The organism is Hydrogenophaga sp. IBVHS1, from assembly GCF_002127265.1.
GTDB lineage: Bacteria > Pseudomonadota > Gammaproteobacteria > Burkholderiales > Burkholderiaceae_C > Hydrogenophaga.
In genome coordinates this window covers 1,868,040-2,319,013 of sequence record NZ_NFUU01000001.1, presented here as the reverse complement: position 1 = coordinate 2,319,013, position 450,974 = coordinate 1,868,040, and the positions used below count along the sequence as shown (strand labels likewise).

The window sequence follows — 450,974 nt, the reverse complement described above, 5'->3', positions numbered from 1 at the left end:
TGCGGCTCGGTCCGTCGCGGCGCCCCCTGGCCAGCCTCGGTGCCCTGAAGTTGCAGGAGGCTCGCATTGATCTGGCCAGCCGTTCCGTTACGGTGGGGAAAGTGCTGGCGAGCCGCCTGCAGGCCAGCGTGGTGCGCGACAAGAGCGGCCGCTGGCAGGCGCAAGACTGGGCCAGGCCGGGCCCCGCCAAGCCGGACAGCGCGACGCCGGTCCCCCCTTGGCAGGTCACGCTGGCGGATGTGGAGCTCGATGGCGGCAACGTGACGCTGGACGATCGATGGCCCGCGCAGCCGGTGAACCTGGCGGTCAGCCAGATCCAGCTGCAGTTGAAGAACCTGCAACCGCTGGCGAGCAAGCCGCCCGACATGCCCGTGAAGCTGCAACTGCGGCTGGGCCCGGCGCAAGCAGCGCGGGGGGAGCCGGGGCGGCTCGGTCTGACGGGCAGCCTGCGCCTGCCTGCGGCCGACAGCGCCCTCCGGCTGAAGGCCAATGTGCTGGCCGAGCGGCTGCCGCTCCACGAGCTGGAGCCGTATTTCGGCGACCGGCTCAATCTTGAGCTGTTGCGCGCCGACGCGAGCTACCGCGGCTCGGTGGAAGCTGCGTTGCCTGCCGCCGGCATGAGCCTGGCGCTGGCTGGCCAGGCTTCGCTGGACGACTTTCGTGCCAACACGCGTTCACCGGCCGAAGACCTGCTGGCCTGGAAGTCGTTGCAGGTGCGCGGTCTCGCGCTGGCCATGGCGCCTGGGCAGCCCACGCGTCTGGCGGTGGAGGAGACCGTGCTCAGCGATTACTTCGCGCGGCTCATCATCGACGAGAGCGGCCGCATCAATCTGCAGGGGCTGATCAAACCGGCGGAGGGCGAGGCCGCGACGGCCGTCGCGACTCCGGCCGCTTCAGCTCTCGTGGCCACGGCGCCAGCAGGCCCACCAGCCGACATCCGTTTCGGCCCTGTCAGCCTGGTCAATGGTCGCGTGCTCTTTTCCGACCGCTTCATCAAGCCCAACTATTCCGCCAACCTGAGCGAACTCACCGGCGGTCTCAGCGCGTTCGCCAGCGCCAACAACGCCACCGGCGCCCCCCAGCTTGGAGACCTCACCCTGCGCGGGCGGGCCGAAGGCACCGCTGCGCTGGAGATCGACGGCAAGCTCAACCCATTGGCCCAGCCGCTGGCGCTGGACATCCGGGGCAAGGTGCGCAACCTCGAACTTCCCCCGCTGTCTCCCTACACCGTGAAATACGCGGGGCATGGCATCGAACGAGGCAAGCTCAGCGTGGATGTGGCCTACAAGATCGAGCCCAGCGGGCAACTGACGGCGAGCAACCAGATCATCCTCAACCAGCTCAGTTTCGGCGACCGCGTGGCCGGCAGCGAAGCGCCCAACCTGCCCATCAAGCTGGCCGTGGCCTTGCTGGCCGACCGCAATGGCGTGATCGACATCAACCTGCCGGTGAGCGGCTCACTCAACGACCCACAGTTTCGCCTGGCTCCGTTGATCTTCCGGCTCATCTTCAATCTCATTGGCAAGGCGATCACCGCACCGTTCTCGCTGATTGCCAGCGCTTTTGGCGGCGGCGGTCCCGAGATGAGCCAGGTCCCTTTCGGCGAAGGGCGTCCGTCGCTGGACGCCGCCGGCCGTGAACGGCTCGATGCGGTGGCCAAGGCGCTGGTCGAGCGGCCCGCTTTGCAGGTGACGGTGGTCGGCCATGCCGATCTGGAATTCGAACGCGCCGGCTTCCAGCGCTCGCGGCTCGATCAGCAGGTGCTGGCCGAGAAACGCCGCGTGCTGGCCCGTTCGGGCACACCGCCGGCCGAGGGTCTTACCGTCTCGGCTGACGAATATCCCGCGCTGCTTAAAGAGGTTTATCGGCGTGCCGACATCCCCAAGCCGCGCAACGCCATCGGCATAGCCAGGGACATTCCACAAGCGGAAATGGAGGCGCTGTTGATGGCGGCGGTCCCTGTGACACCCGATGCGCTGCGTGAGCTGGCGGTGGCGCGTGCGGTGGCGGTCAAGGACTACCTGGCGAGCCGTGAAATGCCCGAGGATCGACTGTTCCTCGGCGCGCCGCAACTCGGCCGCCAGGGTGACAACTGGCGACCCCAGGCAGAGCTCCGACTCGCGCCGCGCTGAGCCTGCAGGGGCGCAGGCGCCTGGCGCGCCAACTGCGGCGACAATACGCGTTGGTCGCGCCGCCGTGGCGCCGTCCGCGAATTGATCATTTCCTTCCCTCCATGTCGCTGTTTTCCTTGCGCAAAGCCCCGTCTTCGTCCAACGCTTCCGAATCCGCCGTGAACACGCCCACCACTTCCAAGTCCACCGGCGCCAACGCCCAACATCCGCTGGACGCCGTGACCGGCGGCGCCTTTTCTGCCCCCACTTCGGGCGAACGCGCTGCACGCATCCGCACCTGGCTGGCCACCGATCCCACGCTGGAGCAGATGAACGAGGTTTTCAAGGAGCTCTCGCACCGCGACCGTGGCGCAGCCAAGCCCCTGAAAGAAAAGCTTGACGAGCTCAAGCGCCAGAAGTCGCAGGAACAGATGTCGGTGGAGTGGGCGCAAAAGGCGCAGGCGATGATCGAACAGCCCCGCCTGAACCTGGCCGACGCACTGGCCTGGCAGCGCGACGCCGCGCGCGCTGGCGCACCGCTCTCGCGCGAACCGCTGGCCACGCTCAAGCTCGCGCTGGCCGAGCGCGTGAAGGCCATTGAAGACTTGCAGCACCGTGTGCAGATTGAGCGTGAAGCTGCCGTGCTGATCGCGCAGCGCATCGAGGTGCTCTCCACCAAGCCCTGGCGCGAGGCCCAGCAAATTGCAGAAACGCTGCGCGCCGACGTGGATCAGTGGCAGCAACAGGCCAGCTCGGTGGCGCTCGATCCGCAGTGGCCCAGCGTGGACGCGAAGTTCCCGCCCATGCTCGACGCATCGCGCCAGCAGCTTCAATTGGTGTGGGACGCCTTTGGCGCCGCACTCGCGCAGACCGTGGCCGCCGATGCCAACCCCCAGGCGCCGCTGCCGGCGGTGCCCGTGTGGGCCGACGAGCTGCGCGGTGCGCGCGGGCAGGAAACCTCGGCGACCGCCGAGAAAAATGCGCAGGACTCTCAGGCTCACCAGGAACGTCGCGCGCGCGCGGCGGCCGAGCTTGAAGCGGCGCTGGTGGTGCTTGAGCGTGAACTCGCCGAAGGCCATGGCAAGGCCACGCCCAAGGCCGCCGCCGATGTGCGCGGCTTGCTCAAGAGCCATGGCCGCCTGGTGGGTCCCGCGCTCGAAGGCCGCGCCAATGCCGCGCTGGCGCAGGCCGGTGAACTGGAAGGTTGGCAGCGCTGGCGCGCCGACCAGCTTCGCGAAGAGCTCGTGGCCAAGGCCGAGGGCTTGTTGCAGGCGCCAGAGGGTCAACGCCTGGGTGGCCGCAAGATGCAGGAGACCTTGAGAGCACTGCGCGACCAGTGGAAGACCACCGACCAGGGCGGCCAGCCCAACCACGCGCTGTGGAAGCGCTTTGACGAGGCCTGCACCGAGGCGCACAAGGTGGTGGAAGCCTGGCTGGTGCAGGTGCGCCAGCAAAGCGAGGCGCACAAGGCGCAGCGCCTGGCCATCATCGAAGAACTGCGCGCGTGGACCGCGTCGCATGCCGAGAGCAGCGACTGGAAAGCGCAGGTGCGAGAACTGCATGCCTTCTCCGAACGCTGGCGCGAAGCCGGCCACCTGAGCGAGAAGGCCTTTGCCGACATCCAGCCGGTCTGGAAAGAGGCCATGCACGCCGCGCACGCGCGCCTGGAAGCTGCGCAGAGCGAGAGCACGGCGCGGCGCAAGGCCCTGATTGAAGAGGCCACACAACTGGGCGCGGCACCCATGCTGCGCATCGATGCCGTGAAGGCGCTGCAACAGCGCTGGCAGGCCGAGGCCCACGCCGTGCCGCTGGAGCGCAAGCACGAACAGAAACTCTGGGAAGCCTTTCGCCAGCCGATTGACGAAGCCTTTGCCCGCAAGAGTACTGAGCGTGAGAAGGCTGTGACCGCACTCAGCGCGCACGATCAGCGAGTGCTGGACGCCTCGCGCGCACTGGAAACCGCCAGTGCCGGCGGCGACGCCCAGCAGATCCGAGTGGCCATGGCTGCCCTGGAGGCCGCGCTGAGCGCTCAGCCCGAGGCACCCGCCGCACCGGCAGCGCCGAAGCCATCAGTGGCCGCCGAGGCTCCGGTCGAAACAGCCAGCGAAGAGGCGACCCGAGACGCGCCGACCCCTGAAGAGTCGCCTGCTGAAGCGGCGGCGCCTGCACCTGCACCCGCGCCTGTTGCACCACCGAAAAAGCTGGTGGCCATGCGCGGTGACGACCGCCCGGGCATGAAAAAGACCGAGCCTGCAGGCCGCGATGCGCGCCGTGACGGCAAGCCAGGCGGCCGGCCCGATGGACGCGGAGGCCCGCGCGATTCCCGCGACGCGCGCGGCGCGGCTGCGCCCTGGCGCGATGAGCGCGAACCGCGAGGTCCGCGCCTGGGCGATGCAGCCTTCCGTGCACAACGCCAGGCCGTGGAGTCGGCGCAGGCGAGCCTGCGCAAGCTCGCGGCACAAGCCCACGGGGAAGTGATCACCCAGCTCATGACCGCCTGGGAGCAGCGCGATGCCGAACAGTTGCCCACGGCACAGGCGCTGGGTGCGCGCGTGAACGGCCCGAGCCGAGCGGCCTGGGCCGCGGCACTTGCCAAGCCCGCCACGCCCTTGGGCGGTGAGACGCTGCTGCGCCTGGAAATGGCTGCCGAAGTGCCCACGCCGGCCGAGCACCTGAGCGAGCGCCGCATGCTGCAATTGCAGTTGCTCACCCGCCGCCATGCCGCCGCCCCGGCCGACACCTGGGTGGAAGACGTCGCGACCGTGCTGGCTTCCCCCGTCGACGCGTCGAACGCGCGCAGGCTTCAGAACGCGCTCAAGGCGCTGCTGAAGCGCTGAGCGCGCTCCCTGCGCGGAAGAAGCCGTCGTACAAGGGCATGAGTTCCGGGAACTCCTGGGCGAAGCGCTCGCGGTTGACGAAGTAAGCCTCGCAGGTCACGGCGAAGAATTCGGCCGGGTCCTTGGCCGCGTAGTCGTCGAGCCAGGGTACTTCGCCTCCGAAACGCTCGGCCATGGACACCGCCTCGCGGAAGCGGTCAAAAGCCGCCTGCATGGTCTGGTGCCAGATGGCCTGTGCTCGGGCACGCTGGCGCGTGCCCATGAAGCCCGCCGGCAGGGGCGGCGCGCCATCGGGCGAGTCGCCCAGGCGCATGCCGAGCATGTCCATCTTGTGGGCGAACTCATGAATCACGACGTTGTGTCCATGGTGCGCGCGTTCGCCCGCATGGGCCACGTCTTCCCAGCTCAACATGAGCGGGCCACGGTCCATCGCCTCGCCTGCGATCACCTCGTCGTAGTGGTGCATCACGCCAGCGCTGTCCATGGTCTTGCGCCGGGCCACCACGGCGCCAGGTTGCACCACGATACCGACAAAGTCGCCATACCAGTCCAGCAGATCGCGCGGATCCCGCACGGCTTCGCCGGACACGCCATGCATGTGCAGCAGCGGCAGGCAGGCCTGGGCCGCGATGGTCAGGGCCATGGCATCCGAGACCACCAGCCCGTTGGCCCCGTGGAACTCCTTCTCCATCAGGAAATGCTCGCACAGCAGGCGCAAGCGCTCCTGCGCCGAAGCACCCAGTTCGCCAAGGAAAGAATGTTCGGCGAGCGTGCGGCGCCACAGCCCATCGGGCACAGGTTTCGGCCGCCTCAGCTTGCGTGGCAGCCAGCGTTGAATGAAATCGATCATGAAGCGAATGGGTTCAGGCCAACAGCGACAGGCGGTGCAGGCCTTGCGCGTCCAGGCGCAGCACCTCGGCGCGGGGTGGCGTGGCGCCAGCGTCCCAGTCGCTGAGCACCGTGCGTTGAAGCCCATCGCCGAGTTCGTGTTCGGCGGGCCGGTGCGTGTGACCGTGGATGAGGGTGTGGGCCTGCCCGAGCCGCAGCCAATCGCGAGCGGCGTCGGCGTCGACATCGGCCCACAGGCTCGGGTCGTTGCCGGTCAGTCGTTTGCGTGCTTCGCTTTGCGCGCGCAAGTCATGCGCAATGGCTTCACGCTGGGCAAGTGGTTGCGCCAGAAAATCGCTTTGCCACGACGCCTGCCGAACCTGAGCCCGAAACTGCATGTAGTCGGTGTCGTCGAGACACAATGCGTCGCCATGGCTCAGCAGCCAGCGTTGTCCCTGGAAAACGAGCACGGCGGGATCGATCAGACCCTGCATGCCGCAGGCCTCAAGGGCTCGCTGGCCGAGCAGGAAGTCGCGGTTGCCATGCAGAAAGAACACGGACGTGTGCTGGCTATGGGCGCGCAGCTCGGCGGCGCAGGTGCGCTGGAAAGCGTGCTCGTCGTTGGCGGGTGTGCCGGCATCCAGTACGTCGTCACCCACCCAAACCTCGAACAGGTCGCCCAGAATGAACAGCGCATCGGCCTGCCGTTGTGGCGGCATTTCCAGGTAGCGCCGGAACACAGCAAACGTTTCTGGCTCGCTGGCCTGCAGGTGGAGATCGGAAATGAAATCGACCGCTTGCCAGCCAGCGGGTGCGCTCAGCTCGGCGAAGCGGTCGATCGGGGTGACGGGCATGGGCGAGGGGGCGTGACACCCCCGGAGATCAGAGTGCTACCGCTTTTTCGATCACGACATCGTCCTTGGGCACGTCGTCGTGGAAGCCCTTGCGGCCGGTGGGAAGACCTTCGATCTTCTTGACGATCTCGGCGCCAGAAACCACCTTGCCGAACACCGCATAGCCCCAGCCTTGCGCGCTGGGCGCGGTGTGGTTGAGGAAGCCGTTGTTGGACACGTTGATGAAGAACTGCGCAGTGGCGGAGTGCGGATCGCTCGTGCGCGCCATGGCCACGGTGTAGGTGTCGTTCTTCAGGCCGTTGTTGGCTTCGTTGGCGATGGGTTTGTCGGTGGGCTTCTGGGTCATGCCCGGCTCGAAGCCGCCGCCCTGCACCATGAAGCCGGGGATGACGCGGTGGAACACCGTGTTGTCGTAGTGGCCTTTGGCCACATAGGCGAGGAAGTTGGCGGTGGACTGAGGCGCCTTCTCGGCGTCGAGCTCCAGCGTGACGACGCCGTGACCGGCAATGTGCAGTTCGACTTGGGGGTTGGCCATGTTATTTCTCCAGAGTGGCTTTGAGGATGGTGATGGGGGTCTTGGGCACGTTCTGGTGCATGCCCTGGTCGCCAACGGCAACCGCGCGAATCTTGTCGATCACCTCCATGCCCGAGACCACCTTGCCGAACACGGCGTAGCCGTGTCCATCGGGCAGCGGGGCATTCAGGTTGGCGTTGTCCACGGTGTTGATGAAAAACTGGGTGGTGGCCGAATTCGGGTTGTTCGTGCGCGCCATCGCGACAGCGCCGCGATCGTTCTTCAGGCCGTTGTTGGCCTCCAGAGGAATCGGTGCCTTGGTGGGCTTTTGCTGCAGGTCGGGCGTGAAGCCGCCGCCCTGGATCATGAAATTGCTGATGACGCGGTGAAACACGGTACCGTCGTAGTGCTTGTCGTTTACGTACTGCAGAAAATTCTCCACCGTCTTGGGTGCCTTGGAGGGATTGAGTTCCAGCACGAACTCACCCATGGACGTGGTGACGCGGACCTTGGGGGCTGGGGTCTGTGCCTGCGTGCTGAGGGGCAGCATCATCAGCGAAGCGCTGGTGAGCAGTGCGGCGAGGAGGGCGCTGGCGCCACGGCGCGACAGGAGGAGTTGATGCATCAGATGGTTCCTTCAAAAAAGATCGTCCAGCGATCCTGCTCACGCGTCCAGTACTGTCGCTTGGTGACGCCGCGGCTCTGGCCGGCGGGCACTTCACCGAAGGTGACAACCAGGGTGTCTTCCTGGTCGCGCCAGCGCAGCACGGAAACGTCCTTGAGCTGGATCTCGCGCGAGCCGCTGGATCGCAACTCGCTTTCGATACGGGGCCACCATTGGGCCAGATCGCGGCCCTGGTTCATGAAGCGGTTCGAATAAAACCCCTTCAGGCCGCTGGCGTCAGCCGCACTGCGCGCCTGGCGCCAGGACTCGAGCACCGCCTCGAACTGGCTCCGATCGCCCGCCAGCGTTTCCGGTTGCACCCATTGAAGTTCGGGTGCGATCACCACCGGGGTAGTGCGAATCTGCACGGTGGAGAGTAGCCGTTCCAGATCGGGGTTGGACAGCACCACGCAGCCATCAGAGGCCTGAGGCGCGCGCACAAACTGATCGCTCGGCGTGCCATGCAGCCAGATGCCGCTGCCGGTCTTGCCACGTTGCACGTCCAGCGGGTTGGGGTAATTGATGGGCAGCGCACCCACGCCGTAGAGATCGGGCAGGTTGGCGGGGTTGAGCGTGCTGGTGATGTAGTAAACGCCGAGCGGTGTGCGCTTGTCGCCCTCGGTGGTCTTTTCGATGCCGGAGAGACCCACAGAGATGTAGAAGTCACCGATCAGCTTCAGGCGGGGCGCGCCGTTTTGCTCGCTGCCGGAACGCGCCGAGGCCAGGTTTTCGAACAGGTAGAGCCTCGAACGCGAGGCGTCGATGGCGATGGCGTGCCGGCTCTGAGAGGACAGCGTGAGGAACTGCGTGGGCACGCCGCCTTCGGGCGGACGCTCGGTGAGGGCACGCAGCCGTCGGGTGGACTCTTCGCGCAGCGTGGCGAGTTGCTGCGCCGCCGCCATCGCTTGCGTGTCGGGCACATCGCCGAGCCGGCGCACCGGGCGCGCCTGCAGGCTGAGCAGGTCGCCATGCACCAGGTGCGCGAGCTGGAAATTGGGGTGATCGCGCACCAGAGCCTCAGCGCGTTGCAGCGCCTGCCGATGCTTCGTCTGGCCGATGAGCTGATAGATCTCGATCAGGCGCGATTCGGCCTGGCCCATCAGCGGTCGGGCGTTCTTCAAGTGTTCGTCGGTCAGGGGCACCGGCATCAACCCGGACCGCACCGGATCGGGGCGGCTCTTTGCCGTGTCGTCAATGCGCGCGAGCGCGGTTTCAATCAGGGAGGGTGAGACGCTTGCCGGGGCGGGCAGGTGGCTGGTGCCGAAGGAGGCGTAGAGCCCGAGTGCCAGTGCGACCAGCAGCGCCGCCAGCCACAACCCCCGTGGCGCGCGCCAGCCGGCGCCACCGCCCGCGCCCATTACCGAAGTCGGGAAACTGGCATGACCGCGTTGTGCGAACCGCCGACTGGCCATCAGGAGCCCGTGGATTCCCGAACGATCAGCCAGCGGTTGCCGCTCTTCACCAGTTCCAGCGTCTTGCGGCTGGTGATGTTCAGGGTGTCGGAGGTGTAGTCCTGGCGGAAGCGGGCGGTGGCGCGGTCGGCGTTGACCGTAACCGCCAGGTCGCTCAACTCCACCCCGATGCGCGAACGAGGCTCGATGCGCGCGCGGCGGTCGGCTTCCCAGGCAGCGCGCGACTGCCCACCCGGCGGCGCGAAGCTGGGGCCATAGGCGGCGAGGTAGTCGTTCATGCTGCGGGCCGACCAGGCCTTGGCCCAGGCCGTCACGGCAGCTTCCACATCGCGTTGGGCATCGCCAGATGCCCCGGGCGAGGGCGTGGGTGCGGCAGCCGGGGCTGGCGCGGCCGCCACCGGTGGTTTTGCGGCTGCGGCGGGTGCGGGGGTTGCAGCCGGGGCCGGGGCTGCGGCCACCGAAGTGGCGGGGCGTGCCGTGCCAGCGCCATTGGCCGCGAACAGGTTGCGGATCAGGCTGAGCTTGGGCACCACGGCGGCATTGCCGGCGTCGAGCTGCAGAGCCTTGCTGTAAGCCTGACTGGCCAGCTTGGCGTACACGTCGCCCAGGTTCTCGTGTGCGGTGGCGTAGCTCGGGTTGGTGCGTATCGCCATTTCAAGCGCGGCCCTGGCCTTGTCGAACTGACTCTGGCTGGCGTAAAGCACAGCAAGGTTGTTGTAGGGCTCGGGCAGCTCGGGATAGTCTTCGGTGAGTTTGGCGAAGGTCGCGATGGCCTCGGTGGACTTGCCGCTTTCTGTCTGGATCACGCCTTTCAGGAAGCGCATCTGCGGGTCGCGCGGCTTGGTGGCCAGGTACTGGTCGACCTTGAACATCGCTTCGTTCAACTGGCCGGAGCGCACCAGCCGATTCACCTCGGCGTAGTCGTCGGCCTGCGCCCAGGCCAGCGGCGTGGCCAGACAGATCAGGGCAAGCGCAGACCATGTGAGGCGGCGCAAGCGGGCGGACAGGGTCGAGTGAGGCGCAGCGCCATACAGGCCGGTGGAAGATTTCACGGGGTGGAGCATGGGACCTCAGAAGGCGAACCTGGGTGTCCGGCATTGGACGAGACCAGTGAAACGTTGATCGAAGGCCCGAAGCCGCACAGGGCGAACCAACGGGCTGGATATACTGGCGGATTGTATCTGAGGGGGTCCGGTTGCATGGCCACGCCAGACCACTCGCCGCCGTTCCATGACCCTGAAAATCCACAACACGCTGTCGCGACGCCTGGAGGTGTTCCAGCCCATCGAGCCCGGTCATGTGCGCATGTACGTTTGCGGCATGACCATCTACGACCTTTGCCACATCGGCCACGCCCGCATGATGATGGCATTCGATGTTGTGCAGCGCTGGCTCAAGGTCAGCGGCTACCGCGTCACCTACGTGCGCAACATCACCGACATCGACGACAAGATCATCAAGCGCGCACTTGAGCGCGGCATCACGCTGCGGGCTCTTACCGATGAGATGACGGCAGCCATGCACCAGGATATCGGCGCTCTGGGCATCGAGCCGCCCACTCTGGAGCCACGCGCCACCCAATACGTGCCGCAGATGCTCTCGCTGATCGACACGCTGCAGCGCAAAGGGCTGGCCTACCAGGCTGACAACGGGGACGTGAACTTCGCGGTGCGCAAATTCGACGGCTACGGCAAGCTCTCCGGCAAGTCGCTCGACGACCTGCGTGCCGGTGAGCGGGTGGCGGTGACCAGCGACAAGAACGACCCCCTGGACTTCGTGCTCTGGAAATCGGCCAAACCCGAGGAGCCCGCCGAGGCCCGTTGGGACAGCGCATTTGGAGCTGGCCGGCCGGGCTGGCACATCGAGTGCTCGGCCATGAGTTGCGCCACGCTGGGCGAGACCTTCGACATCCACGGCGGCGGAGCCGACCTGCAGTTCCCGCACCACGAGAACGAGATCGCCCAGAGCGAAGGTGCGACGGGTCAGCCGCTGGCGCGCTTCTGGGTGCACAACGGCTTCGTGCGCGTGGACAACGAGAAGATGTCCAAGAGCCTGGGCAATTTCTTCACCATCCGCGAGGTGCTGGAGAAATACGACGCCGAGACGGTCCGCTTTTTCATCTTGCGCGCTCACTACCGCAGCGCATTGAACTACAGCGACGTGCACCTTGACGATGCGCGTGGCGCGTTGAAGCGCTTGTACACCGCACTCTCGATGGTGGTGCCTGCGCCGGTGGCGGCAATCGACTGGAGCCAACCGCACGCGCAGCGCTTTCGGGCTGCCATGGACGAGGATTTCGGTACGCCCGAGGCCGTGGCAGTGCTGTTCGATCTGGCTGGTGAAGTCAATCGCAGCAAGGATGCCGCGGCGGCGGGTCTGCTGAAAGCACTCGGCGGCACGCTGGGTCTGCTGCAGGGTGACCCTCAGCGCTTCCTGCAGGGCGGCGTTGACACCGATGAAGCAGCGATCCTCACGCTGATCGAGCAGCGCACCTCCGCCAAGCAGTCCAAGGATTTCGCTGAAGCCGACCGCATTCGAAAGGTCTTGCTGGAACAGGGCATCGTGCTCAAGGACAACCCCGCCGGCACCACCTGGGAGCGCGCTTGATGGTCACCACCGGTGTGCCCGATCCCGTGCCCAATGCACCCGCTTACTGGGTGGACGCCTGCCGCCACCTGATGAAGCGCGACCGGGTGATGAAGAAGCTCATTCCTCAGTACGGCAGCGCTTGCCTTCAATCGCGGGGCGACGCTTTCGTCACGCTCGCCCGCAGCATCGTGGGGCAGCAGATTTCGGTGAAGGCGGCGCAGTCGGTGTGGGACCGCTTTGCCTTGCTGTCGAAAAAGACAACACCGGCGCAGGTGCTCAAGCTCAAGGTGGACGACATGCGCGCGGCCGGCCTGTCGGCCCGCAAGGTGGAATACCTGGTGGACCTGGCGCTGCACTTCGCCAATGACCAAGTGCACGTGAAGAGCTGGGCAACGATGGACGACGAGGCCATCATTGCCGAGCTCGTGGCCATTCGTGGCATTGGCCGATGGACGGCGGAAATGTTCCTCATCTTTCATCTGATGCGGCCCAACGTACTACCGCTGGACGATATCGGTCTGCAGAACGGCATCAGCCGGTGTTACTTCTCGGGCGAGCCAGTGAGCCGCAGCGAGATCCGCGAAGTGGCCAACACCTGGGCCCCTTTCTGCAGCGTGGCAACTTGGTATATTTGGCGGTCGCTCGATCCGCTGCCGGTGAGTTACTGATCGCAGTCAGCCTCGTCAGGACGTCGTTGCAACAAGACCAAAGGAGCACACCTTGGCCAAAAGGAATTTTCTGGATTTCGAGCAGCCCATTGCGGAGCTCGAAACCAAGATCGAGGAACTTCGTTATGTGCAGACCGAATCGGCGGTCGACATCTCTGAAGAAATCGAACAGCTCGCCGGCAAGAGCCTGCAGCTCACCAAAGACATCTACAGCAGCCTCACGCCGTGGCAGATCACCAAGATCGCGCGCCACGCCGACCGGCCCTACACGCTGGACTATGTGCGTGAGATCTTCACGCACTTTGTGGAGCTGCATGGAGACCGGCATTTCTCGGACGACCTGAGCATCGTGTGTGGCATGGCGCGCTTCAATGGCCAGCCCTGCATGGTCATTGGTCATCAGAAGGGGCGCGACACCAAGGAACGCGGCCTGCGCAACTTCGGCATGACCAAGCCCGAGGGTTACCGCAAGGCGCTGCGCCTCATGAAGCTCGCCGAGAAGTTCAAGCTGCCTGTCTTCACCTTTGTCGACACGCCCGGCGCGTACCCGGGCATCGATGCTGAGGAACGCGGTCAGTCCGAAGCCATTGGCCGCAACATCTTCGAGATGGCCCAACTGGAGGTGCCCATCATCTCCACCATCATTGGTGAAGGCGGTTCGGGTGGCGCGCTGGCCATCTCGGTGGCCGATCAGGTGCTGATGCTGCAGTACTCGGTGTACTCGGTGATCAGTCCGGAAGGTTGCGCCTCCATTCTCTGGAAAACCAGCGACCGCGCCAGCGACGCCGCCGACGCACTGGGCATCACCGCGCACCGCCTCAAGGCCCTGGGTCTGGTCGACAAGATCGTCAACGAACCGGTGGGTGGCGCCCACCGCGACCACAAGCAAATGGCGGCGTTCCTCAAACGTGCCCTGGGCGATGCGTGGCGCCAGGTGGCCGATCTCAAGGTCAAGGAATTGCTGGAGCGGCGCCATTCGCGCCTGAACAGTTACGGCCGCTTTATCGACACCAAGGCCGACGCCAAGGAAAAGCGCTGAGGTGAAACCCTCAGGCCACGCATCGGCCAACCCCTGCGAGCAGGTGTTGGCGGCGTGGAGCGATCGGTATCCCTTGGCGCCCGACGCCAGCGTCGCCGTGGCCTACAGCGCTGGCGCCGATTCCACGGCTCTGCTGCTGGCTGCAAACACACGCTGGCCTGGCCGCGTGCTGGCGCTGCATGTGCACCATGGGCTGCAGGCCGCTGCCGATGCGTTCGAGGCGCATGCACGCGAATTTTGTGGGCTGCACGGCGTGCCTTTGCAGGCGATTCGCGTGGACGCATCACACCTGCCCGGACAAAGCCCCGAAGACGCCGCCCGCCAGGCGCGCTACAGCGCACTGGCACAGATGTCGCAGGAAGCCGGCACGGCTTGTGTGCTGCTGGGCCAGCACGCAGACGACCAGGCCGAGACGCTCTTGCTCGCGCTCAGCCGGGGTGCGGGTCTGCCCGGCCTCGCTTCGATGCCCGAGCGCTTTGAACGCCTCGGCGTGGTGTTCGGCCGGCCATTGCTGGCGGTGGCGGGCGCTGAGTTGCGAAGCTGGCTGCGCGACAGCGGCCATGCGTTTGTGGACGACCCGAGCAACAGCGACGAGCGCTTCACCCGCAACCGCATTCGTGCCGTGCTCATGCCGGCGTGGGATGCCGGGTTTCCCGGTTTTCGCACCATGCTCGCGCGCAGCGCCCGTCACGCCGCCCAGGCTCAGCGACTGCTGGACGAGCTCGCCGCCATCGACCTTGCCAGCACGGGCAACCCACCCGCCATCAAAACCTTGCAGATGCTGTCACGCGACCGGCAGGGCAATGCCTTGCGCGCCTGGTTGCGGCTGGAGGGCGCGGCCCCCAGCGCCGCGCAACTCGACGAGCTGCTGGACCAGATCGCCGACTGCACCACGCGTGGCCACGGCATCCAGCTCAAGGTGGCCAACGGCCTGGTCGTCCGCGAGGGCGTGCACCTCCGCTACAGGCTGGCATCGCAACCCCCCACCCTATAATCTCAGGGTTTTGCCTGATGGAGCGCCGAAGAATTTGGGCTCCAGAGACGACCACTTCACTCCGATCCAACCCCGATGGCTTTGATAGTTCACAAGTACGGCGGCACCTCCATGGGGTCGACCGAGCGCATTCGCAACGTGGCCCGGCGCGTGGCCAAGTGGCACCGGGCGGGCAACCAGCTCGTGGTGGTGCCCAGCGCCATGAGCGGCGAGACCAACCGCCTGCTCGGCCTGGCCAAGGAACTCGCCCCCACGAAACCCGGCACGGCCTATGGGCGCGAGCTCGACATGCTTGCGGCCACCGGTGAGCAGGCTTCCTCCGCATTGCTCGCCATTGCGCTGCAGGCTGAAGGCATCGAGGCCGTGAGCTACGCGGGCTGGCAAGTGCCCATCAAGACCAACAGCGCATACACCAAGGCGCGCATCGAATCCATCGACGACGCCCGCATCCGCGCCGACCTGAACGCCGGCAAGGTGGTCATCGTCACCGGTTTTCAGGGCGTTGATCCGGACGGTCACATCACCACGTTGGGCCGTGGCGGCAGCGACACCTCGGCCGTGGCCGTGGCCGCCGCGCTCAAGGCCTCCGAGTGCCTGATTTACACCGATGTGGATGGCGTCTACACCACCGACCCGCGCGTGGTGCCCGAGGCGCGCCGCCTGCAGCGCGTGAGCTTCGAGGAAATGCTCGAGATGGCCAGCATGGGCAGCAAGGTGCTGCAGATCCGCTCGGTGGAATTTGCCGGCAAGTACAAGGTGCCGCTGCGCGTGCTCTCCAGCTTCACGCCCTGGGACATCGACCTGAACGAAGAAGCCGCCTCCGGCACCCTGATCACTTTTGAGGAAGACGAAGACATGGAACAAGCCATCGTTTCGGGCATTGCGTTCAACCGCGACGAAGCCAAGATTTCGGTGCTCGGCGTGCCCGACACCCCTGGCATCGCCTACCAGATTCTGGGCGCGGTGGCCGACGCCAACATCGAAGTCGACGTGATCATCCAGAACCTGAGCAAGGACGGCAAGACCGACTTCAGCTTCACGGTGCATCGCAACGACTACCAGAAGACACTGGATCTGCTCAAGGCCAAGGTGGTGCCCGCGCTGGGTGCGGCCGAAGTGGTGGGTGATGCGCGCATCTGCAAGGTCAGCATCGTCGGCATCGGCATGCGCAGCCATGTGGGTGTGGCCAGCCGCATGTTCAAGTGCCTGAGCGTGGAGGGCATCAACATCCAGATGATCTCCACTTCCGAGATCAAGACCTCGGTGGTGATCGATGAGAAGTACATGGAGCTGGCGGTGCGTTCGCTGCATCGCGAGTTCGACCTCGACCAGACCGCCGACACCATCGCAAGCTAAGGCATAATACGCAGCTTCCGGAGCGATGACCGAGTGGCCGAAGGTGCTCCCCTGCTAAGGGAGTATGGGGTGTAGAGCCTCATCGAGGGTTCGAATCCCTCTCGCTCCGCCAAGACATGCCAGCCACACGAACGCGCCCCCCGGGGCGCGTTTCTTTTTTCTGTGCGGCCATGTCCATATCCCATACCCCCACCGCTATTTCCACCACCGCGTTCGCCACGCTGCTGCTCATCGCCTTCATGATGGGCGCGAACCACGTGGCCGCGCGGCTGGCATTCGACAGCGGGGTGAGCGTGGCCACGGCGGTGGCGTTTCGCAGTTGCGTCACGGCCCTGGTGGTGGGCCTGATCTTGCTGGCCTACCGCGTGCCGTTGACCCTGCAGGCACGGCACCGCAAGGCGCTGCCCCTCATCGGTCTGCTGGTGGGCGTGCAGAGCTTGTGTTTGTATGCGTCGGTGGCGCGGTTGCCGGTGGCACTTGCCCTGCTGGCCTTCAACACTTACCCGCTGTGGACGGCGCTCTGGGCGCGTGTGGTTTACGGGCAGCGCCCGGCGCCGCGTGTGCTGCGCGCCATGCCGGTGATGCTCATCGGCCTGGCACTGGCGCTGGATGTGTTCGGAGCCGCTTCGGGCCTGGGCGCGTCTGGCCACTGGTCTCGCATTGGCGTGGGCGTGGCCTTCGCGCTGGCGGCGGCAGCCACCTTTGGCTTGGCGCTGGTGGTCACGCAACACGAAACGGCGGATCTCGACGGCCGTCTGCGCACCACGACCACCATGGCCATCGTGGCCGTGATGGCGTTGATCGCCACCAGTGTTCAGGGTGGCCTGGCACTGCCTCAGGCGCCCATGGGCTGGGTGGGCCTGCTGGGACTCACCTTCCTCTATGGCACGGCCTTCACCATCATGTTCACCGTGCTGCCCAAGCTGGGCGTGGTGGGCAACTCCGCCATCATGAACATCGAACCGATCTTCGCGCTCGTGCTGGCCTGGGCCATCCTCGGGCAGTCGATTGCGCTGGTGCAGGTGGCGGGTGGGCTGGTGGTGGTGGCTACTGTGATGTGGCTCGGCTTGCGCAAGAACTGAGACCCCCCTGCGCGCAGGCAACGGGCCAGCCGCCGGGCCGCCCCCAAGGCTGGCCCAGCCCCCTCGGGGGGGCAGCGACCCGCGCAGCGGCGGAGCGTGGGGGCACTATTCGTCCAGAGATGCGCTCCAGCGGTCATTCCAGTCGGGCGGGGTGTCGCGCAGGCCTTCGATGTGGCGGCGGTCGCGCTTGGTGGGGCGTCCCAGTGGCTGGCTGTGGGCTGGCTCGGGGGCAAGGCGTCGCATCTCGGCGGCGTCCTGGCGCTGGCGCAGCGATTCGGGTGTTTCCTCGAACAGCAGCGCGGCCACCGGTGCCGGGCCACGCACACCGCTCAGGCCACGCACGACGACGGTCCGGACTTCGTGGCCGATGCGCATCTCCAGCACATCCCCTGCTTTCACATCCCGAGACGGTTTCACGCTCGCACCATTGAGCTTCACCCTTCCCTTGTCGATCTCCTCGCTGCTCAGGCTGCGCGTCTTGTAGAAGCGGGCGGCCCAGAGCCATTTGTCGAGCCGGACCCGGATGGTGCTGTCGGAGGATGTGGTCTTCATGTATCGGTGTGGGTGGTTGACAAGGGCAGGCGCACGGTGGCGTCCAGCCCGCGCACTTGTCCGTGCTGCACGCGGTTGTCGAGGTCGATGCTGCCGCGCAGCGAGTTCACGATCTCACGGCAGATCGCCAGCCCCAGGCCAGAGCCGGAGAGGCTTGGTCCCCTGCTGTGGTCGGTGGCAAACGGCTGGAACAGCCGCTCTCGCAGGGCAATCGAGATGCCCGGGCCGTCGTCGCTCACCGTGAGCGCAGCGGTGTGCCCATCGGTGATGAGCGACACCGCCAGCCGCGAACCCACAGGCGTGTTCTTGATGGCGTTGTGCAGCAGGTTGCGGCTGAGCTCGCGCAGCGCCCATTCGTGCGCCTGCACCGGCGCAGGCCGGGCGTCGAGCGAGAAGTCGAGCGATCGCTCGGCGATCAGGGCCGAGAGATCCAGCGCCACCGCGCGCAGCACGCCGGACCAATCCACCACCGGCACGCTTTTTTCCTGACGCAGTTGTTCCACCTTGGCCAGGGCGAGCATCTGGTTCGCGAGCTCGGTGGCGCGGTCCACGGTGTGTCCAATTTCTTCGAGCGCCTGCATCGGGTCCACGTCGCCGCGCCGGGCCGACTGCACCTGTGTCTTGAGCACCGCCAGCGGCGTGCGCAACTGGTGCGAGGTGTCGCGCACAAAACGCTTCTGGTGATCAAGCAAATGCGCCAGGCGCTCCATGTGCTGGTTGGTGGCGTCCAGCAGCGGACGCAGTTCACGCGGGGCACCCTCGGTGGGCAGCGGGGAAAGATCGTTTTCGCTCCTGGCGGCGAGGGCATGGCTCACGGCGCGCACCGGCCTGGTCGCGCGCTGCACCACGAACACCACCACCAGCGCGATCACGATCACCAGCACCGCCTGGCGCCAGAGCGTGTCGATCAGGATCTGGCGCGCCAGCGTCTGTCGCAGCTCCAGGGTTTCGGCCACCTGAATGGTCGCCATGCCCAGGCCTTCAACCCCCGCCACGGGCTGCAGCAGAACGGCCATGCGCACCGGCACGCCGCGGTATTCGTCGTCGTAGAAATTCACCAGCGCGGCGTAGATGTTCTTGGCTGGAATCTGGCCGCGCCAGGCGGGCAGGTCAGCGAAGCCGGAAACCATCTCGCCGTCGAAGCCGCTTACGCGGTAGAACAACCGGCTGCGGTTGTCCGCCTCGAAAGCCTCCAGCGCCGAATACAGCATGGTGGACTGCACGCTGGCACTCTCGCCCTTGCCCGACACCTGCAACTGTTCGCCCAACGACTTCGCTGTGGCGAGCAGGGTGCGGTCGTAGGCGGTGTCGGCGGCGGCGAGCGCCTGGCGGTACAGCACCACGGTGTTGATGAGCACGAAGGCGAACACCGGCAACAGAATGCCCAGCAGCAGTGTGAGGCGCAGCGACGTGGTGGCGGGACGGGCCATCAAGGTTCCGACTTCAGCAGGTAGCCCAGTCCACGCAGGGTGACAAGCTGCGCCCCGGTGTGCGCGATCTTCTTGCGCAACCGGTAGGCCACCACCTCGATCGCTTCGGGCTGCACCTGGCTTTCGCCGGGAAACACCAGCTCGAACAGGCGCTCCTTGGCGATGGCGTGGCCGGGTTTGCCCAGCAGCGCGCGCAGCAGGGCAAGCTCACGCGGGGCCAGCTCCAGCGGCTGGTCTTCAAAGTACACGGCCCCGCTGTCCTTGTCTGCATGCATGCCGCACCACACCGGCGTGGACTGCGCGGCGTTGGCACTGCGGCGCACCAGGGCGCGCAGGCGGGCTTCGAGTTCGTCGAGGTCGAAAGGCTTGGGCAGGTAATCGTCAGCCCCGGTGTTCAGCCCCAGGATGCGGTCGCCCACGGTGCCACGCGCGGTGAGGATGATCACCGGAGTGGTTAGGCCTGCCGCTCGGGCCTGGCTCAGCACCTCCAGGCCGTCCAGCCCGGGCAAGCTCAGGTCGAGCAGCACCGCATCGGGCAGGCTGGCCTGCCACAGCGCAAGCGCCCTGGCGCCGTCGTCACAGCCCAGCACCTGCATGCCCCGGCGCTCGAAACTGCGGCGCAGGGTGGTCTGCATGGTGGGGTTGTCTTCGATCAGCAGCAGCTTCATCTGGAGACGATTATGGGGGTGGGGGCTGGGTGATTCGGCCACGCGCCTAGGGTTTGTCCGTATATGGTGGACAGCGAATTGACAGCGTGCAGGCGCAACATCCAGACTGTCCGTTTCACCCACAAGGAGACAAACCATGCGCCGCGATACCTTCCTCAAGACCCTGGCCGCTCTGGCCGCTGCGGGTGCCCTGCCGAATGCGGCTTGGGCCAACGCCAACATCAAGATGATGATCCCCGCCAATCCCGGTGGCGGCTGGGACGGCACTGGCCGTGCGCTGGGCGAAGCCCTGCGCGATGCCGGCGTGGCCTCTTCAGTCACTTACGAGAACAAAGGCGGAGCCGCTGGTGCCATTGGCCTGGCGCAGTTCTACAACGCCAGCAAGGGTGATCCCAATGCGCTGATGGTGATGGGCGCCGTGATGCTCGGTGGCCTGATCACCGGCAAGCCGCCGGTATCCATCACGCAGCTCACGCCGATTGCGCGCCTGAGCACCGAATACAACGTGTTTGTGCTGCCCGAGAACTCGCCCCTGAAGACCATGAAAGACGTGGTCGAGCAGCTCAAGAAAGACCCGGGCAGCGTGAAGTGGGGCGGCGGATCGCGCGGCGCTACCGAGCACATTGCGGCCGCGCAGATCGCGCAGGCGGTGGGCGTGCCCGCGTCCAAGATCAACTACGTGCCTTTCCGTGGCGGCGGTGAAGCCACCGCAGCCATTCTGGGCGGCAACGTCACCATTGGTGGCAGCGGCTACAGCGAATTCCAGCAGTACATCGACAGCGGCAAGATGCGCGCGATTGCGGTTACTTCCGGTCAGCGCGTGAAGGGCATCAACGTGCCCACGCTGAAAGAGCAGGGCATCGATGTGGAGATCGGCAACTGGCGCGGCGTGTACGGCGCACCCGGCATCACCCAGGCCCAGCGTGACGCGCTGACCGCCATGGTGGTGAAAGCGACGCAGAGCAAGGCCTGGGCCGCTGCGGTCGAGAAGAACAACTGGACGCCCGCGCTGCTCACCGGCAAGGCTTTCGACGAGTTCGTGGACAAGGACTTCTCCTCGCTGCGCGCCACGATGGTTCGCGCTGGCATGGTTTGAATTCGGACTCCCCCTTGCGCCGCTGACGCGGCTTCCCCCCTCTCTGGCGCGCCTTTGGCGCTGGGAGGGGGGACGGCATTTTGGGCCGGCGTAGCCGGACCCTCTATGCCTCTTGATGGTTTGCAGTTCTCGTTGCTGATTGCGCTCCGGCGCCATGGAAAACGCCATGTCTCATCTTGATACCCCACCTCAATCCGCTCACCGACCCGGCCAGCTGGCCGTGGCCGTGGGTGCGCTGGTCGTTGCTGCCGTGCTGGCCTACGGCGCGACCGATATCTCGTCGGATTCAGGTTACGCGGGTGTGGGCCCGAACTTTCTGCCCTGGGTGATCAGTGCTGCGCTGGGGCTGTGCGGCGTCATGCTGCTGTGGGAGGTGTGGCGCGGCGGCTACCGCAACATGCCGGAGCCCTCAGGTGCCGCTCGTGGCGACTGGCGCTCACTCGCCTGGGTCTCGGCCGGCGTGCTGCTCAACGCATCGCTCATCACCACCATCGGCTTCATCCTCAGCTGCTCGCTGTGCTTCGTGCTGGCGGTGCGCGGCCTGCGCGCCAGTGAAGGCAAGCCGGCCGGCAACTTGCAGCAGACGCTGAAGGACGCCGTCATCGGCATCGTCATTTCTGCGCCGGTGTTCTGGCTGTTCACGAAGGTGCTGGCGGTGAATCTGCCCGGCATCACGGCCTCTGGATGGATCTGACGCCATGATGGACACCCTCAACCAATTGCTCGGTGGCTTTGCCACGGCGGGCACCCCCATCAACCTGCTGTGGGCCTTTGCCGGCTGCGCGCTGGGCACCGCCATCGGCGTGTTGCCGGGCCTGGGACCGGCGGTCACGGTGGCCATGCTGCTGCCCATCACAGGCCAGGTGGAACCCACGGCGTCGATGATCTTTTTCGCCGGCATCTATTACGGTGCGATGTACGGTGGTTCGACCACGTCGATCCTGCTCAACACCCCGGGCGAGACCGGCACCATGGTCACCGCGCTCGAAGGCTTCAAGATGGCCAAGAGCGGGCGCGCGGGTGCGGCACTGGCGAGCGCGGCCATCGGCTCCTTCGTGGCCGGCACCATCGCCACTATTCTGGTCACGTTGTTTGCGCCCATGCTGGCGCAGTTCGCCGTGCAGCTTGGCCCGCCTGAGTATTTCTGCCTCATGCTGCTGGCCTTCACCACAGTCAGCGCGGTGCTGGGTCAGAGCACCCTGCGTGGGCTCACGGCGCTGTTCTTTGGCCTCGCACTCGGTCTCATCGGCATCGACCAGATCACCGCGCAGGTGCGCTATACGGCGGGCGTGCTGGAATTCATGGACGGCATTGAAGTGGTGCTGGTGGCCGTGGGTCTGTTTGCGGTGGCCGAGGCGCTCTACAACGCGCTCTACGAAGGCCGCAGCGAAGCCAGCATGAACAAGATGACCAAGGCGCACATGACACGCAGCGAGTGGCGCCGTTCGTGGCCCGCCTGGTTGCGTGGCACCGCCATTGGTTTTCCGTTCGGCACCATCCCGGCGGGGGGCACGGAGATTCCCACTTTCCTCAGCTACGCCACCGAGCGCAAGCTGGCTTCGCCCGAGCACAAGGCCGAGTTCGGCAGCACCGGTGCCATCGAAGGCGTGGCCGGCCCCGAGGCGGCGAACAACGCGGCTGTAACAGCCACGCTGGTGCCGCTGCTCACGCTGGGCATTCCCACGTCGGTCACCGCGGCCATCCTGCTGAGTGCGTTGCAGAACTACGGCATCAACGCAGGGCCGCAACTGTTCCAGACTTCTTCGGCGCTGGTGTGGGCCTTGATTGCTTCGCTCTACATCGGCAACGTGATGTTGCTGGTGTTGAACCTGCCGCTGGTGGGCCTGTGGGTGAAGCTGCTGAAGATTCCGCGTCCGCAGCTTTACGCGGGCATCCTGATCTTCGCCACCGTGGGTGTGTACGGCATGCGCCAGAGCGCGTTCGACCTGTTCCTCATGTACGGCCTGGGTTTGCTCGGTGTGGTGATGCGTCGCTACGACTTTCCTACCGCGCCGGTGATCGTGGGGCTGATCCTTGGGCCGATGGCAGAGGCGCAGATGCGCAACGCCGTGTCCATCGGTGAAGGCAGCTGGATGGTGTTTCTGCAGCGGCCCATGTCGGCGACTCTGCTTGCCATCGTGGTGCTGGTGCTGGTGTTGCCGCGCTTGTTGGCGCGGCGGGTTGCGGTTTAGGACCTCGCGGGCGCGATGTGTGCGCGCGACCGTTCGAGAGCCAACGAGGTCATCGACGGCCATGGGGCATGGCGCAGCGAAATGAAGGAGGAGGGGCCACAGGCCCCGGGGGACATTCGCGGAGCCGTGCCCCATGGCCGCCGATGGCCGGATCCACCACCGGGGGTACCATTCGGAAATGACCCGTGACGACCGCCTCCCACGCGACGCGCAAAGCATTCTTGAACTGGCCGCCAGGTCGATGTTCGAGCTGTTCGCCAACGCCAGCGAAGGCATGATGCTGGTGGACCGCGATGGCCGTGTGGTGTGGATCAACGACCAGTACCGCCGCTTCCTGCCCGCGCTCGGTTTCGAGCGCGAGGAAGACTTCGTGGGCCACCCGGTTTCACGCGTCGTGCAGAACACGCAGATGCACCAGGTGCTGGCCACCGGCAAGCCCATCCTCATCGACCTGCTCACCAACCGCGCCGGCACCTTTGTGGTCAGCCGCATTCCACTGCGCGACGACGCGGGCGAGGTGATCGGCGTGCTCGGAATCGTGCTGTTCGATCATCCCGAAACCACACTGCAACCCCTCATCAGCAAGTTCGCGCGGCTCGAGCAGGATTTGAGCGAAGCGCGCCGCGAACTTGCCAGCCAGCGCCGCACCAAATACACGTTTGCCAGCTTCGTGGGCAGCAGCGCCGCCGCGCTGGAGGTGAAACGCCAGGCGCGCCGCGCGGCGCAATCGGCCAGCCCGGTGTTGCTGCTGGGCGAGACCGGAACCGGCAAGGAATTGCTGGCGCACGCCATCCATGCGGCTTCACCGCGCGCCGGTCGTCCTTTTGTGAGCGTGAACATGGCGGCCGTGCCCGACACCTTGCTGGAGGCCGAATTCTTTGGTGTGGCACCCGGGGCGTACACCGGTGCGGACAAAAAGGGGCGCGACGGCAAGTTCAAACTGGCCGACGGCGGCACGCTGTTCCTTGATGAGCTGGGCGACATGCCGATGTCGGTGCAGGTCAAGTTGCTGCGCGCCTTGCAGGAAGGCGAGATCGAGCCGCTGGGGTCCAACAAGCTGGTGAGCTTTGACGTGCGCGTGGTGGCGGCCACCTCGCGCGATCTGCAGCAGATGGTGCGCGAAGGCAGCTTCCGCGAAGACCTGTACTACCGCCTCAATGTGCTGCCGATTCGCGTGCCACCGCTGCGCGAGCGGCAGGACGACATCACACTCCTCATTGAAGCGCTGTGCGAAGACATCGCCGCGCGCGGCGGCGGCGCGCAACTTGAACTCACCGCAGACGCGCAGGCCCTGCTGGGTGCGCAACCCTGGCGCGGCAACATCCGCGAGCTGCGCAACGTGCTGGAGCAACTGGCCTTGCGCAGCGACACCCACCACATCGAGGCCGCGCAGGTGGATGCCGTGTTGCGCGAGGCCGGGCTGCCTGCGCTGGCGCCGACTGCGGTGGCGCGCAGCGTGCCGCGGCCGCTGCCGGCCGGCGACCTGCGGCCGTTGCCGGAGCAGATCGCCGAGCTGGAGCAGCGCGCCATTGGGCTCGCGCTGGCGCAAACCGGCGGCAACCGCACGGCCGCCGCGCGCTTGCTTGGCATCTCCAGAGCGAGCCTTTATGACCGGCTCGCGGGACAGGGCGATCTGTCTGAATTTCAGACGATCGTCTGAAATTCAGACGATTTACATGAGTGGATTTGTCTGAATTCTGGACGGTTCATGAGGCGTCTAAAAAATCCCTTTTCAAATCAACGCTCTGTTTCCTGGCACGAACCCTGCAAAGCACGGTCACGGCGCCCCGCGCTGTGACAGTTCAAACCAGGAGACAAGACATGACTCACACCACCCGCCGTCTGGCGGTCATCGCGCTCGCCTGCTCGGCCGCGCTGGGCACCTCCCTCGCATCCGCTCAAGCGAACAAGGGCGAGATTCGCATTGCCCACATCCACAGCAAAACCGGCCCGCTCGAGGCCTATGCCAAGCAGACCCAGGCGGGCCTGATGATGGGCCTGAACTACGCCACGCAGGGCACGATGATGGTGGGTGGCAAGAAGATCGTGGTGATCGAGAAGGACGACCAGGGCAAGCCTGACGTGGGCAAGAGCCTGCTGGCCGCCGCCTACGCCGACGACAAGGTGGACCTGGCCATCGGTCCCACGGCTTCGCCCGTGGCACTGGCCATGCTGCCGGTGGCCGAGGAATACAAGAAGATCCTGCTGGTGGAGCCCGCTGTGGCCGACTCCATCACCGGTGACAAGTGGAACAAGTACATCTTCCGAACCGGCCGCAACAGCAGCCAGGACGCCGCCGCCAACGCCGTGGCACTCGACCAGCCGGGCAACGTGGTGGCCACGCTGGCCAACGACAACGCCTTTGGCCGCGACGGCGTGAAGGCCGCCAAGGACTTCATCAAGAAGGCCAAGATCGTTCACGAGGAATACCTGCCCGTGGGCACGACCGATTTCACCGCCGGTCTGCTGCGCATCGTCGACAAGCTCAAGGACCAGCCGGGCAACAAGTACATCTCGGTGGGCTGGTCGGGTGCGCCCACGCCTTTCGGCAAGATCGCTGAAATGGAGCTGGACAAGCGCTACGGCATCAAGCTCGCCACGGGCGGCAACATCCTGCCGGCGATGGTGGCCTACAAGAACTTCCCCGGCATGGAAGGCGCGCTGTACTACTACTTCGGCATCCCCAAGAACCCGGTAAACGACGCCATGGTGGCCGAGCACTACCGCCAGTACAAGACGCCGCCTGATTTCTTCACCGCCGGTGGCTTCAGCGCCGCGATGGCCGTGGTGACTGCGCTCAAGAAAACCAACGGCGACACCAACACCGAAAAGCTCATCACCACCATGGAAGGCATGAGCTTCGACACGCCCAAGGGCAAGATGACCTTCCGCAAGGAAGACCACCAGGCGATGCAGAGCATGTACCACTTCAAGATCAAGGTGGACCCGGCGTTTGCGTGGGGTGTGCCTGAGCTGGTGCGCGAGATCAAGCCTGAGGACTTGGCAATTCCGATCCGGAACAAACGGTAACCCCCTGCGCCGCTGACGCGGCTTCCCCCTTGTAAAGGGGGACAACGCCTGCGGCCCGGCAGAGCCGGTTCCGCGGCATTCTCGAATTGAAACGCGCTTCGGCGGAGTTCTCTCAATGCTTGAAACCCAAGACCTCACGGTCCGCTTCGGCGGGCACGTGGCGGTGAGTGCCGTCTCGTGCGCGTTCGCGCCGGGCACGCTCACGGCCATCGTCGGCCCCAACGGTGCGGGCAAGACGACGTACTTCAACCTGATCTCCGGGCAGATCAAGGCCAGTGCGGGCCGCGTGCTGCTGGGTGGCAAAGACATTTCTTCGCTCGGTGCACCCGCGCGTGCGCAGGCTGGCCTGGGCCGCGCGTTCCAGCTCACCAACCTGTTTCCCAACCTCACCGTGCGCGAGAACGTGCGCCTGGCGGTGCAGGCCAAGGCCGGCGCGGGTCTCAACCTGTGGCGCATCTGGAGCGACCGGCGCGATCTGCTCGAGCGGGCCGATGCGGTGCTGGAAACGGTGGCGCTGGCCGACAAGTGCGATGCGCTGGCTTCGAGCCTGCCGCATGGCGATCAGCGCAAGCTCGAGGTGGCCATCCTGATGGCGCTGGAGCCGCAGGTGTTCATGTTCGACGAACCCACTGCCGGCATGAGCGTGGACGAGGTACCGGTGATCCTGAACCTGATCCGCCAACTCAAGAACGACAAGACCAAGACCATCCTGCTGGTCGAACACAAGATGGACGTGGTGCGCGAACTCTCGGACCGCATCATCGTGTTGCACAACGGTGAACTGGTGGCCGATGGGGACCCGGCCGAAGTGATCGCCTCGCCGGTGGTGCAGCAGGCGTATCTGGGCATCAATCCCGAAGAAGAGGTGGTGGAATGAGCCAGAACCTGTTGACGCTCCAAGGGGTTCACACCCACATCGGCGCGTACCACATCCTCCATGGCGTCGACCTCACGGTTCCAGAGGGCCAGATGACCATGCTGCTGGGCCGCAACGGCGCGGGCAAGACCACCACGCTGCGCACCATCATGGGCCTGTGGCACGCAAGCCAGGGCACGCTCACGCTCGACGGCGTGGACATCACCCAGCGGCCCACGCCCGACATTGCGCAGAGCGGTGTGGCCTACGTGCCCGAGAGCATGGGCATCTTCTCGGATCTTTCGGTGCGCGAGAACATGCTGCTGGCCGCACGCGGTGCACGCACGCTGGACGACATCGACACGCAACGGCTCGAATGGATCTTTGGCCTGTTCCCCGCCATGAAGAAGTTCTGGCTGCACCCGGCTGGCAAGCTCAGCGGCGGGCAGAAGCAGATGCTTGCGGTATCGCGCGCCATCGTTGAGCCGCGCAAGCTGCTGCTGATCGACGAACCCAGCAAGGGCCTTGCACCCGCGATCATTCAGAACATGATCGCAGCCTTCCGCGAACTCAAGGCCGCGAAGACCACCATCCTGCTGGTGGAGCAGAACTTCAACTTCGCGCGCCAGCTCGGCGACACCGTGGCCGTGATGGACGATGGACGTGTGGTGCACAGCGGCTCGATGGCCGAACTGGCCGCCGATGAGAACCTGCAATCCAGGCTGCTCGGCTTGTCTTTGGGAGCGCACCAATGACACCCCACGCTCATCACTTCGTGTTTTCGCTGCCCCTCCGAGAGGGGCGGGCCTCCCTTGGGGCGGCCCAGCGGGAGGTCCTATGAAACTCAACGTCGACTTCGACTGGAAGCCGCTGGCACTCGTGCCCGTGCTCGCGCTGCTGGCCCTGCCAGCGGTGGGCAGTGGCTCCACCTGGATCACGCTCACGGTGGCGGGCCTTGCCATGGGCATGATCATCTTCATCATTGCATCGGGTCTCACGCTGGTGTTCGGCCTCATGGACGTGCTCAACTTCGGCCACGGCGTGTTCATCGCGCTCGGTGCCTTCGTGGCCACCACCGTGCTGGGCAGCATGAACAGTTTCACCACGGCCGACAGCCTGTGGCTGAACCTGGTGGCGCTGTTGCCGGCCATGCTGGTGGCCATGGCAGTGGCCGGCGCGCTGGGCTGGGTGTTCGAGCGGTTGATTATTCGCCCCGTGTACGGCATGCACCTGAAGCAGATTCTCATCACCATGGGCGGCATGATCATCGGTGAGGAACTCATCAAGGTGGTGTGGGGCCCCGAGCAGATTGCGCTGCCGCTGCCCGAAAGCCTGCGTGGCTCCTTCATCTTTGGCGACGCGGCGGTGGAGAAATACCGCCTGCTCGCGGTGCTGGTCGGCGTGGCGGTGTTTGCGGCGATGGTGTGGACACTGAACCGCACCAAGGTAGGCCTGCTGGTGCGCGCCGGTGTGCAGGACCGCGAAATGGTCGAATCGCTCGGCTACCGCATCCGCCAGCTGTTCATCGGCGTGTTCGTGGTGGGCAGCGCGCTCGCCGGCCTGGGTGGTGTGATGTGGGGCCTGTACCAGCAGAGCGTGATTCCGCAGATGGGCGCGCAGGTCAACGTGCTGATCTTCATCGTCATCATCATCGGTGGCCTGGGTTCCACCACGGGCGCGCTCATTGGTGCGCTGCTGGTGGGCCTGATGGCCAACTACACCGGCTTCCTGGCTCCGAAGGTGGCGCTGTTCTCCAACATTGCGCTGATGGTCGCCATCCTGCTGTGGCGGCCGCAAGGCGTCTATCCCGTGACCAACCGTTGAACAGGAGCGCCGCGTGATTTCCCGACTCCTCTCCAACGACCTCCCGCGCAGCCGCTGGCTCACCGCGTTGCTGATCGTGCTGTTCCTCGGCCTGGCCTTCGCGCCGTTTCTGTTCCCCGGCGTGAAGGCGCTGAACGTGGCGGCCAAGGTGTTGATCTTCGTGGCGCTGGTCGCCAGCTTCGACCTGCTGCTGGGCTACACCGGCATCGTGAGTTTTGCGCACACCATGTTTTTCGGCATCGGCGCTTATGGCGTGGCGATTGCGCTGAATTCGGTGGAGCAGGCGAGCTGGGGCGCCATGCTGGTCGGCATCGTGTGCGCGCTGCTGATCTCGCTGGTGCTCTCGCTGCTCATCGGGTTGTTCTCGTTGCGCGTGAAAGCAATCTTCTTCGCCATGATCACGCTCGCTGTGGCCTCGGCTTTCCTCACGCTCGCTTCGCAACTCTCGGACTTCACTGGCGGTGAAGACGGCCTGACTTTCCGCGTGCCCGAGTTGCTGTCGCCGGGTTTCAGCCTGCGCGAAGAGCCCCTGCAAACCCCGCTGGGCGAGGTGGACCTGAACGGCCGGCTGATCACCTACTACCTGATCTTCCTCGCTGTCACGGCGATCTTCCTCACCATCCTGCGCATCGTGAACTCGCCATTCGGCCGCGTGCTGCAGGCCATTCGCGAAAACGACTTTCGCGCCGAAGCGCTGGGCTACCGCACGGTGGTGTACCGCACGCTCTCCAACGTGCTCTCGGCCAGTTTTGCCACGCTCGCGGGTTGCCTGCTTGCGATCTGGCTGCGCTACAACGGGCCCGACACCTCGCTCTCGTTCGAGATCATGCTGGACATCCTGCTCATCGTGGTGATCGGCGGCATGGGCACGCTGTACGGCGCGCTGATCGGCAGCGTGCTGTTTCTGGTGGCGCAGAGCTATCTGCAAGACTTGCTGCGCGTGGCGGGCGAAGCCACGCAGGGCATACCGCTGCTGCCCGCGCTGCTCACGCCCGACCGCTGGCTGCTCTGGCTGGGCCTGCTTTTCGTGCTCTCGGTGTATTACTTTCCCACTGGCATCGTGGGCAAGCTCAGGGAGCGCGCCGTGCTCTCGCGCATGAAGGGTCGCAACCCATGAACACCGCCACTGCCGCCGCCGTGTCGCCGCGCTCGCGCTACCTGAAGTGCGAAGGCCGCGAGATCCACTTCATGGACTGGGAGCCCGAAGAGCCCACCGGTCCTGTGGTGGTGGCCTGGCATGGCCTGGCGCGCACCGGTCGCGACATGGACCCGCTCGCCGAGCACCTGTGTGCCCTGGGCTGGCGCGTGATCTGCCCCGACACCATCGGCCGCGGCCTGAGCCAGTGGAGCCCGAAGCCCGAAGCCGAGTACTGCCTTGATTTCTACAGCCGCATCGCCACCTCGCTGGTGGACCAGCTGGCGCTGAAGCGCTTCCACTGGGTGGGCACTTCCATGGGTGGTGCCATCGGCATGGCGTGCGCCGCCGGCCCACTGCACGGTCGCATCGAAAGGCTGGTGCTCAACGACATCGGTCCCAAGCTCGCCGATGCCGCCGTGCAGCGCATTCGCAGCTACGCGGGCAGTCCACCAGGCTTCGATACCGTGAGCGAGCTGGAGCAATATTTCCGCACTGTCTACAAGCCCTACGGCTACATCAGCGATGCGCAGTGGCGCCTGTTCACCGAAAGCTCCACCCGCCGCCTGCCCGATGGCCGTGTGACCCCGCACTACGACCCGGCCATGGTGCGCCAGTTCACGGACCACCCCGACGACTACGACCTGTGGTCCACCTACGACCGCATCGACGTGCCTGTGTTGTGCCTGCGCGGCGCGGATTCGGACCTGCTGCTCGCGGACACCGCCGAAGGCATGCGCGATCGTGGACCTCGGGCGCTGGTGGTCACCATCGCCGGCTGCGGTCATGCGCCAGCATTGAACGTACCAGAGCAACTGGATCTGGTGCAACGGTTTCTGGCGGGGCACTGAATGAACACCGTGCGCTCAACCTTCATGAAGCAACGCGCGCCATGGTGTAAACACGCTCTTGAAGAGGCGTCCCTGCGCGAGTACGCTTGCACCAGTCAGGCCGGTCGCAGATTCACGACCCATCAACCCCCTTCGACCGCTTCTGGCTCCTGCCGGCGTGTCCATGGATAAACAGTCGCCGGAGAGCAAATTGTCAGCAGAGTGCATTCTCGAAACGCAGAGCCTGAGCAAGGAATTCAAGGGATTCGTGGCTGTCAATCAGGTGGACCTGAAAGTGCAGCGCGGCCACATCCACGCGCTCATCGGCCCCAACGGCGCCGGCAAGACCACGTTCTTCAACCTGCTGACCAAGTTCCTGCCGCCCAGCAGCGGCAGCATCCGGTTCAACGGGACGGACATCACCCATGAGAAGCCGGCGCAGACCGCACGGCGCGGCATCGTGCGTTCGTTCCAGATTTCTGCGGTGTTCCCCCACATGACGGTGCTGGAGAACGTGCGCGCGGCACTGCAGCGCAACCTCGGCACCTCGTTCCATTTCTGGAAGGCGGAAAGTTCGTTGCATCACCTGCACGAGCGTGCCCGCGAGCTGCTGGCGGCGGTGGACCTGCAGGACTTCGCCGACGAGTTGACGGTGAACCTCCCTTACGGGCGCAAACGTGCGCTGGAACTGGCCACCACGCTGGCCCTGGAGCCCGAACTCATGTTGCTGGACGAGCCCACGCAGGGCATGGGCCATGAAGACGTGGACCGTGTCACGCAGCTGATCAAGAAAGTTTCGAAGGGCCGCACCATTCTGATGGTGGAACACAACATGAACGTCGTCGCATCGATTGCAGACCGCATCACGGTGCTGCAACGCGGGGCCATCATTGCCGACGGCACCTACGCGGAAGTGTCCAGCAACCCACAGGTGATCGAGGCCTACATGGGCTCGGCCGATACCGCCCTGCAGGGAGCGCACTGATCATGGCCAAGGAAATGCTCCGCATCGACGACCTGCACGCCTGGTACGGCGAGTCCCACATCCTGCATGGCGTGAACCTCACCGTGCACGAGGGCGAGGTCATCACGCTGCTCGGTCGCAATGGCGCCGGTCGCACCACCACCCTGCGCGCCATTGTGGGTCTCACAGGCAAGCGCACTGGTTCCATCCGCGTGCAGGGCACCGAATCGATCGGCATGGCACCGCACCGGGTGGCGCACCTGGGCATTGGCTACTGCCCCGAAGAGCGTGGCATCTTCGCCAGCCTGAGCGCAGAAGAAAACCTCATGCTGCCGCCCGTGCTTGGCCCGGGCGGCATGTCGCTCGACGAAATCTACGCCATGTTCCCCAACCTGAAGGAGCGTGCCAGCAGCCCGGGCACGCGGCTCTCGGGCGGTGAGCAGCAGATGCTCGCGGTGGCCCGCATTCTGCGCACGGGCGCACGTCTGCTGCTGCTGGACGAAATATCCGAAGGCCTGGCGCCTGTCATCGTGCAGAAGCTCGCCGAAATGATCCTGGCCCTGAAGCAGAAGGGCTACACGATCGTGCTGGTCGAGCAGAACTTCCGCTTTGCCGCGCCATTGGCCGATCACTTCTATGTGATGGAGCACGGCCAGATCGTCAAGCAATTCGAAAAGAAGGAATTGAGCCAGAACATGGCCATGTTGCAGGAGTACCTGGGCGTTTGAACGCGGCTATGCCGTAGAAATCTGCCCTTGTTTTTTTAACCCGAAGGAGACACCATGAAACTCAAACCCATCGTTATCGCCGCGTCCCTCGCGCTGGCCACCGCCGCATCCGCGCAGGGCACTGGCCCCGTGAAGATCGGCTTCATTACCGACATGTCGAGCCTCTATGCGGACATCGACGGCCCCGCCGGCGCCGAGATGGTCAAGTGGGCGGCAGAAGACTTCGGCGGCAAGGTGCTGGGGCGCCCGGTCGAGGTGCTGTCTGCCGATCACCAGAACAAGGCCGACGTGGCCAGTTCCAAGGCCCGCGAGTGGATCGACAAGGAAGGTCTGTCCATGCTGGTGGGCGGCACCAACTCCGGCACGGCCCTGGCCATGGCCAAGGTGGCCGAAGAGAAAAAGCGCCCGTTCATCGTCATCGGTGCCGGCTCGGCCCGCCTGACCAACGAAGCCTGCTCACCCTACACCGTGCACTACGCGTACGACACCGTGGCCCTGGCCAAGGTGGCGGGCAACGCGCTGGTCAAGGGCGGCGCCAAGAACTGGTATTTCCTGACGGCCGATTACGCTTTCGGCCACTCGCTGGAAGCCGATGCATCCACGGTGGTCAAGGCCAACGGCGGCGCCGTGGCAGGCTCTGTTCGCCATCCGCTGAACGCTTCCGACTTCTCTTCGTTCCTGCTGCAGGCACAAACCTCCAAGGCCGATGTGCTGGCGCTGGCCAACGCCGGCGGCGACTTCACCAATGCGATGAAGGCCGCCCGCGAATTCGGCATCAACAAGAGCATGAAGATCGCTGGCTTGCTGGTGTTCATCAACGACGTGCACAGCCTGGGCCTGTCCAACACCGAAGGCCTGCAACTGGCCGACAGCTGGTACTGGAACCAGGACGATGCCTCGCGCAAGTTTGCCAAGCGCTTCTTCGAGAAATACAAGCGCATGCCTTCGTCCCTGCAGGCGGCCAACTACTCGGCCACCACCAGCTACCTGAAGGCGGTGCAGGCGGCGGGCACCACCGATGCCGACAAGGTCATGGCCACCCTGAAGAGCACGAAGGTCAACGACTTCTACAGCAAAGGTCAGATCCGCGCCGACGGCCGCATGATCCACGACATGTACCTCTACCAGGTCAAGGGCAACAAGGAATCCACCACGCCGTGGGACTACTACAAGCTGGTGGCCAAGGTGCCTGGCGAGCAGGCTTTCACCACCCTGGCGGAATCCAAGTGCACGCTGGTCAAGAAGTAAACGCTTGAAGGAAGGCGCGCCCCCGCCGGGGCGCGCCCTGGGTTGCTCTCTGGCTGCTTTTTTCAGTCTGGCCTGACCGGACGAGATTCATGGAAATTTTCGGCATACCCCATCAGGCCTTCATGGGCCAGATCCTGCTCGGGCTCGTCAATGGCGCCTTCTACGCCATGCTGAGTCTCGGTCTGGCGGTGATCTTTGGCCTCCTCGGCGTGGTCAACTTCGCGCACGGAACGCTCTACATGCTGGGCGCATTTGCTGCCTGGATCATGCTCGACCAGTTCGGCGTCAACTACTGGATATCGTTGCTCGTCGCACCGCTCCTCGTGGGGGCATTGGGCGTTGTGATCGAGCGCCTGTTCCTGCGGCACCTCTACAAGCTCGACCCGCTCTATGGTCTTCTGCTCACGTTCGGCCTTACGCTGATCCTCGAAGGCGTGTTCCGCGAAATTTATGGCGCATCGGGACAGAACTACCCGGTGCCCGATCTGCTGCAAGGCGCCACCGACCTCGGCTTCATGTTCCTGCCCAACTACCGGGCCTGGGTGGTGTTCGCCTCGCTGGCGGTGTGCTTCGGCACCTGGTACCTCATCGAGCGCACGCGCCTGGGGGCTTACCTCAGGGCTGGCACTGAAAACTCCGCTCTGGTCCAGACCTTCGGCGTCAACGTGCCCATGATGGTGATGCTCACCTACGGCGCTGGCGCTGCACTGGCCGCGCTGGCTGGTGTGCTCGCTGCACCCATCATTCAAGTGAGTCCGTTGATGGGGTCCAACCTCATCATCGTGGTGTTCGCGGTGGTGGTGATCGGCGGCATGGGGTCGATCATGGGTTCGATCCTCACCGGGCTCGCGCTCGGCGTGGTTGAAGGCATGACCCGCGTTTTCTATCCCGAGGCATCGAACATCGTGGTCTTCGTCATCATGGTTCTGGTGCTCATGGTGCGCCCGGCCGGCCTGTTCGGCAAAGAGGCCTGAGGCCATCCTATGAAAAATCTGTCCAGATCCACCCGCATCACTTACGCCGTCCTGTTGGCGCTGGCTGTGGTCGCTCCCCTGGTGGGGCTCTATCCCGTGTTTCTGATGAAGCTGCTGTGCTTCGCGCTGTTCGCCTGCGCGTTCAACCTGCTGCTCGGTTTCACCGGTCTCCTGTCCTTCGGGCATGCCGCTTTCTTCGGATCGGCCGCCTACATCTCGGGCCACATCATCAAGGTCTACGCGCTCACGCCCGAGTGGGGCCTGCTGGCCGGCACGGTGGGCGCTGGGCTCATTGGCCTGGTGGTGGGCCTGGTCGCAATTCGCAGGCAGGGCATCTACTTCGCCATGATCACGCTGGCCATTGCGCAGATGGTCTACTTTGTGTGCCTGCAGGTGCCGCAGACCGGCGGCGAAGATGGCTTGCAAGGCGTGCCGCGCGGTGAACTGTTCGGCCTGATCTCACTGGCTTCGGACACCAGCATGTATTACCTGGTGCTCGCGATCTTCGTCGCCTGTTTCATGGCCATTTCGCGCATCGTGCACTCTCCATTCGGTCAGGTGCTCAAGATGATCCGCGAGAACGAACCGCGCGCCATCTCCCTCGGCTACCAGACCGACAAGTACAAGCTGCTGGCCTTCGTGCTCTCGGCCGCCCTCGCGGGCCTGGCCGGTTCGCTCAAGACCCTTGTGATGGGTTTTGCCACGCTGTCCGACGCGCACTGGAGCATGTCGGGCGAGGTCATCCTCATGACCTTGCTGGGCGGCGTGGGAACCCTGTTCGGCCCTGTGCTCGGCGCCGGCATCGTGATCGCGCTGCAGAACCTGCTGGCCGACAAGGTGGGCTCGTGGGTCACGGTGATCATCGGCGTGATTTTTGTGGTGTGCGTTCTGGCGTTCCGCAAGGGCATCGTCGGGGAGCTGCGCGCTGCGCTGGAGCGGCGACCGAGCGCTTGAATCAGCTGCGGTCCGCGTGCGCCCAAAGCAAAGTGGGAAGCGTTCGGACCAAGCATGAGCCGCATTCTTCCGATTGCGGCTCACGGGATGTTTTTCTGTACCCGGGGGTGTTAGCCCGAGCAAGCAGGATGAGCTAAAGTTCGCCCCGCTCAAGAAGAAGGTGAGTCGGGCGTGAGAACCCGGTGACGTTTCGCGGCTTAGGGGCCGCTAGCCAAGGGCAAGAAGGGTGTTCTGGAGACGAAGCTGGCTGAGACCAAGTAAGAAAAGAAGATGAACAAGTCCCTCGCTCGCATTCATCTGGGTCTGGCCACTTTCTATGGACTGATCGCGGTGCTGTTGATTGCCGTGCATCTGGCAGGCGACAAGGCGAGCCTGGGCGGTGTATTGATCCTCCTGGCCATCTTCGGGCTGCTGCCCGTGCTCCATGCACTGGCTTTGAAGGGCGTCCGTCAGGGATGGAGCTGGGGCCGCACCCTGTCTCGCGCGCTGGGCGTGCTGCTGCTTTTCGCCTTTCCCATTGGGACGATTCTGGGCGCATTCGTGTTGATGCGCACCGGCAGGACCGATTGGCAGCACGCTGCGTCCTAGCGCTGCTGCGGAAGAACTTTCCCCATCTTGCCCATTTCCAGCACTAGGAATCCGCATTCTGGAGCATCAGTGCGCTCTCGTTGCTTGCGATGGTGGGATACACCATCTTCCGGACGCTGTCCGTGTAGGGTCTTCAGGCTTCTGGGTACGCCCGCAAGATCTTCTCCATCCTCTTCCCCTTCGCCAGCTCATCCACCAGTTTGTCCAGGTACCGGATCTTCTGCATCAGCGGATCCTCCACGGCTTCCACCCTCACGCCGCAAACCGAGCCCGTGATCAACGACATGTTCGGGTTGATGGCGGGCGCTTCGGCAAAGAAGGCTTCAAAGTCCTTGCCCTGTTCGATCTGCCGCTCCAGCCCAGCCTGGTCGTAGCCGGTGAGCCAGCGGATGATCTCGTCGACTTCTGCTTTCGTGCGGCCCTTGCGCTCCGCTTTCTGGACGTACATGGGATAGACCTTGGCGAAGGCCATCTTGAAGATGCGGTGGGTGGTGGTGGTCATGGTGGGCATCCCTCCTGCTGGCTGAGTTCGCATCATGAGTGAAGTTGGCGCGTCGGCACAATGGCAACTTTCTGAACTCCGCCATATGCTGAAGATGAAACACCGCATATCTGTGTTGACGGAAGTCGACCTGAGCATCCTGCGAGACATGCTCGCGATGTTCGGCGAGGCTTTTGAAGACGTTCCCACCTACACACGCGCCCAGCCGGACGACGCCTACTTGCGCGACCTGTTGTCCGGCGTGAGCTTTGTCGCCGTGGCTGCACTGGACGGGGAGAAGGTGGTGGGCGGACTGGCGGCGTATGTGCTGCGCAAGTTCGAGCAAGCGCGTTCGGAGATTTACATCTACGACCTTGCTGTGGACGCAGCGCACCGGCGCCAGGGTATTGCCACCGCGCTGATCGAAGAATTGAAACGCGTGGCGCGGGAGCGGGGAGCCTACGTGATCTTCGTGCAGGCCGACCACGTGGACGCACCGGCGATTGCGCTGTACACCAAGCTGGGTGTGCGGGAAGACGTGCTGCATTTCGACATCGATCCCCGATGACGACGCCCGTGACTACCGCATGAGCAGCGGGCCCAATCGCCAGCCGCTGCCAGACGCCCTGCGCGCCCTGGCCCTGGTGGCCGTGCTGGTGGTGAACACCGTGGGCTATGCCATCGCGCCTGTGGGTCCGCACCTGGGCTTGCGCCTGCCGCCTGACAGCGCCTGGGCAGCGACCACTCAGGGCATCGTGGCCGGCCTGCTGCAAGGCAAGGGCTACACCATGCTCGCTTTTGTGTTCGGCATGGGGCTCTGGCTGGCGGCTCGCCAGCGTTCCCGGGCAGAGGCGCTGCAGCGCGGCGTGGTGCGCCAGCGCCGTTTGCTGTGGCTGGGCGTGCTGCACGGCGCGTTCATCTACCTGGGCGACATCCTCACCATGTATGCGCTGGTGGGCTGGCAACTGCTGCGCCGGTTGCACATGCCGTGGAAGCGGTTTCGCCGCCATTTGCGGTTGGCGCTGGTCTGGGCGGTGGTGGGCAAGTTGCTGCTGGTGGTGGTGATCTTCAGGATGGCCGATCTGCCGCTGGTGGTGGAGGGTGCGTCTCTTTCCACCGTCCAGCGTGCAGGGCAGTTTCTGTGGCTGAACTCGAGCACCTATCTGGTGGCGCAAGTGTCGGCCTTGGCTTTTTCCGCGCCGGTGCTCTATTTCTGCATGGCCTGCGGTGTGGCGGCGGCGCGCCTGAGGCTGCTCACGCATCGCCGCTGGCGGGGCGTTCTGACACGCTGGTCGCTGGTGGGCGGCCTGCCGCTGTGTGCATTGAGCTTTACCTACGGCTGGGGTTACGCCATGGCGCCTGCCACCCAAACCCTCAATCCCTGGCTGGAAACCCTGGGTGAAATGATCACCCTGCCCATGGCGGCGTGGTATGCGATCGCCCTGGCCCTGGCATCTCACGGGGGTCAAGCGCGCTGGTGCCAGTGGCTTGGCCCGCTCGGCCAGCGCACGCTTTCACTCTATGTGGGCCACAGCCTGATCTGCCTGGCGCTGTTCTCGGGCGTGGGTCTGGCGCTGGCGTTCACCACCGTGCAAAGTGTCGTGTTCTGCCTGGGGTTGTGGCTTCTGGCCTGGGCAGCGGCTGTGCTCAGCGGCCAGGGGCGCTGGCCGCTGGAGGCCTGGATGGCGAGGCGCTGATGCGCGAAGCGGATTCGTCCTACAAATCAAATGCACTCCAGACGTTAAGTTTGAAACTCCGAATATCCAAGGAGATTCATCATGGTCGAGAGGACACGCCGCGCTGCTCCGGCAATCACCCAAGTCACCCCCGTGCGCAAGCTGAAAAACGTGGACGATGCACGCCCTGGCGCCGCCGGCGAACACTGGCTGGTGCTGGGCGCGGGCATTGCTGCGTGGGTGATCACACGCAAGAGCCCGTCGTTTCTGTTGCGCACCGCCGGCTTGCTGGCGGGTTCGGCGCTCGTGGGGAGGGCGGCCACGGGTCGCGATGGCCTGAGCAAGCTGATGCGGTTCACGCCGCTGGGCCGCCGCATCAAATAACCCGACGGTTCGCGGAGGCAGCGCCCATGGGCTGGATTCAGGAAGCAGGGCGCGGCATCAAGGAGCGCGTGCTGAACACGCCGGGCCTGCGCGTTCTGGTGCTGGCCATCCGCAATTACATCCTGCATCAGAGCGCGAACCAGGCGGGCAGCCTGGCGTTCTCTTCGGTGCTGGCCATGTTCCCGCTGCTCATCCTGCTGTCAGCGTCGGCCGGCTACATCGGCAAGCCAGGGGATGCGGCGCAACTCGCGAGCCGGGTGATGGAGTACGCACCACAACTCGTGCGCGAGGTGATGCAGCCCGTCATCGACCAGGTGCTGGCTCAGCGCAACCAGGCGCTGCTGGCCATCGGTGTGGTGGTGACGCTGTGGACCGCCTCTTCCGGCATGCAGGCGATTCGCTCAGCCTTGAACCGCGCCTACGGCATCGAACGCGGCCTGGCGTTCTGGAAAGCTCGCATCAAGGTCACGTTGTTCACCGTGATCGTGGGCTCTGCGATTCTGGTGGCGTTCAGCTCGGTGGTGATCCTGCCCTACGTGTGGCAAGTGCTGGCCGACAACGTGGGCGACGGCCCCGATGTGCACTGGGTCCGCCACGCGGTGCGTTATGCGCTGGCCTACCTGGTGCTGGTGGCTTTGTACGCCCTGATGTACGGCTGGCTGCCCGACATCCGCCAGCGCATCTACACGGTGCTGCCCGGCGCGCTGGTGGGTGCGGCCATGTGGGTGGGCGCGGCCGCTGCGCTGTCTTACACCTTGCGTACCGCCGGAAAGCTGGCGCTGCTTTATGGCAGCTTCGCGGGCGTGGTGGCCACGCTGGTGTTTCTCTACATCAGCGCAACCACACTGATCTTCGGCGCGGAGATCAACGGCGTGTTGCGCAACCGGCTGGAGGAGCGGAAGAAGGAGTCGCCTGCAGAGGCGCAGCCGGACTGAGGTTCACTCGAAGACAGGCGTCGCCGGTTTGACAATCGGCTCCCCTGCAGCCACCCATGCCTCGAAGCCGCCGGCCACCGACACCACGTTGAGGTAACCCATGCTCTGCATGGCAACGGCCGCCAGCGCAGCCCGACCGCTGGTCTTGCAGTAGAGCACCACGTTGAGGTCGCGTCTTTCCAGGGTCGGCGTACTCGAGAGCTTGAATTCGAGCAGGCCACGCGGAATGTTGATGGCGCCAGCCAGATGGCCGGCGGCGTATTCGTCGGGCTCGCGCACGTCAATGACGATGTCGGCCGCGAGAACGGCCGCAGGCGCGTCCTTCACCGGCACCTCGGTGCATTGGGCCTTGGCGGCGAGAACGAGATCGTGTGCGGTTTTCATGATGGTTCAGGTTGTATCGCGCAACATCGCGCCGTCTGCGTCGATCACGCTCACGCGCACCGGGATCGCCTGCCTCACACTCTGCGTCACAGTGCAGAACTCCTCGAACTGAGCCAGCGCGCGATCCAGGTGCTGAAGTGAATCCGCTGACACACCCAGTTTGATGTTCGCGTGAACGCCCAGGATGCGCAGTCTGCCTTGCTCATTCCGACCGACATCGGCCTGCACTTCACAGCGCAGCGGCTCGGGGGCTTGCTTGAACTTGCGCAGCGCAAACAGCAGCGAATCGCTCAGGCAATTGCCCACGGATGCACACAGGAGTTGCGCGGGCGACGGGCCTTCGCCCTGGCCCAGCGGCGCGGGTTCGTCGGCGATCAGCAGCGGGATGCTGTCGCCGAAGTGGATCTCGAAGCGGTAGTCAGCTTGCTGCTGCAGCGAAACGGAGACCGCCGTCATGGCTTCTTCATCGAACAGGTGTTGAACCCGAACATGGCGTAGGGCGGGCACCAGCCGATGAGACCAGTGAGGAGTGGCACCACACCGATGTAGCCCCACAGGCCGATGGTGCTGGTGGCCGCAGCCGCAATGAGCGCCAGGCCAATGACGATGCGCAGGGTGCGGTCGATGCCGCCGACGTTCTTGGTCATGAGAGTTCTCCAGAGGTGATGGTGGTTTAGGACAAGGGATGCGCTCAATCAGAGCGCGTTCAGGGGGATCTTCAGGTAGGCCACGCCGTTGTCTTCCTTGGGCGGCAGCTCGCCGGCGCGAATGTTGACCTGCACCGAGGGCAGGATGAGCGTGGGCATCTCCAGGGTGGCGTCGCGCTTTGTGCGCATGGCCACGAACTCGTCTTCGCTCACACCGTCGTGCACGTGGATGTTTTTCGCGCGTTGTTCGGCCACGGTGGTCTCGAAGGCCACTTCGCGGTCGTCCGGCGGGTAGTCGTGGCACATGAACAGCCGCGTCTCGGCTGGCAGGCTCAGCAGCTTGCGGGTGGAGGCATACAGCGCGCGGGCGTCGCCGCCAGGGAAGTCGCAGCGCGCCGTGCCCACGTCGGGCATGAAGAGGGTGTCGCCCACGAAGACCGCATCGCCAAATCGGTAGGCCGCGCAGGCCGGTGTGTGGCCTGGCACGAACATCACCTCGCCCGAGTGTGCGCCGAGCGGAATGAGTTCGCCTTCTTTGAAGAGGTGGTCGAACTGAGAGCCGTCCTGCTTGAAGCCGGGCTCCAGGTTGAAGACACCCTTGAACACCTTCTGCACGGTGGTGATGTTGCCGCCGATGCCGATCTTTCCGCCGAGCTGGGCGCGCAAATACGGCGCTGCCGAGAGATGGTCGGCGTGGGCATGGGTTTCCAGGATCCAGCGCACCTTCAGGTCGTGGGCGCGCACGTACTCAATGACCTTGTCGGCCGATGTGTGCTGCGTGCGGCCCGACTTGGGGTCGTAGTCGAGCACCGAATCGATGATGGCGGCTTCGCTGCCCGGGCCGTTGTGAACGACGTAAGTCACGGTCCAGGTGGCGGGATCGAACTGGCCGTGCACTTGTGGAAGGGTGCTGGGTGGGTTCATGACAAGGTCTTTCATATAAGTTGTAGATAGTATATTGACAAATATATTGTCTGTCAATATACTTTGCGAAATCAATGAACTGGAGAACCGATGCGATGAAGAACGCCACCCTTGACCTCGACGACATGCAGGCGGCTGCGGCCGATGCCTGTCGGCTCATGAAGGTGCTGTCCAACCCGGACCGCCTGTTGATCCTCTGCCAGCTTTCTCAGGGCGAACACCGCGTGGGCGAGCTTGAAGAGTTGCTGGGCATCGTGCAGCCCACGCTGTCGCAACAGCTCACCGTGCTGCGCGAAGAAGCGCTGGTGAGCACGCGCCGCGAAGGCAAGAACATTTATTACCTGCTCGACAGCCCTCAGGCGCTGGCCGTGATGCAGGTGCTTTACGCGCAGTTCTGCGAACAACCGAGGAAAAAGCAATGAACATCGACTGGAACAACTTCACGCCGTGGGCCTCTCTGTCCGGCGGCATTCTGCTGGGCGTGGCGTCTGCCTTGTTCATCCTGCTCAATGGCCGGGTGCTGGGCATCAGCGGCATTCTGGGCGGCCTCTTGCCCCCGAAGGCTGGCGACGCCGGCTGGCGCGTGGCCTTTCTGCTGGGCATGCTGGCGGCGCCGCTGGCTTATGGCTTGCTGGCGCCCGAAGGCTTTGCGCAGGCGCCGCGCATCGACGCGGGGTTCGCCACCATCGTGGCGGCCGGCCTGCTGGTGGGCCTGGGTACGCGCTACGGCTCGGGCTGCACCAGTGGTCACGGTGTCTGCGGTCTCTCGCGCCTTTCGCCTCGCTCGCTGGTGGCCACGCTGGCCTTCATGGGGGCGGGTTTTGCCATGGTCTTCCTGGTTCGCCACGTTCTTTAAGGAGCTTGCACATGCACCGCATCACCGAATTTTTTGTGGGCCTGCTCTTTGGCCTTGGTCTCTTGCTCTCGGGCATGACCGACCCGGGCAAGGTGCTCGGTTTCCTGGACCTGTTCGGCAACTGGGATCCTTCGCTGGCCTTCGTCATGGGCGGAGCCATCGCCGTGGGCTTCTTCGCCTTTGCACTCGCTCGCAAACGCACCACCAGTCTTCTGGGTGGGGCCTTGCATCTGCCGAAGGCGAACCAGATCGACAAGCGCCTCGTCATCGGTGGGCTGACCTTTGGCGCAGGCTGGGGCCTCGCGGGCTTCTGCCCGGGTCCGGGCATTGTCTCCATGGCCTCGGGTGAGGTGAAGGCGGCGGTGTTCGTGGCGGCCATGCTTGCGGGCATGGTGATCTTCGAGATTGCCGAGCGCAGCGGTTTCCGCCAGCGCATCGGAGCCTGATGCTGCCTTCACTTCCCATCCTGCAGTGGGGCCGCGCCTACAACCGCGAGACGCTGCTGGGCGACGGCGTGGCGGCGGTCATCGTCACCATCATGCTTATCCCGCAGAGCCTGGCCTACGCCATGCTCGCGGGCTTGCCGCCCGAAGTGGGGTTGTATGCCAGCGTGGCGCCGTTGCTCCTCTATGCGGTGTTCGGCACCAGCCGAGTGCTGGCCGTGGGGCCGGTGGCGGTGGTCTCGCTCATGACGGCTGCTGCCATTGGCGAACATGCCGTGGCAGGGTCACCCGAATACTGGGCGGTGGCCATCACGCTGGCCTTTCTTTCGGGCGTGCTCCTTCTGGTCATGGGTCTGCTGCGCCTGGGTTTTCTGGCCAATTTCCTCAGCCATCCGGTCATCTCCGGCTTCATCTCCGCCTCCGGCATCCTGATTGCGGCCAGCCAGCTCAAGACGCTGATGGGGGTCAAGGCCGAGGGGCACAACTTTCTGGACCTGAGCGTGTCGCTGCTGTCACAGCTTGGGCAGGTGCACGCACTGACACTGACGATCGGCGCGGCCACGGTCGCCTTTCTGTTCTGGGTGCGCAGCGGGTTGAAGCCGCTGCTGCAACGCATGGGCCTGAAGCCGCGGCTGGCCGATGTGGTGGCCAAGACAGGACCGGTGGCGGCGATTGCCGTGACCTCGCTGCTCACCTGGGCGCTGGACTGGCAAGGGCAGGGCGTGAAGATCGTGGGCACCGTGCCCCAAGGCCTGCCGCCGTTCACGCTGCCGCTGTGGGACCTGAGCTTGTGGCAACAACTGATGGTGCCCGCGCTGCTGATCAGCGTGGTGGGGTTCGTGGAATCGGTTTCGGTGGGGCAGACCCTGGCGGCCAAGCGGCGCCAGCGCATCGAGCCCGACCAGGAACTGGTGGCGCTGGGTGCGAGCAACCTGGGCGCCGCGTTCACCGGGGGCTTTCCGGTCACAGGGGGTTTCGCGCGATCTGTGGTGAACTTCGATGCCGGCGCGCAGACCCCGGCGGCCGGCGTGTTCACGGCTGTGGGCATCCTGCTGGCTTCGCTGTTCCTCACCCCGGCGCTGTATTACCTGCCACAGGCCACGCTGGCCGCCACCATCGTGGTGGCGGTGTTGTCGCTGGTGGATTTCAGCATCCTGCGCAAGACCTGGAACTACGCAAAGTCGGACTTTGTTGCGGTGCTCGCCACCTTGCTGGCCACACTGGCCATCGGCGTGGAGACCGGCCTGGTCGTGGGGGTGGCGGTGTCGCTGGCGCTCTACCTGTTCCGCACCAGCCGGCCGCACATGGCCGAGGTGGGCCTGGTTGCAGGCACCGAACATTTCCGCAACGTGCAGCGCCACACCGTGGTGACCAGCCCCAAGGTGTTGAGCCTCCGGGTCGACGAGAGCCTGTACTTTGCCAACTCACGCGCGCTGGAAGACCGCATCAACAACGCCGTGGCCAAGCGCCCAGCGCTGGAGCATGTGGTGCTGCAATGCTCGGCCATCAACGACATCGATGCCAGCGCCCTCGAAAGCCTGGAAACGATCGACCAGCGACTGCGCGGTGCGGGGCTCAGACTGCATCTTTCCGAAGTGAAGGGCCCCGTGATGGACCGGCTGAAGAACACCGAATTCCTGCAGCACCTCAGCGGGCAGGTATTCCTTACGCAATTCCAGGCCATTCACGCGCTCTCGCCGGAGGTCGCCTGAGTCGCGCGAAATTCTGACGCACCCGTTTGCCTGAATGGCCACTAAAGTCGCCCCATGCAGACCAAATGGCTTGAAGACCTGATCGCCCTGTCCCACACGGGCAGCCTCACACGCGCCGCCGAACAGCGGCATGTGACCCACCCGGCCTTCGGACGGCGCATCAAGGCGCTGGAGGCCTGGGCCGGCGCGCCCCTGATCGAGCGGCGTGGGACCTCGGTGAAACTGACGACCCAGGGCGAGAAGCTGCTGGGTTACGCGCTGCAGATGGTGCCGGCCATGGCGCAGGCGCGCAGCGAGATCGCGGGAACGGATGTCGAGGGAGCCACCGCAACAGTGACGCTGTCCACCGGTCGCACGCTGGCACGAACGGTGGCGGCCGACTGGCTTTCTCGCATACGTCGGCAGCGCGCGGGTGTGCGCGTGGTCGTGCGCACCGGCTCCATGGCAGAGACATTGCAGCGTTTCGAGCGCGGCGAAGCGGACTTCATGCTGACCTACCACCACCCGCAGATCGCCATGCGGCTGAGTTCGCATCAGTACCTGCAACGCCGGGTGGCGAGTGATCGGCTGGTGCCTGTGGGCAAGGTCAACGCGTTGGGGCAAGCCGCGTTCAGCTTCGATCAGACGGAGGCCGTGCCCTACCTGGCCTATGCCGAAACACTGGCGCTGGGGCGCCTGGTGCGCGACCACCTGAGCAACCACCCGAAGGCTCCGAAGCTGATGGAAACGGTGGAATGCGATTCGGCCGACGCGCTGCTGGAGTACGCCCTCAAGGGCCTCGGCGTGGCGTGGTTGCCGTGGTCGTTGGCGGTGGGTGCATGCAGGGCGAAGCAGCTCGCGCCGGTGGGCAGCAAGGCGCTGGAGATCGGATTCGAGGTGCGCATGGTGCGCGCGAAGCGCAAGCTTTCGCCAGCGGCAGAAGCGTTCTGGCAGACCGTCGATCCAGGTTGAGCGGTACGTTTCGGCAAGGCGATGTGCCGAAACGGCACAACAGCGTTGTTTCCCGAAACCAGAATTCGGGCATCCAAGGAGAAACACCATGAAGTACCCACTCGCCCTCGCCATCGCCCCCATCCTGGCACTCAACCTTGCAACCACCACGGCCTTGGCCCAGGAAGCGGCGTACCCAAACAAGCCCATCACCGTGCTGGTGGGCTATCCACCGGGAGGCAGCACCGACCTCACGGGCCGGGCCGTGGCCGATCAACTTGCGAAGAAGCTGGGTGTGCCGGTGGTGGTGGAAAACGTGGGCGGCGCAGGGGGCGCCATTGCCGCCATGCGCGCCACGCGCGCGCCGGCCGACGGCTACACGCTGTTCGTCGGCGCGAACAACGAGATCGCGATCAACCGGCTGATCACGCCCGCCACGGTGAAGTACAGCTACCAGGACTTCACGCCGATCGGTCTGGTGGCCTCACAACCCATGGTGCTCGTCGCTTCGCCCTCCACCGGCTCCAAAGACGCCAGTCAATTCCTGGCCACGGTGCAGGGCAAGCCGGGCCGCTTCAGCTATGGCAGCAGCGGCATCGGCACGGCACTGCATCTCGCCGGCGAGATGGTGAAGGAGCAGGGAGGTTTGTTCCTGACGCACATCCCGTATCGGGGCGTGGGGCCGCTCACCACCGATCTGCTGGGTGGCACGCTGGAATACGGCGTGTTCGTGCTCTCCAGCGGCCTGCCGCTCATTCGCAGCGGCAAGGTGGTGGCGCTGGGCGTCACGGAAAAGACCCGCTCGGCTGCCGCGCCCGAGATTCCAGCCCTTGCGGAGACCCCGAAACTCAAGAACATGGACATCAGTGTGTGGTTTGCGTTGATGGCGCCGCCCAGGCTCCCAGCGCCCATCCTCAATCGGCTGCGTGCCGCGCTCAACGACATCCTGCAGACACCCGAGTTCCGCAAGACCCTGGAAGCTGCGGGCTCGACCATTGCCCCGCTGGACGTGGACATGCCGCGCTTCCTGGCCGACGAGACGGCCAAATACCAGAAGGTGGTGGACTTCGCCAAGATCAAGGAATGAAGGGCTTGCAGTTTGAACTGGCGCTGCCCGACATCAGCGCCTGGCGTGCGGGCAACACCGGGACCGAAGGCGTCTGGCATTTCGATTCCGGCCTGCCCGGCTGCCATGCGATGGTCACTGCGCTCGTGCACGGCAACGAGCTGTGCGGTGCCTGGACCTTGAAGGGCTTGCTGCAGGCCGGTGTGCGCCCTGCGCGTGGGCGCCTCACCCTGGCCTTCTGCAACCTCGCCGCGTTCGACCGTTTCGATCCCGCTGCCTTCGATGCTTCAAGGTTCGTCGATGAAGACCTGAACCGGCAGTGGAGCGCTGAGCGGCTGGCAGACGGGTGCACGCTGGAGCGGCGGCGCGCGCTGGAACTGCTGCCGTTCGTGCAACGCGCCGACTGGCTGCTGGACCTGCATTCCATGCACGAGCGAGGCGATGCCTTGTTGCTCACGGGGCTCCATGCGCGCAATCTCGAACTGGCGAAGAAGCTCGGCGCACCGAAGCATGTGGTGGTGGACGAAGGCCACAAGGACGGCACTCGCTTGCGAGATTTCGGGCGCTTTGGCCTGCCAGATGCCCATGCCAGCGACACGCGCTCGCTGCTCGTGGAGTGCGGCTTTCACGGCGAAGAGGCGAGCCGCGAGGTGGCGCAGGACGTGTCGGTTCGCTTTCTGGTGGCTTCAGAGGTCATCGATGCAGCCACTGCAGCCCACGCCTTGCCAGGATGGCGGCGAACCGATCCGGATCGGCAACGCGTGCTGCGCGTGACGGGTGGCGTGACGGCGCGCAGCAGTGCCTTTCGCTTTCTCGATTCGTATGAAGGCCTTCAAGTAATCGAAAGGGCTGGCACGCCCATTGGCGACAACGATGGTGATCTGGTCACCACGCCATACGACCACTGCGTACTGGTCATGCCCTCGGTGCGGCAGGCGCGTGCGGGGGTGACGGTGGTTCGGTTCGCGAGGGAAGAGCCTTTGTAGCGTCAGGCAGTTGCCACGGCGTGGCGCAGCAAGAGGGCAGCCAGCACCCACATGGTCACGCCGATCAGGCCGTCGAGCACCTGCCAGGCCCGGGGGCGGGCAAACCATGGTGCAAGCCAGCGCGCACCGAACCCCAGCAAGCAGAACCACAGCGCGCTGGCCGTGCTCGCGCCTGCCACGAACCAGCCGCGCAGCTCGGCGGGCTGTTGAGCGCCGATGCTGCCCACCAGCAGCACGGTGTCCAGGTAGACGTGCGGATTGAGCAGCGTGAACGCTGCTGCCTGCGCCAGCGCAGCGCCCAGGCTCAATGCGGCTCCGGCTTCACCCGCCTTCAGGGATTGCGGCTGGCGGGCACGGCTGAGTGCACGCCATCCATACACCGCCAGAAAGCAGGCGCCGGCCACGGCCAGGGCACGCGCCACACCGGGGCTGTTGCCGAGCGCCTGGGCCATGCCCAGCACGCCCGCCGCAATGAGCAGTGCATCGGCCACAGCGCAGAACACCACCACGCTGCCCACGTGTTCTCGGCGCAGGCCCTGGCGCAGCACGAAAGCGTTCTGCGCACCAATGGCCACGATGAGACCAAAGCTCAGGAACATGGCCTGAATGAAGACGGGCCCGGCCACGGAAAGAGAGAGTGACATCGGGGCCGGCCTCAGTCGATCCCGTGTTCCCGCTTCAACTCCGCCTGCAGTTTCGCCATCGCGCGCGGCGCCAGCGCCACCAGCTCCGCGGCCTCGGGGCGGCGCGTATCGGGGTGATGCTTCTGCGTCCACGCGCTCATGGCCACCACCACGGGCAGCAGCTCCAGGCCTTTCTCGGTCAGGCTGTAGATCGCTTTCTGTGCATGCGAGGGATCGCCCTCCCGTGTGACGATGCCGTTCTCCACCAGCGTGGCGAGGCGGCTCGCCAGCACGTTGCTGGCAATGGCTTCTTCGGACTGGAGGAATTCCCTGAAGTGGCGCTTGCCCGCGAACATCAGATCGCGCACCACCAGCAGTGTCCACCGGTCACCGATGATTTCGAGTGCGGTGCTGATGGGGCAGGTGGATCGCTGGTCGGTTCGCATGGTGCGGATTTTATACTGGTTGCATTTAAAGATCAGTTTGCGGCAGAATACCGATATTTAAATGCAACCAGTGAGGTGCTCAATGACTTATCGCCGCTATCAAGGCAGCTGCCATTGCCAGGCCGTGCGCTACGAGGCCACGTTCGATGTGTCCGCAGGCTCGAACCGATGCAACTGCTCCATCTGCACCAAGGCGCGGGCCTGGTTTCTGTTCGTGAAAGACGCCGACTTCAACTTGCTGGCTGGCGATGACGTGCTCAGCAACTACGAGTGGGTGCCGCCGGGTCAGGATGCGCCGGGGCTGACGTACCGTTTCTGTTCGCGCTGCGGCGTGCGGCTGTACGCCTCGGGCGAGCTCGAGCAACTGGGCGGCCGCTTCCACGCCATCCACGTGCCCACGCTGGACGACGTTGATCCAGAAGAGCTGGTGAACGCGCCCATCAACTACTTCGACCAGGCGGATCACGTGCCGGGCAGGGTGATCTTCGACAACCGCTGGTTGTGAGCCTGTCGCGGCTTCGACAGGCTCAGCCCGAACGGAGATGGGCTCAGCCTGAACGGAGATGGGCTCAGCCCGAACGAAACAGGTTCAGTCCTTCGCACCCATCGCCAGCGCGCGTTCGCGACTGGCTTGCAGCTCCATGGGGTTGTCGGCCAGCTTCGTGTCCCAACCCTGCAGGTGCCGCTCGGCCACATCGGCCAGAGCCCGAATCCATTCGGGGTGGTCGTTGACGCAGGGAATGTAGGCAAAGCGTTCGCCGCCAGCGTGCAGAAACGCCTCGCGCGCTTCCATGTTGATCTCTTCCAGCGTTTCCAGGCAGTCGCTGGTGAAGCCGGGGCAGACCACGTCCACGCTCTTCAGGCCCTTCTCCGCGAGCTCGATCAGGGTGGGCTCGGTGTAGGGCTCGAGCCATTTGGCCTTGCCGAAGCGCGACTGGAAGGTGACCTTGTAGCGGTCTTTCGCCAGACCGAGCTGTTCGGCCAGCAGCCGTGCGGTCTTGTGGCATTCGCAGTGGTAAGGGTCGCCCAGCTGCAGCGTGCGCTCGGGCACGCCGTGAAAGCTCATCACCAGTTGATCTCCCTGCCCATGCGCGGCCCAGTGGGCGCGGATGGTGCGCGCCAGTGCCTGGATGTAGCCGGCGTCGTCGTGGTAGCGGTTGACGAAGCGCAGCTCGGGCAGGTGGCGCACGTTGCGCGCCCAGTTCATGATGCCGTCGACCACGCTGGCGGTGGTGGTGCCGCTGTACTGCGGGTAGGCGGGCAGCACCAGCACGCGCGTCACGCCTTCGGCCTGAAGCTCGTCCATCACCGACGCGATAGAAGGGTTGCCATAGCGCATGGCGTAGCGCACCGTCACCTGGTGCCCTCGTTCACCCATGTAGCCGCGCAGCAGCGTGGCCTGTTTTTCGGTCCACACCTTCAGGGGCGAGCCTTCGGGCATCCAGATGCCGGCGTACTTCGCCGCCGATTTTTTCGGCCGCACCCGCAGGATGATGCCGTGCAGGATCAGCAGCCAGATGGGTCGCGGAATCTCGACCACCCGGGGGTCTCCCAGGAACTCGGCGAGGTAGCGCCGGAGCGCTGCGGGGGTGGGTTCGTCCGGGGTGCCCAGGTTGCACAGCAGCACCGCAGTGCGGGCGGTCTGGCCGTGGGAGTAGGGCGGTTCGGTCTTGAATGGCATGCGCTATTCTCTCGCAAGCATGAACACGCCCCCGAGTACCCCAGCGGCCCACACCGCCACCACGCTGGACCCTTCCCGGGTTCGCGCCATCACCCTGGATCTGGACGACACGCTCTGGCCCATCTGGCCGACCATCGAGCGCGCCGAAGCGGCGCTTGCCGCCTGGCTGCTGGAGCACGCGCCGGCCACCGCCGCTAAGTGGGGCGACCCGGTGGCGCTGCGCGAAGTGCGCAACCAGATGCACACCTTGCGGCCCGAGCTGGCGAACGACATGAGTGCGCTGCGCCGCGAATCGATCCGGCTGGTGCTGCAGCGAGAGGGCGACGACCCCGCGCTTGCCGAAGCCGCGTTCGACATCTTCTTTGCCGAGCGCCAGCGCGTGGAGTTGTTTGAAGACGCCTTGCCCGCGCTCGAATGGCTGGCCAGCCGCTACCCGGTGGTGGCCTTGTCCAACGGCAATGCGGATGTGCACCGCGTGGGCCTGGGCCAGCACTTCCGCGCCGCGTTGAGTGCGCACGTGTTTGGTGTGGGCAAGCCCGATGCGCGCATCTTCCACGCCGCCGCAGAGGCCGCCGGCGTGCCCTCCCATGCCGTGCTGCACGTGGGCGACGACGCGCACCTGGACGCCGTGGGCGCACTCGGCGCCGGCATGCAGGTGGCCTGGCTGAACCGGGGTGGCCACGCATGGGATCACGCGCCGCTGCAGCCGCACACCACCGTGCCCGACCTGATGGCGCTGTGCCGCCAGCTGGGTTGAGCACCGCGCATTCATGAGCCTCACCATTTACGGCATTCCCGCCTCGCGCGCCGTGCGCCCGCTGTGGGCCGCCACCGAGCTCGGCATCACTTTCCGACACGTGGCGCTGCCGTACCAGGGCGGCGCCACACGCACCCCCGAGTTTCTGGCGATCAACCCCAATGGCCACGTGCCTGCGGTGGTGGACGCCCGGCCCGAGGGCGATGTGGTGTTGTGGGAGAGCATGGCTTGCGCGCTCTACATCGCCCGCCACCATGGGCCAGCCGACGGCGCGAGCATCAGCCCCGCCACGCCGAAGGAAGACGCCGAAGCGCTGCGTTGGAGCTTCTGGACCATGACCGAGACCGAAGCCGATGCGCTGACGGTGCTGATGCACCGCCATGCGATGCCCGAGGAGCGCCGCAAGCCCGAGCTGGCCGACGCGGCTGAAAGGCGCCTGGCGGTGCCGTTTCGGGTGATCGAACAACACCTGTCACGTCAGCAGGCCGCCGGCATGGCGCACCTGGCGGCCCGGCGTTTCACCGTGGCCGATCTGTGCGTGGCCAGTGTGTTGAACTGGGCTCGGCCTTCCACCAGGCTGATGGATGCTCACCCGCTCACGCAGGCCTGGCTGGTGCGCTGCATGGCACGCCCGGCGTACCGGAAGGTGCGAGAGAACGGTTAGGTGAGCTGGAGGCGGGCCAGTTGGGGGAACATGTGCTTGCGCGCTTCGGCGTCGTTTTCAGCCTTGAAGGTGTGCTGGCGCTTCAAGGCGTCGATGCGGGCCACCGCCGGCCGGCTGCTGATGGTGGAGATCAACCGCTGGATGTGGGGGAAGCGTTCCCACAAGGCCTTCTCGTCGCCCCCGAGCACATGCGGCATGAGCCGCGCCCAGCCCCAGCAGGCCATGTCCACGATCGAGTACTGGTTGCCCACCAGCCAGGTCTGCCGCGAGAGGCGTTCTTCAATCAGGTTCCAGTGGCGGTTGGCCTCGAAGTCGTAGCGGTTCAGCGCGTACACGTTCTCTTCCTTCATGTGGTGGCGGAAATGCACCGCCTGCCCCGAGAAGGGCCCGATGCCCGAAGCGATGAACATCAGCCAAGAGAGCAACTCATGCCGGTGCGTGTCATCAGGCAGGAACTGGCCAGTCTTCTCCGCCAGGTACAGCAGGATCGCATTGCTGTCGAACACCGCCTTGCCTTCGTCCACGATCGCCGGCACCTTTGCATTCGGGTTGATCGCCAGGAACTCCGGCGCAAACTGCTCGCCCCGGCGTGTGTCGATTGGCACCGGGGTGTACGGCAGACCGGTTTCCTCCAGCATTAGCAGCACCTTCATGGGGTTGGGCGCAAAGGTGAAGTAACAATGGATCATGGTGGTCTCCTGGTCGGGACGGGCGCGCCGGAATGGGCGCCAGTTATTGGTCAGTCCATTCTGCCATCTGCACCATCGAGCGGGTTCACCAGCCCCAGAGCAGACGTTTCGCGATCCATCCGCCCACGCCGCCTTCGCGCTCCACGCGCACCCAGTCGGCCCGCTTCTCGCGCGTGCGCACAAGGTCTCCATAGCTCGCCTTGCCGACGATGCGGTGCTGCGTGCCGGGCCCGCTGCGGATGTTGGCGATCTTCGATTTGACGATGTGGTGCGGCGTGTTGCCGGTGAGCGAGCGCGCCACCCAGCCGGTGTCGTTCTCGAAGTCGCGCACCTTGAGCCAGCTGCCTTTGCGCTGAGTAATCTGCAGCGGATAGCCCTTCTTCAACTCCCACAAGACCGGTGTGTGGGTGCCGGGGCCTTCGCGCATGTTCAGGGTGCTGCCCTTCACGCTGACCATGTTCTGCGCCGTGGCCGCGCCGCTGGCGAGCACGAGCAGGCCGATGCCGATGGCGGCGAGAAGGGGGCGGGTGGAGATGGTGCCGATCATCCTGAGAGGTTCCTTTCCTGGGGGTGGGTTGACGGAATGGCTCAAGTGGGAACGCTTGGGTCTGCAGAGGTTCCCGCCGCAGCCTGCATGCCGCTGCGCACGGCACCTTCGAGCGTGGCGGGGTAGGGTCCGTCCACATAGTCGCCGGCCGCCCACAGGCCGGGTGCGATGCACGCCGCCGGCCGCTGAGTGCCGGGCAGGCAGGCAAACGTGGCGCGCTTTTCCACCACGGTCTGCACCGCTTGCAACGCAGGCAGGTTCAACTCGCGCGCGGCCTGCACCAGCACCTTGGCCTGCAGATCGTCGCGCTCGCCCTGGCTCGCGCTTACCACGAACGCCAGCACGCCCTGCACGGAGGCGTTGTCGGGTTCCAGCTGGCCGCGGTCGAACACGAATTGCGCGGGTCCTTCGCGCAGGGCGATCATGGGTACGGCGAGGCGCACGCCGGCGCCCCAGGTGTAGACCGTGGTGATGGCGGTGAAAGAAAGCCCCTGGGTTGTGGCGGCCCAGGCGCGCAGAGCCGCTGGGGCGTCCACCGCCTCCGCCATGGCCTGCGCCGCCGGGCTTGCGGCCGTGGCCCAGATCACACGGTCGAAGACTTCTTCGCGGTCGTCGGTACGCAGCACCCACTGCGTTCCCTGTGCGCGCAGCGCCGTCACGCGGGTGGCCATGCGAAGGCTGAAGCGCTCGCCGTGCCGCCTCGCCAACCAGTCGGCGGCAGCCTGCGGAAACAGCGCGGATAGATCGGTGCTGGGCAGCAGCAGGCTGGAAGCGCTGAAGCCGTGGCTGCCCGCGCCGAAGAGCGCGTCGCGCATCACACGCAGGAAAACTTGGCCACTCGCTTCCTGCGCAGGTACGTTCAGTGCCGAGACGCACAGCGGCTCGATCAACTCGTTCATCACGCGCTGCGGCAGGCCCTGGCACACATCGGCTACGCTTTGCGCGGGCGGGCAGGTGAAGCCCATACGTTGCCAGGTGAGGGGCATTCGCACCAGCGCCAGCCGATCGCGCCATGTCCAGCCGCGCGCGGTGGCGATGGCGGCCAGGGCGTCGAGCGGTGCCGGCCAGCGCGCGGCCCATGTTGGCGTTCGTATGCCCGAGCCGTCGGGGTAGGGCAAGGCCAGCGGCAGGGCCAGCAGTTGTTTGCGTGGATCGATGCCCACACGCCGCATCAGCGCCAGTGTTTCGCTGTAGGCGCCAATCAGGATGTGCTGTCCGTTGTCCAGCGTCACGGGTGTGCCATCGGGCAGACTCGCGGGCAGGGCGCGTGCACGGCCCCCGAGCGTGCGTGTGGCCTCGAAGACGGTCACGTTCATGCCACGCGAGGCGGCCTCCACTGCCGCCGCCATGCCGGCCCAGCCGGCGCCGACGATGGCGAGTTTCACAGCCTGCCCAGCGCCTGGACTTTCCAGGCCAGCCAGAATTTTCTGAGGGGTGTCAGGCTCACGCGCTGCGTCAGCACCAGCATGGGATCGGCCGCAATTTCGTTCAGCAGCGTGCGGTAGATGCTGGCCATCATCAGGCCGGGCTTCTGGGCGCGGCGGTCGGCCTCGGGCAGCAGGGCCAGAGCGTCGGTATAGGTCTGCTGGGCTCGGGCGCACTGGAACTGCATCAGCGCGGTGAAGCGGCGGCGGAAATCGGCGGCGTCGGTGCCGGGAGCGCTGCCGCGCTGCAGCAGTTCATGGGCCTTCACATTGAAGCTCTGCAGTTCGTTCACCGGCAGGTAGATGCGACCGCGCGTGGCGTCTTCGCCCACATCGCGCACGATGTTGGTGAGCTGGAACGCCAGGCCCAGGCGGTGTGCGTATTCGGTGGTGCGCACCTGCGTCTGGCCGAAGATGCGCGCAGCCACCTCGCCCACTACGCCGGCGACCAGATGGCAGTAGCGTTGCAGGTTGGCAAAGTCCAGGTAGCGGTTTTGCTCCAGGTCCATCTGGCAACCGTCGATCACGGCCAGGAGGTGGCGGGATTCGATCTCGTACGGTTTGCACAGCGGCATGAGCGCCTTCATGACCGGGTGCGTGGGCGTGCCCGCGAAAGCCTGCGCCACCTCGCGCCGCCACCAGGCGAGCTTGGTCTGCGCCACCGCCGGGTCGCTCACCTCGTCCACCACGTCGTCCACCTCGCGGCAGAAGGCGTAGAAAGCGGTGATGGCAGCGCGGCGCTCGGGTGGCAGGAAAAGAAAGGCGTAATAGAAGCTGCTGCCTGAGGCAGCAGCTTTTTGCTGAACGTAGTCTTGTGGGCTCATCGTGGTGCTTGTCGACCGCCCAAGTGTAAGCACCGCGCCTTCCACACCCTCCGAGGCGCCGGCGGCAATGGGTGACCGCGCCAGTCAAGCGTTACGTTTGTTAAGACGGCGTTAACAGGTGCGCAGTAGCATGGCCGCGCAATCCTGCATTTCCCCACGAGGTCTACAAATGAACGGTTCAAATCGTCGCGTCTTCATGATTCAGGTGGCTGCGGGCGGTTCCGCGCTGCTGGCCGCCACGGCCCAGGCCCAGACGGCTGCCATGGTCAACGAGAAAGACCCCACGGCGGTGGCGCTCGGCTACGCGGCCGATGCCACCAAGGTCGACACCAAGAAGTATCCGAAATACGCGGCCGGCCAGAAGTGCGGCACTTGCCAGCTCTACACCGGCAAGGCCGCCGAACCTGCAGGCGGATGCGGCATCTTCCCCGGGAAGATGGTCGGCGCCAACGCGTGGTGCAGCGCTTACGTCAAGAAGGCTTGAGTTCGCGCTTCTGGCGCTGCCAGCGGCGCCAGAGATCAAGACCGTGTGCCAGGCCAGCGCCTGCCAGGCACACGGCAATCCAGGGCTCCATGGCCGTTCCGAGCGCGGCGCGCACCGCCAGCATGAGGCACAAGCCCGAGACCATGTTGAGGGCGTAGTCGCGCGGTGCCAGCCCTCTGCCCGTGGTGGCGTGATGAAGCCACAGCGCCACTCCTTCCAGCAACGTGAAGGCGATCACCGCGTCCAGCAGCAGGTGCATCACACCCGGATCCACACCCATCACACTCTGGCCAGGCCCAGCAGGTGGCCCAGGTCCTTGAAGAAAATGCGCACATGCGCCATGGGCTTCTTGCGCGTGAGCTGCTTGTTCATGTACGACTCGAACGTGAGTTGCTGCACATCGCGGTCTTCGCAAATCTTGACGAACCGTTCCCGCCGCTTTTCGCTGCCGTACCAGAACGACTGCATGATGCCCAGCACCCAGAACACCGTGCCGTGCTGCTTCATGAAGCGCTGACGAGCCAGCTTGAGCGCCTGCACATTGCCGGTGGCCAGCATTTCATTCACGGCCTGGGCGGCCAGCTGACCGCCCACCATGGCGTAGTAAATGCCCTCGCCCGAGGCGGGCGCCACCACACCAGCGGCATCGCCGGCCAGCACCACGTCGCGGCCGTTGTCCCAGCGCGGGAGGGGTTTCATGGGGATCGGTGCGCCTTCGCGCCGCAGGGTCTGGGCGCCAGCCAGGCCGCTGGCTTCGCGCATGCGCTGCACCGAACCACGCAGCGAAAAGCCTTTGTCGGCGCTGCCGGTGCCCACGCTCAGCGTGTCGCCGTGCGGGAACACCCAACCATAGAAATCGGGCGAAAAGCGGCCCTGGTAGTACACGTCGCAGCGCGCGCCGTCGTAGTCTGCGGAGCGGTCTTCGGGTGCGGGTGCACGGACGATCTCGTGGTACGCAAACACATACTTCGTGCGCTCTGCTCCCGGCACGCCACCCTGACGCGCCACTTCCGAGCGCGCTCCGTCGGCGCCCACGATGCTTCTGGCGCGCACGCAGGCCGGCGTGCCCTCACCTCGGTCATGGCGATCCCGCACGCGGTAGTGCACCACGCTCACGCCATCGGCTCCGCGCTGCAGTTTTTCAAACTGGCCCGTGCGCCGCACGGCGCCCACCGCGCGGGCGCGCTCGCGCAGCCACTCGTCGAACGCCTCGCGGTTGACCATGCCCACAAAGCCGTTGTCGATCGGAATGTCCACGTGCTTGTTCGACGGCGCGATCATGCGCGCGCACTGGGCGCGGGCCACCAGCAGTTCGTCGGGAATGGCGAAGTCCTTGATGAGGCGCGGCGGTATTGCGCCGCCGCAGGGCTTGATGCGCCCGGCGCGGTCCAGCAGCAGCACCGATCGGCCCAGGCGGGCGAGTTCGTGGGCCGCTGTGGCACCCGACGGGCCGCCGCCGATGACGACGACATCAAAAATCTCTTCGGTGGTGTTCATGATTGTGGCCTCGGTGTGGAGCCTGCGGCGAAGGATTCCCCCGCGTGGTGGAAACCTGTGACGGATGCGGCGCGTGCCACCGGCGCCGCAAGGCGCCAGGCCAGCACAGCCGAAAGCAGGAAGGCCAGGGCTTGCAGCGCGAAGACCATGGCGTAAGCCGCACCGGGCGAAGCGATCAGCCAGCGCGCCAGGTCGCTCGCGCCGGTGCCCACCAACCCGCCCAGGCCGAAGGCCACGGCCTGCGCGGCGCCCCACAAACCCATGCGCACACCCTCGCGCGCCTGCCGGCCTTGCGCGGCCAGCCTCATCATGGAGCCGATGGCGCCGATCGAGAAAGCGCCGTTGGCCACGCCGAGCGCGAACACTGTGGCATTCAGCGGCCAGCCCATGCCCTGCAGACCGGCGAACATCAGTGCGAACAGCGCCATGGCCGAGGCGAAGCAGCCCCCGATGGTCCACCCGCGCAGTGAACCGGCGTGGCGCAGAACCGAGTGGTGCGAGAAGCGCGCGCCGATGGCACCGGCCAGCGCCACCAGCAGCATGCCGGCCAGCACACCGCCATGCTGCACGCCCGAGAGCTGCGTGGACTCGCCCGGCGTGTAGCCGAACACCGTGCCCGCGAATGGCTCCAGGATGAGGTCTTGCGCGCTGAAGGCGAGCATCGAGACGAAGACGAAGATGGTGAAACGTCGGGCCACCGGTTCATGCCACACCTGGGCCAGGGCCTCGCGGAAGCGGGGCTTTTCTGCGGTGTCGGCAGGGGATGCGCCGGAGGTGGGCGCGGCGCCTTCGAGCCCGCGCAGCGCTGTCGCGGTAAGCAACAGGGCCAGCACCGACACACTGCTGCTCACCAGCAGCAGGCGCTCGGGGGAATAGGGATCGAGCCAGTGCCCGGCAAGGCCGGCGGTGATGGCGAAGCCAGCGATCATCATCATCCACACCAGCGTGGCAGCGCCGGCGCGACGACCTTCGGGCACGCGTTTGGCCAGCAGCACCAGCAGCGAAGTGCCGGCCGCGCTCACGCCCAGCCCGACCAGTGCAAAACCCAGCATCGCGAGCACCATGCCGGCCGTGGGGTAGCTGGCCATCCACACCGTGGCCAGCGCAGCGACCACGCCCCCCAGGGCCAGCACGCCCATGCCGCCCACGATCCAGGGCGTGCGCCGTCCGCCCACGTCGGAGCCGAAGCCCATGCGGGGTCTTGCGAGCTGCACCGCGTAGTGCAGGGCCACCAGCACGCCCGGCAGCAGCGCGGGCAAGGCAAGCTCGACCACCATCACGCGGTTGAGGATGGAGGTGGTGAGAACCACGATGGCACCCATGGCCATCTGGACCAGACCCAGGCGGGCAATGCGGGCCCAGCCGAAGGGCGTCATGGGCTCACCCCGGCCAGACCCCGCAGCGCAAACGCGCTGACCATCATGCCCGCCACAAACAGCGGCACACCGAAGCCGCTGTACCAGAGCGCTCGCTCCACCGGCGCCGCGATGAAGCGGCGCATCATGAAGAACTGCAGCGCCAGCAGCACCACGAGCGCGGCGGCGTGCAGGGGTTGGTTCCACGCCAGCAGCAGCGCGATCACCACCATCTGCGGCACCGCCATGAACCAGCAGGCCACGCGCGCGGCGCGGTCCACACCGAGTTGCACCGGCAGCGAGCGCACGCCCATCTGGCGGTCACCCGTGACTGCCTTGAAGTCGTTGAGCGTCATGATGCCGTGGGTGGCGGCGCTGTAGAGCGCGGCCAGCACCAGCGACTCACCGCCCGGCATGGCGCCGCCGGCCATCACGGCCGCGCCGGTGATCCAGGCGATGCCTTCGTAGCTGATGCCGCAGGCTGCGTTGCCCCACCAGCCGTTTTCCTTCAGGCGCACAGGGGGTGCGCTGTACGCCCAGGCCAGCAGCAGGCCCAGCGCAGCGGCGCCAAACCCCCAGGGGCCAAGCACAGTGGCCACTGCAAGAGAAACCAGCGTCCAGATGATGGCGAGGTACAGGCCCCATGCCCCCGGCATGCGGCCCGACGGAATGGGGCGCTGCGGCTCGTTGATGGCGTCCACGTGGCGGTCGTACCAGTCGTTCACCGCCTGGCTGGTGGCGCACACGAGTGGCCCCGCCAGCGCAATGCCCACAATGGCCAGCAACCACCGCCCATCCATCGACACACCGGAAGCCACCACGCCGCAGGCGAAAGCCCACATGGGCGGAAACCAGGTGATGGGTTTGAACAGCTCGGTGACAGCGGACAGGGCAGGGAGCTTCATGGCAAAGCTTGTACACCTGGACCTGAATAGTGTCAATTAAAAATGACACTCACTATCGTAAACACCAATCCAACCCGGACGGTCGGTTGCCGACTGCACCGCAAACGAAAAAACCAGCTGGTTTGCAGCTGGTTTTTGATGGCTTCAGGGGCGGTTCAGTGGGTGTCTTCGCCGACGCCTTCAAGAATGCCGAACCGGCGCAGCTTGATGTAGAGGCTCTGCCGGGAAAGGCCCAGCATTTCTGCGGCCGAAGCGCGGTTGTCGCCGGTGAGTTCCAGCGCAGCTTCAATGCAAAGCTGTTCGATCAGGTCGGTGGTTTCGCGCACGATATCCTTCAGCGGCAGGCGGCCCACCAGCTCGGTCATCTGGCTGGCCGAACGCGGCAATTCCTTGGCGCTGCGGCCGTCGTTGGTGAGGCGGCGACCCATGTCGCGGATGGTGAAGCCCAGGCAGCGCTGCGGTCCGCTGTTGACGGCCACCGCGGAGATTTCCACCTCGGAGTTCGAGCCGTACTCCCCGCGCATTTGCGTGGCAAAGAGGCGCACGGTGCCATGCTGGCGAAGGTTGGTGAGCAGCACACGGAAATCCACCCCGGTGCGGCCCAGCCACTTGTCGAGCACTTCACCCCGGGCCTGGTCTTCGGTGCCGAGCTGGCCCATGTCGAGGAAGGCACGGTTGGCGCTGAGCACGCGGCCTTCCATGTCGGTCACCACCAGCCCATCGGGCGCGCTTTCCATCACCTGCAGCAAACGCTGCTTGCCGCGCGTGATGCTGGGCGCCACGCTGTCTTGCGGGCGCGTGAAGCGCAGCAGGAAATGGAGGGTGTTTTCCTGGCGGAACTGGGAAGCCGAGACCAGCATGTCCTGCGCACCGTCGATCAGACGCACCTCGCAGGGATCGGCCTTGCCGCTGGCGCGCAAGCGGTCGAGCATTTCGCGCAGCACCGCCACGCTGGCGGGATCGAGGCTGCTGGCCAGCGTCCAGCTCGGTGCACGGGCTCGCTCGCCAAAGAGCTCGTAGGCCGCCGGGTTGGCTTCCTCCAGCTTGTCGATCGAGCCTTCAAGAATGATCACCGGCTCGGACGCCATCTGGAACAACAGGCGGTAACGCGTCTCGACCTGGCGCAGGCGCCAGTAGTCGCGTTCCATGGAGAGTTGCGCTGTCACCAGCCGCTGTTGCAATGCCGCCTGGCTGCGCAGGTCGCGGCCGAAGGCCACGGCATGGGCGGTGGCCTCATCGCCCTGGGCGATGGGTAGTTGAACCACCGAATACGAAAGCGCCAGGTCGGCCTTGTCGTTCACCGGGTGGTTGATGTGGCGCCAGCGCACGCCATCGGTGGCAGCGTCGCCATTTCTCTTGAGCAGCGCTTCGATCTTGGGCTTGCTCTCAACCGTCACCGTGTCGGTCCATGCCTTGCCCAGCCAGTGCTGGCAACCCTCGCCGAGCATGTCGGCGTTGCTGAGTGCCATGTCCCGAATCACGCCGTCCTTGTCGAGGATCAGCACCACGTCGGAGGTGGCCGTGATGAGCTCCGCAGCCGATTCCGCATCCAGATGGGCAAGAAACTGCCCCGCCATATCGAATGGCCTCACGGCATACGCTTGCTGCGCCTGGGGCATGTTGAGCTTTCGGATGGTTAGACGGAAAACATGTTCGGATCTTCAGGTGGACTCGAGATCTTCAGCTTCGTTCACGGCTATCGCTGACCAGTTTCTCGGCGAGCGCCGGGGCCCTGGGGCCATCGGTCACGATGGCATCGGCCGGAATCCGCTGACCATATTCAGGGTGCAAACCGAAAATCGCTCCGCCGGCGATTATAGAGACACGGGGGTTCTTGCTTTTCTTGCGCACCAGCGTCATCACATCGCTCAAACGCTCGATCCCGGTCTCACAGCCCAGCGAGAAGCCCACCACGTCGTACCAGTCTTTCTCCACCATGGCCGGCGCGGCCTGGCTGGACAGGAAGTTGGTCACCACGTCCCAGCCCGCGCGGTGAAAGATTTCACCCACGAGCGACAGGCCGAAGGTGTGCTGCTCGCCGGGGCAGGGCATGAGCAGCAGGCGTCGGCCCTCCAGGGTCGAGGTGGAGCCATTGAACTGGGCGAAGGCCGCGCTGTTCTCGCGCAGCACCCGCTGCAAACGCCCCAGGCCCACCGTCACTTCGGTGAAGGTGCACAGGTCGCGCTCCCACATCTCGCCCAGATGCCGCGCCACCGGGGCCAGCAGGTCCATGAAGATCGATTCCACCGGCACGCCACGGTCACGCAGTGCGACCACACAGGCGCTGATGGCCGCGTCGTCCTCGTGCAGCACGAGCTCTGCGAACACCGCCACGTCTTCGGGCGAGACGCGCTGGTTGCCCGCCACCGGAAAGGCCGCGCACTCTTGCGGCACGCGGTGCGCCAGCATGAGGCGGGGGATGATTTCGTATTCGACCGCTTTGGCCAGCAACACGGCGCGCAGGCTCTCGTCGGCCGGGGGTTCACCGGTGTCGGTGCGCAGCAGATCGTCGATGGCGGGGGGAAAGCCGGCGGCCGCCTCCCCATCCGGCCACTGCCGAGAAGGGCCGGCAGCAAACTCCCCGCGCTCGTTCGGCGAGGAGGTCCTTGAATACGAGCCCATTTCGTCTCCTTGCGCTCTTGCGCTTGTGCGGATCGCGCAGGCCACGGTCTTTGCCGGACTCTTTTGCACCTTCGGACATACGTCGGTATCGATCGCTGGAGAGTTTGTACAACCGTCAACCCACGGCGTCAAAACATTTCCGGATACCCGTCCAGAAAACTTTACTACGTTGACTTGAAATGTCAATCAAACAATACGTCAATTTAAGTTGACACAATTCGCGGGACCATCTAAATTGGGTTCCAGCGAGACCTCAAGGCTCCATGGAGACAGAACCGATGCATCCCGAGACAACGCGACCACAACCTGGCCGCTCCCTCTACACCCCGCAGGAGCGCCAGCGGCGTGACTCGACGGTGTGGACCCTGGTGCAAGGGGTGCTGGCACCGGTGCAGTTTCTGGTGTTTCTGGTGAGCCTGGTGCTGGTGCTGCGTTTCCTGGCCACGGGCGAAGGCGAGTGGGCAGCCACCGTGTCGGTGGTGATCAAGACGCTCACGCTTTACACGATCATGATCACCGGCTGCATCTGGGAAAAGGTGGTGTTCGGCCGCTACCTGTTTGCGCCCGCCTTCTATTGGGAAGACGTGTTCAGCATGCTGGTGCTGGCGCTGCACACGGCTTACCTGGCGGCGCTGTTCGCTGGCTGGCTGGCGCCGCGCGGCCTGATGCTGCTGGCGCTCGCCGCCTACGCTGCCTACGTGGTGAACGCCGGGCAGTTTCTGTGGAAGCTGCGCATGGCGCGCCTGCAGGGTGCGCTGGTGCCCCGGGAGGCGTTTGAATGAGCCCGGTGATTCCCATCCGCGCCGACACGCCGGGTTGTGTGGATGCTCCCGTGCTGCGCGAACGCGGCCAGCGCGAGGTGTTCTGCGGCCTCACCGGCATCATCTGGCTGCACCGGAAAATTCAGGATGCGTTCTTTCTGGTGGTCGGTTCGCGCACCTGCGCGCACCTGATCCAGAGCGCTGCCGGCGTGATGATTTTTGCCGAGCCGCGTTTTGCCACGGCCATCATCGACGAGCGCGATCTGGCGGGTCTCGCCGACTGCAACGAGGAACTCGACCGCGTGGTCTCGCGCCTCATCGAGCGCCGGCCCGAAATCAAGCTGCTGTTTCTGGTCGGCTCCTGCCCGTCCGAAGTCATCAAGCTCGACCTGTCCCGTGCCGCGCAGCGACTTTCCGGCCGGTTTTCGCCCGAGGTGCGCGTGCTCAACTATTCGGGCAGCGGCATCGAGACCACTTTCACCCAGGGCGAAGACGCCTGCCTGGCTTCGCTGGTGCCGGTGTTGCCAGCGAGCGCTCAGGGTGCGCCCACCGAGTTGATGGTGGTGGGTGCGCTGGCCGACGTGGTCGAAGACCAGTTCGCGCGCATGTTCCAGCAGCTGGGCATCGGCCCGGTGCGCTTTTTCCCGCCGCGTCGCGCCACCCAGATGCCTGCGGTGGGGCCCAACACGCGCTTCCTGCTGGCGCAACCCTTCCTGGCCGACACCGCGCTGGCGCTGGAAGCCCGTGGCGCACAGCGCCTGCCAGCCCCGTTCCCGCTCGGTGTGGAGGGCACGACCGCCTGGCTCTCGGCCGCTGCACGCGCTTTTGGCGTGAGCCCCGCCAAGTTCGACGCCGTGACGCAGCCCGCCCGCGAGCGCGCCGCCAGTGCGCTCGCGCGCCAGCGGGTCCAGCTGGAAGGCAAGCGCATCTTTTTCTTCCCGGATTCGCAACTGGAGATTCCGCTGGCGCGGTTCCTCTCGCGCGAACTCGGCATGCAGCTCACCGAGGTGGGCACGCCCTACCTGCACCGCACGCACATGGCCGAAGAGCTGGCGCTGCTGCCTGCTGGCACCTTTCTGAGCGAGGGCCAGCACGTGGACAAGCAGCTCGACCGCTGCCGTGCCGAACGCCCGGACCTTGTGGTGTGCGGCCTGGGCCTGGCCAATCCGCTCGAAGCCGAGGGAATGACCACCAAGTGGGCGATCGAACTGGTTTTCACCCCCATCCAGGGCTACGAGCAGGCGGCCGATCTGGCCGAGCTCTTCAGCCGCCCGCTGGTGCGCCGCATGCGCCTGGCCGCCTGAGCGCAGAGACCCACGCCATGCAACTCACGCTCTGGACCTACGAAGGACCACCCCACGTGGGCGCCATGCGCATCGCCACCGCCATGAAGGATGTGCACTACGTGCTGCACGCACCGCAGGGCGATACCTACGCCGACCTGCTGTTCACCATGATCGAACGCGACGCCAAACGCCCGCCGGTGACCTACACCACCTTCCAGGCGCGTGATCTCGGCGGCGACACGGCGCAGCTTTTCAAGGACGCGGCGCGCGAGGCCTTCGAGCGCTTCAACCCCAAGGCCATGATGGTGGGCTCTTCGTGCACCGCCGAACTGATTCAGGACGACCCGGGCGGCCTGTGCAAGGCGCTCGATCTGCCGGTGCCGGTGGTGGCGCTCGAACTGCCGTCGTACCAGCGCAAGGAAAACTGGGGCGCGGCCGAAACCTTCTACCAGATGGTTCGCCAGCTGGCCGACCCGCAGGTGAAGCGGGCACCGAGAGAGTCTGGCCAGCGCGCCCGCTGCAACATCCTCGGCCCGGCCGCGCTGGGCTTTCGCCACCGCGACGACCTGCGTGAAATCAGCGGCCTGCTGCGCGACCTGGGCATCGACATCAACGTCACCGCACCGCTGGGCGCATCCCCTTCAGACCTCGCCCGTCTCGGTGATGCCGATTTCAACGTGGTGCTTTATCCCGAGATCGCATCGATTGCCGCAGGCTGGCTCACGCGCACCTTCGGGCAGCCGAGCACGCGCACGGTGCCCATCGGATCGGGCGCCACGCGCGACTTCATTGCCGAGGTCGCCGCGCTCGCGGGCGTGGACGCCACGGCGGTGCTGGCCGATGCCAACGCCCGCGCGCCCTGGTACGCGAAGTCGGTCGATTCCACCTACCTCACGTCGAAGCGCGTGTTCGTGTTCGGGGACGCGACCCATGTGGTGGCCGCTGCGCGCATTGCCGCCACCGAGATGGGTTTCACGGTGGTCGGCCTGGGCACCTACAGCCGCGAATTCGCGCGCGAAGTGCGCGACGCCGCCAAGCTCTACGGCGTGGACGCGCTCGTCAGCGACGACTACCTGGAAGTGGAGGCGCGCATCGCCGAGCTGCAGCCCGAGCTGGTGCTGGGCTCGCAGATGGAGCGCCACATTGCCAAGCGGCTGGGCATTCCCTGCGCGGTGATCTCCGCACCGGTCCATGTGCAGGACTTCCCCGCACGCTACTCGCCGCAGATGGGTTTTGAAGGCGCCAACGTGCTGTTCGACACCTGGGTTCACCCGCTCATGATGGGCCTGGAAGAGCACCTGATCGGCATGTTTCGCGGTGATGCCGAATTTCATGAAGACGCCGCGCCTTCGCACCTTGGGGGCTCGCACAAGCCCGCGCCGGCGGCAACCCCTCAACCTGCTGCCGTGTCCGCTGCGGCAGAGACCACCTGGGGCATCGAGGCGGAAAAGGAACTCCGCAAGATTCCATTCTTCGTTCGCGGCAAGGCTCGCCGTAACACCGAACTGTATGCCAGGGACAAGGGCCTGCCCGTGATCACGCTGGAGACGCTCTACGATGCCAAAGCCCATTTCAGCCGCTGAGAGCCAGGTGCTCTTGCCCGGCATGAAGGTCGTGCTGGTGACCATGGACAGCCACCTGGCCAGTGCCGCCGAGCGCGCGCACCGCAGCCTGGCCAAAGCCGTGCCGGGGCTCTCGCTCTCGGTGCATGCCGCCGCCGAATGGGGCGATGACGACGCTGCGCTGCGCCGCTGCAACGACGACATCGCCCGCGCCGACATCGTGATCGCCACCATGCTCTTCATGGAAGACCACTTCCTGCCGGTGCTGCCCGCGCTGCGCGCCCGCCGCGACAAGTGCGACGCCATGGTGTGCCTTATGTCGGCCACCGAAGTGACCAAGCTCACGCGCATGGGCAAGTTCGACATGAGCGGACCGGTGAGCGGCCCGATGGCATTCCTGAAGAAGCTGCGCGGCAAATCCACGGCCGACGTGAACACCTCGCCCGAAGACAAGAGCACGGCGGGTGCGCGCCAGATGAAGATGCTGCGCCGCCTGCCGCGCATCCTGCGCTTCATCCCCGGCACCGCGCAGGACGTGCGCGCCTATTTCCTTTGCATGCAGTACTGGCTGGCGGGTTCGGAACAGAACATGGTCAACCTGGTGCAGTTTCTGGTGGAACGTTACGCCGACGGCTCGCGCCGCGCGCTGCGCCAGCGCTGCGTGGTGGGTGCGCCGCTGGAGTATCCCGAGGTGGGTGTCTACCACCCGCGCATGAAACAGCGGCTTTCGGCCTCGGTGGCCGATCTGCCCCTGGTGGCCACCACCGGCCAGCGCGGCACCGTGGGCCTGCTGGTGATGCGCTCCTATCTGCTGGCGGGCAACACCGGTCATTACGACGGCGTGATCACGGCTTTGGAAGCGCGCGGCCTGAAGGTGATTCCGGCCTTCGCCACCGGGCTGGACAACCGCCCGGCGATCGAGGGGTACTTCCAGCGCAAGGACGGGCAGCCCACCATCGATGCGCTGGTCTCGCTCACTGGCTTCTCGCTCATTGGCGGCCCGGCTTACAACGACGCGCACGCGGCTGAAGACATTCTGGCAAAGCTCGATGTGCCTTACCTCGCGGTCACGCCGGTGGAGTTCCAGACGCTGGACCACTGGGGCGCATCCGCTCGTGGCCTGCTGCCTGTGGAATCAACCATGATGGTGGCGATCCCCGAGCTCGATGGCGCCACCGGCTCCATGGTCTACGGCGGGCGCGGCAGTTCGTCGCACGTGAGTTGCACCGGCTGCGACAAGGGCTGCAGCTTCGACGCCATCGAAGGCGCGCACGACATGCAGACCTGCAGCGAACGCGCCGATGCGCTGGCCGCGCGCGTGGGCCGTTTGATCGATCTGCGCCGCAGCGACCGCGCTCACCGCAAGGTGGCCGCGGTGATCTTCAACTTCCCGCCCAACGCCGGCAACACCGGCACCGCCGCGTTCCTGGCGGTGTTCGAGTCGCTCTACAACACGCTGGCTGCGATGAAGGCCCAGGGCTACACGGTGGACCTGCCCGAGAGCGTGGACGCGCTGCGCGAACGCCTCATTCAGGGCAATGCCGCGCAGTACGGTGCGCCGGCCAATGTGCACGCGCTCATCAATGTCGATGACCACGTGAAGCGCGAACGCCATCTGCGCCAGATCGAAGCCCAGTGGGGCCCGGCACCGGGTCAGCAACTCAGCGACGGCGCTCGCATCTTCGTGCTTGGTGAGCGCTTCGGCAACGTGTTCGTGGGTATCCAGCCAGGCCCGGGCTACGAGGGCGATCCCATGCGCCTGCTGTTCGAGCACGGCTTTGCGCCCACGCATGCGTTCTCGGCTTTCTACCGCTGGGTTCGCGAGGATTTCGGTGCCCACGCCGCGCTGCACTTCGGCACCCACGGCGCGCTGGAGTTCATGCCCGGCAAGCAGAACGGCCTGACCGCGCTGTGCTGGCCCGATCGCCTGATTGGCGACTTGCCCAACATGTACCTCTATGCCTCGAACAACCCGTCCGAGGGCACCATTGCGAAGCGCCGCGCGGCCGCCACGCTCATCAGCTACCTCACGCCGCCGGTGGCGCAGGCGGGGCTCTACCAGGGCCTCATGGAACTCAAGGACCTGATCGAACGCTTCCGTTCACTGGAGCCAGAGGCGCAGGCCGAGCGCGACGAAATCGCCACCATGATCCAGGCGCAGGCGACCACGCTGGCGCTGTGCGAAGCGCAGGATGCCTGGGGCGCGGAGGCCGACGCGCGCATTGTTCGCCTGAACGACTCGGTGCTGGAGCTCGAGTACACGCTCATCCCCTACGGCCTGCACGTGGTGGGGCAAGCGCTCTCGAACGCCGAACGGGTGGACCTGCTGCTGTCGTGCGCCGACTCCTTCCTGGGTGAACCCGGAGCGGCTGCGAAGCTGCTGCGCCCGGCGGTGGAAGCGCTGGTGAAGGGCGCCACCCCGCAGGCGGCGCTGCACCTGCTGCGCGCGCAAAGTCCCGCCAGTGGCCAGGTCACCGACGCCGCGCTGCTCGCACAACTCACCAGCCTCGCTGCCACCGATGCGCTGCTGGCGCAGGACCACGAAATTGACGGCATCCTGCGCGCGCTCGATGGCCGCTTCCTGCGCCCCGCGCCGGGTGGCGACTTGCTGCGCACACCGGCCATCCTGCCCACGGGCCGCAATGTGCACGGCTTCGACCCATTCCGCATCCCCAGCGCCTATGCCGTCAAGGACGGTGCGCGCCAGGCCGAGCGCCTGATCGCGCGCCACATGGCCGATGGCCACGAGTTCCCCGCCAGCATCGCCATGGTGCTGTGGGGCACCGACAACCTGAAAAGCGAAGGGGGCCCGATCGGCCAGGCGCTGGCGCTCATGGGTGCGCGTCCCCGCTTCGACAGCTACGGCCGCCTCGCCGGCGCCGAACTCATGGGCCTGGCCGAACTCGGCCGCCCGCGCGTGGATGTGGTGATTTCGCTCTCGGGCATCTTCCGCGACCTGTTGCCGCTGCAGATCCGCCTGCTGGCCGAAGCCGCGTTTCTCGCCGCCAGCGCCGACGAACCGCTGGAGATGAACTTCATCCGCCGCCACGCGCTGGCTTACCAGAGCGAGCACGGCGTCGACCTGGAAACCGCCTCGTTGCGCGTGTTCGGGAACGCAGAGGGCGCTTATGGCGCCAACGTGAACAGCCTGGTGGACAACAGCCGCTGGCAAGACCCCGACGAACTCGCTGAGACCTACAGCCGCCGCAAAGGCTTCGCCTATGGCCGCGCCGGTCAGCCGGTGCAGCACGCGAAGCTGCTCAACAGTGTGTTGTCGGACGTGCAACTGGCCTACCAGAACCTGGATTCGGTGGAGCTGGGTGTCACCACGGTGGACACCTACTTCGACACGCTGGGCGGTGTGAGCCGCGCGATCCAGCGCGCCAAGGGTGAGAAGGCCGAAGTGGCACCGGTGTACATCGGCGACCAGACGCGCGACGCCCACGGTGGCGGCACGGTGCGCACGCTCACCGAACAGGTGGCGCTGGAAACACGCACCCGCATGCTCAACCCCAAGTGGACCGAAGGCATGCTCAAGCACGGTTACGAGGGCGTACGCCAGATCGAGGTGCACCTGACCAACACCATGGGCTGGTCGGCCACCACCGGTCAGGTGCAGCCCTGGGTGTACGAGCAGCTCACGCAGGCTTTCATGCTTGATCCCGAGATGCGCCAGCGCCTGGCACAGCTCAATCCGACCGCATCGGCGAGGGTGGCCAGCCGGCTGCTCGAAGCGTCCGACCGCCAGTTCTGGCAACCCGCTCCCCATGTTCTGCAGGCGCTCCGACAGGCCAGCGAAGAGCTGGAAGACCGGCTCGAAGGTGTTTTTGAAGGAGTACCCGCATGATGGAAACGACCGTTCCCCTGACCGACCTGAGGCGCGCTTCCGGGAGGCCCGCACGCGAAGACGGCGAGGGTAGCCTTCAAGTGCAGCTCGACCCGTCGCTCAAGATCGGCAACGCCAAAGTATTTGCGATCTACGGCAAGGGCGGCATCGGCAAGAGCACCACCAGCTCCAATCTGTCGGCCGCGTTCTCGCACCTCGGCAAGCGCGTGCTGCAGATCGGGTGCGACCCCAAGCACGACAGCACCTTTACGCTGACCAAGAAGATGCTGCCCACCGTGATCGACGTGCTGGAGACGGTGGACTTCCACCCCGAGGAACTGCGCGTGGAGGACTTTGTGTTCCCCGGCTACAACGGCGTGATGTGCGTGGAGGCCGGCGGCCCGCCCGCTGGCACCGGCTGTGGCGGCTACGTGGTGGGCCAGACCGTGAAACTGCTCAAGGAACACCACCTGCTGGAAGACACCGACGTGGTGATCTTCGACGTGCTGGGTGACGTGGTGTGTGGCGGCTTTGCCGCACCGCTGCAGCACGCCGATCGAGCGCTCATCGTCACCGCCAACGATTTCGATTCCATCTTCGCGATGAACCGCATCGTGCAGGCCATTGGCGCCAAAGCGAAGAACTACAACGTTCGCCTGGGCGGCGTGATTGCCAACCGCAGCGCCGCCACCGACCAGATCGACAAGTACAACAACCAGATTGGCCTGAAGCTGGCCGCGCACTTTCCGGATCTGGACGTGATTCGCCGCAGCCGGCTGAAAAAGTCCACCTTGTTCGAGATGGAAAGCTCGCCCGAACTCGAAGCGGTGAAGGCCGAATACATGCGCCTGGCCGCGTCGCTCTGGCTCGGCGTGGAGCCGCTGGCGGCGGTGCCCATGAAGGACCGCGACATCTTTGATCTGCTGGGTTTCGATTGAACCGGAAGACGCGCATGAAAACGTCCAACGCCAACTACATCGAGCGCCGCTCCGAGATCGAAAATTACTTCGATCGCACGGCGGCCCAGGCCTGGGAACGCCTGACCTCGAACGCGCCGGTGGGCCGCATCCGCGCCTCCGTGCGCGCCGGGCGCGATGAGATGCGCAGCACCTTGCTTGGCTGGTTGCCGCAGGACATGCAGGGCCTGCGCCTGCTCGATGCCGGCTGCGGCACCGGCGCCCTCGCCCTGGAGGCCATGCAACGCGGCGCCGAGGTTGTGGCCATCGACCTCTCGCCCACGCTGGTGCAGCTGGGCCGCGAACGCAACGCCACGCTGCAGCCCAACGGGCGCGGCGGCAGCATCGAATACCTCTCGGGCGACATGCTGGACGACGCCCTGGGCCAGTTCGACCACGTGGTGGCGATGGACTCGGTGATTCACTACGACACGCCCGACATCGCCAACGCCATTGCGCGGCTTGCTGCCCGCACACGCGGCAGCGTGCTCTTCACCATCGCGCCCAGCAGCCCCTTGCTGAGCGTGGCCCACACGCTGGGCCGCTTTTTCCCGCGCAGCGATCGCTCGCCCGCGCTCACGCCGGTGTCGCAAGCCCGCCTGCGGGCTGCCCTGGTGCAGCGCCTCGGCGGCTGGAAGGAAGGCCGCAGCCAGCGCGTCTCCAGCGGTTTCTACACCTCGCAGGCCTGGGAGTGGACACGGTGAACCTTCAACGCCTGCTGTCGCCCTCCTGGGCGATGAACATCACACTGCGCTACGCGCCGTTTGCGGACGCGGCCTCGGCCGACCTGCCGCTCGGTCGCCTGCTGCGGCTGTCGTTGTTCCAGGCGTCGATCGGCATGACCATCGCCTTGCTGGTGGGCACGCTCAACCGCGTGATGATCGTGGAGCTCAATGTGCCGGCCTGGTGGGTTGCGCTGTCGGTGGCGCTGCCGCTGGTGTTCGCGCCGCTGCGCGCGCTCATCGGCTACCGCAGCGACACGCACCCCTCGGCCCTCGGCTTGAAACGCATGCCCTACATGTGGATCGGCACGCTGCTCATGTTCGGCGGCCTGGCCATCATGCCGTTCGCGCTGTTGTTGCTGACCGTGACCGACATCACCGTGTGGGCCGGGCGCATTGGTGCTGCGCTGGCCTTCTTGCTGGTGGGCGCGGGCATGCAGATCACGCAAACGGCTGGCATGGCGCTGGCCAGCGACCTCTCGCCCGAGACCAAGCGACCCCGCGTGGTGGCCTTGCTCTACAGCATGCTGCTGGTGGGCATGATTCTGGGCAGTGCGCTGCTGGGCCTGGCGCTGATCGACTTCACGCCCACCCGCCTGGTGCAGGTGGTGCAGGGCGCTGCGGTGGTGGTGGCCTTGCTCAACATCACCTCACTCTGGAAACAGGAGCCGCGCCAGCCCCGTCGCGGAGCGCGCGAGCCCGATGGCTTTTCGCGAAGCTGGAAGCGCCTGATGGCGATTCCGAAGATCAAGCGTTTCCTCTGGACCGTGGGCCTGGGCACCGTCGCCTTCAGCATGCAGGACATCGTGCTGGAGCCGTTCGGCGGCCAGGTGCTGGGCCTCAATGTGAGCCTCACCAGTTCGCTGACCGCCATGAGCGCCGGCGGCGCCTTGCTGGCTTTCGTGCTGTCCGCGCGTTTCATGGCGCGCGGTCTCGACACCATTCGCCTGGCGGCCATCGGTGCCTTGCTCGGTCTGCCGGCTTTTGCCTGCGTCATCTTCTCCGCCCCGCTGAATTCCGCACCCCTGTTCCAGTTCGGCGCGGCGCTCATCGGCTTCTCGGGTGGTCTGTTCTCGGTGAGCATGCTGCTCACCGCCATGGAGCTGCCGGAGAAAGAACTCACCGGCCTGGTGCTGGGTGCCTGGGGCGCGGTGCAGGCCACGGCCGGCGGCCTGTCGATGGCGCTGGGTGGCGTGTTGCGTGACGCAGTTTCCAGCCTGGCCACCAATGGCTGGCTGGGCGAATCGCTCAACTCGACCGCGACCGGCTACAGCTTTGTCTTTCACCTCGAGATCTACCTGCTTTTCGTCGTGCTGATCGCGTTGGGGCCGCTGGTGCGGCGCAACCCCTCGGGCACTGTCCGTCAACCTCGCCCCATAGGTCTGGCCGAATTGCCAGGCTGACACCACCAGGAGAACCACCATGGAAACAGGCGCCATCACGCAGTACGTCGACGTTGCACAACTCGTGCTCTACGCGTTCTGGATCTTCTTTGCCGGTCTCATCTATTACCTCTTGCGTGAGAACCACCGAGAGGGCTATCCCATGGACCCCGGGCGAGAGAATGGCCCCAAGACCGGTGGCTGGCCGCTCCCCGACACCAAGACCTACAAGCTGCACGATGGACGCGAGGTGCACATTCCCAACCCGGAGCGGCCGGATGGCGCCTACACCGCGCAACCCACCCACCGCTGGGCAGGTGCGCCGCTGGAGCCGGTGGGCGACCCGCTGCTGGCCGGCGTGGGGCCGGGTGCCTGGGCACAGCGAGCCGATGCGCCAGACATGACCTTTGAGGGCCACGTGAAGATCGTGCCCTTGCGGGTGGCGGGTGACCACGGCGTGGCGCTGCAGGACATCGACCCGCGCGGTCTGCCGGTGGTCGGCGCCGACCGCGAAGTGGCCGGCGAGGTGAAGGACCTGTGGGTGGACCGCTCGGAAATGCTGTTCCGCTACCTCGAAGTTCAGTTGGCCTCGGGCCGCTCGGTGCTGTTGCCCATGACCTTCTCGCGCATTCGCAAGCACGGTGTGTTTGTGCATGCGTTGCTGGCCGAGCAGTTCGCCAACGTGCCGGGCCTCGCCAACCCGGAACAGGTGACTTTCCTGGAAGAAGAAAAGATCACCGCCTACTACGGTGCCGGCACGCTGTACGCCACGCCTCGCCGCCAGGAGCCCATGCTGTGAACGCGCACCACGAACACGAGTTCGAGGCCGCGCCGGGCCTGCCTGAGCCGTTGCCGAAGGGTGAACGCATGATCTGGCAGGGCAGCCCCGATTTCCGCATGCTGGCCATCCACGCTTTTCATGTGCGCAAGCTGGCGCTGTACTTCACGGCCATGCTGGCCCTGCAGTGGATCTACCTCAGCGCCGACCCGGCAGCGCCGCTGGTGCGCCCGCTGCTCACCAGCGCGGGCATGGCCCTGCTGGCACTGGGCCTGCTCACCACCATCGCGTGGTTCTCGGCCCGCACCACGCTCTACACCCTGACCGACCGCCGCATCGTCATGCGCATCGGCATCGTGCTCACGCTCACCTTCAACCTGCCGCTGCGGCAGGTCTCGGGGGCGGCCATCAAACCGCAGGCTGCGGGCCATGGCGACATCGCGCTCACCCTGTCGGGCTCGGACCGCATCGCCTGGCTCAACCTCTGGCCTCATGCGCGGCCATGGCAGCTGCGCCAGCCGCAGCCCAGCCTGCGCTGCGTGCCCGATGCGCAAGCCGTGGGCGCGCGCATTCAGCAAGCCTGGAATGTGGTGCATCCCGAAGCCACTCCGGTGCGCGGCGAAGTGGTGCAGCTGCCGGTGCGCGCTCCGCGCGAGAACCGTGTACCCGCGGTGACGGCATGAACACGCACCATCCCTCACCGCTGGGCACCGCCACGCCGTGGCCAATCCGCGCACTGGGCGCCTTGCTGCTGGCCACCGTGGTGGCGGTGACCTGGCAGTACAAGGTCAATGGTGGTGTGGTGTCCGATGAAGCTGGTGCCGTGCAGTGGCAGCGCCTGCTGCAGTTTGAAGACCGCCCCAACGGCGACATCGCGGTGATCGACGCGAGCACCCGTGAAGAGGTGGCGCGCTTTCAGGGCGAGCAGGGTTTTCTGCGCGGCAGCCTGCGGGCCCTGGCACGTGAGCGCAAGCGCACCGAGTTCGGAGCCGACGTCCCCTTTGAGCTGATCGGCCATGTGGGCGGGCGCATCACCTTGCTCGACAAGGCCACCGGCCAGCGCATTCCGCTGGAATCCTTCGGGCCCACCAACTCGGCCGTGTTCGCGCAGCTGCAGTGGGCCAGGTCCGTCCAGTAATTCGCCAGATTTCAGGAGCACAACATGCACACCGCCACCGCCGACATCGACCATGTGGACCGGCTCATGGACACCGTGGAGAGCGCCGCCGATGCCAACGCCAAAGCGGTGAAGAGCACCGTGCTTTCACCGCGCTTCTACACCACCGATTTCAAGGCCATGGACGCGCTCGACGTCTCCAGCGTGCGTGCCGAGTGGGACGTGTTGATGAAGGAGTACGAAGGCGACAACAACCACGATCACTTCCAGCGCGACGCCGCGTTTGCCGACGAGGTGCGAACGCTCATGCCGCAGCTCTCGCCCGAGATGCGCCAGGAGTTCCTGGACTTCCTCATCAGCTCGCTGACCTCCGAGTTTTCCGGCTGCATCCTCTACAACGAAATCCGCAAGAACGTCAGCAACCCCGACATCAAGCAACTGATGACCTACATGGCGCGCGACGAATCGCGCCATGCGGGTTTCATCAACCAGTCGCTGAAAGATTTCAACCTCGGCATTGACCTGGGCAGCCTGAAGCGCACCAAGGCCTACACATTCTTCAAGCCCAAATACATCTTCTACGCCACCTACCTCAGCGAGAAGATCGGCTACGCGCGCTACATCACCATCTTTCGCCAGCTCGAGCGCCATCCCGACAAGCGATTCCATCCCATCTTTCGCTGGTTCGAGCGCTGGTGCAACGACGAATTCCGCCATGGCGAATCGTTTGCGCTCATCATGCGTTCGCAGCCCCATCTGCTGCGGGGTGGCAACCGCCTTTGGATCCGCTTTTTCATTCTGGCGGTGTACGCCACCATGTTCGTTCGCGATCACACGCGCCCGCTGCTGCACGAGGCCATGGGGCTGGATTCCCGGGAGTACGACTACACGGTGTTCCGCATCACCTCCGACATCTGCCGCCAGGTGTTCCCGATCGAGGTCGATATCGACCACCCGGTGTTCCGCCAGTGCATGGACCGCTTGCTCCAGATCTCGCTGGCCGCCGACCGCGCCACCAAGCAGGGCGGCGTGATGGGTCGGCTGCGCCGGGGCGTTTGCGCGGTGCAGGCCGCCTTCACGTTCGGCCGGCTCTTCCTGGTGCCGGTGATCCAGCACGAGTTGCCCAAAGACATCCGCATGGACCCGGTCTGGTAGAGCGCACCTCCCGATGAACGAACTGCTCGCACCTGCCCTGTTTGCCCTGCTGTGCTGGTGGTTCGGCACGGGTGCCATCCTGTGGCTGGTGCGGCGCCCGCCGACGAGTTTTCGCTGGAGCATGGGTGCGCTCAGCGTGCTGTTGCTCGTCAGCCTGTGGACCACCTCGATCAGCATGCACGACCACACGGTGGGCAGCGCGTACCTGGCCTTCGCCAGCGTGATCGCGATGTGGAGCTGGCATGAGATGGCCTTTCTCACCGGGTGGCTCACCGGCCCGCGCCGTGTGCCGTTGCAGCCGGGTGCGCGCGGCTGGACACGTTTCAGGCAGTCGGTGCAGGCCATCCTCTGGCACGAGCTGGCCCTGCTGGCCAACTTCGGTGTGTTGCTCTGGATGCAGCAGGGACAGGCAGGCCATGTGGCCATCTGCACGTTTGCGCTGCTGTGGTGCATGCGCTTCTCGGCCAAGATGAACCTGTTCTTTGGTGTGCCCGAAACGGGCGAACAGTACCTGCCGCGGCACCTCGCCTACCTGGCCTCCTACTTCAGGCGCGGCCCGGTCAGCGTCTTCTTTTTCCTGGCGGTGGGCCTGTCCTGCGCTGTGTGGGCGTGGATGGTGTGGCAGGTGTCCAGCGGCGTGGCCACCATCACCACCGGCTGGGTGCTGCTGGCGGCCCTGCTGGGGCTGGCCATCGTGGAGCACGTGATCATGGCGTTCCCCACGCCCATGCAGAAGCTCTGGGGCTGGGCGATGGAGAAGGCATGAACGCATTCCGGACGCCCGACGACCTGTGGCCGAGCGCCCCGCAAAAGGTGATGCGATCCGACAGGCCCCATGCGGTGGTCATCGGCAGCGGCTTCGGTGGGCTGGCTTCGGCCGTTCGACTCGCCGCCAAAGGCTGGCGCGTGACCGTGCTCGAGAAGCTCGATGCGCCCGGCGGCCGCGCCTACGTGCACCACCAGAACGGCCACGTGTTCGACGCCGGCCCGACCATCATCACCGTGCCCTTCCTGTTCGAGGAGCTCTGGTCGCTGGCGGGTCGAAAGTTCAGTGACGACATCGAGCTGCGCGCGCTCGATCCGTTCTACCGCATCCGTTTCGCCGACGGCGACCACTTCGACTACAGCGGCGACCCCGCGAAGATGCGTGCCGAGGTGCGCCGCATCAGCCCGGGCGACGCGGCCGGCTACGAGCGTTTCATGGCCGAGGCCGACCACTGCTACCGCCTGGGCTTCGAGGCGCTGGGCGCCAAGGCCTTCGACACCGTGGGCGACCTCATCAAGGCCAGCCCCGCCATTCTGAAAATGCGCGGCTGGCGCAGCCTGCACGCCATGGTGGCCAGCCACCTGAAGCACCCCAAGCTGCGCATGGCCATGAGCCTGCAGAGCCTGCTGATTGGCGGCAATCCGTTTTCGGTGACCTGCATCTACAGCCTCATCAATGCGCTGGAGCGCAAGTACGGCGTGCACTGGGCGGTGGGTGGCACCGGGCGCCTGGTGCAGGGGCTGGTTTCGCTGCTGCAAGGGCAGGGCGGTGAGCTGCGTTGCAACGCCCAGGTGCAACGCATCGAGGTAGACCGGGGTCGAGCCACCGGTGTGACGCTTGCCAGTGGCGAGCGCATCGCCGCCGACATCGTGGTCTCCAACGCCGACACCGCATGGACCTACCGCCACCTCATCGAGCCGCAGCACCGCCGGCACTGGAGCGACCGGCGAGTGGAGAATGGCCGCTATTCCATGAGCCTTTTCGTGTGGTACTTCGGCACGAACCGGCAGTACGCCGACGTGCCGCACCATATGATGCTGCTGGGTCCACGCTACAAGGAATTGCTGAAGGACATCTTTCGCCGTCACAAGCTGGCCGACGATTTCAGCCTGTACCTGCACCGCCCCACCGCGAGCGACGCATCGATGGCGCCAGCGGGCCACGACACCTTCTATGCGCTGGCGCCTGTGCCCCACCTCGACAGCGGCACCGACTGGGCCCAGCAGGCCGAAGCCTTCCGCTGCGCCATGGCCGAGGTGCTGGACCGCACCGTGTTGCCCGGGTTCCAGAACCACCTGAGCGCATCGCTGGTGACCACCCCGCAGGACTTTCACGACCGGTTGCTCTCGTTCAAGGGCGCGGCCTTCGGCCTGGAGCCGCTGCTGCTGCAGAGCGCGTGGTTCCGTCCGCACAACCGCAGCGAAGACATTGAAGGCTTGTACATGGTGGGCGCGAGCACGCACCCCGGCGCCGGCGTGCCCGGCGTGCTCATGTCCGCCAAGGCGCTCGATTCGGTGGTGCCCGATGCCGCCACTTTTGCCAGCTCGCCATCCCATGCCCGCACTCGCTGAAGCAGCACCCCTGCGGCCGGTAGACGACCTGGACGCCTGCGTGGCGCTCATGCGCACCGGTTCGCGCACCTTCTTTGCCGCCAGCCGCCTGCTGCCGCACCGCGTCCGGGCTTCATCCATCGCGCTCTACGCCTTCTGCCGCGTAGCCGACGACCTGGTGGATGACGGTGGCATGGCGCTCGACCAGGCGCTGGCCACGCTCTCGAACCGGCTCGATCACATCTACCGTGGCCAGCCGCTTGACCATGTGGAAGACCGGGCGCTGGCCGTGGTGGTGCAGCGCCACCAGTTGCCACGCGCCTTGCTCGACGCCCTGCTCGATGGCTTCGCCTGGGACGCGCAGGGCCGCCGCTACGACACGCTGGAAGACCTGCACGACTACGGCGCGCGTGTCGCCGGCAGCGTGGGCGCCATGATGTGCTGGATCATGGGCGTGAGAAGCCCGCAGGCGCTCGCGCGAGCGTGTGAGCTCGGCGTGGCCATGCAGCTCACCAACATCGCTCGCGACGTGGGCGAAGACGCACGCAACGGCCGGCTCTACCTGCCGGGCCAGTGGCTCGCACAGGCGGGCATCGATGCGGCTGTGTGGATGCAGCGGCCCACCTGCACGCCTGAACTTCAGGCCGTGGTGGCGCGCCTGCTCGACGAAGCCGATCGCCTGTACCACCAGGCGGCAGCCGGCATTGCGCTGCTGCCACGAGACTGCCGCTCGGCCATCCGTGCCGCGCGCCTCATCTACGCCGAGATCGGCCAGCAATTGCGCCGCGATGGCCTGGACCCGCTGCGTCAGCGCGCGGTGGTGCCCACCTCGCGCAAGCTGGTGCTGCTGGCCAGCGCGTCGGTGCTGTCGGGCTGGAAGCGCGCAGCCGCCAACGACACGCCGCCGCTGGCCGCCATTGCCTACCTCGTGGACCATTGCGACACCCGCCCGCTGCCACTGGATGCCCCCGCACACGAAGCGGCCGCCACCAAAGCCCTGGGCGAGCGCGTGGTGTGGATGCTGGAGCTCTTCGAGCGCCTGGAGGCCCATCGCATCGACCAGCGTGGCGAGCGGCAGCGCAAGCCTGAAGTCACTACAGTGTGACCTTGCGGCCTCGCGCTTCGCGGCGGCCGCACAGGAGAGCACCATGCAGATCAAGGAACTGGCCCGCGCCACGGGCGTGGACGTGGAAACCATCCGCTTCTACGAGAAGGAAGGCCTGCTGCCCGAGCCCGCGCGGCTGGACAACGGCTACCGCAACTATGCGCAGCCGCAGTTGGAGCGACTGTCCTTCATTCGGCATTGCCGTGCGCTGGACATGCCACTGGCCGATGTAAAGCGCCTGCTGGGTTTCGTGGACGACCCGCAGGGCCATTGCCTTAATGTGGATGCGCTGGTGGACGACCAGCTCAGCCGAGTGCGGGCGCGTCTGAAAAGCATGCGTGCGCTGGAGAAACAGCTGCTGCAGCTTCGCTCGCGTTGCAACGGCGAACATGGCGATGCCGGCCCCTGTGGAATTCTTGATGAACTGGTGTCTGCGGCTCACGGTGAAGCCTGTGCCTGCCACCCTGAGCAGTGAGCTTTGTATCCGCGTGTTGCGGGTGTTACGTGGTGGTTGCCCCCGCAGCCGGGTGCGGGGCCGTAGCATGAATCTCCAGCAGCCGCTGGCGTTGAACCCCCCTGACCATCTGGAGGAATCCTCATGCCGCACACCGCACACATCGTTGGAAAAGTGGAGTTCCGCGAGGGCGAGGGCCCCAACATGGTGATACGCCCAGGGCCGGTCAGCGTGGAGACGGGCCTGATCGACGCCACGCTGAGCTGGGAAGAAGAGGAGACCCATAACTCGGCCGCCATGCCCCTGGTGGATTTCACGCGTTACATCGACGAAGGCAAGATCACGCTCAACGCCTGAAGGCCAGCGGATCTGACCGGTAACTTTTGCCGCAACTTCGGTTGTGGCCATCCGGCCGACTTTTCACAGCACCCCGGTGGAGCGGGAGCGCTGCTTGCCCTGTACGTGGTTCCAAACGAAAGACCACGCTGAAAGGGCTCTGCCATGACCTCCACGATCACCTCCTTGCCGGGCAAGAACCAATTGCTTGCCGCCATGGCGAGCGCCGAATGGCAGCAACTGGAACCCGACCTGATGTGGGAAGAGTTGCGCGCGGGCGCGGTTTTGCACCAGGTGGGCACCGAAGTGCGGCATGTGTACTTTCCGGCTACCGCCACCGTATCGCTGGTGTCCTCACTCGAAGACGGCGCGTCTTCAGAGGTGGCGGTGGTCGGCAATGAAGGCATGGTGGGCGTGTGCGCCTTCATGGGTGACACCACCGCCCTGTGCGAAGCCATCGTGCAGCGCCCGGGCATGGCCTACCGCATGAGCACGCAGGCCGTCCTGCACCACACGCGCCGCTCACCAGCCTTCATGCAGAAGCTGCTGTCGTACACGCAGGCGCTGTTCACGCACATGGCGCAGTCATCGGCCTGCAACCGCCACCACGCGCTCGACCAGCAGCTTTGCCGCTGGCTGCTGCAACACCTGGACCGACAGGACAGCGCAGACATGCAGATCACGCAGGAACGCATTGCCAGCTTGCTGGGTGTGCGCCGTGAAGGCGTGACCAATGGCGCGCTCAAGCTCCAGAAAGCCGGCGTGATCGACTACCACCGCGGCCACATTTCCATTCTCGACCGCGAGGCGCTGGAGAGCCGCACCTGCGAGTGCTACAGCGTGGTGCGCCGGGCCTACGACAAGCTGGCTTGCGACCACGGTATCTCCCGCCACCACCCCTACCGCGATATCGGCCACGGGCAACCCGCCCTGGCCGGTGCGCGCCGTCTCCTCACTGCTTGAACTTACCCGGTAACCCCATGACACAAGCTTCACCCAAGGCCCAGAGCGCACAGATTGTTGGCAAGGTTGAATACCGCGAAGGCGACGGTGCGAACCTCGTCATCCGGCCCGGAGCTGTGAAGGTCCAGACCGGGCTGAACGACGTGACCCTGAGCTGGGAAGACGAAGGCACACGGGGCTCTACCGCGATTCCCCTGAACGATTTCAAGCGCTTCGTCGCCGAGGGCAAGATCAAGCTCGCTGCGTAGACGCCTAGATGTTGACCCGCGTTCCGAGTTCGACCACCGCGTTGCCGGGCAGGCGGAAATAGTCGACCACACCCCCCGCGTTGCGGCTCATGGCCGCAAACAGGTGTTCGCGCCATGCCGACATGCCGCTGCCCGGCGTCGGCACCACGGTTTCTCGACTCAGGAAATAGCTGGTCTCGAACACCGGCACGCGCAAGCCGTGTGATTCGGTCAGCGTGAGTGCCTTGGGCACATCAGGTGTGTTCATGAAACCGAAATACAACGTGACGCGCCAGAAGCCGTGGCCCAAGGGCTGCACCTCCACCCGTTCGTCCATCGGCACCCAGGGCACCTCGCGAAACACCACGGTAAGGATCACGTTGCGCTCGTGCAGCACTTCGTTGTGCTTGAGGTTGTGCAGCAGCGCCTGTGGCACGGTGGTGGGGTCGGCCACGGGGTACACCGCGGTGCGCGAGGCGCGCCGCATGGTGGCGGGATCGAGGCTGTCGATGAAGGGCTGCAGCTCCAGGCCATCGCTGCGGATGCTGTCCAGCACGATGCCACGTCCGCGCGACCAGGTGCTCATCACACCAAAGAGCAGCAGGCCAAGCGCCAGCGGAAACCAGCCGCCGTCAAAAAACTTGATGGCGCAGCCCGCCACCAGCAGGGCGTCGATGGCAAGGAAAAACACCGTGGCGCCAACCGCCAGAGGCCGGGGCAGGCGCCAGCCTTCGCTGACGACGAAATAGGTGAGCACTGTGGTGATCATCATCGTGAGCGTGACGGCAATACCGTAGGCGCCCGCCAGCGCCGAAGAGCTGCCGAAGCCCACCACCGCAGCCACCACACCGGCCATGAGCGCCCAGTTGACGGCGGGTATGTAGATCTGACCGGCTTCACGCGCGGAGGTGTAGCGGATCGTCATGCGCGGCAGAAAGCCGAGCTGGATGGCCTGTTTGGTCATGGAGTACGCGCCGGAGATCACGGCCTGCGAGGCGATGATGGCCGCCATCGTGGCCAGCACCAGCGCGGGCAGCACCCAGGCTTCGGGGAACAGGCGGTAGAACGGGTTTTCGATGGCGGTGGGGTCGCCCATCAGCAACGCCCCCTGGCCCATGTAGTTGATCGCCAGGCCGGGCAGCACCAGGCCGGTCCACGCGAGCTGGATCGGTTTACGGCCGAAGTGGCCCATGTCGGCGTAGAGCGCTTCTGCACCGGTGAGCGCGAGCACGATGGCGCCCACCGCGGCGAACACTTTCCAGCCGCGCTCCATGAGGAAATTCCAGGCGTGCACCGGATTGAGTGCACTCAGGATGGCCGGCTGGTCGATGATGTGCACGATGCCGATGGCACCGAGCGTGACGAACCAGAGCACGATGATCGGGCCAAACATTTTCCCCACGAGGCCGGTGCCGAAGCGCTGAACGGCAAACAGGCCGAGCACGATCGCCACGGTGATGGGGATCACGTAGGGCGCGAGCCCGGGCGCGACGAGTTGCAGCCCTTCCATGGCACCCAGCACCGAGATGGCCGGCGTGATCACGCTGTCGCCATAGAACAGCGTGGCGCCGAACACGCCGAGCAGCAGCAGCACGCGGCGCAGGGCCGGGCGTGAGCGCACCGCCTGGGCGGCCAGGGCGGTGAGCGCAAGACCTCCCCCTTCACCGCGGTTGTCGGCCCGCAGGATCAGGGTGACGTACTTGAGCGTGACCACCAGCATGAGCGCCCAGAAAATCACCGAGACCGCGCCGATCAGGTTGGTGGCATTCAGCGCCACGCCGGTGGTGGGCGCAAAGATTTCCTTGACGGTGTAGAGCGGGCTGGTGCCGATGTCGCCATACACCACACCAATGGCGCCCAGCGTGAGGGCGGCGGTGCCCTGACGGCGCAGGGCGTTTGAAGGCAGCTCGGCATTGAGCGTGGAAACGGTCGCAGGCATGAAAAGACAGACGAAGTGGAGAGGAGCCGCAGCGTAGCGATGGGAGCATCAGGAACGCATAAGGATCCGGGCCGGCTCGTCAGTCTTCGCCCTCCACGAGGCGGTAGCCCACACCGGGTTCGGTCAACAGACGTTGCGGGTCGGCCGCATCGGCCTCCAGCTTGGCGCGCAACTGCCCCATGTACAGGCGCAGGTAGTGCGTGTGCTCGGTGAACTCCGCCCCCCACACGTCGGCCAGCAGCTGCCGGTGCGTCACCACCTGGCCGGCGCTGCGCACCAGCCGCGCCAGCAGCTTGAATTCGGTGGGCGTGAGGTGCACGTCTTCACCACCGCGCTGCACACGGTGCGCGCGCAGGTCAACCAGCAGGTCGCCTTGCCGGAACTGCGTCACCGCTGCCTGCATGGCGGTGCCCCGGTGCCGCAAGGCCACGCGCATGCGCGCGAGCAATTCACCCAGTGGGAAGGGTTTCACCAGGTAGTCGTCTGCACCCGCGTCGAGCAGGCGGATCTTCGGGTCTTCGGTCTCGCGCGCAGAGATCACGATCACGGGCACGCCGCGTCCCTGGCGCAGCGCAGCCAGCAGCGTTTCGCCGTCGCCGTCCGGCAGGCCCAGGTCGAGCAGCACGATGTGGATGCCGCCTTGTGGGCCCGCGTTGGCGAGCAGGGCGCGCGCGTCGGCCAGGCTGGCCGCAGCCAGCACTTCATAGCCTTCGACCCGGAGCGATTCGCTCAGGGTGGCGCGAAGTTCGCGGTCGTCCTCCACCAGCAGCACGCGCAAGCTCATGGCGGGGCCTCCACAGCAGTGGCTTGCGTGTCCAGCGCCGGCAAGGTGCACTCGAAGCTGCTGCCACCGCCGTCGCGTTCGCGCAGCACCAGTTCGCCGCCATGCGCGCGCGCAATCAGGCGGCACAGCGCCAGGCCCACACCGGCGCCGCGCCGGGGTGGTGCATCGGTGGCGGAATCCCCGCGCTGGAAGGCGTCGAACACGCGCTCGCGCCATGCGGGCGCGATGCCGGGGCCATGGTCGCGCACCGCCATGCGCACGTGGGCTGCTTCCCGGGTCACCACGATCTCCACCGGGGTCGCATCACCCCCGTGCTTGAGCGCGTTGTCCACCAGGTTGTCGAGCAATTGAACCAGCAGCACGGCGTCGCAGCGCAGCAGCGGCAGACCCGCCTGCACGCTGGCCTTGATCTGTCGGGCCGGGTGGCGCTGGCGTGTGCGGCGCAGCACCGTGCCCACGATCTCCTCGGCCGACTCCCAGTCGAGGTGCAGGGCCAGCGCGGGCTGATCCAGCCGTGCCAGCTGCAAGGTGTTGTCGGTGATGCGACCGAGCTGACCAGCCTCGTCGATGATGGTGGCGGCCAGGCGCTGGCGCTGTTCCGGTGCGAGCCGTTCGGCCTGGTCGTGCAGCGACGAAGCGGCACCCAGAATGGTAGCCAGCGGTGTGCGGTAGTCGTGCGAGATGGCGGCCAGCAAGGTGTTGCGCAGGCGTTGCGTGCCGGCTTCCTCGCGCGCGGCGGTGGCCGCCTGTGTGGCGGCAGCGCGCTCCAGCGCCAGCCCCATCTGATCGCACAGCGCCTGGGCGTGGGCGCGCAAGGTGGCGTCTGCCGAGGGCAGGGCGTCGAGCGGCAGCAGGGCTGCGCCCAGGCCGGCGCGCCGCCCTCGCAACGGCAGGTACCAGGCGGCCTGTTCCTCATGGCGGCCGGTGCCCGGGCCCATGGCCTGGCCTTGCCGCTGGCAGGTCAACAGGCCCTCCATTTCGTCGTTGGTGCACTCGCCGATGCGTTGGACTTCCGCCCCCTGCAGCAGCAGCGTGACAGGCCGATGCACCAGCGCCGCCAGCGCCGCCTGCAGTTCCGGGGCGCGCTCGCGCGGGTCGTCGGCATCGCGCAGCACCTCGCCAAAATCCTGCAGTTGCCGTGCGCGCCTGGCGAGCAGCCGCTCGGCTTCGGCCAGGCGGCGCTGGCGCGCCATGAGCAGGGCCACCATCCAGCTCACCGAGAGCATGGTGAGCAGGAGCAGCGCATGCTGGTGGAGATCGACCGTGAAGGTGCGCAGCGGCGGCACAAAGAGGAAATTGAAGCCCAGCACCGCCACCGCGCAAGCCGCCATCGACAACACCGGTGGAAGCCACAGCGCGGCAAGCGCCGCGGCCAGCACCAGCAGCAGCGCGAGATTGGCGAGGTCCAGCACGGGCTGCAGCGACAGCATGGCCAGGGCGGCCAGTACCCACACCAGGGCGCCTGGCCAGCGGGGCGAAGGCGGTCCGTTGTCGGGCTGTGATTCAGGCGGGGGCGTCATGGCCCGCAACGTAGCACACCCGGCATCAGGAACGCATCAGGAACGCACCGGCAGCGCACGGCCGGCTCAGGCGGGCTGCGCTTGCAGGAACACCCGAGCCTTCTTGGGCGAGACCACCAGCGTGTCACCTTCTTTGAAGCCCAGTTCCTTGAATCGATCAGACGACATGCGGGCCTCGATCAATGGATCGTGTCCGCCTGGGGCCTGTGCATCCACCGGCAGCAATTCAAGGCGCGCAATCGGGCCCACCACCACCGCGCGGTCCAGCCTGGCCACGATGCCGGGCAGGCCCGCCGCGTAGCGCTGCACCTCCAGGTCGTGCGGGCGCACGTAGGCAAAAGCCTTCGCGTCGCGCGCACCGGCGTGTTCGGGCGAGTCGATCGACACGCCGTCCAGGTGGAGCAGACCTTCGTTCGCGCGGCCATGGAACAGGTTCACGTCGCCCAGGAAGCCGTACACGAACGGGCTGGCGGGGTGTTCCCACACTTCCTGCGGCGCACCGATCTGCTCCACCTGGCCCTGGTTCATCAGCACCACGCGGTCGGCCACTTCCAGTGCTTCTTCCTGGTCGTGCGTGACGAACACGCTGGTCACGTGCAGCTCGTCGTGCAGTCGGCGCAGCCAGCGGCGCAGTTCCTTGCGCACCTTGGCGTCGAGCGCGCCGAAAGGTTCGTCGAGCAGCAGCACCTTGGGTTCCACGGCGAGAGCACGCGCGAGAGCAATGCGCTGGCGCTGGCCACCGGAGAGCTGCGAGGGGTAACGGTCGGCCAGCCAGTCGAGCTGCACCAGCTTGAGCAGATCGAGCACCCTGGTCTTGATCTGCGCATCGCTGGGGCGCTCGCCGCGCGGTTTCACGCGCAGGCCGAAGGCCACGTTCTCGAACACCGTCATGTGGCGGAACAGCGCGTAGTGCTGAAACACGAAGCCCACGTTGCGCTCGCGCACATGCACGTCGGTGGTGTCCTCGCCAGCGAAGAGGATGCTGCCGGTGTCCGGCGTCTCCAGCCCCGCAATGATTCGCAGCAACGTGGTCTTGCCGCAACCCGAGGGACCCAGCAAGGCCAGCAGTTCGCCGGAGTGGATGTCGAGGTTGACGTTCTTCAGCGCCTGGAAGGTGCCGAAGTGTTTGTTGATGTCGCGGATTTCAATGCTCATGACGGTTGTCCCAAGGGGGTGAGTGGGGTGGGCCGTTCCGGCGGGAGTTCTGCCAACGCTTTCATTTCGCGTTCCATCTTCCATTCGGCCACCGACTTGATCACCAACGTGACCAGGGCCAGCAGCGCCAGCAGTGAGGCCACGGCAAACGCAGCCACCGACTGGTATTCGTTGTAAAGAATTTCCACGTGCAGCGGCATGGTGTTGGTCTGGCCGCGGATGTGACCCGAGACCACCGAGACCGCGCCGAACTCGCCCATGGCGCGTGCGTTGCACAGGATCACGCCGTAGATCAAGCCCCATTTGATGTTGGGCAGCGTGACGTACCAGAAGGTCTGCCAGCCCGTGGCGCCCAGCACGATGGCGGCCTGCTCTTCGTCGTTGCCTTGTGCCTGCATCAGCGGAATGAGCTCGCGTGCGATGAAGGGGAAGGTGACGAAGATCGTGGCGAGGATGATGCCGGGCACGGCGAACACGATTTTGATGTCGTGCTCGGCGAGCCAAGGCCCCAGCCAGCCCTGCGCGCCGAACACCAGCACGTAGATCAGGCCCGCCACCACGGGCGAGACCGAAAACGGCAGGTCGATCAGCGTGGTCAGGAACGACTTGCCCCGGAACTCGTACTTGGCCACCGCCCAGGCTGCGGCCACGCCGAACACCAGGTTCAACGGAACGGCGACCAGCGCGGTGAAGAACGTGAGGCGGATAGCGGACCAGGCGTCCGGGTCCCTGAGCGCTTCCAGGTAGGCGTCCAGCCCTTTGCGAAGTGCTTCGGTGAACACCGCGGCCAGCGGCAGCACCAGGAACAGGAACATGAAGACCAGCGCCACGCCGATCAGCGTGCGGCGCACCCAGGCCGCCTCGGTGCGTGCTGAATTCAGGGGCGTGCTCATTGCATGCCTCCGCCAGAGCGCTGGCGTTGCCAGGCCTGCAGCCCGTTGATGAGCAGCAGCAGCACGAACGAGAACAGCAGCATGACCAGTGCCACGGCGGTGGCGCCGGCGTAGTCGTACTGTTCGAGCTTGCTGATGATGATGAGCGGAGTGATCTCGGACACCATGGGCATGTTGCCGGCGATGAAGATCACCGAACCGTATTCACCCACGGCACGCGCGAACGCCATGGCAAAACCGGTGAGCAGGGCGGGTGCAATGCTGGGGAAGATCACACGCCAGAAAGTCTGCCAGCGCGTGGCGCCCAGACACGTGGCGGCTTCCTCGAGCTCTTTCTCCGAATCTTCCAGCACTGGCTGCACCGTGCGCACCACGAAGGGCAGGCCGATGAAGATGAGCGCGATCACCACGCCATTGGGGTTGAAGGCGAGCGTGATGCCCAGCGGCTCGGTGAACTGCCCGATCCAGCCGTTGCCTGCCAGCAGCGCGGTGAGCGAAATGCCGGCCACGGCGGTGGGCAGTGCAAACGGCAGATCAACCAGCGCATCGACGATCTTCTTGCCCGGAAAGCTGTAGCGCACCAGCACCCAGGCCACCAGCAGGCCAAAGACTGCGTTGACCGTGGCGGCGATGAGCGAAGCGCCGAAGGTCAGCTTGTAGGAAGCCAGCACACGCGGTGCAGTGACTGCTTCCCAGAACTGCGGCCAGGTGAGTGTGAAGGTCTTGAAGAACAGCGCCGAGAGCGGGATCAGCACGATCAGGCTCAGGTAGAACACCGTGAAGCCGAGCGTGATGTTGAAGCCCGGCAGCACGCGGCGGGTGGGTCGCCTGCTGGCCACCACGAAAGGCAGCGGGCCAGGCGCGGCACCCGCCAGCACGGCGGAAGGAACGGGAGCCATGGCTTACTTGCCGACGGTGTAGATCTTGTCGAACTGGCCGCCGTCGTTGAAGTGCACCTTTTGCGCTTCGGCCAGCGAACCGAAGTAGTCGCCCACGGTGAAGAACTTGATGGGCTTGAAAGCCGTGGCGTATTTTTTCAGCACGGCCTCGTTGCGCGGGCGGATGTTGTGCCTGGCGGCGATCTCCTGCCCTTCGGCGCTGTAGAGAAAGTCAAGGTAAGCCTTGGCCTCTGCAGCCGTTCCCTTCTTGTTCACCGTGCGCTCGACGATGGCCACCGGATTCTCGGCCACGATGGAGGCGCTGGGATGCACGGCGTCTACCTTGCCTTTGCCGAACTCGTTGTCGACCGACACCACTTCGGACTCGAAGGTCACGAGCACGTCGCCGATGTTGCGCTGCAGGAAGACGCCCGTGGCGTCGCGCCCGCCGCGCGCCAGCACCGGCACATTGGCGTAGAGCTTCTTCACGAACTCGGCGGCTTCGGCGTCGGTTCCGCCCTTGCTGCGCACGTAACCCCACGCCGCCAGATAGGCCATGCGGCCATTGCCACCGGTCTTGGGATTCACCACGATCACCTGCACGCCGGGCTTGATGAGGTCGTCCCAGTCCTTGATGCCTTTGGGGTTGCCATTGCGCACGAGGAACAGCATGGTCGAGGTGGTGGGCGCGGCGTTGTTCGCAAACTTCTGGCGCCAGTCCTTGGCAACCACCCCCTTCTCGGCGAGGAAGTCCACGTCGGTGGTGGTGTTGAAGGTCACCACGTCGGCTTCGAGGCCATCGGCCACGGCACGCGCCTGGGCGCTGGAGCCGGCGTGCGACTGGTCGACCTTGATGTCTTTGCCGGTGGACTTCTTGTAGTTCGCGGCGAAGGCGACGTTGATGTCCTTGTAGAACTCACGCGCCACGTCGTACGACACGTTGAGCAGCGTGGTCTGTGCAGAGGCCAGCGCAGAGGTGGAAAGGGCGACCGCGGCCAGGGCCACGCGCAAGGTGTTTTTCATGAGGAAGCTCCAGAGCGAAACAGGATGTGACGAATTCTGGGCACCCTTGCTGCAAATCCAAACGACTTTGTTTTTGTTTTCTTATGGGGATCAGGCATAAGCCGGGCTCAGGCAGGCTGAGGTGTTCGGGCGGTGGTCAGCTCGGCGCCCAGCGATTGCAGCAGCGCCAGGCCCAGCGGCCAGTGGCCGTGGCCCGAATCCACGTTGATGTGTCCCGCGTCGTTGAGCCGCACGAACTCGCTGCCCCAGGCGCGCGCGTAGGCGCCGGCGGTACGCACGGGGCAATAGGGGTCGTTGCCGCTGGCCACCAGCACGCTGCGGTACGGCAGCCGCTGGTAGGGCACGGGCGCGAAATCGGCCAGCACACCCCGGCGTTCCGGGTCGGCTGGCGCCACCAGCAGGGCACCCTGAATGCGGGCCGCCACCTTAGGGGGCAGGTGAGCGGTGGTGATGCAGCCCAGGCTGTGGGCCACCACCACCACGGGACCAGGTGCATGTGCAATCGTTTCGCTGAGTCGATCCACCCAGGCCCGCCGCACCGGCGCGAGCCAGTCGTCCTGCTCCACGCGCAGCACCGAGGGAAGGGTGTCTGACCACAGCGTCTGCCAGTGGCCCTGGCCGGAGTTGCGCCAGCCGGGGACGATGACGACGGTGGGGTGGGGAGTGCTCAAGGGAGCTCCTTCAAATGCAAAGATTGCATTCTCTGAAGCTGTCCCTCACGACCCAACGACTATGAAGTAGTTTGTTTATGGACTCAAAGCATATGAGGGCGCCACACCCACCGCTCAGGCCGTGTTCTTGCCGTACCGCAGGCGCTTGTACCAGGCCGTCTGACTGACCAGCGTGAACACCAGTGCCGCCAGAATGATCGCCGAGAGCGGCGTGGTGAAGAACTCGGTGAAGAAGAGGCCCACGTCTTCTCCGGTGGACAGCATGGTCTGGCGGTAACTGCGGTCCATCAGGGGGCCCAGGATCATGCCCAGCACCACCGGCCCCACCTGGAAGCCATACATCTTGAGGAAGTAGCCGAACAGCCCGAAGCCCAGCATCCAGTACACGTCCACCGGGTTGTTGTTGATGGCGTAGGCGCCCACTGCCGAAAGCACCAGGATGAGCGGCAGCAGCACGGGCTTGGGCGTTTCCACGATCTTGGCGAACAGCTTGATGCCGGTGAGGCCGAAGAACAGCAGGAAGATGTTGGCCAGGGTGAGCGAGCCGACGATGAACCAGAACAGGTGCGGCGTCTCGATCATCAGCAGCGGCCCGGGTTTGAGACCGTGGATGTAGAGCGCACCGATGATCACGGCGGTCACCGCATCGCCGGGAATGCCGAGCGTGAGCATGGGCACATAGGCACCACCGACCGCCGCGTTGTTGGCAGACTCCGGCGCCACCAGCCCTTCGTAGGCGCCTTCGCCAAACGGGCGCGACGGGTTCTTGACGGTGCGCTTGGCATGGTCGTAGGCCATGAGCGCCGCGATGTCGCCGCCAGCGCCGGGGAGAGCGCCCACCACCACACCGATGGCCGAGGTGCGGGTGGCCAGCGGCAGGTGTTTGCGAAGCAGGGCCCAGGACGGAATGATCTTGCTGACGTTCTGTTTGATGGCCTTGAGCTTGAGCTCGTGCAGTTGCGCAATGACTTCGGACACGCCGAAGAACCCGATCATGGCGGCGATGTAGGAGATGCCGGCCGACATCTGGAGACTGCCGAACGTCAACCGTTGCTCGCCAGTCATGGGGTCCAGACCGACGCAGGAAATGAGGGCGCCGAGCGCACCGGCAAAAATGCCTTTGGACAGCGATTCGCCCGACAGGCTGCCCACCAGCAGGATGCCCCAGATCGCCAGCAGCAGGTATTCGCGTGGGCCGAACTTCAGCGCCAGGCTCGATACCGCAGGCGCGGCCACGGCCAGCGCCAGGATGCCGATGAAGCCGCCATAGACCGAGACGATGGTGGTGAGGCCAATGGCCTGGCCGGCTTCGCCGCGCTTGGCCAGCGGGTAACCATCGAGGCCCGTGGCAATGGCGGCGGGCGCGCCGGGAATGTTCAGCAAGATGGCGCTGCGCGAGCCACCATAGACACCGCCGAGGTAGATGCCCGAGATCAACGCCAGCGCGTGGTTGACGTCCCACTTGAAGGTGAAGGAGATCAGGATGGACACCGCCATGGTGACGGACAGGCCCGGAATGGCACCGATGTAGATGCCGGCAAAGGTGCCCAGCGCGGTGAGCAGCAGCATCCGGATGTCCAGCCAGGACATCAGGAAATAACCGAGGGCTTCCATCATTTCAGCAACTCCGGCAGGTAGGGGCCAACCAGGCTGCCAGCGGGCAGGATGACCGAGAAGGCGGTGCGGAAGACGATGAAGATGGCCGCCAGCACCAGGGCGCTGATCAGCAGATTGAGCAGCACTCGGCGGCTGCCCAGCAGGTACATGGACAAGGCCAGGAAAACGTAGGAGGCGAGGAGAAAGCCGATGTACTCCATGCCCAGCATGTAGAGAAAGATGAGCACCGAGAACAGCACCAGCTGCAGCGGCGTGATCTTGCGCACGAACTGCTGGGCGGTGGTTTCGCCGTTCTCCAGGTTCAACTTCTTGCGCGCGGTTTTCACCACGTTCAACAGCCCGGTGATGGCCATCGCTGCGGCGCAGAACGCCGGGAAGGTGCCGGGCGCTGCCAGCGAATCAAAACTGGAGATGTGGTAGGCCGTCCAGAGCAGGAACAGGCTCACGAGAACGAGCAGGACCATGAAGGTGAGCTCGCCCGCCAGTCGAGGGTGGCTGGTGTGCATCGCGTGTCTCCTCGAATGAATGAGGCGGGTGATCCGGCCGCCGCCTGCGCCGGATCACCCGGGCGGATCAGGGCTTGGGGATGCCCAGCGTGGCGGGATCGACCTTGGCCGTGCCTGCGGTCTGGTACAGCCACGCGGTGGTGGACTGCCACTTCCGGATGAAGGCATCGGCCTCGGCGCCACTGAGGTTGAGCATGGTGGTGCCACGGCCTTCCATCAACTTGCGGTACTGCGGGTTCTCGCCGGCCTTCTTGAAGGCCGCCACCAGCTTGGCTTTCACCGGTTCCGGTGTTTCCTTGCGCACGAACACGCCGTAGAACGAGCCCCAGGGCAGGTACTTGGGCAGCGCGCGCAGCGAGGGCGCATCCGTCATGGGCGGAATGCCCTGGAAGGGCTTGTTGTCGAGCACGCCCAGCGCCTTGAGGCGGCCCGCCTTCACGTGTTCAATGACCGCGCCGGAGGCGATGAAGCCGAAGTCGATGTGGCCGCCCTGAAGCGCGGCAATGGCCGGGCCGTCGCCATCGAACGGCACCAGGATGGTTTCGAAGCTGGTGAGGCTTTTCACCATGGTGTTCACGGTGAAGGGCACGGTGCCTTGCCCGGCGAGGTACTGCTTGAGCTTCTTGGGGTTGGCCTGCACGTGGCTGAGCAGATCCTGCATCGTGTTCCACGGTGCGTCGTTACGCGCCACCAGAATGATGGAGTTGGCGATTGCCGCGATGTTGATCGGATAGAACTTGTCGTAGTCGAAATCGGCCATGCCCATCACGCGGAACAGCGCTTGCGGCTCCGCGCCCATGAGCAGCGTGTAGCCGTCGGCGGGTTGCTGCAGCACGAAGTTCGCACCGATGGCGCCAGCCGCACCGGGCTTGTTCTGCAGCACGATCTTTTTGCCCAGCGCCTCTTCGGCATAGGGCGCGTAGCCGCGCATGGCGACATCGGTACCGCCGCCAGCGCCCCACTGGATCACGGCCGTCACATCGCGTTCGGGATAGCCCTGCGCGTTGGCAGGCCCACCCAGGGTGGCAGCGGCCATGGCAGCCATGGCGGTGACGAGAAACTGGCGTTTGAAAATCTGCATGGTGTTGTCTCCTTTTGGGTTCACGAATCAAGTCTTTGCACCCGGCCTTCCGGGTTCCGGCATTCAATGTAGAAGCAGGCCGCGTGGGGGTCCACGGTTATCTGGCGCCTCCAGTTCGATCAGCATCCCGATTCGTTCGATGATCGAACGCAACGCGGGTTAGTCCTTAGTCCCCCATCCTTCATTGGTTGGGCCAGTGACCCGCAGGCGGCGGTTTTCATCGACCCAGCAGGAATTCGACGATCAGGTCTTTCACCCGATCGAACATTTCGATGCCCGTGAGGCTCCCGCAACCCCGCTCGCGGGCGGCCGCGATGAAGGGCGAAACCGCAGGTGCCGTGATGGCGCACGCGGCCATGGCGCCGGCTTGCAGGCGCGTCACGTCCACCGGGTAGGGGTCGCCTGTCCGCATGCCGGCGGGCGTGGCGTTGACCACGAGGTCGAAGCCTGCCGGGTCGGCACTGCCGTGCTCGACCGGGCAGAGCCCCAGCCCCGCGAGCATGTCCACCAGGGTCTGGCGGCGCGTGGCGTCGGTGTCGTGAACCGCGAGTCGGCTCACACCTGCGATCACCAGCGCGTGCGCAATGGCCGAGCCGGCGCCGCCGGCCCCCGCCACCAGAGCCGATTTGCCTTTGGGCTCGAAGCCCTTGTCCTGCAAGGCCGTCACGAAACCAAGCCCATCAAACATGTCGCCATGCCAGCCGCCGTTGGCACCACGGCGCATGGTGTTCACGGTCTGGAGAAACGCGGCCCGCTCCGAGGTGGTGGCACAGAGTTCGAAGCAGGCAAATTTGTGCGGCACCGTCACGATGATGCTGTCCACGTTTTGCGCCAGCGAGGCAGCAGCAACCCAGTCGGCGAGGTGGCGCGGCGACACATGGGCCGGCACCACGATCGCGTTGCGGCCCTGCGCCTGCAGCGCGCGCGTGACTTCGGCGGGCGACTTCACCTGGGCGATGGGGTCGCCCACGATGTAGTGGATGCGGGTGGCGCCGTTGAGGACATCCGCTGTGGAAGGGTGCTCAGACATGGATGGCGAAAGTAATGAAAAGTGGAATTAAATTCAATTATTGAACTTAATTCCGATTTTGGCTAGACTCTCCTGCATGAGCGGTGTACTTGAACGAACCCTGGGCATTCTGGAATTGCTGTCGCGGCACGGCGAAGGCATGGAACTGGCTGCGCTCGCCGACCAGCTTGAAATGCCTCGCAGTGCCGCACACCGGTTGCTCGCCGATCTGGTTCGTCTGGGCTATGTGCGCCAGGCCCGCGGGCGCGGCGACTACATGCTCACCACCCGACTGGTGAGCATGGGCCTGTCCTACCTGGGCCACAGCGGCATCGTCGACGTGGCGCAGCCCTTGCTGAACCACCTGGCCGAGGTGTCGGGCGAGCTGGTGCGGCTTTCGGTGGTGGACGGCGAGCGCCTGACCTGGGTGGCACGCGCCCAGGGCGCACGCCAGGGCCTGCGGTACGACCCCGACATGGGCATCGACGCGCAGCTCTCGTGTTCATCGTCTGGCTGGGCCTGGTTGTCCACCCTGAGCGACGACGAAGGCCTGGGCCTGCTGGCGCGCCAGGGATTGGGGCCCGTGCAGGCCTTTGGGCCCAACGCCCCCACCACCTTGCAGGCGGTCATGGACGCTGTGCGCGCCACGCGAGAACGCGGCTTCAGCATGACCACCGACACCTACAGCCTGGGCCTCGCGGCCATCTCAGCGCCAGTGCGGTTCGCCGGCCAGGCCGCCATGGGTGTCATCACCATCGCGGGCCCCACGGTGCGCTTCACGCCCGAGCGCATGCAGGAGCTCGGTCCCGAGCTGCTTTCGGTGGCAACTCAGCTGGCGGCCATCAGCGGCGCGTCGCCCTTCTTCAACCTCACCGCCGACACCGGCGGCAGCAGCGCTGCCGCCGGCCGCAAGCCGATCTACGCCCCCTGAACACGGGGCGCACCGCCATGACCCGCCTCTATTCCCTTGCCTACCTGGGCGCCCACCGATGCTCGCCCGCCGAAGCCATTGCCGTTGCAGCGGCCGAAGGCTATCAACACGTGGGCCTGCGGTTGTGGCCCAACGCACCGGGTGCTGCGCAGCAGTACCTGCTGGGTTACCCCGAGGCGCTGCGCGAGACCGTGGCCGCGCAGCGCGACACCGGCGTGGGCGTGCTGGATCTGGAGATCATCCGCATCGATGCAGGCTTCGATCCGCACACCTGGGATGCGCTGTACGACGCGGGCGCGGCACTTCAGGCCCGGGCCATTCTGGTGGCGGGTGACGACCGCGACGAGGCGCGCCTGATCGAGAGCTATGCCCGCCTGTGCGAGGTGATGGCGCCGTATGGGCTGACGGCCGATCTTGAATTCATGCCCTGGACCGGCGTACCTGATGCGAAGGCGGCGCTGCGCGTGGTTCGCGAGGCAGGCCAGCCGGCCAACGCCGGCATCCTGGTCGACGCGCTTCACTTCGGGCGCTCGCACACCACGCCGGACGACATCCGCGCCATTCCGCGCGCGCTGCTGCACTACGCGCAGATTTGCGATGCGGAGGCCGGCACGCACTTCAGCCACGAAGAAATGATCCACACCGCGCGCTGCGAACGCCTGCTGCCTGGCGAGGGCAGCATCGACCTGGCGGGTCTTTTCGATGCGCTGCCTGCAGATTTGCCGATCAGCGTGGAAGTGATCCACCTCGAGCGCGAGAAAACCACCGGTGTGAACGAATGGGCAGCGCGCTGCCTGGCCGCGAGCCGCCCGTTCGTGGAACGCCGGTCGTGATTCTCTGAAAGAACCCCATGGACTTTGCACTCAACGACGAGCAGAAGATGATGATCGACACGGTTCGCCGGTTCATCGCCGAAGAACTGCGCCCGCTCGAAGACACTCTGGAAGAGCAGGGCCACCTCGACCGCACGCAGGCGCAGGCCCTTCATGAGAAGTCGCGCGCGCTGGGACTGTACGCGCTGAACATGCCGGCCGGGCTGGGTGGCGCTGGCCTGTCGAACCTGGACCGCATCCTGTGCGAAGAACAGTTCGGCCACACCAGCGACTACCTGATCCGCCGCGCTTTCGGCAACGTGTACGAACCACTGCTGCATTGCAAGGGCGAGCAGGTGGCACGCTGGCTGCAGCCCGCAGTGGAAGGCACACGCACCTGCGCCATCGCCATCACCGAACCCGGTGCCGGATCGGACGCCGCTGGCATTCAGACCCATGCGAAAAAAACCGATGCGGGCTGGGTGCTCAACGGCAGCAAGCACTTCATCAGCGACGGCGAGTGGAGCGACTTTTTTCTCGTCTCGGCGCGCACCGGCGATAAAGAGATCTCCATGTTCATGGTCGACAAGGGCTTGCCGGGCTTCACCGTGGGCAAGGACCAGCCGATGATGGGCATCCGGGGCACGCCCCACCTGGAGCTGTTCTTCAGCGATGTGCCGCTGGAGCCCGCCGCTTTGCTGGGTGAAGAAGGACAGGGCTTCAAGCTCGCCATGGGTGCGCTCAACGTGGTGCGCCTCGCCCAGGTGGGCGCGCGCGCCGTGGGCAAGGCCACGCATGTGTGCGAGCTGATGCTGGACTACGCCAACGACCGCCAGCAGTTCAAGACCCGCATCGGCGATTTCCAGATGGTGCAGCAAATGCTGGCCGACAGCGTCATCGAGATCAACGCCGCGCGCTGGATGGTCTATCACGCGGCGTGGATGCTGGACCAGGGCCTGGACGCGCGTGAGCAGATCGCCATGGTGAAGGTGCACGCGGCCGAGACGCTGGGGCGCGTGGTCGATCGAGCGGTGCAGGTGTTTGGGGGCATGGGATTCTGCAAGGAACTGCCGATCGAGCGCTACTACCGCGACGCCCGCATCTACCGCATCTTCGATGGCACGAGCGAGATCCATCGCGGTGTCATTGCCAGGAGCGCGCTGAAGAAGGGCGCAGCGCTCTTCGACGTGCACCGGTGAGCCCGCCATGAGCGACAGCAAGTTCATGACCGCCGCGCAGGCCGTGGCACTCATTCGCGATGGCGACACCGTGGGCCTCATGGGCGGTGGTGGTGGCCTGATGGAAGCCACCCACGTGTTCGAGGCCGTGCAGGCGCGCTTTCTCGCCACGCAGCACCCGCGCGGCCTCACCGTGATGCACGCGCTCGGCATCGGCGACAAGAAGACCAAAGGCATGAACTGTTTCGCCCACGAAGGCCTGGTGCGGCGCGTGATCGGTGGGCACTGGGTGTGGTCGCCCGCCATGCAGCAGCTCGCGGTGGACGAAAAAATCGAGGCCTATATCCTGCCGGGCGGTGTGAGCAGCCAGCTCATGCGCGAGATCGGTGCCGGAAGACCGGGCCTGTTCACCCATGTGGGCCTGGGCACGGTGTGCGACCCGCGCCTGGGCGGTGGCCGCATGAACGCCACCGCGAAAGACGATCTGGCAGAGGTGGTGCACATGGATGGGCGCGAGTACCTGCGCTACAAGCCCTTTCCCATCCATGTGGCCATCGTTCGCGCCAGCGCAGCGGACGAAGACGGCAACATCAGCTTCGAGCACGAAGCCGCCAACCTCGATGCCCAGTCGCTCGCGCTGGCCGCACGCAACAGCGGGGGCAAGGTCATCGTGCAGGTGGCCGAACGCTTGCCCCGGGGTGCGCTGAAGGCGCGCGAGGTGCGCATTCCCAGCGCCTGGGTCGATGCCGTCGTCGTCGATCCCGACCAGCGCACCAGCTACGACATTCCGTTCGATCCGTCCTTCAGCGGTGAGCTCACCGGCGCGGCACGCGAGCGCAGCGAAGCGGCTGACCATGCGCGCGAAGTGGCGGCGGCGCAGGAAGCCTTCGGTGAGCGCCAGGCCATCGCCCGGCGTGCGGCGGTGGAGCTGTTCAACACCGGCAAGGCGCGCCCGGTGGTCAACTACGGCGTGGGTGTGCCCGATGCCGTGGCCCGGCTCATTGCCGCGCGCGGCGATCAGCACCGCCTCTACCAGACCATCGAGCACGGCACCTATGGCGGCACGCTGATGGACGGGGTGCTGTTTGGCTACGCGCGCAACGCCAGCGCCATGCTCGACGCCGCCACACAGTTCGACTTCTATGCCGGTGGCGGCCTCGACATCGCGTTTCTCGGCTTCGGCGAATTCGATGTCGAAGGCAGCGTCAATGTGAGCAAACTCGGTGGCCTCACCGTGGGCCCCGGCGGCTTCATCGACATCGCGCAGAACGCGCGCAAGGTGGTGTTTTGCGGCACGCTCGCGGCCAAGGGCGTGAAGCTGCAGACCGGCGACGGGCAGATGCGCGTGCTGCAGCAAGGCGCCGTGAAGAAGCTGGTGGAGCGTGTCGACCAGATCACCTTCAGCGGCCCGCAAAGCCTGGTGCGCGGACAGGAGGTGATCTACCTCACCGAGCGCGCCAGCTTCCGGCTCACCCCTCAGGGCATCGAGCTCTTCGAGATCGCTCCCGGCATCGATCTGCAGCGGGATGTGCTCGACCAGATGGCGTTTGCGCCCCTGCTGGCCGCCGACATGGGTGTGATGAGCGGCGAGCACTTCTGCGCCACGGAGGCTGCCCCTATACTGCCGAAATGAACGAAACGGTACATTCCCGGCGTCGAAGCACACGGGCCGCTCCGGTGGAAAAGGCGGTCACCCGCACCAACGATCCCGAGCGCACCATGGCCAACATCATGGAAGTGGCCATGGCCGAGTTCGCGGAAAAGGGTCTGGCGGGTGCACGCATCGACGAGATCGCGGCCGCCACGCGCACCAGCAAGCGCATGATTTACTACTATTTTGGTAGCAAAGAAGGTTTGTATCTGGCGGTTCTGGAAGAGTCCTATCGCCGCATGCGCGAGATAGAAAGTCAGCAGCACCTGCAGGACCTGGAACCCGAGGCGGCACTGCGCAGGCTGGTCGAGTTCACCTTCGACCACCACCACGACCATGAGAATTACATCCGCCTCGTCATGTCCGAAAACATGAACCGTGGCCAGTTTCTCGAGCAGAGCAAGAGCATTCAGCAACTCAATGTGCCGGCGATCTCCTCCATCCGGCAGCTGTACGAACGCGGCGTCGCCAAGGGCGTTTTCCGTCCCGGTCTGGACCCGATCGACATCCACGCTTCGATTTCGGCGCTCTCGTTCTTCAACGTGTCCAACCGCCACACCTTCGGCCTCATCTTCAAGCGCGACATGGCTTCGCCCGAAGCGCTGGCCGCGCGGCGCGCCAGCATCACCGAAATGATCGTTCGCTTCGTGCGCGCCTGAAGCGGGCACCCCTGAGAGCCGAGGCGACGGGCGGCGGAAAATTTCAGGGTTTCCCCTGATTATTGAAAACTAACCAGTTCGTACATTAATGTTTCCATTCCGTGAGGAGACAAGAAGTGGTGCAGAAATTCATTGATCGCTACTGCCGGGCCCTGGCCTGGTTGATGGTGGGCAGCCTGGTGCTGATGGTCGTGATGGTGTTCGGCAACGTGGTCATGCGCTACGGCTTCAATTCCGGCATCACCTTGTCCGAAGAGCTCTCGCGCTGGCTCTTCGTGTGGATGACCTTCATGGGTGCGGTGGTGGCGTTGAATGAGCGCGCCCACCTGGGCACCGACTCCCTGATCTCGCGCCTGCCCGTGCTGGGCAAGAAGCTGTGCCTGGCGGTGAGCCTGGTGCTGATGCTGTTTGTCTGCTGGCTGGTTTTTCAGGGTGCCTGGGAGCAGGTGAAGATCAACTGGGAATCGACCAGCGCCGTCATGCAGACCTCCATGGCGTATTTCTACGCCAGCGGCATGACCTTCGCCGTTCTGGCCGCGCCCGTGCTGCTGTTGAACCTCTGGCGTCTGGCGACCGGCCAGATGACTGAAAACGAGCTCATCGGCATCCGCGAGTCCGAAGAGATGCCTGTTGGCGATGCTCGCCCCTGAACCCAAGCGAGATTCACCATGACCATCGCCGTTTTCCTCGGTTCCCTGCTGGCCGCCATGGCTGTCGGCATTCCCATTTCCTTTGCGCTGCTGCTCAGTGGCGTGGCCCTGATGTGGCACCTGGATATTTTCGACGCGCAGATCCTCGCGCAGAACGTGATCGAAGGCTCCAACAGCTTCCCGCTGCTGGCCGTGCCCTTCTTCATGCTGGCGGGCGAGATCATGAACACTGGCGGCTTGTCCAGGCGCATCGTGAATTTCGCGATGGCGCTGGTGGGGCATGTGCGCGGCGGCCTGGGCTACGTCACCATCGTGGCGGCCTGCCTGCTCTCGGCGCTCTCAGGCTCGGCCGTGGCCGACGCCGCCGCGCTCACGGCGCTGCTGCTGCCGATGATGGTGAAGGCAGGCCACGACAAGGCCCGCAGCGGTGGCCTCATCGCGGCCTGCGGCGTGATCGGCCCCATCATCCCGCCCTCCATCGGCTTCGTGATCTTTGGCGTGGCGGCCAACGTGTCGATCTCCAAACTCTTCCTCGCCGGCATTTTCCCCGGCATCCTGCTGGCCGCTGGTCTGTGGGCCACCTGGTGGTGGACCACGCGCAAGGAGAAGCTGGAGCCGCCGCCGCGCAAATCCGCCGGTGAGGTGATGACCGCCATGCGCAGCGCAGGCTGGGCGCTGATGTTGCCGCTGATCATTCTGGTGGGCCTGCGCATGGGCGTGTTCACACCGACCGAGGCCGCCGTGGTGGCGGCGGTGTATGCGCTGTTTGTGGCCGGCGTGATCTACCGCGAACTGACCTGGAAGCAGCTGCACGAAGTGTTTCTGAATGCGGCCAAGACCACCGCCGTGATCATGTTCCTGGTGGCGGCCGCCATGGTCTCGGCCTGGCTGATCACAGTGGCCCAGTTGCCCGACCAGATCGTGACGCTGCTGCAGCCGCTGCTGGACAACCCCACGCTGCTGATGTTCGCGATCATGGCGCTCGTGATCGTGGTGGGCACCGCGATGGACATGACGCCCACCATCCTCATCCTCACGCCAGTGCTCATGCCGATCGTCAAGGCCGCCGGCATCGACCCGGTGTACTTCGGTGTGCTCTTCATCATCAACAACTCCATCGGCCTGGTCACACCGCCTGTGGGCACGGTGCTCAACACCGTGGCCGGCGTGGGCCGCATGCGCATGGACGACGTCACGCGTGGCGTGCTGCCGTTCATGCTGGTGCAGTTCGCGGTGATGTTCCTGATGGTGCTGTTCCCGCAGCTGGTGATGTGGCCCGCGAAGCTGCTGATTGGCTGACCTTTTTTTTTCTTTCCTCTCTTTACTTTCTTCTTTCTTCCCGCTCAATTCTCAGGAGACGACCATGAAACGCATGATGCTCAAAACCCTGGTGGCCGCCATGGCCCTCACCGCTTTTGGCGCCGCCCAGGCGCAAGACAAAACCATCAAGTTCGCCACCCAGAACCCCAAGGGCCATCCGATCGTGATGGGCCTGGAGAAATTCGCCGAGATCGTCACCGCGAAATCGGGCGGCAAGATCAAGGTCAACCTGTTTCCTGGTGGCACGCTGGGTAGCGACCAGGCCAACGTGTCGGCCATTCAGGGCGGCACGCTGGAGATGGCCTCCATGAACTCGGGCATCTTCGCCAGCCAGGTGAAGGAATTCGCCATCTACGACTTCCCGTTCATGTTCAACAACTCGGCGGAAGCAGACGCTGTGATGGACGGCCCGTTCGGCAAGAAGCTTCACGACAAGCTGCAGGAAAAAGGCCTGGTGGGCCTGGCTTACTTCGAGCTCGGTTTCCGCAACATCACCAACAGCCGGCGCCCCGTCACCAAGGTGGAAGACCTGTCTGGGCTCAAGCTGCGCGTGATCCCCAACCCGATCAACGTGGACTGGGTCAAGGCGCTCGGCGCCAACCCCACGCCACTGCCGTTTCCGGAGGTGTATGCCGCGCTGGAACAGAAGGCCATCGACGGGCAGGAAAACCCGGTGACCGTGATCAACGCCAACAAGTTTTACGAGGTGCAGAAGCACCTGGTGATGAGCAACCACCAGTACAACCCGCAGTCGGTGATCATCAGCAAGAAGTTCTGGGACACGCTCGACGCGGCCCAGAAAAAAATCATTTCTGACGCCGCCGTGGAAGCCGCGAAATACCAGCGAGAGCAGGCGCGCGGCCAGGTGGCTGCTGCGCTGGACAACATGAAGAAGAACGGCATGCAGGTGACCGAGCTGCCGGCGGCCGAGCTCTCCAAGCTGCGCGACCTGATGCGCCCGGTGACCGCCAAATACGCGGTCAACGTCGGCCAGGAAACCGTCAAGGAACTGCAGGCCGAACTGGCCAAGGTTCGCAAGTGAATCTCCGCCACCGCAGTCCATTCACCTGCTGACCATGATCAACGGCCTCACAGAAATCATCGCCCACATCGGCTACCCGACGCACACCTTCAAGTCGCCGATGATCTACAACCCCTACTTCGAGCAGGTGGGGGTGAACGCGGTGGTGGTGCCCATGGGCTGCCGGGCGCCAGACTACCCGGCATTGCTGAGATCGGTGTTCACGCTGACCAATGTGCGTGGCGCGCTTATCACCATGCCGCACAAGGTGGTCACGGTCGATCTGCTCGACGAAGTGACGCCCACCGTGAAGGTGGCGGGCGCTTGCAATGCGGTCAAACGCACCGACGACGGCCGCCTGGTGGGCGACATGTTCGATGGCGAAGGCTTCGTGCGTGGTGTGCGGCGCAAAGGCCTGGTTCTGTCGGGCGCTCGCGTGCTGGTGGTGGGGTGTGGCGGCGTCGGTTGCAGCATCGCTGCCTCGCTGGCGGGTGCGGGCATTGGCTCGATCGCTCTGCACGACGTGAACCTCACTTCTGCCGAAGCGCTGGCGGGACGCCTGCGGACCTACTATCCGGCCATTGACGTGGCGACGGGCAGCAACGATCCGGCGGGCTTCGACCTGGTGGTCAACGCCACACCCATGGGCATGAACGAGGGCGATCCTTTGCCGCTCGATGTATCGCGCCTCGAAGCCCGCACGTTCGTGGGCGAGGTGGTGATGCGCACGGAAATGACGGCGTTTCTCGCCGCTGCGAAGTCCCGTGGTTGCCGCGTGCAGGTGGGCGCAGACATGCTGTTCGAGCAGATCCCTGCCTATCTGGAATACTTCGGGCTTCCCACCACCACCGCTGATGTGCTGCGGTCGGTGGCTCGCCTGAGCTACTGAGCACGCGTTTCCAGGGCCCTTCTTGTCAGATCCGAGATTTCCGCATCCCGCGCGGGGCATTGCCATGGCGGTGTGCGCCACGCTGTGCTTTGCCTTGCTCGACACCGGATCGCAGTATGTGGGCGCCGTGGTGCCCGTGCTCATGGCGGTGTGGTTGCGCTTTCTGGTGCAGACGGCCATGACATTGCTGCTGCTGTGGCCACGCCAGCGCACCGCCCTCTTCAAGACGCGCAAGCCGGGCTGGCAGTTGCTGCGCGGCACGCTCATGGTGGGTTCGGGCACGGTGGCCTACATGAGCCTGCGCTACGTGCCGGTGGGCGAGTTCACCGCCATCCTCATGCTGGTGCCGCTGGTGATCACGCTGCTGGCGGCGCCGTTGCTTCATGAGCGCGTGCCACCGTTCACGTGGTGGCTGGTGGCGGGTGGCCTGATCGGTGCGCTGATCGTGATCCGGCCCAAGGGCAGTGATTTTCAGGGGGCGATGCTGCTGCCGCTGGGGCTGGTGGTGATCAACGCGGTTTACCAGATCGTCACCAGCCGCATGGTGCGCAGCGAAGACCCCGGCACCATGCATTTCTACACCGGGCTCACCGGCCTGGTGTTCGGCACCTTGTTGCTGCCGTGGTCCTGGGTGCCACTGGGCGACTGGAAACTCTGGGCCATTGTGTCGGTGATGGGGGTGTTCGGCTCGTTGGGGCACTACTTCATGATCCAGGCCTACCACCGCGCACCGGCCTCGCGGCTCACGCCCTACATGTACGCACAGATCGGCTTCGCCACACTGGGCGGCTGGGTGGTGTTTGGTTATGCGCCCGATGCGTGGTCGTTCGCGGGTATTGCGCTCATTGCGCTGTGCGGCGGCTTGGGCGTGCGTGTGCGCCACGGCTGAGCGCCGCGCGCTTCAGCCCTTCAGTCGCATCTGGTTGGGCAGGGGCACCGATCGGCGCAGCACGTCTTCGGCCAGCCAGAGCGCCGAGCGGCGCGCCCGCTCCGCCACCATGGGCAGCGGCATCTGCTGGTAGTCGTCGTTGAACACCTCGAAGCTGTAGTCGCCTGTGTAGCCCAGCCGATCGAGCTTGAGCACGAGGTCGACCAGCTGCTCGCTGTGCACGCCTTCGCCGGGAAACACGCGAAAGGTGCGCGCCGTGGTCATGCGTTCCTCGAAAGTGCGCGTCTCTTGCCACATGAAGTCCGCGAGCTGCACGAGGAAGATCTTCTCGGGGTCGAGGTAGTCGATCTCTTCGAGTGAGGTCTTGGCCGCAAAGATGTGGAAGGAATCCAGGCCGAGGCCCAGGTTGGGGCAGTCGGCGCGGCAGACCACGTCCCAGGCGGTGGTGAACTCGTTGACCGTGCGACCCCATGACAGGCCTTCGTAGGCAATGCGGATGCCCAGTGGAATGGCGAGCATGGCCAGCTTGCGCAGGTCGCGCGCGAGGTGGTCGATGTCCTGCGAGGCGTGGGTGGACGTGGAAGAACAGGCGAGCAGCACGCGGCAATCCAGCGCAGCGCACATTTCGAGCATGCTCTTGGCGATGTCCATCTTGTAGTGATGAAGGTGGCCGGAGAGCCCTTCGAAATCACGCAACACCTGGAACCCGGTGCCGCGCAAGCCGCTGTCCTTGACGGTCTGCACGGCCGCAGTCAAACCGCCCGGGTGACCCACGAGGTCGTTGGCCTTGAGCATGACCTGGGAGAAGCCGGCCGCCTTCATGGCGGCGAGCTTGGCTTCCAGCGGTCCGGCCAGCGTGATGGTGTCCATGCCGAAACCGCTGATGGCTTCGATGGCGTCTCGTTGAGCGTTCACGGGATCAGGCCTTTTCGCTGTGCACGAGCTCGAACACCACCGAGCCCAGGTAGGTTTTGGTGATGGCGCCGCGTTGCTCGGTGTGGGCCGCTTCCGTCTCGACGAATTCCACACCGAGCGCGCGCAGCGCCTTCACGGCGGCCAGCACGTCGGGCACGCCCAGACCGATGCGCTGCAGCCGCTCCTCGGAATCCACCACGTTGATTTCGGGCTCGATGAGCTGCAGCATGAAGCGCCGGGCCGGATCGAGCGCCGGTGTGCGAAGCAGGGTGCCCTTGGGCATGATGCCGAAGCGCTGTTCGTCCGGAATCAGCTCGGTGCCGAAGAGCTCGTTGTAAAACTGGATCCAGTCGTTGCTGCGCTCCGGACCGATGTATTGCACGACGCCAAAGAAATGCACGCCGGCCGTGGCCGGAGGGCGCTGGTCCACCGAGGGGATGGGCACGAAATCGACGTCGTAAATCGAAAACTCGGCGTAGCGGTCGACAAAGTAGATGCGGCTGTTGCCCGCACCGTGGATGGCCGGGATGTTGAGCTCCATCACCTCGGCATGCGTAGGCACCGACCAAGCGCCGCGTTCGAGCACGTAGTGGTAAGCCGAGCGCGCGTCGCGAACGCGCAAGGCCATGGCCGAGATGAACGGCACCTCACCGCCGTGACCGCCGCCACGCGCATCGGTCGGGTGCGCATTGACGACGATGTTGAGCTCGCCCTGGCGGTAGAGCAGCACCTCACGCGAACGGTGGCGTCCGACCGGCCGGAACCCCATCATCTCCAGCACCTGGCCGAGGGCCTGCGGTTTGCTGGTGACGTACTCGATGAACTCGATGCCGTCCAGGCCGAGTGGGTTCGCCGCATCGCTGAAGGACGCCTGCAGCGGTTCGCGGCCGGCGGCCGCGCTGAGGAGAAGATCGCTCATGAAGACACTCGCTTCGGTGGAGGGAAACTGAACGGACTTTAGGGGCAAGCGCGCTTTTTGGCGCAGCATCGTGGCGTCGGCTGTTCGATAATCGCACACAGGCGATCGTCCATCGCTCCTTACTAGGGTTTTTTCCAATGCTGCCCTCATGAAAAAACTGCCCGCCAACCCCGCAGCGCCATCGCTGGAAAGACGCGACTGGATTGCCGGTCTGGAGCGCGGGCTCGCCGTCATTGAGGCCTTCGACGACCAGCACCCGCGCCTGACCGCCAGCCAGGCGGGCGCTCGCTGCAGCATGACGCGCACAGCCGCGCGGCGCTACCTCGCCACGCTCGCCCACCTGGGCTATGTGAGCACCGATGGCAAGCTGTTCTGGCTCACACCGCGCATCCTTCGCCTGGGGCATGCCTACCTGGAGTCTGCGCGCCTGCCCCGCCTGGTGCAGCCGTTTCTGCAAGGCATTGCGGCGGGCACGCACGAAATCGCGTACCTGGCGGTGCTGGATGGCGATGACACGGTATACATCGCCCGCAGCGGCGTGCACCGCCAGATGAACACGGGCTACATGCTCGGCTCGCGCGTGCAGGCTCAAGTGACGGCCGCTGGCATGGCGTTTCTCGCAGGCTTGAGCGAGTCGGCCTCCGACGCCTGGCTGGCCGGTCGCACACTGCGCGCCTACACGCCCTACACCATCTCCAGCAAGGAGCGCTTGCGCAGCGAGCTGCAACGTTTCCGGCGCCAGGGCTGGGCGCTGTCGGAGCAGCAGATGGAGCTGAACTTCCGTGGCCTGGCGGTGCCGCTGTTCGATCGCAACAACGACGTGCAAGGTGCCATCAGCGTGACCATGCCGATCAACCAGGAAACTTCGGCCGATGCCGTGGCGCGCCTGCTGCCGGTGCTCAAGGAAGCGGCGCGCTCCTTGCGCGCGCTGATCTGACTACCCCTTATTCACCATCACCAGTTTGCCTTTGACCGAGCGCGATCCCATGATCGCGTAGGCCTTGTGCAGATCGCGCATGGGCAGGGTCTGATCAATCACGGGTTTCACCTCGCCTTTGGCGTACATGGCCGCGAGGGTCTGCATCATCTGCGCGTTGGCCTTGGGCTCGCGGCGGGCGAAGTCGCCCCAGAACACACCCACGATGCTGGCGCCCTTGAGCAGGGTGAGGTTCAGCGGAAGGCTGGGGATGGGGCCGCTGGCAAAGCCCACCACCAGGTAGCGCCCGCGCCACGCAATGGAGCGAAATGCCGGCTCCGCAAATTCACCACCCACCGGGTCGTAGATCACGTCAGGTCCCTTGCCGTCGGTGAGCTGTTTGATGGCCTCGCGCAGGCCCTCCTTGGGCGTGTGCACGCTGTAGTTGATGGTGGCGTCGGCGCCCTGTTGCCGGCACAGCTCGCATTTTTCATCGCTCGATGCCGCTGCGATCACGCGCGCACCAGCCGCCTTGGCGATCTGGATGGCAGACGTCCCCACGCCGCCCGCCGCACCCAGCACCAGCACGGTTTCGCCGGCCTTCAGCGCTCCCCGGTCCATCAGGGCGTGCCACGAGGTGGCGTAGATCAGGCCGAAGGCAGCGGCATCCACGGCGGGGAAACCGGGCGGCAGCGGCATGCACAGCGCCGCATTCACCACCGCATGCGTGCCAAAGCCCCCCGTGCCGGCCATGCAAGCCACGGTCTGGCCCACTTGAAGGTGTTTCACGCCTTCGCCCACGGCCCGCACCACGCCGGCGTATTCCGAGCCCGGTACGAAGGGCAGGGGAGGCTTGGTCTGGTACTTGTTCTGCACGATCAGCAGGTCGGGGAAATTCAGGCTGGCGGCCTGGATCTCCACCAGCACCTCACCCGCCTTCGGCTCGGGCGTGGGCAGCTCTTTCCAGGTCAGGGCCTCCACGCCCACAGGGTTCTCACACAGCCAGGCTTGCATGGCTTCTCCTCGGTTGGTTGGTCATGAACCGAGCCATGATAGGCAGCGTGGAGCACCACGTTGCAGCGGGTAAGCCCGTTGACTGTCCCGGGCGTGACCTGCTCGATCCACCTAAAATCGCCGCAATGAAAATCCTCATCTCCAACGACGACGGTTACCAGGCGCCGGGCATCGTGGCGCTGTATGAAGCGCTGAAAGGGCTGGCCGATGTGGAGGTGGTGGCCCCCGAGCACAACAACAGCGCCAAGTCCAACGCGCTCAGCCTGCACTCGCCGCTGTATGTGCACACCTCGCACAACGGGTTTCGCTATGTCAATGGCACACCGGCGGATTGCGTGCACATCGCCCTCACCGGGCTGCTCGGGTACCGGCCCGATCTTGTGGTCTCGGGCATCAACAATGGCGCCAACATGGGCGATGACACCATTTACTCGGGCACCGTGGGCGCTGCCATGGAGGGCTACTTGTTCGGCATTCCGGCCATTGCCTTCTCGCAGACGGAAAAGGGCTGGGCCCACCTGGAGGACGCCGGCCGCATGGCGGCCCGGCTGGTGTCGCAGTTGTTGCCTTCGCTGGAGAACGGCCCACCTGCTGATCCCTGGTTGCTCAATGTGAACATTCCCAACCGGCCGCTGGCCGAGATCCGCGGTTTCAAGGTCACGCGTCTGGGACGGCGCCACGCGGCCGAGCAGGTGATTTCGCAGACCAACCCGCGCGGCGACACCATGTACTGGATCGGCAGCGCGGGCAAGGCCAAGGACGATGCCGAAGGCACCGACTTCCACGCCTCGCTGCAGGGCTACGCCACCATCACGCCGCTGCAGGTGGACCTGACAGACCACGACCGGCTGGCCTACTGGGCGCCCACCGCCGCGGCGCTGGCGAATCCCGACCACTCCACGGAGGCCACGCCGTGAAACGCGGTGTGCCCTTGCAGCCGCCACCATCCGTCGCACGTCCTCGACCTGGTTTTCCCGCCAGGCTGGAGACTTCGGCCGCCGCGCCCCGCGCCACGCCTCCAGTGGCTGCGCGAGGCCGCGTGGTCGCACCGTTGGCCAGGCCGGCGGTGCCCAGCGGCGTGGGCATGGACTCTCAAGCCGTGCGCACGGCCCTGGTGCGCAAGATCGAGGCCCAGGGTGTGAGCCATGCCGGCGTGCTGGCGGCTCTGCGTGCGGTGGAGCGTCATCGGTTTGTCGACACCGCGCTGGTCAACCAGGCCTACGAGGACACCAGCCTGCCCATTGGCCTGGGTCAGACCATCTCCAAACCCGGCGTGGTCGCCCGCATGATCGAATTGTTGTGCCAGGGGCGGCCCGAGAAACTAGGTCGCGTGCTTGAAATCGGCACCGGCTGCGGCTACCAGGCTGCGGTGTTGAGCCATGTGGCCCGCGAGGTCTACAGCATCGAGAGGCTCAAGGGCCTGCATGAAAAGGCGCGCGAGAACCTTCGCCCGTTCCGGTTGTCCAATCTTCACCTCCTTTTTGGCGATGGCATGCTGGGCTATGCACGGGGCGCGCCCTATGCGGGCATCATTGCCGCAGCGGGCGGCAACGACATCCCGGATGCCTGGATCGACCAGCTGGCCGTGGGTGGCCGGCTGGTGGCGCCAGCGGTGACCGGCGCGGGCCGGCAGAATCTGGTGGTGGTAGAAAAGACTGCCACTGGCGTGGTGCGCACCGAACTGGAAGCGGTCATGTTTGTGCCTCTAAAATCAGGAATCGCATGAGCTGGTGCTTGTCTCCGACAACGCAGCTGTTTTTCTTACAGGGCCTGTGCCTCAACGACGCACAGTGCCCACGCCAACGGTGGGAGTCTTCATGAACGAGCGTGTTTTCCAGTTGCAGGGTCTTCCCCAGAAGTCGGGGCGCTCGGCATGGCAAGGCGCCGCTGTCATGACCGTGCTGGCCGTGTTGCTGGTGACGGCCGGTTGCTCCACGCGCCGCGTGTCGGGTCCGGCACCGGTGGAAGACCGCGGTGCGGTCCGCTCCGGCCCGGAGGCGGTGGTGGTGATGCCCGGCGCCGAGAACGCCGGCAAGCCGGGCTACTACACCGTGAAACCGGGAGACACCCTGTACCGGATCGCCCTGGACAACGGCCAGAACTGGCGCGACATCCAGAACTGGAACAGCCTGGCGAATGCCAACTCGATCGAAGTGGGTCAGGTGCTTCGCGTGCAGCCACCTGTCACGGCTGCGGTCACAGCGCCTCCCCCCGTTGCAGCGCCCACCGCGCCATCCACCAGCCCGGTGGCGAGTTCAGGCGTGACGGCCCGCCCCCTGACCGAGGCCGCACCGCCCACACCGATTCCGGCCGCCCCGCCGGCGCAGCCCCCCGCAGCAGGCGGAGACGAGATCGGCTTCATCTGGCCGGCGCAGGGAACCGTCATCACGCCGTTCGACGAGGCCAACAACAAGGGCGTTTCCATTGCGGGCAAGATCGGCGACCCCGTGATCGCGGCGGCCGATGGGCGTGTGGTTTATGCGGGTGCGGGTCTGCGGGGCTACGGCAACCTCATCATCCTCAAGCACAACAACACCTACCTCACCGCCTACGCGCACAACCAGGCGCTGCTGGTGCGGGAAGACCAGGCGGTGCGACAGGGCCAGAAGATCGCCGAGATGGGCAGCAGCGATACCGACCGCGTGAAGCTCCATTTCGAGGTGCGCCGGCTCGGCAAGCCGGTCGATCCCATGGGCCACCTGCCCAAGCGCTGAGACGGCGCGCTGCATGGTCTGGCCCGTCCTCGTTTTCGACATCGAGTCCATCCCCGACGTTGACGGACTTCGCGCCTTGCGCGGCGCGCCTGCCGAAGAGACGGACGAGCAGGTGTATGCCGCCTGGCTTGCCCAGCGCAAGGAAAAAGGGCAGAGCGATTTCATGCCCCTGCACCTGCAGCGTGTGCTGGTCATCAGCTGCGTGCTGCGCGATGCCACCGGCATCCACATCCGCTCGTTTGTCGACCGGGACGGCCAGAGCGAAGGCAAGGTCGTGCAGAACTTTTTCAGGTCCATCGACAACAAGGTCCCCCAGCTCGTGAGCTGGAACGGTGGCGGATTCGATCTGCCGGTGTTGCACTACCGGGGTCTGCGCCATGGAGTGGAGGCCAGCAAGTACTGGGACCTCGGCGAGGATGATCGCGAGTTCAAATGGAACAACTACATCAGCCGCTACCACATGCGCCACCTGGACCTGATGGACCTGCTGGCCATGTACTCGCCCAAGAACAATGCGCCACTCGACGCCATGGCCAAGCTGTGCGGCTTTCCGGGCAAGCTCGGCATGGACGGCTCGCAGGTGTACGCGCAGTACCTCGCGGGCCAGACCGAAGACATTCGCCGCTATTGTGAAACCGACGTCATGAACACCTACCTGGTGTATTGCCGTTTCCAGAAAATGCGCGGTGGTCTTACCGAAGCTGAGTACGAGCAGGAAATCGCGATGGTGAAGGAGACACTGGGCAACCTCGCGCCCAGTGAAGCGCATTGGGATGAATATCTCAAGGCCTGGGCCTGAGACAATCGGTGGATGACAGCGTCCACCCTTCACGAAAACAGCCTTCTCACCACCGCCAGCGCGGCGGCCCACGACACGCCGGAAAATCCGCTCCCTGACGGCTGGCTCGCCGTGGAATCCCTGGACATCGACGCCCAGGGCATCGCCCGCCGTCCCGATGGCAAGGTGGTTTTCATCGAGGGTGCTTTGCCCTTCGAGCACGTCAGCCTGAACGTACACCGCAAAAAGAACAACTGGGAAGCCGGCACAGTGACCGCTGTTCACCGCGAGTCCTCGCAGCGGGTGCGCCCTGGGTGTCCGCATTTCGGCCTGCACGCGGGTGCCTGTGGCGGCTGCAAGATGCAGCACCTGCACGAATCGGCGCAGGTCGCGATCAAGCAGCGCGTGCTGGAAGACAACCTCTGGCACCTGGGCAAGGTCAAGGCCGACAACCTGCTGCGTCCCATTGAAGGCCCGGCCTGGGGTTACCGTTACCGCGCTCGCTTGTCGGTGCGCCATGTGCACAAGAAAGGCGAGGTGCTGATCGGTTTTCACGAACGCAAGAGCCGCTACGTGGCCGACATGAAGGTCTGCCCGGTTCTTCCCCCTCACGTGAGCGCCATGCTGCTCCCGCTGCGCGCCCTCATCTTCGAGATGGACGCGCGCGAAACCTGCCCGCAGATCGAGCTGGCTTGTGGCGATGAGGTCACCGCCCTGGTGTTGCGGCACCTTGAACCCCTGAGCGAGGCCGATCTGGCTCGCTTGCGAGCCTTCGCCACCGCGCACAGCGTGCAGTGGTGGCTGCAGTCCAAAGGGCCTGAAACGGTGAAGTTGCTGGACCAGGGCGGTGCGACCCTGTCGTATGCGCTGCCTGAATTCGGCATCCAGATGCCCTTCAAGCCGACCGATTTCACGCAGGTCAATCCGTTCATCAATCGCGTGCTGGTGGCGCGTGCACTGCGCCTGCTGGATGCGCGCTCCAACGAGCGCGTGATCGACTGGTTCTGTGGCCTGGGCAATTTCACCCTGCCCATTGCAACCACGGCCGGTGAGGTACTGGGTATCGAAGGCAGCGAGACACTGGTCGCGCGATCGCGCGAAAACTTGGCGGGCAACCAGGTGGGGCGCGATCGGCCGCTTGCGCCCACCACGTTCGCGGCGCGCAACCTGTTCGAGATGACGCCGGAGCAACTGGTGGCCGATGGCGTTGCGCAGAAGTGGCTGGTCGATCCGCCGCGCGAGGGCGCATTTGCCCTGGCCAAAGCCATGGCCGATCTGCACCAGCATCCCGCGATGCGTGCAGGCTGGACACCTCCGCAGCGCATCGTCTACGTGAGTTGCAATCCGGCCACGCTGGCGCGCGATGCAGGGCTGCTGGTGCACCAGGCGGGTTACCGCTGTGCCGCAGCTGGCGTGGTCAACATGTTTGCGCATACCGCGCACGTGGAAAGCATGGCGGTGTTCGAGCTGGATCCGTCACGCGTGCCGGGCGACGGCAGCGTTTGAATTCAGATCAGGAGGTGCGGGCCGCGCTGGCCGGTTTGTCGCCGTGGGCGGCGTCTCCAGCTTTGCCCTGCGCCGGGCTGGGGGTGGGCTCGGCAGGCATGCCCACGATCGAGTTTTCCCGCATGTACTCGTCCATTTCCCGCCAGCCGGCGAAAACCGCGGCCTTGCCGGCACGGGGGTAGTTGCCGAAGCAGTCCTCGATGCTGCGCACCGCGTGGCGGCAGGCGCTGCCAATGGCCTTGCCTTCGGCTTCCTTCTTGGCGTTGACCTGCGTGGCCGTTTCGATGCCCAGCGCCTCGCAGCCGCTCAACAGCGTGGCGGCGCTCAGGATGCAGAGGGTGAAGACGGTGTGGCGCATGGCAGGGTGGGTGGTTTCCATGATGTTTCGGCGCTTTGGGCCAGAACTTGACGCTGGGAAGCGGAAATATTCCTCGGCACGCGCCCAACAAAAAAGGACCCGAAGGTCCCTTTTTGTTGGTTTCGCGGGCAGTTACTCGCGGTCGCCGCCAAACAGGCCCAGCATCATCAGCAGGCTCTGGAAGATGTTGAACAGGCTCAGGTACAGGCCCAGGGTGGCGGTAATGTAGTTGGTTTCGCCACCATCCACGATGCGCTTCAGGTCATACAGCAGGTACAGACTGAACACCACGATGGCCAGGGTGGCGATGGCAGCCATGCCGGCGGTGCTGCCCACAAAGACGTTGATGATGGCGCCGATCATGATCGCCAGGGCGCCCACGAACAGCCACTTGCCCATGCCGGACAGGTCGCGCTTGATGACCGTGGACAGGTTGGCCATGATGAAGAACACGCCTGCCGTGCCGCCGAAAGCGGTCATGATGAGGCTGGAGCCGTTCGAGAAACCGAGCACCATCGCCAGCAGGCGCGAGAGCATCAGGCCCATGAAGAAGGTGAAGCCCAGCAGCACCGGCACACCGGCAGCGGAGTTCTTGGTCTTTTCAATGGCGAACATGAACGCAAACGCTCCGCCCAGGAAGACGATCAGGCCCAGTCCCCCGGTCAGGCTGGCGGTGATCCCGGTCTGCACGCCGATCCAGGCGCCCAGCACGGTGGGCAGCATGGACAGCGCCAGCAGCCAGTAGGTGTTGCGCATGACTTTGTTGCGCTGCGCATCGGTGGAAACCGCGGTGCCGAAGCGGCCGCTGGTCTGTACGTGGTCGGTCATGGTGGTGATCTCCTTCATCATCTGACACTCGGGGCCGGTGACAGCAGGCAGGATGCCCGCGCAACCGGTGAAACTGCATTGTAGGGCTCTGGGTCGCCAGGGAGACAGCGGGGCGGAAAACACCGATTTGGTAAGGTCACTTGTGCCTTCCAGCACCACAATCTCGGCGTTATCGTTCCCGTTGCACACCTCTGGCAGCTGCATTGCCGCCTGCAACACTCTCTGATCGTCAATTTAGGACCAAGTTCATGAAAAACAAGCCCGTTCTCGACAATGCCGACGTCAAACTGATCGCCGCTGCCGCCGAAGCCGAGGCGTTGAAGAACCAGTGGGCAGTGACCATCGCCATCGTGGATGACGGCGGCCACCTGCTTTCGCTGCAGCGTCTTGATGGCGCCGCCGCCATTTCAGCTCACATTGCACCCGCAAAGGCGCACACCGCTGCCATGGGCCGGCGCGAGAGCAAGATTTACGAGGACATCATCAACCAGGGCCGCACGTCTTTCCTGAGCGCACCGCAGCTGGCGGGCATGCTCGAAGGTGGCGTCCCGATCATGAAAGACGGGCAATGCCTGGGGGCGGTGGGTGTGAGCGGGGTGAAGTCGACCGAGGATGCTCAGGTCGCGCGCGCGGGGATTGCAGCCATCGGGCTGTAAAAAAATGCCTGGCTAGTGAGGTGGAGTACCCCTTGGCTGGCTAAAAACGACGCTCGGGGAAAGTGAGATCCCCGGGTCGCCCCACGATGAAAAAACGTTTGCCGGTAAAAATGCCCGGTGCTATTTGGTAAGAATCAGTTTGCCCTGCCGCGTGGTCTGCAGCCTGTAGAGCGAGCCGTTGTGATCGATCGCCACTGCCTTCTGGCCACGCAGCAGGGTGGCGCTGGGCAAAACCGGGAGCTCGGAGCCCGCCAGGGGCGCGGGTGCGTCGCTGTGCAGCTCGCGGTCGGTGGGTGGCGAAGGCACTTGTGTGTTCATGGTGCAGCTGGCTCCGTGATGAAGCCGATCTTGCGCACGCCAGCGCGCTGCGCCGATGCCATGGCCAGGGCCACGCGCTCGTACCGCACCGCCTTGTCGCCGCGGATGTGCAGCTCAGGTTGCGGCTCTTTTGCCGCTGCGGCCTGCAGACGGGCGGTGAAGTCGGCGTCGTCCACGCGCTGCTCGTTCCAGAAGTAGACCCCATCGGCATCCACCGACAGGCGAATGTTCTCAGGCTTGTCCACCACCTTCTCCAAGCTGGCCTGCGGCAGCTCGATGTTCACCGCGTGCTTGATCACGGGCACGGTGATGATGAAGATGATCAGCAGCACCAGCATCACGTCGATGAACGGGATCATGTTGATCTCGCTCATCATCTCGTCGCTGTCCTGGGTGGTTCCTATGGCCATGGCGGTGCTCCTTACTGGGCTTTCTTCATGGGCAGCACCTTGCCGTCACCGCTCGCGGTGACGCGCGCTCCGGTCACGAAGTAGGCGTGCAGGTCGTGTGCGAAACGGTTGAGCTGATGGCTGATGCCCTTGTTGCCGCGCACCAGGGCGTTGTAGCCCAGCACGGCGGGAATCGCCACCAGCAGGCCCAGCGCCGTCATGATCAAGGCCTCGCCGATGGGACCCGCCACCTGGTCGATGCTGACCTGACCGGCCGCACCAATGCTGAGAAGGGCGTGGTAGATGCCCCAGACGGTGCCGAACAGACCCACGAAGGGCGCGGTGGAGGCCACCGAGGCCAGCACTGACAGGCCGCTTTGTGCGCGGGCGGTGAAGTCGTCCACACTCTTGCGAAGCGAGCGCTCCACCCAGTCGCTCACGTCCAGACTGTCGTGCAACTGGCGTTGCGGTGGCATGCCGTTGTGGCCGTCCTTGTGCAGGATGTGGCGGGTGGACTCACGGCCTTCGAGGGCGACCGCGCGAAACGGGTTGCCTTCGGGCGAGCCGAGCTTGTCCAGCCCTTCGGCGAAGTCGGCGCTGTGCCAGAAGCCTTCAACACCTTTGGCTTGCGCGCGCTGGGCGCGCTGGTCCAGCGCCTTCCACAGAATGATGACCCAGGTGGCGAGCGACATGAGCAGCAGCACGATGGCGACCGAACGTGTGACCCAGTCGCCCTGCGTCCAGACGTGGGCGAGGCCCGATGATGCGATTTGCGGTTCCATGATGCTGCTGACTCCTGCGAAAAGGGTGACTTATTCCAAGACGAAATTGATCGGGATGTTGAACCACATCGCCTCTGGCACACCCGCGCGCTTGCCGGGTACGTAGCGCCACCGCAGCACGGTCTGCACGGCGGTCTGGTCCAGCCGCTCGAAGCCACTGGAGCGCTGCACTTCGGCGCGCGAAGCGGTGCCATCGAGCTGGATGAAGGCGCGCACGACCACGCGGCCCTGCTCGCCCAGGCGCTTCGACATCGGCGGGTAGGGCGGTGGCGGGTTCTTGAGGTAGTCGGCGTTGCTAGAAGGCAATTCGATTCGCGGCGGTGCAGGCGGCGCAGGCGGGGCCGGCGGCGGCGCAGCCGCGACGATCGGCTCTGGTGGGGCAGGTGGAGCCGGTGGCGCGACCGGAACCACCGGCGCCAGTGGCATGGGCTCGGGCGCCGCAACGGGTTGGGGCTGAGGTTGCGGAACAGGGCGCGGCCTGGGCTTGGGCGGCGTGGGGGCTGCCACCACCGGCGCTGGCGGCGGCGGTTCGGCGACGGGTTGAGGAGGCTCGATCAACTCGGCCAGCACCTGCACGGGGATCACGATTTCCATGGCCCGGCGCAGCAATCCACTTTGCAGCGCCCACACGGCCAGCACGTGCAGTCCGAGGACGGATAGCACGATGGCAACGCGACGGTTCAGGCGGCGCGGCATGGCGTCCAGAGGTGCGGGAAAGTTCAGCGCAGGGTTTGCGCGGGCGAGGGTCATGAGCTTAGCGAAATCGAGGGCCGCCAGGCTGGGTCAATGGCGAAAAACCCACCACACGGCGAGCAGGAGCAGCAGAACACTGGCTCCCAGAACGGTCAATCCGGTGGTCATGGTGGCTCCTTTCGCTGGGCATCGGTGTTTGCATATGGGAGTCATTCTAAACAAGAATGTTTCGCATTCTCAAGAAAAGTTGAAAAAGTCCTGATTTTTCCTGGCTCTGGTGGCCATGGGAACCTTGCCTGCGTCTGCCAGCGTACGGCAGCCAGTGAGAGCCATGGCGATTTCGAGTTCGTCGCGCAACAAGCGGAGCACATGCGCCACGCCCTGCGCGCCCGCGTTGGCCAGACCATGCAGCACCGGGCGCCCCACCAGCACGGCCGACGCGCCAAGGGCCATCGCTTTCAACACGTCGCTGCCGCGACGGATGCCGCCGTCCACCAGCAAAGGTACTCGGCCTTGAACGGTCTCAACGAGCGCTGGCAGTGCGGCGGCGGTGGTGATGGCGGTGTCAAGCGTGCGGCCACCGTGGTTGGACACGATCAACCCGGCGATGCCGTGTTCGATGGCCAGCCTTGCGTCGTCTGCGTGCAGCACGCCTTTCAGCAGCACCGGCAGGCGAGTGACCGAGCGCAGCCACGACACATCGTCCCAGGTGGGCGCATGGAGCAGCAGGTCGTCGAACAGGGCGCTCTGCGCTGCCGGGAGCGTGGCGGGTGGAGGTGACCGCAGGCCGTCGAGGTTGACGGCGCGCACGCCGGCAGGCAGGCGAAAGCCGGCGCGGCGCTCACGGTCCCGCGCTCCCTGCACCGGCGCGTCGACCGTGAGGACCAGCGCCTCGTAGCCTGCCGCCTCGGCCCGTTGCACCAGATCGCGGGTGAAAGCGCGGTCGGGTTGCAGATAGAGCTGGAACCACAGCGGGCCGCGATCCTCGCCGGGCAGGAAGGTGCCGGCCACGTCCTCCAGCCGGCAGCTGGCCTGCGTGCTCACCACCAGTCCGGCGCCCAGCGCAGCGGCGGCCAGTGCCGTGGCGAGTTCTCCATCGGGATGGGCGAGCCGGTGAAAAGCCATCGGCGCGACAAGGATCGGGTGGGGGCGTTCGCGGCCCAGCAGTTCGATGCGCGTGTGCCCGCCTGCCAGAGGCCGCAGCACGCGCGGAATCAGCTCCAGTTCGCGCCAGGCCTCGATGTTCCGGCCATGGGTCAATTCGTCTGCTGCAGCGCCGAACAGGTAGGCCCAGGTCGGGTCATCGAGCACCTCGCGGGCGTAGCGTTCGTGGTCGCCCAGCGACGCGAGGCCACTGGGCAGATCGTGCGGGGCTGTGCGCATGAAAATGCTCGATATAATTAGGAACAATTCGCATTATCGTTCAATCTTTCATGGCCTGCCAGATCACCATGCGACACACCTCTTGCACACACCTCGTGAAGGCCACCCTTTGTTTCGGCGCGTCGGCAATCGCTGGTATTGCGTCGGCGCACAGCCTGATGCTCACTTGCAAGCCCGGGGCCGAAGGCATGGTGCGCTGCGTGGGGGAGTTCTCGGACGGCAGCGACGCGGCTGGCATGTCGGTGCTGGTGAAGTCGTACGACGAGCGCGTGCTTCTCAAGAGCACGCTGGGCAGCGATTCAGCCCTGCAGTTCAAGCGGCCAGCGGGCGAGTTCTTTGTGCGCCTGGAAGACGGCGGAGAACACTCGTCCGAGGTCGACCACACCGAAATCAAACCATGAGCGTGCAAGTGGTGAGACCCGCCGGCGCGGGCCATGAAACGCTTTGGGTGATGCTGGCGGCGGCGAGCGTGCTCGCGGTGGCTGCGCTGGTCGTTGGCACGCGGGCGCAGCCGGACGCACAGGCGGCCCTGGCGCCCTATCAGATTGATGCCCGCACGCAGCTCAATGCCGCAGAGCAAGGTGTGCACGCAGACCTGCTGGTGGCGGCCGAAGAAATCGGCGCTTTGGCCGCGATCGACAAAAAGCTGCCGGGTGTGGAACAACTGCGCGAGATGGATCTGCCGCCGTTCGCCGCGGGCGCAGGTGCAGCCGCACGTGGAGCGCACGAGTGGCGCACGGCCGCACAAGGACTTGACGCGGCCTACGTGGGGCGCACTGCGGCGCCTGCTGTGGCGGCCTCGTTCCTGCTGCGTCTGCCGGCCTCGGATGCGGGTGGCGCGAAAGACGCGCACGGGCACGGCGAGGTCGGCCAGGTCTGGGTGCAGCGCGAAGGCCCGCAGACCTGGCCCGAGCAGCTCGACGACGCATCGCTCAAGCGGCAGGGCTGGCGCCAGGTGGTGGTGCGATACGACGCCGGTGTGACGCGCAAGGACGCCGCGCACTGAGCCCGTTCTGTTCTCTTTTTAAGGACCCTTCATGTCATTTCAGGACAAGCCTTCTGCGAGCCGCCGGCGACTGCTGTGCGCCCTGGCCTGGGCGCCCGTGGCGCTCGCTGGAACCGGCGCGCCGGCTTCTGCCCAGGCGCGCAAGCTGCGCATCGGCGTGACGCTGCATCCCTATTACAGCTATGTGGCCAACGTGGTCGGCGAGCTGGCCGACGTGGTGCCGGTGATTCCCGCCGGTTTCAACCCCCATGCCTACGAACCCCGCACCGAGGACATCAAGCGCATTGGCTCGCTCGACGTGATCGTGGTCAACGGCGTTGGGCACGACGACTTTGCGAGCCGGATGATTGCGGCGAGCGAGAAGCCCGGGCTGAAAGTGATCGAGGCCAACGCCCAGGTGCCGTTGCTCGCGGCGGTGGGAACCGGGCGAGGCACCTCGGGCAAGGTGGTGAATCCGCACACCTTTCTGTCGGTGACCGCGTCGATCTCGCAGGTCAACACCATTGCGCGCGAGCTGGGCAAGCTCGACCCCGCGAACGCCGCGGCGTACACCGCCAACGCCCGCGCTTACGCGCAGAAACTGCGCAAGCTTCGGGCCGACGCGCTGGGTGAACTGGCCCAGGCGCCCGCCAGTGGTTTGCGCATTGCCACCATCCACGGCGCTTACGACTACCTGCTGCGGGAGTTCGGCCTGGAGGTTGCGGCCGTGGTGGAGCCGGCGCACGGCATCGAGCCCAGCCCCTCGCAACTCAAGGGCACGATCGACCAGATCCGTTCGCTCGATGTGAAGGTGATCTTCTCGGAGATGGACTTCCCCTCGGCCTACGTCGACACCATCCGCCGAGAGACCGGCGTGCGTCTTTATGCGTTGACGCACATCTCGCATGGCCCGTACACCGCCGACAAGTTCGAGCAGGAGATTGACCGCAACCTGGCCACCGTGGTTCGCGCGATCCGGGAGTCGGTTTGATGGCCGCAGGTGGACCGGGCATCGCGTTTGAATCTGTCGATCTCACGCTGGGCCACACCGAGATCCTGCGGCAGGTGAACCTGCGCGTGGAAGCTGGCAGCGTGCATGCGCTCGTGGGACCCAACGGCGGTGGCAAGAGTTCGTTGTTCAAGGCCCTGCTGGGCCAGGTGCCGCATCGGGGCCGCATCAGCCTGGCCTGGCCCGGCGAGCATCCGGGCACGGTGGGCTACGTGCCGCAGGCGCTGGCCTTCGACGCCGGCCTGCCCATGACGGTGATGGATTTCATGGGTGCGATGTGCCAGCGCCGGCCGGTGTTTCTGGGTCTTTCGCCGCGCTGGAAGGTGCCGGTGGAGCAGGCCTTGCGCCAGGTCGGCATGCTGGAGAAATCGAACCGCCGCATGGGTGCCTTGTCTGGCGGGGAGCGACAGCGCGTGCTGCTGGCGCAAGCGCTCATTCCCGCGCCCGACCTCATCCTGCTCGATGAGCCCATGTCTGCGCTGGACGAAGCCGGCGTGGAGACGTTCGAGAACCTGCTCGCGCACTGGCGGGAGACTCGCGTGACCGTGTTGTGGATCGAGCACGACCTCGATGCCGTCACGCGCCTGGCGGACCAGGTGACTGGCCTGAACCGGCAGGTGTTGTTCGATGGCGCTGCCGCGCAGACGTTGACACCGCAGCGTGTGCTGGCACTGTTTTCCAGCCGGCACCGACGTGAAGAAGAAAAAGAGAAGGTGGAGGTCTGATGAGCGCGTTCGACACTTTTCGTCAGACCATCCAGCATCTGGCCGGGGAGGGCACGCTGCCGGCCTCGCTGGCCTATGGGTTCGTGGTCAACGCCGTGCTGGCGGGTCTGTTCATCGGGCCGGTGCTCGGTGGCCTGGGCACGCTGGTCGTGGTCAAGCGGCTCGCGTTCTTTTCCGAGGCCGTGGGGCACGCTGCCCTCACCGGTGTGGCCATCGGCATCTTGCTGGGTGAGCCCTACACCGGGCCTTACGGGAGTCTCTTCGCTTACTGCCTGCTGTTCGGCATGCTGCTGAACTATCTGCGCAACCGCACCGGGCTATCGCCCGACACCTTGATCGGCGTGTTCCTCGCGGTCTCGCTGGCCATGGGCGCGAGCCTGCTGCTGATGCTCTCGGGTCGCGTGAACATCCACATTCTGGAGAACGTGCTGTTTGGCTCGGTGCTCACGGTCGACGCGGGCGATCTGCTCGTGCTGGGGGTGGTCGGCACGCTGGTGGTGGTGCTCACGGTGCCGCTCTACAACCGCTTCATGCTGGCCAGCTTCAACCCGCAACTCGCCAGTGTGCGCGGCGTGCGCGTGAAGCTGCTGGACTATCTCTTCGTGGTGCTGGTGACGATCGTCACGGTGGCCTCGGTCAAGGTCATTGGCGCCATTCTGGTGGGCGCCTTGCTGATCATTCCTGCCGCTGCGGCTCGCCTGCTGAGCCTTTCACTGCGCGGATTCTTCTGGCTAAGCGTGGGCATTGCCACCGTCAGCACACAGATCGGCATTCTGGTGCCGATCGAACTCGAACTGCCGGTGCCGTCGGGCGCGGCCATCATCCTCACCGCCGGCGGGCTGTTCGCACTCGCGGCGGTCATCCGGGGTTTTACGCCGGCTTTGAAAGGTCATGCTGGATGAACTCGCGTCCGTTTCCATTCGCTCTTCGCTGGATGGGTCTGCTGACCCTCCTGTTCGCCATGTCCGCCGCCACGGCACAGACTGCCGCTCCCACGCGATTGCTCGTGGCCCATCCCGTGGTCGCCGCGCTCACGACCGCCCTGGCGCGGGATACCGGCATTGTGGTGCTGCGCCCGGTGCCAGAGACGCTGCCACCCAGCCGTCAGCTGGCCTTCTTCACGGGCCGTGGTGCGGCCGGGCTCGGCGAAGCCGCCCGCCAGGCAGACGCTGTGATTGCGCTGCGATCCATCTGGCCCGACGATCCCCTGTTTCCCCTGGCGCGCCGGCAGAACATCCGCTTGATTGAAATCGACGCCGCGCGCCCTTTGGACGCATCGCTGCCCGGCATGGCCTTGCAGGAAGGCGACGCATCGGCCAACGCGCTGCCCTGGCTCGATCCCGTGAATCTCGGGCGCATGGCCGACGTGATCGCCAGTGATGTCGCTCGGCTGGTGCCGGCGGCCAGGCCCCGCCTGCTGGCCAATGTGGCCGCACTGCGCCAGCAATTGCTGGCCACCACGGCCGGGAGCGAAGCTCGCCTGGCGGCGGCGAGCAACCTCACGGTGTTCAGTCTGTCGGATCGACTCGACTACCTCACCAATGGCTTCAACCTCGACACCGCAGGCACCGATGCCCGTGCCGATGAAGCCTGGACGCCCGACGCACTGGCTGAGCTGACGCGGCGGTTGCGCAGCGCCTCGGTGGTGGCCGTGCTGCACCACCGCGAATTGCCGGCCGCGCTGGCATTGGCGGTGCAGCAATCGGGCGCACGGGCCATCGTGTTGTTGACCGAAGGACGCGACCCGGTGGGGGAACTGCGGGAGAACACCGAGCGGCTGGGTGCCATCGCCAGCCGCTGATGGCTCAGGGTTCGTACTTGTAGCCGAGGCCGTAGACCGAGTGGATCAGGTCCTGCCCCGGCAGCCGGTCTTCAATCTTGCGACGCAGCTTCTTGATGTGGCTGTCGACCGTGCGGTCGGAGACGATGCGCTCGTCCTTGTACATCAGGTCCATCAACTGTTCGCGCGAGAAGATGCGACCTGGCCGCGCGCTCAGCACCTTGAGCAGCTGGTATTCCACGGCGGTCAGGCCCAGGTCGTGTCCCGCGATGCTGGCCCGCCAGTCGGCATCTTCCAGTTTCAGTCCGCTCGGCAGTTCGTCGGCAGGCGCAACCGCATGCGCACCGCGCCGCAGCACCGCCTTCACGCGCGCCACCACTTCTCGCGGGCTGAAGGGTTTGCAAATGTAGTCGTCGGCCCCGAGTTCGAGGCCGAGCAGGCGATCGATCTCTTCCACGCGTGCGGTCACCATGATGATGGCCGGCGTTGGCTGCCCAGGCTTGCCGGCACGCAGCGCCTTGCAGATATCCAGCCCGCTTTTCCCCGGCAGCATCAGGTCCAGCAGCACGAGATCGACGGGATGGCTCTCGAGCCAGGGCTCGACCTCATCGCCGCGCATGAGATGGTGGACCTCGAAGCCGGATTGCGTCAGGTAGTCCAGCAGCACGCTGGCGATCTTGTTTTCGTCCTCGACGATCAGGATGCGTTCAGCCATTTGCAGTTTCCGTGTGCAGCGGCAGCCAGATGTCCCAGCGCAGACCACCGAGCGCGCTGGCCGAAGCCTGCATGCGGCCCCCATGGCCTTCAACAATGGCGCGAGCGATGGCCAGGCCCAGGCCCGATCCACCACTGGCGCTCGCACGGGACTCGTCCACCCGATAGAGCCGCTCGGTCAGGCGGGGCAGGGCTTCGGGCGGTACGCCCGGTCCCGTGTCTTCCCAGGTGAGCTGGGCCTCGGTTTCGTGGCCGCGCACCTGCACGTTGAGCGTGGCGGGATCGGCGCTGTAGCGCTGCGTGTTCTGCAGCAGGTTCGACAGCACCTGATCCAGCCGGTCCCCATCGGCCCGGATCTGAACGCCTGCATCGAGCTCGCTTCGCACCTGCAGCGGCTTGCCCGGCAGACCGGCGGCATCGCTCAGGTGGTGGCCGACGAACCTGCCGAGGTCGACCGGTGCGAAGCGGTAGTCGAGCGCGCCAAGGTCCGACAGCGACAGCAGCCGAAGATCTTCCACCAGACGCGTGAGGCGACTCACCTCCTGCGCCAGCGAGTCCAGGTTGGCCGGGTTGGGCTGGCGAATGCCATCCTGCAGGGCTTCGATCTCGGCGCGCAGGGTGGCCAGGGGCGTGCGCAGTTCGTGCGCGATATCGGCGATCCACTGCCGGCGAACCTGTTGCGCGGCCTGCAGCGAAGTGGCCATGTGGTTGAACGCCTCGGCGAGCTGGGCGAGTTCGTCGTGACCTCGCGCGGGCAAGCGCACGCTGTAGTCGCCCTGCGCCACGGCGGCCGTGCCCTCGCCCAGCACGTTCAGGCGCCGCGAGAGCCAGCGCGCAATCAGCGCGGCGTTCAGCAACACGGCCGCCAGCATGCCGAGTGCAATGGCGGCAAAGGTACGCGTCTGCTGCGCGAGAAAAACGCGTTCGAGCGAGGCCACCATCTGCAGCCTGGGCACATAGGCCAGATAGCCCACGAGCTGGTTGTTGACCTCGATGGGTTTGAGCACCGCCTGCTGGATGCGGCCTTCGGGACCGATCAGCAATTGGCGCTGGGAGTCCAGCAGCAGGAGGCGGGGATCGATGGTGAAGGGCGGCGGCACGGCGGGTGTGGCGGGGTTGGCTGCCGGCGCTGGCGAAGGCGCGGGGACTGCGCGCGGCTCGGAGGCGGCCGGTGTGCCGCCAGCTGCGCCGGGCTCGGTGCGTCGGGGCATGCGGCTCACACCCAGCACTTCGCGAGACAGGTCGTACCAGCGCTGGCGATCGGTGGTGATCCAGTCCCAGTTGCCTTGCTGGCGGTAACCATCGGCCAGCCGCACCACCATGGGCTGCAGGCGCGCTTCGTCGGCCTGGTTCAGGTATTCCACCAGTCCCTTGTCAAAGCTCCAGCTGTAAATGAGGTAGGCCGCCATGACCAGCACGATGTTGGCGCCCGCAATCGCCAGAAACAGCTTGACGCGCAAACTGTCGAAGCGAGCCAGCCAGGCACGCGGGCGGGTGATCGGTGTGGCGTGGTCGTTCGGCATGGAGAGCGTAAGCCTAAACCCAAATCTTTCAAACTTTGTGCAAACCGGGCGATGCGGTTTGCTCATTCTTTCCATATTTCTCGGGCACGATGCAGACTCATTTTCGGCAAATGGCCATCACGAACTCCAACGATATGAACGAAGTCAATGCCCCTGTTGTTCGCCGCCGCCGCCCTTGGCGGCTGGCCCTCGTCGCGCTGGTGGGCCTGGCCGTGCTGGGTGCCGGCGGGTATGGCTGGTACCGCTGGGGGCCCGGTGCCAAGACCGAGAGCGCCTATATCACCGCCACCGTCCAGCGCGGCGACATCGAAGACCAGGTCAGCGCCACGGGCTCCCTGCAGCCGCGCGACTACGTGGACGTGGGTGCCCAGGTGTCTGGCCAGTTGCGCAAGATTCACGTGGAAGTGGGCAGCGAAGTGAAGGAGGGCGACCTGCTTGCCGAGATCGATGCTGAAACTTCGCAAGCCCGGGTGGACGCCAGCCGGGCCCAACTGCGTTCCCAGCAGGCGCAGATGGCCGAGCGTGAACTCACGCTGGTCAAGGCCGAGCGCGATCTGCAGCGCCAGAAAAACCTGATGGCCGAAGAGGCCACCACCGCCGAGACGCTGCAGAACGCCGACACGGCCGTGAAGACCGCGCGCGTGCAGATCCAGTCGCTCAAGGCTTCGATGGAACAACTGCAGGCCAGCATGCGGGTGGAAGAGGCCAACCTCAAGTTCACGAAGATCTATGCGCCCATGGCCGGCACCGTGGTGAGCATCACCGCGCGGCAAGGCCAGACGCTGAACACCAACCAGTCGGCTCCTACGATTCTGCGCATCGCTGACCTGTCGGTCATGACGGTTCAGACGCAGGTGTCTGAAGCCGACGTGAGCAAGCTGCGCGGCGGCATGCCGGTGTACTTCACCACGCTGGGTGGCCAGGGTCGCCGCTGGTATGGGGAGCTCAAGAAGATTGAGCCCACGCCCACGGTGACCAACAACGTGGTGCTCTACAACGCGCTGTTTGAAGTGCCGAACAACAACCGCAGCCTCATGACGAGCATGACCGCGCAGGTGTTCTTCGTGGTCGCCGAGGCCAAGGATGTGCTGGTGGTGCCGATGTCTGCACTGACGATCCAGCGCGGTGCGCAGGGTAGTCGGGGTGCGCAGCAGAGTGGCCCCGGTGCCAGCACGCCCGGCACCATGCCGGCACCCGCGCCACCAGCCAGCGCACCAGCAGCGCCACGGAGTACCAGCACGTCGTCCCTCATTCCCGATGCTGCGTTCAAGACCGTGGCCGACACGGTGGTTGCGCAGGCCAGCGGCGCCACCGGTGAACGCCCGCGCATGAGCCGCGAGGCGTTCCAGAACATGACGGAAGAAGAACGTGCCCGTTTCCGCGAGCAGCGCCGCAAGGAGCGCGAGCAGGCGCAGGCCGCTGGTGGCAGCGCTGGCGCAGCACCCTCAACGCCCTCCGCGTCCTCAGTGCCAACTGCGCCCGCAGCGCCCGCAGTGCGATCAGCGCCCACCGTGCCAGCAGCCCGCAAGGGCGCTACGCGATCGGTCGCTCCCAATGTCAGTGGCATCCCGCGCAACGATGCCCCCACACGCCCTTCACGCGGTCCGCGTCAGGCCAAGGTCAAGGTCATGGCGGCGGACGGCAGCATCGAAGATCGCGACATCACCATCGGCATCAGCAACCGCGTGCACGCCGAAGTGCTGTCGGGGCTGAAGGAAGGCGACCGCGTCATTGCGGGTGTTCGCGAACCCGAACGCCGCACCACGACGCCGCAGCAGGGCGCGGGCGTGGGCCAGCAGGGCCCTGGCGGCATGCCGGGTGGCGCCCCGGGCGGAGCTCGTCGATGAGCCAGTTGCCGCAGCCGCACGAGGCCGAGGCGCTGCGCACCGCGCCGCAGGGCGCTGGCGTGCCGCTGATCGACCTGAGCGGGATCACCAAGACCTACCGCAACGGCGATCTGGCCGTCGAGGTTCTGCACGGCATCGATCTGAAGATCTACCCGGGTGAGCTGGTCGCCATCATGGGCGCATCGGGTTCGGGGAAATCCACGCTGATGAACATCCTGGGCTGTCTGGACAAGCCTACCACCGGCCGCTATCTGTTCATGGGGCGCGATGTCTCGGAGCTCGAACGCGATGAACTCGCCGAGCTGCGTCGCGATGCTTTCGGCTTCGTTTTCCAGAGCTACAACCTGATCGCCACCGGCACGGCAGCCGACAACGTGGAGGTGCCTGCCGTCTACGCCGGCATCCCGCCGACCGAGCGTCACGCGCGTGCGTCCGAGTTGCTGGCTTCACTGGGGCTGGGCGACCGCATGCACCACCGGCCGAACCAGCTGTCGGGTGGCCAGCAGCAGCGCGTGTCGATCGCACGGGCCCTGATGAATGGAGGCAGGGTGATCCTGGCCGACGAACCCACCGGTGCGCTCGACAGCAAGAGCGGCGCCGACGTGATGGTGTTGCTCAAGGACCTGGCGGCACAGGGCCACACGGTGATCCTCATCACCCACGCGGCTGAAGTGGCCCAGAATGCCCAGCGTGTCATTGAAATCAAGGACGGAAACATCGTCGCCGACCCGGGCCCACGGCCTCCCGAAGGCCAGGCCTCGCTGGCGGCGAAGAACTGGACCGCGCGTGCCGGCCGCATCTCGCACCTGAGCGATGTGGTGGAAGCGGCCAAGACCGCCCTGCGTGCGCTGCGCGCCAACGTGTTCCGCGCCATCCTCACCTTGCTGGGCATCGTGATCGGCGTGGCCTCGGTGATTGCGATGCTGGCCATTGGCGATGGCGCCAAGCAAGTGGTGATCGATCGCATCAGCGCGATGGGATCCAACCTGTTGCTGGTGCGTCCGGGTGCGCCGAACCAGCGGGGTTTTCAGAACATCGCCACGCTGGTGCTGGCCGACGTGAATGCGATCGACAAGGAAGTGCCCAATGTGCTGGCCGCCGTGCCCGAGCAGAGCAGCACCGCCACGCTGCGGTATGGCGAAGCCGACTATTCGAGCAGCATCCTCGGCACGTCGTCAAAGTTTCCGCTGGCGCGCCAGTGGAAGGTGGCTCGCGGCACCTTCTTCACCGATGAAGACGAGCAGGAGTACGCCACCGTGGCGGTGCTCGGGCAGACCGTGGCCAGGGCGCTGTTTCCTGGCGGCGAGGAGCCGCTGGGCAAGTTCGTGCTGGTCAACAACCTGATCTTCCAGGTGGTCGGCGTGATGAGCGCGCGCGGTGCATCGCCCAACGGCCAGGACCAGGACGACGTGGTGCTGGTGCCCTACGCGACAAGTCAGTTGCGGTTGTCGGGCCAGCGTTTTCTGCGCAACGTGACGGTGGCGGTCGCCGACGTGGCCCGCATTGACGAGACGCAGTCGGCCGTGGAATCGCTGCTGGCCGAGCGACACGGCGTGATCGATTTCCAGATTCGCAACATGGCCTCGATCATCGACACGGCGACCGAGACCCAGAACACCATGACGATCCTGCTCGGCTCCATCGCCGCGATCTCGCTGCTGGTGGGCGGCATCGGGGTGATGAACATCATGCTGGTGAGCGTGACCGAACGCACCCGCGAAATCGGTATCCGCATGGCCACTGGCGCGCGGATGCGCAACATCCTGCAGCAGTTCTTGATCGAGGCGCTGGTGGTGTCCGCACTGGGCGGGTTGATCGGTGTCGTCATCGGCCTGGGTGTGGCCTTCGTGATCGGCGCCACCGGCACCGCGGTGCAGTACTCCGTGACCCCGGTGGTGCTGGCGTTTGGCTGCGCGTTTGCCACCGGCCTGATCTTTGGCTATCTGCCGGCGCGCAAGGCCGCAAGGCTCGACCCTGTCGTGGCCCTGTCTTCGGAATGAGCACTGTGATGAAACCACTTTCGTATCCATTGACCCGACCCCTGGTGCTCGCCATTGCACTGGCCTTGCAGGCCTGTGCCACCACCGAGCCCGCCCGTGCACCCGTGGTCGACCTGCCGGCGGCCTTTGATTCTGCGCCCCCGGCCGACGCGCCGCAGATCACCTCGGCGTGGTGGAAGGGTTTCGGCTCACCTTCGCTCGAAGGGCTGCTCGATGAAGCGCTGGCGGGCAGTGCCGATCTGCGCATTGCGGTCGAGCGCATGCGGCAGGCCGACATCGCGCTGCAGCAGGCGGGCATTTCGCGCCTGCCCACGGTCAACGGCAGCCTGGGCGCTTCCGTGGGGCGCAGCGAAGGCCCTGTGGTGGCCGGTACCTCGCGTGAATCCACCAGCGCAGGTTTGTCCATCAGCTACGAGGTCGATCTGTGGGGCCGCATTGCCGCCGGCGTGCGCGCCGGTGAAGCCAGCTTCCTCGCCACCCAGGAAGACTGGAAAACGGCGCGCCTGACCTTGCTCACCGCCGTGGCCAACAACTACTTCCTGTGGCTCAACACCGCCGAGCGCCTGCGCATTGCGCGGGAGAACCTTGCCATCGCCGAGCGCGTGCTCCGCATCGTGGAGGCGCGCCAGCGCAACGGCGTGGCCACGGCGCTGGAGGTTTCGCAGCAGCGCACGGCGGTGCTGTCCCAGCGCACGGCGCTGATCCCGCTGGAGTTGCAGCAGCGGCAGACAGCATCGGCGCTGGCCTTGCTGCTGGGGCGCGTGCCGCAGGGATATGCGCCCGCCGCTGGCGAATTCAGTGCCTTGCGCGTACCCGCTGTGGCGCCGGGCCTGCCGTCTTCCCTGCTCACGCGCAGGCCCGACCTGTCGGCCGCAGAAGCTCAGCTGGCCGCCGCCGATGCCAATGTGGAGGCTGCCCGCGCCGCCTTGCTGCCCAGCGTGTCGCTGTCCGCGTCGGGCAGTCTGGGCACCTCAGCCCTGTTGAGCCTGGCCGATCCCACACGCAGCGTGTCGCTCGGCCTGTCGCTTGCGCAGGCGATCTTCGACGGCGGGCGCCGGCGGCTGGCGATCAGCACCACGGAATCCCAGCGCGTGGTGCTGATCGAGAACTACGGCAACGCCATCCGCAGCGCCCTGAAGGAAGTCGACGACGGCCTGGACAACGTTCAGCGCAGCGAGCGCCAGGAGGCTTTGCAACGCGAGGTGGTGGCGCAGGCCCGCCGCTCGCTGCAACTGGCCGAATTGCGGTACCGGGAGGGCAGTGGTGATCTGCTCTCGGTGCTCGACGCGCAGCGCACGCTTTTTTCCGCGCTCGATGCGCTGGCCACACAGAATCTGGCTCGGTTGAGTGCTGCGCTCGATCTGTACAAGGCGCTGGGCGGCGACTGGTCCGGCCCACCCCCTCCGTTGTCCTGAATCCCCTCGGAACTGCAAATTTCGCGAGGGTTTCGCGATTTCTCTAAATGAGAATCGTTATAATTCGCAGACTGATGACCACTGGCGTTTCTCACCCTGTCGGTGATCTCCTTGTCTGTTGAGTTCCGAACCGTTTTCGCTCCTGCCCAACTTCTGTGACGAACCCTCCGGCCGCTCAAGCGGCGTCCAACCGCGCCTACTGGCTCAAGACCCTGCACCAATGGCATTGGATCAGTTCGGCCCTGTGTCTGATCGGCATGCTGTTGTTCGCCTTCACGGGCATCACGCTCAACCACGCGGCGGACATTGGTGCCGAGCCGCAGGTGCAGCAGAAGGTCGTGCACTTGCCGGCCGAACTGCAGAGCGCGCTGGCGCCAAAGGACGACGAGCCCGACAACGCAGCGCTGCCGCCAGAAGTTCACCAGTGGCTTGCCACCGCGCTCGGCGTGGTGTTGCCGGACGCATCTGCCGAGTGGTCGCCTGAAGAAATTTACCTCTCGCTGCCCCGGCCGGGCGGCGATGCCTGGCTGCGCATCGAGCGCGAATCGGGCAGCGTGGAATACGAGCGCACCGACCGGGGCTGGGTTTCTTACCTGAACGACCTGCACAAAGGCCGCCACACCGGACTGGCCTGGAAGTGGTTTCTCGACATCTTTTCGGTGGCCTGCCTGGTGTTCTGCATCACTGGCCTGTTCATCCTCAAGTTCCACGCGGCAAACCGCCCTTCGACCTGGCCCATGGTGGGCATGGGTCTGGTGGCGCCCTTGTTGCTCGTGATCCTGTTCATCCATTGACCGTTGAAGGAGCCGCGTTCCCATGTTGATCCGATACGCCACCGCCATTTCTGCGGCTGGGTTTGCATTCCCAGCCCTGGCCGCCGACATGGCGCTCAAAGTCGAGATTCCGCGCCTGACCGTGGCGGAGTACCACCGCCCCTACGTGGCGATCTGGATCGAGAAAGCCGACCAGAGCTTCGCCGGCAACCTCGCGGTCTGGTACGACATCAAGATGCGCAACAACGAGGGCACGAAGTGGCTCAAGGACATGCGCGCCTGGTGGCGCAAGACCGGTCGCGAGCTGGCGATGCCGGTCGACGGCATCAGCGGTGCCACCCGCGCGCCGGGTGAGCAGGCCGTGCAATTTGCAGACACGACCGCGCTGGGCAAGCTGGCGCCGGGTGAATACAACGTCGTGCTCGAAGCGGCGCGAGAGGTGGGCGGCCGCGAGGTGGTGAAGGTGCCCTTCGTGTGGCCACCCAAGGCCGCCACCACCATACAAGCCCGTGGCGAACACGAGCTCGGCGCGATCAGCGTCACCGTCAAACCCTGAACCCGACTGGAGACCTTCATGAACACCACTTCCGTTCGCGCACGCGTACTCACCCTGGCCGCTGCGGCCGTGCTGGCCCTGCCTGGCGCCGTGCATGCACACCGCTCCTGGCTGCTGCCCTCGGGCACCATCTATTCGGGTCAGCTGCCCTGGGTGTCGGTGGACGCGGCGGTGTCCAACGACATCTTCTATTACGAGCACAACGCCGCCGGCCTGGACAACCTGGTGGTGATCGGCCCCGACGGCCAGCCGGTGCAGGCCGAGAACCAGGCCAAGGGCCGCTACCGCAGCGTGTTCGACGTGAAGCTTGAGAAGCCGGGCACCTACCGCATTGCGCTGGTGAACGAGGGCATGACCGCCAGCTTCAAGGTGGGCACCGAGACCAAGCGCCTGCGCGGCACAGCCGAGTCGCTGGCCAGGGACATCCCGGCCAATGCGGAAGACCTGCGCGTGAGCCAGTCGCAAGGCCGCGTGGAAACTTTCGTGACCTCGGGCAAGCCCACCATCGACGCCCTCAAACCCACGGGTCGTGGCATCGAGCTGGTGCCGGTGACGCACCCGAACGACCTCGTGGAAGGTGACACGGCCACGTTCCGTTTCCTCGACAACGGCAAGCCCGCCGCTGGCTATGCGGCCACGGTGATTCTGGCCGGCCTGCGCTACCGCAGCGAGCTGGGCGAGATTCGCAGCACCACCGACGACAAGGGCGAGCTCAAGGTCAAGTGGCCCGCTGCCGGCATGTACTGGGTCAACATCGCGCCGCCCCGTGCACCCGGCATGGGCGGCCCGGGAGCGGGTGGCCCTGGCGCCGCCGCTGCGCCCGCGGCCGATGCACCGCGCCCTGCGCCCACGGGCCCGGCCGGCACGCTGGCCGAGCCGGTGCGCCGCTCCGGCTACAGCCTCACGCTGGAAGTGCTGCCGCGCTGATGAACCGCGTGCTCGTGCCGCTGCAGCTGGAGGGCGCAGCGCCCCTGCTGGGTGGGCGTACGCACAGCCTCAGTGGCGAGACCATGGGCACCACCTGGCGGGTGCTCTGTGCGACGTCGCAAGCCCGCTCTCTGGAGTCTGTACGGTGGGCCGTTCAGGCCGAGCTGGACCTGGTGGTGGCGCAAATGAGCACCTGGCTTTCCGGTTCCGATCTGGATCGCTTCAACCGGGCGCCTGCAGGCACCTGGCATTCATTGCCCGAGCCCTTCGCCGAGGTGCTGGAGGCGGCGCTGTGGATGGCCGATGCCTCCGGTGGCGCCTTCAATCCGGCGGCGGGCGCGCTGGTCAATCTCTGGGGTTTCGGCCCCAGTCCCCGCTACACCGATGCCAGCTTCAGGATGCCCACCAACGATGCTGTGCAGACCGCGCTGGCCCACATCGACTGGCGCGCATTGCAGTGGGACGCCGGCCGTCGCGAGGCCCATCAACCCGGCGGCGTGTGGCTGGATTTTTCAGCGATTGCCAAAGGCCATGCGGTGGACCGTGTATCGCGGCGGCTGAACGACATGGGCCTGCAGAACACTCTGGTAGAGGTGGGTGGTGAACTGCGCGGCCAGGGCTTTGGTCTGGGGGGGCAACCCTGGTGGGTGGAGCTTGAGTCGCCGCCGGTCGTGGAGGGCGCCCGCCCGCTGCTGCCCACGCGCGTGGCGCTGCACGGGATTTGCGTGGCCACCTCTGGCGACTACCGGCGTGCCTTCACGCAAGACGGCGCGCATTGGCCGCACACCATCGATCCACGACAGGGTCGCCCCGTGGGTCATGGCCTCGCTTCGGTGAGCGTGCTGCACCAGGAGTGCCTGTGGGCAGACGCCTGGTCCACGGCGCTCACCGTGCTGGGACAGGAGCAGGGCATGGCGCTGGCGATGGAGCACCGCATCGCCGCGCTGTTCGTGCAGCGCGAACCAGATGGAAGCCTGCGTGAGACGCTGACACCGGCCATGGAAGCGTTTGCGGAATGACGAGAGAGCAGATCGTTCAAGCCCTGGTGACGGTGCTGGCCTACATGCTGATGTGCGGCACCATCGCATGGCGCTACCGCCAGCGCCAGCGCGAGGCCCAGCGCCGGGTGGACGCACTGCTGCCGGCAACGCCCGGCGCACCGGCATGGTGGGTGGCCTACGCCAGCCAGACCGGACAGGCCGAGCAGCTCGCGCTTCAGACCGCGCAGGCGCTGCACACCGCTGGTGTGCCGGTGCGCCTGGCGCCACTCAGCCAGATCCGCATGGCCGATCTGCAGCACGCCGATCGCCTGCTGTGCATTGCCAGCACCTATGGCGAAGGCGATCCGCCCGACAGCGCGGTGCCGTTCGCGCGCCAGGTGATGGCGAGTGCGGCGGTGAACCTCTCGCACCTGCATGTGGGTCTGCTGGCGCTGGGCGATCAGACCTACGCGAACTACTGCGGATTCGGCCGCGCGCTGGACCATTGGCTCATGGCCAATGGTGCGCAGCCGCTGTTCGAGCGCATCGATGTCGACAAGAGCGACCCCAATGCCCTGCAGCGCTGGCGCCAGCACCTCGCCCATCTGGCCGGCACCAACGACCTGCCCGACTGGGAGGCGCCTTCCCTGCAACCCTGGCGGCTTCAGGCGCGTGAGCACCTCAACCCCGGCAGCGCGGGTGAGGCGGTATGGCACCTGGTGCTGGTGCCCGATGCGCTTCAGCCACTGCCGGATTGGCAGGCCGGCGACCTGGTGCAGATCGAGGTGCCCACCGCGCCAGGCGAGCCTCGCGATTATTCGATTGCGTCGGTACCGCAAGACGGCGCCTTGCACCTGCTGGTGCGCCAGAGCCGGCGCACCGACGGCAGCCTGGGCGTGGCCTCGGGCTGGCTTACGAAGCAGGCAGACCTGGGTGCCTCGGTCATGCTGCGCGTGCGTGAACACAGCGGCTTCCGCATGGGCGACAACGCCCATCGCCCCCTGATCCTCATCGGCAATGGCACGGGACTGGCGGGGCTGCGCGGGCACATGCGCGGCCGACTGGCCGCTGCGGGAATGCTGGGCAGCGGTGCCGAACGCCCCGAAAGCGTGGCACCCATGTGGCTGCTGTTCGGCGAGCGCAACGCCCATTGCGACGCACACCATCGCGATGAGATCGATACCTGGGTTCGGCAGGGTTGGCTCAGGGCGGACTGGGTTTTCTCGCGCGATCAGGAAGAGCGCCGCTACGTGCAGCATGCGCTGGCAGAGTCAGCTGGCGAGGTGCGTGAGTGGGTGGAGCAGGGCGCTGCCATCTACGTGTGCGGCAGCCTCGAGGGCATGGCGGGCGAGGTGAACGACGCGCTGCAGCGCATCCTGGGCGAAGAAGCGTTGCAGCAGCTAGCCGCTGACGGCCGCTACCGGCGCGACGTGTACTGACGCGCCATCAGATCAAACCTCTGCCCATTGCTGCAGGAGCTTGTGGTAGTGGCCCGTTAGCGCGACGACCTCTGCGGTGTCGCCCAGTTGGTGGCGCAGCTTGAGGATCGTCATATCCAGATCGAACAGCATCGAGCGGCGCCACGCGTCGCGCACCAGACTCTGCGTCCAGAGGAAAGACGCCACGCGCGCGCCGCGCGTGACCGGCTCCACGCGGTGCAGGCTGGTGGACGGGTAGACGATGGCATCGCCCGCATCCAGCTTGATCTCGTGCGTGCCGAAACTGTCTTCGGCGATGAGTTCGCCACCTTCGTATTCTTCGGGTGCGCTCAGAAACACGGTGGTCGACACATCGGTGCGCACTTTCTGGCCGCTGAAACGGCTGGTCTGGATCGTGTTGTCGATGTGGTTGCCATATTGCCCGCCACCTTCGTAGCGGTTGAACATGGGGGGCAGCATGGTCTTCGGCAGCACTGCCGACAGGAACATCGGATGGCGATTGAGCGCATCGGCGATGCGTTGCGAAAGTGCGGGAAATGCTGGGGAATTCGGGTCCAGCTGCAGGTTGCGCTTCAAGTTTGAAGCCTGCGGCCCGCTGGTCTGCAGACCGTCCACCCAGCCCTCGAGCTCCAGGGCCTGGCGGATATCAGCGACCTCGACGGCGGTCAGTACCTGGGGAATGTGCAGCAGCATGGGCCTGGGTTCCTGAAACGGGAAGAGGCCCGCGGGTGAGCGGGCCTCTCGTTGGTCACGTTCTGAAGAGCGAAATCAGTGCATCAGAACTTGTAGTTGGCCGTGACGGCAGCCGAGCGCGGCGCGCCCAGCGCCAGACGCGAACCGCCGTTGTTCAACACCGAGAGGTACTCTTTGTCGAACAGGTTGTAGACGTTCAGTCGAAAGCTCAGCTTGGGGTTGACCTGGTAGGTCGCCATGGCATCCGCTACCCAGAAGGAGGGGATGTTGGGCACGTTCTGCGTCGCAGGATTGGCACCATTGATCACCCGCTTTTGCTCCGAGACGTAACGCGTGCCCAGGCCCAAGGTCAGTTTGTCCAGCTGGTAGGAGGTCCAAAGGGTGGCGGTCAGGTCAGGCGACCAGCGCACGCCATCGGTGACCGCGGTGGCGGTTTGCTGGTTGATCGCTTTGGTGCTCGTCTTGGCCAGGCCAGCGGTGATCTGCCAGAAGTTGGTGATCTGGCCCACGGCCGACAATTCGATGCCTTGCACGCGGGTCTTGCCAAACTGCTGCGTCGTGCCGCTGATCGCGTCATACGTGGTCTGCTTGTCGTTGTCGGTGCGGAAGAGCGCCGCCGCCACGTTCAGCCGCTTGTTCAGCAGTTCCCATTTGGTACCCAGTTCCACCGACTCGGTTTCCTGCGGATCCAGCGCCGAGTTGTTGATGTTCCCGGCGGCAGCGCTCAACTGGAAGTTGTTGCCACCGGGTGGCGTGGCCGAGGTGGCGTATGACACGTAGATGCTGCCGTTTTCAGCCGGCTTGTACACGCCACCCAGGTTCCAGCTCGTGAGTGTGTCCGTGTCGTCGGCGCTCACGGTGGGCGTTCGCGTGCTCACCGAATAGTTGTCCAGCCGCAGGCCGCCATTGATCGAAAACCGCTCGGTGAGCTGGGCGTTGTTGAACACATAGAGGCCGACCGTGCTGGTGGAGCCGCCCGATTGCGCACCGGTGCGCGGGCCGAAGGTGGCCATGGGATCGTTCGGGTTCGGGTTGTACAGGTTGGCCGCGCTGGTGGTGCCGGTGCTGGCGTGCGTGTAGGTCGTCTGGCGCTCGTTCATCAGCTCCAGACCAGCGGCCAGTGAGTGCTTGATGCTGCCGGTGGAGAACTCGCTGTTCAGGCTGGTCTGGTTGGCGAAGATGGAGTTTTCCTGGTCCACGTTCTGGCGCGAGCGGCTGATGGTCCAGCTGGAGGGATCTGCCGGGTTCGCGGCGGTGATCGCGTTGATGCCGGTGAGCACGCGGTCCATCTTGTTCTTGCCGTAGCGGGTCACGTTGCGCACGGTCAGGCCCGGTCCGATGTCGTGCTCGACCTTGACGGTGAACATGTCGGCATCGATCTTCTCGTGGTCGTTCGGGCTGCCGTAGAAGTTTTCGCGGTTGACCTTGGCGGCACCTGCGACGGCCGGTGTTGCGTTGTAGAAGCCCGGGAAGCCGATCGAGGGAATGCCGCCATCGGGCGTGTTGTTCTGCCGGATGTGCTGCGAGTACAGATGCACACGGGTCGGCGTGCCCAGGCCGGCAACGTACGACAGGCCCAGGCCACCGCCGCTGTTGTCGACGAAGTTGCGGCCATCCACGCCGCTGTCCTGCACCATGGCGTTGAGGCGGAAAGCCGAGGTGTCGCTGGTCTGGCGGTTCAGGTCCAGGGTGGCGCGCTTGCGGCTGGCGGTGCCCAGGGTGCCGGAGACGCTCGTTTCGTCCCCCAGGTGGGCTTGCTTGGAGATGAGGTTGAGGGAGCCGGTGGCAGCGCCTCGGCCGGTTTCCGCACCGGCCGGGCCTTTGATGATCTCGACCTGCTCGAGGTTGAAGGTGTCACGGGTGACGGCGCCGAGGTCCCGGATGCCGTCGACGAAGGTCGATTGTTGCAGCGAGAAGCCGCGAAGCTGGAAGGTGTCGCCCGCAGAGGTGTTGCCGTTTTCGCCCATCTGCATGGTGATGCCGGGCGTGTTGCGCAGGGCTTCCATCAGCGTGATGGCACCTTGCTCCTCGAGCGTTTCCTTCTTGATGATCTGGATGGTCTTGGGCGTGTCCAGCAGCGGCTGGGTGATTTTCTCGTTGGCCGATTTGTCGGCCTTGTAAGGCACCTCGGGCGATTCCTTCACCGTCACGGTGGGCAGCGTGGGGGCCTGTGGCTGTGCCATGCCGGCGGCTGGAACGGAGGCGGCGAGCAGGGCGAGGAGGTGTGCGGATTTGGTGTGCTTGCGTCGGTGGATGTGTGCCATGAAAGAAGTCCTTGCGGGTTGCGATGAGGTGTTGGCTGGCTGGCTTCCACATCGCACCGGCAAGGTGCAAGAACACGTCAGTTCGGAAGGATTCGGCTGGCTTCAGCCGTTATTATCTCAAATAAAAATCATTCCTATTCACATTTGTTCCAATTTGTTGTGCTGCAGAGCAACAAAAGCTATGACGTTCATAGAAGCTATCAATTCGCCGTGTCGATAGTATTCAGCTATAGTTCATCCATCGCCTCTACAAGGCGTCTGCTTTTTCACTTCCTCCAACTTCACCAAGGAAACTCCATGTCCCTGATCAATACCACCGTCAAACCTTTCGCCGCCACCGCTTTCCACAATGGCAAGTTTGTTCCCGTGTCCGACGCCAGCCTGCGCGGCGAGTGGTCCGTGCTGATCTTCATGCCCGCTGCCTTCACCTTCAACTGCCCGACCGAAGTGGAAGACGCAGCCGACAACTACGCCGAGTTCCAGAAGGCAGGCGCCGAGGTCTACATCGTCACCACCGACACGCACTTCTCGCACAAGGTGTGGCACGAGACCTCGCCCGCCGTGGGCAAGGCCAAGTTCCCGCTGATCGGTGACCCCACGCACCAGCTGACCCGCGCCTTTGACGTGCACATCGAAGAAGAAGGCCTTGCCCTGCGCGGCACCTTCATCGTCAACCCCGAAGGCGTGATCAAGACCGCTGAAATCCACGACAACGCGATTGCCCGCGACGTGAAGGAAACGCTGCGCAAGCTGAAGGCAGCGCAATTCGTGGCCAACAACCCCGGCCAGGTGTGCCCCGCCAAGTGGCAGGAAGGCGCGAAGACCATTGCTCCTTCGCTGGATCTGGTCGGCAAGATCTGATCTTTCCACTCAGTACCGCAGCCCGATGGGTTGTGGTCCCTTGCGGACCACAACCCATTCACCGGCGGCATTGAAGCCCCAGACCATTCAAGGAGATTCCCATGCTCGACACCACCATGAAGTCACAACTCCAGGCCTACCTGGAAAAGCTCCAGCGGCCCATTCGCCTGATCGCATCGCTCGACGGCAGTGATGCCGCGACCGAGTTGCGGGCTCTGCTGCAGGACATCGCGAGTCTGTCGGACAAGGTGTCTTTCGACGAAAGCGGCACCGACGCGCGCAAGCCTTCCTTCCTGATCGCCCGCGAAGGCGAGACGACGGGTGTGCGCTTCGCCGCCATCCCGCTCGGTCACGAGTTCACTTCGCTCGTGCTGGCGCTGCTGTGGACGGGGGGTCATCCACCCAAGGTGGAAGCGGCCACGCTGGAAGCCATCGATGCGCTGCGCGGCGACTTCAAGTTCGAGGTCTACATGAGCCTGTCGTGCCACAACTGCCCGGATGTGGTGCAGGCGCTCTCGCTCATGGCGATTCGCAACCCCGGCGTGCAAACCGTGGTGATCGATGGCGTCCACTTCCAGGACGAGGTCAATGAACGCCAGGTGATGGCCGTGCCCATGGTCTTTCTCAATGGTGAGGTGTTCGGCTCCGGCCGCATGACGCTGGAAGAGATCGTGGCCAAACTCGACGTGAACGCCGACGCGCGCGAAGCGGAAAAACTCAGCGCCAGGGAAGCTTTTGATGTGCTCATCGTCGGCGGTGGCCCGGCCGGTGCGGCGGCAGCGGTGTATGCCGCGCGCAAGGGCATTCGCGTGGGCGTGGCGGCCGAGCGTTTTGGTGGGCAGGTGAACGACACCATGGCAATCGAGAACTACATCAGCGTGCTCGAAACCGATGGACCGAAATTCGCCGCCGCGCTGGAAGCCCAGGTGCGCCACTACGACGTGGACATCATGAACCTGCAGCGTGCCGACAAGCTGATTCCTGCCACCGAGCCGGGTGGTCTGGTGCAGGTGCAGATGGCCAACGGCGCGACGCTCAAGGCGCGCAGTGTGATTCTTTCCACCGGTGCTCGCTGGCGCAATGTGAATGTGCCCGGCGAAGCCGAGTACCGCAACAAGGGCGTCGCCTATTGCCCGCACTGCGACGGTCCGCTCTACAAGGGCAAGCGCGTGGCGGTGATCGGCGGAGGCAACTCCGGCGTGGAAGCGGCCATTGACCTCGCGGGCATTGTTCAGCATGTCACGCTGGTCGAGTTCGCCGATGCGCTGAAGGCCGACGCGGTGCTGGTGAGCAAGCTCAAGAGCCTGCGCAACGTGAGCATTCATGTGAGCGCGCAGACCACCGAAATCACGGGTGCCGGCGGCAAGGTGAATGGCTTGTCTTACAAGGACCGAGTGAGTGGCGAAGTGCGCCACGTGGAACTCGAAGGCGTGTTCGTGCAGATCGGTCTCGTGCCCAACACCGAGTGGCTCAAGGGCACGGTCGAGCTCAGCCGTTTTGGCGAGATCGAGATCGACGCCAAAGGCCACACCAACCTGCCGGGCGTGTTCGCCGCAGGCGACTGCACCACCGTGCCCTACAAGCAGATCGTGATCGCCGCTGGTGACGGTTCGAAGGCCGCCCTCAGCGCCTTCGACTACCTGATTCGCCAGCCGGTGGTGAGCGAAGTGGCCGAGGCGGTCGCGGCCTGATCAGGGGCTGCGCACCAGGCGCAACGGCGTGGCGGCCTGCTCGCCGTTGCTCCAGAGTTCGCCGGTGAGTTCCTTGCCGTCCGCACGGGCCTGCAGCACCACGCTGCCTGTGGTCAGCGGTCCCCGGCCGTCGCCGGTGTAGGCCTGGTACGGCAGTTCGATGCGGGGCAGGCCCATCACGTCGGTGAGCATGCCCTGGCCAACGTAGCGAACGTCTTTCACCACCAGTCCCTGGGCAAGCACGCTCTGCGCATAGCCCTGCCATGCGGGGTACCAGTCGACCGGAAAGGCATCGGTCTGCAACTGCACGGCGCTGCCATTCACCGCGAGCTGCACGCGCAGTGGCCGGTTCGCGCCGTCGATGGACCACCAGATCCCCGAGATGTCGGCCACGGGCGCCTGCACGGCAGAAGCGGCGTCGGTGTCTTCGTCTTCCGGCAGCAGCAAGCCCAGCACCACCAGCGCCACAACGATCCCGCCCACCCACGTCAGGCCGCGCTGCACGCGCTGCGCCAGCGTCCGGCGGGGCGGGCGAGGATCTGGTTCGGGAGCCTTCAAAGGCGCGATGCCGTGCGCGCGCAGATCGACCACCAGTTTGTCGAGGTCGGTGCTCCAGTCCTCGGTGCGCAACTTCAGCGCATGCGACTCGCGCAGGAACCGAAGCGCCTCCGGCAGCTCGGCGGCTGCCGGCATCGGCATGCCTTCGGTGAGCAGGGGCACGATCAGGGCGCCGTGCTTCTGCGCAGTGAGCAGCTCACCGCGGATCGGATCGTCTTCATGGTCGATGCGGCGGCCGCCATCCGGGTGCTTCATGCCCAGCAGATCGGGCGTGATCAGCAGCAGCACCACGGGCTGCGTGCCCAGCGCGGCCATGATGGCCGTGCGCCACGACAGACCGCCGCGCAGGTCCTGCTTGTCGAAGAACACCTGGTCGGCGCCATAGAGCCGGCTGAGGTCGGCACACAGCCGGTCGGCGTCCTTCTTGCCGTCGGACGCGCGGTAGCTGATGAAGATGCGGTTCACGCCGCGCCCGCCCAGGTGCGCAACTTCGCGAGCAACTGGGTGCCTGCGCGCGCCTCGCGAGCGTCGGCTGCGTGCAGGTGATCGAGCACAAAGCCCAGCTGGTCCGCCAGCGAAGCCCAGAGCAGCTCGGTGCCGATCCGGCCTTGCAACTCGGTGAGCACCTGAAGAATGCCGGGCAGCCTGGAGTCCAGCGTCTGTGTGGCGAGTGCTTCGTAGAGGCCGAGTTCGGGCAGGCCCACCACGCTCCAGAAGTCCGGGTCTTCGCGCCGCTTGCGCTCCAGGCTCTGGCGCACGCGCCGAGTGCGTTCGGCATCGAAGCCTTTCCATCGCCGGTCACGCGCGTGCAGCAGCAGGTCGGCCGCCAGCAGGTTCAGGCTCGGGTAGAAAACCTCGAGCTGTCCGGTCTGCAAGGCCAGCGTTTCAGCGCGCGTGTAGTGCTCGACCATTTGCGCCAGCGCCTTCTGCCGCGCGGCCGTTTGATTCGCCAGGCCTTCAAGCTGTGCCAGGCGTTTCCAGGCCGATCCCATCAGGCTCTCGCGTTCCAGCGTGGGCGCCATTCGCAGCAGGGCGTCGAGCATGCGCAGGGCGCCTTGCATGTCCTCGCGCCCCTGCTTGATCAGAGCGGGCAAGGATTTGCCGGTCTGCCGTGCCACGCGAAGGCGCTCCCACGCGCGCCGCACGGTGAGGTTGGCCAGTTGTTCAGCGGCCTTCACCCCGGCGCTGCCATCGTTGGCCGACACCGCGCGTTGCAGCCAGGGCAGCGCCTGATCGATGTCGTTGGCGGCCGCCCAGGCCACGCCAAATGCCTCTGCGACCGCGCCCATGCCGCCCCAGGCTTCGGCAAATCGCGTTTCCAGGTGGCGGATGTGCGTTCGCTGCGTTTCCGAAGCGGCACCCTGCGTGTGGCTTTGCACCGCCAGGGTTTCCAGTGCGAGGGTGAGCGCCACCGGCGTGGCGAGGCCGCTGTAGGTTTTCGTCAGGTCCAGCACCCGTTGCTCGTTGTCGGGTGCCGGGCGCAGCACCCAGTCCGGGTCGCCGTAACACTGGTAGGCAGCCCAGGTGTTGCCGCGCGGGTTGGCGGTGTAGGCCGCCACCCGGCCGGCCTGCACCGCGTCCATGAAGCGGTGGCCGGCCAGAAGATCGCGGTAGAACGCGGTGGCGAACTGGTAAGCCGGTTCATCCTCTACCGCCCAGCCCGCCGCAATCACGCACCGCACACCAATGCGGATGAGCTGCTTGGCGACACCGGCAGCGAAGCGGGCGCGGTCGTAGCCGGATTGCATCAAGTGCTTCGGGTCGGCCGCCAGGTGACAGCAGTTGAGAAACACCAGCTCGGGCACCACGCGCATGGCCTCCACCTCTCGCGGGCCCAGAAAGGTGCCGTCGCACAGCACCACACCGCGCAGCAGCGGCGGAAGGTTGGGGCCCCGATCCAGCTCGGGCTCGCCGTGGCCGGCGATGTGCACGATGCGGTAGCGCCGCGCCAGCAAGGCAGTGGTCACGGTCACCGCGTCGGGACCTGGGCCATCTTCCGTGGCAATCAGCGCATTCACGTGCTGTTCACCGAGCTCGCGCCCCAGCACCTCGCTCACGCGCTCGGCCTCCAGACGCGCACCGGGCAGGCGCGGATACAACGGCTGGCCGTTGGCGTCCGTCGCATTGCACAAGGGCTCGCCGATCACCAGCACCGCATCTTCGGGCCGCGCATCGCTGATCTGGGTGCGGAACTCGGCGGTGCGCAGCCGGCGCAGCAGTTTGTTGCGGATGGCCCAGGGCGCGCGTTGCTTGCTGCGCCCATCGTCGGGCGCGTCCAGCATCTCCCACGGAATGGCGGCAGTGCCGTCGTTGAGTTCAAGCAGCAGTTCGCTGGTGCCGCCCAGGCTGGCTTCCATCTCCACCGGCACAAGCAGCTGGAACAGCGTGCGTCCGATGTCGCTGCCCGTGTGGGCGTCGTTGGAGGCGCGCTTGACCAGCTCGCCCACCAGTTGCGCCTGCGTGCCTTGCGCACGCACGTCGGCGCGAGCGCGCTGAGTGTCGAGCGTGTAGAGGATGTGGGTCTCGCCGGTCTCGTCCTTCTCGGCAATGGCGCTGATGAAATCGTAGGCGGCACCGCGGTAGCCGTTGTCCAGTGGGCGGCGCAGTGCACCTGCGATGGCGTGCACGCGTTCCTCCACCTCGAAGTGTTCTGAAGCAGACGACGCGAGCAGGCGCAGCGCACTCCAGGCCTCGGTGGCGCGGTCCAGATACAGCTCCACCAGCCGCAGGTGGCTCACCTGGGGCCAGCCGCCCTGGGCGAGTTTTTCGTTGGCTTCACGCACGCCCTGGGCCACCGCTTGCGCCGAGGCGAACACGGTGATGCCGCTGCCACCACTGCCGATCAAGGTGGCCGCCAGCTCAAAATGCGAAGCACTGCCACCGGCCGATTCGGCCACGCGCTGCGCCCAGGCGAGCGTGGCTTGCCGCACGGTGCTGGTGAGCGAGGTGCTGCGCAGCTTGCCTTCTTCGCCCAATCCCGCCACCACCACATGCGGGGGACGGGGCAGGGCGAGTGGGTTGTCCGGGTCCTGCTGGTGGTTCACAAAAATCTGGTGCGCGCCCGGTGACTCGGGATAGAGGCCCGCACCCAGCGAGGCCGACATGGCCCCGCCAATGAACCGGTCCACCACGCCCTCGGTGCCGGTCAGTCTGGAGGCGACGTAGTGGCCCACCATCAGCGTCTGGCTGATGAATTTCAGGTTACCGTTGTGCACGCTCACGCGCAACACCGACTGCCGGGGAGCGCTTCTCACCGGCCCGCTGTCGGCCGTGTCAAACAGTTCAAAGGGTTCGATCAATGGCGCCGGCGCCGCGCCGCGCTGGCGTGAGGGCCGGCTGCGCACCAGCGGCAGCGCAGCGGCTTCCGCCGTGTTGCCGCGCGCAGCACGGGGTGGGCTCAGCTCGTTCAGGCGCGTGGTCTGGCCTGTCTCCAGCAGTTCCAGATACGCCTCAAAGGCGTCCTGCACGTCGGGCAGATCCCCGTGCGAAGCTTCCACCCGCCAGGCGCGCACGCCGGGCAGAAGTGCACTGTTCAGCGTGACGCGGCCGTCGCCGCCCTCGGGCCGGTCCAGGTACACCAGGCCCTCGCGCTCGCTCACCTCGAAGCCCGCCGGCGTGAACCGTGCGTGGCCCACCACCATCACCACCCGGTCCTTGAACGTGGCGAGGGCTTCACGGCGCTGGCGGTCCAGCCGTTCGCGCAGGGCCACCGCCCGGTCGAGCACGCCCTGCGACGGCACGCCCCACTGGTAGACCGCGCGCTGGTTTTCCGCGTCGTGCCACCAGTTGGCCTGGCGCAGCGTCTCCATGTCCTGGTCGGCCAGTGCTTGCCAGCGAGCGCTTTGTGCAAGGCCCAGCGACGCGTCGTCGAGCCCCGCCTGCAGTTGCAGAAATCCCGGCATGGCCGCCATCAGCGTGCGTGCCTTGTGGTCCTGAAACGGCAGGCCAAAGCCGGCCAGCGCATTGCCCATGTTGTCGTCGCCCGAGAGCACCTGCATGGGCGCAAACGAACCGCCATTGGGCGTGCCCAGCATCAGCAGTCGGGCTTCAGGATGCTCCAGCCAGCGTTGCCAGATCGCCGGGCGCTCCAGCTGAACCGTGCGCGCCACCAGGCCCCCCATGGAATGGGCGAGCAGGCGCACTGGCTGGCGGCTGGTGGCACGCGCGCTCACGGCTTGATTGATCGCTTCGGCCAGCCGCACCGCTTCTTCCTCGATGGGGCGGCGCCAGTCGAACGAAAACACCGTCACCTCGTGCGTCTGTGCGAGGAACGCGGCCAGGTCGTCGTACACGCTGCCAATGGCGCCGTCGGCCCGCACATTGCTCTGACCGTCGCGGTAGGCCAGCCGGCCCAGCCCGCCGAGGATGCGCAGGCTCAGCCAGACGCGTTCGCCGTCGACCGCGAGATGGCTGCCCAGAATGCCCGGCAGCAGGATGAGCGCGGGTTTGTCGCCGCTCGATGCCCGGGTGGTGCGCGGTACGCCGCGCAATCCGTCGCCGCTGTCGCCCGCCCACGACATGGGGCCGATGGCACGAAAACCTGGTGGCTCGTCCAGAAGCAACCCCTGGCAGATGGCTTCTGCCGTGCGTGGGTTGCTGAAGTAGCTGAAGTGCGTGACCTTGCCACCGCGCTCGAGCACGAAAGTGGCCGCTGCCGATTCGCCCGCGGGCGCACGTGGGCGGCCGCCGTACATGGAGCGCGTCTGCACCACGAGGTCGTTGTCCGTCCAGTAGAAGGCATCGGCCAGCAAGGTCTTCACCCACGACATGATCGAATCGCCTTCGATGTCGCCGGCCACCACGCGCAACTGCCCTGGCAGCGGGGCGTTGTCTGCGCCTTCGCTGCCATGCAGCCACTGCACCAGTGGGCTCTCGGGCGTCATGGCTTCCAGGCCGGGCAGCAGCGTGGGGTCGGTGCGCTGGCTCGCCACCTCGCCCAGAAAGTCGAGCAAGAGCGGCGCCACGGGAATGGCGGCCAGTTCCAGTGACCACTTGAGCACCGACACATAGGCATCGAGCCGTTTCGAGGCCAGCAGCGTGCCGCGCGCCGGACAGGCCACGCGCACCACGCGTTCCACCCGCACGTCACGCCCCTTGAGCACGGCCGCGAGTTCGCGCAAGGCCTTCAGTTGTTCGCGGTGGGCCGCGCCCTTGAAGGGCGCGAGCGCCGCTTCGGCGAGATCGGGGCTGGCGCACACGCGCGCCAGCACCTCGGCCACCAGCCCACCGCGCGAATGCGTGAGCAGGTGAACGCGGGCGCCGCGCGGCAGCGCCTGAGCCAGCATCAGCGCGTTGTCGATCGGGCTGGCGCCGAGTGTGGGGTGGTCCAGCGCATAGACGCGGCCGCCATAGTGCGCAAACAGCTCGGCCACCTTTTGCGGGTGCTGCTCCCACAGTTTGCCGAATGTGCCTTTGGTTTCGGAGAACGTGCCGTGCAGCAGCACCAGCAGCGGCGCACCCGCTGGCGTGGGCGCAGGAATGCGGGCCAGCCTGGGGCTGCCCTTGAGCGGGGCGGGGAAGGCATCGGCTCGCAGGGCGTACACACCAGCGTCCACCTGCGCGTCCATGCGCGCGGCGATCTTCGCGGCTGTGAGGCGCGCCGCCGGTTCCTTGAGCAGACCCGTGACCACTTCCACGGCCGAGAGCAGCACCTCGCCCATGCGCCCGCGTGTGGCGCCGCGCACCGCGCCGGCTTGTTCCAGCCCTTGCCACGCCAGCTGGGCTGGCACGCTCACTTCGGTGGGTTTGTCTTCAGCTGCACCACCGCCCTTGCCGCGCCGGCGGTTCGCCACGGCGCCCCGCGTCAGTCCCGACTGCGCCAGCATCAGGTCGCGCGCTGTTTCCGGGTGCAGCATCAATGAGGGGCCATTGCTGATGTGAAGCACCACCACGTCCTGCCCGGGGCGTGCGCCCACCCGCACCTCGTCGCTCGCGCCACGGCGCGCGCCCACCTGCACCCGCTGCAGCACCGTGCCCCGGGTCCCCAGGGTCGAGGAGGCGAGGGCGCCGCCACGCGTGGCGCTTTCGGGCGGCAGCGGCTGGCCGCGCACCACGAACGTAATGACCGTGGGCGAGTTCGTGGTGCTCATGGCGACATTTCTGAAATCAGGCGCGTGCACGCGCCCGGCTGAGGGGAACCGATCGCTGGGATCGCGGCAGCACCACCGGGCCCGAGCGCGGCACGGCTTGTCGGGCAATGAAGTCGTTGCAGACCCAGCCCTCCAGATCGTTGAGGCCGACCACTGCCACGCGGCTCCAGCGGTCTTGCGGTTCCAGCAGGATCAGCTCGGTGCCGCGCTTGAGAGCCGGGGCGAGACGCTCGAACTCCGCGCCCGGACCACCCCGAATGTTCAGACTGGGCGCCGTGACCACCAGCCGCGGCAGCACATCGGCGCCGCGCCCCAGCGCCCGCCCGCGCACCGCCGACAGCGGAAAGGCCGGCCCGGGATCGATCTTGCGGCCCCGTGCCACGTCTTCATGGCCCAGCACATCTTCGAGCCCGTAGTGCGAGACCAGCAGCTCGCAGAGTTCCAGCGTGCGCTCGATCTGCACACTGGTGTAGTGGTGCCAGGGCCGCACGCCGCCGCCATGCCGGTGTTCGGCCATCACCACTTCTTTTTCTGGGTAGGCCTGCCCGAACCACGACACGCATCGCTCGCCCTCCCGGTGCAGCAGGCCGGCGTTGTCCAGCTCGATGCCGATCGCGTGAGCGTTCAGGCCATTGAGACCGTTCCACTGACTCACGCCCGCGTGCCACGTCACCACATCGAAGGGCGCCAGCTGCACGATGCGGCCATCGCGCCCGAGCACGATGTGGGCCGAAGAACTGCCTTGCGGCTTGCGCGCGCAGAGCGAAGTGACGGCCCCATCGAGCGTGCGCCCGGCGGTGTAGTGCAGCAGCACGAAGCGCGCGCGCAGCGCACCCCCGACGTTGGGTGTCTGGCGAAAGCTCACATTGGTGCCTGTGAGGCGGTGATTCTTGATGGCGAGCATGAAGTCAGACCGAGAAGGGCGGCTGCTTGAGAAACGCGGAGGCCGGGCCGAGCGTGAACAGGTTGGGCGACTGCGTGGGCGGCAGGCCCGCGCGAACGCGGGCATGAAAACTGGCGTAGCTGCCCTTGTAGCCGCCGTGGTTCCACACCTTCAGCACCTGCTCGGTGAAAGCACCGTTGTGGTTGCCATCCATCGAGAACTGGTTGTCCTGGCAACCCGAGATGAGGATCAGTGAGGGGTGGAATGCCTTCACGATCCCGGTGAGCCGCTGGCTGACAGCCACGCTGGCCAGCGCGGTGTCGGGGTCGCTCACCTTCCCACCGGCGGCCTTGGCCACGTCGCGCTGCAACTGGTCGTAGAAGCTCTTGTGTTCGCCGTACACCCGCATGCCCACAGCGGGCGGCATGATGCGCGGGCGCTGCTCGGGTGTGCCCGGTGGCGGCCGGCCGGCGCGCACCACGGTGCCACTGTGGCAGCTGTCGGACAGCACGAGAATGCGCACGCCTGCCTTGAAGCGGCTGAATTCGAAATACAACTCGTCGTCGATCAGCTGGGCGTTGTAGAGGCACCAGGTCTCGTCGAGCTTGTCGGCTTCTTCGCCGCTCACATCGGGCACCTGGCCGCCATGGCCCGAAAACGTCAGAAAGAAAAGATCGCCGTCGGCAAGCGCCTTGGCGGATTTGCGGATCGCAGCCAGCACCGCTGCGCGCGTGGCTTTGCGTGTGATCAGCAGGCTGCTTTTCATGCCCTGGGCTTTGGCGATGGCGGCCATGTCGTGGGCATCGAACTCGCAGGCCGCGAGCGGGCCCGTCCAGCCCGCGTAGTGGGCTGCGCTCACCTCGTTGATGCCGATGTGCACCGAGTGGGCCTGGGGCCTCTTCTTCGCGTGGGCGGCTGCCTGATGGACCATGATTTCCCCCTGTCTGGAACAGGTCACAGCGGACGCAGAACCTCGCAAATTCTGGGCGCTTCAAGGAGCGGGTGCAAATCGCAATGTGTAAGCAAATGTCGAAGAAGGGCCCTCAACGTGGTGCTGCATCGAGACAAAAAAAAGCACCCAGGTTTTTGCCTGGGTGCTTTTGCGAGCGGTGCCTTTCAGTGGCCGGAAGCCCCTGCGGCTCCAATGCCGGTTTCCGAACGCACCTGCTGCGCCAGGAAGCCGGCGCGGTCGATGCCGGCACGGCGGCTGCGGTCCAGCACCGAGAACAGCCAGATGCCCACGAAGCCGATCGTCATGGAGAACAGCGCCGGAGAAGCGTAGGGGAACAGGGCCGAACCCTTGGGGTTGCCCAGGGTCACTTCCCACACCGATGGCGAAACGATGGTGAGAGCCACAGAAGACACCAGGCCCAGGAAGCCACCGATCACCGCGCCACGCGTGGTGCAGTCTTTCCACAGCACGCTCATGAACAGCACGGGAAAGTTGGCCGAGGCGGCGATGGCAAAGGCCAGCGAAACCATGAAGGCAATGTTCTGCTTCTCGAAGGCAATGCCCAGCACCACCGCAACGATGCCCAGCGCGATGGTGGTCATTTTTGACACACGCAGTTCAGAAGCGCTGTCGGCCTTTCCTTGCTTGATGACGGTGGCATAGAGGTCGTGAGACACGGCAGAAGCGCCCGAAAGCGTGAGTCCGGCCACCACCGCCAGGATGGTGGCGAACGCCACAGCCGAGATGAAGCCGAGGAACACGTTGCCGCCCACGGCATTGGCCAGATGAACCGCCGCCATGTTGTTGCCACCCAGCAGGCCGCCCTTGGCGTCGAGAAACTGGGGATTGGTCAGCACGAACGTGATGGCGCCAAAACCGATGATGAAGGTGAGCAGGTAGAAATAGCCGATCCAGCCCGTGGCCCACATCACCGACTTGCGCGCTTCCTTGGCGCTGGGCACAGTGAAGAAGCGCATGAGGATGTGCGGCAGGCCGGCGGTGCCGAACATGAGCGCCATGCCGAAGCTGATGGCGGAGATCGGGTCTTTCACGAAGTTGCCTGGCCCCATGATCGACTGTCCCAGTGTGGCCGCCGCCTCCGCAGTCTTGCCATCCTTCAGGGCCAGGTCTTCCTTGATCTTCACCGCGCCAGCAAACATGGCCTCCGGGCTGAAGCCGAAGTGCCACAGCACCGAGATCGCCATGAAAGAAGCACCGCCCAGCAGCAGGCAGGCTTTGATGATCTGCACCCAGGTGGTGGCCGTCATGCCACCGAACAGCACGTACACCATCATCAGCGCGCCGACGATCACCACCGCGATCCAGTACTCAAGCCCGAACAGCAGCTTGATGAGCTGACCTGCCCCGACCATTTGCGCGATCAGGTAGAAGGCCACCACCACCAGCGTGCCCGAGGCCGCGAAGATGCGAATGGGCTTCTGGTTGAAGCGGAACGCGGCCACGTCGGCGAAGGTGAACTTGCCGAGGTTGCGCAGCCGCTCGGCCATGAGGAACGTGATGACGGGCCAGCCAACGAGGAATCCGATGGAGTAGATCAGGCCGTCGAAGCCGCTGGCCATCACAGCCGCTGAAATGCCCAGAAAAGAGGCCGCCGACATGTAGTCGCCAGCAATGGCCAGGCCGTTCTGAAAGCCGGTGATGCCGCCGCCTGCGGTGTAGAAATCGGCAGCGCTCTTGGTCTTGGCGGCCGCCCATTTGGTGATGTAGAGCGTGCCCAGCACGAACAGGCCGAACATGCCGATGGCCGTCCAGTTGGTGGGTTGCTGCTGGGCCTGGCCGAGGTCGGCACCGGCAGCCCATGCGGCGGCGGAAACGCCGAACAGCACCAGCAGGGTGAGCAATCGACGGGTGGTTTCGTTGACGGGCTTCATTTCAGCACCGCCTTGGAGATGGCTTGCGAGAGCTCGTCGAACTCGTTGTTCGCCCGGTTCACATAAAAGGCTGTGATAAGGATGGTGAAGACGATCACGCCAAAGCCGATCGGTATACCCAGGGTCATCACGCCTGCGCCCATTCGCTGCGCAAGAAAGGCTTTGTCAAAGGCCACCAGCAGGATGAAGCCGTAGTACACGACCATCATTGCCAGCGTCAGCCACCAGCCGAATCGCGTTCGTTTCGCCTTCAGCTCTTTGTATTTGGGATTGCTCGCAATCCGTTGCACCAGATCGTCTTCCATGCATGTCTCCTTGGTTTCGGGTGACATGCAGCGTAGGGGGGTGCTCTTACTGAGCACTGACCCCGGACTGACGCGGAACTGACCCCAGACTTATCGTCTCTTCAGTATTCAAGGCGCTCAGGCCGGATTTCCTGGAGGATGGTGGTGGCGATTTCCTCGATCGACTTGGTGGTCGTGGAGAGCCAGCGAATGCCTTCGCGCCGCATCATCGCTTCGGCCTCGCCCACCTCCATGCGGCAATTCTCCAGCTTGGCGTAGTTCGAGTTCGGGCGGCGCTCGTTGCGGATCTCGCTCAACCGCTCGGGCGCAATGGTCAGCCCGAACATCTTCTTTCGGTGCGGAACCAGCGCGGGCGGCAGCTTGCGGCGCTCGAAATCTTCCGGGATCAGCGGGTAGTTCGACGCCTTCAGGCCGTACTGCATGGCCAGATACAGCGAGGTGGGTGTTTTGCCACTGCGGCTCACGCCGACCAGGATCACGTCCGAACCCTCCAGGTCTTTGTGACTCTGCCCGTCGTCGTGCGCCAGCGAGAAATTGATGGCCTCGATGCGGTCGTGGTAGGCCTGACTTTTGGAAGCATCCGAGAAGCGGCCGACCCGGTGGTTCGACTTGATGCCCAGCTCCTGCTCCATCGGTTCGACGAACGTGCCGAACATGTCCAGCATCATCCCCCGGCAGTGGTTCTTGAACACCGCGAGCACGTCCCAGTCGACCACGGTGGTGAAAACCAGCGGGCGCTTGCCCTCCAGCTCGGCGGTGTGGTTGATCTGGCGCACCGCCTGGTGGGCCTTGTCCACGCTGTCCAGGAAAGGCAGTCGCACGCGGCGCACCGTGATCTCGAACTGGGCGAGCAGGGCGTTGCCGAAGGTTTCGGCGGTGATGCCGGTGCCGTCGGAAATGAAAAAAACCGTGCGATTCGACATGGAGGGCGCTTCCTTACAATACCGGGTGGTGTGTGTCGGGGCATTATCAAGCTCCGAGCCGACTCATTTGCGTCCCTGCCCGGTGCCAGACCCACAACAGAACCACAGGTCGTCGCGCGCGCATGGAACCCCCGGTTTTTCAACCTTAGGAGCTTCCCCATGTCCAACCTGTTTGGAGCGACCGATCTGGTCGTGCCTTTCGAAAAACTTCGAATGAGTGACGTCGATTCGGTCGGCGGCAAGAACGCCAGCCTCGGCGAAATGATTTCCCAGTTGCCTACCGGCGTGAAAGTCCCCACGGGCTTTGCCACCACGGCACACGCCTTCCGCGAATTTTTGAAACACGATGGTCTGACCGAGCGCATCAACGCCCGGCTGGACGCGCTGGACACTGAAGACGTGCGAGCACTGGCCAGCGCCGGTGCCGAGATACGCGCCATGGTGGAGAACCAGCCGTTCCCGGCCGACCTGGAGCAGGCCATTCGCGAAGCATTTGCCACGCTGAGTGCAGACAACACCAAAGCTTCCTTCGCGGTGCGTTCCTCCGCCACGGCCGAAGACTTGCCCGACGCTTCCTTTGCCGGCCAGCAGGAAACCTTCCTCAATGTGATCGGCATCGAGGAAGTGCTGCACAAGATGAAGGAAGTGTTCGCCAGCCTCTACAACGACCGGGCCATCAGCTACCGGGTGCACAAGGGATTTGCCCACGCCGACGTGGCGCTGTCGGCCGGCGTGCAGCGCATGGTGCGCTCCGACCTCGGCGCTGCCGGTGTGATGTTCACCATCGACACCGAAAGCGGTTTTGAAGACGTGGTGTTCATCACCTCCAGCTACGGACTGGGCGAAACCGTGGTGCAAGGGGCCGTGAATCCCGACGAGTTCTATGTGCACAAGCCCATGCTTCAGGCGGGCAAACGTGCGTTGATCCGCCGCAACCTGGGCTCCAAGCTGATCCAGATGGGCTTCACGACCGAGGCAGAAAAGTCGGGTGACGGAGCGCTCAAAGGCAAGCTGGTCAAGACCACCGACGTGCCGGTGGAACTGCGCAACCGCTACAGCCTGACCGATGCCGATGTGGAGCAGCTGGCGCGCTACGCGCTGGTGATCGAACAGCACTACGGTCGTCCCATGGACATCGAATGGGCCAAGGACGGTACCGACGGCCAGCTCTACATCCTGCAGGCACGCCCGGAAACCGTGAAGAGTCAGAGCGCCGGCAAGACCGAGGTCCGCTACAAGCTCATGGGCAAGGGTGCTGTGCTGGCCTCGGGCCGCGCGATCGGCCAGAAGGTGGGCACCGGGCCGGTTCGCCTGGTGAGCAACATCAGCGAAATGGACAAGGTGCAGCCGGGCGACGTGCTGGTCACGGACATGACCGACCCCAACTGGGAGCCGGTGATGAAGCGCGCCAGCGCCATCGTCACCAACCGGGGAGGGCGCACCTGTCACGCGGCCATCATTGCGCGCGAACTCGGCATCCCCGCCGTGGTCGGCTGTGGCGACGCCACCGAGCTGCTCAAGGACGGAACACTGGTTACCGTGAGCTGCGCCGAAGGCGATACCGGCAACATCTACGACGGCCTGCTGGAGACCGAGATCACCGAAGTGCAGCGCGGCGAAATGCCACCGCTGGACGTGAAGATCATGATGAACGTGGGCAATCCCCAGCTCGCCTTCGACTTCGCGCAGATCCCCAATGGCGGCGTGGGCCTGGCGCGCCTCGAGTTCATCATCAACAACAACATTGGCGTGCACCCCAAGGCGATCCTGGACTATCCCGCCATCGATGCCGACCTGAAGAAGGCCGTGGAGTCGGTGGCGCGTGGCCACGCCTCGCCGCGCGCCTTTTACGTGGACAAGGTGGCCGAAGGGGTTGCCACGATCGCGGCCGCCTTCTGGCCCAAGCCGGTGATCGTTCGCCTCTCGGACTTCAAGAGCAATGAATACCGCAAACTGGTGGGCGGCAGCCGCTACGAGCCGGAAGAAGAAAACCCCATGCTCGGTTTTCGAGGCGCGGCGCGCTACATCAGCGAAGACTTCCGTGAGGCCTTCGCCATGGAATGCGAAGCGCTCAAGCGGGTGCGCGAGGACATGGGCCTGTCCAACGTGCAGGTCATGGTGCCGTTCGTGCGCACGCTCGCTCAAGCCGAGCGCGTGACCCAGTTGCTGGCCGAGAAAGGTTTGAAGCGGGGTGTGAACGATCTCAAGGTCATCATGATGTGCGAGATCCCGAGCAACGCGGTGCTTGCCAAGGACTTCCTGAAGTTCTTCGACGGTTTCTCCATCGGCTCCAACGACCTCACCCAGCTCACCCTGGGCCTTGACCGGGACTCGGGCCTGGAGCTGCTGGCGCACGATTTCGACGAAAGAGATCCGGCCGTCAAGGCGCTGCTGAGCATGGCCATTGGTGCCTGCAAGGCTGAGGGCAAGTACGTGGGCATTTGCGGTCAGGGTCCCAGCGACCACCCCGATTTTGCCCAGTGGCTCCGTGACGAAGGCATCAGCTCGATTTCGCTGAACCCCGACTCCGTGGTCGACACCTGGCAGTTGCTCGCGTCGCGCTGAAAACGGGCGTTGCGGGCGACCCTCGTGCACAATCGCTGGCAAGGCGCGCGGCCACGCACCGCCAGCGCCGCACGAGGAGACCCGCATGTTCCAAGGCCTCGCCGCCCAACGTCTGGTGGCTCTGTTCTTCGCTGGTTGGGCGCTGTTCAACTTTCCCTTGCTCGCGCTGTGGGACCACGATGCACGGGTCTGGGGTCTGCCCCTTTTTCCACTGGCCCTGTTCCTGATCTGGGGCCTGCTGATCGTGGCGCTGGCCTGGGTGGTGGAGCGGGACCCGGACGCTGAAAAGTCCGACTGAGCAGCGCCATGCTCTCAGCCCCGCTGGTCATCGGCGTTTCGTTTGCTTATTTGCTGCTGCTGTTCGCGGTGGCGCACTGGGCGGATGTGCGCGCCACGCAGGGCCGCTCCGTGATTGCCAGTCCCTGGGTTTATGCGCTATCGCTGGCCGTGTACTGCACCGCCTGGACCTACTTCGGCAGCGTGGGACGCGCGGCCACTTCTGGCGTGTGGTTCCTGCCCACCTACCTGGGCCCCATGCTGGCCATGCTGCTGGCCTGGATGGTGGTGCGGAAGATGATCCGCATCGCCAAGACCTGGCGCATCACCTCCATTGCCGATTTCATTGCCAGCCGCTACGGCAAGAGCCAGTTGCTCGCCGGGCTGGTGACGTTGATCACCGTGGTCGGCATCGTGCCTTACATCGCCCTGCAACTGAAGGCCATCGCCAGCGGCTACGCGGTGCTCACCTTGCCGCTGGGGCAGGCCACCACCCAGAACGTGGCGTGGTGGAACGACAGCACGCTCTATGTGGCCATCGCGCTCGCGGGTTTCACCATCGTCTTCGGCGCGCGGCACCTGGACAGCACCGAACGGCACGAAGGCATGGTCGCTGCGATTGCCTTCGAATCGGTGGTCAAGCTGGTGGCGTTTCTGGCGGTCGGTCTGTTTGTGGCCTTTGGCCTCTTCGGCAGCCCGGCGGCGCTCTTTGGCCAGGCTGAGGCCCGGGACGAACTGAGCCGTTTGCTGCGCTTTGACCAGGCGCAGCCCTTCGCCTACGCGCAATGGCTCGGGCACACGCTGCTGGCGATGCTCTCGGTGATCTTCCTGCCCCGCCAGTTCCAGATGATGGTGGTGGAGAACGTGGACGAGCAACACCTGCGACGCGCCGTCTGGGCCTTTCCGCTCTACCTGTTGCTCATCAACCTGTTCGTGCTGCCGATCGCGGTGGGCGGCTTGCTGCACTTCGGCCCGGGGCAGATGGACCCCGAAACCTTTGTGCTCTCGCTGCCGCTTTCGCAAGGTCACCACGCGTTGGCGCTCTTTGCTTTCGTGGGGGGGCTCTCCGCAGCGACCGGCATGGTCATCGTGGAGGCCATCGCGGTTTCCACCATGGTCTGCAACGACCTGGTCATGCCCTTGCTGCTGCGCATGCGCCGCTTCGGTGTGCGCGCCAGCGGCGACCTGACGGCGCTGTTGCTGACGATCCGCCGGCTTGCCATCCTGGGCATCCTGCTGCTGGGCTACCTGTATTTTCACCTCGCGGGCGAAGCCTATGCGCTGGTGAGCATCGGCCTCATCAGCTTTGCTGCGGTGGCGCAGTTCGCGCCGGCCATGCTGGGGGGCATGTACTGGAAAGGCGGCACTCGCGGCGGCGCGCTCACCGGCCTGCTGCTTGGTTTCGGCTTCTGGGCTTACACACTCATGCTTCCCTCGCTGGCCAAGTCCGGCTGGCTGCCCGGCGATTTCCTTCAGCACGGGCTGGGCGGCGTGGTCTGGCTCAAGCCGGAAGCCTTCCTCGGGCTTGCAGGTCTGGACAACATCACGCACTCGCTGTTCTGGAGCTTGCTGGCCAATCTGGTGGGCTATGTGGGCGTATCGCTGTGGCGTCCGCCCAGCGCTCGCGAGACCAGCCAGGCGCTGCTGTTTGTGGACGTGTTCCACCGCGCCTCGGGGTTGCGCCCGGTGTTCTGGCAGGGCAAGGCGCAGGTGTCGGCCCTGCTGCCGCTGGCGGGACGCTTCCTCGGGGTCGCCGCTGCGGAGCGCCTGTTCACCAGCTACGCGCGGCGCGTGGGCGTGGCCCGCATCGATCAGATTCCTGCCGATGCCCGGCTGGTGCATTTCGTGGAAACCCAGCTCGCCGGGGCCATCGGCAGTGCGTCGGCCCGCGTGATGGTGGCGTCGGTGGTGGAGGAGGAAGCGCTGGATCTGGACGACGTGATGCGCATCCTGGACGAAGCCTCCCAGCTTCGGGCGTATTCCCACGAGCTGGAGGACAAGTCGCGCTCGCTCGAGCGGGCCACCGCCGAACTGCGCCAGGCCAACGAGCAGCTGAAAAGTCTGGACCGGCTCAAGGACGATTTCATGTCTTCGGTGACGCACGAATTGCGCACGCCTTTGACATCGATCAGGGCGCTGGCCGAATTGATGCGCGACGATCAGGAAATGGAGACCTCACAACGCCAGCAATTCGTCGGCATCATCGTGGGAGAGACCGAGCGGCTGAGTCGCCTCGTCAACCAGGTGCTGGACATGGCCAAGATCGAGTCCGGCCATGCGGAATGGCACACCACCACGCTGGACCTGCGCGAACTGCTGGAGCAGGCCGCGCGCACGATGGCTGAGAGCTGCCGCGAGCAGGGCATTGCGCTGGTGCTGGAATTGCCGGATCGGGTGCGACCGATCCAGGCCGACGCCGACCGGCTGACCCAGGTGGTGCTGAACCTGCTCTCCAACGCGGCCAAGTACGCACCCCGCGGCACCGGGCGTGTGGTGCTGAGCCTGAAGGAAGACGAGGATGGCGTGGAGGTGGAAGTGCGTGACAATGGCCCGGGCATTGCGGCAGACCAGCAGGCCATGGTGTTCGAGAAGTTCCGGCAGGTGAGCGGCGACGAACATTACCGGCCGGGCGGTACCGGCCTTGGCCTGCCCATCAGCCGCCAGATCGTGTCGCACTTCGGCGGGCGCATGTGGCTGCGTTCGACGCCTGGCGAAGGGGCTGTATTCGGCTTTTCGCTGCCACGAAGGTTGCCTGCAGAAGTACAAGCGCCTGGAGAGACATCATGAGCACAAAAATCCTGATCGCCGACGACGAGCCCAACATCCTGATTTCGCTCGAGTTCCTCATGAAGCGCGAGGGCTACGAGGTGGTTCTGGCACGCGACGGGCAGGAGGCCATTGACGCGATTGCCCGTGAGCGGCCGGCCCTGGTGCTGCTGGACGTGATGATGCCGGTGAAGACCGGTTTTGATGTGTGCCACGAGGTGCGCAGCAATGAGGCACTGCGCGACACACTCATCGTGATGCTGACCGCCAAGGGGCGCGACACCGACGTGGCCAAGGGCCTGGCGCTGGGGGCCAACGCCTACATGACCAAACCTTTCTCCACCCGCGAGCTGGTGCAGAAGGTCAAGGAAATGCTGGAGCCCGCGCCATGAAGCGGACGGGTCTGGACCGTCGCCTGCTCCTTGGCGTGGCGGCTTTGGCTCTGGGGGTGGCGCTGTGGCTGGCCTTCACCCTGTTCATGGCGTGGTACGCGCTCAGTCCAGTGCAGCGTCTCCAGCTGTCGCCGCTGCTGGGGCGAGCCCTGGATTCTGCCGGTCCGGTGCTGGCGCTCATGGTGGTGGTCTTGTTGCTTGTCAGCGCGTGGGCCGTGCGGGTGCTGATGCGCGGTTTCGTGGAGCCGGGCGCCAGGCTGGTGGAAGAGGGCAGGTTGCTGCTGAACACCGAAGTGGAGCGCGCCGTGACGATGGAGGGCAGTGCCGAGAACCGGGCGCTGGCACAAGTCATCGAGCAACTGATGGCTCAGCGCACTCGCCTTCGCAAGGAGATGGACGCGCGTGTGGCCGAAGCGAGTCAGGGCATCGAGCTGGAGCGCAGTCGGCTGGCCGCGCTCATGTCCGAGCTCACGCAGAGTGTGGTGGTGTGCAACCTCGACGGCCGCGTCCTGCTCTACAACCAGCGCGCGCGCGTTCAGTTTCGAGCCCTCTCTCAGGCCCCCGCGGTGGCTGACGGTGCCGAACTGATCGGCCTGGGTCGCTCGATCTACACGGTGTTCGATCGCAAACTGGTGGCGCACGCGCTGGAGAACATCCAGCAGCGCATGCTGCGCGGTTCAGGCGAGCCCTCCGCCCAGTTTGTGACCACCACGGCAGCGGGTCAGTTGCTGCGCGTGCAGATGGCGCCCGTGCGCTCCGTGCAGGCCACCAACCTGCCGCAGACCAACGATTCGGTGGCCGATCGTGCCGAACTCACCGGCTTTGTGCTGATGCTCGACAACATCACGCGTGAGTTTGAGGCCGAGTCGGCGCGCGATCAGGTGATGCACACGCTGACCGAGGGCAGCCGCTCGGCGCTGGCCAACATGCAGGCTGCGCTGGATGTGCTGGACTATCCCGATCTGGAGGCGCCGGCCCGCGAGCGCTTCCAGCGCGTCATCCGCGAAGAGACACGGTCGCTCGCCCAGCGCATCGCATCGCTCGAAGCCGACGCGGCTCGCGCGCTCAAGACGCGCTGGCCGCTGGAGGACATGCTCGGCACCGATCTGGTGGCTGCGGCCATGCGCCGCATCGAGACCGTCACCGGTCTGCCAGCGTCCTCGCTGGATGTGGACGCCGCGCTCTGGCTCAAGGTGGAGAGTTTCTCGTTGTTGCAGGCGCTGGTCTACCTCTCGGGTCGACTGGCCGAAGAATTCGACGTGCGCTTTGTCCAGTTGCGCCTGTCTGCGGCCCCGGGCAGTCCGGGCAGGGCGCAACTCGACCTGATCTGGTCTGGCCAGGTGATGAGCACCGAGACGGTGATGAGCTGGGAGATGGACACCATGCGCGTGGGCGGCGAAAGCACGCGCCTGACCGTGCGCGACGTGGTCGAACGCCACGCTGGCGCGTTCTGGTTTGAACGCGAGCGCGCGCGCCACCTGGCCTTCTTCCGTTTTCTGCTGCCCATGGCCGATCCCCGCGAGCGGGTCGCGGCCAATACGTTTGTGCGTGGCGAGAGCCGGCCCGAGTACTACGACTTCGACCTCTTCAAGACCACCGAACAGACCCGCTCGCTGGACGAGCGGCACCTGAGCGATCTGGTCTACACCGTGTTCGACACCGAGACCACGGGCCTCGATCCGTCGCAGGACGAAATCATCCAGATCGGAGCGGCGCGCATCGTCAACGGCAAGTTGCTGCACCAGGAGTGCTTCGAGCAGCTGGTCGATCCCGAGCGCGCCATCTCGGCGGCCTCGATCCCGATCCATGGCATCACCCGCGACATGGTGGAAGGGCAGCCCACCATCGAAGCGGTGTTGCCCGCATTTCACGCCTTTGCGCAGGACACCGTGCTGGTCGGGCACAACGCCGCGTTCGACATGCGGTTCTTGCAGCTCAAGGAAAAGGCCACGGGCGTGGTGTTCGGGCAGCCCGTGCTCGACACGCTGCTGCTCTCCGCCGTCATTCATCCCAACCAGGCATCGCACCGGCTGGAGGCCATTGCCGAGCGCTTCAATGTGCCCGTGATAGGCCGGCACACCGCCATGGGCGATGCGATGGTCACGGCTGAGATCTTCATCAAGCTGGTGCCGTTGCTGGCCGAGCGGGGCATCGTCACGCTGGGACAGGCCCGCGAGGCCGCACAGAAGAGCTACTACGCGCGGCTGAAGTACTGAGGCTTAGAACCGGCCGGTTTCAAACTGCTGGCCCAGCAGCGTCTGCAAGGTCTGAACCACGCTGAACGCCTCCTTGAGCTGCGAGAGCTCGGCTTTCGACAGCTCCATCGGGTCCAGGAAATTGTCGGGTGGCACGCCTTGCGCGATCTGGCTAGCCTGGTGGCGGATGCGCAACGACGCCAGGAATTCCAGCGCCTCTCGCAGATTGCGGGCGCTTCGTTCGCTCATGTATCCGCCAGCACCAGCCCCAGCGCCGAGCAGGCGTTCGTGGGTGTTGACCGCTGCATGGCCGAGCGCCAGCGCCTGAACGCGTGCCAGGTCCACGATGGGTACGATGCCGTTGAGCTTGAGGTCGATGGTGCCCTTGTGTTCGCCGCTGCGAAAGGGCGCCAGGCGATTGAACAGGCCCAGCGGTGGCCGACGGCTCAACGCGTTGCTGACCATGTGGGCCAGAAAGATGGTGTTGCCCCGCGTGCGTTCCAGCACGTTGGCACGCAACCGGTCGAGCAGCGTGGTGTTGCCATGAATCGCCCGCAGGTCGAAGAACACGCAGACGTGCATGAGGGCGGTCGGATCGGGCTCACTGACCCACAGCGCAAACCGTTCGACCCATGCATGCAGCGGCAGGCGCCAGGCTTCGTTGCACGCCATCATCATGCCGGGGCAGTGCACATACCCGCAGTCGTTCAACCCGTCGCAGACGAAGCGCGCCAGCGCCTGAAAGTAGCTGCCATGGCGGGGTTCTTCGTAGCGGTCGTCGAGCACCAGGCAGTTGTCCTGATCGGTGCGCGCGGTCTGTTCGTTGCGGGCCTGTGAGCCCGCAGCGACCCAGACGAACTCCACCGGCGCGGGACCCAGCTGTGCCTGGGCGAGTTCCAGCAGGCGGATGGTGACCGCGTCGGTGATGGCCGTCACCAAATGCCCCGTGGTCATAGCAGAGACATGGGCGTCCACCAGACTTTGCTGCAGCCGGGGGATGCGCGCGCAAACGCGCTGGAGTCCCTGCACCGTGGACTCGCGCCGGATGTCGTCCACCAGGTGCTCGGTACAGGGGTTAGTACTTTGGTGATCGTCGATGGACATCCCGGAGAGTGTTGCGGGTTTTCCCTCATGGGGTTTGACCTGCCTCAAACAGCGACCCTGACGATTTGTAAGAACTCGGTAAGTTCCGAATCAAGAATGGCGCGAACCCTTAACACTTGCTTATGTTGCTCTTCATCTCTGCCATCAAGCTCATCGCCGAAATTGCCCTGCTGGCGCTGGCAGGTCAATGGCTTCTGGGCTTGCTCGCCGGCCAGAAGCGCGACACCAACATCTTCTATCAGATCCTTCAGCAAGTGGGCCGGCCGTTTGTTCAGGTGGCACGGCTGGTGACGCCGCGCAAGGTGGTGCTCGAGCGCCATCTGCCCCTGGTGGCGTTCCTCCTGGTCGCTTTTCTGTGGGTAGGCATCACCCTGTTCAAGGTCAGCCATTGTCTGAAGATCGGTATGGAGCTGTGCCAATGACTACATCCCTTCATCGCTGGTATGTCCGCTGGCTGGTTCGCGCCCTGCTTCTGCTGGGTCGTCGCGATCTGGCCCTGGAACGCATCGATGCACAGCTGGCCATCGACGGGTTGAACCTGCATGCGCTGTCGACGCGCGCCCATGTGCTCGCGGAAATGGGCGACAAGGAGGCTTCGCTGCAAACACTGCGCCGCCTGGTCGAGGTGGCGCCCGAGCAGGCCGCGGGCTGGTTCAACCTGGGTTACCTCAGCGAGGAAATGGGCGAGCTCGAGCAGGCCGAATCCGCCTTTCGCCGCGCCACAGAGCTCGAACCCAAGCTGGACCGCGCCTGGTACGGCCTGGCCCTCGCCCTCATTCGCCAGCGCCGCTTCGACGAAGCCGTGCCCGCGCTGCGCAAGAACACAGAACTGCAACCCATGAGCCCCTACGGCTGGTATCAGCTGGCCCGGGTTCATGTCGACCGGCAAGAGCCTGAAGAGGCGGTGAAGATCATTCACCACCTCCGCAGGTTCGAGCCCAAAGTGGCAGCACAGCTGGTGCGCGAAACGGGTCTGGGTCAAGTCCAAGCCTGAAGTTTCGCGCAGCAGTTGTGCTGCGGACAAAAGGGGTGTGTGGCGCCAGCCATTCACCGAAAAACGCGGACTGGTTGCAGGCTGCCTTGGGGGACAAGGCCGTGTTCGTGACGTGCCCGAGAGGGTCTTGTTGATGGAGGTCGATCGCATGGAACTGACTGATAACCACCGCCGGTATTGGCGGAAAAACCTGAACATCACAGCCATATTGCTTGCAATCTGGTTCGTGGTGACGTTCGTCGTGAGCTATTTCGCCCGTGAGCTGAGCTTCAACTTTTTTGGTTGGCCGTTCAGTTTCTGGATGGGAGCTCAGGGCGCCTTGGTGGTGTACTGCGTGATCATTGGGTACTACGCCTGGTACATGAACAAACTCGACATCGAACACGGTGTTGAAGAAACCGAGGACTGACACCATGGCAGGCATGTTCGAAACCAAGGCCGGCATGAGTTCCGGCGACGCCAATCGGGCGTTCAAGACCCAGCTCAACAAGGTGTACAAGTGGTACACGGGCGGCTTCTTCGTCTTCGTGGTGGTCCTGGCCATCCTGGAGCAACTGGGCCTTTCACGCGAGTGGATCGGCTTCATCTTCCTGCTGGCCACCATCGGCCTGTATGCCGGCATCGGCATCATGAGCCGTACCACCGACGCCGCGGAGTATTACGTGGCAGGTCGACGGGTCCCTGCGGTGTACAACGGCATGGCAACGGGTGCAGACTGGATGTCCGCCGCTTCGTTCATCGGCATGGCCGGCACCTTGTACCTCACGGGCTACAGCGGTCTGGCCTTCATCATGGGCTGGACCGGTGGTTACTGCCTGGTGGCGCTGTTCCTCGCGCCCTACCTGCGCAAGTTCGGCCAGTTCACCATTCCCGACTTTCTGGGTGAGCGCTACGGTGGCAACCTGCCACGTTTCATCGGCATCTTCGCCGCCATCCTGTGCTCGTTCACGTACGTGGTGGCGCAGATCTACGGTGTGGGCCTCATCACCTCGCGCCTGACCGGCGTGGCCTTCGAACTCGGGATTTTCCTGGGCCTCGGCGGCATTCTGGTGTGCTCGTTCCTGGGCGGCATGCGCGCAGTGACCTGGACGCAGGTGGCGCAGTACATCATCCTGATCGTGGCTTACATGATCCCGGTGGTGTGGCTCTCGGTGAAGCAGACCAGCGTTCCCGTGCCACAGGCGATCTACGGCTTCCAGCTCGAGAAGGTCACGGCCAAGGAAAAGCTCCTGACCAACGACCCCAAGGAACTGGATGTGCGTGGCGTCTTCAAGGCCCGCTCCGATGCCTTGGCCGAGAAGCTGAAAAACCCCGCTGCCGCTCTGGCTGCCGACAAGGCCGCTGCAGAGGGCAAGCTGGCCCAGCTTCGCGCCGCCAATGCGCCCACGGCCGAAATCTCCGCTGCCGAGAAGGCTGTGGCCGATCTGCCGAAGGACGAAGCGGCCGCCAAAGCTGCATGGACCCGCGCCAAGGCCGCAGCCGACACCAAGGCCCGACCGCTCAACGGCATGCCTCCGCACGCCCAGCAGTATTCGGGTGACCCGAACGGTGACGCCAAGGCGGTGGAAGCCTACGACACCTCGCGTCGCAACTTCCTGGCACTGATCTTCTGCCTGATGATCGGTACGGCCGCGCTGCCGCACATCCTGATGCGCTACTACACGGTGCCCAGCGTGAAGGAAGCCCGTCAGTCGGTCACCTGGTCGCTGTTCTTCATCTTCCTGCTCTACTTCACCGCGCCTGCCCTGGCGGTGCTGGTGAAGTACGAAGTGTTCCACGTGCTGGTGGGAACGCCATTCGACCAGTTGCCGGCGTGGGTGGCTTCGTGGAACAAGGTGGATCCGAGCCTGATGTCGGTGACCGACATCAACAAGGACGGCCTGCTGCAGCTCAACGAGATGACCATCGGTGGCGACATCATCGTGCTGGCCACGCCAGAAATTGGTGGCCTGCCGTACGTGGTTTCGGGCCTGGTGGCTGCGGGTGGTCTGGCTGCTGCGCTGTCCACCGCCGACGGCCTGCTGCTGACGATTGCCAACGCACTGTCGCACGACCTGTACTACAAGATGATCGACCCGAACGCATCCACGGCTCGCCGCGTGACCATCTCCAAGATGCTCCTGCTGGTGGTGGCCTTGTGCGCAGCGTATGTGGCGGCGCAGAAACCGGCGGATATCTTGTTCCTGGTCTCGGCGGCGTTCTCGTTCGCAGCGGCGGCGTTCTTCCCGGCCCTGGTGCTGGGCATCTTCTGGAAGCGTGCTACCGGCATCGCCGCATCGGCCGGCATGGTCGCCGGTCTTGGCGTGACCTTCTGGTACATGATCACGACCCAGCCCTGGATGCGCGGCCTCTTCGGCATCACCTCGCCGGTGGAGCTGTGGTTCGGCATCCAGCCGATCTCGGCCGGTGTCTTCGGCGTGCCCCTGGGCTTCGTCGTGATCATCCTGCTGAGCCTGGTCACCCCGGCGCCCAGCCGCAAGGTGCAGGAACTGGTGGAGCATGTGCGCTACCCCAGCCTGAGGGCTGCCTGAGACCCGGTGTCAACCTGAGTTGACCCCTCCTGACCGGCGTCACGGCGCCGGTCAGGCCCCGGAACCCGGCCAGTTTTGCGACTGGCCGGGTTTTTTGCTAGAATCATGGGCTTGCCTTGCTGCACCCCAACCGACGCTGGGGGCAGCTTCTATTCACAAGGAGAGTCCATGCGTCACTATGAAATCGTATTGCTGATCCATCCGGATCAAAGCGAACAGGTTCCAGCCATGCTGGAACGCTACAAGGGCATGATCACCGCCGGCGGCGGCAAGATCCACCGCGTTGAAGACTGGGGCCGTCGTCAGATGGCCTATCAGATCAACAAGCTGTCCAAGGCCCACTACCTGTGCGTCAACATCGAGGCCGATCAGGCCGTGATGGCTGAACTTGAACATGCTTTCAAGTTCAACGACGCCGTGCTGCGTCACCTGACGGTGCTGCGCAAGAAGGCCGACACCGGTCCTTCGGCCATGATGCGTTCGGTCGAGCGTGAAGAAGCCCGCAAGCTTCAGCAGCCTTCGTCCTCGCAGCAGCACCAACCGCAGGAACAGGCCGCCGCATAAGTCCGCGGCGCGAAGTCGTCATCGGGTGAACATTCTCCAGTTGTCGGCCGCGGTGGTGCAGGTTCAGAGCCTGCGCTACACCCCGGCAGGCATCCCCGCCGTCAATCTCGTGCTTGAACACGAATCCGAGGTGGTCGAGATGGAAACCCCGAGACAGGTGAAAGTGCAACTGAAGGCGGTAGCCTTTGGTGCCCAGGCTGAAATCCTTTCCCGACAGGGTCTCGATTCGGTTTGTGAGTTTCACGGTTTCATGGCGAACGGGCGCAACGGCAAAGGCGTGGTGTTCCACATCCAGGATTTCAGCAAGATTTAGAAGGAAGGCCCATCATGGCTGCACCAAAACGTTTCAACAAAGACAAGCGCCCCAAGCGCAACACCCAGTCGCTGCTTTTCAAGCGCAAGCGCTTCTGCCGCTTCACCGTGGCAAACGTCGAAGAAGTTGACTACAAGGACATCGATGTCCTTCGCGACTTCATCGCCGAAAACGGCAAGATCATCCCCGCGCGCCTGACCGGCACCCGTGCTTTCTACCAGCGCCAGGTCAACACCGCCATCAAGCGGGCCCGCTTCCTGGGCATGCTGCCCTACAGCGACCAGCATCGCGTCTGAAAGAGAGCCTGACATGCAAATCATCCTGCTCGACAAAGTTGTCAATCTCGGCGCCCTGGGCGATGTGGTCAAGGTCAAAGATGGCTACGCCCGCAACTTCCTGATCCCTACGGGCCGCGCTCGCCGTGCTACCCAGAACGCCATTGCCGAATTCGAAGGTCGCCGTGCGGAACTTGAAAAAGTCGCCGCTGCCAAGCACGCTGAAGCCCAGGCTCTCGGTGAGAAGCTGGCCGCCATTTCGCTCAAGCTGACGCAAAAGGCGGGCGTGGACGGCCGTTTGTTCGGTTCCGTGACCAACCACGACGTGGCTGAAGAGCTGAACAAGCAAGGCTTCAAGGTTGCCAAGTCGCAAGTGCGCATGCCCAATGGTCCGTTGAAGAACGTGGGTGACTACGCGGTCAACGTGAACCTGCACACCGACGTGAACATCGAGGTCAACGTCTCGGTGCTCGGCGAAACCGCCTGACACTGCGCGGGTTCGCCTGCCAGAAGCCGCTGCCTCAGGGCAGCGGCTTTTTTTCTGCCTGATGGACGGACTTGTCCCAGGTTCTCCACCCGATTCACACCGGATTTCCACAGGGTTGTCCACCCCCGATCGATGCCCCCGGGCGTACCATCGTCCTTTGCCCTGAGATCCCATGTCCGCTGTTTTTTCGAACCCCTTTCCCGACTTTGACTCAGCTCATGGCGAGTCCGGCGATCGCCAGATTGCCCAGTTGCGCGTGCCTCCCCATTCGATCGAGGCAGAGTCCAGTGTGCTGGGCGGTCTGCTGCTCGACAACGGCGCCTGGGACCGAGTGGCCGACCTGGTCACCGACACCGATTTCTACCGTTATGAGCACCGCCTGACCTACTCGGCCATCGCCACGCTGGTCAACGCCAGCAAACCGGCCGACGTGGTGACCGTGTTCGAGCACCTGCAGAACCTCGGCAAGGCGGAAGAGGCGGGCGGCCTGGCCTACCTGAACTCACTGGCTCAGTACGTGCCCAGTGCGGCCAACATCCGCCGCTACGCCGAGATCGTTCGCGAGCGCGCCATTCTGCGCAAGCTGGTGGCAGCCAGCGACGAAATCGCCACCGCCGCGTTCAACACGCAGGGCAAAGCCGTCGACAAGATTCTGGACGAGGCGGAACAGAAGATCTTCAACATCGGGGAAGAAGGCTCCCGCATGAAGGAGGGTTTTCAGGGCATGGACAAACTCGTGGTCGAGCTGCTCGACCGCGTGCAGGAAATGGCCGACAACCCCAACGACATCACCGGTGTGCCCACCGGCTTCGTCGATCTCGACCGCATGACCTCCGGGCTTCAGGCGGGCGATCTGGTAGTGCTGGCCGCACGTCCGTCGATGGGAAAGACCGCCTTCGCCATCAACATTGCCGAGCACGTGGCCCTCAATGAAGGCTTGCCGGTGGCGGTGTTCTCCATGGAAATGGGTGCATCGCAACTGGCGGTGCGTATCGTGGGCTCGATCGGCCGCATCAACCAGACGCACTTGCGCAACGGCAAGCTCACCGACGACGAGTGGCCTCGCCTTACAGAAGCCATCGAGAAGCTGCGCAATGTCTCGCTGCACATCGACGAGACACCAGGCCTGACCACCAGCGTGCTGCGCGCGAATGCGCGGCGCCTCTCTCGCCAGTGCGGCAAGCTCGGCCTGATCGTGGTCGACTATCTGCAGCTCATGAGTGGCAGCGGCGGCGATGGCGACAACCGCGCTTCAGAACTGGGCGAGATCTCGCGCGGATTGAAGATGCTGGCCAAGGAGCTGCAGTGCCCAGTGATTGCGCTTTCGCAGCTCAACCGCAGCGTGGAAACGCGCACTGACAAACGCCCCATGATGAGCGACCTGCGCGAATCGGGCGCCATCGAGCAGGACGCCGACATCATCATGTTCATCTACCGCGACGAGTACTACACCAAGGACGCCTGCAAGGAACCGGGTGTGGCCGAGATCATCATCGGCAAGCAGCGAAACGGGCCCACCGGCACGGTGAAGCTGGCCTTCCTGAACATGCTCACACGGTTTGAAAGCCTGGCGGGCGGCGGAGACTTTTAAGCCAGGGATACCGCGGAACCGGCTTTGCCGGGCCGCAGGTATCGCCCCCTTGAGGGGGTGACGCGCCAAAGGCGCGGCGCGGGGGAGTTACAAGACTTCGCTTGCGAAATCGGCCAGGCGGGAACGCTCACCGCGCGCCAGCGTGATGTGCCCACCGTGAGGCCAACCCTTGAAGCGGTCCACCGCAAACGTGAGGCCCGATGAGCCTTCGGTGAGGTAGGGCGTGTCGATCTGCGCCAGGTTGCCCATGCAGATGATCTTGGTACCAGGGCCGGCGCGGGTGATCAGTGTCTTCATCTGCTTGGGCGTCAGGTTTTGCGCCTCGTCGATGATGACGTACTTGTTCATAAAGGTGCGCCCACGCATGAAGTTCATGCTCTTCACCTTGATGCGGCTGCGGATGAGTTCGTTGGTGGCTGCGCGCCCCCACTCTCCCGCGTTGCCGCCATCGCCCTTGGCGAGGAACTCCAGGTTGTCATCGAGTGCACCCATCCAGGGGCCCATCTTTTCTTCCTCGGTGCCAGGGAGAAATCCGATGTCCTCGCCCACGCTCACGGTGGCGCGGGTCATGATGATCTCGGTGTAGCGGCGGTCGTCGAGCACCTGCGTAAGCCCACTGGCCAGCGCCATCAGCGTCTTGCCGGTGCCGGCCGTTCCTGCCAGGGTCACGAAGTCGACCTCGGGGTCCATCAGAAGGTTGAGCGCGAAGTTCTGCTCGCGGTTGCGGCTGGTCACACCCCACACGGCGTTCTTGAGGTGGGTGTAGTCCTTGAGCGTTTTGAGCACCGCGGTCTTGTCGCGGATTTCGGTAACGCGGGCGTACAGCGAGGGTTCGCCAGGCGCTTCGAAATAGACAAACTGGTTGATGTAGAACTGCCCCACCGACGGGCCGCTGACGCGGTAGAAGGTGTGGCTGCCACTCTGCCAGCTCTCGATGGTCTTGCTCTGGCGCGTCCAGAAGTCCTGCGGCAGTGCCAGGGCGCCCGCGTAGAGCAGTTCGCCATCGTCCAGCGTCTTGTCGTTCTGGTAGTCCTCGGCGGCCAGACCCAGCGCGCGGGCCTTCACCCGCATGTTGATGTCCTTTGAAACCAGGATCACTTCCCGTTCCGGATGGCGACCGCGCAGCGCGTGCACCACGCCCAGAATCTGGTTGTCGGCCTTGCCCTGGGGCAGGCTGGAGGGCAACTGGTTGTCCAGCGGCTCGGTCTGGAAGAAGAGCAGGCCGCGTGCCGACTGGTGGCCGGTGGCCGACAGCTTGAGGCCCTTGGTCATGTCGCCGCCCTGCTGGGCGACCAGCGCATCCAGGGTGCGGCTGGTCTGACGGCCATTCCGGGCCACTTCGGTCATGCCCTTCTTGTGGCCGTCGAGCTCTTCCAGCACGATCATGGGCAGGAAGATGTCGTGTTCCTCGAAGCGGAACAAGCTCATGGGATCGTGCAGCAGCACGTTCGTGTCCAGCACAAACAGGCGGGCTGGGCCGTTTCCGTTCGACTTGCCGCCGCTGCGCCGACGGTTGCTGGCCACGGGAGACACCTTGGTGCTGGCGTTCAGAGGCGCTTCGACCTGGCCTTGCCTTGCCTGCGGAGCGGGTTTGGACAGTGGAGCGGCGGGGCTCAGTGCCACGGGAGCGGCACGGGGCATTTCGGCGCGTGCAACAGCAGCAGGCTCGGCATTTTTTCGACCACGCGTGCGCGATGGGGACCGTGCTTCTGGCGCATGGGAGGGGGCAGCAAGCGCAGCGGGCGCCGGAGCGGTGCGCTCGGGCTCCAGGATGACAGCGGTGAAATCGGACGACTCTTCGGCAGCTTTGAGGGAGTAGGCGTCGGGGGCGAGGAGGGCAGCGCGTTTGGAGGGGGCGGGCGGCAGTGGCATGAGGGCTTGGTGTTCAGCGAGGGGCTGGAAAACAAAAAGCCGCCGGGGTGACCGGGCGGCTTTCAGGGCTGCGAGATTTCCTGGCAAAAGGGGGTGGAGCGCAGAGGCTTCCCGTTGTCATGAATTCATTATGCATGAGTCCGGTGACAGTCGACCCCATGTATCAAGACGTTCATCAAGACGTTCATCAAGCCGTTGGGCTCACCCGCAGGCAGGGGCCTCTCAAGCGGCCTTTTTCAATGCTTTGACGGCCTTGAGGACCTCTTCCACGTGACCAGGCACCTTCAGGCCGCGCCACTCGTTCTTGAGAACGCCGTCGGGACCAATCAGGAAGGTGCTGCGCTCGATGCCCTTGACCTTCTTGCCGTACATGATCTTGTTCTTGACCACGCCGAACATGTGACACATTTTTTCTTCAGTGTCAGCGATGAGTTCGAAAGGCAGTTCGAGCTTGGTCTTGAATTCGTCGTGCGACTTCATGTTGTCGCGCGAGACACCGAACACCTGGGCACCGGCCTTGACAAAATCGCGGTACTTGTCGCGGAACTGCATGGCTTCGGTGGTGCAGCCGGGCGTGTTGTCCTTGGGATAGAAGTACAGCACGATGGTCTGGCCAAGGTGGGTCTGGTTGCTGACCTTGATGCCACCAGTGGCCAGCGACTCGAATTCGGGAATGGGTTTATTGACAACGACGGCCATACTGCGTGGACCCCTGACGTAAGTTGGTGGTGATGCGTTGACTTCCCGACTGCTTCAGGGCACACCCGGCATGCTGGATGCGAGGAAGGCGCGGCAGGAAACAATCGGCTATTTTACCCTGAACGGTATGCCCCGTCCGATATGAGGCCACGCCCAGTGCAAAGCGGGCTCAGGCTTCGATGAGGAGGGCTGCCACCACGCGGCGGCCTTCGCCTGCCAGGATGTTGAACGTGCGGCAGGCGGCGGCCGTGTCCATGGTTTCCACGCCGATACGACGGGCCATCAGGCTTTGCAGCAAGGCTGGGCGCACAAATCGCAACCGGGAGCCACTGCCAAACACCACCAGTTCGGGCGTCTCGCCGCCGAAGTCGCCCAGTTGCTCGAAATGCTCGGCTGTGAGGTCTTCAAATCGGGCGCAGTTCCAAGCCTGCAAAGGCATGGTGCCACTCAACACCAGACTGCTTTCCTGGCGTTGGCCGTTCACGGCGATCCAGCCCGGGCCGTAGGCGGTGATGGACTGGCTGTCTGACGGGTCGGCGTGAAGTTTCATGGGGCAGCAGCCGAACTGATGGGGCCGGGAACTGTGGTCAAATTGCAGGTTTTCCCTGACGGAGGGGCCGAATATACCCCCGTTGCCACCGCCCGCGACCGTGGTCGCCGCATGACCCCTGACCCCCTCGGAGGGACTTTGAAAACCATCCAGAAATCCGCCAAGCTTGCCAACGTCTGTTACGACATCCGTGGGCCGATCATGGACGCGGCGCGCCAGATGGAGGAAGAGGGCCACAAGATCATCAAGCTCAACATCGGCAACCTGGCGGTGTTCGGTTTCGATGCGCCCGAGGAGATTCAGCAGGACATGATCCGCAACCTGCCGAACTCGGCCGGTTACTCCGACAGCAAGGGCATTTTTGCGGCGCGCAAGGCGGTGATGCACGAAACGCAGAAGCAGGGCATCAAAGGCGTGACGCTCGACGACATCTACCTGGGCAACGGCGCCAGCGAACTGATCGTGATGGCCACCAATGCGCTGCTCGACGACGGCGACGAACTCCTGCTGCCCTCGCCCGACTACCCGCTCTGGACTGCCGCCGTGAGCCTTTCGGGCGGCACACCGGTGCACTACATGTGCAACGAAGCCGATGGCTGGATGCCCGACCTCGACGACATCCGCCGCAAGATCACGCCCGCCACCAAGGGCATCGTGGTCATCAACCCGAACAACCCGACCGGCGCGCTCTATTCCACCGAACTGCTCAACGCCATCGTCGACCTCGCCCGTCAGCACGGGCTGGTGATCTTTGCCGACGAGGTGTACGACAAGGTGCTGTACGACGGCGTACATCACACGGCCATTGCCAGCCTGTCGGATGACGTGCTCACACTCACCTTCAATTCGCTGTCCAAGAGTTACCGCTCGTGCGGCTACCGCGCCGGCTGGATGATCGTCTCGGGCGACAAGAAGCCTGCGAAGGACTACATCGAGGGCTTGAACATGCTCTCGAACATGCGGCTCTGCGCCAATGTGCCGGGCCAGTGGGCGATTCAGACAGCGCTGGGCGGTTACCAGAGCATCAACGATCTGGTGTGCGAAGGCGGGCGCCTGCGCCGCCAGCGCGATCTCGCCTATGAGCTCATCACCGCCATTCCAGGCGTGAGCTGCAACAAGCCGTCTGCCGCGCTCTACATGTTTCCCAGGCTCGACCCGAAGATGTACCCGGTCGAAGACGATCAGCAGCTCTTTCTGGAGTTGCTGCAGGAGACGCGCGTGATGCTGGTGCAGGGCTCGGGTTTCAACTACCCCGACAACCAGCACTTCCGCATCGTGTTCCTGCCGCACGAGGACGACCTGCGCGAGGCCATTGGCCGCGTGGCCCGCTTCCTTGAGGGCTGGCGAAAACGCCACGCCGTCTGACATTTCCGTTCTGCAACCAAGACCGACATGAAACCGATCCAAGTAGGCCTGCTGGGCATAGGCACCGTGGGCAGCGGCACATTCAATGTGCTGAATCGCAACCAGGAAGAGATCCGCCGCCGCGCGGGCCGCGGCATCGAGATCACCATGGTGGCCGATCTCGATACCGAACGCGCCAAGTCCATCGTCGGGCCCGGCGTGAAGGTGGTGAAAGACGCCCGCGAGGTGATCGCCAATCCGGACATCGACATCGTCATCGAACTCATCGGTGGTTACGGCATTGCCCGCTCGCTGGTGCTGGAGGCCATTGCCGCCGGCAAGCATGTGGTCACCGCCAACAAGGCCCTGCTCGCTGTGCACGGCACCGAGATTTTTGCCGCCGCGTCGGCCAGGGGCGTGATGGTGGCCTTCGAGGCTGCGGTGGCCGGTGGCATTCCCATCATCAAGGCGCTGCGCGAAGGTTTGACCGCCAACAGCATCCAGTGGATTGCCGGCATCATCAACGGCACGACCAATTTCATCCTCTCCGAGATGCGCGACAAGGGGCTGGACTTTGGCGTTGTGCTCAAGGAGGCGCAGCGGCTAGGCTATGCCGAGGCCGACCCCACGTTTGACATTGAAGGCGTGGACGCAGCGCACAAGGTCACGCTCATGAGCGCGATCGCCTTTGGTATTCCGGTGCAGTTCGACAAGGCCTATGTCGAAGGCATCACGCAGCTGGGAGCCACCGATATCAAATACGCCGAGCAGCTCGGCTACCGCATCAAGCTGCTGGGCATCACCAAGCGTGTGGCGCAGGGCATTGAACTGCGCGTGCATCCGAGCCTGGTGCCGTCCAAGAGGCTCATTGCCAACGTGGAAGGTGCCATGAACGCCGTGCTGGTTCATGGCGATGCGGTTGGCGCCACCCTCTACTACGGCAAGGGCGCGGGCAGCGAGCCCACCGCCAGTGCGGTCATCGCCGACCTGGTGGACATCACACGTCTGCACACCGCAGACCCGCACCACCGTGTGCCGCATCTCGCGTTTCAGCCAGATGCCATGAGCGATCTGGCCGTGTTGCCGATGCGCGATGTGGTGACCAGCTACTACCTGCGTCTTCGCGTGGCCGACGAAGCCGGAGTGCTGGCGAAAGTGACCGGGCTGCTGGCGGGTGCCAGCATCAGCATCGACGCCGTGCTGCAGCGCGAAGCCGATGAAGTGAGTGGCGAGGGCGGCACGTCGACCGACCTGATCATCCTCACGCACAACACGCGCGAAGGCACCATGGACGACGTCTTGGCGCAATTGCAGCGACTGCCGACCGTGCTGGCACCGATCGTGCGCATTCGCAAGGAAGAGCTGAACTGATGCGGTACCTGTCCACGCGTGGTGACCCGGGGCGCAAGCGTTTCTGCGAAATTCTGCTGGAAGGCCTGGCGCCCGATGGGGGCCTTTACCTGCCCGAACACTATCCGCAGGTCGACGCCGCCACGCTCGCGCGCTGGCGCCAGGTGTTCAATGGCGGTGCAACGGGCGGCTATGCCGCGCTGGCGTTCGAGGTCCTCTCGCTCTACATCGACGACATCCCCGCTGACGACCTGCGAACCCTGTGCGAGAAAACCTACACCGAAGCGGTGTACGGAACGCCGCAGATCGTCCCCTTGAAGCAGCTGGATGCCGGGTTCTACCTGGAGGCGCTGTCCAGCGGCCCCACGCTGGCCTTCAAGGACATGGCCATGCAGCTGCTGGGCAACCTGTTCGAGTACGAACTCGGCCGTCGCGGTGAAGAGCTCAACATTCTCGGTGCCACCAGTGGCGACACCGGCAGCGCGGCCGAGTACGCGATGCGCGGCAAGAAGGGCGTGCGCGTGTTCATGCTGAGCCCGCACGGCCGCATGAGCCCTTTTCAACAAGCGCAGATGTTCAGTCTGATGGACGAGAACATCCACAACATCGCCATTGAGGGTGTGTTCGACGACTGCCAGGACATCGTCAAGAACGTCAGCAACGACCTCGAATTCAAGCGCGCCTACCGCATTGGCACGGTGAATTCCATCAACTGGGCGCGGCTGTTGGCGCAGGTCGTCTACTACTTCGCCGGTTACTTTCAGGCGACCGGCCCTTCGACGGGCTCGGGGCGGTCGGAACGTGTGAGTTTCACGGTGCCCTCCGGCAACTTCGGCAACGTCTGCGCCGGCCACGTGGCTCGCGAAATGGGCCTGCCGATTGACAAACTGGTGGTGGCCACCAACGAGAACGACGTGCTCGACGAGTTCTTTCGCACTGGTGTCTACCGGGTGCGCGCCAGCGCCGACACGCACGAGACCTCCAGCCCGTCGATGGACATCTCCAAGGCCAGCAACTTCGAGCGCTTCGTGTTCGATCTGCTGGGCCGCGATGGCGCGCGCGTCAAAGCCTTGTTTGGCGAAGGCCTCTCACGCATCGGCCGCTTCGAGCTGGGTGCCGACCCGGCCTTTGCCGAGGCCGCCACCCGCCACGGCTTCAGAAGCGGCAAGAGCACACACGCCGACCGGCTGGCGACCATCCGCGACGTGTACCAGCGTCACGGCGTGATCATCGACACCCACACGGCCGACGGCGTGAAGGTGGCGCGTGAGCACTTTGACGCCACCGTGCCCATGATCGTGCTCGAGACCGCGCTGCCCATCAAGTTTGCCGAAACCATCGTCGAGGCCCTGGGCCGCGAGCCCGACCGGCCGCCGCAGTTCGATGGCATCGAGCAGTTGCCCAAACGCGTCCAGCTGATGCCGGCTGATACGGCTGCCGTGCAGCGGTTCATCGCCGAGCGCTGCGCGCCCCGCGCATGAAGGTTGCCGGGTTTGCGGGCTACTCCGGTTCCGGCAAGACCACGCTGGTCGAGCAGCTCATTGGCGCGCTTCGGCTTCGTGGCCAGCGCGTTTCGGTGATCAAGCACGCCCATCATCGTTTCGACATCGACCACCCCGGCAAGGACACCTGGCGCCATCGGGAGGCCGGCGCGTTCGAGGTGCTGGCCGCCTCGCCCCGGCGCGTGGTGATCATGCGAGAACTCACCGAACGCGTGGAGCACGATGTACATCTGCTGCTGGCCGAGCTGCACCCGGATGTGGACTGGGTGCTGGTGGAGGGCTTCAAGGAGAGCAACCTGCCGAAGATTGAGGTGTGGCGCGAGGCCAGCGGTGTGCCGGTGCGCTATCCGTCGGACGCCGGCGTGGTGGCCATTGCAACCGACAGCCCGCAGGCCCTGCCTGAACCCGCCCTGCGCCCGGTGCTGGATTTGAACCGCGCCGATGACGTGGCCGTCTGGTTGCTCGACAATGCGGAACGCTTCGAATACCGCAGCCGCGACCGAGATACCAGCCCGCCATGAACGCTTCCCAGAAACCCGCCGCCCGCGCACCCCTGCTGTCGCTGGACGCGGCGATGGCCGACCTGCTCGGCCGCGTCGAATCGCAGGCCGCTGTGGAATCGGTGGCCACTTTCGATGCTGAAGGCCGCGTGCTGGCCGAAGACCTGATCTCCGCCCTCCAGGTGCCGCCGAACGACAACTCGTCCATGGACGGCTACGCGGTGCGCGCGGCCGACGTCACCGGGCCCGGCGTGGTGATGCGCGTGAGCCAGCGCATCGCCGCCGGCCACTCGGGCCAGATGCTGGAGCCGGGCACCTGCGCGCGCATCTTCACTGGCGCGCCCATGCCTGAGGGGGCGGACGCCGTGGTCATGCAGGAAGACACCATCGAGGTCGGCGGCGATATCCATGGCGTGCACATCCAGGCCGTGCCGGAGGCCGGCCAGTGGGTGCGCAGGGCCGGGGAGGACGTGACGCGCGGCGCGGTGGTGCTCGCGCGCGGCCACCGCCTGTCTCCTGCGGCGTTGGGCCTGGCTGCCAGCCTCGGCCGCGCGCACCTGAGCGTGGTGGCACGCCCACGCGTGGCCCTGTTCTCCACCGGCGACGAACTCGTCATGCCCGGCGAGGTGCCGCCCGAGTCCATGAAACCTGGTGCCATCTACAACTCCAACCGCTTCTTCCTGCGTGCGCTGCTCCGGCGCATGGGCTGCGAGGTGAGCGATCTCGGCATCGTGCCCGACCGGCGCGAGGCCACCCTGGCCGCGCTCAAGTCTGCCGCCGACCACCACGACCTCATCCTCACCAGCGGTGGGGTGTCCGTGGGGGAAGAAGACCACATCAAACCCTCGGTGCAACAGCTCGGCAACCTGGACCTGTGGCAGATCGGCATGAAGCCCGGCAAGCCTTTCGCCTATGGCTCCGTGCGGCGCGATGCGGGTGCAGGGCAGGGCGCAAACACGCCGTGCCATTTCATTGGCTTGCCCGGCAACCCGGTGTCCAGCTTTGTCACCTTCCTGTTGCTGGTGCGGCCGTTTCTGCTCAAGTTGCAGGGTGTGCCGGTTGACGCGGTGCAAGCGCTGCCGCCCGCGATCACGCTGCCCGCCCACTTCACGGTGGCCCGTGCCGACAAACGCCGCGAGTTTCTGCGGGTGCGCCGCAACGCGGCGGGCGGACTCGATCTGTTTCCCAACCAGAGCTCGGGCGTGCTCACCTCTGTGGTGTGGGGCGATGGCCTGGTCGACAACCCGGCCGGCGCCACCATCGCGCATGGCGACCTTGTTTCTTACCTTTCGTTTGCGGACCTGCTGTCATGAAAGTCCAACTTCGTTACTTTGCTTCTTTGCGTGAATTGATCGGCATTGGCGCCGAATCGGTGGACACGCAGGGCTCCACACTCGGCGAATTGCGCGCGGAACTCGTGGCCCGCGGCGGCGCCTACGCCGAGGCGCTTGCGCCCGGCAAGTCGGTGCGCGCAGCGCTGAACCAGACCATGAGCGACGAGTCGGCGGTGTTGACCGAAGGCGCCGAAGTCGGCTTCTTCCCGCCCGTCACCGGTGGCTGACATGGCCGCGCGTGTCAGCATCCAGACCGAGGATTTCGACCTCTCCACGGAGGTGGCGAAGCTGCGCAAGCAGGACAAACGGGTGGGCGCTGTGTGCAGCTTCATCGGCACCGTCAGGGATCGGAACGACGGCCAGAGCGTGAGCACGCTGGAGCTGGAGCACTACCCTGGCATGACCGAAAAATCTATCGAAGCCATGATCGATGAGGCTTTGCAGCGCTTCGACCTGTTCGACGTGCGGGTGATCCACCGCGTCGGCCTGCTGCAGCCGCTCGACCAGATCGTGCTGGTGGCAGTGACCTCGGCGCACCGCGGTGAGAGTTTCCAGGCCTGCGAGTTCCTGATGGACTACCTGAAGACCCAGGCGCCTTTCTGGAAGAAGGAGCAGACGCCCGAAGGCGCTCGCTGGGTGGACGCCCGTGTGAGCGACGACGCGGCGCTGGCGCGCTGGGGTATCGAAGCCCGCAATGGTTGAGGACGGTGCGCGCATGCAGTTGAGCACCGCCGATGTGGAGTCCCTGGAGCGCGCCACGCTGCAGGCGGTGGCGCCTGAAGCGGTGGAGGTGTTGCCCGGCTGGCTCCTGCCGATGGACCGAGGCACCGTGGGCCGCGCCCACAGCGCCGTTCCGCTGACCCATGAGGCGCCTGAAATTTCCGCGCTGAATGCCATCTTGGCGCGCTACGCCTCGCGAGGTTTTGCGCCGGTCTTCCGGTTGCCCGACCTCCCCGCCTTTCACGGCATGCAGCGGGCTTTGCAGAAGCGCAATTTCGTTCGCCGGCAACCCACGCTCACGCAGGTCGCGCGCGTGGCAGATCTGCTGGCGCATGCCGGCAACGGCCCCATCGGTGAACTGGCCCAAACGCCCGATGCCGCCTGGACGGCCATGTTTCTTGGCCCGGGTCTGGACCCGGTGGACGGCGCGAGCCGGGCCCGCGCGCTCGGCCGTGCCCACGGCGTGCTCTACGCCAGCTGGCGCGAAGGCGGCCACACGCAGGCCTGCGGCGCGGCGTCGTTCGGCCACGGGTGGCTCGGCGTACATGGCATGCGGACCGATGCGGCCCAGCGCGGCCGCGGCCTGGCAGGTCGGCTGATCGGTGCCATGGCACAAGAGGCCCATCGACGCGGCATTGAGCGCGTGTTCCTGCAGGTGGACGCCAGCAACGCCCCCGCGCTGGCGCTCTACCGCCGAATGGGCTTCACCACCGCCTGGCCATATGCCTACTGGCGTCGCGCACAACCGCCGGGCGCTTGATCTGCGTCAATCGATGGACGCAACGCGGTGGGCCATGCCTGTTTCCGCTTGAAAATGGGCCGAGCACACCCATGTACGGTGCAATTCTGAATACCCGGAGAGCCCTGACATGCGACTCGACAAACTCACCACCAAATTCCAGGAAGCCCTGAGCGAAGCCCAGACGCTGGCGCTCGGCAGCGACCACGCCTACATCGAACCGGCCCACTTGTTGCTGGCCTTGCTGCGCCAGCCCGATGGGCCGCAGTCGCTGCTGCAACGCGCGGGCGTCAACGTCGCGGGTCTCGTGAAAGCGACCGAAGCCGCCATGAAGCGCCTGCCGGAAGTGCAGGGGCAGGACCAGGTGCAAGTGGGCCAGGAACTGGCCAAGCTGCTGCAGGCCACCGAGAAGGAGGCCATCAAGCGCGGCGACCAGTTCATCGCCAGCGAGCTGTTCCTGCTCGCCGTGACCGACAGCAAGGGCGAGCTGGGCCGCATCGCCAACGAAAACGGCCTGAACCGCAAGAGCCTGGAGTCGGCCATCAACGCGGTTCGGGGTGGCCAGAAAATGGATAACCCCGAGGCTGAGGGCCAGCGCGAAGCTCTCAAGAAATACACGCTCGATCTCACCGAACGCGCGCGCATGGGCAAGCTCGACCCGGTGATCGGCCGCGACGACGAAATCCGCCGTGCGATTCAGGTGCTGCAGCGTCGCACCAAGAACAACCCGGTTCTGATCGGCGAACCCGGTGTGGGCAAGACCGCCATTGTGGAAGGCCTGGCGCAGCGCATCGTGGCCGGTGAAGTGCCCGATTCGCTCAAGGGCAAGCGCGTGCTCAGCCTGGACATGGCCGCTTTGCTCGCTGGTGCCAAGTTTCGCGGTGAGTTCGAGGAACGCCTGAAGACCGTGTTGAACGAACTGGCGAAAGACGAAGGCCAGACCATCGTCTTCATCGACGAGCTGCACACCATGGTGGGCGCCGGCAAGGCCGAAGGAGCGATGGACGCGGGCAACATGCTGAAACCCGCGCTGGCGCGCGGCGAGCTGCACTGCGTGGGCGCCACCACGCTCGACGAATACCGCAAGTACATCGAGAAAGACGCCGCGCTGGAGCGCCGTTTCCAGAAAATTCTGGTCGGCGAGCCCAGTGTGGAGGCGACCATCGCGATCCTTCGCGGCCTGCAGGAAAAGTACGAAGTGCACCACGGCGTGCAGATCACCGACCCGGCCATCGTGGCCGCCGCCGAGCTGAGCCACCGCTACATCACCGACCGTTTTCTGCCCGACAAGGCCATCGACCTGATCGACGAAGCCGCGTCCAAGATCAAGATCGAGCTCGACTCCAAGCCCGAGGTGATGGACCGGCTGGATCGCCGCATGATCCAGCTGCAGATCGAGCGCGAAGCCGTGCGCCGTGAAAAGGACGAAGCATCGCAGAAGCGCTTTGGCCTGATCGAGGAAGAAATCGGCCGGCTGAAAAAGGAAATCGCCGATTACGACGAAATCTGGCAGGCCGAAAAAGCCGCCGCGCTCGGCTCCAAGGACGTGATGGAAGAGATGGACCGCATCCGTTCGCAGATCAAGACTTTCACCGAGAAGGGCGACTTCAACAAGGTCGCCGAACTGCAGTACGGCAAGCTGCCCGAGCTGGAGAAGCGCCTGAAAGACGCACAGGCCGTTGAATCTGGCAAAGCCTTGAACAAGGACGGTAAGGGCCGCCCTCAGCTGCTGCGCACGCAAGTGGGCGCAGAGGAAATTGCGGAAGTGGTGGCGCGTGCCACCGGCATTCCTGTGTCCAAGCTCATGCAGGGTGAGCGCGACAAGCTGCTGCTGATGGAAGGCAAGCTGCATGAGCGCGTGGTGGGCCAGGACGAAGCCATTGCCGCGGTGGCCAACGCCATTCGCCGTTCGCGCTCGGGCCTGTCCGACCCGAACCGCCCCACCGGCTCGTTCCTGTTCCTTGGCCCCACCGGCGTGGGCAAGACCGAGCTGTGCAAGGCGCTGGCCGGCTTCCTGTTCGACAGCGAAGACCATCTGGTGCGCATCGACATGAGCGAATTCATGGAGAAGCATTCGGTCGCCCGCCTCATTGGCGCGCCGCCGGGCTATGTGGGCTACGAGGAGGGCGGTTACCTCACCGAGGCGGTGCGCCGCAAGCCTTACAGCGTGCTGCTGCTCGACGAGGTGGAAAAGGCCCATCCGGACGTGTTCAACGTGCTGCTGCAGGTGCTCGACGACGGCCGACTGACCGACGGCCAGGGCCGCACTGTGGACTTCAAGAACACCGTGATCGTCATGACGAGCAACATCGGCTCGCCCATGATCCAGGCCATGGTGGGCGCGCCGTACGAGGAGGTGAAGGAAGCGGTGTGGGACGAGCTCAAGAACCACTTCCGGCCCGAGTTCCTCAACCGCATCGACGAGACGGTGGTGTTCCACGCGCTGGATGCGCAGCACATCGAGTCGATCGCCGCCATCCAGCTCAAGGTGCTCGAAGCGCGCCTGGCAAAGATGGATCTGCACCTGCAGGTGTCGCCCGCCGCGCTGGCCGAGCTGGCCAAGGTGGGTTTCGACCCGGTGTTCGGCGCGCGCCCGCTCAAGCGGGCCATTCAGCAGCGCATCGAGAACCCGCTCTCGAAGTTCCTGCTGAAAGGACGGTATCCGCCGAAGTCGGTCATCCCGGTCGAGGTGGACCCGGTGCGCGATCCCGGGGTGTTCCAGTTCGGCGACGCCGTGGCCGAAGCCTGACCGGTCGGGCCGGGTCACCATCCATCGCGGATGGAGGCCCGGCTCTACCCACGGGTGGCCCTGCGGCCTATCATGCCCCTCATGACGCAGATCCCCCCCACCATCCCCCTGCAAGCGCTGTTCGACGCGCAGTACCACGCCAGCCGCGCGCAGATCGATGTGCCCCTGACGCTACGGCGCGACCGGCTGGGCCGGCTGCGCGCGCTGATCGAAACGCACGCCGGTGCGCTGTCCGAGGCCATTGAAGCCGACTTCGGTGTGCGTTCGCGCCAGCTCACCGAAGCGGCAGACCTGTTTGTGTTGCGCGCTGCCATCGGCCAGTTGCACAAGGAGCTGCCGCGCTGGATGAAATCGCGCCGCGTCGCCACGCCGATCTACCTGCTGCCTGCTCGGGGTTACATCCAGCGCCAACCGCTGGGCGTGGTCGGCGTCATTGGCCCGTGGAACTACCCTTTGCAGCTGAACCTGGGGCCGGCAGCCACTGCGCTGGCCGCTGGCAACCGCGTGATGCTCAAGCCCAGCGAACTCACGCCCCACACCTCGGCCCTCATGGCCTCGCTGGTGCAGCAGGCCTTTGCGGCCGAAGAATTCAGCGTCGTACTCGGTGGGGCGGATGTGGCGCAGGCCTTTTCCGCTTTGCCTTTCGATCACCTGTTCTTCACCGGCTCCACATCGGTGGGCCGCATGGTGGCCGCCGCCGCTGCCGCCAACCTCACACCCACCACGCTGGAACTCGGTGGCAAGTCGCCTTGCGTGGTCGATGCCTCCTGCGACCTGAACGACGCGGCCATCAAAATTGCCCACGGCAAGCTGCTCAACGCCGGCCAGACCTGCATCGCTCCTGATTACGTGCTGCTGCCGCGCGGTCGGGAGGCAGCGTTTGAAAACGCCTACGCGGCGGCTGTGGCGAAGCTCTTTCCCACCATTGCGGGCAACCCCGACTACGCCGCCATCGTGAGCGACCGCCACCTGGCCCGCCTCACCGCCTTGATCGATGAAGCCCGGGCAAAGGGCGCGCGCGTGGTCGAGCTGGCGAAACCGCCGGCCGGCGAACCCTCAAGCCGTCAGATGAACCCCACCCTGGTGTTCAACCCCGCGCCCGATCTGCGACTGATGAAGGAAGAGCTCTTCGGCCCCATCCTGCCCGTGCTGCCCTACGACACCATTGAAGACGCCATCGCCTTCATCAACGCGCGCCCACGCCCGCTGGCGCAGTACTGGTTTGGCACCGACACCGCGGCGCGCGACCGGCTGCTGAACAAAACCGTGAGCGGCGGGGTCACCGTGAACGACACGCTGATGCACGTGGCCCACGAAGGCCTGCCCTTTGGCGGTGTGGGCGAAAGCGGCTGGGGCTCGTACCACGGCGAATCCGGCTTCCTGCGCTTCACGCAGCAAAAGCCCGTGCTGGTGCAATCGCGCTGGGCCATGGGCAGCCTGTTTTATCCGCCGTATGGCGCGCGGTTTGACAAGGTGATGGGACTGCTCAGGCGCTGGCTCTGAGCTTGCCGCTTTCATCTTCGTCCACCTCGGCGGTGGACAGCTGCGTCGATGTGTCCTGCAGCAATCCGCGCTGCAGCAAGGTGGTTGCCAGATCGGCCACCTCTTCACCCAGCAGCAACGACAGCTCCTGCACACTGCGCCGGCCGTTGGCCATCAGCAGCAGGGTGTGTGCCCGCCGGCCGACCAGATCGGGGCGCGCCAGTGCCTCCCAGGCTTGTGGCGTCTTGGCGTAGCGATGGATGTTGTTCATGCGGTTTGTCCCCGGTGCATGTTGCCTCTTCAATGTGACAAGGCTTTGACCACCGCTGTGTGGGAGCAATCGGCATGCCAGATGCCAGCACAGGCGCTGCACCCGGCGCTTTAACGCTGGTCTTGCGCGCCCCAGCGCGTGGGCGGGTGGCCCATGGCGGCCTTGAACATGGCGCTGAACGCGCTGTCGCTGGCGTAGCCGGTGGCGGCGGCCACCTGTCCGATGGGCACGCCCCGCGCCAGCAAGGGCAGGGCGTGCGCAATCACCGCCTGTTGGCGCCAGCGCTGGTAGGTGGTGCCCAGTTCGTCGCGAAACAACCGCGCCACCGTGCGCTCACTCGCGCCGGTGTCGGCCGCCCATTCGGCCAGCGTGGCCCTCTCGCCGGGTGCGTTCAGCACGGCTTCGCAAAGGGCGCGAAGGCGTTTGTCGCGCGGCAGCGGCACGCCCAGCGGCTGCGTGTCGGCATGGGCCAGTTCGTCCAGGGCCAGGCTGGCCAGCAGACGGTCGCGCGTGGGTTCGGCGGCGCGGCGGGTGGCGGTGTCCATGGCCTGCACAAGTTCGCGCAGCAGCGAAGAGACCACGATCATGCGGCAGTCGCGCCAGCCCTTGGGCGTGGCCCCTGCGTGAATGTAGAGAGTGCGCAGTTCGGCGGCTTCGCGCACCGTCACGGCATGTCGCATGCCGGGCGCGATCCAGACGGCGCGAGAAGGGGGCACGATGTAGGTGACGGCCTGCAGGCTGGCATCTTCCGGCACCGTCATCACCTGCACGATCCCCGTGGCGCAATAGGCCAGTTGCCCCCAGGGGTGGCTGTGCGGCTCGAAGTGCGTGTCGGCGCTCAACGCACGCGAGCGCACCCGCACCGGGCGGGACGCGTCCGGGGTGAACGGATCGGAGTCTCCAAGGGGCGTGGGACGCAGGCGGCGGGGTGCAGACATGGAAGACGCCGGGTTGGCTGGTTTTCGTGGAAAGGTGTCAGATCGTCGCGATTCGGCAGAAGCGCTTGAGTCTACGATCGCGCCATGACTTCCTCAAGCACCGCCCATCCCTTGCCCCCGGTCGCCCTCCGGCAGGACGCCAGCCTCATTGGCCTGGTTGGTCTGGCCCATCTCATCAGCCACTTCAGCCAGCTGCTGCTGGCGCCGCTGTTTCCCTGGCTCAAGGACGCGTTCAATGCCAGTTACGCGGAGCTGGGCTTCCTGATGACGGTGTTCTTCGTCACCTCCTGTGCGGTGCAGGCCACCTCGGGTTTCGTGGTGGACCGTTTCGGACCCCGTCCCGTGCTGTTCGCCGGGCTCACGCTGCTGGGGCTGGCGGCTTTTGGCTTCGCGGCCAGCACCGGCTACTGGATGATGGCCTTTTTCGCCATCGTCGCGGGCGTGGGCAATGGGGTTTTCCACCCGGTCGACTACACGCTGCTCAACCGCAAGGTGAGTGCGCCGCGCCTGGGGCATGCCTACAGCGTGCACGGCATCACCGGCAGCCTGGGCTGGGCGCTGGCGCCGGCCATGATGGTGCCGCTTGCTTTTGCCTTTTCCTGGCGCGTGGCGCTGGCCAGCGCTGGTGTGCTCGCCTTCGCGGTGCTGGCGGTGCTGTGGTTCAACCGCGAGCGGCTCAGCCTGCCGGCTGCGCCCAAGCCGGTGCAGGGCAGCAGCGCCCAGCCGACCGAAAACCCCATGGCTTTCATGCGCATCCCGGCCGTGTGGATGTGTTTTGGTTTCTTCTTTTTCTACGCCATGGCGCTCAGCGTGGTGCAGGCCTTCGCGCCGGTGGCGGCGGGCCAGCTGCACGGCGTCCCGCTGACGCTGGTGGCGGTTTGCCTCACCACCTACATGCTGTGCGCGGCCGGCGGCATGGTGCTGGGCGGTTTTCTGGCGTCGGACCCGGCGCGTTGCGAACGGGTGGTGGGCATCGGCTTCGGGCTGGCTGCGGGTGTGGCCCTGTTGCTCGCGCTGGGCAACGTGCCGGCCGCAGCGGTGCCGGTGCTGTTCGGCGCCATGGGTTTCACCTCGGGCATCGCGGGCCCCTCGCGCGACCTGCTGGTGAAGAAATCCACGCCCGAGAACGCCACCGGCCGCGTGTATGGCGTGGTGTATTCCGGGCTGGACATCGGGCAGGCCATTGCGCCGCTGATTTTCGGTGTGCTGATGGACCACGGCCAGTTCCGTGGCGTGCTGCTCGGCCTGGCGCTGGTGCAGCTGGTGTTGATCGCCAGCGCGTTCAACGTGCGCCGCGTTCGGCGCACCGTGCTGGTGCCGGTCGCGGGGACCTGAAGTCTTTCTTCTGCATATCGCTGCGGCGATCCGAGCGGCGGTTGCCGCCACGCGACCTCCGGCGTTGCGGGCACTCCAGATGGTCACGCTTGTTGCCGATGCAACAGGTATAACAATGCCTTACCCTTTTTTTATCCCGCGGCAGACCACCGCAGAGCGAGTCCATGACGGTGCCCTCCCGATTGCTGCAGCAGTGCTTCCAGGAAGCTCGCAACAGCGCTTCAGAACTGATCGCGCGCTGCGTTGACACGGCCATTTCCAGCCTGCAGGCGGCCGAGAAGACGTCGAAGGAGGTCAAGCAGCGCGACCGGCTTGCCCTGGCCTGGTGGGGGTTGCTGCAAAACAAGATTCACTGGGGCGCCTCTTTCCCGCAGCACCTGCATGAAGCGCTCGAGGCAGCGCCCGAAATGCAGACCTCTCGCCCCGCGCTGCTCGGCGAGTCGTCGCTGCTCTCTCTGGTGGAAGAAGAAGCCGTCAATGAATCGCTGGAGTCCGCTCGGCTGGTGCACAGCCTGCTTCCGGCTGTGGAGCAGCAGCTGACCGTGCTCGATGCGCTCATAAGCTCAGTGCTGCATTTGCCCAACGTGCAGGCCGAGCGCAATCCCATGCGCCCGTCGGTGTTCGTGCGAGCCCTGCGCGAGACCATGGCCACGGTGGAGCCAGACCCGCAGATGCGAGGCTTGTGGCTGCGCCACATGGGCGAGCCGCTGGGGCGCGAACTTCAAAAGCTTTACGAACGCGTGGCACTCATCCTGCAGCGCGCCAACGTGCGCGAGGCGGGCTACCGCGTGCGCCTGGCCACCGAGGGTGGCCACTCCACCCGCTCGGGCGGGCTGTCCACGCGATCGGGGGTGCTCTCCAGCCGCGTGGGTGAGCTGGGTGCCCACTCCGGCGGCTCGGGTGCCAGCCACTGGCAGGATCTCAATGGGCCAGTAAGCCTGCCCAACCGGCCTTCCTGGGCGATGGCCGAGAGCCTGCCACCCATGCCTGAGCTGGCGCGCATGAACACCCGCGTCGACCACGAGGTGTTTCACGAGTTCCTGAGCCACGGCGGCAGCCATTTCGACCAGCCGCTCACCCACGATTACTACGATCAGGTGAGCGAAGAGCTCGCCGCCATCGAAGCGTTTGCCGCCATCCCGGTGCTCGACGAGTCGATGATCCTGGAGCAGAGCACCCGCTACCGCGACCTGCCCGTGGTGGACCGGCCGGCGCGCGAGGTGGGCACCGCGAGCCAGCTCAGCCGCAAGGCATGGGGCGAGTTCGCCGCTGCCCATGAGCGCGCGCGCGTGCTCATGCACCTCAAGCAGAAGGCGCAGCGCGTGGCTCAGGCGGTGGGCCTGGACCTGGTGCGCACGCTGGTGGCCCAGGTGGCCAGCGATCCTTTGCTGCTCGCGCCGGTGCGCGAAGCCGTGGTGGCGCTGGAACCCGCGCTGCTTCGCCTGGCACTGGGCAACCCGCGCTTCTTCAACGAAGACAACCACCCGGGGCGCCGCCTGCTCGAGGGCGTGGCGCAACGCAGCTTCAAGTACAACGACGAATTTTCCAGCGAGTTCGAAGCCTTCTTCCTGCCGGTGCAGAAGGCCTTCAACGACCTCAACGCCAACGGCAGCAGCGAGCCCGAACCCTTTGCCCAGGTGCTCAACCGGCTGAAGGCAGCATGGGAAGAGGAAGACCGGCAAGAGTTGCTGGTGCAGGACCCGGGCCTGCAGTCCATCCGGTATGCCGAAGAACGCCAGGCTCTGGCCGACCAGATCGCCTGGGACCTCAGCCAGCGCCCGGATGTGGACAACGCGCCCGGCGTCATTCTCGACTTTCTCTACGGCCCGTGGGCGCTCGTGATCGCCTCGGCCCAGCTCAACGACACCGAGTCCCAGGCGGATCCGGGTGGCTACCGCAAGACGGTGTCCAACCTGCTGTGGAGCGTGAAGAAAGAGGTCACGCTCAAACGGCCCAAGGAACTGTTCGCCATCATCCCCGGCATGCTCGCCAAGCTGCATGCCGGCCTGGAGATGCTGGGCAAGACACGCGAAGAAACCAAACCTTTTTTCGACGCGCTGATGCGCCTGCACCAGCCGGTGCTGGGTCTGCGCCGCGCCCGAATTCGCAACGACGCGATCAACTCCGATCCGGTGCCGCTGGATGCCGCTGCCTCGGAAATCCCGAGCTCCATGTCCATGGAGCTCGACGAAACCCTGCCGGCCACGCCGGAGCAGCGCAAGCCCAAGCCCAAGGCGCAACCTTGGCTGGGCCAGCGCGAACTGGAGGCCGCAGGTTTCGAGGACACGCTCCCCACCGACTACGGCGAACTGGTAGAGCCTGTGCGCACCGAGCCTGCCGAGAGCGGGCTCGATGCCGAGGCCGAAGTGATCGGGTTGAGCGAACAAGAAAGCACCGACCTCAACGCTGCGGCCATTCTTTCGGGTCTGCGCGAAGGCGACTGGGTCGACCTTTTCTCTCGCCGCGAATGGCTGCGTGCGCAACTCATCTGGGCCAGCAGCAAAGGCACGCTGTTCATGTTTGTGAGCCGGGGCGGGCGCCCGCACTCCATGACCAAACGCAGCTGCGAACGCCTCATTGCCAACCGGCTGCTGCGCCCGATCGACGCGCAAGGCGTGGTGAAGAAGGCGCTGAAAGCGATGCAGAAGGCGGACCCCGCCTCCGCATCGCGACCCGCAGAGTCGGCCACCGCCTGAAGGCTGATCACCGGCCCGAGTTCCAGCGGCGCAGCACGATCTGCGTACCCGTGGCCGGGAAAAACTGTCCCCAGCCCAGCACCGCATTGCCGCTCGCGTTCATGGCCAGCGACGGGTTGTATGAAGGATCAGGGTACGGCTCGACCACCTCTGCAGCAGACCAGCCCGTGGCCGGTGTGAGGCGCGAGACGGTCAGGTTGCTGCCCACCGGCTCCACCCAGGCGACCATGGCGCCACCGGCGTCGTCCATGCCGATCACTGGCAGGCTGTCCCACGGCCCGCTGCCCGCATTGCGCAGCGTGGCCGGGCTGCCGAAAGCCACCGCTTGCGGAGCGGCGCTGGCAACGCGCAGCGAGTTGTCGAAATCTCCCCACGCCACCACCGCCGCACCGCCTGCGTTCATTTGCAGCACCGGTGTGCTGACGAAGCCTTGTGTGTTGGGCACGGCGGTGGCCACGGTGCTCACGCCGCTCTGCCAGCTGCCGCCGGTGAAGCGCTTGAACCAGATCGCGTTGTTGCCGGCGCCGCCTGCGATGTCGAGCTGGCCCCAGACCAGCATGCCGTTGCCCGTGCTGTCCAGCGCAAGGTCGTGCCGCGAGATGGTCTGAGTCGCGCCGGCATCGGCCACGATCTGGCTGGCCGTTCCCCAGCCGGCACCGAGCGTGAAGCGGTTGCCCCAGAGGTCACCGCCGCCACCCGAGCGCTTCCACACCGCCAGCGCATCGCCGGTGGGCGTCACTGCCACGATCGGATCGCCATCCACGCTGCCCACCACTTCGTTGGTCTCGATCAGCAGCGGCGAGCTCCAGCCGCCGCCGGGCGAGTACCGGTTGGCGTAGATGCTGAAGCGCGTCGCCGGGCCGATCTGCGACCAGACCGCCACCGCATTGCCGTTCACATCCACGCCCACGCTGCTCACGCCCACCTGGCCCGCGCTGCTCTCCACCAGCGAAGCGGTGCCCCAGCCCGTCACCGGGTCCAGGGGGCGCGAGTGGAGGTCCACCGTCGGGCCGGTCTGGATCCACACCAGCATGCCGCGTCCCGTGGTGGCATCCACCGACAACCGCAGTTCGCTCACGTTGCCGGCGTTGGATTCCAGCCGCTCCGGCGCAGACCAGGCACCACCAGCCACCGAGCGGCTGCTCCACACGTGGTGCTCGCTGGTGCCGGCATTCAGCTGGCGCCACACGGCGGTGGCCCGGCCTGCATCGTCGATGGCCACCACTGGTGTGGCCGCGCCTGCGCCAGCCAGCCGCACCAGTTCACCCCAGCTTCCCTGGGCGGTTTGTGCCCGGAACGCGGCGGCCACGGCGCGCGCCGCGCTCATCGTCACGTCGCAGGTGAGCGCCTGGCTGCGGCAGGCGCCACTCCAGCCGTCGAACACCTGACCAGCGGCTGGCGTGGCCGTCAGCGTGACCAGCGTGCCGGCGCCGTACTGCGCCTCGCAGGTGCTGCCGCAATTGATGCCTGCAGGCGACGACGTGACACCCCCGCTGCCGGTGCGCGCAACCGACAGGCCGAAGCGGCTGGCGGTGGTGGGCGTGAACGTGGCGGTGGCGGAGCGCGCCTGGGTCATCGCCACGGTGCAGGTGAGGGCAGCACCGCTGCACGCGCCGCTCCAGCTCGCCAGTTGCTGGCCAGCGGCCGGCGTGGCCGTGAGCGTGACCGAGCTGCCGGTGACGAAGGGCGCGCCACAAGCGTCGCTGCAATCCAGACCTGCGGGCAGTGAACTCACCGCGCCGCTGCCCACCACGATCACGTCGAGCCTGCTGCTGCCGGGGGCGGGCGTCGTGCCATCGCCGCTTGTGCCTCCGCAGGCCGACAGCACGGCCGCTACCGACACCAGCACGGACATCAGTCCGATCGTTCCATGCAATTTCATTCATCTGCTCCAGGGTTGTAGGTGGGGCGGATGCTAGGAACGAACGCCTGCGGGCTCCATAGCACCTTCGGGCATTGCGATGCGCACACGCATCACCTGCCCGAAGGTGCTGTTCCGCAGTGCGGCGGTCCTGCCTAGGATGGGTTCGCGGCAATTGCTGCCGCCTCGCGCCCCGGCATTTCGGTGCGCGAGCAACCCTCTTCATCACAGGAGCTTCCATGCCATCACCCAGACTCTGGGTACCTGCCCTTGCCGCACTGCTCACCGCCGGTTGCGCCTCGATTGCCGTGACCGACGAGGCCATCGTCGATCGCACCGCGTTTGCCCTCAACCTGGACAAAGACGCCTTCACCGTGAGCAACCGCGTCAACGACGGCACCACCACGCGCTACGCCGTGCGCACGAAGACCGGCCAGGAGTTCAACTGCTTCGTGGGGGGATCCATCAGCGTGCTGGGGCGCTCGGTTTCGGAAGCGATCTGCAGCCGCAAGGGTGCGCCGCCCGCGCGCAACCCGCTGTTGCGCTGAGGGGATCAGGCCGCTGGCTGCGCGTGGTTGCTGGCGAACACCTGCCCGAGGAACGCGCGCAGCTGCACCGGCCGCACAGGCTTGACCATCACCGTCAGGCCCGATTCCTGCGCCAGCCGCATGTGGGCGCTGCCGGCATCGCCCGTCACCATCACCGCGGGCACCTCTTCAGCCAGCAGCGCGCGCACATCGCGCAGCGCATCGATGCCGCTGGCGCCATCGGGCAGGCGCAGGTCCACCACCAGCGCATCGGGCTTGAAGCCTGCGCGCAGGCGCGCCAGGCTGGTCGCCACATCGGCCGTGGCCTGCACCTCGCACCCCCATGAACGAAGCAGGCCCGCCAGTGCGGTGCGCGAATCGGCGTCGTCCTCGATCACCAGCACCCGGTGGCCGGGCAGCAGGGCGCCGGCAGACGGTCCGGCATCCGGGGTACCTGCCACCGCCCCACTCATCGGCACACACTTGAGCTTCAGCGAGAACACGCTGCCCTTGCCGGGTGCCGACCGCATCACCGACACATCGAGCGACAGCAGATCGCTCAGCCGCTTCACAGTGGCCAGGCCCAGCCCGAGGCCCTGGTGGCGGTCCCGGGCCGGGTTGCCCACCTGGTAGAACTCTTCAAAGATCCGCGGGAGATCCTCTTCGTCAATGCCGATGCCGGTGTCCTCCACGTCGAGCCATACATGGCCTGCGTCGCTCGTCAGCGCGCACGCGATGCGCACCGAGCCCTGGTCCGTGTAGCGGATGGCATTGGAGGCGAGGTTGGTCAGCACACGGGCGAGCAAGGCGCGGTCGCTGTGCACGGCGATCTGGGGCACATCGATTTCCAGCCGCAGGCCTTTGGCCAGCGCCAGCGGCTCGTGCGGCCGAGAACACTCCCGCACCAGCTCGTCCAGCAGGAAAGTCGACCATTGCGGTGTCACGTTGCCCACGTCGAGCCGGGTGATCTCCAGCAGATCGTCGATCACTTGCGTCATGCCTTCCACGCACTCCACCAGATGGGCCGACACGGCAGGCACATCCACCGCCTGGCCGCTTTCCACCAGCGTTTGCGACAGCAGCCGCATGGCGTGCAGAGGTTGTCGCAAATCATGGTTGGCCGCTGCGAAGAACCGGGTGCGAGAAGCGTTTGCCTCTTCGGCGGCGTTGCGCGCGGTCTCGCTGCGTTCGTTTTCCCGCTGCAGCGCAAGGATGAGTTCTTCGTTGCGCTGGCGCTGGACGTGAATCTCGCGCAGGGCCACCGACTGGTTGCGCCCGCTCACCAGGGCGTAAATGCCGATCAGGAACACCAGGAACGCCAGCAGCGCGTGGTGCGCGCTGCCGGTCCAGAGGTCGCGCAGGATCAGCGGGGCCAGCACCAGGCCCACGTGGGCCACCAGCGTGAGGCGAAAGCCCGGCAGGCGCACCGCGCCCCCCATGGCAATGGCCACCAGCGTGATGTGCAGGATCGACTCCGCCTGCGGGCTGCCGGGCGTGAGAAGCACCACGCTGAGCACGCCCCATTGGGCCGCATGCAGCAGCGTGCTGGCGAGCCACCAGCGAATGAGCGTCATCGAGCGCGGCGTGCGGTACACGAGCACGGCTGTGATGAGCCGCAGCGTGGCGATGGCACAGAAGGTGGCCAGCCACCAGTCAAGCCCCGAACCGGGATACGACTCGTTGAACTGAAAATAGCAGATCAACGCGCCCAGTGTGCTCAGCGTCCAGGCCACCGGGGTGGTGCGCACCAGCCGGTCGATCTGGTCGATCTCCAGCGCGGTCGGGGCGGGGGCAGGGCGCTGCGCTTCCATTCAGACCAGGCCCGATTCGCGCGCCAGCACCAGCAGGTGGGTGCGGTTGCGCGCACCCAGCGCGTCCAGCAGCGCCGTCACATGCAGCTTCACGGTGCGCTCGGCAATGCCCAGCTCGTGGGCGATCTGCTTGTTCTGCTGGCCCCGCGCAATCAGCAACAGCACCTCCAGCTGGCGCGCCGTAGGTCCCGGCGCAGCGGGTGCGGCGTTGTGCATCTGCGTGCCAGCGGGCCTGTGCGACGGGAAATGCTCGCCGCCGCCAATGATCTTTTCCAGCGCGGCCAGGATGTCCGCAATGGGCAGCGACTTGCCCAGGAAGCCGGCGGCGCCCGCGGTGCGTGCCTGCGTCTGCAGGTGCTGGTCTTCCTGGCCCGAGATCAGCACCCGTGCCACCAGCGGGTGGTGCGCGCCGAATCGTCGCAGCCCGGCCAGCCCGTCGTCGCCGGCCAGCCGGTAGTCGATCAGCACCACGTCCAGCTCGCTCCAGGTTCGCGCCAGTTCCAGCCCCTGCTCCAGGTGCAACACCGCCCGGGCATCGATGCCCGGGCGCAGGTGGGTGAGGGCGTGAACGAACCCGACGCCAAACATCGGGTGGTCATCGATCAGGAGGAGGTTCATGGGCGCACCGATTCTGACCCGGACCTGCACTTTTGGGCACTGCCCGAAGGGGCAGGTCGAGGTTTTACGGGAATATGCCCACCCGGGCGCGTCAGCATCCTCCTACAGCATCCGTCGCCCTGCACCGACAAGCCGCTACAGGCGCCGCTGGGATCATGCATTGAAGCGCAGAACATCGAGGAGCACCCCATGAACCGCATGAACACCTACCTGGCCAGCCGCAGAGACGACTCTTGGCAGAGCTACTTTTCCCACCTGTGGATCTGGCTGTCGGCGGCGGCGGCAGGGCTGTTGTTGATGTGGTTCATCTCGGTGCTCAACGACGTCACCGAGCGCGGCGAGCAGCGCCGCACGCAGCAGCGCACATCGGGCAAGCTGCTGCTGCCCGATGAAATGCGGGCGCGAGGCGTTGCGGCGGGCACCCCTGCGCTGACTGCAAACGCGGGGAGCGTGGCTCTGCGCTGAGCCGCTTCCGACGGAGGTTCTTTGCGCGCTGGCGCAGCGCTTCTAAACTTGGCCTCCCTGTGTGAACTTAAGGAGATGGCCCATGTCGACCCCCACGAATGCCCTGAACTGGTTCGAGATCCACGCCCTGGATTTCAAACGCGCCCAGAGTTTTTATGCAACGGTGCTGGGCCGACCGGTGGAGTCCATGTCCATGGGCCCCGTCACCATGGGAATGCTGTCTTCCGACCAGCAGGGCGTGGGTGGTGCCATCGTTCATGGCGATGGCATGGCGCCTTCCCAGCAAGGCACGCTGGTCTACCTGAACGGAGGCGATGATCTGGCGGTGATGCTGGCCAGGGTGGAAGGCGCCGGTGGAAAGATCGCCGTGCCCAAGACCGAGATCGGCAACGGCTTCGGTTTCTTCGCGCACTTCATCGACACCGAGGGCAACAAGGTGGGGTTGCATTCGATGGGCTGAACCAATGCGGACGGATGAATCCACCAGCCCGCTGGAGCTGATCACCCAATGGGCCCAGGCGATCTGCTTTCGGTAAATTCATTCTCTTCAACGAGCGACTCCCTACAATTGGAGTTCCCTGGAAAGAACCGTCATGGCTGCCGCCATGAAGGGCTTTCATCCTTGCAACCGAATGTGGTGAAGATGAACAAGCCTTTCATTTCGCTGTGTCCCGAGATCACTCGGGCAAACGCGCTGACTCTAATGGACTGGTTGGAGGACGAGTGCGTTACCCGCCACTTGAGCGATTCTCGCCATGTGTCCCGTTTCATCGAGCAGGTCATTGGTCGGGTCCAGTTGCCGATCCTGACTCATCTGTTCAACCAGGGCGGCCGGTTTTTCATGGCCTGCGATCGGCATGACGTTCCAGTGGGGTTCGTCCGTCTTGTCAGGACGGGACGGGACTGTGAGATGGTCCTGGTCATCGGCAACCGCGACAACTGGGGCCGCAAGCTCGGAGCCACCGCTATCTCCGAAGCCATGAAGCTTGCGTTCTTCGACATGCGGGCCGAGAACCTCATCGCAAAGATTCACGCGGAGAACGAGCGTTCGTTGAAGGCTTTCCAGAACTCCGGCTTCCTGCTTGAAAGCCAAACGCCTTCCCTCAAGACCTTTGCCATGACTTCGGAGCGCTATCTCCGGCTCTTGCGCGAAAGCCCTGCTGGTCACCGCTCCAGTATCTACATCACCGAGATCGACAAGGCCCGGCTCAGGAGTCTGATCGAGCTTGAGCAGCCACCGGCCATTTTTGAACTGGAACACGAGATCGAGCGAGCCATCGTCGTCGATCCGCGGAAAGTGACGCGGGATGTTGTCACCATGAACTCCAGAGCCTTGCTGCAGCTGGACGACGAGGAAGTGGAAGTGGCCTTGGTCTATCCTCAGGACGCGGATGGCAGTGACGGGAAGCTGTCGGTCTGCTCCAGCGTCGGCGCCGCCATCCTGGGCTACAAGGAGGGCGATGCCTTCGACTGGCGGATTCCAGACCGCACCTGCCGTATTCGGATCGGGAAGGTGCTCTACCAGCCGGAAGCTGCGGGCGATTTCCACTTGTAGGTTCGCACGCTGCACCAAAGCTTCAGATCGCTCAGGAGAACTCCCGTACCGACTGAACCGCGAAGCCTCACAACTGGACAGCGCCAGATAACCCTGGGCGAGCCCGCCGCCGTTGCCGCACGCTTGGCAGCGGAGTACCATCGATTGGCATCAGGGTTAGACCTGCCGGACCAGGCCGGTGCATGCCACTTGCTCGGCGTCGATGCCTGCGGGTACCGCTCTCCTTTCTTTTTGAGGACACACAGTGAACCACCGCACCGCGCTTGCATCGCTGCTGACTCTTGCGCTGTCCACCGCTGCGCTCGCGCAGGAGATGGCTGCGCCCGCCTACGCCCTCGGCGACCGTTGGAGCTACCGCGACACCGACCTGCTGACGAAGAAGGAGACCGGCCGCCTGACCGAGTTCGTCACTGCGGCCGATGCCGCTGAGTACTGGATAGACTCGCAGCGGGGATCGCACACGATCTGGCGCGGCGACAGCGCCAGGCTCGTGCACCGCGAGCAGTTCCTGTTCGACGAAACCGCGCCAAACAAGCGGGGCAAGACGATTGCCACCAACGACGCAGGCTGCGCCTACCCCTGGCCCCTCAAGGTCGGCAGCAAGTGGGCATGTACCGAAGGGGTGACCTTTCCCAACGGCTGGAAGCTTCGTTACGAGCTGAAGTTCACGGTGGCGGCGGCAGAGAACGTGGAGACGCCCGCCGGCCGCTTCGACACGCTGCGCCTGGAAGCCGAAGGCTTTGCCACCAACGACACCAACAGCACCGTCAGCGGGCACGAGCGGGTCATCTGGGTTGCGCCAGCGGTCAAGCGCGAGGTCAAGCATGAGATTCGCACGCGGCTGCGCAATGGGCAGTTGTTCCGCGTGGAAGGGCGTGAACTCACGGAGTTCAAGGCCGGCTCGGGAGGGTAGGCACCGCGGTTCAGACCGCGCTGCGGTGCCGCTCGATACACGTCTTCAACACCTCGTCGCGGTCCCGCTTCCACCAGTTTCCGGTGGAGAAGATTTCCACTTCGCTGAAGCCTTCGTATCCCTGCTCTTCGACCCAGCCGCGAATGCGCGGGATGTCGATCACGCCGTCGCCCATCATGCCGCGGTCGTTGAGCAGATCGTTGGTGGGGGTGAGCCAGTCGCACACGTGAAAGGCCAGCAGGCGGCTCTTGCCGGCGCGCTGAATCTGCGCTTGCAGTTTCGGATCCCACCACACGTGGTACACGTCCAGCGCTACGCCAAGTGCGCCGCTTTTGTCGGGGTCCAGCAGGTCGCAGAGGTCGAGCGCGTGTTCCATGGTGTTCACGCAGGCGCGGTCGGCGGCGTACATGGGGTGCAGAGGTTCGATGGCCAGGGGCATGCCGTTGGCCTTCGCGTAGCCGAGCAGTTCACCAATGCCGTCCTGCACTTGCTGGCGCGAGAGGGCGATGTCCTTGTGGGCGGCCTGGCCTGCGAGTGCGCCGGGCAGGGCACCTACCACGAGCACGAGGCAGGTGGCGTTGAGTTCGCAGGCTTCGTCCACGGCGCGGCGGTTGTCGTCGTGCGCTGCTTTCAGACCGGCCGCGTCGGCGGCGGGGAACATGCCGCCACGGCAGTAGCCTGAGAGCTTCAGTCCGTGGGTTTTCACGAGGCTGCTGATGGTGTTAAAGCCGCTGGCGGCTACCTGGTCGCGCCAGGGCGAGATGGCCTGAATGCCATGGCGCGCGCAGGCTTCGATGATGTCGGTGAGCGGCTGTTCCTGGCCATGGCTCTTGCGCACCGTGGCGGTGTTGATGGAGAGCCAGCGGTGGTCCTGGGAGAAGTCGCGCATCAATCCACTCCGTGCAGCGCCATCAGCGCGTTCATTCTTTGCACGGCCAGCTCGGGTTGCTCCAGCAGGTTCGCCGCATCGGCGAGGCGGAAGAGTTCGGCGAAGTGGGGCAGGGAGCGGGTGCTCTGCTGGCCGCCGACCATGGTGAAGTGGCTCTGGTGGCCGTTGAGCCATGCCATGAAGACCACGCCGGTTTTGTAGAAGCGGGTTGGCGCGGCAAAGATGTGGCGCGAAAGCGGCACGGTGGGGCCGAGGATGTCGTGGAACTTCTGCAGATTGCCTTTTGCCAGCTCGCCCAGAGCGGCGCTGGCAGCGGGCGCGATGGCGTCGAAGATGCCCAGCAGTGCATCGCTCTGGCCGTGCGCTATTTCTTTGCCCCAGCCGTCGCCGGCGATGAGTTCGGCGTAATTGAAGTCGTCTCCGGTGTACATGCGCACGCCAGCCGGCAGGCGGCGTCGCATGGCGATTTCCTTGGTCTTGTCGAGCAGTGAGATCTTGATGCCGTCCACCTTGTCGGGGTGCGCGGCGATCACGGCCAGCGCGGTGTCCATGGCCTTGTCGGTGTCGTCGCTGCCCCAGTAGCCTTTCAGCGCAGGGTCGAACATGTCGCCCAGCCAGTGCAGCACCACGGGCTGTTTCGCCTGGCTGAGGATGCGGTCGTACACGCGCTCGTAGTCGGCCGGGCTTCTGGCCACTCGGGCCAGTGCGCGGCTGGCCATCACGATCAGCTTGCCGCCAAGTTTCTCGATGGCGGCCATCTGCTCTTCGTAGCCGGCAATCACCTCGTCGACCGTCTTCACGTTCTCCAGCACCAGGTGGTCTGTGCCGCAGCCGGAGGCCACCAGCGCACCGGGCACGTCCTTCGCGGCGTCGAGCGAGCGACGGATGAGTTCGAGCGAGGTCGGCCAGTCCAGCCCCATGCCGCGCTGCGCGGTGTCCATGGCCTCGGCCACGCCCAGGCCGAGCGACCACAAACGCTGCCGGTAGGCGATGGTGGCGTCCCAGTCCACTGCGCACTGCAGCCAGGGGTCGATGGCGGCCAGCGGATCGGCCACCACGTGGGCGGCAGAGTAGGCGATGCGGTTGAACTTCAAGCCCGCCGCAGGCTTCACCGGGGTGGTGCCGCGCAGCGTGTAGGCCTCGATGCTTCCTGAGGCGTTGGGGAGTTTCAGGGAAAGAGCCATGGCATCACACCTCGAGAGGTTTCACATCGACCCAGCGGCGTTCCTTCCAGCTCTGCAGCGCCACCTCCACCAGCTGCACGCCTTTGGCCCCTTCGGGGAGCGTCCATTTGTAGGGCTCGTTCTCCACCACGTGGCGGATGAAATGTTCCCACTGGATCTTGAAGCCGTTGTCGTAGACCTGCGTGTCGGGCACGTCCTGCCACTGCTCGGAAAAATTCATGGTGTTCTTGACATCCGGGTTCCACACCGGGCGGGGCGTGTTCACGCGGCTCTGGGCCTTGCAGCCGGTCAGTGTGGCCACGGCGGAGCCATGCGTGCCGTCGACGTGAAACGTCACCAGGTCTTCGCGGTTCACGCGCGTGACCCAGCTCATGTTGATCTGCGCGATCACCGGCTCGCCGTTGTGGCCGGTCAGTTCCGCGGTGGCGTAGGCGGCGTCGTCGGCGGTGCACTCGTAGGGCTTGCCGTCTTCGTCCCAGCGCTTGGGGATGTGCGTGGTGCCCAGGCAAGAGACCGATTTCACCTCACCGAACAGGTTGTCCAGCACGTAGCGCCAGTGGCACATCATGTCCAGAATCATGCCGCCGCCGTCTTCCTGCCGGTAGTTCCAGCTGGGCCGCTGAATGGGCTGCAGGTCGCCCTCGAACACCCAGTAGCCGAACTCCAGGCGCACGCTGAGCATGCGGCCGAAGAAACCGGCGCGGCGCAGCATGTCGAGCTTGCGCAGGCCGGGCAGGAAGAGCTTGTCCTGCACCGCGCCATGCTTCAGCCCCGAGGCTTCTGCCAGGCGCGCAATCTCCACCGCTTCGTTGAGGTTGGTGGCAATGGGCTTCTCGCAGTACACGTGCTTGCCTGCGCGGATCGCCTTGGCCAGCAGGGTGGGGCGCATCTGCGTGGTGCCGGCATCGAAGAACACCGTGTCGTCCTTGTTCGCCAGCGCCGCATCGAGGTCGGTGCCCCAGCGCGCAATGCCATGGGCTTTGGCCAGGGCCTCCATCTTCTCTGCGTTGCGGCCAATCAGGATGGGATCGGGCATGACCTTGTCGCCATTGGAAAGCGTCACGCCGCCCTGCGCACGAATGGCGCAGATGGAGCGGATCAGGTGCTGGTTCATGCCCATGCGACCGGTCACGCCGTGCATGATGAGGCCGAGTTTTCTGGTTGCCATGTTGGGGGTCTCCGTGAAGGCGGGGGGTGATGTCAGTGGATGGCCTGCAGGCTGTGCCACAGCGGTGCTGCTGCACTGGCAAAGCCGGTGGTGTGCAGGGAATTCAGGTCAATCTGGCCGTGGTGCACCGCGAGGTGCGGTCGGCCGGTGGTGTCGGTCTCGTAGAAGCCGGCATGTGCAGCCGCAAAAGCTTCGGCCTCTGCAGCCGGCGCCATGCCAAAGCCGTCCACATAGTGGTGCCCGTTGCGCTCGATGTGCCGCACGCCGAGGCTGGCGGCCAGCAAGGTGTCCTGCTGCACGGCAAGGCCGGCCTGGCAGGTCAGGTCTTCGCCGGAGAGCAGCAGTCGCGGATCGCTTGCGATGCGGTGGGCGCTGGCCAGCGAGCGGTAGATGCCTTTGCAGGCCTTGCTGGAGATGCCCCGGTAGCCCAACGCCAGGCCCTGCTCGAATGCGCCCGGGTGGTCGTCCGATTCGTCCAGGATCACGGGCACGCCGATCGGCAGCGAGGCGATGGATTCGCGCAGCGCCACGGCGCGCGCCAGAGGTTGTTCGAGCAGCAGCGTGCGGCGCAGCAGGTCGGCCAGCGGCGCGCTGGCCTGCAGCGTGCGCCAGTACATGCCGAGCGAGGTGGCGTCCGCAAAGGTTTCATTGCCATCCAGCGTGGCCCGGTAGTCCACACCCAGGCGTTGCAGCACGGCGGCGATGCGCGTGAGGCGATCGAGGTCGGCCTCGATCTGCCCGCTGAGCTTGAGCTTGAAATGGTGCAGCCCGTGGCGGCGGATGGCGGACTCCAGCGTGGCGGGCAGGCCGTCCTGCGGATCGGGGCCGGGCTCGTCGTCGGTCAGGCGGTCGGCCAGCCCCACGGTGTGGCGCAGCACCACGTGGGCGGGTCGTGTGATGTCGAGCCGCTGGCTCCACGGATCACCCAGCACGCCGGCGCTCAGGCCGTCCACCCACGAAAGGCCGGCGGCGCGCAAGGTGGCATCGGCCACGGCCTTGTCCAACAGCGCGGGGCCGAATTGCGCGGCCAGGCGCGGCAGGCCACGCGCCACCGAAACGCCCAGGGCGGCCTCGCCCGCGCCCTGCGAATGGGCGTACGGCGTCATGGTGTCGCTGGTGGCCAGGAACGCGTCGCGCGCATTGCGCAACGACTCACGCAGTTGCTCGAAATTCTGCTCGTGCGTGAGCGAGGGTGATTTGTCGAACCACTTGGGCACCATCAGCTCGGCGCTGGCGCCCTCGAAGCTTCTGCCGCCCACCTCCACCCGCACGCGAGCAAAGGCTTGCGGGCACTGCGTGACGGTGGCCGCGCCGAAGCGGAACGGCAGGCGCAGCGTGACATGGCGCTCGAACAGCAGCACCTCGGAGATGCGAAGGGATGCAGCGCTCATGAAAGTTGTTTCCAGAGATCGCGCACGTGGCGCGCTGAAGCCTCGGCACAGGCCGGACCATCGGGCAGGTATTCAAACGGCTCTACCGCCATCCAGCCGGCGTAGCGCTGTTCCTTCAGCACCTGCAGCACCGGGCGTTGATCGGTCTCGCCCTGGCCGGGGCCGCGCCGGTTGCGGTCGTTGAGCTGCACGTGGGCGATGTGGCCGCTGGCGAGAAAGCGGCGCAGCACTTCGTGCACCGGTTCGCTTTCGCTGTGCGAGGCCGCGCTCACATCGAGCATGGTGCGCAGCGCAGGCGAGCCCACGCGGTCGACCAGCGCGGCGGCTTCGGCCACGGTGTTGATCACGGGGGTTTCGAAGCGGCCCAGCGGTTCGAGGCAATACACGACGCCAGCGGCCTGTGCGTGGGGTGCGAGTTCGGCCAGTGCGGCTTCCAGCCGCAAGGTGGCATCGGCCACGCTCTGGCCGGGTGCCGGCGAGCGTTGTTTCGGCGAGCCGTGCACCAGCACCTTGGCTCCGCAGGTGGCGGTGAATTCGATCAGGCGGCGCAACAGATCAAGCGTGCGGCGCAGCAGGGTCATGTCGTCGGTGACGAGTGAAAGCCCCTCGGGTTTCACCAGCAGCCAGTGCAGGCTGGAGATCTCCAGGCCATGGCTGTGCGCGGTGCCGCGCACCTGGTGGGCCGCGGCCGCGTCAAGCGCTTCGGTGTCGGCAGTCAGCGTGAAGGGCGCGATCTCCAGCGCGTCGTAGCCCATGCGCGCGGCGGCCTGGCATTGCGCGTCCAGCGGCAGCGGCAGCAGAACCTCGTTGCACAACGAAAGCCTCATGTCACCACCTTGCTCGAGGGTCGGCGGCGATACAGCGACCACAGCTTCCAGGCAATGGTGGCGAAGATCATGGCCGCCACCGTGCCGGCAATGGGGCGCGTGAAGAAGGGGGAGAGGTCGCCATCCGACAGGATCAGCGCGCGGCGCAGGTTCTTTTCCAGCAAGTCGCCCAGCACAATGCCCAGCACCAGTGGCGCCATGGGGTAGCCGAAATGCCGCAGGAAGAAGCCGATGAGGCCGAAGGCCAGCATCACGTACACGTCGAACAGGCGACCGGCGATGGCGAAGCTGCCAACCGCGCAGAGCACGAAGATGATGGGCACGATGAGGTGCTGGGGCACGCGCAGCACCTGCACCAGTGCCTTGGTGAGCACGAGGCCGTAGATGAGGATGCCGATGGTGGCGAACAGCATCATGGCCACCACGTCGTACACAAACTGCGGGTTCTCCACCATGATCAGCGGGCCAGGCTTGACGCCGTGAATGATCATGGCAGCCATCAGCACCGCAGCCGGGGCCGAACCGGGAATGGCCAGCGTGAGCACGGGAATCATGGCGCCGGGCACACAGGCGTTGTCACCCGTCTCGGCGGCCATGAGTCCTTCCACCGAGCCCTTGCCGTACTTCTCTTTTTCCTTGCTGGCGCGCTTGGCCGCAGCGTAGGAAGACCAGGCCGCCACGTCTTCTCCCACCCCGGGCACGATGCCCACGCCGGTGCCGATGAGGCCCGAACGCAGGATGGTGCGCCAGTACTGCGCCACGTCGCGCAGTTTGGGAATCACGGTGTCGAATGCGCTGATCTTCACTGGCGCCTGCCGGTTGCGCATGGCCGTGAGCAGCTCGGCAAATCCGAATGCGCCCACCAGCGCGGGCACCAGCTGGATGCCGCCGGCCAGATCGCGCACGCCCCAGGCAAAGCGCTCGTAGCCGTACTGCGGTTCCTGGCCGATGGTGGCGATGAAGAGGCCCGCGATGCCGGCGATCCAGCCCTTGAGCGGATCGTCACCCGTGAGAGTGCCGGCGATGATCACACCGAACAGCGCCAGCCAGAAGAATTCGTAGGCGCCGAACTTCAGCGCCAGGCCGCCGAGCACCGGGGTGAAGGCCGCAAGAAAGAACATGCCGATCAGCGTGCCCATGACCGAGCCGGTGGTGGCGATGCCCATGGCGCGACCGGCCATGCCCTGGCGGGCGAGCTGGTAGCCATCGAGGCAAGAGGCGGCCGAGGCCGGTGTGCCCGGAATGTTGAGCAGGATCGCCGAGCGCGATCCGCCGTAGATGGAACCCACGTAGGTGCAGATCAGGATCAGCAGCGCCTGTTCGGGTGGCAGCTTGATCGTGAGCGTGGTCATCAGGGCCAGCGACATGGTGGCCGTCAGGCCGGGCAGGGCGCCCATGACCACGCCGACGAGCGAGGCGAGCAAGGCGAAGAAGATCGTCTCGGGCGTGCCGAAACGAACGATCGATTGGCCGAAGAGAAACAGTCCGTCGAACATGGGCAGAGATCAGGGGAGGCGGACGAGGAAGACGTACTGGAACACCAGGGTCACGACCGCAGAGGTGAGGACGCCGGCGAGCAGGGACACGGTGACGCGGCGCACCAGTGGCTGGTCGTCGGGTGCGAAACTGGCCACGAACGCGGTGACGAACAGGGCTGTGACCAGCCAGAACGGTGCGCGCCCGATCAGAAGGCCCGCATACACCAGGCTGAGCACCATGGTGATGGCGATGCGCCGGTTGAAAACCCGCACGGCCTCATCGTCCGATGCCGATTCGCGAAGCTTGCGGCGCCAGCCTCGCAGCATGAGCACCAGGCCCAGCAGGCCCACCACGCTGCCCAGCATGCCGGGCACGAAGCCCGGCATGGTGTAGAGCACCGCGCCCATGGCCTCGTAGCGGTCCATGCGCAAAGACTCCCCCAGGATCAGCAGGCCAAAGCCTGCCCACGCCGCGCCGCCCCAAAGGTCGGAGCGGGCGGTTGTTCCGCCCTCGGTCATGTGATGTCCCGTTGCGTGAGGTCAGGGCTTGGGAATGCCCACGGTGTCGGGCGACACCTTGGCCTTGCCGGCGGCCTGCTGGGTCCAGGCGTAAGACTGGATGGCCGGGAACACCGCCTTCTGCGCATCGTCACCCGCCATCGGGGCGAACATGGCGCCGCGCGCCTGCGCGTACTTCTTCAAGGCATCGCTTTTGGACATCTCGGTCGCCCAGATCCTGTCCAGCGTCTGCTTCACTTCGGGTGGCGCAGCCTTGGGTACGAAGATGCCGAAGTAGTTGATCGGATCCTTGAAGCCGGGGATGAACTGCGACAGCGGCGGGATGGTGCCGAAGCCTTCGATCTCGATCGACTTGTCGCCCACCACCGCCAGCGGGCGGATCTTCTTGGCGCGGATCATGTCGGTCTGCTCGGCGGCCAGCTGCGTGGTCACTTGCGTTTCGCCAGAGGCGGCGGCCACCGCAGCGGGCGCGCCGCCGTCGTAGGTGACGTGCTTGTAGGTGACGCCCGCGGCGCGAGAGAGCGCCTCGATGGCCGAGTGGCCGCTGGAGTTCACGCCGGCGGTGGCCACCGAAATGCTGTTCGGGTTGGCCTTCATGGCCGCCAGCAGCTCGGGCATGGTCTTGTAGGGCGTGTCGGCGTTGACGCCCACCACGGCGATGTGCGCCACGTTCAGGTACAGGTTCCAGTCGCTGGCCGAGGTGTCGAGCATGCCCAGCACCTTGTAGGTGCCGAGGTCCTTGGCGCCGCCGGCGGTCCAGGTGTAGCCGTCGGCCGGCGCGGCCATGGCGTTCTTGGTGCCCACCGAGCCCGAAGCGCCGGGCTGGTTCATGATGACGATCTTCTGCCCCAGGTGCTTCTCCAGTTCCGCGGCGGTCACGCGCGACACCTGGTCGGTGGAGCCACCCGGCGCCCACGGCACGATCAGCGTGATCGGGCGGTCGGGCTTCCACTGGGCGAGGGCGCTGGTCGAGGCCACGGCCAGCAGGGAAGTGATCAACAGGCGGCGAAAGGGCAGGACGGTCTTCATGCGTTGTCTCCAAGTTTAATTCACTGACTGGTGAATCGTAGGAGGCGCGAATTCCAGCGTCAAGACGCCCGATCGCTCAGCTTCTAAGGACATACCCTAGGATCACGTCGCACATGTGCGAGAGCCGCTCGCTGTGCGCCTTGGGCGTCATCAGGTCGCGGCCAAAGATGGCCGAGAGCGTGTGGTTGTTGGAGAGGTAGAAGTAGGACAGACCGGCGATCGACACATAGAGCTGGACCGGGTCGATGCCGCCGCGAAACGTGCCTTCCACCCTGCCGCGCTCCAGCACCTCGCCCAGGGTGGCCACGAGCGGGGAGTTGAGCTGGCGCGCCCGTTCCGATTGCTGGAGATGGCGCGCGCGGTGCAGGTTGGCGCTGTTGAGCAGGGTGAGGAACTCCGGGTGCTCCAGGTAGTAGTTCCAGGTGAACTCCACCAGACGGCGCACCGCGGTTTCGGGCTTCAGGTGCAGCAGGTTGAGCTCACGCTCCTGCTCCCGGATGTCGCGATAAACCTGCTCCAGAACGGCCTGGAACAGCTTTTCCTTGTCCTCGAAATAGTAGTAGATGAGGCGCTTGTTCAGCCCCGCGCGCTCGGCGATGCGGTCCATGCGCGCACCACCCAGGCCGTGCTCCGAGAACTCGTCTCTCGCGGCCATCAGGATGGTATTCTGAGATCGGTCGGCGTCGCGCAGACGCTCTTCCAGCAGGGGTGTGGGTGCAGAGCTCATGCCGTAATAATTCACCAATGGGTTAATAAAGTCAATCGCATGCCCCAGATCGCCGGACACCTGCTCGTTGAATGCCTGATCGCTCAAGGTGTCACGCACGCCTTTGGCGTTCCAGGTGAAAGTTACCTCGCCGTGCTCGACGGCTTCCATGCCCACGCCGAACGCATTCGCTTCGTGACCAACCGCCAGGAAGGCGGAGCGGCCTTCATGGCCGAAGCACAGGGCAAGCTCACCGGGCGCCCCGGCGTGTGCTTCGTGACGCGCGGACCAGGCGCCACCAACGCTTCCATTGGCGTGCACACCGCGTTCCAGGATTCCACCCCCATGGTGCTGTTCGTGGGCGACGTGGCCAGCGACGCGCGCGACCGCGAGGCCTTTCAGGAGGTGGACTATGCCTCCTTCTTCGGTCCGTCCACACGCGGCATGGCCAAGCGCGTGGAGCGCATCGACGACGCCCGCCGCATTCCCGAGTACGTGGCGCGCGCATTTGCCACCGCCATGAATGGGCGACCAGGGCCCGTGGTGCTGGTGCTGCCTGAAGACATGCTGACGCAGAAGGTGGACGCGACGCCGCTTCCCCGCGTGGAGCCGGTGCAGGCCTGGAGCGACCCGGGTTCGCTGCGCGAACTGCGCACGCTTTTGCTGGCCAGCCAGCGCCCCATGATCATTGCCGGGGGCGGCGGCTGGACACCGCTGGCCGCCGCCGCGCTGCAGCGCTTTGCCGAAAACTGGCAACTGCCGGTGACCAATGCCTTCCGCTTCCAGGACACCTTCGACAACCACCATGCGCTCTACGCCGGCGACGTGGGTCTGGGCATCAACCCCGCACTCGCAAAGCGGGTGCGCGAGAGCGATCTGCTGATTGCCCTCGGTCCGCGCCTGGGCGAGTCCACCACGGGTGGCTACACGCTGATCGAGGCACCACTGCCCAAGCAGAAGCTGGTGCATGTGCACGCCAGCGCCGAAGAGCTGGGCCGCGTGTACCAGCCCACGCTGGGGATCAACGCCACCATGAACGCCGCGGCGCGCAGCCTGGAGGTGCTGACTGCGCCGCCCGAACTGCCGTGGGCCTCATGGGCGCAGGCTTGCCATGCCGACTACCTGGCCAACATCGACCCCGCCAACGGTGGCGTGGTGCTGCCCGGCACGATCGACATGCCGGCGATCATTCACACACTGCAGCAGCACTTGCCGGCCGACGCGGTGCTCACCAACGGCGCGGGCAACTTCGCGAGCTGGCTGCACCGCTTCTTCCGCTACCACGGCCTCGCCAAGGGTCACAAGACACAGCTCGCACCCACCAACGGCGCCATGGGCTACGGCGTGCCGGCGGGCATCGGTGCGGCCATCCTCACTGGGCGTACGGCGTTCACCATCGCGGGCGACGGGGACTTCCTCATGAACGGCCAGGAGCTGGCCACGGCCGCGCAGCATGGCGCGAAGAGCATCGTGCTGCTGCTCAACAACGGCAGCTTCGGCACCATCCGCATGCACCAGGAGCGCGAATACCCGGCGCGCGAAAGCGGATCAGGCCTGGCCAACCCGGACTTCTGTGCGCTCGCCCGTGCGTATGGCTACGCGGCCGAGCGCATCACCCACACGGCAGAGTTCGAACCCGCGCTTCAGCGCGCCCTGGCAGCGCCCGGCGGCAGCGTGATCGAGATGATGATCGATGTGGACGTGATCACCACGCGCGGCACGCTGAGCGCCATCCGGCAGAACGCCCTGCGCTCCGCGTAGACATGTGAATACATCACAAACCACGGGGCACCCGCACACACCCTGAGCACCACCCGCCTGCCTAGACTGAGCCATCCATCAACAAGGGGATCGGCATGTGGCAGGCAACTGAAGCGGCTTGGAACGGCGGCACCGAGGCAATGCCGGAAAAACCCGGTGCTCGGCCCCAGGTGGGACAGCAGGTGCTCATGCGGGTGTTCGACGAGATCGACTACGGCATGCTCGTGATTGATTCCCAGGGTCGCATCCTCCATGCGAACCACCTCGCGCGGCACGAGCTGGCGAGCGGGCGCGTGATCATGTCGTATGGCAACAGCTTGCTCGGCAGCAACGCTGGCTTCACGGCCCAGATCCAGCAGGCCATGGAAGCTTCTTTCCGGGGCCAGCGGCGCTTGCTGCTGATGGCGCAGGGTGAGCGTGAGCTCTCCATGGCCTTCACCCCGCTGAGCCATCCGCTCGAGGCAGACCCGCCTTCCGTGCTGGTGTTGCTGTCTCGCCAGAACACTTGCGACAACCTGGCAGTTCGCATGTTTGCCCGCACGCTCAACCTGAGCCCGAGCGAGGAATCGGTGCTCATGGGGTTGTGCCGTGGCCTGGCCATTCCGGAAATCGCGAAGCAGCACGGCGTGGCGCAGTCCACCGTGCGCAGCCAGATCAAGACGCTGCGCGAGAAGGCCGGAGCGCCCAGCATCCGCCGGCTGCTGCACCGCGTCAACAGCTTGCCGCCGGTGGTGCCCGCCTTGCGCATCATCACGCCGATGCCGCACAATGCCACGGAGTTTTCCCACCCGTGAGCCCGGATGCCCGCCCCCGCCGTTGCCCTGACCCAATCCCCCAGTTCCCACCACATTGAAGCCCTGGCCGCCCTCGGTGTAGCGCGGCGCTACCGGCGCGGGGCTCTGCTGATCCAGGAGGGCGAAACCGGCGACACGCTCTACATCGTGCTGCAGGGCCGACTGCGCGCTTTCGTGGCCGACAACCAGGGCCGCGAACTTACCCTGGGCATGTACGGACCGCTTGAGTATGTGGGCGAGATGTCGCTCGATGGCGGCCCACGCTCGGCGAATGTGGAAGCCGCCGAGGCAACCACCTGCGCGGTGGTGTCCCGTGCCACGCTGCTGGAATACATCGCCGCACAACCCGAGTTCGCGCTGGAACTCATGGCCCGGCTCATCCGCCGCGCCCGCCTGGCCACCGACAGCGCGCGCAGCGTGGCGCTGATCGATGTGTACGGGCGCCTGGTTCGCCTGCTCAACGAAATGGCGCGCGCGCCCGACGAGCACGGCGAGCGCTGCCTGAGCGAGCGCCTGACGCACCAGCAGATGGCGCAACACCTGGCCTGTTCTCGGGAGATGGTGAGCCGCTTGTTGAAAGACCTGGAGACCGGTGGCTACATCGCCGTGCGCGACCGCTGGATCTGGCTCATCAAACCGCTGCCAGCGCGCTGGTGAGCTTCAGAGGTTGTTGAGCAGGTCGCGCGCCAGTTGCGGCGACGATGAACTCGTGCCCGCAAGGCGCACCACACTTCCGCTCAGGCTGCCCGCGCCCAGCACGCCCCACAGCGCTGGGTTGTCGTCGCTGGGGTACAGCGTGTCGGGCACTTTCTTCACGTAGGGTCGCTGTGGCCGGCCTGCGTCCGGATCGGGGCGACGCGGCGAGTAGAGCGCAAATTGACCACTGGGTGATGCATGCCGCCGTGTGCCGCCCGCGCTCACGGTGCGCATGCCGGTGGAGAGGCTGTTGTAAGTGCCGCTGCGCCGGATCGGCGTGGGATTGGCGGGGTTGTCGACGAACGCGCCAATGTTGCCGCTGTTGTCGTACCTGGCGTCTTCCAGATACGACTGTCGTGCCCCCGTGGACACCCCCAGTGCCACGTCGTCGCGCTCGATGTAGGCATCCCACACCACCGGCTTGTTGCCTGCCTTGGTGAGGGTGACCTGCCACACGCCGAAGGGCGCGGTGGCCTTGTCCGGTTTATCGCTGAAAGTGGGTGCGAGCGCGAGCAGGGCGCAGGTGCCACGACGACCCAGCGCAGAACGCTCAGGAAAAATCAGGCCGCACCGCGGGCGCCCCGCTTCATCGAGCCACAGGCCCGATTCGCCCATGCCTCGCTCTGGCAGCGCCGGGCGGCCACCCGGCGGCGTCACGCAGATGCGCACACCCTCCGCGCCTTCGGGCAGCCAGATCTCCAGAAAACTCTGGGTGCGGTCGTCGGGCTGCACGCACCAGTGCAGGTGCTGCGGCTTGTTGCGCAATTCGTCGTTGGCGTGCGTTCGGCTCTGGTAGGCATTGCCCGCGGGCACCGCGATCCGCAGGCGCCCGGCGTACAGCTCGATGAGCTGGTCCATCGCTGCCTCCAGGATCGAGCTGCCATCGTGAGGCCCGGCCAGCGTGCCCCAGCTGATGTTGACGACCACCTGAGCGCCGGGTGCGCAGCGCGCCAGGATGTACATCAACCCATCCAGCACGCTCACATTCATGGCGCCGCCCGAGGTGTCGAGCACGTTGGACCAATCCAGCTTGACCGCCAGGATGTCGCAGCGGCTGGCTTCGTCGTCCCTGGGATGCAGCAGCGTGCCCGCGCCACAGGCCTGGCTGGTCACGTGCGTGCCATGGTTCACCGGCTTGCTCAGATCCCACAGCTGCAGGTGCCGGTAGAGCGCGTCTTCGTCGAGCTGGTGGTGACGCGTGTAGAAGGCCATGGCGTTGTCGATGGCGGCGCCAGAGAGTTCGTGGCCGTAACCCATGTCGCGCGGCGTGGGGCCCGCGCGTGCCGGGTCGAGCGGCTTTCGATGGCGTGGTTCGTTGCCCGGCCAGTTGCCATTCTGGTAAGCGTCCTGCCGCCAGAAGTGCTTCACCCGCGTGCGGCCATGGCCGTCCAGAAAGGCGCTGTTGGCCACCGCCAGCCCGCCGTCGATCACGCCCAGCACGGGGCCGGCGAGGAGGTGCCCGGGTGCTATGGGGTGGCCACCGTGTGTGCAGGGATCGATGATGGCGTTGGCATGTTCGTCCACCGGCAAACCGAGTTCAAGGCGTTTGATCAGGCCGCGCAGATGGGCGTTTTCGCGCAGGCGCTCGAAGAAACGAGGCTTCACGCGCGCACTGCAGAAGCGCAGCGCGGGCACGCTCAGGTACACGCGAGGAATCTGCAGCCAGGCGGTGGACGATGCCGCCACCAGCGCCGGTACGTCGGCGCCAACCGCAAGCTCGATCACCAGGGGCAGCCACTTCGGCGGCTTGTGGCCACGGCCCCGCCGGTAGCCCGCAAAGTGGTCGGCCTCGGCCCAGGCCAGATACGGGTCCTGCCCGTTGATGGCACCCGGCGCGCTCCAGTGAATGCCGGTGAAGACACCCGTGGGGAGCGGTGTCCAGTTCATTTCCACTCCTTGCGCGCTTCCTCCCAGAGCCAGTTCAACAAGGGCGCGTTGCCCACGGCGACCGTGCTGGCTGAGCGTGTGTACGCATGGCCGTGCGTGTGGTCCATCGACTGGTGCAGGCTGAAGTCCAGCGCGGCGCCATCGGCGCCTTCAAACAAGCGGCCGTCGAACCTACGTTCGTGCACGCGCGCACCGGTGGCGCGCGCCACCAGAAACTCGGCCAGCGCTGTGCCCAGCAGCCGACCCACCGCACTGTCCACCGGGAAGTGAAGGCCGGCCACCACACGGTTGGTGGCGATGCGCGCGGCCAGGCGCTGGAGCTGCTCGTGGCAGAGGGATCCGTTGGGAGGGCTGCCCGCGCCTGGTGCGGCGTCCATCAGCAGCTCGAGCAGCACCGCCACCGCGAAGGCCTCGGTGGCGTGCCCGCTGGGCCAGCTGCCGTGTCCCGGTGTCTCGATCATGGGTTGAATCTGCGGCGAGAACTGCACCGGGCGGATGATGGCAAAGATGTGCTTGAAACGCATCTCCACCAGCACGCATAGCGAAAACACCAGGTCGATCAGTTGCAGCGTTTTCTTGTGGCGGTGCGCTGTGAGGCCCGCCACGGCCGACCAGAACTCGATGGGTGGTGCCTTCTGGTCCACGATCTCGGCGGCGCGATCGGCGCGAAGATCGGCGTAGGCCGCCACCAGGTCGAGCTGCTTCTGGAACTGCGCCTTGGTGGGGGCGCGCAGTCGCACCAGTGTCTTGCGCTGCAGGGTGCTGGCTTGCAGGTTTGCGAACTCCAGCGATGCGTCCTTCGGCCCGGATCGCGTCTTGAAAAGCAGGCCTTCGACCAATTCGCTGAACACCGCCTCATGGCGCGGCCCGTCGGCCCAGAGCGCAAGATTGCCGGGTTGATTGAAACCAGGTTCGTTCACGTTCAGCACCGCACCACGGAACGGCCCGACGATGGCGGCACGGCTGAGGATCAGGGCGTCGGCGGAAACCACCGCACTGCTCATGCCACTGCTCATGCCGCTGCTCATGCCACTGCTCATACCGCTGCTCATGCCGCTGCTCATGCCGCTGCTCATGCCACTGCTCATGCCGCTGCTCATGCCACTGCTCATGCCACTGCTCATGTTTTCCTCCTTAGGTGTTTCACCTTCTTGGCAGACCCAGCGACTCCATGACTTTGGCCACACGGCGTCGCAGCGGACTCTCACCGCCCGATGACAGATACTTTTCCAGCGTCAGATCGGGTTGCAGCGCCAGCAGCACCTCGAAGGTCTTGCGGGCTTCTTCCTTCGATCCCAACTCGTGTTGCGCGGTCATGAGTGAACGGATCGTGGGCAGGTGGTACCGGTTTTTCTTGAGCGACGAATTGCATTGCTCGATCACCTGCTCCCAGCGGCCGAGCGCCGCGTAGCTGGCCGCCAGCATCATCTCGAAGTAGTACTTCTGCGGATCCAGCGGTGAGAGGCGCAAGGCGTTCTCGGCTTCGGTTACGGAATCCTCGGCCTTGCCCCACATCTGGGACCACACGCTGTTGTAGAGCCAGGCCATGGCATCGTTGGGGTTGCTCTGCGAAGCCTCCAGCAGCAGGCGGCGCGAGGCATCCACGTCTTCACCGAGGTGGCACAGCGCGTGCCCTTTGATCGCCATCGCCAGCGAGCTGGACGGCTCGAGATCCAGAGCCCGGTCGGCCGTGTCGATGGCCCGTTTGAAATCTCGCGTAGGCTCCCCGGAGAGCCCTTGCACCACCTGCATGATGTGCCACTTGGCCAGCCATGCCCAGGGCGTGGCCACGCGCTTGTGGCGCTGCACCACGGCTTCGAGCAATTGCTGGCTGCGCTGCAGATCGCGCGGCGTGGAACGGTGCATGAGCGTGATGCCGCCCAGCATCAGGGCGTTGCTGTCCAGTTGCGGCACCGGCAACACCAGCGTGCGCTGCACCAGCTCGTTGAGCAACGCCTTGGCGCAGGCGCCACAGAGCGCGTCGAGCAGATCGCTGTGCGTTTCCAGAAGATCGTGTGTGTCGCCGGTGAGTCGTTCGGCCCAGATCACCTCGCCGCGCCGGTTGTCGGAGAGCTCGGCCATGATCACGACCTTGTCGCCGTAGGTGACGTAGCTGCCACCGAGAACGAATGAAGCATCGAGCCGCTGACCAATCTCGTCGGCGGTTCGCTGACGACCGCGAAATGCGGTGGTGGACATGCGCGAGATCACGCGCAGGTTCTGGCTGCGCGAGAGTTGGGCGATCACGCCGTCGGCGATCAGTTCGCCGATCACGTACTGCTCGGCCGCGTGGCTTCGTGTTTCAAAGGGCACCACGGCAATCGAAGGCCGGAAGTCGGCTGCAACACCCTCGGGCACACGCGGTCGCACGGCGGCCGAATCGCTGGACACCGGGTAGAGCATCCAGGTGCGCACCGGCTCCGGCCAGTGCTTGAGGTAGCTCTCGCCCCGGTCTTCCACCTCGGCGTCCACGCCGATCACGATGCTGTCGAACACGCTCGCGGTGACCAGGGTCTCCCCCGGCGAAGCAAGGTCGGCCACGCGCGCGGCCAGGTTCACGCCCTGGCCATACACATCGTTCTCATCCACATACAGGTGGGTTGCGTTGATGCCCGCGCGCAGGTGCAGCTGCTGGGCCGACGGCAGTGTCTGGTTGAGTGGCGCAAAGTAACGGTGCAGCGCCAGCGCCGCCTTGACCGCATCAATGGGCTGATCGAACTCGGCCAGCAAACCGTCGCCCAGGCTCTTCACCAGCCGCCCGTGGCAAGCCGGCAGCACCTGGGTGGTGGCGTGGTGCATGAAGCCGCGCCACTGGTTGATGACAGCAGCCTCGTTGGCGGCCATGAGGCGCACCGATTCCACCAGATCAAGCACCAGCACCACCTTGTGCCGCTGCTGTGGCAGAGGCGGCATCGCAGACAGATCGCCCTGCGGGGCGGGGGCTGTCGTCGGGTGGGATTGGGTGCTCGGTGTCATGCCTGTGGGGGTATTTGCATCTGGTTGCAGTTTCTCACATGTACGTGCCCGGGCCGGCTTCTTGCCCCGCAAAAACAGCAAAGCCGGCTGGTGCCGGCTTTGCTGGGAACCTGCGCACCCGCATGGGGCGCGCGGGAGAGGATCACTTCAGGTGGTCGTTGACCAGCTTGGTCATCTCGAACATCGAGGCCTGGGCCTTCTTGAAGATTTCCTTCAGCTTCGCGTCGGCATTGATCATGCGACGGTTCACCGAGTCTTGCAGCTTGTTCTTCTTGATGTAGTCCCAGATCTTCTTGGTGACTTCGGTGCGCGGCAGAGGGCTGGCGCCCACGATCGCAGCCAGAGCGGCGCTCGGGGTGAGCGCTTTCATGAACGCGGCGTTGGGAGTGCGCTTCTTGGCAGGAGCCTTCTTGGCCGGCGCCTTCTTGGCGGGAGCGGCCTTCTTGGCTGGGGCTGCCTTCTTTGCCGGTGCAGCCTTCTTCGCGGGAGCTGCCTTCTTTGCCGGTGCAGCCTTCTTCGCGGGAGCGGCCTTCTTGGCCGGAGCCGCCTTTTTAGCGGGAGCTTTTTTCGCAGTTGCCATGGTTGAATTTCCTTCTAGAAGTTGACTTGTTTTCCCAGCGGAAAACGCGCTTTCTCGCTGGTGTCTCGGATGCTAATGGAGTTGCACGCTCAATCCAAGGTGGAGAGCGCAGTTTTTTCAAGCTTTGAGAGCGGGAAGTGGCGGTTTTTGGCCGGGAAAACAACACTTGTGGGCGCTGCGCCGGCCGAGTGCCTTCTCGGTGGTGCTTTTCTCCTGTGGCGCACGCGTGGTTTCTGCTTCAATTCCTCACCGGCTTTTCTCTGCTTTCTTTCGTGAGTTGCACCATGACTTCCCTCCATTTCATCCCCACCTGCGACCTGTGCGATGCACACAAGAACGACACCAGTGGCGCCTTTCGTGTGCTCCCGCCGGTGTGGAAGAGTTTCGGCGCCGTGACGCGCTTTGCCGGCGCGGTGGTTACCGTCAAATGTTTTGAAGACAACTCGTTCGTGAAGTCGGCGGTGGAGAGCGCAGGTGAGGGCCGGGTGCTGGTGGTCGATGGCGGCGCTTCGATGCGCCGCGCGCTGCTCGGCGGCAACCTGGGTGCAGCCGCCGCGCGCAACGGCTGGGCCGGCGTGGTGATCGACGGCTGCGTGCGCGACGTCGCCGAGCTGGCTCAATGCAACACCGGCATCTATGCGCTGGCCAGCATGCCGCTGCCCACCGAGCGCCGCAACGAAGGCCAGCGCGATGTGGCCGTGCGCATCCAGGGTGTGTGGGTGCGGCCCGGCGACTGGCTCTACGCCGACGAAGACGGGATCGTCGTCGCGGACAGAAAGCTCTAGGCTGTGATGCCTTTGTAGAGCATGTAGGCGGCCAGAAGGTACAACAGCCCTGCAAACACCCGCTTCAACGACTTTACTGGCAACGCATGTGCCGCCTTCACGCCCAGCGGGGCCATCAGCACGCTCACACTTGCAATCACCACCAGCGCGGGGATGTAGATGTAGCCCACCGATCCTGCTGGCAGATCCTTCAGGCCCTGGCCGGCGATGACGTACCCGATGGCGTTGGCCAGTGCGATCGGAAAGCCCAACGCGGCGCTGGTGGCCACCGCGTTGTGGATGCTCACGTTGCACCAGGTCATGAAGGGCACGCTGACAAAACCGCCGCCCGCGCCCACCAGTCCGGAGAGGAATCCGATCACGCCACCGGCACCCACAAGGCCGGGCGTGCCCGGCAGCGTGCGCGTGGGCTTGGGTTTCTTGTCCAGCAGCATCTGCGTGGCCGAGAAGCCCACGAACGCTGCAAAGAACAACGCCAGCCACGAGCCCTTGAGCAAGGCGAACACGCCCAGGCTGGCGATGATGGAGCCCAGCACGATGCCAGGCGCCAGGCCCTTGACGATGTCCCAACGCACGGCCCCGCGCTTGTGGTGCGCACGCACGCTCGAGATGGACGTGAAGATGATGGTGGCCATGGAGGTGGCGATGGCCATCTTGACGGCGAGGTCTGCTTCCACACCTCTTCCTGCAAGGATGAAGGTGATGAAAGGAACCATCAGCATGCCCCCGCCAATGCCGAGCAGGCCAGCGAGGAAACCAGTGGCCACGCCGAGTGCGGCCAGCTCAACAATCAGCAGGGGTTCGAAAGGCATGAAGGGTGTCTGCAAGTGCCGCCGGACCGGCATCCTGAACCGGGGTTCAGGTGGGCGAGGGCAGCGTGGCTTCGGGTTCGTCTGACGCGAGACGCTCGCACCAGCCACGCAATGTACCAAGCCCGGGCTCTATGAGCATTGGTTCAAGGAAATATAAAGCCCGGCGCGCACTGCAGACGCTTTGGATTGTAGGCGCGGTAGGGACGGGATGTGGACCATCGGTCGAGAAATGACTGTGAATGACGAGCGGCACGTCAAAGCAGTCGGCCGTCCTTGTCGAGGGTCTGGTCCAGGCGGCGCATGAGTTCGTCCACGCGGGCCTGCGTTTGCGGGTCCAGTGGCTCGCTCTCGAACGCGCCACCCGCTTCCGCGAACGCGCTGTTTTCGGCCTGTCCGAAAGAAGACGCCTGAAAGGCCACGGCTTCTTTCTGCGACAACTCGAACGCCAGGTTGAGCGAAGCCAGCACCGCGATGCGGTCACGCGCCTTGACCTTGCCCGCATCGCGGATGCGGCACATGGCGGTGTCGACGCGCTCGACCGCGTCGAGCAACGAGGCCTCGCCGCCGGGGGGCAGGAGAGCAGGTAGCTCTGGCCCATGATCTGCACTTCGATCTGCTTGCTGCCAGGTTTGCTCATTGAAATACCTCCGTGCTTCGCACTGCGGTGCGAGCTGGCTTGGGTCGGCCCATCGCTGCGCTCATGATTTTTCCTTTCGGCTGTCTTTGATGGCATCGGCCACACCGGGTGGCAGGCGGTCGAGCAGCGCGTCGATGCGAGCGCGCGCGGCCATCAGCCGGGATTTGAGCGAATCGCGCTCGGCCTGCAAGGCATGCACCTGCTCGACCAGCAACGAGTTGGTGCGCTGCAGTTCTTCGTGTCGCAGCAGCAGCCGCTCCACGCGCTCGGTGATCTGGTCAAGATGCTTGGGATCGGCCATGGTTGGGGATTCGCAGTTTTCGCATTGTAGGGTTGGCCCGAGCTGCTGCGGCTTAGAATGCGCGCTGTTGGTGCTCGCGGTGTGGTTCGCATGCCGCAGTTCAACGGGAAGCAGGAGGGGAAGTCCCACGGGACAGACCTAACCTGCGCTGCCCCCGCAACGGTAAGCAGACGAGAAGCCAGGCACACCCTGCCGCGGCCACTCCGCTTTCATCACGCAGCCACTGGACGACATCGCCTGTCGTCTGGGAAGGCGATGAAGGTTGTTCTGCCAGCCCGGATACCGGCCAACGAGGTGGTGGTGCGTCCGGCAACGGCCGCGCCGCCGTGACGCCCAAGCACCGTCGGGGAAGACGGTGAGGGCACTCAAGCTTGTGTTCTCTTTCATGAAAAACCGCAATCTGCGCGCGCCCCTGGCCGTGCTGTCTCTGGCCATGCTGGCCGCTTCCCCTTCCCACGCCCAGACCGAAACCGTCGCCTTGCTCAAGGAAACGGTCGTCACCGCGACACGGGTCGAAACCCGCACCGACGCCGTACTCAGTGACGTCGTGGTGATCGAGTCCGAGGTGATCGAGCAATCTGCGGGCCGGTCGCTGTCCGAACTGCTTGCCCGCAACGCAGGCCTGCAAATGAGCGCCAATGGCGGGCTTGGCAAGCAATCGGGGTTGTTCATCCGTGGCACCGAAACCCGCCACATGCTGCTGCTGATCGATGGCGTGCGCTATGGCTCCAGCACCGCCGGTTCAGCGGTGCTGGACAACATTCCGCTCAGCGCCATCCAGCGCATCGAGGTGCTGAAGGGGCCCGCCTCCGCGCTGTACGGCAGCGATGCCGTGGGGGGCGTGGTGCAGATTTTCACCAAGCGCGGTGAGAAGGGATTTCATCCGCAGGCCGGCGTGACGCTGGGCAGCTTCGGCCACCGCGCGGCCACCGCCGGCCTGAGCGGTGGCAACGACGCCATCACCTACAACCTGAGCGTGGGCACCCTGAGCGAAGACGGGTTCTCGTCCACCAACCCCAAGGTGGCCTTCGGCAACCACAACCCGGACAAGGACGGCTTCGAGCAGGACAGCCTTGCCGCATCGCTGCGCTGGGCCATCGCACCGGGCTGGGCCACCGATGTGCAGTTCACGCAGGCCGACAGCGTGAGCCGGTTCGATCAGGGCCCGGGCACCTTTGACGTGCGCTCGGTGGCCACCACCCGCGTGGCGGCCTGGGGCCTGGAGCGCAAGTGGTCGGCGGGATCGCGAACCCGCCTGAGCCTCTCGCGCAGCGACGACAAGTCCGACAGCTACAGCGCACCGGGTGCACCCGCGGTGTTCGACACTGCGCAGACGCAGTGGACGCTGCAACACGACTGGAACACCTCGCTGGGCAGTCTGCTCGTGGGCGCTGAATCCATCAAGGAAGCGGTGTCGGGTACGCAAGCCTATGCGGTGAACTCGCGCACCACCGATGCCGCCTTCGTGGGCCTGACCGGTCAGGCGGGCCGTCACCTCTGGCAGGCCAACCTGCGTCGTGACGACAACTCGCAATTCGGTGGCGCCACCACCGGCTTCGCCAGCTACGGCTTTCAGCTCACGCCCAACTGGCGTTCGCACGTTGCCTACGGCACTTCATTCAAGATGCCGTCGTTCAACACGCTCTACTACGTGTCGCCTTTCTTCAACGGCAACCCCACCACGCAACCCGAGCGCGGCAAGAACAGCGAGGCGGGGTTGACCTACTCCCAGGGCCTGCACGAAGTGAAGCTCACCCGCTTCGACAACCGGGTGCGCGGTTTCATCACCACCCAGCCGGTGGTGGTCAATGTGCCGCGCGCGCGCATGGAAGGCTGGTCGCTGGCGTACACCGGTGCGGCGGGCGACTGGAGCTGGTTCACCAGCCTGGAGTTGCTCGATGCCCGCAACCAGGCCAACCGCCTGAAGCTGCAGCGCCGCGCCGACGAGGTGCTCATTGCCAGCCTGGACCACCGCATGGGTGCCTGGAACTGGGGTGCCTCGATGCAACTGGTGTCCGACCGATTTGACAACGCGGCCAACACGCAGCGCCTGCCCGGCTTCGGCACGGTGGATCTGCATGCGCGCTACGCCTTGAACAAGGACTGGTCGCTGGCGCTGCGCCTGAACAACGTGGGCGACAAGTTCTACGAAACGGCGTATGGGTACAACCAGCCTGGCCGCGCGGCCTACGTGACGCTCAACTGGGCGCCGAAGAAGTGACGCAGCTCTGCCCGGCCGTTCTTGTGGCAGCTCCGGCTTCGGGCCAGGGCAAGACCACAGTGGCCGCGGCACTGGCGCGCCTGCACACGCGCGCTGGGCGGCGCGTGCGGGCGTTCAAGTGCGGTCCCGATTTTCTGGACCCGCACTGGCTCGCGCTGGCTACCGGCCATCCGGTGCACAACGTCGACTTGTGGATGACGGGCGAAGACGACGCCCGGGCGCGGCTGCATGCTGCTGCGCTCGAATCGGATTTGATCGTGGTCGAAGGGGTCATGGGCCTCTTCGACGGCGAGCCCAGCGCGGCGGATCTCGCACTGCGCTTCGGCCTGCCGGTGCTGGCGGTGATCGACGCCTCGGCGATGGCCGGCACGTTCGGTGCCATGGCGTTCGGCCTTCGCCATTTCCGGCCCGGCCTGCCATGGGCCGGCGTGCTGGCCAACCGCGTGGCCAGTGAACGCCATGCGCAGATGCTGGAGGAGGCGCTGGGTAGCGGCGGCTCCGGCGGCGCTGATGGTTTTCTTGGTGCCGTGATGCGCGACGCCGCGTTCACCTTGCCAGAGCGGCATCTCGGCCTGACGGTGGCTGCCGAATTGCCGGATGCGCTGGCGCGCCTGGATGCCGCCGCCGACGCACTGGCCCGCACGCCACTGGGCCGCATGGACGCTGCCGCGCTTGTGCGCTGGGCGGTGCCGTTTGAAGCTCCCACGACCCCTGCGGCGGTGCCTCCCTTGCTCAAGGGCAAGACCATCGCCGTCGCTTGCGACGCGGCGTTCTGTTTTATCTACCCAGCCAATCTAGACGCCCTGCGCTCGCTGGGCGCCGAGCTGGTGTTCTTCTCCCCGCTGGCCGACCAGCCGCTGCCCGCGTGCAATGCCGTGTGGCTGCCCGGTGGGTATCCCGAGCTGCATGCCGCCACGCTGGCCGCGGGCCGGGCCTGTCGCGACAGCCTGGCCGCGCACGTCCAGGCGGGGCGGCCGGTGTGGGCAGAATGCGGCGGCATGATGCCGCTCTTTGATCAACTCACCACACTGGATGGTGATGAACACGCCATGTGGGGCCTGCTCCCCGGGCGCGTGGCCATGCAGCAGCGTCTGGCTGCCCTGGGCCCGCAACAACTCGTGCTGCCGGAAGGCAGCTTGCGCGGCCATACCTTCCATTACTCGCGCTGTGAATCGACACTGGAGCCGGTGCGCTTCACCGAATCGGCGCGCGGAAACGGCGAGGCGGTGTACCAGGCCGGTTCGCTGCAAGCCAGTTACTTCCACGCCTGGTTCGCATCCAGCCCCGAAGCAACGGCCTCGTTGTTCCTGGCGGAAGGGGACGCATGAACACGGCAGCCCTGGGCCCGCAGCGCATCGTCTGCCTCACCGAAGAAACCACCGAGTGGCTCTACCTGCTGGGGCAGGAACACCGCATCGTGGGCATCTCGGGCTACACGGTGCGGCCGCGCCGCGCGAGAGAAGAAAAACCCAAGGTCAGTGCGTTTCTCAGCGCGAAGATCGACAAGATCCTGGCGCTGAAACCGGACTGCGTGTTTGGTTTTTCCGACCTGCAGGCCGACATTGCGGCTTTGTTGATTCGCGCGGGCGTGCAGGTCACGGTGTTCAACCAGCGCAGCGTGGACGAAATTCTTTCCATGCTCTACCAGGTGGCGGCCATGGTGGGCTGCGCCGAACAGGGGCTGGCCTGGATCGACACCACCCGAGCGCGGCTTGACGGCATCCGGAACGCAGTGGCCGCGCTGGAGGCCAGCGGCAAACGCCGGCCACGCGTGTTCTTTGAGGAATGGGACGAACCGCACATCAGCGGCATCCGCTGGGTGTCCGAACTGATGGGCATCGCCGGTGGTGACGACGTGTTTCCCGAGCTTGCGGTGATGCCGCTGGGCAAGGACCGCATCATCGGCGACGGCATGCAGATCGTGCAGCGCAATCCGGACATCGTCATAGGCTCCTGGTGTGGCAAGAAATTCCGGCCCGAGAAAGTGGCCGCCCGCGCCGGCTGGCAAGACGTGAACGCGGTGAAGAACGGGCAGTTGTTCGAGATCAAGTCGGCCGACATCCTTCAGCCCGGTCCCGCCGCGCTCACCGACGGCGTGGACCAGATACACCGCATCGTCACCGACTGGATGCACCGCCATGGCTGAGATCGCTCGCAGCGAATTCATCCTGGGCGGGCAACGCAGTGGCAAATCGCGCCGGGCGGAATCCCTGGCCCGTCAATGGCTCGATGGCGCAACGGCACGCCACGCGGTGCTGATCGCCACCGGCCAGGCTTGGGACGAGGAGATGCGCGAGCGCATTGCCCGCCATCAACGTGACCGCGCCGAGCGTGTGCCCGGCATGGCGACCGTAGAGGAGCCCATCGCGCTGGCCGAGGCGTTGAGCGCGCACAGCACGCCGCACACACTGGTGGTGGTGGACTGCCTCACGCTGTGGCTGACCAACCTGTTGATGCCCGCCGTGGGGACGCCTGTCGATGTCGAAGCGCCCCAGGTCGCGTTCTGCCGTGCGATCGCGGCGGCGCCGGGACCGGTGGTGCTGGTGGGCAACGAGATTGGCCTCGGCGTGATCCCCATGGGCCGCGAGGTGCGCGCTTTCGTGGATGCGCTCGGCGGCTTGAACCAGGCGGTGGCTGCGGCTTGCGAGCGGGTCACCCTGATGGCGGCAGGACTGCCAATGACCCTGAAAGAGGCGAGATGAGATCCGTGTTGACGCTTCGTGGCTGGTGGGCGCTGTGCACCAGCTTTCTCTTTGTGGGTGCGGTGCAGGCCGCCAGCGTGCAGGTGACCGACGACCGGGGCGTGACCCTGCAGCTCGCGCAGTCGCCGCAGCGCATCGTGTCGCTGCTGCCGTCGCTGACCGAAACCGTCTGCGAGCTCGGGCGTTGCGAGCGTCTGGTGGGGGTGGACCGGTACTCCAACTTTCCCGCGCAGGTGCGCAGCCTGCCCCAGGCCGGCGGCGGCATCGATCCGAACATCGAGGCCATCGTGGCGCTCAAGCCAGATGTGGTCTTGATGGCCACGTCATCGCGCGGAGTGCAGCGGCTGGAATCGCTGGGTCTGAAGGTGCTGGCGCTGGAGCCTCGCACGTCGAAAGATGCGCAGCGCGTCATGGGCTTGCTGGGCCAGTTGCTCGAAGTGCCGGACGCGTTGCGCATCTGGCGCGCCATCGATGCCGGTGTGTCGGCCGCCGCGCAGTCGCTGCCGCCTCAGGCGCGATCGCTGCGCGTGTACTACGAGGTCAGCACCGGCGGGTACGCGGCTGGCGCGCGGTCCTTCATCGGCGAACTGATGACGCGTCTGGGTGTGCAGAACATTGTCGATCCGAAGCTCGGGCCCTTTCCCCGAATCAACCCGGAGTACGTGGTGCGCGCCGACCCCGACCTCATCATGATCGGCTCGCGCAACGTGCAGGGTCTGGAGCAGCGCCCCGGCTGGGCGGGACTGCGCGCCATTCGTGGAGAGCACGTGTGCGTGTTCACGCCCGAAGAATCCGACGTGCTGGTGCGCCCCGGCCCGCGCATGGCGGAGGCGGCGCGCGTGATGGCGCGCTGCATCTCACAGAAGGGAATGCCATGACGGGTGCGCAGCGCAGCCTGTGGCTCGGGGTCGGCCTGCTGCTGGTGGCGCTGGCCGTGTTGCTGCTGGGCGCGGGTGTGGGCAGCACGGGATTCGACAGCGTGCTGAATGCCCGCCACGACCCGGTGGCCTGGCAGATTCTTTGGGACATTCGCCTGCCGCGCACGCTGGGTGCCTGGATGGCGGGTGGCCTGCTGGGGCTGGCGGGCGCCGTGGCGCAAGGCCTGTTTCGCAATCCGCTGGCCGATCCTTTTTTGCTGGGCAGCGCTTCGGGCGCGGCTTTGGGTGTCGCGTTGGCGCTGGCGCTGTTCGGCACGTCCCCCTTTGCCACCCAGTGGCTGGTGCGCCTGGGTCTCACGGGCGCGGCCTTTGCCGGCGCTGTGCTGGGCGTGGTGCTCACACTGGCACTGGCCAAGGGCGTGCAGCACACCTTGCGTCTCTTGCTGGCCGGCGTGATCGTGGGTGTGGTGCTGGGCGCTGCACGCGATCTGGTGACCATCGCCGCGCCCGACATCCTGCAGGCCATGCAAGGCTTCACCTTGGGCAGCACCGGGTTTGTCGGCTGGCCGGCTTGCGGTGTGATGGCGGGCATGTTGTTCGCCTCGGTGCTGATCGCTTCGTCGCTCGGACGCGTACTCGATGGGCTGGCCCTGGGCGAAGCCACCGCCATCAGCCTTGGCTTGCCGCTGGCGGCGGTGCGCATGGCGCTGGTGGCGGTGCTGGCCATGGCCACCGGGGCCGCCGTGGCTCAAACCGGTCTCATCGCGTTCGTGGGGCTGGCGGCACCGCACCTGGTGCGCTCCATCGTCAAGACCACGCACGGGCGGCTGGTGGTGCTCAGCGCCATGATGGGTGGGCTGCTGCTCATGGCGGCGGACGTGCTCGCGCGCTGGGTGATCGCACCGCAGGAACTGCCGGTGGGCGTGCTCACCGCGGTGCTCGGCGGCAGCTACCTGTTGTGGTTGATGCATCGACGTCGGCAGCCGGGGAGCGTGCTGTGAGCCACGCCATTCAGGCCCGGGCCATCGGCGTATCGCTGGGCGGCACCCAGGTGCTGCACGGCATCGACGTGGCACTGCCCGCCGCGCGATGGACCAGCGTGGTCGGCCCCAACGGTGCGGGCAAGTCCACCTTGCTCAAGGCGCTGGCCGGCTTGCTCCCCCACAGCGGAGAGGTGCAGTTGTTCGGCCGACCACTGGCGCAGTGGCGGGGCCGGGAACGAGCGCGTCGCCTCGCCTGGCTGGGGCAGGGCGAGCAGGGTGCAGACGACCTCAGCGTTTGGGATGTGGCCATGCTCGGCCGCCTTCCTCACCAGCCCTGGCTGGCGCCACCTTCCGAGGCCGATCGCTCGGCGGTCGAACAGGCTCTGCGCGCTACCCAGGCCTGGGACTGGCGCCACCGCCCGCTGGGCGCGCTCTCGGGCGGAGAACGCCAGCGCGTGCTGCTGGCGCGCTTGCTCGCGGTGAACGCTGATGTGCTGCTGATGGACGAGCCCCTGGCCAATCTGGACCCACCGCACCAGGCCGACTGGCTGCTGCTCGTTCGCGATCTGGTCGCGAGTGGCAAGACCGTAGTGAGTGTCTTGCACGAAATCGGCATGGCGCTGCACGCCGACCACATGGTGGTGGTCGCCGATGGCCGTGTGCGGCACCAGGGCGCCTGCGACGACCCCGTCACCCACCACGCCCTCGAACACGTGTTTGATCACCGCGTCGCGATCCATCCGCTGGGCGACCAGTGGGTCGCACTGCCTCGATAGCTCACCAGGACAACCCCATGCAGATTGAAACGCCTCCGACCGAAAAGCGCTACGAGAAACCCGAGGGCGAACGCCGGGGTCTGTTGATCGTGCACACAGGCGACGGCAAGGGCAAAAGCACGGCGGCATTCGGCCTGGCACTGCGCGCCTTTGGCCGCACGCACGTGCACGGCAAACTGGTGAAGATCTTCCAGTTCATGAAAGTGCCCAGCGCCCGCTTTGGCGAGCACCGCGTGTTTGAAATGCTCGCCGAAATCGGGCCACCGCCGGGCCGCCCCCAAGGTGGCCCAGCCCCCTCGGGGGGCAGCGACCCGCGCAGCGGTGGAGCGTGGGGGCCATTGATCGAGGGTCTTGGCGACGGGTTCAGCTGGAAGAGCCAGGACCTTGAACATTCCGCGCAACTCGCGCGCGACGGTTGGCAGAAGGCGCGCGCGGCCATTCTCGGTGGTGAATATTTCATGGTGACGCTCGACGAACTCACCTATCCGCTGATCTACGGCTGGCTGCCGCTGGACGATGTGCTGCAGACGCTGCGGGATCGTCCCCGGCATGTGCATGTGGTGGTCACCGGCCGGCGCTGCCCGGCCGAAATCATTGAGCTGGCCGACACGGTGACCGAGATGACGCTGGTCAAGCACGCGTTCAAGGCCGGCATTCCCGCGCAACGCGGCATCGAAGACTAGGATCGGCCATCTCCATGTGGCCCGATTCGCACGCTCCCCACCTCACATGGCCTCTGGCCGTGCTGGTGGCGCTGGCCGTAGACCGCCTGTTTGGCGAGCCCCCGGCGCGCTGGCATCCGGTGGTGGGCATGGGACGCTACCTGGCGTTCATGGGCCGGCGTATTGCGCCCACTGGCAACTCGCAACAATTTCGATCATTTGTGCTGGGCGCGGTGGCGTGGTGCCTGGGCGCGGCACTGGTGGTGGGCGTGTCGCTGGGCCTGTGGTGGTGGACCGCGCAGTGGGCGTGGTGGTTGCAGGCGCTGGCGCTGGGCCTGCTGCTCAAGCCTTTGCTCGCCTGGCGCATGCTTCACTCCGAAGTGCAGGCGGTGGAAGGCGCGCTGGCGGATTCGCTGGCGGCAGGCCGCGAACGCCTGTCGTGGCTGGTGAGCCGCGATGTCAGCGCGCTCGACGCTTCGCAGGTGCGCGAGAGCGCCATCGAATCGCTGGCCGAAAACCTCAACGACTCGGTGGTCGCACCGCTGTTCTGGTTTGCCATTGCCGGGCTTCCCGGTGCTGCGCTCTACCGATTCGCCAACACCGCCGACGCCATGTGGGGCTACCGGGGCGAACGCGATGGCCGCGTCTGGACATGGGCCGGCAAGTGGGCGGCGCGGGCCGACGATGTGCTTTCCTGGCTGCCCGCGCGCCTCACCGGCGCACTGCTCAGTGTGATGGGATCGCTGCGTGGCTGGTGCGCATGGCCTGCGCAGGCGCGGCTCACGCCATCGCCCAACAGCGGCTGGCCCATGGCCGCGATGGCGCTCGCACTCGGCGTGCGGCTGGCCAAACCCGGCGTGTATGTGCTGCACGGAGAAGGCCGGCTGGCGCAACCGGCGGACACGGCACGGGCCCTGCAACTGGCAGAGCGTGTGGTGGTGGTGCTGGCCGCTTCGGCGTTGATGGCGGCGGTGTGGATGTGGATGTGGATGTGGAGTGTGGCGCCATGACGCGGGAACACGGAGGCGCCGACGCTCTGGGCGTACCGCAGTGGGATTTTTCCACCAATGCCAACGCCTGTGGACCGTGCCCGTCTGCGCTGCTGGCGGTTCAACAGGCCGATGCCCGCCACTATCCCGATCCCGCTTACAAGGTGCTGCGGGAATCGCTGGCCGCGTTCCATGCGGTGCACCCTGCGCGCATCGTGCTCGCTGCCAGCGCGAGCGAATTCGTGGCACGCATCACGGCGTGGGTGGCACGCGAAGGTGGTCAGCGCGTCTGGTTGCCCGAGCTGGCGTATGGCGACTACGCCTCGGCTGCCGCATGCTGGGGACTTGAGCGAGCAAACGACCCGGCGCAAGCCCAACTGGCCTGGCTGTGCGAGCCCAGCAGCCCACTCGGTGGAGCAGAGCCTTTCGCGCCACAGGTGATTTCTTCAGGCGCGGTGACGGTGCTGGACCTCGCCTACGAGCCCCTTCGGTTGCAGGGCAGCAGCAGCCTGCCGCGCCATGCCTTTGATCGTGTGTGGCAGGTCTGGACGCCCAACAAGGCGCTGGGCCTCACCGGGGTGCGCGGTGCCTATGCCGTTTCGCCGGTGCACGCTCGGGCAGAGGTCTCGGCGCTCGATCGTCTGGCACCGTCGTGGCCTTTGGGTGTGCACGCGGTGGCGCTGTTGCAGGCCTGGGTGTCGCCAGCGGCGCAGGACTGGCTGGCGCAGAGCCGCGAGCGGTTGAGCGTGTGGAAAGCCCGCCAGCTGGAGACGCTGTCTTCGCTCGGATGGCGCTGCCTGCCGAGCGAAGCCAACTACTTCTGCGGCCAGGCGCCGCATCCGATCGACGTGGCTGCGCTGCGCGCCCATGGCATCAAACTGCGCGACGCACGGTCTTTCGGGTTGCCGGGCCACTGGCGATTGAGCGTGCAGTCGCCCGAGGCGCAGGATGCGCTGCGCCTCGCCTTGTTGATGCAGCGGGAGACTGCAGCATGAAGGCCCGCTGCGTCATGGTGCTGGGCACCACCAGCGGTGCCGGCAAGAGCTGGCTCACCACGGCGCTGTGTCGCCACTACGCGCGGCAAGGTTTCAAAGTGGCGCCGTACAAAGCGCAGAACATGAGCAACAACGCCCGCGTGGTGCAGGGCGGTGAAATCGGTTCTGCCCAGTACTTCCAGGCGTTGGCCGCGCGTGCCGAACCCGACGTGCGCATGAACCCGCTGCTGCTCAAGCCGGAGGCCGACACGCGCAGCCAGGTGGTGCTGATGGGGCAGGTGAGCGACGATCTTTCCGCCATGCCGTGGCGCGGGCGCAGCCTGCACGTGTGGCCGCAACTGGCCGCTGCGCTGGATGCCTTGCGGGCAGAAAACGAAGTGGTGGTCATCGAGGGCGCCGGTTCTCCCGCCGAGATCAACCTGCACGACAGTGATGTGGTGAACATGCGCGTGGCCCTGCACGCTGGCGCGCGTTGCCTGCTGGTGACCGACATCGACCGGGGCGGCGCCTTCGCCCATCTCTACGGCACCTGGGCGCTGCTGCCGCCCCATGAGCGCTCGCTGATCCACGGCTTCGTGCTCAACCGCTTCCGGGGCGACGCCAGTCTGCTGGCACCCGCGCCGCAGCAACTGGAGGACCTCACAGGTGTGCCCACTGTGGCCACGTTGCCCATGTGGTGGCAGCATGGCCTGCCGGAAGAAGACGGTGTGTTCGATGACCGGACGCGTGCGAGCGGCGCGGTGACGAAGACCGTCGCGGTGCTGGCGTACCCCCGAATCAGCAACCTCGACGAATTTCAGCCGCTCAAGAACGTGCCGGGCGTGCGCCTCGTCTGGGCGCGCACGCCGGCCGACTGCGCTGCGGCCGACTGGATCGTGCTGCCCGGCAGCAAGTCCACGGCGGCCGACCTTGCCTGGCTGCGCACACAGGGCCTGGACCGTGCCGTGGCAGCGCATGCCGCGAAGGGCGGGGCGGTGCTGGGTGTGTGCGGTGGCTTGCAGATGCTGGGCGAGGCGCTGATCGACCCCCATGGCATCGACGGAAATGCCCCAGGCCTCGGCCTGCTGCCGCTGGTGACGCAGTTCGAGCGCGACAAGACGGTGCGGCATGCACAGACAACATTTGGTTCGCTCACGGGCGCATGGTCCTCGCTCACGGGTGTGTCCGCCTCAGGTTACGAAATTCACCATGGCCAGACGGCCCAGCACCCGGCCATGGCCGCCGCAGGCGATCTGGCGCGCGAGGTGCTGCCGGGTGGCCTGGGCTGGCAGAACGCGGCGGGCAACGTGCTCGGTGTGTACCTCCACGGTCTGCTGGAAGATCCGCGCGTGCTGCATGCGCTTTTCGGCGCCAGTGCGCCCACGCTGGAAACCGTGTTCGACGGTCTGGCCGATTTCGTCCAGACCCATTTCGAGCCCGGTGTGCTCGATCAACTCATCGCTCCCTGACCATGAACATTGCCGACCTGCAGCAGCCCGAACTTGCCTCCCAATTGCAGCGCGTGCTGGACAACAAGACCAAGCCCGTAGGCTCGCTCGGCCGCATCGAGGCGCTGGCCCAGCGCATCGGCTTGATCCTGGGCAGCGCCCAGCCGCAACTCCGCGATCCGCAAATGCTGGTGTGCGCCGCCGACCACGGCCTGGCCGCGCGCGGTGTATCGGCCTACCCGAGCGATGTGACCTGGCAGATGGTGGAAAACTTCCTCGCCGGTGGCGCGGCGGTGAGCGTGCTCGCTCGTCAGCACGGCATTGGCCTCACGGTGGTGGACTGTGGCGTGAACCACGACTTCGAGCCGCGTGATGGCCTGCTCATCCGCAAGATCGCGCACGGCACGGCCGATGCACTGGCCGGCCCGGCCATGAGCGCGGCGCAGTGCGAGCAGGCCATTCAGAACGGACGCGACATGGTGAGCGACCTGCCGGGCAATGCGCTGCTGCTCGGCGAAATGGGCATTGGCAACACATCGGCCGCCTCGATGTTGCTGGCGCGCCTGGGCGGTCTGGCGGTGGCTGACGTCACAGGTGCGGGCACCGGGCTCGACGCCGATGCCGTGCTGCGCAAGATCGACGTGTTGCGCCAGGTGATGGCGCTGCACGCCGAGGCCAGAGCGCCGCTGGAAGCCCTGGCGGCCTTCGGCGGTTTCGAGATCGCCACGCTGGTGGGTGCCGTGCAACAGGCCGCAGCCGAGCGCCGGGTGATCGTGGTGGACGGCTTCATCGCCAGCGCGGCGGTGCTGGTGGCCGCCAGGTTGCAGCCGGCCGTGTTGCAGCGCTGCGTGTTCGCCCACCGCTCTGGCGAGCGCGGCCACGCGCTGATGCTGGCACACCTCAAGGCCGAGCCGCTGCTGGATATGGGCCTGCGGCTGGGCGAAGGTTCGGGAGCGGCGCTGGCGTGGCCGTTGCTCGTGAGCGCCTGCGCGCTCCTGCGCGAAATGGCCAGCTTCGAGGGCGCGGGCGTTTCGCGCAGCGAAGCCCAGGAGCCGCTGCAGACATGATTCTGTTCGTGCGCCACTTCCTGCTGGCCGTGCAGTTCTTCACCCGCATTCCCGTCACGGGCGCGCTGGCCAACTGGGTGGGCTTCAGCCCCGCAATGCTGCGCGCGAGTGCGGCGCATTTCCCCGGTGTGGGCTGGATCGTGGGTGGGTTGAGCGCGCTGGTTTTTGGCGCATGTCTGTGGCTGCTGCCCAGCTTGCCCGCTGCGCCCTGGGTGGCGGCCATCGCCAGCACGGTCTTCAGCGTGTTGCTCACCGGCGCTTTTCACGAAGACGGCCTGGCCGACCTCGCCGATGGCCTCGGCGGCAGCCCCGACCGCGAACGCGCACTGGAGATCATGAAGGATTCGCGCATCGGCAGCTATGGCGCGATCGCGCTGGTGCTGGCGCTGCTGGCCAAGGTGGCGCTGCTGGTCTTGCTGGCGCAGGCCAATGCCACGTTGGCCGTGTTCGCCCTGTTTGCTGCCCACGTCACTTCGCGCACGGTCCCGCTGCTGGTGATCCGCACACTGCCCCACGTGGGCGACACGCCGCAATCGAAAAGCAATCCGCTGGCAGAGAGCATCAGCAACGGCGCCTTGCTTGCCGGCCTGCTCTGGTGGGCGCTGGCCATGGCATGTGTGTGCTGGTGGATGCCAGCGCCCTGGCTCTGGGTGAGTGCCGTGATGGGCTCGCTGCTCGGGCTGGTGTGGATGTGGCGCCTGCTGCGCCGGCGCCTGCAGGGCTTCACCGGCGACGGCCTGGGTGCCACGCAGCAGGTGGGCGAGGTGATGTTTTACGTGGGCGCGGTGCTCGCCTTGGGCGTCCCGTCATGAAGCTCTGGCTGTTGCGCCATGCGCCCGTGGTGCTGGCCCCGGGCCTTTGTTATGGCGCCAGCGATGTGCCTGCCGATTCGAGCCTGACCCGGAAGGCCGCGAAGGCGTTTGCGCCGCTCTTGTCCGAGGGCACGCCGGTGTGGGTGTCGGGCCTGCTGCGCGCGCAACAACTCGCCGGCGCCCTGCAGGCAGAGCGGCCTGATCTTCGAGCCGCGCGCATCGACCTGCGCCTGAATGAAATGGACTTCGGCCAATGGGAGCTCCATGCCTGGGCGAGCATTCCGCGCAGCGCCTTCGACGACTGGATCGCCGACTTCGCGCACCACCGCTTTGGCGGCGCCGAGAGCACACAACAACTGCTGTACCGGGTGGCAGCAGCCCTTGCCGATCTGAGGCCGGCAACCTCGAGCGAGGTGGTCTGGGTAACGCATGCCGGCGTGATCCGGGCGGTGCGTCATGTGGTGGAGAGTGGCAGCCCACACATCCGCGAGGCCAGCGAGTGGCCGAAAGAAGCGCCGGAGCCGGGCGGCTGGACTTCGGTCGATCTCTGAAGCTCAGGCCTGGGTCTTGGGTTTGAAATCGCAATGCGCCGCCACCGCGCAGCGCGGGCACAGCGGTTTGCGTGCCTGGCACACATAGCGCCCGTGCAGAATCAGCCAGTGATGCGAGTCCACCGCATAGGCGGCCGGCACGCGTTTCATGAGCTGCTGTTCCACCGCCAGTGGCGTCTTGCCTGGCGCCAGCCCGGTGCGGTTGCCGACGCGAAAGATGTGGGTATCCACCGCCATGGCCGGTTGACCAAAGGCCACGTTGAGCACCACGTTGGCCGTTTTTCGGCCCACGCCTGGCAGCGCTTCCAGCGCCTCGCGCGTGGAGGGCACTTCTCCACCGTGCCGCTCCACCAGAATGCGGCAGGTCTCCATCAGGTGCTTTGCCTTGCTGCGGAAAAGGCCGATGGTCTTGATGTAGCCCTCCAGCCTTTCCAGGCCCAGGTCCAGCATGGCCTGCGGCGTGTTGGCCACGGGAAACAATTTGCGCGTGGCCTTGTTCACGCCCACATCGGTGGCCTGAGCCGATAGCAGCACAGCGGCGAGCAACTCGAACACGGTGGTGTATTCCAGTTCGGATTGCGGGCTGGGGTTGGCGCTTTTGAGCGTGGCGAAGAAGGCTTCGATGGCGGCGGCGTTCATCGGCGAGGAGTCTATCCAATGAATTGGCGACAATGCGGGCTGGTTTTTCCCGAACTCACCAGAGCTGCTGCCATGTCCTTCACGATTCCCTTCGCCGACCGACTCAACAACGTTGAAACCTCCGCCATTCGCGAACTCTTCAAGCTGCTGGGCAAGCCCGGCATCATCAGCTTTGCCGGCGGCTTCCCCGACAGCGCCCTGTTCGACGTGGAGGGCATCCGCGAAGCGGTGAACACCGCGCTGACCGAAGAAGCCGGTGGCGCCCTGCAATACGGCGCCACCGAGGGCTACCAGCCGCTGCGCGAGCAGCTGGCCACTTTCATGGGCAGCAAGGGTGCCCAGGGCGTGGGCCCCGGCAACCTGATCGTCACCACCGGCAGCCAGCAGGCGCTCGATCTTCTGGGCAAGACCATGATCTCGCCGGGCGACAAGGTGATCGTCGAAGGTCCGACCTTCCTGGCCACCATCCAGTGCTTCCGCCTGTATGGCGCTGAACTCATCAGCGCGCCGGTGGACGGCGACGGTGTGCAGGTCGACGTGCTGGAGAAGCTGATCGAGCAGCACAAGCCCAAGTTCGTCTACCTCATTCCCACCTTTGGCAACCCGAGCGGCGCCATGCTCAGCCAGGCGCGACGCCAGCGGGTGCTGGAGATGGCGGTGAAGCACCAGACGCTGATCGTGGAGGACGATCCCTATGGCGATCTCTACTTCACCGACGCGCCACCGCCCAGCTTGCTGAACATGAGTGCATCCGTGCCGGGCAGCCGGGAGCTGCTGGTGCACTGCGGTTCGCTGAGCAAGGTGCTCAGCCCCGGCCTGCGCGTGGGCTGGATGGTGGGGCCTGAAGAGCTGCTGGCCAAGGCGACCATGTGCAAGCAGTTCAGCGACGCGCACACCAGCACTTTTGCGCAGGCCACCGCCGCGCAGTACCTCAAGGCGGGCCGCATGCCCGACACGCTGGCGCGGGTGCGAGCGGTGTACGCGGAGCGCGCCAGCACCATGGGGAATGCGCTGCGGCGCGAGATGGGCGATGCGATCTCGTTTGTGCAGCCCCAGGGCGGCCTGTTTGTGTGGGCGCGCCTTACCGGTGCGGGTGGCAAGGTGAAAGACGGCGGCGAGTTTGCCCGACGCGCCATCGAGAAAAGCGTGGCCTTCGTGCCAGGTGCGCCGTTTTACGCCAGCCAGCCCGACCTCTCGACCTTGCGCCTTTCTTTTGCCACCGTGGGCCTGGACAAGATCGAGGAAGGCGTGGCGCGCCTGGCCCAGGCGCTCTGAGCTGCAGACGGCTCCTGGGCGCTCAGGTGCGGGGCAGCTGGGCCGAGCTGGTGGCGTAGGTGGGTGAGCGGCCTGTCACACCACCTTCAGCGAACACCGTCTGGCCGTTGACGTGCGAGCTCATGCGGCTGGCGAGGAACAGGATCACCGAGGCGATCTCAGGCGGTGTGCCGACCTCACCCAGCGGGTAGAGCGCGGCGGACTGGGCCAGCGTGTCGTGCGCGATGGTGGTGCGCACGCGCGGCGTGGTCACCAGGCCTGGGGCGACCGCATTCACGCGCACCTTCATCGGACCGAACTCGATGGCCGCGGCATTCACCAATTGCTGCAGCGCGGCCTTGCTGGAAGCATAGGCCGCACGGTTGGATGAGATCACCTTGCCGGACGTGGAGCTCACGAACACCATGGCGCCCCCGCCACTCTGGCCGATGAGGGGGCCGACGATTTGGAGCGAGAGAAAGGCATGGCGCAGGCCAACGTTGAACTGCCAGTCCCAGTCCTCGTCGGTGAAGTCCACCAGCGGCTTGACGCGCGGCATGCCCAGAATGTCGACCAGGCCATGGATGTGGCCATACCGCTTCATCACCTCGGCGGCGATGCGCTCCATGTCGGCCCGCACGGTGGCGTCCCCCAGTAGGGCGATGCCTCCCACCTCGGCGGCGATGGCCTCGGTGGCATCGGCGCGCCGGCCCACGCAGACCACGGTGGCGCCGGCCTGGCTCAGCGCGTGGGCGGTCTGCCTGCCAATGCCCTGGCCGGCCCCCAGAACGATGAACACCTGCCGGTCCAGCCGCAAGAGGCTGCCGTAGTCAGGCACGGGGGACTGGTCTTCCCCCTGTGGCGATGCAGCCATGGTTGAATCTCCTGTTGAACGGAACAAACGTTCATCATATTCAATAGATGGACCATTGGACATATTTGATGAAGCCAGAAGATCTGGAGCGCCTGCTCACGGTGGAAATGCCCTACGGCAAGTACAAGGGGCGGGCCATCGCCGATCTGCCGGGGAACTACCTGAACTGGTTTGCGCGCGAGGGTTTTCCGACCGGCGAGGTGGGGCGCCTGCTGGCGCTCATGCACGAAATCGACCACAACGGCCTGAGTGACCTGCTCACGCCGCTGCGGAGGCGTTGAGCAGAGGGGCGCTTACCTCAGCCCGAGTTTTTCGTGAACCCGCGCCGCGGCCCAGGCGTCGTTTGCGGCGTAGACCAACTGCGCTTCGCTCAGGCGAGGGAGCGCCCAGTTCGAGGTGGCGGCCTTCTTGGACTTGATGAAGCGCTGGTTGAACAACACCGCCACCGCACCCTTGACGCCCATGTCCTTGCGGTAACCCCGCGAACGGAACACGGTGTTCAGATCGAGCACACCCGCGGGGGCCACTTCCAGCTTGGCGACGATGCGTCGGGTGTCATCGCCCAGGCCGAAGCCGGCTTTGGTGTGGCCCGCGTGGGCCAGCAACTCCGCCACCCGGGCGCGGCACTCGGGCTCTTGCAGCTGAAACACCCAGGCGCGCTGCAGGGTGGCAAGCTGCACGATGTGTGGCCCGTCGGACACCTGATCCTTGAGAAACGTGGGCTTGGACTCGGTGTCGAATCCCCACACCGCGTGGTCGGCCAGCTCGGCGCAGGCTTCGCGCGCGTGGGCGGCCGTGCTCACCAGCGCAATCCGGTCAAGCCCCAGCCGCTCGAACGGTTCGAGCAGGGCGATCTCATCCTTGCTGGGCGTAGGGTGTTGTTCGTGGGACTGCATGGGCGCCCGAGGATACTCCGACGCGCATAATCGCGCCCTCCTACCCCGATATTGACCGCCCCGCGCCAGACCGCCATGAGAAAACTCTTTCCCCTCACCCAAGAAGGCCGTCACCGCGACCGCGTGCTCGAAGCTGTGAAGCACGAAATCCGCAAGTACCTCAAGCGGGAACGCCGCCGTGAGTTGCCCGAGGGGGTGGATTTCCTCGATTTCGATTGCCGAGTCGGGGCCGCGAAGGAAACCGCCGAGGTGGTGCACCTCTCGGCCGTGATGAGCCACCTCGACGCTGTGGCGCGTGAGGGCGGTGAGCAGGCCTATGTGGAAATCCTGGCCAAGCCAGGTGTGCGCAGACCGAGGGCCGATGCTGACCGCGACCATCCGGCACAATCAACCGATGCCTCAGACGACCCTGCCCCCGACGCCGAAAGATCCGCTGCCTGAAGGCCTGAATGAATCGCCCCCGGAAGGCGAACTCCTGAAGTTTCCCGGTTCGCCGTTCGAGCTTTTCCTGCCTTACCAGCCTGCCGGCGACCAGCCCGAGGCGATCCGCCAGCTGGTGGAGGGCGTGAACGACGGCGAGGTGTTCCAGACCCTGCTGGGGGTGACCGGCTCCGGCAAGACCTTCACCATGGCCAACGTGATCGCCCGCCTGGGTCGCCCGGCGATTGTGTTCGCGCCGAACAAGACGCTGGCCGCCCAACTCTACAGCGAGTTTCGCGAGTTCTTTCCGAAGAACGCGGTTGAGTATTTCGTCAGCTATTACGACTACTACCAACCCGAGGCCTATGTGCCGCAGCGCGACCTGTTCATCGAGAAGGACAGCGCCATCAACGAGCACATCGAGCAGATGCGGCTGAGTTGCACAAAGAGCATTCTGGAGCGGCGCGACGTGGTGATCGTGGCCACGGTTTCGGCCATCTATGGCATTGGCAAGCCCGAGAGCTACCACCAGATGGTGATGACGCTGCGAACGGGCGACAAGATCGGCCAGCGCGATCTGATAGCCCAGCTCGTGCGCATGCAGTACGCCCGCAACGAGCAAGACTTTTCACGCGGCAAGTTCCGCGTGCGCGGCGACACCATCGACGTCTTTCCCGCCGAACATTCGGAGATGGCGATTCGCATCGAGCTGTTCGACGACGAGGTCGAAACGCTGCAACTGTTCGACCCGCTCACCGGCAAGGTGCGCCAGAAGATTCCGCGTTTCACGGTCTACCCCAGCAGCCACTATGTAACCCCGCGCGAACAGGTGCTCCACGCCGTGGAGGCGATCAAGCTGGAGCTGGCCGACCGGCTCAAGGAGCTGGTGGGCATGGGCAAGCTGGTGGAAGCCCAGCGGCTTGAACAGCGCACCCGCTTCGACCTGGAGATGCTCAGCGAGGTCGGGCACTGCAAGGGCATCGAGAACTACTCGCGCCACCTCGCCGGAAGTTCGCAGGGCGAGCCGCCTTCCACCCTGACCGACTACCTTCCCAAGGATGCGCTGATGTTCCTGGACGAGAGCCATGTGCTCATGGGGCAGTTTGGCGGCATGTACAACGGCGACCGGGCTCGCAAGACGACGCTGGTGGAATACGGCTTCCGTCTGCCCAGCGCGCTGGACAACCGGCCCCTGAAGCTGGAGGAGTTTGAACAGCGCATGCGCCAGGTGGTGTTTGTTTCGGCCACGCCCGCCGACTACGAGAAGACCCATTCGGGCCAGGTGGTGGAGCAACTGGTGCGGCCCACCGGCCTGGTGGATCCCGAACTCGAGGTGCGTCCGGCCACCCACCAGGTGGACGACGTGCTGCAGGAAATCCGCATCCGCGTCGAGAAGAACGAACGCGTGCTGATCACCACGCTCACCAAACGCATGGCCGAGCAGCTGACCGACTACCTGACCGAAAACGGCGTCAAGGTGCGCTACCTGCACAGCGATGTGGACACGGTCGAGCGCGTCGAAATTCTGCGCGACTTGCGGCTGGGCTCGTTCGATGTGCTGGTGGGGATCAACCTGTTGCGCGAGGGCCTGGACATTCCCGAGGTCTCGCTGGTGGCCATTCTGGATGCCGACAAGGAAGGTTTCCTGAGGTCCGAGCGCAGCCTGATCCAGACCATCGGCCGCGCCGCCCGCAACCTCAACGGCCGAGCCATTCTTTACGCCGATCGAATCACCGAATCGATGAAGAAGGCGATGGATGAAACCAACCGGCGCCGCACCCGGCAGGTTGCGCACAACCTCGCCATGGGCATCGAGCCGCGCAGCATCAACAAGCGCATCAAGGACCTGATCGATGGCGTTTACAGCGAGAAGGCGGGCAAGGAGGCTGATCGACTCGCCGCGGAAAGCGCGCACCGCGCCAGCATCGACGACATGAGCGAAAAGGACGTGGCGCGGGAAATCAAGCGGCTGGAAAAGCTCATGCTCGAACATGCCCGAAACCTGGAGTTTGAAAAAGCCGCCAGCGTGCGCGACCAGCTGGGTCGCCTCAAGGCGCAGGTGTTTGGCGCCTCCGGCCGCGAAAACATCGCCTGAAATCGGGAACTGTCGGCGTTTGAACCGCTCAGTCTCCTTTGTGGCCGAGTGGTCGCAACGGCAATTTGTCTTGGACAGACCGGCCAATCCGCTAAGATGCCGACCAGTTCAGTGGGTTTTAAGATATACTCGACGAAAACAGTCGGGAAAGCCTTCGATCAACAGACCCTTTAAGGGTCGGGGCGGGTGGAGAAGGGGTTCGAGCCGGCGAAAGCCGGCCTCTGAGCCGTACCACGACAGTCAAGCCAACACCTCAAGGAGCTTGAAAATGCGCCTCACGACCAAAGGCCGCTTTGCGGTCACCGCCATGATTGACCTGGCCCTGCGCCAGAACAACGGCCCCGTCACGCTGGCTGCCATCAGCCAGCGCCAGCAGATTTCGCTCTCTTATCTGGAGCAACTCTTCGGCAAGCTGCGTCGCCACGAACTGGTGGAGTCCACCCGCGGCCCCGGCGGCGGGTACACCCTTGGCCGCAAGGCCGCCGACATCACCGTGGCCGACATCATTGTTTCGGTGGACGAGCCGATCGACGCCACGCAGTGCGGCGGCAAGGAAAACTGCCTGGGCGAGGGCCATCGCTGCATGACGCACGAACTCTGGGCCGCGCTCAACGCCAAGATGGTCGACTTCCTCGACTCCGTTTCGCTGCAGTCACTGGTGAACGAGCAACTGGCCAAAGGTGTCGTGGTGGAGAACGCCCCGATGATCAAGCGCGCCATTTCCAGCGCGCCAGTGGTCAAGCCGATCCGTGTGAACGCCCCCAATTCGGTGTTTGCGCTGGGCGGTGTTGCACTGTCGTCGAAGTAAGACCTCACAAGTACCACGCACTTTTCCCCGGTAACCCATGAGCACTCCGCACTTTCCCATCTACATGGACTACAGCGCCACCAACCCCTGCGATCCGCGGGTGGTGGACGCCATGATTCCCTGGTTGCGCGAACACTTCGGTAACCCGGCTTCGCGCAGCCATGCCTGGGGCTGGGAAGCGGAGAAAGCGGTAGAAACAGCGCGTGAGCAGGTGGCGGCCTTGATTGGTGCCGACCCCCGTGAAATCGTGTGGACCAGCGGAGCTACAGAGTCCAACAACCTGGCCCTGAAAGGCGCTGCGCACTTCTACAAGACCAAGGGCAAGCACCTCATCACGGTCAAGACCGAGCACAAGGCTGTGCTGGACACCTGCCGCGAACTGGAGCGCCAAGGCTTTGAGGTCACTTACCTCGATGTGCAGGCCGATGGTCTCGTCGATCTCGAGGTTTTCAAGGCCGCCATCCGGCCTGACACCATTCTTGCCTCGGTCATGTTCGTGAACAACGAAATTGGTGTGGTGCAGGACATCGCAGCCATTGGCGCGATCTGCCGCGAGAAGGGCGTGATCTTCCATGTGGATGCCGCGCAGGCCACCGGCCGGGTCGACATCGACCTGCAGACGCTGCCCGTTGATCTGATGAGCCTGACATCGCACAAGACCTATGGCCCCAAGGGCATTGGCGCCTTGTTCGTGCGGCGCAAGCCCCGCATCCGCATCGAAGCGCAAATGCATGGTGGTGGTCACGAGCGCGGCATGCGTTCGGGCACGCTGCCCACGCACCAGATCGTCGGCATGGGGGAGGCCTACCGCATCGCCAAGGCGGAAATGCACCAAGAGAACCAGCGCATCAAGGCCCTGCACGACCGCATGCTGAATGGCCTCAAGGATGTCGAAGAGGTTTTCATCAACGGCCATGAAACCCGCCGGGTGCCGCACAACCTCAATATGAGTTTCAACTATGTTGAAGGTGAGTCGCTCATCATGGGCATCAAGGGTCTGGCCGTGTCGTCGGGTTCGGCTTGCACGTCCGCCAGCCTGGAGCCCAGCTATGTGCTGCGTGCCCTCGGCCGCAGCGACGAGCTCGCCCACAGCAGCCTGCGCATGACCATCGGTCGCTGGACGACCGAAGAAGAGATCGATTACGCGATTGCCACCATCAAGGAAAACGTGGCGAAGTTGCGCGAGTTGTCCCCGCTGTGGGAAATGTTCAAAGACGGTATTGACCTGTCCACCATCCAGTGGTCAGCGCATTGAAGGAGAAACGACATGGCTTATTCAGAAAAGGTCGTTGACCACTACGAAAATCCTCGCAACGTCGGCTCGTTCGACAAAGGCGATGAATCGGTGGGCACCGGCATGGTGGGCGCGCCCGCCTGCGGCGACGTGATGAAACTGCAGATCAAGGTGAACCCGACCACGGGCGTGATTGAAGACGCACGCTTCAAAACTTACGGCTGCGGCTCTGCCATTGCCTCGTCTTCGCTGGTGACCGAATGGGTCAAGGGCAAGACGCTTGACCAGGCTGCGGCGCTCAAGAACAGCCAGATCGCTGAAGAACTGGCGCTGCCGCCCGTAAAAATCCATTGCTCCATCCTGGCCGAAGACGCCATCAAGGCGGCGGTGGACGACTACCGCAAGAAGCACCTCAACTGAGTTCCCGGGTTTATGGCCATCTCGATTTCCGAAGCCGCTGCACGGCACGTCAACCGCTACATCACCAAGCGTGGCAAGGGCGTGGGGGTGCGTCTGGGCGTCAAAACCACGGGTTGCTCGGGCATGGCCTACAAGCTCGAATACGCCGACGAGATTGCGCCTGAAGACGTGGTGTTTGAAGACAACGGGGTGAAGGTGCTGGTCGACCCCAAGAGCCTTGCCTACATCGACGGCACGCAGCTCGACTTCGTGCGCGAGGGCCTCAACGAAGGTTTTCGCTTCAACAACCCGAACGAGCGCGACCGTTGCGGCTGCGGCGAGAGCTTCAGAATCTGATGCGTCCGCGCTCCCATCCCAAGCCGCCAGTGCTCTCCAGTGCCGGCGGCTTTTGCTTTCCATGAACCTGAATCTTCAATCGAATGACTTCGAGTTGTTCGGCCTCACGCCGCGTTTCGAAGTGGACCGCGCTGCCCTGGACGACCGCTGGAAGCTTCTGCAACGCGAAGTCCATCCAGACCGTCACGCCACCGCCGACGCCCAGGCTCAGCGCCAGGCCATGCAATGGTCGGTTCGGATCAATGAGGCGTACCAGCGTTTGAAGGACCCGCTGCGACGGGCGGCTTACCTTTGCGAACTGCACGGCGCGCCGATCGAGGCTGAGAACAACACGGCCATGCCGGCGGAGTTCCTGATGCAGCAGATGCAGTGGCGCGAAGACCTTGACGAAGCCAGTGAACTTGCCGATCTGGAGCAAATGGCCGACGAGGTGGCCGCTACGCGCCGATCGATGCTGCAGGGCCTGCAGACCACGGCCGACGAACAACACGACTGGCCCGCGCTCGCCAGTCAGGTCAGAGCCCTTATGTTCGTTGAGCGCTTTGCCAGCGATGTGGAGAACCGCATCGAACTGCTGGGACAATAGCCGGTTGTTTCCTGTTCCTACTGATTCCTGACCCATGGCGCTCCTGCAGATTTCCGAACCCGGCCAGTCCCTGGATCCCCACCAGCGCCGCGTGGCCGTGGGCATCGACCTGGGCACCACGCATTCCCTGGTGGCCGCAGTGCGCCACGGCATCGCAGAATGCCTGCCCGCCGACGACGGTCGCGTGATTCTTCCCAGTGTGGTGCGCTACCTGGACCCAGTGCAGGGAGGCGCTGGTCGACAGATTGGTTTCGATGCGCTGGCCGCGCAGGTTCAGGATCCCGCCAACACCGTCAGCTCCGTCAAGCGCCTGATGGGGCGCAGCCTAGCCCAGGTGGTTGACGTGGACAAGCTCTCCTACAACGTGGTCGAGCAAGACGGCATGGCCGTGGTTGAAACCGTGGCGGGCCGCAAGACGCCGATGGAAGTCAGCGCTGAGATCCTTGCGACGCTGCGCTTTCGCGCTGAAGACAGTTTCGACGACGAGCTGTACGGTGCCGTGATCACGGTGCCCGCGTACTTCGACGATGCCCAGCGCCAAGCCACGAAAGATGCGGCCCAGCTCGCCGGCATCCATGTGCTTCGCCTGATCAACGAACCGACCGCTGCCGCCATTGCCTACGGCCTGGACAACGGTTCCGAAGGCATCTACGCCATCTACGATCTGGGCGGCGGCACCTTTGACATCTCCATCCTGCGCCTGACCAAAGGGGTGTTCGAGGTCATGGCCACAGGTGGCGATTCCGCATTGGGCGGTGACGACTACGACCAGGCCCTGGCGGCCTGGGCGCTGGCGCAGCAGGGCGTGAGCGCTGCGCTCAATGCCTCGGAACGTGCGGCCGTGCATGCCGAGGCGCGCCGCGTCAAGGAAACCTTGTCGTCTTCGAGCAGCGAAATGTTTCGCTCCAGCGTGGCCGGGTGGCACATCGAGCAGGCCGTTTCGCCGTCTGATTTCGAGGCCTGCACCGCCGCACTCACCGCCCGCACCATGACCGCCGTGCGAAAGGTGCTGCGCGATGCCGGCGTGTCCAAAGATGAAGTGCAGGGCGTGGTCATGGTGGGTGGATCCACCCGCATGCCGATCATCCGTCGCACCGTGGGCGCGTTTTTTGAACGCGAGCCGCTGACCAACCTCAACCCCGATGAAGTGGTCGCCCTGGGTGCCGCCATTCAGGCCAACGCACTCGCCGGCAACAGCCGCGACGGCGATCTCTTGCTGCTCGACGTGATTCCACTCTCGCTGGGCATCGAGACCATGGGCGGCCTGGTCGAGCGCATCGTGCCCCGCAACAGCGCCATACCGACCGCGCGCGCGCAGGATTTCACCACCTACCAGGACGGCCAGACCGCGCTGGCGCTGCACGTGGTGCAGGGTGAGCGCGATCTGGTGGCCGACTGCCGCAGCCTGGCGCGCTTTGAACTGCGCGGCATCCCGCCCATGGTGGCCGGCGCCGCGCGCATCCGCGTCACGTTCACGGTCGATGCCGATGGCTTGCTTTCGGTGAGCGCCAGAGAGCAGGGCAGTGGCGTGGAAGCGCGGGTGGATGTGAAGCCCGCTTACGGCCTGAGCGACGAGCAGATTGCGGCCATGTTGCAAGACAGCTTTGCCACCGCGCAACAAGACATCGCGTCGCGAGCACTGGTCGAAGCCCGTGTGGATGCCGACCGCATGATTGCCGCCACCCGCACCGCGCTTGCGGCCGACGCCGACCTGCTCGCACCCGCAGAGCTTCAGCAGATCGATGAGTTGATGGCCAGCCTGGCTGCGATCGTGGGCAGCGAAGACGCAGCCGCAATCGAAGCCGCCACCACCGCGCTCGCCAAAGGCACGGAGTCTTTCGCTGCGTTGCGCATGAACCGCGGCATTCAGCAGGCCCTTTCCGGCAAGAAGCTCGAAGAAGTTTAAAAAAATCCACTCGCATGCCCACGATCAAGATCCTCCCCCATCCCGAATACTGTCCGGCGGGCGCCACCATCACAGCGCCCATGGGCACATCGATCTGCGAAGCCCTGCTGGACAACAAGATCAACATTGAGCACGCCTGCGACTTGAGCGCCGCCTGCACCACCTGCCACGTGATCGTGCGTGAAGGCTTTGACAGCCTGAACGAACCCGATGAAACGGAAGAAGACCTGCTGGACCGCGCCTGGGGGCTGGAGCCCAACTCGCGGTTGTCTTGCCAGGCGGTGCTGGCACAAAAGGACGTGACGGTGGAGATTCCCAAGTACTCGATCAACCACGCCAAGGAAAAGCACTGATGCGCCAGATCGTCCTTGATACGGAGACCACGGGCCTGTCTGCAGACAACGGCGACCGCATCATCGAGATCGGTTGCGTGGAGCTGCTCAACCGCAAGCTCACCGGCAACAACCTGCACTTTTATGTGAACCCGGAGCGCGACAGCCACGAAGATGCACTCAAGGTGCACGGCATCAGCAACGAGTTCCTGAGAGACAAACCCAAGTTCGGCGCCATCGCAGACGAACTGCTCCAGTACCTGCGCGACGCCGAGCTGATCATCCACAACGCCCCGTTCGACATCAGCTTCCTCAACAAGGAACTGCAGCGCATTGGCAAGGCGCCAATCCACACGGTCATTGGCCAGGTTACAGACAGCCTGGTGATGGCCAAGGAAATGTTCCCCGGCAAGCGCAACGGACTGGACGCACTCTGCGACCGCCTGGGCGTGGACAACTCCGGGCGAACGCTGCACGGTGCATTGCTCGATGCCGAGCTGCTCGCCGATGTGTACATCAACATGACGCGCGGGCAGGACGCCCTGCTGATCGACCTGGGCGACAGTCCCGGCGAGGGCGGTGTCACCGAACAACTGGACCTGAGCCGCTTCGAGCTGCCCGTGCTGCTGGCCAACGAACACGAAGCGCAGGCGCACGACGCCTTGCTGCTCGACCTGGACAAGGCCAGCAAGGGCAAGACCTTGTGGCGTGCGTTGCAGGCCAGCTGAAGGCGCGTTTAAACCTGGCTATAATCTGAGGCTTCCGAAAGATCGGTCCAGATCAATCGGGCGGTTAGCTCAGTGGTAGAGCACTGCCTTCACACGGCAGGGGTCGCAGGTTCGAACCCTGCACCGCCCACCAGACCCAGAAAGCCTGCAAGTTCTTGAACTTGCAGGCTTTTCTGCTTCTTATCGGCGCTTTCCCCGGGCCAGAAGGCGCTTAGATTGACGGGATGTACAAGCCGCTGCCTCTGGAGGTGATCGCTCTCAACCAGCCGGTTCCCGTCAATGTGTGGGATCCGAAAGGTGTGCTGTTGCTGCGCAAAGGGGAGCCCATCACCTCGGAGCAGCACCGTGGGCATCTCATGCTGCATGCGCCCATGGTGCGCGAGAGCGACTGGCAGGCCTGGTCTTACAGCTACACCGCCGAGCTGGACCGCATGGTGCGCACCAATGAGTCGATCAGCCGCATCGCCGGACTGACCCACATGGTGGAGGTGCGAGCGGCGCCGACCGAAGACGATGAGCGGGCGCATCGGGTGTGGCCGGACTTGCACGCCACGCTGGCCACCTTGCTCCACCAAGCGGGCGACGAAAGCCAGTTTCTGAAGCGCCTGCAGCAGGTGGCGCAACGTGCCGAGCGATGCTGGCGCTCCAGCCCGGACGAAAGCTTGCTGGCGCTGGTTCAGTTGCTGTTCGACGTGCGGGTGGGCTACAGCACGACGCATGCGTTGCTGTCGGCAGGCATCTGCGAACTGCTGGCGCCCGCTGCTGGTCTGTCACCTGCTGAACAGTCGTCGCTCTTTCGGGCCGCGCTGTCCATGAACATCGGCATGACGCGCACGCACGACGCGATGGCGCGGCAAGGGAGTGCGCTGTCCGAAGCGCAACGCCAGGCGGTGCACGAGCATCCCGCGCTGGGCGTGGCTGCGCTGAAGCGATTCGGCGTGAGAGACCCCCTCTGGTTGCAACTGGTGGGAGACCACCACGAGCGGTCCGACGGCACCGGTTACCCCGAAGGCAAGCGGATTGGAGGCACCGCGCAGCGACTCCTGCAGATGGCGGACGGCTATGTGGCGAGGCTGAGCCCGCGTCAGGGCAGGGGAGGTCTGCTTTCGCAGCAGGTGGCGCGGGAACTCTACCTGGGTCCAGAGGGGCAGCCCGACCCGCTGGGAGCGCTGTTCGTGAAGCAGATCGGTTTCTACCCGCCAGGCAGCTATGTGCGCCTGGCCAGCGGCGAGCTGGGTGTGGTGGCGCGGCGGGGCGCCAGAGCCCATGCGCCACTGGTGTTTGCAATCGTCGGACGCCAGGGACTTGCTTTGGGTGAACCGGTCTTGCGCGACACGCAAGACCCCGCTTTTGAAATCAAGGCCAGCCTGGCGCCGGGCGAGGTCAAGGTGCTGGTCAACGTGCCCCGGTTGATCGCCCGCCTGTAGGCCCGCGCTCAAGCGGCTTTTGGATCGGCGGCCGCTGCCGCGCGCAGTTTGTCTTTCTTGCTGGGCCGCTGGCCCTTGATGCCGCCATTGCCCGGTGAAGGGGGTGGTGTGGTCTCGGTGGGCTCGAAGCCCGGCAGCACTTCCAGTGGCAGGCTCATGCCCTGGCGCTTTTCAATCAGGCGCCAGTGCGCCAGCGTGCCCGGGCTCACCAGACTCACCGCCACGCCGCCCGCACCGGCGCGCCCGGTGCGCCCCATGCGGTGAACGTGGTCCACCGCCGACCGCGGCAAATCGAAGTTCACCACCACCGGCAGCGATTCGATGTCGATGCCCCGCGCGGCGAGGTCGGTGGTCACGACCACGTCCCACCGCTTTTCCTTGAACTCGGCCAAAGCCTGCTGGCGCGCACCCTGGCTCAAACCGCCGTGAAACGAGGTGGCGTACAGATCGCCCTTGTGCAGCTTGGCCGCAAGACGCTCCGCCGAATGCTGCGTGGCCACGAACACGAGCACGCGTTCCCATGCGTGCTCCTTGATAAGCTGGCGAAGCAAGGTGGTGCGCCGTGCGCTGTCGACGAGGATGGCCCGTTGCAGCACCACGGCGTCTGTAGTCGACGCGGCGACGGGAAGGTCGATGCGCGTGGGTTGCACCAGCAGGCCATCGGCCAGGGCCTGTACAGACTCAGGAAACGTGGCGGAGAAAAACAGGTTTTGTCGCTGCGGTGGCAGCAGCGCCAGCACGCGCGCCAGTTCGTCGGCAAAGCCCAGGTCCAGCAGGCGGTCTGCTTCGTCGAGCACCAGCATCTGCACTTGATTCAATTTGAGCGCGTTGTGTTCCACCAGATCCAGCAGGCGCCCCGGGGTGGCCACCACCACGTCGGCTCCACCTCGCAAGGCCATCATTTGCGGGTTGATGGACACGCCACCAAACGCCACCGCCACCTTGGGCCGCAGAGGCAGGTGTTGAGCCAGGCTGCGCACCACCTCGCCGGCCTGCGCCGCGAGTTCGCGCGTGGGCACCAGCACCAGCGCTCGCACAGGCCGGGGGCCGTTGGGCGGTGAAGACGCGGTGAGCCGCTGCAACAGCGGCAGCACGTAGGCGGCGGTCTTGCCGGAGCCGGTCTGGGCGGTGGCCAGCAGGTCGGTGCCGGCGAGCACGGCCGGGATGGCCTCAACTTGAATGGGCGTGGGCGTGGAGAAGCCGAGTTCGTCGGCGGCGCGGGCGAGGTCGGGCGCGAGGCCCAGGGCGATGAATGGCATGGATCGGGGCAGTGTAGCGCCCGGTACCATCGGCAGCCATGAAGAACAAGCTATCTGCCGGCGGGTTGGTCTATTCCACAGACGCTGGTCGCATGTGTCCGGCCTGTCGCCAGCCTGTGGCGCAATGCCTTTGCAAGCAGGCTGCCCCGGCGCCTGTGGGAGACGGTGTGGTGCGCGTGTCTCGTGAAACGAAAGGGCGGGGCGGCAAGGCCGTCACGCTGGTCAAGGGCCTGGCGTTGGACGCCATCGCACTGACCGCGTTCGCGAAGCAACTCAAGGCCGCATGCGGCTCCGGTGGCACCGTGAAGGATGGCGTGATCGAAGTCCAGGGCGATCACGTGGAACGCGTTATGACGGCACTGCAGGCCGCCGGGTACCGCGTCAAACGCGCGGGCGGCTGAACCACGCCCGCGCGCTGTCCTCGATCACAGCGGTTATTTCTTGGGATCGACCTGATTGCCGATGATGCCGCCCACCGCGGCACCGCCGAGAGTGCCAAGGGTGCTGCCGCCGGTGAGCACCGAACCGCCTACAGCGCCGACGCCCGCACCAATCGCGGTGTTCTGCTGCTGACGTGTCATGCCGCCGCAGGCGGAGAGAGAGGCAGCCACTGTGAGGGTGGCGGCCAGGGCGATCCATCTGGAAGAAATGCGAGATGTGGTGTTCATGGGGTCTCCTTGTTGAAGGTGACCCCACTCTCCACCTCAAAAAAACCTGGGTCTGTACGGTGTCACACAGAAACGGATACGGTCAGCGCAGAATTTCCAGCAGCCTGTCGAGCCCGCCTTCGTTGATGGCCACCATGGCTTGCGCGCGCACGGCAGGCTTGGCGTGGTAGGCCACGGAGAGTCCGGCCACATCCATCATCGGCAGGTCGTTGGCGCCATCGCCCATGGCGATGCATTGCGAGGCTTCGATGCCGAGCAACGAGGCCACTTCCAGCAGCGTGCGCCGCTTCTCCGTACCGTCGCAAATGTCTCCCCACGCCTGGTTCACCATGCGCCCGGTGAGCTGGCCACAGTTGGGGCCGCTCTCCACTTCCAGCATGTTCGCGCGGGTGAAGTCAATGCCCAGTGTCTGCCGCACGCGTTCGCTGAAAAATGTGAAGCCGCCTGAAACCAGCAGCACCTTCAAGCCAGCGGCCTTGCAGGCGGTGATGAGTTCGGCAGCGCCAGGATTGATGCGAAGGCGTTCGGTGTAGACCTGCTCCATGTCGGCCACGGTCACGCCGCGCAGCAGCTTCACGCGCTGGCGCAGGCTTTCCTTGTAGTCGCCAATCTCGCCGCGCATGGCGGCCTCGGTGATGGCAGCCACTTCGGCCTTCTTGCCCACGGCGTCGGCGATCTCATCCACACACTCAATGCTGATGAGCGTGGAGTCCATGTCGAACGCAATGAGCTTGTAGTCGCTCAGTTTCAAGGGCGGCGTGAAGCCCCGAATGGTCAGGCCCGGGGCGAATTCAGTGGTTGTGGTGGTGGTCATGCGGGTTCGGATTGCTTCAAGGGTTGGCCGAGCGAGCGCAGCACGTCCCGCACCATCTGCACCCGATCTTTCACCTCGGGGAGCGCGCGCTCGATGCGCAGTTTTTCGTTGCCGGCCAGTTTGATGTGCTTGTTCTTCTGGATCAGCTCAATGATGCGCATCGAGTCGAACGGCGGGTTGGCGCGGAAGGTGATCTGGATCACGCCGGGCGCAGCGTCCACCTTCACCACGCCGTAGGGTGCACTGATGCAACGCAGGCGGTGCACATCAATCAGCGTCTGCGCTTGCGGTGGCAGCTTGCCGAAGCGGTCTACTATTTCCTCGAGAAGCGCGTCCACTTGATCGGTGTTCTTCGCAGTGGCAAGCTTTTTGTAGAACGACAGGCGCAGGTGCACGTCGCCGCAGTAGTCGCTGGGCAGCAAAGCGGGTGCGTGCAGGTTGATGTCGGTCGTGACCGAGAGCGGCGAGAGCAGATCGGGCTCGCGGCCGGCCTTGAGCGAGCGCACGGCCTCGCTCAGCATCTCGTTGTAAAGCTGGAAGCCCACCTCCAGCATGTTGCCGCTCTGGTTCTCGCCCAGCACCTCACCGGCACCGCGAATCTCCAGATCGTGCATGGCCAGGTAGAAGCCGCTGCCGAGTTCTTCCATCTGCTGGATGGCGTCCAGCCGCTGCGAAGCCTGTTTGGTCAGGCCTTCGGTGTCGGGGACCATGAGGTAGGCGTAAGCCTGGTGGTGGCTGCGACCCACCCGTCCACGAAGCTGGTGAAGCTGCGCCAGGCCGAACTTGTCGGCGCGGCTCATCACGATGGTGTTGGCCGTGGGCACGTCGATGCCGGTCTCGATGATGGTGGAGCACAGCAACAGGTTGTAGCGCTGGGCCACAAAGTCGCGCATCACGCGTTCCAGCTCGCGCTCGGGCATCTGGCCGTGTGCAATCGCAATGCGCGCCTCGGGCAATATTTCTTCCAGCTTCTGCCGGCGGTTCTCGATCGTTTCCACCTCGTTGTGCAGAAAATAGACCTGCCCACCGCGCTTCAATTCCCGCAGCACCGCCTCGCGGATCACGCCATTGCCTTCGTTGCGCACAAAGGTCTTGATGGCCAGGCGGCGTTGCGGCGCGGTCGCGATCACCGAGAGGTCTCGCAGGCCTTCGAGCGCCATGCCCAGTGTGCGTGGAATCGGGGTGGCGGTGAGCGTGAGCACATCCACCTCGGCACGCATGGCCTTCATCTGCTCCTTGTGCCGCACGCCAAAGCGGTGTTCCTCGTCGATGATGAGCAGGCCCAGGTCCTTGAACTTCACGCTCTCGCTGAGCAGCTTGTGCGTGCCGACCACGATGTCGACCGAGCCATCGGCCAGGCCCTTGGCCGCTGCGTTGATTTCCTTGGTGGAGCGGAAGCGGCTCATCTCGGCCACCTTCACCGGCCACTTCGAAAAGCGGTCGGTCAACGTGTGGAAGTGCTGCTCGGCCAGCAGCGTGGTGGGGGCGAGAAATGCCACCTGGCGGCCTCCGGTCACGGCCACGAAGGCGGCGCGCAGCGCCACTTCGGTCTTGCCGAAGCCGACATCGCCGCAGACCAGTCGGTCCATCGGGCGCGGGCTGATCATGTCCTGAATGACGGCGTGGATGGCGGCGCGCTGGTCGGCGGTTTCCTCGAAGCCGAAGTCGTTGGCGAACACCTCGTAGTCTTGTGCCGAATAGCGGAAGGCGTGGCCCTGGCGCGCGGCGCGGCGTGCGTAAATGTTGAGCAGTTCGGCCGCCGCATCGCGCACCTGTTCGGCCGCCTTGCGCTTGGCCTTCTCCCATTGCCCGCTGCCCAGCCTGTGCAGCGGGGCTTCGTCGGCACTCACGCCGGTGTATCGGCCAATCAGTTGCAGCTGGCTCACCGGTACGTAGAGCACCGCCTTGTCGGCGTATTCCAGGTGCAGAAACTCCTGCAGCGCGGGCGAGCCGTCGGGGTTTTTCTCCCCCATGTCCATGTTCACCAGACCCCGGTAGCGGCCAATGCCATGGGCGTTGTGCACCACCGGGTCGCCCACATTGAGTTCGGAGAGATCCTTGATCAGCGCATCGACATCGCTGACCTGCTCCTGCTTCTTGCGCCGGCGCGTGGTGGGGCCAGCGGCGAAGAGTTCGGTCTCGGTGACGAAGTCGATGCCCTCGTCGAGCCATGAAAACCCCACCGTGAGCGCGGCGGTGGCCATGCCCGTCTTTTCGTCGCTCGCCTGGAACTCGGCCAGCGAGTCGACCACCGGCGGATTCAAGCCGCTGGCGCGCAGAAAATCGAGCAGGCTCTCGCGTCGTCCATCGCTCTCGGCCAGCAGCAGCACGCGGTGCGTGGTGTTGCGAATGTGGCCTTGCAGTCGTGCGAGCGGATCTTCCGCGCCGCGCAGCACCGAGAGGTCGGGCAAGCCGTTGATTTCTGCAAATGCCGTTCGGGCTGAGCCTGTCGAAGCCTCACCAAGCCCTTCGACTAGCTCAGGGCGAACGGATTTGAGAGCGAGCTGCGCGTGCTGGTTCGCGCGAATGTAGAACTGCTCGGCGTCCAGAAACAAGGCCTCTGGAGGCAGCACCGGTCGTTCCGGGTCACCCCTCAAAAGGCGGTGGCGGTCCTTGGTGTCCTGCCAGAAACGCTGGAACGCGGGCTCGAGTTCGCCGTGCAGCACAACGGTGGCATCAGCGCCCAGGTAGTCGAACACGGTGGCGGTGTCGTCGAAGAACAGCGGCAGGTAGTACTCGATGCCGGCGGTGGCCACACCGTTGCCGATGTCCTTGTAGATGCGGCTCTTGGTCGGATCGCCCTCCAGCAACTCCCGCCAGCGGCTGCGAAAGCGTGCCCGTGCCGCGTCGTCCATGGGGAACTCGCGGCCTGGCAGCAGCCGCACTTCTGTCACCGGGTACAGGCTGCGCTGGCTGTCGGGATCGAAGGTGCGGATGCTGTCGATCTCGTCGTCGAACAAATCCACGCGGTAGGGCACCAGGCTGCCCATCGGGAAGAGGTCGATCAGGCCGCCACGCACCGCGTACTCGCCCGGGCTCACCACCTGTGTCACATGCTGGTAGCCGGCCAGGGTCAACTGGCCTTTCAGTTTGGCTTCGTCAAGCTTCTGCTTGACCTTGAAGTGGAAGGTATAGCCGGCCAGGAAGGCGGGCGGAGCCAGCCGGTACAGCGCGGTGGTGGCGGGCACCAGAACCACGTCGGCGCCGGTGTCCTTGTCGCGCTGAGAAATCCGCCAGAGCGTGGCCAGGCGTTCGCTGATCAGGTCCTGGTGCGGTGAGAAGGTGTCGTAAGGCAGCGTTTCCCAGTCGGGAAACAGCGCGCAGCGCAGCTCCGGCGCGAAGAACGCCATTTCATCGATCAGGCGCTGTGCGTCGTTGGCATCTGCCGTAACGATCGCAGTCAGCCGGCCAGCGGCCTTTTCACGCGCGGCCAGTCGGGCCACCAGCAGGGCATCGGCCGAGCCGCCTGGCAGGGGCAGGGTGTGGCGTTTGCCAGGAGAGAGTTTGGGCAAGTCCATGAGAAGACGGAAAAACGGAGCAGGGTTGGACTTGAGCTTGTAGGAGGCCAGATTGACCATGACGAACACCCTCGGCCTGTTGGGCCGGGGGTGCGATGGCTGATTCTAGAATGCAGGCACCCATGCCCGATGCCCCGACCGAATTGACCTCCCATCCCACCCCCCGCTGCCACGCGCTGCTGCCCTGTGCGGGCGTGGGTTCCCGGGCTGGTACTGAACTCCCCAAGCAATACCAGCCCATTGCCGGCCAGCCGCTGGTGATGCACACGCTGGCCGCGCTGCGCGCCGTGCCCCGTGTGGATCTCTGCGTGGTCGTCATCGCGCCAGAAGACGCCTGGTGGGCATCGCAGCCCGTGGGCACCTTGCTCGCGCGATGCGGCGGCGCGACCCGTGCCGAAAGCGTCTTCAACGGCCTGCTGGCCTTGCTGGAACAAGGTGCGAACGCGGAAGACTGGGTGCTGGTGCACGATGCCGCGCGCTGTCTGGTCACACCGGCGCAGGTGGACCACCTGATTGATGCCTGCCTTGGCGACGCCGTGGGTGGCCTGCTGGCACTGCCCTTGCCCGACACGCTGAAGGCCGAGGAGGGCGGCCGTGTGGCCAGCACAGTCGATCGCGTGGACAAATGGCTGGCCCAGACGCCGCAGATGTTCCGCCTGGGCGCGTTGCGGGACGCACTGGCCGCGCATCAGAAGCACGGCTTCGCTGGCGTGACTGACGAGGCCAGCGCCATGGAACTGGCCGGTCACCATCCCTTGCTGGTGCGCGGCAGCGCGCAGAACTTCAAGGTCACCTACCCCGAAGACTTCGCGCTGGCAGAAGCCGTACTCAGGAGCCGCTCATGAACACCCACCTGCCCACCTTCCGGATCGGCGAAGGCTGGGACGTCCACGCGCTCGTGACAGGTCGGCCGCTGATCATTGGCGGGGTGAACATTCCGCACACGCATGGTTTGCTCGGGCATTCCGACGCCGACGTGCTGCTGCATGCCATCACCGATGCCCTGCTGGGCGCCGCGGCGCTGGGTGATATTGGCCGTCATTTCCCCGACACCGACCCGCATTTCAAAGGCGCAGATTCCACCGTGCTGCTGGCCGAGGCGGCGAGGCGCGTGCGCGCGGCGGGTTTCGACATCGGCAATGTGGACAGCACCGTCATCGCGCAGGCACCCAAGCTCGCGCCGCACATCGGCGCCATGTGCGAGCGCATCGCCATCGCGCTGGGCGTGTCAAAAGATCAGGTCAATGTGAAAGCCAAGACTGCCGAGAAGATCGGCCCGGTGGGGGCGGGCCTCAGCATGGAGGCGCGCGCCATCGTGTTGCTGCTCAGGAAGACGCCTTGACCAGTTTCATGTGAGCCGCGAGGCCACCGGTGCTGCTGTTGGCCACCGCAAAGCGCCCACCCATGCGCGCAATGGCGCGATCCACGATGGCCAGGCCCAAGCCGGTGCCGGTGGCTGCTGTGCGAGAAACGTCGCCGCGGAAAAAGGGCTGTGTCAGTTGCTCGATCTGGTCGGGATTGACGCCCTGGCCGTAGTCCCGCAGCTTGATCAGCACGAAGTCGTCCTTGGTCTTGGCTGCGATTTCCACCCGTGTCACACCCGTGTCGGGGTCCTTGCCGTAGCGCATGGCGTTCTCCAGCAGGTTGGCGAAGACACGCTGGAGTTCCACTGCATCGCCCATCACGATGGTCTGCGTCGGAATGCTGGTGGTGATGACGGTGTTGGGGTCCTGTCCGACGGAGAAAATCGCGGCGTCCACCACCTGGTTGAGGTTCACGCGCTCGGGCTTGATGTGGTCGGGTCGCGCGTAGTCGAGGAATTTGTCGATGATGGCGTTGACCTGCTCGATGTCGGCCGCCATGTGCTCGCGCGCCTGGGGATCGTCCACGCTCATTTCGGTTTCCAGCCGCAGGCGCGCCAGCGGCGTGCGCAGATCGTGGGAGATCCCTGCGAGCATGAGCGCGCGGTCCTGCTCGATCTTGGACAGGCGCTGGGCCATCCGGTTGAAGCCGATGTTGACTTCGCGGATCTCGCTCGTGGCCACCGATTCGTTGAGCTGGCTGGCGTTGAAGTCGCCTTCGCGCACACGGCTGGCGGCAAAAGAGAGCTTCTTCAGCGGGCGGTTGATCAGCCTTGCAATCAAGGCTGCGCCAGTGAGCGAGAGCAGCGCGGCCGTGCCCAGCCAGATCAGCCAGGTGGTTCCGGCCACGGGCCCGATGCGAGAAGGATCGGTGAGCAGCCAGTAGGGGTCGTCGTCAATGGTGAACCCGATCCACAGCCCGGGCGTGCCATTCACCTCCCGCGCCACCAGCGTGTCGGGCCCGAGGCGGCCGCTGAGTCGCTCGGCCACATTGCGGCTGAGTGCGTCGGTGTTGTAGAGGCGGAAGGTGTCGGTCGGTTCACGCGGCGCGATGCGCAAGCCTTCTTCGTTGGCCAGCGTCTTGATCAGCGAGACGCGCGCAATGGCGTCCGAGTGGATCAGCGCTGCCCGGCTCAGGTTGACCAGCGAAGCGAGCTGGTTTGCACTCTGGAGTGCACGCGGTTCGTATTCAAGCGCCCGAAAGGTCTGCAGCCACGCGACGATGCAGCCCACGAGCAGCAGCGCGAGGAAGAGAAACGTGCGCCAGAACAGGCTCACGCCCCGGTTGGGGCGCATCTCCAGCGGTGCCGGCGCTGTTTCCAGCGAGGCCGGCTGGGTCTCGAACGGAACGCGTGACTCGTCGGGCATCAGGCATTGCCGTCCGGCACGAACACGTACCCCACGCCCCACACGGTCTGCAGGTAGCGGGGCGAGGCGGCATCTTCTTCAATGAGCTTGCGCAGTCGCGAAACCTGCACGTCCAGGCTGCGGTCGAAAGGCTCGAATTCCCGGCCGCGGGCCAACTGGGCCAGTTTCTCGCGCGACAGCGGCTGGCGCGGATGGCGAACCAAGGCCTTGAGCATGGCGAACTCGCCGGTGGTCAGCGGCAGGTCCACGCTGTCCTTGCGCAGCGTGCGCAAGCTGAGGTCGAACTCAAACGGGCCGAACTTGACCACCTCCTGGTCTTGCGATGGCGCACCTGGCACTTCGGTGGGCGGGCGGCGGCGGAGCACGGCATGAATGCGGGCGAGCAGCTCGCGCGGGTTGAAGGGCTTGCCGAGGTAGTCGTCGGCGCCGACCTCCAGGCCCACGATGCGATCGACGTCTTCACTTTTGGCGGTGAGCATGATGATGGGCGTGCGGTCCCCATTGGCACGCAGGCGGCGGCAGATGGACAAGCCGTCCTCGCCGGGCATCATCAGGTCGAGCACGATGAGGTCGACCGAATCGCGCTGCAGCACCCGGTTGAGGGCTTTTCCATCTTCGGCCAGCATGACCTCGAAGCCTTCCTGCATCAGGTAGCGGCGCAGCAGATCTCGGATGCGAACGTCGTCGTCGACGACGAGAACCTTGTTGGGGCGAACACTGTTTTGTGGCATGGGAGCAACTTCCGAAATATGTAACAAACTCGATTGTGGCAGCGCCAAGTGCTTGTCAGCACTCAAATTTTATTTTCCTGACACGCTGTTACAGATGTTGCCCGCGCTGGCAGCGACTTCACGGAGGGCACATCACACAATCGGCGGCATGTTCATACTTGAGCGGACCATGAAATCCATTCTGACGAGCGTACTGATGCTGTCCTTCTTCAGTCCATTGATGGCGGGACAGGACGGTCAGCGCGTGCATCCGGTGCCAACGGATGTCCCCGTGACCGTTCTGCCCATCTCCATGGGCGACAGCAGCGAGGTGCGGGGACCGATGCGCCTGCGCGATGCGCTTCGTCAGCCTTTTGATGACATGGACGACACCAGCAAGCCCTACCGCCTTTCGGTGGAAGAGCGCCAGCGCTTGCGCGAGCAGCTGCGTGACCAGCCTCCCTACGACTTCCGTTCCAAGCCATGACCTTGCCCTCGATTCGCTCGCTCAATCTCATTTCCTCCCCTTTCTCTTTCCCCAGGTTTTTTCTGCCCGCTGTCATGGCCCTTGGGCTGCTGGCAGTCGCACCGGCTCATGCGCAGGGCGTGGCCCCCGTGCCGGCCAACGTGGTGAACATCTCGGCCAGCGGCTTTATGGAAGTGCAGCAGGACTGGTTAAGCATGAGCCTGAACACCACGCGTGAAGGGCCCGACGCCGTCACGGTGCAGAACCAGCTCAAGCAGGCGCTCGACGCTGCCCTTGCAGTGGCACGTGCCAGCGCGAAACCGCAGCAACTTGAAGTGCGCACCGGTCAGTTCAGCCTGCATCCGCGTTATGGCAGCAACGGCAAGATCAATGGATGGCAGGGCAGCACCGAGTTGGTGCTGGAGGGCCGCGATTTCGCGTTGATCAGCTCCACGGCGGGCAAGATCCAGACGCTCACCATGGGCAACATGGGGTTCTCGCTTTCTCGTGAGGCGCGCCAGAAGCTGGAGGCCGACGTTCAGGCGCTTGCCATCGAGCGCTTCAAGCAGCGTGCGAGCGATGTGGCCAAGGGCTTCGGCTTCGCGGGCTACAGCCTGCGCGAAGTGGCGGTGAGTTCGGCCGACCAGGAAGGTCGTCCGATTCAGCCGCGCATGATGGCCATGGAGGCCAAGGCGGCCATGTCCGACGCCGCCGTGCCGGTGGAAGCCGGCAAATCCACCGTCAACGTGACAGTGTCAGGCTCCGTCCAGTTGCGTTAACCAACGCGAACGGAAGGCTTCACTGGGCGGCCCAGCCGCCGTCCATGTTCCACGCCACCCCACGCACGTTGTTGGCCGCAGGGGAGCAGAAGAACACAGCGAGCTCGCCCAGTTCCTCGGGCGTGGTGAACTGCATGGAAGGCTCCTTCTCGCCCAGCAGCTGGTTGGTCGCTTCTTTGTTGGACAGCCCCAGCGCGGCCGCCTTGGCGTCCACCTGTTTCTGCACCAGGGGTGTCAGCACCCAGCCGGGGCAGATTGCATTGCAGGTGACCCCGGAGGTGGCGTTTTCCAGCGCCGTGACCTTGGTCAGGCCCAGGATGCCGTGCTTGGCGGCTACATAGGCCGACTTCTCGGCAGAGCCCACCAGACCATGCACTGAAGCCACGTTGATGATGCGACCCCAATCGGCCTTTTGCATGGCCGGCAGCGCCAGGCGGCTGGCCAGGAAAGCGCTGGTGAGGTTGATGGCGATGATGGCGTCCCAGCGCTCGACGGGGAAATTCTCCACCCGGGCGACGTGCTGAATGCCCGCGTTGTTGACCAGTATGTCCACCTGCCCGAATGTGGCTGCCGCGAACGCCATCATGGCCTCGATCTCGGCGGGTTTGCTCATGTCGGCGCCGTGGTAGGCCACCTTGGCGCCCAGTGCGGCGATCTCTGCCTTGGGACCTTCGACATCACCGAATCCATTCAGAACGATGTTTGCGCCCTGGCGCGCCAGGGCCTTGGCGATGCCCAGCCCGATGCCGCTGGTGGAGCCGGTGACAAGGGCAGTCTTGTTGGCAAGCATGAGGTACTCCAGTTCCATTACGATTGGTTGAAAAGCGCTTGAAGCATTATCACGGAGGCCTTCGGCCACCTCTCCCCATGCAAGAACCATCCCTGCAGTATCTCGATGTCGGTGCACCTGCCGCCAGTACCGGCGCGCCCCGCCGAATGGCCTACTGGGACTGGGCCTGCAGGTCGGGAAATGCAGACCACGCGGTGATCTGTGTGCATGGGCTCGGGCGTCAGGGCCGCGACTTCGACACCCTGGCTCGAGCGCTCTCCGAACGCGCCCGGGTGATCGCGGTGGACGTGGCTGGGCGAGGCCAGAGCGACTGGCTGTCCGATCCCATGGGTTACCAGATTCCCACGTATGCCGCCGACCTCGCGACGTTGCTCATGAAGCTGCGCGCAGAAACCCCCGGCCTCGTGATTGATTGGGTGGGCACCAGCATGGGTGGCCTGATCGGCATGGCTCTGGCAGCGCAGCCTGGGCTGGCCATCCGCCGGCTGGTGCTGAACGACGTGGGGCCTGTGGTCCAGTGGGAAGCATTGCAGAGGATCGGCACCTATCTGGGGCAAAACCCGTCGTTCGACAATGAGGACGCCGCCGTCGAATACCTGGCTTCGATTTCCTCCACTTTCGGCCCCCATTCCGCCGAGCAATGGCGTGCTCTTTCGCTTCCCATGCTCAGGGAGCGTGAAGGCCGCTGGTGGTTGCACTACGACCCCGCCCTTGCCCTGCCCGTGAAGGCGCTGGTCAACATGCCCGACCAGGCGCAGGCGCATCAGATGGTGCGCGATGGCGAGACCGCCCTCTGGGCTCTGTACGACGCGATCACCGCGCGAACCCTTTTGTTGCGCGGGCGTCAGTCGGATCTGTTGACCGAAGCCACGGCCGCCGAGATGGGGCGCCGAGGCCCCAGAGCGGAATGCGTCGCCTTTGAAGGCGTGGGGCATGCGCCGACGCTGGTCGCGCAGGAACAGGTGGCAACCATCGAGGCCTTTCTGTGGGCCGCTTGATGACGGCGACGGGACTGTCATGAAACGATCCGCAGTACTGAACCAGCCCGAAGCCCCGGATACGCTCTCGTTGCCGGTGGTGCCATCGGCCATCGTGGCCGCCACTTCCGACAGCCTGCCCAAACAGGCCCACGCACTGGCGCGTGCGCGCGCTTTTGCCGAGCCTCTGCTCGCAGAAGCGCAGCTCGACACCGGCGAAAACATCCTTGCTCATGCCGATGCGGTGGCGGGCGTGCTCGGCGAGATTGGTGGCTCCGAGGCCATGCAGGCCGCCTCCTACCTCGTGTACGCCTGCCAGCATCTGAACAGACCACAGGAAGTGATTGCCAAAGCGTTTGGCGAAAATTTCGCCGCGCTGGCGGTGGAGACCACCAAACTGGTGCAGTTGCAGCGCCAGGCGCGCCTCAAGCACGCGGAAGTGCAGGCCAAGAAGGAAGTGGAACGGCTGGCAGCTCAGGAGCAGGACCTGCCCATGACGGCGCCTGGCAAGACGCTGGTCTCCGAGCTCGCGGCGAGCCAGACGGAAAACGTGCGCAAGATGCTGTTGGCCTTTTCGCGCGATTTGCGCGTGGTCATGCTGCGCCTGGCTTCGCGCCTGCAGACACTGCGCTACTTCGCTGCCTGCAAGGGTGAGCCCGGTGATGCTCTGGCCAGTGAGTCACTGCATGTGTTCGCACCGCTGGCCAACCGGCTGGGGATCTGGCAGATCAAGTGGGAAATGGAAGACCTGGCCTTCCGTTTCCTTGAGCCCCACACCTACAAGGAAGTGGCGCGCCTGCTGGATGAAAAGCGCGCCGAACGTGAAGCCCATGTGGAGCAGGTGCGGCAGCGGCTGGAGGAAGATCTGCTTCACCAGGGCGTGCAGGCCTCGGTGCAGGGTCGGCCCAAACACATCTACAGCATCGTCAAGAAGATGCGTGGAAAGTCGCTCGACTTCGAACAGGTTTTCGACATCAGGGCCTTGCGGGTGGTGGTGCCCGAAGTGGCAGATTGCTACGCCGTGCTGGCGCACGTGCACTCGAAGTTTTCCCCGCTGCCCGACGAGTTCGATGACTACATCGCCAAGCCCAAGGCCAACGGCTACCAGTCGTTGCATACGGTGGTGCGCGACGACCAGGGCAAAGCGTTCGAGATCCAGATCCGCACCCGCGCCATGCACGACCACGCCGAGCACGGAGTGGCCGCGCACTGGGCCTACAAGGAGGCAGGAACCAAGGGCTACGCGGGGGTGTCGGCCAGCTCGGAATACGACGCCAAGATCGCGGTTCTGCGCCAGCTGCTGGCCTGGGAGCGAGACCTGAGTGGTGCGGCGCCTGGGCTGTTTGAGGACCGCATCTACGTGCTCACGCCCGACGCGGCCATCGTCGAACTGCCCCAGGGCGCAACCGCCGTGGACTTCGCGTACACCGTGCACACCGATCTGGGTCACCGCTGCCGGGGTGCGCGGGTTGATGGCGCCATGGTGACGCTCAACACCCCGTTGCAGAACGGTCAGACGGTGGAGATCACGGCGGCCAAGGAGGGCGGGCCATCGCGTGACTGGCTCAATGCCGAGCTGGGCTATCTGGTCAGCCACCGAGCCAAGAGCAAGGTGCGCGCCTGGTTCAACGCGCAGGCCATGGAGGAGACGGTAGCGCGCGGGCGTGAGTCGGTAGAGAAGTTGCTGCAGCGAGAGGGCAAGACGGCGCTCAAGCACGACGACCTGGCCACGGCGCTGGGTCTCTCCTCCGCGCAGGAACTGTTTGAACAGGTCGGCAAGGACGAGCTCTCTCTGCGGGCGATCGAGGTGCACCTTCGCCCGCCCGAGCCGGAGGCGCCCTCGGAAGTGCCGGTCTGGCTGAGAAAGCCGCGCAAATCGGCAGCGCAGACGGGTGGCGGTGTGCTGGTGGTGGGCGTGGAATCGCTCATGACACAGCTCGCCAGGTGTTGCAAGCCGGCCCCGCCCGATGAGATCGGTGGCTTCGTCACCCGCGGCAAAGGTGTGAGCATCCACCGCAGCGACTGCACCGACTTCGCCCACCTCCAGCGCAAGAATCCCGATCGTGTGATCGAGGTGCAATGGGGTGGCCAGACCGCAGGCGGGCGTGACGCGCAACCATCCGTCTATCCAGTCGACGTGGCCATCGAGGCGCTTGATCGCCAGGGCTTGCTGCGCGACATTTCCGATGTGTTTGCGCGTGAGAAGATGAACGTCATTGGCGTGCAGACCCAATCGGTCAAGGGCATCGCCTGGATGACATTCACGATCGAGGTTCCCGATGCCCGGCAGGTGGCACGCGCCATGTCGGTGGTGGGGGATGTTGCTGGCGTGCGCGTGGTTCGACGCAAGTAAGCTTTTCTAACTGCTATACTGCGAGGCTTCGAATCGTTTGTAGGCGCGTAGCTCAGCTGGTTAGAGCACCACCTTGACATGGTGGGGGTCGTTGGTTCGAGTCCAATCGCGCCTACCAATCCGATTCTTCTTCTCGATGAGGTCATCCCTCGGAAACGCCCGGCATCACCGCTGGGCTTTTTTTTGCCCTGGCCTCGCCCTGTGCACAGGGAAAACCCATGCTCGCCCGTGGCAATCGGGTTTTTAGAATGTGCCGTATCCTCCGAGCAGACGGTGGGCGATCCGGCCCGCTCCTTCCAGAAAGTCCTGCAGTGCAAAAAACCAAGGCCGACAGCGGCGGTGAGCGAGCTCCCGCCGTGCGCGTGATCAAGAAGTACCCGAACCGGCGTCTGTACGACACCGACACTTCGTCGTACATCACGCTGGCCGAGGTGAAGGCGCTGGTGATGGACAACGAGCTGTTCGTTGTGCGCGATGCCAAGACCAACGACGACCTGACGCGCAGCATCCTGCTGCAGATCATTCTGGAAGAAGAGACAGCGGGCGTGCCGATCTTTACCGAGCAGGTGCTGGCCAACATCATTCGTTTCTACGGACACGCCATGCAGGACTTCATGGGCGCCTACCTGGAGAAGAACGTGCAGATCTTCATGGATCTGCAGCACAAGATGACCGAGCAGTCCTCCAGCGTCAATCCTGAGGCCTGGAAGCAGTTCATGAACGTCCAGTCGCCCATGATGCAGGGAATGATGGGCACCTATCTCGAACAGTCCCGCAGCGCCTTCACGCAAATGCAGGAGCAGATGCAGAAGAACAGCGAACAGATGCTGGCTGCGCTCGGACTCAAGCGCTAGTCGCGGGCCTCGGCGGGCTTCGGGCAGGTCTGAGACAATCGGGCATGTCAGAAACGCTTGCACCGCCGCCCAAGGCGGCCCCTAAAGTCGGTTTTGTCAGCCTGGGTTGCCCCAAGGCGCTGACCGATTCCGAACTCATCCTCACGCAGCTCAGCGCCGAGGGCTACCAGACTTCCAAAACGTTTGCGGGCGCCGATCTGGTGATCGTCAACACCTGCGGCTTCATCGACGACGCCGTTCGCGAGAGCCTGGACACCATTGGTGAAGCCCTGGCCGAGAACGGCAAGGTCATCGTCACTGGTTGCCTTGGCGCTCGAGAAGGCGAGGGCGGTGGCAACCTGGTGCGCCAGATGCACCCCAGCGTGCTTGCCGTGACTGGCCCGCATGCCACACACGAGGTGATGAGTGCGGTGCACGAGCACCTGCCCAAACCTCACGATCCTTTTGTGGATCTTGTGCCGCCGCAGGGCATCAAACTCACACCACGCCACTACGCCTACCTCAAGATCAGCGAAGGTTGCAACCACCGATGCACCTTCTGCATCATCCCGTCGATGCGTGGCGACCTGGTGAGCCGGCCGATTGGCGACGTGCTGACCGAGGCTCGCAAGCTGTTCGAGGCCGGTGTGAAGGAGTTGCTGGTGGTCAGCCAGGACACCTCGGCCTACGGCGTCGACGTGAAGTACCGCACCGGTTTCTGGGACGGCAAACCCGTGAAGACGCGCATGTTCGATCTGGTGCGCTCGCTCGGGGAGCTCGCGAAAGGCTATGGCGCCTGGGTGCGCTTGCACTACGTGTATCCCTATCCCCATGTGGACGACATCATCCCGCTCATGGCCGAAGGCCTGTGTCTGCCGTACCTGGACGTTCCGCTCCAGCACAGCCACCCCGATGTGTTGCGCCGCATGAAGCGTCCTGCAAGCGGTGAGAGGAACCTGGAGCGCATTGCGCGCTGGCGCGAGCTGTGTCCCGAGATCGTGGTGCGCAGCACCTTCATCGCCGGTTTTCCAGGAGAGACCGAGGCCGAGTTCGATCACCTGCTTGAGTTCTTGCGTGAGGCGCGCATTGATCGTGCGGGATGTTTTGCCTACTCGCCGGTGCCGGGTGCAACGGCGAATGCGTTGCCCGACGCGGTGCCCGATGCACTGCGCGAAGAACGTCGCGCGCGCTTCATGGCGGTCGCTGAAAACGTTTCATCGGACAAGCTTCAGCAGCGCGTGGGCGCCACCATGCAGGTGCTTGTGGATGCTGCGCCCGGCATGGGCAAGAAGGGCGGGGTGGGCCGCAGCTATGCGGACGCGCCGGAGATCGATGGCGTGGTGCGCCTGTTGCCGCCGGAGAAGATCAGCAAGACCTTGAAGGTCGGTGAATTCACCAAGGCACGTGTTGTGGCTGCGCAAGGCCATGACCTGTTGGCAGTGCCGATTTGACGGCACGTCACAAAAGGAAAAGGCCAGCAAACTTGCGTTTGCTGGCCCTTATGATTGGTGCCCAGGAGAGGACTCGAACCTCCACGATGTTACTCGCTAGTACCTGAAACTAGTGCGTCTACCAATTCCGCCACCTGGGCATTTCAGGAAAAACGAAATTATAGCAGAGCAAAAGTGAACGAAAAAAGCAGCCTGTTGGCCGAATACGAAGGTGTTGTCTCCGGTCATCGCGACGGACATGGATTTGTGATCCGCGACGATGGACAAGCCGATATCTACCTCCCGTCCAATGAAATGCGGGCGGTTTTGCACAAGGATCGCGTCAAGGCGCGCATCGTGCGGCTGGACCGCAAGGGGCGGCCCGAAGGCCGCGTGACCGAGATCGTTGAACGGTCCGATTCACCCATCATCGGACGTCTTCTTCAAGAGAGTGGCGTCTGGCTCGTGGCACCCGAGGACAAACGCTACGGCCAGGACGTGTTGATTCCCAAAGGGGCCACCGGCTCGGCCAAGCCCGGCCAGGTGGTGGTGGTCGAACTGACCGAGCCGCCGGCGCTTTACGGCCAGCCGGTCGGACGTGTGAAGGAAGTGCTGGGTGAGATCGACGACCCCGGCATGGAGATCGAGATTGCGGTGCGCAAGTACGGTGTGCCGCACGAGTTTTCTGATGCTGCCTTGGCGCAGGCCCGCGCGCTGCCCGACCATGTACGCGCAGCCGACCACAAGCATCGCGTGGACCTTCGGGATGTGCCACTGGTGACCATCGACGGCGAAGACGCGCGCGACTTCGACGATGCCGTGTATTGCGAGCCCGCCAAGGTGGGCAAGGGCAAAGGCTGGCGCTTGCTGGTGGCGATCGCCGACGTGAGCAACTATGTGGAGACCGGCTCGCCGATCGACGTAGATGCATACGACCGCGCCACATCGGTGTATTTCCCCCGCCGAGTGATCCCCATGCTGCCGGAGAAGCTTTCCAACGGCCTGTGTTCGCTGAACCCCGGTGTGGAGCGCCTCTGCATGGTGTGCGACATGCTGGTGAACGCCAAGGGCGAGGTGCACGCGTATCAGTTCTATCCTGCAGTAATGTTCAGCCACGCGCGCTTTACCTACACCGAGGTGGCCGCGATCCTGCAGAACACGCGCGGCCCCGAAGCCGCTCAGCGCAAGGCATTGGTGCCCTACCTGCTCAATCTGCACGATGTGTACCGAGCGTTGCTGATGGCGCGTGGCGAGCGCGGGGCGGTGGACTTCGAAACCACCGAAACGCAGATCGTGTGCGACGAATCCGGCCGCATCGAGAAGATCATTCCGCGCACGCGCAACGACGCGCACAAGGTGATTGAAGAAGCCATGCTCGCGGCCAACGTGTGCTCTGCCGATTTCATCAGCGAGGGCAAGCACACCGGGCTCTTCCGTGTACACGAAGGGCCCACGCCTGAGAAGCAGGAGATCCTGCGCAACTACCTCAAGGCCATGGGCGTTTCGCAGACCATTGGCGACAACCCCAAGCCCGCCGATTTTCAGCAGATCGCCAAGGCCACCAAAGACCGGCCGGAGGCGCAGCAGATTCACACCATGCTGCTGCGTTCGATGCAGCAGGCCATCTACACGCCGATCAACAGCGGCCACTTCGGCCTGGCGTTCGAGGCTTATACGCACTTCACGAGCCCGATCCGCCGCTACCCGGACTTGCTCGTGCACCGGGTGATCAAGGCCATTCTGGCGCGCAAGCGCTACGAACTGCCGGCCCTGCCTACGCCAGGTGAGGCCCACGCCAAGCTCAGCAAACGCCTGGCCAGCCGCGCCAAGCCGCTTGCAGTAGGCGAGGTGGTGAAGAAGCCCTCGGTGGACACGCTGGCCTGGCAGGCCGCCGGCCTGCACTGCAGCGCCAACGAGCGCCGCGCCGATGAGGCCAGCCGCGATGTGGAGGCCTGGCTCAAATGCAAGTACATGCGCGAACACCTCGGCGAGGAGTTCAGCGGCGTGGTGAGTTCGGTCACCAGCTTCGGTTTGTTCGTCACGCTGGATGCGATGTACGTCGAGGGGCTGGTGCACATTACCGAGCTGGGTGGCGAGTACTTCCGGTTCGACGAAGCGCGCCAGGAACTGCGTGGCGAGCGCACCGGCATCCGCTATGCGCTGGGCACTCGCGTGCAGGTGCAGGTGAGCCGTGTCGACCTGGATGGCAGGCGCATCGACTTCCGTCTGGTCAGTGGCGACGACGAACTGCTGTTGCGGGCCATGCGCGACAAGACCGGCCAGGCGGGTGCAGGCGAGGGCCCTCCGCCTTCGGGTCGCACCGACAAGTCTCGCCGCGGCCGGGATGCAGGTGCTGGCAACCGCAAGGGTGCCTCTTCCTCTGCACCGGTGCTGGAGGTGAAGTCTGCGGTGCGCAAGGCTGCGGGCAAGAAAACCGATCGTGGTGGCGCGCGCAGCCCCGCCAGCAAATCACGCAAAAGCCGTCGCTGAACGAGGAAGGCGAACGAGCATGCCCGATCGCGCAATCGCTTCCTCCCGGCGCAAATTGCCTCCCGTGCCTACCGAGCGTCCGCTGCGCATTGGTGTGTCGGCGCGGTTGCTGCATTCGGTGCCTCATGAATTGGGTTTTCGCAACAAGATCCTGCAGTACATCGAACAGTCTCTCGCGCACTGGATCATGGAACACGGCGCCGTGGCTTTCATGGTGCCGGCCGTGGCCCACGACAGCAAGCATGCGGCGCGGCATCTGAAGGTTGAGCATGTGGTGCAGGAGCTTGACGCGCTGGTGCTGCAGGGTGGCGCCGACGTGGCACCCCAGACGTACGGCCAGACGCCGATCGACCCGCGCTGGCAAGGCGATGTGGTTCGCGATCGTTACGAGCTGGCGCTGCTGCGTACCTTTGTCGCGCAGAAGAAGCCGGTGCTGGGCGTGTGTCGCGGCGCGCAGTTGCTCAACGTGGCCTTCGGCGGCACGCTGTACCAGGACATCGCCACCCAATGTCCTGCCGCGCACGCCCATGTGGAAACCGATCTGTACGACCAGCACGAGCACGATGTCACTTTTCTGCAAGGCACGGCACTCACCCGCCTGTACCCGAACGCCTCGCAGTTGCGCGTGACCAGCATTCATCACCAGGCCGTAGCGGAAATCGGCAAGGGCATGGTCGTAGAAGCGGTGTCCACGCTGGATGGCCTGGTGGAGGCCATTCGCTGGAGCGGCGATTCCTACGCTCGCGGCGTGCAGTGGCATCCGGAGTTCCACCACGGACGGGACGCGCTGGCCGACAGCTCGCCCATCATGCTCGACTTCCTGGAAGCCTCGCGAGCGGCCGCCCTGCAGCGGCTGGCCGATGGGCGTGAACCCGATCCCCGTTTGCCGCTGGCGCCGTTGCGCTTGTCCGGCGAGTGAGGCGGCGTCCGGCCTAAACTCCGCATTTACTTCTGGTTGATTCCACTCACCGCATGCGCATCGTCTTCTTCCTGCTCGAAACGCTGTTCTTCTTCCTCGTGGCGGCGGCACTGCTGCGCGCCTGGATGAACCAGTTGCGCATCCACATGTCGGCGCAGCCGGGTCGCTTCGCGATCGCCCTGACTGATTGGCTGGTGGCGCCGGTGCGCCGCATCTTGCCGCGCTCGCTGGCGCAAAGCCGCGTCGACTGGGGAAGTCTCATCGCGGCACTGCTGTTGGCGCTGATCTATGGCGTGATCTGGCTGCTGCTGGCCACCAGCGTTTCCGATCGCTCGTTTTCGGCAGAAGCTTCGCTGCTGACCGTGCTTCAAATGGCGCTGCGCCTCCTGGTGCGCACCCTGTTGCAGGGCCTCATGGTGCTGCTGATCGGCTACGCTATCTTGTCCTGGGTGCAGCCGCATTCGCCTGTGATGGCCACGCTGGAGCGCCTGTGCGGGCCGATCCTGCGCCCGGTTCGGCGAATCATTCCCTTGATCGGTGGCGTGGACCTTTCGGTGCTGGTCCTCATCATCCTGCTGCAAGTCGGCCTGATGCTGCTGGGTTAAAGCCCGGTTGAGACCCGGTTTACGCCAGGGGCCGCACCCGCGCAGCGAGGTCGCTGGCGCAAAGGGCCGATCCGGCTGGCCAATGGTCGGCCAGCCAGCCATGCTGGAACACCGCCTCTGCCACCCGGCCCAGAATCGCTGACCCCGTGGTGTCAAAAGGGCGCGCCAGCGCACTGCCCACCATGCCGGCCAGCACGTCGCCAGTGCCCGCCGTTGCCAACGCGGCATTGCCGGTTGGGTTGATCCAGGGAATCTCGCTCGGTGCCGTGATCAGCGTGCCAGAACCCTTGAGCACGCACACCACCCCGAAACCATCGGCCAGCGCCTGCGCGGCGCGCAGCCGGTCGGCCATGACCGTGTTGGTGTCGCTGCCCAGCAGGCGTGCGGCCTCCAGCGGGTGCGGGGTGAGCACCGTCGACCAGCCGCGGCCCTGGCGATCGCGCAGCAGGGATTGAAGAGACGTGTCGGTGGCGATCGCGTTGAGCGCATCGGCATCGAGCACCAGCCGCGTGGCGCCCGAGAGCACACGGGGCAACACCGTGCGCACGGCATCCCCACCACCGCAACCGCAAACCACGCAGCCCTCCCGCAGCGTCGCCCTCTCCAGCAGTCGGTCTGGCCGGCGAAACATCAACTCCGGGCTGACCGGGTCCCAGGTCAATTCGTCAACACCTGGTCCCTGAAGCAATCCCACGAAGACCCTTCCTGCACCAGCACGCAGGGCGGCTCGGGCGGCGAGCAAGGCAGCGCCCGTCATGCCCGCCCCGTTCATGGAGATGCCTTGTCCGCCGATCACGACCACGTCACCAAAGCTGCCCTTATGGCTGGCGTGGGCCCGTGCGGCTTTTTCACCCATCGGATGTTGCTGGCCAGCGAGCCATGCCGTCACAGGAGGCTCTGTCGGCGGCACGACGCCCAGGTCGTCCAGCCAGACCTTCCCGGCCGCGTCTCGCCCGTGGGCGGTGAAAAGGCCTGGTTTGAGCGTGAGAAGCGAGAGCGTGTGCCTGGGTCCTGGCCGTAAGTGCGGGGATGTGTCTGCCGTGGGTTCCAGCGCGCCGGTGTCGGCATTCAGCCCGCTGGGCAAGTCCACGCACAGAACCAGCTCGGGTGTGGTGCGCAGCAGGGAAAGCCAGGCGCCCAGTCGCCCCTCAGGAGGCCGCATGGCGCCAATGCCCATCAAGGCATCGATAGCCAGGTCGAACTCGTCTGGTGGCTGTTCGGCGAACTCCACGCCGCTCTGTTGCGCGGCCGCCAGCGCCTGGCGGGCATCGGCAGGCAGGCGGCTGTCGTCCGATGAATCGCGCGTCCAGTGGGTCACCACCACCCTTGGCGAGCCACCCTGGGCCTGCGCCCACCGATGCAGGTGGGCGGCGGCCACAAGACCGTCGCCGCCGTTGTTGCCGGGCCCGCAGGCCACCCAGATGGTTCGAGCATGCGGTCGAAGCGCCAGTGCAAGTCGAGCCACGGAGAGCCCCGCGCGGGACATCAGGGCGTGGATGGGCCGATGTGCGAGCGCCTCACGTTCGATGCGGCGGGTGGTTTCGACGTTGTACAGGGCCTCGCGCCGAGTCGCGACCACGGGCCGTGCGCCGGAGGGTCCGGTCGGGAAGTTCTGCGAGGGCACAGGGTTTGTCACTGGGTGCAAAGGATGAATCTGCTGCCATTTCATCACGTTTGCCCGTGGCCCCCGGCTCCTCAGAGTCCGAAGCGCTGGGGTGAGAACCCGACCAGATCCACGTCGGGTTCGCGTCTCTGGAGGCGATCGGCCAGAGCGCGCGCGCTGCCGCACGCGGTGGACCAGCCGCTGGCGCCGTGTCCCAGGTTGAGCCACAGGCCCGGCAGGCGGGTCGGGCCGATCAGGGCCAGGCCATCCGGAAGGGTAGCCTGCGCTCCTCGCCATTCCTGAATGCTGCCGCGAGAGCCGCCCAATCGCACGGCACCTGGAAACCAGTCGTCCAGGACCTGGTACAGGTGAGCCAGAGACGACTTGGGTGGCTCCCCCCGTGTGGCGCCGAACTCCTGGCCACCGGCCACACGCACGCGCTGTCCGAGTCGGGCGATAGAGACCCCGCTGCGCGCATCGAGCACGGCCGACAGCGGCGCATCCAGCGGCTCACGAACCGCCGCGCTGAGCGTTTGGCCGTACACCTCTTTCAATGGCAGGCGCAGTCCCAGTGGTTTCAGCAGATCCGCGCTGAACGCGCCCGCGCACACAATCACCGCGTCGAACTTCTCGGTCTGTGGGCCATTCCCGGACTCCACGGTGATCTCCACCTGGCCATCGGTGAGGGGTATGAGGGAAGACACCCGCGTGTCGAATTCGAACCGGCAGCCCATGGACTGCGCGGCCGCGCGCAGCAACAGGGCGAATTCACGGCAGTTGGCAACGCCTTCGCCGCTGAGTTCAACAGCACCGTGCAAGGGCGTTTCCAGGCTCAGAGCGGGTTCGAGCGCGCGCGCCTGCTCCGCCCCCAGCAGCTTGAAGGCGACGCCGCTTTCCCGCATGAGTGCCAGTGCAGGCTGCGCCAGGTCGGCATCGCGCTCGTCGCGCCACAGCACCAGCATGCCCTGGCTGCGGTCGTGGTCGAGTTCGCGTTCCACCGTGATGGCCAGCTGCCTTTGCTGGCTGTAGCGCAGCAAATGGTGGAGGTGTCGATGGCCTTCTGACAGCCCGCCGCCCTTGCCGGCCTGGGACCATTGCCAAAGCCACGGCCATTCACCCCAACCAGGCATCCGCGCCAGCCGCAAGCCCAAGCCAGGACGCGCGGACCAGGGCATTCGCACCCGCCGCTGCGTCCCGGTCCAGTCTGCCGTCCAGCCAGGAGCGACAAGAGCACCGGTCGCGAAGCTCGCCTCTTCGGCGATGGTGTTTCGGCGCTCGAACACCGCGACCTCGTGACCATCCAGCGTGAGTTCGTAAGCGGTGGTGACGCCCGCCACACCCGCGCCCACCACAGCGAGCTTCAAGACCGGCCTCGCGCAGCAACGATCGGCGTGGTGTGGGGCGGAACGGGAAGAGGGTCGGACGCGGGCTCGGCGGTCAGCTGTGGGTCGGTGCGGGGCGGGACGTGGGGCATGGTGCGGGGCGCAAGTGACCGTGAGGGCGGGCTGACTGTTATAATCGACAGGCTTTGCCAATGGCGGTCCTGAGCATCCCGTTCATGACGCCCTTGAAGAAGCGAAATCGCAAACCAGCCCAACCGGGTGTTGTCTGCTGCGCATGAATCCCGAAAGGTTCTGCTTTTGCTGGCGATCGGGGCTGGATTTTAGACTCAACCTCTGGAAAGTTATCTCATGCCTATCTCCATGCGCGAAATGCTGGAAGCCGGTGTCCATTTCGGCCACCAAACCCGCTTCTGGAACCCCAAGATGGCGCCGTATATCTTCGGCCATCGCAACAAGATCCACATCGTCAACCTCGAAAAGACGCTGCCTCTTTTCGAGGACGCAGCGAAATTCGTGCGTCAGCTCTCTGCCAACCGCGGCACCATCCTTATGGTGGGCACCAAGCGCCAGTCGCGCGACATCGTGGCCCAGGAAGCCCGCCGCGCCGGCGTGCCTTTCGTCGACCAGCGCTGGCTCGGCGGGATGCTGACCAACTTCAAGACCGTCAAGACCTCCATCAAGCGCCTCAAGGACATGCAGGCCCAGAAGGAAACCGGCCTTGAGAGCATGACCAAGAAGGAGCAGCTGATGTTCGCTCGCGAGATGGAAAAGCTCGAAAAGGACATCGGCGGCATCCAGGACATGACCGCCTTGCCCGACGCCATCTTCATCATCGACGTGGGCTTCCACAAGATTGCCGTGCTCGAAGCACAGAAACTTGGCATTCCGCTGGTGGGCGTGGTTGACACCAACCACTCGCCAGTCGGCATTGACTACGTCATCCCCGGCAACGACGACTCTGCTCGCGCCGTGGCGCTGTATGCCCGTGGTATCGCCGACGCGATCCTCGAAGGCCGCAGCAACGCCGTCAACGACGTTGTCAAGGCCGTGGCTGCCGAAGGCTCCGACGAGTTCGTGGAAGTGAAGGAAAACGCTCCCGCCTGAGCGCGCTTCCCCCATGAAAGAGGGGCTCATGTAGCCCCTTTTTCACAAGACAAACTGAATCATTGACATGTCCACGCCACCTCGAGATGGCGCGGCCCAAGGAGAAAAGAATGGCAATTACTGCAAGCATGGTCGCCGAACTGCGCGCCAAGACCGACGCGCCCATGATGGAGTGCAAGAAGGCCCTGACCGAGGCCGAGGGCGACATGGCCAAAGCCGAAGAGCTGCTTCGCGTCAAGCTCGGCACGAAGGCCGGCAAGGCCGCCAGCCGCGTGACCGCCGAAGGCGTGGTGGCCAGTTCCATTGAAGGCACCACAGGTGCGTTGATCGAAGTCAACTGCGAAACCGACTTTGTTACCAAGAACGACAGCTTCCTCGCGTTGGCCAATGCCGCCGCCAGGCTGGTGGCGCAGCACAACCCGGCCAATGTGGAAGCCCTCGGTGCACTGCCCTACAGCCAGGACGGCTTCGGCCCGACCCTGGAAGATGTGCGCAAGGGCCTGATTGGCAAGATCGGCGAGAACATGAGCTTCCGTCGCTTCAAGCAGTACAGCGGCGGCGGCAAGCTGGTCAGCTACCTGCACGGAACCCGCATCGGCGTGGTGGTGGAGTTTGACGGCGAAGAGACCGCTGCCAAAGACGTTGCCATGCATGTGGCTGCCATGAAGCCCGTGGCCCTGACCAGCAACGATGTGCCAGCCGAGTTCATTGAGCGGGAGCGCTCGGTGGCCACGGCCAAGGCCGATGAAGCGAACAAGGAGCTGGTTGCTGCAGGCAAGCCTGCGCAGAGCGCCGAGATTGTGGTCAAACGGATTGATGGCGCGGTTCAGAAGTACCTCAAGGAGGTCTCGTTGTTCAACCAGCCCTTCGTGAAGAACGACAAGCAGACCGTCGAGCAGATGCTCAAGGCCGCTGGCACCACGGTCAAAGGCTTCACGCTTTACGTGGTGGGCGAAGGCATTGAGAAGAAGGTCGACGACTTTGCAGCCGAAGTGGCTGCCCAGGTTGCGGCAGCCAAGGGCGCCTGATTCCCGGCTGCCTGCAGGAAACAACGGGCCGCAAGGCCCGTTGTGCCGTATAGGTCTTTTTTACAACCTGTGGCAGCGGGAGAGACCGGGGTCCTCGCTACACTTGCCGGTTGAGTCTTTGTCTATCGATTTCTGAAAGTTGCCCCATGCCAGCCTACAAAAGGATTCTGCTGAAACTGTCGGGAGAGGCCCTGATGGGGGACGACGCTTTCGGTATCAACCGGGCCACCATTGTGCGAATGGTGGAGGAGATTGCCGAGGTCACCCGCCTGGGTGTGCAGGTGGCCATCGTCATCGGTGGCGGCAATATCTTCCGCGGTGTGGCGGGAGGCTCTGTCGGTATGGACCGCGCCACCGCAGACTACATGGGCATGCTGGCCACGGTGATGAATTCCCTGGCCCTGGCCGACACCATGGACAAGGCGGGTCTGGTGGCGCGCGTGATGTCGGCTATTGCCATCGAGCAGGTGGTTGAGCCCTATGTTCGCCCCAAGGCGCTGCAGTACCTCGAAGAAGGCAAGGTGGTGGTGTTCGCTGCCGGCACGGGAAATCCCTTCTTCACCACCGACACTGCCGCAGCGCTGCGCGGTGCCGAGATCGGCGCCGAGATTGTCTTGAAAGCCACCAAGGTTGATGGTGTTTACAGTGCCGATCCCAACAAGGACCCCAACGCCACGCGCTACACCACGATTTCGTTCGACGAAGCCATGAGCAAGAACCTGCAGGTGATGGATGCGACCGCGTTTGCGCTGTGTCGGGACCAGAAGCTGCCCGTCAAGGTGTTCTCTATCTTCAAGCCCGGAGCGCTGCGCAAGGTGGTGCTGGGAGGCGACGAGGGCACCCTGGTTCACGTCTGATGGCGTCCTCCCCCTTCAAATCACGCCGCACCGAGGAGTTTTCATGAGCACCGACGAGATCCGAAAAACCGCTGAGCACAAGATGCTTCAATCGATGGAAGCGCTCAAGAACGGTCTGACGAAAGTGCGCACAGGCCGCCCCAACCCCGCCTTGCTCGACACTGTGCATGTCGACTACTACGGCGCCATGCTGCCGCTGTCCCAGGTGGCCAATCTGACTCTGCTGGATGCTCGCACCATTGGTGTGGCACCGTGGGAAAAAGGGATGGGGGCCAAGATCGAGAAGGCCATCCGCGAATCCGACCTGGGGCTCAATCCGTCGAGCCAGGGTGATCTGATCCGCGTTCCCATGCCGCCGATGACAGAGGAGCGCCGCAAGGAGCTCACCAAGGTTGTTCGTGGCGATGGCGAGGCCGCCAAGATAGCGATCCGCAACCTCCGCCGCGACGCCAACGAGGCGGTGAAGCGTCTCGTGAAGGACAAACTCGCCTCCGAGGACGATGACCGCCGTTCGCAGGAAGACATCCAGAAACTCACCGATCGCATGATTGCCGAGATAGACCGGCTCGTGGCGTCCAAGGAACAGGACATCATGGCGGTCTGAGGCTTTGCCTCGTTGCCGACCAACTTGCGCCCGATGTCAAACACCGCCTCCCCCCAAGGCCGTCCAGCGGCCGCGCAGCCTGGGCACATCGCCATCGTCATGGATGGCAATGGTCGCTGGGCGCAGAAGCGCTGGCTGCCGCGCGTCGCTGGCCACAAGCAGGGCGTCGAGGCGCTGCGCCGGGTTGTCAAGGCGTGCATCGAGCGCGGGGTGCCGGTGCTGTCGGTGTTCGCGTTCTCGTCCGAGAACTGGAACCGCCCGGTGGAAGAGGTCTCCGGCCTCATGGACCTGTTGGTGATGGCGCTCTCAAGAGAGGTGCCGAGCTTGCGGGAGAACGGCGTGCAACTGCATTTTCCAGGCGATCGCTCGGGTCTCTCCAAGCGGGTGGTCCAGGGCCTGGAGGCCGCCGAGCGTGACACGGCGCACAACCACAAGCTGGTGCTCAACGTGTGCTTCAACTATGGGGGGCGCTGGGATATGACCCAGGCCGCGCGCCAGCTGGTGCAGCAGGGCCGGGAAATCACAGAAGAGAACCTTTCCGGCGCACTGGCGCTCGCGCATGTGGTCGACCCCGACCTTCTGATTCGCACGGGTGGCGAGCTGCGCATCAGCAATTTCCTGCTGTGGCAATCAGCTTACACCGAACTGGTGTTCACGGAATGCCTTTGGCCCGATTTCGACGCGGCCGAACTGGACCGCGCATTGGCCGAGTTCGCCAGCCGCGAGCGCCGCTTCGGGCAAACCGCCGAGCAGCGGGCCGAAGTGGTGCCGCTGGTGGTGGCCGCGGGCCAGCAACATGCTTAAGCAACGTGTCATCACGGCGTTGCTGCTGCTGGCGGTCTTGCTTCCAGCTTTGTTTTACCCTTCGATCAAGCCGTTTGCGGCGCTGACCCTGCTGCTGATCGGTGCCGCCAGCTGGGAGTGGGCACGTCTGAACGGCTGCAATGCCAAGTGGTCCATTGCGGTCGGTGGGGGCATGGGAGCGCTGATGGCAATGGTCTGGCTCGCAGGTGGGCTCACCGCGACCTTGCGCCCCCTCTGGTTGGCCGTGGGCGCAGTTTGGGTGCTGCTGGCTGTGGCGATGCTGGGAAGAGGGGTGGCCGGCTGGAGTAAATGGCCCTCGAATCTTCGCCTCTGGGGCGGCCTTGCATTGATCGCCTGCGCCTGGTTGGCCCTGGTGCAGGCGCGCGTTGTCGGCCTCGGTTTTCTGCTTTCGGTGTTGCTGCTGGTCTGGATGGCCGATATCGCTGCCTACTTTGGTGGCAAGGCGTTCGGTCGCCGCAAGCTGGCTCCGGCCATCAGTCCTGGCAAGAGCTGGGAGGGCGCCATCAGTGGGCTGCTCGGCGTCCTTGTTCTGGCTGCCGTCTGGATCTGGGCCGACGGCTCCGGCGACAGCCTCTATGCACGGCTCTGGGGACTGGGCCCGGTTCTGGCGGTGCTCTCGCTGGTGTTCCTGTCCGCCATGAGCGTCGTAGGCGACCTCGTGGAATCGCTGGTCAAACGCAGCGCCGGCGTGAAGGATTCCAGCGCTTTGCTGCCCGGGCACGGCGGTGTGCTCGACCGGGTCGACGCGCTCCTGCCCGTGTTGCCGCTGGCCATGATGCTCATCACAATCTGACCATGACACGTCCGCAAGCCGTCACCATCCTGGGCTCGACGGGCTCCATTGGCACCAGCACGCTTGACGTGATGGCACGCCACTCCGGCCGGTACACGGTCTTCGCGCTCACGGCGGCCACGCAGGTAGACGTCTTGCTGGCGCAATGCCGACGTTTCTTGCCGCGCTTCGCTGTGATGGCAAGCCCTGAGCATGCGCAGCAGCTCGCGATGCGGGTGCGTGAAGAAGGACTGGCGGTGCAGGTGCTGGCCGGTGCACAGTCGTTGTGCGACGTGTCCACAGACCCGGAGGTGGACGCGGTGATGGCCGCCATTGTTGGTGCGGCCGGGCTTGCCCCCAGCCTTGCTGCCGCGCGCGCGGGCAAGAAGGTGTTGCTGGCCAACAAGGAAGCCCTGGTGGTCGGCGGCGAGCTGTTCATGCAGGCGGTGAAGGAGGGCGGGGCCACGCTGCTGCCGATCGACAGCGAACATTCCGCCGTGTTCCAGTCGTTGCCGGAAGACCCTGGCACCTGGTCGCGCCGCGTCGAAAAAATCGTGCTGACCGCGTCCGGCGGACCCTTTCGGACCCGCGATCCGCAATCGCTGGCTGACGTGACGCCGCAGGAGGCCTGCGCACACCCCAACTGGGTGATGGGCAGGAAGATTTCCGTCGACTCGGCCACCATGATGAACAAGGCGCTGGAAGTCATCGAGGCCAGCTATCTGTTCGGCTTGCCAGGTTCCCGTATCGAAGTGGTCATTCATCCGCAGAGCGTGATTCATTCGATGGTGCAGTACCACGACCGCTCGGTGGTGGCACAGCTGGGCACGCCCGACATGCGCGGGCCGATCGCCTACGGCCTGTCCTGGCCCGAACGCATCGAATCAGGCGCGGCCGCCCTCGACTTTGCTTCCCTGGGCGCGCTGAGTTTCGAAAAGCCTGACGACCGACGGTTCCCGGGCTTGCGCCTGGCCTGGCTGGCGCTGGATGCTCCCATGGGCACGACCGCCGTTCTCAATGCCGCCAACGAAGTGGCGGTGGCCGCGTTTCTGGATCAACGCCTGCGCTTCGATCAGATACATGCCGTCAACGATGCAACTTTGCAGGCACTTGTGCCCTCCAAGCCGCAGCAACTGTCAGACTTGCTGGCCATTGACGCCGAAGCGCGCAGCCTCGCAGAGGCGCAGGTCGAGCGGCAAGCGGCCTGACCGCACGCGGCTGGCAGCGGCCCGAATTTCCACAACCCCTTTTCCTCCATGCTCACAATTGTTGCTTTCGTGGTGGCGCTGGGTCTCTTGATCGCGGTGCACGAATACGGCCACTACCGCGTGGCCGTGGCATGTGGCGTTAAGGTGTTGCGCTTCTCGATCGGTTTCGGCAAGCCCTTGCTGAGCTGGCGCAAGAAGGACAGCCCCACCGAGTTCGTGGTGTGCGCGCTCCCTCTGGGCGGCTATGTCCGCATGCTTGACGAGCGCGAAGCACCGGTGGATGCGTCCGAAAGGCATCTGGCGTTCAACACACAGCCCCTTCGTTCACGTGCTGCCATCGTTGCAGCCGGCCCCGCCGCCAACCTGCTTCTGGCGGTCTTTCTTTACGCCATCGTCAACTGGACGGGTGTGGAAGAACCCAAGCCGGTGCTGTCAGCCCCGGTTGTCGGATCGCTCGCCGAGCGCGCTGGCATACAGGGCGGGGACTGGGTGGTGCAGATCGCCACCACCGACGATGCGCCTGCCGAGATCGGGTCCTTTGAAGACCTTCGCTGGCACCTCACTCAGGCTGCGCTGTCGAATGAAGATGTGACGTTGTGGGTCAGCCCTCGAGAAGGCGCCACTGCCCGCCCGGTGCTGCTGGCCCTGAGCGAACTGGACGTCCGCGAGGCCGATGCTTCGCTGTTCCAGCGCATCGGCATCACGGCACCCTGGAGTGCTCCCGTGGTGGGCGAAGTGATGGAAGGCGGAGCGGCGGCTGCGGCGGGGTTGCAGACGGGCGATGTGGTGCTCCGCGTCAACGAGAAGGCTGTCTCCGACGGACAAAGCCTGCGCGCCTTGATTCGAGCGGGCGTCGGGCCGGAAGGGCAACCCGCGGAACAGCGCTGGACCGTCGAACGGAGCCAGCGCGTGCTCAATGTCGTCGTCAAGCCTGTCCCCGAGCAACAGAATGGGGTCTGGATCGGCCGCGTGGGAGCGTACATCGGCGCCGCTCCTGCCATGATGACCGTAAGCCATGGCTTGGTGGACAGCCTGATTCAGGGCGTGGTGAGGACGTGGGAAGTATCCTGGCTCACGCTCAAGATGATGGGGCGAATGATCATCGGCGAGGCTTCGGTGAAGAACCTCAGTGGTCCGCTCACCATCGCGGACTACGCCGGCAAGTCGGCGAGTCTGGGTGTCACCTCTTACCTTCTGTTTCTTGCGCTCATCAGCGTGAGCCTCGGCGTGCTGAACCTGCTGCCTTTGCCGGTCTTGGATGGAGGGCACCTGATGTATTATCTTTGGGAGGGTGTGACCGGTCGCAGCGTCTCCGAAGTCTGGATGGAACGCCTGCAGCGCGGGGGTGTTGTGGTTCTCATGGCACTCATGTCCGTCGCCTTGTTCAATGATGTGGTCCGCCTGGCGGGCTGAACGCTTCCTTTCCATGAAAACAAAATTCTCCGGTCTTCGCGGCCTGACGCTCTCAGCGCTCGCGGTGTCCCTGCTTTCGGCCTTGCCTGCGTGGGCCGTCGACCCCTTCACCTTGCGCGACATCCGTGTCGAAGGCCTCCAGCGCGTGGAGCCTGGCACCGTGTTTGCCTCGCTTCCGTTCCGCATTGGCGACCTCTACAACGACGACAAGGGCTCCACCGCCATTCGTGCCTTGTTTGGTCTGGGCCTTTTCAGCGACGTGCGCTTGCAGGTCAACGGTGACGTGCTGGTGGTGATCGTCGAAGAGCGTCCCACGGTGGCCGATGTGGGGTTCTCAGGCATCAAGGAGTTTGATGCCGAAGTGCTGAAAAAGGCCCTGCGAGACATTGGACTGGCCGAAGGTCGTCCGTTTGACAAGGCGCTGGCTGATCGGGCAGAGCAGGAGCTCAAGCGCCAGTACATCAACCGCAGCATGTACGCCGCCCAGGTTGTGACCACCGTGACACCCGGTGAGCGCAACCGTGTCAACCTGAACTTCAGTGTGGTCGAAGGCGAAGTGGCCAAGATCAGCGAAATCCGCATCGTCGGCAACAAGGCTTTCTCGGAGTCGACCCTGCGTGGCCTGTTCGACCTGGATACTGGCAGCTGGCTGAGCTGGTACACCAAGTCCGACCGCTATTCCCGCGCGAAGCTCAATGCCGATATCGAGACGCTGCGTTCTTACTACCTCACGCGCGGCTACCTGGAATTCCGCATCGAATCGACCCAGGTCGCCATCTCGCCCGACAAGCAGGACATGTCGATCACCCTCAATGTCACCGAGGGCGACCGTTACGTCGTCAAGTCGGTGGCGCTTGAAGGCGAGTACCTTGGAAAGCAGGAAGAGTTCAAGTCGCTTGTGACGCTGCGCGCCGGCGAGGCCTACAACGCTGAAGACGTGTCGGGAACGGTGAAAGCCTTCACCGACTATTTCGGCACCTTCGGCTACGCCTTCGCCCAGGTCGAGGCCACGCCCGACATCGACCGTGTCAACAAGCAGGTGTCCTTCGTGCTGCGTGCTCAGCCAGCCCGGCGCGTGTACGTGCGCCGAATCAATGTCGAAGGCAACAACCGCACACGCGACGAGGTCGTGCGGCGCGAGTTCAGGCAATTTGAATCGGCTTGGTACGACAGCGATCGAATCCGCCTTTCGCGCGACCGGGTAGACCGGCTGGGTTTCTTCACCGAAGTTGGCATCGACACGCAGCCCGTGCCCGGTACCCCCGATCAGGTTGACCTCACCATCACCGTGGCAGAAAAGCCCACCGGCAACATCTCGCTTGGCGCTGGCTATTCCCAGGCTGAACAGATTTCGCTGATTGCAGGTATCCGGCAGGAGAACGTGTTCGGCTCGGGTAACTACCTTGGCGTCGACGTCAACACCAGCCGGTTCAACCGGCAGATCGTGCTCAGCACGGTAGACCCCTATTTCACGCCGGACGGCATTTCCCGCGCCTTTGACGCCTACTACAAGACAACCACGCCGTACACCCAGCAGGGTGGCGACTACCGGCTGATCACGCCCGGCGTCAGTGTGAAATTTGGCGTGCCGTTCAGCGAGCAGGACACGGTGTTCTTCGGCATCGGCGTCGAGCAGACGCGCATCGAGCCCGGCACAGGCCTGCCACTCGCCTACCAGACCTACTCGAACACATTTGGCGACAGCAGCACGTCGCTTCCTCTCACCATCGGCTGGTCCCGTGATGGACGTGATAGCGCGCTCGTGCCTACCGAGGGTCGTCTGCAGAAAGTCAACACCGAGTTGGGCGTGGCGGGTGACACCCGCTATGTCAAGGCGAATTACCAGATTCAACAGTACTTTGCGCTGACCAAGCAGTACACCCTGGCGTTGAATGCCGAACTCGGCTACGGCAAGGGCCTGGGCGGGCGGCCGTATCCGCTGTTCAAGAACTTCTACGGTGGTGGTCTCGGCTCGGTCCGTGGTTTCGACCAGGGCACCCTGGGCCCGACCTCCCCCATCCTCTCGGGCTTCTCGGCGGGTCAGGAAGTCAACATTGGTGGCAACCGCAGCGTCGCGCTCAACGCCGAGTTCATCACCCCGTTCCCGGGTGCCGGCAACGACCGCACCTTGCGCATGTTCGCCTTTTTCGATGTGGGCAACGTGCTCGGCGAGAACGACACGCGCGCCAATGCAAGTGACCTGCGGGCCTCCGTCGGTATCGGCGTGAGCTGGATCTCACCGATCGGCCCGCTTCGCTTCGCCTTTGCGAACCCCATTCGCAAATTCACAGGCGATAGAATCCAGAAATTCCAGTTTCAGATCGGAACCTCCTTTTGATGAAGACTTTCATGCTAGCCCGAAACAGTCTGCTTTCGCTGGTGCTGGGCGCGGCGTTGATCACTTCGCCGGCCATTGCGCAGGACACCAAGATCGGCGCTGTCAACGTCGAAAAAATCCTCCGCGAATCCAATACCGCCAAGGCGGTATCAGCCAAGCTCGAGCAGGAGTTCTCCAAGCGCGAACGGGAATTGCGCGGCTCGGCCGACACGTTCCGTCTGGCCATCGAGAAGTTTGAGAAGGAGGGCCCGACGATGCCCGAAGGCCAGCGCACCGCACGCCAGCGACAGCTGTCCGAGCAGGAGCGTGATCTGCAGCGTCGTCAGCGCGATTTCCAGGAAGAGCTCAACCTGCGTCGCAATGAAGCCTTGCAACAGGTCATCGAGAAGCTCAACCGCATCGTTCGTCAGATTGCCGAAACGGACAAATACGATCTGATCGTCTCCGAGGCTTACTACATCAATCCTCGGGTGGACATCACGGACAAGGTCATGTCCACGCTCGACGGCGCCAAGTAAAGGGCCGCCGTGGCCGTGCTGCTTGGCGACATCGTGCAGGCACTCGGTGGCACGTTGTTCGGCCCGCCCGGCCAGCCTGTCCAGAGGCTGGCACCTCTTGCCAGTGCGGGCGCTGGTGATCTCTCTTTCGTGTCGCACGCCCGCTATGCCGGGCAGATCGAAGCCACGCGTGCGGGCGCTCTGATTACGCCTCCCGCGCTTCAGATTGCGGCGCAGGCGCGTGGGGCCTGCATCGTCACCGACGATCCCTATCTTTATTTCGCACGCCTGACGCAATGGTGGAAACAGCGCCACGCGCCTGTTCAGCCTGCGCACGTGGATCCGCTGGCCAGCGTGCATCCTTTGGCGCGGATCGGTCGCGATGTCACCGTGGGGCCCTTTGCCGTGATCGGGCCGCATGCGGAAGTCGGCGATGGCGTGCACATCGGGGCGCACTCGGTGCTGGGCCGCGCTTCGCGCGTGGGTGCGGACAGCCTGCTAAACGTGCGCGTGAGCCTGGGTGATGGTTGCTCCGTGGGCGAGCGATGCATCCTGCACCCGGGTGTGGTGGTGGGCGCCGATGGTTTCGGCTTCGCCCCTCACCAGGGTGAATGGGTCAAGATCGAACAGCTTGGCGCCGTGCGCATCGGCAACGATGTGGAAATCGGCGCCAACACCTGTATTGACCGGGGCGCCCTGGACGACACCGTCATTGAAGACGGGGTGAAGCTGGACAACCTGATCCAGATCGGGCACAACGTACGGGTCGGTGCGCACACCGCGATGGCGGGGTGCGTCGGTGTAGCGGGCAGTGCAGATATCGGTGCCCATTGCACCATCGGCGGTGGTGCCGTGGTGCTGGGGCATTTGCGGCTGGTCGACGGGGTGCACATCTCGGCAGCTTCCGTGGTGACGCGGTCGCTGCTGAAACCCGGGCATTACACCGGCATGTTCCCCATCGACGACAATGCGGCCTGGGAAAAGAACGCTGCATCCCTCAAGCAGCTCAACCACCTTCGCGAACGCATCAAGGCGCTCGAACAGGCGACCGAAATCGCCAGAACACCTCCTTCCAAGCCATGATGGACATTCACCAGATACTCAAACAGCTCCCCCACCGCTACCCGTTCCTGCTGGTGGACCGAGTGCTGGAGCTGGAAAAGGGAAAGCGCATCAAGGCGTTGAAGAACGTCACCATCAACGAACCCTTCTTCGTGGGCCATTTCCCGCACCGTCCGGTCATGCCGGGCGTGTTGATGCTCGAAGCCATGGCCCAGGCGGCCGCCTTGCTGGCCTTCGACACCGTGGGCGTCACGCCCGACGACAAGACGGTGTATTACTTCGCAGGCATCGATGGTGCCCGCTTCAAGCGCCCTGTAGAGCCTGGCGACCAGCTGGTGATGGACGTGACACTGGACCGCATGAAGGCGGGCATTTTCAAGTTCAAGGGCATCACGCGCGTGGGGTCGGACGTGGTCTGCGAGGCAGAACTGATGTGCACCATGCGCACGATCGCCTGATGCCGGAGAGGGGCGCACCGTGTCGCTGATTCATGCCACCGCTCTGGTGGACCCAGCCGCCGAACTCGACAGTTCGGTGAGCGTCGGGCCTTACACCGTGATTGGCCCTCATGTGAAGGTGGGCGCAGGCACCACCATTGGAGCGCACTGCGTGATCGAGGGCCACACCACCATCGGGCGCGATAACCGCATCTTTCAGTTCAATTCGCTCGGCGCGATTCCGCAAGACAAGAAGTACGCCGGTGAACCTTGCGAACTCGTCATCGGCAATGGCAACACCATCCGGGAGTTCTGCACTTTCAACATCGGCTCGCCAGCCGACCGCGCCTTGACCAGCGTGGGCGACGACAACTGGATCATGGCCTACGTGCACCTGGCGCACGACTGTCAGGTGGGCAACCACACCATCTTTGCCAACAACTCGCAGCTCGCTGGTCATGTGGTCGTGGACGACTGGGTGATTCTGGGTGGTTTCACCGTGGTGCACCAATTCGTGCGAATCGGTGCACACGCCATGACGGCCATGTGTTCTCTGCTGTTCGCCGACCTGCCGCCGTTCGTGATGTGCCAGGGTCAACCGGCCCAGGCCCGTTCCATGAACTTCGAGGGTCTGCGCCGGCGCGGTTTTTCGCCAGAGCGCATTTCTGCGGTGAAGGCCATGCACAAGGCCCTGTACCGAGACGACCTCAAGCTGGAAGTGGCCATCGAGCGGGTGCGTGAACTGTCGCAAAAAACGCCCGAGGCCGAACCGGACGTGGCCATGATGCTCGACTTTCTCGGCAAGGTTTCGCCCCACCGTGGCATCGTGCGGTGAATGCGCCCGCACCGAAACGCTTCGCCCTCGTCGCGGGGGAAACCTCTGGTGATTTGCTCGCGGGTCTGCTGCTCGGTGGCGTGCGCGGGCGCTGGCCTGGCCTGAAGTCTTTTGGTATTGGTGGCCCGCAGATGGCCGCCCAGGGCTTCGATGCCTGGTGGCCCAGCGAGAAACTGGCGGTGCGCGGCTACGTCGAGGTGTTGCGCCACTACCGTGAGATCGTGGGCATTCGCGATCGACTCAGGGAGCGCTTGCTGTCCAGCGATCGACCCGATGTGTTCATCGGCGTGGACGCGCCCGATTTCAACCTCGACCTGGAAGCCGCATTGAAGGCACAGGGCGTTCCCACGGTGCACTTTGTCTGCCCTTCCGTGTGGGCCTGGCGAGCGGAGCGCATTGAGAAGATCCGGCGCAGTGCAGACCATGTGCTTTGCATTTTCCCGTTCGAGCCGGAGCTGCTGGCGCGGCATGGCATAGCGGCCACCTATGTGGGGCACCCGCTTGCCAATGTCATCCCGCTGCAGCCAGACCAGGCGGCTGCACGCTTCAGGCTGGGCTTGCGAGCGGATGACGAGGTGGTGGCCATCCTGCCGGGCAGCCGCGCCTCGGAAGTGCAGTACCTCGCGCGAATATTCTTTGAGGCTGCCGTGCGCATGAAGCGCGCACGACCGGGCTTGCGCTTTCTGGTGCCGGCGTTGCCCGCGCTGCGCGAACGCATCGACGCCGCCGCGCGCATGGCGGGCCTGGGGGAGGAGCTCCAGGTGCTGGCAGGTGAATCGCACGCGGCGCTGGCCGCCTGCGATGTGACGCTGATCGCCAGTGGCACTGCCACGCTCGAAGCGGCGTTGTTCAAGCGGCCCATGGTGATTGCCTACAACATGAACTGGCTTTCGTGGCAGATCATGCGGCGCAAGCAGCTTCAACCCTGGGTGGGACTGCCCAACATTCTCAGTGGCGAGTTTGTGGTGCCCGAATACCTGCAGGATGCGGCCACACCGCAGGCACTGTCGCAGGCGGTGCTGGACTGGCTAGACGCTCCTGCGAGAATTCAGGCCTTGCAGCAACGCTTCGAGGCGTTGCACCACACCCTCCTGCGCGACACCGCCCGACTGGCCACCGATGCGATCGAAAAAGTTCTTGAAAGCTGAGCAGGCCTCGCTGCCCTGGGACGTGCCCGGACTGCTGGCCGGCGTCGACGAGGCCGGCCGTGGGCCGCTTGCCGGGCCGGTGGTGGCGGCCGCCGTCATCCTCGACGAGCGGTATCCGATCAAGGGTCTGGCCGATTCCAAGCAACTCACGGCACTGCGCCGCGAGCGCCTGTACGACGAGATCCGTGCCAAGGCGTTGTGCTGCAGCGTCGCGCACGCCACGGTGGAAGAAATCGACCAGCTCAACATTCTGCAGGCCACGCTGCTGGCCATGCAGCGGGCGGTACTGGGACTGCGGCTCAAACCCGGCAAGGTGCTGGTGGATGGGAACCGCCTGCCTTCGCTGGATGTGCTGTGCGAGGCCATCGTTTCGGGAGACGCGCTGATTCCCTCGATTTCTGCGGCGTCCATTCTGGCCAAGGTCACGCGCGATCGCATGTTGTGCGAGCTGCATCTGCAGCATCCTCAATATGGCTTCGACCGGCACAAGGGCTATTGCACCGTGGAACATCTGCGGGCACTCCAGGCGCACGGCGCACTGGCGGTGCACCGACGTTCGTTCGCGCCGGTGGCGCGGGCCCTGGCCGTGCCGATGGTCCAAAAGGGCGGCGCACCTTGACCACGCCGACTGCGATCACTTCACGAGACAACCCGCTGCTCAAGCGCTTGCGCCTGCTCGCCCACGAAAGCACGGCCTACCGCAAACAGGGACAGGTCTGGCTTGAAGGCGACCATCTCTGCCGAGCTCTTCTGGCGCGTGGACACAGGCCCACCACTGCCGTGTTCACCGAAGCCTGCTGGCGCGAGGCGCCGCATGACCTGCGCGACGCGTGCGATCAAGTCGTGACCGTGCCTGAAGCCCTCATGGCCGGCATCAGCGGACTGGATTCGCCAGCGGGCGTGGGCTTTGTCTGGGACCTGCCTTTGTCTGGCAGCCTGGAAACCGGCCTGGCCAGCGTGGTGCTGGACCGGCTGCAGGACGCCGGCAACGTCGGCTCCATTCTGCGCACGGCTGCAGCGTTCGGTTTTGGACAAGTGCTGGCGCTAAAGGGCACGGCGGCCTTGTGGTCGCCCAAGGTCGTACGGGCCGGCATGGGCGCGCATTTCGGCCTGAGGCTCGTAGAGGGCCTGTTGGCAGAGGACCTTGCCGCGCTCGACGTGCCCCTGCTCGTGACCAGCTCGCACCAGGGCGAGTGGCTGCACCGCAGCGCTTTGCCATGGCCGTGTGCCTGGGTCATGGGCCACGAAGGGCAGGGCGTGAGTGCCGCGCTCGACGCGATGGCTGCGCGTTCGGTTCGCATCGCGCAACCGGGTGGCGAGGAGTCGCTCAATGTCGCCGCCGCTGCGGCGATCTGTCTGCACGCCAGCGCCGTGGCGCGGGTTGCGGATGGGGGTTTGCCCTCGGGCGCCGGGCTATAATCCCACGGTTTACCCGCAATCGGCGCAACCCCTGCGCGCCCCGGCTTTTCACCCCAGGTTGTTGATCCGCTTCTGCCCCGGCACGCCGGCGCAAGGTGGGTGCAAAGCCTGCGTGGCACCTGCCGCCGGCGCGAGGATGTTGCAGCCAACCATCTGGAGAATTCCGTGCTTCCCGTCCACCCGAAAGCCCTTCTCGCGCTCGCCGACGGCACGGTCTTTACAGGCATTTCCATTGGCGCCACCGGCCAGACCACGGGTGAGGTGGTGTTCAACACCGCGCTGACCGGTTACCAGGAAATCCTCACCGACCCGAGCTATTGCCAGCAGATCGTGACGCTCACGTATCCGCACATCGGCAACACCGGCATCAACGCTGAGGACGTCGAAGCCAGTCGCATTCACGCCGCCGGCCTGATCATCAAAGACCTGCCTCTGCTGGCTTCCAGCTTTCGCAGCAGCGAAACCCTGTCGCAGTACCTCAACCGCGAGGGCACAGTGGCCATCGCCGACCTTGACACCCGTGCACTCACTCGCCGTCTGCGCACCCATGGCGCGCAGAACGGCTGCATCGTGGCGCTCCCGGCGGGGGATTCCATCACCGATGCTCACCGTGATCGCGCTCTCGCCGCTGCAAGGGCAGCACCGAACATGGCTGGTACCGATCTGGCCAAGGTGGTCTCGGCCGACGCTCCCTACGCATGGACTCAGACCGAGTGGCAGCTGGGGTTTGGATACGGCGAACAGATCGCACCGCGCTTCCACGTGGTGGCTTACGACTTCGGCGTCAAGCACAACATCCTGCGCATGCTGGCTCAGCGCGGCTGCAAGATCACCGTGGTGCCTGCGCAAACGCCGGCCTCTGACGTGTTCAAACTCAAGCCCAACGGCGTGTTTCTCTCCAATGGCCCGGGCGACCCGGAGCCATGCGACTACGCCATCGAGGCCACGCGCGAGATCATCGAGAGCGGCGTGCCCACCTTCGGCATTTGCCTGGGGCACCAGATACTGGCGCTGGCAAGCGGTGCCAGGACCTTCAAGATGAAGTTCGGCCACCACGGCGCCAACCACCCCGTGAAAGACCTCGACAACGGCCGCGTTTCCATCACCAGCCAGAACCACGGTTTTGCGGTGGATGAAAAAACCTTGCCGGCCACGCTGCGCCCCACCCATGTGAGCCTGTTCGACGGCACGCTGCAGGGTCTGGCCCGCACCGACCAGCCCGCCTTCTGCTTCCAGGGCCATCCGGAGGCTTCGCCAGGGCCGCACGACATCGGCTACCTTTTTGATCGGTTCATCGACCTGATGCAGGCCCGAGTGCCCGTCGCCGCCTGAGGCCAATTGCCATGAAGCTCTTCAGTTTTCCGGTCTACACAGTCGAAAAGGCGATTGCCAAGCGCATGTTGACTCTGGAATCGCCGCACCGCGAATGGTTCGGGCAGCGCTGGGCGCAAAAGCCTTACCGCAAGTCTTTTCTGGACAAGAAAGCCATGCCGCTGGTCACGCTGCTGGCCAAGTGCAAGACCTGGGACGACGAGACCTTCAACGCCGAACTCGCCGCGTGGGATGCGCGCTTCTACGACGCCGAAGTCGAAGTGCTGCGCCCGCTCATCGAAGGCGATGGCCTGATTCAACTGATGCAGAAGAACGTGCCGGCCGAGCGCATGCAGGCCCTGCTCACCACACTGGATACCCAGCGCCAGGCCTGATTGACCCAAGCCAGCGCAACTCACCGCGAACCATGCCCAAAAGAACCGACATCCAGACCGTCCTCATCATCGGCGCCGGCCCCATCATCATTGGCCAGGCCTGCGAGTTCGATTACTCCGGCGTTCAGGCCTGCAAGGCGCTGCGCGAAGAGGGCTATCGCGTGGTGCTGATCAACAGCAACCCGGCGACCATCATGACCGACCCGGCTACGGCCGACGTCACCTACATCGAGCCCATCACCTGGCAGACGGTGGAGAAAATCATCGCCAAGGAACGTGCGCTGTCTCAGGGCGGCTTTGCGATCCTGCCCACCATGGGTGGACAGACCGCACTGAACTGCGCGCTGGATCTCTGGCGCAATGGCGTCCTCGCCAAGTACGACGTGGAGCTGATCGGTGCCACGCCCGAGGCCATCGACAAGGCGGAGGACCGTCTGAAGTTCAAGGACGCGATGACCAAGATCGGTCTGGGCTCGGCGCGCTCGGGCATTGCCCACAGCCTGGAAGAGGCCTGGGGCGTGCAGAAGACCGTGGGCTTCCCCGTGGTCATTCGCCCCAGTTTCACGCTGGGTGGCACGGGAGGCGGCATTGCCTACAACCCGGAAGAGTTCGAGACCATCTGCAAGCGCGGCCTGGAGGCCTCTCCCACCAACGAGCTGCTGATCGAGGAATCGCTGCTGGGTTGGAAAGAGTACGAGATGGAAGTCGTGCGCGACAAGGCGGACAATTGCATCATCGTCTGCTCCATCGAGAACCTCGATCCCATGGGCGTGCACACGGGTGACTCCATCACCGTCGCGCCCGCGCAGACGCTGACCGACAAGGAATACCAGATTCTGCGCAACGCCAGCCTGGCCGTGCTGCGAGAGATCGGCGTGGACACCGGTGGCTCGAATGTGCAGTTCTCCATCAACCCGAAAGACGGGCGCATGGTGGTGATCGAGATGAACCCGCGTGTGTCGCGTTCATCTGCACTGGCTTCCAAAGCCACGGGTTTTCCGATCGCCAAGGTGGCGGCCAAGCTGGCCATCGGTTACACGCTGGACGAACTGCGCAATGAGATCACTGGCGGCGCCACGCCGGCCTCGTTCGAGCCGTCTATCGACTATGTGGTCACCAAGATTCCCCGTTTTGCGTTCGAGAAATTCCCTACCGCCGACAGCCGCCTGACCACACAGATGAAGAGCGTGGGTGAAGTCATGGCCATGGGCCGCACTTTCCAGGAGTCTTTCCAGAAAGCCCTGCGCGGGCTGGAGGTGGGCGTGGACGGCATGAACGAGAAAACTCAGGACCGCGAGACGCTGGAGCGCGAACTCGGTGAGCCTGGTCCGGATCGCATCTGGTACGTGGGCGATGCCTTTGCTGCCGGCTGGACGATGGAAGAAGTACACCAGTTCACCAAGATCGATCCGTGGTTCCTGGTGCAGATCGAAGAGATCGTCAAGATCGAACTGGCGCTGGAGAAAACCAGCCTAGATGCGATCGACGCAGAGACCCTGCGTGGCCTGAAGAAAAAGGGCTTTTCCGATCGCCGCCTGGCCAAGCTGCTGAAGACGAACGATCAAGCCGTGCGTGAACGCCGCATTGCAGAGAACATCCGTCCGGTCTACAAGCGCGTGGACACCTGCGCGGCCGAGTTCGCCACCGACACCGCCTACCTCTACTCCACCTACGAAGGTCATGGAGACGGTGAGTGCGAGGCCGAGCCGACCAACAACAAGAAGATCATGGTTCTGGGCGGAGGCCCGAACCGCATTGGTCAGGGCATCGAGTTCGACTACTGCTGCGTGCACGCCGCGCTCGCGATGCGCGAGGACGGCTACGAGACCATCATGGTCAACTGCAATCCCGAAACCGTGTCGACCGACTACGACACCAGCGACCGTCTGTACTTCGAGCCGCTCACACTGGAAGACGTGCTGGAGATCGTGGACAAGGAAAAGCCGCTCGGTGTGATCGTGCAGTACGGCGGACAGACGCCCTTGAAGCTGGCGCTCGGCCTGGAGGCCGCCGGCGTGCCCATCATCGGCACCAGCCCCGACATGATCGACGCCGCCGAGGACCGCGAACGTTTCCAGAAACTGCTGCACACGCTGGGCCTGCGCCAGCCGCCGAACGCCACGGCGCGCGCTGAGCCCGAAGCGCTTGAGAAAGCCGCTGCGCTGGGCTATCCACTCGTCGTTCGCCCAAGCTACGTGCTGGGTGGACGTGCCATGGAAATCGTGCACGAGCAGCGAGATCTGGAGCGCTATATGCGCGAGGCGGTCAAGGTGAGCAACGATTCGCCTGTGCTGCTGGACCGTTTTCTGAATGACGCCATCGAGTGCGACGTGGATGCCATCCGGGACCACACGGGCCGGGTCTTCATCGGCGGCGTGATGGAGCACATCGAGCAGGCTGGCGTGCACAGCGGCGACTCTGCCTGCTCGCTGCCTCCGTATTACCTCAGCAAGGCCACAGTCGACGAGCTCAAGCGCCAGACCGCGGCCATGGCCGATGGCCTGAACGTGATCGGCCTGATGAATGTGCAGTTCGCGATCCAGGAAGTGGAAGAGAACGGCGTCAAGAAGGATGTGATCTTTGTGCTGGAAGTGAACCCGCGTGCGTCGCGCACCGTGCCCTTTGTTTCCAAGGCCACGGGCATCCAGCTCGCCAAGGTGGCGGCGCGCTGCATGGCGGGCCAGTCGCTGGACGCGCAAGGCATCGGCGCGGAAGTGACGCCGCCTTATTTCAGCGTCAAGGAAGCCGTGTTCCCGTTCGTGAAGTTCCCTGGTGTGGACACCATCCTCGGCCCGGAGATGAAATCCACCGGCGAAGTCATGGGCGTGGGCAAGACCTTCGGCGAAGCGTTTGTGAAGAGCCAGATCGGGGCCGGCACCAAGTTGCCCACTTCGGGCAAGGTGTTCCTCACCGTTAAAAACAGCGACAAGCCGCGCGCCGTCGAGATCGCGCGCGAACTCGTGGGCATGGGATTCGAACTGGTGGCCACGCGCGGCACAGCCGCTGCCATCAGCGCAGCCGGTGTGGCGGTGGAGACGGTGAACAAGGTCACCGAAGGCCGCCCGCACATCGTCGACGCGATCAAGAACGGCGACATCGTGCTGGTCATCAACACGGTGGAAGAGCGCCGCAATGCCATCGCGGACTCGCGCGCCATCCGCACCTCGGCACTGTTGGCCCGCGTAACCACATTCACCACCATCGCAGGCGCGGAAGCGGCGGTGGAGGGTATGAAGTACCTCGACAAGCTGGACGTGATCTCGGTCCAGGAGATGCACGCACAGCTCTGACGCCGGCCCCGCTCTGCGGGTTTGCGCCAAGGCGCCGGTGCTGACGCAGCGCTACATTGGCGCGATGGAAGCCTCCGTCACTCAATCACAGGGCATGGCCAGGCAGTGGTCGACCGACGGGGTGGACGCGCGAGGGCGACTCGACTACTGGGTGGGTGCCATCTGCGAGGCCTTTCTGGAAATGGACTGCAGCTCGCGGCAGGCATTGGCCTTCGAGGGGCGCCTCACCAGTGTCGAGGTGGGTCCGCTGTCTTTCAACCAGGTGGAGGCATCCACCCAGGATGTTTACCGCACGCGTGCCGGCATTGCACGCAGCGCAAGCCACCCGTTCTACCTGATCACCCAGCGCCAGACCCCGTGGCACGTGCGCCAGAGGGGTCATCGTGTCGGGCTGCGCCCGGGCGATGCGGTGCTGGTCGACTCGGCCCATTTGTACGAACTGCATTTTCCCGAGTCCGTGGAAGTCATGTCCATTCAGTTGCCCCGCGCCTGGGTCGGCCAGTGGCTGACGCAGGTGGACGCAGCCGCGCCGCGCGTGGCTCAACGAGACCAAGGGTGGGGCAGGGCGCTCTCGGGCTTGTGCCTTCAGTTTGCCCACGACCCGCTGCTGGCGGCTGGTTACCCCTCGGATCTGCTGTGTGACCAGCTCGGCGCCATGCTGGCTGCGGCCATTGAGCCCATGCCATCGGTGACTTCGCCACCTCAACGCGATCTGTTCCTGCGCGCGCAGCGCCTCCAGCAGAACCAGCTCGACCATGCCGGCCTGACGTCGCAATGGGCGGCCGACCAGCTCGGCGTGTCAGTGAGAACCCTGCACCGCGCCTTCGCTGCTGAGTCGACAAGCTTTGCGCTGAGCCTTCGGCGTCTCCGCCTGGAGCGCGCGGCGCAGCTGCTGGAGCAGGCCAGGCTTGCCCACGTCTCGGTGTCTGAACTGGGCCGACGCTGCGGCTTCGCCGACGCCTCGCATTTCGTGCGCGAGTTCCAGCGCCAGTTTCGCACCACGCCGGCACGCTGGCGCCGTGAGCGAATTCGGGGCTGAAGACACCTGGCACGAACCAGCCACCCCCCGTGGCACGCTTGCGCCATCGGGCGGCGGGAGTTCTGCCTAAGCTGCAGGGCCCCATCCACACCGAAGGAGACACCCGATGGCAGATACCTATGTTCTGGTGCATGGCGCCTGGCACACCGGCGCTGAAATGGAGCCCGTGGCGCAGCACCTGCGCGATCGCGGCCATACGGTGCATTGCCCCACGCTGGCCGGCAACCGTGCGGGCGACGACCGCGCCACCAGCGGCCTGACCGAAGCGGTGCAGTCCGTCGTCGAGTACTTGGAGAAGAACGACCTGCGCAACGTGCGGCTGGTTGGCCACAGCTACGGCGGCATGGTCATCAGCGGGGTCGCCGACCGGGTGCCCGATCGCATCACCCGCCTGGTTTACTGGTGCGCCTTTGTGCCACTCAGTGGCGAATGCCTCAACGACATGGTGCCGCCGCACTACCGGGCGCTGTTCGACGAAATTGCCGCGTCCAATGGCAACGCGGTCATGCTGCCCTATCCGATCTGGCGCGAAGCCTTCATCAACGATGCCGACGCCGCCCTGGCGCAAAGCGCGTTCGACCGGCTCAATCTCCAGCCTTACCGCACCTTCACCGAACCGGTGTTGCTGCAAAGTGAGCTGGCGGCCAAACCCATGGGCAAGAGCTACCTGCTCTGCACCGAAGACACCGCGATGCCCCACAGCCTGCCCTGGCATCCGCGCCTTTCGGAGCGCCTGGGGCTTTACCGGCTGGTGACCTGCCCGGGAAGCCACGAACTGTGCTTCACCGACCCGGCCTTGCTGGCCCGAAAAATGGAAGAGGCCGGCCGCGACTGACGCGCGTTTGCCCGAATGGGGGGCCGCATTCTTTCGCGGCATAATGGGTTTTCATGAACACCGCCGAGCGGCAACGCCCGGCGGTTTGCTTTTGGAGACACGCACATATGGCCACCATTCCGATCACCACGCGCGGCGCCGAGAAGCTCAAGGAAGAATTGCACCGGCTCAAGACCGTGGACCGTCCCTGGGTGATCAACGCGATTGCCGAGGCACGCGCCCAGGGTGACCTGAGCGAGAACGCCGAGTACGACGCCGCCAAGGACCGTCAGGGGTTCATCGAGGGCCGCATCGCCGAGATCGAGGGAAAACTCTCTGCCGCCCAGATCATCGACCCGACGCAGCTCGATGCGGGCGGCAAGGTGGTGTTCGGCGCCACCGTGGAGCTGGAAGACGAAGACAGCGGCACGGCCGTCACCTACCAGATCGTGGGTGAAGACGAGGCCGATCTGAAGCACGGCCTAGTCAACATCAACAGCCCCATTGCGCGCGCGCTGATCGGCAAGGAGGAAGGTGACGTGGCGGAGGTGCAGGCACCCAGCGGCACCAGACGCTTCGAGATCGTGGCGGTGCGCTACGCCTGATGCCGCTGAAACGGCTCTCCATCTTTCTGGCCGCGCTCTGGTGGGGTGGCATCACGGCCTTGAGCTTTCTCGCCGTGCCCATGCTGTTCGCCACTTTGGGCAGCCCCGCAGCGGCCGGGCCGGTGGCGGCGCGCATCTTCTCCCTTCAATGCTGGGCGGGCCTGGTGCTCGGGCTGGCACTGCTGCTCCTGTTGCGCCGCTGGCGTAGCGAAGGCGCTTCCGTTTCCCCCGAGGCCCTGACCACCATGGGCTTCGTGCTCTTTGCGATGCTGCTGGCCCTGATGCAGGAGTTCGCCGTGGCGCAGAACATCGTCACCGCGCGTGCCACCGGCGGTAACCTGCGGCTGTGGCATGGCGTGGGCACCGGCATGGTGCTGGGTCAGTGGTTGTGCGCCGGTGCGGTGCTCTGGCGCTTGAGTAGTGCGCGATCTGTCCAGGGCTGACCGATTTACCCGGTGCCGTGAACGCCTGAGAGCGGACGGTAACTTTCTGGCGTACTTCCAGAAGCGTTCCTTGCCTTCCCCGATCCAGGCTATGGCCTCTTCAATGCGCTTGTCGCGTGTTGCCTGAGTCTTGGCTGCGTCAATCCAGACGTTGTATTCCTTTCGATAGGACGCCGATTTGCTCTCAAAGATCTCTGCGATCTTTGGGTTGGCCTGCAACTTCTGCTCGAAGTCTGCAGGCTTTTCGACGTCCTTGAGCGTCCTGGTTTCTCGCGGCGGAAGTTTCAGACCTTGCTCGGTGAGCACCATGGCTTCATTGATCCAGAATTTCAGATCTCGATCTGGCGGTAGATCGGCAATGCCGGTGAGTTTTCCCATGAAACGCTTCGCGGCTGGGACACCCGCATTGGCTTTGAAACGCGCATCAACCATCAGCGCGTCCTTGTAGAACGTGATGGAGCAGTGCAGTTTGTACGCCGCGAAGATGCACAGGAAGTCGCCCCCATAGCTGAAATGCGGAATACCCCATTTGATTTCTTCCACGACCTCTGGACAACTGGCGTGGATGATGGCGCGCAGGTGAGCAAGGACCGGTTTGGCAAAGTCGCCGATCTTGCCGGCGTAGGCATCAACCGCGGCAGTTTGTTCTGGTGTGGACATCAGACGGGGGTTTCTGAGTGCTTAGTTAAGTGTCAGGAGAAGCTCGTCGAGGCGTTCCAACGTCGAGGTCAGGCCTTCCTCCAAACCCATCTGAATGACCTGTCGTCGCAAAATCCGTCAAGCGAGGTGTAGCCATGGATGGGCTGGATCGTCAGATAGTCCATATCCTCACCTTTCAAGGTAGTTAACAAGACTCGGGGAAAGAGTAGAAGTCCGGGCGTGGGGCGGGTCAACGACCTGAAAGGTAAGGCGCCCGTGAAACCCGCGTCAGGGCAGCGCAATCGGACGACAGTGCTCATCCATGTTGCCGCCTGCATCCACCGCATTTGCGCGATCATCGGGATACACACGCCCCGCCAGTCCTTGCTGGACAACAGTGTTTTTGAATGTCGTGGGATGGCTCAGGTAAAGGGTGAACTGCCCTGTCGCAGGACGTTCGCCCACCGGGACGGGCGCCGCAAGAATGGCTGAGTCCTCAAACCTGACCTCGGCGGCTTTGGAGAACACCACCGCGGTTTGTGCGTTAGTGAATACACCGTTGTTGCGGAACACCACCCGGCGATACGTTTGATCACGGCCTCCCAGCATTTGCATCGCCTCTGAATGGGCGGGTGGATATGTCTGTCCCATCTCAACGATGGAGTCTTCCACCAGCAACGGCCTTCGACTCGTCGAGTCGTACAGTGTCCGTCCGTTGGGACGCAAACCAACCGTTTGCCCCCGTCCCTGGATGTGTGTGTGGCGAATGGTCCATCGCGCCAGTTCGGGATCGATCGACCAGGATGACATCCAGCCCGTCTCTTGAGCGACGCTGCCTTCTATCGTGCAGCGCTCCAGTGTGAGCTTGCCAACCCACACCAGGGAGCCGCGTATGACGCAATCGCTGAGAGACAAGGTGCGATCAGGATCGAGCTGGGACACCGTTCCCGAAATCTCGACACCCCGCCAGGCTCCTCCCGTTGCCACCACTGAAGGTGCAAGTGACGTCAGGATAGGCTGCGTAGGTCCCACACGAGGCGAAGGGATGCAGGAACGGCTCGGGTCGACCTCGTCTGCACCGCCACAGCCAACAACTGCAATGGCGCTGCACAGGGCGGTGACGGAGAGAACGAGAGAGTGGTAGGCCTTTGGAGACTCCGGGAGATCATCGGGATTCATGTGCGTAAAGCGTAGTGATGCTGTTCACACGCTATGCCCCGTTGACCCTGGGATCAACTACCTGTCGGGTATTCGAAGGTTCCGTGGCGTTGGCGACGCTGCAAGTCCAGTCATTTTCGGAAGTTGCTCCGATAGGTCGCAGGAGCTACGCCAGCCGTTTGGCGGAATGCGGTGCGGAACGCTCCGATCGTCGAATAGCCAACGGCTTCCGAGATGCCTTCCAAGGGTGTTTCTGTGGCCTCGAGCAGACGCTGCGCTTCAGAGATTCGTTCCTGCTGGAGCCATGCTTTGGGGGTGATGCCCACTTCACCTACGAATTTGCGCAGCAAGGTTCGGTCGCTGACGGCGGCGCGCTTCGCAAGCGCTGAAACTGTCATTCCATTGCCCAGCTGACTGCGTGCCCATTCAAGCAGCGGCGCCAAAGATCGGTCCGGCCGGATCGCCATTGGGCGGCGGACATATTGCGCCTGGCCACCAGCCCGATGCGGATTCGTCACCATCGCGCGTGCAACCGTGTTTGCCACGTCGGCACCATATTGACGCCGCACGACTTGAAGGCATGCGTCGATCCCCGCCGCACTGCCAGCCGACGTCATGACCTTTCCATCTTCAACGTACAAGACATCCGGGTCAAAGTGCACCTGCGGGAATCGCTCTCGAAACAGGTCTGCGTATCGCCAGTGCGTCGTGGCACGTCGGTTGTCGAGAATGCCGGCGCTGGCCAGCACAAATGCCCCAGAGCAAAGGGAAATGACATGCGAGCCTTGAGCCAGAGCCCGAACCAGCGCTCGCAGCAGGGCTGGCGGAGGAAATTCGTGCGCATCGCGCCAGCCAGGAACCACCACGCAATCAGCACCTCGCAGCAATCCCAACCCTCCGTGCGCGCGAAGTTGCAGGCCACCTATGGTTTTCAGAGCTCCTGGTTCTGCTTGGGCAAACTTCAGTTTGAACAGAGGCTTCGGGAAGTCTGGTCGAGTGCCTCCGAATACCTCGGCAACGATGCCGAGTTCGAACATGCTCATCCCCTGATAGACGATGGCTACGACGGTTGGCTGCGAGTCGATCATTGGCGGATTATTAATGAATATTGTCGTATCCGCCAGTGTCTCGCAGCCTGCGCGGGCTTCAGAATCGCAGCCCATGAAGACTCCAACACTGTTCACTCCTTTGTCAATACGGGGCGTCTCACTCCGCAACCGAATAGCAATGTCCCCCATGTGCCAATACTGTGCAAGCGACGGCGTGGCCGATGACTGGCACCTTGTTCACCTTGGTAGCCGAGCCGTTGGTGGTGCTGGTCTGGTCATGGTTGAGGCCACTGCTGTGTCCCCGGCAGGGCGCATATCCCCGGGTTGCCTGGGATTGTGGAACGACGCACAAATCGAACCGCTGTCGCGTATTGCGCAATTCATTCGAGATCAAGGTTCGATCCCCGCGATCCAGTTGTCACACTCCGGTCGAAAAGGAAGTTGTCATCCATCCTGGGCAGGTGGTGCGCCCTTGACGTCCGAACAGGGGGCCTGGCCCATTCTCTCCGCAAGCGACGTTCGTTTCAGAGCCGGCGATCCGATGCCCCAACCCGCGACAGAAGCGGAACTTGAACGCTGTCTTGAGGACTTCGCAGCGGCAGCACAGCGAGCCACCTTGGCAGGCTTTGATGTTGTCGAGATTCATGCGGCGCATGGCTATCTGCTGCACCAGTTTCTGTCCCCGTTCTCGAACAAGCGCACTGACGGTTATGGCGGTTCTTTCGAGAACAGAACCCGATTCCTCGGCCAGGTGGTCACCAGAGTTCGCGAAGTCATCCCAGATGATGCGCCTCTCTTTGTGCGGCTGTCGGCAACCGACTGGATCCCGGGTGCATGGAGCCTAGAGGACTCGACACGGCTGGCCGGCGACCTCAAGTTGCATGGCGTGGACCTGATTGATGTATCTTCCGGAGGCATTGCGGCGAATGCCGAGATTCCGCTCGAGAGGGGTTATCAGGTTCCCTTTTCAAGGCACATCCGGGACAACGCTGATATCCTGACAGCCGCTGTCGGGCTCATCACCGACGTTGACCAGGCTGAAGACGTGGTGGCATCGGGTGATGCTGATCTGGTCTTCCTCGGGCGCGCCTTCTTGCGCGATCCCTACTGGCCGCTGCGAGCACAAGCCACTCTCATGCATGAGGTGTACGTGCCAGCGCCCTACCGGTCTGCATTCGCGACGAGCCGATGACGTTGTTCGTGCTCTTTAGAGCGCATCTGCAGCACCATCTAAACATGAGAGACACCACCGCAGTTCGAGATGTCCTTCTAAAGCAGTTTGACATCGCTTGGTCTCTGATGGCCTACCACCTGGACGAACTGACCACCCAGGAGTGCTTGTGGAAACCTGCCGCGCGATGTCTTCATGTCGTGGAGCGCAAGCCTGGTAGCTGGCATGCGCAGTGGCCAGAGCACGAGAGATACGACATCGGGCCACCCACGATCGCATGGACCACCTGGCACATCTGCTATTGGTGGTCAAAGACGCTGGAGCATGTCGAGGGGCGATCTGCAACCGTCTCGCCGGACTTGGAATGGGCAGGATCGGCAAACGGCGTTCGTCTGCGCATTGACGACCTCCGTCAGAAGTGGCGCGCCATTCTGGAGAACAGTTCCGAAACCCAATGGGAGGAATCCAGGCCAGACAGCTGGCCTCTTCCCAACAGCGATCTGCAGACCATTGCAGCCTGGCTGAACGTGGAGCTCATGAAGAACGCCGCAGAGTTGGGAATGATCCGCTTCTTGTACGCCGTTCGTGAGAATGCGGGGGGCCTGTAGTCGGTCTCAGGCCCGAGGTGTCGCGCCTTGCTAACCCCTTAAGTGAGAGACGCGAGGGGTTCCAGCTTTCCAGTATTACCAAGCGGGAAGAGATCCCGCGCGCCGATCACGTCAAGGTTGTAGCCATGCCATTCGCGCTCGAAGTCAGTCAAAGCGTAACCGCCTACGCGGCACTTCTCCACTGGGATCAAGCTCATTAGAGCTGCATCGAGAACTCCACTTTCATCTCGGCACCCTTGTACTTCGCCGGCCAGCCGACGGAGGTAGTCTCGAGCGTTGTGAGCGGCTTCACCTGCCTGAACGCCGAGGTGACCAGACACAAGAATCCTGCGACCCAGCTGTTCAATTCTGGACAAGGCCCCATCGAGCATGTCGGGTGCCGAAGATGACAGGTAGGCGATGTGACCCACCAGGTTGTCCGATGTCAGCAGCAAGTCGAGTGCGGGCACGTCGATGTTCAGGGTGCTGACCGTGTGACCCGGATTGTGGAAGATGCGGATGAGCTTGCCGCCCCAGACCAGATCAAGCCCATCGTGGATCACTCTGTCTGGGCGCACGAAATGGCGCTCGACGTGGGACTCTCGCGTGCCCTGCGAGAAGTAGGTGTGCATGTGGTGAGCATGTGCGATGACTTCAGCGCCTTTGTAGAGGTGAAGGCCGCCCAGGTGATCGGACATGTAGTGGGTGACCACCACGGCGCGAACGCGTTTGCCCATACGGCCGCACAGGGTTTCAAACAGCAAATGCGAATCGTCTGCCCCCGCCAGCGTGTCCACCAAAATGGCTTCCTGCCCCGACACGAATGCCGTGGCGACCGAATGGTGGCTTTGTCCCACGAACACCAAGACATTCGGCGCCACTTCCTGCACCTGCATGCGAAATCCTTTCTGGTTCTTCCTGGAGGGGTGTTACCGGCTTTGGTGGAAGTTCACTTGCAACTATGTCGATCGGCAGCGATGGCGTCGACTACCTGTTGAGTCACGTTCACATGACACGGAACTGAACCGTCGACAGGCAGGCTTGACGTCGGAGGTAGTTGGCGGCGCAGTTTCGCCCCACGCATGATGAGCGTCTTTGGTACCTGGAGCGCCTATGCCCGCCTATGCTGTCGCCCTCATGCGAAGCGTCAACTGGAATGCCTCGATCATTGAATACATCCGGAAGATCACCAGAACACTGGAGCCACACAGCGGCAGATTTCTCGTCCACGGAGACAACCCGGTGGTCATGGATGGTGAGTTCACGGGGCACCTGGTCATGATTGAATTTCCCACCATGAAAAACGCCCGAGACTGGTACTTCTGCAAGGAATACCAAGAGATTCTTGCTATGCGTCGATACAACTCGGACAGTGCAGTCCTGCTTGTGGATGGCGTTGCCCCGGGGTATAGCGCGTCCGATCTCTTGAAGCGGTATTGAATACAGAGCGACGCGATTGCATTAGTTGGATTTGCCAGCGCCCTGTGCATGCTGACGCAGCAAATGCGATGTCTGCAGGTCAGTGGGATACCAGAGTTCGGTCCTGAGGCGTGCACCCATCGCGTCATGTGGCAAACCGCTGACCGTCTGGACTGCGCAGAAGCTCATCAACCCGAGCGGCGTTTCCAGGGTCACATCAAACGATGTGGCAACCGGTTCTTGTTGTGTCGGCAGCTTCAGCTTGCCATACCTCGCTTCGAGAGCGCTCTGAAGCGTGTCAACGCGGAGCTTCAGACCAGGTCGAGTCCACTGCTCTGTGCGGACTTGCGCGAGAAGCGCCCTGGCAATTTTTGCGGGCTCGTGCGCGCGAGAAAGCCAGCCGCGCGGGTCTGCCAGGGTGGCCAGCATATCGAGCTGCTCCTCTTGCCAGACGCCAGGCATCACAAGATCGCAAATCCAGCGACTCGCAGGATTTGCTTGGACGATGTACCAGTCACTGTTGAAGACGTGGCCCGGGTTTGGGTAATGCAGTTCCATCGTTCGCAAGGCCACTGAGTCGTTGCCTGTCATTCTGGAAGGCAGGCTGGCGTGGGGCAACAGGGGCGAATAGCCCCCGTTCAGCAGTGCGGCGTTCGCCAGGGAGGTGTTCCCCCCCAATTCTCGCAACCATGCAAGCAGCAGCCCGCGGCTCGGACGCGCTCTGTCGCGTTCAATGAAGTTGATGTGTCTCTGAGACACGTCCAGACGAAGCGCGAGTTCGAGTTGGGAGCAACCCGCATTGAGCCGGACCATTCGAAGCAACCCAGAAAGATTGGTCATCTTTCAACCTCCGCCGGCGGCACACCGCCACCGTAGTGGGCCGTATTCTCAGCTATTTAGCTGCATAATGCAACTATTGCATTTAGAAGGAAGTTTCTTGATCCGTGTCATCGAACAGGCGGCGTGATCGCTCCCAGACGCGGTGAGCAAGCTCGCGGAGGGTGGCTCGCTCTTGCGCGTTCAACTCGGCTAGCAATGTCCTTTCGGCTTCCAGGCTGAGGGGTACAAGCGTGTCATAGGCCGACTGCCCCGCAGGCGTCAACTGAAGCACGATCCGTCGTCGATCAGCCGGATCGATGTGGCGTTTAAGAAAGCCCAACGCATCAAGCTGACCCATTGCACGCGAGAGATTGACACTGTCCATTGCGGCTCGAAGTCCGATCTCTTTTGCCGTAATGGGTTGTAGCTCGCCGACGTGGGCCATCACGCGCCAGGCTGCTGGCGAAAGACCATAGCGGTCACGGCACAGCATGTGCATGCTGCCTCCCACGCGGTCGGTAATGCCCGCGAAGTGGTACAGCAAGCTGCGCTCCAGATGAAGGACTTTCGCACGCGGCGGTGAGGGCATGAATGTTGACTCCAAAGCAACAACTTCATTATGCAAGCAGTTGTTGCCCCGGACTTTCGATGTCCACGGTCAGCTGTGCTCGTACGAGCGTCTAAGCCTGCACAAGAGCAGCGATGTCCTCATTCAGTCTTTCGGTATGGGTCAGAAACAGGCCGTGTGGCGCATCCTCGTATACCGTGAGCTTTGCATTGCGAATCAACGAATAGGTTGGTTGGCCGGTCAGCGGGAATGGGAGTGACGCATCACGATCGCCTTGAACGATGGAGACCGGGAGTGCCAGCGCGCGGACCTCTGGGCGGAAATCGGTCGTGGTCATGATGCGGTTGCACTCGAGCAGCGCAGGCAGCGATGACTGCATCATGAGGGACTTCAGCCACTGCCTCATGCCCCGCGAGGTGGCGGGGATCACGAAAGGATCTTCGTTGTCGTCCACCCATTTCGCGTAGTCGGCAGCCATGGTTTGGCGAAGATGCTCGAAAACAGCGGCATCAACGCCTGCTGGGTTGTCGTGTGAGGACAGCAGGAATGGGGTACTGGGTGCCAGCAGCATCAATCGCTTGATGCGTCCCATACCGTGCCGGGTCAGATAGCGGACGCACTCGCCCGAACCGAACGAATAGCCTACAAGCGTCGCGTCCTGAACTGCCATCGCCGACAACACCGCCTCCATGTCGTCGGCAAGCGTGTCGTAGTCATAGCCACGTCCGCTGTCGTCAGAGCGTCCGTGCCCACGTCGGTCGTAGATCACACAACGCATTCCACGAGCCACCAGAGGCACGATCTGGTAGGCCCACATGTCCGATGGCAACGACCAACCGGCTGTCAGTATCACCGTGGGTCCCTGTCCATAGGATCGGCAGTAAAGCCGGGTGCCGTCGGCGGCGGTCACATGGTTGGTTCCCGGTTCGCGTTGGGCGGATTCCATTTCAGTACGCTCCTTGGGAACCAGAGCGCCATTGGGCATCGAGGCCACGCCACTCAAGCCAGGCCAGCAACAGCACGGCTGCGGCCTGCGCGAGAACGGCGGTACGCCCGATGGATGTGATGCCGTCGATCGAAAAGGCAAAAAACAAGCTTGCAAGCACCCACGCGATATTGCCAATCACGATCAGCAGCACGAGTGCGGCAATGGGGGGCTGCCTGACACCGGCCACCATCATCAGCAAAGCGCAGGGCATCAGCAGCAAACCCGCCCATTTCAACAGCGCTGGTGGCAGCCCAAGTAACGCCGCCAGGACTTGCGTCAACACCAGCAGTCCCAAGCCCATGGCTGCACAGGTAAAGGCATCAAAGATCAGTACCGCAGCCAGGCTTGGGCGAGGTGGCGCAGTGTCCAGTGTGGATGTGGCGTTGGTTGTAGAGGTCATGTTGAGTGCTTCAGGTTGGGTGGTGTTCTCGGAAGGATTTCATGGGGATGTTCAGCTGTGTGCTGTAGGGCGTCGACTACCTGTCAGGTCGCATTGGTCGCTGCGTGATCTGGCGGAGATGGAGAGTCAGCGCCGCGGCCGCTACCGTGAGCCCCATGCCGAATCCCCACCAGACTCCTGCGGGTCCGAACCCCAGCAGCTCTGACAGCACCCATGCGGCGGGGAGCGCAATACACCAGCAACAGGCGAGCGAAACGCGCGTTGGCCAACGGCTTTCGAGCAGCCCCCGCAATGCGCCCAGGCTTACGCTCTGAACGCCGTCAGCAACCTGCATGAGAGCCACAGAGACACACAGTGCAGCGGTGGTTGCGATCACGGCTTCGTCGACGCTGAACCAGCGCGCGACCTTGTGACCGCCCAACGCAAGCGCAACACCGGCCGTACCCATCCACGCGGCAGCCACCAGCAGGGCCGCCCGAGCAAGCGGCCAGCACGCCGCATGGTCACCGGCGCCTACTGCCTGTGCAATGCGCAGACCTGCGGCCGAGGCAATGCCCAGTGGCACCATGTACAGCAACATGGTTACCGACATCGTGATCTGATTTGCCGCCAATGCCACTGCACCAAACGCGCCGACCATCAGACCGGCGGCCGCATTTGCACCTGTTTCGAACAGGTACTGCAGGCCCATGGGCGCACCCTCTGTGTGCTGCCGTTTCAGGGCCTCGCGCCATGGCGCGGTCTCGTGAAACCACCGCCGCAACGCGGGGTGATGGTTCGCCAGCAGCACGAAACCAGCCGCAGCGCCAACGTTTGCCAGGAAGCTGCCGACACCCGCTCCGACCAGTCCGAAGGCCGGCAAACCGAAGCCACCTTGAACGAACCATGCACTGAGGCCAGCATTCAGCGGCACCGTGGCTGCCAGCACCGCCAACGCGATCCCGGGGCGGTCGATGGCGTCGAACAACTGCTTGTAGGCGAACAGCAGGGCCAGAGGAACGAGGGTCAGGGCCGACCAGAACCAGTAGCCGAACATGACCGCCAGCACGTCTTGAGGCTGGCCGAGCAATGGCAGCAACAGCCAGGCCACCCCCATCAGAGCGGCCGCTGAGAAGCCGGCTGCCAATGCAAAACGCCAACCGGCGCGTCGGTGGCTGGACACCGCCGCCTGCATTCCGGCGCCAAACGACTGCGCGGCCAGCATGCCTGTGGCGCTCATCAGCCCAAAGAGGGTCGCGATGAACACCAGCAATACAGACCCTGTCAGCGAGACCGCAGCCAGTGCCGCATGGCCCAGCGGCGCAACCACTGCGCTGTCCACCAGGCCCATCAGCGCACTGCAAACCAGCCCTGCGACGATGGGCAGCGCAAGGGTGACCAGTGAGTGCAGGTCACTCGCAAACTGGCTGGCCCCCGTGCGCCGCGCGCGGAATGTAGTCGCGTGCATGTCAGCTGGCCCGCATGTATCGATCCCAATAGCCCGCATCCGGTTCGATCTGCTGCACCACATCGACCCACAGGCCTGACGGGTCAGCAAATCCGAATCGGCGCTGCCCGAACGCTTCGTCGGTGAGTGGGTATCCCACTTGGCCGTCGCTTGCGATGAACCTGGCGTGCTCGAGGCCAGCGTCTTCCACCTGCAACTCAAAGCACATGCCTTTTCCAGAGAACGCCTCGGGCCCCGGCGGCGCCGAGGGGTGATCGGGCGTCATGAAGGCAATGGACATGCTGCCGTCTGTGGCGGTGAGCCAGACGAACCAGTCACTGTCGAAGCCCACCTCCAATTTCAGGTGCTGGACCCAGAAATCGCGGCAAGCATTCTTGTGGACGGTGACGATGATGGGGTATCGGTCGCTGAATCGCATCGAAAGCTCCTTGAATGTCGATTGGATAATAAGAAACAGACTGTCTGTTTCTTTAAAAATTCTCTCAACAAACAGGCAGTCTGTCTATTACTATCGAGGTCATGGCAACAAACCCTGAACGATCCGCGCTGACGCGATCAAGACTGCTGGGCGTCGCGCGCACGCTGTTCGCGCAGCACGGCTTTGCCTCCACCTCCACTGAAGCGATCCTTGCCGGTGCGGGCGTGCAAAGAGGCGCTCTTTACCATCACTTCGCCGACAAATCGGCGCTGTTCGAGGCGGTTTGCATTCAGCTTGTTGAGGAAGCGCTGCCGTGCGTGGAGGTCGCCACCGCCCGTGCGCGCGGCGCGCTTGACGCGCTGGAGCGTGGCTCGATAGCCTGGATCGAATTCGTGACGCGCGACGACGTTCGGCGCATCCTGCTTGTCGATGGCCCTACGGTGCTCGGCTGGCAACGCTGGCACCAGCTGGATGACCGGTTGAGCGTCAACGCATTGCGTGCGGCGTTGCGCGATGCCATGGCGTCCGGCGAGTTCACATTCGACGGCGATCCGGAACTGCTGACCACCATGATGAACGGGGCATTGAACGCTCTCGCTTTGCAGGTCGGCAACAGCGTTCGCGCCATCCCTGCGCGCCAATGGCACCGGGCGGTTCGCGGCTTCTGGCGATCTCTTGCTCGGTAGGCTTCTGGGGGATTGTTGAAAGCGACGCGGCGTCCGCTTTCATTGGTGCGCGGGGCGGGGATCGAACCCGCACACCCTTTCGGATACGGGATTTTAAGTCCCGGGCGTCTACCGATTTCGCCACCCGCGCAGGGCTGTCGGGCATGATACCTCGCGTGCAATCGAGTGCTTGACTTAAAATCCGTGGTCGCCGTAGCGCCTTGGCGGTTCGAGTCCGCCTCGAGGCACCAGGCTAGGTTTTTTCCGGTTTCGCCGGTACAGTGAGTTTCCATGACCCGATACAACGCGCCCTTTGAGATCCATGTGCACGGCGACGTTCCGCTGCGTGAAGACGTGGTCTTTGGCCAGATCCAGGACGCGCTCAAGCCCTTGTGGCAATACGCCGGCGCCAAGTCGCTGGCGGCTGCAGCCGAGAGCAGTTATGAAGACGAACCCGGCATCCGCTTCGACGCAGAAGCCCACGTGTTGCAGATCTGCTGGACGGTGCCGGGCGACGAGGATTTTCGCCAGGCCATTGAGGAGGCCTGCATGGGTCTCAACGAAATCGCCTCGGCCGGCGCGCCGCTGGAAGTGTCTTTCTACGATGCCGAGTACGACGAGGAAGACGAGTCGGCCGATGAGGAAGCACGAGACGACTTCCTGATGTGCTTCGTGGGCCCCACGCCCGCGGCCATCATGCAGGTGCAGCGCGACCTGCTGGTGCAGGACGTGCTGCATGTGATGGAGCGCCATTTCGATCAGTCCGAACTCGGTGACGTGGTGGCCTCGATCGACAAGCTGTTCTCCCAACGCTTTGACGCGCTGGTCAGCTCCATGCAGCTCGGCAAGCCGCCGCGCGGCTTTGGCGGCTCCTCCGGTCACGGCGGGCCGCGCAAGCCACGTCATTTGCACTGACGCGTCGCGCGGTCTCTCACTGCGGAGCGCGCGAGCATGGCCTTCTTCTCCACCGATGCCCTGAATCCCGGCGTGCGCAAGCGCGAGGTGTTCGGCTGGGCGATGTACGACTTCGCCAACTCGGGGTACACCACGGTGGTGATCACGGCGGTGTTTGCGGCGTACTTCGTGGGTGCGGTGGCCGGAGGCGCCGACTGGGCCACATTCGCCTGGACGGCGGCACTCAGCGTGTCGCATCTGATCGTGATGTTCACGATCCCGGCCATGGGAGCCTGGGCCGACCGTCATGCAGCGAAAAAGCGCCTGCTGATGATGACCACCGTGGGCTGCGTGCTGGCCACGGCCGCGCTCGGCCTGGTGGGCCCGGGGGCGGTGGTGCTGGGGGTGCTGCTGATCATTGTTTCAAACGTGTTTTTCGCCTGGGGCGAGTCGCTGGTGGCGTCTTTCCTCCCTGAGCTGGCGCGCGCGCAGGCCATGGGCCGGGTGAGCGGCTGGGGCTGGAGTCTGGGTTATGTGGGCGGCATGCTGGCGCTGGGCCTGTGCCTGGGCTATGTGCTGTGGGCGCAGGCCCAGGGACAGAAGGCGGAACAGTTTGTGCCGGTGACCATGCTGATCACGGCCGCAGTGTTCGGTGCCGCTGCGCTGTTCACGCTGGTATTGCTGCGTGAGCGCGCGCAACCGCAGGTGGGGGCTGTGGCTGCCGGCAGCTGGCGCGAGTCGCTTCGCCAGTTGCGGCGTACCTTTCAGCAGGCGCGCCGATACCGCGATTTCATGTGGCTGCTGGCCTGCGTGGCTGCTTATCAGGGAGGAGTGGCGGTGGCGATCACCCTGGCAGCCATCTACGCAGAGCAGGTGATCGGCTTCGTGCAGCAGGAAACCATGGTGCTCATCTTTGTGCTGAACATTGCGGCGGCGCTGGGTGCCCTGGCTTTTGGCTACTGGCAAGACCGCCTGGGCCACAAGCTCGCGCTGGGGATCACGCTGGTGGGATGGATGGCCACCTGCATCATCGCGGCGCTCACCACCAGCAAAGGCGGCTTCTGGTACGCCGCCGCCATTGCGGGCGTGTGCATGGGGTCGAGCCAGTCTTCAGGCCGAGCCATGGCCGGCATGCTCGCGCCGCCGGCCCAACTGGCGGAGTTCTTCGGCCTGTGGACTTTCGCGACGCGAGTGGCCAGCATCATCGGTCCGCTGAGTTATGGCGCCATCACCTGGATGACCGGGGGCAACCAGCGCCTGGCCATCGGCTTTACCGCCGTGCTGTTCCTGATTGGCCTGGCGCTGCTGATGCCGGTGAACATGGCGCGCGGGCGGGCGGCCGCACTGGGCGAGGCAGCCCCCACCCGCTGACGTTCAGACCGGCAGAGGGCATGCCATCACCTGCACGTTGAGCCAGCGCTGCGCGGCTTTCGTCAGCGCCTGCGTCGAACCGCTGGCGATCAGCACGGGTGGCATTGGGGCACCCTCCGCCCGGCTGGATTCACCCAGGATTTCGCGCGTTCGCCGTGCCACGGGTGCACCCGTATCCACCAGCGTGATCTGCGGGCCGCACAAGCGACTCAGAACGTCTGCGGCAAAGGGGTAGTGCGTGCAGCCCAGCACCAGCGTGTCCATCTCCGGCCCCGCCCGCTCGCGCAGCGTGTGCACGTTGCGTTCGCACAGGGCCAGGATGGCGGCGGCATCGTGCCTTTCAATGGCATCGGCCAGTCCGTCGCACGGTTGGCAACTGAAGTGCAGCGGGCGTGTGGCGGCCGAAACCTGTCGATCACGCAACTGAGCGAATCGTGCGCTGCCGAGCGTGCCACGCGTGGCCAGCACGCCGATGCGCCCGCTGCGGCTGCTCGCGGCAGCAGGCTTGAGCGCCGGTTCCACGCCCACGACCGGAAGGTCCGGATGGCTCTTGCGCAGATCGTCGATGGCGTGTGCGGTGGCCGTGTTGCAGGCCAGCACCAGCGCGTCGATGGCGTGGGCCTCGCGCAGGTAAGCGGTGATGCGTTGGGTGCGTGCTGAAACGTACGAGGCCGCGCGTTCGCCGTATGGCGCGTGTGCGCTGTCGGCCACATAAACGAAGCGGGTGCCCGGCAGTTCGGCGAGCAGGGCGCGCAGCACGCTCAGGCCGCCCACCCCGCTGTCGAACACGCCGACCGTCTTCAAGCTGCGGCGACGCTGATGCCCTTGAACTCGCCCGTGGCAATGCGCTTCTGCCACTCGGCCGGACCCGTGATGTGCGCACTGGTGCCGCCCGCATCCACCGCCACCGTCACCGGCATGTCGACCACGTCGAATTCGTAGATGGCCTCCATGCCCAGGTCTTCAAAGCCCACCACCTTCGCGTGCTTGATGGCTTTGGAAACCAGGTAGGCCGCGCCGCCCACGGCCATGAGGTAGGCGCTCTGGTGCTTCTTGATGGACTCGATGGCCACCGGGCCGCGCTCCGCCTTGCCGATCATGGCGATCAGTCCGGTCTGCGCCAGCATCATGTCGGTGAAACCGTCCATGCGTGTGGCGGTGGTGGGGCCCGCAGGCCCCACGGCTTCGTCGCGCACCGGGTCGACGGGGCCGACGTAGTAGATGACGCGGTTGGTGAAATCCACCGGCAGCTTTTCGCCTTTGGCGAGCATGTCCTGGATGCGCTTGTGTGCGGCGTCTCGGCCGGTGAGCATTTTGCCGTTGAGCAGCAGAGTCTGGCCGGGTTTCCAGCTCGCCACTTCGGCTTTGGTCAGCTTGTTCAGATCCACTCGCTGGCTCTTTTGCGTGTCGGGCACCCAGTTCACGTTGGGCCACAGGTCCAGGCTGGGCGCGTCCAGGTAGACCGGGCCGCTGCCGTCGAGCACGAAGTGGGCATGCCGTGTGGCCGCGCAGTTGGGAATCATGGCCACTGGCTTGCTGGCCGCGTGGGTCGGGTACATCTTGATCTTGATGTCGAGCACGGTGGTGAGCCCGCCCAGGCCCTGTGCGCCAATGCCCAGCGCGTTGACCTTCTCGTAGAGCTCCAGGCGCAGTTCTTCCACCTGGCTGAGCTTTTCGCCCTTGGCGGCTTTGGCCTGCAGCTCGTACATGTCGATGTCGTCCATCAGGCTTTCCTTGGCCATCAACACGGCTTTCTCAGCCGTGCCGCCGATGCCAATGCCCAGCATGCCCGGCGGGCACCAGCCTGCGCCCATGGTGGGCACGGTTTTCAGCACCCAGTCGACCACGGAATCGCCCGGGTTGAGCATGATCATCTTGCTCTTGTTCTCGCTGCCGCCGCCCTTCGCGGCCACCGTCACTTCTACGGTGTCGCCGGGCACGAGTTCGGTGAAGATCACGGCCGGCGTGTTGTCCTTCGTATTCTTGCGAGCGAACTGCGGATCGGCCACGACCGAGGCGCGCAGCTGGTTGTCGGGGTGGTTGTAGCCCTGGCGCACGCCTTCGTTGATGGCGTCTTCCAGGCTGCCGGCGAAGCCTTCGAGCCTCACGTTCATGCCCACCTTCAGGAACACGTTGACGATGCCCGTGTCCTGGCAGATCGGTCGGTGGCCCGTCGCGCTCATCTTGCTGTTGGTGAGGATCTGCGCGATGGCGTCTTTCGCAGCTTCACTCTGCTCGCGCTCGTACGCTCGCGCGAGGTGGGCGATGTAGTCGGCCGGGTGGTAGTAGCTGATGTACTGGAGGGCGGCGGCGATGCTCTCTACAAGGTCGTCGCGCTGGATCGTGGTCGTCATGGGGAGGACTGGGATGAGGTTGATGGAAGGCCGCTTGCCAGTGTAGCCAAGGCCCTCATGTTCAGCTGAGTGAACACCGGGTGGACACCGGTTGCGAATGCTGAACACCCAAGCACCCAGCGATCACGCAAGTCGTTGATTTTAAAGGCTTGTCAGGGCCTTTTGGACCGGCACGGCGCTTGCAGAGTCTTTCCCCACAAGGAGACCTGTCAGCGTGATGCTCGCCACCCTCGTTTTTTCAACCTTCGCCGCGGGATTCGTGGCGCCTGCACTCGTGCGCCGAGGCGTGACTCATGCTTTTGCGCTGGTGCCAGCGACGCTGTTTCTGGCATTTCTCTCGTGGTGGCCCGAGGTCACTGGGGGCGAGGTGATCCTGCAGCAGCACGCGTGGATTCCCAGCCTGGGCGTGAGCCTGTCGTTGCGCCTCGATGGCCTGTCGCTGCTGTTCGCGCTGCTCATCACCGGCATCGGCACCGGCATCTACCTGTACGCCGCGAGCTACCTGCGCGGGTCGACCGACCTGCCGCGATTCTTCGCCTTCCTCACGCTGTTCATGGGCGCCATGCTGGGCGCCGTGCTGGCCGACGACCTCATCGCGCTGCTGGTGTTCTGGGAGCTCACCAGCCTGACGTCTTTCCTGCTGATCGGCTACGAGCCGGAGAAGGCGGCGTCGCGGCGTGCGGCGCAGCAAGGGCTGTTGATCACCGTGGCGGGAGGCCTGTGCCTGCTGGCGGGCATCGTGCTGCTCGGCACGGCCGCCGGCTCGCTGCGCATCACGGACATCCTGGCCCAGGGACCCATGCTGCTTGGTCACCCGTTGACGCCAGCCATCATCGTGCTCGTGGCGCTGGGTGCTTTCGCGAAGTCCGCGCAGGCGCCGCTGCACGCCTGGCTGGCCAATGCCATGGCCGCGCCCACGCCGGTATCGGCGTTCCTGCATTCGGCCACCATGGTCAAGCTCGGGGTGTACCTGCTGGCGCGCATGAACCCCGCCCTGGGCGAGCATCCTCTCTGGAGCGCCTTGCTGGTGCCCGTGGGCCTGCTCACCATGGTTACCGGCACGCTGCTGGCCCTGCGCGCCAGCGACCTCAAGCGCGTGCTGGCCTATTCCACGGTGGTGTCGCTCGGCACGCTGGTCATGCTGATTGGCCTGCCACATCCCATGGCGGCCACTGCGGTGGTGACTTTCCTGCTGGCGCACGCGCTCTACAAGGCCAGCCTCTTCATGGTGGCGGGCATCGTGGACCACGCCACTGGCACACGCGACGCCTCGCGCCTGGGCGGACTGGCGCGCACCATGCCGGTCACCACGCTGGTGGTCGTGATGGCCGGGCTTTCCATGGCTGGGCTGCCGCCCTTCGTGGGTTTCATTGGCAAGGAACTGATCTACGAGGTCGCACTGGGTGGTTCCTGGTGGCCGCTGGCCGTGGCGTTGCTGGCCAATGTGTGCATGGTGGTGGTGGCAGGCGTGGTGGCAGGGCGTTGCTTCTTCGGCACCGCGCAGCCCACGCCGTCGGCGCCGCACGATCCCGGGGCCACCATGTGGGTTGGCCCAATGGTGTTGGCCGCGCTGGGCCTTCTGTTCGGCCTGATGCCTCAGTGGCCAGCCGCCTTGCTGGCGCCGGCCGCGAGCGCGGTGGCCGGCCATGGTGTGGAACTTCAACTATCGCTCTGGCACGGCTTCACGCCCATGCTGGCGCTCAGTGGCCTCACGCTGGCGCTGGGCGGGGTGGCGCTCGCGTGCTGGCCCGCGCTGCGTCGCCGCCTCGCGGGTTGTGCCTCCATCGACCGCTGGGGCACCGATGCCGCTTACGACCAAGCCATCCTCGGCCTGCAGCGCGTGGCCACCTGGCAGACGCGCCGCATCCAGACCGGCAGCCTGCGGCGTTACCTGGGCACCTTCTTTGCCTTTACCGCGATCTGTCTGTTGCTCACGCTGTGGCTGCGCGGTGGCTTCGCCGTGGCCTGGCCTGACTGGGATGAGGTCGGTCCCGAGGTGGCGCTGCCCCTGCTGCTGGTCCTGGCCAGTGCCGCCGTGCTGCGTGCTGCCAGCTTTATGGCAGGCATCGTCACCGCCGGCATGGTGGGCTTCCTGGTCGCGCTGACCTTCCTCTATCGGGGGGCTCCAGATCTGGCTTTCACGCAGTTCTCTGTCGAGGCGCTGGCCATCGTCATCCTGCTGGCCATCGTCGGGCGCATGCCGTTTCATGAGGTGGACCCGCGCCGCCGCAGTGAACGCCAGCGCGATGCGGTGATTGCTGCCGGCTTCGGGTTGGTTGCCACGCTGGTGCTGCTGGCCGTGGTCGCCACGCCGTTCGACGCCCGGCTGTCCGACTTCTTCCGGACCGCCAGCGTGCCCGAGGCGCATGGGCGCAACCTGGTCAACGTGATCATCGTGGACTTCCGCGCGCTGGACACACTGGGCGAGATCGCTGTGCTGGCGCTGGCCGCGCTGGCGGCGGCGGCCGTCATCTCCAGTGTTCGCGCTCGCCAGGCCGACGACCAGGAGTCGACATGAACCCGCTCATCCTTCGCGTATGTGGCCGGCTCGTGCTTCCCGTGGCGCTGGCCTTCTCGCTGTTTTTGCTCTGGCGCGGGCACAACGAGCCAGGCGGTGGATTCGTTGGCGGGCTCATGGCCGCGGCGGGCTTTGCCATCCACGCACTGCCGCGCGGTCGTGAGCGGTTGCTGCTCACGCTGCGACTCTCGCCGGGCGGCATCGCGGCGGTGGGCCTGATGCTGGCGGTCGCTTCTGGCTTGCCCGGCCTGCTGCTGGGCCAGCCCTTCCTCACGCACCAGTGGGCTGTGTGGGAGAGCGGCTTCGTCATTGGCACCGCGCTGCTGTTCGACATTGGCGTGTACCTCGCCGTGCTCGGCTCCGTGCTGGTGTTCCTCTCGCACTACCTGGACGACTGATCGATGGAATTCTTCTTCGTGCTGGCATTTGGCTTCATGGCCGCCATCGCCGCGTACCTGCTGATGTCGCGCAACGTACTGCGCATCGTGCTGGGCCTCTTGTTGCTGGGCAACACCGCCAATCTTTCCATCTTTGTTTCCGGCCGGCTGAGCTCGCGCGTGCCTCCGCTGGTGCCTGAGGGTGAAACGGTGATTGCCATCAGCGCCAACCCGCTGCCACAGGCTCTCATCCTCACCGCCATCGTGATCTCGTTCGCGCTGGTGGCCTATGCCGTGGTGCTGTTCGAGCAGGCGCACCAGCGTCTGGGCACGCTTGATACCGAAGCCATGCGCGAGGCGGAGCCGAAATGATCAGCCACCACTTGCTGCTTACCCTGCCGGTGGCTATACCGCTGGTCACGCTCGCGGTGTGTGCGCTGCTGCGCGGCCACCCGCTCACGCAGCGCGGCTTCAGCGTGGCGGGCAGCGTGGCCCTGCTCGTGGTGGCTGTGGCTCTGTTGATGGCGGTGTACGACGGCACCATCCTCGCCACCCAGTTCGGTGCATGGGCTGCGCCATTCGGCATCAGCTTCGTGGCCGACCTGCTGGCTGCGGTGATGGTGCTGGTGACGGCGGTGATGGCGGTGGCGATCTCGGTGTATGCGCTGGTGAACGGTGCGCGCGAACGCGAGCGCGCCTTCTTTCATCCGCTCTACCACGGCCTGCTGATGGGTGTTTGTGGCGCCTTCCTCACGGGCGACCTGTTCAACCTCTACGTGTGGTTCGAGATCATGCTGATTGCCTCGTTCGGTCTGCTGGTGGTCGGTGGCACGCGCGCACAGCTCGACGCCGGAGTCAAATACGTCACGCTCAACCTGGTGGCGACCACCCTGTTCCTGATGGCGGTGGGCTTTCTCTACGGCCTCACCGGCACGCTGAACATGGCCGACCTGGCACGCACCCTGCCGGGTGTAGAGAACCAGGGGCTGGTGACCACGCTGGCCGTGATGTTCCTGCTTGCCTTTGGCTCCAAGGCCGCTCTGTTCCCGCTCTTCTTCTGGCTCCCGGCGGCGTACCACACGGCCAGCGCGCCGGTGGTGGCGATCTTTGCGGCGCTCCTCACCAAGGTAGGCGTCTACGCCATCCTGCGCAGCTTCACGCTCATCTTTACGGGCGATGCCGGCTACACCGGGCCCATCATCGGCGCTGTGGCCGTGCTCACCATGGTCACGGGGGTGCTGGGCGCGGCTGCGCATTTCGACATTCGCCGCATCCTGTCCTTTCACATCATCAGCCAGATCGGCTACATGCTGGTTGGCATCGCGGTGGCCACGCCACTCGCGCTGGCCGGCTCGGTGCTCTACGTGGTGCATCACATCGTGGTCAAAGCGAACCTGTTCCTCATCGCCGGGGCCATGCGCCTCGCAGGCGGCAGCTACGACCTGAAGGGCATGGGCGGGCTGCACCGCAGCGCACCGCTGCTGGCGCTGCTGTTCGCCATTCCCGCGCTGTCGCTGGCGGGCGTGCCGCCGCTCTCGGGGTTCTGGGCCAAGTTCGTGGTCGTCAAGTCCAGCCTCGACGCTGGCCACACGGTGCTCGCTGGCGTGGCACTGGCGGTGGGCGTGCTCACGCTGTACTCCATGGTGAAGATATGGAACGAGGCGTTCTGGAAGGCCCCTGTGGCAGCGCTTGACGGACAGGCTGAGGCCTGGCGCGCGGCGCCCCGCACCCGTTGGGCCATGCTGGTGCCGGTGGCAGCCCTCGGGGCCATCACGCTGATCATCGGCCTGGCTACAGAGCCTTTCATCGACTTTTCACTGCGTGCGGCCGATCAGCTGTTGATGCCGCGCGCCTACATCGAGGCCGTGCTCGGCCAGGAGGTATCCCCATGATGAGATCGATCTGGAACTGGCTGGTGCTGGGTGGCCTGTTCATGCGGGAGCTGCTGCTCTCGGTGCACCAGGTGGCACTGACCGTGTTGCGCCCTGGGCGCACCTTGCGCAGCGGCATCGTGGCCATTCCGCTCACGGTGCGCAGCGACGCCGGCATTGCCATGCTGGCCAACATGGTCACGCTCACGCCGGGCACCACGAGCCTGCACGTGTCGTCCGATCGGCGCACGCTCTACGCCCATGTGATGAACCTCGAAGGCGATCCGGTGGCGCAGATCGTGGATGGATTCGAAGCCCGCGTCTGCGCCGCGCTGGGCGAGGAGAAACAGGCATGAACCTTCCCATCTGGGTACTGGCCATCACGGCCTTGTTGTTGCTGGTGGCGATGCTGCTGGCGGGCGTGCGCATCGTGCGCGGCCCGCATGCGGCCGACCGCGTGGTGGCGCTCGACATGCTCAGCCTGCTCGGTGTGGCGGCTGCGGCGCTGGCGGCGGTGGTGGCCGAGAGCCCGGCGTTCGTGGACATTGCGCTCGGCGTGGCGCTCATCGGTTTCCTGGCCACGGTGGCCTTTGCCGCCTTCATCGAACGCGGCTCGATCCGCGAGGAGGACTCGCCATGACGACCTGGCTCGCTTCTCTGTTGCTGATGGGCGGTGCGCTGGTGTGTCTGCTTGCGTCCACAGGAGTGTTGCGCCTTCAAGACTTTTTCATGCGCATGCATGCGGCCACCAAAGCCGGCGTCGTGGGCAGTGGTCTCGTGCTGCTGGGCGTGGCGGTGGCCGATGGCAGCCTGTCCACCTGGGTCAAGGTGGGCCTGGCCATCGTGTTTCTGCTGCTGACCACGCCGGTGGCTGGTCATCTGCTGGGCCGGGCTGCGTATGTGGGCGGTGCGCCCATGTGGGAAGGGACGGCGCAGGACAGCCTGGCGAAGGTGTTGCCGCGTGGGCGCTTTGGGGCCGAACACAGGGCGGTGCAACGTGTCGTGCTCGCGTTGACCGAAGGGCCTCGCATGGACCATGCCATGGACGAAGCACTGGAACTGGCCCGCCAGCACGGCGCGGAGCTGTGCGGCCTGGCCATCATCGATGCCCCGCGCCTGGCCAACGTGGGGCCGGTGTCCGCATGGGGCATCACCTACGCGCAGCGCATGCGCGATCGGCGCCTCATGCAGGCGCGCCTGACGGCCGCCGATGTGATCCAGCGCTTCGAGCAGAAGGCACTCCGGTCGGGCCTGACCTGGTCGGTGCGGGTGGAAGAGGGCCGCCCGCGCCGAGTGCTGCAGGGCATGGCCTCTGTGGGCACGGTGATTGCAGTGGCGCCTGAAGCCTGGTTCGACCAGGGGGTGCTGGAATTGCGGGTGGATGTGGTGCAGCGTCTGCGCTGGCGTGGCGCGGTGCCGCTCAAGCTGCTGGGGAATTGACAGCGCTGGTAAGGTCGGGTCTTCCCGTGCCAAGACCTTGCCGAATGCCGCTCGCCCGTTCCATGCTCGCCTGGTACCGCCGCCTGCCGCTGACCGTGCGCCTGCCCGCGGTGGTGGCGGTGATGATTTTTGCCGCCGCCATCGGCACCACCCAGGTGGCGCTGCACAGCGTTTCGCGCCAGTTTGAATCTCAGATGGCTCGCATTGGGCAGGTCTACCTCGACGGACTGTCTGCCGCGCTGGTGCCCGCGCTCGCCAAGGGTGACGCAGCTGCGGTTACCCGTGTGCTGGAGTTTTCCCTGGCAGTGACCGAGGGCGTCGAGGATCGGCGCCTGGCTGTGCTCGACGCCAGTGGCCAGGCGCTGGCGCAGGTTGAGCGGGCCGGCCTCGAAGGCATTCCCTGGCCGCAGGAGGCGCTCGGTATGGTGCAGGGCGCGCGGCTGGCCGATGACGACCAGAGCATATGGGTATGGCGCACCCTGGACGACTCGCACCGAGTGCTGGCCAACCTGGACGTGACCGCGTTCAGCGAGGAGCGCGAACAGCTGCGCTGGGGCCTGGTGCTGCTCGATCTGCTGGTGAGTTTGGTGTGTGCCTTGCTCGGGTTTCTGGTGGCGCGGCAGATGCAGCGCCCCGTGGCGCTGGTCACGCAGCATCTGCAGCAAGGGCTTGCGGTGCCCGAGTCGCTCATCCGGGCCAGCGACCCGGAGTCCGCTCGCCTCATGCGAGCGGTCAACCGCATGGCCGACGACGCCCGTGAGCGCGAGGCGATGCTTGCCTTGTTGTCCGAGCAGGAACGAGAGGCGGTACTTGGCCGGCTGACGGCCACGCTGGCGCATGAGGTGCGCAACCCGCTGGGCGGTATGGTCACCGCGGTGCAGACACTGCGCAAATTCGGCGATCAGCCGGAAGCGCGCCAGGACGCGCTTGATTTCATCGAGCGCGGAGTGCTTGCCTTGCGCGACGTGGTCGACGCGACTCTCAAGACCCACCGCCCCGGTGCCGGAGAGAGGCGCCTGCGCTTGCAGGATCTGCAGGATGTGCAACGCCTGGTGGCGGGCGATGCAGCGCAGCGCGGTGTGCTGGTGGAGTTCCATGCCGAGCCAGGTCTGTCCGACGAGCTGCCTCTGGCAGCCACGGAAGTGCGCCAGGTACTGCTGAACCTTCTGATCAACGCGGTGCGCGCCACGGGCCACGGTGGTCGCGTGCGGTTGACCGTGAAGCAAAGAGACCAGAACCTGGTACTGGAGGTGATCGACCAGGGCAGCGGCATGGCGCCCGACGTCGCGCGCAGTCTCATGCATGGCGAAACCCAGGCGGGACAGAGCGGGCTGGGCGTGGCGGTCATAGTGCGGCTGGTGCAGCAACTTCGCGGGCGGGTCGCGGTCGATGCACACTCGCAGGGCGGCACCCACATCACCTTGCACCTGCCGCTGGACGCCTTGGAATGATCGACATCCTGCTCATTGAAGACGACCGCGTGCTGGGCGGTGCCCTGGCGCAGCGCCTGCGCCTTGAAGGTTTCGCTGTCCGCTGGGCCGAGACCTTCGCCGAGGCCATGGACGCGTTGCGCTTGCGCCGGCCCGGCTTCGTTGTGTCCGACATTCGCCTGCCCGACGGCTCGGGCGAAGACCTTTATCGCCAGGCCATGCCATACCTTGGGGATACACCGGTTCTGTTCGTCACCGCTTTCGCCGACATTGGCCAGGCGGTGCGGTTGGTGCGCGCCGGTGCCGACGATTACCTGACCAAGCCCTACGACGTCGACGTGCTGGTGGCTCGCATACAGGCGCTCGCCTGCGAGCCACCCGCGGAAGCCGAACCCGTGTTTGGACTGTCCTCCGCGACCGTTGGCCTTGCACGCGACCTGCAGCGTCTGGCTTCGCGCAACCTGCCGGTGCTGCTGCGCGGCGAAACGGGTGTCGGCAAGGAAGTGGCAGCACGCCACATCCATGCAATGTCGCCAGCGGCCGCGCAGCCCTTTGTGGCTGTGAATTGCGGGGCGATAGCGCGCGAACTCATGGAGAGCCAGTTCTTTGGTCATGAGCGTGGCGCCTTCACCGGAGCGGTGTCGGCGCATGCCGGCTACTTCGAAGAAGTGGGGGAGGGCACGTTATTCCTCGACGAGATTGGTGAACTCGATGCGCGCCTGCAGACCAGCCTGCTGCGGGTGCTGCAGGACGGCGGGTTCCGACGGCTTGGTGGGCGAGGCGATCTGCGTTTTCGCGGCCGCATCATTGCAGCCACCAACGCCGACCTTCACGAACGCATCGCTCAACGTGAGTTTCGCGAAGACCTGTATTTCCGCCTGGCCGTCGTCGAGCTCACGATTCCCCCGTTGCGCCAGCGGCGCGACGAAATCGCGCCGCTGGCCGCTCGCTTCGTGCGCGAGGCCGCCGAACGCAACGGCATGCCAGGACTCAGGCTCGACGAGGCGGCGCTGGCGGCGCTGCTGGTTCATTCTTTGCCTGGCAATGTGCGGGAACTGCGCAACCGCATCGAGCGTGCTGCCGCGCTTGTGGATGGAGATCGGATCACGCCGTCGGACCTGTTTCCCGAACAGCGGCTGGACCTGGTGGCGCCAGTCACCCTCGCCGATGCACGCGAACAGGCGGAGCTGGACCAGATCGAGCACGCGCTGGCCCTGTCGGGTGGCCGGGTATCCGAGGCCGCGCGTCGCCTGGGCATATCGCGCACCACTTTGTGGAAACGTCGCCGCAAGAACACCGATAGCGAAGATGATTCGCGGCAAGGAGACCCTTCATGAGCCAGATTCCCACCCGCACCGAGCGCGACACCTTCGGTCCCATCGATGTGCCTGCCGACCGCCTCTGGGGCGCTCAGACGCAGCGCTCGCTGCAGAACTTCGACATCTCCGGCGAACGCCAGCCGCGCGAGATCATTCGGGCGCTCGCGCTGGTCAAACGCGCCTCGGCGGTGGTGAACCACGGGCTCGGTCTGCAGGACGAGAAGAAGACCCAGGCCATTGCGAATGCGGCCGATGAGGTGATCGCGGGGGAGCACGAAGGCGAGTTCCCGCTGGTGGTCTGGCAGACCGGTTCGGGCACGCAGACCAACATGAACCTCAATGAGGTGCTGGCCAACCGCGCGAGCGAACTGATGGGAGGTGAACGGGGCGAAGGTCGTCTCGTTCACCCGAACGACGATGTGAACCGCAGCCAGTCGAGCAACGACGTGTTCCCGACGGCGATGCACGTGGCTGCGGTCGAGGCGATCACGAGCGGCCTTCTGCCCGCGCTCGCCCTGCTGCGTGGCACGCTGGACAGAAAGGCCCGCGAGTTCTCGGACATCGTCAAGATCGGCCGCACGCACCTGCAGGACGCCACCCCCCTCACGCTGGGGCAGGAATTCTCGGGCTGGGTGGCACAGCTCACACATGGCGAGGCGCATGTGCGCGCAGCGCTCCCACACCTGTGTGAACTGGCGCTGGGTGGCACTGCAGTGGGCACGGGCTTGAACGCGCCCAAGGGTTACGCCGAGCAGGTGGCTGCCGAACTGGCGAAGCTCACCGGCCTGCCGTTTGTGACGGCGCCCAACAAGTTCGAGGCCATGGCCAGTGTCGATGCGCTGGTGCACGCGCACGGTGCGCTCAAGACCCTGGCCGCCAGCATGAACAAGATTGCCAACGACGTGCGCTGGCTGGCCAGCGGGCCGCGCAGTGGCATCGGTGAGCTCAGCATTCCCGAGAACGAGCCCGGCTCGTCCATCATGCCCGGCAAGGTGAACCCCACGCAGAGTGAGGCCGTGACCATGCTGTGTGCGCAGGTGCTGGGCAACGATGTCGCCATCAACATTGGCGGTGCATCGGGCAACTTCGAGCTCAACGTGTTTCGCCCGATGGTCGCGCACAACTTCCTGCAGAGCGTGCGCCTGCTGGCCGATGGCATGAAGAGCTTCAACGACCACTGCGCCGTGGGCATAGAGCCCAACCGTGCGCGCATCGCCGAGCTGGTGGACCGTTCACTGATGCTGGTGACCGCGCTCAACACCCACATCGGCTACGACAAGGCCGCGCAGATTGCGAAGAAGGCCCACAAGGAAGGCAGCAGTCTGCGCGAGGCGGCCATTGCCTCAGGCCATGTCACGGCCGAACAGTTTGACCTTTGGGTGCGGCCCGAGGACATGGTGGGCCGCTTGGGCACCACCTTGATCGCGGCGGCCGGCATGGGCCGCGTCAGTGACCCTTAGTGGCCTGCGATGAGCCGGCGCCGGACATCAGTTTGTCTGTGTAGGCAATCGCCATCGCACTCAGCAGGAAGACCACATGGATGATGGTCTGCCACTGGAGCACCTTCACGTCGTAGTTGGCCGCGTTGATGAAGGTCTTGAGCAGGTGAATGGAGCTGATGCCGATGATGGCGGTGGCCAGCTTTACCTTGAGCACCGAGGCGTTCACGTGGCTGAGCCATTCAGGCTGGTCGGGGTGGTTCTCCAGGTGCATGCGGCTCACGAAGGTTTCGTAGCCGCCAACGATCACCATGATCAGCAGGTTGGAGATCATGACCACGTCGATCAGTGCCAGCACCACCAGCATGATGATGGTTTCGTTCAGCCCGGTGAGCTGCACGTCGCTCTTGTAGCCGATGCTGGTGACCAGCTGGGCCAGCGCAGCGTCGTTGCCGAAGGCGGCTTCGATCAGGTGTACCAGCTCCACCCAGAAATGGAACACGTAGATGCCCTGCGCGGCGATCAGGCCGATGTAGAGCGGCAACTGCAGCCAGCGGCTGGCGAAAATCAGATTGGGCAGGGCGCGCACGGAGGCGGGCGGTTTGACGGGTTCGGTCATGGACGGAGGGGTGGTTGGCAAAGCCGGAATGGGCGAACGCGGGGTGGCCGTATTGTAGGTGCGGGTCTGGTCGTATATTCGGGTTTCCCCCCGGCAGAGCGGCACCATGTAAGTGGCTCGTAAGAGCCTTTGCGCACAGTCGCCGGCTGTCAAGCATCCGACAACACCATCCAGGAGACAAGCTCATGTCAGCGCCTTCGTCGTCGATCGAATCCACCTTGGTTGAAAACCGTGTCTTCGAGCCCACCGAAGCCACCGTGAAGGCCGCCCGTGTGTCGGGCATGGCGGCCTACCACGCGCTGTGCGCCGAGGCGGACAAGGATTTTGAAGGATTCTGGGCGCGCCTGGCGCGCGAGACGCTCACCTGGCACAAGCCCTTTACCAAAACACTGGACAGCTCCCAGGCGCCTTTTTACAAGTGGTTCGAGGATGGCGAACTCAACGCCTCCTACAACTGTCTGGACCGCCACATGGGCACGCCTGTGGAGAACAAGACGGCCATCATCTTTGAGGCCGATGACGGCGCGGTGACCAAGGTCACCTACAAGGAACTGCTGGCGAAGGTCTCGCGGTTTGCCAATGCGCTGAAGGCGCGCGGCGTGAAGAAGGGCGACCGTGTGGTGATCTACATGCCCATGACGGTCGAAGGCGTGGTGGCCATGCAGGCCTGCGCGCGCATTGGTGCCACGCACAGCGTGGTTTTCGGCGGCTTCTCGGCCAAGGCCTTGCAGGAGCGCATTCAGGACGCCGGTGCCGTGGCGGTGATCACCGCCAATTACCAGTTGCGCGGCGGCAAGGAGCTGCCGCTGAAGTCCATCGTGGACGACGGCATCGCCATGGGTGGCTGCGACTCGATCAAGAACGTCATCGTGTACCAGCGCACGGCCACCGCCTGCAATATGGTGGCCGGACGCGACAGCTTCCTGCACGAGGTGATGGCCAGCGAGTCGGAGGTGTGCCCCGCCGAGATGGTGAGTGCGGAGCATCCGCTGTTCGTGCTCTACACCTCGGGGTCTACCGGCAAGCCCAAGGGTGTGCAGCACAGCACCGGCGGATACCTGCTGTGGGCTCACCTCACCATGAACTGGACCTTCGACCTGAAGCCAGTGGACATCTTCTGGTGCACGGCCGACATTGGCTGGATCACCGGCCACACCTATGTGGCCTACGGCCCGCTGGCCGCAGGGGCCACGCAGATCGTGTTTGAAGGCGTGCCCACCTACCCGAACGCGGGTCGTTTCTGGCAAATGATAGAGAAACACAAGTGCACGATCTTCTACACCGCGCCCACCGCCATCCGCTCGCTGATCAAGGCCGCCGAGGGCGATGAAAAGGTGCACCCGGCGCGCTCGGACCTCTCCAGCCTGCGCCTGCTGGGTTCGGTGGGCGAACCCATCAACCCCGAAGCCTGGATGTGGTACTACAAACACGTGGGCGGCGAGCGTTGCCCCATCGTGGACACCTTCTGGCAGACCGAAACTGGCGGCCACATGATCACGCCGCTTCCCGGCGCCACGCCTCTGGTGCCGGGTTCCTGCACGCTGCCCCTGCCCGGCATTGCGGCCGCCATCGTGGACGAGGCTGGCGTCGATGTGCCCAACGGCGCGGGCGGCATTCTGGTGGTGAAGAAGCCCTGGCCATCCATGATCCGCACCATCTGGGGCGATCCCGAGCGCTTCAAGAAGAGCTACTTTCCGGACGAGCTCAAGGGCTACTACCTGGCCGGAGATGGCGCCGTGCGCAGCGCCGACCGCGGCTATTTCCGCATCACCGGTCGCATCGACGATGTGCTCAATGTGTCGGGTCACCGCATGGGCACGATGGAGATCGAATCGGCCCTGGTGGGCAAGACCGATCTGGTCGCCGAAGCGGCGGTGGTGGGCCGCCCCGACGATCTGACCGGCGAAGCCATCGTGGCCTTCGTGGTGCTCAAGCGCTCGCGCCCCACCGGCGACGAGGCCAAGGCCATTGCGAAGGAACTGCGCGACTGGGTCGGCAAGGAGATCGGCCCCATTGCCAAGCCCAAGGACATCCGGTTTGGCGACAACCTGCCCAAGACCCGCAGCGGCAAGATCATGCGGCGCCTGCTGCGCTCCATCGCCAAGGGCGAGGCCATCACCCAGGACACCTCCACACTGGAGAACCCGGCGATCCTGGATCAGTTGTCTGAAAACAACTGAGCAACGTGCTCGCCCAACAAAAAACCCGCTGGGCAACCAGCGGGTTTTTTGTTGAAGGCGCCGAAGTCTACTTCTGGCTCAGAACCCAGGCAGACAGCTTCTTGGCGTCGGCTTCACTGACCTGCGTGTTCGCTGGCATGGGGATGGCACCCCAGACACCAGAGCCGCCCTTGATGATCTTGGCCGCCAGTGCGTCCACGGCCTTGGCGTCACCGGCGTATTTCTTGGCCACGTCTTTGTAGGAAGGGCCCACGAGCTTTTTGTCCACCGCGTGGCAGGCCATGCAGTTCTTGCTCTTGGCCAGGGCTTCATCGGCCATGGCGGGAGCCGCCAGGGTGGTGATGGCGGCCATAATCAGGAAAGCTCGTTTCATGGGAATTGTCCTTGTGTGTGATGCCGGGATCGGCATGGCGCGATTTTAACGAGTCAACCCCCTCGGGAAACGACCGGTTACAGTTTCTTGTCGGCTTTGCCGGGCCTTTACTGGAGCGTGTGATGTATTTCCTGATCGCAGGCGTGATCCTGATGCTGATGAAGTACCTGGAGTTCGGTTTCGCCACCGACCTCTCCTGGTGGTGGGTGCTCTCGCCCTTTGCGATGGCCGTGATCTGGTGGATCTGGGCTGACACCACCGGCTACACGCGGCGCAAGGCCATGGAAAAGATGGACCAGAAGAAGCAGGACCGCATCGACAAGCAGCGCGAGAACCTCGGTATCAAGACCAAGAGGCGCTCGCGCTGATGGTGCTTCAGTAGGCGTCGAGCACGGCGCCCTTGCTGGCGCTGGAGGCATTGAAGGCGAACTTGGCCTGAACGCCACGCGTGTAGCGCGGAGCAGGCGCGGTCCACGCGGCGCGGCGTTTCGCAATCTCGGCTTCGGGCACGTTGAGTTCCAGCAGGAGCTGGTGAGAATCGATGGTGATGCTGTCGCCTTCCTGAATAAACGCAATGGTGCCGCCCGCCGCAGCTTCGGGCGCCACGTGGCCCACCACCATGCCCCAGGTACCCCCAGAAAAGCGGCCATCGGTGATCAGGCCCACGCTCTCTCCCAGGCCCGCACCGATCAGCGCACCGGTGGGCGCCAGCATTTCCGGCATGCCGGGGCCGCCCTTGGGGCCCAGGTAACGCAGCACCATCACGTCACCCGCCTTGATCTTTCCATCCAGGATGGCTTGCAGGGCAGATTGCTCGTCGTCAAACACGCGGGCCGGGCCGGTCATCACCGGCTTCTTCAGGCCGGTGATCTTGGCCACCGCGCCCTCGGGGCTGAGGTTGCCCTTGAGAATGGCCAGGTGGCCCTGCGCGTACATCGGCTTGTCGATCGGGCGGATTACGTCCTGGTCCGCGCGCGGCGCGTCCGGCACATCCTTCAGCACCTCGGCAATCGTCTGGCCGGTGATGGTGATGCAATCGCCATGCAGCAGGCCCGCATTGAGCAGCACCTTCATCACCTGCGGGATGCCGCCGGCTTTGTGAAGGTCGACCGCCAGGTACTTGCCGCTGGGTTTGAGGTCGCACAGCACGGGCGTGCGCTTGCGGATGCGCTCGAAGTCGTCGATGGTCCATTCGACCCCGGCCGTGTGGGCGATGGCCAGGAAATGCAGCACCGCGTTGGTGGAGCCGCCGGTGGCCATGATGACCGCCACGGCGTTCTCGATGGCTTCGCGGGTAACGATGTCGCGCGGCTTGATGTCCTTGCGGATCGCCTCGATCAGCACCTTGGCGGATTCCTTCGCCGAGTTCATCTTCTCGTCGTGCGGGTTGGCCATGGTGCTGGAATAGGGCAGCGAAATGCCCAGTGCCTCGAAGGCCGACGACATGGTGTTGGCGGTGTACATGCCGCCGCACGAGCCGGTGCCAGGGATGGCGTGCATCTCGATCTCGCGCAGGTCGGCATCACTCAGGTTGCCCGCGGCGTTCTGGCCCACGGCCTCGAACACGCTGACGATGTTGAGGTCCTGGTCTTTCCAGCGGCCGGGCAGGATGGTGCCGCCGTATACATAAATGGCGGGCACGTTGGCGCGCAGCATGCCCATCAGGCCGCCGGGCATGTTCTTGTCGCAGCCGCCCACCACGAGCACCCCGTCCATCCACTGGCCGCCCACGCAGGTCTCAATGCAGTCGGAAATCACCTCGCGGCTCACCAGCGAGTATTTCATGCCCTCGGTGCCCATCGCCATGCCATCGGAGATGGTGGGCGTGCCGAACACCTGGGCGTTGCCGCCGGCTTCCTCAATGCCGGCGATGGCCGCGTCGGCCAGTTTCTGCAAGCCCGAGTTGCAGGGGGTGATGGTGCTGTGACCGTTGGCCACACCCACCATGGGCTTGGTGAAATCCGCTTCCTGGTAGCCCATGGCGTAGTACATGGAGCGGTTCGGCGCGCGCGATTTGCCCTGCGTGATGTTGGCACTGCGGTGGTTGATGGGCTGGATGGGGATGGTTTTTTTGTCGGCCATGGGTGTCTCTTCGTGGGGCGTTGGGAGGGGGCAGGGCGCTGCAGAGCCCATGCCAGCCGCGAGTATGCGGGACGCCTCGCAGAGATTCCAATTGATTCGACGTCTTGAACTAATATGCGCGGCGTATGAAAGAAGCAAAAAATCAGCTGCGCATTGAATTGAGGCAGTGGCGTCAGTTTGTGGCGCTGGCCGAGGAGCTGCACTTTGGCCGCGCCGCGCTGCGCCTGCACATGACCCAACCCCCGCTCACCCAGGCCATCGCGGGTCTGGAGCAGGCGCTTGCGGTGCGGCTGTTTGACCGCACCAAGCGCAGTGTGGCGCTCACGCCAGCGGGCGAGGCGCTGTTGCCCGAAGCGCGCGAGCTGCTGGCGCGTGCGCACGCCTTGCCAGAGCTGGCTCGCGCTGCCGCGGCGGGCGAGCTGGGCCGGCTCCGGCTGGCTTTCGTGTCGACAGTGGGCTACGAGCTTTTGCCGCGTTGGGTCCGGGCTTTCAGGCAACGCTGGCCGCAGGTGGCGCTGGAGCTCACGGAGGCCACGGGCGATGTGCAGCTCGACCTGATGGCGCGCGGGGAGACGGACGCCTGCTTCATGCTGCACTCGCCGGGCTTTGCGCTGGCCGGCCTGTCTCACCTGCGCATTGCCAGTGAGCCGCTGGTGGTGGCGTTGCCCGAATCGCACCCGCTGGCCGCGCTGCAAGCGCCGACATTGAAGGCATTGCTGGGAGAGCCGCTGGTGATGTTCCCGCGGCGCATCCTCCCTTCGGTACACGACGCGGTTTTCAAGCTCTACCACGCCGCCGGGCGTGCTCCGCAGGTGGCGCAGGAAGCGATCCAGATGCAGACCATCGTCAATCTGGTCTCGGCTGGGCTTGGGATCGCCTGGGTCCCGCAGAGCGTGCGGCAGTTTCAGCGCTCGGGCGTGGTCTACCGCAGCCCGGCCCTGCCGCGCGGTCGCTCGCTGCCGGTTTGCGAAACCAGCCTGGTCTGGCGCGAAGACGCGGTCGGTCCAGCGCTTGGGCATCTGATCGACTTTGCGAAAAGTGGCCTGCCACAATAAGCCCATGCTTCAACATCCCCAGATCGATCCCGTGGCCCTGCAGATCGGGCCACTCGCCATCCACTGGTATGGCCTGACCTACCTGGCCGCGTTCGGCCTGTTCCTGCTGCTCGCACGCCTGCGCCTGAACCATCAGCCGTTTGCGGGCGTGACCCAGCCGACCCCGTGGACCAGGCGCGACGTGGAGGACATCCTCTTTCTCGGCGTGATGGGGGTGGTGGTGGGCGGGCGCGTCGGCTACTGCCTGTTCTACAAGCCAGCCTATTACCTGGCCAATCCGCTGGAGATCTTCGCGGTCTGGCAGGGCGGAATGAGCTTTCATGGCGGCCTGCTGGGCGTGATGGTGGCCATGGTGTGGTACGCGCACAGCCGCCAGCGACCCTTTCTCCAGGTGATGGACTTTGTGGCACCCTGCGTGCCCACGGGACTGGCTGCCGGGCGGGTAGGCAACTTCATCAACGGTGAGCTCTGGGGTCGTGTGGCCGATCCTTCGCTGCCATGGGGCATGGTGTTCCGCGGGGCAGGCGATCTGCCGCGCCACCCCTCGCAGGTCTATCAGTTCCTGCTGGAAGGGCTTCTGCTCTTCGTGCTGCTGTGGCTCTACGCGCGCAAGCCCCGCGCGCGCGGGCAGGTGTCGGCAGCGTTCCTGTTCGGCTACGGGGTGCTCCGCTTCATCGCCGAGTATTTCCGTGAGCCCGACGCCCATCTGGGCTTGCTCGCGCTGGGCATGAGCATGGGCCAGTGGCTCTGCGTGCCCATGATCGCCGGGGGTGCTTTCCTCTGGTGGTGGCTCGGGCGCCGCGCACCGGCCGTCTGAAGGCAGGGTAAATCCCGGGTGGCACAGCGCCCCGAGATTCCTAAAATTATCCGTAATTACCGATCATTACGGATGCGACTGGTGCTCAACTCCCTCCACGACGAAGTCGCTGCGAAGCTGCGAGAACGCATCTTCGCGGGCGAACTGCCCCCGGGCAGCTTCATCGATGAGCCGGCGCTGTGCGCCTCGCTGTCGATCTCGCGCACGCCACTGCGCGAGGCGCTCAAGGTGCTCACCGCCGAAGGGCTGCTGCGCCACGAACCTCGGCGGGGATGCTTCGTGAGCCAGATCACCGAGCGCGATCTGGACGAGATCTTTCCCGTGCTGGCGCTGCTGGAAGGGCGTTGCGCCTTCGAGGCCGCAAACAATGCGAGCGACGCCGAACTGATTGCGCTGGAGCAACTGCACGACCGGCTGAACCGGAGCGCCAAAGCCCGTCGCATCACCGACTACTACGAGGCGAATTTCGCCATTCACGAAGCCATCATCACGCTCGCCAACAACCGCTGGCTGGCGCAGGTGATCGGCGACCTGCGCAAGCTGGTCAAGTTGGCGCGGCTCCAGCAGTTGCATGCGCCGGGCCGGCTGGAGCAAAGCCTCTCCGAACACATGGCGGTGTTTGCCGCGCTCAAGGCGCGCGACGCCGAAGGCGCCGAAGCCGCCATGCGCACCCACCTCACGCGTCAGCGCGTGGCCCTGCGCGAACTCGCGCGAAGCCAGACATCGAGGCTCACCGCATGAACACCAGCGAATGGCTCAGCCAGAGCGTGTCTCGCCTGCGAGCGCCCAAAAAACCCGCTCCGCCACGCTCGACCGGGGATCGACTCAAAGCCACGCTGCGGCAGGAGGACGAGGCGATGTCGCCGCGCGCCTTGCGCCAGTCGTTGAAAGACCTCAAGGCCATCGTCGATCCTCTGGTGAGCGAGGTGGAAGGCGGGCGCCGCGCGCAGGCCATGATGGATTGGTACGCCAGCGCCACGCCGCCACATCGGCGCGATCTGTGGTTGCTCATGAGCGAGCGCTTCGTGGCCGATCCGCAGCAGGTGAAAGAGGCCCAGGCGCAATACGCAGCGGCCGTGGGCACGCCCGATGAAGCCGCGGCCGAAGTGCTCTACCGCCGTGCCACGGTGTCGCCGCGCAGGCGTTTGCTCCAGCGCTTCAGCGCCAACCCCGATGGCGTGCGTTTCCTGGTCGATCTGCGCGCCGAGATGCAGTCGCACCTGAAGGCCGACAAGCGTCTGCTCGCGCTGGACGTGGAGATGGAATACATGTTCTCCACCTGGTTTGATGTGGGCTTTCTGGAGCTGCGCCGCATCACCTGGGATTCACCCGCTTCTCTGGTGGAAAAACTCATTCGTTACGAAGCGGTGCACGACATCCGCAGCTGGACCGATGTGAAGAACCGGCTCGACAGCGATCGGCGCTGCTATGGGTTCTTTCACCCGCGCCTGCCCGAAGAGCCGCTGATCTTTGTGGAGGTGGCGTTGACGAACGAGATCGCAGACAGCATCACGCCGCTGCTGGACGAGACCGCTGCGCCGGCCGATCTCGATCGCGCCACCACCGCCATTTTCTATTCGATCAGCAACACACAGACCGGCTTGCGCGGGGTGAGCTTTGGCGACTCGCTGATCAAGCGGGTGGTCGAAACCCTGCACCAGGAGTTTCCCCGTCTCAAGCAATTTGCCACCCTGTCGCCGATTCCCGGCCTGCGCGCCTGGTTGAACAAGACGGCACCACCCGAACTCATCAAGGCCTGGGAGCGGGCCGAGGAATTGCCCGAAGGCTCTGAAGCCCGGCGCAACCTGCTCGGCTGGGCTGCGCGCTACCTCGGCCAGGAGGTGCACGACGGCAAGCCGCTGGACGCGGTGGCCCGTTTCCACCTGGGCAACGGCGCCCGCGTGGAACGCCTGAATTGGGCGGCCGACCCTTCTCCCAAAGGCTTGAAGCAGTCCTATGGGCTGATGGTGAACTACCTCTACGATCTCAAGCGCCTGGACAAGCACCGCGCCGCGCTGGCGCAGGGAAAAATCCCGATAGCCGCGGCCATCAAAGACCATTACCTTTAAGCCGCCAATTCAACCCAAGGAGACAACAGCATGGATCATCAATACCTGAACCGACGAGACATCTTGCGAGCGGCCGCTGCGGGCGCCGCCCTCTACACCACGGTGGGGCATGCCCAGTCCACCTGGCCGAGCAAGCCAGTGACGATGATCGTGCCGTTCCCGGCCGGTGGCGGTACCGACGCGTTTGCCCGCCCCATGGGCGCGCAGTTCACACGCCTTACGGGCAAATCGCTGGTGATCGACAACCGGGGCGGTGCCGGTGGCACGCTGGGCGCGGGCATTGCGGCCAAGGCTGCGCCCGATGGCTACACCCTGTTCATGGGCGCGGTGCACCACGCCATCGCGCCCAGCATGTACCCCAAGCTGGACTACAACATCGAGACCGATCTGGTGCCGCTGATCCTGGTGGCCAGCGTGCCGCAGGTGGTGGTGGTGAATCCCAAGCGCGTGACTGCCGCCAACTTCAAGGAGTTTCTGGCGTACGCCAAGGCCAACCCGGGCAAGCTCAACTACGCATCGGCTGGCGGCGGCACGTCGCACCACCTCGCGGGCGAGCTGTTCAAGCAGCAGACCAACACCTTCATCACGCACATACCTTATCGTGGTGCAGGCCCCGCGCTCAACGACCTGATTGCAGGACAGGTGGACGTGATGTTCGATGGTCTCGGGTCCTCGGCCGGCCACATCAAGGGTGGGCGCATCAAGGCGCTGATGGTTTCGGGCAAGCAGCGCAGCGCCGCTCTGCCCGACGTGCCGTGCGCCGCAGAAATGGGATTGCCCGACTACAACGTGACCACCTGGTACGGGGTGTGGGCGCCCAAGGGAACACCGGCGGATGCCCAGGCGCGTGCCATCGACGAGATTCGCAAGGCCGTGAGCACCGACGAGGCCAAGGCGGTCTGGGCCAACCAGGGTGCTGAGTTTGCCAACGTGAGTGGCCCGCAGTTCGACGCATTTGTGAAGAGCGAAATCCAGAAGTGGGCGCAGGTGGTCAAGGCTTCGGGCGCCAAACTGGAATGAGTGGCCGGGTTCGCGTCGATGTAGACGGCCTGCTGGCACGGGTCTCGCTGAGTCATCCCGGCAAGTTCAACGCCATGTCACGCGCTATGTGGCGAGAACTGCGTTCGGTGTTCGACACTCTGCAGCACCGCACCGACCTGCGCTGCGTGATCGTGGCGGGGGAGGGTGGGCATTTTTGCGCCGGTGGCGATATCGCCGAGTACCCGGACTTTCGCTTTGGAGAAGCCAGCCTTCGCGAGTTTCACGAGACCGATGTGTGGGGCGGGCTCGGCGCCATGCTGGCGTGCGATCTGCCTATCGTTGCGCAGATCGAGGGCAACTGCATGGGCGCGGGCGTAGAGATCGCTTGCTGCTGCGACATCCGGCTGTCAGCCGACACCGCGCGGTTTGGTGCGCCGATCGCGCGGTTGGGGTTCCCCATGGCGCCGCGAGAAGTGCAACTGGTGCTGCGCGAGGCCGGCGCAGCCACGGCGCGCGAGATGTTGCTGGAAGCGGCCGTGCTCGATGCCGCCGAGATGAAGGCGCGGGGCTTTCTGAACGCAGTGCTGCCGGCAAATGAAGTGGCTGTGCAGGCGCAGGAACGCGCGCAACGCGTGGCCCAGCTGGCGCCCGATGCGGCCAGGCTGAACAAGCAGGCGCTGCGCTCGCTCGGGTCTACAGAGCCTCCCGCCGCCTTGCTGGAGCAGGCCTACCACTATGCCAACGGCGCGGAGCATCGGGAAGGCATTGCGGCTTTTCTGGCCAAGCGCCGGGCGGTGTTCTGACGTTAACGAGACATTTTCATGGACAACCACAACCTCTTTGCCGCGCTGCGATCGGCCTTCCCCGCAGACCTGGACGCCACGGCGGTCGAAACCGTGGGCGGCGTCCACGCCGGCCTGCGCTATTCGTGGCGCGACCTCGATCGCGCCAGCGCCATGATGGCCAACCTGCTTGATTCGCTGAATCTGCCCGCCGGTTCGCGCATTGCGGTGCAGGTGGAAAAATCGGTGGAGGCGCTGGTGCTCTACCTGGCCACGCTGCGCGCCGGGCACGTGTTTCTTCCGCTCAACACCGCCTACCAGGCCGGCGAGATCGAGTACTTCATTGGCAACGCCGAGCCAGCCGTGGTGGTGTGCAGCAAAGGCAACTTCGGCTGGGTGTCCAAGATCGCTTTCAAGGCCGGCACGCGGCACGTTTACACGCTGGACGAGGACCGCAGCGGCACGCTGCTGGATCGCGCCGCCCACCACAGCGATGTACACACGCCAGCGGTTCGGCGAGCCGACGATCTCGCCGTGATCATCTACACCAGCGGCACCACAGGACGCAGCAAGGGCGCCATGCTCTCGCACGGCAACATGCTGAGCAACGCGCAGGTGCTGCGCAAATATTGGGGCTGGCAGCCGGACGATGTTCTCATTCATGCGCTGCCGATCTTCCACGTGCACGGCCTGTTCGTGGCCATTCATGGCGCGCTGATCAACGGCAGCACCATGCTCTGGCTCAACCGGTTCGATCCTCGCGCGGTGGTGGAGCTGTTCCCGCGCGCCACGGTGTTCATGGGCGTGCCCACGCTGTACGTGCGCATGCTGGCGGAGCCCGGCCTCACGAAGCAGCAGGTGGCGCGCATGCGCCTGTTTGTATCTGGCTCGGCGCCGCTGTTGATCGAGACTTTCGATGAATGGAAGGCCCGCACAGGCCACACGATTCTGGAGCGCTATGGCATGAGCGAGACCGTGATGATCACGTCCAACCCCTACGCACCGGACAACCGCCACGGCGGACAGTCCGAACGGCGCGGTGGCACGGTGGGCTTCGTGCTGCCGGGCATTGAGCTGCGCGTGGTGGATGAGGCCAACCAGCCGGTGTCTGCGGGCGAGATTGGCGGCATCCAGGTGCGTGGGCCCAATGTGTTCAAGGGCTACTGGCGCATGCCGGAGAAGACCGCCGAGGAGTTCACCGCAGAAGGCTTCTTCAAGACCGGCGACGTGGGCCGCGTGGACGACCGGGGCTATGTGAGCATCGTCGGGCGCAGCAAGGACCTGATCATCTCCGGTGGCTACAACGTTTACCCGGCGGAGATTGAAAGCTGCATCAACGAAATGGCGGGTGTGGCCGAGAGTGCGGTGGTGGGTGTGCCGCACCCGGACTTCGGCGAGGTGGGTGTGGCAGTGGTGACAACCAAGCCCGGAGCGGCAGTGGATCCCGATGCGGTGGTGTCGGCGCTCAAGGCCCGCCTCGCCAACTTCAAGATTCCCAAGCGGTGTTTTGTGGTGGACGAGTTGCCGCGCAACACGATGGGGAAGGTGCAGAAGAACTTGCTGCGGGACCAGCACAAGGCGCTGTTCTCCTGAGTTCTTTCTCCGGAGCGAAGGGAAACAAGTCGTGGATGCCGAGGAACTGGCTTTGCCAGGCCTCAGGCATCGTCCCTTGGGGGGTGACGGCTCACAGGGCCGGCGCGGGGGGAGCCCGCTATCGCAGCACGAGCACAGGAATGTGCGAATGCGTCAACACCTGCTGCGTTTCACTCCCGAGCAAAAGTCGCTTGATGCCCTTGCGACCGTGCGAAGCCATCACGATCAAGTCGCACTTGTTGCGCTTGGCCGTGGCAATGATGGCCTCGGAGATCAGATCGGACTTCACGGTCAGCGGCTTGACCTTCACCTCCTGCAACTGACCCGCAGACTTCACCGCGTTGACCGCAGCCATGCCTTCTTCCTGCCATTGTTTCTCGATGCGTGCCACCTCTGCCGCCGCCAGCGCCACACCACCTTCAAAGTACGTCTGCGGATAGCGTGGAATCACCTTCAGCGCCACCACTTCGGCGCCGGTCAGGTCGGCCAGATTGATGGCGTGCTCCACGGCCTGTTGGGAAAGTTTGGAACCGTCGGTGGCCACCAGAATGCGTTTGTACATGGAGTGCTCCTCGAATTAGTTGGCTGGAAAAGCTAGCGTACCCAGACCGAGCCCGCATGCGGTTGACCTATGTCAATGGCGCGCGGCAAGTCTCACCATACGCTACAGCCATGAACCAGGCCGTCGCCACGCTGCCGGTGGGGCCTTTGCTCGCCGACGCGCCGCCCACTCCTTCACCTGTCGAAGCTTCCTCGGCCGGGGCATGGCTGGGTGTGCATCGCGGGCCGCTCACTGTGGACGACGACTTCTGTGTGCTCGACGATCCGGTCGAACAACCCACATTCACAGAAGTCCGCGAGGAAGCGGGCGAAACGGTCGCGGAATCCGTGTTGATGGTGCAGGGCATGTATTGCGCCGCCTGCGCCGACACCGTGGAGTCGGCGTTGCAGGATCTGCCCGGGGTGCGGCACGCTCGGGTGCATGCCGCCACGAGACGCCTGCGTGTGCGCTGGGACCCGGCTTCCACTCAGATGTCGACCCTGGCGCGCGCGGTGGGCGCTGCCGGCTACCGCTTGCTGCCGATGCAACAGGCCCTGTCCATCAGCCAGCGCCTGCTGGAGACGCGCCAGGCGCTCTGGCGCCTCTTCGTGGCGGGCTTTTGCATGATGCAGGTGATGATGTACGCGTGGCCCGCGTATGTGACCGAGCCGGGTGAGATCCCGGCGGACATCGAACAACTGCTGCGCTGGGCCAGCTGGGTGATCTGTCTGCCTGTGGTGTTTTTCGCCAGCGGCCCTTTCTTTCGGACTGCGTGGACCGACCTGCGGCGTGGCCGCATCGGCATGGACACACCGGTTTCCATCGGCATTCTGATCACCTTCCTCGTCAGCTCGGCGGCCACCTTCGACCCCACTGGTCCCTGGGGTTCCGAAGTCTGGTTCGACTCGCTCAGCATGTTCGTCTTCTTTCTGCTCGGTGGTCGTTACCTGGAGCACAAGGCGCGCGACCGAACCGCTGGTGCTCTGGACAGTTTGATGACACGACTTCCACCGACTTGCGAGCGCCAGGGACAGGGCGGCCAATTCGAAAACGTGTCGATCCGCCGGCTGTTGGCGGGCGATGTGGTGCGTGTCTCGGCGGGCCAGGCATTCCCTGCGGATGGTGAGCTGCTGAGCGAGTGCGCCACGGTGGACGAAGCCTTGCTCACTGGAGAATCGCACCCCGTGGCGCGTGAGCGCGGGCAGGCCGTGGTGGCCGGCAGCTTCAATTTGGGTGGGCCCGTGCTGGTGCGTCTGAACCGCGTGGGCGCAGACACCCGCTTTGCGCAGATCGTGCGGCTGATGGAGCAGGCCTCCACGGAAAAGCCGCGCCTGGCTGTGCTCGCCGATCGCGTGGCCGCGCCTTTCCTGGTGTTCGTGCTGCTGGCGGCTGCTCTGGCAGGGGGGTACTGGTGGCAGATCGACCACACGCGAGCGCTTGCCGTGGCCGTGGCGGTGCTCATCGTCACCTGTCCCTGTGCGTTGTCGCTGGCCACGCCGGCGGCCATGCTCGCATCCGCTGGCGAATTGGCGCGGCGTGGCGTGCTCGTTCGCCGGCTGCAGGCTTTCGAGACACTGGCGAGCGTGAACGCTGTGGTGTTCGACAAGACCGGCACGCTGACCCATGAAGGGCTCGCATTGCAAGAGGTGGTCACACGGCCTGGCGTGGCGCGCGACGACGCGCTGGCCTTGGCCGGTGCTTTGGCCGAGGGCTCGTTGCACCCCGTTTCGCGGGCCATTCTGGCCGAGGCGCGCACGTGCTCGCTGGTTCTGCCGCTGTTGTTCGAACGAGGCGAGGTGGCCGGGCAGGGCATGCAGGCTCTGGCGGCCGAAGGTTCGGCGGTGCGCCTGGGATCGGCCGGATTCTGCAATGCGCCCGTGCTGAAAGGCGATGCGCCGGTGGTGCACCTGAGCGACGCACAGGGTTGGCTGGCCAGCTTCGTGTTGCAGGAGTCGGTGCGCTCGGATGCCCGCGAAGCTATTTCGGCGTTGCGAGCGCTGGGCGTGCGCACCTGGCTGCTCTCGGGCGATCGCGCCGAATCGGCGGCGCGCGTGGGTGAGGCGGTGGGGGTAGACCACGTCATCTCGGGCGCCACGCCGGAACACAAGCTTGAAGAAGTGGCAGCGCTGCAGGCCGAGGGCCTGAAGGTCGCCATGGTGGGTGATGGCCTGAACGACGGCCCGGTGCTCGCGCGCGCAGACACTTCTTTCGCGCTGGGCCACGCTGCCCCGCTGGCGCAAGCGCAGTCGGACTACATCATCCAGGGCGGGCAAGTGATGGATGTGGTGCGCACGATGCGGCAGGCACGTTCGACCCTGCGCATCGTTCGGCAGAACCTGGTTTGGGCGGCGGCTTACAACGTGATCAGCATTCCTTTGGCACTGGCCGGCTACATGCCGCCAGCCCTGGCGGGACTGGGCATGGCCCTGAGTTCGCTGCTGGTGATCGGCAATGCCCTGCGCCTGGCGCGCCACACCGATTGAAAGCACGCCATGGACATCCTGTATCTCCTCATCCCGCTCTCCGTGTTGCTCGTCTTCGGGATCATCGGCATCTTCTGGTGGGCGCTGCAATCGGGGCAGTTCGACAACATCGAACGCGAAGGCGAGCGCATCCTGAAGAGCGATTGACCTAGGTCAAGGCAAATACAGAGCGCCTTGCGCACACTGACCCCAGTGACATTTGCGAGGAGTTCTGTATGTCTATGACAAGCAAGACCGGCCAGGCGGCGGTCTACAACGACAAGGTGGTTCGGCAGTTCGCCATCATGACGGTGGTATGGGGTGTGGTGGGGATGCTGGTGGGCGTGATCATTGCGGCCCAGCTCACCTGGCCCGCGCTCAACCTGGGTATCGAGTGGCTCTCTTACGGGCGCCTGCGTCCGCTGCACACCAATGCAGTGATCTTCGCGTTTGGTGGCTGTGGTCTGTTCGCAGCCAGCTACTACGTGGTGCAGCGCACCTGTCAGACGCGCATCTTCTCCGACGGTCTGGCCGCCTTCACCTTCTGGGGCTGGCAAGCGGTCATCGTGCTCGCGGCGATCACGCTGCCGCTGGGGCTGACGCAGGGCAAGGAATACGCCGAGCTCGAATGGCCGATCGATCTGCTGATTGCGGTGGTGTGGGTCGCGTACGCAGTGGTCTTCTTCGGCACCATCGGCATGCGCAAGGTACGCCACATCTACGTGGCCAACTGGTTCTTCGGCGCCTTCATTCTGGCCGTGGCCATGCTGCACATCGTCAACAGTGCGGCGCTGCCGGTCGATATGTTCAAGTCCTATTCGGCTTACGCCGGTGTGCAGGACGCCATGGTGCAGTGGTGGTACGGTCACAACGCGGTGGGCTTCTTCCTGACCGCCGGTTTCCTCGGGATGATGTATTACTTCATCCCCAAGCAGGCCGAGCGGCCGGTGTATTCGTATCGGCTGTCGATCGTGCACTTCTGGGCGCTGATCTTCACCTACATGTGGGCTGGTCCGCACCACCTGCACTACACCGCGTTGCCCGACTGGACCCAATCGGTCGGCATGGTGTTCTCGCTCATCCTGCTCGCACCCAGCTGGGGCGGCATGATCAACGGCATCATGACGCTCTCAGGTGCGTGGCACAAACTGCGCGATGACCCGATCCTGCGCTTCCTGATCGTCTCGCTCTCGTTCTACGGCATGTCGACCTTCGAAGGTCCGATGATGTCGATCAAGACGGTCAACGCCTTGAGCCACTACACCGACTGGACCGTGGGCCACGTGCACTCCGGCGCGCTCGGCTGGGTCGGCCTGGTGACCATGGGTTCCATGTACTACCTGATCCCGCGCCTTTACGGGCAGAAGAAGATGTACTCGGTGCCCGCCATTGAACTGCACTTCTGGGTCGCCACCATCGGCATCGTTCTCTACATCGCCGCAATGTGGATTGCCGGGGTCATGCAGGGCCTGATGTGGCGCGCCGTCAATCCCGATGGCAGCCTCACCTACACGTTTGTCGAATCGGTCAAGGCCACCTTTCCGTTCTATGTGATCCGTTTGCTCGGGGGGCTGCTTTACCTCGGCGGCATGCTCGTGATGCTGTGGAACACGGTGATGACCGCGCGCGGCGGCCAGGCGCAGGACGTTCGCATTCCCGCCATCAACCCTGCTCACGCCTGAGGAATTCACCATGGCCAACAACAAGCCCCAGGGTTTCACCCACGAGCGGATCGAAACCAACAACTTCCTGATGATCGTTCTCATCGTGCTGGTGATTGCGGTCGGCGGACTGGTGGAAATCGTCCCGCTGTTCTTCCAGAAATCCACCACGCAGCCCGTGGAAGGCCTGAAGCCTTACACCGCATTGCAGATTGCCGGGCGTGATGTGTATGTGCGCGAGGGTTGCTACAACTGCCACTCGCAGATGATCCGGCCGTTTCAGGCCGAGACACTGCGCTACGGCCACTACTCGGTGGCGGGTGAATTCGTTTACGACCGGCCGTTCCAGTGGGGCAGCAAGCGCACCGGGCCCGACCTGGCGCGCGTGGGCGGGCGATACAGCGACGAGTGGCACCGTTTGCACCTGACCAACCCGCGCGATCTGGTGCCGGAGTCCAACATGCCGGCGTACCCATGGCTGGAGAAAAAGACGGTGAACGAAGCCGGCATTCCACGGCGCATGGAAGTGCTGCGCACGCTGGGAGCGCCCTATACCGACGAGGAAGTCGCTGCATCGAGCACGGATGTGAAGGGCAAGACCGAGCTCGACGCGCTGATCGCCTACCTCCAGGTGCTCGGCACCGCCATCAAGTAAGTCTTGCGGAGAGAACACCATGGACATCAACGACCTGCGCAGCATCGTCACCGTCGTCAGCCTCCTGACATTCCTGGGCATCGTTGCCTGGGCCTGGTCCAGGAGCAACCGGGATCGTTTCGACGAAGCGGCCCGGCTGCCTTTCGAAGACGAGGCGTGAAAGCGGCCCGAACAAGAGAAACATCATGAGCGATTTCACAAGCAACTTCTGGGCAATCTACGTGGCTGGCATCACGCTGGCCAGCATCGTGGCCTGCGTGGTCCTGCTGTGGGTGAGCGGCACCACCAAGGTGGCAGCCTCAACCGACAACACCACCGGCCACGTGTGGGACGGTGACCTGCGGGAAATGAACAATCCGCTGCCGAAATGGTGGGTGTACCTCTTTATCATCACCGTGGTTTTCTCGCTGATCTATGGCGTGCTCTATCCCACGTTCGGCTCCTACCAGGGCATGCTCGGCTGGTCCTCACTTGGCCAGCACAAGGCAGAGGTCGAGAAGGTCGAGAAGAACATCGCGCCCATCTACGCCAGGTTTCAAGCCATCGAACCCGACAAGCTCGCGGGTGATGCCAGCGCCATGGCCATTGGTGAGCGCCTGTTCATGAACAACTGCGCCCAGTGCCATGGTTCGGACGCGCGAGGCTCCCGCGGCTTCCCCAACCTGGCCGATGGCGACTGGCTCTATGGTGGTGATCCGGCCACCATCAAGACCACGCTGACCGCAGGCCGCAATGGCGTGATGCCGCCCATGGCTGCCGCTGTGGGCAGCCCCGAAGATGTGCGCAACGTCGCGCATTACGTGCTCAGCCTTTCATCTACCCCGCACGATCCGGTGCGCGCGGTGCAGGGCCGGGCCAAATTCGCGGCTTGCGCTGCCTGCCACGGCATGGACGGCAAAGGCAACCCGGCCATGGGTGCTCCCAATCTCACCGATGGCACCTGGCTGCACGGGTGGGGTGAAGAAGCGATCGTGAAGGCCGTCAACAACGGCTTCAACAACCAGATGCCAGCGCAGGCCGGCAAGCTCAACGCCGACCAGATTCATGTGTTGACTGCTTACGTGTGGGGCCTTTCCCGCAAGTCCGCCACCGCCAACTGATTCCCGTGACCACCGCCAGTTCCAGCGCCAGCTCGCCCAAAACCGTCATCCCCATCGTCGCTCAGCCGTCCAACGGTGAGCCGCCCGACGAGGAGATGGTCTCCCTGTACGCGTCGCGCCAGAAGATTCACCCGCGCTCGGTTTCGGGCATCTTCTCGCGCTGGCGCTGGCTGACCGTCTGGATCACACAGATCGTTTTTTATGGTCTGCCGTGGCTGGAATGGAATGCGCGCCAAGCGGTGCTGTTCGATCTGGAAGTCCGTCGCTTCTACATCTTCGGGCTGGTCCTGTATCCGCAGGACTTCATCTACCTCACCGGTCTGCTGGTCATCTCGGCGCTCTCGCTGTTCCTGTTCACTGCCGTGGCGGGGCGGCTGTGGTGTGGTTTTGCCTGCCCGCAAACGGTCTACACCGAAATTTTTCTGTGGATCGAGAAGAAGGTGGAGGGCGATCGTTCCGCGCGCTTGCGTCTGGACGGCATGAAACTCACGCGCGCGAAACTCGGCAAGAAATCGCTCAAGCATGCCCTGTGGATCGCTTTCGCGCTATGGACCGGTTTCACCTTCGTTGGCTACTTCACGCCTATCCGCGATCTGGGCGCGCTCGCACTCGCCGCATCGCTCGGTCCGTGGCAAACGTTCTGGGTGTTCTTCTACGGATTTGCCACTTACGGCAACGCCGGTTTCCTGCGCGAGCAGGTTTGCAAGTACATGTGTCCGTACGCGCGCTTCCAGAGTGCGATGTTCGACAAGGACACCATGATCGTGACCTACGACACCCAGCGCGGCGAGCCGCGTGGCGCGCGCTCGAAGAAGGCCGATCCCCAAGCGCTCGGTCTCGGCGCCTGTGTCGATTGCACGCTGTGCGTGCAGGTCTGCCCCACCGGCATCGACATCCGCAAAGGCCTTCAGTACGAGTGCATCGGCTGCGCCGCCTGTGTGGACGTGTGCGATGACGTGATGGACAAGGTCGGCTATCCTCGTGGCCTCATCAGGTTCTCCACCCAGAACGGCATCGCCCAGGGTTGGAACACGCGCCAGATGCTCCAGCGCGCCATGCGCCCGCGTGTCCTGGTGTACAGCTTCATCCTGCTGGCGATCACCCTCGCCGTGGGCGTCAGTCTGTTCCTGCGCACACCGCTCAAGGTCGATGTGATCCGCGATCGCGGCGCACTGGCTCGCATGGTGGAGCAGGGCCGCATCGAAAACGTGTTCCGCCTGCAGATCATGAACGCCACCGAGTCCTCGCAGCGCTACGTCATCAGCGTCTCCGGGTTGCCGGGGATCACCCTGGCTTCGCAGGCCGAAGTCGATGTGCTGCCCACCGAGGTGCGCTCGGCAGCGGTGAGGGTGCAGATTCCGCCCGACGCCGCAAAGCCCGGGTCACACTCCATTCAGTTCGAGATCCGTTCCAGTGGCGAAGAGGTATCGCGCGTGACCGAAAAGGCCGCGTTCGTCGTGCCACGATGAGGCGGACAACCATCCAGGAGATTTCCATGAGCGCTTCCGCATCCGCAGTCCTCAAGAATCCGTCCACCGCGTGGTGGCGCGTGCCACACATGTGGCTTGTGGTGGGGGGCCCACTGACCGTGGTGGTGGCCAGTCTCATCACCGCCTGGATTGCCGTCAATTACGCCGACCCCGTGCTCGACAAGACAGAGTTCGCGCGCAGCCGCCAGGCGGCCATGGCCTTGCAGGGTCAGGCCCGGGAGGATGCGTTGATCAAACTGCAGCCCGCCCACCAGGCCCGAAACCACGCGGCCTCGCCGGTGGTGCCGCAGGAACGCTGAGATGAGCGCGCGGGCCTGGATGGTCATTGCCTGGCCAGCCTTCCTGGTGGCGGCTGTGCTGGAGATGGTGGTGTTTGCGCTGGTCGACCCAAGCGGCCTGCACTGGTTCGGTCAGTCGCTGGAATGGTCTCGTCAGGCCGTCTACACCGTGGCGTTCTTCGTGTTCTGGGCGGTGGCCATGGTGTCTAGTGGGCTCACCCTGCTGCTGGCGCGGTCGGGCGCGGACCTCAATCGATAGCCGGTCTGATCAGGACGGCCGACAGTTCTGCGGATTGACGATCTGCTTGAGTGCTTCCGTGTCCTTGATGTGCACGTAGCGCTGCTTGACTTCAATAATGCCGTCTTCAACAAATTTCGAGAACGTGCGGCTCACCGTTTCCAGCTTCATGCCCAGGTAGCTGCCAATCTCCTCGCGTGTCATGCGCAGCACAAACTCCGACTGCGAAAAACCGCGCGCGTGCAGGCGCTGCACCAGGTTCAAAAGAAACGCGGCCAGGCGCTCGTCGGCCCGCATGCTGCCCAGCAGCAACATCACGCCATGGTCTCGCACAATTTCGCGGCTCATGATCTTGTGCACATGGTGCTGCAGCGTGGTGAACTCGCGAGAGAGTTCCTCCACCTGGTCAAACGGCATGATGCAGACCTCGGCATCCTCAAGGGCGATCGCATCACAGGAGTGGTGGTCGCTGACGATGCCATCGAGGCCGAGGATCTCGCCCGTCATCTGAAAACCAGTGACCTGGTCCCGCCCATCGGCGGTGGTCACGCAGGTCTTGAAGAAACCCGAGCGCACCGCATAGAGAGAGGTGAACTTGTCTCCCACGTTGAAAAGGGTGCCGCCGCGTTTGATCCGCTTGCGGGTCGAGATGATGTGATCGAGCTTCACCATTTCGCCGGCATTGAGTCCCATGGGCAGGCACAGCTCGCGCAGGTTACAGCTTGAGCAGGCCACTTTGATGGTTTGTGCGTCCATGTTGAGTCCCTCCGTTCTCTAAAGGCGCAAGCATACGCCTACCCGTAATTCACCCGCACTTTGACTGCACTGGAGAGACTTTGACCAGGATCAAGGGCAAACCGGGCGCAGCGTTGCACAGTGGGACCCAGATTGGAGACCATTCCCGTGAGCCACGTTATTTCGGACGAACTGCTGAGGTGCTTTGACGTGCCAGGGCCCCGCTACACCTCATACCCCACTGCCGATCGATTCGTCGAGGCCTTCACCGAGCACGACTACACCCAGGCGCTGGGTCAGCGCCGTGCCGGCTCCATGGCACTGCCGCTCTCGCTCTACGTGCACATCCCTTTCTGCGAATCGGTCTGCTACTACTGCGCCTGCAACAAGGTGATTACCCGCCACCACGATCGCGCCGCGCAGTACCTGCGGTACCTGACGCGCGAAGTGGAGCTGCAGGTGGCGCACTTCGGCGCCGGCCAGGGCGTCTCGCAACTTCATCTGGGTGGTGGCACGCCCACCTTTCTTTCAGACGCCGAACTCGAAGACTTGATGTCCATGCTACGGCGCCATTTCACCCTGGCACCCGGCGGTGAGTACTCGATCGAAGTGGACCCGCGAACGGTTACCGAAGAGCGTCTGCGCACGCTGGCCCGACTCGGGTTCAACCGCCTGAGCTTCGGGGTGCAGGACTTCGACCCCGCGGTGCAGAAGGCGGTGCACCGCGTGCAGCCGGCCGAGCAGGTGTTCGCGCTGGTGGAGGCCGCGCGCCGCATCGGGTTTGAATCCATCAACGTGGATCTCATTTACGGTTTGCCGCTGCAGACGCCGGAATCCTTCGCGCGCACGCTGGCGCAGGTGAATGCGTTGCGGCCTGATCGCATTGCGCTCTATGCGTATGCGCATCTGCCATCTCGCTTCAAGCCGCAGCGGCGCATTGTGGCTGCAGAACTGCCCAGCCCGGGTGACAAGCTTTCCATGTTGTCGGCATCCCTGGATGCACTCCTTGGCGAGGGTTATGTGTACGTGGGCATGGACCATTTCGCGTTGCCCAATGACGCACTGGCTGTGGCCAAGCGCCAGGGCCGTCTGCATCGAAACTTTCAGGGCTATAGCACCCAGCCCGATTGCGACCTGATTGGCCTGGGCGTATCGGCTATCGGCCGCATCGGCGCCACCTACAGCCAGAATGCCAAGACGCTGGCCGAGTACGGAGACCTGCTCGACCAGGGCCGCCTGCCCATCGTGCGCGGCCTGGCGCTCACGCGCGACGACCTGTTGCGCCGCGCGGTCATCATGTCGCTCATGTGCCAGGGTGAGGTGCAGTTCGAATCGATCGAGCTGGGACATCTGATCGATTTCAGGCGGTACTTCGAACGCGAGCTTGCGATGCTTCAGGCGATGGCCGAGCAGGGACTGGTGACGATCAACAGCACCGGCATAGAGGTGACCGAGGCTGGCTGGTTTCTCGTGCGCGCGATCGCCATGGTTTTCGACAAGCACCTGCAGGTCGACCAGGACCGCGCCAAGTTCTCCAGGATCATCTGAGCAGGCGCACGGCCATGCAGACCTCGATGGCGATCACGGCCCTGTTCATGGGTCTGGTGGGCGGTCCCCACTGCGTTGCCATGTGCGGAGCGGCCTGCGCCGGCATTGGCCGGGCGGCTGGCGAGCGCAGCACATCTGCGTTGATGACCTTTCAGTTCAGCCGCATGCTGGGCTACGCCTTGTTCGGAGCGCTGGCAGCGGGATCCGTGCAGGGGCTGGCCTGGCTGGGCACCAACACGGCTGTGCTGCGGCCTGTGTGGACCATGTTCCATGTGGCGGCGTTGCTGCTGGGCGTCGTGTTGCTCTGGCAGGCTCGGCAGCCCGCGTGGATTGAAACACTGGGACAGAACGTTTGGCGCAGGGCGCGGCCCGTGCTGGGCAGGCTGGGGCCGCGTGCGCCTCTGGTGCTGGGTGCGGGCTGGGCGCTCATGCCGTGTGGCCTGTTGTACTCGGCTTTGCTGGTGGCTTCGCTGTCGGCGAACGCGATGGAGGGCGCAGTCATCATGGCGCTGTTTGCGCTGGGCACCTCGGTCTCGCTCACGGCGGCGCCTTGGCTGATGCTGCGCCTGCGTGGCGCACGCTCCGGTGCCTTGGCCATTCGCCTGGCAGGGCTGGCCCTGGCGCTCACATCGGGCTGGGCGATCTGGATGGGCATCACGCAGCCAACCGGGCTTTGGTGCGCTTGAACCTGTAGATACTGCGATTGGGGATACTCATGTCCCATGAAGCACGAAGAACCGATCGATTTCTACTTTGATTTCCTGTCGATGTATGGCTACTTTGCGAGCCTGCGCATCGAGGCCATTGCAGCGCGCCATGGGCGCAGTGTCCGCTGGCACAGCATGTTGCTGGGGGTTTCGGTCATGAAGACCATGGGGCTCAAGCCCCTGCTGGAGACACCGCTCAAAGGCGACTACGTGGTGCGCGACAGCCTGCGCTACGTGCGCAAACATGGCCTGCAGCTGGCTCGCCAGCCGGCCGATCCGATGATGGATCCGCGCCCTGTAGCGCGTGCGTTTTACTGGTTGCGCCACAACCACCCTGGCACCGAAACCTCCTTCGCCAAAGAGGCGCTGGATCGTTATTGGCGCCTGGCGCAGGATCTCGGCAAACCCGAACGCGTAGCCGAGATCGCGCCGCTGCTCGGGCTGGAGGTGGCAGCTTTGCGGGAGGGGATGGAAAGCGACATCGCCCGCGACGAACTTCGCAACGCGGTGGCTGTGTCGCTCGAACGCGGCGTCTTCGGATCCCCATTCTTCATCGTCGACCGCGAACCCTTCTGGGGATCGGACCGCCTGGAACAACTGGACGACTGGCTTGCCACTGGCGGCTGGTGAAGCGATCAGCGGGTCGCGTCAGCCCGCCCCGGCAGCGTCGCCAGCACCAGCCCAAGCAGCGCGATACCGAACGCCACACCTTGCAGGAGGGTGAGTCGCTCGCCCATGAACAGCACGCCGATGGCGGCCGCGCTGATGGGCAGCATCACGGTGAACACACCCGCCTGAGAAGCCGGTACCACCTTCAGGCCGGTCATCCACAACCACACCGTCCACATGCTGGCGGCCAGCGCATAGAACACCAGCAGCATCCAGATCGGCGCAGCCACGGCGCCGAAGTCGAATTGCCACGCCGCCCAGATGCCGAATGGCGTGACCAGGGCGAAGCCCCACAGATTGATGACCGCAGAGATGCGTTTCGGGCTCATTCCCTCGGTCAGGCGCTTGCCGATGACCACGTAAGACGCCTCGCAGACCACGGCCGCGAAGACCAGCAGATTGCCCAGCAAGGCCTTGCTGACGCCGAACGGGCCGCTGTTGTCCACCAAGGCGCCCACTCCCGCATCGACCTTCTGCAAGGAAAAAAGCCCAATGCCGAGGGCTGCGCAGGCGATGCCTGCCGCGCTGCGCCAGCCGATGCGCTCGCGCAGAAACATCCAGCTCAGCACGGCCACCACAGCAGGAATCGAAGACATGACGACCCCGGCGGCCACCGCCGTCGTCATGCTCACGCCAAACAGCATGCAAATGGAGAACAGGAAATTGCCCAGGAACGATTCGAGGAACAGCAACCCGCGCATGCGCGGTGTGATGGGTGGCTCGCTGGCCGGTTTGCGCAGCCACGACCACATGGCCAGGCCGCCGATCCCAAAGCGCAGCCACGCCAGCAGGAACACGGGAAACACGAGCACCAGTGGTTTGGAAAGAGCGACATAGCTGCCCACCAGGGACATGCTCAATGCGAGGCAGGCGTATGCCCACCAGCGGTTCAGGGGAAGGTTGGGATTCACAGGGGGAGGGCGTCGGCACGAAAGTGGGCTGCATCATGCCCGATGAGCTGCTTGTCATTCCTGCATGAGAAATGCAAATGCCGCATTATGAAATAATAAAATGCTGCGCCGCATGAATTTTTCTCAATGCGAGAGAGCGCTTCCCGCATTGAGAAATTTGTCAAATACATCATTGAAAAACCTCAAGAAAATTCTTCTCTTATATAAGACATAAGAGCTTTCAAAACTCTTCTATAAGACTTAAAGTCACTCCATCGGTTTCCGGTTTGCAGCCCACCCGATGCAGCCCTGAAACCAGCCAATTCTCTTCAACCTCACGGAGTCCGTCATGCCCCAATCCCTCACCGAGCAACTCAGCCGCGCGCAACAGATCGAAGCCCTCGAAAAAGACTGGGCCACCAACCCGCGCTGGAAAGGCGTCAAGCGTGGCTATTCCGCCGCTGACGTGGTGCGCCTGCGTGGCAGCATGCAGATCGAGCACACGCTGGCCAAGCGCGGTGCTGAAAAGCTGTGGGACAAGGTCAACGGCGGTGCCAAGAAAGGCTACGTGAACGCCTTCGGCGCCATCAGTGCTGGCCAGGCCATGCAGCAAGCCAAGGCCGGCCTCGAAGCCGTGTACCTCTCTGGCTGGCAGGTGGCGGCCGATGGCAACACCTCCGAAACCATGTACCCCGACCAGTCGCTCTACGCCTACGATTCGGTCCCCACCATGGTTCGCCGCATCAACAACACCTTCAAGCGCGCAGATGAAATCCAGTGGGGTCGTGGCATCGAGCCGGGCAGCCCGGAGTTCATCGACTACTTTCTGCCCATCGTGGCCGATGCTGAAGCTGGTTTCGGTGGTGTGCTCAACGCCTTCGAACTGATGAAGAACATGATTGCCGCCGGCGCTGCTGGCGTGCACTTCGAAGACCAGCTGGCCGCCGTGAAGAAGTGTGGCCACATGGGTGGCAAGGTGCTCGTGCCCACCCAGGAAGCCTGCGAGAAACTGATTGCCGCGCGTTTCGCTGCCGACGTGATGGGTGTCTCCACCATCGTGCTGGCACGCACCGATGCTGAAGCCGCCAACCTGATCACCAGCGACCACGACGCCAACGACAAGCCCTTCCTGACTGGCGAGCGCACGCAGGAAGGCTTCTACCGCGTCAAGAACGGCCTGGAGCAGGCCATCAGCCGCGGCATTGCCTACGCGCCCTACGCCGACCTGGTGTGGTGCGAAACCGGCGTGCCCGACATCGGCTTCGCCCGCGAGTTCGCCCAGGCTGTGCAGGCCGCTTGCCCGGGAAAGCTGCTGTCGTACAACTGCTCGCCGTCGTTCAACTGGAAGAAGAACCTCAACGACAAGCAGATTGCCTCGTTCCAGGAAGACCTGGCCGCGCTGGGCTACAAGTACCAGTTCATTACGCTGGCCGGCATCCACATCAACTGGTTCAACACCTTCCAGTTCGCGCACGCCTATGCACGCGGCGAAGGCATGAAGCACTACACCGAGATGGTGCAGGAGCCCGAGTTCAAGGCGCGCGACAAGGGCTACACCTTCGTGTCGCATCAACAGGAAGTGGGCGCGGGTTACTTCGACGACGTGACCACCGTGATCCAGGGTGGCTCGTCCAGCGTGAAGGCGCTGACCGGCTCGACCGAAGAAGAGCAGTTCCACTGAATCGGCCGTAAGAGTAGAGGAGACGAAGCCCGGGGCATGCCCCGGGCTTTTTTGTGGGAAAATTCGATCTCTTCTGACTCAGCAAGAGCGAGAAAGGCAATCTGGTTATGACACCGCGAACTATGGAGTTGACACCCACGGCCCTCTGAGGCCCGCAGTTCGCGCCTGCCCGATTTCGTTTTCTCCCACACCAGCGCGGCCCCTGCCGCGCTTTTTTGTTTTCTGGACGACCATGCTGCACATCACGCTTCCCGACGGTTCCCAACGCGAGTTTCCCGGCCCGGTTACGGTTGCCGAAGTCGCATCCACCATTGGTGCCGGCCTGGCCAAGGCGGCTCTGGCTGGCAAGATCGGCGACAAAGTGGTCGACACCAGTTTTCTCATCACGCAGGACAGCCCGCTCGCCATCGTCACGGCCAAGGATGTCGATGGCCTGGAGGTGATCCGCCACTCGACAGCTCACTTGCTGGCCTACGCGGTCAAGGAGCTCTTCCCCGATGCCCAGGTGACCATCGGCCCAGTGATCGAGAACGGATTCTTCTACGACTTTTCCTACAAGCGGCCCTTCACGCCCGACGATCTGGCCGCCATCGAGAAGCGCATGGCCGAGCTGGCGGCCAAGGATGAGCCCGTGGTTCGGCGCGTGCTTCCGCGCGACGAAGCCGTGGCCTATTTCAAGGGCATGGGCGAGCACTACAAGGCCGAGATCATCGCCAGCATTCCGAGCAACGAGGATGTGTCGCTCTACCGAGAAGGCGCCTTTGAAGACCTGTGCCGAGGTCCCCACGTGCCCAGCACTGGCAAGCTCAAGCACTTCAAACTGATGAAGGTGGCGGGCGCCTATTGGCGTGGTGACCACCGCAACGAAATGCTGCAACGCATCTATGGCACGGCATGGGCCACCAAGGAAGAGCTTCAGGGCTACCTCACGATGCTGGAGGAGGCAGAGAAGCGCGATCACCGAAAGCTTGGGCGTGAACTGGATCTGTTCCACATGGAAGAAGCGGCGCCTGGGCTCGTGTTCTGGCACCCCAAGGGTTGGACCGTCTGGCAGGCGGTAGAGCAATACATGCGGGCGGTCTACCTCGACAACGGGTACCGGGAAGTGAAGGGCCCGCAGATTCTGGACAAGAGCCTCTGGGAGAAGACGGGCCACTGGGACAACTACCGCGACAACATGTTCACCACAGAATCGGAAAAGCGCGAATACGCGCTCAAGCCGATGAACTGCCCTGGGCACGTGCTGATTTTCAAGCAGGGCATCAAGAGCTATCGCGATCTGCCGTTGCGTTATGGCGAGTTTGGCCAGTGCCATCGCAACGAGCCGAGCGGCGCGCTGCACGGGATCATGCGGGTGCGTGGCTTCACGCAGGACGATGGGCACATTTTCTGCACCGAAGACCAGATCCTCGACGAATGCATTGCCTACACCGCGCTGCTGCAGAGGGTGTATGCAGACTTCGGTTTCAAGGACATCATCTACAAAGTGGCGACACGGCCGGAGAAGCGCGTGGGTTCCGACGAGCTGTGGGACAAGGCCGAGTTCGCGGTTATGGAGTCCTTGCGGCGTTCAGGCTGCGAATTCATCGTTTCGCCCGGCGATGGCGCCTTCTACGGGCCCAAGATCGAATACACGCTGAAGGATGCGATCGGTCGGCAGTGGCAATGCGGAACCATGCAGGTGGATTTCAACACCGCCGAACGCCTGGGTGGTGAATACGTGACCGAGACCAGTGGAAGGGCACACCCCGTCATGTTGCACCGTGCCATCGTCGGCAGCCTGGAGCGTTTCATCGGCATTCTCATCGAGCAGCACGCTGGCGCTCTGCCCGCCTGGCTCGCGCCGGAGCAGGTGGCGGTGCTCAACATCACCGATGGTCAGGCCGATTACTGTCGTGAAATCGCGAAAACGTTGCAGAATCAAGGGCTTAGGGTCGTGACCGACCTGCGCAACGAGAAAATAACGTATAAAATACGAGAGCACGCGTTGCAAAAGCTGCCTTTCATCCTCGTCGTGGGCGACAAAGAGAAGGCGGCTGGTGCCGTGGCTGTGCGGGCTCGAGGTAACAAAGACCTCGGTGTCATGCCGCTGGAAGCCTTTTCCAAACTCATTGCGGCAGACGTTTCATCCAAGGTTTGACATCAAACACAGGATCGAGGCCCTTGTAGCCATGGCGCCCCATGCTTGCGAGAGGGCGGCTGTGAGAGTCGCCGTTGTGTTTGATCAGCCCACGTAAAGGAACTCACCATAGCTACCAACTTTCGCGACCGCCGCCAGCGTGAAGAGCGCGCACACCGACTGAACCGGGAGATCATGGCACCCGAGGTCCGCCTCAACGGGCCAGAGAACGAGCCACTGGGTATCGTCAGTCTGCAAGAAGCGTTGCGCATGGCCGGTGAGCTGGATGTGGATCTGGTCGAAATTGCGGCCACTGCCGTCCCTCCCGTGTGTCGCCTGATGGACTATGGCAAGTTCAAGTACCAGGAGCAGAAGAAGGCCGCAGAGGCGAAAGCCAAGCAGACCGTCATCGAGATCAAGGAAATCAAGTTTCGCCCGGGCACGGACGACGGCGACTACAACATCAAGATGCGGAACATCCGCCGGTTCCTGGACGATGGCGACAAGTGCAAGATCACCTTGCGCTTTCGCGGCCGGGAAATTACCCACCAGGATCTGGGGTTGGCGCTTTTGAACCGCATTCGGGATGAGCTGGCTGATTCCATCGTGGTGGAGCAGTTTCCCAAGCTTGAGGGTCGGCAGATGATCATGATGATCGCGCCGGGGCGCAAGAAAACCGGCGGCGGAGCGTCCAAGCCGGCAGAGGTGGTGGCAGCACCGGCAGAAGGACAGCCAGCGGCCTGAAGCTGCAGGTGAAAGACAAAGGATTGGATCGCCAGAGTAGTCTCCTGGCGGTTCGAGGTGCAGTCCGAGAGGACTGACACCGAACGGGTGACCGAAAGGTTGCCCATAAAAGTGGCTCGGGGCCAACAAGTCCGCGGAAGGTTCGCGGCGCCTCACGAGCACAAATGAAAAGGAGCATGTAAATGCCCAAAATGAAGACCAAGAGCAGCGCGAAGAAGCGTTTTCGCGTTCGTCCCGGTGGCACCGTCAAGCGCGGTCAAGCCTTCAAACGTCACATCCTGACCAAGAAGACCACCAAGAACAAGCGCCACCTGCGGGGTGCGGTGACCGTGCATGAGACCAATATGGGTCACATGGCACAGATGCTGCCCGGCCAGGGCATTTGATCAACGACGAACAAGGAGTAACACATGCCTCGCGTCAAACGTGGTGTCACGGCTCGCGCCCGACACAAAAAAGTACTGGCTCTGGCCAAAGGTTTCCGCGGCCGCCGCGGTAACGTCTTCCGCATCGCCAAGCAGGCGGTGATGAAGGCAGGGCAATACGCCTACCGTGATCGCCGCACCAAAAAGCGCGTGTTCCGGCAGTTGTGGATTGCCCGTATCAACGCTGGTGCCCGCGCATGCGGCCTGACGTACAGCCAGTTCGCCAATGGCCTGAAGAAGGCTCAGATCGAAATCGACCGCAAGGTCCTGGCCGATCTGGCGGTGAACGACCCGGCTGCCTTTGGCAGCATCGTGGAGCAAGTCAAAGCCAAGCTGGCCGCTTGATTCACGGCAGGGAGTACCGCGTTGCCGCGGTGCTCGCCAGTCGCTCAAAGGGGTTGAGGCTTGAGGGGTTCCCTCGCTGGCTTCAACCCTTTTTTTGTTTCCCAACGATTCCATCACACACATGAACGAGTTGGACGAACTGGTCGAAGGCGCACGAGCCGCGTTTTCAAACGCCGCAGCCCCTTCCGACCTGGAAAACGCCAAGGCGCTGTTTCTGGGCAAGTCCGGCCGCATCACCGAGTTGATGAAGGGCATGGCCGCACTCTCGGTGGATCAAAAGAAGACGCGTGGCGCCGCCATCAACCTGGCCAAGCAGGCCATCGAGGTTGCACTCACCGAACGCCGTCAGGCGCTGGCCGATGCAGAGCTGGAGACGCAGCTGCGGGCCGAGGCACTGGACGTAACGCTTCCTGGGCGACATCGGGGTCAGGGCGGCCTTCATCCCGTGAGCCTCACGCTTGAACGCATCGAGGCTATCTTCGGGTCCATGGGTTTCGAGGTGGCCGAGGGACCCGAGATTGAATCCGACTGGTTCAACTTCACCGCGCTCAACACGCCAGAGGATCACCCGGCGCGCTCGATGCACGACACCTTTTACGTAGAAGGTGGCAGCGAAAAAGCCCCCAATCTTCTGCGCACGCACACGAGCCCCATGCAGATCCGCCACGCCGTGCAGCATGTCAAGCGACACCGCGCCGCGCTTGATGCAGGTCTTGGCATGCCGGAGATCCGCGTGATTGCACCGGGCCGGACTTACAGGGTGGACAGCGACGCCACCCATTCGCCGATGTTCCACCAGTGCGAAGGCCTGTGGATCGGTGAGAACGTGAGTTTCAAAGACCTGAAGTTCGTTTTCACCGATTTCTGCCGCACTTTCTTTGAGTCCGACGACCTTGTGCTTCGGTTCCGCCCGAGCTTCTTCCCGTTCACTGAGCCGAGCGCGGAAATCGACATCCAGTTTCAGCACGGCCCGCTGGCAGGCCGCTGGCTGGAGGTGGCGGGCTCTGGGCAGGTGCACCCGAACGTGGTGCGCAACATGGGCCTCGATCCCGAACGCTACATCGGCTTCGCTTTTGGCATGGGCCCGGATCGGCTGACCATGCTGCGCTATGGCGTCAACGACCTTCGCCTGTTCTTCGACGGCGACGTCCGCTTTCTCTCGCAATTCCGCTGAGATCCCGACATGCAATTTCCCGAATCCTGGCTGCGAGCCTTCTGCAACCCCCCTTTGACGAGCCAGCAACTCGCCGACACCCTGACCATGGCTGGTCTGGAAGTCGAAGAGTTGAATCCGGTGGCCCCTCCCTTTTCGCAGGTGGTGGTGGGCGAAATCAAAGCGGCAGAGCAACATCCCAATGCCGATCGCCTTCGTGTGTGCCAGGTGGACGTGGGGCAGGGCGATCTGCTCAATATTGTCTGTGGCGCCCCCAATGCTCGGGTGGGCATCAAGGTGCCTTGTGCATTGGTTGGCGCTGAACTGCCGCCCGGTGAAGATGGCAAGCCTTTTCAGATCAAGCTGGGCAAGCTGCGAGGTGTGGAAAGCCAGGGCATGCTGTGCTCGGCGCGGGAACTGAAGTTGTCCGAGGACCATGGCGGTCTGCTGGAGCTGCCTGCCGACGCACCTGTGGGCCGCAACATTCGCGAGCAGCTCTCCCTGGACGACATGCTGTTCACGCTCAAGCTCACGCCCAATCTGGCGCACTGCCTGAGCGTTTATGGCGTTGCACGCGAAGTGGCTGCGTTGACAGGCGCGCCTTTGGTCGAGCCTGTGTTCACGCCGGTGCCCGTGAGTCTTCAAGACCGCTTGCCAGTGAAAGTTCAGGCGCCCGATCTGTGCGGTCGTTTCTCGGGCCGTGTGGTGCGCGGCGTCAACACCCAGGCAATCACACCCGCCTGGATGGTCGAGCGGCTGGCCCGCTGTGGACAGCGCAGTGTGACCGCGCTGGTGGATATTTCCAACTACGTGATGTTCGAACTGGGACGCCCTTCCCACATCTTCGACCTCGACAAGATTCATGGCGGCCTCACCGTGCGCTGGGGTCAGGCGGGCGAAGCTCTGAAGCTGTTGAATGGCAGCACCGTCTCGGTGGATGCTGCGGTGGGCGTGATTGCCGACGACCACAATGTCGAGTCACTCGCCGGCATCATGGGCGGCGATGCCACCGCCGTTTCTGACAACACCCACAACATCTACATTGAAGCTGCGTTCTGGTGGCCCAAGGCGATCGCCGGCCGTTCACGCCGGTACAACTTTTCCACCGATGCGGGTCATCGGTTCGAACGCGGGGTGGACCCTTCCACCACCGTGGAGCACGTGGAACGGATCACGCAACTGGTGCTCGAAATTTGTGGCGGTCAGGCCGCCATCATGGACGACCAGGTGGTCAACGTTCCTGCAGCGAAAAGCGTAACCCTGCGAGTGGCGCGTGCGGCCAAAGTCACCGGCATGCCGCTCACGCAGGCGCAGTGCGCCGGAGCGCTGCGCCGCCTGGGTCTGTCTGTGGAGGAGGGCGATGGGCTGGTCACCGTCACGCCGCCTGCCTACCGCTTCGATCTCATGATCGAAGAAGATCTGATCGAAGAAGTGACCCGCGTCGTGGGTTACGAAAACCTTCCGGACACCCCGCCGCTGGCACCGATCACCGCCCGAATCCGTACCGAAGCACGCCGTGGCCCGTTCGCCGTGCGACGGCAACTGGCTCAGTTGGGCTATCAGGAAACCATCAACTTCAGCTTTGTCGAGGAGCGGTGGGAGCACGAGCTGGCCGGCAATCCTGCGCCGATCCGCCTTCTCAACCCGATCGCCAGCCAGATGAGCGTGATGCGTTCGTCGCTGCTCGGCAGCTTGATCGCGGTGCTGAAGTTCAACCTGGACCGTCGCGCCGACCGGGTGCGGCTGTTCGAGGTGGGCCGGGTGTTTCTGAAGGACGCTGCTGTGCCGGACAGCGACACCACCGTGGCGGGCTTTGCGCAACCCATGCGCGTGGCAGGTTTGTGCCACGGTCCGGTGGACGCGCTGCAATGGGGCGCGCCAGAGCGCGCGGTCGACTTCTTCGACGCGAAGGGTGACGTCCTGGCCCTTCTCTCGCCTCGAGAACCGGAGTTCCGGGTTGCCGAGCATCCCGCCATGCACCCGGGCCGTTGTGCCAGTGTCTGGCTGGAGGGTCAATGTGTGGGGTATGTGGGTGAATTGCACCCGCGCTGGCGCCAGGCCTATGAGCTGCCGCACGCGCCGGTCATGTTCGAACTGGATCTCGATGCCGTGCTGGTCCGTCCAGTACCAGCCTACCAGCCTGTCGGTCGTCACCAGGCGGTCGAGCGCGATCTGGCCATCGTTGTCAAGGAGGCGGTCACCCACGCCGCCGTGGTCGACGCGATTCGAGCGTCGGGCAACCCCTGGCTGCGCGATGTCTTGCTGTTCGATGTCTACCGACCCAAGAAGCAGGCGGGTGGCCAGGGCGGCGCAGGGACACTGGCTGAAGACGAAAAAAGCCTGGCGCTGCGGCTGGTGCTCAATCGTGACGACGCTACACTGACCGAAGAAGACATCGAAGCGACCGTCAAGGGCGCGTTGGCGTCCGTGGAGCAGCGCCTGGCCGGCCGGCTGCGCACCTGATCAAAATCGAGGATGGAGATACCCCGCATGGAACTCGCTGTTGAAAGTCTGGAGACCCCGGCGTTGACCAAGGCGCAACTCGCCGAGCTGCTGTTCGACCAGATTGGCCTGAACAAGCGCGAATCCAAGGACATGATCGACGCCTTCTTTGATCTCGTCACCGACAGCCTTGTCGACGGCAGCGATGTGAAGATCTCGGGCTTTGGCAATTTCCAGATTCGCACCAAGGCGCCCCGTCCAGGGCGCAATCCGCGCACGGGTGAACCTGTGGCCATTCAGGCACGCCGCGTGGTCACATTCCACGCCAGCCCGAAGCTCAAAGAGCAGGTGCAAACCGCCGTCATCGGCGCTTAAGCAGCCCCCAACGGGGGTGATTTTCCGGGTGCAGTCCTCCAGTTCGACTGGAATTCTGTTGGCGTGACCGACGCATCTGCACCGGCTTGCAATGTCGTTTGCAACATTTCACACGGATTTCGTCAATCCTCCGCGCACGGCTGCTCGAGTTAGAGTAGATTTCAAGGTTCGGTCTGTACTGCCTTGATTTTGATGGAAAAATCACTTCCGCCCATCCCCGCAAAGCGCTACTTCACCATTGGTGAAGTGGGCGAGTTGTGTGGCGTCAAGCCGCATGTGCTTAGATACTGGGAGCAAGAGTTCACGCAGTTGAGGCCCATGAAGCGCCGCGGCAACCGACGCTATTACCAGCATCACGAAGTGTTGATGATCCGCCGCATCCGCGAGTTGCTCTACGACCAGGGTTTCACCATCAGTGGCGCACGCAACAAACTGCAGGAAATCGTGCAGGCCGAGCGAGACAAGCGGCGCAGCGAAGATGGTGAAGCGATTGAAGTGATCGAGCTGGACGAGATGTTGCAAGGCGGCGGTGTAGTGGCCCGATTTATTGAAGCGGACGACCCCGAGTTTCGCGAATCGGGCTCCTTGCTTCACGATGTGCGGCGCGAGTTGCTCGAAATCCGCGAGCTTCTGCGGCACACGGCCTGAATGGGGCTTGTTTGCCAGCTATAATTTAAGGCTTGTCGGCGTGTAGCGCAGCCTGGTAGCGCACTTGCATGGGGTGCAAGGGGTCGCGAGTTCGAATCCCGCCACGCCGACCATTTTTTTCGCAGAAGCCCGGTGCCGCAAGGTCCCGGGCTTTTCTCATGGTGGCAGCCCTCAATTCGAAAGGCCCTGATGCAGGACATCGAACAGGTTGATGCGCTGGTGATCGGGGCTGGGGTGGTTGGCCTGGCGGTGGCTCGCGCTCTGGCATTGGCCGGTCGAGAAGTGATGGTGCTCGAGCGCGAGTCGGCAATCGGCACCGGCACCAGCTCGCGCAACAGCGAGGTGATTCACGCCGGCATCTACTACCCTGCAGGTTCCCTCAAGGCCAGCCTCTGTGTGCAGGGCCGCGTTGCGCTGTATGCCTATTGCGCCGAACGCGGTGTGGCACACCGTCGCTGCGGCAAACTGATCGTGGCCACCACGCCGTCGCAGTTGGAGGCCTTGCCAGCCATTCTTGAAAAAGCCCGAAACAACGGCGTGACCGATCTCCAGTTGCTCAGCCGAGATGAGGCGAAGCGTCTGGAACCAGAGCTCGAATGTCTGGGTGCGGTGCATTCGCCGTCTACCGGCATCGTGGACAGCCACGCGCTCATGCTGGCCTACCAGGGTGATCTGGAGCAGGCTGGCGGCTTGGTTGCCTGCCGCAGCGGCGTGGACAGCATGGTGGTGTCGCCCCGCGGCATCGAGGTGCGCTGCCTCGATGGCACCCGCCTTGTGGCCCGGTCGGTGGTCAATGCCGCCGGTCTTTCGGCCTGTGATCTGGCCCGGCGAGTGCGGGGACTCGACCCGCTCCACGTGCCGCGCGCCTGGTATGCCAAGGGCAACTACTTCACCCTTTCCGGACGTGCGCCTTTCTCACGCCTGATTTATCCCGCACCTGAACCGGATCGGCACCTGGCAGGCCTGGGCGTTCACCTGACGATCGATCTGGGCGGGCAGGCCAAGTTCGGCCCTGATGTGCAATGGACCGATTCGCCCGACGATCTGGTGGTGGACGTTTCGCGTGCCGCCGGTTTCCAGGCCGAGGTGCGGCGCTATTGGCCTGGACTGCCGGAAGATGCCTTGCAGCCTGGCTATGCCGGTGTACGGCCCAAGATCAGCGGTCCCGACGATCCTGCAGCGGATTTCCTGATTCAGGGGCCAGCCGTTCACGGCGTGCCCGGCCTGGTGAATCTGTTCGGCATCGAGTCACCCGGGCTCACCAGCAGCCTGGCCATTGCCGATCGGGTGGTGGCGTTGCTCTGATCAGGCCTTTGCAGCGCGCGCCTGGATGGCGCGAGCGGCCTCCCAAACCAGCGAAGGACCCTTGTAGATCAGGCCCGTGTAGATCTGAACCAGCTGGGCGCCGGCCTCGATCTTGCTGACAGCGTCGTTTGCATCAAGCACCCCGCCCACGCCAATGATGGGAAAGCCTTTTCCCAGGCAGGCGCGCAACTGGCGGATGACGCGGTTGCTCGCGAGCAGCACCGGAGAACCCGAAAGCCCTCCCGCTTGTTCCGCGTGGGGCAAGCCTGCCACGGCTTCGCGGCTCAGGGTCGTGTTTGTGGCAATCACACCCAGCGCGTTGGTGGCCTGGCCCGTGCTGTCCACGCCGTAGCGCATCAGGGTGGCAGCAATGACCTCGATCTGTGTGTCGTCCAGATCCGGTGCGATTTTTACGAACACCGGAATGCGACGACCGTGTCTTTGAGCCAGCAGCTCGCGGCGCTCGGACACGGCGCTCAGCAGGGCGTCGAGCGCCTCATCGCTTTGAAGGCTGCGAAGGTTCTGTGTGTTCGGGCTCGAAATGTTGACCGTGACGTAGTCCGCGTGCGGGTACACGCCATCGAGGCAGGTGAGGTAGTCCTCGGTGGCCCGTTCAATCGGTGTGCTCGCGTTCTTGCCGATGTTCAAGCCCAGCAGCATCGGGCTGATGCCGCCTTGCTGGCGAAAGCGCGCCTTCTGCACATTGCCCAGGAAAGCATCGAGGCCTTCATTGTTGAAGCCCAGGCGGTTGATGAGCGCGTTGGCCTTGGGCAGCCGGAACATGCGCGGCTTGGGGTTGCCGCTCTGGGCCTTTGGCGTGACGGTGCCAACTTCCACAAAGCCGAAACCCATGGCGGCCAGACCGTCGATGCAGCGGGCGTTCTTGTCCAGACCCGCCGCCAAACCTACCCGGTTGGGAAACTGCAGCCCGGCCACGCTGCAGGGATCTTGCACCCGCGGCTCGCTGTAGATGCAGGTGAGGGGCGAGTGCTGGAGCCGCGCAATGGCTTGGAGGGTGAGTTCGTGGGCTGCTTCGGGATCGAGACTGAAAAGGAGGGGGCGTGCGACAGCGTACGGCAGGAGCGACATTGGATAATCCGACTTGTTGTTTTACCGATTGTCTCAAATGACCCAAGACGAACTCAAAGCCCTGGTGGGCCAGGCGGCCCTTCAATACGTGACGCCAGGCGACATCGTGGGCGTGGGCACCGGCTCCACGGTCAACAAGTTCATCGAGGCGCTGGCCAGCATCAAGGAGCAAATTCCGGGTGCGGTGTCGAGCTCCGAGGCCTCCACGGCGCGCCTGAAGGCGTTGGGCATCGCGGTGTTCGAGGCGAACGCGGTGGGCGAACTCTCGGTGTACATCGACGGCGCCGACGAGATCGATTCCCGCGGTCATATGGTCAAAGGCGGTGGGGCAGCACTCACGCGGGAAAAGATCGTGGCGGCGCAATCGCGCAAGTTCGTCTGCATCGCAGACGAGTCCAAACTGGTCGATGCGCTCGGCGCTTTCCCGGTGCCTGTGGAGGTGATTCCCATGGCCACTGCCCGCCTGGTGCGCCAGTTCGCCGCCATGGGTGGCCTGGCGCAGGTGCGCATGAAAGAGGGGTCGCCGTTGGTGACGGACAACGGGCAACACATCCTCGATGTCACTGGCTTGAAGATTGCCGACCCACTGGCTTTCGAGAGCGAGGTGAATCAATGGGCCGGGGTGGTGACGGTCGGGGTGTTCGCCCACCAGAAGGCCAGCGTGTGCCTGCTCGGCACAGCCGCTGGCGTCAAGACGCTGACGTTCTGATCCGCGGCCCCGCTTGCCGATTGCCGGTTCGCCTCAGCTCAGAAGCGGATGCCGGCGGGGTTTTGAGCAGGAGGTGCCACGGGCACCTCTGCAGGACCTGACGCGGCGCGGCCCTGGTCTGTGGCGCGAGCCGGGGAGGCAGACGTTGCACCGGCTTGTTCGCTTGTCACTTCCACCATGGGGCTGGGTGCCGGACGGCGGTAGCTGGAAGGCAGGGCAGACTGCTTGGGGTAGCCGGCCGCGTCCAGGAACTTGGTCCACTCGGTGTCCGAATAGCCTTTGATCTGCTGGCCGCCTATGGTCAGGAAGGGCAGCGACATTTCTCCGCTCAGCCTTTTCAGGGCGTCGCTGTCCTGCGCTGTATCGACGGTCTTCTCGGTGTAAGGAATCCCGCGCGCATTGAGCAGGTTGCGCCCGCTGTTGCAGGGCGCACAGTCGCGGCTGGAATACAGGGTGACCGGAAAGCGGCTGTTGATCTGCCGCAGTTCAAACGGCAACTGGGCCGCGGCATTGCCGGAGCTTGCGGGCGCACCGGCGGGGCGGCTGCTGGCGCTTGCCGCTGGCGCGGGCTGATCGGAGAAGGAGACCTTGCCGTCCGGGCCAATGATGCGGTAGACGCCCTGCGCGTGGGCCGGAACCGCGAGCAGGCCCGCCATCAGGCACATGCCCAACAGCCAGGGAGAAGAATTCCTCTCGAAGTATTCGGTGCGGATCACATTCATGATGGCTCCTATCGACAGACTGCAGCGGAAATCAAGCCATGCCCTGGTGACGCAGGAGAGCGTCGATGCTGGGCTCGCGACCACGAAAGGCCTTGAACGAGTCCATGGCAGGTCGACTGCCGCCCGCTTCCAGGATCGCTTCACGGTAGCGGCGTCCGGTGGCCACGTCCAGCGTGCTGTGGCCATTTTGCCGCGCGGCTTCTTCAAATGCGGCGTACGCATCGGCCGAAAGGACTTCGGCCCACTTGTAACTGTAGTAACCCGCCGAATAGCCGCCGGCAAAGATGTGACTGAACGTGTGCGGCGTGCGGCTGTAGCTGGGTGGCTGCAACACCGCCACTTCCTGTCGTACCTGTTGTTGCAGCGCCAGAATGTCCGAGCCCGTGATAAGGGGCCTGGGCGCGCTGTGCAGCAACATGTCGAACAGCGAGAACTCCACCTGCCGCAGCGTCTGCAGGCCACTCTGGTAGTTCTTGGCGGCCAGCATTTTGTCGAACAGTGCGCGGGGCAGCGGCTCACCGGTGTCCACATGTGCCGTCATGTGCTTGAGCACATCCCATTCCCAGCAAAAGTTCTCCATGAACTGGCTGGGAAGTTCCACCGCGTCCCACTCAACACCGCTGATACCTGACACATCGCGCTCGTTCACCTGCGTAAGCATGTGGTGCAGCCCGTGGCCGAACTCATGGAAGAGGGTGATGACGTCGTCGTGCGTGAGCAAAGCAGGCTTGCCATTCACACCTTCTGCAAAATTGCACACAAGGTGCGCCACTGGCGTCTGCAATGCGCCAGTGTCCGGCCGCAGCCAGCGGGCGCGCACGTCGTCCATCCAGGCGCCGCCGCGCTTGCCCGTGCGCGCGGCAGGATCCAGATAAAACTGGCCCACCAGTTCTATGCCCTGAGCGCCCCGACGCTCGATGCGGTAGAAATTGACGCCCGGGTTCCAAACCGGCGCTTGATCGCGACGGATGGCCACTTCAAACAACGTTTCGACAATCTGAAACAAGCCAGCAAGTACCTTTGGCGCTGTGAAGTAGGGCTTGACTTCCTGTTCGCTGAAGGCGTAACGCGCTTCCTTGAGCTTTTCGCCAACATAGGGCCAGTCCCAGGCCTGGGGGTCTGGCATGGCCAGCTCGCTGGCCGCGAAAGCGCGCAGATCGGCCAGATCTTTCTCGGCGTGTGGCCTGGCCTTGTGACCCAGGTCGCGCAGGAAAGCAATCACCTGCTCCGGCGACTCGGCCATCTTGGGCACGAGTGACACGTCGGCATAGTGGCGGTACCCGAGCAGCAAGGCTTCTTCGTGGCGCAGAGCCAGCAACTCACCCATGATCCCGGCGTTGTCGAACTTCACGGCCTCTCCCTCGGCCTGATCACTGGCGCGGGTGGCGTAGGCCCGGTAGAGCTTCTCGCGCAGCGCGGTGCTGCGCGCAAACTGCATCACCGGCAGGTAGCAAGGCATCTTCAGCGTCAGCTTGTGCCCTTCCTTGCCGTCGGCGCGGGCCGCTGCGGCAGTGGCTTGCAGTACATCCTCGGGCACGCCATCCAGCTCCTCGGTGCTGGCGTACAGCGCAAAGGCATCGGTGGCATCGAGCGCGTTCTCGCTGAACTTCTGGGCCAGCTCGGCCTGTCGTTCCTGCAGCCAGGCAAACCGGGTTCTTGCCTCGCCCTGCAGATCTGCGCCGCCCAGCTTGAAGCCCAGCATGGCGTTGTGGTGGGCACGCGCCTGCTCCCTGGTGAGCTGGGACGGGTCCATGGCTTTGTACTTCGCATAGAGTCGCTCATCGGCGCCCAGGCGGGTCCAGAACTCGGTCACGCGGGGCAGGGCCTCGTTGTAGGCTGCGCGCAACTCGGGCGTGTCGGCCACGCTGTTGAGGTGGCTCACTGCACCCCATGCCCGTGAGAGGCGTTCTGCAGGAACATCCAGCGTCAGGGAAATGCTGCGCCAGTCGGCCGGGAAATCCTGTGCGGTGACTTTCTCCAGTGCGGCGTTCGCTTGCAGAAGCAGTTCATCGATGGCCGGCGCCACCTGAGGAGGCGCGATCGCGTCGAACAGCGGCAAGTCCGAAAAATCCAGCAGAGGGTTCTGCGCGAAGGGGGCGGTGCGGTCGTTCATGCGTTCCCAGATGTGGCGCTGTGGATGGAATTCAAGCGATTTACAGCGAGAGAAGTGAAGCTGCGCCTACAACGCAGGCGCCCTCACTGCGCGCTTTTCTTGATGCTCTTCTTCATGACTTTGGCGCGCTTGACCTGGCCACCAGGCGTCAGGCGCTGGTTGCCCAGCACCCGCACCACCTTGACTTCCGGACGCTGGCCCCCGCGCTTGCTGAATTTGAGCACCTTGACATCGCGTGGCCCTGGCATGCGCTCCTCGTCGACCGGCTTTTCCTTCACGGGCATGGGCCGCCACAGCACGATGAGCTTGCCAATATGCTGAATCGGCGCCGCGCCAAGTTCGTCAGCCAGCGTCTGCATCATGGCTTCTCGCGCTGCGCGGTCGTCGCTGAACACGCGGATCTTGATGAGCCCGTGAGCTTTCAGGGCCATTTCGGCCTCTTTCTTCACGGCGGCGCTCAGTCCATCGCCTCCGATGTGCACGACGGGATCGAGGTGGTGGGCCTCGGCGCGATGAACTTTGCGCTGGGCGGGAGTAAGTGTGATCTGGGGCATGGGACAATTATCGTTTACAAGCACCGCAGGCGACCCTCATGGGCATGAAAGTCAAGACCCAGAGCAAAAAGGTCAACAAGGCCTGGCTCAACCAGCACGTCAACGACCCCTACGTGCGCCTGGCGCACAAGGACGGCTACCGAGCGCGCGCCGCTTACAAGTTGAAAGAACTCGACGAGACGCTCGGGTTGATCCAGCCTGGGCAGTGCGTCGTGGATCTCGGGTCCACTCCGGGTGCGTGGAGCCAGTACCTCCGGCGACGCCTCAGCCCGCAGGGCGCCGCCGTCGGCGAACTCAAGGGCACCATCATTGCATTGGACCTTCTCCCCATGGAGGCGGTGGAGGGTGTGCACTTCATTCAGGGCGATTTTCGCGAGCCCGAGGTGCTCACGGAGCTGGAACAGGCACTGGTGGAGCGTGGTGTGCAGCAGGTTGACGTGGTGGTGTCCGACATGGCGCCCAACCTGTCGGGCATCGGCATGACCGACGCCGCCCGCATTTCAGACCTGGTGGAACTGGCCGTTGACTTCTCCGTGGGTCACCTCAAGCCAGACGGTGCGCTCGTGGTCAAGCTTTTTCATGGTGGTGCCTACGATCCCATGGTGGCCTTGTTCCGCAAGACCTTTCGCACCGTCAAGGCCATCAAGCCCAAAGCGTCTCGTGACAAATCCTCGGAAACCTTCCTGGTTGGGCTGGGTCTGAAAAAGACGGCCTGAACCGGGTGTCTTTGCTTGCGAAGCCGTTCGGCGTCGCAAATGTGCCCTTTGACACGGGCTCGTCACCTTAAGACGTCAGGGGTACTTGAAAGTCCTAGAATCAGAGGTATATGGATATGTCTGACACTTTTGTCTCCAGGAGCTGCACTTGAACAACCAGTGGTTCTCGAAAATCGCCGTGTGGATGGTTATCGCCATGGTGCTTTTCACCGTATTCAAGCAGTTCGACAGCCGTTCCGCTGCGGGCTCGGGCTACATGGGCTATTCGGAGTTCCTTGACGAGGTCAAGGCCCAGCGTATCAAGAGCGCCACCATCCAGGAGGGCCAGGGTGGTACCGAAATCGTCGCTGTCACCCAGGACGACCGTCGCATTCGCACCACCGCGACCTACCTCGACAGGGGTTTGGTGGGCGACTTGATCAACAACAACGTGAAGTTCGACGTGCGTCCCCGTGAAGAGGGCTCGCTGCTCATGACTTTGCTGGTGAGCTGGGGGCCGATGCTGCTGCTGATCGGCGTCTGGATTTACTTCATGCGACAGATGCAGGGCGGCGGTAAAGGCGGAGCGTTCAGCTTCGGCAAGAGCAAGGCCCGCATGCTTGACGAGAACAACAACACCGTGACCTTCGCCGATGTGGCGGGCTGTGATGAAGCCAAGGAAGAGGTCAAGGAGGTGGTGGACTTCCTGAAAGACCCCGCCAAATTCCAGAAGCTTGGAGGACGCATCCCGCGTGGTCTGTTGCTGGTCGGACCTCCCGGCACCGGCAAGACCCTGCTTGCCAAAGGCATCGCTGGCGAGGCCAAGGTGCCGTTCTTCAGCATTTCGGGTTCTGATTTCGTGGAAATGTTCGTGGGTGTGGGCGCGGCCCGCGTGCGCGACATGTTCGAGAACGCCAAGAAAAACGCGCCCTGCATCATCTTCATCGACGAAATCGATGCGGTGGGCCGCCAGCGTGGTGCCGGCCTTGGTGGTGGCAACGATGAGCGCGAGCAGACCCTCAACCAGATGCTGGTGGAGATGGATGGCTTCGAGACCAACCTGGGGGTGATCGTGGTCGCGGCCACCAACCGCCCCGACATCCTCGATGCCGCCTTGCTGCGCCCGGGCCGTTTCGACCGCCAGGTTTATGTGACGCTGCCCGATATTCGTGGTCGCGAACAGATCCTCAATGTCCACATGCGCAAGGTGCCGCTGGGAACCGACGTGAACCCGAGCGTGATCGCCCGTGGCACGCCCGGCATGAGTGGCGCCGATCTGGCCAACCTGTGCAACGAAGCCGCGCTGATGGCCGCGCGTCGCAATGCCCGTGTGGTCGAGATGCAGGACTTCGAGAAGGCCAAGGACAAGATCTTCATGGGCCCCGAGCGCAAGAGCATGGTGATGCCCGAGGAAGAGCGCCGCAACACGGCCTACCACGAGTCTGGCCACGCTCTCATCGGCAAGTTGCTGCCCAAGTGCGACCCGGTGCACAAGGTCACCATCATTCCTCGTGGCCGCGCACTGGGCGTCACCATGAGCCTGCCGGCTCAGGATCGCTACAGCTACGACAAGGACTACATGCTGAACCAGATCAGCATGTTGTTCGGTGGACGCATCGCAGAAGAGGTGTTCATGAACCAGATGACCACCGGCGCCAGCAACGACTTCGAGCGTGCAACGACCATTGCCCGCGACATGGTGATGCGCTACGGCATGACCGATGCCCTGGGCCCCATGGTCTATGCCGAGAACGAGGGCGAAGTGTTCCTGGGCCGTTCGGTGACCAAGACCACCAACATGAGCGAATCCACCATGCAGAAGGTGGACGCCGAGGTGCGCCGCATCATCGATGCGCAGTACAAACTGGCGCGGGAGCTGATCGAGCAGAACAGCGACAAGATGCACGCCATGGCCAAGGCTCTGCTGGAATGGGAAACCATCGATGCAGACCAGATTGACGACATCATGGCTGGAAAGCCGCCGCGTCCGCCGAAAGACTGGACGCCGCGCAACCCATCGGTGGGGGGTGGTGGCAGCGGCGGAACGCCCGCAGTGACCACCGATCCGACACCCTCGGCCGCCTGATCGGGCCTGGGCAGACACACACACGGGGCCTTGGGCCCCGTTCCTGTTTTCAAGTCACCCTTTTCAAGTCTCATGCACTGGCAGACCACCCGTTTCGACATCGACCTTTCTGTTCCGCAGGTCATGGGGATCGTCAACGTGACCCCGGACTCGTTTTCAGACGGCGGGGAGCACGCCAGCACGTCCGCCGCGTTGCGCCATTGCGAGCGGATGCTGAGCGAGGGCGCACACATCCTGGACATCGGCGGTGAATCAACCCGTCCGGGCAGCCCGGCAGTGCCGCTGGCAGAAGAGCTTGCACGGGTGCTGCCCGTGGTTCGAGAGGCCGCACGGTTGGGGGTTCCCTTGTCCGTGGACACCTACAAGCCCGAGGTGATGCGCGCTGTGCTCGACGCTGGAGCCGACATCGTCAACGACATCTGGGCGCTGCGCCGCGAAGGTGCGCAAGCGGTGGTGGCAACGCATCCACGTTGCGGCGTGTGCCTGATGCACATGCACCGCGACCCTCAGACGATGCAAGTGGCACCCATGGAGGGCGACGTGCTGCCCCAGGTCATCGCATTTCTTCGCGAGCGCGCAGATTCGCTGCTCGCGCAAGGTGTCGCCCGTGAACGCATCGTGCTCGATGCGGGCATTGGCTTTGGCAAGACCGTGTCACAGAACTTCAGCTTGCTGGCGCGGCAAGATGAATTGGTGCTGGACGACTTCGCCTGGCTTGCAGGCTGGTCGCGAAAGTCTTCCCTCGGACACGTGACCGGCCGCGAGAAGCCTGCCGAGCGGGTCGCAGCCAGCGTGGCAGCCGCCGTGCTGGCGGTGGATAGGGGCGCGCGCGTGGTGCGGGTGCACGACGTGCGTGAGACGGTGGACGCCCTTCGCGTCTGGCAGGCGATGCGCGCTGCCTGAGCCAAAGGTCTGGCCCGCGATAATGCGCGTCTGGCTACCCCCACAACAAGCAAGAGAGGAGACAACATGCCCCGCAAGTACTTTGGCACCGATGGCATTCGAGGCACCGTGGGTCAACCTCCCATCACACCCGACTTCGTGCTGCGACTGGCGCATGCAGTGGGTCGCGTGCTGCGCCGAACCGAGGCGCATCCCAAGGTTTTGATCGGCAAGGACACCCGCATTTCCGGTTACATGCTCGAGTCCGCGCTTGAGTCCGGCTTTAACTCCGCTGGCGTGGATGTGGTCCTGCTGGGGCCGGTGCCCACGCCCGCCGTGGCCTACCTCACGCGAGCCCAGCGAGCCAGCCTGGGCGTGGTCATTTCGGCCAGCCACAACGCGTTTGCCGACAACGGCATCAAATTCTTCAGCGCTCAAGGGGCCAAGCTGCCCGATGACTGGGAACACGCGGTGGAAGCAGCGCTGGACGAAGCCCCGGTGTGGGTGGAGTCGGCCCAGTTGGGCAAGTCGCGTCGGCTCGACGACGCCGCCGGGCGCTATATCGAATTCTGCAAGAGCACCTGCGCGCACAACTTCACCCTCAAGGGCATGAAGATCGTGGTGGATGGCGCGCATGGTGCGGCTTACCAGATCGCGCCTGCGGTCTTCCACGAACTCGGCGCAGAGGTGGTGCGCATTGGCTGCGCGCCCGATGGTTTGAACATCAACCTGGATGTGGGCGCCACGCACCCGCAGGCCTTGCTGGCTGCTGTGAAAGCGCATGGCGCGGACTACGGTGTGGCCCTCGACGGAGATGCCGATCGCCTCCAGATGGTGGACGCACACGGCCGGCTCTTCAATGGCGACGAATTGCTCTACCTCATTGCAGCCGACCGCATGGCCCGCGACGAGGACGTGCCCGGTGTGGTGGGCACGCTCATGACCAACATGGCGGTCGAGTTGGCGTTCAAGTCGCGTGGCGTGAAGTTCGTGCGTGCCAGGGTGGGTGATCGGTACGTGCTTGAAGAGCTGGAAAAACACGGATGGATTCTGGGGGGCGAGGGCTCCGGGCACCTGCTGGTGCTCGACCGTCACACCACGGGCGATGGCCTTGTCTCGGCACTGCAAGTGCTGAGCGCCTGCGTCGACAGCGGCAAGACCATGTCGCAATTGCTTGCCGACGTCACGCTGTTCCCGCAGACGCTGATCAACGTGCGCCTGCAGCCCGGACAGGACTGGAAATCCAACACCTTCCTGAGCGATGAAACCCGTGCGGTGCAAGCGGAGCTGGGCGACACCGGGCGGGTATTGATCCGGCCCAGTGGCACCGAACCCCTCCTGCGGGTGATGGTGGAAGCGCGTGATGCGAAGCAGGCCCAGGCTTGCGCCGACCGGCTCGTCGCTGCGGTGCGCTCTCAGGTACCGGCGTGACGATCGACACCGTCAACACCGTTCGCGTCGACTGCGCCAACCCGGTGCACGCGGCCGCATTGGTGATGTTGCTGGACGCCTACGCCCGTGATCCCGCTGGTGGCGGAGAGGGCCTGTCGGATTTTGCCAAAGCCCACCTCGTTGCCGCGATGGCTGCCAGGCCCCAGATGTACAGCATTCTTGCTTTCGACGGAGAGCAGCCGGTTGGGCTGGTCAACTGCATTGAAGGCTTCTCCACCTTCGCCTGCAGGCCGTTGGTGAATGTGCACGATGTGACTGTGCTGGCCAGCCACCGCGGACGCGGAATCGCCGAGCGCATGCTGGCGGAGGCCGAGGCCATAGCCCGCGAACGGGGCGCGGTGAAATTGACACTGGAAGTGCTCTCGGGCAACCACGGCGCGGTTCGTCTGTATGAGCGCATCGGCTTTGCCGGCTACCAGCTGGATCCCACCATGGGCAAGGCGATGTTCCTGCAGAAGTGGCTGTCCTGACGATTCGTCAGTAAAGCAGATGGGGCTGTCGGGTGATGGCCCAGGCGGCTTCGTCGGCCGCTGCGGCTTCGTTCAGCACCGCAGGCGCGGCCGTCACATCGTCCACCCACTCCCGCAACAGCGGCCCGCCGTTGATGAGGTCGATCGCCAGTCGGTCATGTTCGTACTCATAGGGGAAATCGCGCCACAGCGGGTAGTCTGGCGATTGCAGCCGCAGTGCGCGAAACGCCAGCGCCTGGAGCCGCCAGGGTTGGAACGCTGAGTGGTCGTAGTGCGTCGGGTCTTCCACGTGGATCTGCACCCCTTGACACAGCTTGCCCACGTGCTTGTGAAAGGTGGGCTCGAAGAAACATTCGCGCAACACGCAGCCTTGCAACCAATCAGGGGCCAGCCGGCGCATGTCCGAGACGAGCTGGCGCGCGTCGATGTCGGGCGCGCCGAACAGCTCCAGCGGTCGCGTGGTGCCACGTCCTTCGCTGAGGGTTGTGCCTTCGAGCATCACCGTGCCGGCATATGCGCGCGCCATGCTCAGGTTGGCTGCGTTCGGGCTGGGGTTGATCCAGGTGCGCTCGGTCGGCCAGCCGTATCCCGGTGCTTTCGCGGGCTGCCAGCCTTCCATGGCGACGACGCGGTATTCCAGCGTGAGGCCCAGCGTGTCGACAAACCAGTGGCCCAATTCGCCCATGGTCATGCCGTGGCGCATGGGCATGGGACCGGCGCCAACAAAGCTTTCCCAGCCTTCGCGCAAGCTCAGCCCTTCGATCGGGCGACCTGCCGGGTTGGGGCGGTCCAGCACCCACACCGCTTTGCCGTGTTTTGCTGCGGCTTCCAGCACGTAGCGCAGTGTGGTGATGAAGGTGTAAATGCGGCAACCCAGATCCTGAAGGTCGACCAGCAACACGTCGAAGCTGTCCATCATCGACTCGGTGGGCCGGCGCACTTGCCCGTAGAGGCTGAACACCGGAATGCCGAGGCGTGGGTCGCTGAAATCGGGCGATTCGACCATGTTGTCCTGTTTGTCACCCCGCAGCCCGTGTTGCGGGCCGAAGGCGGCGCTGAGCCTCACGTCCGGCAATCCGGCAAGAGCGTCAAGCGTGTGCGTGAGGTTGCGCGTGACGGAGGCGGGGTGTGCCAGCAGGGCTACGCGCCGCCCCGCAAGCGGTGCGCGCAGGGCAGGGTCTGCCAGAAAACGTTCGATGCCGATTTTCATGAGGTTTCAATTCAATGCAGAGGCGCGGCCAGGCGCAGTGTGTGGCCGTCGCGGTGATGGAAATCGGGCTGCGGAAGGGGATGGTGCAATGCCCAGTAACTCCGGTGGCCACTGCGTTCTTCGATCACCGCCGAAAGGCCCAGACTGAGCACCGCGGGGCTGCGGGGCAGGGCATCAAGCGGCACGCGGGCGGTGAGCGTGAGCAGGCGGGGCGCATTTTGCACCTGTGGTGGCACCAGCAGCACGCGACGCAGCGCCTCGGCGGTCGTATCGCGCTCGCGCTCGCCGCTGAAGCGGTAGGCCGCCCAGGCGGTGGACGGGGAGAAGTTGAATTCCTGATAAGCGGCCGCACCGTCGGCGGCCACGAAAGCTTCAAAACAGGTGTGTTGCCACAGGCCATCGGTGGGCACGGGTGCGGCGGGTGCCGGCAGACGCAGGGAGTCGATATCGCCCACCAGGCTGTAGTGCAACCGCAATCCGTCGGATTGGGTCCGCACCTCCACAGAAAGTGAAAGGGGCAGGCTCGCCGGCATGGCGGGGTGGCAGCGCAGTTGGGCGCGAAGGAGGGTGGGGCTGGGCGTCACAGCTGCGTATTCTGGCAGGCACCTCGAGGGTGTTCCGAAGTCATCAAAACTTCATGTGATTGCCACCGGCTCGACATCTGCGGTTCGCACACTGCCTTTTCATGACCAAAGCTTCAATCAACTCCACGCCTCAGACGGGCGTTCTGCAACAGGAGCCCAGCATGAAAGAGCTTCCCATCCCGACCCTGAATCTCTCCCTGGTTTCCTTGCCACGGGGGTCACTTCATCCACGCGTTGTCATCCCGGGTTCACCCCTGGTGGCGCCCATCCCTCAGCCGGCCACGGGCGGCATTGAGGTTTCCTGGGCGCGGCATCTTGACGAGGTTCGTGAAGCGCAGCGCTTGAGGCACTCGGTGTTCGCTGGCGAGATGGGCGCCATTCTCTCCGAGGCAGTGCCGGGTCACGATGTGGACCTGTTCGACGACTTCTGTGAACACCTGCTGGTGCGCGATGCCACCAGCCGGGAAGTGATAGGCACCTACCGCGTGCTCACCCCCGCCCAGGCTCGCCGCGTGGGCAGTACCTACAGCGATACCGAGTTCGATCTCACCCGCCTGCGTGCGGTTCGCGAGCGCATGGTGGAGCTGGGGCGCAGCTGTGTCCACCGTGAGCATCGTCACGGCGGCGTCATCATGGCGCTGTGGGGGGCTCTGGCCGAGTTCATGGTGCGCAACCAGCTCGACACCATGATCGGCTGCGCCAGCATTCCCATGCAGCACGAAGGCCCGCACGGTGTGGTGGGTGGGGGTCATGCTGCAGCCAGCATCTGGCGCCAGGTCAAGCAGACTCATCTGGCACCGATCGACTTCCACGTGCGGCCACGCCTGCCGCTCCCGATCGAACAGCTCGACGACACGCTCGACGTCGAGCCGCCCGCACTGATCAAGGGCTACCTGAGGCTCGGCGCCAAGGTGTTGGGCCCACCGGCCTGGGACCCGGATTTCAACGCCGCTGACCTGCCCATGCTCATGCGGATTTCTGATTTGCCAGCCCGTTACCGCAAGCACTTTCTGGGAGCCTGACATGGCACCACCCGCCGCGCTTCGCACGACCCCCCAGGGGGCGGCACTGGCGGCCTGGCAAAGCCAGTTCCGCGGTGCCCTCGCAGATGTGGGCGCCGCCCCGCTGCGCGATGACGAGCCCCACGGCGATGGCGGCGAACGAGCCCGCTACCGTGCGGTCTTCATCTCCGACCTGCATCTGGGCACCGCCGGCTGCCAGGCCAGGCCGCTGCTGGACTTCCTCAAGCACCACCCGAGCCAGACGCTGTACCTGGTGGGGGACATCATCGACGGCTGGCAACTGCGCCGGCGCTGGTTCTGGCCGCAGGCGCACAACGACGTGGTGCAGAAGCTGTTGCGCCGCTCCCGGAAGGGGTGCCGGGTGGTGTTCGTGCCCGGCAACCACGATGAGTTCGCGCGCCAGTTCTGTGGTCACCGGTTCGGCGGCATCGAGGTGGCCGAGGAAGCGGTGCACACCACGGCAGACGGTCGCCGGCTCTGGGTGGTTCACGGCGATCATTTCGATGGCGTGATCCAGTGCGCCAAGTGGCTGGCCTATCTGGGCGACAACGCCTATGAATTCACTCTGCGGCTCAACCGCCATCTCAATTCACTGCGCGCCCGCATGGGGCTGCCCTATTGGTCCCTGTCGCAATACCTCAAGCACAAGGTCAAGAGCGCGTTGAATTACGTGACCGATTTTGAACGCGCCGTGGCGGCAGAAGCGCGGCAACGCGGCTACCAGGGTGTGGTCTGCGGGCACATTCACCGGCCCGAGATGCGCGTCATCGATGGCACGCTGTACTGCAACGATGGCGACTGGGTGGAGAGCCTTTCCGCCCTGGTCGAGCATTTCGATGGACGGCTCGAGCTCGTTCACTGGCGTCCCTCGACCGAGCCCGCGTCGCTGGCGGCAGAGCAGGAAAGTCAAAGTTCCTGAACTGGCACCTTGCAGGAGACGCGCATGAAGATACTGATCGTGACCGATGCCTGGCAGCCACAGGTCAATGGGGTGGTGACCACGCTGGTCGAGCTGGCGCGGCAGTTGCAGGCGATGGGCCACGAGGTGGTGGTGATTCAACCGGGGCAGTTCCGCACCCGCCCTTGCCCGGGCTATGCGGGCATCGACATCGCCGTGTTTCCGGGTCGTCGCCTGCGCACGCTTATTGATGCGGCCGCGCCAGATGCCATTCACATTGCCACGGAAGGCCCGCTGGGCTGGGCGGCGCGGCGCCACTGTATGCGCCGCCAACTCCCTTTCACTACCGCCTTTCACACCAAGTTTCCAGAAATCCTGCATGCCGCGCTGGGCATTCCGCTGTCGTGGGGGTACGCGCTGTTCCGCCGCTTTCACCGGCCCAGCAGGGGCGTGATGGTGCCCACGCAGGGCGTGCTTGAAATGCTGCAGGCCAGGGGCTTCCAGCGCCTGAAAGCCTGGACCCATGGCGTGGACACGAGGCTGTTCGCCGTGGCTGACCCGGCGATCGCCTGTCATGCGCTGGGGCCGCTCGCCCATCCCGTGAGTCTCTTCGTGGGTCGAATTTCCTTTGAGAAGAACATCGAGGCATTTCTGCAGCTCGACGTGCCGGGCAGCAAAGTGGTTTGCGGTGTCGGCCCGCTCGAATCGGCATTGCGCCATCGGTATCCCAACGTGCACTGGCTGGGTGTGCTGCCGCGCCACGAATTGGCGCAGGTGTACGCAGCGGCGGACGTTTTCGTTTTCCCCAGCCGCAACGAAACCTTTGGCCTCGTCATGCTCGAAGCCATGGCCTGCGGCGTGCCGGTGGCCGCCTACCCGGTGGACGGGCCGTTGCAGGTTCTGGGTGACAGCAGCGCAGGCGCGATGCACGAGGACCTGCGCGAGGCCTGGCGTTCAGCGCTCAAGGTCAAACGCTTCGAAGCCCGGGAACGTGCGCTGCAGTTTGGCTGGGGCAGGGCCGCCGAGTTGTTCGTGGCCCATCTCAGTGTGCTGCCCAGGCCGAAGAGCGCCCGACCCGCTTGTCATGCAAATGTCATGGGATCGTTCAATAATCGTCATATATGAGCGGCTCCACCCCCAACCAGAAGCTCCCCCTTCTCGACCGCGACCACAGCATCCTGGCTTTCAACGAGCGTGTCATGGATTGGGCGCGGCGGCCGGACGTGCCCTTGCTCGAACGGCTGCGCTACCTCAGCATCGTCTCCAGCAACCTTGACGAGTTCTTCGAGGTGCGCGTGGCGCCCCACCTCACGGCGGCCAAGGCCAACGAACAGCGCGGCCTCTACACCACCCAGACTTTCGAGCAACTTTCCACCGAAGTGCACGCGCTGGTGGCGCAGCAGTACGCCATCTACAACGACGAACTGCTCCCGTTGCTGGAAAAGAAGGGCATCAAGCTGATCTCGCACGGCGAACGCAATGCGCGCCAGCGCCGCTGGGTGAAGGAGTTCTTCATCAAGGAGGTGCAGCCCTTGCTGATGCCGGTGGGGCTGGACCCGGCGCATCCGTTCCCTCAGGTGGCCAACAAGTCGCTCAACTTCATCGTGCGCCTGACCGGCAAGGACGCTTTTGGCCGCGAGAACGAAATCGCCATCGTCAAGGTGCCCCGCATCCTGCCGCGTTTCTTTCGCATGCCGCCGGTCAAGGGGTCGAAGCAGACGCATTTCGTCTCCATCTCCAGCCTCATTCGCTCGCACCTGGGCGATCTCTTTCCTGGGCGGCAGGTCACCGAGTTCTCCCAGTTCCGCGTCACGCGGCATTCCGATCTGGCGGTGGACGAGGAAGAAGTGAAAAACCTGCGCACCGCGTTGCGCAAGGGGCTGCAACAGCGCCACTACGGTCAGGCGCTTCGTCTGGAAGTGTCGGCAGGCTGTTCGCCGTATCTCTCCAGCTTTCTGCTCGAGCAATTTGCGCTCCCCGAAATGGCGCTGTACCGCGTGCCGGGGCCGGTGAATCTGGTGCGTTTGAACCAGCTTATCGACAACGTGGACGCGCCCTCGCTGCGGTTTGAAACTTACAACGCCGGATGGCCGCTGCAGCTCACGCCGGGGCAGTCGTACTTCGAGCGGCTGCGGCACGGCGACGTGCTGATCCACCAGCCCTACGAGAGCTTTGACGCGGTGCTGGGCTTCCTGCGCGAAGCGGTGGAAGATCCGGACGTGCTGGCCATCAAGCAGACGATCTACCGCACCGGCGCGAAATCCGAGCTCATGAACCTGCTCCGCGAGGCGGTTCGCCGAGGCAAGGAAGTGACGGCGGTGGTGGAGCTCAAGGCGCGCTTTGACGAGGAGGCCAACATCAACTACGCAGAACGCCTTGAGTCGGTGGGCGCGCAGGTGGTGTATGGCGTGGTTGGGCTCAAGACACACGCCAAGATGCTGCTCATCACGCGGCGTGAGGCGGGTGGCCTTCGCCGCTATGCGCACCTTTCCACCGGCAATTACAACCCCGGTACCGCGCGCCTCTACACCGACCTCAGCTACCTCACAGCCGATGACGCACTTACCGCCGACCTCGAACAGATCTTCCTGCACCTGGCAAGCCAGAACCGCCTGCCCAAGCTCAACAAGGCCCTGATCGCGCCGTTTCACCTGCACAAGGCCATGCTGGACAAGGTGGAGGCCGCTGGCGTCGCGGCCAAGGCGGGCAAGGACGCCCGCATCATCCTGAAGATGAACGCGCTGACCGACGAGCCCATGGCACGTGCGCTTGCCCTCGCGTCTCAACAGGGCGTGAAGATCGACCTGATCGTGCGGGGTGCCTGCATCCTGCCCGCACAGGTGCCTGGCGTTACCGACAACGTGCGCATCCGGTCGGTGATCGGGCGCTTGCTTGAGCATTCGCGCGTGTTCTACTTCCGCACCGGTGATGACGAGGAACTGTGGCTTTCCAGCGCCGACTGGATGAACCGCAACATGCTGCGACGCATCGAACTCGCATGGCCGGTGACCGATGCATCGCTGCGCCACCGCATCATGGACGAATGCCTCTCGGCCTACCTGCACGACACCAAAGACGCCTGGCTTCTGCAGGCGGATGGTCGCTACGTGCCGGCAGGCCAGCAGGGCGGTGGGCGCCAGCGCGCAGCCACCCTGCATTCGGCGCAGGCCAGCCTCATGGCGCGCTACGGCAGCAAGGGCTGACGAAATGGACATGATTCTGTGGCGGCATGCCGAGGCCCAGGATCACCCCGACCTCATTCTCGGTCGGCCGGGAGACGCCGCCGACCTGGCGCGCCGGCTGACGTCCAGAGGCGAAAAACAGGCAACCCGCATGGCCGCCTGGCTGGATCGGCAGTTGCCGGATGGCGCACGCATCTGGACCAGCCCGGCCCAGCGCTGCGAGCAGACCGCCATGGCGCTGGGGCGCAAATTCAAACTGAGTGAGGCCCTGGTCCCCGATGCCCCACCGCAAGCCTTGCTTGAACTGGTGCAATGGCCCCACGGAAAGTCTCCGGTGGTGGTGGTTGGCCACCAGCCCACGCTGGGCCGCGTGGTGGCCCGGTTGCTGGGCCTTCAGGAAGACGACTGCTCCGTGAAGAAAGGCGCCGTGTGGTGGCTGCGCCACCGCGAACGCGGCACCCTGGGGCAGACGGTCCTGGTGACCGTTCAGACGCCTGAAATGATCTGAGCCGATTCAGGCAGATTTGACGGCAGGCGTTGCGACCTTCCGGGCGACGCGCTTCTTGGCCACAGCTTTGCTGGCCACCACTTTTTTGGCTGGCGCTTTCGCGGCCGGCCTGGGTGCCGTTGCCTTCTTGCTCGCGACCTTCACGGCGGGTTTGGGAGCGGCTTTGGCAGGTGACTTGACAGCCGCTTTCGTTGGGGCCGCCGCCTTGGGCTTGTCGGCTCCGGTGGGGCGCCCCGTCTTGAGCGTGGGGACTGCGATCAGCGCTGCCTTGTAAGCGGCGTCGCTCAGTCCTTGTAAGACCATCAGACCAGCGCGCAGCAGCTCGCTCTTCTTCACGCTGGTGCCCAGCGCAATGGCGCGTGTCTTGAGCGCGTCGATGGCGATGAATTCAGTCTTCGGTATGGTGAAGCTGTCGCGCACCAGCTTGGGTTTCTTGGGGCTGCTCTTGCTGCTCTGACTGGCCATGAATGAACTCCGGCGTTGGTTGTGAAGCCGGGAATTCTAAACCGTATATACGGTTTATATCTTTATGACAACGGTGTGTCAGAGGCATGACGCAACGGTGTCACCGGATGTCGGCGGTGAACTTCCAGGCGGTCTTTTGCCAGGCCAGCACTTCTTCACCCAGCAGCCAGGCCGATTGCGGATAGCGCCGTGCCCAGCCAGGGTTGGTGGCGAGTTTGAATGCGCGCGACTTGTAGCTGAGCTTGACGGATTCGTACTCAGGCTTCTGGCGCGCATGGCACAGGAGCACGGCCAGACGCAACGCCATGAGCTGCTTCGCGAACAGCTCGTCATGCAGCGATTCCTCCAGCTTGCGCAGCTTGCCGCGCTGGCCCAGCACCAGCTGGCTCATTCGGTGGAGTTCTGGCAGAGAGAAGCCGCGCGCGTCGACGTTGTCCAGGATGTAGGCACCATGGTGATGCGAGCGTTCGTGAGAAATGTGCGTGCCGATTTCGTGTAGGCGTGCAGCCCATGCCAGCTTCTGCGAATAACGCTCGTTCTGCGCGTCCAGTGCCGCAATCTGCGAGAACAGGGCGGTGCTCACGTCGCTCACGCGCTTGCCCTGCGCCTCATCGGCCGAGAAACGGTTGGCCAGCCAGAGCACGGTGCGCTCGCGCACGTCGCCGCCATCGGTGTCGCGGTCGATCAGGTCGTACAGAGCACCGTGGCGCAGCGCGCCCTGGGCCGGCACCATTTGCTGGATGTCGAACAGGTCGAAAATAGCGCGCAACACGCTCACGCCGCCGCCAATCACCGGTCGGCGGTCGTCCTTGAGGCCTTCCAGTCGCATCTGGTCCGAACTGCCGGACTTGATCATCCGGTCCACGAGCCAGTCCAACCCCGATCGCGTGATCAATCCCGTGGCCCAGCCATTGGCTCCCAGCATATCGGCGACCGCGCCCACCGTTCCAGAGGAGCCGTAGGCCACGTTCCATTCGGAGGGCGCAAATTTGTCCAGCGCGTCGTCGATCACCGCCTTGGCGGCGACCTCGGCGGTCTTGAAGGCGGCGGCGTTGAACTGGCCGCGTGGGAAATACCGGTTTGACCAAGCCACGCTCCCCAGCCGGTAGGACTCCATGGTGCGTGCCCGGTAGCCTTCGCCCAGAATCATCTCGGTGGAGCGGCCGCCGATGTCGACCACCAGGCGTTTTTCGTCCGAATGGGGCAGCAGGCGCGATACGCCCTGGTAAATCAGCCGGGCTTCCTCGTAACCAGACACCACATCAATCGAAAAACCCAGGATGGCCTGGGCGTTGCGCAGGAATTCCTCCCGGTTTTTTGCTTCGCGCAGGGTCTGCGTGGCCACAGCTCGCACCTGCTGCTTCTTGAAGCCGTGCAATCGCTCGGCAAACCGTGCCAGACACTCCCAGCCGCGCTCCATGGCGGCCTGGCTGAGCAATTTGTCCTCGTCCAGCCCGTTGCCCTGGCGCACGGTTTCCTTGAGGTATTCGATGCGCTCGATGTGCCCCGAATGGTAGCGACCGATCTCCAGACGGAAACTGTTGGAGCCAAGGTCAATGGCGGCTAGAAGGGTTCCGTTTTGCATGCGTGGCGGGGTGGCGGGCCGAACAGGGCCGATGGGGCGGCAGGGTGAAGCAGAGTCAGGGCCGAATTGTGACGCATGGCTGCCAGGGTTCAGTCGGGGCCGCAAGCCGTGGGTTGTGACAGAGCGCAGTTGTCACGGTGTTGTCACATAGCCTGCCTAGAGTCGTCCTTGTTCCCTTTCCAACCGCAAGGAGTCTCGAATGTTCACCAAACGCACTTTCCTCAAGACCGTGGCAGCCGCCGCGATGGCCACCGCAGGCATGGGTTCCGCCCTGGCCGCCGACATCACCGGCGCAGGCGCTACCTTCCCGTTCCCCATTTACGCCAAGTGGGCTGAAGCCTACAAGAAGGAAACCGGCACCGGCCTGAACTACCAGTCGATCGGTTCTTCGGGTGGCATTCGCCAGATCCGCGCCAAAACCGTGGCCTTTGGTGCTACCGACGCGCCGGTGGCCGGCGCCGACCTGGACAAAGACGGCATGGTTCAGTTTCCCGCCATCATCGGTGGCACCGTGCCCGTGATCAACCTCGAAGGCTTCAAGCCCGGCGAGCTGCGCGTGACCGGCCCCGTGCTGGCCGAAATGTTCCTCGGCAAGATCGCCAAGTGGAACGATCCCAAGCTGGTCGCCCTGAACCCGGGCAAGACCCTGCCAGACGCCAACATCACCGTGGTGCACCGCGCCGACGGTTCGGGCACGACCTTCAACTGGACCGACTACCTCACCGCCGTGAGCAAGGATTGGGCCGACACCGTTGGCAAGGGCGCCGCCGTGAAGTGGCCTGCAGCTTCTTCCGTGGGTGGCAAGGGCAACGAAGGCGTGGCCGCCAACGTCAACCGTGTCAAGGGCGCGCTGGGCTACGTGGAGTACGCCTACGTGAAGAAGAACAACATGAACTTCCTGCAGCTGCAGAACGCCGACGGCAAGTACGTCAGCCCTGACGACAAGGCGTTTGCTGCCGCCGCGGCGGGTGCCGACTGGTTCAGCGCACCCGGCATGGGTATTTCGATGGTCAATGCCAAGGGCGCCGAGAGCTGGCCCGTGAGCACCGCTTCGTTCATCCTGATGTACAAGGATCCGGCCGACAAGGCGCAATCCGCCGAAGTGCTGAAGTTTTTTGACTGGGCGTTCAAGAACGGCAAGGGACTGGCTGCTGAGCTGGACTACGTGCCCCTGCCTGACGCCCTGACGGCTCAAATCCGTTCGAAGGTCTGGACGCAGATCGCCAAGTAAGGCAGGCTACCCCGAAACACGCATCCGCCTCGAGCGGATGTGCGTTCGGGGTCGGGGAGAACCGACTTGGGAGTCAATATGAACGTGGGAACCACCATGAGCCAGCAGCCCGTGTCCATGGAACTGGACAACCCGAACATGGCGTCGATCGCCAGACGCCAGCGGTTCGAGGACGTTGTGTTTCACCGCCTCACGCAGGCTTTTTCGCTGCTGGTGCTGGTTGCATTGCTCGGCATCATAGTTTCGCTGTTCATCAATGCCTGGCCCACCTTCCAGAAATTCGGTATCGAATTCGTCTGGCGCGTTGAGTGGGACATCATCAACGAAGAATTTGGCGCGGCCATTGCCATCGTCGGCACGCTGGCCAGTGCTGGCATCGCGCTGCTGATCGCCGTGCCGCTTGCCTTCGGCATTGCGCTGTTCCTTACCGAAACCTGCCCGGTCTGGCTGCGCCGCCCTCTGGGTACGGCGGTTGAACTGCTGGCGGCGGTACCGTCCATCATCTACGGCATGTTCGGCCTGTTCGTGTTTGCGCCGCTGTTCGCAGATTACTTCCAGGTGCCGGTGCAGCAGATGCTCGGCGGCATGCCGCTGGTGGGTTTCTTGTTTGGTGGCAGCACCAACGGCTTTGGCATTCTGGCCGCTGGCATCGTGCTGGCTTTCATGGTGCTGCCCTTTGTGGCGGCGGTGATGCGCGATGTGTTCGAGATCGTTCCACCGATCCTGCGCGAGTCGGCCTACGGCCTGGGTTGCACCACTTGGGAAGTGGTGCGGCGCGTGGTGTTGCCCTACACGCAAAAGGGCGTGATTGGCGGGATCATGCTGGGGCTGGGTCGAGCGCTGGGCGAAACGATGGCCGTGACCTTTGTGATCGGCAACGCCAACCGCATGCCCACCTCGCTGTTCTCGCCAGGCACCTCCATTGCGTCTACGCTGGCCAACGAATTCGGTGAGGCTGCCGACTTCCACCTCTCAACGCTCTTTGCGCTGGGCTTCCTGCTGTTCGTCATCACCTTCCTGGTGCTGTCGGCGGCCAAGATCATGTTGATGCGGGCCGAGAAGGCCAAGGGCCTGTGAGGTCACATTCGATGGAATTCAATCAATCCCTTTACAAGAAGCGCCAGCGCTCCAACGCCATCGGCCTCACGCTGTCCATGGGGGCCATGGTGCTCGGCCTGGTGGTGCTGCTCTGGATTTTGAGCGTGCTGTTCACCAACGGCTTCAAGGCGCTGGATTGGAACATGTTCACGCAGTCCACGCCCGCGCCCGGCAGCGAAGGCGGTGGCCTCGCCAACGCCATCGTGGGCAGCCTGATGATGGTGGGCTTTTCGGTTCTGGTCTCCACGCCCATTGGCATATTGGCCGGGGTCTACCTCGCCGAGTACGGCGATCAAAGCAAGACGGCCGAACTCACGCGTTTCGTGACCGACATCATGCTGTCGGCGCCTTCCATCGTGCTGGGCTTGTTTGTCTACGCCATCGCGGTGGCCACAGTGGGCAATTTCTCAGGGTGGGCTGGGAGCCTTGCGCTTTCGCTGATTGCCGTGCCTGTGGTGGTGCGCACCACCGAGAACATGCTGCGCCTGGTGCCCGGCAGCCTGCGGGAAGCGGCCTTCGCCCTGGGTGCTCCGCGCTGGAAAGTGGCCACCATGGTGACGCTGCGCGCGGCCCGCAGTGGCGTGATGACCGGTCTGCTGCTGGCAGTGGCCCGCATCAGTGGAGAAACCGCACCGCTGTTGTTCACGGCGCTCAACAACCAGTTTTTCAGCACCGACATGGGCGCGCCCATGGCCAATTTGCCGGTGGTAATTTTCCAGTTCGCGCTCAGCCCCTACGACAACTGGATCCGGCTGGCCTGGGGCGGCGCATTGCTCATTACCCTCTCAGTGCTGGTGCTCAACATCGTGGCGCGCGTGTTCCTCCGGGAAAAATCGGCGAACTGATCAAACCAACACCAACAAACCCGGAAACACCATTCTCATGGACATGACCATGCCCGCACTCGCCACCCAGCCCGCCGAGAAGCCCGCCACGCGAAACGCGCTCGAACTTCGCAACCTGAGCTTCTTCTATGGCAAGTTTCAAGGCCTGAAGAACGTCAACATGAACGTCGAGGAACGCAAGGTGACCGCGTTCATCGGGCCCTCGGGTTGTGGCAAATCCACGCTGCTGCGCACGCTCAACCGCATGTACAGCCTTTACCCTGGCCAGCGTGCCGAGGGGCAGATCCTGTTTTACGGTCAGGACATCCTGGACGCGAAGCAGGACATCAACCTGCTGCGCGCGCGCATCGGCATGGTGTTCCAGAAGCCCACGCCGTTTCCCATGTCGATCTACGACAACATCGCCTTCGGCGTGAAGCTCTACGAAAATCTGGACAAGAACGACATGGAAGAGCGCGTGGAATGGGCGCTGTCGAAGGCGGCGCTGTGGAAAGAGGTGAAAGACAAACTGCACCAGAGTGGTCTGTCGCTCTCGGGCGGACAGCAGCAGCGCTTGTGTATTGCACGGAGTGTGGCCGTGAAGCCCTCGGTGTTGTTGCTCGACGAACCCACCTCCGCGCTCGATCCCATTTCCACAGGCAAGGTCGAAGAACTGGTGCACGAACTCAAGCAGGACTACACCATCGCCATCGTCACGCACAACATGCAGCAGGCCGCGCGCTGCAGCGACTACACCGCCTACATGTACCTGGGTGAGCTGATCGAGTTCGGCACCACCGAACAGATCTTCTTCAAGCCCGCCAAGACCGAGACGGAAGACTACATCACCGGACGCTTCGGCTGATCCAGGCCCCAACGAGAGACACCTCCATGAGCGACAAACACATCTCCAGCCAGTTCGACGCCGAACTCAACTCCATCTCCACGCAGGTGCTCGAGATGGGCGGCCTGGTCGAATCGCAGCTTCATCAGGCCGTTTACGCCCTGGTGCACATGAGCATGGAATCGGCAGAGCAGGTGATCGAGAATGAAAACCGCATCAACCAGATGGAACTGCAGATTGATCACGAGATCATTTCCACCATCGGCCGCCGTCAACCCACCGCGCGCGACCTGCGTTTCCTCATGGCGATTTCGCGCACCACGCAGAACCTCGAGCGCGCTGGCGACGAAGTGGCGCGCATTGCCCGCATGGTCAAATCCATCATCGAAAACGGTTCGCCCCGCAATCTGCCCAGCTCGGAGTTGCGCGTGGCCGCCGACCTGGCCGCTGCGCTCCTGCGCAAGACGCTCGACTCGTTCGCCCGTCTGGACACCACGATGGCGGTGGCCATCATCAAGGGCGACAATGCGATCGACGACGAATACAACGGCTTTCTGCGCAAGCTCATCACCTACATGATGGAAGATCCCCGCACCATCTCGCCCAGCCTGGACCTGCTGTTCCTGGCCAAGTCCATCGAGCGCGTGGGCGACCATGCCAAGAACATTGCCGAACAGATCATCTTCATCGTGAAGGGTGAGGACGTTCGCCACACCTCCATGGAGAAAGTGGAGTCGGTCGTCGGATGAGAAATATGCTCCCCCCCGCGCCGCTTCGCGTCACCCCCCTGGGAGGGGGGCGCCAGCTGCAGCCCGGCAAAGCCGGTTCTGCGCTGCCATCTATGGGGGCATTGGCGTGAGAAAACTGCCTCGCGTTCTTGTCGTTGAGGACGAGCCGTCCATTGCCGAACTGATCGCCGTCAACCTTCGGCACAACGGCTTTGCGCCGACGGTCGTGTTCGACGGAATCGCTGCGCAGCGCGAAGTCGATGCTGTGCTGCCCGATGTGATCCTGCTGGACTGGATGCTCCCCGGTGAGAGCGGTGCCTCTCTGGCTCGCCAGTGGCGCAAGAACGAGCGCACCAAGACCATTCCCATCCTGATGCTGACTGCGCGAAGCGACGAGTCCGACAAGGTACAGGGGCTGGACGCCGGTGCGGACGACTACATCACCAAGCCGTTTTCCACGCAGGAGCTGCTCGCTCGCATTCGGGCGGTGCTGCGCCGCAGAGCGCCCGAGGTGGTGAACGACTCCGTGCAGGTGAGCGAACTCTCGCTCGACGCAGCCACCTACCGGGTCACATTCCGGGGCTCCGAACTCAAGGTGGGGCCTACCGAATTCAAGCTGTTGCACTACCTCATGAAGCATGCTGAGCGGGTACACACCCGTGGTACGCTGCTCGACAAGGTCTGGGGAGACCATGTTTTCATCGAGGAGCGTACCGTGGACGTGCATGTCAAACGATTGAGAGAATCTCTGGGTGAAGCGTCCGGCATGGTTGAGACGGTGCGCGGCGCTGGCTATCGCCTCACGGCGATGAACAACACCGGGAAACCGGCTCAGGGCGCCAGCATCCCCACGGCATGACCCGTCGGGCGATTGAACTGCTGCTCCTGGTGGCGCTGGGAGCGGTTCTTGGCTGGATGCAGGATTCCGCCGGCTGGACGTTTGGCGGTGCGCTTTGTGGCGCTTTGGCCTGGTCGTTTCTGGACGGTCTGCGTGCACGTCGCGTGCTGCGCTGGCTCACCAAGGCGGATGGCGCACGCGCACCTCGCATCGGCGGTACCTGGGGCGAAATGGTCGACCGCTGCCGCAAGCTCATCAAGAAGCTGGAGAAGAAGGCACAAAGCAGCGACGCCCGGCTGGAGGATTTTCTGGCCGCCATCCAGGCTTCGCCGAATGGCGTGGTGCTGCTGGATTCATCCGGGCGCATCGAGTGGTCCAACCTCACCGCAGCCAACCACCTGGGATTCGACCCACAACGCGACCTCGGCCAGTACGTGCGCAATCTGGTGCGAAATCCGGCGTTCACGGCTTACCTGGGTGGGGGCGATTTCGGTCATGAAATTCAGATCGACGGTCCTGGGCCCAGGCCGTCGCAGCCGACCAAGATTTCTCTGCAGGTTCACCCTTACGGCAAGAAGCGCAAGCTCATGATCACACGCGATGTCACCGCCGTGCAGCTGGCCGAGACCATGCGGCGCGATTTCGTGGCCAACGTTTCGCACGAGATACGCACGCCGCTCACGGTGCTCAGCGGGTTCGTGGAAACCATGCAGAACATTCCGCTTGAAGAGGCCGACCGCTCGCGCTACCTCGACCTCATGAGCCAGCAGGCCCAGCGCATGCAGACGCTGGTGAGTGATCTGCTCACCCTTTCTCGCCTCGAAGGCAGCCCAGCGCCTGGACCTGGCGAGTGGATCGACAGCGAAGAACTGCTGACGCATGCGGTGCAGGAGGCGCGTGGACTCACACAGGCCATTGCGCCGACGCCGCACGATGTGCAGGGGATGCCTGGCCCCGACCTCTGGATTTCGGGAGCGAAAACCGAGCTGCTCAGCGCCATGTCCAATCTCTTGAGCAACGCGGTGCGCTACACGCCCGGAGGCGGTCAGATCCGCGCTGGCTGGCGCATGCGCGAAGATGGCTGGGTGGAGTTTTACGTGACCGATACGGGTCCCGGCATTGCGGCCGAGCACCTGCCGCGACTGACCGAGCGCTTTTATCGGGTCGACCGCAGCCGCTCGCGCGAAACAGGTGGCACGGGCCTCGGACTGGCCATCGTCAAACACGTGGCCCAGCGGCACGGCGGACGCATCGAGGTGCACAGCGCGCTGGGTGAAGGCTCCACATTTGTGATCGCGCTGCCTCCCTCCAGAGTGCGGGAGCGCGTCACTGGCTAGTGCTACCGGCTGACCCGCTGGTAGACCAGAAGGCTTTCCTTGCTGTCCGTCAGGCGCCGCACCGTTGCCTTGAACGCCCATTGCGTGAGATCCACGCGGAGGTCCAGGGTGGACTGGGTGTCTGGTGAGACGACCAGGCTGCGGCAGACGTCGCCCGAGCCCGATCCCGTGAGCACGAGCTGGAGTTCGCCGTGGTACTGCAGTGCTGCGATCTGCGCCTGGGTAAGCCCGTCGGCCAGCACGCATTGCTGGCGGTCCACGAGCCCTGCGACGCCACGAGAAATGGGGCCGTAGCTGCGCCCGAAGTCGAGCAGAGGAAGCCACAGTGTCATGAGCAACAGCCAGCACAGCGTGCTGCCAGCTGCTGGAAGGATCAGACTCTTCCAGAGGGCCTGCCGGTGCTTTCCCACTCGCCAGGCGACCAGCCATATCCACGCCCCGGTGGCTACTGCACCCAGCACAAAGAGCAAAAGCGAAAACTCCGGCACAAAGCCGGGCGCCAGCTTGGCCACGTTGGCGGCCGGCTTGGCCGGTACGCCGGTCTGCATGGCAAACCAGATCACCCAGATCACCAATGCGCAGCCTGAAAAGAAAAGCAGGGTGAACCAGTCCACCAGCGCTGAAACGCTGCGCCTCAAGGTGGGGAGCGCAAAGGCTGCCAGCGCCGCCAGCGCCGGCAGTGCCAGCAGCAGGGCGCGGTCGCGCTCGTCGGACAGTGCGCTGTGGCTCGCGTTCACCAGGACCGCCCAAAGGGGCAGGGCGACGTGAGGACGGAGCAACTGATGGCGCCATCGCCATAAGGTCCAAAGTGCGAGCGGCCATGCAGGCCAGGTGAACCAGATCAGCAGCTTGCCCCAGTTGCGCCACTGCACCTGGTCCAGTGGCACCAGCAACGTCGGAGCCGGCAGCTGGCCGGTCAGGAAGGCGGTGCCCAGCACCAGCACCAGCGCCACAGTGCACCACAGGAGCGGGTTGCGAACGCTCTTGGGCGCTTCCAGCAGCCAGTCGGTTTCTGGTGCGAGCAATGAACTGCCGCGGCGTGCCACCCACAACACCAGCAAAAGCCCGGCACCCAGCAGGGCAGCGATCCAGGGTGCGCCACTGAACACCAGCGAAAGGGTCGCAAGACTCCAGATGCCTACCGTTCGCCAAGGTTGACGGCTCCCCGCATGGGCGAGACGGGCGGCTGAGAACAGCAGCAGGGACACCATTGCCAGGCGGGTGAGGTCGGGCGTGGTCTCGTGGGACAGCTGGGCGAGACCCAGGCACGCCACCAGTGCAAGCAGCCCGGCATCGGCCAGCGCCCGGGCGTAGTCGGTGGGGTTGGCCTCACCCCCGAAGGCGAAGGCCACTGGCTGAGCGGCGGGTTGACGGGCGAGGTGGTAGACCGTGTACCAGGTGCACGTGAGGGTCAGTGCCAGAAGCAGGGCAAACGGTATCCGTACGGCGAATTCGGGAGAGAAGAAAGGGAGCAGGCGGATGAAGGCCGCTCCCAGCCAGTAGGGCAGCGGGCCCGCGTCTTCGACCGCGAGACCCAGAACCTGGGGCGACCACCATCCGCTGTGCCCAGCCGCCATTTCCAGCATGACGCCAAACGCCGAGACATCGTGGTTCTTCCACGGTTCACGCCCCAGGAAGCCGGGTAGAACATAGGCCGCACAAAAAAGGAACAGCGCCAGCCGGGGCAGGCGCCGCACGGCCGCTTGGCTGACGATGGCGGGGGTGGGTTGGTTCACTTCTGGGAATATACAAGGCAAAAAAAAGCAGCCGGCAGGCTGCTTTCTATATGAGACACCCCCAGCGGGCTGGCAGTGTCCATGCACACCGCCGATTACTTGGCGGGCGTGCCCTTGCCGTAGCGGTTGCGGAAGCGCTCCACGCGGCCACCCATGTTGTCCACGCTTTTTTGCGTGCCGGTGTAGAAGGGGTGCGACTCGCTGGAGGTGTCCAGCTTGTACAGCGGCAGCTCGCGGCCGTCTTCCATCTTGATCATCTCTTTCGTGTTCGCGCAGGAGCGGGTCACGAATTTGAAGCCATTGGAGAGGTCCTGGAAGCAGACTTCCCGGTAGTTGGGGTGAATGCCTTCTTTCATGGCGGTTCCTTCAGTTCAGGTGCGGCAGCCGCAGGGAAACCATTTCCCCGTACTTCTCGCAATGTGCAAAGCCTTCGATTCTAGCAGCAAACAGGCTGTCAGCCGCCACGCCGCATCATGTCGAAGAACTCGGAGTTGTTCTTGGTCGACTTCATGCTCTTGAGAACCATTTCCATGGCCTCGATTTCGTCCATGTTGTACATGAACTGCCGCAGGATGCGGGTCTTCTGCAGGATCTCGGGCTGCAGCAGCAATTCTTCGCGGCGGGTTCCGCTGCGGTTGAGCTGAATGGACGGGAACACACGTTTTTCGTACAGGCGGCGATCCAGATGGATTTCGCAGTTGCCGGTGCCCTTGAACTCTTCGAAGATCACTTCATCCATGCGGCTTCCGGTGTCGACCAGCGCGGTGGCGATGATGGTGAGCGAGCCGCCTTCCTCGATCTTTCGCGCTGCGCCAAAGAAGCGTTTCGGGCGTTGCAGGGCGTTGGCATCGACACCGCCGGTCAGCACCTTGCCGCTGGAGGGCAGCACGTTGTTGTAGGCCCGGGCCAGGCGGGTGATCGAGTCGAGCATGATCACCACGTCCTTCTTGAGCTCCACCAGGCGCTTGGCACGCTCAATGACCATTTCGGCCACATGCACGTGCCGCGCGGCAGGTTCGTCGAAGGTGGAGGCGATGACTTCTCCGCGCACGGTGCGCTGCATTTCCGTCACTTCTTCCGGACGCTCATCCACCAGCAGCACCATCAACTCCACTTCGGGGTGGTTGGCGGAGATGGCATGGCAGATGTGCTGCATCATGACCGTCTTGCCGCTCTTGGGCGGCGCCACGATCAGCGCGCGCTGGCCGCGGCCGATGGGCGCAATGATGTCAATCACGCGCCCGGTGATGTTCTCTTCACTCTTGATGTCGCGCTCCAGCCGCATCTGTTCCTTGGGGAACAGGGGCGTCAGGTTCTCGAACATGATCTTGTGCTTGTTGTCCTCGGGGGGCAAGCCGTTGATCTTGTCGAGTTTGTTGAGTGCGAAGTAGCGCTCCCCATCCTTCGGAATCCGGACCTCGCCTTCGATCATGTCGCCGGTGTGCAGATTGAAGCGGCGGATCTGACTGGGCGAGATGTAGATGTCGTCGGTGCTGGCGGTGTAGCTGGTGTCCGGTGCACGCAGGAAACCGAAGCCGTCGGGCAGCACTTCGAGGACACCGTCTGCGTACACCAGTTCGCCGCCTTTGGCGCGCTTCTTGATGATCGCAAACATCAGTTCCTGTTTGCGCATGCGGCCGGTGTTCTCGATTTCGAGCGCTTCGGCCTGCTTGAGGACTTCAGACACGTGCAGTGCCTTGAGTTCGTTGAGGTGCATGGAATTCACTCCGGGAGGGAGTTGAGTCAGTAACCGGGGGAGGGGGCGCTGGCGTCCGGGTGGCGGACGGTGCGCGAGATGGTGAGCAGGCGTCTGTCAGGCCCGCTGGCGCAAATTATGACAGGAAAAGCGGGGGGAGGAAGTGAAACGAGGCCCGGGCGTTGCACCCGGGCCGCACAGCGGCAGCCTTCAGGCCAGTTGCTGGTCGAGGAAGGCGGTGAGCTGAGCCTTGCTCAGCGCGCCCACCTTGGTGGCGGCCAGCTGGCCATCCTTGAAGAGCATGAGCGTGGGGATACCCCGGATGCCAAACTTGGCGGGAACATCGCGGTTGTCGTCCACGTTGAGCTTGGCGATCTTGAGCTTGCCGTCGTAGGAGCCCGCCACTTCATCGAGGATGGGCGCAATCATCTTGCAAGGACCGCACCACTCGGCCCAGAAGTCCACCAGCACCGGCGCCTTGGCTTCCAGAACATCGGCCTGGAAGCTCGCATCGGAAACGTGTTTGATCAGGTCGCTGGCCATGATTCATCCTAAAAAGCGTTGAACGGGGAGGTTACAGTTTGAGCACATGCCAGAGAGGGGAAACGGAGACGGAACACCCCCTGCGCGCACGATCCGCACCATTGTGACAGAAACCCCCATTTCATGACGCCAGCAAGCCCATCCCGCGATGCCCCGCCGGCAGTGGGGGAACATCCGGCTGCGAGGGCTTGGTCGAGGCTTGTGCAGTGCATCGCCTCGGCAATGGAAGAACGCGGTGTAGCGGCAGGTCGCACGGTCGTCATGGTGCCCTACGCGCAACTCATGGATGCCGGTCGGCGCGCCTGGGCCACGGCCCACCCCAGCGGGTTTGCCCCACGGTTCGAATCGAGCCGAAACTGGGCCTCAACCCTTCAACCATTCTCTCCGGGCCCCCGGGAGCTTGGCGTGGACATGGCGCGAGACAGCCTGGTGGCCTCGGCCCTCATCGATCGAGTGGCGCCTGCCAGGGGCGATGCCGACCTGCGCGCGGCCATGGTCTCTCGCCTCGTCGAGTCCGCGCGGCAACTTGCCCCGCTGGCAGCCGCTGTGCCCCCAGCCGCCCGCCTTGCCTGGGCCGCACCTCTTCGCCAGGCCCTTGCTCCGGACCTGCAAGCGCTGCAGTGGGAAGGCCTGCTGGCTTCCCTTGCCCTCACCTGGGCCAGCACCTCGGCTTACCAGTCAGACACCTTGTGGGGCGAGTCCGCCATCCCGGGCGCCAATTCGGATCTGCTCGTGGTGCTGCGAGGTTTCCATCACGACCCCCTGGCCGATGCCCTGGTGGCGCATTGGGAAACGCGGGCTCTGGTGCTGCCCTTTCTTGAGTTCTATGAGTCCTCAAATAGGACGACGGCGCCGCGCATGCATGCCTGCGGCGACGCCGAGGACGAAGCCCAGCGCGCCGCCGCCTGTGTGATCGCGCGAGTCAACGCGGGTCTGGCGCCGGTGGCCCTGGTGGCCAACGATCGCCTGCTCACGCGCCGCGTCAGTGCCATGTTGAATGGCGCCGGTCTCTCGGTGCGCGACGAAACCGGCTGGAAGCTTTCAACCACACACGCTGCGGCTGTCCTCATGAGCCTGTTGCGGGCGGCAGATGCCCGGGCTTCCATGGACGACGTGCTGGATGTGCTCAAGCAGGTCAGGCACTGGCCAGATATCGCGGTGCAGTCGCTGGAACAACTCGCACGAGAGCTGGGCGTCTCGCGCTGGAAGGAGGCGCTCGGCAGCCGACGATTGGCCGCCGCTTTGCCCGAGGGCCTGGCGCCTTTGCTGGAAAGCTTGCAGGCGGGGCGGCCGTTGACCACCTGGCTGGCCGATGTGGCGGCTGCGCTGCGTGCGGTGGGCCAATGGGATGTGTTGATGGCCGACCCGGCGGGTCAGCAGATGCTCCGGGTGTTGCGCCTGGGCGATGGCGCGGCGAACGAGCTTGCCGGTTTGTCCGAGGCCTTTGAAGCGCCTGGCACACGAACGCGTAGCGGCGCGCGGTTGTCGCTGGCGGCATTCACGAGCTGGGTGCGCGAGGTGCTGGAAGGCGCGAGCTTCACGCCCTCCAGCGAGGGTGCTTCTGCCGTGGTCGTGCTGCCGATGGCGCAGTTGCTCGGCCGGGAATTCGCGGCCACTGTGGTGCCGGGCTGTGACGAACTGCACCTGAGTCCGAGCCCAGAGCCGCCTGGAGACTGGACCACCGCACAGCGAGCGTTGCTGGGCCTGCCCTCGCGCGAGGCCATCGCGCTGGCGGCCCTCAGCTCCTGGCAGTCCACGCTGGCAATGCCTGAGCTCGACCTGCTGTGGCGCACGCAGGAGCGGGGCGAGTCGGTGCTGCCCAGCGCCTGGGTGCAGGCACTGGATGGGTCGGCGGCGGCCGATCCTCGCGAGCAGCGGGCATTGCAAACACAAGTGCCGGCCCGCCCAAGTCCTTCCGCGCGCGACGTATTGCCAGAATCGCTCTCGGCCAGCGCCTACCAGGATTTGCGCGACTGCCCCTACCGCTTCTTCGCGTTGCGCCAGCTGCGACTGGTGGAGGCCGCCGAACTCGAAGCCGAACCCGACCAGCGCGACATGGGCAACTGGTTGCACGCCGTTCTGCGAGCCTTCCATGAACAGCGCGGCGACGCCCGCCCCGGGCGAGATGCGGACCGCGCCGCGCTGAACCGTCTGGCAGATGAAACGGCTGCGGCCATGGGCCTGAACGCGGGCGAGGGGGGTGCCGGCTTCCTGCCCTACCAGGCGGTATGGCCGGCCCTGCGCGATGGTTATCTGGAGTGGCTCGCAGGCTTCGAGGCCAGCGACGGCCAGCCAGGACCACGATTCATTGAGGCAGAGGCCGAGCTTCGGGCCAGCGCCGGGCCGTGGGCCTTGTTCGGCAAGCTCGATCGTGTGGATCACCAGGACAGCCCCGAAGGCCCGATTCCCTTTGTGATCGACTACAAGACCGAAGCCCGCGACAAGACCCTGGGCCGCGTCAAGCAGCCGCTGGAAGACACGCAACTGGCGTTCTACGCTGCGCTGCTGCCCGACGAAAACCTGCGCGCCGCTTACCTCAGCATTTCCGACAAGCGTGGCGACAGCGCCAGGGATGCGCCCACGCGGCTGATCGAACAGCCCGAGGTGCTGATGGCCCGTGAACGCCTGCGCGAAGGTCTGGTGCGCGACCTGGCGCGCGTGGCCGCAGGATCGCCGATGCCGGCACTGGGTGAAGGAAATGTCTGCGAGCACTGTGCGGCGCGCGGTCTTTGCCGCAAGGACTTCTGGGAGGCCGCATGAAAGCCGCCGCCTACCGCTTGAATGGCGCCCTCACCAGCCGCGAAGATTTCTACGCGCTGGCTTGCGATCCTGCGCGAAGCGTGGCGGTAGAGGCTTGTGCCGGCGCTGGCAAGACCTGGATGCTGGTCTCTCGCATTCTTCGCGCGCTGCTGGACGGCTGCGCAGCACAGGACATTCTGGCCATCACCTTCACCCGCAAGGCCGCTGGCGAAATGCGCGACCGGCTGGATTCCGAGCTTCGCCGCTGGGCAACCCTTTCTGATATGCAACTCGCCGCCGAACTGCGCTCGCGCGGTTTGAGCGAGAGCGATGCGTTGCGGCGCGCCAGCGAGGCGCGCGGCCTGCACGCCCGGGTGCTCGCGCAAGGCCGTACCGTGCAGGTGCGAACCTTTCACGGCTGGTTCGCGGCCTTGCTGCGCGGCGCGCCACTGAGCGTGTTGCAGGAGCTGCACCTGCCGGTTCAATACGAGCTGCTGGAGGACGACGAAAAAGCGGTGGCGCAGGTGTGGCCCCGTTTTTATGCGGCGCTCGTCGCAAGCCCACCCGACCGGCAAGATTTCGTGGACAGCGTGGCGCAGCACGGCCGCTCTCAGACTGCAAATGCCTTGAAGAAGGCGCTTCAGAAGAGGGTGGAATTCGCGCTCGCCGATGCGGCGGGCGTGGTCGAGACGTCGGTGGAAACCGTGGCCGCGCTGTTCCCTGAATTCGCCGGATTCGACGATCCCCTGCAGTGGCTGGTGCGCGACGCCCGCGCCGGGACCTTGCTCCGCGAGGCGGCTCAGGCGCTGGCTCGTGCCAGCGCGGTCACCTTCGCCGCCAAGGGTGTCGAGCTGGCCAGAGCGCTGGACGACGCCAATGCAGACCTGGCGCTCGAGGCCTTGCTCACCCAGAAGGGCGAGGCGCGAAAGTTTGGCGAGAAAATCGTCGGCATTGAAGCCGTGCGGATCGCGCAGGATCTGGCGATGCGCGCGCAAGCGGCGCATGCCCAGCAGGCAGCCTGGCAACACCACCAGCGCATGGCGCGCCTGACGCGCGTGCTGCTGGCCAGCTTTGCCGAACTCAAGCGCGAACGCGGCTGGGTTGACATGAACGATGTGGAAGGTGCAGCGCGGCGCCTGCTGGGCGACGCGGAGCTCTCCGGCTGGCTGCAGCAGCGGCTGGACGCACGCGTGCGCCACGTGCTCATCGACGAGTTTCAGGACACCAACCCGCTGCAGTGGCAGACGCTTTACGGCTGGCTTTCCGCGTACGCCGGGGCCGGCTCGGGCGATGCGCCCTGCGTGTTCCTGGTGGGCGATCCCAAACAATCCATCTACCGTTTTCGCCGCGCCGAGCCGCAAGTGTTCAAGGCGGCTCAAGCCTTCGTGCTTGAAGGACTCGCGGGCGTGCTGCTCAGTTGTGACCACACCCGCCGCTGCGCTCCTGCCGTGGTGGATGTGCTCAACCAGGCCATGGCCGCCGCCGTGCAGGCTGGTGAATACGGCAGCGACTTTCGCGCCCACACCACCGAGAGCATGGGGGATGGTGCCGTGCTCTGCCTGCCGCAGTTGCCGCGCAGCTTGCGAGAACGCGAAGAGGGCGCAGGCGACTTGGGCGAATGGCGTGACAGCCTGGTCACGCCGCGCGTGCTCCCGGACGAAACCATGTCTGCGCTGGAAGCTCGCCAGGCGGCCAACTGGGTGGCCACCGAGATCGCCTCCGGCCGTGTCGCGCCGGATCAAATCATGGTGCTGTCGCGTCGTCGCGAGCGGCTGGCCTGGATGTTCGAGGCCCTGCGCGAGCGCGGCATCGCCAGCGAGCAGCCCGAGAAACTGGAGCTCGGCGATGCCCCTGCGGTGCAGGACGTCATCGCACTGCTCGACGCCCTGGTTTCGAATGGGCACGACCTGAGCCTGGCGCGCGCGCTCAAGTCTCCGCTGTTTCTTTTCAGCGATGACGACCTGGCACAACTGGCGCGCCTTCGGCTTCTCTGGGCGCCTCCGCGCCTGGTCGATGGGACCTCGGCGGCGCGGTTGTCCTGGTGGGTTGTTCTGCAGCGCTTCGGGAGCCTGAGCCCCGATGAGCAACGCACTCTGGCGCAGAACGACTCACAGCATGAACGACTGCAGGACGCAGCGCTGCGCCTGGCGACTTACCAGAAGTGGGTCAACGAACTGCCACCGCACGACGCCCTCTCCGCCATCTACGACCATGGCGACCTGCTCGCGCGCTTTGCACAGACTGTTCCAGCCGCTCAGCGCCCGGCTGTGCTGGCGCAGTTGCGCGATTTGCTAGGGCAATCGCTTGCCCTGGAGGGCGGGCGGTTCCTAACACCGTACCGGCTGGTGCGTGCCCTCAAGGCCGGCGGCATTCGGGCGACACCGTTGCACACGCCCGGCGCGGTGCGCCTGCTCACCATCCACGGCGCCAAGGGCCTGGAGGCCCACACCGTGCTGCTGCTCGACACCGACACCGGCGGCTCGCGGCCCGAGAGCATGGGCGTGCTGGTGGACTGGCCCGGCGAAGAAGCGGTGCCACGTCGTTTTGTGTTCCTCGCCAGCGAGAAAAACCCACCCGCTTGTGCAGCCGGGGCATTGGCCATCGAACAGCAGGCGCGCTCGCTGGAGGAACTCAACGCGCTGTACGTAGCGATCACGCGGGCCGAATCCCGGCTGGTCATTTCCAGTTTCGAGCCGCACCGGCGTGAAGCCTCTGCCACGTGGTACCAGCGTCTGCAGCCGCTCGCCCAACCCCTGGACGCGCCCGAAGCCGACCACCGATCGGTGGCGGCGCAGCTGCAAGACCTGCCCTTCACGCTGCCGCGCCTGCCCGCCCTGGCCGTGGAGTCGCCCAAGTCGCCGGCGCCTGTCGAACTCTCCGTGAACGACACGGCCACCCGCGTTGGCCTGGCGCTGCACCGGCTGCTGCAATGGCGACCCACACCTGCCGGCGCCTTCAACTGGAACGACGATCACACTCATGCCGTGGCGCGTGAATTCGAACTGGATGCGTCGCAAGCCCGCGATGCGCTGGCCATGGCAATCCGCATCGTCCAGGGCGAGGCGGCGTGGGCATGGGATGCCGATCTGCTCGACCACTGGGGCAACGAAGTCGAGCTGTTCCACCAAGGCGCGCTCTGGCGGCTGGATCGACTGGTGCGCCGCCGCGACAGCGGCGAATGGTGGGTGCTGGACCACAAGAGCGCTGTCCACCCCGAACGTCAGCCCGAGTTGCTCGCGCAGATGAAGCGCTACCGCGTCGCCATGGCCGCGGCGCGCCCGGGCGATACAGTGCGGCTGGCTTTCATCAACGCGCAGGGCCGGCTCATCGAAGTGCTGGCCGATACGGATGCCTCTTGAACACTGAAATAAACATGGATGTGGCCGTTGTGGGCGGTGGGCCTGCAGGCCTCATGGCCGCCGAGGTGATGTCCCGCGCCGGTCTGGTTGTGCATCTGTTTGACGCCATGCCCTCGGTGGGGCGCAAGTTCCTGCTGGCTGGCAAGGGCGGCATGAACCTCACACACGCCGAATCTTTTGGTGCATTTGTGGGCCGCTATGGTGCCGAGGCAGAGCGCCTGCGCCCGCTGCTCGAGGTATTCGGTCCGCAGGCGGTGCGCGGATGGGCTGCGGGGTTGGGCAGCGACACCTTCGTGGGCAGTTCGCAGCGCGTGTTTCCCACCGACATGAAGGCCGCACCCCTGCTGCGCGCCTGGCTGCATCGCCTCCGTCATCCATCAGACGGCGGTGTGCCCGTGAGCTTTCACATGCGCCACCGCTGGAAGGGCTGGGATGCCGGTGGCAGGCTCCACTTTGAAACCCTCCAGGGTGGCTTGCGCGTCCATGCCCGGGCGACCGTGCTGGCGCTGGGCGGTGCAAGCTGGGCTCGTCTGGGCTCTGATGGCGCCTGGGTGCACCAGCTTCAGACCGCCGGCATCGACGTGGCGCCGCTGCGGCCGAGCAACTGCGGCTTTGATGTGGTCAATGGCTGGTCCCCTTACTTCGTCGAGCGGTTTGCGGGCCAACCCTTCAAGTCCGTCGCCATTCACGTCGTCGATGCCGCGGGACATGTATTCCTGCGCAAGGGCGAGTTCGTGGCGACGGCTACCGGTGTTGAAGGCAGCCTGATCTACGCCGCGTCCAGCCTGCTGCGCGACGAGATCGAACGCACAGGGCGAGCCACCTTTGAACTCGACCTGCTGCCCGACCGAAGTGCTGATCAGGTGCTGGCCCAGGTGTCGCACCCGCGCGGCTCGCGAAGCCTCTCCAGCCACCTCAAAAGTCGGCTCGCTCTGGAGGGCATCAAGATGGCGATCGTCAACGAGCGGGTGGACAAGGCCACGCTGCACGATCCAGCACGGCTGGCGGTGTTACTGAAGGCTCTGCCCATCACACTGGTGCGCCCACGTCCCATCGATGAAGCCATCAGCAGCGCAGGCGGTGTGGTGTGGAGCGCGCTGGACGACTCGCTCATGGCGCGAGCGCGTCCCGGCCTGTTCTGCGCTGGGGAAATGCTGGACTGGGAAGCGCCCACCGGCGGCTATCTGCTCACGGCCTGCCTGGCCAGTGGAGTGCGAGCGGGCAAGGGCGTGGTGGCCCACCTGCGCGCGGCAATTCAGTCGACCAGCGCTTCCAGAATCAGCGAATAGGACTTGCCCAGCCAGAGCGCGCCGTCCCGGTGGTCGCTCAGCGCATCACCCGTGTTGGGGTGGATGAGCACATCCAGCGCGCCGTGGTTGAGCGTGAGCCAGCCGGCAACGAAGGCAAACTCCGAGGCGTCGAAGGCCACCTGAAACGTCCACGCGGGATGTGGGCCGACCGGCTTTTCATGGAATCGCCCAACCTGCACGCGCGCCCCGAGCTCGGTGGTGATGACTTCGCGCAAGGCCCAGGCGGCGTCACGCGTGTCTGCTCCGAAGTACACATGGGCGTGCCAGCTGGTGATGGAAGAGGGATCGCGCACAGACATGGCTCATCATGCCAGCAAGCATGCGGCTGTGTGCCACATGCCGATGGGAATCACTTGCGTCGGATGTCCTGCACGATCTCGTTGGAGAGAGCGGCCACCTGTTTGTCGGTCATGGCCGAGAAAATGCCCTGCCAGGCGCTGGAACTGGTGGCGTACTGCCCCGCACCCAGGCGGCGCTTGGAAGGCAGTTCGACAAATTCCGCGGACGCGTCAATGAACGCGTTGCCGGTCAGGATGCCAAAGCCATATCGGGCGCCTGAGGTCAGGTAACGGTAGTCTTTGACCGTGATCCGCACCAGCGTCGTGCCAGCCGGCTGTGTTGGCGGCTCTGATTCGAAGTAGGCGAACGCGAGGCCCGCCGAAGCTGCCGATGCCTCGAAGGCAGTGCGCCATTCAGCGCGAAAGGTGTGCCAGTCGTTGGATGTCTGAATGCCCGGCGCACCTTGAATGAGCACTGCCACCCGGGTGGTGGGCACCGACGGCGCAACCATGGCTGGCCCACTGGATTGTGCGTCCGTGCTGGCGGGGGGCTTGCTGACGGTAGCGGCGCAGCCGCTCAAGACGAGGGCACCAACGAAGGCGAGGGCGGTCAGGCAACGGGTCATGGAGCAAGTCTTGGGGTAGAGATGAGGCGTGGGGAGAGATTCCGAGCGCAGCAGGATTCACCTTCGCTGCGCGATGGGGCATCAAAAAAAAGGGGTGACGAGCCTCTACCCCGGCACTGGATTCACAGTTAGGGCTGCTTGGTTCCCCACCTGACCCGGTTGGCCGCTTCACCATGCGGGAAGGCCCGTCGGGGACTATTGTAGGCGACGGGCCCTGGCGATGCTTTCAGCGCAGTTGCAAATCTTCGTTGCCAAAGGTGATGGACAGCGGCTCGATGATCAGTTGCTTGGCGCCGGCTTCAACCCGGCCTGCCACCAGCGCATGCACGCCTTGGGCCTTGGCCACTTCCACGGTGCGCTCCGCCTGGTCGGCCGGCACGAAAATGGCGAAACCTGCGCCCATGTTGAGCGTGCTGTAGGCCTCGCGGTCGTCCTGCTTCGCGTGCTGCTGGATGAACTTGAGCACCGGGGTGACTTCGGGCACCTGGGTGATGCGGTAGGTGAGTTCGGCGGGGTGGCGCAGCAGCTTGCGCCAGCCGTGCCCGGTGATGTTGGCGCAGTAATGCGGCGTGATGCCGGCGCGGTAGAGCGCTTCGGTAACCGGGGAATACAGCACGGTGGGCGCGAGCAGCGCCTCGCCAAAACTCAGGCCAGGGCTGAGTTCGGTGAGGTAGCCCTGCGGCAGGCGTTCGGCCAGCTTGCGCGCCAGGCTCAGGCCGTTGGCGTGGATGCCGCTGGAGGCGAGCAGCACGATGGCGTCGCCCGCGCCAAGGCGATCGCCCACAGAAAGGCGTTCCTTGGGGTTGATGAGGCCGGTGCACGAGGCAGCGAGATCGATGCGGCCGGCTTCGACGATGCCGGCCAGGGCCGGCGTCTCGCCACCGCCCCAGGCCACGCCGCAGATGTCGCAGGCCTTTTTCCAGCCGGCCACGAGGGCCTGGGCGCGCGTGGCGTCGCCAAACCAGTCGCTCCCGCCAGCGGCCCAGTAGGCCTGCACCACCAGGGGCGTGGCGCCTACGGTGATGAGGTCGTTGATCGCCATGGCAATGGTGTCTTGCGCGATGCCTTCGTAGTAACTCTTGCCGGTCAGGCGCGCCATTTCGTCGGCCACCAGGGCTTTGCTACCCAGGCATTCGACGATGCTGGCCAGGTAGAACGGGCCCACGTCGACCACGTACGCCGATTCACCGCGCGAGGCGGCAATTTCACTGAAACCGTGCGCGCCGAGGTGGGCGCCGGTGGCGGCGGCAGCGCGTTGCGCAGCCACTTTCAGCGGGTCGATCAGGTCGTAGTTGACGCCGGCTTGTTCATAGCTCAGCGTGTCGGTGGCGGCGGGGGATGTGGGGGAAGACATGGCGGGGATTATCCGGGATCGGCGGGCCGGCCCGCCGAGGGGGCGCCCGTAGAATGCGGGGAATGTCCTACCTCGTGCTCGCCCGCAAGTACCGCCCCAAGACCTTTGCCGAAATGGTGGGCCAGGCGCACGTGGTGCAGGCCCTCTCGAACGCCCTCACGACCCAGCGTCTGCACCACGCCTACCTGTTCACCGGCACGCGGGGCGTGGGCAAGACCACCGTCTCTCGCATTCTGGCCAAGTCGCTCAACTGCCTGGGGCCCGACGGGCAGGGCGGCATCACCGCTGAACCGTGTGGCGTGTGCCAGGCCTGCACCGACATCGACAGCGGTCGTTTCGTCGACTACACCGAGCTCGATGCCGCCTCCAATCGCGGTGTGGACGAGGTGCAGGCGCTGCTGGAGCAGGCGGTGTACAAGCCGGTGCAGGGCCGGTTCAAGGTCTTCATGATCGACGAGGTTCACATGCTGACCAACACGGCGTTCAACGCCATGTTGAAAACGCTGGAAGAACCCCCCGAGTACCTGAAGTTCGTGCTGGCCACCACCGATCCGCAGAAGGTGCCGGTGACGGTGCTCTCGCGCTGCCTGCAGTTCAACCTGCGCCCCATGGCGCCCGAGACCGTGCTGGAGCATCTGCAGCAGGTCTTGCAGGCTGAGCAGGTGAGTGCCGATGTGCAGTCGCTGCGCCTTATTTCGCGTGCCGCTCGCGGCTCCATGCGCGATGCGCTCTCGCTCACCGACCAGGCCATCGCCTTTGGTGGCGGCCAGCTGCAGGAAGCCACCGTGCGGCAGATGCTCGGTGCGGTGGATCGTTCGTATGTGCTGCGGCTGATCGATGCGCTTTCACGCAGCGATGGAGCGCAGGTGGTGGAGACGGTCGATGCGTTGCGTCTGAACGGCCTGAGCGCCGCTTCTACGCTGGAGGAAATGACGGGTGTGCTGCAGCGGATGGCGGTGCTGCAGGCGGTGCCCGGTCATGCGCAAACTGAGGGGCAGGACGACCCTGATGAAGCCCAGATCGCTCAACTCTCGCAAACCCTGCCGGCCGACGAGACGCAATTGCTCTACAGCCTGTGCCTGCACGGCCGGGGCGAACTCGGCCTGGCGCCCGACGAGTACGCCGCGCTCACCATGGTGCTGTTGCGCTTGCTGGCGTTCAAGCCTGCGGGCGCGGTAGAAAAAAAAACACTGAAAACGGCTGAGCCGAGGCCTGCCAGTCCTTCAGCAAGTCCCTCAGCAAATCCGACTTCAAGTCCACCTGCAAGCCCGCCGCTGCCCGCACTCGCCCCGGTGGTGGCGCCGGCCCCCGTATTGGCTTCGGCCGCACCGCCACCTGCTGCGGAGACCAACGAAGAGCCACCCTGGCCTGAGGACGAGGGTCCCCCGTGGGAAGAAGCCGAGCCCGCGCCCGGTCGCGTTCTGGCCATTCCCGTGCGAGATGCGGGCGAGCCTGGCCGCCTCGACCAGCCGCAGCCACGCGCGCCTGAGCCTGTGGCCGCAATGGGTGGCAGCGAAGAGGGCGATTTCTGGTTCGATGCTGTCATGCAGCTCGCTCGTGCCGAGGCGATCACCGCACTGGTGCGCGAACTGGGGCTGCAATCCCAGCTGGTGGCACGCGATGCCGGTCAGTGGATGCTGCGGGTGGAACGAAGCTCGCTCAATCAGGGCAATGCGCGCGATCGGCTCGCCGCCGCGCTGCAGACTCTTGGCCACGAAGTACGCCTGGTGGTGGAGATCGGCAGCGTTACCGATTCGCCTGCACGGCGTCTGGCCTTCGCCGCCCAGCAGCGCCAGCAGCAAGCTGAAGCCCTGATCCTGGGCGATCCTTTCGTGCAATCGATGATGCGCGACTTTGGCGGCAAAATCGTGCCAGGCTCGATCAAGGCCACCAGCGTCTGAGCCACTTCAATTTCTTCCATTCAGACAACAAGGAAATCCATGTTCAACAAAGGACAACTCGCCGGCCTCATGAAGCAGGCGCAGGCCATGCAGGACAACATGAAGAAGGCGCAGGACGAACTCGCCAACATCGAGGTCACCGGAGAGTCTGGTGCCGGCCTGGTGAAGGTGTTGATGACCTGCAAGCACGACGTAAAACGCGTGACGATCGCCCCCAGTTTGCTGGCCGATGACAAGGACATGCTGGAAGACCTGGTGGCCGCAGCCTTCAACGCCGCCGTGCGCAAGGCCGAGGAAACTTCGGCCGAAAAGATGGGCAAGATCACCGCCGGCATGCCGGGTCTGCCCGGCGGCATGAAGTTCCCCTTCTGAACACCCTGGCGCTCCACCCTCCAAGACCTTCATGGCCGACAACCACTCGCTGGAACTGCTGATCCAGTCGCTGCGGCGGCTGCCAGGCGTGGGCGTGAAGTCGGCACAGCGCATGGCGTTTCACCTGCTGCAGCACGACCGCGAAGGCGCGGTGCAACTGGCGCGTGCGCTGGAGCAGGCCACGGCCTCGATCAAGCATTGCTCGCTCTGCCACACGTTCACGGAAAACGACCTCTGTCCCACCTGCAGCGATCCGAGGCGCGATCTGAGCCAGCTGTGTGTGGTGGAAACGCCGGCCGACCAGGCGGCCATGGAGCGCACCGGCGCCTACAAGGGCCTGTATTTCGTGCTCATGGGCAAGCTCAGCCCGCTCGATGGCGTGGGGCCGCGCGACATTGGCTTGCAGAAACTATTCGACCGCATCAGTGCCGAAGCCGGATTGCACGAAGTAATCCTGGCCACCAACTTCACCGCCGAAGGTGAAACCACCGCGCACGTGATCGCGCAGGCGCTCAAGGGGCGTGGTGTGCAGGTCACGCGGCTGGCACGCGGTGTGCCAGTCGGCAGCGAGCTCGAGTATGTGGACCTCGGCACCATTGCCCACGCCCTGGTTGACCGGCGCTGATCAGCGCCTTTTTCTTGACGGAAAGAAGCCTTTCATGAAGCTCGCGGGATTGACAGTGGCGTATTGGGCGGTGTTGGTGGCGGCGCTGTTGCCGCTGGCTTGCGGCTGGCTCGCCAAGTCCGGCTCCTTTGGCAAGTCGCGAAAAGAGGGCGGCTACGACAACCACAACCCGCGTGCCTGGATGGCGCGTCAGACCGACTGGCGCGCCCGTGCCAACGCGGCTCAGGCCAACAGCTTCGAGGCGCTGCCTTTCTTCATTGGTGCCGTGATCATTGCCCACCAGCTCGGGGGCACGCAGATCCGCATCGATGTGCTGGCCTTCGTGTTCGTGGTGCTGCGGCTCCTCTACATCGCGATGTATGTAGCCGACATGGCGACTGCGCGCAGCTTGCTCTGGACAGCGGCGCTGGCGGTGAACATCGCGATCCTGTTCACCTGACGCCGCGCGGTGCGTCCCGCGGACGCACTCGTTACATCAGCTTGCAATTGCGCTCGGTACAAACCCGCTCGGGATTGGTCCCGATGCGGCTTCAGGCCATCGCCCCTAGGCTCAAGCATCACCAAGAATTGCGAGTCAAGAGAGGAAAACCGGGTCATGTGGAGTCGCCGTCAGTGGGGTCGGGTCTGTGCGCTGGGCGTGGTTGCAGCGGCGTTGCCGCCCTTGCATGCCCAGACCGCCCCGGCACCAGCTGCAGCTTCACCGGGTGCCCCGCCGCGCGCGCCTCGCCTTGTGATCGCGGCCTACGAGCGGTCCTCTTTCTGCTATCTGCCCCTGACCATCGCAGATCGTCTGGGCTACTTCGCGCAAGAGGGGCTTGATGTCGAGGTGCGCGAGTTCGCCGATGCCGCACTGGCTGCGCAGGCCGTGCAAACGGGCACCGCGCATGTGCTCTCGGCGCCTTACAGCAGCACCATCAGCCTGCAGGCCAGAGGCCAGAATTTCCAGTCTTTCGTGTTGCAGGGTCGAGCGCCACAGATCGTGCTGGGCGTCTCGCTCAAGACCATGGGGCACTACCGCCAGCTCAGCGATCTGCGAGGACGACGCGTGGGCGTGGTGTCCGATGGATCTTCATCTCACCGCGTGGCGAGCATGGTGCTTGGCAAAGCGGGCCTGCGTCCCGGCGAAGTGCATTACGTTGCCCAGCCTTCGCCCGTGCTGGCCTTGCAGGCTTTCCGGCGCGGGCAACTCGATGCCATCAGCTACAACGACCCCACGGTGACCGAGCTGGAGCAGGGCGGCGAGCTGCGAGTGGTGGTGGACACGCGCAGCACGCGCGGCACCGCTGATGTGTTTGGTGGGCCCATGCCATCGGGCTGCCTCTGCGCTCCGGTGGATTTCCTGGCGCAGTACCCTCGGGCCAGCCAGGGTATGGCCGACGCCATGGTGCACGCCTTGAAGTGGCTGCAGACGGCAGGACCGTCAGACCTCATCAAGGCCGTGCCCGAGCGGCATTTTCAGGGCGACCGCGCGCTGTATCTGGCCGCATTCACGCGTGTGCGCGAGGCCTGGACGGTCGACGGTCTCATGCCCGACGCGGGTCCAGCGACGGCCGCGCGCATGCTGGCGCTGTTTGAAGATGCGGGCTCTGTTCAACGGGTCGACCTGGCCCGCACCTTCACCAACGATTTCGCGCGCAAGGCCAAGGCCCGCTTTCGGGCCTGAGATCAGCGCAGGTTCGGGGTGGCGCCGACGGCGAAACGCGGCGTAGCTTCGGTGCTCTTGTTCGCAGCGGCAAATGCCGAGCCACTGTCTTCGCTGGTGTTGGCGGCCACGCTGTCGCGCGAGGCCTGGTATTCGGCGGTCACCTGCTCGCGCGTCTTCTCGCTGCGGAAGTCGCGCAGGGGGTTGTACGAGGTGGACCAGGGGTTCACGCCAGCCGCCTTGAACTGCGCAAGTTCCGCCTGAACTTCAGCGCGGGTGCGGGTGGACGTGAAGGCGGTGTCGTCGATGCTGATGTCGCCGGCGAGCGAAGTGCCTGCAAATGCGCTGCCCGTGGTGGCGGCGATGGCGATGAGGGCGGCGATGGTGGACTTGCGGTTCATGTGATTTCTCCAGAGGTTCATGCGAGAGTGCATGGGAAGAAGTTTGAACTTCAAACCGCAGAAGAAAAATCACCTGGGCCAGCATGCGGCATTGCAACATCCGCAACAATGCGGCGCTTGAAGACCGCGCTTCCAGCCTCAGGGCCGAGGCTTTGAACGCTACTTTTTGATCGTGGTCGCCACGCGCGTTTTGCTCGACGCGCTGGCGGCTTTGGCTTTCACCGGCTTGCGGATGGCCGCCGTGGTGGTCTTGCGCTTGCTGGCACTTGCAGTGTTCTTGACCGGCTTCCTGGCGCTGCTGGCCATGGTTGCGCGCTTGGGCAGCAGCAAAGTGATGCGCTGACCGGCCTTGAGAGGCGCATTGACCGCAAGCTTGTTCCAGTCCGCCACGCTCACCGGGCTCACGCCGTAGCGCCGAGCCAGGCGAGCGAGGTTTTCACCCTGACGCGCTCGCACGGTGGTGCGCGCCAGGGTCACTTCAGGCTGCAGGCTCAGTTGGGCGTTGTCAGCGACGTGGCCTGGCACATCACCATTTCGTTTGTCGGTGCGCGGCACCAGCAGGCTGGAGCCGGCGCGCACCTGCATGCGCGGCGGTATGTTGTTGACGCTGCGCAGTTCGGATTCGCTCATGCCCACGCGCGAAGCGGCTTGTGCCACCGACATCGTGGTCGGGACCACCCAGGCCGTCCAGCTCGCCAGCGGGCCGGTGTGTTTGCTCAGGTTGTCCTCGAAGATCACCGCGTTGTCCCAGGGCAGCAGGATGTTGGGCGTGCCAGCTGCCATGACCATGGGTTGCTTGAGCGACGGGTTGAGCACGCGGAAGTCCGCTTCGCTGATGCCGGCAAGGCGCGAGATGACGGCCACGTCCATGTCGCGCTGGAGCGTGACGGTGTCGAAGAACGGGTGGTTTCCAATGAGGGGCAGCGTGGCGTTGTAGGCCTCCGGCCGCGCAATGATGTTCTTCACAGCCTGGAGTTTGGGCACGTACTGGCGAGTCTCGGCCGGCATGGTGAGATCGGTGTAGCTGGTGGGCATGCCCAGGCGCTGGTTGCGGGTGATGGCGCGGTTCACATTGCCCTGGCCCCAGTTGTAGGCGGCCAGTGCGAGGTGCCAGTCGCCGAAGCGGCCGTGAAGCTGCTGCAGGTAGTCCAGCGCTGCGCGGGTCGACGCCAGCACATCGCGCCGGTCGTCGCGAAACACGTTCTGCCGCAGATCGAAGGATTCACCTGTTGCCGGCATGAACTGCCACATGCCAGCGGCTCGGGCACTGGAGACCGCCTGCGGGTTGAACGCGCTCTCGATGAAAGGCAGCAGCGCCAGTTCCATGGGCATGTTGCGGCGCTCGATCTCTTCGACGATGTGGAACAGGTAGCGGCTGGAGCGCTCGGTCATGCGCTGGATGTAGTCGGGCCGGGTGGCATACCACTGCTCGCGATCACGCACCAGTTCGCCCTGGAGATCGGGCATGGCGAAGCCGCGGCGGATGCGGTCCCAGAGGTCGGAGGGGGCATCCAGGCTGGCCACGCCATGCGCACTGGTGTCGGATGTGCCGATGGCGCTGAGCGGGATGTCGCTGGGCAGGCGGTAAGAGGGCAGGCTCTTGGGTGGGGTAACTGTGGCTGCCTGGGGCGGGGTCGGGGCGGTGGGCTCTGGTGGCAGGGTGGTGGCACAGCCGGAGATCAGCAGGACCAGCGCAGTGCCGGCGGTCGTGAGCCAGCGGCGGGAATGTTCGGGTAGCGAGAGGAGGGTCATCAGAAAACGTTTTTCCATTCCCGAAGCGTGGCGAAGACCGTCACGGCGTCGGCGGGTTGGCCAGGCGTTCGAGCCTGGGCGGCATGCACCACCTCTTCCTGGTCGGTGCGCAGGAATGGGTTGATGCGTTTTTCCAGGCCGATGGAGCTGGGCAGTGTGGGAAAGTTCTGCGCGCGTTGCGACTGGCAGCGCAACTGGTAGGCGGCAAGATCTGCGTTGTGCGGTTCTACCGCCATCGCGAAGCGCAAGTTCGACAGGGTGTACTCATGCGTGCAGCAGACCCGGGTGGCATCGGGCAACGCGGCCAGGCGGCTCAGCGAGTCCAGCATCTGGGCCGGGGTGCCTTCAAACAGCCGGCCGCAGCCGCCCGAGAACAAGGTGTCTCCACAGAACAGCAGGGGCGCGCCGTCGAGTTCGGGTGTGTAGAAGGCAATGTGTCCAGCGGTGTGGCCTGGCACTTCCAGCACCTCGAAGCGCAAGCCCAGGGCCTGAACTTTATCGCCCGCCACCACGCGCCTCAGCGGTTCGGGCATGCGCTCGCGGGCCGGGCCGATCACGCGTGCGCCCGTGGCGTCGCGCAGTGCTGCCACGCCACCCGTGTGATCCGGATGGTGATGGGTGACAAGTATGGTGTCGAGTCTCAGCCCTTCCCTGGCCAACCATTCGGTCACGCCTGCAGACTCGCCCGGATCCACCACCAGGGCCTGCTCGTGGTCGTGCAGGGCCCAGATGTAGTTGTCGCTGAAGGCCGGGATCGGGGTGAGGTGCATGGAGCGAAATCGGGATGAGGGCGTGTAGAGTGCGGGCTGGCCGTTTAGGCGTCCCGCAGTGTCGCAGACTTCCCACGGGTGCCGCACCCTGCTTTACAAACCATGACCGCAAAAATTATAGGGTTGACCGAGTGGTTCGGCACCGCGCCGGGCCGGTACCTGCTCGATTGGGAGCAGGCCCAGTTCGACCTGGCTGCGGCCGATCTCTTTGGCTTCAACGCCTTGCAACTCGGCCTGCCCGAGCTTGATGCCCTGCGCAACAACCGCATGCCGCACCGTTGGCTGGCTTTGCCCGAAGTGCTGCCGTTGGAGACAGATCCGTCGGCCACGCGCCTCGCCGGCGCCGGCCAGCCACGCGTCGCCCTGGTCACGGACGCGGCGGCACTGCCGTTCCCGCCGGCCAGCCTGGATCTGGTGGTGCTGCCCCACACGCTGGAATTCAGCGCCGATCCTCACCACGTGCTGCGCGAGGTGGAACGCGTGCTGGTGCCCGAGGGCCGCGTGGTGATCTCGGGGTTCAACCCGGCCAGCCTGTGGGGCTTTCGCCAGGGCCGAAGCCGGTTCTGGGAGCGCGTTGGTTTGCATTCGGCAGGCGGCCCCGATCTCTACCTGCCAGACGCGGGCGATTTCATCGGCCCCTGGCGCTTGCGCGACTGGCTGCGCTTGCTCAGCTTTGAGCTGGAGTCGGACCGGTACGGCTGCTACCGCCCGGCCATGCGCACGGAAAAATGGCTGCAACGCAGTGCCTGGCTCGACAGAGCCGGCGCGCGCTGGTGGCCCATCTTCGGCGCTGTGTACTTTGTCGTGGCGGTCAAACGCGTGCGCGGCCTGCGCGTGCTGGGCCCCGCCTGGAAGCCGCGACGGGCCAAGGCCGCGGCGCCAGTGCCGGTGGCCAATCGGCATTGATGCCGGGCTGTGCCCGATCAGCCGACCTTTACTTTGTCTTTACGTTCTCAAAAAGGAATAGTTTTGAACCACGTGGTGATCTACACCGATGGCGCCTGCAAGGGCAATCCGGGACCGGGCGGATGGGGGGTCTACCTCCAGTCGGAAGGTATCGAGAAGGAGCTCTGGGGCGGCGAGCGAAACACCACCAACAACCGGATGGAACTGACCGCAGTGATCGAGGCGCTTACCGCGCTGAAGCGACCGTGCCGAGTCTCGCTCTACCTCGACAGCCAGTACGTGCGCAAGGGCATCACGGAGTGGATTCATGGCTGGAAGCGCAAGGGCTGGATCACCGCCGCCAAGCAGCCGGTGAAGAACGCCGAGCTCTGGCAGAAACTCGATGCCCTGGTGCACAGCGGCGTGCACCAGATCGAGTGGCATTGGGTCAGGGGCCACGCCGGCGACCCCGGCAACGAGCGGGCCGATGCCCTGGCGAATCGGGGCGTGCCCGTGTGAGATATGTACCGGCTGAAATGTCGGGAAGCGGAACTTCTGCGCTCTTGCGGCGCTCACCACTGCTACATTTCGTTTCTTTGACTTGTCAACTCGCGTCCCTGTGCGGTTGACCCATTCCCCGGGCAGATTCATCCATGGCGAACAGAGCGCTGTATGTATTGGTGGCCGTGGCCGGCATCGGCCTGGCTTCGGGCGCCGGCTGGTGGTTCCAGAACCGGGCCGCCAGCGCACCCGCCCAGGGCTCAACGGGTCCCGCTCCTGCTGGGCGCGCCGCCGCTGGTGGTGGTCCTCCCAGCGTAGAGGTGGCACGGGTCAAGACCATGCCTCTGCAGGACGATGCGCAAGCCGTTGGTTCCCTCAAATCACGCCAGAGCGTCACGATCAAGCCCGAGACCGCCGGGCGCGTGGCCCGCATCGCCTTCGCCGATGGCGCCCAGGTGCGCCGTGGACAGTTGCTGGTGCAACTGGACGATACCCTTCAGCGTGCCGAACTCAGCCAGGCGCAGGCCCAGCTTTCGATTGCACGCGCAAACCTCAAACGCAACCAGGAATTGGTGGCCCAGAATTTTGTGGCGCAACGCGTCGTGGAAGAAAGTCAGGCGAATCTTCAGGTGGCCGAGGCCCAGGTGGCGCTGGCCGAAGCGCGCATGCAGCGCATGCGCATTGCCGCTCCGTTCGATGGCACGCTGGGCCTTCGCACCATCAACCTCGGGCAGTACGTGGGTGTGGGCGACGACATGGTCAACCTCGAAGACACGTCCCAGCTCAGCGTGGACTTCCGCCTGCCCGAGCGCTACCAGAGCCGCATTGCGCTTGGACAAGGCGTTCAGGTGCAGCTTGACGCCGTACCGGGCAAGAGTTTCGAGGCCAAGGTGCTGGCGGTCGACCCGCTGCTCGACGCCAATGGTCGTTCCATCTCGGTGCGCGCGGCCATGCCTAAAACGTCCAATGTGGACTTGCGGCCGGGGATGTTTGCTCGCGTGCTGATCGTGTTCTCGGTGAACGACAAGGCCCTGGTGGTGCCCGAAGAGGCCATGGTGCCTCAGGCGGGCAAACAGTTCGTCTATGTGGTCGAGGAGCAGGGCCAGGGCGATGCGAAGAAACTGACCTCGCGAAGGGTCGAGGTGGAACTCGGCGTGCGCCGTGGGTCTGACGTCGAAGTCGTCAAGGGCTTGTCGCTCGGGGCCACCGTGGTGGTGGCAGGACAACAACGCCTGCAACGCGACGGTACCGTGGTGAAGGTGGTTGACATGGCCCGCGTGGGTCAGGCAGCTGCCCCTGCCGCGGCAAAGCCCGCCCAGTGAATTTGAACCCGCTCAGGAGTCCTTGTGCAACTGCCTGAAATATCGATTCGACGCCCGGTTTTTGCATCGGTGCTGTCCATGCTCATCCTGCTGGTGGGCATTGTCTCGTTCAACGGACTCACGGTGCGCGAATACCCGCGCATCGACGAACCCACCGTCACGGTGACCACGCGCTTTGCCGGAGCGTCGAGTGAAGTCATTGAGTCGCAGATCACCAAGGTGCTCGAAGACTCGCTGGCGGGCATCGAGGGCGTGGACATCATCACCTCCATCAGCCGCCAGGAGCAGAGCCAGATCACGGTGCGCTTCAAGCTGGAGCGCGACCCCGACTCCGCCGCTGCCGATGTGCGCGACAAGGTCAGCCGCGTGCGCCAGCGCCTGCCGGACGACGTGGACGAACCGACGATTGCGAAGGTGGAGGCCGATGCCACACCCGTGATCTGGCTGGCGCTGAACTCCGACACCATCTCGCCGCTGGAGCTCAGTGACCTGGCCAATCGGCTGATCAAGCCCCGCCTGCAGACGGCACCCGGCGCTGCCGACGTGCGCGTCTGGGGCGAGCGCCGTTATTCCATGCGCATCTGGATCGACCCGGATCGCCTGGCGGCGTACAGCCTGACGGTGCAGGACGTGGAAGACGCGCTGCGCCGCTCCAACCTGGAGGTGCCGGCTGGCCGTATCGAGAGCTCGCTTCGCGAGTTCAACGTGACAGCCGCCACCGACGTGCAGACGCCAGAGCAGTTCCGCGCCATCGGCATTCGCACCATCAACGGGCAGACCGTGCGCATCAGCGATGTGGCGCGTGTGGAGCAGGCACCGCAGGATGAACGCACATCGGTGCGCTACAACGGCCGCGACGCGATCTCGCTCGGCGTGATCCGCCAGGCCACCGCGAACCCGCTGGAGCTTTCCGCTGCGGTGCAGGTCATGTTGCCGCGCATCACGGAAGAATTGCCACCCGGCGTGAGCATCGAGGTGGCCAACGACAACTCCATCTTCATCGACCGCTCCATCAAGGCGGTGTACACAACCATCGCCGAAGCCGCGGTGCTGGTGGCACTGGTCATTTTTGTGTTCCTGCGCACGCTGCGCGCTTCCGTCATTCCCTTGATCACCATCCCGGTGAGCCTGATCGGCTCGTTCGCGCTGATGGCCTTGTTTGGCTTCTCCATCAACACGCTCACGCTGCTGGCCCTGGTGCTAGCCATCGGGCTGGTGGTGGACGACGCCATCGTGATGCTGGAGAACATCTACCGGCACATCGAAGAAGGCATGAAGCCGTTTGACGCAGCCATCAAGGGCGCGCGGGAAATCGGCTTTGCCATCGTCGCCATGACGCTCACGCTCGCAGCTGTGTATGCGCCACTGGCCTTCACACCCGGGCGCACTGGCCGGCTGTTCGCCGAATTCGCGCTGGCGCTGGCGGGTGCCGTGGTGGTGTCGGGTTTTGTGGCGCTCACGCTCTCGCCCATGATGTGCTCCAAGTTGCTGCGCCACGTGGACAAGCCCAGCCGATTCGACCGCTTCATGGAACGGGTGCTGACGGGCGTGAACACTGCTTACGACCGCACGCTGGGTCGCTCCCTGAATGTCCGCTGGCTGGTGGTGGCCATCATGCTCGCCAGCGCCGCCGGCAGCTGGTGGCTGCTGCAGACCACGCGCTCCGAGCTCGCGCCCATGGAAGACCGTGGGGTTGTGCTGGCCAACATCAATGGCCCCGATGGCGCCACGCTCGCCTACACGCGGCGCTACGCCGAGGCGATCGAGAAGATGGCGATGGAGCAGCCCGAGTTCGATCGCATTTTCACGGTGGTGGGCAACCCATCGGTCGCACAGGGCAGTGTGGTGATGCGTGGCAAGGCGTGGGAGGAGCGCGACCGCACCACCATGGAAATTGCCGGCAAGATGGCGCCGGGCATGGCCGCCCTGCCTGGCATCAGCGCGTATCCCATCACGCCGCCCTCGCTGGGCCAGGGCTTTCGCGAGCGCCCCGTGAACTTCATCATCGTCACCAGCGACACCTACGAAAATCTTTCGACCGTGGTGCGCCAGTTCCAGGACCGCATGGCGCAGAACCCGGGCCTGGTGCAGGTGGATACCGACCTGCGCCTGAACAAGCCCGAGATCCGCATGGACGTGGACCGTGAGCGCGCCGCCGATATGGGTGTGAGCGTGGACAACATTGCGCGCACGGTGGAAACCATGCTGGGTGGGCGCATCGTCACCCGCTACAAGCGCGACGGCGAGCAATACGACGTGGTGGTGCAGACCGTCTCGGCCAACCGCAGCACACCGGAGGACATCGACCGCCTGTTCGTTCGCGGTCGGGGTGACGCCATGATTCCGCTCGGTTCACTCGTGACCACACGTGAGGTGGTGGTTCCGCGCGAACTGAACCACTTCGGCCAGCGCCGCAGTGCGTCGATCACGGCCAACATCGCGCCGAGCTACTCGCTGGGCGAGGCGCTCACCTTCATGGAGCAAACCGCCGCAGAAGTGCTGCCGGCCGGGTACGCCACCGACCTCAACGGCCAGAGCCGCGAATTCCGCAACTCCTCCGGCTCGCTGGCGCTGGTGTTCGTGCTCTCGCTGCTGTTTATTTACCTGGTTCTCTCGGCCCAGTTCGAGAGCTTCATCGATCCGCTGATCATCATGCTGTCGGTGCCGCTCTCCATGCTCGGCGCCTTGCTGGCCCTGAAGTTGACGGGAGGCACGCTGAACGTGTTCAGCCAGATCGGGTTGATCACTCTGGTGGGCTTGATCACCAAGCACGGCATCCTGATTGTGGAGTTCACCAATCAGCTGCGCGAGCAGGGCGTGGAGAAGGTGGAGGCGGTCAAGCGCGCGGCCGGCCTGCGCCTGCGTCCGATCATGATGACCACGGGCGCGATGGTGCTGGGTGCATTGCCGTTGGCCCTCGCCACTGGTGCGGGTGCGGAAAGTCGTCAGCAGATTGGCTGGGTGATCGTGGGCGGCATGTCGGTGGGGACCTTGCTCACTATCTTCGTGGTGCCGACCATGTACACGCTGCTGTCGCGCCGCAAGACCCACAAGCCGGCGGAGAAGCCAGTTCGGGAAGAGCCTGCTGGCGCCATTCCCGCCAAGTAGATCGATCCGGCGCAGGGCCACCCCAAGCCGGGCGTGGGGGCTTTTAAACCACGCCGTCAAACATCATCACGTCGACGAGGTCTCCCGGAGCCACGTTGCCCTGCTCATGGTGCAGCACGATGAGGCCGTTGGCCTGAACCATGGAACTCAGCACGCCTGAGCCCTGGTTGCCGGTGATGCGCACGCTGAGGCCGCCACTGGCGCCTCGTGTGACGATGCCGCGCTGGTACTCGGTGCGACCAGGCTTCTTGCGCAGGGCTTCCTCGCTGTGGGCCTGCAACAGCACGGGCTCGCTGGGTGTGCAACCCATGAGCCGCTGCAGGGCAGGGCGCACAAAGGCGAGAAAGGTCACCATCACGGCCACGGGGTTGCCGGGCAGTCCGAACAGCACCGAGGATCGGCCTCCCTCCTGAATGCGTCCGACTGCCATGGGCCTTCCCGGTCGCATCGCAATGCGCCAGAAAGCCACGTCACCCAGCTGTTTCATCATGGCTTTGGTGTGGTCGGCCTCGCCCATGCTCACTCCGCCGCTGGTGATGATGGCGTCGGCGCAGCTGGCGGCATCACGAAACGCGGCTTCGAGCAGCGCGGGTTGGTCGCCCACCACGCCCATGTCGATCACCTCCACGCCCAGGCGGGTGAGCAGGCCGAACACGGTGTAGCGGTTGCTGTCGTACACCGCGCCCTCGCGCGGCGCATCGCCCAGGCTCAGGATTTCGTCGCCGGTAGAAAAATAGGCCACGCGCACACGGCGGAACACGCGCACCGAGGGCAGGCCCAGGCTGGCGATGAGCCCGAGGGCGGCCGGGCCGAGCGTCTGGCCCTGTTTCAGCGCGGGTTGGCCTTCCAGCAGGTCTTCGCCCAGCAGGCGGCGGTTGTCGCCTGCCATCACCACGCCAGGGGGCATTTCAATGTGCTCGCCGTCCACCCGCACGAATTCCAGCGGAACCACCGTGTCGAGTCCCTCGGGCATGATGGCGCCGGTCATGATCTTCACGCAGTCGCCATCGCCCAACTCGCCGCTCCAGGCCTTACCGGCGAAGGCGGTACCCGCCACGCGCAGGCGCAGGGGCTGGCCGGCGCGAAGCTGGCTGCCGGCCAGCGCAAACCCGTCCATGGCCGAGTTGTCGTGGGGCGGCACACTGATCGGCGAGATCACGTCTTCTGCGAGCACCCGGCCCAAGGCGTCGAAAACACCGATGTCTTCGATTTGCGTGACCGGCTCCACCAGTCGGGAAAGAAAGTCGATGACGCTGGCCGCGCTCAGAGATTTGGGGTCGTAGCCCTGCAGTTCGGCCGCAATCTGCTCAATGGACTTCATCCTCTTTCCAGCGCGTGCAGTTCGGCCAGGGTGTTGGCGTTGTAGAAGGCGCGCGGATCGTCACCGGGTTTGTCGAATGCCACCAGTACGGTGCGGTGCTGGGCCGTCCAGTGGTCGATCTTGCGCCCGCCCGCCTGGGTGAAGGCCACCAGGCTCTCCAGCAACCCGCTGCGCATCAGGCAAAACACCGGCTGCGGGCGCAATTGACCGTCCTCCTCCAGCGCTGCGGCCATCGCAATCTCGGTGCTCTCGTCGTCAAACGCCTGAGCCAGCCGCTCGGCCAGATCCAGCGGGAACAGCGGCGTGTCGCAAGGCGCGGTGAGCAGGTAGGGCGACTCGCAGCGCTCCAGACCGGTCATGAACCCGGCCAGCGGGCCAGCGTAGTCGGTCAGCGTGTCGGGCCAGACCGGCACGCCGAAGGCTTCATAAGCGCCCAGGTTGCGGTTGGCATTGATCATCTGCTCGCTCAGCAGGCCGCCTTGCTGCGTCTGAAGCCGCAGCAGGGCGTGCAGCGCCAGCGGCGTGCCGTTGAAGTTTTGCAGCCCTTTGTCGACCCCGCCCATGCGGGAGCCGCGCCCGCCCGCGAGCACGATGCCGGTGATTTCCTGGGAGTTGATCATGAAGTTCTGGTCATCCGCCGATGTAGCTCATTTCCACTCGGCGTTTTTGATGGGTTGAATCGGGCGGCAGGCTCGCTCGCAGTTCCGAGTAGCGGTCGCTGCGTCCCTGCCAGATGGCGGCGATCGCGCTGGCCAGTTGTTCGTCGGTGGCGTTGCCCCGGATCAGGTGGCGCAGGTCGTGCCCCTGGCTGGCAAAAAGGCACAGGTAGAGCTGGCCTTCGGTCGAAAGGCGTGCGCGGTTGCAGTCGCTGCAGAAAGCCTGGGTGACGCTGCTGATCACACCAATTTCTCCGGAGCCGTCCGCATAACCCCAGCGCTCTGCGGTCTCGCCTGGGGCAGAAGGGTCCAGCTGCACCAGCGGCAATTCCCGGTGAATGCGCTGGACCACATCGCTGCTGGGCAGCACCTCGTCCATACGCCATCCGTTGGTGGCGCCCACGTCCATGTACTCAATGAAGCGCAGCACGATGCCGGTGCCCTTGAAGTGGCGTGCCATGGGCAGAATTTCGTGGTCGTTGGTGCCGCGCTTGACCACCATGTTGACCTTGATCGGCCCGAGTCCTGCGGCTTGCGCCGCCTCGATGCCTCGCAGCACGTCGGCCACGGGAAAATCCACATCGTTCATCGCGCGGAAGACAGCGTCGTCCAGGCCATCCAGACTGACCGTGACGCGCTGCAGCCCCGCCGCCTTGAGAGCGGCCGCCTTGCGGGCCAGCAACGAGCCGTTGGTGGTGAGGGTGATGTCCAGTGGCTCACCCTCGACCGTGCGAAGCGCCGCCAGCTGCTCGATGAGGATTTCCAGATTCTTGCGCAGCAAAGGCTCGCCACCGGTGAGACGAATCTTCTGCACCCCGTGCGCCACGAACTGGCGCGCCACGCGGGTGATTTCCTCGAACGTGAGCAGCGAGCTGTGCGGCAGGTAAGGGTAATCTTTGTCGAAGATGTCCTTGGGCATGCAGTAGCTGCACCGGAAGTTGCAGCGGTCGGTCACGCTGATGCGCAGGTCGCGCAGCGGCCGGCCCAGCGAGTCGCCCAGCAACCCGCTGGCTGCGATGGGCTGCGAGGGTATGGCGACAGCTTGCGTGACCAGGCGCTGATCGATCAGGGGAATGACGCGTTCGGACATGCGCCGATTATGGGCGAGGGTACTGGGTGGTGCATGTCGAACCGACATGCCACCACAAGGGCTGAGCGGTCAGGCAGCCTCTGGCTGGCCCACGCGGGTGAACTGCGCGCGGTTGTCGCGCAGCCAGTTTTCCGACAGGTCGCTGCTCTGCTGGGCGGGGTGGAAGTCTTCGCGGAAATACGCGCGCCAGGGCTTGTAGCAGGTCCTCAGCAAGCCTTGGCGCCCAAACATGTGCCGCGCCGCGCTGCGCCAGGTGCTCCAGCGCCACAACGTGCCGTCGTGCTGCAGGTTGTTGACGGTTTGGCGCACGGCGTCCATGAGAAACACCAAGGTGATGCGCCGCATCCACTTCACGCGCCAGGTGTGGCTGCCATCCAGCGCCTGGTACAAGTCGAACGCGGTGCACTTGTGCTCCGCCTCTTCCGCACTGTGCCAGAGCCAGAGTGTCTTCAGTCGGGGTTCGCAGCCGTCGAGCACCTGGTGGTGGGACAGCATCCATTCTGCAAACAGGGCGGTGAAATGCTCGTTGGCGGCGGTGATGGCCAGGCTGTGACGGGGGTCGGTGCCCTCCAGCAGCTTCATGCGCTGATCGGCTCGCGGTGCCCATTCGTTGACGAGGCCATGCTTCTCGATCTGGCCATTGAAGAGGGCGTGAATGCGACGGTGTGTGGCTTCCTGACCAATGAAGCCCTGCACCTCGTCGCGCAGCGCAGATTGCTTCTCGGATGGCAGAGCTTTCAAGCCGTTGCGCACCGAATCAATAAAAAACTGTTCGCCCACCGGGAAACTCATGGACAGTGCGTTGAACCACGCTGTCAGGAACGCGTCGCCCGAGCACCAGTGGCGCTGCACAGGTTGTTCGAGGTCGATCAGAAGTTTGCGTACGACAAGTTCGGTCATGACATCTCGGTCGGTATATGAGCTGGTACCACGCGGTACCAAAGGCTGAATGGTGCCTTGCGCTGGGCGGCATGTCAACCCAGGGCCTAAAATCGCGCCTCATGAAAACCTTGGAATTGCCAGCCGCTGCCGTGCAGAACGACCACCGGAGCCGCCTGCTGGAAGCCATGGCTCACGTGGCGTCCAGCCAGGGGTTTGGCGCTGCCTCGATTGCCGCCGTGGTGGCCGAGGCCGGGGTCTCCAAGCGCACCTTCTATGAGCATTTCACCGGCAAAGACGACTGTTTTCTGGCGCTTTACCGCGCGGCAAGTGGCTCGGCGCTGCGCACGCTGCGCGAGGCGGTGGACCCCACGCAACCCTGGCAGCACCAGGTGGAGCATGCACTGGGGGCCTACCTGGCGCATCTTGCGGCAGGGCCCCAGGTGGTTCGCATGCTGTTCATCGAGATTCACCACCTTGGGGCGGCCGGCGCAGAGGTGAGGCGCGAGGTGATGCAGGCCCTGGCCGACTTCATGCTTCAGACCATTCAGGACTCATCAGCGCTCACGCCCGACATGGCAATGGCGGCGGTGGGTGGTATCCAGGAGCTTGTGTTGCAAGCCATCGAGCGCGGCGAAGCCGCCCACCTCGAACGTCTGACCCCAGGCGCCAGCGCGGTGGTTCGCCTGCTCGCGGGCGCCGGGAAGTAAAACGGCCCGCCGAAGCGGGCCGTTCGCAGTTTCCGTAGATCGATCAGGCGGCCAACGGCAGCAAAGGCACGATCAGAAGGGCCACGATGTTGATGATCTTGATCAAGGGGTTGACCGCAGGGCCAGCCGTGTCCTTGTAAGGGTCACCCACGGTGTCACCGGTGACGGCCGCTTTGTGGGCTTCGCTGCCCTTGCCGCCGTGGTGGCCGTCTTCGATGTACTTCTTCGCGTTGTCCCAGGCGCCGCCGCCGGTACACATGGAAATGGCGACAAACAGGCCAGTGACGATGGTGCCCATCAGCAGGCCGCCCAGCGCCTTGGGGCCAAGGAACACACCGACGAGAATCGGGACCACCACCGGCAGCAACGAGGGAATCACCATCTCCTTGATGGCGGCCGTGGTCAGCATGTCGACCGCCTTGCCGTATTCCGGCTTGGCCGTGCCTTCCATGATGCCGGGGATCTCCTTGAACTGACGGCGAACTTCCACCACCACCGAGCCGGCGGCGCGGCCAACGGCTTCCATGGCCATGGCGCCGAACAGGTAAGGGATCATGCCGCCGATGAAAAGGCCGATGATCACCATCGGGTCGCTCAGGTCGAACCGCACCTGATGGCCGTAGGTTTCGAGCTTGTGGGTGTAGTCGGCAAACAGCACCAGCGCGGCCAGGCCTGCAGAGCCGATGGCATAGCCTTTGGTTACGGCCTTGGTCGTGTTGCCCACGGCATCCAGCGGGTCGGTCACGTCGCGCACGCTGCTCGGCAGTTCGGCCATTTCGGCAATGCCACCAGCGTTGTCGGTGATGGGGCCGTAGGCGTCCAGCGCAACCACGATGCCCGCCATGCTGAGCATGGCGGTGGCGGCGGTGGCGATGCCATAAAGGCCAGCGAGCTGGTAAGAGCAGACGATGGCAACACAGACGAACAGCACGGGCCAGGCCGTGGAGCGCATGGAAACGCCCAGGCCAGCGATGATGTTGGTGCCGTGCCCGGTGGTGGACGCCTGCGCGATGTGCTTGACCGGCGAGTACTGCGTGCCGGTGTAGAACTCCGTGATCCAGACCAGCACAGCGGTGAGCACCAGACCGACGGCGCAGGCGCCGAACAGGCGAAGCTGGCTGCCGGTGGCGGTGATGGCGTTGTCCGGCATGATCCACGCGGTGACGAACCAGAACGCGATCAGCGAGAGCACGCCGGCGATGGCCAGACCCTTGTAGAGCGCAGGCATCACGTTCTTCATGCCGGGGCTGGCTTTCACGAAGAAGCAGCCGACGATGGACGCCAGGATGGACACGCCACCCAGCACCAGCGGATAGAGCACGGCCTGCATGGGCGCTGCAGCCACCATCAGGGCGCCGAGCACCATGGTGGCGATCAGCGTGACCGCGTAGGTTTCAAACAGGTCGGCGGCCATGCCGGCGCAGTCGCCGACGTTGTCGCCCACGTTGTCGGCGATCACCGCCGGATTGCGCGGGTCGTCTTCAGGAATGCCGGCTTCCACCTTGCCCACCAAGTCTGCGCCCACATCAGCGCCTTTGGTGAAAATGCCGCCGCCCAGCCGCGCGAAGATGGAAATGAGCGATGAGCCAAAGGCGAAGCCGATCAGCGGGTTGAGCAGGTTGGCCAGGTTCTTGTCGGGCGTGAGGTTGCCGTTGCCCACCAGGAACCAGAAGAATCCCGCCACGCCCAGCAGGCCCAGGCCCACCACCAGCATGCCGGTGATGGCGCCACCGCGGAAGGCCACGTCCAGTGCTGGGCCGATGCCCTTGGTGGCCGCTTGCGCGGTGCGCACGTTGGCTCGCACAGAGATGTTCATGCCAATGAAGCCACAAGCACCCGAGAGCACCGCACCCAGCACGAAGCCGATGGCGGTGGTGGTACCGAGGAAGAAGCCGATGAGAAGTGTGATGACCACGCCCACGATGGCGATGGTTTTGTACTGCCGGGCCAGGTAGGCCGCGGCGCCGGTCTGGATGGCGCCGGCAATTTCCTGCATGCGGGCATTGCCCGGGTCCTGAGCGAGGATCCAGCTGCGAGACCAGAACCCGTAGATGACGGCCACCAGCCCGCAGGCCAGCGCGAATATCAGCGCACTTTGTCCAACCATGAAAAGACTCCTGCTTGTTTCAACTGTTCGACTTGGAGGGGGCAACGCCTCCGGGGCTGCCCCCGCTGCGTTGCTTCCTCGCTGCCGGTTGCGCTGCGTGAGCAGCGGGCAAACAGGGCGATTGGCCAACGCGTCGAATTTAGCCCCAATCGGCCGAAATGCACGCTTGGCGCGGCTTGAAGTCAGCCTGGAATCAGTAAAATCAGGGTAAATCCTAGGCAGTCGGCTCGCTTTGCGCGACGTTCCGGCTGCCAGGCGTCCATCCGCGCGGGTGGCGCGCTACCGTTTTCAACCAACCTCCACTCGAACATGTCCCTCGACAACGTCACTGCCGGCAAGAACGTTCCTGAATCCTTCAACGTGATCATCGAAATCCCGATGAACGCCGATCCCATCAAATACGAGGTGGACAAGGAAACCGGAGCGATCTTCGTGGACCGCTTCATGAGCACCGCCATGCACTACCCGACCAACTACGGCTATGTGCCCAAGACGATCTCCGGCGATGGCGATCCGGTGGATGTACTGGTGATTACCCCGGTGCCTCTGATTCCGGGTGTGGTGGTGCCGTGCCGCGCCATCGGCATCTTGAAGATGCAGGACGAAGCGGGCGAGGACGGCAAGGTGCTGGCGGTGCCGATCGACAAGGTGCTCTCCATCTACACCCAGTGGCAGAAACCGGAAGACCTCAATCCGATGCGGCTCAACACCATCCAGCACTTCTTCGAGCACTACAAGGATCTGGAGCCCGGCAAATGGGTGAAGGTTCTGGGATGGGAAGGCAAGGATGCCGCGCACCAGGAAATCCTGGACGGCCTCGCCAACTACGAACGCGCGCAGAAGGCCTGAGCCATCAACCGGCGGCGGTCCCCAGATCGCCACGGAACTCGATCTTGCCGCGCACCCGGGCACGCGGGTGCATGTCGATCAGCTCGTCATAACTGGCGTCGCCGATCAGGGTGGCCGAACCGGTGATCTCCAGCGCCTTGCGCGCGATCACGGTGCCGGTCACCTTTCCCTCGATGAACACGTAGTCCGCTTCGAGGCGGGTGTTCTCGATCACACCCGTGGCACCCACATGCAGCGTGCCCCCGGTCTCGAAACTGATGTTGCCGCTCAGGTGGCCGTCCACCTTGATGCCCTGATCCCGCGCCGACTGAAAATGGCCTTCGAATGCCGAACCTTCAGCAATCAGGCTGGTGATGGCATTGAGGCGTTCGCCGGGCACGAGGCGCGAGGGAGTCGGTTGGGGATTCATGGTTTCAGGGCTCCTGACGGGCCGGGGTGGATTCGGTGGATGCTGGCGGCGTGTTGCCCGGTGCGGGCGGTGCGGGCAGGACGGTAAAGCGCGGGGCGCGCTGGCTGGCCTGGGCGGCACTTCGGATCCACGTGGCCACCGATGCGGCCACGACCAGCACGAGCAGCAGGGGCAGGCCGTAGCGCCAGAAGGCCCACACGAGCCAGCGCAAGGCCACACGCCGCCGGCCGACTCGGCGATCGCGCGCCCAGCTGGCTCGCAACGACGCTTGGCGAAGCGCCTCGGCATCGGGACGCGCGGCGCTGGAATCCGAGGGGTCGAACGGCACGGTGCGGATTCACAGCTGGCCTGGCGGCAAGGCGCGTTCCAATGTGGCATTGAGGTCGGCGCCGTTGACCTGGATGCGGCCGTATCGAATGATGCCCTGCACGCGGGCGGTGTCGTGCAGGGACACCTCGCCCTGTCCGGCGTCCAGGATGCCGTCAGTCTGCCCCATCACGGAGATCTTCACGGCCGAGATGTCGCCCTTCACATGCCCAGTCTCGGTGACCACCACTGCCGCCTCGGAGCCCGGCGCCTGAGCGAGGTTTCCCTCGACCACGCCCGCAATGCTGCAGGGTCCGCGCAACTGTGCATTGCCCGTGAAGTGCATGCCCTCGGCGACCATGCTGCGGGAGGGCAGGCCTTCGATGGCGTCGGTCAGCACCACCGGTTTCATCTGGGGCGGACTTCCATTCCCCGTGGAGGGGAGGGCATTGCCGAACTGAACCTGCATGGACTGCCCATAGGGCGTCGGCAAGCTGGGCGGGTACGCCGTGGCGGTGGGGTCGAAATCGGGAGCCTGATAGGAGTCGTTCATAGGTGGCGGTGATGGGTGCAGGGTGGGATCAGGCGCGGTCTTTCAGAACCGGATTGTTGCCGCCGAGTTTGAGCGTCTTGAACGGGCCTTGCAAGCTCGCGCCTTCATAGAGTTGCAGGCGGCGCGCCAGCAAGGTGCCGGTGGAAACGCCAGTCTTGGACACATAGGCGGCGCCTTGGCATTCCAGGCTCGTGTCATTCGGGCCGCCGCCGTTGGCGCCGAGCTGTCCGAACAGATAGAAGTCGCCATCCACCTGCACGCGCCCGCGCACCACGCCACCGGTCCAGATGATGAGGCGGCCGCGCACCCGAATGTTGCCGGCAATGGCGCCTTGCACCAGCAAGCCACCCTCGAATTCAAGCTCGCCGCTGAGCAAACTGCCCGCGGCCACCCGATTGATCACGTACATCGCGATCGGATCGATGGTGAGGGTGTCTTGCAGCGGGGTCGGTTCCATGGTTAGGCTACTTCGGGTAGAGCGCTGGCGACCCAGAATGCGGCCGAGGCCAGCAAGCACAAAAGACCGAAAAGAGCGATCCACAAAGCATGGCGCTCCAGGCGGCGACGCCAGTCGCCGGGGCGCTGGCGAGGGCGGCCTGACGTCGACGCGCCATGCCCGAGCAGCACCCACTCCTGCCAGAGCACGCTCAGCTTTGAATCGCCGGTGGAGAAATCGACGTCGAGGCCCTGGGCTGCCAGGCGCTCGGGGCCCTGCTGGCGACCCAGCAACACCGAGACGGGTGGTCCCACGATGGTCTGCGTGAAGAAGGCGTCCGTGTCGTCCATCGGCCTAGTTTATAGAAGCAGGGTCGCGCTTGATCGGGTTGCGCAGCGCCAGGTGTTCCATGTACTGATCGATGCCTTGGCCTTCACGCTCCAGGAAGCGTTCCACTGCTTGCGCAAACGACGGATGGGCGAGCCAGTGGGCGCTGGTGGTGGCCACCGGAAGCAAGGCGCGGGCCATTTTGTGCTCGCCCTGGGCGCCGCCCTCGAATCGCACGTAGCCCTGCTGAATGCACCAGGCCAGCGGCTGGTAGTAACAGGCGTCGAAATGCAGGCAGTCCACCCGCTCCATGGCGCCCCAGTAGCGCCCGTAGGCGACCCGGCGCTCCGGGTCGATGCCGATCAGGCTGCAGGCCATGGGCAGGCGCTGGCGTTCGGCAATGAACAGCAGCCAGTTTTCGGGCATGAAGCGCGCCATGCGATGAAAGAAATCGCGGTTGAGGTAGGGCGCGTTGCCATGCTCAAGGTAGGTGCGCTCGTAACAACGGTAGAAGAAATCCCAGTCGTTTGACGAGATATCGAGCCCGCGCGACCAGCGAAAATTCACGCCCGCATCAGCTACCTTGCGCCGCTCCTGGCGGATCTTCTTCCGCTTCTCCTGCTGCAAGCTGGCGAGGAAGTGTTCAAAGTCCTGGTACACACCGCCGGCGGGATGCTCATTCGTCCAATGGAACTGCACGGTGTGGCGAAGCAGGAGCCCGGCTTCTTCCGCCGCCGCGACGTCCTGAGGCTGGGTGAAGAGCAGATGCAACGAAGAGAGTTGTTCCTGTTTCACATGCTTCACGAGCGCTCCCACCAGAGCGCTGCGTGCATTGCCGTCGCGAGCCAGCAAGCGCGCACCCGGCACTGGCGTGAACGGCACCGCCACCAGAGCCTTGGGGTAGTAGTCCAGCCCATGTTGTGCGTACGCGTTGGCCCAGGCCCAGTCAAACACGTACTCGCCATACGAATGGTTCTTCAGGTACATCGGACAGGCCGCGTGCAGTTGATCGCCACGCCACAGCGTGACGAAGCGAGGCTGCCATCCCGCAGGCTCGCGCGCGCAACCACTCTGGTGCAGCGCCGCCAGGTATTCGTGACGCATAAAAGGGCTGGGATCGGGCTCCAGCGCCAGCAGGGCGTTCCACTGATCAGGAGCGATGTCCTGCGGCGATGAGAAAACCCGGGTGACATAATCGTTTTCAGTCAAGCAACGTCCCCATCCGCCGCGCTTTCGCGGCACGTCCAGCCAGATTTCCAGACCCCATGACTCTCTCCATTTGCGTGGCCCAGCTCAACTTTGTGGTGGGCGACATGGCGGGCAACGCCCGGAAAATCATCGATGCGGCCCATCAGGCACATGCGCGTGGCGTTCGCCTGCTGCTGACGCCCGAACTCGCCATCTGCGGCTACGCTGCCGAGGACCTTTTCCTGCGCCCGGCATTCGTCGATGCCTGTGATGATGCCCTCAAAACGGTGGCCCGCGAAACGGCCAGCCTCAAAGGCCTGCACATCGTGGTGGGACATCCTGCGCGGCAGCAGCAGCCCGGCGGGCAACGGCGCGAACGCAGCGTTTCGGTGGCCCATTTGCACAACGCAGCCAGCGTGGTATTTGAGGGTGTCGTCACCCACACCTACGCCAAGCGCGAGCTGCCCAACTATCAAGTGTTCGATGAGCGGCGCTACTTCGTGCCGGGACACGCTGCTTGCGTGTTCGATGTGAAGGGCGATGACGGTGAAGCCGTGCGGGCTGGCCTGCTGATCTGCGAAGACGCCTGGTTCGACGCCCCTGCCGCCGAGTGCAAGGCGGCGGGCGCTGAACTGCTCATTGTCATCAACGCTTCACCCTTCCACGCCGGCAAGGGTGGCGAGCGAGAGTCCACCATGAGCTCGCGCGTGCGAGCCACCGGCTTGCCCATGGTGTATGCGCACCTGGTGGGTGGGCAGGACGAGATCGTGTTCGAGGGGCGCAGCTTTGTGCTCGACGCTGGTGGCGACCTGGCTGGGCGCGCGGTAAGTTTTGAAGAGACCGCGTTTGATGTGGCTTTTGCCCGGGAGGCATCGGGCTGGCGCATCACCGCCGACACCGACCGCGCCCACAGCCCGGAGGCCGATCTCTGGCATGCCCTCGTGCTGGGCGTGCGCGACTATCTGGGCAAGAACGGCTTTCCAGGCGCCATCCTGGGCCTCTCAGGCGGCATCGATTCGGCACTGGTGCTGGCCATTGCGGTGGATGCGCTGGGCAAGGACCGGGTGCGCACCGTGATGATGCCTTCGCCCTACACGGCCGATATTTCGTGGATCGATGCGCGCGACATGGCCGAGCGCATGGGCGTGCGCTACGACGAGATCGCCATCGCTCCGCAGTTCGAGGCCTTCAAGTCCAGTCTCGCGCAGGAGTTCGCCGGTCTGCCCGAGGACACCACCGAAGAAAACCTGCAGGCCCGCATCCGCGGCACGCTGCTCATGGCGCTGTCCAACAAATTTGGCAGCATCGTGCTCACCACGGGCAACAAGAGCGAGATGGCCACCGGCTACTGCACGCTCTACGGTGACATGGCAGGCGGTTTTGCGGTCATCAAGGACGTGGCCAAGACCATGGTGTTCAAGCTGGCTCGCTGGCGCAATGCGCATGACCCCTACGGCACTGGCGCCAACCCCATCCCCGAGCGCATCATCACGCGCCCACCCAGCGCCGAACTGCGGCCCGACCAGAAGGACCAGGACAGCCTGCCCGAGTACCCGGTGCTCGACGCCATCATCGAGCGTTATATGGAGAACGACCAGAGCCCGGAGAGCATCGTGGCGGCGGGATTCGATCGTGCAGACGTGGACAAGGTCGTGCGCCTGATCCGCATCAACGAGTACAAACGCCGTCAGGCGCCGGTGGGCATTCGCGTCACGCACCGCAGCTTTGGCAAGGATTGGCGCTACCCGATTACCAGCAAGTACCGCGCTTAAAGATTCAGCACGGCGCGCATCTCGCCGACCTCGATGCCGGCAGCGTTCTTCAGCGGTGGCGGTATCAGGCTGGCGAGCGCAGCGCGGCTCTCGTCGTCAAGCCAGCCCAGTTGCTCAAGCGCAGAAACCAACGCCACCATGAGTGGGGCCAGCTGCCCGTCACTCACTTTGGCAGCAATGCCGATCCCACGGCTGAAGCTGGCAAGGGCCTGCACGCCGTCGGCGCCCACCTTGCTGACCCAGTCGCCGCGCCCGGCGCGCATCAGGGTCAGGTCGTTGCGTCCCTGGCCGCTCACCAGCTCCGGGTGCCTGCTCATGGCGCGGGCAATTCGCATTGGCGCTGTTCCATACATAGAGTCCGGCTCGGTGAGCGTGAGCCTTGCAAAGGCATGCGCAAGCGCATGCAGCGGGACGGCGTAGTTGGGAGCGCTGCAGCCATCGATGCCCCGCACCAGCTGGTCCTCTGGTATGCCGGTGAAATGGGAGACGCTGCGGGAGATTTCCTGCTGCACGGGGTGCGAAGCTTCGAGGTAGTCCGCCAGCGGAGCCCCCAGCGAATCGGCCAGCAGCAGCATGCCGGTGTGCTTGCCGGAGCAGTTGTGGTGCAGCCGGGTGAAGCGCGCGCCTGGCTCGGGTGTGGCGCCAGTAGCACCGAAAAAGAAGGGTACATGCGTGCCGCAGGCCAGAGTCGATTCGCTTGCACCGATGCGCGCCAGCAGCGACGCGGCGCGTTCTACATGCATCGGTTCGCCACTGTGACTGGCGCACAGCAACGCCACGTCTGCATCCTCCAGATTCAGGCCGCCGGCTTCGCGAGCGATCAGTGGCATGGCCTGGAAAGGCTTGAGTGCTGAGCGCGTGAACAGGGGGGCCTGCACATCGCCCACGCTGGCCAGCAGTTTCCCCTGCGCGTTCACCACGGCCAGCGAACCATGGTGAATGTTTTCCGGGTGACTGCCGCGAAATGCGACGGTGATCGGCACGTGGGCTGGTAGGGAAGTCGGCATGCGAGGGTCTGGAAGCGGCAATGTCCGAGTGTACGAACGGCGAGGAGGCCTTGGGCATAATGAAAAGCCAAACCTCGCATCGCCCTGGAGACAACCCATGAAGCAGATCACCGCCGTCATCAAACCGTTCAAGCTGGAAGAGGTGCGCGAGGCGCTGGCCGAGCAAGGGGTGACCGGCCTGACCGTGACCGAAGTCAAGGGCTTCGGGCGGCAGAAGGGCCACACGGAGCTCTACCGCGGGGCCGAGTACGTGGTGGACTTCCTGCCCAAGGTCAAAGTGGAGGTGGTGGTCAAGACCGTGGACGTGGAGCGCTGTGTGGACGCGATCATCCGGGCCGCCCGCACCGGCAAGATCGGTGACGGCAAGATTTTCGTGACCTCGGTAGAACGGGTTGTGCGCATCCGCACGGGGGAAGAGGACGAAACCGCCGTCTGAGCCTCAAATGGCCTCGATGCGGGCTTCCGGCGCCATGCCGGCGGCTTGCACCAGTTCCGGGAGCAAGGTGGCGATATCGCTGCCGACGCGAATCAGGTCCATCTGCCAGTGGTTCATGAATTGCTGTTCGACGCCGGTGCGCATGAACGCCATCAGCCCATCGTAGTAGCCCGCCACGTTGAGCAGGCCCACTGGCTTGTCGTGGTAACCCAGCTGGCGCCAGGTCCAGACTTCAAAAAATTCCTCGAATGTGCCGATACCGCCCGGCAGCGCCAGAAAGGCGTCGGCACGGTCGGCCATGAGGCGCTTGCGCTCGTGCATGGTGTCGACCACATGCAGCTCGGTGCAGCCCTGGTGAGCCCATTCTTTTTCCACCAACGCCTTGGGAATGATGCCCACCACACGCCCACCTGCGGCCAGCGTGGCTTCGGCAACGATGCCCATCAGCCCATTGCGGCCGCCGCCGTAGACGAGTTGTCCCCCACGGCAACCGATCCATTCGCCCACTCTTTGCGCTGCTTCAGCGAAAGCCGGCTCGTTGCCGGGACGGGAGCCGCAGTACACGCACAGTGAAAAGTTGGGTTGGGTCATGATGAAAGTCAGAGCAGGCTGCCCCAGCGAGACCACAAGCCTGCCAGCCAGATGCCGGCGCAGGCCAGCAGGCTAAGGAGCACGGCGGCGCTGCCCATATCCTTGGCGCGCTTGGAGAGATCGTGCCACTCCGGCCCGATGCGGTCGATGGCGGTTTCAATGCCGGTGTTGAGCAACTCCACCACCATCACCCACACGACGGAGCCGGCCAGCAAGGCCGTTTCCACCCAGGTCTGGCCCACCCAGAAAGCGGCGGGTACCAGCACGATCGCGGCCAGGGCCTCCTGTCGGAACGCCGTTTCGCCCCAGCCGGCGCGCAGGCCGGCCATGGAATAGCCAAACGCATGCCACACGCGCGATAAGCCGCTGCGCTGCTTCTGCGCGTTGGTGGGCTCGCGGTCGGCGTTCGTCGTCATGGCGCGGAGGCGGGCTTGTTTTCAGGCCGTGCGCGAGGTGCGGGCGCCTGGTGGATCAGACGGGTGCCGGCCAGCGCGTCATGAACGAACTGGCGTTCGGGGTGGAACCGCGAGAGCAGGGCCCACACCAGGATCCAGCCGACCAGCAGCAGGGCGAGTTCCGGCCCGGAGGTCTTCAACGCCGCCGAGAGCGCCAGCGCAGGCAACAGCCAGAGCCACGACAGCACATAGCGCAACAGGGCCCGGGGCTGACTGAGCGCCCGACCCTGCCGGTCGACCACTCGAATGTGCCAGGTCTTCATGGCCAGGGTCTGTCCCTTGGCCCAGAACCAGGTGAAGTAGATGCCGAACACCACGAACAGGAACGCCTGCTGGGCGTGCCGATTGTCCAGGGCGTTGCGCGTCTGGGTGAGGGTGGAAAACAGATAGCCCGCAATGAAAACCACGCCGAACATGAGCATGCCCTCGTAGAGCCAGCAGGCCATGCGGCGGCGCAGGGAGGGTGCGGTCAAAGGGGCGTGTGGGGAGGTGTCGGTCGTCGCGCTCATGTCGGGGAATTGTCGCATCGGCACCCTCACCGTGTTCCAGATCAGAAAATTTCGCGGCCGGCCGGCCGGTGCTGGATGTTGCAGTGCGATAATGCGCGTTGCATTCAATCAGGCAAACGGATCAGGGTTCGGCGGAGTATGTGTCCGCTCATGGCCACTGGTCTCAAGTCTCGAAACCATTCCACAAGATTTGGTCTAGAGGCACCCAAGGTTTTTCGTCAGAGAAATTCTCGAAAGGTTCATCATGGAAATCAGCAAGGCCGAACTGGCCTCGGCTGCCGCCGCCAACGGTGCGGGCAGTCAGGAACTCCGCGGCGCAGAAATTCTCATCAAGGCCCTTCAGGCTGAAGGTGTGAAGTACATCTGGGGTTACCCGGGTGGCGCGGTCCTCCACATTTACGACGCGTTCTACAAGCAGGACACCATCCAGCATGTGCTGGTGCGTCACGAGCAGGCCGCCGTGCACGCGGCTGACGGCTATGCGCGAGCCACTGGCGATGTGGGCGTGGCACTCGTTACCTCAGGCCCCGGCGTGACCAATGCCGTCACTGGCATCGCCACGGCCTACATGGACAGCATCCCCATGGTGATCATCACCGGCCAGGTGCCCACGGCCGCGATCGGTCTGGACGCCTTCCAGGAATGCGACACCGTCGGCATCACACGCCCCATCGTCAAGCACAACTTCCTGGTGAAGGACGCGCGTGACATGGCGATGGTGATGAAGAAGGCCTTCCACATTGCCCGCAGTGGCCGGCCCGGCCCGGTGGTGGTGGACATTCCCAAGGACGTGTCTTTCAACAAGGTGCCGTACCACGGCTACCCGGAGTCGGTGGAGATGCGCTCCTACAACCCGGTTCGCAAAGGCCATGGCGGGCAGATCCGCAAGGCATTGCAGCTGCTGTTGACGGCCAAGCGGCCCTACATCTACACCGGTGGCGGCGTGCTGCTCGGCAATGCCACCAACGAGTTGCGCACCCTGGTCGACATGCTGGGCTACCCGGTCACCAACACGCTCATGGGCCTGGGCGCCTACCCGGCATCGGACCGCAAGTTCCTGGGCATGCTGGGCATGCACGGCACGATTGAAGCCAACAACGCCATGCAGAACTGCGATGTGCTGCTGGCCGTGGGTGCGCGATTCGACGACCGCGTGATCGGTAACCCCAAGCATTTCGCCCAGAACGAACGCAAGATCATCCACGTCGACATCGACCCGTCGAGCATCTCCAAGCGCGTGAAGGTGGACGTGCCGATCGTGGGTGACGTCAAGGACGTGCTGACCGAACTCATCAACATGGTGCGTGAAAGCGCCATCAAGCCCGACGGCAAGGCGCTGGCATCGTGGTGGGAGACGATCGAGACCTGGCGCTCGAAGGACTGCCTGAAATACGACCGTGGCAACCAGGATGTGATCAAGCCGCAGTACGTGGTGGAGACGCTCTGGAACATGACAAAGGACGCCGATACCTACATCACGTCCGACGTAGGTCAGCACCAGATGTGGGCGGCCCAGTACTACCGGTTCGATGAACCCCGTCGCTGGATCAATTCGGGTGGTCTGGGCACCATGGGCGTGGGCATCCCCTACGCCATGGGCATCAAGCTGGCCAAACCCGACAGTGAAGTGTTTTGCGTGACTGGCGAAGGTTCGGTGCAGATGTGCATTCAGGAGCTGTCCACCTGCCTGCAGTACAACACCCCGATCAAGATCGTGGCGCTGAACAACCGCTACCTCGGCATGGTGCGTCAATGGCAGGAGATTGACTACGAAGGCCGGTACAGCCACAGCTACATGGATGCCCTGCCGAATTTCGTGAAACTCGCCGAGGCCTATGGCCATGTGGGCATGTTGATCGAGCGTCCGCAGGACGTGGAACCCGCCCTTCGCGAGGCGCGCAAGCTCAAGGACCGCACCGTGTTCATGGACTTCCGCACCGATCCGACGGAGAACGTGTTCCCCATGGTCAAGGCCGGCAAGGGCATCACTGAAATGCTGCTCGGATCCGAAGACCTCTGAACCACCGCGAAGCAGCGGGTCCCCGCTGCTTCATCCCCTGGACGAATCTATTGTCCGCCGAGCCTGCGCATTACCGTGCGCAGGGGAGGGCGGCGAAAAGAGGAATCTCATATGAAACACATCATCGCTGTCCTGCTTGAAAACGAACCCGGAGCCCTGTCCCGCGTGGTGGGCCTGTTCTCGGCCCGGGGCTACAACATCGAGTCGCTGACCGTGGCGCCCACCGAGGACCCCAGCCTCTCGCGCATGACGATCCAGACCACGGGTTCCGACGACGTCATCGAACAGATCACCAAGCACCTCAACCGCCTGATTGAAGTGGTCAAGGTGGTCGACCTCACCGAAGGCTCCTACACCGAGCGCGAGCTCATGATGGTGAAGGTGCGTGCGGTGGGGAAGGAGCGAGAGGAGATGAAGCGCATGGCCGACATCTTCCGTGGACGCATCATCGACGTGACCGAAAAGAGCTACACCATCGAGCTCACCGGTGACCAGTCCAAGAACGACGCCTTCCTTGAGGCGATCGACCGCGGCGCCATTCTCGAAACCGTGCGCACCGGTGCCAGTGGCATTGGTCGCGGCGAACGCATTCTTCGCGTGTAAGAAAATCCACGCGACTCATTTCAACCCTAAAACACATTTCAACTGGAGCAACCTCATGAAAGTTTTCTACGACAAAGACTGCGACCTCTCCCTGATCAAGGGCAAGACGGTTGCCATCATTGGCTACGGCAGCCAGGGCCACGCGCACGCGCAGAACCTCAACGACAGCGGCGTGAAGGTTGTGGTTGGCTTGCGCAAGGGCGGTGCTTCCTGGGACAAGGTCGGCAAGGCCGGCCTGAACGTGCTTGAAGTCAACGATGCCGTGAAGTCCGCCGACGTCGTCATGATCCTGCTGCCCGACGAACAGATCGCCGAGGTCTACAAGAACAACGTCGAACCCCACATCAAGCAGGGCGGCTCACTGGCCTTCGCCCACGGCTTCAACGTGCACTACAACCAGGTGATCCCGCGCGCCGATCTGGACGTGTGGATGGTGGCCCCCAAGGCCCCGGGCCACACCGTGCGCAACACCTACACCCAGGGTGGCGGCGTGCCCCACCTGGTGGCGGTGCACCAGGACAAGAGCGGCAAGGCGCGCGATCTGGCGCTGAGCTACGCCATGGCCAACGGTGGCGGCAAAGCCGGCATCATCGAGACCAACTTCAAGGAAGAAACCGAGACCGACCTGTTCGGCGAGCAGGCCGTGCTGTGTGGCGGCGCGGTCGAACTCATCAAGATGGGCTACGAGACGCTGGTGGAAGCGGGCTACGCGCCCGAGATGGCGTATTTCGAGTGCCTGCACGAGCTGAAGCTGATCGTGGACCTGATCTACGAAGGCGGCATTGCCAACATGAACTACTCGATCTCGAACAACGCGGAGTACGGCGAGTACGTGACCGGGCCGGAGGTGATCAACGAGGAGTCGCGCGCGGCCATGCGCAACGCCTTGAAGCGCATCCAGAACGGCGAGTACGCCAAGATGTTCATCGCCGAGGGGCGCACCAACTACCCGAGCATGACGGCACGGCGGCGCAACACGGCCGAGCACAGCATCGAGGTGGTGGGTGCGCAGCTGCGCGCCATGATGCCGTGGATCGCCAAGAACAAGCTGGTCGACCAGACGCGGAACTGACCGCACCCTGTGCTCCGCCCTTGTGTGGAGTCTTTTTCAAAGGCCACTTCGGTGGCCTTTTTCATTTCGCTCACTGCCTTACACTGCGACGTTTGGGGGCTCCAGGCCTCATAGCCAACAAAGAGACGCTCATGCACGACGGTACAGAATCCCACATGACACCCAGCGAGGAGCGTCCCCGGCGTCCCAAGGGCATCTACATGGTGCCCAACATGATCACGCTGGCAGCCTTGTTCGGCGGCTTCTACTCGGTGGTGATGGCCATGAACGATCGCTACGACCTGGCCACTGTGGGCATCTTCGTGGCCATGGTCCTCGACAGCCTCGACGGACGGGTGGCCCGCCTGACCAACACGCAGAGCGCATTTGGCGAACAGATGGACTCGCTCTCCGACATGGTTTCGTTCGGCGCCGCGCCTGCGCTGATTGCCTACGAATGGACGCTGCGCGACATCGGACGCTGGGGCTGGATCGCCGCATTCGTCTATTGCGCTTGCGCGGCCCTGCGCCTGGCCCGTTTCAACGTCAATACGGCGGTGGTCGACAAGCGCTTCTTCCAGGGGTTGCCATCTCCCGCCGCCGCTGCATTGGTGGCCGGCTTCATCTGGCTCATGACCGAGCTGGAAATTCCGGCGAAGGACGTGACCTGGTTCATGTTTGCCCTCACGCTCTACACCGGCCTGACGATGGTCACCAACGTGCCGTTCTACAGCTTCAAGGACCTGAGCCTCAGGAAGAGCGTGCCGTTTGCGGCCATCGTGCTGGTGGCGCTGGGCATTGCGGTTATCAACATCCACCCGCCCACTGTGCTCTTCGGTCTTTTCGTGATCTATGGCCTCTCGGGTTACGCGCTGTATGCCTGGAGAAAGTCCAAGGGCCGCCCCACCAGCGTGATCAGCACTTCGACCGACGAGCCTGACGAGCGCGGCCTGCACGACTGAGCTCGCGCTTCGTCGCGGCAGTCGTCTGGTATTTCCTTATCGGCGCCTACGCGCCTTTGTGCTACATTCCCGACCATGTTCACGATTTCGATCTCGCTACTACTGGGTGTCCGACACGGGCAGGTCTGGTAACGCGCGAGCGATTTCCCACACAACGGCCCGTTTGCACCTGCAGCGGGCCGTTTTGTTTTGGAACTGCAGGTTTATCTAAGAGCCGCCCACAAGGCGACACACCGGAGCATTGAGATGAGCGACAAACTGATCATTTTTGACACCACCCTGCGAGATGGCGAGCAGTCGCCCGGCGCCTCCATGACCAAGGACGAAAAGCTGCGTATCGCGCGCCAGCTGGAGCGCCTGAAAGTGGACGTGATCGAGGCCGGTTTCGCCGCCAGCTCCAATGGCGACTTTGATTGCGTGCAAGCCATCGCCAACACCATCAAGGACTCCGTTGTCTGTTCTCTGGCGCGAGCCAACGACCGGGACATTGGCCGTGCCGCAGAAGCACTCAAGGGTGCGCAGCGCGCCCGCATTCACACCTTCATTGCCACCAGTGCCCTGCACATGGAAAAGAAGCTGCGCATGACGCCCGAGCAGGTGATGGAGCAGGCGATTCAGTCGGTGCGCTTCGCGCGCAACCTGGTTGAAGACGTCGAATTCAGCCCCGAAGACGGTTACCGCAGTGACCCGGACTATCTCTGTCGCGTGCTCGAGGCGGTCATCAAGGAAGGCGCAACCACGCTCAACATTCCCGATACGGTGGGCTACGCCATTCCCGAACTCTATGGCGAGTTCATCCGCAGCTTGCGCGAGCGTGTGCCCAACTCTGACAAGGCCATCTGGTCGGTGCATTGCCACAACGATCTGGGCATGGCGGTGGCGAATTCGCTGGCGGGCGTGAAGATCGGCGGCGCGCGCCAGGTGGAGTGCACGATCAACGGCCTTGGCGAGCGCGCGGGCAACTGCTCGCTCGAAGAGATCGTGATGGCGGTGCGCACGCGGCGGGATTATTTCGGCCTCGACGTGGGCGTGGACACCACGCAGATCGTGCCGGCCAGCCGCATGGTGAGCCAGACCACCGGCTTTGTGGTGCAGCCGAACAAGGCTGTGGTGGGCGCCAACGCCTTTGCGCACGCCAGCGGTATTCACCAGGACGGCGTGCTCAAGGCGCGCGACACCTACGAGATCATGCGAGCCGAAGACGTGGGCTGGAGCGCCAACAAGATCGTGCTGGGCAAACTCAGCGGACGCAATGCTTTCAAGCAGCGCCTGAACGACCTGGGCATCGAGATGGAGTCCGAAAGCGAGATCAACACTGCATTCGCTGCGTTCAAGGAACTCGCTGACCGCAAGAGCGAGATCTTCGATGAGGACATCCTGGCGCTGTGCAGTGATGAAAGCGTGACCGCCGAAAAGGAGCAGTACGGACTGGTCTCGCTGAAGCAACGCAGTGAAACCGGTGAGCGCCCCCACGCCAACGTCGTGTTCACGGTCGACGGCCATGAAATTCAGGGTGAAAGCGACGGCAATGGCCCGGTGGATGCCTCTTTGAAGGCGATCGAAAACCACGTCAAGAGTGGCGCAGAACTGGTGCTGTATTCGGTCAATGCCATCACAAGTGGTTCTACCGAGAGCCAGGGCGAGGTGACCGTTCGTTTGCAGCACGGAGGCCGGGTGGTCAATGGCGTCGGCGCCGACCCCGACATCGTTGTGGCTTCAGCCAAGGCCTACCTGAGCGCGCTGAACAAATTGCACAGCAAAGCGGACCGCGTCGCTGCGCAGGGATAAAGTCCTTTCAAATCAAATACTTAAGGATTTCTGCTTCTTGATCGAAAGAAATGATGCCAAAAGTACCATTTGTTCTACCGATCATTGAGAAAGACTTTACAAGCATTTGATATTGCTAGTTTTTTTCTTCCTGTCTATACTCCGCTCCAGCGTGGTGCATCTAGCTGGAGTGGAGTAAAAGTCATGGGTCTGGTTCGGTTTCAAAAAATCCTCTGGGGAATGACCCTGGCCGCCGGCCTGACGCTGCTGGCCGCGCCCACAGTCACCCAGGCTGCCACCAGTGCATCCAAGGTCGCCAAGGCCAAGAAAACCGCCACTGCGCAAAAATCGACCCGGCGCAAGACCGTGGCAGTGAAGAAATCACAGACGAAAGTTGCCAAAGCACCTGTGCGCAAAACCCTGAAGGCGGTCAGCGCACGCAACACTCGAGTGAAGGTGCAGATGGCCGGTGGCCGGACCACCTCCCTGCACAAGATTTCCGTCAAACAGAAACCGGCCGCGCGTTCCAATGTGCTTCGCGCCGCGATCGTGCACCGTCCTTCAATGGGTGAGGCGCTGGGCCTGCGGGACAACGACGATGCGCTCGAACTCAACTCCAGTGTGGCGCTGGTGATTGACCAGCAGACCAACGAAGTCCTGTTCAGCAAGAACGATTCGGCAGTCCTGCCGATTGCCTCTCTCACCAAACTCATGACGGGTCTGGTGGTGGCCGACGCCGCGCTCGACATGAACGAGATGATCACCATCACCGCCGACGACATCGACACCTTCAAGGGCAGCCGTTCGCGTCTGGCCGTGGGCACCACGCTCAGCCGGGGTGAATTGATGCACCTTGCTCTGATGTCGAGCGAGAACCGTGCGGCGCACGCCCTGGGGCGCGCCCATCCCGGTGGGCTGCAGGAATTTGTGCGGTTGATGAACCAGAAAGCCGCTTCGCTTGGCATGGCCGACACGCGCTATGTGGAGCCTACGGGCCTGTCCAGCCTCAACCAGTCCAGCGCCCGAGATCTGGCGACGCTGGTGTCGGTGGCCTACCAGCGCCCGATTCTCCGCAGCCTCTCCACCTCACCCGGCTACGAGGTCGACCTCGGCCGTCGCACGCTTCACTACAACAATTCCAACCGGCTGATCAAGAACCCGGATTGGGACATCGGACTGCAGAAGACGGGCTACATCTCGGAAGCCGGCCGTTGTCTCGTGATGCAGGCCAAGGTGGCCGGGCGTCAGCTGATCATGGTGTTCCTGGACTCCGCCGGCAAGGTAAGCCGCATGCAGGACGCCGAGCGTGTGCGCCGTTGGGTGGAAGTCCAGACGGGCACCACGCAGCCGTTGGCCCGGCAGCAGCCGCAAGGCTGAACGCCCGCGGTACGGGCGCTTTCAGCGCGCCGCAGCAACTGGCAAGGGCACTTTGGGGCAGCCGAGAGCGGCGGAGATCTCGGCGGCAGTCGCCCTTAGTTTGGGCACCCAGTTCTCATCGATCCGATCCGCAGGTGCTGAAATCGACAGGCCTGCCACCAGCTTGCTCTGGTCGTCGTAGATGCCTGCGGCCATGCAACGCACTCCCAGCTCCAGTTCTTCGTTGTCGCGTGCCAGGCCGGCTTGGCGGCACTGCGCGAGTTCACGCTCCAGCGTAGGGAGCTGGGTAAGGCTGTTGCGCGTGTTGCCGGCCAGACCTGTGCGGGTGGCGTAGGCGCGCACGCGCGGTGGTTCGTCGTCAGCCAGGAACAGCTTGCCCACTGAGGTCAGGTGCAGCGGAGCGCGGCCGCCGATGGCGCGCACCACCTGCATGCCGGAGCGTTCGCTGTACGCGCGCTCCACATAAACGATCTCGTCGCCCTGGCGTACGCTCAGGTTGACCGGCTGCTGGATGAGCTTGTGGAGCTCGCGCATGGGCAGCAGTGCCGCGTCACGGACACTCAATCGCGCTTTCACCAGGTTGCCCAGTTCGAGCAGCCGCATGCCGAGCCGGTAGCTGCCCGCTTCGGGGCGGTCCACGAAACGGCCAATGGTCAGGTCGTTGAGGATGCGGTGCGCGGTGGAAGGGTGCAGCCCGGTCTTCTCGCTGATTTCCTTGAGCGAAACCGGATCCTCGCGCGAGGCAAGCACCTCGAGCAGGTTGAACAGGCGTTCAATCACCTGAACGGTGGGCGTGCTGGCCAGGTTTTCAGAGCGTTTGGTCATGGTAGCGGTGGGTTGGCCGCGATTTTACAAGATGAAATCTGCGCCCGCGAAACGGTGTGTAAACCGGGTGGGGCATTTCAATCGGCGGGAAGCCAGCGCCCATCCAGCAGAAGTTCGTGAGGGTGAAAGCCCGCCTTGTAGTTCATCTTGCTGCTCTGGCCGATCCAGTAACCCAGGTAGACGTGGGGCAGGTCGAGCGCGCGGGCCTGGGCGATCTGCCAGAGCACGGAGTAGGTGCCGTAGCTGGCTTTCTCGTCGGGCTCGTAGAAGGTGTAGACGGCCGACAGTCCGTCGTTGAGCACGTCGACAATGGACACCATCTTCAGCTTTGCCGGCACGTCTCCGTTGGCCGGTTCGTGGAATTCGACAAGGCGGGAGTTGACGCGGCTTTGCAGAAGGAACTGGGTGTATTGATCAATGCTGTCGTGGTCCATGCCCCCGCCAGCGTGCCGGCTGTTCTGGTAGCGCAGGTACAGCTGGTAGTGCTCAGGAATGAAGCACAGTTTGAGCACGCGGGTTTGCAAATGGCCGTGCAGCGACTGGGTGCGCCGCTGGCTGCGGTTGGGCTTGAATTGCGCCACCGGAACACGCAGGGGCACGCAGGCCTGACAACCATCGCAGTAGGGGCGGTACGTGAACATGCCACTGCGCCGGAATCCGTGCGTGACGAGATCCGAGTAGGCGTCGTTGTGGATGAGATGGCTGGGCGTCGCGACCTGCGAACGGGCCTGGCGGTCGGGCAGGTAGCTGCACGGGTAGGGAGCCGTCGCGTAAAACTGCAGCGCCTGAAGCGGAAGTTCTTTGAGGTGGGTCACGCTCTACGACCATCTTCGAAGAGAAGTTGCTGCCAGTATACGGGCTCGAATTCCCAGCGTGGCGCGGGTTGCAGCAAGGCCGTACGCACGTGGGCGCAGAAGGCATTGCGCGGCATCAACCGCCCGCCCAGAGAGGCTAGGTGAGAGGTGTCCTGCTGGCAGTCGATCAGAGGCAGCTCATGGGCGCGGCAGAAGGCAACCAGGGCTGCCAGGGCCATCTTCGAGGCATTGCTCCTCCGGCTGAACATGGATTCCCCGTACACCATGTTGCCCAGGTTGATGCAATAGAGGCCTCCCGCGAGCTCACCGTCCAGCCAGGTCTCCACGCTGTGTGCCATGCCTGCATCGTGCAGGCGCACGTAGGCCTCGACCATGGCGGGCAGGATCCACGTGCCGGTCTGGTCCTGGCGCGGGGTGTGGGCGCAGGCGCGAATGACGCGCTCGAAATCGTGGTCGAAGCGGATCTCCAGGCGGCCTTCGCGCAGGTACTGCTGAACCGTTTTACGAAGCGACCGGTGCAATCGGAACGCGCTTGTTTCCAGCACCATGCGCGGGTCGGTGCTCCACCAAAGAATGGGTTGGCCGGCGCTGTACCAGGGAAAGATCCCACGCGAGTACGCCGCCACCAGTGTGGGCACGTCCAGCACGCCCCCCGCCGCCAGCAGGCCGGGCGCCGGATCGCTGCTGCCCCAGGCGCTTTCCACCGGCGGAAAGGCCTGGCCGGGCTCCAGCCAGGGCAGGGCACGGGTGGGTGGGGTCTGGGTCATGCCGCTATTGTGCGCGGCGGCCCGGACGCTTCAAGTGCGGGTTGCCCTGTGGCGGCGCACAAGCAGCCAGACGGTGGTACCCATGGTGATGCCGAGAAAGTCTGCCGCCAGGTCGGCCCACTCGCCGAAACGCCATCCGGTGGCGGTCTGGGCGAGCTCGATCCCACCGCCAAACAACAGCAACCCCACGGCAACGCGAGGCAGGTGCGCCGGATAGGAGAGCAGGCCGAGCAAGGCCAACCAGGCAAAGGCGCAGGCGTGCTGGGCTTTGTCCCAGACGTCGAAACTCTGGGGTGGAAGCATGGCCACCGGCACCAGCGATGCAATGGTGATCCCGACCAGGCTTAGCCAGAAAAGCGCGCGGATCATGCCTTGCTCTCCGCTTCCAGGTAGGCCGTGAGGTGGTGCAGGTGCACGCGCATCGCCTCGCTGGCCCCCACCGCATCGCGCGCCCGCAGGTACCGAAGCACCTTCCTGCGCACGGCCACCATGTCAGGGTGGGGCTGGGGATCAATACGCAGCAGGATCATGCGCATCACTTCGGACACTGCGTCGACCAGCATCACCGTCAGGTCGTTGTGCGTGGCCACCGCCAGCAGGTGATAGAAGCGGTGCAGCGATCGGGCGTTGCGCGAACCCTGTCCTTTGCGAAAGAGCTCCGCGTGGTATTCAATGTCTGCCTCGATCGCATCGAGTTCGGCTTCGGTGGCACGCTCGCAGGCCAGGCGGATGGCCATGCAGGTGAGTTCGATCCGCGTCTCGGTCACCACCGCGATGGGCATTTGCGCCAGGGCCACCATGTCGCTCATGGCCTGCGTGATGCCATGGGGTGTGCTGGTGCGGATGTAGATGCCCCCGTGCGCTCCCATGCGAGATTCCACCACGCCCATGGACTCCAGGCTGCGAATCGCCTCGCGAACCACACTGCGGCTCACCGCCAGCTGCTCGGCCAGTTCTCGCTCGCCAGGCAGCCGATCACCGGGACGCAACTCGCCCCGGAAGACCTGCTGTCGAATCTGGTCGCAGACCGCCTCGAAACCGCGCTGGCTGCGCACCTCCCGAAGCCCCAGACTCTCCAGAATTTCGGGGTCTGCAGGTGGCGCGTCGGTGACGGTGGCCGGTGTCGGTGAGCTGGTTCTGCGCATGGGGGGAAGGTGCTGTCGTGGTCTGGCGCTGATGATCGCACAGCCCACACGGCGCCTCGGTGCGCCTACCCGATGGGCGTGAACATCGGCACACGGTTCTCGCCGTCTGCCGGTTTGAAGCACACCTTCACCCGGTCGCCGATGCGCAGGGTGTCGAGGTCGCAGTCGACGATGTTGGCGAGCATCGAAACGCCTTCATCCAGCGTCACGTAGGCCAGGGCATACGCAACGGGGCCCGCCCGCCGCGTGACCGTGACGCTGTAGATCGTGCCGAGTCCGCTGGCGTCGATCCACTCGGTGTCTGACAGGCAGTACGGGCACAGGGCGCGAGGGTAGAAGTGGACCTTGCTGCAGCCCGTGCAGCGCTTGATCTTGAGGACGCCCGCTTTCGCGGCAGTCCAGTAGGGCTCTGTGGCGGCGTCCATGATCAGGTTGCCGACCGGACGTTCCTGGTACATCGTGCTCATGCTTTTCACTCCCTTTCCATGATCAAGGTGGCACTACCGTGCCTCGAGCCGAGCAGGCCGCCGGTGCCCTGCGCAAGAGCGAGTCGGCAATCAGGCACCTGCACCTTGGGGTGTGCTTCGCCGCGCAACTGTCGAACGGCTTCGATGACTTTGGTGATGCCGCCGCGGTTGGCGGGATGGTTGTTGCACAGACCACCGCCGTCGGTGTTGAACGGCAGCTTGCCTACCCCTGATATCAGGTTGCCGTCCATCACGAAGCGGCCGCCTTCGCCTTTTTTGCAGAAGCCCAGGTCTTCCAGCTGCATCAGCACGGTGATGGTGAAGCTGTCGTAGATCGATGCGTACTGGATGTCCGACGGCTTGATGCCGGCTTCAGCGAACGCGATGGGCCCGGAGACGGCTGCGCCTGAGTAGGTGAGGTCCACCTGGCCAGCCGACTGGCCCTTGATGGTCTCGCCCGCGCCCATGATGTTCACCACCGGGCGCTTGAGTGATCGCGCGATTTCCGGGCGCACGATCAGCAAGGCGCCGCCGCCATCACTCACCACGCAGCAGTCCAGCTTGCGCAGTGGGTCCGAGATCATGGGGGAGTTGATCACGTCTTCCACGGTCACGACATCGCGCAGCATGGCGTGCGGGTTGTATTGGGCATGGGTGGAAGCTGCCACCTTGATCCAGGCGAGCTGTTCGCTGGTGGTGCCGTACTCGTGCATGTGGCGCGCCGCGGCGAGCGCGTACATGTTCACCGTGATCGGGCCATAGGGCATCTCGAAAGCCACGTCCGGCGTGGCGGGCGTCACGTTGCGGGGTTGCACGCCCACACCACTCACTTCGCTGCGCGGTCTGCCCGCCAGCGTGATCAGGGCCACATTGCATTTGCCAGCCGCGATGGCTTGCGCGGCGTGGGCCACGTGAATCAGCGGCGCAGAGCCGCCGGTGTCTGTGGTGTCGGTGTGGCGCAGCTTCAGACCCAGGTAGTCGGCCATGCTGAGTGCGCCGAGGCCGGGCGCATCACCCGCGCAGAAATAGCCATCCACGTCCGCCAGCGTCAGGCCGGCATCGGCCAGGGCGCCGCGCGCGCATTCCGCGTGCAGTTGCGGCGTGGTCTTGTCTGGCGCCTTTCGGGTGGGGTGCTCCCAGGCCCCCGCGATGCACGCCTTGTTCTTGATCGTCATAGCTGATGCGTTGCCTTTCCTTGTGGTGAATCTGGTTGGAGTGGCCCGCTCACCTAGGGATTTCCCGCGTTCAGCGACCGAGCAAACCAATGCTACCATTGGTCAGACCTTAAAACTAATCAAAATTTGCAACGGGGTTTTGAACCCACTTTTTTCAACAGGAAAGAACAGACATGACGCAGATCGTTTCGCTGCAAGGCCGCACCGTGGTGGTGACGGGCGCAGCCCAGGGCATTGGCAAGGCCATCGTGGAATGGGTGATCGACCTTGGTGGCAACGCCGTGGCGGTGGACCTCAATGCAGAAGGCCTCAAGGCCGTGGTGGACGCTCTGCCGGCCGACCGCGTGCTCGCCGTGGTGGGCAGCGTGGCCGACCCCGAACTCGCCACCCGCGCAGTGGCCGATGCGGTCGAGCGCTTTGGCGCCGTGCACGGCCTGGTGAACAACGCCGGGATCATCCGCCCCGCCATGATCGAGAAGATGACGCTAAAGGAGTGGCACGACGTGATTGATGTGCACCTCAGCGGCACCTTCTACTGGCTGCAGGCCGTCGGCCGCCACATGATCCAGCGGGCGAAAGCGGGAGACACCTCTGGCGGCTCCATCGTCAACATTTCTTCCGATGCGGGACGCAAAGGCTCGATTGGCCAGGTCAACTACGCCGCGGCGAAGTCCGGCATGTTCGGCGTGACCATGACGGCCGCCAAGGAATGGGGCCGCTACAACATCCGCACCAACTCCATCTGCTTCGGCGTGGTGGAAACACCCATGACCGAGGTGGTGCGGGGTGAGAAATTCCGGGACAAGATGCTCGCCCAGATTCCCCTGGGTCGCTGGTCGACGCCAGACGAGGTGGTGAAGTCGGTCTGCTTCCTGCTGTCCGATGGGTCTTCCTACATCACGGGTCAGCACCTCGGAGTCAATGGTGGTTTTCACATCAGCGTCTGAGGCCCTCCGCGCATGACCACCTCCACACAACGCCTTCTGGCACGCCGCCGCCTCCTGTCTGCAGTGGCTGCCACGATGACCCTGTGCAGCGCCGGCGCTGCCCTTGGCCAGGACGCCGCCTTTCCGAACAAGCCCGTGCGTCTGATGCTGGCCACCGCCCCGGGCGGCGCCACCGACATCCTGGCGCGAATGATCGCCGACAAGCTGAGCACCGCCTGGGGCCAGCCGGTGCTGGTGGAGCAGCGCGTGGGCGCCAACGGCATGATCGCTGCGGCCGCCCTGGCCAAGGCGCCGCCGGATGGCCACACCGCTTACCTCTCCATCAGCTCGATGGTGCAAAACGTGTTGCTGCGGCCCAACCCAGGCTACAAGATGGAAGAGATGGCACCGGTCACGCTGGTGGCCACCATTCCCATTGCCTTCGGCGTCAATTCTTCACTGGGCATCCAGACGGTGGCCGATCTGGTGAAGTACGCCAAAAGCAAGCCCGATGGCATCACCTATGGCACTTCGGGCGCGGGCTCGGGGTCGCATCTGGTGGGCGCTGCGCTGGCCAGCGCTGCCGGCTTCAAGGCCACGCACATTCCGTACAAGGGTGAGGTGAGTTCGCTGCCCGACCTGCTCAACGGCCAGTTGACGGTGGGGTATGGCTCGGCAGGCTTCTACGCCGCGCAGGAAGCCTCGGGCAAGGTGAAGGTGCTGGCGGTTACCGGGCCCAAGCGCGTGGCGCGGTACCCGCACATTCCCACGCTGGCCGAGGCGGGCTTTCCTGGCGCCAACCTGCCGGGTTGGTACGGCCTCTTCCTGCCTGCTGGCACGCCCAAGCCAGTGTTGGCCAAATTTTCTGACGAAGTGCGCCGCATCGTGGCCTTGCCGGACGTGCAGGCGAAGATCGAAGAGGTCGGGTTCGTGCCGGTCGGCAATTCGAGCGAAGAGTTCTCGCGCTACATCGCCACCGAAATGGACACCTGGTCCAGGGTGATCAAGCAAAACGACATCAAGGTGGACTGACTCGCCATGGACTTCCGACTGACCCCCGAACAAGAGACCTTCCGAGACGAGGTGCGAGCCTTCATCCGCGAGCGACTGCCCCAGGACATTCGCGAGCGCCTGGCCATGGGCCACCCCGCCCGCAAGGACGATGTGGTGCGCTTTCAGCGCATCCTGCACGAACGCGGCTGGGCCGCGCCGCACTGGCCCAAGGCCTTCGGCGGTGCCGACCTGGGCCAGGCCGAACGCCTGATCCTGCAGGAGGAAATCCAGCGCGCGCCCGCGCCCATGCCGTCGATCTTCAATGTGGTGATGCTCGGGCCGCTGCTGCTGAAGTTCGGCACGGCCCGGCAGCAGGATCACTTTCTGCCCAGGCTGGCGAGTGGCGAGCTCTGGTTCTGCCAGGGCTTTTCCGAACCCGGTTCGGGCTCGGATCTGGCGTCGCTCCGCACTTCGGCCGTGCGCGAAGGCGATGAGTACGTGGTGAACGGCCAGAAGATCTGGACCAGCTCGGCGCACCAGGCGGACTGGGTGTTCGCCCTCGTGCGCACCGAGCAGGCCCCGCGCAAGCAAGACGGCATCAGCTTCCTGCTGATCGACATGCGCACGCCCGGCATCACCGTGCGGCCCATCGTGTCCATCGACCACGCCCACCACCTCAACGAAGTGTTCTTCGACAACGTGCGGGTGCCGGTGGAAAACCTCGTTGGCGAAGAGGGAAGGGGCTGGGACTGCGCCAAATTCCTGCTCGGCAACGAGCGCACCGGTATTGCGAACGTGGCGTATTGCCGCGAGCGCCTGGACTTCGCGCGTGCCCTGGCGGGCAAACTCACGCAGGCCGGCCGGCCGCTGGCCGAAGACGCGGTGCTGCAGGCCGAACTGGCCGCACTCGACGCCGAAGTGCGCGCGCTCGAAGTGACCAACTGGCGCATGCTGCTCGCGCCGCAGACGGCGCTGGCGGGTCCTTCCTTTGCCTCTGTCCTCAAGCTCAAAGGCACTGAGCTTCAGCAGGACCTGGTGGCGCTCATTGCACGCCTGGGAGGCCCCACGGCGCTGGAGCGGCGTCCGGGTGAAGGCGAGGGCAGTGAACACTGGGCCGCCCCCGGCAACCTGCGCTACCTGCAGTCTCGCGCGGCCAGCATCTACGGCGGCTCCAGCGAGATTCAGAAAGACATTCTGGCCAAGGCGGCCCTGGGATAAACATGAACTTCGAACTCCATGAAGACCAGGTGCAACTGCGCGACAGCGTCACGCGCCTGCTGGCAGACAACTACAGTTTCGAGCAGCGGCGTGCCATTGCCGCGACCGCCGAGGGCACCAGCCCGGCGGTGTGGCGCCAGCTCTGTGGGCTGGGAGTGAGCGGCTTGCGCATCGCCGAGGAACACGGAGGCTTTGGCGGTTCCGCCGCCGATCTCGCGGTGGTGATGCAGGCCTTCGGTCAGGCGCTGCTGACCGAGCCTTTCCTGGCTTCTGCGGTGCTGGGCGCCACGGCCTTGTCGCTCTCGGGCGATGCCACCAGCCATGCGCTGCTGCCCCAGGTGGCCAGCGGCGAACGCACCGTGGCCTGGGCCAGCGACGAGGCGGCGGGACGCCACGCACCCTGCTGGGTAGAAACGCGAGCCACGCGCACGGGCGGCGCGTGGCAGTTGACGGGCACCAAGGCCTGCGTGCTCAACGCGCCGCAGGCCAATGCTTTCATCGTCAGCGCTCGCGTATCAGGCGCGCCGGCCGACGCGCCAGGCCTGGGCCTGTTCCTGGTGAACGCGGGGAGTGAAGGCCTGGGTTGCCGCGGGTACCGCCTGATCGACGACACCCCCGCTGGCGACCTGGAGTTCAACAACGTGGTGGCCCAGCCTCTGGGCGACCCCGCTGACCCGGTGAGCGGTGGACGGGTGATTGAAGCCACGCGCCGGGCAGGCATGGCGGCCGTCTGCGCCGACGCCGTGGGCGCCATGGAAGGGGCATACCAACTGACCGTTTCTTACCTCAACACCCGCAAGCAGTTCGGTCGCCTGATCGGCGAGAACCAGTCTCTGCGGCACCGTGTGGCCGACATGATGGTGGAGCTGGAGATCGCCAGGAGCATGGCCATGCTCGCCGCATCCGCTATTGACGACCCCGCTTCCGCCGAGAACGAAGACCTGGCGCGGGCCAAGTTCATCATTGGCCGCCACGGCCGAACCCTGTGTCAGAGCGCCATCCAGTTGCATGGCGGCATTGGCATGACCGAGGAATACGCGGTGGGGCACTACCTGCGGCGCATCACGGTGATCGACCAGCTTTTCGGCGACAGTGCGAATCAGATTTCGCGCCTGGCTGGAATGCTTTCTACAACAACCCGACCCCTGGAGACATCATGAAATCTTCTGCCTTGCGTTCCCTCACACTTGTGACGTCACTGGCCGTTGCCGCGGGCGTGATGTTCGCATTGCCCAACACGGCGGCGGCGCAGTCGGCCGATTTTCCAACCCGCCCCATCAAGCTCATGGTGGCCACCGCGCCCGGCGGCAGCGCCGACGCCACGGCCCGCATGATCGCTGACGGCCTGACCCAGGCCTGGGGCCAGCCGGTGGTGGTAGAGAACCGCACTGGCGCCAACGGCATGATTGCGGCGCAGGCTCTCACCAAGTCACCGCCAGATGGCTACACCATCTACATGTCGCTCAGCAGCATCGTTCAGAACCTGCTCCTGCAGCCCACCCCGGGCTACCGCATGGAAGAACTGGCACCAGTGTCGATGGTGGCCATCCTTCCCATCGCGCTGGCCGCACCGGTGCAGTTGCCGGCTTCCAACCTGAGCGAACTCATTGCGTTGGCCAGACAAAAGCCAGGCTCGGTGAGCTATGGTTCCTACGGCGTGGGCTCCGGCGCGCACGTCATCGGCGTGGCGCTCAACAAGAAGGCCGGTGTCGACATGACGCACATCCCCTACAAGGGTGAGGCAGACTCTTTCGCCGACATGGTCAACGGCCGGGTGAGCACCGCGTGGGGTTCGGTCGGCTTCTATGCCAACCAGCTCGCGGGTGGCAAGGTCAAGCTGCTGGCAGTGGCCAGCCCCCACCGGCTCAAGGCCTTCCCCAATGTGCCCACGCTGGGCGAGGCAGGTTTTGCCGAGGCCAACCTGGCTGGCTTCACTGGCCTTTTTCTGCCCGCAGGTACGCCCCCTGCCATCGTCAACAAGTACTCGCAGGCGGTGGCCAAAGCGATCGCCACGCCGGAGATTCAGAACAAGATGGTGAGCTTCGGCTACGAACCCATGACCAACACGCCAGAGGCGTTCAAGAAGCAGCTCGACGACGAGATGCAGAAGTGGTCCACCATCATCCGCGAGAACAACATCAAGCTGCAGTGACATGCCCACCTTCGAGACACTGACCTACGAGGTGGCCGAGGGCGTGGCCACGCTCATCCTGAACCGGCCGGAGTCGAAGAACGCGATCAACCCGGCGATGGCAGACGAGCTGGGCGATCTGCTCTCCACCGTGAAGCGCGACGCCAGCGTGCGCGCGCTCGTGATCACCGGCGCGGGCGGCGCCTTCAGTGCGGGTGGCGACGTGCGCGGCATGAACAGCGCAGGCCCGCGTTCGCCTGCGCAGATTCGCGCCGGCATGGAGCGCTACCGCCGCGCCACCGTGGAGCTGATGGGCCTGGACCGGCCGGTGATTGCGGCGGTGGACGGCGTGGCCTATGGCGCGGGCTTCAGCCTGGCTCTACTGGCCGACATCGTGCTGCTGAGCGAGCGAGCGCGGCTGTGCATGGTGTTCCAGCGCATCGGCCTGGTGCCCGACTTCGGCGCGCTGTACACGCTGCCGCGCATTGTGGGCCTGCAGCGCGCAAAGGAACTGATGTATTCCGCACGCGAGATCGGCCCCCAGGAAGCCCTGAGCATGGGCATTGCGCTGGAGGTGCTGCCTGCCGGCGAACTGTTGCCACGTGCGCAGGCGCTCGCACAGAGCCTCTGTGGCGCCTCCGACGCCGCCATGAGTGTGACCAAGCAGGCGCTGAACGCGTCTCTGGGCAGCGACCTCACCACCATGCTCGAGATGGAAGCCAACGGCCAGGCCATTGCCGCCAGCAGCGACTACCTGAAGGAATCGGCCCGCCGCTTCGTGGCCAAGGAGCCACCGCAGTTCCGCTGGCCCGATCGCAAGAACCCCAACCCTCACCCCAAGAACGATGCTTGATTACCAGAAGACCCGCCACGCTCAGTTTGAAGACGTGCGCCACAGCTACACCAGCCGCGACACCATCCTTTACGCACTGGGCATCGGCATGGGCAGCGACCCGCTGGACCGCAGCGAGCTGCGATTTGTCTACGAAAAGGATTTGCAGGTGGTGCCCGTCATGGCGAGCGTGCTGGCTTCGCCGGGCTTCTGGATGCGCGAGCGAAAAGAGCTCGGCATCGACGCGGTGAAACTCGTGCACGGCGAGCAATCCGTCACCCTGCATGCTGCGCTGCCGGCCGAAGGCACCGTGATCGGCCGTACCCGCGTCACCCGCATCGTGGACAAAGGCGAAGGCAAGGGCGCCATCATCCAGACCGAGAAGCAGCTCTTCGATGCCACGACCGACCAGTTGCTCGCCACGGTGGAGCAGGCGGTGTTCTGCCGTGGCGACGGCGGCTTTTCAAAGGCCGGTGGTGGCGACGATGCGGGCCCGACGTTGCCCGCCACGCCAGACACCGAGCCCGACCACGTGGTGGACATGCCCACCCGCGCCGACGCCGCGCTGCTGTACCGCCTCTCGGGCGACCTGAACCCGTTGCACGCGGACCCGGACGTGGCCACCAGGGCGGGATTCCCCAAACCCATCCTGCATGGCCTGGCCACCTACGGCGTCACCTGCCGGGCGCTGTTGAGCGCGTTCTGTGGCAACGACCCTGCCCGGCTGAAGTCGATGCGCGCGCGCATGTCGTCGCCGGTGTTTCCCGGCGAGACCATTCGCGTCGAATGCTGGCGCAAGCCCGAGGGCGTGGCGTTTCGCGCACGTATCCCGGCGCGCGACGTGACGGTGCTCTCGCATGGCCATGCCGACCTTTCTTTTTCCTGAATCCAACTTCATGTCACTCGCTTCCAGCCGTCCCGTCTACCGACACGGGCAGACCCGCCGCCTTCTGGCTCCCGCCAGCATCGCCATCGTTGGCGCCTCGGCCAACCCGGCTTCCTTCGGGGCCCGCACCGTGGGCAACCTGCACAGCTACGCCGGGCCCATCCATCTGATCAACGCCAAGTACCAGGAGATCGATGGGCGCCCGTGTTTTGCGTCGCTCTCGGCGCTGCCCGAAGTGCCCGACTGCGTGTTTGTTGCCGTGCCGCGAGATGCGGTCAAGCCGGTGATCGAGGAGTGCGTGCGGCTGGGTGTAGGGGGCGTGGTTATTTTCGCCTCGGGCCTGGGCGAAAGCAGCAACCCCGAGCACCAGGCCATACAGCGCGACATTGTGGAGATGACTCGCAACACGGGCACCCGTCTGCTCGGCCCCAACTGCCTGGGCATGATGAACGCCGTCAACGGCGCGCTCGGCACCTTCACCCACATCCCTGTGAGCCTGCGGCTGGAAGGCTGCCGCTCTATTGGCCTCATCAGCCAGTCGGGCGCGCTGGGCGTGGGCATGGCGCAGGCGGTGGAGCGCGGCGTGTCCTTCAGCCACGTGCTGACCTCGGGCAATGGTTGCGACGTGGACGCTGCCGACCAGATCGCGTACCTGGCCGAGGACCCTGACTGCGACGCCATTGCCTGCGTGTTTGAAGGCGTGACCGATCCGGGCCGGCTGATCGAGGCCGGAGACATCGCGCGCCAGGCGGGCAAGGCGGTGGTGGTCTACAAGATCGGCACCAGCGAGAGCGGCGCCGAGGCGGCGCTCTCACACACCGGCGCACTCGCGGGTTCCGCGGCGGGTTACAACGCCCTGTTCGAGCGTGCGGGCTTTGTGGTGGTGGACCAGTACGAACACCTGCTGGAGACCGCGTGCTTCTTTGCCAAGGCCCCGCCGGCCAAGGCCGAAGGCGTGGCGGTGCTCACACCATCGGGCGGCGCGGGCATCATGGCTGCCGACCAGGCTGAGGTGTTCAATGTGTCGCTGCCGCAGCCCGGGCCCGCGCTTCGTGCCGTGCTGGAATCGCACATTCCCGAATTTGGCTCCTCGCGCAATCCGTGCGACGTGACGGCGCAGATCCTCAACAACCCGGCCTCGTTTCCGGCGTGCGCCGAGGCCTTCCTGCTGGAAGCCAACATTGGTGCCATCGTCACGCCCTATCCCACCGCCATTCAGGCCAGTGCCCAGCGCAACATCAACCTGGGCAACCTGGTGCGCGCGCACGGCAAGATGGCCTGCGTGTTCGAGCTGACGGGCTGGCAGGAAGGACCCGGCGTGCGGGACATGGAGATGAGCCCGAACCTGGCCGTGTTCCGCTCCACCGCCAGTTGCTTCAGCACGCTGGCCGCGTGGCACCACTGGTCTCGCCAGCTGGCGCGGCCCGAGGCTGGCTCCTTGCCAGCGCTCGCAACGGCGCAAGTGCTGGCTGTGCGCGCGGCGCTGGAAGCCGCAGGCACCGAGCGCACATTGTCCGAGGGCCCGTCGCGCCGCGTGCTCGAGGCCTGCGGCGTGCCCGTGGTGAACAACCGTCTCGTGAACAGCGCCGACGCCGCCATGGAAGCCGCGAGCGAATTCGGCTACCCGGTGGCACTCAAGGTGGAAACGCCGGATCTGCCGCACAAGACCGATGCCGGCGTGCTGCGCCTGAACCTCAAGGACGCCGGCGCCGTGCGCGAGGCCTACGACGCCATCATGGCCAACGCGCTGAAGGCCACCACCGCCGAGCGCATCAACGGTGTGCTGGTGCAACCCATGATTCCGCCCGGGGTGGAGATCATGGTGGGTGCGCGTGTGGACCCGCTCTTTGGCCCCATGGTGGTGGTCGGCATGGGCGGCATCATGGTGGAGCTGCTCAAGGACACCGTGGCCTCTCTGGCGCCTGTGGATACCGCCGCCGCGCACGCCTTGTTGCGCCGCTTGCGAGGCTACAAGCTGCTGCAGGGCTTTCGGGGCAGCGCGCCGGTGGACGTGGACGCACTGGCCGATGCCATCTCGCGAATCTCTCAACTCATTCACAGCGAACGCGAGCACATCGCAGAAATCGACGTCAATCCCCTCATCTGCAGCGCCAAGCGAGTGGTGGCGGTGGATGGGCTGGTGGTGCGCGCCTGAGCATGGCCCTTGACCAAGCCCTGCGCGCGGCCATGTCGCTGCCCGCCGTCTGCGCGCCCATGTTTCTGGTGAGCGGCCCCGAGCTGGTTGCTGAAGCCTGCAAGGCAGGACTGATGGGCGGGCTGCCGCGCCAGAACGCGCGCAGTTTTGAGGAGTTTGAAGCATGGCTCGGGACCATCCGCCAGGCGTTGAACGAACATGAGCAAGCCACGGGTCGGCCTGCCGGGCCACTGGCGGTCAACCTCGCCACGCGGGTGCCTGAAGAACAGCTGGGCCAGCATTTCGAGGCCTGTGGGCGCCACGGCGTGAAAGTGCTCATCACCGTGGGCGGCGATCCCACCGCGCTCATCGGCCACGCGCACGATGCGGGCCTGCTGGTCTTTCACGACATCACCTCCATCCGGTTTGCCGAGAAGGCCATTGCGGCGGGAGCCGATGGACTCAACTGCATCGGCGCCGGCGGTGGTGGACATTCCGGCACCACCAGCCACCTGGCACTCATCCGCGCCGTGCGGGCCATCTACCAAGGCACCATCGTCATGGGCGGTGCCGTGTCCGACGGCGCCACCATCCGCGCTGGCGAAATCCTGGGTGCAGACCTGGCCTATCTCGGTACACGCTTCATTGCCACCCGGGAATCGCGCGCGCCGCAGGCCTACAAGGACCTGCTGGTCTCCCAGACCTCGGCCGACCTTCGCTACACCGACGGCATTGCCGGCGTGCATGCCAACTGGCTGGTCGAATCCATCAAGTCGGTGGGGCTCGATCCCGAGAACCTGCCGCGGCCCCTCGGAAGAGGCATGCGTCACGATCATTTGCCTGAAGGCGCTGCACCGTGGAAGAACATCTGGAGCGCAGGGCAGGGGATCGATCTGATTCACGACATTCCATCCGTCGCAGAACTGGTGCAGCGGCTGCGAGACGAGTACCGCGAGGCGTGTCGATTGCCGGCTTTCGATATACGATGACCGGCAGCTTGGGTGTGCGTCAAGCCGCCCGCATGTGCCAGTCGAATCGACTTCCGGGAGTGGGGCATGGGGCTGATTTCAGATTGCTTGCGCGTTGCGCCGCTGGTTCTGGTTCTCGCGGCACCGCTCATTCACGCGGCTCCTGATGAAACCGCCCTTGGGCGAGACGCCGGCTACCCGCGAGGCACACCGCAGCAGGTGACCGAGGAGCGGTACAAGGTGGGAAGCTTCAGTGCCCTGGCTGATATCTTGCCGGGCCGGCCCAGCGCCAGAGGCGGCCCCTTGTGGGAACTGCCTGCGGGCAAACCGCTCCCGGCGGTGCAATACACCGCTCGCGACGGCACGTTCGCACTCGACGACTACTTCGAGCGCCGCAGGGTCACCAGTTTCCTCGTGCTGCACAAGGGCCGTGTGCGGCTGGAACGCTACCAGTACGGGCGAACCGCCGAGCATCGGTTCGCTTCGTTCTCCATGGCCAAGAGTGTCACGGCCTTGCTGGTGGGCATTGCGCTCGAGCGCGGGCTCATCCGCTCGCTCGACGACAAGGCAGAGGTCTACGCCCCTGAGCTCGCCGGCAGTGCCTATGGCGGCAGCACCATCTCGCACTTGCTGCAGATGGGCTCCGGCGTTCGGTGGACCGAAGACTACGGCGGCCGGGACGATGTGGCCGATCTCTGGGCCGCCTTGTTTCGTGTGTACGCAGGCGGTAATCCCACGCAGGTGCTGGCGCGTCGCCGCCCCATGGAGGCGGAACCGGGCACCCGCTTCAAGTACGCAACCGGTGAAACTCAGGTGCTGTGCCACGTGCTCAAGGGCGCCACCAAGCGCACCGCCGCAGACCTCACCTCCGAATGGTTGTGGCGCCCGCTGGGCGCAGAAGCTGATGCCGCCTGGCTGGTCGGCTGGCAAGACATCGAATACTGCGGCGGCGGCTTCAACGCCACCACGCGAGACTACGCCCGGCTCGGTCGGCTGCTCGCCCTCGGTGGTCGCCGGGACGACGCACAGATCGTCCCGCCAGCGTTCCTGAAAAGAGCCACCGACCCTGCCGAACAACCCCCCGGCTTTCGCCTGAACGAACCGGGGCCGCGATTTGGCTACGGCTACCAGTTCTGGCTGGTGCAGGGCGGGTTTCTGATGCAGGGAGTCTTTGGCCAGGCCGTTGCGGTCTTTCCCGCACTCGATCTGGTGGTGGTGCAGACCGCGGTGTGGCCCAAGTCGTCAGACCTGGATTCGCGCCTGGAGCGCGATGCCGTGGTTCGCGCGATCGTCAATGCCGTGAGCAAGGAATGAGTTCCGGCGCCCGGAAAAAATAAAGCCCCGGGATTTCTCTAGGGGCTTGATTCATGGGAGTTGGGTAGAAGCGCGCATCGAGCTTGTTTCTGTGAATCCCTTGGAACCACTTGGGCACCCTCACCCTCGAATTCCTCGACATGGATTGAGTTCTCCCCAGATTGCCCATTGAAATCAATCAAAATGTTGTGGATCGAAACGCACTGAAGCGTCAAGGATTTCAATGAAGGAAGACTTTCTTCGGTTAGCTGAAATGGCTGGCCGGCTGGCGAACATCGTCTGCCACTACGTGGTCCCCATTTATCAGACACAACAAAATCGCCTGACTCAAGTAGGCACTGGGTTCCTGGTAAGGAGTTCCGCAGAACATTTCCTCGTCACGGCCGCTCATGTTCTGGACGTTGGCGACGCGTCCCCTCTGTATTTCTTCTGCGCCCCCTCAAAGCTGCGCAGTCTGGCTGGGTCGTTCCGTTGCACCACCTTCGATCAATCTCGCGATGATGATTTGATTGATGTTGCCGTGATCAGGCTCGAAGGAGGAGCAGTTCCGCCGTACCACGAGGTTGAAAAGTATGCGCTGGATCTGGATTCACTGCAGCCTGGTCGTGTGCGAGAAGGAGGCGCGTATTTGCTCGTTGGATTTCCCAGCTCAATGAACAAACCAACTTCGCACACAACCACTCTCGAATCGAAACCTTGGAGCGTTTTCGGCGAGACCCTGACCGACTCGACCTATGCCTTCGTTGGCATCTCTCCGCAAACGCATCTCCTGATGAAATTTGACCAAAAGCGTGGGTTCAACGCCGACATGAGTCCTCGGGTGATGAACATGCCTCAAGGAATGAGTGGCGCACCCGTCTGGATGATTGCGAGTGAACATTACAAAGACCCCAAGGAAGGCCCAGTCGTCGTTGCACTTGCCACCCGGCACAAGAAGTCTCACAAAGCCATACAGGGCACTGACGTGGGCGTCGTACACGAGATGATCGCGGAGATCATGCAGTCGTTGGGGGAAAAGTCCGTCGGCACTCGCGACTAATGTCCCCGCTACGGGAGGGAAGGTACCGATGGTTCGAAGACATTTCGATTCGATACCATCAGCTGAAGGAGGCGGACGAACATGAATGATTCGATTGACACTGGCTTGACTGCGTTCTTCAAGGAACGGCTCACCAATCCGGTCATCAGCAGCATTGCGATTTCTTGGAGTTTGTACAACTACAAGTTCTACGTGATCCTGTTCTCCGACAACTCGGTCATTCAAAGGTCAGCGCTCATCAAGGAGCGATTCCCTGACATCGAAGCCATTCTGATTCATGGGGTGTTTTGGCCAGCACTCTTTGCAGCGCTCTACTTGTTTGGGTCCCCATACGTCACTGCGTGGTACTACGGATGGTTGCGCGATCGGCAGAAAAAGGTTGACGAAGTGACCTGCCCCCTTCTGCCATACCAATCGAAAGTAGGAAGCCCGGGGTTGAAGGTTAATCGATGGGGTGGTGGGTTGATGGGAATTGAGCTGCATCGCCAGCGCGCTGGCGATGCAGCTCAGCGAAACGAGCCGGTGGCATTCGCCCCAGGCTGCTGTGTGGCCTGACCTCGTTGTAGTCGGTGCGCCAGACCGCCACCGCCATCCTGGCCTGATGCAAGGTCTGGAACCAGCACTCGTTGAGGTGCTCATCGCGGAACTTGCCATTGAAGCTCTCGATGTAGCCGTTCTGCATCGGGCGCCCCGGCTGGATCAGGATGTGTCGGATGCCATGCGCCTGAGCCCAGGCCATGAATGCTCGGCTGGTGAACTCCGGCCCGTTGTCGGTTCGCACCGCCTTGGGATACCCGCGAAACAGCGCAGCGCGGTCCAGGAC

440 protein-coding genes, 6 tRNA genes, 2 other RNA genes, 2 pseudogenes and 1 riboswitch (1 of these 451 only partly in view) are annotated in these 450,974 nt (G+C 64.7%); of the genes and pseudogenes, 290 read left to right on the top strand and 160 right to left on the bottom strand.

Annotation, left to right across the window (positions count from 1 at the left end; genetic code table 11):
- Together CAP37_RS11095 and CAP37_RS11090 are read left to right on the top strand one after the other, a co-directional pair.
- Positions 1-2,132: the 3' portion of a DUF748 domain-containing protein gene (locus tag CAP37_RS11095; RefSeq protein ID WP_218776849.1), read on the top strand. It extends 1,483 nt beyond the left edge of the window; 2,132 of the gene's 3,615 nt are visible here — the last part of the coding sequence; its start codon lies off the left edge, out of view; its stop codon occupies positions 2,130-2,132.
- Positions 2,133-2,233: 101 nt separating this feature from the next.
- Positions 2,234-4,948 (top strand): DUF349 domain-containing protein, encoded by a 2,715-nt coding sequence (locus CAP37_RS11090; RefSeq protein WP_086124212.1) that lies wholly within the window; start codon positions 2,234-2,236, stop codon positions 4,946-4,948.
- Here the strand turns inward: CAP37_RS11090 and CAP37_RS11085 are convergent.
- The 6 genes from CAP37_RS11085 to CAP37_RS11060 all read right to left on the bottom strand — a co-directional run bounded on the left by CAP37_RS11085 (position 4,926) and on the right by CAP37_RS11060 (position 10,272).
- Positions 4,926-5,798 (bottom strand): zinc-dependent peptidase, encoded by an 873-nt coding sequence (locus CAP37_RS11085; protein WP_086124211.1) that lies wholly within the window; start codon positions 5,796-5,798, stop codon positions 4,926-4,928. The genes CAP37_RS11090 and CAP37_RS11085 overlap by 23 nt on opposite strands.
- 13 nt (positions 5,799-5,811) lie before the next feature.
- Positions 5,812-6,630, bottom strand: coding sequence for a UDP-2,3-diacylglucosamine diphosphatase (locus CAP37_RS11080; protein ID WP_086124210.1), 819 nt, complete (start codon positions 6,628-6,630; stop codon positions 5,812-5,814).
- Between the two features lie 28 nt (positions 6,631-6,658).
- Positions 6,659-7,165, bottom strand: a complete 507-nt coding sequence (locus CAP37_RS11075; protein ID WP_086124209.1) for a peptidylprolyl isomerase — start codon at positions 7,163-7,165, stop codon at positions 6,659-6,661.
- 1 nt (position 7,166) lies between these two features.
- Entirely contained in the window at positions 7,167-7,697 is a 531-nt protein-coding gene (locus tag CAP37_RS11070) for a peptidylprolyl isomerase (protein WP_256927000.1), read from the bottom strand.
- 71 nt (positions 7,698-7,768) lie between these two features.
- Positions 7,769-9,220 (bottom strand): murein L,D-transpeptidase family protein, encoded by a 1,452-nt coding sequence (locus CAP37_RS11065; RefSeq protein WP_256926936.1) that lies wholly within the window; start codon positions 9,218-9,220, stop codon positions 7,769-7,771.
- Positions 9,220-10,272 (bottom strand): tetratricopeptide repeat protein, encoded by a 1,053-nt coding sequence (locus tag CAP37_RS11060; protein ID WP_373271078.1) that lies wholly within the window; start codon positions 10,270-10,272, stop codon positions 9,220-9,222. Before CAP37_RS11060 ends, CAP37_RS11065 begins: the two co-directional genes overlap by 1 nt.
- 178 nt (positions 10,273-10,450) lie before the next feature.
- Here CAP37_RS11060 and cysS point away from each other — a divergent pair, with 178 nt between their 5' ends.
- From cysS to CAP37_RS11025, 7 genes are all read left to right on the top strand, one after another.
- The gene (gene cysS / locus CAP37_RS11055) at positions 10,451-11,827 is read left to right on the top strand and encodes a cysteine--tRNA ligase (RefSeq protein ID WP_086124206.1); all 1,377 of its coding nucleotides are present in this window, start codon (positions 10,451-10,453) and stop codon (positions 11,825-11,827) included.
- A complete protein-coding gene (locus tag CAP37_RS11050) occupies positions 11,827-12,477 on the top strand; it encodes a DNA-3-methyladenine glycosylase (protein WP_086124205.1) in 651 nt (216 codons plus the stop codon). Before cysS ends, CAP37_RS11050 begins: the two co-directional genes overlap by 1 nt.
- A 52-nt stretch (positions 12,478-12,529) precedes the next feature.
- A complete protein-coding gene (locus CAP37_RS11045; RefSeq protein ID WP_086124204.1) occupies positions 12,530-13,516 on the top strand; it encodes an acetyl-CoA carboxylase carboxyltransferase subunit alpha in 987 nt (328 codons plus the stop codon).
- A 1-nt stretch (position 13,517) separates the two neighbouring features.
- Positions 13,518-14,510 carry a tRNA lysidine(34) synthetase TilS gene (gene tilS / locus CAP37_RS11040; RefSeq protein ID WP_373271077.1) on the top strand — a complete coding sequence of 331 codons (993 nt, stop codon included), beginning with the start codon at positions 13,518-13,520 and terminating at the stop codon, positions 14,508-14,510.
- A gap of 75 nt (positions 14,511-14,585) precedes the next feature.
- Positions 14,586-15,866 (top strand): aspartate kinase, encoded by a 1,281-nt coding sequence (locus CAP37_RS11035; protein WP_086124203.1) that lies wholly within the window; start codon positions 14,586-14,588, stop codon positions 15,864-15,866.
- A 19-nt stretch (positions 15,867-15,885) separates the two neighbouring features.
- Positions 15,886-15,978, top strand: a tRNA-Ser gene (locus tag CAP37_RS11030).
- Positions 15,979-16,036: 58 nt separating this feature from the next.
- Positions 16,037-16,948, top strand: coding sequence for a DMT family transporter (locus tag CAP37_RS11025; protein ID WP_086124202.1), 912 nt, complete (start codon positions 16,037-16,039; stop codon positions 16,946-16,948).
- 105 nt (positions 16,949-17,053) lie between these two features.
- On the opposite strand, the gene CAP37_RS11020 is transcribed toward CAP37_RS11025, so the two are convergent.
- Genes CAP37_RS11020 through CAP37_RS11010 form a run of 3 tightly spaced genes read right to left on the bottom strand, consistent with a single transcriptional unit; the run spans position 17,054 to position 19,598 of the window.
- On the bottom strand, positions 17,054-17,500 hold the full coding sequence (locus tag CAP37_RS11020) for an RNA-binding S4 domain-containing protein (protein WP_086124201.1): 447 nt from the start codon (positions 17,498-17,500) through the stop codon (positions 17,054-17,056).
- Complete coding sequence (locus tag CAP37_RS11015; RefSeq protein WP_086124200.1) at positions 17,497-18,930, bottom strand: sensor histidine kinase; 1,434 nt, start codon at positions 18,928-18,930, stop codon at positions 17,497-17,499. The genes CAP37_RS11020 and CAP37_RS11015 overlap by 4 nt, the downstream gene beginning before the upstream one ends.
- Positions 18,930-19,598 (bottom strand): response regulator transcription factor, encoded by a 669-nt coding sequence (locus CAP37_RS11010; RefSeq protein ID WP_086124199.1) that lies wholly within the window; start codon positions 19,596-19,598, stop codon positions 18,930-18,932. The genes CAP37_RS11015 and CAP37_RS11010 overlap by 1 nt, the downstream gene beginning before the upstream one ends.
- A 136-nt stretch (positions 19,599-19,734) precedes the next feature.
- On the opposite strand from CAP37_RS11010, the gene CAP37_RS11005 reads away from it, so the two are divergent.
- The 16 genes from CAP37_RS11005 (at position 19,735) to CAP37_RS10930 (ending at position 36,017) form a co-directional block, all read left to right on the top strand.
- Positions 19,735-20,694 carry a tripartite tricarboxylate transporter substrate binding protein gene (locus CAP37_RS11005; protein WP_086124198.1) on the top strand — a complete coding sequence of 320 codons (960 nt, stop codon included), beginning with the start codon at positions 19,735-19,737 and terminating at the stop codon, positions 20,692-20,694.
- 166 nt (positions 20,695-20,860) lie between these two features.
- Positions 20,861-21,388 (top strand): tripartite tricarboxylate transporter TctB family protein, encoded by a 528-nt coding sequence (locus CAP37_RS11000; protein WP_086124197.1) that lies wholly within the window; start codon positions 20,861-20,863, stop codon positions 21,386-21,388.
- Positions 21,389-21,395: 7 nt separating this feature from the next.
- Positions 21,396-22,886: a tripartite tricarboxylate transporter permease gene (locus CAP37_RS10995; RefSeq protein WP_086124945.1), complete on the top strand. Its 1,491-nt coding sequence runs from the start codon at positions 21,396-21,398 to the stop codon at positions 22,884-22,886.
- Between the two features lie 178 nt (positions 22,887-23,064).
- Positions 23,065-24,546 (top strand): sigma-54-dependent Fis family transcriptional regulator, encoded by a 1,482-nt coding sequence (locus tag CAP37_RS10990; protein ID WP_086124944.1) that lies wholly within the window; start codon positions 23,065-23,067, stop codon positions 24,544-24,546.
- Between the two features lie 161 nt (positions 24,547-24,707).
- Complete coding sequence (locus tag CAP37_RS10985) at positions 24,708-25,916, top strand: substrate-binding domain-containing protein (RefSeq protein ID WP_086124196.1); 1,209 nt, start codon at positions 24,708-24,710, stop codon at positions 25,914-25,916.
- A gap of 115 nt (positions 25,917-26,031) precedes the next feature.
- Positions 26,032-26,793: an ABC transporter ATP-binding protein gene (locus CAP37_RS10980; RefSeq protein WP_086124195.1), complete on the top strand. Its 762-nt coding sequence runs from the start codon at positions 26,032-26,034 to the stop codon at positions 26,791-26,793.
- On the top strand, positions 26,790-27,527 hold the full coding sequence (locus tag CAP37_RS10975; protein WP_086124194.1) for an ABC transporter ATP-binding protein: 738 nt from the start codon (positions 26,790-26,792) through the stop codon (positions 27,525-27,527). Before CAP37_RS10980 ends, CAP37_RS10975 begins: the two co-directional genes overlap by 4 nt.
- A gap of 82 nt (positions 27,528-27,609) precedes the next feature.
- Positions 27,610-28,596, top strand: coding sequence for a branched-chain amino acid ABC transporter permease (locus CAP37_RS10970; RefSeq protein WP_086124193.1), 987 nt, complete (start codon positions 27,610-27,612; stop codon positions 28,594-28,596).
- Positions 28,597-28,609: 13 nt separating this feature from the next.
- Positions 28,610-29,713, top strand: coding sequence for a branched-chain amino acid ABC transporter permease (locus CAP37_RS10965; RefSeq protein ID WP_086124192.1), 1,104 nt, complete (start codon positions 28,610-28,612; stop codon positions 29,711-29,713).
- Entirely contained in the window at positions 29,710-30,582 is an 873-nt protein-coding gene (locus tag CAP37_RS10960; RefSeq protein ID WP_086124191.1) for an alpha/beta fold hydrolase, read from the top strand. Before CAP37_RS10965 ends, CAP37_RS10960 begins: the two co-directional genes overlap by 4 nt.
- A 163-nt stretch (positions 30,583-30,745) precedes the next feature.
- A complete protein-coding gene (locus CAP37_RS10955; RefSeq protein ID WP_086124190.1) occupies positions 30,746-31,546 on the top strand; it encodes an ABC transporter ATP-binding protein in 801 nt (266 codons plus the stop codon).
- Positions 31,547-31,548: 2 nt separating this feature from the next.
- A complete protein-coding gene (locus CAP37_RS10950; RefSeq protein WP_086124189.1) occupies positions 31,549-32,253 on the top strand; it encodes an ABC transporter ATP-binding protein in 705 nt (234 codons plus the stop codon).
- Positions 32,254-32,307: 54 nt separating this feature from the next.
- Positions 32,308-33,501, top strand: a complete 1,194-nt coding sequence (locus CAP37_RS10945) for an ABC transporter substrate-binding protein (protein WP_086124188.1) — start codon at positions 32,308-32,310, stop codon at positions 33,499-33,501.
- A gap of 89 nt (positions 33,502-33,590) precedes the next feature.
- Positions 33,591-34,475 (top strand): branched-chain amino acid ABC transporter permease, encoded by an 885-nt coding sequence (locus CAP37_RS10940; protein ID WP_086124187.1) that lies wholly within the window; start codon positions 33,591-33,593, stop codon positions 34,473-34,475.
- A gap of 9 nt (positions 34,476-34,484) precedes the next feature.
- The gene (locus tag CAP37_RS10935) at positions 34,485-35,429 is read left to right on the top strand and encodes a branched-chain amino acid ABC transporter permease (protein ID WP_086124186.1); all 945 of its coding nucleotides are present in this window, start codon (positions 34,485-34,487) and stop codon (positions 35,427-35,429) included.
- A 270-nt stretch (positions 35,430-35,699) separates the two neighbouring features.
- Entirely contained in the window at positions 35,700-36,017 is a 318-nt protein-coding gene (locus tag CAP37_RS10930; RefSeq protein ID WP_086124185.1) for a hypothetical protein, read from the top strand.
- A 133-nt stretch (positions 36,018-36,150) separates the two neighbouring features.
- On the opposite strand, the gene CAP37_RS10925 is transcribed toward CAP37_RS10930, so the two are convergent.
- Positions 36,151-36,519, bottom strand: a complete 369-nt coding sequence (locus CAP37_RS10925) for a DUF2200 domain-containing protein (protein ID WP_086124943.1) — start codon at positions 36,517-36,519, stop codon at positions 36,151-36,153.
- A 94-nt stretch (positions 36,520-36,613) separates the two neighbouring features.
- Here CAP37_RS10925 and CAP37_RS10920 point away from each other — a divergent pair, with 94 nt between their 5' ends.
- The 4 genes from CAP37_RS10920 to CAP37_RS10910 all read left to right on the top strand — a co-directional run bounded on the left by CAP37_RS10920 (position 36,614) and on the right by CAP37_RS10910 (position 39,493).
- Positions 36,614-37,066, top strand: coding sequence for an AAC(3)-I family aminoglycoside N-acetyltransferase (locus tag CAP37_RS10920; RefSeq protein WP_373271089.1), 453 nt, complete (start codon positions 36,614-36,616; stop codon positions 37,064-37,066).
- Positions 37,067-37,085: 19 nt separating this feature from the next.
- The gene (locus CAP37_RS10915; protein WP_086124183.1) at positions 37,086-38,195 is read left to right on the top strand and encodes a DUF418 domain-containing protein; all 1,110 of its coding nucleotides are present in this window, start codon (positions 37,086-37,088) and stop codon (positions 38,193-38,195) included.
- Between the two features lie 81 nt (positions 38,196-38,276).
- A complete protein-coding gene (locus CAP37_RS21720; protein WP_179190188.1) occupies positions 38,277-38,558 on the top strand; it encodes a hypothetical protein in 282 nt (93 codons plus the stop codon).
- Between the two features lie 26 nt (positions 38,559-38,584).
- Complete coding sequence (locus CAP37_RS10910) at positions 38,585-39,493, top strand: YihY/virulence factor BrkB family protein (RefSeq protein ID WP_179190187.1); 909 nt, start codon at positions 38,585-38,587, stop codon at positions 39,491-39,493.
- Between the two features lie 3 nt (positions 39,494-39,496).
- Here the strand turns inward: CAP37_RS10910 and CAP37_RS10905 are convergent, their stop codons facing one another.
- The 4 genes from CAP37_RS10905 to CAP37_RS10890 are packed head-to-tail and all read right to left on the bottom strand — an operon-like array spanning position 39,497 to position 41,448.
- Entirely contained in the window at positions 39,497-39,877 is a 381-nt protein-coding gene (locus CAP37_RS10905; protein ID WP_086124181.1) for a rhodanese-like domain-containing protein, read from the bottom strand.
- Between the two features lie 6 nt (positions 39,878-39,883).
- Complete coding sequence (locus CAP37_RS10900) at positions 39,884-40,333, bottom strand: OsmC family protein (protein ID WP_086124180.1); 450 nt, start codon at positions 40,331-40,333, stop codon at positions 39,884-39,886.
- Positions 40,330-40,524 carry a DUF2892 domain-containing protein gene (locus CAP37_RS10895; protein WP_086124179.1) on the bottom strand — a complete coding sequence of 65 codons (195 nt, stop codon included), beginning with the start codon at positions 40,522-40,524 and terminating at the stop codon, positions 40,330-40,332. The genes CAP37_RS10900 and CAP37_RS10895 overlap by 4 nt, the downstream gene beginning before the upstream one ends.
- 48 nt (positions 40,525-40,572) lie before the next feature.
- A complete protein-coding gene (locus CAP37_RS10890) occupies positions 40,573-41,448 on the bottom strand; it encodes an MBL fold metallo-hydrolase (RefSeq protein ID WP_086124178.1) in 876 nt (291 codons plus the stop codon).
- A gap of 95 nt (positions 41,449-41,543) precedes the next feature.
- Here CAP37_RS10890 and CAP37_RS10885 point away from each other — a divergent pair, with 95 nt between their 5' ends.
- From CAP37_RS10885 to CAP37_RS10855, 7 genes are all read left to right on the top strand, one after another.
- Positions 41,544-41,870 carry a helix-turn-helix transcriptional regulator gene (locus tag CAP37_RS10885; RefSeq protein WP_086124177.1) on the top strand — a complete coding sequence of 109 codons (327 nt, stop codon included), beginning with the start codon at positions 41,544-41,546 and terminating at the stop codon, positions 41,868-41,870.
- The gene (locus tag CAP37_RS10880) at positions 41,867-42,304 is read left to right on the top strand and encodes a YeeE/YedE family protein (protein WP_086124176.1); all 438 of its coding nucleotides are present in this window, start codon (positions 41,867-41,869) and stop codon (positions 42,302-42,304) included. Before CAP37_RS10885 ends, CAP37_RS10880 begins: the two co-directional genes overlap by 4 nt.
- A gap of 11 nt (positions 42,305-42,315) precedes the next feature.
- Entirely contained in the window at positions 42,316-42,750 is a 435-nt protein-coding gene (locus CAP37_RS10875) for a DUF6691 family protein (RefSeq protein ID WP_086124175.1), read from the top strand.
- Entirely contained in the window at positions 42,750-44,459 is a 1,710-nt protein-coding gene (locus CAP37_RS10870; RefSeq protein WP_086124174.1) for a SulP family inorganic anion transporter, read from the top strand. The genes CAP37_RS10875 and CAP37_RS10870 overlap by 1 nt, the downstream gene beginning before the upstream one ends.
- Before the next feature lie 54 nt (positions 44,460-44,513).
- Entirely contained in the window at positions 44,514-45,410 is an 897-nt protein-coding gene (locus CAP37_RS10865) for a LysR family transcriptional regulator (RefSeq protein ID WP_086124173.1), read from the top strand.
- An 88-nt stretch (positions 45,411-45,498) separates the two neighbouring features.
- Positions 45,499-46,476, top strand: a complete 978-nt coding sequence (locus CAP37_RS10860) for a tripartite tricarboxylate transporter substrate binding protein (RefSeq protein ID WP_086124172.1) — start codon at positions 45,499-45,501, stop codon at positions 46,474-46,476.
- Positions 46,473-47,441 carry a succinylglutamate desuccinylase/aspartoacylase family protein gene (locus CAP37_RS10855; protein WP_086124171.1) on the top strand — a complete coding sequence of 323 codons (969 nt, stop codon included), beginning with the start codon at positions 46,473-46,475 and terminating at the stop codon, positions 47,439-47,441. Before CAP37_RS10860 ends, CAP37_RS10855 begins: the two co-directional genes overlap by 4 nt.
- Positions 47,442-47,443: 2 nt before the next feature.
- On the opposite strand, the gene CAP37_RS10850 is transcribed toward CAP37_RS10855, so the two are convergent.
- Both CAP37_RS10850 and CAP37_RS10845 read right to left on the bottom strand, forming a co-directional pair.
- Entirely contained in the window at positions 47,444-48,085 is a 642-nt protein-coding gene (locus tag CAP37_RS10850; RefSeq protein WP_086124170.1) for a LysE/ArgO family amino acid transporter, read from the bottom strand.
- 11 nt (positions 48,086-48,096) lie between these two features.
- Positions 48,097-48,510 (bottom strand): helix-turn-helix domain-containing protein, encoded by a 414-nt coding sequence (locus CAP37_RS10845; protein WP_086124169.1) that lies wholly within the window; start codon positions 48,508-48,510, stop codon positions 48,097-48,099.
- A gap of 82 nt (positions 48,511-48,592) precedes the next feature.
- Here CAP37_RS10845 and CAP37_RS10840 point away from each other — a divergent pair, with 82 nt between their 5' ends.
- Positions 48,593-49,015, top strand: a complete 423-nt coding sequence (locus CAP37_RS10840; protein ID WP_086124168.1) for a GFA family protein — start codon at positions 48,593-48,595, stop codon at positions 49,013-49,015.
- A gap of 84 nt (positions 49,016-49,099) precedes the next feature.
- Here the strand turns inward: CAP37_RS10840 and hemH are convergent, their stop codons facing one another.
- Positions 49,100-50,191, bottom strand: a complete 1,092-nt coding sequence (gene hemH / locus CAP37_RS10835; RefSeq protein ID WP_086124167.1) for a ferrochelatase — start codon at positions 50,189-50,191, stop codon at positions 49,100-49,102.
- Positions 50,192-50,210: 19 nt separating this feature from the next.
- Between hemH and CAP37_RS10830 the strand changes: the two genes are divergently transcribed.
- Together CAP37_RS10830 and CAP37_RS10825 are read left to right on the top strand one after the other, a co-directional pair.
- Complete coding sequence (locus tag CAP37_RS10830) at positions 50,211-50,948, top strand: HAD family hydrolase (protein ID WP_086124166.1); 738 nt, start codon at positions 50,211-50,213, stop codon at positions 50,946-50,948.
- A 13-nt stretch (positions 50,949-50,961) separates the two neighbouring features.
- Complete coding sequence (locus CAP37_RS10825) at positions 50,962-51,612, top strand: glutathione S-transferase family protein (protein WP_086124165.1); 651 nt, start codon at positions 50,962-50,964, stop codon at positions 51,610-51,612.
- On the opposite strand, the gene CAP37_RS10820 is transcribed toward CAP37_RS10825, so the two are convergent.
- The 4 genes from CAP37_RS10820 to hpnD form a co-directional block, all read right to left on the bottom strand.
- On the bottom strand, positions 51,609-52,301 hold the full coding sequence (locus CAP37_RS10820; RefSeq protein ID WP_086124164.1) for a glutathione S-transferase family protein: 693 nt from the start codon (positions 52,299-52,301) through the stop codon (positions 51,609-51,611). The genes CAP37_RS10825 and CAP37_RS10820 overlap by 4 nt on opposite strands.
- A gap of 85 nt (positions 52,302-52,386) precedes the next feature.
- The gene (locus CAP37_RS10815) at positions 52,387-52,848 is read right to left on the bottom strand and encodes an SH3 domain-containing protein (protein ID WP_086124163.1); all 462 of its coding nucleotides are present in this window, start codon (positions 52,846-52,848) and stop codon (positions 52,387-52,389) included.
- Positions 52,849-52,889: 41 nt separating this feature from the next.
- Positions 52,890-54,233, bottom strand: a complete 1,344-nt coding sequence (hpnE, locus tag CAP37_RS10810) for a hydroxysqualene dehydroxylase HpnE (RefSeq protein WP_086124162.1) — start codon at positions 54,231-54,233, stop codon at positions 52,890-52,892.
- Positions 54,230-55,096, bottom strand: coding sequence for a presqualene diphosphate synthase HpnD (gene hpnD, locus CAP37_RS10805; protein ID WP_086124161.1), 867 nt, complete (start codon positions 55,094-55,096; stop codon positions 54,230-54,232). Before hpnD ends, hpnE begins: the two co-directional genes overlap by 4 nt.
- 169 nt (positions 55,097-55,265) lie before the next feature.
- On the opposite strand from hpnD, the gene CAP37_RS10800 reads away from it, so the two are divergent.
- Complete coding sequence (locus CAP37_RS10800; protein WP_086124160.1) at positions 55,266-55,580, top strand: high-potential iron-sulfur protein; 315 nt, start codon at positions 55,266-55,268, stop codon at positions 55,578-55,580.
- On the opposite strand, the gene CAP37_RS10795 is transcribed toward CAP37_RS10800, so the two are convergent.
- The 6 genes from CAP37_RS10795 to CAP37_RS10770 all read right to left on the bottom strand — a co-directional run bounded on the left by CAP37_RS10795 (position 55,567) and on the right by CAP37_RS10770 (position 61,959).
- Positions 55,567-55,839 carry a hypothetical protein gene (locus CAP37_RS10795; protein WP_086124942.1) on the bottom strand — a complete coding sequence of 91 codons (273 nt, stop codon included), beginning with the start codon at positions 55,837-55,839 and terminating at the stop codon, positions 55,567-55,569. The two genes, CAP37_RS10800 and CAP37_RS10795, sit on opposite strands and share 14 nt — an antisense overlap.
- A 20-nt stretch (positions 55,840-55,859) precedes the next feature.
- A complete protein-coding gene (locus CAP37_RS10790; RefSeq protein ID WP_086124159.1) occupies positions 55,860-57,077 on the bottom strand; it encodes a geranylgeranyl diphosphate reductase in 1,218 nt (405 codons plus the stop codon).
- On the bottom strand, positions 57,074-58,453 hold the full coding sequence (locus CAP37_RS10785) for a BCD family MFS transporter (protein WP_086124158.1): 1,380 nt from the start codon (positions 58,451-58,453) through the stop codon (positions 57,074-57,076). The genes CAP37_RS10790 and CAP37_RS10785 overlap by 4 nt, the downstream gene beginning before the upstream one ends.
- Entirely contained in the window at positions 58,450-59,337 is an 888-nt protein-coding gene (chlG, locus tag CAP37_RS10780; protein WP_086124157.1) for a chlorophyll synthase ChlG, read from the bottom strand. Before chlG ends, CAP37_RS10785 begins: the two co-directional genes overlap by 4 nt.
- Before the next feature lie 155 nt (positions 59,338-59,492).
- Positions 59,493-60,956 carry a transcriptional regulator PpsR gene (gene ppsR, locus CAP37_RS10775; protein ID WP_256926935.1) on the bottom strand — a complete coding sequence of 488 codons (1,464 nt, stop codon included), beginning with the start codon at positions 60,954-60,956 and terminating at the stop codon, positions 59,493-59,495.
- Positions 60,957-61,017: 61 nt separating this feature from the next.
- Complete coding sequence (locus tag CAP37_RS10770; protein WP_086124155.1) at positions 61,018-61,959, bottom strand: B12-binding domain-containing protein; 942 nt, start codon at positions 61,957-61,959, stop codon at positions 61,018-61,020.
- A gap of 278 nt (positions 61,960-62,237) precedes the next feature.
- Between CAP37_RS10770 and bchF the strand changes: the two genes are divergently transcribed.
- The 18 genes from bchF (at position 62,238) to CAP37_RS10680 (ending at position 80,926) form a co-directional block, all read left to right on the top strand.
- The gene (bchF, locus tag CAP37_RS10765; RefSeq protein ID WP_256926934.1) at positions 62,238-62,741 is read left to right on the top strand and encodes a 2-vinyl bacteriochlorophyllide hydratase; all 504 of its coding nucleotides are present in this window, start codon (positions 62,238-62,240) and stop codon (positions 62,739-62,741) included.
- On the top strand, positions 62,738-64,024 hold the full coding sequence (locus tag CAP37_RS10760) for a ferredoxin:protochlorophyllide reductase (ATP-dependent) subunit N (RefSeq protein WP_086124153.1): 1,287 nt from the start codon (positions 62,738-62,740) through the stop codon (positions 64,022-64,024). Before bchF ends, CAP37_RS10760 begins: the two co-directional genes overlap by 4 nt.
- Positions 64,025-64,041: 17 nt before the next feature.
- A complete protein-coding gene (gene bchB, locus CAP37_RS10755) occupies positions 64,042-65,589 on the top strand; it encodes a ferredoxin:protochlorophyllide reductase (ATP-dependent) subunit B (RefSeq protein WP_086124152.1) in 1,548 nt (515 codons plus the stop codon).
- Positions 65,564-69,415, top strand: coding sequence for a magnesium chelatase subunit H (locus CAP37_RS10750; protein WP_086124151.1), 3,852 nt, complete (start codon positions 65,564-65,566; stop codon positions 69,413-69,415). The genes bchB and CAP37_RS10750 overlap by 26 nt, the downstream gene beginning before the upstream one ends.
- On the top strand, positions 69,412-70,332 hold the full coding sequence (bchL, locus tag CAP37_RS10745; RefSeq protein WP_086124150.1) for a ferredoxin:protochlorophyllide reductase (ATP-dependent) iron-sulfur ATP-binding protein: 921 nt from the start codon (positions 69,412-69,414) through the stop codon (positions 70,330-70,332). Before CAP37_RS10750 ends, bchL begins: the two co-directional genes overlap by 4 nt.
- 14 nt (positions 70,333-70,346) lie before the next feature.
- Positions 70,347-71,054, top strand: a complete 708-nt coding sequence (gene bchM / locus CAP37_RS10740) for a magnesium protoporphyrin IX methyltransferase (RefSeq protein ID WP_086124149.1) — start codon at positions 70,347-70,349, stop codon at positions 71,052-71,054.
- Positions 71,051-72,475, top strand: coding sequence for a BCD family MFS transporter (locus tag CAP37_RS10735; RefSeq protein WP_306297831.1), 1,425 nt, complete (start codon positions 71,051-71,053; stop codon positions 72,473-72,475). The genes bchM and CAP37_RS10735 overlap by 4 nt, the downstream gene beginning before the upstream one ends.
- A gap of 19 nt (positions 72,476-72,494) precedes the next feature.
- Positions 72,495-73,253, top strand: coding sequence for a photosynthetic reaction center subunit H (puhA, locus tag CAP37_RS10730; protein WP_086124148.1), 759 nt, complete (start codon positions 72,495-72,497; stop codon positions 73,251-73,253).
- Entirely contained in the window at positions 73,250-73,915 is a 666-nt protein-coding gene (gene puhB / locus CAP37_RS10725; RefSeq protein ID WP_086124147.1) for a photosynthetic complex putative assembly protein PuhB, read from the top strand. The genes puhA and puhB overlap by 4 nt, the downstream gene beginning before the upstream one ends.
- Entirely contained in the window at positions 73,912-74,370 is a 459-nt protein-coding gene (gene puhC / locus CAP37_RS10720) for a photosynthetic complex assembly protein PuhC (protein WP_086124146.1), read from the top strand. Before puhB ends, puhC begins: the two co-directional genes overlap by 4 nt.
- Before the next feature lie 24 nt (positions 74,371-74,394).
- Complete coding sequence (acsF, locus tag CAP37_RS10715) at positions 74,395-75,504, top strand: magnesium-protoporphyrin IX monomethyl ester (oxidative) cyclase (protein WP_256926933.1); 1,110 nt, start codon at positions 74,395-74,397, stop codon at positions 75,502-75,504.
- Between the two features lie 13 nt (positions 75,505-75,517).
- On the top strand, positions 75,518-76,270 hold the full coding sequence (gene puhE / locus CAP37_RS10710; RefSeq protein WP_086124145.1) for a putative photosynthetic complex assembly protein PuhE: 753 nt from the start codon (positions 75,518-75,520) through the stop codon (positions 76,268-76,270).
- The gene (locus tag CAP37_RS10705) at positions 76,267-77,841 is read left to right on the top strand and encodes a phytoene desaturase (protein WP_218776848.1); all 1,575 of its coding nucleotides are present in this window, start codon (positions 76,267-76,269) and stop codon (positions 77,839-77,841) included. The genes puhE and CAP37_RS10705 overlap by 4 nt, the downstream gene beginning before the upstream one ends.
- Positions 77,825-78,925: a phytoene/squalene synthase family protein gene (locus CAP37_RS10700; protein ID WP_086124144.1), complete on the top strand. Its 1,101-nt coding sequence runs from the start codon at positions 77,825-77,827 to the stop codon at positions 78,923-78,925. Before CAP37_RS10705 ends, CAP37_RS10700 begins: the two co-directional genes overlap by 17 nt.
- A 43-nt stretch (positions 78,926-78,968) precedes the next feature.
- The gene (locus CAP37_RS10695; RefSeq protein WP_086124143.1) at positions 78,969-79,400 is read left to right on the top strand and encodes a Cd(II)/Pb(II)-responsive transcriptional regulator; all 432 of its coding nucleotides are present in this window, start codon (positions 78,969-78,971) and stop codon (positions 79,398-79,400) included.
- Positions 79,401-79,523: 123 nt separating this feature from the next.
- Positions 79,524-79,736 (top strand): hypothetical protein, encoded by a 213-nt coding sequence (locus CAP37_RS10690; RefSeq protein WP_086124142.1) that lies wholly within the window; start codon positions 79,524-79,526, stop codon positions 79,734-79,736.
- A gap of 144 nt (positions 79,737-79,880) precedes the next feature.
- The gene (locus CAP37_RS10685; RefSeq protein ID WP_086124141.1) at positions 79,881-80,678 is read left to right on the top strand and encodes a Crp/Fnr family transcriptional regulator; all 798 of its coding nucleotides are present in this window, start codon (positions 79,881-79,883) and stop codon (positions 80,676-80,678) included.
- Positions 80,679-80,695: 17 nt separating this feature from the next.
- The gene (locus tag CAP37_RS10680; RefSeq protein WP_086124140.1) at positions 80,696-80,926 is read left to right on the top strand and encodes a hypothetical protein; all 231 of its coding nucleotides are present in this window, start codon (positions 80,696-80,698) and stop codon (positions 80,924-80,926) included.
- A 4-nt stretch (positions 80,927-80,930) separates the two neighbouring features.
- Here CAP37_RS10680 and CAP37_RS10675 read toward each other — a convergent pair whose 3' ends face one another.
- The 12 genes from CAP37_RS10675 to CAP37_RS10620 all read right to left on the bottom strand — a co-directional run bounded on the left by CAP37_RS10675 (position 80,931) and on the right by CAP37_RS10620 (position 94,002).
- The gene (locus tag CAP37_RS10675; RefSeq protein ID WP_086124139.1) at positions 80,931-82,844 is read right to left on the bottom strand and encodes a potassium transporter Kup; all 1,914 of its coding nucleotides are present in this window, start codon (positions 82,842-82,844) and stop codon (positions 80,931-80,933) included.
- A 79-nt stretch (positions 82,845-82,923) separates the two neighbouring features.
- The gene (locus tag CAP37_RS10670; RefSeq protein WP_086124138.1) at positions 82,924-83,628 is read right to left on the bottom strand and encodes a response regulator; all 705 of its coding nucleotides are present in this window, start codon (positions 83,626-83,628) and stop codon (positions 82,924-82,926) included.
- Positions 83,625-85,148, bottom strand: a complete 1,524-nt coding sequence (locus CAP37_RS10665) for an ATP-binding protein (RefSeq protein ID WP_086124137.1) — start codon at positions 85,146-85,148, stop codon at positions 83,625-83,627. Before CAP37_RS10665 ends, CAP37_RS10670 begins: the two co-directional genes overlap by 4 nt.
- Positions 85,149-85,214: 66 nt before the next feature.
- Positions 85,215-86,303, bottom strand: a complete 1,089-nt coding sequence (locus CAP37_RS10660; RefSeq protein WP_086124136.1) for a sulfate/molybdate ABC transporter ATP-binding protein — start codon at positions 86,301-86,303, stop codon at positions 85,215-85,217.
- The gene (gene cysW, locus CAP37_RS10655) at positions 86,300-87,196 is read right to left on the bottom strand and encodes a sulfate ABC transporter permease subunit CysW (protein WP_086124135.1); all 897 of its coding nucleotides are present in this window, start codon (positions 87,194-87,196) and stop codon (positions 86,300-86,302) included. The genes CAP37_RS10660 and cysW overlap by 4 nt, the downstream gene beginning before the upstream one ends.
- Positions 87,193-88,095, bottom strand: a complete 903-nt coding sequence (cysT, locus tag CAP37_RS10650) for a sulfate ABC transporter permease subunit CysT (protein WP_256926932.1) — start codon at positions 88,093-88,095, stop codon at positions 87,193-87,195. Before cysT ends, cysW begins: the two co-directional genes overlap by 4 nt.
- Positions 88,096-88,098: 3 nt before the next feature.
- On the bottom strand, positions 88,099-89,097 hold the full coding sequence (locus CAP37_RS10645) for a sulfate ABC transporter substrate-binding protein (RefSeq protein ID WP_086124134.1): 999 nt from the start codon (positions 89,095-89,097) through the stop codon (positions 88,099-88,101).
- Between the two features lie 107 nt (positions 89,098-89,204).
- Positions 89,205-89,768 carry an alpha/beta hydrolase gene (locus tag CAP37_RS10640; RefSeq protein WP_086124133.1) on the bottom strand — a complete coding sequence of 188 codons (564 nt, stop codon included), beginning with the start codon at positions 89,766-89,768 and terminating at the stop codon, positions 89,205-89,207.
- Between the two features lie 114 nt (positions 89,769-89,882).
- The gene (locus CAP37_RS10635; RefSeq protein WP_086124132.1) at positions 89,883-91,385 is read right to left on the bottom strand and encodes a tripartite tricarboxylate transporter permease; all 1,503 of its coding nucleotides are present in this window, start codon (positions 91,383-91,385) and stop codon (positions 89,883-89,885) included.
- The gene (locus CAP37_RS10630) at positions 91,382-91,891 is read right to left on the bottom strand and encodes a tripartite tricarboxylate transporter TctB family protein (protein WP_086124131.1); all 510 of its coding nucleotides are present in this window, start codon (positions 91,889-91,891) and stop codon (positions 91,382-91,384) included. The genes CAP37_RS10635 and CAP37_RS10630 overlap by 4 nt, the downstream gene beginning before the upstream one ends.
- 67 nt (positions 91,892-91,958) lie before the next feature.
- Positions 91,959-92,972 (bottom strand): tripartite tricarboxylate transporter substrate binding protein, encoded by a 1,014-nt coding sequence (locus tag CAP37_RS10625; protein ID WP_218776846.1) that lies wholly within the window; start codon positions 92,970-92,972, stop codon positions 91,959-91,961.
- A 217-nt stretch (positions 92,973-93,189) separates the two neighbouring features.
- Positions 93,190-94,002, bottom strand: coding sequence for a shikimate dehydrogenase (locus CAP37_RS10620; RefSeq protein ID WP_086124130.1), 813 nt, complete (start codon positions 94,000-94,002; stop codon positions 93,190-93,192).
- A gap of 76 nt (positions 94,003-94,078) precedes the next feature.
- Here CAP37_RS10620 and CAP37_RS10615 point away from each other — a divergent pair, with 76 nt between their 5' ends.
- The 10 genes from CAP37_RS10615 (at position 94,079) to CAP37_RS10570 (ending at position 103,981) form a co-directional block, all read left to right on the top strand.
- The gene (locus CAP37_RS10615) at positions 94,079-94,912 is read left to right on the top strand and encodes an IclR family transcriptional regulator (RefSeq protein WP_086124129.1); all 834 of its coding nucleotides are present in this window, start codon (positions 94,079-94,081) and stop codon (positions 94,910-94,912) included.
- Positions 94,913-94,929: 17 nt separating this feature from the next.
- Positions 94,930-95,745: a sugar phosphate isomerase/epimerase gene (locus CAP37_RS10610; protein WP_086124128.1), complete on the top strand. Its 816-nt coding sequence runs from the start codon at positions 94,930-94,932 to the stop codon at positions 95,743-95,745.
- Positions 95,746-95,762: 17 nt separating this feature from the next.
- Positions 95,763-96,923, top strand: a complete 1,161-nt coding sequence (locus CAP37_RS10605; protein WP_086124127.1) for an acyl-CoA dehydrogenase family protein — start codon at positions 95,763-95,765, stop codon at positions 96,921-96,923.
- Between the two features lie 7 nt (positions 96,924-96,930).
- Positions 96,931-98,535, top strand: a complete 1,605-nt coding sequence (locus CAP37_RS10600; RefSeq protein ID WP_086124126.1) for an acyl CoA:acetate/3-ketoacid CoA transferase — start codon at positions 96,931-96,933, stop codon at positions 98,533-98,535.
- A complete protein-coding gene (locus CAP37_RS10595; RefSeq protein WP_086124125.1) occupies positions 98,532-99,212 on the top strand; it encodes a TetR/AcrR family transcriptional regulator in 681 nt (226 codons plus the stop codon). The genes CAP37_RS10600 and CAP37_RS10595 overlap by 4 nt, the downstream gene beginning before the upstream one ends.
- Positions 99,213-99,328: 116 nt before the next feature.
- Positions 99,329-99,862, top strand: a complete 534-nt coding sequence (locus tag CAP37_RS10590; protein WP_086124124.1) for a TRAP transporter small permease — start codon at positions 99,329-99,331, stop codon at positions 99,860-99,862.
- 18 nt (positions 99,863-99,880) lie between these two features.
- Positions 99,881-101,161: a TRAP transporter large permease gene (locus CAP37_RS10585; RefSeq protein WP_086124123.1), complete on the top strand. Its 1,281-nt coding sequence runs from the start codon at positions 99,881-99,883 to the stop codon at positions 101,159-101,161.
- 64 nt (positions 101,162-101,225) lie between these two features.
- On the top strand, positions 101,226-102,224 hold the full coding sequence (locus CAP37_RS10580) for a TRAP transporter substrate-binding protein (protein WP_086124122.1): 999 nt from the start codon (positions 101,226-101,228) through the stop codon (positions 102,222-102,224).
- Positions 102,225-102,258: 34 nt separating this feature from the next.
- A complete protein-coding gene (locus CAP37_RS10575) occupies positions 102,259-103,092 on the top strand; it encodes a shikimate dehydrogenase (protein ID WP_086124121.1) in 834 nt (277 codons plus the stop codon).
- 22 nt (positions 103,093-103,114) lie between these two features.
- On the top strand, positions 103,115-103,981 hold the full coding sequence (locus tag CAP37_RS10570) for a DMT family transporter (RefSeq protein ID WP_256926931.1): 867 nt from the start codon (positions 103,115-103,117) through the stop codon (positions 103,979-103,981).
- Positions 103,982-103,993: 12 nt separating this feature from the next.
- Here the strand turns inward: CAP37_RS10570 and CAP37_RS10565 are convergent, their stop codons facing one another.
- Both CAP37_RS10565 and CAP37_RS10560 read right to left on the bottom strand, forming a co-directional pair.
- Positions 103,994-104,851, bottom strand: coding sequence for a sugar phosphate isomerase/epimerase (locus CAP37_RS10565; RefSeq protein ID WP_086124936.1), 858 nt, complete (start codon positions 104,849-104,851; stop codon positions 103,994-103,996).
- Positions 104,852-104,900: 49 nt separating this feature from the next.
- Positions 104,901-105,815: a 4-hydroxyphenylpyruvate dioxygenase gene (locus CAP37_RS10560; RefSeq protein WP_086124935.1), complete on the bottom strand. Its 915-nt coding sequence runs from the start codon at positions 105,813-105,815 to the stop codon at positions 104,901-104,903.
- Between the two features lie 148 nt (positions 105,816-105,963).
- Between CAP37_RS10560 and CAP37_RS10555 the strand changes: the two genes are divergently transcribed.
- Positions 105,964-106,752, top strand: a complete 789-nt coding sequence (locus CAP37_RS10555; protein WP_086124119.1) for an IclR family transcriptional regulator C-terminal domain-containing protein — start codon at positions 105,964-105,966, stop codon at positions 106,750-106,752.
- On the opposite strand, the gene CAP37_RS10550 is transcribed toward CAP37_RS10555, so the two are convergent.
- Positions 106,753-107,745, bottom strand: a complete 993-nt coding sequence (locus CAP37_RS10550; RefSeq protein WP_086124118.1) for an NADPH:quinone oxidoreductase family protein — start codon at positions 107,743-107,745, stop codon at positions 106,753-106,755. It abuts the gene before it with no gap.
- 125 nt (positions 107,746-107,870) lie between these two features.
- Between CAP37_RS10550 and surE the strand changes: the two genes are divergently transcribed.
- The 5 genes from surE to rlmD all read left to right on the top strand — a co-directional run bounded on the left by surE (position 107,871) and on the right by rlmD (position 112,743).
- Positions 107,871-108,662 (top strand): 5'/3'-nucleotidase SurE, encoded by a 792-nt coding sequence (gene surE, locus CAP37_RS10545; RefSeq protein ID WP_086124117.1) that lies wholly within the window; start codon positions 107,871-107,873, stop codon positions 108,660-108,662.
- Positions 108,659-109,471 (top strand): protein-L-isoaspartate(D-aspartate) O-methyltransferase, encoded by an 813-nt coding sequence (locus CAP37_RS10540; RefSeq protein ID WP_256926930.1) that lies wholly within the window; start codon positions 108,659-108,661, stop codon positions 109,469-109,471. Before surE ends, CAP37_RS10540 begins: the two co-directional genes overlap by 4 nt.
- Positions 109,472-109,637: 166 nt before the next feature.
- A complete protein-coding gene (locus CAP37_RS10535) occupies positions 109,638-110,459 on the top strand; it encodes a peptidoglycan DD-metalloendopeptidase family protein (protein WP_086124116.1) in 822 nt (273 codons plus the stop codon).
- Positions 110,460-110,472: 13 nt separating this feature from the next.
- Positions 110,473-111,258, top strand: coding sequence for a 3'-5' exonuclease (locus CAP37_RS10530; protein ID WP_086124115.1), 786 nt, complete (start codon positions 110,473-110,475; stop codon positions 111,256-111,258).
- 12 nt (positions 111,259-111,270) lie between these two features.
- On the top strand, positions 111,271-112,743 hold the full coding sequence (rlmD, locus tag CAP37_RS10525; RefSeq protein ID WP_086124114.1) for a 23S rRNA (uracil(1939)-C(5))-methyltransferase RlmD: 1,473 nt from the start codon (positions 111,271-111,273) through the stop codon (positions 112,741-112,743).
- Between the two features lie 7 nt (positions 112,744-112,750).
- On the opposite strand, the gene CAP37_RS10520 is transcribed toward rlmD, so the two are convergent.
- Both CAP37_RS10520 and CAP37_RS10515 read right to left on the bottom strand, forming a co-directional pair.
- Positions 112,751-113,122 (bottom strand): hypothetical protein, encoded by a 372-nt coding sequence (locus CAP37_RS10520; RefSeq protein WP_256926929.1) that lies wholly within the window; start codon positions 113,120-113,122, stop codon positions 112,751-112,753.
- Positions 113,123-113,233: 111 nt separating this feature from the next.
- Positions 113,234-113,929 (bottom strand): Bax inhibitor-1 family protein, encoded by a 696-nt coding sequence (locus CAP37_RS10515; protein WP_086124933.1) that lies wholly within the window; start codon positions 113,927-113,929, stop codon positions 113,234-113,236.
- Between the two features lie 248 nt (positions 113,930-114,177).
- On the opposite strand from CAP37_RS10515, the gene CAP37_RS10510 reads away from it, so the two are divergent.
- On the top strand, positions 114,178-114,585 hold the full coding sequence (locus CAP37_RS10510; RefSeq protein ID WP_086124112.1) for a heme-binding protein: 408 nt from the start codon (positions 114,178-114,180) through the stop codon (positions 114,583-114,585).
- 120 nt (positions 114,586-114,705) lie between these two features.
- On the opposite strand, the gene hemP is transcribed toward CAP37_RS10510, so the two are convergent.
- From hemP to CAP37_RS10485, 5 genes are all read right to left on the bottom strand, one after another.
- Positions 114,706-114,903: a hemin uptake protein HemP gene (gene hemP, locus CAP37_RS10505; RefSeq protein WP_086124111.1), complete on the bottom strand. Its 198-nt coding sequence runs from the start codon at positions 114,901-114,903 to the stop codon at positions 114,706-114,708.
- On the bottom strand, positions 114,900-115,313 hold the full coding sequence (locus tag CAP37_RS10500; RefSeq protein ID WP_086124110.1) for a biopolymer transporter ExbD: 414 nt from the start codon (positions 115,311-115,313) through the stop codon (positions 114,900-114,902). Before CAP37_RS10500 ends, hemP begins: the two co-directional genes overlap by 4 nt.
- An 11-nt stretch (positions 115,314-115,324) precedes the next feature.
- Positions 115,325-116,074, bottom strand: a complete 750-nt coding sequence (locus CAP37_RS10495; protein ID WP_086124109.1) for a MotA/TolQ/ExbB proton channel family protein — start codon at positions 116,072-116,074, stop codon at positions 115,325-115,327.
- Between the two features lie 30 nt (positions 116,075-116,104).
- Complete coding sequence (locus CAP37_RS10490; RefSeq protein WP_373271076.1) at positions 116,105-116,824, bottom strand: energy transducer TonB; 720 nt, start codon at positions 116,822-116,824, stop codon at positions 116,105-116,107.
- 180 nt (positions 116,825-117,004) lie between these two features.
- Positions 117,005-118,150 (bottom strand): alpha-hydroxy acid oxidase, encoded by a 1,146-nt coding sequence (locus CAP37_RS10485; RefSeq protein WP_086124108.1) that lies wholly within the window; start codon positions 118,148-118,150, stop codon positions 117,005-117,007.
- 68 nt (positions 118,151-118,218) lie between these two features.
- Between CAP37_RS10485 and CAP37_RS10480 the strand changes: the two genes are divergently transcribed.
- The 6 genes from CAP37_RS10480 to CAP37_RS10455 are packed head-to-tail and all read left to right on the top strand — an operon-like array spanning position 118,219 to position 122,670.
- Entirely contained in the window at positions 118,219-118,551 is a 333-nt protein-coding gene (locus tag CAP37_RS10480) for a hypothetical protein (RefSeq protein WP_218776845.1), read from the top strand.
- Positions 118,548-119,156 carry a DUF6162 family protein gene (locus tag CAP37_RS10475; RefSeq protein ID WP_086124107.1) on the top strand — a complete coding sequence of 203 codons (609 nt, stop codon included), beginning with the start codon at positions 118,548-118,550 and terminating at the stop codon, positions 119,154-119,156. Before CAP37_RS10480 ends, CAP37_RS10475 begins: the two co-directional genes overlap by 4 nt.
- A 31-nt stretch (positions 119,157-119,187) precedes the next feature.
- Positions 119,188-120,126 carry a metal ABC transporter solute-binding protein, Zn/Mn family gene (locus tag CAP37_RS10470; protein WP_086124106.1) on the top strand — a complete coding sequence of 313 codons (939 nt, stop codon included), beginning with the start codon at positions 119,188-119,190 and terminating at the stop codon, positions 120,124-120,126.
- Entirely contained in the window at positions 120,126-120,869 is a 744-nt protein-coding gene (locus tag CAP37_RS10465) for a metal ABC transporter ATP-binding protein (RefSeq protein ID WP_086124105.1), read from the top strand. Before CAP37_RS10470 ends, CAP37_RS10465 begins: the two co-directional genes overlap by 1 nt.
- Entirely contained in the window at positions 120,869-121,771 is a 903-nt protein-coding gene (locus tag CAP37_RS10460; RefSeq protein ID WP_086124104.1) for a metal ABC transporter permease, read from the top strand. The genes CAP37_RS10465 and CAP37_RS10460 overlap by 1 nt, the downstream gene beginning before the upstream one ends.
- 32 nt (positions 121,772-121,803) lie before the next feature.
- Positions 121,804-122,670 carry a metal ABC transporter solute-binding protein, Zn/Mn family gene (locus CAP37_RS10455; protein WP_256926928.1) on the top strand — a complete coding sequence of 289 codons (867 nt, stop codon included), beginning with the start codon at positions 121,804-121,806 and terminating at the stop codon, positions 122,668-122,670.
- Positions 122,671-122,674: 4 nt separating this feature from the next.
- On the opposite strand, the gene CAP37_RS10450 is transcribed toward CAP37_RS10455, so the two are convergent.
- Together CAP37_RS10450 and CAP37_RS10445 are read right to left on the bottom strand one after the other, a co-directional pair.
- A complete protein-coding gene (locus CAP37_RS10450; protein WP_086124102.1) occupies positions 122,675-123,364 on the bottom strand; it encodes a response regulator in 690 nt (229 codons plus the stop codon).
- Complete coding sequence (locus CAP37_RS10445) at positions 123,357-124,886, bottom strand: ATP-binding protein (protein WP_179190185.1); 1,530 nt, start codon at positions 124,884-124,886, stop codon at positions 123,357-123,359. The genes CAP37_RS10450 and CAP37_RS10445 overlap by 8 nt, the downstream gene beginning before the upstream one ends.
- Positions 124,887-125,020: 134 nt before the next feature.
- Between CAP37_RS10445 and CAP37_RS10440 the strand changes: the two genes are divergently transcribed.
- The 8 genes from CAP37_RS10440 to CAP37_RS10405 all read left to right on the top strand — a co-directional run bounded on the left by CAP37_RS10440 (position 125,021) and on the right by CAP37_RS10405 (position 134,823).
- Positions 125,021-126,733, top strand: a complete 1,713-nt coding sequence (locus CAP37_RS10440; protein ID WP_086124930.1) for an efflux RND transporter periplasmic adaptor subunit — start codon at positions 125,021-125,023, stop codon at positions 126,731-126,733.
- A complete protein-coding gene (locus CAP37_RS10435; RefSeq protein WP_086124100.1) occupies positions 126,730-128,733 on the top strand; it encodes a MacB family efflux pump subunit in 2,004 nt (667 codons plus the stop codon). The genes CAP37_RS10440 and CAP37_RS10435 overlap by 4 nt, the downstream gene beginning before the upstream one ends.
- 8 nt (positions 128,734-128,741) lie before the next feature.
- On the top strand, positions 128,742-130,148 hold the full coding sequence (locus CAP37_RS10430; protein WP_256926927.1) for an efflux transporter outer membrane subunit: 1,407 nt from the start codon (positions 128,742-128,744) through the stop codon (positions 130,146-130,148).
- Between the two features lie 155 nt (positions 130,149-130,303).
- Positions 130,304-130,942, top strand: coding sequence for a PepSY-associated TM helix domain-containing protein (locus tag CAP37_RS10425; protein WP_086124098.1), 639 nt, complete (start codon positions 130,304-130,306; stop codon positions 130,940-130,942).
- 22 nt (positions 130,943-130,964) lie between these two features.
- Complete coding sequence (locus CAP37_RS10420; protein ID WP_086124097.1) at positions 130,965-131,477, top strand: DUF2271 domain-containing protein; 513 nt, start codon at positions 130,965-130,967, stop codon at positions 131,475-131,477.
- A gap of 18 nt (positions 131,478-131,495) precedes the next feature.
- Complete coding sequence (locus CAP37_RS10415; RefSeq protein ID WP_086124096.1) at positions 131,496-132,404, top strand: DUF4198 domain-containing protein; 909 nt, start codon at positions 131,496-131,498, stop codon at positions 132,402-132,404.
- The gene (locus tag CAP37_RS10410; protein WP_086124095.1) at positions 132,404-133,423 is read left to right on the top strand and encodes an FAD:protein FMN transferase; all 1,020 of its coding nucleotides are present in this window, start codon (positions 132,404-132,406) and stop codon (positions 133,421-133,423) included. The genes CAP37_RS10415 and CAP37_RS10410 overlap by 1 nt, the downstream gene beginning before the upstream one ends.
- Positions 133,420-134,823: a sulfite reductase subunit alpha gene (locus CAP37_RS10405; RefSeq protein WP_086124094.1), complete on the top strand. Its 1,404-nt coding sequence runs from the start codon at positions 133,420-133,422 to the stop codon at positions 134,821-134,823. The genes CAP37_RS10410 and CAP37_RS10405 overlap by 4 nt, the downstream gene beginning before the upstream one ends.
- 12 nt (positions 134,824-134,835) lie before the next feature.
- On the opposite strand, the gene CAP37_RS10400 is transcribed toward CAP37_RS10405, so the two are convergent.
- Together CAP37_RS10400 and CAP37_RS10395 are read right to left on the bottom strand one after the other, a co-directional pair.
- Positions 134,836-135,516 carry a Fe2+-dependent dioxygenase gene (locus CAP37_RS10400; protein ID WP_086124093.1) on the bottom strand — a complete coding sequence of 227 codons (681 nt, stop codon included), beginning with the start codon at positions 135,514-135,516 and terminating at the stop codon, positions 134,836-134,838.
- Between the two features lie 83 nt (positions 135,517-135,599).
- On the bottom strand, positions 135,600-137,780 hold the full coding sequence (locus CAP37_RS10395) for a TonB-dependent siderophore receptor (protein WP_086124092.1): 2,181 nt from the start codon (positions 137,778-137,780) through the stop codon (positions 135,600-135,602).
- Here CAP37_RS10395 and CAP37_RS21715 point away from each other — a divergent pair.
- The 3 genes from CAP37_RS21715 to ahpF all read left to right on the top strand — a co-directional run bounded on the left by CAP37_RS21715 (position 137,779) and on the right by ahpF (position 140,332).
- Positions 137,779-138,000 carry a hypothetical protein gene (locus CAP37_RS21715; protein ID WP_179190184.1) on the top strand — a complete coding sequence of 74 codons (222 nt, stop codon included), beginning with the start codon at positions 137,779-137,781 and terminating at the stop codon, positions 137,998-138,000. The genes CAP37_RS10395 and CAP37_RS21715 overlap by 2 nt on opposite strands.
- A 77-nt stretch (positions 138,001-138,077) precedes the next feature.
- On the top strand, positions 138,078-138,641 hold the full coding sequence (ahpC, locus tag CAP37_RS10390) for an alkyl hydroperoxide reductase subunit C (protein WP_086124091.1): 564 nt from the start codon (positions 138,078-138,080) through the stop codon (positions 138,639-138,641).
- A 101-nt stretch (positions 138,642-138,742) separates the two neighbouring features.
- Positions 138,743-140,332, top strand: a complete 1,590-nt coding sequence (ahpF, locus tag CAP37_RS10385; RefSeq protein WP_086124090.1) for an alkyl hydroperoxide reductase subunit F — start codon at positions 138,743-138,745, stop codon at positions 140,330-140,332.
- Here ahpF and CAP37_RS10380 read toward each other — a convergent pair whose 3' ends face one another.
- The 7 genes from CAP37_RS10380 to CAP37_RS10350 form a co-directional block, all read right to left on the bottom strand.
- Positions 140,333-141,355, bottom strand: a complete 1,023-nt coding sequence (locus tag CAP37_RS10380) for a toll/interleukin-1 receptor domain-containing protein (protein WP_179190183.1) — start codon at positions 141,353-141,355, stop codon at positions 140,333-140,335. It lies immediately after the preceding gene.
- Positions 141,352-146,979, bottom strand: a complete 5,628-nt coding sequence (locus CAP37_RS10375; RefSeq protein WP_086124088.1) for a CHAT domain-containing protein — start codon at positions 146,977-146,979, stop codon at positions 141,352-141,354. The genes CAP37_RS10380 and CAP37_RS10375 overlap by 4 nt, the downstream gene beginning before the upstream one ends.
- A 16-nt stretch (positions 146,980-146,995) precedes the next feature.
- Entirely contained in the window at positions 146,996-147,883 is an 888-nt protein-coding gene (locus CAP37_RS10370; protein WP_179190182.1) for an N-acetylmuramoyl-L-alanine amidase, read from the bottom strand.
- Between the two features lie 4 nt (positions 147,884-147,887).
- Positions 147,888-148,793, bottom strand: a complete 906-nt coding sequence (locus tag CAP37_RS10365) for a caspase family protein (protein WP_086124086.1) — start codon at positions 148,791-148,793, stop codon at positions 147,888-147,890.
- Positions 148,794-148,978: 185 nt separating this feature from the next.
- A complete protein-coding gene (locus CAP37_RS10360) occupies positions 148,979-150,706 on the bottom strand; it encodes a cation acetate symporter (protein WP_086124085.1) in 1,728 nt (575 codons plus the stop codon).
- Positions 150,703-151,011: a DUF485 domain-containing protein gene (locus CAP37_RS10355; RefSeq protein WP_086124084.1), complete on the bottom strand. Its 309-nt coding sequence runs from the start codon at positions 151,009-151,011 to the stop codon at positions 150,703-150,705. The genes CAP37_RS10360 and CAP37_RS10355 overlap by 4 nt, the downstream gene beginning before the upstream one ends.
- Before the next feature lie 101 nt (positions 151,012-151,112).
- Entirely contained in the window at positions 151,113-151,934 is an 822-nt protein-coding gene (locus CAP37_RS10350; protein WP_086124083.1) for a pyruvate, water dikinase regulatory protein, read from the bottom strand.
- A gap of 159 nt (positions 151,935-152,093) precedes the next feature.
- Between CAP37_RS10350 and ppsA the strand changes: the two genes are divergently transcribed.
- The 5 genes from ppsA (at position 152,094) to CAP37_RS10325 (ending at position 160,149) form a co-directional block, all read left to right on the top strand.
- The gene (ppsA, locus tag CAP37_RS10345; RefSeq protein WP_086124082.1) at positions 152,094-154,499 is read left to right on the top strand and encodes a phosphoenolpyruvate synthase; all 2,406 of its coding nucleotides are present in this window, start codon (positions 152,094-152,096) and stop codon (positions 154,497-154,499) included.
- Positions 154,500-154,584: 85 nt separating this feature from the next.
- On the top strand, positions 154,585-154,797 hold the full coding sequence (locus tag CAP37_RS10340; protein ID WP_086124081.1) for a hypothetical protein: 213 nt from the start codon (positions 154,585-154,587) through the stop codon (positions 154,795-154,797).
- Positions 154,798-154,805: 8 nt separating this feature from the next.
- On the top strand, positions 154,806-157,562 hold the full coding sequence (locus CAP37_RS10335) for a sensor histidine kinase (protein WP_086124080.1): 2,757 nt from the start codon (positions 154,806-154,808) through the stop codon (positions 157,560-157,562).
- Complete coding sequence (locus CAP37_RS10330; protein WP_086124079.1) at positions 157,559-157,933, top strand: response regulator transcription factor; 375 nt, start codon at positions 157,559-157,561, stop codon at positions 157,931-157,933. Before CAP37_RS10335 ends, CAP37_RS10330 begins: the two co-directional genes overlap by 4 nt.
- Complete coding sequence (locus tag CAP37_RS10325; RefSeq protein WP_086124078.1) at positions 157,930-160,149, top strand: 3'-5' exonuclease; 2,220 nt, start codon at positions 157,930-157,932, stop codon at positions 160,147-160,149. The genes CAP37_RS10330 and CAP37_RS10325 overlap by 4 nt, the downstream gene beginning before the upstream one ends.
- A gap of 3 nt (positions 160,150-160,152) precedes the next feature.
- Here the strand turns inward: CAP37_RS10325 and CAP37_RS10320 are convergent, their stop codons facing one another.
- Complete coding sequence (locus CAP37_RS10320) at positions 160,153-161,232, bottom strand: DUF294 nucleotidyltransferase-like domain-containing protein (RefSeq protein ID WP_086124077.1); 1,080 nt, start codon at positions 161,230-161,232, stop codon at positions 160,153-160,155.
- Between the two features lie 122 nt (positions 161,233-161,354).
- Between CAP37_RS10320 and CAP37_RS10315 the strand changes: the two genes are divergently transcribed.
- The 9 genes from CAP37_RS10315 to dnaB all read left to right on the top strand — a co-directional run bounded on the left by CAP37_RS10315 (position 161,355) and on the right by dnaB (position 167,987).
- Positions 161,355-161,654, top strand: a complete 300-nt coding sequence (locus CAP37_RS10315) for a hypothetical protein (protein ID WP_086124076.1) — start codon at positions 161,355-161,357, stop codon at positions 161,652-161,654.
- Positions 161,651-162,226, top strand: a complete 576-nt coding sequence (locus tag CAP37_RS10310; RefSeq protein ID WP_086124075.1) for a tetratricopeptide repeat protein — start codon at positions 161,651-161,653, stop codon at positions 162,224-162,226. The genes CAP37_RS10315 and CAP37_RS10310 overlap by 4 nt, the downstream gene beginning before the upstream one ends.
- A 148-nt stretch (positions 162,227-162,374) precedes the next feature.
- Positions 162,375-162,635 carry a DUF4212 domain-containing protein gene (locus CAP37_RS10305; RefSeq protein ID WP_086124074.1) on the top strand — a complete coding sequence of 87 codons (261 nt, stop codon included), beginning with the start codon at positions 162,375-162,377 and terminating at the stop codon, positions 162,633-162,635.
- A 4-nt stretch (positions 162,636-162,639) separates the two neighbouring features.
- Positions 162,640-164,757, top strand: coding sequence for a sodium:solute symporter family protein (locus CAP37_RS10300; protein ID WP_086124073.1), 2,118 nt, complete (start codon positions 162,640-162,642; stop codon positions 164,755-164,757).
- A 168-nt stretch (positions 164,758-164,925) separates the two neighbouring features.
- Complete coding sequence (gene rpsF / locus CAP37_RS10295; protein WP_086124072.1) at positions 164,926-165,321, top strand: 30S ribosomal protein S6; 396 nt, start codon at positions 164,926-164,928, stop codon at positions 165,319-165,321.
- 25 nt (positions 165,322-165,346) lie between these two features.
- Positions 165,347-165,634, top strand: a complete 288-nt coding sequence (gene priB / locus CAP37_RS10290) for a primosomal replication protein N (RefSeq protein ID WP_086124071.1) — start codon at positions 165,347-165,349, stop codon at positions 165,632-165,634.
- A gap of 14 nt (positions 165,635-165,648) precedes the next feature.
- The gene (gene rpsR, locus CAP37_RS10285) at positions 165,649-165,930 is read left to right on the top strand and encodes a 30S ribosomal protein S18 (protein WP_066270073.1); all 282 of its coding nucleotides are present in this window, start codon (positions 165,649-165,651) and stop codon (positions 165,928-165,930) included.
- Positions 165,931-165,943: 13 nt separating this feature from the next.
- On the top strand, positions 165,944-166,396 hold the full coding sequence (rplI, locus tag CAP37_RS10280; protein WP_086124070.1) for a 50S ribosomal protein L9: 453 nt from the start codon (positions 165,944-165,946) through the stop codon (positions 166,394-166,396).
- A 172-nt stretch (positions 166,397-166,568) separates the two neighbouring features.
- On the top strand, positions 166,569-167,987 hold the full coding sequence (gene dnaB / locus CAP37_RS10275) for a replicative DNA helicase (RefSeq protein WP_086124069.1): 1,419 nt from the start codon (positions 166,569-166,571) through the stop codon (positions 167,985-167,987).
- Positions 167,988-168,074: 87 nt separating this feature from the next.
- Here dnaB and CAP37_RS10270 read toward each other — a convergent pair whose 3' ends face one another.
- The 3 genes from CAP37_RS10270 to CAP37_RS10260 all read right to left on the bottom strand — a co-directional run bounded on the left by CAP37_RS10270 (position 168,075) and on the right by CAP37_RS10260 (position 171,108).
- Positions 168,075-169,859, bottom strand: coding sequence for a PhoH family protein (locus CAP37_RS10270; RefSeq protein ID WP_086124068.1), 1,785 nt, complete (start codon positions 169,857-169,859; stop codon positions 168,075-168,077).
- A gap of 222 nt (positions 169,860-170,081) precedes the next feature.
- The gene (locus tag CAP37_RS10265) at positions 170,082-170,558 is read right to left on the bottom strand and encodes a peroxiredoxin (protein ID WP_086124067.1); all 477 of its coding nucleotides are present in this window, start codon (positions 170,556-170,558) and stop codon (positions 170,082-170,084) included.
- A gap of 169 nt (positions 170,559-170,727) precedes the next feature.
- Entirely contained in the window at positions 170,728-171,108 is a 381-nt protein-coding gene (locus CAP37_RS10260; protein ID WP_086124066.1) for an Mth938-like domain-containing protein, read from the bottom strand.
- Positions 171,109-171,246: 138 nt separating this feature from the next.
- On the opposite strand from CAP37_RS10260, the gene CAP37_RS10255 reads away from it, so the two are divergent.
- The 10 genes from CAP37_RS10255 (at position 171,247) to CAP37_RS10210 (ending at position 182,849) form a co-directional block, all read left to right on the top strand.
- Positions 171,247-172,473 carry a pyridoxal phosphate-dependent aminotransferase gene (locus CAP37_RS10255; protein ID WP_086124065.1) on the top strand — a complete coding sequence of 409 codons (1,227 nt, stop codon included), beginning with the start codon at positions 171,247-171,249 and terminating at the stop codon, positions 172,471-172,473.
- A gap of 27 nt (positions 172,474-172,500) precedes the next feature.
- Complete coding sequence (locus CAP37_RS10250) at positions 172,501-173,823, top strand: homoserine dehydrogenase (protein WP_086124064.1); 1,323 nt, start codon at positions 172,501-172,503, stop codon at positions 173,821-173,823.
- Positions 173,823-175,283, top strand: coding sequence for a threonine synthase (thrC, locus tag CAP37_RS10245; RefSeq protein WP_086124063.1), 1,461 nt, complete (start codon positions 173,823-173,825; stop codon positions 175,281-175,283). The genes CAP37_RS10250 and thrC overlap by 1 nt, the downstream gene beginning before the upstream one ends.
- Complete coding sequence (mobB, locus tag CAP37_RS10240; RefSeq protein ID WP_086124062.1) at positions 175,280-175,825, top strand: molybdopterin-guanine dinucleotide biosynthesis protein B; 546 nt, start codon at positions 175,280-175,282, stop codon at positions 175,823-175,825. The genes thrC and mobB overlap by 4 nt, the downstream gene beginning before the upstream one ends.
- A complete protein-coding gene (gene glp / locus CAP37_RS10235) occupies positions 175,822-177,117 on the top strand; it encodes a gephyrin-like molybdotransferase Glp (RefSeq protein WP_086124061.1) in 1,296 nt (431 codons plus the stop codon). Before mobB ends, glp (CAP37_RS10235) begins: the two co-directional genes overlap by 4 nt.
- Complete coding sequence (moaD, locus tag CAP37_RS10230; RefSeq protein ID WP_086124060.1) at positions 177,114-177,365, top strand: molybdopterin converting factor subunit 1; 252 nt, start codon at positions 177,114-177,116, stop codon at positions 177,363-177,365. The genes glp (CAP37_RS10235) and moaD overlap by 4 nt, the downstream gene beginning before the upstream one ends.
- A 1-nt stretch (position 177,366) precedes the next feature.
- The gene (gene moaE / locus CAP37_RS10225; protein ID WP_086124929.1) at positions 177,367-177,840 is read left to right on the top strand and encodes a molybdopterin synthase catalytic subunit MoaE; all 474 of its coding nucleotides are present in this window, start codon (positions 177,367-177,369) and stop codon (positions 177,838-177,840) included.
- 13 nt (positions 177,841-177,853) lie between these two features.
- Positions 177,854-178,618 (top strand): GNAT family N-acetyltransferase, encoded by a 765-nt coding sequence (locus CAP37_RS10220; protein ID WP_086124928.1) that lies wholly within the window; start codon positions 177,854-177,856, stop codon positions 178,616-178,618.
- A 109-nt stretch (positions 178,619-178,727) separates the two neighbouring features.
- Positions 178,728-181,346: an ATP-dependent chaperone ClpB gene (clpB, locus tag CAP37_RS10215; RefSeq protein ID WP_086124059.1), complete on the top strand. Its 2,619-nt coding sequence runs from the start codon at positions 178,728-178,730 to the stop codon at positions 181,344-181,346.
- Positions 181,347-181,427: 81 nt separating this feature from the next.
- Positions 181,428-182,849: a coniferyl aldehyde dehydrogenase gene (locus CAP37_RS10210; protein WP_086124927.1), complete on the top strand. Its 1,422-nt coding sequence runs from the start codon at positions 181,428-181,430 to the stop codon at positions 182,847-182,849.
- Here CAP37_RS10210 and CAP37_RS10205 read toward each other — a convergent pair.
- Both CAP37_RS10205 and CAP37_RS10200 read right to left on the bottom strand, forming a co-directional pair.
- Entirely contained in the window at positions 182,833-183,099 is a 267-nt protein-coding gene (locus tag CAP37_RS10205; protein WP_086124058.1) for a hypothetical protein, read from the bottom strand. The two genes, CAP37_RS10210 and CAP37_RS10205, sit on opposite strands and share 17 nt — an antisense overlap.
- A gap of 110 nt (positions 183,100-183,209) precedes the next feature.
- Positions 183,210-184,037, bottom strand: coding sequence for a helix-turn-helix domain-containing protein (locus CAP37_RS10200; RefSeq protein ID WP_086124057.1), 828 nt, complete (start codon positions 184,035-184,037; stop codon positions 183,210-183,212).
- Between the two features lie 84 nt (positions 184,038-184,121).
- Between CAP37_RS10200 and CAP37_RS10195 the strand changes: the two genes are divergently transcribed.
- Both CAP37_RS10195 and CAP37_RS10190 read left to right on the top strand, forming a co-directional pair.
- Complete coding sequence (locus tag CAP37_RS10195) at positions 184,122-185,372, top strand: MFS transporter (protein ID WP_086124056.1); 1,251 nt, start codon at positions 184,122-184,124, stop codon at positions 185,370-185,372.
- Between the two features lie 164 nt (positions 185,373-185,536).
- Positions 185,537-188,068: a DUF1631 family protein gene (locus CAP37_RS10190; protein ID WP_086124055.1), complete on the top strand. Its 2,532-nt coding sequence runs from the start codon at positions 185,537-185,539 to the stop codon at positions 188,066-188,068.
- A gap of 7 nt (positions 188,069-188,075) precedes the next feature.
- Here the strand turns inward: CAP37_RS10190 and CAP37_RS10185 are convergent, their stop codons facing one another.
- Positions 188,076-189,950, bottom strand: a complete 1,875-nt coding sequence (locus CAP37_RS10185; RefSeq protein WP_143435925.1) for a hypothetical protein — start codon at positions 189,948-189,950, stop codon at positions 188,076-188,078.
- A gap of 218 nt (positions 189,951-190,168) precedes the next feature.
- Here CAP37_RS10185 and CAP37_RS10180 point away from each other — a divergent pair, with 218 nt between their 5' ends.
- Positions 190,169-190,477, top strand: coding sequence for a hypothetical protein (locus tag CAP37_RS10180; protein ID WP_086124053.1), 309 nt, complete (start codon positions 190,169-190,171; stop codon positions 190,475-190,477).
- 5 nt (positions 190,478-190,482) lie between these two features.
- On the opposite strand, the gene CAP37_RS10175 is transcribed toward CAP37_RS10180, so the two are convergent.
- Together CAP37_RS10175 and CAP37_RS10170 are read right to left on the bottom strand one after the other, a co-directional pair.
- On the bottom strand, positions 190,483-192,267 hold the full coding sequence (locus tag CAP37_RS10175) for a hybrid sensor histidine kinase/response regulator (protein WP_086124052.1): 1,785 nt from the start codon (positions 192,265-192,267) through the stop codon (positions 190,483-190,485).
- Complete coding sequence (locus CAP37_RS10170) at positions 192,268-192,885, bottom strand: response regulator transcription factor (RefSeq protein ID WP_086124051.1); 618 nt, start codon at positions 192,883-192,885, stop codon at positions 192,268-192,270.
- 189 nt (positions 192,886-193,074) lie between these two features.
- Here CAP37_RS10170 and CAP37_RS10165 point away from each other — a divergent pair, with 189 nt between their 5' ends.
- The 4 genes from CAP37_RS10165 to CAP37_RS10150 all read left to right on the top strand — a co-directional run bounded on the left by CAP37_RS10165 (position 193,075) and on the right by CAP37_RS10150 (position 195,818).
- Entirely contained in the window at positions 193,075-193,350 is a 276-nt protein-coding gene (locus CAP37_RS10165) for a hypothetical protein (protein ID WP_086124050.1), read from the top strand.
- An 82-nt stretch (positions 193,351-193,432) separates the two neighbouring features.
- Complete coding sequence (locus tag CAP37_RS10160; protein ID WP_086124049.1) at positions 193,433-193,810, top strand: VOC family protein; 378 nt, start codon at positions 193,433-193,435, stop codon at positions 193,808-193,810.
- 183 nt (positions 193,811-193,993) lie between these two features.
- Positions 193,994-194,905: a bifunctional GNAT family N-acetyltransferase/nucleoside diphosphate kinase regulator gene (locus CAP37_RS10155; RefSeq protein WP_086124926.1), complete on the top strand. Its 912-nt coding sequence runs from the start codon at positions 193,994-193,996 to the stop codon at positions 194,903-194,905.
- 244 nt (positions 194,906-195,149) lie between these two features.
- Entirely contained in the window at positions 195,150-195,818 is a 669-nt protein-coding gene (locus CAP37_RS10150; protein WP_086124048.1) for a hypothetical protein, read from the top strand.
- Positions 195,819-195,828: 10 nt separating this feature from the next.
- On the opposite strand, the gene CAP37_RS10145 is transcribed toward CAP37_RS10150, so the two are convergent.
- The 9 genes from CAP37_RS10145 to CAP37_RS10105 form a co-directional block, all read right to left on the bottom strand.
- Positions 195,829-196,707, bottom strand: a complete 879-nt coding sequence (locus CAP37_RS10145) for a sugar phosphate isomerase/epimerase (RefSeq protein ID WP_086124047.1) — start codon at positions 196,705-196,707, stop codon at positions 195,829-195,831.
- Complete coding sequence (locus tag CAP37_RS10140) at positions 196,707-197,891, bottom strand: dihydrodipicolinate synthase family protein (protein ID WP_086124046.1); 1,185 nt, start codon at positions 197,889-197,891, stop codon at positions 196,707-196,709. The genes CAP37_RS10145 and CAP37_RS10140 overlap by 1 nt, the downstream gene beginning before the upstream one ends.
- A 4-nt stretch (positions 197,892-197,895) precedes the next feature.
- Complete coding sequence (locus CAP37_RS10135) at positions 197,896-199,059, bottom strand: Gfo/Idh/MocA family protein (RefSeq protein ID WP_086124045.1); 1,164 nt, start codon at positions 199,057-199,059, stop codon at positions 197,896-197,898.
- Positions 199,060-199,091: 32 nt separating this feature from the next.
- Positions 199,092-200,450, bottom strand: a complete 1,359-nt coding sequence (locus CAP37_RS10130) for a hypothetical protein (RefSeq protein ID WP_086124044.1) — start codon at positions 200,448-200,450, stop codon at positions 199,092-199,094.
- The gene (locus CAP37_RS10125) at positions 200,447-201,277 is read right to left on the bottom strand and encodes a sugar phosphate isomerase/epimerase (protein ID WP_086124043.1); all 831 of its coding nucleotides are present in this window, start codon (positions 201,275-201,277) and stop codon (positions 200,447-200,449) included. Before CAP37_RS10125 ends, CAP37_RS10130 begins: the two co-directional genes overlap by 4 nt.
- Positions 201,274-202,773 carry a tripartite tricarboxylate transporter permease gene (locus CAP37_RS10120; RefSeq protein ID WP_086124042.1) on the bottom strand — a complete coding sequence of 500 codons (1,500 nt, stop codon included), beginning with the start codon at positions 202,771-202,773 and terminating at the stop codon, positions 201,274-201,276. The genes CAP37_RS10125 and CAP37_RS10120 overlap by 4 nt, the downstream gene beginning before the upstream one ends.
- Positions 202,774-202,782: 9 nt before the next feature.
- Complete coding sequence (locus tag CAP37_RS10115) at positions 202,783-203,274, bottom strand: tripartite tricarboxylate transporter TctB family protein (RefSeq protein ID WP_086124041.1); 492 nt, start codon at positions 203,272-203,274, stop codon at positions 202,783-202,785.
- Between the two features lie 21 nt (positions 203,275-203,295).
- Entirely contained in the window at positions 203,296-204,303 is a 1,008-nt protein-coding gene (locus tag CAP37_RS10110; protein WP_086124040.1) for a tripartite tricarboxylate transporter substrate binding protein, read from the bottom strand.
- 76 nt (positions 204,304-204,379) lie between these two features.
- Positions 204,380-205,030 carry a TetR/AcrR family transcriptional regulator gene (locus tag CAP37_RS10105; protein ID WP_086124925.1) on the bottom strand — a complete coding sequence of 217 codons (651 nt, stop codon included), beginning with the start codon at positions 205,028-205,030 and terminating at the stop codon, positions 204,380-204,382.
- A 39-nt stretch (positions 205,031-205,069) separates the two neighbouring features.
- Between CAP37_RS10105 and CAP37_RS10100 the strand changes: the two genes are divergently transcribed.
- From CAP37_RS10100 to CAP37_RS10090, 3 genes are all read left to right on the top strand, one after another.
- Positions 205,070-206,770, top strand: coding sequence for a thiamine pyrophosphate-binding protein (locus CAP37_RS10100; RefSeq protein ID WP_086124039.1), 1,701 nt, complete (start codon positions 205,070-205,072; stop codon positions 206,768-206,770).
- 95 nt (positions 206,771-206,865) lie between these two features.
- Entirely contained in the window at positions 206,866-207,564 is a 699-nt protein-coding gene (locus tag CAP37_RS10095; protein WP_086124038.1) for a LuxR C-terminal-related transcriptional regulator, read from the top strand.
- 6 nt (positions 207,565-207,570) lie between these two features.
- On the top strand, positions 207,571-208,221 hold the full coding sequence (locus CAP37_RS10090) for a Crp/Fnr family transcriptional regulator (RefSeq protein WP_086124037.1): 651 nt from the start codon (positions 207,571-207,573) through the stop codon (positions 208,219-208,221).
- Positions 208,222-208,224: 3 nt separating this feature from the next.
- Here CAP37_RS10090 and CAP37_RS10085 read toward each other — a convergent pair whose 3' ends face one another.
- From CAP37_RS10085 to CAP37_RS10070, 4 genes are all read right to left on the bottom strand, one after another.
- A complete protein-coding gene (locus CAP37_RS10085; RefSeq protein WP_086124036.1) occupies positions 208,225-210,147 on the bottom strand; it encodes a S8 family serine peptidase in 1,923 nt (640 codons plus the stop codon).
- Entirely contained in the window at positions 210,144-211,271 is a 1,128-nt protein-coding gene (locus tag CAP37_RS10080) for a phosphatase PAP2 family protein (protein WP_086124035.1), read from the bottom strand. Before CAP37_RS10080 ends, CAP37_RS10085 begins: the two co-directional genes overlap by 4 nt.
- A gap of 19 nt (positions 211,272-211,290) precedes the next feature.
- Positions 211,291-213,123, bottom strand: coding sequence for an adenylate/guanylate cyclase domain-containing protein (locus CAP37_RS10075; RefSeq protein WP_143435924.1), 1,833 nt, complete (start codon positions 213,121-213,123; stop codon positions 211,291-211,293).
- 142 nt (positions 213,124-213,265) lie between these two features.
- Positions 213,266-213,703 carry an SWIB/MDM2 domain-containing protein gene (locus tag CAP37_RS10070; RefSeq protein WP_086124033.1) on the bottom strand — a complete coding sequence of 146 codons (438 nt, stop codon included), beginning with the start codon at positions 213,701-213,703 and terminating at the stop codon, positions 213,266-213,268.
- 284 nt (positions 213,704-213,987) lie between these two features.
- Here CAP37_RS10070 and rraA point away from each other — a divergent pair, with 284 nt between their 5' ends.
- On the top strand, positions 213,988-214,488 hold the full coding sequence (rraA, locus tag CAP37_RS10065) for a ribonuclease E activity regulator RraA (protein WP_086124924.1): 501 nt from the start codon (positions 213,988-213,990) through the stop codon (positions 214,486-214,488).
- On the opposite strand, the gene CAP37_RS10060 is transcribed toward rraA, so the two are convergent.
- From CAP37_RS10060 to CAP37_RS10045, 4 genes and pseudogenes are all read right to left on the bottom strand, one after another.
- On the bottom strand, positions 214,485-215,300 hold the full coding sequence (locus CAP37_RS10060) for a sulfite exporter TauE/SafE family protein (protein WP_086124032.1): 816 nt from the start codon (positions 215,298-215,300) through the stop codon (positions 214,485-214,487). The genes rraA and CAP37_RS10060 overlap by 4 nt on opposite strands.
- A gap of 2 nt (positions 215,301-215,302) precedes the next feature.
- A non-coding RNA gene (ssrS, locus tag CAP37_RS10055) (6S RNA) lies at positions 215,303-215,482 on the bottom strand.
- A gap of 72 nt (positions 215,483-215,554) precedes the next feature.
- Positions 215,555-215,937 (bottom strand): annotated as a pseudogene (locus CAP37_RS10050) (cell division protein ZapA).
- Positions 215,938-215,998: 61 nt separating this feature from the next.
- Entirely contained in the window at positions 215,999-216,238 is a 240-nt protein-coding gene (locus tag CAP37_RS10045; protein ID WP_086124031.1) for a DUF904 domain-containing protein, read from the bottom strand.
- Positions 216,239-216,289: 51 nt separating this feature from the next.
- Positions 216,290-216,544: riboswitch (cobalamin riboswitch) on the top strand.
- Between the two features lie 79 nt (positions 216,545-216,623).
- On the opposite strand from CAP37_RS10045, the gene CAP37_RS10040 reads away from it, so the two are divergent.
- From CAP37_RS10040 to CAP37_RS09975, 14 genes are read left to right on the top strand one after another with little or no spacing between them, the layout of a single operon-like run.
- Positions 216,624-218,459 (top strand): TonB-dependent receptor domain-containing protein, encoded by a 1,836-nt coding sequence (locus CAP37_RS10040; protein WP_086124923.1) that lies wholly within the window; start codon positions 216,624-216,626, stop codon positions 218,457-218,459.
- Positions 218,456-219,787 (top strand): cobyrinate a,c-diamide synthase, encoded by a 1,332-nt coding sequence (locus tag CAP37_RS10035; RefSeq protein WP_256926926.1) that lies wholly within the window; start codon positions 218,456-218,458, stop codon positions 219,785-219,787. The genes CAP37_RS10040 and CAP37_RS10035 overlap by 4 nt, the downstream gene beginning before the upstream one ends.
- The gene (locus tag CAP37_RS10030; RefSeq protein WP_086124029.1) at positions 219,784-220,605 is read left to right on the top strand and encodes a cobalamin-binding protein; all 822 of its coding nucleotides are present in this window, start codon (positions 219,784-219,786) and stop codon (positions 220,603-220,605) included. Before CAP37_RS10035 ends, CAP37_RS10030 begins: the two co-directional genes overlap by 4 nt.
- Entirely contained in the window at positions 220,598-221,161 is a 564-nt protein-coding gene (locus tag CAP37_RS10025) for a bifunctional adenosylcobinamide kinase/adenosylcobinamide-phosphate guanylyltransferase (protein ID WP_086124028.1), read from the top strand. Before CAP37_RS10030 ends, CAP37_RS10025 begins: the two co-directional genes overlap by 8 nt.
- The gene (locus CAP37_RS10020; RefSeq protein WP_086124027.1) at positions 221,158-222,039 is read left to right on the top strand and encodes an ABC transporter substrate-binding protein; all 882 of its coding nucleotides are present in this window, start codon (positions 221,158-221,160) and stop codon (positions 222,037-222,039) included. The genes CAP37_RS10025 and CAP37_RS10020 overlap by 4 nt, the downstream gene beginning before the upstream one ends.
- Entirely contained in the window at positions 222,036-223,040 is a 1,005-nt protein-coding gene (locus CAP37_RS10015; RefSeq protein WP_086124026.1) for an iron ABC transporter permease, read from the top strand. The genes CAP37_RS10020 and CAP37_RS10015 overlap by 4 nt, the downstream gene beginning before the upstream one ends.
- Positions 223,037-223,798, top strand: a complete 762-nt coding sequence (locus CAP37_RS10010; RefSeq protein WP_086124025.1) for an ABC transporter ATP-binding protein — start codon at positions 223,037-223,039, stop codon at positions 223,796-223,798. The genes CAP37_RS10015 and CAP37_RS10010 overlap by 4 nt, the downstream gene beginning before the upstream one ends.
- A 17-nt stretch (positions 223,799-223,815) precedes the next feature.
- Positions 223,816-224,481, top strand: coding sequence for a cob(I)yrinic acid a,c-diamide adenosyltransferase (gene cobO, locus CAP37_RS10005; protein WP_086124024.1), 666 nt, complete (start codon positions 223,816-223,818; stop codon positions 224,479-224,481).
- A 14-nt stretch (positions 224,482-224,495) separates the two neighbouring features.
- Complete coding sequence (gene cbiB / locus CAP37_RS10000; protein WP_086124023.1) at positions 224,496-225,470, top strand: adenosylcobinamide-phosphate synthase CbiB; 975 nt, start codon at positions 224,496-224,498, stop codon at positions 225,468-225,470.
- Positions 225,467-226,444 carry an aminotransferase class I/II-fold pyridoxal phosphate-dependent enzyme gene (locus tag CAP37_RS09995; protein ID WP_086124022.1) on the top strand — a complete coding sequence of 326 codons (978 nt, stop codon included), beginning with the start codon at positions 225,467-225,469 and terminating at the stop codon, positions 226,442-226,444. The genes cbiB and CAP37_RS09995 overlap by 4 nt, the downstream gene beginning before the upstream one ends.
- Entirely contained in the window at positions 226,441-227,892 is a 1,452-nt protein-coding gene (locus CAP37_RS09990; RefSeq protein WP_086124021.1) for a cobyric acid synthase, read from the top strand. Before CAP37_RS09995 ends, CAP37_RS09990 begins: the two co-directional genes overlap by 4 nt.
- A gap of 2 nt (positions 227,893-227,894) precedes the next feature.
- Positions 227,895-228,938 (top strand): nicotinate-nucleotide--dimethylbenzimidazole phosphoribosyltransferase, encoded by a 1,044-nt coding sequence (gene cobT, locus CAP37_RS09985; protein WP_086124020.1) that lies wholly within the window; start codon positions 227,895-227,897, stop codon positions 228,936-228,938.
- The gene (locus CAP37_RS09980; protein ID WP_086124019.1) at positions 228,935-229,750 is read left to right on the top strand and encodes an adenosylcobinamide-GDP ribazoletransferase; all 816 of its coding nucleotides are present in this window, start codon (positions 228,935-228,937) and stop codon (positions 229,748-229,750) included. The genes cobT and CAP37_RS09980 overlap by 4 nt, the downstream gene beginning before the upstream one ends.
- A complete protein-coding gene (locus tag CAP37_RS09975; RefSeq protein WP_086124018.1) occupies positions 229,747-230,301 on the top strand; it encodes a histidine phosphatase family protein in 555 nt (184 codons plus the stop codon). The genes CAP37_RS09980 and CAP37_RS09975 overlap by 4 nt, the downstream gene beginning before the upstream one ends.
- 3 nt (positions 230,302-230,304) lie before the next feature.
- On the opposite strand, the gene nth is transcribed toward CAP37_RS09975, so the two are convergent.
- Complete coding sequence (nth, locus tag CAP37_RS09970; protein WP_086124017.1) at positions 230,305-230,940, bottom strand: endonuclease III; 636 nt, start codon at positions 230,938-230,940, stop codon at positions 230,305-230,307.
- Between the two features lie 84 nt (positions 230,941-231,024).
- On the opposite strand from nth, the gene CAP37_RS09965 reads away from it, so the two are divergent.
- Entirely contained in the window at positions 231,025-232,215 is a 1,191-nt protein-coding gene (locus CAP37_RS09965) for a PLP-dependent aminotransferase family protein (protein WP_086124922.1), read from the top strand.
- Between the two features lie 22 nt (positions 232,216-232,237).
- Here the strand turns inward: CAP37_RS09965 and CAP37_RS09960 are convergent, their stop codons facing one another.
- Positions 232,238-233,068 (bottom strand): SDR family NAD(P)-dependent oxidoreductase, encoded by an 831-nt coding sequence (locus CAP37_RS09960; RefSeq protein WP_086124016.1) that lies wholly within the window; start codon positions 233,066-233,068, stop codon positions 232,238-232,240.
- Between the two features lie 68 nt (positions 233,069-233,136).
- Between CAP37_RS09960 and CAP37_RS09955 the strand changes: the two genes are divergently transcribed.
- Entirely contained in the window at positions 233,137-233,349 is a 213-nt protein-coding gene (locus CAP37_RS09955) for a DUF3820 family protein (RefSeq protein WP_086124015.1), read from the top strand.
- 12 nt (positions 233,350-233,361) lie between these two features.
- Here the strand turns inward: CAP37_RS09955 and CAP37_RS09950 are convergent, their stop codons facing one another.
- Entirely contained in the window at positions 233,362-233,964 is a 603-nt protein-coding gene (locus CAP37_RS09950) for a 3'-5' exonuclease (RefSeq protein WP_086124014.1), read from the bottom strand.
- A 75-nt stretch (positions 233,965-234,039) separates the two neighbouring features.
- Here CAP37_RS09950 and CAP37_RS09945 point away from each other — a divergent pair, with 75 nt between their 5' ends.
- The 12 genes from CAP37_RS09945 (at position 234,040) to CAP37_RS09890 (ending at position 244,256) form a co-directional block, all read left to right on the top strand.
- Positions 234,040-234,405: a DUF6172 family protein gene (locus CAP37_RS09945; protein ID WP_086124013.1), complete on the top strand. Its 366-nt coding sequence runs from the start codon at positions 234,040-234,042 to the stop codon at positions 234,403-234,405.
- Positions 234,359-236,479, top strand: a complete 2,121-nt coding sequence (uvrB, locus tag CAP37_RS09940; RefSeq protein ID WP_086124012.1) for an excinuclease ABC subunit UvrB — start codon at positions 234,359-234,361, stop codon at positions 236,477-236,479. Before CAP37_RS09945 ends, uvrB begins: the two co-directional genes overlap by 47 nt.
- Before the next feature lie 268 nt (positions 236,480-236,747).
- The gene (iscR, locus tag CAP37_RS09935; protein WP_086124011.1) at positions 236,748-237,287 is read left to right on the top strand and encodes a Fe-S cluster assembly transcriptional regulator IscR; all 540 of its coding nucleotides are present in this window, start codon (positions 236,748-236,750) and stop codon (positions 237,285-237,287) included.
- 37 nt (positions 237,288-237,324) lie between these two features.
- On the top strand, positions 237,325-238,542 hold the full coding sequence (locus CAP37_RS09930; protein ID WP_086124010.1) for an IscS subfamily cysteine desulfurase: 1,218 nt from the start codon (positions 237,325-237,327) through the stop codon (positions 238,540-238,542).
- A gap of 12 nt (positions 238,543-238,554) precedes the next feature.
- On the top strand, positions 238,555-238,941 hold the full coding sequence (gene iscU / locus CAP37_RS09925; protein WP_086124009.1) for a Fe-S cluster assembly scaffold IscU: 387 nt from the start codon (positions 238,555-238,557) through the stop codon (positions 238,939-238,941).
- Between the two features lie 12 nt (positions 238,942-238,953).
- Positions 238,954-239,277 (top strand): iron-sulfur cluster assembly protein IscA, encoded by a 324-nt coding sequence (iscA, locus tag CAP37_RS09920; RefSeq protein ID WP_086124008.1) that lies wholly within the window; start codon positions 238,954-238,956, stop codon positions 239,275-239,277.
- Positions 239,278-239,344: 67 nt separating this feature from the next.
- A complete protein-coding gene (hscB, locus tag CAP37_RS09915) occupies positions 239,345-239,863 on the top strand; it encodes a Fe-S protein assembly co-chaperone HscB (RefSeq protein WP_086124921.1) in 519 nt (172 codons plus the stop codon).
- A gap of 34 nt (positions 239,864-239,897) precedes the next feature.
- Positions 239,898-241,769, top strand: coding sequence for a Fe-S protein assembly chaperone HscA (hscA, locus tag CAP37_RS09910; RefSeq protein WP_086124007.1), 1,872 nt, complete (start codon positions 239,898-239,900; stop codon positions 241,767-241,769).
- 14 nt (positions 241,770-241,783) lie between these two features.
- Entirely contained in the window at positions 241,784-242,122 is a 339-nt protein-coding gene (fdx, locus tag CAP37_RS09905; protein WP_086124006.1) for an ISC system 2Fe-2S type ferredoxin, read from the top strand.
- Positions 242,122-242,829 (top strand): DNA polymerase III subunit epsilon, encoded by a 708-nt coding sequence (gene dnaQ / locus CAP37_RS09900; RefSeq protein WP_179190181.1) that lies wholly within the window; start codon positions 242,122-242,124, stop codon positions 242,827-242,829. The genes fdx and dnaQ overlap by 1 nt, the downstream gene beginning before the upstream one ends.
- Positions 242,830-242,887: 58 nt before the next feature.
- Positions 242,888-242,962, top strand: a tRNA-Val gene (locus CAP37_RS09895).
- Positions 242,963-243,053: 91 nt separating this feature from the next.
- The gene (locus CAP37_RS09890) at positions 243,054-244,256 is read left to right on the top strand and encodes an HD-GYP domain-containing protein (RefSeq protein ID WP_086124005.1); all 1,203 of its coding nucleotides are present in this window, start codon (positions 243,054-243,056) and stop codon (positions 244,254-244,256) included.
- 8 nt (positions 244,257-244,264) lie between these two features.
- Here the strand turns inward: CAP37_RS09890 and CAP37_RS09885 are convergent, their stop codons facing one another.
- A complete protein-coding gene (locus tag CAP37_RS09885) occupies positions 244,265-245,515 on the bottom strand; it encodes a DEAD/DEAH box helicase (RefSeq protein WP_086124004.1) in 1,251 nt (416 codons plus the stop codon).
- 38 nt (positions 245,516-245,553) lie between these two features.
- On the opposite strand from CAP37_RS09885, the gene CAP37_RS09880 reads away from it, so the two are divergent.
- The gene (locus CAP37_RS09880) at positions 245,554-245,916 is read left to right on the top strand and encodes a translation initiation factor Sui1 (RefSeq protein ID WP_086124003.1); all 363 of its coding nucleotides are present in this window, start codon (positions 245,554-245,556) and stop codon (positions 245,914-245,916) included.
- A gap of 33 nt (positions 245,917-245,949) precedes the next feature.
- Here the strand turns inward: CAP37_RS09880 and CAP37_RS09875 are convergent, their stop codons facing one another.
- The 3 genes from CAP37_RS09875 to mfd form a co-directional block, all read right to left on the bottom strand.
- Entirely contained in the window at positions 245,950-246,183 is a 234-nt protein-coding gene (locus tag CAP37_RS09875; RefSeq protein ID WP_086124002.1) for a glycine zipper 2TM domain-containing protein, read from the bottom strand.
- Positions 246,184-246,265: 82 nt separating this feature from the next.
- Positions 246,266-246,997 carry a phosphoserine phosphatase SerB gene (gene serB / locus CAP37_RS09870; RefSeq protein WP_086124001.1) on the bottom strand — a complete coding sequence of 244 codons (732 nt, stop codon included), beginning with the start codon at positions 246,995-246,997 and terminating at the stop codon, positions 246,266-246,268.
- Positions 246,994-250,515 (bottom strand): transcription-repair coupling factor, encoded by a 3,522-nt coding sequence (mfd, locus tag CAP37_RS09865; protein ID WP_086124919.1) that lies wholly within the window; start codon positions 250,513-250,515, stop codon positions 246,994-246,996. Before mfd ends, serB begins: the two co-directional genes overlap by 4 nt.
- 122 nt (positions 250,516-250,637) lie before the next feature.
- Between mfd and ispD the strand changes: the two genes are divergently transcribed.
- Together ispD and ispF are read left to right on the top strand one after the other, a co-directional pair.
- Positions 250,638-251,360, top strand: a complete 723-nt coding sequence (gene ispD, locus CAP37_RS09860) for a 2-C-methyl-D-erythritol 4-phosphate cytidylyltransferase (RefSeq protein ID WP_256926925.1) — start codon at positions 250,638-250,640, stop codon at positions 251,358-251,360.
- Positions 251,357-251,857, top strand: a complete 501-nt coding sequence (ispF, locus tag CAP37_RS09855; RefSeq protein WP_086123999.1) for a 2-C-methyl-D-erythritol 2,4-cyclodiphosphate synthase — start codon at positions 251,357-251,359, stop codon at positions 251,855-251,857. Before ispD ends, ispF begins: the two co-directional genes overlap by 4 nt.
- On the opposite strand, the gene CAP37_RS09850 is transcribed toward ispF, so the two are convergent.
- Both CAP37_RS09850 and ompR read right to left on the bottom strand, forming a co-directional pair.
- Entirely contained in the window at positions 251,841-253,244 is a 1,404-nt protein-coding gene (locus tag CAP37_RS09850; RefSeq protein ID WP_086123998.1) for an ATP-binding protein, read from the bottom strand. The two genes, ispF and CAP37_RS09850, sit on opposite strands and share 17 nt — an antisense overlap.
- Positions 253,244-253,975: a two-component system response regulator OmpR gene (ompR, locus tag CAP37_RS09845; protein WP_086123997.1), complete on the bottom strand. Its 732-nt coding sequence runs from the start codon at positions 253,973-253,975 to the stop codon at positions 253,244-253,246. Before ompR ends, CAP37_RS09850 begins: the two co-directional genes overlap by 1 nt.
- Before the next feature lie 169 nt (positions 253,976-254,144).
- On the opposite strand from ompR, the gene CAP37_RS09840 reads away from it, so the two are divergent.
- Positions 254,145-254,441 (top strand): hypothetical protein, encoded by a 297-nt coding sequence (locus tag CAP37_RS09840; RefSeq protein ID WP_086123996.1) that lies wholly within the window; start codon positions 254,145-254,147, stop codon positions 254,439-254,441.
- A gap of 74 nt (positions 254,442-254,515) precedes the next feature.
- Positions 254,516-255,199: an SIMPL domain-containing protein gene (locus CAP37_RS09835; RefSeq protein ID WP_086124918.1), complete on the top strand. Its 684-nt coding sequence runs from the start codon at positions 254,516-254,518 to the stop codon at positions 255,197-255,199.
- A 19-nt stretch (positions 255,200-255,218) separates the two neighbouring features.
- Here the strand turns inward: CAP37_RS09835 and CAP37_RS09830 are convergent, their stop codons facing one another.
- The gene (locus CAP37_RS09830) at positions 255,219-255,989 is read right to left on the bottom strand and encodes a 3-hydroxybutyrate dehydrogenase (RefSeq protein WP_086124917.1); all 771 of its coding nucleotides are present in this window, start codon (positions 255,987-255,989) and stop codon (positions 255,219-255,221) included.
- Positions 255,990-256,066: 77 nt separating this feature from the next.
- On the opposite strand from CAP37_RS09830, the gene CAP37_RS09825 reads away from it, so the two are divergent.
- From CAP37_RS09825 to rimO, 5 genes are all read left to right on the top strand, one after another.
- Positions 256,067-256,987: an alpha/beta fold hydrolase gene (locus tag CAP37_RS09825; protein ID WP_179190180.1), complete on the top strand. Its 921-nt coding sequence runs from the start codon at positions 256,067-256,069 to the stop codon at positions 256,985-256,987.
- Positions 256,988-257,006: 19 nt separating this feature from the next.
- Positions 257,007-259,319 carry a bifunctional (p)ppGpp synthetase/guanosine-3',5'-bis(diphosphate) 3'-pyrophosphohydrolase gene (locus CAP37_RS09820; protein WP_086123995.1) on the top strand — a complete coding sequence of 771 codons (2,313 nt, stop codon included), beginning with the start codon at positions 257,007-257,009 and terminating at the stop codon, positions 259,317-259,319.
- A 41-nt stretch (positions 259,320-259,360) separates the two neighbouring features.
- Positions 259,361-259,437, top strand: a tRNA-Val gene (locus tag CAP37_RS09815).
- 130 nt (positions 259,438-259,567) lie between these two features.
- Positions 259,568-260,173: a polyhydroxyalkanoate synthesis repressor PhaR gene (gene phaR, locus CAP37_RS09810; protein ID WP_086123994.1), complete on the top strand. Its 606-nt coding sequence runs from the start codon at positions 259,568-259,570 to the stop codon at positions 260,171-260,173.
- A gap of 44 nt (positions 260,174-260,217) precedes the next feature.
- Entirely contained in the window at positions 260,218-261,603 is a 1,386-nt protein-coding gene (gene rimO / locus CAP37_RS09805; protein WP_086123993.1) for a 30S ribosomal protein S12 methylthiotransferase RimO, read from the top strand.
- A 55-nt stretch (positions 261,604-261,658) separates the two neighbouring features.
- On the opposite strand, the gene CAP37_RS09800 is transcribed toward rimO, so the two are convergent.
- Positions 261,659-261,743: transfer RNA gene (locus CAP37_RS09800), tRNA-Leu, on the bottom strand.
- Positions 261,744-261,777: 34 nt separating this feature from the next.
- Between CAP37_RS09800 and rnr the strand changes: the two genes are divergently transcribed.
- From rnr to CAP37_RS09785, 3 genes are read left to right on the top strand one after another with little or no spacing between them, the layout of a single operon-like run.
- On the top strand, positions 261,778-264,072 hold the full coding sequence (rnr, locus tag CAP37_RS09795; protein WP_086123992.1) for a ribonuclease R: 2,295 nt from the start codon (positions 261,778-261,780) through the stop codon (positions 264,070-264,072).
- Between the two features lie 19 nt (positions 264,073-264,091).
- Positions 264,092-264,991 (top strand): gamma-glutamyl-gamma-aminobutyrate hydrolase family protein, encoded by a 900-nt coding sequence (locus CAP37_RS09790; protein ID WP_086123991.1) that lies wholly within the window; start codon positions 264,092-264,094, stop codon positions 264,989-264,991.
- A gap of 53 nt (positions 264,992-265,044) precedes the next feature.
- The gene (locus CAP37_RS09785; RefSeq protein WP_086123990.1) at positions 265,045-265,596 is read left to right on the top strand and encodes a YggT family protein; all 552 of its coding nucleotides are present in this window, start codon (positions 265,045-265,047) and stop codon (positions 265,594-265,596) included.
- Positions 265,597-265,615: 19 nt separating this feature from the next.
- Here CAP37_RS09785 and CAP37_RS09780 read toward each other — a convergent pair whose 3' ends face one another.
- On the bottom strand, positions 265,616-267,220 hold the full coding sequence (locus CAP37_RS09780; protein WP_306297830.1) for an NAD(P)H-hydrate dehydratase: 1,605 nt from the start codon (positions 267,218-267,220) through the stop codon (positions 265,616-265,618).
- Positions 267,221-267,291: 71 nt separating this feature from the next.
- The gene (locus CAP37_RS09775; protein ID WP_179190179.1) at positions 267,292-268,563 is read right to left on the bottom strand and encodes an FAD-dependent oxidoreductase; all 1,272 of its coding nucleotides are present in this window, start codon (positions 268,561-268,563) and stop codon (positions 267,292-267,294) included.
- A gap of 327 nt (positions 268,564-268,890) precedes the next feature.
- Here CAP37_RS09775 and rpsB point away from each other — a divergent pair, with 327 nt between their 5' ends.
- The 23 genes from rpsB to CAP37_RS21985 all read left to right on the top strand — a co-directional run bounded on the left by rpsB (position 268,891) and on the right by CAP37_RS21985 (position 291,986).
- A complete protein-coding gene (rpsB, locus tag CAP37_RS09770) occupies positions 268,891-269,646 on the top strand; it encodes a 30S ribosomal protein S2 (RefSeq protein WP_086123987.1) in 756 nt (251 codons plus the stop codon).
- Positions 269,647-269,756: 110 nt separating this feature from the next.
- Positions 269,757-270,674, top strand: a complete 918-nt coding sequence (gene tsf / locus CAP37_RS09765) for a translation elongation factor Ts (protein ID WP_086123986.1) — start codon at positions 269,757-269,759, stop codon at positions 270,672-270,674.
- A gap of 146 nt (positions 270,675-270,820) precedes the next feature.
- On the top strand, positions 270,821-271,531 hold the full coding sequence (gene pyrH / locus CAP37_RS09760) for a UMP kinase (protein WP_086123985.1): 711 nt from the start codon (positions 270,821-270,823) through the stop codon (positions 271,529-271,531).
- Between the two features lie 43 nt (positions 271,532-271,574).
- Positions 271,575-272,135 carry a ribosome recycling factor gene (gene frr / locus CAP37_RS09755; protein ID WP_086123984.1) on the top strand — a complete coding sequence of 187 codons (561 nt, stop codon included), beginning with the start codon at positions 271,575-271,577 and terminating at the stop codon, positions 272,133-272,135.
- Positions 272,136-272,168: 33 nt separating this feature from the next.
- Positions 272,169-272,939 carry a polyprenyl diphosphate synthase gene (gene uppS, locus CAP37_RS09750; protein WP_086123983.1) on the top strand — a complete coding sequence of 257 codons (771 nt, stop codon included), beginning with the start codon at positions 272,169-272,171 and terminating at the stop codon, positions 272,937-272,939.
- A complete protein-coding gene (locus CAP37_RS09745; protein ID WP_086123982.1) occupies positions 272,932-273,753 on the top strand; it encodes a phosphatidate cytidylyltransferase in 822 nt (273 codons plus the stop codon). The genes uppS and CAP37_RS09745 overlap by 8 nt, the downstream gene beginning before the upstream one ends.
- Positions 273,754-273,755: 2 nt before the next feature.
- Entirely contained in the window at positions 273,756-274,940 is a 1,185-nt protein-coding gene (ispC, locus tag CAP37_RS09740) for a 1-deoxy-D-xylulose-5-phosphate reductoisomerase (RefSeq protein WP_086123981.1), read from the top strand.
- Between the two features lie 48 nt (positions 274,941-274,988).
- Positions 274,989-276,353, top strand: coding sequence for an RIP metalloprotease RseP (rseP, locus tag CAP37_RS09735; RefSeq protein ID WP_086123980.1), 1,365 nt, complete (start codon positions 274,989-274,991; stop codon positions 276,351-276,353).
- A 13-nt stretch (positions 276,354-276,366) separates the two neighbouring features.
- Positions 276,367-278,691 (top strand): outer membrane protein assembly factor BamA, encoded by a 2,325-nt coding sequence (gene bamA, locus CAP37_RS09730; protein ID WP_086124915.1) that lies wholly within the window; start codon positions 276,367-276,369, stop codon positions 278,689-278,691.
- A gap of 11 nt (positions 278,692-278,702) precedes the next feature.
- Complete coding sequence (locus CAP37_RS09725; protein WP_373271073.1) at positions 278,703-279,209, top strand: OmpH family outer membrane protein; 507 nt, start codon at positions 278,703-278,705, stop codon at positions 279,207-279,209.
- A gap of 9 nt (positions 279,210-279,218) precedes the next feature.
- Complete coding sequence (gene lpxD, locus CAP37_RS09720; RefSeq protein ID WP_086123978.1) at positions 279,219-280,271, top strand: UDP-3-O-(3-hydroxymyristoyl)glucosamine N-acyltransferase; 1,053 nt, start codon at positions 279,219-279,221, stop codon at positions 280,269-280,271.
- Positions 280,268-280,708 (top strand): 3-hydroxyacyl-ACP dehydratase FabZ, encoded by a 441-nt coding sequence (gene fabZ, locus CAP37_RS09715; protein WP_086123977.1) that lies wholly within the window; start codon positions 280,268-280,270, stop codon positions 280,706-280,708. Before lpxD ends, fabZ begins: the two co-directional genes overlap by 4 nt.
- A gap of 19 nt (positions 280,709-280,727) precedes the next feature.
- The gene (gene lpxA / locus CAP37_RS09710; protein WP_086123976.1) at positions 280,728-281,522 is read left to right on the top strand and encodes an acyl-ACP--UDP-N-acetylglucosamine O-acyltransferase; all 795 of its coding nucleotides are present in this window, start codon (positions 280,728-280,730) and stop codon (positions 281,520-281,522) included.
- Complete coding sequence (lpxB, locus tag CAP37_RS09705; RefSeq protein WP_086123975.1) at positions 281,519-282,670, top strand: lipid-A-disaccharide synthase; 1,152 nt, start codon at positions 281,519-281,521, stop codon at positions 282,668-282,670. The genes lpxA and lpxB overlap by 4 nt, the downstream gene beginning before the upstream one ends.
- The gene (gene rnhB, locus CAP37_RS09700) at positions 282,642-283,289 is read left to right on the top strand and encodes a ribonuclease HII (RefSeq protein ID WP_086123974.1); all 648 of its coding nucleotides are present in this window, start codon (positions 282,642-282,644) and stop codon (positions 283,287-283,289) included. Before lpxB ends, rnhB begins: the two co-directional genes overlap by 29 nt.
- Entirely contained in the window at positions 283,286-284,089 is an 804-nt protein-coding gene (locus CAP37_RS09695; RefSeq protein ID WP_086123973.1) for an RNA methyltransferase, read from the top strand. Before rnhB ends, CAP37_RS09695 begins: the two co-directional genes overlap by 4 nt.
- A gap of 165 nt (positions 284,090-284,254) precedes the next feature.
- Positions 284,255-285,421 carry a glutamine-hydrolyzing carbamoyl-phosphate synthase small subunit gene (gene carA, locus CAP37_RS09690; protein WP_086123972.1) on the top strand — a complete coding sequence of 389 codons (1,167 nt, stop codon included), beginning with the start codon at positions 284,255-284,257 and terminating at the stop codon, positions 285,419-285,421.
- 11 nt (positions 285,422-285,432) lie between these two features.
- On the top strand, positions 285,433-285,795 hold the full coding sequence (locus CAP37_RS09685) for a hypothetical protein (RefSeq protein WP_086123971.1): 363 nt from the start codon (positions 285,433-285,435) through the stop codon (positions 285,793-285,795).
- Positions 285,796-285,827: 32 nt separating this feature from the next.
- The gene (carB, locus tag CAP37_RS09680; RefSeq protein ID WP_086123970.1) at positions 285,828-289,085 is read left to right on the top strand and encodes a carbamoyl-phosphate synthase large subunit; all 3,258 of its coding nucleotides are present in this window, start codon (positions 285,828-285,830) and stop codon (positions 289,083-289,085) included.
- Between the two features lie 64 nt (positions 289,086-289,149).
- On the top strand, positions 289,150-290,124 hold the full coding sequence (locus CAP37_RS09675; protein WP_086124914.1) for a helix-turn-helix domain-containing protein: 975 nt from the start codon (positions 289,150-289,152) through the stop codon (positions 290,122-290,124).
- Positions 290,125-290,230: 106 nt separating this feature from the next.
- Positions 290,231-290,959: an alpha/beta fold hydrolase gene (locus CAP37_RS09670; protein ID WP_086123969.1), complete on the top strand. Its 729-nt coding sequence runs from the start codon at positions 290,231-290,233 to the stop codon at positions 290,957-290,959.
- Between the two features lie 107 nt (positions 290,960-291,066).
- Positions 291,067-291,543 (top strand): transcription elongation factor GreA, encoded by a 477-nt coding sequence (gene greA / locus CAP37_RS09665; RefSeq protein ID WP_086123968.1) that lies wholly within the window; start codon positions 291,067-291,069, stop codon positions 291,541-291,543.
- Positions 291,543-291,986, top strand: a complete 444-nt coding sequence (locus tag CAP37_RS21985; RefSeq protein ID WP_086123967.1) for a DUF4149 domain-containing protein — start codon at positions 291,543-291,545, stop codon at positions 291,984-291,986. The genes greA and CAP37_RS21985 overlap by 1 nt, the downstream gene beginning before the upstream one ends.
- Positions 291,987-292,070: 84 nt before the next feature.
- Here CAP37_RS21985 and CAP37_RS21980 read toward each other — a convergent pair.
- From CAP37_RS21980 to CAP37_RS09645, 3 genes and pseudogenes are all read right to left on the bottom strand, one after another.
- Positions 292,071-292,646, bottom strand: a pseudogene (locus tag CAP37_RS21980) (YdeI/OmpD-associated family protein); the annotation flags it as partial.
- A 267-nt stretch (positions 292,647-292,913) separates the two neighbouring features.
- Positions 292,914-293,804: a hypothetical protein gene (locus tag CAP37_RS21535; RefSeq protein WP_143435923.1), complete on the bottom strand. Its 891-nt coding sequence runs from the start codon at positions 293,802-293,804 to the stop codon at positions 292,914-292,916.
- Positions 293,805-293,914: 110 nt separating this feature from the next.
- Positions 293,915-294,871 carry a helix-turn-helix domain-containing protein gene (locus CAP37_RS09645; protein ID WP_179190178.1) on the bottom strand — a complete coding sequence of 319 codons (957 nt, stop codon included), beginning with the start codon at positions 294,869-294,871 and terminating at the stop codon, positions 293,915-293,917.
- Between CAP37_RS09645 and CAP37_RS09640 the strand changes: the two genes are divergently transcribed.
- Positions 294,840-296,024 carry an NADH:flavin oxidoreductase/NADH oxidase gene (locus CAP37_RS09640; protein ID WP_306297829.1) on the top strand — a complete coding sequence of 395 codons (1,185 nt, stop codon included), beginning with the start codon at positions 294,840-294,842 and terminating at the stop codon, positions 296,022-296,024. The two genes, CAP37_RS09645 and CAP37_RS09640, sit on opposite strands and share 32 nt — an antisense overlap.
- The gene (locus CAP37_RS09635) at positions 296,021-296,611 is read left to right on the top strand and encodes a DinB family protein (protein ID WP_306297828.1); all 591 of its coding nucleotides are present in this window, start codon (positions 296,021-296,023) and stop codon (positions 296,609-296,611) included. The genes CAP37_RS09640 and CAP37_RS09635 overlap by 4 nt, the downstream gene beginning before the upstream one ends.
- A 38-nt stretch (positions 296,612-296,649) precedes the next feature.
- Here CAP37_RS09635 and CAP37_RS09630 read toward each other — a convergent pair whose 3' ends face one another.
- On the bottom strand, positions 296,650-297,486 hold the full coding sequence (locus tag CAP37_RS09630) for an MBL fold metallo-hydrolase (protein WP_086123964.1): 837 nt from the start codon (positions 297,484-297,486) through the stop codon (positions 296,650-296,652).
- Positions 297,487-297,703: 217 nt separating this feature from the next.
- Here CAP37_RS09630 and CAP37_RS09625 point away from each other — a divergent pair, with 217 nt between their 5' ends.
- Positions 297,704-298,030, top strand: coding sequence for a DUF1330 domain-containing protein (locus CAP37_RS09625; protein WP_086123963.1), 327 nt, complete (start codon positions 297,704-297,706; stop codon positions 298,028-298,030).
- Positions 298,031-298,051: 21 nt separating this feature from the next.
- Here the strand turns inward: CAP37_RS09625 and CAP37_RS09620 are convergent, their stop codons facing one another.
- The 6 genes from CAP37_RS09620 to CAP37_RS09595 all read right to left on the bottom strand — a co-directional run bounded on the left by CAP37_RS09620 (position 298,052) and on the right by CAP37_RS09595 (position 302,649).
- Positions 298,052-298,849: a helix-turn-helix transcriptional regulator gene (locus CAP37_RS09620; protein ID WP_086123962.1), complete on the bottom strand. Its 798-nt coding sequence runs from the start codon at positions 298,847-298,849 to the stop codon at positions 298,052-298,054.
- Positions 298,850-298,931: 82 nt separating this feature from the next.
- Positions 298,932-299,372, bottom strand: coding sequence for a MarR family winged helix-turn-helix transcriptional regulator (locus CAP37_RS09615; RefSeq protein WP_218776841.1), 441 nt, complete (start codon positions 299,370-299,372; stop codon positions 298,932-298,934).
- 136 nt (positions 299,373-299,508) lie between these two features.
- Complete coding sequence (locus CAP37_RS09610; protein WP_179190177.1) at positions 299,509-300,342, bottom strand: alpha/beta fold hydrolase; 834 nt, start codon at positions 300,340-300,342, stop codon at positions 299,509-299,511.
- Position 300,343: 1 nt separating this feature from the next.
- On the bottom strand, positions 300,344-300,784 hold the full coding sequence (locus CAP37_RS21530; RefSeq protein WP_143435921.1) for a hypothetical protein: 441 nt from the start codon (positions 300,782-300,784) through the stop codon (positions 300,344-300,346).
- Between the two features lie 76 nt (positions 300,785-300,860).
- On the bottom strand, positions 300,861-302,231 hold the full coding sequence (locus CAP37_RS09600) for an MATE family efflux transporter (protein ID WP_218776840.1): 1,371 nt from the start codon (positions 302,229-302,231) through the stop codon (positions 300,861-300,863).
- Between the two features lies 1 nt (position 302,232).
- Entirely contained in the window at positions 302,233-302,649 is a 417-nt protein-coding gene (locus tag CAP37_RS09595; RefSeq protein WP_086123957.1) for a VOC family protein, read from the bottom strand.
- Between the two features lie 101 nt (positions 302,650-302,750).
- Here CAP37_RS09595 and CAP37_RS09590 point away from each other — a divergent pair, with 101 nt between their 5' ends.
- The gene (locus CAP37_RS09590; protein WP_086123956.1) at positions 302,751-303,335 is read left to right on the top strand and encodes a TetR/AcrR family transcriptional regulator; all 585 of its coding nucleotides are present in this window, start codon (positions 302,751-302,753) and stop codon (positions 303,333-303,335) included.
- A gap of 43 nt (positions 303,336-303,378) precedes the next feature.
- Here the strand turns inward: CAP37_RS09590 and CAP37_RS09585 are convergent.
- Positions 303,379-303,465 (bottom strand) — tRNA-Leu (locus CAP37_RS09585).
- A gap of 140 nt (positions 303,466-303,605) precedes the next feature.
- Here CAP37_RS09585 and CAP37_RS09575 point away from each other — a divergent pair.
- Both CAP37_RS09575 and CAP37_RS09570 read left to right on the top strand, forming a co-directional pair.
- Complete coding sequence (locus CAP37_RS09575; RefSeq protein ID WP_086123955.1) at positions 303,606-304,229, top strand: DUF6806 family protein; 624 nt, start codon at positions 303,606-303,608, stop codon at positions 304,227-304,229.
- A gap of 36 nt (positions 304,230-304,265) precedes the next feature.
- Positions 304,266-305,579, top strand: coding sequence for an MFS transporter (locus CAP37_RS09570; RefSeq protein WP_086123954.1), 1,314 nt, complete (start codon positions 304,266-304,268; stop codon positions 305,577-305,579).
- Positions 305,580-305,582: 3 nt separating this feature from the next.
- On the opposite strand, the gene murI is transcribed toward CAP37_RS09570, so the two are convergent.
- Together murI and CAP37_RS09560 are read right to left on the bottom strand one after the other, a co-directional pair.
- Entirely contained in the window at positions 305,583-306,383 is an 801-nt protein-coding gene (gene murI / locus CAP37_RS09565) for a glutamate racemase (RefSeq protein WP_256926923.1), read from the bottom strand.
- Positions 306,380-307,933 (bottom strand): fumarate hydratase, encoded by a 1,554-nt coding sequence (locus tag CAP37_RS09560; protein ID WP_086123952.1) that lies wholly within the window; start codon positions 307,931-307,933, stop codon positions 306,380-306,382. Before CAP37_RS09560 ends, murI begins: the two co-directional genes overlap by 4 nt.
- A 217-nt stretch (positions 307,934-308,150) precedes the next feature.
- On the opposite strand from CAP37_RS09560, the gene mbhE reads away from it, so the two are divergent.
- The 10 genes from mbhE to fumC are packed head-to-tail and all read left to right on the top strand — an operon-like array spanning position 308,151 to position 318,348.
- Entirely contained in the window at positions 308,151-310,451 is a 2,301-nt protein-coding gene (gene mbhE / locus CAP37_RS09555; RefSeq protein WP_086123951.1) for a hydrogen gas-evolving membrane-bound hydrogenase subunit E, read from the top strand.
- Positions 310,448-310,849: an MnhB domain-containing protein gene (locus CAP37_RS09550; RefSeq protein WP_086123950.1), complete on the top strand. Its 402-nt coding sequence runs from the start codon at positions 310,448-310,450 to the stop codon at positions 310,847-310,849. Before mbhE ends, CAP37_RS09550 begins: the two co-directional genes overlap by 4 nt.
- 3 nt (positions 310,850-310,852) lie before the next feature.
- Positions 310,853-311,200, top strand: a complete 348-nt coding sequence (locus tag CAP37_RS09545) for an NADH-quinone oxidoreductase subunit K (RefSeq protein ID WP_086123949.1) — start codon at positions 310,853-310,855, stop codon at positions 311,198-311,200.
- Positions 311,197-312,720, top strand: a complete 1,524-nt coding sequence (locus CAP37_RS09540; protein ID WP_086123948.1) for a Na+/H+ antiporter subunit D — start codon at positions 311,197-311,199, stop codon at positions 312,718-312,720. The genes CAP37_RS09545 and CAP37_RS09540 overlap by 4 nt, the downstream gene beginning before the upstream one ends.
- Positions 312,717-313,055 (top strand): Na+/H+ antiporter subunit E, encoded by a 339-nt coding sequence (locus tag CAP37_RS09535; protein ID WP_086123947.1) that lies wholly within the window; start codon positions 312,717-312,719, stop codon positions 313,053-313,055. The genes CAP37_RS09540 and CAP37_RS09535 overlap by 4 nt, the downstream gene beginning before the upstream one ends.
- Positions 313,052-313,339 carry a monovalent cation/H+ antiporter complex subunit F gene (locus tag CAP37_RS09530; RefSeq protein WP_086123946.1) on the top strand — a complete coding sequence of 96 codons (288 nt, stop codon included), beginning with the start codon at positions 313,052-313,054 and terminating at the stop codon, positions 313,337-313,339. The genes CAP37_RS09535 and CAP37_RS09530 overlap by 4 nt, the downstream gene beginning before the upstream one ends.
- Positions 313,336-314,139 (top strand): monovalent cation/H(+) antiporter subunit G, encoded by an 804-nt coding sequence (gene mnhG, locus CAP37_RS09525; protein WP_086123945.1) that lies wholly within the window; start codon positions 313,336-313,338, stop codon positions 314,137-314,139. Before CAP37_RS09530 ends, mnhG begins: the two co-directional genes overlap by 4 nt.
- Before the next feature lie 44 nt (positions 314,140-314,183).
- Positions 314,184-315,590, top strand: a complete 1,407-nt coding sequence (locus CAP37_RS09520; RefSeq protein ID WP_086123944.1) for a HAMP domain-containing sensor histidine kinase — start codon at positions 314,184-314,186, stop codon at positions 315,588-315,590.
- Entirely contained in the window at positions 315,587-316,906 is a 1,320-nt protein-coding gene (locus CAP37_RS09515) for a sigma-54 dependent transcriptional regulator (protein WP_086123943.1), read from the top strand. The genes CAP37_RS09520 and CAP37_RS09515 overlap by 4 nt, the downstream gene beginning before the upstream one ends.
- The gene (gene fumC, locus CAP37_RS09510) at positions 316,903-318,348 is read left to right on the top strand and encodes a class II fumarate hydratase (protein ID WP_086123942.1); all 1,446 of its coding nucleotides are present in this window, start codon (positions 316,903-316,905) and stop codon (positions 318,346-318,348) included. Before CAP37_RS09515 ends, fumC begins: the two co-directional genes overlap by 4 nt.
- Here fumC and CAP37_RS09505 read toward each other — a convergent pair.
- A complete protein-coding gene (locus CAP37_RS09505; RefSeq protein WP_086123941.1) occupies positions 318,335-318,946 on the bottom strand; it encodes a YqhA family protein in 612 nt (203 codons plus the stop codon). The two genes, fumC and CAP37_RS09505, sit on opposite strands and share 14 nt — an antisense overlap.
- 185 nt (positions 318,947-319,131) lie before the next feature.
- Between CAP37_RS09505 and acs the strand changes: the two genes are divergently transcribed.
- Positions 319,132-321,126, top strand: coding sequence for an acetate--CoA ligase (gene acs / locus CAP37_RS09500; RefSeq protein WP_086123940.1), 1,995 nt, complete (start codon positions 319,132-319,134; stop codon positions 321,124-321,126).
- A 67-nt stretch (positions 321,127-321,193) separates the two neighbouring features.
- On the opposite strand, the gene CAP37_RS09495 is transcribed toward acs, so the two are convergent.
- Positions 321,194-321,499: a c-type cytochrome gene (locus CAP37_RS09495; RefSeq protein ID WP_086123939.1), complete on the bottom strand. Its 306-nt coding sequence runs from the start codon at positions 321,497-321,499 to the stop codon at positions 321,194-321,196.
- Between the two features lie 122 nt (positions 321,500-321,621).
- On the opposite strand from CAP37_RS09495, the gene CAP37_RS09490 reads away from it, so the two are divergent.
- A complete protein-coding gene (locus CAP37_RS09490; RefSeq protein WP_086123938.1) occupies positions 321,622-321,867 on the top strand; it encodes a TIGR04438 family Trp-rich protein in 246 nt (81 codons plus the stop codon).
- A 7-nt stretch (positions 321,868-321,874) separates the two neighbouring features.
- Here the strand turns inward: CAP37_RS09490 and ilvD are convergent, their stop codons facing one another.
- Positions 321,875-323,581, bottom strand: a complete 1,707-nt coding sequence (gene ilvD, locus CAP37_RS09485; protein ID WP_086123937.1) for a dihydroxy-acid dehydratase — start codon at positions 323,579-323,581, stop codon at positions 321,875-321,877.
- A 125-nt stretch (positions 323,582-323,706) separates the two neighbouring features.
- Between ilvD and CAP37_RS09480 the strand changes: the two genes are divergently transcribed.
- From CAP37_RS09480 to CAP37_RS09450, 7 genes are all read left to right on the top strand, one after another.
- The gene (locus CAP37_RS09480; protein WP_086123936.1) at positions 323,707-324,636 is read left to right on the top strand and encodes a LysR family transcriptional regulator; all 930 of its coding nucleotides are present in this window, start codon (positions 323,707-323,709) and stop codon (positions 324,634-324,636) included.
- Positions 324,637-324,640: 4 nt separating this feature from the next.
- Positions 324,641-325,453, top strand: a complete 813-nt coding sequence (lgt, locus tag CAP37_RS09475) for a prolipoprotein diacylglyceryl transferase (RefSeq protein WP_086123935.1) — start codon at positions 324,641-324,643, stop codon at positions 325,451-325,453.
- Between the two features lie 72 nt (positions 325,454-325,525).
- A complete protein-coding gene (locus CAP37_RS09470) occupies positions 325,526-326,194 on the top strand; it encodes a GntR family transcriptional regulator (RefSeq protein ID WP_086123934.1) in 669 nt (222 codons plus the stop codon).
- Positions 326,191-327,522, top strand: coding sequence for a malonyl-CoA decarboxylase (locus CAP37_RS09465; RefSeq protein ID WP_086123933.1), 1,332 nt, complete (start codon positions 326,191-326,193; stop codon positions 327,520-327,522). The genes CAP37_RS09470 and CAP37_RS09465 overlap by 4 nt, the downstream gene beginning before the upstream one ends.
- Before the next feature lie 30 nt (positions 327,523-327,552).
- Positions 327,553-328,542 carry a tripartite tricarboxylate transporter substrate binding protein gene (locus CAP37_RS09460; protein WP_086123932.1) on the top strand — a complete coding sequence of 330 codons (990 nt, stop codon included), beginning with the start codon at positions 327,553-327,555 and terminating at the stop codon, positions 328,540-328,542.
- A complete protein-coding gene (locus tag CAP37_RS09455; protein WP_086123931.1) occupies positions 328,539-329,306 on the top strand; it encodes an enoyl-CoA hydratase/isomerase family protein in 768 nt (255 codons plus the stop codon). The genes CAP37_RS09460 and CAP37_RS09455 overlap by 4 nt, the downstream gene beginning before the upstream one ends.
- Before the next feature lie 18 nt (positions 329,307-329,324).
- The gene (locus CAP37_RS09450; RefSeq protein ID WP_086123930.1) at positions 329,325-330,878 is read left to right on the top strand and encodes a malonyl-CoA synthase; all 1,554 of its coding nucleotides are present in this window, start codon (positions 329,325-329,327) and stop codon (positions 330,876-330,878) included.
- Between the two features lie 118 nt (positions 330,879-330,996).
- On the opposite strand, the gene CAP37_RS09445 is transcribed toward CAP37_RS09450, so the two are convergent.
- A complete protein-coding gene (locus CAP37_RS09445) occupies positions 330,997-331,440 on the bottom strand; it encodes a universal stress protein (protein WP_086123929.1) in 444 nt (147 codons plus the stop codon).
- 110 nt (positions 331,441-331,550) lie between these two features.
- Between CAP37_RS09445 and CAP37_RS09440 the strand changes: the two genes are divergently transcribed.
- The 9 genes from CAP37_RS09440 to CAP37_RS09400 all read left to right on the top strand — a co-directional run bounded on the left by CAP37_RS09440 (position 331,551) and on the right by CAP37_RS09400 (position 339,324).
- The gene (locus CAP37_RS09440; RefSeq protein ID WP_086123928.1) at positions 331,551-333,902 is read left to right on the top strand and encodes a cation-translocating P-type ATPase; all 2,352 of its coding nucleotides are present in this window, start codon (positions 331,551-331,553) and stop codon (positions 333,900-333,902) included.
- A gap of 9 nt (positions 333,903-333,911) precedes the next feature.
- A complete protein-coding gene (ccoS, locus tag CAP37_RS09435) occupies positions 333,912-334,049 on the top strand; it encodes a cbb3-type cytochrome oxidase assembly protein CcoS (protein ID WP_086123927.1) in 138 nt (45 codons plus the stop codon).
- Between the two features lie 74 nt (positions 334,050-334,123).
- Positions 334,124-335,563, top strand: coding sequence for a cytochrome-c oxidase, cbb3-type subunit I (gene ccoN, locus CAP37_RS09430; RefSeq protein ID WP_086123926.1), 1,440 nt, complete (start codon positions 334,124-334,126; stop codon positions 335,561-335,563).
- Between the two features lie 10 nt (positions 335,564-335,573).
- Positions 335,574-336,197 carry a cytochrome-c oxidase, cbb3-type subunit II gene (gene ccoO / locus CAP37_RS09425; protein ID WP_086123925.1) on the top strand — a complete coding sequence of 208 codons (624 nt, stop codon included), beginning with the start codon at positions 335,574-335,576 and terminating at the stop codon, positions 336,195-336,197.
- Positions 336,198-336,216: 19 nt separating this feature from the next.
- A complete protein-coding gene (locus CAP37_RS09420) occupies positions 336,217-336,357 on the top strand; it encodes a cbb3-type cytochrome c oxidase subunit 3 (protein ID WP_086123924.1) in 141 nt (46 codons plus the stop codon).
- Between the two features lie 25 nt (positions 336,358-336,382).
- Entirely contained in the window at positions 336,383-337,297 is a 915-nt protein-coding gene (gene ccoP, locus CAP37_RS09415; protein ID WP_086123923.1) for a cytochrome-c oxidase, cbb3-type subunit III, read from the top strand.
- Positions 337,298-337,392: 95 nt separating this feature from the next.
- A complete protein-coding gene (gene ccoG / locus CAP37_RS09410) occupies positions 337,393-338,766 on the top strand; it encodes a cytochrome c oxidase accessory protein CcoG (protein ID WP_086124911.1) in 1,374 nt (457 codons plus the stop codon).
- A 26-nt stretch (positions 338,767-338,792) separates the two neighbouring features.
- Positions 338,793-339,086 (top strand): hypothetical protein, encoded by a 294-nt coding sequence (locus tag CAP37_RS09405; RefSeq protein WP_086123922.1) that lies wholly within the window; start codon positions 338,793-338,795, stop codon positions 339,084-339,086.
- 1 nt (position 339,087) lies between these two features.
- Positions 339,088-339,324, top strand: coding sequence for a hypothetical protein (locus tag CAP37_RS09400; RefSeq protein WP_086123921.1), 237 nt, complete (start codon positions 339,088-339,090; stop codon positions 339,322-339,324).
- 9 nt (positions 339,325-339,333) lie between these two features.
- Here CAP37_RS09400 and fnr read toward each other — a convergent pair whose 3' ends face one another.
- Positions 339,334-340,059: a fumarate/nitrate reduction transcriptional regulator Fnr gene (gene fnr / locus CAP37_RS09395; protein WP_086123920.1), complete on the bottom strand. Its 726-nt coding sequence runs from the start codon at positions 340,057-340,059 to the stop codon at positions 339,334-339,336.
- Positions 340,060-340,206: 147 nt separating this feature from the next.
- Between fnr and hemN the strand changes: the two genes are divergently transcribed.
- The 3 genes from hemN to CAP37_RS09380 are packed head-to-tail and all read left to right on the top strand — an operon-like array spanning position 340,207 to position 342,923.
- Positions 340,207-341,586: an oxygen-independent coproporphyrinogen III oxidase gene (gene hemN / locus CAP37_RS09390; RefSeq protein WP_086123919.1), complete on the top strand. Its 1,380-nt coding sequence runs from the start codon at positions 340,207-340,209 to the stop codon at positions 341,584-341,586.
- Between the two features lie 14 nt (positions 341,587-341,600).
- Positions 341,601-342,272: a sulfite exporter TauE/SafE family protein gene (locus CAP37_RS09385; protein WP_086123918.1), complete on the top strand. Its 672-nt coding sequence runs from the start codon at positions 341,601-341,603 to the stop codon at positions 342,270-342,272.
- Positions 342,273-342,308: 36 nt separating this feature from the next.
- On the top strand, positions 342,309-342,923 hold the full coding sequence (locus CAP37_RS09380) for a 2-hydroxychromene-2-carboxylate isomerase (protein WP_086123917.1): 615 nt from the start codon (positions 342,309-342,311) through the stop codon (positions 342,921-342,923).
- Positions 342,924-342,928: 5 nt separating this feature from the next.
- Here CAP37_RS09380 and CAP37_RS09375 read toward each other — a convergent pair whose 3' ends face one another.
- Positions 342,929-343,816 carry a DMT family transporter gene (locus tag CAP37_RS09375; protein WP_373271088.1) on the bottom strand — a complete coding sequence of 296 codons (888 nt, stop codon included), beginning with the start codon at positions 343,814-343,816 and terminating at the stop codon, positions 342,929-342,931.
- 385 nt (positions 343,817-344,201) lie between these two features.
- On the opposite strand from CAP37_RS09375, the gene aceA reads away from it, so the two are divergent.
- The 11 genes from aceA (at position 344,202) to CAP37_RS09320 (ending at position 355,089) form a co-directional block, all read left to right on the top strand.
- Positions 344,202-345,533, top strand: a complete 1,332-nt coding sequence (gene aceA / locus CAP37_RS09370; protein WP_086123915.1) for an isocitrate lyase — start codon at positions 344,202-344,204, stop codon at positions 345,531-345,533.
- Between the two features lie 232 nt (positions 345,534-345,765).
- Positions 345,766-347,673: a threonine--tRNA ligase gene (gene thrS, locus CAP37_RS09365; protein ID WP_086123914.1), complete on the top strand. Its 1,908-nt coding sequence runs from the start codon at positions 345,766-345,768 to the stop codon at positions 347,671-347,673.
- Between the two features lie 108 nt (positions 347,674-347,781).
- Positions 347,782-348,396 carry a translation initiation factor IF-3 gene (infC, locus tag CAP37_RS09360; RefSeq protein ID WP_086123913.1) on the top strand — a complete coding sequence of 205 codons (615 nt, stop codon included), beginning with the start codon at positions 347,782-347,784 and terminating at the stop codon, positions 348,394-348,396.
- A gap of 182 nt (positions 348,397-348,578) precedes the next feature.
- Entirely contained in the window at positions 348,579-348,782 is a 204-nt protein-coding gene (gene rpmI / locus CAP37_RS09355) for a 50S ribosomal protein L35 (protein ID WP_066266229.1), read from the top strand.
- 24 nt (positions 348,783-348,806) lie between these two features.
- A complete protein-coding gene (gene rplT / locus CAP37_RS09350) occupies positions 348,807-349,166 on the top strand; it encodes a 50S ribosomal protein L20 (protein WP_086120609.1) in 360 nt (119 codons plus the stop codon).
- Positions 349,167-349,287: 121 nt separating this feature from the next.
- Entirely contained in the window at positions 349,288-350,340 is a 1,053-nt protein-coding gene (gene pheS / locus CAP37_RS09345) for a phenylalanine--tRNA ligase subunit alpha (protein ID WP_086124910.1), read from the top strand.
- A 9-nt stretch (positions 350,341-350,349) separates the two neighbouring features.
- Entirely contained in the window at positions 350,350-352,782 is a 2,433-nt protein-coding gene (gene pheT, locus CAP37_RS09340; RefSeq protein ID WP_086123912.1) for a phenylalanine--tRNA ligase subunit beta, read from the top strand.
- A gap of 27 nt (positions 352,783-352,809) precedes the next feature.
- Positions 352,810-353,136 (top strand): integration host factor subunit alpha, encoded by a 327-nt coding sequence (locus CAP37_RS09335; RefSeq protein WP_086123911.1) that lies wholly within the window; start codon positions 352,810-352,812, stop codon positions 353,134-353,136.
- 192 nt (positions 353,137-353,328) lie between these two features.
- Complete coding sequence (locus tag CAP37_RS09330) at positions 353,329-353,784, top strand: MerR family transcriptional regulator (RefSeq protein WP_086123910.1); 456 nt, start codon at positions 353,329-353,331, stop codon at positions 353,782-353,784.
- A gap of 36 nt (positions 353,785-353,820) precedes the next feature.
- Positions 353,821-353,897 (top strand) — tRNA-Pro (locus CAP37_RS09325).
- Between the two features lie 76 nt (positions 353,898-353,973).
- Positions 353,974-355,089 (top strand): NAD(P)/FAD-dependent oxidoreductase, encoded by a 1,116-nt coding sequence (locus tag CAP37_RS09320; RefSeq protein ID WP_086123909.1) that lies wholly within the window; start codon positions 353,974-353,976, stop codon positions 355,087-355,089.
- On the opposite strand, the gene CAP37_RS09315 is transcribed toward CAP37_RS09320, so the two are convergent.
- Positions 355,090-356,178 carry a quinone-dependent dihydroorotate dehydrogenase gene (locus tag CAP37_RS09315; RefSeq protein ID WP_086123908.1) on the bottom strand — a complete coding sequence of 363 codons (1,089 nt, stop codon included), beginning with the start codon at positions 356,176-356,178 and terminating at the stop codon, positions 355,090-355,092.
- A gap of 37 nt (positions 356,179-356,215) precedes the next feature.
- Here CAP37_RS09315 and rpiA point away from each other — a divergent pair, with 37 nt between their 5' ends.
- Positions 356,216-356,887 (top strand): ribose-5-phosphate isomerase RpiA, encoded by a 672-nt coding sequence (gene rpiA / locus CAP37_RS09310; RefSeq protein ID WP_086123907.1) that lies wholly within the window; start codon positions 356,216-356,218, stop codon positions 356,885-356,887.
- 38 nt (positions 356,888-356,925) lie between these two features.
- On the opposite strand, the gene CAP37_RS09305 is transcribed toward rpiA, so the two are convergent.
- The 3 genes from CAP37_RS09305 to CAP37_RS09295 all read right to left on the bottom strand — a co-directional run bounded on the left by CAP37_RS09305 (position 356,926) and on the right by CAP37_RS09295 (position 360,276).
- The gene (locus tag CAP37_RS09305; RefSeq protein ID WP_373271071.1) at positions 356,926-357,609 is read right to left on the bottom strand and encodes a glutaredoxin domain-containing protein; all 684 of its coding nucleotides are present in this window, start codon (positions 357,607-357,609) and stop codon (positions 356,926-356,928) included.
- Between the two features lie 31 nt (positions 357,610-357,640).
- Positions 357,641-359,722 carry a M3 family metallopeptidase gene (locus tag CAP37_RS09300; RefSeq protein ID WP_086123906.1) on the bottom strand — a complete coding sequence of 694 codons (2,082 nt, stop codon included), beginning with the start codon at positions 359,720-359,722 and terminating at the stop codon, positions 357,641-357,643.
- Positions 359,723-359,805: 83 nt separating this feature from the next.
- Complete coding sequence (locus CAP37_RS09295) at positions 359,806-360,276, bottom strand: YhbY family RNA-binding protein (RefSeq protein ID WP_086123905.1); 471 nt, start codon at positions 360,274-360,276, stop codon at positions 359,806-359,808.
- A 44-nt stretch (positions 360,277-360,320) separates the two neighbouring features.
- Here CAP37_RS09295 and CAP37_RS09290 point away from each other — a divergent pair, with 44 nt between their 5' ends.
- The 5 genes from CAP37_RS09290 to CAP37_RS09270 all read left to right on the top strand — a co-directional run bounded on the left by CAP37_RS09290 (position 360,321) and on the right by CAP37_RS09270 (position 365,861).
- Complete coding sequence (locus CAP37_RS09290; protein ID WP_086124908.1) at positions 360,321-360,992, top strand: RlmE family RNA methyltransferase; 672 nt, start codon at positions 360,321-360,323, stop codon at positions 360,990-360,992.
- 148 nt (positions 360,993-361,140) lie between these two features.
- Positions 361,141-363,057 carry an ATP-dependent zinc metalloprotease FtsH gene (gene ftsH / locus CAP37_RS09285; RefSeq protein WP_086123904.1) on the top strand — a complete coding sequence of 639 codons (1,917 nt, stop codon included), beginning with the start codon at positions 361,141-361,143 and terminating at the stop codon, positions 363,055-363,057.
- A 72-nt stretch (positions 363,058-363,129) separates the two neighbouring features.
- Positions 363,130-363,960, top strand: coding sequence for a dihydropteroate synthase (folP, locus tag CAP37_RS09280; RefSeq protein WP_086123903.1), 831 nt, complete (start codon positions 363,130-363,132; stop codon positions 363,958-363,960).
- A gap of 66 nt (positions 363,961-364,026) precedes the next feature.
- Positions 364,027-365,370 carry a phosphoglucosamine mutase gene (gene glmM, locus CAP37_RS09275; RefSeq protein ID WP_086123902.1) on the top strand — a complete coding sequence of 448 codons (1,344 nt, stop codon included), beginning with the start codon at positions 364,027-364,029 and terminating at the stop codon, positions 365,368-365,370.
- Positions 365,371-365,435: 65 nt separating this feature from the next.
- Complete coding sequence (locus CAP37_RS09270; RefSeq protein WP_086124907.1) at positions 365,436-365,861, top strand: GNAT family N-acetyltransferase; 426 nt, start codon at positions 365,436-365,438, stop codon at positions 365,859-365,861.
- A gap of 7 nt (positions 365,862-365,868) precedes the next feature.
- Here the strand turns inward: CAP37_RS09270 and CAP37_RS09265 are convergent, their stop codons facing one another.
- Both CAP37_RS09265 and CAP37_RS09260 read right to left on the bottom strand, forming a co-directional pair.
- Positions 365,869-367,071, bottom strand: a complete 1,203-nt coding sequence (locus CAP37_RS09265; protein ID WP_086123901.1) for an exo-beta-N-acetylmuramidase NamZ domain-containing protein — start codon at positions 367,069-367,071, stop codon at positions 365,869-365,871.
- Between the two features lie 11 nt (positions 367,072-367,082).
- Complete coding sequence (locus CAP37_RS09260) at positions 367,083-367,655, bottom strand: DOMON-like domain-containing protein (protein ID WP_143435919.1); 573 nt, start codon at positions 367,653-367,655, stop codon at positions 367,083-367,085.
- A gap of 161 nt (positions 367,656-367,816) precedes the next feature.
- Here CAP37_RS09260 and CAP37_RS09255 point away from each other — a divergent pair, with 161 nt between their 5' ends.
- The 5 genes from CAP37_RS09255 to CAP37_RS09235 are packed head-to-tail and all read left to right on the top strand — an operon-like array spanning position 367,817 to position 373,265.
- Entirely contained in the window at positions 367,817-368,677 is an 861-nt protein-coding gene (locus CAP37_RS09255; RefSeq protein WP_086123899.1) for a GNAT family N-acetyltransferase, read from the top strand.
- Position 368,678: 1 nt separating this feature from the next.
- On the top strand, positions 368,679-369,596 hold the full coding sequence (locus CAP37_RS09250; RefSeq protein ID WP_143435918.1) for a UDP-2,3-diacylglucosamine diphosphatase: 918 nt from the start codon (positions 368,679-368,681) through the stop codon (positions 369,594-369,596).
- Between the two features lie 24 nt (positions 369,597-369,620).
- Entirely contained in the window at positions 369,621-370,700 is a 1,080-nt protein-coding gene (locus tag CAP37_RS09245; RefSeq protein WP_086123898.1) for a glycosyltransferase family 1 protein, read from the top strand.
- Positions 370,697-372,778 carry a polyphosphate kinase 1 gene (ppk1, locus tag CAP37_RS09240; RefSeq protein WP_086123897.1) on the top strand — a complete coding sequence of 694 codons (2,082 nt, stop codon included), beginning with the start codon at positions 370,697-370,699 and terminating at the stop codon, positions 372,776-372,778. The genes CAP37_RS09245 and ppk1 overlap by 4 nt, the downstream gene beginning before the upstream one ends.
- Positions 372,779-372,782: 4 nt before the next feature.
- Positions 372,783-373,265, top strand: a complete 483-nt coding sequence (locus CAP37_RS09235; protein ID WP_086123896.1) for a histidine phosphatase family protein — start codon at positions 372,783-372,785, stop codon at positions 373,263-373,265.
- A gap of 6 nt (positions 373,266-373,271) precedes the next feature.
- Here the strand turns inward: CAP37_RS09235 and CAP37_RS21710 are convergent, their stop codons facing one another.
- Together CAP37_RS21710 and ppx are read right to left on the bottom strand one after the other, a co-directional pair.
- On the bottom strand, positions 373,272-373,730 hold the full coding sequence (locus CAP37_RS21710; protein WP_086123895.1) for a hypothetical protein: 459 nt from the start codon (positions 373,728-373,730) through the stop codon (positions 373,272-373,274).
- Positions 373,731-373,830: 100 nt separating this feature from the next.
- Entirely contained in the window at positions 373,831-375,315 is a 1,485-nt protein-coding gene (ppx, locus tag CAP37_RS09225) for an exopolyphosphatase (protein ID WP_086123894.1), read from the bottom strand.
- Positions 375,316-375,514: 199 nt separating this feature from the next.
- On the opposite strand from ppx, the gene pstS reads away from it, so the two are divergent.
- From pstS to phoR, 7 genes are all read left to right on the top strand, one after another.
- Complete coding sequence (pstS, locus tag CAP37_RS09220; protein WP_086123893.1) at positions 375,515-376,546, top strand: phosphate ABC transporter substrate-binding protein PstS; 1,032 nt, start codon at positions 375,515-375,517, stop codon at positions 376,544-376,546.
- Between the two features lie 96 nt (positions 376,547-376,642).
- Complete coding sequence (gene pstC / locus CAP37_RS09215; protein ID WP_256926922.1) at positions 376,643-377,623, top strand: phosphate ABC transporter permease subunit PstC; 981 nt, start codon at positions 376,643-376,645, stop codon at positions 377,621-377,623.
- A gap of 11 nt (positions 377,624-377,634) precedes the next feature.
- Positions 377,635-378,489, top strand: coding sequence for a phosphate ABC transporter permease PstA (gene pstA / locus CAP37_RS09210; RefSeq protein WP_086123891.1), 855 nt, complete (start codon positions 377,635-377,637; stop codon positions 378,487-378,489).
- 49 nt (positions 378,490-378,538) lie between these two features.
- The gene (gene pstB, locus CAP37_RS09205; protein ID WP_373271070.1) at positions 378,539-379,333 is read left to right on the top strand and encodes a phosphate ABC transporter ATP-binding protein PstB; all 795 of its coding nucleotides are present in this window, start codon (positions 378,539-378,541) and stop codon (positions 379,331-379,333) included.
- 26 nt (positions 379,334-379,359) lie between these two features.
- Positions 379,360-380,061: a phosphate signaling complex protein PhoU gene (phoU, locus tag CAP37_RS09200; RefSeq protein ID WP_086123890.1), complete on the top strand. Its 702-nt coding sequence runs from the start codon at positions 379,360-379,362 to the stop codon at positions 380,059-380,061.
- A 106-nt stretch (positions 380,062-380,167) separates the two neighbouring features.
- Positions 380,168-380,899: a phosphate regulon transcriptional regulator PhoB gene (phoB, locus tag CAP37_RS09195; RefSeq protein WP_086123889.1), complete on the top strand. Its 732-nt coding sequence runs from the start codon at positions 380,168-380,170 to the stop codon at positions 380,897-380,899.
- Positions 380,896-382,215, top strand: a complete 1,320-nt coding sequence (gene phoR, locus CAP37_RS09190) for a phosphate regulon sensor histidine kinase PhoR (RefSeq protein WP_086123888.1) — start codon at positions 380,896-380,898, stop codon at positions 382,213-382,215. Before phoB ends, phoR begins: the two co-directional genes overlap by 4 nt.
- A 2-nt stretch (positions 382,216-382,217) precedes the next feature.
- Here phoR and CAP37_RS09185 read toward each other — a convergent pair whose 3' ends face one another.
- The 4 genes from CAP37_RS09185 to trxA all read right to left on the bottom strand — a co-directional run bounded on the left by CAP37_RS09185 (position 382,218) and on the right by trxA (position 386,190).
- A complete protein-coding gene (locus tag CAP37_RS09185) occupies positions 382,218-383,951 on the bottom strand; it encodes a hypothetical protein (RefSeq protein WP_086123887.1) in 1,734 nt (577 codons plus the stop codon).
- Positions 383,952-384,046: 95 nt separating this feature from the next.
- Complete coding sequence (locus CAP37_RS09180) at positions 384,047-384,307, bottom strand: type B 50S ribosomal protein L31 (protein ID WP_086123886.1); 261 nt, start codon at positions 384,305-384,307, stop codon at positions 384,047-384,049.
- 98 nt (positions 384,308-384,405) lie between these two features.
- Positions 384,406-385,668: a transcription termination factor Rho gene (gene rho, locus CAP37_RS09175; RefSeq protein ID WP_086123885.1), complete on the bottom strand. Its 1,263-nt coding sequence runs from the start codon at positions 385,666-385,668 to the stop codon at positions 384,406-384,408.
- A 189-nt stretch (positions 385,669-385,857) separates the two neighbouring features.
- Positions 385,858-386,190 (bottom strand): thioredoxin TrxA, encoded by a 333-nt coding sequence (gene trxA, locus CAP37_RS09170; protein ID WP_086123884.1) that lies wholly within the window; start codon positions 386,188-386,190, stop codon positions 385,858-385,860.
- A gap of 411 nt (positions 386,191-386,601) precedes the next feature.
- Here trxA and CAP37_RS09165 point away from each other — a divergent pair, with 411 nt between their 5' ends.
- From CAP37_RS09165 to CAP37_RS09155, 3 genes are read left to right on the top strand one after another with little or no spacing between them, the layout of a single operon-like run.
- Positions 386,602-388,950 carry a PD-(D/E)XK nuclease family protein gene (locus CAP37_RS09165; protein WP_256926996.1) on the top strand — a complete coding sequence of 783 codons (2,349 nt, stop codon included), beginning with the start codon at positions 386,602-386,604 and terminating at the stop codon, positions 388,948-388,950.
- Positions 388,947-392,288 (top strand): exodeoxyribonuclease V subunit beta, encoded by a 3,342-nt coding sequence (locus CAP37_RS09160; RefSeq protein ID WP_086124904.1) that lies wholly within the window; start codon positions 388,947-388,949, stop codon positions 392,286-392,288. The genes CAP37_RS09165 and CAP37_RS09160 overlap by 4 nt, the downstream gene beginning before the upstream one ends.
- Positions 392,289-392,302: 14 nt before the next feature.
- Entirely contained in the window at positions 392,303-393,577 is a 1,275-nt protein-coding gene (locus tag CAP37_RS09155) for a TIGR03862 family flavoprotein (protein ID WP_086123882.1), read from the top strand.
- On the opposite strand, the gene CAP37_RS09150 is transcribed toward CAP37_RS09155, so the two are convergent.
- From CAP37_RS09150 to CAP37_RS09135, 4 genes are all read right to left on the bottom strand, one after another.
- The gene (locus tag CAP37_RS09150; RefSeq protein ID WP_086123881.1) at positions 393,544-393,897 is read right to left on the bottom strand and encodes a DOPA 4,5-dioxygenase family protein; all 354 of its coding nucleotides are present in this window, start codon (positions 393,895-393,897) and stop codon (positions 393,544-393,546) included. The genes CAP37_RS09155 and CAP37_RS09150 overlap by 34 nt on opposite strands.
- Positions 393,898-393,947: 50 nt before the next feature.
- Positions 393,948-394,502 carry a DUF4410 domain-containing protein gene (locus tag CAP37_RS09145; RefSeq protein ID WP_143435916.1) on the bottom strand — a complete coding sequence of 185 codons (555 nt, stop codon included), beginning with the start codon at positions 394,500-394,502 and terminating at the stop codon, positions 393,948-393,950.
- A 93-nt stretch (positions 394,503-394,595) separates the two neighbouring features.
- An RNA gene (gene ffs, locus CAP37_RS09140) (signal recognition particle sRNA small type) lies at positions 394,596-394,692 on the bottom strand.
- A 36-nt stretch (positions 394,693-394,728) separates the two neighbouring features.
- A complete protein-coding gene (locus tag CAP37_RS09135; protein WP_086123879.1) occupies positions 394,729-395,856 on the bottom strand; it encodes an AIR synthase-related protein in 1,128 nt (375 codons plus the stop codon).
- Between the two features lie 62 nt (positions 395,857-395,918).
- Here CAP37_RS09135 and dnaX point away from each other — a divergent pair, with 62 nt between their 5' ends.
- The 5 genes from dnaX to CAP37_RS09110 all read left to right on the top strand — a co-directional run bounded on the left by dnaX (position 395,919) and on the right by CAP37_RS09110 (position 400,417).
- Positions 395,919-397,757: a DNA polymerase III subunit gamma/tau gene (dnaX, locus tag CAP37_RS09130; RefSeq protein ID WP_086123878.1), complete on the top strand. Its 1,839-nt coding sequence runs from the start codon at positions 395,919-395,921 to the stop codon at positions 397,755-397,757.
- A gap of 39 nt (positions 397,758-397,796) precedes the next feature.
- Positions 397,797-398,129, top strand: coding sequence for a YbaB/EbfC family nucleoid-associated protein (locus tag CAP37_RS09125; protein ID WP_086123877.1), 333 nt, complete (start codon positions 397,797-397,799; stop codon positions 398,127-398,129).
- A 31-nt stretch (positions 398,130-398,160) separates the two neighbouring features.
- Complete coding sequence (gene recR, locus CAP37_RS09120) at positions 398,161-398,754, top strand: recombination mediator RecR (RefSeq protein WP_086123876.1); 594 nt, start codon at positions 398,161-398,163, stop codon at positions 398,752-398,754.
- Positions 398,755-398,788: 34 nt separating this feature from the next.
- Positions 398,789-399,193 (top strand): MAPEG family protein, encoded by a 405-nt coding sequence (locus tag CAP37_RS09115; RefSeq protein WP_086124903.1) that lies wholly within the window; start codon positions 398,789-398,791, stop codon positions 399,191-399,193.
- A gap of 156 nt (positions 399,194-399,349) precedes the next feature.
- Positions 399,350-400,417 (top strand): ABC transporter substrate-binding protein, encoded by a 1,068-nt coding sequence (locus CAP37_RS09110; protein ID WP_086123875.1) that lies wholly within the window; start codon positions 399,350-399,352, stop codon positions 400,415-400,417.
- A 2-nt stretch (positions 400,418-400,419) separates the two neighbouring features.
- On the opposite strand, the gene CAP37_RS09105 is transcribed toward CAP37_RS09110, so the two are convergent.
- From CAP37_RS09105 to gloB, 3 genes are all read right to left on the bottom strand, one after another.
- Positions 400,420-400,797 (bottom strand): DUF4148 domain-containing protein, encoded by a 378-nt coding sequence (locus CAP37_RS09105; RefSeq protein ID WP_179190174.1) that lies wholly within the window; start codon positions 400,795-400,797, stop codon positions 400,420-400,422.
- A 159-nt stretch (positions 400,798-400,956) separates the two neighbouring features.
- On the bottom strand, positions 400,957-402,549 hold the full coding sequence (locus CAP37_RS09100) for a transglycosylase SLT domain-containing protein (RefSeq protein WP_256926921.1): 1,593 nt from the start codon (positions 402,547-402,549) through the stop codon (positions 400,957-400,959).
- Positions 402,549-403,319 (bottom strand): hydroxyacylglutathione hydrolase, encoded by a 771-nt coding sequence (gene gloB, locus CAP37_RS09095; RefSeq protein ID WP_086123872.1) that lies wholly within the window; start codon positions 403,317-403,319, stop codon positions 402,549-402,551. Before gloB ends, CAP37_RS09100 begins: the two co-directional genes overlap by 1 nt.
- Positions 403,320-403,421: 102 nt before the next feature.
- Here gloB and CAP37_RS09090 point away from each other — a divergent pair, with 102 nt between their 5' ends.
- The 4 genes from CAP37_RS09090 (at position 403,422) to CAP37_RS09075 (ending at position 409,135) form a co-directional block, all read left to right on the top strand.
- Complete coding sequence (locus tag CAP37_RS09090; RefSeq protein ID WP_086123871.1) at positions 403,422-404,225, top strand: class I SAM-dependent methyltransferase; 804 nt, start codon at positions 403,422-403,424, stop codon at positions 404,223-404,225.
- A 63-nt stretch (positions 404,226-404,288) separates the two neighbouring features.
- On the top strand, positions 404,289-404,723 hold the full coding sequence (gene rnhA, locus CAP37_RS09085; RefSeq protein ID WP_086123870.1) for a ribonuclease HI: 435 nt from the start codon (positions 404,289-404,291) through the stop codon (positions 404,721-404,723).
- Positions 404,724-404,857: 134 nt separating this feature from the next.
- Positions 404,858-406,027 (top strand): efflux RND transporter periplasmic adaptor subunit, encoded by a 1,170-nt coding sequence (locus CAP37_RS09080; RefSeq protein ID WP_086123869.1) that lies wholly within the window; start codon positions 404,858-404,860, stop codon positions 406,025-406,027.
- 24 nt (positions 406,028-406,051) lie between these two features.
- Positions 406,052-409,135 carry an efflux RND transporter permease subunit gene (locus tag CAP37_RS09075; protein WP_086123868.1) on the top strand — a complete coding sequence of 1,028 codons (3,084 nt, stop codon included), beginning with the start codon at positions 406,052-406,054 and terminating at the stop codon, positions 409,133-409,135.
- Positions 409,136-409,178: 43 nt separating this feature from the next.
- Here the strand turns inward: CAP37_RS09075 and glp (CAP37_RS09070) are convergent, their stop codons facing one another.
- The 4 genes from glp (CAP37_RS09070) to CAP37_RS09055 form a co-directional block, all read right to left on the bottom strand.
- Positions 409,179-410,456, bottom strand: coding sequence for a gephyrin-like molybdotransferase Glp (glp, locus tag CAP37_RS09070; RefSeq protein WP_086123867.1), 1,278 nt, complete (start codon positions 410,454-410,456; stop codon positions 409,179-409,181).
- Positions 410,453-411,076, bottom strand: a complete 624-nt coding sequence (mobA, locus tag CAP37_RS09065; protein ID WP_086123866.1) for a molybdenum cofactor guanylyltransferase MobA — start codon at positions 411,074-411,076, stop codon at positions 410,453-410,455. The genes glp (CAP37_RS09070) and mobA overlap by 4 nt, the downstream gene beginning before the upstream one ends.
- Before the next feature lie 10 nt (positions 411,077-411,086).
- Positions 411,087-412,202 (bottom strand): GTP 3',8-cyclase MoaA, encoded by a 1,116-nt coding sequence (gene moaA, locus CAP37_RS09060; protein WP_086123865.1) that lies wholly within the window; start codon positions 412,200-412,202, stop codon positions 411,087-411,089.
- Positions 412,203-412,271: 69 nt separating this feature from the next.
- Positions 412,272-413,102: a metal-dependent hydrolase gene (locus CAP37_RS09055; protein ID WP_086123864.1), complete on the bottom strand. Its 831-nt coding sequence runs from the start codon at positions 413,100-413,102 to the stop codon at positions 412,272-412,274.
- Between the two features lie 101 nt (positions 413,103-413,203).
- Between CAP37_RS09055 and CAP37_RS09050 the strand changes: the two genes are divergently transcribed.
- Positions 413,204-413,791 (top strand): TetR/AcrR family transcriptional regulator, encoded by a 588-nt coding sequence (locus tag CAP37_RS09050; RefSeq protein ID WP_086124902.1) that lies wholly within the window; start codon positions 413,204-413,206, stop codon positions 413,789-413,791.
- Positions 413,792-413,834: 43 nt separating this feature from the next.
- On the opposite strand, the gene CAP37_RS09045 is transcribed toward CAP37_RS09050, so the two are convergent.
- Positions 413,835-415,898, bottom strand: coding sequence for a sodium-translocating pyrophosphatase (locus CAP37_RS09045; RefSeq protein ID WP_086123863.1), 2,064 nt, complete (start codon positions 415,896-415,898; stop codon positions 413,835-413,837).
- Positions 415,899-416,207: 309 nt separating this feature from the next.
- On the opposite strand from CAP37_RS09045, the gene ppa reads away from it, so the two are divergent.
- A complete protein-coding gene (ppa, locus tag CAP37_RS09040) occupies positions 416,208-416,747 on the top strand; it encodes an inorganic diphosphatase (RefSeq protein WP_086123862.1) in 540 nt (179 codons plus the stop codon).
- Positions 416,748-416,751: 4 nt separating this feature from the next.
- On the opposite strand, the gene CAP37_RS21705 is transcribed toward ppa, so the two are convergent.
- From CAP37_RS21705 to CAP37_RS09015, 6 genes are read right to left on the bottom strand one after another with little or no spacing between them, the layout of a single operon-like run.
- Positions 416,752-417,156, bottom strand: a complete 405-nt coding sequence (locus CAP37_RS21705) for a polymer-forming cytoskeletal protein (protein WP_179190173.1) — start codon at positions 417,154-417,156, stop codon at positions 416,752-416,754.
- Between the two features lie 4 nt (positions 417,157-417,160).
- Positions 417,161-417,484 carry a hypothetical protein gene (locus tag CAP37_RS21700; protein WP_179190172.1) on the bottom strand — a complete coding sequence of 108 codons (324 nt, stop codon included), beginning with the start codon at positions 417,482-417,484 and terminating at the stop codon, positions 417,161-417,163.
- 9 nt (positions 417,485-417,493) lie between these two features.
- Positions 417,494-418,015, bottom strand: coding sequence for a polymer-forming cytoskeletal protein (locus CAP37_RS09030; RefSeq protein WP_086123860.1), 522 nt, complete (start codon positions 418,013-418,015; stop codon positions 417,494-417,496).
- Between the two features lie 28 nt (positions 418,016-418,043).
- On the bottom strand, positions 418,044-418,472 hold the full coding sequence (locus CAP37_RS09025; RefSeq protein ID WP_086123859.1) for a polymer-forming cytoskeletal protein: 429 nt from the start codon (positions 418,470-418,472) through the stop codon (positions 418,044-418,046).
- Positions 418,473-418,474: 2 nt separating this feature from the next.
- Positions 418,475-418,801 carry a hypothetical protein gene (locus CAP37_RS09020; RefSeq protein WP_086123858.1) on the bottom strand — a complete coding sequence of 109 codons (327 nt, stop codon included), beginning with the start codon at positions 418,799-418,801 and terminating at the stop codon, positions 418,475-418,477.
- Positions 418,802-418,805: 4 nt separating this feature from the next.
- Complete coding sequence (locus tag CAP37_RS09015) at positions 418,806-419,987, bottom strand: GNAT family N-acetyltransferase (RefSeq protein ID WP_086123857.1); 1,182 nt, start codon at positions 419,985-419,987, stop codon at positions 418,806-418,808.
- Positions 419,988-420,043: 56 nt separating this feature from the next.
- Here CAP37_RS09015 and CAP37_RS09010 point away from each other — a divergent pair, with 56 nt between their 5' ends.
- Complete coding sequence (locus CAP37_RS09010) at positions 420,044-421,738, top strand: NAD+ synthase (RefSeq protein ID WP_086123856.1); 1,695 nt, start codon at positions 420,044-420,046, stop codon at positions 421,736-421,738.
- Here CAP37_RS09010 and CAP37_RS09005 read toward each other — a convergent pair.
- The gene (locus CAP37_RS09005) at positions 421,735-422,745 is read right to left on the bottom strand and encodes an asparaginase (protein WP_086123855.1); all 1,011 of its coding nucleotides are present in this window, start codon (positions 422,743-422,745) and stop codon (positions 421,735-421,737) included. The genes CAP37_RS09010 and CAP37_RS09005 overlap by 4 nt on opposite strands.
- 97 nt (positions 422,746-422,842) lie before the next feature.
- On the opposite strand from CAP37_RS09005, the gene CAP37_RS09000 reads away from it, so the two are divergent.
- Positions 422,843-423,181: a P-II family nitrogen regulator gene (locus CAP37_RS09000; protein WP_056274681.1), complete on the top strand. Its 339-nt coding sequence runs from the start codon at positions 422,843-422,845 to the stop codon at positions 423,179-423,181.
- A gap of 3 nt (positions 423,182-423,184) precedes the next feature.
- On the opposite strand, the gene CAP37_RS08995 is transcribed toward CAP37_RS09000, so the two are convergent.
- From CAP37_RS08995 to CAP37_RS08985, 3 genes are read right to left on the bottom strand one after another with little or no spacing between them, the layout of a single operon-like run.
- A complete protein-coding gene (locus tag CAP37_RS08995) occupies positions 423,185-423,772 on the bottom strand; it encodes a TIGR00730 family Rossman fold protein (RefSeq protein ID WP_086124901.1) in 588 nt (195 codons plus the stop codon).
- An 8-nt stretch (positions 423,773-423,780) separates the two neighbouring features.
- Entirely contained in the window at positions 423,781-424,188 is a 408-nt protein-coding gene (locus CAP37_RS08990; protein WP_086123854.1) for a diacylglycerol kinase, read from the bottom strand.
- The gene (locus CAP37_RS08985; RefSeq protein ID WP_179190171.1) at positions 424,185-424,736 is read right to left on the bottom strand and encodes an RDD family protein; all 552 of its coding nucleotides are present in this window, start codon (positions 424,734-424,736) and stop codon (positions 424,185-424,187) included. The genes CAP37_RS08990 and CAP37_RS08985 overlap by 4 nt, the downstream gene beginning before the upstream one ends.
- Positions 424,737-424,980: 244 nt before the next feature.
- Here CAP37_RS08985 and CAP37_RS08980 point away from each other — a divergent pair, with 244 nt between their 5' ends.
- The 6 genes from CAP37_RS08980 (at position 424,981) to CAP37_RS08955 (ending at position 432,516) form a co-directional block, all read left to right on the top strand.
- Positions 424,981-426,756, top strand: a complete 1,776-nt coding sequence (locus CAP37_RS08980; protein ID WP_086123852.1) for an acetolactate synthase 3 catalytic subunit — start codon at positions 424,981-424,983, stop codon at positions 426,754-426,756.
- A 111-nt stretch (positions 426,757-426,867) separates the two neighbouring features.
- The gene (gene ilvN, locus CAP37_RS08975) at positions 426,868-427,359 is read left to right on the top strand and encodes an acetolactate synthase small subunit (RefSeq protein ID WP_086123851.1); all 492 of its coding nucleotides are present in this window, start codon (positions 426,868-426,870) and stop codon (positions 427,357-427,359) included.
- A 55-nt stretch (positions 427,360-427,414) separates the two neighbouring features.
- Positions 427,415-428,431, top strand: a complete 1,017-nt coding sequence (ilvC, locus tag CAP37_RS08970; protein WP_086123221.1) for a ketol-acid reductoisomerase — start codon at positions 427,415-427,417, stop codon at positions 428,429-428,431.
- Between the two features lie 131 nt (positions 428,432-428,562).
- Entirely contained in the window at positions 428,563-429,372 is an 810-nt protein-coding gene (pssA, locus tag CAP37_RS08965) for a CDP-diacylglycerol--serine O-phosphatidyltransferase (protein WP_086123850.1), read from the top strand.
- A 246-nt stretch (positions 429,373-429,618) separates the two neighbouring features.
- Positions 429,619-431,160, top strand: coding sequence for a 2-isopropylmalate synthase (locus CAP37_RS08960; RefSeq protein WP_086123849.1), 1,542 nt, complete (start codon positions 429,619-429,621; stop codon positions 431,158-431,160).
- A 219-nt stretch (positions 431,161-431,379) separates the two neighbouring features.
- Complete coding sequence (locus CAP37_RS08955) at positions 431,380-432,516, top strand: serine hydrolase (RefSeq protein WP_086123848.1); 1,137 nt, start codon at positions 431,380-431,382, stop codon at positions 432,514-432,516.
- 21 nt (positions 432,517-432,537) lie between these two features.
- Here CAP37_RS08955 and CAP37_RS08950 read toward each other — a convergent pair whose 3' ends face one another.
- From CAP37_RS08950 to CAP37_RS08920, 7 genes are all read right to left on the bottom strand, one after another.
- Positions 432,538-433,341, bottom strand: a complete 804-nt coding sequence (locus CAP37_RS08950; protein WP_086123847.1) for an IclR family transcriptional regulator — start codon at positions 433,339-433,341, stop codon at positions 432,538-432,540.
- A 77-nt stretch (positions 433,342-433,418) separates the two neighbouring features.
- On the bottom strand, positions 433,419-434,156 hold the full coding sequence (locus tag CAP37_RS08945; protein WP_086123846.1) for an arginyltransferase: 738 nt from the start codon (positions 434,154-434,156) through the stop codon (positions 433,419-433,421).
- Positions 434,153-434,923, bottom strand: coding sequence for a leucyl/phenylalanyl-tRNA--protein transferase (gene aat / locus CAP37_RS08940; RefSeq protein ID WP_086123845.1), 771 nt, complete (start codon positions 434,921-434,923; stop codon positions 434,153-434,155). The genes CAP37_RS08945 and aat overlap by 4 nt, the downstream gene beginning before the upstream one ends.
- Before the next feature lie 30 nt (positions 434,924-434,953).
- Positions 434,954-435,292, bottom strand: a complete 339-nt coding sequence (locus CAP37_RS08935) for a VanZ family protein (RefSeq protein ID WP_256926920.1) — start codon at positions 435,290-435,292, stop codon at positions 434,954-434,956.
- Positions 435,289-436,068, bottom strand: a complete 780-nt coding sequence (locus CAP37_RS08930) for a FadR/GntR family transcriptional regulator (RefSeq protein ID WP_086123844.1) — start codon at positions 436,066-436,068, stop codon at positions 435,289-435,291. Before CAP37_RS08930 ends, CAP37_RS08935 begins: the two co-directional genes overlap by 4 nt.
- A 65-nt stretch (positions 436,069-436,133) precedes the next feature.
- Positions 436,134-436,535 (bottom strand): Zn-ribbon domain-containing OB-fold protein, encoded by a 402-nt coding sequence (locus CAP37_RS08925; RefSeq protein ID WP_086124899.1) that lies wholly within the window; start codon positions 436,533-436,535, stop codon positions 436,134-436,136.
- Between the two features lie 5 nt (positions 436,536-436,540).
- A complete protein-coding gene (locus CAP37_RS08920) occupies positions 436,541-437,710 on the bottom strand; it encodes a thiolase domain-containing protein (protein ID WP_086123843.1) in 1,170 nt (389 codons plus the stop codon).
- Positions 437,711-437,883: 173 nt separating this feature from the next.
- On the opposite strand from CAP37_RS08920, the gene CAP37_RS08915 reads away from it, so the two are divergent.
- From CAP37_RS08915 to CAP37_RS08865, 11 genes are all read left to right on the top strand, one after another.
- On the top strand, positions 437,884-438,657 hold the full coding sequence (locus CAP37_RS08915; protein WP_086123842.1) for an SDR family NAD(P)-dependent oxidoreductase: 774 nt from the start codon (positions 437,884-437,886) through the stop codon (positions 438,655-438,657).
- Positions 438,658-438,669: 12 nt separating this feature from the next.
- A complete protein-coding gene (locus CAP37_RS08910; RefSeq protein WP_086123841.1) occupies positions 438,670-439,668 on the top strand; it encodes a tripartite tricarboxylate transporter substrate binding protein in 999 nt (332 codons plus the stop codon).
- 6 nt (positions 439,669-439,674) lie between these two features.
- On the top strand, positions 439,675-440,847 hold the full coding sequence (locus CAP37_RS08905) for an acyl-CoA dehydrogenase family protein (RefSeq protein WP_086123840.1): 1,173 nt from the start codon (positions 439,675-439,677) through the stop codon (positions 440,845-440,847).
- A gap of 2 nt (positions 440,848-440,849) precedes the next feature.
- Complete coding sequence (locus CAP37_RS08900; RefSeq protein WP_086123839.1) at positions 440,850-442,007, top strand: acyl-CoA dehydrogenase family protein; 1,158 nt, start codon at positions 440,850-440,852, stop codon at positions 442,005-442,007.
- A complete protein-coding gene (locus CAP37_RS08895) occupies positions 442,004-442,999 on the top strand; it encodes a tripartite tricarboxylate transporter substrate binding protein (protein ID WP_256926919.1) in 996 nt (331 codons plus the stop codon). The genes CAP37_RS08900 and CAP37_RS08895 overlap by 4 nt, the downstream gene beginning before the upstream one ends.
- Position 443,000: 1 nt before the next feature.
- Positions 443,001-443,831 (top strand): enoyl-CoA hydratase/isomerase family protein, encoded by an 831-nt coding sequence (locus CAP37_RS08890; RefSeq protein ID WP_086123838.1) that lies wholly within the window; start codon positions 443,001-443,003, stop codon positions 443,829-443,831.
- Entirely contained in the window at positions 443,824-444,696 is an 873-nt protein-coding gene (locus CAP37_RS08885) for a MaoC/PaaZ C-terminal domain-containing protein (protein WP_086123837.1), read from the top strand. The genes CAP37_RS08890 and CAP37_RS08885 overlap by 8 nt, the downstream gene beginning before the upstream one ends.
- A gap of 10 nt (positions 444,697-444,706) precedes the next feature.
- Positions 444,707-446,851: an acetate--CoA ligase family protein gene (locus CAP37_RS08880; protein ID WP_086123836.1), complete on the top strand. Its 2,145-nt coding sequence runs from the start codon at positions 444,707-444,709 to the stop codon at positions 446,849-446,851.
- Between the two features lie 2 nt (positions 446,852-446,853).
- Positions 446,854-447,819: a nitronate monooxygenase family protein gene (locus CAP37_RS08875; protein WP_086123835.1), complete on the top strand. Its 966-nt coding sequence runs from the start codon at positions 446,854-446,856 to the stop codon at positions 447,817-447,819.
- 66 nt (positions 447,820-447,885) lie between these two features.
- Positions 447,886-449,112 (top strand): serine hydrolase, encoded by a 1,227-nt coding sequence (locus CAP37_RS08870; protein WP_086123834.1) that lies wholly within the window; start codon positions 447,886-447,888, stop codon positions 449,110-449,112.
- A gap of 223 nt (positions 449,113-449,335) precedes the next feature.
- Entirely contained in the window at positions 449,336-450,151 is an 816-nt protein-coding gene (locus CAP37_RS08865; RefSeq protein WP_086123833.1) for a trypsin-like peptidase domain-containing protein, read from the top strand.
- A 442-nt stretch (positions 450,152-450,593) separates the two neighbouring features.
- Here CAP37_RS08865 and CAP37_RS08860 read toward each other — a convergent pair.
- Positions 450,594-450,974 (bottom strand): integrase core domain-containing protein (locus CAP37_RS08860; RefSeq protein ID WP_143435946.1); only part of this gene is annotated, 381 nt, incomplete at its 5' end.

Coding starts and splice junctions, on each gene's coding strand:
- iscU (WP_086124009.1), top strand. CDS start 238,555: ATGGCTTATTCAGAAAAGGTCGTTGACCACTACGAAAATCCTCGCAAC.
- CAP37_RS10880 (WP_086124176.1), top strand. CDS start 41,867: ATGAACATCGACTGGAACAACTTCACGCCGTGGGCCTCTCTGTCCGGC.
- CAP37_RS09830 (WP_086124917.1), bottom strand. CDS start 255,989: ATGCTTGCCAACAAGACTGCCCTTGTCACCGGCTCCACCAGCGGCATC.
- CAP37_RS09380 (WP_086123917.1), top strand. CDS start 342,309: ATGAAGCACGAAGAACCGATCGATTTCTACTTTGATTTCCTGTCGATG.
- CAP37_RS10500 (WP_086124110.1), bottom strand. CDS start 115,313: ATGGCCATAGGAACCACCCAGGACAGCGACGAGATGATGAGCGAGATC.
- CAP37_RS08895 (WP_256926919.1), top strand. CDS start 442,004: ATGAAATCTTCTGCCTTGCGTTCCCTCACACTTGTGACGTCACTGGCC.
- ahpF (WP_086124090.1), top strand. CDS start 138,743: ATGCTCGACACCACCATGAAGTCACAACTCCAGGCCTACCTGGAAAAG.
- CAP37_RS10090 (WP_086124037.1), top strand. CDS start 207,571: ATGCCCGCCCCCGCCGTTGCCCTGACCCAATCCCCCAGTTCCCACCAC.
- hemP (WP_086124111.1), bottom strand. CDS start 114,903: ATGAACACACAAGTGCCTTCGCCACCCACCGACCGCGAGCTGCACAGC.
- CAP37_RS10440 (WP_086124930.1), top strand. CDS start 125,021: ATGAACGAAGTCAATGCCCCTGTTGTTCGCCGCCGCCGCCCTTGGCGG.
- CAP37_RS10115 (WP_086124041.1), bottom strand. CDS start 203,274: ATGACCGAGGGCGGAACAACCGCCCGCTCCGACCTTTGGGGCGGCGCG.
- CAP37_RS09550 (WP_086123950.1), top strand. CDS start 310,448: ATGAACCCGCTCATCCTTCGCGTATGTGGCCGGCTCGTGCTTCCCGTG.
- CAP37_RS10420 (WP_086124097.1), top strand. CDS start 130,965: ATGTTGATCCGATACGCCACCGCCATTTCTGCGGCTGGGTTTGCATTC.
- CAP37_RS09575 (WP_086123955.1), top strand. CDS start 303,606: ATGACCCGATACAACGCGCCCTTTGAGATCCATGTGCACGGCGACGTT.
- CAP37_RS09450 (WP_086123930.1), top strand. CDS start 329,325: ATGGACAACCACAACCTCTTTGCCGCGCTGCGATCGGCCTTCCCCGCA.
- CAP37_RS10625 (WP_218776846.1), bottom strand. CDS start 92,972: ATGCAGATTTTCAAACGCCAGTTTCTCGTCACCGCCATGGCTGCCATG.
- CAP37_RS10530 (WP_086124115.1), top strand. CDS start 110,473: ATGGTCTGGCCCGTCCTCGTTTTCGACATCGAGTCCATCCCCGACGTT.
- CAP37_RS10990 (WP_086124944.1), top strand. CDS start 23,065: ATGACCCGTGACGACCGCCTCCCACGCGACGCGCAAAGCATTCTTGAA.
- CAP37_RS10120 (WP_086124042.1), bottom strand. CDS start 202,773: ATGTTCGACGGACTGTTTCTCTTCGGCCAATCGATCGTTCGTTTCGGC.
- CAP37_RS09930 (WP_086124010.1), top strand. CDS start 237,325: ATGAGCACTCCGCACTTTCCCATCTACATGGACTACAGCGCCACCAAC.
- CAP37_RS09995 (WP_086124022.1), top strand. CDS start 225,467: ATGACGCGGGAACACGGAGGCGCCGACGCTCTGGGCGTACCGCAGTGG.
- CAP37_RS09115 (WP_086124903.1), top strand. CDS start 398,789: ATGAAGCTCGCGGGATTGACAGTGGCGTATTGGGCGGTGTTGGTGGCG.
- CAP37_RS10125 (WP_086124043.1), bottom strand. CDS start 201,277: ATGAGGCTTTCGTTGTGCAACGAGGTTCTGCTGCCGCTGCCGCTGGAC.
- CAP37_RS10515 (WP_086124933.1), bottom strand. CDS start 113,929: ATGACCGACCACGTACAGACCAGCGGCCGCTTCGGCACCGCGGTTTCC.
- CAP37_RS10375 (WP_086124088.1), bottom strand. CDS start 146,979: ATGAGCACCACGAACTCGCCCACGGTCATTACGTTCGTGGTGCGCGGC.
- CAP37_RS10815 (WP_086124163.1), bottom strand. CDS start 52,848: ATGATCGGCACCATCTCCACCCGCCCCCTTCTCGCCGCCATCGGCATC.
- CAP37_RS10460 (WP_086124104.1), top strand. CDS start 120,869: ATGAGCGCGTTCGACACTTTTCGTCAGACCATCCAGCATCTGGCCGGG.
- pyrH (WP_086123985.1), top strand. CDS start 270,821: ATGCCAGCCTACAAAAGGATTCTGCTGAAACTGTCGGGAGAGGCCCTG.
- CAP37_RS08955 (WP_086123848.1), top strand. CDS start 431,380: ATGACCCTGGCCGCCGGCCTGACGCTGCTGGCCGCGCCCACAGTCACC.
- carB (WP_086123970.1), top strand. CDS start 285,828: ATGCCCAAAAGAACCGACATCCAGACCGTCCTCATCATCGGCGCCGGC.
- CAP37_RS10450 (WP_086124102.1), bottom strand. CDS start 123,364: ATGGCTGAACGCATCCTGATCGTCGAGGACGAAAACAAGATCGCCAGC.
- CAP37_RS10950 (WP_086124189.1), top strand. CDS start 31,549: ATGGCCAAGGAAATGCTCCGCATCGACGACCTGCACGCCTGGTACGGC.
- CAP37_RS21535 (WP_143435923.1), bottom strand. CDS start 293,804: ATGAATCCCGATGATCTCCCGGAGTCTCCAAAGGCCTACCACTCTCTC.
- CAP37_RS10925 (WP_086124943.1), bottom strand. CDS start 36,519: ATGACCACCACCACCCACCGCATCTTCAAGATGGCCTTCGCCAAGGTC.
- CAP37_RS08905 (WP_086123840.1), top strand. CDS start 439,675: ATGGACTTCCGACTGACCCCCGAACAAGAGACCTTCCGAGACGAGGTG.
- CAP37_RS10980 (WP_086124195.1), top strand. CDS start 26,032: ATGCTTGAAACCCAAGACCTCACGGTCCGCTTCGGCGGGCACGTGGCG.
- pheT (WP_086123912.1), top strand. CDS start 350,350: ATGCAATTTCCCGAATCCTGGCTGCGAGCCTTCTGCAACCCCCCTTTG.
- CAP37_RS09090 (WP_086123871.1), top strand. CDS start 403,422: ATGACCGCAAAAATTATAGGGTTGACCGAGTGGTTCGGCACCGCGCCG.
- CAP37_RS09165 (WP_256926996.1), top strand. CDS start 386,602: ATGGCGCGAGACAGCCTGGTGGCCTCGGCCCTCATCGATCGAGTGGCG.
- CAP37_RS08900 (WP_086123839.1), top strand. CDS start 440,850: ATGAACTTCGAACTCCATGAAGACCAGGTGCAACTGCGCGACAGCGTC.
- CAP37_RS10845 (WP_086124169.1), bottom strand. CDS start 48,510: ATGCGAACCGACCAGCGATCCACCTGCCCCATCAGCACCGCACTCGAA.
- hemH (WP_086124167.1), bottom strand. CDS start 50,191: ATGCCATTCAAGACCGAACCGCCCTACTCCCACGGCCAGACCGCCCGC.
- CAP37_RS10015 (WP_086124026.1), top strand. CDS start 222,036: ATGACGGGTGCGCAGCGCAGCCTGTGGCTCGGGGTCGGCCTGCTGCTG.
- thrC (WP_086124063.1), top strand. CDS start 173,823: ATGCGGTACCTGTCCACGCGTGGTGACCCGGGGCGCAAGCGTTTCTGC.
- CAP37_RS10750 (WP_086124151.1), top strand. CDS start 65,564: ATGCCAAAGCCCATTTCAGCCGCTGAGAGCCAGGTGCTCTTGCCCGGC.
- phoR (WP_086123888.1), top strand. CDS start 380,896: ATGACCCGTCGGGCGATTGAACTGCTGCTCCTGGTGGCGCTGGGAGCG.
- CAP37_RS08870 (WP_086123834.1), top strand. CDS start 447,886: ATGGGGCTGATTTCAGATTGCTTGCGCGTTGCGCCGCTGGTTCTGGTT.
- mbhE (WP_086123951.1), top strand. CDS start 308,151: ATGCTCGCCACCCTCGTTTTTTCAACCTTCGCCGCGGGATTCGTGGCG.
- CAP37_RS10635 (WP_086124132.1), bottom strand. CDS start 91,385: ATGATGGAAGCCCTCGGTTATTTCCTGATGTCCTGGCTGGACATCCGG.
- CAP37_RS08980 (WP_086123852.1), top strand. CDS start 424,981: ATGGAAATCAGCAAGGCCGAACTGGCCTCGGCTGCCGCCGCCAACGGT.
- CAP37_RS10900 (WP_086124180.1), bottom strand. CDS start 40,333: ATGACGGCGGTCTCCGTTTCGCTGCAGCAGCAAGCTGACTACCGCTTC.
- CAP37_RS09490 (WP_086123938.1), top strand. CDS start 321,622: ATGTATTTCCTGATCGCAGGCGTGATCCTGATGCTGATGAAGTACCTG.
- ppsA (WP_086124082.1), top strand. CDS start 152,094: ATGTCCAACCTGTTTGGAGCGACCGATCTGGTCGTGCCTTTCGAAAAA.
- chlG (WP_086124157.1), bottom strand. CDS start 59,337: ATGAAGCTCCCTGCCCTGTCCGCTGTCACCGAGCTGTTCAAACCCATC.
- CAP37_RS09590 (WP_086123956.1), top strand. CDS start 302,751: ATGGCAACAAACCCTGAACGATCCGCGCTGACGCGATCAAGACTGCTG.
- CAP37_RS10490 (WP_373271076.1), bottom strand. CDS start 116,824: ATGACCCTCGCCCGCGCAAACCCTGCGCTGAACTTTCCCGCACCTCTG.
- CAP37_RS10085 (WP_086124036.1), bottom strand. CDS start 210,147: ATGAACTGGACACCGCTCCCCACGGGTGTCTTCACCGGCATTCACTGG.
- CAP37_RS10040 (WP_086124923.1), top strand. CDS start 216,624: ATGAAAAACCGCAATCTGCGCGCGCCCCTGGCCGTGCTGTCTCTGGCC.
- rpsR (WP_066270073.1), top strand. CDS start 165,649: ATGGCTGCACCAAAACGTTTCAACAAAGACAAGCGCCCCAAGCGCAAC.
- CAP37_RS10875 (WP_086124175.1), top strand. CDS start 42,316: ATGCACCGCATCACCGAATTTTTTGTGGGCCTGCTCTTTGGCCTTGGT.
- CAP37_RS10210 (WP_086124927.1), top strand. CDS start 181,428: ATGACGCAGATCCCCCCCACCATCCCCCTGCAAGCGCTGTTCGACGCG.
- CAP37_RS10685 (WP_086124141.1), top strand. CDS start 79,881: ATGACCTCCACGATCACCTCCTTGCCGGGCAAGAACCAATTGCTTGCC.
- CAP37_RS09445 (WP_086123929.1), bottom strand. CDS start 331,440: ATGTACAAACGCATTCTGGTGGCCACCGACGGTTCCAAACTTTCCCAA.
- CAP37_RS09570 (WP_086123954.1), top strand. CDS start 304,266: ATGGCCTTCTTCTCCACCGATGCCCTGAATCCCGGCGTGCGCAAGCGC.
- CAP37_RS10315 (WP_086124076.1), top strand. CDS start 161,355: ATGTTGCTCTTCATCTCTGCCATCAAGCTCATCGCCGAAATTGCCCTG.
- CAP37_RS09080 (WP_086123869.1), top strand. CDS start 404,858: ATGGCGAACAGAGCGCTGTATGTATTGGTGGCCGTGGCCGGCATCGGC.
- CAP37_RS10415 (WP_086124096.1), top strand. CDS start 131,496: ATGAACACCACTTCCGTTCGCGCACGCGTACTCACCCTGGCCGCTGCG.
- ilvC (WP_086123221.1), top strand. CDS start 427,415: ATGAAAGTTTTCTACGACAAAGACTGCGACCTCTCCCTGATCAAGGGC.
- CAP37_RS21715 (WP_179190184.1), top strand. CDS start 137,779: ATGAAAGAAGTCCTTGCGGGTTGCGATGAGGTGTTGGCTGGCTGGCTT.
- ispC (WP_086123981.1), top strand. CDS start 273,756: ATGACACGTCCGCAAGCCGTCACCATCCTGGGCTCGACGGGCTCCATT.
- CAP37_RS10895 (WP_086124179.1), bottom strand. CDS start 40,524: ATGACCAAGAACGTCGGCGGCATCGACCGCACCCTGCGCATCGTCATT.
- CAP37_RS10465 (WP_086124105.1), top strand. CDS start 120,126: ATGGCCGCAGGTGGACCGGGCATCGCGTTTGAATCTGTCGATCTCACG.
- CAP37_RS10330 (WP_086124079.1), top strand. CDS start 157,559: ATGAGCACAAAAATCCTGATCGCCGACGACGAGCCCAACATCCTGATT.
- nth (WP_086124017.1), bottom strand. CDS start 230,940: ATGAACGCCGCCGCCATCGAAGCCTTCTTCGCCACGCTCAAAAGCGCC.
- CAP37_RS10190 (WP_086124055.1), top strand. CDS start 185,537: ATGACGGTGCCCTCCCGATTGCTGCAGCAGTGCTTCCAGGAAGCTCGC.
- CAP37_RS11015 (WP_086124200.1), bottom strand. CDS start 18,930: ATGGCCCGTCCCGCCACCACGTCGCTGCGCCTCACACTGCTGCTGGGC.
- CAP37_RS11085 (WP_086124211.1), bottom strand. CDS start 5,798: ATGATCGATTTCATTCAACGCTGGCTGCCACGCAAGCTGAGGCGGCCG.
- CAP37_RS09465 (WP_086123933.1), top strand. CDS start 326,191: ATGAACACCAGCGAATGGCTCAGCCAGAGCGTGTCTCGCCTGCGAGCG.
- CAP37_RS10565 (WP_086124936.1), bottom strand. CDS start 104,851: ATGGACACCATCACGCTGGCCGGACCGCTGGAAGCCAAGCTCGCCGCC.
- CAP37_RS09125 (WP_086123877.1), top strand. CDS start 397,797: ATGTTCAACAAAGGACAACTCGCCGGCCTCATGAAGCAGGCGCAGGCC.
- CAP37_RS10985 (WP_086124196.1), top strand. CDS start 24,708: ATGACTCACACCACCCGCCGTCTGGCGGTCATCGCGCTCGCCTGCTCG.
- CAP37_RS09825 (WP_179190180.1), top strand. CDS start 256,067: ATGCAAGAACCATCCCTGCAGTATCTCGATGTCGGTGCACCTGCCGCC.
- CAP37_RS10030 (WP_086124029.1), top strand. CDS start 219,784: ATGAACACGGCAGCCCTGGGCCCGCAGCGCATCGTCTGCCTCACCGAA.
- CAP37_RS10020 (WP_086124027.1), top strand. CDS start 221,158: ATGAGATCCGTGTTGACGCTTCGTGGCTGGTGGGCGCTGTGCACCAGC.
- bamA (WP_086124915.1), top strand. CDS start 276,367: ATGAAAACAAAATTCTCCGGTCTTCGCGGCCTGACGCTCTCAGCGCTC.
- CAP37_RS09270 (WP_086124907.1), top strand. CDS start 365,436: ATGTTGCTGGACGCCTACGCCCGTGATCCCGCTGGTGGCGGAGAGGGC.
- CAP37_RS09785 (WP_086123990.1), top strand. CDS start 265,045: ATGCGCATCGTCTTCTTCCTGCTCGAAACGCTGTTCTTCTTCCTCGTG.
- CAP37_RS09010 (WP_086123856.1), top strand. CDS start 420,044: ATGACTCTCTCCATTTGCGTGGCCCAGCTCAACTTTGTGGTGGGCGAC.
- CAP37_RS10930 (WP_086124185.1), top strand. CDS start 35,700: ATGAACAAGTCCCTCGCTCGCATTCATCTGGGTCTGGCCACTTTCTAT.
- CAP37_RS11090 (WP_086124212.1), top strand. CDS start 2,234: ATGTCGCTGTTTTCCTTGCGCAAAGCCCCGTCTTCGTCCAACGCTTCC.
- CAP37_RS09530 (WP_086123946.1), top strand. CDS start 313,052: ATGAACCTTCCCATCTGGGTACTGGCCATCACGGCCTTGTTGTTGCTG.
- CAP37_RS10855 (WP_086124171.1), top strand. CDS start 46,473: ATGAAGGGCTTGCAGTTTGAACTGGCGCTGCCCGACATCAGCGCCTGG.
- CAP37_RS10695 (WP_086124143.1), top strand. CDS start 78,969: ATGCAGATCAAGGAACTGGCCCGCGCCACGGGCGTGGACGTGGAAACC.
- ppk1 (WP_086123897.1), top strand. CDS start 370,697: ATGAGCGGCTCCACCCCCAACCAGAAGCTCCCCCTTCTCGACCGCGAC.
- CAP37_RS10485 (WP_086124108.1), bottom strand. CDS start 118,150: ATGCGCACAGCCCCGCACGATCTGCCCAGTGGCCTCGCGTCGCTGGGC.
- dnaX (WP_086123878.1), top strand. CDS start 395,919: ATGTCCTACCTCGTGCTCGCCCGCAAGTACCGCCCCAAGACCTTTGCC.
- rplI (WP_086124070.1), top strand. CDS start 165,944: ATGCAAATCATCCTGCTCGACAAAGTTGTCAATCTCGGCGCCCTGGGC.
- CAP37_RS10620 (WP_086124130.1), bottom strand. CDS start 94,002: ATGTCTGAGCACCCTTCCACAGCGGATGTCCTCAACGGCGCCACCCGC.
- cobO (WP_086124024.1), top strand. CDS start 223,816: ATGCAGATTGAAACGCCTCCGACCGAAAAGCGCTACGAGAAACCCGAG.
- CAP37_RS10170 (WP_086124051.1), bottom strand. CDS start 192,885: ATGAACCTCCTCCTGATCGATGACCACCCGATGTTTGGCGTCGGGTTC.
- CAP37_RS09850 (WP_086123998.1), bottom strand. CDS start 253,244: ATGCCCGACGAGTCACGCGTTCCGTTCGAGACCCAGCCGGCCTCGCTG.
- CAP37_RS10675 (WP_086124139.1), bottom strand. CDS start 82,844: ATGCCTGCGACCGTTTCCACGCTCAATGCCGAGCTGCCTTCAAACGCC.
- CAP37_RS10605 (WP_086124127.1), top strand. CDS start 95,763: ATGGACTTTGCACTCAACGACGAGCAGAAGATGATGATCGACACGGTT.
- CAP37_RS10405 (WP_086124094.1), top strand. CDS start 133,420: ATGACGAGAGAGCAGATCGTTCAAGCCCTGGTGACGGTGCTGGCCTAC.
- CAP37_RS11000 (WP_086124197.1), top strand. CDS start 20,861: ATGTCTCATCTTGATACCCCACCTCAATCCGCTCACCGACCCGGCCAG.
- CAP37_RS09620 (WP_086123962.1), bottom strand. CDS start 298,849: ATGACCAATCTTTCTGGGTTGCTTCGAATGGTCCGGCTCAATGCGGGT.
- CAP37_RS11065 (WP_256926936.1), bottom strand. CDS start 9,220: ATGGCCAGTCGGCGGTTCGCACAACGCGGTCATGCCAGTTTCCCGACT.
- glmM (WP_086123902.1), top strand. CDS start 364,027: ATGCCCCGCAAGTACTTTGGCACCGATGGCATTCGAGGCACCGTGGGT.
- uppS (WP_086123983.1), top strand. CDS start 272,169: ATGTCAAACACCGCCTCCCCCCAAGGCCGTCCAGCGGCCGCGCAGCCT.
- rpsB (WP_086123987.1), top strand. CDS start 268,891: ATGCCTATCTCCATGCGCGAAATGCTGGAAGCCGGTGTCCATTTCGGC.
- CAP37_RS10935 (WP_086124186.1), top strand. CDS start 34,485: ATGAAAAATCTGTCCAGATCCACCCGCATCACTTACGCCGTCCTGTTG.
- serB (WP_086124001.1), bottom strand. CDS start 246,997: ATGACCACCACCACAACCACTGAATTCGCCCCGGGCCTGACCATTCGG.
- CAP37_RS09320 (WP_086123909.1), top strand. CDS start 353,974: ATGCAGGACATCGAACAGGTTGATGCGCTGGTGATCGGGGCTGGGGTG.
- CAP37_RS10575 (WP_086124121.1), top strand. CDS start 102,259: ATGATCAACGGCCTCACAGAAATCATCGCCCACATCGGCTACCCGACG.
- CAP37_RS09725 (WP_373271073.1), top strand. CDS start 278,703: ATGCTAGCCCGAAACAGTCTGCTTTCGCTGGTGCTGGGCGCGGCGTTG.
- CAP37_RS09100 (WP_256926921.1), bottom strand. CDS start 402,549: ATGACCCTCCTCTCGCTACCCGAACATTCCCGCCGCTGGCTCACGACC.
- CAP37_RS10270 (WP_086124068.1), bottom strand. CDS start 169,859: ATGCCACTGCCGCCCGCCCCCTCCAAACGCGCTGCCCTCCTCGCCCCC.
- CAP37_RS10760 (WP_086124153.1), top strand. CDS start 62,738: ATGAGCCCGGTGATTCCCATCCGCGCCGACACGCCGGGTTGTGTGGAT.
- CAP37_RS09375 (WP_373271088.1), bottom strand. CDS start 343,816: ATGTCCCTGGTGGGCAGCTATGTCGCTCTTTCCAAACCACTGGTGCTC.
- CAP37_RS09305 (WP_373271071.1), bottom strand. CDS start 357,609: ATGAATGTGATCCGCACCGAATACTTCGAGAGGAATTCTTCTCCCTGG.
- CAP37_RS10365 (WP_086124086.1), bottom strand. CDS start 148,793: ATGGTCCATCAGGCAGCCGCCCACGCGAAGAAGAGGCCCCAGGCCCAC.
- CAP37_RS09290 (WP_086124908.1), top strand. CDS start 360,321: ATGAAAGTCAAGACCCAGAGCAAAAAGGTCAACAAGGCCTGGCTCAAC.
- CAP37_RS10475 (WP_086124107.1), top strand. CDS start 118,548: ATGAGCGTGCAAGTGGTGAGACCCGCCGGCGCGGGCCATGAAACGCTT.
- CAP37_RS21720 (WP_179190188.1), top strand. CDS start 38,277: ATGGTCGAGAGGACACGCCGCGCTGCTCCGGCAATCACCCAAGTCACC.
- CAP37_RS09160 (WP_086124904.1), top strand. CDS start 388,947: ATGAAAGCCGCCGCCTACCGCTTGAATGGCGCCCTCACCAGCCGCGAA.
- CAP37_RS09180 (WP_086123886.1), bottom strand. CDS start 384,307: ATGAAAGAAGGCATTCACCCCAACTACCGGGAAGTCTGCTTCCAGGAC.
- CAP37_RS10945 (WP_086124188.1), top strand. CDS start 32,308: ATGAAACTCAAACCCATCGTTATCGCCGCGTCCCTCGCGCTGGCCACC.
- CAP37_RS10175 (WP_086124052.1), bottom strand. CDS start 192,267: ATGGAAGCGCAGCGCCCTGCCCCCGCCCCGACCGCGCTGGAGATCGAC.
- CAP37_RS10670 (WP_086124138.1), bottom strand. CDS start 83,628: ATGAGCTTGCGCGTGCTGCTGGTGGAGGACGACCGCGAACTTCGCGCC.
- ompR (WP_086123997.1), bottom strand. CDS start 253,975: ATGCCACAAAACAGTGTTCGCCCCAACAAGGTTCTCGTCGTCGACGAC.
- CAP37_RS10305 (WP_086124074.1), top strand. CDS start 162,375: ATGGAACTGACTGATAACCACCGCCGGTATTGGCGGAAAAACCTGAAC.
- CAP37_RS09595 (WP_086123957.1), bottom strand. CDS start 302,649: ATGCGATTCAGCGACCGATACCCCATCATCGTCACCGTCCACAAGAAT.
- CAP37_RS10340 (WP_086124081.1), top strand. CDS start 154,585: ATGTTCCAAGGCCTCGCCGCCCAACGTCTGGTGGCTCTGTTCTTCGCT.
- trxA (WP_086123884.1), bottom strand. CDS start 386,190: ATGGCCAGCGACCTGATCAAACACGTTTCCGATGCGAGCTTCCAGGCC.
- CAP37_RS10480 (WP_218776845.1), top strand. CDS start 118,219: ATGCGACACACCTCTTGCACACACCTCGTGAAGGCCACCCTTTGTTTC.
- CAP37_RS09385 (WP_086123918.1), top strand. CDS start 341,601: ATGCAGACCTCGATGGCGATCACGGCCCTGTTCATGGGTCTGGTGGGC.
- greA (WP_086123968.1), top strand. CDS start 291,067: ATGGCCACCATTCCGATCACCACGCGCGGCGCCGAGAAGCTCAAGGAA.
- rpsF (WP_086124072.1), top strand. CDS start 164,926: ATGCGTCACTATGAAATCGTATTGCTGATCCATCCGGATCAAAGCGAA.
- CAP37_RS09480 (WP_086123936.1), top strand. CDS start 323,707: ATGAAAGAAGCAAAAAATCAGCTGCGCATTGAATTGAGGCAGTGGCGT.
- CAP37_RS10955 (WP_086124190.1), top strand. CDS start 30,746: ATGGATAAACAGTCGCCGGAGAGCAAATTGTCAGCAGAGTGCATTCTC.
- CAP37_RS09145 (WP_143435916.1), bottom strand. CDS start 394,502: ATGACCCGTTGCCTGACCGCCCTCGCCTTCGTTGGTGCCCTCGTCTTG.
- pstA (WP_086123891.1), top strand. CDS start 377,635: ATGGAATTCAATCAATCCCTTTACAAGAAGCGCCAGCGCTCCAACGCC.
- mobA (WP_086123866.1), bottom strand. CDS start 411,076: ATGATCAACTCCCAGGAAATCACCGGCATCGTGCTCGCGGGCGGGCGC.
- CAP37_RS10430 (WP_256926927.1), top strand. CDS start 128,742: ATGAAACCACTTTCGTATCCATTGACCCGACCCCTGGTGCTCGCCATT.
- CAP37_RS10470 (WP_086124106.1), top strand. CDS start 119,188: ATGTCATTTCAGGACAAGCCTTCTGCGAGCCGCCGGCGACTGCTGTGC.
- CAP37_RS10630 (WP_086124131.1), bottom strand. CDS start 91,891: ATGCACACCAGCCACCCTCGACTGGCGGGCGAGCTCACCTTCATGGTC.
- CAP37_RS08930 (WP_086123844.1), bottom strand. CDS start 436,068: ATGCGCAGAACCAGCTCACCGACACCGGCCACCGTCACCGACGCGCCA.
- CAP37_RS10105 (WP_086124925.1), bottom strand. CDS start 205,030: ATGAGCTCTGCACCCACACCCCTGCTGGAAGAGCGTCTGCGCGACGCC.
- CAP37_RS10165 (WP_086124050.1), top strand. CDS start 193,075: ATGAACCGCATGAACACCTACCTGGCCAGCCGCAGAGACGACTCTTGG.
- pstS (WP_086123893.1), top strand. CDS start 375,515: ATGTTCACCAAACGCACTTTCCTCAAGACCGTGGCAGCCGCCGCGATG.
- puhA (WP_086124148.1), top strand. CDS start 72,495: ATGGAAACAGGCGCCATCACGCAGTACGTCGACGTTGCACAACTCGTG.
- CAP37_RS08950 (WP_086123847.1), bottom strand. CDS start 433,341: ATGACCAAACGCTCTGAAAACCTGGCCAGCACGCCCACCGTTCAGGTG.
- CAP37_RS10615 (WP_086124129.1), top strand. CDS start 94,079: ATGAGCGGTGTACTTGAACGAACCCTGGGCATTCTGGAATTGCTGTCG.
- rraA (WP_086124924.1), top strand. CDS start 213,988: ATGACTTCCCTCCATTTCATCCCCACCTGCGACCTGTGCGATGCACAC.
- fnr (WP_086123920.1), bottom strand. CDS start 340,059: ATGGACGCACAAACCATCAAAGTGGCCTGCTCAAGCTGTAACCTGCGC.
- CAP37_RS10560 (WP_086124935.1), bottom strand. CDS start 105,815: ATGAGCGATCTTCTCCTCAGCGCGGCCGCCGGCCGCGAACCGCTGCAG.
- pheS (WP_086124910.1), top strand. CDS start 349,288: ATGAACGAGTTGGACGAACTGGTCGAAGGCGCACGAGCCGCGTTTTCA.
- CAP37_RS09840 (WP_086123996.1), top strand. CDS start 254,145: ATGAAATCCATTCTGACGAGCGTACTGATGCTGTCCTTCTTCAGTCCA.
- CAP37_RS09300 (WP_086123906.1), bottom strand. CDS start 359,722: ATGAACGACCGCACCGCCCCCTTCGCGCAGAACCCTCTGCTGGATTTT.
- CAP37_RS09600 (WP_218776840.1), bottom strand. CDS start 302,231: ATGCACGCGACTACATTCCGCGCGCGGCGCACGGGGGCCAGCCAGTTT.
- CAP37_RS09005 (WP_086123855.1), bottom strand. CDS start 422,745: ATGCCGACTTCCCTACCAGCCCACGTGCCGATCACCGTCGCATTTCGC.
- CAP37_RS10145 (WP_086124047.1), bottom strand. CDS start 196,707: ATGCGCGACTTCTCCCAGGACCACCGCTGGCTCTCCATCAACACCGCC.
- CAP37_RS10690 (WP_086124142.1), top strand. CDS start 79,524: ATGCCGCACACCGCACACATCGTTGGAAAAGTGGAGTTCCGCGAGGGC.
- CAP37_RS10920 (WP_373271089.1), top strand. CDS start 36,614: ATGAAACACCGCATATCTGTGTTGACGGAAGTCGACCTGAGCATCCTG.
- clpB (WP_086124059.1), top strand. CDS start 178,728: ATGCGACTCGACAAACTCACCACCAAATTCCAGGAAGCCCTGAGCGAA.
- CAP37_RS09645 (WP_179190178.1), bottom strand. CDS start 294,871: ATGATCGACTCGCAGCCAACCGTCGTAGCCATCGTCTATCAGGGGATG.
- CAP37_RS10890 (WP_086124178.1), bottom strand. CDS start 41,448: ATGAACCCACCCAGCACCCTTCCACAAGTGCACGGCCAGTTCGATCCC.
- CAP37_RS10820 (WP_086124164.1), bottom strand. CDS start 52,301: ATGATCCATTGTTACTTCACCTTTGCGCCCAACCCCATGAAGGTGCTG.
- CAP37_RS10310 (WP_086124075.1), top strand. CDS start 161,651: ATGACTACATCCCTTCATCGCTGGTATGTCCGCTGGCTGGTTCGCGCC.
- CAP37_RS09245 (WP_086123898.1), top strand. CDS start 369,621: ATGAAGATACTGATCGTGACCGATGCCTGGCAGCCACAGGTCAATGGG.
- CAP37_RS10825 (WP_086124165.1), top strand. CDS start 50,962: ATGAGCCTCACCATTTACGGCATTCCCGCCTCGCGCGCCGTGCGCCCG.
- CAP37_RS09030 (WP_086123860.1), bottom strand. CDS start 418,015: ATGAACGACTCCTATCAGGCTCCCGATTTCGACCCCACCGCCACGGCG.
- cysW (WP_086124135.1), bottom strand. CDS start 87,196: ATGAGCACGCCCCTGAATTCAGCACGCACCGAGGCGGCCTGGGTGCGC.
- CAP37_RS11070 (WP_256927000.1), bottom strand. CDS start 7,697: ATGATGCTGCCCCTCAGCACGCAGGCACAGACCCCAGCCCCCAAGGTC.
- CAP37_RS10260 (WP_086124066.1), bottom strand. CDS start 171,108: ATGAAACTTCACGCCGACCCGTCAGACAGCCAGTCCATCACCGCCTAC.
- CAP37_RS09235 (WP_086123896.1), top strand. CDS start 372,783: ATGGACATGATTCTGTGGCGGCATGCCGAGGCCCAGGATCACCCCGAC.
- CAP37_RS10250 (WP_086124064.1), top strand. CDS start 172,501: ATGAAACCGATCCAAGTAGGCCTGCTGGGCATAGGCACCGTGGGCAGC.
- thrS (WP_086123914.1), top strand. CDS start 345,766: ATGCTGCACATCACGCTTCCCGACGGTTCCCAACGCGAGTTTCCCGGC.
- fumC (WP_086123942.1), top strand. CDS start 316,903: ATGAGCCAGATTCCCACCCGCACCGAGCGCGACACCTTCGGTCCCATC.
- CAP37_RS09135 (WP_086123879.1), bottom strand. CDS start 395,856: ATGTCTTCCCCCACATCCCCCGCCGCCACCGACACGCTGAGCTATGAA.
- rnhB (WP_086123974.1), top strand. CDS start 282,642: ATGCGATCGAAAAAGTTCTTGAAAGCTGAGCAGGCCTCGCTGCCCTGG.
- fabZ (WP_086123977.1), top strand. CDS start 280,268: ATGATGGACATTCACCAGATACTCAAACAGCTCCCCCACCGCTACCCG.
- puhE (WP_086124145.1), top strand. CDS start 75,518: ATGAACGAACTGCTCGCACCTGCCCTGTTTGCCCTGCTGTGCTGGTGG.
- mnhG (WP_086123945.1), top strand. CDS start 313,336: ATGACGACCTGGCTCGCTTCTCTGTTGCTGATGGGCGGTGCGCTGGTG.
- CAP37_RS10350 (WP_086124083.1), bottom strand. CDS start 151,934: ATGTCGAATCGCACGGTTTTTTTCATTTCCGACGGCACCGGCATCACC.
- CAP37_RS10510 (WP_086124112.1), top strand. CDS start 114,178: ATGAAAAACAAGCCCGTTCTCGACAATGCCGACGTCAAACTGATCGCC.
- ccoG (WP_086124911.1), top strand. CDS start 337,393: ATGGTCTCCCTGTACGCGTCGCGCCAGAAGATTCACCCGCGCTCGGTT.
- CAP37_RS09670 (WP_086123969.1), top strand. CDS start 290,231: ATGGCAGATACCTATGTTCTGGTGCATGGCGCCTGGCACACCGGCGCT.
- CAP37_RS09405 (WP_086123922.1), top strand. CDS start 338,793: ATGAGCGCTTCCGCATCCGCAGTCCTCAAGAATCCGTCCACCGCGTGG.
- ppx (WP_086123894.1), bottom strand. CDS start 375,315: ATGCAAAACGGAACCCTTCTAGCCGCCATTGACCTTGGCTCCAACAGT.
- ilvD (WP_086123937.1), bottom strand. CDS start 323,581: ATGGCCGACAAAAAAACCATCCCCATCCAGCCCATCAACCACCGCAGT.
- CAP37_RS08890 (WP_086123838.1), top strand. CDS start 443,001: ATGCCCACCTTCGAGACACTGACCTACGAGGTGGCCGAGGGCGTGGCC.
- CAP37_RS10600 (WP_086124126.1), top strand. CDS start 96,931: ATGAGCGACAGCAAGTTCATGACCGCCGCGCAGGCCGTGGCACTCATT.
- fdx (WP_086124006.1), top strand. CDS start 241,784: ATGCCCACGATCAAGATCCTCCCCCATCCCGAATACTGTCCGGCGGGC.
- rpiA (WP_086123907.1), top strand. CDS start 356,216: ATGACCCAAGACGAACTCAAAGCCCTGGTGGGCCAGGCGGCCCTTCAA.
- CAP37_RS09835 (WP_086124918.1), top strand. CDS start 254,516: ATGGCCCTTGGGCTGCTGGCAGTCGCACCGGCTCATGCGCAGGGCGTG.
- ccoN (WP_086123926.1), top strand. CDS start 334,124: ATGACAAGCAAGACCGGCCAGGCGGCGGTCTACAACGACAAGGTGGTT.
- CAP37_RS10850 (WP_086124170.1), bottom strand. CDS start 48,085: ATGTCACTCTCTCTTTCCGTGGCCGGGCCCGTCTTCATTCAGGCCATG.
- CAP37_RS10595 (WP_086124125.1), top strand. CDS start 98,532: ATGAACGAAACGGTACATTCCCGGCGTCGAAGCACACGGGCCGCTCCG.
- CAP37_RS10580 (WP_086124122.1), top strand. CDS start 101,226: ATGAAACGCATGATGCTCAAAACCCTGGTGGCCGCCATGGCCCTCACC.
- CAP37_RS09975 (WP_086124018.1), top strand. CDS start 229,747: ATGAAGCTCTGGCTGTTGCGCCATGCGCCCGTGGTGCTGGCCCCGGGC.
- CAP37_RS09890 (WP_086124005.1), top strand. CDS start 243,054: ATGTACAAGCCGCTGCCTCTGGAGGTGATCGCTCTCAACCAGCCGGTT.
- CAP37_RS09255 (WP_086123899.1), top strand. CDS start 367,817: ATGAAAGAGCTTCCCATCCCGACCCTGAATCTCTCCCTGGTTTCCTTG.
- CAP37_RS10195 (WP_086124056.1), top strand. CDS start 184,122: ATGACTTCCTCAAGCACCGCCCATCCCTTGCCCCCGGTCGCCCTCCGG.
- ppsR (WP_256926935.1), bottom strand. CDS start 60,956: ATGCCCCAGGCGCAGCAAGCGTATGCCGTGAGGCCATTCGATATGGCG.
- bchF (WP_256926934.1), top strand. CDS start 62,238: ATGCATCCCGAGACAACGCGACCACAACCTGGCCGCTCCCTCTACACC.
- bchB (WP_086124152.1), top strand. CDS start 64,042: ATGCAACTCACGCTCTGGACCTACGAAGGACCACCCCACGTGGGCGCC.
- CAP37_RS21705 (WP_179190173.1), bottom strand. CDS start 417,156: ATGAATCCCCAACCGACTCCCTCGCGCCTCGTGCCCGGCGAACGCCTC.
- pstC (WP_256926922.1), top strand. CDS start 376,643: ATGAGCCAGCAGCCCGTGTCCATGGAACTGGACAACCCGAACATGGCG.
- CAP37_RS09635 (WP_306297828.1), top strand. CDS start 296,021: ATGACGTTGTTCGTGCTCTTTAGAGCGCATCTGCAGCACCATCTAAAC.
- CAP37_RS09105 (WP_179190174.1), bottom strand. CDS start 400,797: ATGAACCGCAAGTCCACCATCGCCGCCCTCATCGCCATCGCCGCCACC.
- CAP37_RS10860 (WP_086124172.1), top strand. CDS start 45,499: ATGAAGTACCCACTCGCCCTCGCCATCGCCCCCATCCTGGCACTCAAC.
- CAP37_RS10585 (WP_086124123.1), top strand. CDS start 99,881: ATGACCATCGCCGTTTTCCTCGGTTCCCTGCTGGCCGCCATGGCTGTC.
- CAP37_RS09640 (WP_306297829.1), top strand. CDS start 294,840: ATGGCTACGACGGTTGGCTGCGAGTCGATCATTGGCGGATTATTAATG.
- CAP37_RS09790 (WP_086123991.1), top strand. CDS start 264,092: ATGCCCGATCGCGCAATCGCTTCCTCCCGGCGCAAATTGCCTCCCGTG.
- tsf (WP_086123986.1), top strand. CDS start 269,757: ATGGCAATTACTGCAAGCATGGTCGCCGAACTGCGCGCCAAGACCGAC.
- CAP37_RS10435 (WP_086124100.1), top strand. CDS start 126,730: ATGAGCCAGTTGCCGCAGCCGCACGAGGCCGAGGCGCTGCGCACCGCG.
- CAP37_RS21985 (WP_086123967.1), top strand. CDS start 291,543: ATGCCGCTGAAACGGCTCTCCATCTTTCTGGCCGCGCTCTGGTGGGGT.
- gloB (WP_086123872.1), bottom strand. CDS start 403,319: ATGCACCTCACCCCGATCCCGGCCTTCAGCGACAACTACATCTGGGCC.
- CAP37_RS09520 (WP_086123944.1), top strand. CDS start 314,184: ATGCCGCTCGCCCGTTCCATGCTCGCCTGGTACCGCCGCCTGCCGCTG.
- CAP37_RS09330 (WP_086123910.1), top strand. CDS start 353,329: ATGGAAAAATCACTTCCGCCCATCCCCGCAAAGCGCTACTTCACCATT.
- CAP37_RS10550 (WP_086124118.1), bottom strand. CDS start 107,745: ATGCAAGCCTGGCTGTGTGAGAACCCTGTGGGCGTGGAGGCCCTGACC.
- folP (WP_086123903.1), top strand. CDS start 363,130: ATGCACTGGCAGACCACCCGTTTCGACATCGACCTTTCTGTTCCGCAG.
- CAP37_RS10495 (WP_086124109.1), bottom strand. CDS start 116,074: ATGGAACCGCAAATCGCATCATCGGGCCTCGCCCACGTCTGGACGCAG.
- CAP37_RS08960 (WP_086123849.1), top strand. CDS start 429,619: ATGAGCGACAAACTGATCATTTTTGACACCACCCTGCGAGATGGCGAG.
- CAP37_RS09150 (WP_086123881.1), bottom strand. CDS start 393,897: ATGTCTGTGCGCGATCCCTCTTCCATCACCAGCTGGCACGCCCATGTG.
- CAP37_RS09295 (WP_086123905.1), bottom strand. CDS start 360,276: ATGCCCCAGATCACACTTACTCCCGCCCAGCGCAAAGTTCATCGCGCC.
- uvrB (WP_086124012.1), top strand. CDS start 234,359: ATGCCTCAGACGACCCTGCCCCCGACGCCGAAAGATCCGCTGCCTGAA.
- rplT (WP_086120609.1), top strand. CDS start 348,807: ATGCCTCGCGTCAAACGTGGTGTCACGGCTCGCGCCCGACACAAAAAA.
- pstB (WP_373271070.1), top strand. CDS start 378,539: ATGCCCGCACTCGCCACCCAGCCCGCCGAGAAGCCCGCCACGCGAAAC.
- CAP37_RS09055 (WP_086123864.1), bottom strand. CDS start 413,102: ATGACCGAACTTGTCGTACGCAAACTTCTGATCGACCTCGAACAACCT.
- mfd (WP_086124919.1), bottom strand. CDS start 250,515: ATGGACTTGCCCAAACTCTCTCCTGGCAAACGCCACACCCTGCCCCTG.
- CAP37_RS11075 (WP_086124209.1), bottom strand. CDS start 7,165: ATGGCCAACCCCCAAGTCGAACTGCACATTGCCGGTCACGGCGTCGTC.
- dnaB (WP_086124069.1), top strand. CDS start 166,569: ATGTCCGCTGTTTTTTCGAACCCCTTTCCCGACTTTGACTCAGCTCAT.
- CAP37_RS10140 (WP_086124046.1), bottom strand. CDS start 197,891: ATGGCTCTTTCCCTGAAACTCCCCAACGCCTCAGGAAGCATCGAGGCC.
- CAP37_RS10680 (WP_086124140.1), top strand. CDS start 80,696: ATGACACAAGCTTCACCCAAGGCCCAGAGCGCACAGATTGTTGGCAAG.
- rpmI (WP_066266229.1), top strand. CDS start 348,579: ATGCCCAAAATGAAGACCAAGAGCAGCGCGAAGAAGCGTTTTCGCGTT.
- CAP37_RS10045 (WP_086124031.1), bottom strand. CDS start 216,238: ATGGCCGATCCCAAGCATCTTGACCAGATCACCGAGCGCGTGGAGCGG.
- CAP37_RS09400 (WP_086123921.1), top strand. CDS start 339,088: ATGAGCGCGCGGGCCTGGATGGTCATTGCCTGGCCAGCCTTCCTGGTG.
- CAP37_RS08880 (WP_086123836.1), top strand. CDS start 444,707: ATGTCACTCGCTTCCAGCCGTCCCGTCTACCGACACGGGCAGACCCGC.
- frr (WP_086123984.1), top strand. CDS start 271,575: ATGAGCACCGACGAGATCCGAAAAACCGCTGAGCACAAGATGCTTCAA.
- CAP37_RS10915 (WP_086124183.1), top strand. CDS start 37,086: ATGAGCAGCGGGCCCAATCGCCAGCCGCTGCCAGACGCCCTGCGCGCC.
- CAP37_RS10665 (WP_086124137.1), bottom strand. CDS start 85,148: ATGACGCCCCCGCCTGAATCACAGCCCGACAACGGACCGCCTTCGCCC.
- CAP37_RS09950 (WP_086124014.1), bottom strand. CDS start 233,964: ATGCAGTCCCACGAACAACACCCTACGCCCAGCAAGGATGAGATCGCC.
- iscA (WP_086124008.1), top strand. CDS start 238,954: ATGGCCATCTCGATTTCCGAAGCCGCTGCACGGCACGTCAACCGCTAC.
- CAP37_RS09630 (WP_086123964.1), bottom strand. CDS start 297,486: ATGCAGGTGCAGGAAGTGGCGCCGAATGTCTTGGTGTTCGTGGGACAA.
- CAP37_RS09250 (WP_143435918.1), top strand. CDS start 368,679: ATGGCACCACCCGCCGCGCTTCGCACGACCCCCCAGGGGGCGGCACTG.
- rimO (WP_086123993.1), top strand. CDS start 260,218: ATGTCAGAAACGCTTGCACCGCCGCCCAAGGCGGCCCCTAAAGTCGGT.
- CAP37_RS11025 (WP_086124202.1), top strand. CDS start 16,037: ATGTCCATATCCCATACCCCCACCGCTATTTCCACCACCGCGTTCGCC.
- cysT (WP_256926932.1), bottom strand. CDS start 88,095: ATGGCTCCCGTTCCTTCCGCCGTGCTGGCGGGTGCCGCGCCTGGCCCG.
- CAP37_RS10205 (WP_086124058.1), bottom strand. CDS start 183,099: ATGAACAACATCCATCGCTACGCCAAGACGCCACAAGCCTGGGAGGCA.
- rho (WP_086123885.1), bottom strand. CDS start 385,668: ATGCACCTCAACGAACTCAAGGCACTGCACGTGTCTGAAGTCCTCAAG.
- CAP37_RS09110 (WP_086123875.1), top strand. CDS start 399,350: ATGTGGAGTCGCCGTCAGTGGGGTCGGGTCTGTGCGCTGGGCGTGGTT.
- CAP37_RS11020 (WP_086124201.1), bottom strand. CDS start 17,500: ATGAAGACCACATCCTCCGACAGCACCATCCGGGTCCGGCTCGACAAA.
- CAP37_RS08920 (WP_086123843.1), bottom strand. CDS start 437,710: ATGACGATCAAGAACAAGGCGTGCATCGCGGGGGCCTGGGAGCACCCC.
- CAP37_RS10185 (WP_143435925.1), bottom strand. CDS start 189,950: ATGAAATTGCATGGAACGATCGGACTGATGTCCGTGCTGGTGTCGGTA.
- CAP37_RS09875 (WP_086124002.1), bottom strand. CDS start 246,183: ATGAACACCACATCTCGCATTTCTTCCAGATGGATCGCCCTGGCCGCC.
- CAP37_RS11010 (WP_086124199.1), bottom strand. CDS start 19,598: ATGAAGCTGCTGCTGATCGAAGACAACCCCACCATGCAGACCACCCTG.
- CAP37_RS10610 (WP_086124128.1), top strand. CDS start 94,930: ATGACCCGCCTCTATTCCCTTGCCTACCTGGGCGCCCACCGATGCTCG.
- acs (WP_086123940.1), top strand. CDS start 319,132: ATGTCAGCGCCTTCGTCGTCGATCGAATCCACCTTGGTTGAAAACCGT.
- CAP37_RS09960 (WP_086124016.1), bottom strand. CDS start 233,068: ATGGCTGCATCGCCACAGGGGGAAGACCAGTCCCCCGTGCCTGACTAC.
- iscR (WP_086124011.1), top strand. CDS start 236,748: ATGCGCCTCACGACCAAAGGCCGCTTTGCGGTCACCGCCATGATTGAC.
- CAP37_RS10400 (WP_086124093.1), bottom strand. CDS start 135,516: ATGCTGCTGCACATTCCCCAGGTACTGACCGCCGTCGAGGTCGCTGAT.
- CAP37_RS10455 (WP_256926928.1), top strand. CDS start 121,804: ATGGGTCTGCTGACCCTCCTGTTCGCCATGTCCGCCGCCACGGCACAG.
- CAP37_RS10370 (WP_179190182.1), bottom strand. CDS start 147,883: ATGCTCGCCATCAAGAATCACCGCCTCACAGGCACCAATGTGAGCTTT.
- CAP37_RS09990 (WP_086124021.1), top strand. CDS start 226,441: ATGAAGGCCCGCTGCGTCATGGTGCTGGGCACCACCAGCGGTGCCGGC.
- aceA (WP_086123915.1), top strand. CDS start 344,202: ATGCCCCAATCCCTCACCGAGCAACTCAGCCGCGCGCAACAGATCGAA.
- CAP37_RS09675 (WP_086124914.1), top strand. CDS start 289,150: ATGGAAGCCTCCGTCACTCAATCACAGGGCATGGCCAGGCAGTGGTCG.
- CAP37_RS10025 (WP_086124028.1), top strand. CDS start 220,598: ATGGCTGAGATCGCTCGCAGCGAATTCATCCTGGGCGGGCAACGCAGT.
- CAP37_RS09515 (WP_086123943.1), top strand. CDS start 315,587: ATGATCGACATCCTGCTCATTGAAGACGACCGCGTGCTGGGCGGTGCC.
- CAP37_RS10095 (WP_086124038.1), top strand. CDS start 206,866: ATGTGGCAGGCAACTGAAGCGGCTTGGAACGGCGGCACCGAGGCAATG.
- ilvN (WP_086123851.1), top strand. CDS start 426,868: ATGAAACACATCATCGCTGTCCTGCTTGAAAACGAACCCGGAGCCCTG.
- CAP37_RS09820 (WP_086123995.1), top strand. CDS start 257,007: ATGAAACGATCCGCAGTACTGAACCAGCCCGAAGCCCCGGATACGCTC.
- recR (WP_086123876.1), top strand. CDS start 398,161: ATGGCCGACAACCACTCGCTGGAACTGCTGATCCAGTCGCTGCGGCGG.
- CAP37_RS09050 (WP_086124902.1), top strand. CDS start 413,204: ATGAAAACCTTGGAATTGCCAGCCGCTGCCGTGCAGAACGACCACCGG.
- surE (WP_086124117.1), top strand. CDS start 107,871: ATGAAAATCCTCATCTCCAACGACGACGGTTACCAGGCGCCGGGCATC.
- CAP37_RS09535 (WP_086123947.1), top strand. CDS start 312,717: ATGATGAGATCGATCTGGAACTGGCTGGTGCTGGGTGGCCTGTTCATG.
- bchM (WP_086124149.1), top strand. CDS start 70,347: ATGAAAACGTCCAACGCCAACTACATCGAGCGCCGCTCCGAGATCGAA.
- CAP37_RS10960 (WP_086124191.1), top strand. CDS start 29,710: ATGAACACCGCCACTGCCGCCGCCGTGTCGCCGCGCTCGCGCTACCTG.
- CAP37_RS11080 (WP_086124210.1), bottom strand. CDS start 6,630: ATGCCCGTCACCCCGATCGACCGCTTCGCCGAGCTGAGCGCACCCGCT.
- CAP37_RS08865 (WP_086123833.1), top strand. CDS start 449,336: ATGAAGGAAGACTTTCTTCGGTTAGCTGAAATGGCTGGCCGGCTGGCG.
- CAP37_RS10535 (WP_086124116.1), top strand. CDS start 109,638: ATGACCGTGCTGGCCGTGTTGCTGGTGACGGCCGGTTGCTCCACGCGC.
- CAP37_RS21710 (WP_086123895.1), bottom strand. CDS start 373,730: ATGGCCAGTCAGAGCAGCAAGAGCAGCCCCAAGAAACCCAAGCTGGTG.
- CAP37_RS10790 (WP_086124159.1), bottom strand. CDS start 57,077: ATGAACACCACCGAAGAGATTTTTGATGTCGTCGTCATCGGCGGCGGC.
- CAP37_RS09155 (WP_086123882.1), top strand. CDS start 392,303: ATGGATGTGGCCGTTGTGGGCGGTGGGCCTGCAGGCCTCATGGCCGCC.
- glp (WP_086123867.1), bottom strand. CDS start 410,456: ATGAAGTCCATTGAGCAGATTGCGGCCGAACTGCAGGGCTACGACCCC.
- pssA (WP_086123850.1), top strand. CDS start 428,563: ATGCACGACGGTACAGAATCCCACATGACACCCAGCGAGGAGCGTCCC.
- CAP37_RS10995 (WP_086124945.1), top strand. CDS start 21,396: ATGGACACCCTCAACCAATTGCTCGGTGGCTTTGCCACGGCGGGCACC.
- CAP37_RS08935 (WP_256926920.1), bottom strand. CDS start 435,292: ATGATCCGCGCGCTTTTCTGGCTAAGCCTGGTCGGGATCACCATTGCA.
- CAP37_RS09560 (WP_086123952.1), bottom strand. CDS start 307,933: ATGACGACCACGATCCAGCGCGACGACCTTGTAGAGAGCATCGCCGCC.
- CAP37_RS10910 (WP_179190187.1), top strand. CDS start 38,585: ATGGGCTGGATTCAGGAAGCAGGGCGCGGCATCAAGGAGCGCGTGCTG.
- glp (WP_086124061.1), top strand. CDS start 175,822: ATGAACGCTTCCCAGAAACCCGCCGCCCGCGCACCCCTGCTGTCGCTG.
- CAP37_RS09000 (WP_056274681.1), top strand. CDS start 422,843: ATGAAGCAGATCACCGCCGTCATCAAACCGTTCAAGCTGGAAGAGGTG.
- CAP37_RS09880 (WP_086124003.1), top strand. CDS start 245,554: ATGAAGAACAAGCTATCTGCCGGCGGGTTGGTCTATTCCACAGACGCT.
- CAP37_RS08995 (WP_086124901.1), bottom strand. CDS start 423,772: ATGACCCAACCCAACTTTTCACTGTGCGTGTACTGCGGCTCCCGTCCC.
- CAP37_RS09460 (WP_086123932.1), top strand. CDS start 327,553: ATGGATCATCAATACCTGAACCGACGAGACATCTTGCGAGCGGCCGCT.
- CAP37_RS10080 (WP_086124035.1), bottom strand. CDS start 211,271: ATGAGCAGTGGCATGAGCAGTGGCATGAGCAGCGGCATGAGCAGTGGC.
- CAP37_RS10410 (WP_086124095.1), top strand. CDS start 132,404: ATGAACCGCGTGCTCGTGCCGCTGCAGCTGGAGGGCGCAGCGCCCCTG.
- lgt (WP_086123935.1), top strand. CDS start 324,641: ATGCTTCAACATCCCCAGATCGATCCCGTGGCCCTGCAGATCGGGCCA.
- CAP37_RS09455 (WP_086123931.1), top strand. CDS start 328,539: ATGAGTGGCCGGGTTCGCGTCGATGTAGACGGCCTGCTGGCACGGGTC.
- CAP37_RS10645 (WP_086124134.1), bottom strand. CDS start 89,097: ATGAAAAACACCTTGCGCGTGGCCCTGGCCGCGGTCGCCCTTTCCACC.
- hscA (WP_086124007.1), top strand. CDS start 239,898: ATGGCGCTCCTGCAGATTTCCGAACCCGGCCAGTCCCTGGATCCCCAC.
- CAP37_RS09025 (WP_086123859.1), bottom strand. CDS start 418,472: ATGGAACCGACCCCGCTGCAAGACACCCTCACCATCGATCCGATCGCG.
- CAP37_RS08915 (WP_086123842.1), top strand. CDS start 437,884: ATGACGCAGATCGTTTCGCTGCAAGGCCGCACCGTGGTGGTGACGGGC.
- moaE (WP_086124929.1), top strand. CDS start 177,367: ATGGCCGCGCGTGTCAGCATCCAGACCGAGGATTTCGACCTCTCCACG.
- CAP37_RS09955 (WP_086124015.1), top strand. CDS start 233,137: ATGAAGCCAGAAGATCTGGAGCGCCTGCTCACGGTGGAAATGCCCTAC.
- rseP (WP_086123980.1), top strand. CDS start 274,989: ATGCTCACAATTGTTGCTTTCGTGGTGGCGCTGGGTCTCTTGATCGCG.
- CAP37_RS10840 (WP_086124168.1), top strand. CDS start 48,593: ATGACTTATCGCCGCTATCAAGGCAGCTGCCATTGCCAGGCCGTGCGC.
- CAP37_RS09420 (WP_086123924.1), top strand. CDS start 336,217: ATGGACATCAACGACCTGCGCAGCATCGTCACCGTCGTCAGCCTCCTG.
- CAP37_RS10395 (WP_086124092.1), bottom strand. CDS start 137,780: ATGGCACACATCCACCGACGCAAGCACACCAAATCCGCACACCTCCTC.
- CAP37_RS10135 (WP_086124045.1), bottom strand. CDS start 199,059: ATGGCAACCAGAAAACTCGGCCTCATCATGCACGGCGTGACCGGTCGC.
- CAP37_RS10705 (WP_218776848.1), top strand. CDS start 76,267: ATGAACGCATTCCGGACGCCCGACGACCTGTGGCCGAGCGCCCCGCAA.
- CAP37_RS08875 (WP_086123835.1), top strand. CDS start 446,854: ATGGCCCTTGACCAAGCCCTGCGCGCGGCCATGTCGCTGCCCGCCGTC.
- phaR (WP_086123994.1), top strand. CDS start 259,568: ATGTGCCGTATCCTCCGAGCAGACGGTGGGCGATCCGGCCCGCTCCTT.
- CAP37_RS10885 (WP_086124177.1), top strand. CDS start 41,544: ATGAAGAACGCCACCCTTGACCTCGACGACATGCAGGCGGCTGCGGCC.
- mobB (WP_086124062.1), top strand. CDS start 175,280: ATGAAGGTTGCCGGGTTTGCGGGCTACTCCGGTTCCGGCAAGACCACG.
- CAP37_RS10325 (WP_086124078.1), top strand. CDS start 157,930: ATGAAGCGGACGGGTCTGGACCGTCGCCTGCTCCTTGGCGTGGCGGCT.
- ispF (WP_086123999.1), top strand. CDS start 251,357: ATGAACACCCACCTGCCCACCTTCCGGATCGGCGAAGGCTGGGACGTC.
- CAP37_RS10060 (WP_086124032.1), bottom strand. CDS start 215,300: ATGCCTTTCGAACCCCTGCTGATTGTTGAGCTGGCCGCACTCGGCGTG.
- dnaQ (WP_179190181.1), top strand. CDS start 242,122: ATGCGCCAGATCGTCCTTGATACGGAGACCACGGGCCTGTCTGCAGAC.
- CAP37_RS09545 (WP_086123949.1), top strand. CDS start 310,853: ATGGAATTCTTCTTCGTGCTGGCATTTGGCTTCATGGCCGCCATCGCC.
- ccoO (WP_086123925.1), top strand. CDS start 335,574: ATGGCCAACAACAAGCCCCAGGGTTTCACCCACGAGCGGATCGAAACC.
- CAP37_RS08885 (WP_086123837.1), top strand. CDS start 443,824: ATGCTTGATTACCAGAAGACCCGCCACGCTCAGTTTGAAGACGTGCGC.
- CAP37_RS10220 (WP_086124928.1), top strand. CDS start 177,854: ATGCAGTTGAGCACCGCCGATGTGGAGTCCCTGGAGCGCGCCACGCTG.
- CAP37_RS09020 (WP_086123858.1), bottom strand. CDS start 418,801: ATGGACGACACGGACGCCTTCTTCACGCAGACCATCGTGGGACCACCC.
- CAP37_RS10795 (WP_086124942.1), bottom strand. CDS start 55,839: ATGCACCTGCTGCTGGACGCGGTGATCGCCTTCACGTTGCTGGAAGGA.
- CAP37_RS10265 (WP_086124067.1), bottom strand. CDS start 170,558: ATGGCCGTCGTTGTCAATAAACCCATTCCCGAATTCGAGTCGCTGGCC.
- CAP37_RS09625 (WP_086123963.1), top strand. CDS start 297,704: ATGCCCGCCTATGCTGTCGCCCTCATGCGAAGCGTCAACTGGAATGCC.
- CAP37_RS10770 (WP_086124155.1), bottom strand. CDS start 61,959: ATGGGCTCGTATTCAAGGACCTCCTCGCCGAACGAGCGCGGGGAGTTT.
- CAP37_RS10520 (WP_256926929.1), bottom strand. CDS start 113,122: ATGGAAACCACCCACCCTGCCATGCGCCACACCGTCTTCACCCTCTGC.
- CAP37_RS09440 (WP_086123928.1), top strand. CDS start 331,551: ATGAACCAGGCCGTCGCCACGCTGCCGGTGGGGCCTTTGCTCGCCGAC.
- CAP37_RS10130 (WP_086124044.1), bottom strand. CDS start 200,450: ATGAGCGCTGCATCCCTTCGCATCTCCGAGGTGCTGCTGTTCGAGCGC.
- CAP37_RS11035 (WP_086124203.1), top strand. CDS start 14,586: ATGGCTTTGATAGTTCACAAGTACGGCGGCACCTCCATGGGGTCGACC.
- CAP37_RS09505 (WP_086123941.1), bottom strand. CDS start 318,946: ATGACCGAACCCGTCAAACCGCCCGCCTCCGTGCGCGCCCTGCCCAAT.
- CAP37_RS09685 (WP_086123971.1), top strand. CDS start 285,433: ATGAAGCTCTTCAGTTTTCCGGTCTACACAGTCGAAAAGGCGATTGCC.
- CAP37_RS08985 (WP_179190171.1), bottom strand. CDS start 424,736: ATGAGCGCGACGACCGACACCTCCCCACACGCCCCTTTGACCGCACCC.
- CAP37_RS09045 (WP_086123863.1), bottom strand. CDS start 415,898: ATGGTTGGACAAAGTGCGCTGATATTCGCGCTGGCCTGCGGGCTGGTG.
- CAP37_RS09610 (WP_179190177.1), bottom strand. CDS start 300,342: ATGGAATCCGCCCAACGCGAACCGGGAACCAACCATGTGACCGCCGCC.
- CAP37_RS10445 (WP_179190185.1), bottom strand. CDS start 124,886: ATGCCGAACGACCACGCCACACCGATCACCCGCCCGCGTGCCTGGCTG.
- ppa (WP_086123862.1), top strand. CDS start 416,208: ATGTCCCTCGACAACGTCACTGCCGGCAAGAACGTTCCTGAATCCTTC.
- CAP37_RS09265 (WP_086123901.1), bottom strand. CDS start 367,071: ATGAAAATCGGCATCGAACGTTTTCTGGCAGACCCTGCCCTGCGCGCA.
- puhC (WP_086124146.1), top strand. CDS start 73,912: ATGAACACGCACCATCCCTCACCGCTGGGCACCGCCACGCCGTGGCCA.
- CAP37_RS09470 (WP_086123934.1), top strand. CDS start 325,526: ATGCGACTGGTGCTCAACTCCCTCCACGACGAAGTCGCTGCGAAGCTG.
- CAP37_RS10300 (WP_086124073.1), top strand. CDS start 162,640: ATGGCAGGCATGTTCGAAACCAAGGCCGGCATGAGTTCCGGCGACGCC.
- CAP37_RS10320 (WP_086124077.1), bottom strand. CDS start 161,232: ATGTCCATCGACGATCACCAAAGTACTAACCCCTGTACCGAGCACCTG.
- CAP37_RS09885 (WP_086124004.1), bottom strand. CDS start 245,515: ATGCCATTCATCGCCCTGGGCCTCGCGCCCGACCTCGCCCGCGCCGCC.
- CAP37_RS09315 (WP_086123908.1), bottom strand. CDS start 356,178: ATGTCGCTCCTGCCGTACGCTGTCGCACGCCCCCTCCTTTTCAGTCTC.
- CAP37_RS08910 (WP_086123841.1), top strand. CDS start 438,670: ATGACCACCTCCACACAACGCCTTCTGGCACGCCGCCGCCTCCTGTCT.
- moaA (WP_086123865.1), bottom strand. CDS start 412,202: ATGTCCGAACGCGTCATTCCCCTGATCGATCAGCGCCTGGTCACGCAA.
- CAP37_RS09495 (WP_086123939.1), bottom strand. CDS start 321,499: ATGAAACGAGCTTTCCTGATTATGGCCGCCATCACCACCCTGGCGGCT.
- cbiB (WP_086124023.1), top strand. CDS start 224,496: ATGTGGCCCGATTCGCACGCTCCCCACCTCACATGGCCTCTGGCCGTG.
- CAP37_RS10555 (WP_086124119.1), top strand. CDS start 105,964: ATGAAAAAACTGCCCGCCAACCCCGCAGCGCCATCGCTGGAAAGACGC.
- CAP37_RS08990 (WP_086123854.1), bottom strand. CDS start 424,188: ATGACGACGAACGCCGACCGCGAGCCCACCAACGCGCAGAAGCAGCGC.
- CAP37_RS10975 (WP_086124194.1), top strand. CDS start 26,790: ATGAGCCAGAACCTGTTGACGCTCCAAGGGGTTCACACCCACATCGGC.
- moaD (WP_086124060.1), top strand. CDS start 177,114: ATGAAAGTCCAACTTCGTTACTTTGCTTCTTTGCGTGAATTGATCGGC.
- CAP37_RS10360 (WP_086124085.1), bottom strand. CDS start 150,706: ATGAAGCCCGTCAACGAAACCACCCGTCGATTGCTCACCCTGCTGGTG.
- CAP37_RS10870 (WP_086124174.1), top strand. CDS start 42,750: ATGCTGCCTTCACTTCCCATCCTGCAGTGGGGCCGCGCCTACAACCGC.
- CAP37_RS10660 (WP_086124136.1), bottom strand. CDS start 86,303: ATGAGCATTGAAATCCGCGACATCAACAAACACTTCGGCACCTTCCAG.
- CAP37_RS10070 (WP_086124033.1), bottom strand. CDS start 213,703: ATGGCAACTGCGAAAAAAGCTCCCGCTAAAAAGGCGGCTCCGGCCAAG.
- ispD (WP_256926925.1), top strand. CDS start 250,638: ATGCCCGATGCCCCGACCGAATTGACCTCCCATCCCACCCCCCGCTGC.
- hpnD (WP_086124161.1), bottom strand. CDS start 55,096: ATGAGCCCACAAGACTACGTTCAGCAAAAAGCTGCTGCCTCAGGCAGC.
- CAP37_RS10160 (WP_086124049.1), top strand. CDS start 193,433: ATGTCGACCCCCACGAATGCCCTGAACTGGTTCGAGATCCACGCCCTG.
- CAP37_RS10970 (WP_086124193.1), top strand. CDS start 27,610: ATGAAACTCAACGTCGACTTCGACTGGAAGCCGCTGGCACTCGTGCCC.
- acsF (WP_256926933.1), top strand. CDS start 74,395: ATGCACACCGCCACCGCCGACATCGACCATGTGGACCGGCTCATGGAC.
- CAP37_RS21530 (WP_143435921.1), bottom strand. CDS start 300,784: ATGACCTCTACAACCAACGCCACATCCACACTGGACACTGCGCCACCT.
- CAP37_RS10180 (WP_086124053.1), top strand. CDS start 190,169: ATGCCATCACCCAGACTCTGGGTACCTGCCCTTGCCGCACTGCTCACC.
- CAP37_RS10940 (WP_086124187.1), top strand. CDS start 33,591: ATGGAAATTTTCGGCATACCCCATCAGGCCTTCATGGGCCAGATCCTG.
- CAP37_RS10100 (WP_086124039.1), top strand. CDS start 205,070: ATGCCCCAGATCGCCGGACACCTGCTCGTTGAATGCCTGATCGCTCAA.
- CAP37_RS09980 (WP_086124019.1), top strand. CDS start 228,935: ATGATTCTGTTCGTGCGCCACTTCCTGCTGGCCGTGCAGTTCTTCACC.
- CAP37_RS10905 (WP_086124181.1), bottom strand. CDS start 39,877: ATGAAAACCGCACACGATCTCGTTCTCGCCGCCAAGGCCCAATGCACC.
- CAP37_RS09745 (WP_086123982.1), top strand. CDS start 272,932: ATGCTTAAGCAACGTGTCATCACGGCGTTGCTGCTGCTGGCGGTCTTG.
- CAP37_RS10155 (WP_086124926.1), top strand. CDS start 193,994: ATGAACAAGCCTTTCATTTCGCTGTGTCCCGAGATCACTCGGGCAAAC.
- CAP37_RS10110 (WP_086124040.1), bottom strand. CDS start 204,303: ATGAAGACCGTCCTGCCCTTTCGCCGCCTGTTGATCACTTCCCTGCTG.
- CAP37_RS10200 (WP_086124057.1), bottom strand. CDS start 184,037: ATGTCTGCACCCCGCCGCCTGCGTCCCACGCCCCTTGGAGACTCCGAT.
- phoU (WP_086123890.1), top strand. CDS start 379,360: ATGAGCGACAAACACATCTCCAGCCAGTTCGACGCCGAACTCAACTCC.
- CAP37_RS10075 (WP_143435924.1), bottom strand. CDS start 213,123: ATGACACCGAGCACCCAATCCCACCCGACGACAGCCCCCGCCCCGCAG.
- ccoS (WP_086123927.1), top strand. CDS start 333,912: ATGGACATCCTGTATCTCCTCATCCCGCTCTCCGTGTTGCTCGTCTTC.
- CAP37_RS10800 (WP_086124160.1), top strand. CDS start 55,266: ATGAACGGTTCAAATCGTCGCGTCTTCATGATTCAGGTGGCTGCGGGC.
- cysS (WP_086124206.1), top strand. CDS start 10,451: ATGACCCTGAAAATCCACAACACGCTGTCGCGACGCCTGGAGGTGTTC.
- CAP37_RS10355 (WP_086124084.1), bottom strand. CDS start 151,011: ATGGAAGACGATCTGGTGCAACGGATTGCGAGCAATCCCAAATACAAA.
- CAP37_RS09335 (WP_086123911.1), top strand. CDS start 352,810: ATGGAACTCGCTGTTGAAAGTCTGGAGACCCCGGCGTTGACCAAGGCG.
- CAP37_RS10700 (WP_086124144.1), top strand. CDS start 77,825: ATGCCCGCACTCGCTGAAGCAGCACCCCTGCGGCCGGTAGACGACCTG.
- rlmD (WP_086124114.1), top strand. CDS start 111,271: ATGACAGCGTCCACCCTTCACGAAAACAGCCTTCTCACCACCGCCAGC.
- CAP37_RS09540 (WP_086123948.1), top strand. CDS start 311,197: ATGATCAGCCACCACTTGCTGCTTACCCTGCCGGTGGCTATACCGCTG.
- ahpC (WP_086124091.1), top strand. CDS start 138,078: ATGTCCCTGATCAATACCACCGTCAAACCTTTCGCCGCCACCGCTTTC.
- CAP37_RS10865 (WP_086124173.1), top strand. CDS start 44,514: ATGCAGACCAAATGGCTTGAAGACCTGATCGCCCTGTCCCACACGGGC.
- CAP37_RS11005 (WP_086124198.1), top strand. CDS start 19,735: ATGCGCCGCGATACCTTCCTCAAGACCCTGGCCGCTCTGGCCGCTGCG.
- aat (WP_086123845.1), bottom strand. CDS start 434,923: ATGACCCAGACCCCACCCACCCGTGCCCTGCCCTGGCTGGAGCCCGGC.
- ccoP (WP_086123923.1), top strand. CDS start 336,383: ATGAGCGATTTCACAAGCAACTTCTGGGCAATCTACGTGGCTGGCATC.
- CAP37_RS11050 (WP_086124205.1), top strand. CDS start 11,827: ATGGTCACCACCGGTGTGCCCGATCCCGTGCCCAATGCACCCGCTTAC.
- CAP37_RS09945 (WP_086124013.1), top strand. CDS start 234,040: ATGAGAAAACTCTTTCCCCTCACCCAAGAAGGCCGTCACCGCGACCGC.
- CAP37_RS10785 (WP_086124158.1), bottom strand. CDS start 58,453: ATGACGCCCTTCGGCTGGGCCCGCATTGCCCGCCTGGGTCTGGTCCAG.
- CAP37_RS08925 (WP_086124899.1), bottom strand. CDS start 436,535: ATGAGCACGATGTACCAGGAACGTCCGGTCGGCAACCTGATCATGGAC.
- CAP37_RS10830 (WP_086124166.1), top strand. CDS start 50,211: ATGAACACGCCCCCGAGTACCCCAGCGGCCCACACCGCCACCACGCTG.
- cobT (WP_086124020.1), top strand. CDS start 227,895: ATGAACATTGCCGACCTGCAGCAGCCCGAACTTGCCTCCCAATTGCAG.
- CAP37_RS10335 (WP_086124080.1), top strand. CDS start 154,806: ATGCTCTCAGCCCCGCTGGTCATCGGCGTTTCGTTTGCTTATTTGCTG.
- bchL (WP_086124150.1), top strand. CDS start 69,412: ATGATGGAAACGACCGTTCCCCTGACCGACCTGAGGCGCGCTTCCGGG.